Consider the following 448,648-nt stretch of genomic DNA (forward strand, 5'->3'; position numbering starts at 1 on the left):
CCATCTCCTTTCGGACCCCATCTGCTGAGTGCCCCCCAGCCAAGTGCCCCAGCCAAGTGCCCCTGCCATGTGCCCCTGCCATCTGCCCCCTGCCATGGTCGCTCAGAATTGGGCCTCATCAAGCATACGGCGCACTTTGGCGGCCAGATCAGCATAGGTGAAGGGCTTTCCGATCAGGTGCATCCCAGGATCAAGGCGACCATGGTGAACAATGGCATTGGCCGTGTAACCGGTTGTGTAAAGCACCGGGAGACCTGGCCTATGCTTGGTGACCTCTTCGGCAAGAACACGCCCGTTCATGCCGCCTATCAGAACAACATCGGTGAACAGCAAGTGGATTTCTGGGTGCTGCTCCACGACCATCAAAGCGCCCTTCCCGTCCGAAGCCTCGAGCACACGGTAACCGAGGTCGCGGAGAGCCTCGACTGCATACGCCCGCAGGGAGGGCTCGTCCTCAACGACCAGGATGGTCTCGCCGGAACCTTTCACGGGTGCGGCCTTCTGCGACGGTATCTCGGCAGGCTCCTCATCGGAGCCGATGAGCCGGGGCAGGTAGATCTTGATCGTCGTGCCTTCGCCAAGTTCGCTGTAGATCCTGACATGGCCATTGGACTGCCGGACGAAGCCGTAGACTTGGCTCAGGCCCAAGCCCGTCCCCTTACCTTCCTCTTTGGTCGTGAAGAATGGTTCAAACACCCTCCCCATCGTTCCCTTGTCCATGCCAGTGCCGGTGTCGGAGACCGACACCTGCACATACTGCCCAGGAGGCAGAGGCTCGGCCAACGCCTCTACATAGGCCTCGTCGAGCCGGGTATTGGCTGTCTCGATCGTCAGCTTACCACCGTCGGGCATAGCATCACGGGCGTTCACTGCCAGGTTGACAATGGCGTTCTCCAACTGGTTCGGGTCGGCTTGCGTCCGCCAGAGGCCACCAGCCAGAACTGTCTCCAGCACAATCGTTTCGCCCAGTGTCCGGCGTAAGAGTTCCGACATGCCCGCCACCAGCTTGTTGGCGTCTATGGGCTTGGGATCAAGAGGCTGCCGTCGTGAGAAGGCCAGAAGCCGATGCGTTAGGGTGGCCGCCCGCCGAGTCGCCTCCATGGCATGGTCGGCGGCCCGCAGGAGGCGACCGCTTCCCTCAGGCAAACGTCGTTGCAGCAACTCGATGTTGCCGACGATGATCGTCAGCAGGTTGTTGAAGTCGTGCGCGATGCCGCCGGTGAGTTGCCCGACGGCCTCCATCTTCTGAGCCTGTCGGAGAGCTTCTTCGGCCTTCATCCGCTCGGCCACTTCTTGCGCGACACGCTCCTCCAGCGTCTCGTTCAGGCGCTTGAGTTCCTCCGTGGCCTGCTCCGCCTTCTGGCGAGCAAGCAGCAGCTCCCGCTCATAGGTTCGCCGGTCGGTGGCATTGAAGAGAGTGATCCGATGGACAACGGGCTTTCCGTTCGCATCCAGCCTCTGGACCGTGTTGGCCAGAAGCGGCAGTTGCCGTCCGTTCGCGCCGATGAGATCGAAAGCAATCTCGTTGACGAAACCCTGCATCCGCAGAAGCGGCGCGAAATGCGTATCGTAGAAGATCTTGCCTCCGATGGTGAGGAGGTCTTGGAAGCACTTGTGGCCAACGAGGGCCTTCCGGTCCATGCCGGTCCAGGTGAGAAAAGTCTGGTTGGCTTTGATGATGGTACCGTCCGGCAGGGTCGAAAGATAGCCACAGGGAGCGCTCTCGTAGAGTTCCTCAGCCGTCTCGGTCAGCAAGCCCTGGTCGACGCTCACTACGCTGCCGCCACGCCGGGGGCTGGATCGCGCAGGAAGGCTTCCATAGCGGCAATCGTCTCCTCAGGCGCACTGAGGTTCGGACAGTGTCCCGTCGCCTTCATCAGGACGAACGCACTGCCGGTGAGGTTCTGGTGCATGTAGCGCCCGACCACCTCGGGAGCAATCACATCCTCGGAGCATTGGAGAACGAGCGCCTTCGTTCCAACCTTGGCCAGGTCTGATCTGTTGTCGGAGAGGAACGTCACACGAGCGAAGTGCTTGGCGATCTCCGGATCGGTGCGGCAGAAGCTGTTGGTGAGTTCTTCACCGAGCTGGGGCCGGTCCGGGTTGCCCATGATGACCGGGGCCATGGTGCTGGACCAGCCGAGATGATTGCTGTCGAGGAAGTCGAGCAGTCCCTCGATGTCCTCGTGCTTGAACCCGCCCACATAGTCGCCATCGTTGATGTAGCGCGGCGACGGCCCGATCAGGACCAGCCGGTCGAAGCGCTCCGGCTCCCTGATGGCAGCCAGTATCCCGATCATCGCGCTGACCGAATGACCGACGAAGATGACATCCTTCAAGTCGAGTTCACGGCAAATCGCCAGCACGTCGTCCGCGTAGCCGTCGAGGCTGCCGTATCTTGTTCTGTCGAAGGAGGCGGCATCCGAGTGTCCGTGTCCGACATGGTCCAAGAGGACGATCTTATACCGCTCCTCAAAGGCCGGAGTAATGAAGCGCCACATATTCTGGTCACAGCCATAGCCATGGGCGAAGACCATGGGTTGCTGACCCTGGCCGAAGACCTTGACATTGTGTCGCTGAAGAACGGCAGACATGAGCGCTCCATGCAATCGAAGGATTGATCGGTAAGGGCCGCTTGCTCCAGGCGTTGGGTGCAAGCTGTGCAGTTCAGCGTCCCTATGTAGACGTCCCTACTCCCATTTCAACACTTCGGTGCTGCACATGGCAGACCCGATACAGCGTTGGCCCTGCCGGGGAGCAGGATGAGCACGACGCCCCAAGTCGTTGACGAGTTCGCCTGCGTTAGGACCAGGGTATGGTCGGTATGCTGATCGAGCCGCCGTCGAGGCCATTCCATGAGCGTTTCTGAACCTTCGTGATGAGCGGCGAAGCCAACAACCTTCAAGCTTGGTTGCGTCAGTGAGAGGGGGATCAGCGTTGAGGGCGGCAGTTCCGCGTATCCGACACTGTGTTATCCGCTCGCGCACCATTCGGTCTCACGGATCGAACCTCCCCCTGTCGCAGGTTCGAGAGCATTGGACGTGAGACGTGGAAGCCACTTTGGGTCCGATGCGCTGGTGGGCCAGGGCCGAAATCCCGAGAACGGCGAAACGTGGGGGACGCAATCTGAGGAATATGGGGGACACGTCGTTCAAGGGACCGCTCTTAAGTCCTTGAATTTCGAATGCTTTACTACACTGAAAGAGAGTGGCGCGCCCTAGGGGAGTCGAACCCCTCTTTCCTGCGTGAAAGGCAGATGTCCTAACCGATAGACGAAGGGCGCGCTGTGCTTCGGAGGGCATCGCCTCCGGAGTGGGCGGACATATAGATGGGTTCGTGACGTACCGCAAGCGTCAGTTTTGATTTATTCAGGCTTCGCCGTATCCATGATCCGCAGCTCGGCCTTTTCGTGCCCGCCCCAGCGGTCGATGGAGAGCGTGCCCGCCACGTGCAGCGAGCTTCCCATGGCGGCGGAGAGCGCATTCCCGAGCGGTTGTCCGGCGGCGCGAAAGGCGATCCCGCCGATGAAGCTGCCGTCGCCGCCCCGCAGCTTCACACGCATGTGTCCGCCGCTTCCGACCTCCCGGGCTTCGACGAGACGATGCTGTGGAAAAACGAACATCGGCTCCGGCTGGCCCGAACCGAATGGCCCTGCCCGCTCCAGGGCCGTCACGAGCGCGGGCTGCGCGCCCGCCGCCGTCAATGTGGCGTCGACGGGAAATTGATCGTTGAGGCGCATGGTGCTGACGGGCTCGTTGAGCCTGTCGGTCACGAAGGCGAGGAAACGGTCGAGCTCGGTGGCGCGAATCGTGACGCCCGCCGCCATGGTGTGCCCTCCGCCCTTGATCGCGATCCCGGCATCCACCGCCGCGCGGACCGCATGGCCCAGATCCACGCCGGGCACGGACCGGCCCGAGCCCGTGGCCGTCCCGTCGGGGTTGAGCGTGAAGGCGAAGGCGGGGCGGCGGAAACGTTCCTTGGTGCGCGCGGAGATCAGGCCGACGACACCCGGATGCCACTCGGCCGAGGCCGTCACGAGCACGGCCTGATCGGGAGCCTTCTCGAGCGCCATCATGGCTTGAGCCTCGGCCTCCTGGACCGCGACGACCTCGATGGCCTGGCGCTCCCGGTTCAGGCGGTCGAGTTCTCCGGCGATCTGGCCGGCCTGGACCGAATCCTCCGTCAGAAGGAGCCGGGATCCGAGCGCCGCGTCGCCGATGCGCCCGCCCGCGTTGATGCGCGGGCCGACGAGATAGCCCAGATGCCAGCATTCCGGCGCCCCCGCGAGCCCCGCCGTGTCCAGGAGCGCCGCGAGGCCCACGCGGCGGCGGCCGCGCATGATCGCGAGCCCCTGGCGCACGAAGGCGCGGTTCAGGCCGATCAGCGGCACCACGTCGGCCACGGTGGCGAGCGCCACGAGGTCGAGGCTGCCCATCAGGTCCGGTTCCGGCCGGTTCTGGAAGAAGCCGCGCCCGCGCAAGACGCGGTTGAGCGCGACCAGGAACAGGAACACCACGCCCGCCGCGCAGAGATGCCCGAGGCCGGAGAGATCGTCGTGACGATTCGGGTTTACGATCGCGAGCGCCTCGGGCAGGTGCTCGGGCGCCTGATGGTGATCGAGCACGACGGGATCGAGGCCGAGGCGACGCGCCTCGGCAAGCGGTTCGATGCTGGCCGTGCCGCAATCGACCGTGACCAGGATATCGGCTCCCTGCTCTTTCAGGCCTCGGATCGCATCGACATTCGGGCCGTACCCTTCCGTGATGCGGTCGGGGATATGGATCGCATAGGAGATGCCGCAGGCGCGAAGGTATTCGGCCAGGAGCGCCGCGCTGCAGGCCCCGTCGACGTCGTAATCGCCGAAGATGGCGACCTTCTCGGCGCGCGTCACGGCATCCGCGAGCCGGCTGGCGGCAGCCTCCATGTCGGTGAGGACATGGGGATCGGGCATGAGATCGCGCAGACGCGGATTCAGGAACCCTTCCGTCTCGTGGATTCCCACGCCGCGGCCCGCGAGCACCCGCGCCACGATATCGGGGACGCCATGCGTCTGGGCGATGGCGATGGCGATCGCGCTCTGGGCGGCGCTGCAGCGCTCGACCCAGGTCCGTCCCAGGGCGGATTGCGTCACGCCTAGAAAAGGCTTCGGCAGGGAAATAGGCGATGATTCGGTCACGCTCTGAGTCTTACCCGTGAAATGTGGTCAAATCACCCCGCGTTCAAACGGCAATGGCCGGGACGAGCCCGGCCACTTCACATCACGAGGTTCGACCGCCTAGAGCATCGAACCCAAAAGTGGATTTGCACTTTTGGGATCAATTCGATGCTCCCATTATAGAACAAGCGCATCGTTCTCGCGAAAACCGGGCCCACTTTTCGCGCGATGCGCCAGAGCATCGAACCCAAAAGTGGATTTTCACTTTTGGGATCAATTCGAGGCTCTAGTCGAGGTGGAACTTCGCCAGTTCGCGGTGCTCGCCATGGATGCGGCGCACGGTTCCCGTCGCGGAGCGGTAGACCACCGTCTCGGTGGTGATCACGTCCTTGCTGAAATGAACGCCCTTGAGCAGCGCGCCGTCGGTCACGCCTGTGGCCGCCACGATCACGTCGCCCCGGGCCAGATCCGTCATGTCGTATTTCTTGTTGGGGTCGGTGACCCCCATCTGGAGGGCGCGGGAGCGCTTCTCCTCGGTGTCGAGGATCAGGCGGGCCTGCATCTGGCCGCCGATGCAGCGCAGCGCGCCGGCCGCGAGCACGCCCTCGGGCGCGGCGCCGATGCCCAGATACATGTCGATTCCCGTATCGGCCGGCTTCGTCGTGAAGATCACGCCCGCCACGTCGCCGTCGGTGATCAGGCGAACGCCCGCGCCGGTCTTGCGGATGGCGGCGATCAGCTCCGCGTGACGCGGACGGTCGAGCACGAGGCAGTTGATCTCGTTCGGCTTCACGCCCTTCGCCTTGGCGAGGGCATGGATGTTGTCCTCCGGCGAGGCATCGAGATCGACGACGCCGGCCGGATAGCCGGGGCCGACCGCGATCTTGTGCATGTAGACGTCGGGCGCGGCCAGCAGCGTGCCCGCCTCCGCCATGGCCATCACGGCGATCGAGCCGGGCATGTCCTTGGCGCAGAGGGTCGTGCCTTCCAGCGGGTCGACGGCGATGTCCACCTTCGGTCCGTTCTTGTTGCCGACCTTCTCGCCGATGAAGAGCATCGGCGCCTCGTCGCGCTCGCCCTCGCCGATCACGACGGTGCCGTCGATGGGGAGCTTGTTGAGCTCACGGCGCATGGCGTCGACCGCGGCCTGATCGGCCGCCTTTTCGTTGCCGCGCCCGCGCAGCCGGGCCGAAGCTACGGCCGCGCGCTCAGTGACGCGGACGAGCTCCATGGTCAGGATGCGCTCGATGAGTTGCCCCGGTTGAACGGTAATGCCTTGCGACATGGACGTGTCGTCTCCCTTGTGACGGTGACCGGCGGGCGTAACCGCCCGCCCGATGATTAATCGCGTTCGATGCGAATGACTTGGGGCGGCTCGGCGATAAGACCATCCCCCGAGATCTTCTCCAAGGCGGAACGGATGCTCGCCTCCGTGGCCGCATAGGTGATGAGAACGAGGGAGACGGGCGCGCCGGAGCGGCCGTGGGGATCCTTCGTGGCCGCCACCTCGGAGCGCTTCTGCAGGATGCTCTCCAGCGAGATGTCCGCCTCGGCCATGCGGGTGGCGACGCCTGCGGCGACGCCCGGCCGGTCATGGACCGTGAGGCGGACGTAGTAGCCGCCCTCGTGGCGCTGCATGGGGGCCCGGAGGGCCTTCTCGAGCTGCTCGACGGGTCTGCCGAACAGCGGCTGGACCAGGCCCGCGGCCACGTCCGCGAGATCGGCCACCACCGCCGAGGCCGTGGCGTCGCCTCCCGCGCCCGGCCCGATCAGCGTCAGCTCGCGCACCGCGTCCGCATCGATGGTCACCGCGTTCGTCACCCCCATCACCTGCGCAATGGACGAACTCCGGGAGACCATGGTCGGGTGTACGCGCTGCTCGATCCCCGTCTCCGTGCGTTCGGCGACGCCGAGCAGCTTGATGCGGAACCCGAGCTCCTTGGCCATGGCCAGGTCGAGCGGCGTGATGGACGAGATCCCTTCCACATAGATGGCGTCGGCGTCGATTTCGGTCCCGAAGGCGAGGCTCGTGAGGATCGCGAGCTTGTGGGCCGTGTCGAAGCCCTCCACGTCGAAGGTCGGGTCGGCCTCGGCATAGCCGAGGCGCTGCGCGTCCTTCAGGCATTCCTGGAAGGTCAGGCCCTCCAGCTCCATGCGGGACAGGATATAGTTGCAGGTTCCGTTGAGGATGCCGTACAGGCGCGCGACCCGGTTCCCAGGCAACGCCTCGCGAAGGGTCTTGATGATCGGGATTCCGCCCGCGACCGATGCCTCGAAGGCGATCGATCCGCCATGGATCTCGGCGAGCTTCGCAAGAGCGAGGCCGTGCTTGGCGAGCAGCGCCTTGTTGGCGGTGACCACGTGCTTACCCTGCGACAGGGCCGTCCGCACGACCTCCAGGGCCGCTCCGTCGGAACCGCCGACCAGCTCGACCACGCACTCGACCTCGGCCGATCCGGCGAGATCCACCGGGTTGTCGAACCACGCGAAGCGGGAGAGATCCACCCCGCGGTCCTTCGAGCGGTCACGGGCCGAAACGGCGACGACCTCGACAGGCCTTCCGCCCCTCTGCGTAACCGTCGCGTTCCGGCGTTCGAGGATCCGAATAACCGAAGCGCCGACGGTACCGAGGCCGGCAATGCCCACCTTGAGAGGACGTATCACGGACAGAAGCTCCCTGTATAACCGGGTTGCTCTTTACGACCGCCAAGCTCCCATGTCCATGCGGACCCGGAAACTTGCCCAGGAATACATCGTCTTCCGACCGTCGGAAACCTAGCGCATCGGACATGAAATCGAGCCCGCATCCGATGCAGCGGGTTTATATTTTTGAGCATCTTTCTCCGCAAAACCGGTGCCCACTTTTGCGTTCGATGCTCTAACCCCGGCGTGCCATCGGGACCACGTTGTGCAGGATCTGGTCCGCGTTGTCGAAGAACTTGCGGATGTTGCGGGCCGCCTGACGGATGCGCTGCTCGTTCTCCACGATGGCGATCCGGACGTAATCGTCGCCGTGCTCGCCGAACCCGATACCCGGCGCGACGGCCACATCGGCCTTTTCCACCAACAGCTTGGAGAATTCGAGGCTCCCCATGCCGCGGAACTTCTCCGGGATCTCCACCCACGCGAACATGGAGGCGCTGGGGGCCGGAACGGGCCAGCCCGCCTTGCCGAAGGAATCGACCAGGACGTCGCGGCGCTTCTTGTAGGTGGCGCGCATCTCCCGGATGCAGTCCTCGGGACCGTTGAGCGCCGCCGTCGCCGCCACCTGAACCGGCGTGAAGGCGCCGTAATCGAGATAGGATTTCACCCGGGCGAGCGCGGCGAGAAGGCGCTCGTTGCCCACGGCGAAGCCCATGCGCCAGCCCGCCATGGAGAAGGTCTTCGACATGGAGGTGAATTCCACGGCCACGTCGATTGCTCCGGGAACCTGCAGGATCGACGGGGGCGGGTCGTTCTCGTCGAAATAGACCTCCGAGTAGGCGAGGTCCGAGAGCAGGATCAGCTCGTGCTTCTTGGCGAAGGCCACGAGATCCCGGTAGAAATCGAGGGAGGCGACATAGGCCGTCGGGTTCGACGGGTAGCAGACCACGAGCGCCACGGGCTTCGGGATCGAGTGCATCACGGCGCGCTCGGCCGCCACGAAGAAGTCCGGCGTGGGCTCGGCCGGCACGGAGCGGATCACGCCGCCCGCCATGAGGAACCCGAAGGCATGGATCGGATAGCTCGGATTGGGCACCAGGATCACGTCGCCCGGTTCCGTGATGGCCTGCGCCATGTTGGCGAAGCCTTCCTTCGAGCCCAGGGTCGCCACCACCTGCGTGTCGGGGTTGAGCTTCACGCCGAAGCGGCGCTCGTAATAGCCGGCCTGCGCGCGGCGCAGGCCCGAGATGCCCTTGGAGGCCGAGTAGCGGTCCGTGCGCGGCTTGCCGACCGTCTCCACCAGCTTGTCGATGACGTGCTGCGGCGCCGGCAGGTCGGGATTGCCCATGCCCAGATCGATGATGTCGGCTCCGTTGGCGCGGGCGGCGGCCTTGATGCGGTTGACCTGCTCGAAGACATAAGGTGGGAGGCGCTTGATGCGGTAGAAGTTCGACATGGTTCGTCCTCGAGCGGAATCGGATCGCTCCGGTATAATTGTCAGCGAGTGGTATTGGAATTCGTCTTGCGGGCAGGTTTCTGCGGCGTGTTGACCGGCAGCGTGACCGGCTCGGGCGGGGGCGTTCCCCCGAGGCGGGCCGCCTCGGTCCCGGCCGCCTCGTTGCGGGCGCGCAGGGCGTCGAGCTCCGCCTCCGCGGCCTTCACCTCGGCGGCCGAGCGGGCGGGAGTGGGCCGTCCCTCCTCGGCCCTGCCGATGGGCATGTAGTCCAGGCTGCCCGGCCGCGACCGGGCGACGAAATCCGGCGTCGGCGCGGTCTTGGGTCCCGCCCCCACCGCAGCGGCGACATCCCGCACGGGATTGGAACCACCTGCACAGGCCGTGACGTTAGCAGCAACCAGCAGCGCCAGCAGAAGGGCCGGCGGGCGGGAAACCGTAGGAAACTGGATACGCATTGTCGGTAACCTAAGAGATGACTGCACAGGATGGGGCTGAAACGCTAAGATGCTCGAATTGCGCCCCCTGGGCAATGGCGCGAGATAAAGGGAGATCGCCTTATGGACAAGCCATACGGTGAAGAGAAGGCCCGATCCTCGGGCCCGGACTTCGAGGAGCTCTCCCGCAACATGGCTCGCTTCCTCGAAGGAGCCACGAAGGCGACGGCCGCTTACCTGAAGCCGCTGGAGGAGCGCGGCTTCACGCCCGAAATCGCGAGCGACGCCTCGGACGCGATCAAGGCCCTGGGTCATGTCGCGGAATCCTGGATGAGCGACCCGCAGAAATCCTTCGAGGCGCAAGCCCGCCTCAGCTCCCAGTTCCTCCATCTCTGGGCCTCGACGCTCAAGAGGGCTCAGGGCGAGCCGGTGTCCCCGATCGCGGAGCCGGAACCGAAGGACAGCCGGTTCAGCGATCCGGAATGGACGGACAATCCGGTCTTCGACTTCCTCAAGCAGGCCTATCTGATTTCCTCCCGATGGGCGGAGGACATGGTCGAGGAGGCGGAAGGCCTCGACGAGCGCACCCGCCACAAGGCGCAGTTCTACCTCAGGCAGATTTCGAGCGCCCTTTCCCCGTCGAACTTCCTGCTGACGAATCCGGAACTCATCCGCGAGACGATCAAGGAGAACGGCGCGAATCTGGCCCGCGGCATGGCGATGCTGGCGGAGGACATCCAGACCGGAGGCGGCGAACTCAAGATCCGCCAGACGGACCCCAGCAATTTCAAGATCGGCGAAAATATCGCGACGACCCCGGGCAAGGTGATCTTCCGCAACGACCTGATCGAGCTGATCCAATACACCCCGACGACCGAACGGGTGCTCAAGCGCCCGCTTCTGATCGTGCCGCCCTGGATCAACAAATACTACATCCTCGACCTCAACCCCGAGAAAAGCTTCATCCGCTGGGCGGTCGCGCAGGGGCTCACCGTGTTCTGCATCTCCTGGGTCAATCCCCAGGAGCAGCATTCCGAGAAGGGCTTCGAGCATTACATGCGCGAGGGTATCTTCGCGGCCCTCGATGCCGTCGAGCAGGCGACCGGCGAAAAGAAGGTGACGGCCATCGGCTATTGCGTCGGCGGCACCCTGCTCGCCGTCACCATGGCCTACATGGCGGCCAAGCGCGACAAGCGGATCGACAGCGCCACATTCTTCACCGCGCAGGTGGACTTCACGCATGCCGGCGACCTGAAGGTCTTCGCCGACGAGGAGCAGATCCGCTCCGTCGAGGCGCAGATGAAGAAGCGCGGCTATCTCGAAGGCTCGCACATGGCCAATGCCTTCAACATGCTGCGGCCGACCGACCTGATCTGGTCGAACGTCGTGAACGTCTACATGAAAGGCCGGGCCCCCACCGCCTTCGACCTGCTCTACTGGAACTCCGATTCGACGCGCATGCCGGCGGCGAACCACGCCTTCTACCTGCGCAACTGCTATCTCGAGAACAAGCTCGCGAAAGGCGAGATGGAGCTTGCCGGCGTGCGGCTCGACCTGAAGAAGATCAAGGTGCCGATCTTCAATCTCGCCGCGAAGGAAGATCACATCGCCCCTGCCCGATCCGTGTTCCTGGGCTCGAGGTCCTTCGGCGGGCCGGTCGATTTCGTGATGGCCGGATCGGGCCATATCGCGGGTGTCGTAAACGCCCCCTACAAGCAGAAATACCAGTTCTGGACGGGAGGCCCGGTCGAGGGCGAGTTGGAGGACTGGGTCGCGGCCGCCGAAGAAACGCCGGGCTCCTGGTGGCCCTACTGGTTCGCGTGGATCGAGAAGCAGGCTCCCAGGACAGTCCCGGCGCGCGAGCCGGGCGCCGGCAAGCTGGAGCCGCTCTGCGATGCGCCGGGCACCTATGTCCTGGCCAGGGCTTGAGACAGGAGCCTTCCCGGCCAAGCGCATCGTGCGAAAAGTGGGAACCGGTTTTTCGCAAGAACGATACGCTCTTTCCAGGAAGGGAGCATCGAATTGATCCCAACAGTGCAAATCCACTTTTCACGTCCGATGCTCTCCCCAAGCACCGAACGAAAAAGGCCGGCGATGACGCCGGCCTTTTTAATGTGAACCTTCCGGCTCTCAGTACTTGCGCACGATCGGGGCCGGGATGGCCACCTTCGCATCGTCCCAGCGGTATCGCACAGCCGCCGAAATGATATCGACGCTCGAATCCACGTCGGCCACGAAGGGCAGGCCGGGGCGGAAGTCCTGATGGCCCTCGACGATGCGGATATCCGTGTCCTTCGTGAAGATGTGGGTATAGGCGAGGTCGAAGGAGAGCTTGTCGCTCCACTGGTAGCCCACGCCGATCGAGGCCCAGATCCGGTCGTTGTCGGGCAGACGGGTGGAGCGGATCTTCGTGTCGATCGGCGAGTCCTCATAGGCGACACCGGCCCGGAGGGTCCATTGCGGATCCACCCTGTACTCCAGGCCGAGCGAATAGAAATAGCCGTCCTTGTAGTTGAGCGGGAGCGCCTGAACGGGCGCTCCGGTCGCGGCGCTCGTGACGATCGGCGTCTTGAGAATGCTCCAGTTCGTCCACTCGAAGCCGAGATGGACCGTCATGTTCGGGGTGATCACCTGCGAGAGGCCGAGGGTGAGCTGATCCGGGGTCTTCAGGGTCGCGTTGATCGGGGTGCGAACGGCAACCGGGGCGACGACGCCTGCGGGAAGCGTGAAGGATCCTTCGAGGTCGTGCTCGACGGACGAGCGATAGCCGAGACCGATCGTCGTTCCGATGAAGGGAGTGAGCGTCACGCCGGCCGTGAAGCCGACGCCGAAATCGTCACCCTCCAGAACACCGCTCGGCTGACCGGGGCTGACACCTACGGCGCTCTTCAATCGGATGTCGAAATACTGGAACGTCGGGCCCGCGGCGACGGACAGCCAATCGGTCACCTTCACGCCGACGACCGGGTTGACGTTCACGGAGAAGATCCGGGATGAGCGGGAATAGACCTGACCGGCCCAGTTCTCCCGGGGGTCCGTGACGAGACCATAGGGAGCCGTGGTGGAAAGACCGATCCAGAGGCTGTCGTTGACCTGGTAGGAGCTGAAGCCGGTCGGCACGATCGCATCCTGGCCGATATCGCCGGAAGCGCCGAAAAATGCGGTCGGCGTCTGCGTGGGATCGGGCTTGATGTCGACGCGCGGAAGGATCAGCGACAGATGCCATTCGTTGTTCCAGCCCGGCGACATCGTGATGACGGCGGGGTTCCAGAACATCGACGAGAGATAGCCCGAGCCCGAGGCCGCGCCGGCGAACGAAAAGCCCTGCGCGGTGGCGCTCTGCTCACGCAGCCCGAAGGCGCCGGCCTGGGCTCCGCCCTGCGCGGCGATGAGGGCTGCGAAGGAGACTGCGGCGAGGGACAAAGAACGGTTGAAACGGCTCATGGAGGTTTCCTGCCCTTTTCTGTTTTGTTGCGGGAATCCCGCTTGAACGGCCACTGTGCCATGCTCAATTTTCGCCGCAATCTCCAGGCCAGCTTTCGCTCGGGCCTCCGTATAGACCGAATACTGAAGCCCGTTTCTGCGAATTACATGAGAATTCGAAAGAACAACCGGCATGAATACGATACGTTACGGTCCCATCCTAGGCAAACAAGCGTATTGATGGATGCGAAATGCACTTGCGGCGCGCCGACGTGGCCGGGGGAAATCTCACGCTTTCTCCATGCTCGTGGCAAAACAGCAACATATTTGTGCCGGGAACATGCATTGTAGGCGGGCGTGAATGCGCCACATTGGAATTGGCCCGTTATGGATAGGAGCACTTGATGAAACTGGTGAGATTTGGAGAAGCCGGACACGAGAAGCCGGGAATCGTCGATGCCCGAGGACAGATCCGAGATCTCTCCGGGACGATCCCCGACATCACCGGCGCGACCCTGTCGGCGGAGAGCCTGTCGCGGATTCGCGCCATCGACCCCGACACACTCCCCCTCGCCCCGGACGGACAGCGCATCGGCGCCTGCGTCGGGCAGGTGGGCAACTTCATCGCCATCGGGTTGAACTACGCCGACCACGCCGCGGAAACGGGTGCCGCCATCCCGGCGGAGCCGATCATCTTCAACAAGGCGCCGTCCTGCATCGTCGGCCCGAACGACGATACGATCCTGCCCCGCAAGTCCGAGAAGACCGACTGGGAGGTCGAGCTCGCCATCGTCATCGGCGAGCGCGCGTCCTATGTCGGGGCGAACGAGGCGCTCGACTTCGTGGCGGGCTACTGCATCTGCAACGACGTCTCGGAGCGTGAATACCAGATCGAGCGCGGCGGCACATGGACCAAGGGCAAGGGCTGCCCCACCTTCGGACCCCTCGGTCCCTGGCTCGTGACCAAGGACGAAGTCCCGGCTCCGCAGAACCTTTCCATGTGGCTCGACGTGAACGGCGAGCGCATGCAGACCGGCTCTACAAAGACCATGATCTTCAACGTAGCGCAGATCGTGTCCTACGTTTCGCACTTCATGATCCTCGAACCCGGCGACGTGATCACCACGGGAACGCCGCCCGGCGTCGGAATGGGCATGAAGCCGCAGCGCTTTCTCAAGGCGGGAGACGTCGTGAGCCTGGGCATCGAGGGCCTCGGCGAGCAGCGCCAGCGCGTCGTCGCCTTCGAGGGAAGCGCGCTGGATACCAGCAAGCACCATAAAGGCCATTGATTCAGCCCCGGTCGGGCTGATGTCTCACGCCCCTCTCGTCATGGCCGTGCGCGTCACGGCCATCCACGTCTTCATGAACCGCCGCCGGTCAAAGACGTGGATGCCCGGCTCAAGGCCCGGCACGACGGCGGAGGTGGTCATAACACGCATTTCGGCATGGCCGCCCCCGGACTCGATCCGGGGGCGGCCATCTGCGTCTTATGCTCCAGTTCCTCAGGTCAGCCCGAGCATGAGCTCGATATTCTGAACGGCGGCGCCCGACGCGCCCTTGCCGAGATTGTCGAGGCGCGCGACGAGCACTGCGTGGTTGTAGCTGTCGTGCTTGAACACGAAGAGTTCCAGACGGTCCGTGTCGTTGAGCGCCTCGGGCTCGATCCGCTCGATCGTCCTGGCATTCGCAATCGTCGGCACCACGCTGACGAGGCCCTCTCCCGGGTAGCGCTCCATGAGCGCCGCCTCGAGATCCCCCGCCTTGGGCTTGCCCGGCAGCAGGTCGAGGTGGAGAGGAACGCTCACCAGCATGCCCTGGCGGAAATTGCCGACGGACGGGATGAAGATCGGTCGCCGGGTCAGGCCGGTATATGCCTGAAGCTCAGGCACGTGCTTATGCTCGAAACCGAGGCCGTAGAGCTCGAAGGCCGGGGCCGTGCCCGCCTCGTACGCCTCGATCATGGCGCGCCCGCCGCCGCTATAGCCACTGACCGCGTTCACGCTGATCGGGTAATCGGCCGGAATCAGGCCTGCATCGACGAGGGGCCGCAGGAGCGCAATGGCCCCTGTCGGGTAGCAGCCCGGGTTGGCGACGCGCTCCGCCGAGGCGACGGCATCCTTCTGCTCGGAGGTCAGCTCCGCAAAGCCGTAGACCCAGCCTGGCGCGACCCGGTGGGCCGTGCTGGCGTCGAGGATCTTCGGCTTCTTCCCGCTCAAGCCCTCCACGAGGGAAACCGTCTCCCGGGCCGCGTCGTCATGGAGGCAGAGCACGACGAGATCGACATCCGCCAGGATCTCGCGCTTGGCTTCCGGATCCTTACGGCGCGCAGACTCGATGCTCCTGATCGCCACGCCCGGGACGCCCTGCAGGCGCTCACGGATGCCGAGGCCGGTCGTGCCCGCCTCGCCGTCGATGAAGACCGTCTTCGCGCCCTGGCTGAGAGCGCTGGAATTGTGGGTCATGGTTGTCATGTCGATCCGATCCACCTGTGGTCGCCAATCAGGCTAAAGCCAATAACGCCGAAAGAGTTCTGGAGAAATAAAAAAGCCGCGCGATGCATTGCGCGGCTTGCGGTCAGGCCATTTAGACGGCCGTCATCGCACGCGCGCCGGGGCGGCGATCGATCGGCGTCGGATGATGGCAAGGCTCTGGTTCATCGGACATTTATGGCGAGGCGGGCGGCCTTTTGTCAACAAGCCTGACTGAGGAACAACCCCCTTCGGCCGGGTCTCACCTGAAGGATGTCCTCGAATTCCGGATTTGCGCCAAGCGAACCTCTTGTTCCGATCCGAGCGCATCGTGCGGAAAAGTGGCTCCGGTTTTCCGCTCAAACGATGCGCTCATCTAAGGAGGGAGCATCGAACGCAAAAGTGGGAACCGGTTTTTCGCAAGAACGATGAGCTAGACAAAGCGGAAATCGTCCGCATGGAGACTTGAGAGGGTCACGTTCTTCAGGGTGATCGTATGGCCGGCGCCGGCCGTGATCACGACATTGCTGCCGGATTGCGCGGAAGCTGCGAGCACGGCGGCATAACCGGAGAACACGGCTGTCGAGAACTCGATGACGTCGTCCGTGTTCGCGCCGGCCTTGAAGTCGGTGATCACATCCACCCCAAAGCCGGCAGCGAAGACGAATGTGTCCGAGTTCAATCCGCCTGTCAGGGAATCATTGCCGGCTCCACCAACGAGCGTGTCGTTTCCGGATCCGCCGCTCAGCGTATCGTTTCCAGCCCCGCCACCGAGGCTGTTGGCGCGCTCGTCGCCGTAGAACAAGTCGTTCCCGGATGTGGCGGCCGTCGCCATGTCGAACAGCTGGGCATAGGTCCAGGTCGTGCCGTCGGCGAGGCGAACGTCCTCGATCCGGTAGTAGGTACTATTGACCGCGTCATCCAGCGTGACCTTATCGGTACCGATGGTCAGGACGAGGTCGCGTCCCGAGTCCGCCTGGTTGACGGTCACGTTGGCGGCACTGATGCCAGACCCAAACTGCAACACATCCACATCGCCGCTGCCGAATCCGTAATCGCTGACGATGTCCTGGCCATCGCCGACGTTGAACACATACGTATCGCTACCGCTGTCGCCGCGCAGGAAGTCGTTTCCAGTGCCGCCGGCAAGGGTATCGCTGCCGGACCCGCCATACAGGCTATCGTTGCCGGCCCCGCCGCTCAGAGCGTTAGCCCGCTCATCGCCGTAGAGGACGTCGCTCCCGGAGGTGGCGACTGTCGCCATGTCGAGCATCTGGGCATAGGTCCAGACGGTGCCGTCTGCAAAATGGACTTCTTCGATCCGGTTGGAGGAGCCATAGATTGCCTCGTCGAACGTGATCTTGTCCGGTCCAATCGTCAGGACGAGGTCGTGTCCGGAGCCAGCCTCTGTCACGGTGATATCGGTCGTGCCGATACCGGCTCCCAGCAGCAGGATATCCACATCACCGCTGCCGACGCCATTGTCGTAGATGATGTCCTGGCCGTCTCCGCGGACGAACCGGTAGGTATCGCTGCCATTACCTCCGTTCAGGGAGTCGTTGCCCACCCCGCCTGTCAGCGTGTCATCCCCGGATGCCCCGTAGAGGCTGTCGTTGCCAGCTGCACCACCGAGGCTGTTGGCGCGCTCGTCGCCGTAGAAGACATCGTTGCCCGCAGTTGCAGTCGTGGCCATGTCGAAGAGATGGGCATAGGTCCAGATCGTGCCGTCAGCGAAGCGCACCTCCTCGATCCAGTCGTAACTGCTGTAGATAGCGTCATCCAGCGTGACCTTATCGGTGCCGATGGTCAGCACGAGATCGCGCCCCGCGCCAGCCTGGCTGACAATCACGTTGGAAGCGCTGATGCCGGCCCCGAACTGGAGGATATCCAGGTCCCCGCTGCCGAAGCCATAGTCGCTGACGGTGTCCTGGCCATCTCCGGCATTGAAAACGTAAGTATCACTGCCCGAGGCGCCCTGAAGGAAGTCGTTCCCGATCCCGCCGGAGAGCGTATCGGCGCCTGATCCGCCGTAGAGGCTGTCGTTGCCAGCTGCACCACCGAGGCTGTTGGCACGCTCGTCCCCATAGAAGACGTCGTTGCCCGCGGTTGCGGTCGTGGCCATGTCGAAGAGCTGGGCATAGGTCCAGATCGTGCCGTCAGCAAAGTGCACCTCCTCGATCCGATTCAGAGAGCTGTAAGCTGTCTTGTCCAGAGTCACCTTGTCGGTGCCGATCGTCAGGAGGAGGTCCTGACCAGAGCCTGCTTGGCTGACAATAACCTGCGCCGCCGATATTCCCGCACCAAACTGGAGCACATCACCCGGATCGGATCCGGTGTCATAGACCACGTCTTCCCCGTCTCCGAGGTTGAACAGGTAGGTATCCAGGCCAGATCCGCCGACCAGAGAGTCGATGCCGGTACCGCCTGCCAACGTATCGCTGCCTGCTCCTCCGGTCAGAGTATCGTTACCGGCATTGCCTATAAGAAGATTCGCACCACTATCGCCGGTTAGCTTGTCATTGAAGATCCCGCCTTCAAGGCCCTCGATGCCGATATAGACGTCACCGCTGACATCAGCGTTCCCGGACTTCGTGCCCGCTGCCAGATCGATCGTAACGGCCGATGTGGCATCTCGATAACTTGCGACGTCGACGCCCCCACCCCCGCTGAGAGTATCCCCTCCGGCACCGCCCAAAAGCGTATCGTTGCCCGTGCCGCCGATCAGCGAGTCACCATTGCTCCCCCCGAAGAGAAGATCGCTTCCCTCGCCGCCGACAAGAGTGTCCGTCCCGGCTCCGCCATCGAGCGAGTCGCTCCCGTCGCCACCAAAGAGGCTGTCGGCTCCGCCAGCTCCATCGAGTGTGTCGTTCCCCGATCCTCCATCCAACGTGTTCGCATAGGCATCGCCCGTGAGAACATCATTGTGCATCGATCCGATGACGATCTCGAATCCGGTAAAGCTGTCACCGGTATTGCCTGCACCAGTGGACAGGTTCACAACCACCGCCGCAGTGGCAATTCCGTAACTGAGCGTATCGACGCCATCTCCGCCGTCGAGGTGGTCGGCCCCAGGGCCACCGATGAGCGTATCATCGCCTGCCCCGCCGAAGAGGCTATCGATTCCATACCCTCCGTCGAGCCAGTCGTTTCCGTCGTTTCCATAAGCCGTTTCGGCGCTTCCCAGGCCAAGGAAAACGTCGTTGCCCGATGTGCCGTTGAAAGTGGCAACGGCATCGACCGTCAAGGATATTGTCGCGGTGGCGATACCGCCCTTGCCGTCGGACACAGTGTAGTCGAATGTCGTCGTTCCGACGAAATCCGGATCGATCGTGAAGCGGATGTCTCCGCCGCTCGTCAGAGTCACAAGTCCATGGCTCGATGCATAAGCCGCAAATAGGCTGAGCTCATCTCCGTCGGCATCATGCGTCCCTTGCAGCAATTCAGCTCCTGTCAGAGTGAGTGCCGGTCGCTGGGTAAGGGTCCGGAAGATCGGCGTTGCCGTCGGCGCAGTGTTGCTGCCCCCGATATAGATCGTCCTGTCCTGGAAGGTCAGGAATTCGACGGCCGTGAGGAGATCCGTTCCGTCGAATCCGGCAACAATGGTGGTGCCGCCATCGAATGTAATCGTATGGTCGGACCACAATCCCGTGAAGCAGGCGGTATCGACACCCCTCCCCCCATCAATCCGATCGTCGCCTGCACCACCCGAGAGCGTGTCCTCTCCATCTCCTCCGGACAAGACGTCGTCGCCTGCTTCACCGCGGAGAACGTCCTCGCCGGCGATGCCGCCGAGCGTGTCGTCTCCGACTCCGCCCACAAGAGCGTTATCCTGGCCGTCGCCCATGAGGCTGTCGTCGAATCCAGACCCCTCCAAGTTCTCGATGGCGATCAGGACATCCCCTTGGGCATCACCGCCGCTGACTGCACCGGCCGAGAGATCGATCGAAACCGCGGCGGCCGATGCTACATAGCTGGCGGTATCGACACCTTGACCGCCATTGAGGGTGTCGCTGCCGGCTCCTCCGCTCAGCGTGTCGTTGCCTCGGCCACCGGAAAGAAGGTTGGCAACTTCGTTTCCGATCACTCGATCATCGCCATCACCCAAATAGGCGTCTTCAATGACCGTTCCGACTGCGATGGTCAGGTTGTTGCCTGCAAGTTGACCGGTATGGCCCTGTTGCAGGTCGAGCACCGCGTTCTGGAAGATCGCAGACGCGTTGATGACGTCATGTCCGGCGCCATCGCTCAGGACGCGGCGCGCGGCATCGGCGCCGGACGTCAGGCTTCCGTAATCGGCCGTATAGACGTAGATGTCGTCGTTGGAAGCAGCGTCGCCGTAGATCTTGAGCGACCAGCTGTTCACATGGCCGATCTCGCCGGTTGCGGCATCCCGGACGATCAGAGTCCAATCGCCTTGACTGAGTTCGCCCCAGTTTTGAACGCTTGCATAGGTTTTGGTCAATGTGTCGTTCGTCGCGCCGCGGTCCGTCAGGCTGCCGGGGTCAACTTCCAGACGATCGATGAGCCGGCTCTTGGTGCCGTCGGGCGAGACAAGCTCAACGACAAGATCGCCGACATTGGTGTGATTGAGATCGATCGTCACCTCGACGTGATCGATCTCGATCTGGTCGGAGACATTGATCGAGCCCGCGACTGACGCGCCCGTGTTGTCCGGAATGTCCCGGTTGACGGCAGCCGTGTAGGCCGCGGAGATCTCGTTCGCCGAGGTGCTGGTCTTCGTCCAGGTCTCTGCAAGGCGAACGGCCGCGCGAGCATCAACGAGACCGAAGCCATAGTCGCGGCTGACGTGGAGGCCGCCACCGTTCCAGTTGCTTGCGCCATTGGTGATCCAGCTGGTGTTTGTCGGATCGGTGTTCCAGGCGGAATAGGCCAGGATCTCCTGCACGTCGCGCCATCCCAACAGGGGATTGGCATCGAGCATCAGGGCGACGACGCCAGCCACGAGTGGCGTGCTCGCGGATGTGCCGCTTCCCGTTGCGTAATCGGCGCCCAGCACCCCATCGGCGTTGCTGTAGCCGTCCGCTCCCGGGTCGTCGGTGCTGAGAACAGCCGTCCCCGGCGCGACGACCAGGATGGATGTTCCGCGATTGCTGTAGGCGGCAACCGTGCCGTCCGCATCGATGGCACCGACCGTGATGGCGTGCCGTGAACTCTGATTGGCGTACTGGTTGACGTCGATTCCCTGCGCTGCCTCGTTGCCGGCAGCGAAGAGAGTGATGGTTCCCAGACCGCCGCGTCCCGATTGCGCATCAGCCCTGATGCTCTGCCGGTAATCCGAACTCGTCGTCCAGCTGTTGCTGACGATATCCACATTTGCGAAGCGGTCGTAACCCTCGAACAGATTGGGCTGATCGTTCCCGATGAGAGTCGATCCATAGGCGACGCCGACCATCCCCGTTCCGTTTCGAGCGCCCGCGACCAGGCCGGCCATCATCGTGCCGTGGCCGCCCGAGCCGTAGTTCTGGCTCAGCGCCGCGTTGTAGTTCGGAGCAAGGTCCGGATGATTGCTGTCGATGCCACTGTCGTGAATCGCAACCTTGACCCCCGTGCCGGTGTAGTCGTCCCAAACGTCATAGACGTTCAGCGCCTCGAGCGCCCATTGGAAAGGGAACAGCTCGTCTTCTGGAAGCGGTGCCGAAATCTCGAGCTGCGACGTCGCCCAGGCAGTGCCTCCATGCCCGTCCGAGACCTGATAGGCGAAGCTGCCGTGAACACCCGCCGAGCCATTGGCGTCGAAGAGCACGTCACCGGTCTTGGTGATCGAAACGTCTCCGCCTTCGGCGCGGGCAATGGCGGTGACCTTCAGAGCGTCGGAATCCGCGTCGCGGTCATTCTCCGTCAAGGCTTCGCCGGTGAGGAGCATGGCACCACCGGTATCGCGCAGGCGCCATAGCTCACCCCAGGCGCGGGGGGTGTTGTTTGTCCCATCCAGGTGGATAGTCTGGTCGGCAAAGACCAGCCGCTCGATACTTTCGAGCTGGTCCGTCCCATCGTCACCGGCATTGTCGGTGACCGTATAGCCATCGGCGGTCGCCACGATGGTGTAGTCATCGGCATTGCCGGAGAAGATCGCCACGTCCAGGCCGCCGCCGCCGTTCAGGACGTCGTTTCCAGCCTCGCCCATGAGGCGGTCGTCGCCGCTTCCAGCCATGAGCGTGTCGCTGCCGCCGCCGCCGCCCATCACCACGTTTGTCGGGCCGGTCGCCGTGAAGACATCGTCACCATCATGGCCGAAGGCGAACTCGATGGACGTGGCGGTCAGATCCAGGGTGACCGCATCCGAAGACGTCACGAAGACCACGTCGTTGCCATCCCCTCCGTCGATGGCGACGTCCTGCGCGTCGATCATCAAGATATCGTCGCCGTCACCGCCCGAGAGGATGTCAGCTCCCTCATCGCCGGACAGAAGGTCGTCGTCGTTTCCGCCCGTCAGGCTGTCGTTGCCGGCTCCGCCATTCAGGATGACAGAAACTGTGCTGCCCGTAGCCGTGAAGGCATCGTTGCCCGCATTTCCATAAGCCACCTCGACCTCGGTCTGCACGAGATCGAGTGACACGCCACCCTCGGTTTCGACGAAAACGGTGTCTCTCCCACCGCCGCCGCTGATGTTCGTCGACAGGTCGCTTGCATCGATGATCAGAGTATCGTCGCCTTCACCGCCGTGGAGGATGTCCGATCCGACGCCCCCCATCAGCGTGTCGTTACCGCTGCCGCCGGTCAGGATGTCGTGACCCGCCGCACCAACGAACATGACGTTTCTATCATCCGATGCAACGAGGACATCGTCGCCCGCGGCCCCGAAGGCGCCTGCATAATTCGTTCCGGTGACATCGACGCTTTGTCCGGTTTCGACCGAAACAAGATAGTACCTGTCGACCCGGCCATCTTCATGAGTCTGGACGATATCGCTGCCCTGGATATTGGTGGCGATCCCATCCGAGTTGAAATCGAGCCCCACGCTGTAGGCCGCGATCGTGCCGGTCTGCGTCGTGACGCCGGTCGCGTTGAGAATCAGCCCATCTCCGACATCCTGGATGGCGATGGCGCCGGCAGGAGCATCGGCCGCATCTGCGAAGACCTCGCCTGCATCGATGAGGCCGTTTCCGTTGAGGTCTGCCCAGTACGAGACGTTGCCGCCCGACGGATCGACCGGTGTGCCGGTCAGGTCGATGGACGTGATGCCGAGCTCGGACAGCGTCAGGAGTTCGCCCGCATCCGAAATGCCGTTCTGGTTGAGGTCGCGCCATACCCTGAACTCGGCGAAGCGGGAATCGGCTGTGCTGAACACGCCGTCATGATTGCTGTCGAAGCCGCGCAGCCGGTCGAGGTCCGTCGTTCCGGGCCCGCCTGCCGTGAAGGCCAACTCGGAATAGCTGCCGATGATGCCGTCCAGGCCCTCGTCGAGGACCAGGATGCCGTCATCCGAAGCAATCCAGACAGTCTGTTCAAGATAGCCGTCGCCGTCGATGTCGAAGGCGACCGAGAGCTGACCGAATTCGACGCCATCGCCGTCGAGGTCGAGGACGAAGGGATCTGCAGCGGTTGCTCTAGATCCAAAGCCAACAGCGCGGGATCCCACATGTGCGGCTACACTCAGGCCTTCTAAGGCTCCCGCCGCCAGGCCAGTGGCGATAGCTGCTGGATTACCCAACCTTGCTAGGCCCCATGTCACTCCACCCAATGCCAACGCAGCATCCTGTGCAAGGGCTGACGCCTCTCCCAGATCGTCTGATAATTGTTTGAGGCGATCACTAATCTCTTGCGAACCGCTCTTGGGTGGCGGCGGCGGATCTCCGGGCGTGGGAGGAGATCCCGGCGAGGGCGGAGTACTGCCGTCGTTCGGACGGCGCTGTGGTGGCGAACTAGACGGGTCCCATTGCGGCGGTGCACCCGGAGATCCTGGGAGAAGGGATAAGTTTACTTGTATGATATTGGTGTCGCAAGTATTCTCTTCCGTTAGTTCTACTGACATTCAGCCCCCCTGCTTTTATATGATAATATCAGATACGAGGCTTGAAAATATCAAGCACAACAAAATAAAGTATTGGCAGTATAGGTATTAATGATACTATTTTATAAGCTAGTCTTGATGGAATACCGAAGATATGATCATAATAAAGAGCTGCTATAGAAGAAACTATGCTTAAGAAATATACAATAACAATCGCTTTTTTCTCATTAGTAAATCTTTGTCTTTTTTCATTTATTATAAAAATTCTCTTTCTAAATATATAAGCCATTATGAACAAAGTTACTATAACCAATATTGAGATATCTTTTGGAATGCCGAGTTCTTCGTCAAACCTGCACATGGCGACGAGCCCTGTCACGGCGAATGCAATCATGTGTTTCATGAATTGATCGGTTCGGAATCTACGGAAGAAGGTGGTGCGCTTCGGTTTCTGTTGCACTTCTTCTGTTTCCAACCACATGGAAACACCCCTATCAGCATCACCTGTTTTGCGTCGCCAGTAGCACCGCCAGCCGGTGGTGTGCTCATGACGGAGGCCACAGATTGTGCGAATTCCCCTTATCACCTCTTGTAGCGCGCGGACGAATAATAGGAAACTATTCGTTTATATAGGGCAGCTACTGCGGGCATTGGCAGGCAAAGGCGGTCGTTTTTGCGCACCCCAAATCTGCCGGCTCCTTGTCGCGATGTTAAATCTCGACATCGCGTTTCCTGCTGCAATATGGCCTGCGCCATTGTGCGCGCCTCTGTCTGAGGCAAGATTCAGGTCCTCCCCTAATTTCTGAAGACGATCATGCCATTCCTGGGAGCCACTTTTCGGGGGTGGTGGCGGGTCGCCTGGAGTTGGGGGAGACCCTGGTGTGGGTGGGCTGCTGCCGTCATTCGGATTGCGCGGCAGGGGATTGCCGGAAGGCCCCAGGGTGGTGGCGCACCCGGAGATCCTGGGAGAAGGGATGAGGCTACTTGCACAAGATTGGGGTCTGCAATATTCGCTTCTACTGGTTCCGGGGACATGCAGGCTTCCTGTTTTCGTAGAGTTAGATCAATCACGATCTCCGAATGCATCAATCGTAATCAAGTAAAGCATAGGTGAAACAAGTAGCCAAAACATAACTTTAGATAACAGCGCAGCACTGTCTCCAAGGATATCGCCGGAGTAAATTCCGACAGCAGAACAAACTAAGCAGGCAATATAAGTCATAATTATTATCGCGCTTTTTTGGAATGGTATTTTGTTGGTATAATGCACTTCTAGTATCTTTTTTCTATATATGAATGCTAACAATAGAAGTAGCGTTAATATCGATGTTGACCCGATTCTCGGGATACCGAGTTCCTCGCCAAACCTGCACATGGCGACGAGCCCTGTCACGACCAACGCAATCAAGTGTTTCACGGATTGATGAAACCGAAATCCACCGAATAGGGTCAAGCGTTTCGGTTTCTGCTGCACTTCTTCTGTTTCCAACTGCATGGAAACACCCCTATCAGCATCACCTGTTGAGCGTCGCCAGTAGCCCCGCCAGCCGGTGGTGTGCTCATGACGGAGGCCACAGGTTGCGCGAATGCCCCTTATCGCCCCTTGTAGCGCGTGAACGCGCCATAGGAACCTATTCATTCAGGTAGGTCGGGTTCTACGGGCATTGCGATGCGAAGGCGGTCGTTTCCGCACGAGTCCGAACCTGCCGGCTCCTTGCGCTTGGTTCTCCATGGAGAGAGCTTGTGCAAAGTCCCATCTCATGAGCCCCCCGAAAACACCTGAGGCGGGCGTTGCAGCACCGCCGCTCGCTACCGTTATCGCTCCTGCGATGCTCAAACACGCTGATGAGGAATATTGCCAGAAGTCCCCAGCAGCATTGGATTCTTCGTGTGTTCTTTCAAACTCTCTGTGCCATCCATCTGAGCCACTACGCGGCGGCGGCTCATTCCCCGGGGGTCGGCGGCGATCCTGGCGAGGGGGAGAGCGACCGTCGGGCGGGTTCGGACCGCATGGCGGGGGATTGCCGGAAGCCCCACATGGTGCTGGAGCATTTGGCGAGCCCAGCGGAAAAGCATCGGATGCGGGTGCGGATTTCACGTCCGATGCCGCAACGGCAATAGACCCCAGTTCACCCCGGTATGCCGGGCGCGCGGGCGATGACGGCGGAGCGTGGAAGACGACGCCCGAGCAAACAAAAAGGGCGGCCCGAGAGCCGCCCTTCCTTGAAAAATAGAGCCTGGAAGCGATTAGCGCTTCGAGAACTGGAAGCTGCGGCGAGCTTTCTTCTTGCCGTACTTCTTGCGCTCGACGACGCGCGGGTCGCGGGTCAGGAAGCCTTCTTTCTTGAGCGGGCCGCGAAGCTCCGGCTCGTAGTAGGTCAGCGCCTTGGCGAGGCCGTGGCGGACCGCGCCGGCCTGGCCGGAGAGGCCGCCGCCGTTGACGTTCACGACGATGTCGTACTGGCCTTCGCGCTGAGCGATCTGCAGCGGCTGCGACAGGATCAGGCGGAGAACCGGACGAGCGAAGTAAACCTCGACGGCGCGGTCGTTGATGATGATCTTGCCGGAGCCGGGCTTGATCCACACGCGAGCGACAGCGTCCTTACGCTTGCCGGTGGCGTAAGCGCGACCCAGGGAGTCGAGCTTCTGGACATGCTTCGGAGCTTCCGGAGCGGCAGTCTGGGCGGACTGGCCCAGATCGGCGAGAGACTGAAGGGTCGCCATGGATTAGGCCCTCACGTTCTTGGCATTCAGGGCAGCCACGTCCAACACCTCTGGCTGCTGAGCCGTATGCGGGTGCTCGGCGCCGCCGTAGACGCGCAGGTTGCCCATGATCTGGCGGAAAAGCGGGCCGCGGGGGAGCATGCGCTCCACGGCCTTCTCGACCACGCGCTCAGGGAAGCGGCCTTCCAGGATGAACCTGGCCGTGCGCTCCTTGATGCCGCCCGGATAACCGGTGTGATGGTAGTACACCTTCTGCTCGCGCTTGCGGCCGGTGAACACCACCTTGTCGGCGTTGATGATGATAACATTGTCGCCGCAGTCGACGTGGGGCGTGTAGTTTGCCTTGTGCTTGCCACGCAGGCGCATGGCAACGATCGTCGCGAGACGGCCTACAACGAGGCCCTTCGCGTCGATCACAACCCACTTCTTCTCGACCTCGGCGGGCTTCAGCGAAGTCGTAGTCTTCATTGCGCTGTTTCCCGTTGGAGCCCGTCAGGGCTCAGGTTCTGAAAACGACAAACCGCCGCGAGATGCGGCGGCGAGTGAGTGGGTGTTTAGTGACTTTCGTGCCGCAAGTCAACGGCATTCACGACGATCAAAAATAGGCAAAATGCGCCTATTATCAGTAACTTAATCTATATAGGTATCTAAATACCGCCATTGTGGTATCATAAAACCACATGCCATTTGCCGATCCAAGCCACTCCAGCTATCGTTTGCGTCGCCATCCCTGAACGAGGACCAACCATGGCCGACGATCTGATCTTCTATACCAATCCCATGTCGCGCGGGCGAATCGTCCGCTGGATGCTCGAAGAGGTCGGGAAGCCCTATCGAACGGAAATCCTCGAGTTCGGCACCCCCATGAAGAGCCAGGACTTTCTCGCCTTCAATCCCATGGGCAAGGTTCCGACCATCATTCATAACGGCACCGTCGTCACCGAGGGAGCAGCCATCTGCGCTTATCTGGCGGACGTGTTCCCCGATGCGGGACTGGCGCCGCCCCACGGCGACCGTCGCCGCGGCCCCTATTACCGCTGGATGTTCTTCGCCGCTGGCCCGGTCGAGGCCGCCTTGAGCAACAAGTCCTTGGGTTTCGAGGTACCCCAGGAACGGCGCGGCATGATCGGATACGGCAGCGTCGAGGATGTGGTGAACGCTCTCGAATACGCCGTCACCCAATCCGAATACATCGCGGGCGACCGCTTCAGCGCGGCCGACGTTTATGTCGGGTCGCAGATCGGCTGGGGCATGATGTTCGGCACCCTCGAAAAGCGCCCTGCCTTCGAAGCCTATTGGCAGCGGATCAGCAGCCGCCCGGCCGCGATGCGGGCGCGGGAGATCGACGATGCTTTGGCCGCTGCCCGGCAGAAGGGCTAGACTTGGGATTCACTCCCCTCAAGTCGCCCAGAGGCAGCTCAAGGAGCCTGGCAATCCGGCACTCGCCGGATCTCGGCCAGCAAGGAACGATATTGCTCGGAGGTCAGCTGCGCCTCGTTCGCGCACATATGAAGAGCCCGACAGGCATCTTCGGGCTTTGAAGGCCAAGACAGTGAGCCGTTAACGGCGCCTCCGCACAGAGTGTAGGCGTTCTTAGCCTCCCACCTTGCCTCTGACTCGGCCAATGCCGGCGCAGCGGTCAGCGAACCAACCCCGGCCCATATCCCCGCACATACAAAAATAAGCCGCGTCATCGAGTTCTACCTCCCTCGCTGCCCCTCTGGAATCGAATAGGTCCCGGTCGCATGGCAAACCACTTCGCAACTGCCTTGCGAGACCATCGAGACCTCGCCCACGGCGAGCCGCTTCCCGAGCTTCAGGAGGCGGCATTCCGCGATCAGCGGGCGCGGCTCGGGCTTTCTCAGGAAGTTGAAGTTGAGGCTCGTGGTGACGGCGAGCGCCACGGGACCGACATGGGCGAGAATCGCGGCATAAAGCGCGAGATCCGCCAGGGTCATCATGGCAGGCCCCGAAATCGTGCCGCCGGGGCGAAGATGGCGGTCGTGATAGTCCATGCGCATGCGGGCGGAGAGTGGCCCGATCTCTTCGAGGAAGTAGGTCTGCCCTCCCATATGCATCTGTGGAAACTCGCGATCCAGGAACGCGATCAGATCGTCCTTCGTCATGACGGGATGATGGGATGCCATGCGTCAAATGCTCATTGAACTGCCCTGGCCTATCCCATACGTTGCCCCCATGGATCACAGCAATTACCCGAACGATTACATCCGCGGCATTCTCAACGGCACGAAGACCATCGCGCTGGTGGGCGCTTCGGCGAATCCCGCCCGTCCGAGCTGGATCGTGACCAAATACCTGCTGGAGCGGGGCTACGACGTCATTCCCGTCAATCCGGGAATCGCCGGCACGGAACTGCTGGGCAAGAAGGTGTACGGCTCGCTCGCCGAGGTGCCCGGCCCCATCGACATGGTCGAGATCTTCCGCAACTCGGAGGCGGCGGGTCCGATCACGGACGAAGCCCTCGCGCTCGATCCGCTGCCGAAGGTGATCTGGATGCAGCTTTCCGTCCGCAACGACGACGCGGCCGCGAAAGCCGAGGCCAAGGGCATCAAGGTGGTGATGGACCGCTGCCCCAAGATCGAATTCGGGCGCCTCTCCGGCGAGATTTCCTGGCAGGGCGTGAATTCGCGGATGCTCAGCGCCAAGAAGCCGGTGCTTTCGGGCAAGGGCTTTCAGAAGCTCAGCCTCAATCGTCCGTAAGTCTTCAAAAAGGCGCCCTGCCCCCACCTTGACCGGACGAACAATTCGTTCTTTATAGAGAACAGAACAACGTCCTCAAGAGGAAAAAGGGCTTCTGCCATGACTGACCGTTTGCCGGGCTTCGATACGCTTGCCATCCATGCGGGGGCCGCCCCCGATGCCGCGACCGGCGCACGGGCGACGCCGATCTACCAGACCACGTCCTTCGTCTTCGACGACGTGGACCATGCGGCCTCTCTCTTCGGCCTCCAGGCCTTCGGCAATATCTATTCCCGCATCGGCAACCCGACCAACGCGGTCCTCGAGGAGCGCGTCGCGGCACTCGAAGGCGGCACGGCGGCCCTGGCGGTCGCCTCGGGCCACGCGGCCGAGTTCCTGACCTTCCACACCCTGCTTCAGCCGGGCGACGAGTTCATCGCGGCCCGCAAGCTCTATGGCGGCTCGATCAACCAGTTCAACCATGCCTACAAGAACTTCGGCTGGAACGTGGTCTGGGCCGATTCCGACGATCCGTCGACCTTCGAGGCCGCCATCACGCCGCGCACCAAGGCGATCTTCGTCGAATCGATCGCCAATCCGGGCGGCGTGATCGTCGATCTGAAGGCCATCGCGGCGATCGCCAAGAAGCATCGCATTCCGTTCATCGTGGACAACACGATGGCGACTCCCTACCTGATCCGCCCGTTCGAGCACGGCGCGGACCTCATCGTGCACTCCGCTACCAAGTTCCTCGGCGGTCACGGCAACTCCGTGGGCGGCCTGATCGTGGATGGCGGCTCGTTCAACTTCGCAGGCGACGACCGTTACCCGATGCTCTCCAAGCCGCGTCCGGAATATGGCGGCATGGTGCTGGGCGAGACCTTCGGGAATTTCGGGTTCGCCATCGCGGCCCGCGTCCTGGGCCTGCGTGATCTGGGCCCCGCCCTCTCCCCCTTCAACGCCTTCCTGATCCTGAACGGCATCGAGACCCTGCCGTTGCGCATGCAGCGCCACTCGGACAACACCCTCTCGGTGGCGGAGCATCTGGCGAACCACGACAAGATCTCCTGGGTCAGCTATCCGGGCCTCGCGTCGGACCGCTACCACAACCTTGCCAAGGAATACTGCCCGAAGGGCGCCGGCGCCGTCTTCACCTTCGGTCTCAAGGGCGGCTACGAGGCGGGCGTGAAGCTGGTCTCGAACCTCAAGCTGTTCTCGCATCTCGCGAATATCGGCGACACGCGTTCGCTGGTGATCCACCCGGCTTCGACCACGCACCGGCAGCTCACCGACGAACAGAAGACCTTGGCGGGTGCCGGACCGGAGGTTGTGCGCCTCTCCATCGGCCTCGAAGACAAGGAAGACCTGATCGATGACCTGAACCAGGCCCTCGACGCGGCCTAGGAACTCTTCGATAGGGCTAATTCCTCGTCATGCCCGGCCTCGAGCCGGGCATCCACGTCATCGGAGCCGCAGCAAGAGACAAGACGTGGATGGCCGGATCAAGTCCAGCCATGACGGAAAGGGCTCATGACGAAAAATCGCGACAAGCAGGCAACAAAAAAGGCGGCTTCGAGCCGCCCTTTTTGTTGAAGGAAATCCGGATCCCGGTCACGCGGCGCGTGAGGAACCGCTGGTCTTCTTGTAGGTGTCGTGAATGGCGTTGAGAGAGCGCTCCAGCGCCGTCCAAAGGCGCCCGATCTCCTCGGCACCCTGAGAGTTCGGCTCGTATTCCCTGGCGCCCTCGCCTGTCGCCAGAGCCAGGGTCAGCTCCGGACGATGGGTGATCTGGCCTGCCCAGACAGGAACCTGCAGGGCATTCAGCGCGCCGCGGGCATCGGTCACCACGGGCGATTCCGTATCGCCGTGCTTGGCCGGAGCGGCATTGATCACGGCCGCATAGGGCTTGCGCAGCTCACGCGCGATCTGGACCGTATCCTGCAGGGCCGCGATATCGAACAGGCTCGCCCGGGTCGGGACGATCACGAGGGTGGCATGCCGGATGGATTCGGCGACGACGTTGGACTTGTTGGGCGGCGTATCGACCAGGACCCACTCGTAGCCTTCCCGCTTGGCGTCCTTCAGGGCCTCGCCGAGGTTGCGCACATTGTGCCTCAGGCTGAGATGCTCCTGATCGCGAATCTTATGCCATAGGGACAGGGAACCCTGCGGGTCGTTGTCGATCAACAACGTCTTGCGCGACGGGTTGGCAATGTAGCTCGCAAGATGAGCAGCGAGCGTGCTCTTACCAGAGCCGCCTTTCCGCGAAGCAAAGACCAGCACATTCATGCCTGACTCCTCATAAGCCTAAGAAAGCCCGCAGCCCTCTGTTAACGCGAGCTTAATATTGTTCATCTGTAGCAGAACAAGACCTGATTTCCTAATTCCACCTTCGATCCCTCTGTGCATATCCCCAAGCGGAGAACGCGCGGGCTGGCAAAACTGCATACCGCATCGTCAGGAAGATTTGCTGGCTTGTAAAGCGTTGACGGACCTCCGCCGGGATATGAAGGACGAATCCTAAACGACTGATCAGAATAGACAATCGGCAACTATGTCAGGAACGGGGCACAAGATTTTTGCTTCCGGCAAGGGCGGCCAGCCAGGACTATTTCCTCGAAAGCACCCCTTTCTGAAACTTTATACCGGTCACGGAACCACCTTTTTGCTTAGTCGTTAAGCTCCCGACTTAACCAGTGAAATGGAGCTGACACATGTCGAAGAAGATTCTCTTTGCAGGCGCTGTTCTCGTGGCGCTCGCCCCCGTAGGCGCCTTCGCCCAGGACCCGGCTGCCGGTGGCGCCGCGGCTGGCGCAGCGACCGGTGCCGTGGGCGGCGCGATCGTCGGCGGCCCGATCGGCGCGGCGGTCGGCGGCGTGACGGGCGCGATCGTCGGCGGCCTGGCGGGCGAGTCTCAGCCCCGTTTCCGTCAGTACGTCATTCAGCAGGACGTGCCGTCCTACCGCTATCAGGAAGAGGTTCGCGTGGGCACGGTGCTGCCGACCTCGGGCGTCCGGTACTATGAGGTTCCGGCCGAGTACGGCGTGTCTCAGTACCGCTACACGGTGGTGAACGACACCCCGGTTCTGGTCGATCCCGGCACCCACCGCATCGTCCAGGTCATCCGCTAACCTCTACGCAGGATGACGGAGTCAGGGCGGCCTTCGGGCCGCCCTTCTTGTTAGCGCATCGTGCGAAAAAGTGGTCCCGGTTTTTCGCCGGAACGATGCGCTCTTTCTAAGAAGAGAGCATCGAATTGATCCCAAAAATGGTTTCCACTTTTGGGTTCGATGCTCCGGTGCATCGTGCGAAAAAGTGGTCCCGGTTTTTCGCCGGAACGATGCGCTCTTTCTAAGAAGAGCGCATCGAATTGATCCCAAAAATGGTTTCCACTTTTGGGTTCGATGCTCTACCGGACCACGCTGACGCGGGCGTGAACCACCGTCATGGCAAGCACCGCCATGGCGAAGACCTGGTGGGCAAGCCCCGCCCAAAGCGGCACCACGAGGAGAAGGGTCGCGATTCCGAGCGCCATCTGGGCCAGGGCAAGCCCCGCGATGCCCGTGGCGCGGCGCGCGGCGCCGGATCCCGGCGCCTGTCGGCGCAGGCTCCAGGCATGCCAGAGCGCGAAGGCGACAACCAGATAGGCCAGCATGCGGTGGTTGAACTGAACCAGCACGACATTGTCCACGAAGTTCTCGATCCAGGGTTTGACCGAGAACAAAGCCGACGGGGGCGGGATCAGGCTACCGTCCATGAGCGGCCACGTATTGTACGTGTATCCGGCCTTCGAGCCCGCAACGAGCCCTCCCAAGGCGATCTGCGCCAGAACCAGGAGCACGAGAATACGGGGCGCGAAGCCGATCCCCTTCTCGGCGGGCAACGCGCTGCGGTCCTTCAGCCCTGCGGCCACCCAGACGAGACAGACCAGAATGAGGCTCGCGACCGTCAGATGCAGGGCGAGCTTGATGGGCGCGACGGCGGTCATGCCGGGCTCGAGACCGGACGCCACCATGATCCAGCCGATGGCTCCCTGCAGCCCTCCCAGCGCCCCGATGCCGAGCAATGTCAGCGCGAGCCGGCCCTTGATGGTCCCGCGAAGCCAGAACCAGACCAGCGGCACGAAGAAGACGAGGCCGATCAGGCGGCCGAGCTGCCTGTGCCCCCATTCCCAGCCATAAATGAACTTGAACTCGGACAGGGTCATGCCCTTGTTGACGAGCTCATATTGAGAGATCTGCTGATACTTCTCGAATTCGGCCTGCCAGGCCTGCTCCGTCAGAGGCGGAATCGCGCCGGTCACGGGCTTCCATTCCGTGATCGACAGGCCCGAGCCCGTCAGACGGGTGGCACCGCCCACCGCGATCATCAGCACCACCAGGGCGGCCAGAGCGTAGATCCAGGTTCTCACGAGAGTCGGGGACCGGACGGGCGGCGATTGGCTTTCGGGCGATTGGCTTTCGGGAAGGCGCGTCAAGGACACGCCATCGGGTGAGGCTGCGACAGCCATGCTCGTTCTCACTGGCAATTTAGGACTTGAACCCAGGTTACGGCTTGTCACATAGAGGCTGGGTCGCCGAAGGGCAATCAATGACAGTGACGCACCGCCCTCGGGCGGGGCCGGAAGGGTTCATCATGGGCATGCGATGGCGCAAACTGATCGGGACAGTGGCGATGCTGCTGTTCATCATCACCTATGCGCTGTTCGCCATGGCGTTGGCGGAGGGCCGCATCACCGAGGCGCCAAAGCTGATCCAGACCCTCGCTTATATCGTGCTCGGCCTGATCTGGATCGTGCCGCTGATGCCGCTCGTGCGGTGGATGGCCAAGCCGGACAAGTCCTAGATCATCGGACGTGAAAAGTGGACCTGCACTTTTGGGATTGGATCCGGTGCTCCCTTCTTAGAGCAGCGCATCGTTTAAGCGGACCCTAAGGGCCACGTTCGTGAAAACCGGGTCTACTTTTCGCTGGCGCGGCCCGCCGGGTCCGCACGACGCGCTAGAGAATCGGATCCAAAATCTAGGCTCCGCCGATCCCTTCGATGATCTTGCCCGTGCCGCCGCATATCGGACAGGCCGTTGCGCCGATCCGCCCGCTGCCATTGCATTCGGGACAGACATTTTCGCCGGTGCCCGGACTGCCCGGCTCGGCCTGGTCGCCGGGATTGAGTTTCGGTGGCTCGGATGCGGCTTGATCGCGCGATGGATTGTTCATGACGGGTCTCTCGGTGTCGTCTCATCCGTCAACGCGACAGTGGAATCGCGGTTTCTCCGCTCCTCGATAGAAAAGACGCGCCCTCGAAAGAAAAGACCCGCTTGAAGCGGGCCCGTTCTCGATCCGGCAGGGATCCTGTCAGTTGCACATGTCTTAGTTGCAAACTTGGCGGGTCCGGTATTCCCAGCCCCAGCCGGGAACCCATTCGCGAAACCGCTCGGTCGTGCAGCGCTCGACATAGACCCGGCGCGGCGCGGGGCGGTAGACGATGGGAGCCGGCTCCTCCACATAGACGCGGGCCGGCGGAGGGGGCGGAGGGGGCGCCACGTAAACGGGAGCAGGAGCCGCATAGGCGGGCTGCTGGGCAACCGTCGCCCCGACGATGGTACCGACCGCAAGCCCTCCCAGAACGCCGACGGCGGCAGCGGCCCCCGGAGACATGCGATCGCGTGCGGCTGCCGGCTCAGCGGCGGCCAGGCCAGCCACCAGCGCCAGAGCGGCCGTCGTGCCGGAGAAGAGATTGAAGACCTTCATAGCTCGTCACCTACAAGCAGGAGGGAGAATTCCTTTCGCCCTTTCTTGGCAGGGACTATAGGGCCGCAAACCTCACTGGAAGCTGAACGGATTGTGGCAACGCTCGGACCGAACTCTGTTTCAAACGAGACGGTAAACACTCTCTTAAGGCATCGGACGCGACATCGAACCCACGTCCGATGCGCTGTTCTCTCGTGGAAGCATCATCCCCGTCATGCCCGGCCCTGAGCCGGGCATCCACGTCTTCGACCTGGTGCGGTGCATCAAGACGTCGATGGCCATAAACCAAGGCGGCCATGACGATGAGCGGTGACAGCGTCGGATATGGGTTCGATGTCGCGTCCGGTACATCAAGTCCGCGGTCTTGAGCATCTTTCCACGCAAAACCGGTGCCCACGTCCCGCATCCGATGCTCGGACGCCCCTACCCCTGCGGCCGGTCAATCTGCTGCCGTCCGCAACGGCACCGACAGCAGGACGCGCACCAGATCCGCCTGCCGGTTCGTCTCGGTCCTTCTGAACAGGTTCTTCAGGTGGAACACGACCGTGGTCTGGGCGACTTCGAGTTCCTCCGCGATCTGGTCGAGACGCTTACCGTCGATGAGCAGCAGCGCCACCCGTGTTTCGGACGGGGTGAGATTGTAGAGCCGCACCAGCGTATCCCCGGATACCTTGGTGCGCTGCTCGGTGTCGATGACGAGCAGCACGACCGCTTCCGGACGCTCGTTGGCGGAAAAGCGCTGTCCGGGCACGAGCACGAGATAGGGACGCCCGCCCGAGCTGCGCGGGAAGGACACGATCTCGTCGAGGGATTCCTCCTCGAAGGCCTTCTCGATGGCCTGGTAGAGCTTGGCATTCTGTTTGGCGGCGGCGCCCCTCAGAATGCCCGAGGAGACGCCGATGCCGTCGTTCTCCCCGATGATGCGCTCGGCCTCCTTGTTCATGAGCCTGACCTCCCCCTTTTCGTCGACGATCACGACGCCGACGAGGAAGCGGTCGAACGCGAAGGTCGCCTTGTAGAGCGCCTCCACGGCTTGCCCGCGGGACGACCTGAGAACCTCCTGCCAGGCTTCCTCAGCGCGGCTGACGGCGCTCGACTGGACGCGGGCCACCTGACTGAGGCGGGCGGCGATCGTGGCGAGCAGGATCTCGTAATCGATCGGCTTGACGAGATAGTCGTCCGCGCCGGCCTGCTTTCCGACGAGTACATCGTTCCGCTCGGCCAAGGCCGTCAGGAAGATGAAGGGAACATCCGCTTTGTCCCCCTGCTCGCGGATCGCCTTGAGGACCTCGTAGCCGCCGATGCCCGGCATGGTGATGTCGCAGAGCACGAGATCCGGACGCTCCGTTTCGAGCAGCCGGAGCGCTTCATTGCCGTTGGACGCCTGGAGGACACGGTAATGGGCGGTTTCCAGCTCTTCCGCCAGGTCCGTCCTCAAATCGTCCTCGTCCTCGACGCAAAGGATCGTTTTCTGATGATTCATGGGTTTCGTCACTCAAGCAGCCTGCTGCGCCTGGTCGGCATGCGACAGCGGCAGGTCAAACGTAAACAGGGAGCCCTCGGCCTCGTAGCTTTCCACTTGGATATCTCCTCCGTGCAAGTGCATGATCCTTTGTGCGAAATTCAGTCCGATCCCGGTGCCGGCGATCCCCGTGGCGGTTCTCGCGCGGTAGAAGCGATCGAAGATCTTGGGCAATTCATCGGCCGGGATGCCGATGCCCCAGTCCCGAACCGAGCAGAAAGCGCGCGCGCCCTCGGCCCAGACCTTGATCTCGACGACCGGCTGCTCGCCTGAATATTTGACGGCATTCGACAGGAGATTGATGACGACCTGCTCGATCAGCATGGTGTCGCAATAGACCCGGATGGCCTGGTCGGGGACCTGAAACAGGATCTTGGAGTGAGAGCTCAGCTCGCTCTGCCGCTCGCCGATATCCATGACGAGCTGAACAAGATCGCAGGGCTCCGGATTCAGCTCGATCCGGCCCTCGTCGAGTTTGGCGGCATTCAGGACGCTCTCGACGAGGCGGGTCAGGCGATTGCCGGCGTTCCTGATCTTCTGAATGCGGCCCAAGAGCTCGTCCGATGTCAGATCCGGCCCTCGCCGGAGAATTCGCTGCGCGCTCGAGTCCAGGATCGCCAGCGGTGTCCGGAACTGGTGAGACACCATGGAGACGAAGTTGCGGTACGCGTTTGTCGTCACACGTTCGCGATCGAGAGCCGACTGGAGCGCCTTCGCCACCTGCTTGTAGGCCGAGATGTCGGTGAGCCGCACGAAGATCGTCGCTCCGTCGGCCTTCGAGACGGACAGATGGGCCCATATGTCCTTCTTGATCAGAACGTCGACCTCGATCTCCTCGAAGGGGGGCTGTGTCACGAGAAGCCGCTGATCCGCGCCTTCGCACATGGCAAAGCAGCGCAGAAAGACCGGCAGGCTCATCTCCTCCCGACACCAGAGCGCCACGGGAGCGGCGGCCCAGACCTGTTCGTTCGCGAAAAGAAGCCTGCCGGTCCAGTCGAAGGCCGCGAACCCCTCCGAGGCCGATTCGATGGCCGCGATCAGGCGCCGCTCCGCCTGCCTCAGGGCGGCCGTGCGCTGAAGGACCTTGATCTCCAGGTCGAAATTCTCGCGCTCGGCCTGCTTGCGGGCGAGCCATTGCTCGGTCACGTCGCGCACGAAGGCGATGCCCAGCTTGCGTTGCGCCATGGAGACGGGAAAGCAGTTGATCTCGAGGCAGCGCTCCTGGCCGCCCGTTTCGCTGCTCGTCTCGTCCTCGAAGATCGTGCTCTCGCCCTCGATCGCGAGATTGAGGGAGCGGATCATCTCCGGCTTCGAGAACAGCGGGTCGAGATCCTGCATCAGGCGGCCGATGGCCTCGTCGGGCCTGACGTTGAGCAGGCCCTCCATGCCCGGATTCCAGAGCAGACATTCGAGTTTCTCGTCGAACATGACGATGCCCTGGTTGCTCACGTTGTTGATGACGAGATCCGAAAGCTCCTGCTCCTGGCGCAGCAGCTGCTTGGCCTGACTGGCCTCCTGGACGCCTCTGAACAATCTGACCAGCAGAAATGCCGCGCTCAGGAAAATGCCCGTGAGAAAGGCGAGGCTCTCCAGCACCACCCGCAGATACATGGCCCGCTTGAACGCGGTGTCCGTCCGGTTGAGCAGCATGACGTCGTTGGCGGCGTCCCGCAGGGTGTAGCCCAGATCCCGGACCTGCACGCGCAATTGCGCGGCCTCTTCCGGCGTCATGGTCTGCCCGACCAGGGTCTCGGCGAGGGTGAGCTGAAGATAACCGACCTTCAGATCGCCCAACAGGCCGACCTTGGCGATGATCTCGGCCTGGGGCCCCTCGAGCAGAACGGCGACGCGGCTGATGAGGATCGGCAAGCGAAAGTCCGGGGCCTGTTCGGGATCGGCGAAGTCTTCGCCGGCGGCAGAGCGGGCCAGGCTTTCGGCCATGAGGGCTGCCTCGAACTGGGCCTGGGAAATCATCCAGAGGTTGGCATGGGTGTCCTCGCTGCGCAGGTCGCGCTCGATATCGAACAGCCGCACGACGGCGAAACTCAGCGAGACGGCGAGCACCACCGTCGTCAGAAGCGTGAGCAATCCCGCCTTGTGGTTGCTGAGATTCAGTTTCATGGTCACTCGACACGCAGCTTGTTCAACTGCCAGATCCAGCGGGCGTCATAGATCGGCGTCTGCAGAGCAGGATGCTCATCGCGCGGATAGACGATCCACAGGGGACCCTTGTCGCGGAGCTTCAGGACCTGTCCGTCGACCCGCATGGCGATGATCGGCTCATATTTCAGATCCTCGAGCGGAATGGTGATCTTGTAGCTGTTGAGGGCCGAGGCGACGATGGACGTTCCGCTGGCTCCCACCCGCTCCAGGGCGGACCGTAGGGGTACACCCTCGAAAAACTGCCGGGTGGCCGACATGATGGAAAAGGTCGTGATCGAGGCCGCCCCCAGGGCTTCGAGCATCTCCCGGTCGAACCGGGCCTCCTGCCCGGCATTGGTCCGGTCGATCCTGCCGGAAATCGTCAGCAGCACAGGTCCCGTCGGCAGCGGCAAGGGCTCCGCCGCTCCTGCAAAGGAATTCCATCCCAGAAAACTCGCCAGCAGCCCCAGGAGTCGGATGTACCGCATGGAATCCCCGCTGAAATATTATGTTAGAACATACGCTATCTGGACGATTTCACCATAAAAATCCAGGGCATTGCCTCGGCCGCACGGCCACCCCTGGAGCCGAAGGGTCCAGTATATCCTGCTTCGGCCCCCGTGAAACGTGCCCATTCCAAAGGAGGCCGCTGAATCTTGGAGGCGATAAGCCATTATCATTGCAGGCGATTTATTCCGCCATGTGCCGCGCATGGCGGAAAATCCGGTATCGTTTGCAACCTCGGCATGGGGCGGTGTAACGTCGGCCCGCGACAGCCTTTCGATGCTGCCGAACCGCAAGATCAGGAGTCCCAATGCGCAAATTCGCCGTAACTCTTGGAACCGCCGGCATTCTTGGAGCCCTCCTCGTCTCCAGCCTGCCCGTTCAGGCGGAACCGCTCCAGAAGCGTGCGCTTCCTTCAATCGATCAATCCTATCCCAACGAAGGATACACTCAATACCGTCCCTACCGGGGATATCGTCCTCCGCCGCCCTACTATCACCGCCATTACCGCCGCCACGACGGCGGCTCCGCCCTGGCGGCAGGGGCCGTGGGCCTCGCCGCGGGCGCATTGATCGGCGGCGCAATCGCCAGCAGTCAGGCGCAGGCCGCTCCGCCCCCGCCTCCCGGCACGGTCGATCCGCAGATGGCCGCCTATTGCGCCCGCAAGTACCGCTCTTATGATCCGGCTTCGGGTACATTCCTGGCGACCAACGGCATGCGGTACGTCTGTACCTACCCGTAACCGGCATTCTTTCGATGCAGGCTCGCTTTCGAGGCAGGCTCGCCGCACCGCGGCGGGCCTTTTTTGATGAACAGGCGCGTCTTGCAGCAGCATAAGGCCGCTCGTAACGATGCGCTCATCCATGCTGTCAGCACTGGATCGTTTCCCGAAATGGAGTCCACTTTTGGGAACGATGCTCTAAAACAGCCAGGAACCCGCAAAACCCAACCGAAGGAAATGTTCATGGCCCTTCCCCCCGACAGCAGCGGCACCGTCATTCCGCCCAACGAGGCAGCCATCGTGACGGCCAGCAACATGACGGAGCTGGAGCTTGTCCTGCCGGACATGGGCGACGAAGACCTTCCGGAAATGGCAATCTTCCTCGTGGCCTGCGCCATGCGCTTTCACAGCGACCCCAGTTTCGTGCAGGAGCAACTCGAATGGCTCGTCAAAATGCACGACACTGAAGTGGACGAGGGTCTGAAGCCCGACCAATTGAACTCCGCCAACGACGATTGAGAAATGGTGTCGCGGCGTCAGTCGAGAAAATCGACTGGCGTCCCTTTCTTGACCATTCCCGCGAGGTCCTCCGCGTCCCAGTTGGTCAGCCGCACGCAGCCGTGGGAATAGGCTTTCCCGACCTTTTCCGGCTCCGGCGTTCCGTGGATGCCGTACGACTCGATCGAAAGGTCGATCCAGACCGTTCCGACAGGGTTGTTGGGCCCGGGTTTGATCTCGAACTTTTCCTTCGCCTTCACGCCCTTGAATCCATAATCCGGATTGTAGGTGTAGACGGGATTATGCGCGACGGCCCTCACCGTGAAGCTGCCCGTGGGCGCGGGCTTCTCTTCACTGCCGATCGAAGCGGGGTAGACCGCCAGCACGGCGCCATCCTTGCCCAGCACGCGCACGCTGTGTTCGTTCTTGATGACTTCGACCCTCTCCGCCTTCGGCCGATCCTTTTCGCCGTCCGGTGACGCGACGTTGGCCACGACGATCGTTTCCCCTGCCTTGTCGAAGCGCTTGCCCGGGTTCAGTTCCTTGAGGAGATCGATGTCCATGTGGAATTTCTCCGCCAGCAGCTCCTCGGGGCTCGAATACGACAGCCGCTCGAGCTTGGCCTGATCCTCCATCCGCTCCGGAATCGCCGTGAAGGGCCCTTTCACGTCGTCCCCGGCGATCGTGTAGGACATGAGGACGGGGTCGGACGACGTCTCGTTCAGTTTCGCCAGGAGCGCTTCGTCGAGCTTTCCATCGGCATCGAGTTCATGCGCCCGTTCGAAGGCCTTGATGGCGTTCTGGACGTTTTCGCCATTGCGCCCGTCGATGACGCCGGGAGAGAAACGGGCGCGGTCGAGGAGAACCTGCGCCTTGATCAGGATCGGACTGACATCGTTCTCTGTGGAAGCCGACGGGTCCGAGGCCTCGTTCACCGCCTCCATGGTCAGATCCCGCGAGGAAGCGGCGACACTTCCCGTCATGCACAGGAGTCCGAACGCCACGCATACCAGAACTCTCATTCTTCACTCCGCACCGTGCGCCCCCGGAACGGGGCGGACTTCCTGTCAAAGACCGAAGCCCGTCGAGCGTTCCTCGCCCTCACTGACAAATTCGGTAATCGTTCTTGCGCGCCCGCATATCGAGATGCAGGTGGTTGCCGTGGTCGGCATCCGCGCCGGGCCCCAGCACGGTCTTGAAGATCTCGCAGGCCCCTTTGTGGATGGCGGACTGGAACGCGGCCTCCGGTGAGCCTTCGGGCTGGAACGTGATCGTCAGCGGGGACCTCTTGTCGAACTCGAACCCCATCACGTCCACGCCGTTCCCGAACGCATGCTCGCTCCGCTTGCCGCCCGAGCGCTGATCCCGGCACTGATAGGACGTACCGATGAGGAGCCTGGTCGGCGCGCTCTGGAAATGCTCCTTCGCGCGGGGCCCGACGACATCGCCGACCCAATGGGCGAGCGTTTCCGCATACTGACATTCCATCAGCGAATCCGGCGCGACGTCGACGCCGTTCGCGAGCGCCAGGACCGATACAGGGTTACCGAGCCGGCAATCGTTCTCCTCCACCGGCGGGCGTTTCTCGAACTTGAGGCCGAGCGCCTCGAGCCGTCCGATGCAAGCCAGGTCGGCCTCGCTCGGAGACGCGGCTTTTCCCTCCTGGGCCTCCGGTTTCGGCGGCCCTTGCCTCTCGTGGACCTGCTCCTGGACCTGCTCCTGGACCTGCGGCGTCAGCCCCTTCGGCCGTGGCGGCGGCAAGGGAGGCGGAGCCTCCTGAGCGAAAGCGCCGCAAGGGAAGACAAGCGCGACAGCGAGAATCAAAGGCAATGCCGCATGCGGCGAGGGTCGTTCGGAGCGGTGTTCTTTCGAACTTGAAGATTTCCCAACAAGCTTTGCCATGCCTGACAACCGGCGTCGGCAAGCTTGCGTTCCGTCATCCCTTTGGATGTCTTGCCCTCATCTCGGGCTCGCACCACATTTTCTTGAGCCTTGAAGATCTTCGTCTCGCGGCGAGACGTTCCGCCGCCGGGAAAGGACTAGTGATGAGCCTGATTTCGCTTCCGCCCGCAGAGTATGGCGAGGGACTGGAGCTGGGCTCCAAGCTCCACGAGCTTCAGGAAACCCATGCCACGAAACGCACCGCCGAGCTCCAGGCGAGGGTGGCCCGCCTCCGGGCCGAGCTCCAGGACGCCGAACAGCAGTTGGAATACGAGCAGAACCGGTGGCCCGAGATCGGCGAGTTCGTCCGCTGCCCGCTCACCGGCTTCTTCGGCCAGGTCACGAAGGTCACGCCCCGCGCCTATGGCCGGCCCTGGGTCGAGATCCTGCTGTATCTCGACACGACCATGCCGGGTCACGCCAATATCGACCTGTTCGCCAACTGGGAGCTGATCGACCCGCCCGTGGTGGACGAGCAGGCCGCCTGAGGGCCGCGGGGCCACCCCATGGGAGCGGCCCTGTTCGTGAATGGGTCTTCTTACCGGGTCTTCTTAATGGGTGGCCCCGGACCGCACGTCCTCGGGCCGGATCGGGCTGGGCAGCCTCGCCTCTTCCGCGCGCAGGCCGGACCGCACGATCTGCGTCGGCTCGAAGGCCTGCGAGACGTACCGGGGACGGTTGCGGAGATCCATCAGGGCGCGAAGCTCCGCCGCCGCAAGATCCATGGGCTTCGCGTCACGCCAGCGCCTGCGGAATTTGGGCTCCCGCGAAAAGAGGCTCCACACGCTCTTCACCTCCTCCTCGACCTGTAAGATGATCCGTCCGGAAAACGATTTCCGGAGGTTGAAACGCCCCGTCAGAGCCATTGTCCTGTTCCTTGCTGGGAATTCTTCGACCAGCCTCCCGATAGAAGATCGGCGTCGCCAAAGCCTTAAGACACAAGGTAAATGGGCATGAAGCTCGGCGCCGCAAGCGTGCCGTCGAGGCGTCCCGTCCGGCGGCTTCGTCATGGTCGATGTTTTCGAGTATCTCTTCGCGCAAAAGCGGTTCCCACTTCCCGCGCCCGATGCTCTCCTTGCTTGAGCATCTTTTCACGCAAAACCGGTGCCCACTTTTGCGCCCGATGCTCTACTTGCTCGACCATCTTTTCACGCAAAACCGGTGCCCACTTTTGCGCCCGATGCTCTACTTGACCGCTCCCAGCGCGAGGCCGCGCACGAGAAAGCGCTGCAGCCATGCGAAGGCGATCGCGACCGGGATCGTCGCCGCGAAGGTGGCGGCCATCACATGATGCCACTCCACGGTGTAGCGGCCCGAAACCAGCGAGAAGATCTGAATGGGAAGGGTGTAGCTGTCCTGCGAGCGCAGGAGCGTCAGGGCGATGACGAACTCGTTCCACGCATTGATGAAGGTAAAGATCGCCGTCACCACCATTGCGGGCACGGCAAGGGGAAGGAACACCTTCACGAGGGTCTTGGCCCGCCCTGCCCCTTCCATCCAGGCCGCCTCCTCCAGATCGACCGGGATGGTGGCGAAATAGCTCTGCAGCATCCAGACCGAGAACGCGATGTTGAAGGCTGCGTAGACGACGGTCACGGCGTTGATGTTGTCGATCACCCCCAGAGCCACCATCAGGCGGAACAGCCCCACCACGAGGACGATGGGCGACAGCATCTGCGTGACCAGCAGGAACTGGCGGTAGAACTCACGCCCCTTGAAGTCGAAGCGGGTCAGGGCATACGCCGCCGGGATGGAAACGATCAGCGATCCCAGCGTCGCCAGCACGGACACGTAAAGCGAATTCCTCAGGGCATTGCCGAAATTCGTCGCGGCCCACATGGTCCGGAAATTCTCCCACGCGAGCCGGGAGGGCCACCAGGTCGGCGTCAGCACTTCCGTGCTCGGCTTGAGGGCCGTGATCACCATCACGGCGAAGGGAAAGAGCGCCGCTACGACAATCGGCGAGAGAATGAGCCAGCAGACGAGCGAGCGGCGCAGCTTGGCGGAGTTCATGCTTTCGCTCCCCTGGACGCGGTGAGCCGCACATAGATCAGCGTGAAGACCAGCAGGATGCCGAACATCACCAGCGAAACGGCGGAGGCCTCACCGAGTTTTCCAAGCCGGAACCCGACCTTGTAGAGATAGGTGACGAGAATGTCGGTGGAGTTCGCCGGGCCGCCCTGCGTCATCGCCCAGATGATCGGGAACGAGTTGAACACATAGATCGTGTTCAGCACGAGCGCGATGTTCAGGAACGGCGCTATGAGCGGCAGCGTGATGTAGCGAAACTGCTCCCAGCGCCCTGCCCCCTCCAGGGCCGCGGCCTCGTAAAGATCGTCCGGGATCGAGGCGAGGCCGCCCAGGATGATCGTGACGGTGAACGGAATGGTCACGAGGATGCCGATGAGGATCTGCATCGGGAAGGCGGTCCTCGCCTCCGCGAGCCATTGGATGTTCTCGTCGATGATGCCGAAATCCATGAGGGCCGAGTTCAGCATGCCGCTCTCGCCCGACAGGGCCCAGCGCCAGACGATGGCCGTCATGGTGAGCGAAACCGCCCAGGGCAGCATGACGAGCACGCGGGCGAGATCGCGTCCGTAGAAATCCTCGTTCAGGACCAGGGCGACGGGCACCGAACAGAGGATGGCGCCTCCCACCACGCCGATCGTCCAGATCCCGGTTCGCCAGAGCGCGTCGATGAAGTTCGGATCGTCGAGCAGCGCGCGGAAATTCGCCATGCCCACGAAGTCGCGCAGCTGGCCGAAGCGGTTGACGCTGTGGCTTGCGAGCTGCGCCAGCTCGTTGACGGGCCAGATGACGATGAGGGCCGCCAGGACGAAACTGGGAAGGATGAGAACGTAGGGCGCGACCACCCGTTTCGAGGTCATTGACATCCCGCTGGCTGAACGAACGGACGAGGGGCCGGACGGCGGGCCCGGCCCCTTTCGCGGCTACTTCTTCAAAACCGCGTTCGCCTTGGCGGCGGCCTCCTTCAGGGTCGGCTCGATCTGTCCCTGGCCGAGATAGATCCGCTGCAGCGCCGACGTCGTCGTATCGGCGATCTCCTCCCAGCCTGCGATCACGGGCGCGAAGCGCGCGATGGGCAGAAGGCTCGTGAAGACCTTCAGGTCCGCGTTGTCGGCGAAGTACTTGTCCTCGGCTTCAGCCTTCGTCACCGGCAGGAAGCCCTCGTCGATCGTGAACTTGATCCGCTGCTTGGGCTGGAACAGGAAGTCGAGGAATTTGAACGCCTCGGCCTTGTTCTTGGAGTTCTGGAACATGATGACGGAATCCGTGACGCCGTAGGTGCCCTGATCCCCGCCCGGCCCTTTCGGGATCGGAGCCACGCCGTATTTGAGGTTCGGGGCCTCGGCGCGGATCTGGTTCGCGAGGAACGGAGCCGTCATCATCATGCCGATCTTGCCCTGCTTGAACAGGTTCTGCACGTCCTCGCGCGCGTAGGACGTCACGCCCGGCTGCGTCGCCCCTTCGTCGATCAGGCGCTTGTAGAGAGACGCGGCGTCGACGGCGGCCTTCGAGTCGAGCCCCGACTTCCCGTCCTTCACGATCTCGCCGCCGAAGGACCACATGGCATAATAGAAATAGACGTCGGTCTCGACTTCCTTGCCCTGAAGACCGAAGCCGTAGACCCCGTTGCCGAGGGCCGAGACCTTCTTGGCGTCCGTCTCCAGCTCCGCCCAGGTCTTCGGCGGCTCGGACAGGCCGGCCTTCGCAAAGAGGTCCTTGTTGTAGTACATCGCGCGCGCGGACGCGGCAATCGGCAGCCCGTAGGTCTTGCCGTTCATCACGGACGGGGTCAGGAACGTCTCGATGAAGCGCCCTTTGATCTCAGGCGTCATGTAGCTGTCGAGCGGCTCCGCGATGCCCTGCTCGACGAAGTCGACGAGCCAGCGGGTTCCGATGATGGACAGGTCCGCATTGGCGTTCGCCGAAATGTCGGTGGTCAGCTTCTGAAGGAGGTTGTCCCACGGCACCACTTCGAACTGGATCTTGATGCCCGGATTGGCGGCCTCGAAGTCCTTGGCCACCTGCTCGAAATAAGGCCCGGTCTTGGCCGAATACTCCGCGACCGTCATCCGGACCGTTCCCGCATTCGCCGTCGCCGAGAGAGCGATGGCCCCGACGCCCGCGAGCATCAGTCCCTTGAGGTTGAAGAAGGTGTTCTTGTGCAGTGTTTTCACGTGTATGTTCCCTCTGCTAGAGCTGTTTCCACCGACGTGGAAGGAGCTCTTTTCTTTGCTTTGCCGCATTTTTGGACGGCGAACCGGATCCACCTCGCCGAAAAAATGCTTGAGGGCCGCACACCATAGACACACCTTAGAAAAGCAGCCCGGCAGCCTGCATTGTTGTGAAAGATAATTACTTAGGCAAGGCTATACTTACGTATATTCCTGGCTTTGATGTTGCTAATTTACATAAATCGCTTCAGCCTTATCGCTCTCGAAGGCATGGAGCAGTTCGGAGCAGTCCGTTGAAGAACAGCTTGGAAGGCCGCTTGGCCGTCATTACGGGCGCGGGTGGCGGCATCGGCGTCACCATGGTCGAGCGGTTTCGGGACGCCGGCGCACGGGTTGTCGCCTGCGACGTCTCGGCCGAGGCGCTCGATACGCTGGACGTGGCCGACAGGGAGGCGTTCGACCTCGGCGATGCCGATGCGTGCAGGAAGGCTTGTGCGCGCATTCAGGAGCGCGTCGGCCTGCCGGATATCGTCGTCAGCAATGCGGGCTATACCCGCGCGGAGACCCTCGAACAGGTCGACGACCGGGCCTGGAATTTCGAACTCGACGTGAATCTCAACGGGGCGCGGAACTTCACTGCGCCGTTCCTCGAGCCGATGAAGGCGAGAGGTTCCGGCGTGTTCGTCTTCATCGCGTCCGTGAACGCCCTCGCCCATTTCGGCAATCCCGCCTATGCGGCGGCCAAGGCGGGCCTGGTGGCCTATGCCCGGGCCATCGCGACGGAATGCGGGCGACACGGCATCCGGTCGAATGCGATCTGCCCGGGCTCCGTGCGCACGCATGCATGGGATCACCGGATCGAGAAGGATCCCGGAATTCTCGACAAGGTCTCGCGCCTCTATCCCCTCGGCCACATGGTGACGCCCGCCGACGTGGCGAATGCGGCGGTCTTTCTCGCGTCGCCCTTTTCGGCCGGGATCACGGGCGTCGCCCTGCCCGTGGATGGCGGCCTCATGGCCGGCAACCTGCCTTTCATCGACGCGATCAGGTGAGCGGAGCGCCCGATGGCCGATCTCCACCTCGACAATGTGAAGAAGCGCTACGGCACTCTCGAAATCCTCCATGGGATCGACCTGTCGGTCGAGGACGGCGAGTTCGTCGTTCTCGTGGGCCCGTCGGGCTGCGGCAAGTCGACCCTGCTGCGGATGATCGCCGGACTGGAGACGGTCTCCGAGGGCGAGATCCGCATCGGCGGCCGCCGCGCCAACGAGGTGCCGCCGCAGAAGCGCAACATTTCGATGGTGTTTCAGTCCTACGCCCTGTTTCCCCACATGACGGTCAAGGACAACATCACCTTCGGCCCGCTCATCCGCCGGGAGAACGCCGAGGAGACGGCGCGGAAGCTCACGCGCGCGGCCTCGACCCTGAATCTCGGCGCCTATCTCGACCGCAGGCCCGGCCAGCTTTCCGGAGGCCAGCGTCAGCGCGTCGCCATGGGACGCTCCATCGTCCGCAACCCCGACCTTTTCCTCTTCGACGAGCCGCTCTCCAACCTCGATGCCAAGCTGCGGGTGCAGATGCGCACCGAGATCAAGGCGCTGCACCACAAGTTCGAGAGCACCATCGTCTATGTGACGCACGACCAGATCGAGGCGATGACCATGGCCGACCGCATCGTCGTCATGAACGGCGGCCGCATCGAGCAGGTCGGCACGCCCCTGGAGCTCTACGACGGGCCCGCCAATGTCTTCGTCGCGGGCTTCCTCGGCTCCCCCGCGATGAGCTTCCTCGACGCGACGATTGTGCGATCGGGCGAAGGAATCTCCGCCCGCCTCCCGGACGCCACGATGGTGCCGGTCGCGGGATCGCCTGTGCAGGACGGCGCCGGCGTGAGCCTCGGCATCAGGCCGGAACACTACCGGGTCGACCCGGCAGGGCCGATCCGGCTCGTGGTCGACGTTATCGAGCCGACCGGATCGGAAAGCCACATCTACGGGCATGTCGGCGCAGCCGAGGTGCGCGCCGTGCTCCGCGAGAGGATCGCTCTCGATCCGGGCGAGGCGCTCCGCCTCTCGGTCGATCCGGCGAAGGTCCATCTCTTCGATGCCGCGACCGGCCTGCGCCTCCCGGGAGCCTGACCGTGAACGCGCCACAGGATATCCTCGCAAGGGTGCGCCGGTGGGCCGAGGACGGCTCCAAGGCGGAGCGCAGGCTCGCGTCTCTGGTGCTCTCCGACCTTGCTTACGTGTCCAAGGCGACAATTGCGGATATCGCGGGCCGCGCGGGCGTGAGCGAGCCGACCGTGACGCGGTTCGCAAGAGCGGTCGGCTGCGAAGGCATGCGGGATTTCAAATATCATCTCGCCCAGGCCCTGGCCGTGGGCGGCAATGATCCCAACCCGTCGCCGGCCCGGCGCGAAGAGCGGGAGGAGCGTATCCTGTCCGCCGTCTGCGACAACGCCATCACGGCGATCGAGGATGTGCGGGCGACCATCGACATGGATGTCGTCGACCGGATCGCCGAGCGGATCTCGACCGCCCGCTCGGTGCTGGCCTACGGTTCGGGGGGCGATTCCTCGATCATGTCGATGGAACTTCACAACCGGCTGTTCCGCCTCGGCTTGTCCGTCATGGCGCACAGCGACGGCCAGATGCAGCGAATGACCGCATCGGTGGCGAGCCCGGACACGGCCGTGATCGCCTTCTCGACCTGCGGATATTCTCGCTCGGTGGTCGACTCCGTCAGAATTTCGCGCCATTACGGAGCCAGGACGGTCGCCGTGACCGCGCCGGGTTCCGCCCTGGCGCGCGAAGCGGAGATTCTCCTGCCCTTTTCGATTCCGGAGGACGGCAATCTCTACAAACCGAACGCCGCGCGCTATGCCATGATGGCCATCGTCGATCTGATCGCGATGACCACGGCGGAGGCCATCGGGCCATCCGTGCTCGAAGGGCTCCGCCGCATCAAGCACAGCCTCGCGGCCGCGAACGTCAACGACCCGAGGTCGCCCCTGGGCGACTAGAGCATCGAACGCAAAAGTGGGCACCGGTTTTGCGTGGAAAGATGCTCGGGCAAGGAGAGCATCGAACGCAAAAGTGGAACCCGGTTTCGCGTGAAAAGATGCTCAAAACCATCAACTGAATGCAGCGGATATGGGCTCGATGTCACGTCCGATGCGATAAGAGAGATCAGGTTCCCATGACCAAGATTCATGAACTGGATACCCCCGTCGTGCTGATCGACCTCGACCGCGTCGAGGCCAATCTCAAGCGTGCCCAGGACTATGCCGACGCCCACGGCATGAAGCTGCGTCCACACATCAAGACCCACAAGCTGCCTCAGTTCGCCAGACGGCAGATGGAGCTCGGCGCCATCGGCATCACCTGCCAGAAGATCGGCGAGGCCGAAGTGATGGTCGAGGCCGGGATCAGCGACATTCTTCTGCCCTACAATATTCTCGGCGAGCCGAAGCTGAAGCGGCTTCTCGCCCTCGCGCGGCGCGCATCGCTCAAAGTCACCGCGGACAGCGCCACCACCATCGACGGCTATTCCCGAACCTTTGCCGGCTCGGGCCTGACCCTTCCGGTTCTCGTGGAATGCGATACGGGCGGGGGACGCGTGGGCGTCCAGACGCCCGAAGCGGCGGTCGCGCTCGCCAGGCACATCGCCGCCTCGGAGGGCCTGCGCTTCGCCGGTCTGATGACCTATCCGGCCAAGGGCATGGTCGCCGAGGCCAATGCCTGGCTCGAGCGCGCCGTAGCCCTGCTCGATGAGGCGGGCCTCAAGCCCGAGATCGTCTCCACGGGAGGCACGCCCGATCTCTGGCGCAGCAAGGACAACCGCGCCGCCACGGAATATCGTCCCGGCACCTATATCTATCTCGACCGGTTCGAGGTGAAGGAAGGCGTCGGAGGCTTCGAGGATTGCGCCCTCACGGTTCTGGCGACCGTCGTCTCGCGCCCGACCGACGACCGTGCGGTCCTCGACACCGGGTCGAAATCGCTGACCAGCGACACCCTGGGCCTTCAAGGTTTCGGCCGGATCGCCGAGTACCCGGACGCGGTCATCGTCTCGTTGAGCGAGGAGCACGGCGTCGTGGATCTCAGCCGTTCGGCCACCAAGCCCGAGGTCGGCGAAATGGTCCGCATCGTGCCGAACCATGTCTGCCCCGTGACGAACCTGTTCGACGAGGTGACGTTCGTGCGTGGAGACGACGTGATCGAGACGGTTCCGGTTGCCGCGCGCGGCAAGGTGGCCTGACCCCGTTCCCCTCGCCTGCCCTGTTCTCCCGAGGTTCCGACATGATCGACCATACCAAAAACCCCTTCGCCGAAACCGACGCGGACCGCCGCGAGATCTGGACCATGCTGGTCGAGCGCGACATCGATGCCTTTCTGGCGGCCGACTGGTCGATGGTCGACGAGGATTTCCGACGCGAAGGGTTCCTGGGTCTGCACGCGCACAAGTCGGAGCTGCCCGACAGCTGGCGTCTCGACTTCCCGGACCTCGAAACCTATCGCGACGAATGGCTGCGGCAGGCGAAGGCCGCGCAGGCCGTCGCCTATGCCGAACCGGTCCGGGACGCGCTGTTCCGGGCCACGAACATGCGCGACATCGATCTGCGCGGCGACGCCGCCATCTGCCACAAGAAATTCGACGGCACGATCGCCCTCGAGGGCGGCGGCGTGGAGGTTCTGAGCTGGCAGACCCTGTATTTCTGCGCCCGCCTCGGCGGACGCTGGAAGATCACCGGCTTCGTCGGCTACATGCCCTATCCGATGGGCAGAGCCCGCGGCTGAACCTGAACGGACGGACACTCACTGGCGATCGAGACGACGATGACGAGACACTGGCTCATCAAGAATGCGCGGATCATCGACGGAACCGGAGCCCCGTGGTTCCGTGGCGACGTGCATGTGGCCGACGGGCGGATCGCCGGTGTCGGGGCCAACCTCGAGGCGGCGCCGGGCGCGACCATCGTCGATGCGCAGGACCGCTATCTCTCGCCCGGCTTCATCGATGCCCATTGCCATGACGACCTGATCTGCCTGCGCGAGCCGGACCGGCCCGAGAAGGCGCTGCAGGGCGTGACCACCGTGGTCGTCGGCAATTGCAGCTTCTCCCTCTATCCGGCCCGGGGAGAATCAAGGGAGGATCTGCGCAAGCACTTCTCGGGGCTCCTCGGCCAGACGGCGCCCGACGAGATCTTCGACGATTTCGCGGATTATCGCGAGCGCCTTCACCAGGGCGTCGCCGTCAACGTCGTCTCCCTCGTGGGCCATGCGGCCCTGCGCCTTGCGGTCATGGGCTATGAGCGGCGCGCGGCGAGAGCCGACGAGATCGCCGCGATGGAAGCTCTTCTCGATCGCCAGCTCGAACAGGGCGCCATCGGCCTGTCCCTGGGCTTGGTCTACCCGCCGAGCGCTTTCGCCGACCTCGACGAGATGGTGGCCCTGGCCAAGGTCGTGAAATCGCACGGACGGCTGATGACCGCCCATGTGCGCAGCTACGAGGATCGGCTCGTCCCATCCATCGAGGAATTCATCGAGATCCTCCGGCAATCCGGCGCGGCCGGCCTGTTGTCCCACCTGCAATCGGCGGGACGTCCCAATTGGGGGCAGATCCCGCGCACCCTGGAGACCCTGGAAGCGGCACGGCGGGACGGCATCGACATCAGCTTCGACATGTATCCCTATCCGGCCGGCAGCACCTATCTCCTGCAATTGCTGCCGCCCGCTTCCCTCGAGGGAGGTCTCGACAGCCTGAAGCGGCGGCTGCGCGATCCCGAGATCGGCCCCGTGCTGCGCCGCTGGGTCGAGAACGGCGGCCCGGCCTTTCACGGCCAGAGCAAGCTGGCGCTGATCGGCTGGGAGAACGTGCGCATTTCCGGCGTCAACAACCCGGCCCTGAAGCCGCTCGAAGGCCTGACCATGCGCCAGGCGGCGGAGCGCGAGGCTATCGGGCCCTACGACCTCCTGATGCGCCTCGTGGAGGAGGACGACGGGCAGACCGGAATCATCCTGTTTCAGCTCGACGGGAACGACCTGCACGCGGCCTGCTGCCACCGGCTGCATATGGTGGGATCCGACGGCCTGCCCCGGCCCGGCACCAAACCCCATCCGCGCGCCTTCGGCACCTTCCCGCGCATCGTCGGTCCCCTGCGCCGCGATGAAGGGTGGTTCTCCATCGAGGATGCCGTCCGCCGCATGACCTCGATCGCGGCCCAGCGCTTCTCGCTGCAGGATCGCGGACTGGTGCGGCCCGACATGGCGGCGGACCTCGTGCTGTTCGAGGAAGGCGTGACCGACCGGGCCACTTTCGACGAATCCACGCTGCTGCCCTCCGGCATCGTGGCTGTCTGGGTCAACGGCGAAGCCATCGTGCGCGACGGCGCGCCCACGGGAGCCCGTCCCGGCCGCATGTTGCCCCTGACGGGGTGAAGCATGCGGCGCCGCTCCCGCATGGGTCGCCTTGCGATGGTCGCGAACCGTTACACCCATCAGCGCATCGTGCGAGGAAACCCGAAGCGCCGACGGAAGCCTCCGAACACGCTCAAACGGCGTGGCATCCAATTCGAAACATCGGCCTTGCGCGAATTATGCGGCCTCGCTTGGACATTCGAAGGAATGGGCCCATATTACTGATATCACCGGCTGATCCGACCCCATAGGCGCTGGTGGCTGAGAGACTTGTGCTCCCGCCTGCCAGGCTGAGGAGCGCCGTCATGGCCAATGTTCCCTACCAACTGCTGACCCATGCCGCATATGGGGCCCGGCTCGTTCACACCGCGCGGGAGACGGTGTGGCGATCCCGCAGGCTGCTCGAACAAACGGAGCCTCTGGTGGCCGCCATCAAGGGCGGCTCCGTGATCGGAATGCGCGTTCTTAACCTGGGTGAAGGTGCCCCCTCCGAGGACGTGAAACAACAACCTGATGGATGATCTTGCTTTTATGACCTGCACTGACACTAGCCGCAGGGCCACTCAGCTCTTTTCTGACCATCAGGATGGCCGGCGGCGCAGCCGGGAACAGCCAACCCTGTCCCATAAGCTCCTAGAGCATCGGACGCGGGAAGTGGATTTGCACTTTTGGGATCAATTCGATGCTCCCACGATGGAACAGCGCATCGTTTATGCGAAAAACCGGGGCCACTTTTTCGCACGATGGGCCGGAGCATCGGACCCGAAAGTGGAATCCACTTTTGGGATCAATTCGATGCTCCCTTCTTGGAAAGAGCGCATCGTTTATGCGAAAAACCGGGGCCACTTTTTCGCACGATGCGCTAGCGCAACCTGTTTATCCCCACGACCCCGTGCCGCCGCACGACCCGTTCGATTTCCGTGGGCTAAGAAGCCCGTGGAGCCGAATTGACTGCCGGCGCCAGCGGCCGAGGGCTGTGCGCTTCCCGCCCGCATAATGGAGAGGTACCGTCATGACCGCCGGGCCCCACTCGCCTCATGAACTGATGATCCGCAAGCTGGAGAGCATCTTCAGCCTCTCCGACGAGGAGAAGCAGGCCCTTCGCGACCTGCCGATCCAGGTCCGGAGCCTCGAAGCCGATCAGAACATCGTGCGCATCGGCGACCACCCGTCCCAGTGCTGCCTGGTCCTGGAGGGCTTCACCTGCGTCTACAAGATGACCGCCGAGGGCAAGCGCCAGATCGTGGCCGTTCATGTTCCCGGCGACATTCCCGACCTGCAAAGCCTGCACCTCAAGGTGATGGACAACAGCCTCGCCACCATCACCCCGGCAGTCGTCGGCTTCATCCAGCACGACGTTCTGCACCGCATCTGCGAGCGCTATCCCCGGATCACGGCCGCCTTCTGGCGTGAGACCCTGGTCGATGCCTCGATCTTCCGGGAGTGGATGCTCAATGTCGGCCGGCGCGAAGCCTATAGCCGCATGGCCCACCTTCTGTGCGAGTTCCTGGTGCGCCTGAAGGTGGTGGGCCTGGTGCAGGACCACACCTTCGATCTCCCCTTGACCCAGGTCGAACTCGCGGACGCGATCGGCACCAGCACGGTCCACGTCAATCGGGTGCTTCAGGAACTCCGGGCCGATGGTCTTATTCGAAGCAAGGGAATTCAGGTGAACATTCCTGACTGGCAAAAGTTGAAAGAGGCAGGCGACTTCGACCCGCTCTACCTTCACCTCCAGCAGGACGAGCCCCCCTCTGACAGGAGAGATCAGGATGAATTTTACTCTTCAGCCCGTGCGGGTGGGCACCGGCTCTGACGAGGAAGGCATGCTGGTCTTCGACGGCGAGCAGCGGCTCCTGGCCGTTCTGACACATCTCTCCCGGCAGAACGAGGTTGCTCCCGGGCACTGGTTCCTGGAGGTCGCCTTCGGGCGGATGGGCGGTGTCGATCATCCCATCTTTGCCGATCTTGACGCGGCACAGGGCTGGATCAGCCGGCATTCCCCCCCTTGTCGGACCTAAGACGGCAGTCTCCTGGCACGGGACGTGAGTCCCAGGGCGCCAATCCTTGCGAAACCGGAGTTCTTCAGGTTCGGCGAATGTCCTGTCCGACATGATCCAGACTGTCGTGTCGGGAGAAAAGCTGAGCCCATCACTCACCCCGATCCTGCTGCCCCGTGACGGTGCTGGTCCTCGGGCAGACCAATTTTTTCGGGGACACGCGCCTCGGCGAGCTTGGAGCATCGGACGCGGGAAGTGGACTTGCACTCTTGGGATCGATCCGATGCTCCCTTCGTAGGTAAGCGCAGCGTGCGAAGAAGCGGGAGCCGGTTCTTCGCGAAGACTGATGCTTCATCGAAGGGATAGAGCAGCCAAGCTTCACTTATGTTAGTGAGGATTTTCTGATCCTGGGCGAAGAAGAACAAAGACGTGCTAGCGCATCGGACCCAAAAGTGCAAATCCACTTCCCGCGTCCAACGCTATAGGATGCAGTTTCGTCCCTCACCTGCATCCGCCCAGGCCCCGCTGGCGACCTCCTCCGGCGGGGCTTTCCTTGTTTGTCGAGATTTCGGGAAGGCTCCCGTGATGCAACGGCCATGCTGCATGAGTGTGGAAGATCAGGTGCTCATGGGCATAGCTCTGTAAGCCCCCTTTGCCGAGGCAGGGCTCAAGATGCCAGCCCCCTTCGAGCCGCCCGTGAACAGCCTGTCGTTCTGGTGGAGCTGACAGCTCGTTCAGGTGGCATAACCAGTTACCCTCTCGCTGCTTTCTTTCCTGGCCATGAGAACCCGCACAATCCGCAGCGTTTCGCTCACGCCTGAGCTTGCGGCTCTCGCTGGCAGCAAGGTTGCATCCGGGCAATCCCGCACCGTCCGTGCCGCCCCGCGGCCCATCGACGAACGGGAGCCGTGCGTGGAGCGGAGGCTGCCATCCGTCAAGGAGACTTCCGATGCTCGATAAGCTGCCCAGCGAAGCAACTCCCGTTGCCCCCGACTTCCTGTCCGGCGGCGGCGAGATGGGCGCGCGGATGCGGGCGCATGACTGGTCCACCTCACCGCTGGGGCCCCCGGAGACCTGGCCACGATCCCTGCGCACCCTCGTGCGCCTGATGCTGAATGCCAGACAGCCCATGTTCATTGCGTGGGGTCCGGAACTCGCCTTCCTCTACAACGACGATTATGCGCCGATCTTCGGCGCCAAGCACCCGCACGCCTTGGGACAGCCCTTTGCCGCGGTCTGGTCGGATATCTGGGACCAGATCCAGCCTCTGGTCGCCAGCACGCTGTCCGGCCGCGCGGTCGCGCAGGAGGACCTTCTCATCCCGATGGAGCGGAACGGCTACCGTGAGGACACCTGGTTCAGCTTCTCCTACAACCCCGTGTGGGATGACGGCGGCGCCATTGCAGGTATGTTCTGCGCCTGCACGGAAACGACCGACAAGGTGCTGGCCGAGCGACGGGTGGCCACCGAGCGTGAGCGGCTGCGCGAGCTGTTTCATCAAGCGCCCGGTTTCATGGCCATGCTCACGGGCCCCGAGCACACCTTCGAGATGGTCAACACCTCCTATTATCAACTCGTTGGCCACCGCGACATCCTCGGCAAGCCGGCGCTCGAGGCCCTGCCCGAGGTCGTGGAGCAAGGATTCAAGGACATCCTCGACACCGTCTACACGACAGGTGAGACCTTCGTCGGCAACGGCATTCCGATCATGCTTCAGCGAGAGCCGGATGCGAAGCCCGAGCGGCGCTTCGTCAATTTCGTCTATCAGCCGATCCGGGACAGTCATGGCCGCGTATTCGGCATCTTTGCCGAAGGCAGCGACGTGACGGACGCCAAGCTGACCGAAGAGGGGCTACGGGCCAGCGAAGCCCGGATCCGGGGCATTCTGGAGGGAATGACGGAGGGATTTCTTCTGCTCGATCAGGACTTCCGGGTTCTCCAGATCAACAGCGAGGGCCTGAAGATCGACGGGCGCCCCGAGGGTGAGATCGTGGGGCGCTCGCACTGGGAGGTCTGGCCAGACGCAGTGGGAACACCCGTCGAAGAGGCCTACCGCAGAGCCATGGTGGAGCGCATGCCGGCCACCATCGAGCATCGCTACATTTTCTCAGGGCGTGCGGTCTGGCTCGAGTTGCGCATCTTTCCGGTCGAGGGCGGAGGTGTGGCGTCCTTCTTCCGCGACGTCACCGAGCGTCGGACAGGAGCGGAAGCGCTGAGCGCCAGCGAGGCCCGGCTGAAGGCCGTGCTCGAGAACGTACCAGTGGGCATCGTCATCACCGAGGCGCCCTCGGGCCGGGTGGTGGCGGGCAATCGGTATGCCGAGCATATTCTGCTGCATCCGATCCACCCGACCCCAGGTATCGAAGCTTACGGGCAGTGGGGGCTTTGCCATCCTGACGGCAGGCCCGCCCAGCCGCACGAATATCCCGTTGCCAGAGCCCTCCTGACGGGGGAGGCCACGGAGCCCGAGGAGTACCTGTACAGGCGTGGTGACGGAACGATGATCTGGGTCAGGCTTGCAGCCGCCCCTATTCGCAACGATCAGGGGGAGGTTGCCGCAAGCGTGATTGCGATTGTCGACGTCGATCAAGAGAAGAAGGCCGAGAGTCACCAGAGGCTTCTGATCAACGAGCTGAACCACCGGGTGAAGAATACCCTCGCCACCGTGCAGTCGATCACCACCCAGACGCTGCGCAACGCGAGCACGACGGAGGAGGCCCGTTCCGCCTTGGAGGCACGTCTCTTCGCTCTGGCCCGGGCCCACGATGTGCTCACCCAGGAAAATTGGGAGAGCGCCAACCTCAAGGACATCGTCCGGGAGGCGATGGCACCCTTCCGCCACGAGCGGGAGAACCGGGTCCATATGAATGGACCCGATGTCAGGGTCTCCCCACGCATGGCTCTGGCGATTGCCATGGCGTTGCAGGAGTTGGCGACCAACGCTGTCAAGTATGGTGCCCTCTCCAACAGAGACGGAGTGGTGCGCATCCGATGGACCGTGACCGGAAGTAAGGCCCCACGCCTTCGTCTGACCTGGTCGGAAGAGGGAGGGCCTCCTGTTCAGGTGCCTCGCCGGCGGGGATTTGGCACCCGCCTGATCGAGCGGAGCCTGGCTCACGACCTGAACGGACAGGCGGAGATCCGGTTTTCCGCCGAAGGGGTCATCTGCACGGTCGACGCCCCCCTTGATGGAGCCGATGGAGACGGCGCTCCCCTCGGTGTGGAGGATCGGCCCTGCGGATCGAGCTCTGTACGAGAACGTGCTTGCCGTCCGTGACCGGCCTTCGCCCGGTGACCGCGAAACCATCGAGCAAGCACTCCAATGGGCTTCAAGAGGTGGCGACGGAGAAGCGACCTGCCTCCCTGCCCTCGCTCATCGTGCGAGAAAGTGGCCCCGGTTTTTCGCAAGAACGATGCGCTCTTTTCAAGAAGAGAGCATCGGATCAGATCCCAAAAGTGGATTCCACTTTTCACGTCCCATGCTCGGAGAGAGTTGCCGCAATGCGAGGGAAAGTCCATTGGCCCAGGGCTGATGTGGTGAGCGTCGGATCAAGAGCAGCGTCCGAAGGACAACGAGCGGCGGACTTTCAGAGACAATCGCCCCACCTCCCTGACCGACCCGCCGCAGACCTTGCATCGCGATGTGCCCGGTTTTCTGCAAATTCCGGGCGGCGACCCTGGATGGGCACGATGAATGGTTCTTCGATCGAGCCGGGATGGCGAGGAAAGGCGCTCGTCGCGTAAAAGTCAGGCCGCCTCGACTGCCCTGGATTGCCGCGGGGCCGTACGCCCTGCGGCAACGACGGTCAGGGATGCGTCACTGGCCGTTCACGCGGCGGTCGTCTCCTGGCTCGAAGCGCCTGTCGCGGTCGACGCGACCACCCTTGTCGTCTGCGGCGAAACCGGGATCGTCCGCCCCACGCCCGCGGGACCGGCGCGCATCCGCCACATGATCGGCGCCGCGGGTGCGCGTGCGTGTCTGGTGCTGGTCTCTCGTTTGGGTCCTGGTCCGGCCTTCCGTCAGGACGCCGTCCTCCATTCCGCGGCTGCGCCGATTGTCCCCCGCTCGCCCCATCCCATGATCGTCGGCTCCCCGGCCGCGCCCATGACCGGCGTCGTCAGCCCTGTCACGGCCGCGATCATCGTTGCGGCCGGTGGCCTCTCCGGCACGGCCCCGCCCGCCGTTGTCGTCTCCTCCGCGGCCTCCCCGTCCGCCGCTATCATCGCTACGGCCGCCGTGGCTGCCGCCGTCGTCTCCGCCGCGCCCTCCCCGGCCACCGCTATCGTCGCCGCCGCGGCCTCCGCCGTTGTCGCCACCGCCGCGCGCCAGAGCGGGCGACAGGATCGCGCTCGTGACCACAGCCGGGACGGCGGCTGCCGTGAGCGAGGCCAGCATGGTCCCCAGGACCAGGATACGCGGACCGTTCTTGATGGGCTTCAGCATCGTCGTTCTCCATTCACCCGGTGCCGCACAAATCGGCGCCGATGCAGGAGCAGTTTGGCTCAAGGCCGGCATCCGAACCTGACGGAACGTGTCAGCGAAATATCAGCTTGGGCGTGCTATGCTGGCGGTCTTCGGAAGGTTTCATGACACGGCGTCACCTAATTGCTCTGCTGCTGCTTCCCCTGGCACTGGCCCCGGTTGGAGGCTCCTGGATCGTGCCTGCCATCGCGAAGGACGGCGGTGGAGGTGGCGGCGGAGGTGGCGGCGATGGAGGTCATGGAGGGAACGATGGCGGCGGTCGCGGCGGAGGTGACGACGGCGGTCATGGTGGCGGCCAGAACAGCGGCCGGGGCGGCGGAGACGACGGCGGCCGCGGCGATGATCGAGGACGCGGAGATGATGGCGGCGGACGTGGCCGGGGCCGGGGCGGCGATGATGCTCGGGCAGGCGCGTACGCGGGCTGGGGGAGCACCTCCTCCGACAATGCCCGCGAGGCCGTCTCCCAAGGGCGGGCCCTGTCCCTGAGTTCCGTTCTTCCGACAGTGGCGAAAGCGGTTCCGGGGCAGGTGCTGGAGGTCGATCTCCGCCAATCCTGGAGCGGCGAGTGGTGGTACGAGTTCCTGATTCTCACCCGCGATCGTCGCTACCAGGAGGTCGTCGTGGATGCCCGTCGCAACAAAATTCTTCAAGTCAGGAGACGCTGATGCGGGTCCTTCTCGTCGAGGATGAAGCGGCCATCGCAAGGGATATCGCAGGCGCTCTGGCCGAGGCCGGCTATGTCGTGGATATCGCCAGAGATGGCGATGACGGCTGGTTCCGCGCCTCGACCGAGGACTATGACGCCGTCATCCTGGACCTGGGCCTGCCGAAGCTCGACGGCCTGTCGGTGGTGCGCCGGCTCCGGGAGGAGGCCAGCACGGTTCCCATCCTCGTGCTCACGGCCCGCGGCTCGTGGCTGCAGAGGGTCGAAGGCATCGATGCCGGTGCCGACGACTACCTGACCAAACCCTTCGAGATGGAGGAGCTTCTCGCCCGTCTCGCGGCCCTGCTGCGCCGGGTTGGACGTCACGTGACGCCTCTGATCGAGGTCGGTGCGCTGCGCATCGACACGCGGCGGCTGCGGGTGATGGTCAACGGCCGGACGATTGAGTTGTCGCCGCTGGAATTCCGTCTGTTGCGCTATCTTGCGCATAATCGCGATCGCGTCGTGGCCCAGAGCGAGCTGGTCGAGCACGTCTACGGATCGGACGAGCCCGAGAGCAACGCGATCGAGGCTCTGATGGCGCGCCTGCGGCGCAAGATCGGATCGGGGACGATCGAAACCCGTCGCGGCCACGGCTACATCATGGAGACGCCCACGTCATGACTCGGAACTCCATCCGGCTGCGGCTGCTCATCGTGGCGATCACGTCGATCGTCGTGACGATCGCCGTCGCGGGCGCATCCCTCGTGATGTTCTTCGAGCGCCAGGTGCTCCGCTATGTAGAGCAGGACCTCAACATTCATTGGACCGAACTCGCCACGGCCTTCGGGGCCGAGGGGGAGACAGACTTGAGCCAGAGGCTGACGGATCCCCGCTATCACCAGCCCTATGGCGGGGCCTATTGGCAGGTTTCCGAAGGCGGGAGGCCAATCCTGCGGTCCCGTTCGCTCTGGGATCGGACGCTCCCCGCAGACGAACCGCGCCAGGGTGCCGACCGGGACAAGGCCTTCGAGGTCGAAGGGCCCGACGGCTCGGAACTCTACGTGATCGCGCGCGAGGTCACGATCGGCGGCGAGCAGGGCTCGCGCACGTTCAGCCTCGCGGTGGCCCTGGATCATGCGCAGGTGGTGGAGTTGCGCCAGGCCTTTGGATGGGATGTGACCCGCGTCCTGCTTCCCATCGCGGCGGTCCTGGTTCTGTTCGCCTGGCTGCAGGTTTCGCTGGGCCTGCGCCCGTTGCGATCTGTCGGGCGTGATCTGAATGCCGTCCAGACCGGTCACATCCGGCGCATGACGCGCCGCTTTCCCGACGAGGTCGCGCCGCTGGTCGAGAGCATCAACAAGCTGCTCGACCGGCAGGAGAACCTCGTCCGCAAGGCGCGTGACCGGGCCGGCGCTCTGGCCCATGGCCTCAAAACGCCCCTGACCATACTCGGAGGCGAGGTGCGCCGTCTCGAACAGGCAGGCAAGCCCGACGCTGCGGAGCGCATGCATGAGCAGCTTGAGCTCATCCGCTCCCATGTGGAGCGCGAGGTCGCGCGCGCCCGGACCAGCGGTGCATCGGTGGCGTGCGGCGCCTATACCCAGGTGGACGAGACCGTCGCGCGCCTTCTTCGCCTGATGCAGCATCTGCCACGGGGCGAGCAGCTCGTTTGGCAGACCAGGATTCCAACCGAGCTGGCGGTTGACATGGATCCCCATGACTTGGGAGAGGTCATGGGCAATCTTCTCGATAATGCAAGAAAATGGGCCAGCACCCGGGTTGACGTTCGCGCGGAGCCGACGGGGGATAACGCCCGTATTACCGTCGAGGACGACGGCCCTGGCTTCCCGGGTGCCGATGGCGCGCGCCCTGAACGCGGCATGACGGGACGATGCGACTCGAACTCGAGCGGCCTTGGTCTTGGCATCGTGGAGGACATCTTGGCCGAGTACGGAACAAGCCCGAACATCGACGGGAGTGGCCGCTGCAGCATCTCGTTCGAGATTCCGCTGTGTCGTGAGAGGCTCGTCGTTACCTCCCGGAAAGCCATCCCGCGCGAAGGACAGGCCTCGAGCCCCTGGTCGAGCGAGATCACGCGAGCCTGAGCCTCGATCCACCGGCTGCGAATGAGTTCTTGAAGAAGCATGCCGGGTCGACCGGGCGTCGCCGCGTCCTCGCTCCTCTCGATACCCCTAATGCGCCAGCCGAATCCACCTGCTCTTGACGAGCTTGAGCTTGTTCACCAGCGTTGGGAGCGTAGACAATCGGACGTGAAAGGTGGAATCCACGTTCGGGATTCCTTCCGATGCTCCCGTCTTGGCAAGCGCGCATCGTTCTGGCGAAAAACCGGGTCCACTTTTTCGCACGATCCGCTAGACCCACAGGAGGAACACGGCCTCATCGTGGTGACGACTCTTCAACGGGATCATCGGGCCAACCGGCTTCTCGCCGCGCTGGAACCAGCGGACTTTGCCATGCTGGAGCCGCATCTGGAGATTGTCGCCCTTCCGAAGGGCGCGGTGCTCTACGAGGCTGGCGAACCCATCCAACACACGTACTTCCCGCACGATGCGATCGTGTCCCTGGTCGAAGGCATGGAGGATGGGCGCGTAGCCGAAGTGGCGCTGTTCGGGCGCGAGGGGATGTTCGGTCTCTTGAGCGCCTTTATCAGTGGTGAAGCCCTTGGGCGCTACGTGGTGCTGGTCTCGGGCGCCGCCTCGCGGATTCCTGTCGAACGGATGCACCGGCTTCTCGTGCTGCGCTCCCGGCTGCGCCGCATGGTGGCCGCTTTCAACGAGGCGGTGCTTGCCCAAGTGTTTCAAGCCGTGGCCTGCAATGCCCTTCACCCGGTCGAGGCCCGGTGCTGCCGCTGGCTTCTCAACACCCGTGACCGGATGGATCATGACACCCTGCCGCTGACCCACGAAAGACTGGCCGAGATGCTCGGGGTCCAACGCTCCACGGTCAGCACCGTCCTGCGCGCGTTGCAAACCAGCGGCCTGATTGCGCAACGCCGCGGCGGCATCGTCGTGACCAACCGGGCTGGACTCGAACAGGGTACCTGTGAGTGCTACCGCAAAGTGCGCCTCCGCGTCGAGAAGGTACTCCCCGGCCCCCATCCCCGTTTTGAGCGGACCAAGCCGTCCTAGAACATCGGAGCGGCCCCAAAAGTGCAAATCCACTTTTCACGTCCGATGCGCTAAACGGTCAGGATGATGCGGTATGACAGCTGCTGCCCGGTGACCCGGTTCATGATACGGGCTGGACGGATTTCACACTCACGCAGTGGGATCCGCCATGCTCGCGCGGCAATCACCCTCAGCAGATTCCTGCCGGTCTCGGTCGTGGCCCGGCGCACGGCGAAATTCGTCAGGAAAGCGTCGTCTGCCCCGGGCCGACTGGCGTAAGCCCCCACCTCGAAGCTGCCGATGGTCTGCCAGCCGAAGCCGGTGCGAGCCTCCGCGAGCGTTGCGACGATCGTCCGGTTGGTGGTCCGCAGCCACACGGCGAGGGCATCCGGCACAATAGACTCGTCAGCCATCGTCGCCCATGCCGGCAACGCCTCCGCGGCGGCCGTCAGCGAAACGATCTTGAGAAAGGTACGGCGCTGCAAGCTGAGATGTCCAGGCATGACCGCGTCTCCTCCATCGTGAAACCCTCGCAAAAGCCATCTGTCGCAGGCGCGTGACCTCCGCAAGGAGAGAAGAAACCTCGCTATCGCTTGTTGGGCGGAGGCATCTGCTGGACCGGGTCTGCGATATATTTGAACGAGGAGTTCTTGATCCAGGGCGCCGGCTGGTCGTTGTCGGGCTGATCGCTGGACGACAGGTTGAAATAGAGGTCGACCGTCTGGTCAGGTTGGAGGTCGCCAAAGAGCGGGTCGTCGAGCTTGTTCATCGCCTTGAGCGCATCCATGAACATCTGCGAGTGGGAGACCTCGCGCGTAGCCAGGAACGTCAGGGCATCGCGCGACCCGTCGTCCGAGGCCCGCTTTAGCAGGGCCTCGTAGGTCGCCAAGGCTCCGGCCTCCGCAGCAATGTCGGCCCGCAGGTCTCGCACCGAACTCGCACCTTCACTGACGTATTGGCCCGACCATGCGGAGCCCTGGCTGTCCAACAGGTGCGGGCCCTTGCCGCGAATGGAAAAGAGGGTGCTCTCGAAGGCCTTGGCCTGTTGGCTGCCCTTCGTATGCGCTTCGATGAGATGGCCCACGACCTCGAGGTGGCTAAACTCCTCGACCGCGATGTCGAGCAGCATGTCCCGCAGCGCCGCGTCGTCGGTGTGCTGGGCTTGGGTGAAGTACTGGAGGGCGGCGGTCAACTCGCCGGTGGCGCCGCCGAACTGTTCAAGGAGATACTGTCCGAAGACAGGATCCGGATCCTTCACGTTGACGGGATGCATAAGCTCTTTTTTGTGGATGAACATGAAAGCGCTCCGCTTCGCGAGATCAGGGCTGAGCAAGACGCGGGCATTGAGGTTACAGTCCCGCCATCCTGGCAGGGCCTCGACGTTCGAAGGCCGATCCGTCGTCGGGGCGTGCCTTTGCGGGGACTGGCGAGTGCGGCTCGAACGCCCTCCAACGCACACGGAATCACCTTGTTCCTCCTCCCCTGCGGATTTCCCGGCCCGACATCTCTCGTCCGGGAGAAAGAGACTAGAAAGAGACTCTATCGGCGCTTCTTGTCCGGCGGACTGGTGCGCGCGCCAGGGTTGCCTTATCCCTGCCAAGAACCCATGTGATCCCGTCACAGGGCCTCGGCGCGTCTGCCGGAGCCCTGATTGATCCCTTCCCACCTGACCTATGCTCGGAATCCATCGTGTCGATGTCCTCTGTCCGCTTGCACCGGCTGCTGCTGATTGCCGCGCTTCTCGTGCCGGCGATCGTCTTCGCGGCCGCCGCAGCCTGGAACCGGTCGGAGGTCCTGCGCGAGAACAAGGAGACGATCTCCCGCACTGCTGCGATCCTGCACGAGCACGCTCACAAGGTGTTCGATACCGTCGATCTGGCGATCGGGCGGGTCGAGGACTACACTCGCGGCATGTCCTGGGACGAGATCGCAGCTCCCGACACCAGCGTCTTCCTCCAGCGGCTCAAGGCTCCTCTGGAGCAGGCCGTCTCGATCTGGATCACGGATGCCAAGGGGCGCGTCCGTGCCGGCAGCCAGCCGTGGGATCCCGATGTCACTATTGACGAGCGCGAGTGGTTCCAGGCCCAGCGCGGGCGCGATGTCGGCACGTACATCAGTGCGCCGTTCCAGGGCAAGGCAACCGGCAAGCCATCCTTCGCGGTCAGTCGCCGCCGCTCGACCCCGGATGGCCATTTCGACGGCATCATCCACGTGGCGCTCAGCCCTCAATACTTCACCCGATTCTTCCAGGAGGCTGCCCCACCGGGGCCACATGTGGCAGTCCTGATGCGCCAGGACGGCTCGATCCTGGCTCGATCTCCCGCACTGGCACACGACAGCCGGCTTGGACCGGACAACATCCTCATGCGCAGCATCGCAGCCCAGCCTGACGGAGGCGTATTGTCGGGGATCTCCTCGGAGGATCAGCGCGAGCGGTACTTTGCCTATCGCCATGTCGGCGCCTATCCGGTTTATGTCGCTTTCGGCATCGATGCCGCGGTTGTGCTGAGACACTGGTACCGCAACCTTGCGGTCTATGGAGCGGTGGCAGCCCTGTGCGCCCTCGTCCTGTGGCTTGTCTCCTGGCTGGCCCTCCGGCGCGCCCAGGCGGAACAGGAGGCCCTCATCCAGCTTCGGCATGAGAGCGAACAGCGTCATGCGACCGAGCAGCGCCTGTTGCAGGCCCAGAAGATGGAGAGCATCGGTCAGCTCACGGGCGGGATCGCGCACGACTTCAATAATCTGCTGGCGGTCATTCTCGGCAACCTCGATCTCCTGCGGAGGCGCATCAAGGACGACGACCGGGCAAAACGGCTGCTCGACGGGGCACTCCAGGGAGCCGAGCGCGGCGCGGCGCTGACACAGCGGCTGCTGGCTTTCTCCCGCCGCCAGGACCTCACGCCGCAAGCCGTCGACGTGCCGCAACTCGTGGCCGGCATGACGGACCTCCTGACCCGCGCGCTCGGCCCGAGCATCGAGATCGTGACCCAGCTTCCGGCCGGCCTCTCGCCGGTCAAGGTGGACCCGAACCAGCTGGAAATGGCGCTCCTCAATCTGGCGGTGAATGCCCGCGATGCCATGCCGGTCAGCGGCCGGATCACCATCTCGGCGCATCAGGACGACTTGGCTGAGGGCAACGGGTATGGCCTTCAGCCCGGAGCCTATGTGTGCGTGTCCGTGAGCGACACCGGGATGGGCATGGATGCGGCTACGCTGGCCCGCGCCATCGAGCCATTCTTCACGACCAAGGGGGTCGGCAAGGGCACGGGTCTGGGCCTCTCGATGATCCATGGCCTTGCCGTCCAATCGGGCGGCACCCTGAAATTGAGGAGTGAGATGGGGAAAGGCACGACGGCCGAGATCTGGCTGCCCCAGGGTGAGACAGTGAGAGGATCCCCGACCGGCGACGAGCGAGCCCGTCCGGAGCATCGCGCCTGCACGGTGCTCCTGGTCGAGGACGATCCGCTGGTGATGACCGGGACCACCGCCATGCTGGAAGACCTCGGCCATACGGTGGTGGCGGCCTCGTCGGCCGAGGCCGCCCTGAGGATCCTGCGAAACGGAGCGTCCGTTGATCTTGTCATGACCGACCATGCGATGCCGGGCATGACGGGGCTGGAGCTGGCGGAACGAATCCGAGCGGAATGGCCCGCGCTGCCGATCCTGCTGGCCAGCGGCCATGCCGAGCTGCCGGATCGGGCCGGACTTGGCGTCCCGCGCTTGGCCAAGCCCTTCCGCCGCGCTGACTTGGAACATGCGATCGCGTCGATCGTCACGCCGGCTTGCGAACCCGTCAATGTCGTGCCGTTTCGCAAATCGTGACGATGGGCCGACCGACCCGCCCGGATGCCGCGACATGCCGTAGGGCGAAAACGGTCGATTGGGCCGACCTCTGGTTCTCACCCCGATAGGCTCTCCCGCGAGCCTTTCCGTCGGCGATCCGCGACATACATATTACGGCGGATCGCAGCATCGCGCTGTCAAAAAAGTATCATTCCCGGCAATGAAACGTGCTGGCACGCGCTTGCGGCGAAGGTTACCGTCATCGTCAGTGAGAGCCGAACTGAGATCGGCCGGCTCGGAGCGGAGGCCATCGCGAGCGCCCGCACCGGCCTGGAGGAAACGGACATGGAGCCGGATCTCGAAGTCGTTCAGATAAGGCCGGGCGAGTCCTTCGCCGCCTGGTCGCATGGCTATCCCTACCGCACGGTGCGCTGGCACTTTCATCCCGAATACGAGCTGCATCAGGTGGTGGCCACGAAAGGACGCTATTTCGTCGGCGACTTCATCGGCGAGTTCGAGCCCGGGAACCTGGTGCTGACCGGACCGAACCTTCCGCACAACTGGGTCAGCGACGTCCCGAAGGATGCGATCGTTCCGCTCAGGTGCCACATCATCCAGTTCAGCGAGGATTTCGTCAGCGGTGCCATGAAGACCCTGCCCGAGCTCTCCGCCCTCGCGCCGGTGCTGGAAGCGTCGCGGCGCGGCGTGCTCTTCAGCCGGGAGATCAGCCGCGAGATCTCGCCTCTCATGGAAGAGGTGATGCACGCGAAGAGCGTGCGCCGCATCGAGCTCTTCATGATGATCGCCGGCCTCCTGAGCCGCGCGCAGGGTTCGCGGATGCTCGCGAGCCCGAGCTACCTCCCCGACCCGTCCGGCTACATGTCGGCAGGCATCAACAAGGCGCTCGCCTTTATCCGCGAGAACCTGACCCAACCCTTCAGCGAAGCGGACCTGGCCGCGATCGCGGGACAATCCACGAGCGCGTTTTCCCGCGCCTTCCGGCAGCATACCGGCATGTCGCTGGTTCAGTACGTGAAGCGCCTGCGCATCAATCTCGCCTGTCAGATCCTCATGAGCGACGAGCAGGCCTCGATCACCAGCATCTGCTACGAGGTCGGCTACAACAACCTCTCCAATTTCAACAGGCAGTTCCTGGCCGAGAAGGGCATGACCCCTTCCCGGTTCCGGCGCCTGGTGCTCGATAACATCAACACGGCCAAGGCCGCGCAACGGAGGAGCCACGACCCAGCAACCCAGGCATCACGGGGAAGACCGGGCGGCGCGAAAGAGCAGCCCGAGAAAAGAGGCGCCCTGCTCTGACATCCGGGACGGCGGCAAACCACGATGGCTGCCGCAACCGTCGCCCCCGAGCCGGCGCAATTCGACTGCACTATGACGGTCACCAATGGGAGAGAAACGAATGATCACGTCTTCATGGAAGCTCGGCGGCCTCGCGGCCCTGACCCTTACACTGCTCGCGGGCACGGGCGCGGCCATGGCTCAGAACGCGAAGGCCTCCAACGCCACGGTCGCCTTCCTCATGCCGGACCAGGCTTCCACCCGCTACGAGGAGCATGACTTCCCCGGCTTCAAGGCCGAGATGGAAAAGCTCTGCCCGACCTGCAAGGTCCTCTATCAGAACGCCGACGCGAACGTCTCGCGCCAGCAGCAGCAGTTCAACTCCGTGATCTCGCAGGGCGCGAAGGTGATCGTGCTCGATCCGGTCGACTCCGCCGCGGCCGCATCCCTCGTCAAGCAGGCGCAGAGCCAGGGCATCAAGGTCATCGCCTATGACCGGCCCATCCCGGACGCCAAGGCCGACTTCTACGTCTCCTTCGACAACCAGGCCATCGGCAAGTCGATTGCGGATTCGCTCGTCCAGCACCTGAAGAAGAGCAACGTGACCGCCGGCAGCGGCACCGGCGTCCTTCAGATCAACGGATCGCCCACCGACGCCGCCGCCGGCCTCATCAAGAAGGGCATCCACGAGGGTCTCGACAACAGCGGCTATCCGATCCTGGCCGAGTACGACACGCCGGACTGGGCTCCGCCGAAGGCGCAGCAATGGGCGAGCGGACAGATCACGCGCTTCGGCAAGAACATCCTCGGCGTCGTGGCGGCCAATGACGGCACCGCGGGCGGGGCCATCGCGGCCTTCAAGGCCGCGGGCGTGAACCCGGTTCCGCCCGTGACCGGCAATGACGCGACGATCGCCGCGCTTCAGCTCATCATCGCGGGCGATCAGTACAACACGATCTCGAAGCCGAGCGAGATCGTGGCGGCGGCCGCCGCCAACATCGCGGTCGAGTTCCTCGCGGGCGAGACTCCGAAGGCGGAAACGAAACTCTACGAGACGCCCTCCCGGCTCTTCGTTCCTGCGGTGATCACCGCGGAGAACCTGAAGGCCGAGATCATCGACAAGAAGATCAACACGGCCGAGCAGCTCTGCACGGGCCGTTATGCCGAAGGCTGCAAGAAGCTGGGCATCACGCAGTAACCCGGCACGTTCCGTCCGGCCGCCACGGCGGCCGGACATCCCTGAAACGGCGGAAGGTTCCGCCAGGGTCGGAAACGCGATGGACATATCCCAAGAGCAACACGACAAGCGCGAGCTCGTGCTCAGCCTGCGCGGCATCTCGAAGAATTTCGGCGCCGTTTCCGCCTTGACCGATATCGATCTGGACGTGCATGCGGGCGAGGTCGTGGCGCTTGTGGGAGACAACGGCGCCGGCAAGTCGACTCTCGTCAAGACGCTGGCCGGGGTGCACCAGCCGAGTTCCGGCTCGATCACGTTCTGCGGGCAACCGGTGACGCTTTCGGATCCCAGCGCCGCGCTCGGCCTCGGCATCGCCACCGTGTTCCAGGATCTGGCCCTGTGCGAGAACCTCGACGTCGTGGCCAATATCTTTCTCGGGCGCGAGGTCGGCCCCTACCGCCTCGACGAAGTGTCCATGGAGCTGAAGGCCTGGACGCTGCTCAACGAACTGTCCGCGCGCATTCCGAGCGTGCGCGAGCCGGTCGCCTCTTTGTCCGGTGGGCAGCGGCAGACGGTCGCCATCGCGCGCTCGCTGCTGCTGGAACCCAAGCTCATTCTTCTCGACGAGCCCACCGCCGCCCTCGGCGTCGCGCAGACCGCCGAGGTGCTCGACCTGATCGAACGCGTCCGCGACCGCGGGCTCGGCGTCATCATGATCAGCCACAACATGGAGGACGTGCGTGCGGTCGCGGACCGCATCGTCGTGCTCCGGCTGGGACGCAACAACGGCGTCTTCGAACCCGACGCCTCCAACGAGCAACTCGTTAGCGCCATCACGGGCGCGGCCAACAATTCAGTTTCGCGTCGCGCCAGCCGGCGTCAGGCGCAGAGTGGACAATCACCGGCACCGGAGGGACGCCCATGACAAAGAGCGCGGAACGGAACGCGCAGACGGCTCCGATGCTCGACCGCAGAGACGAGCGCGTGAGGCATGCGGAAGGGTTCGGCGACACGGTCCGGGCCTTTCTGGACCGGGTCCGGTCCGGCGATCTCGGCTCGCTTCCCGTCGTCGTCGGCCTCGCGATCATCTGGACGGTGTTCCAGAGCCTCAACCCGGTGTTCCTGGCCCCCAACAATCTCGTCAATCTCCTGTTCGACTGCTCGACCGTGGGCGTGATCGCCCTCGGCATCGTCTGCATCCTGATCGTCGGCGAGATCGATCTGTCGGTCGGATCGGTCAGCGGCTTCGCCTCGGCGCTTCTCGGCGTCACGTGGGTCAACCAGGGCTGGCCCGTCGCGGCCGCCGTCATCGCGGCGCTCGTCCTCGGGGCCCTGATCGGCGCCGTCTATGCCTTCCTGTTCAATCGCTTCGGCATGCCGAGCTTCGTCGCCACCCTGGCGGGCCTTCTGTCGATCCTCGGGCTCCAGCTCTATCTTCTCGGCTCGACCGGTTCGATCAACCTCCCCTACGGCTCCCCGTTCGTCGATTTCGGCCAGCTGCTCGTCATGCCCGACGAGGTCTCCTATATCCTCGCGGCGCTGCCGGGCGTCGTGATGCTCGTGCTCGGCTTCCGGACCGCCGCCCGCCGCCGCAAGGCCGGGCTGTCGGCCCAGCCCATGACCAGCCTTCTGCTGCGCATCGCCGTCATCACGATCGTGCTGGAATTCATCGCCTATTACCTGAACCTCGATCGCGGCATCCCGTGGATGTTCGGCCTGTTCGTCGGGCTCGTGGTGGCGATGAACTATGCGCTGACCCGCACCCAATGGGGCCGTCAGATGCTCGCGGTCGGCGGCAACCGCGAAGCCGCGCGCAGGGCGGGCATCAACGTCAAGTTCATCTATACGACGGCCTTCATGCTCTGCTCCGGGCTCGCGGCCGCCGGCGGCCTCCTGGCCGCCGCGCGCCTGGCCTCGGCGAGCCAGCAGGCCGGCACCGGCGACGTCAATCTCAACGCCATCGCGGCCGCCGTCATCGGCGGGACCAGCCTGTTCGGTGGACGCGGAAGCGCCTACTCGGCCCTTCTCGGCATCATCGTCATCCAGTCGATCGCCAGCGGCCTGACTCTGCTCGATCTCTCCTCGTCGCTTCGGTACATGATCACCGGCGCCGTCCTCGCCATCGCGGTCATCGTCGACTCGCTGGCACGGCGCTCGCGCGTTTCCCATGGCCGGGCCTGAGCCATACGAACGAAAAGGATAAAATGCCATGGGCGACAAGTTGAACGGGAAAGTCGCGGCCATCACCGGAGCGGCTTCGGGCATCGGCCTCGAATGCTCCCGGATCCTGCTGTCCGAGGGCGCTCGCGTGGTCCTGATCGACCGGGACGAAGAGGCGCTGAAAGCCGTCTGCGCGGATCTCGGGCCGCAGGCCATTCCCCTGCGGATCGACCTGACCGACCCGGCCAGCGTCGCGCGCATGATGCCCCAGATCCTCGATCACACGGGCCAGCTCGATATCTTCCACGCCAATGCCGGCTCCTATATCGGCGGCGAGATCCTGAAGGGCGATCCCGACGCCTGGGATCGCATGCTCAATCTCAACATCAACGCCGCGTTCCGCTCCGTGCATGCCGTGCTGCCCCACATGGTGGAGCGCAGAACAGGCGACATCATCGTGACGAGCTCCATCGCGGGCCTGGTCCCGGTCGTGTGGGAGCCGATCTATACCGCCTCCAAGCATGCCGTTCAGGCCTTCGTGCACACGGTGCGGCGGCAGGTCGCGCCGCATGGACTGCGCGTCGGCGCGGTCGCTCCCGGCCCCGTGGTGACGGCCCTCATCAAGGATTGGCCGAAGGAGAAGCTCGATGCGGAACTGGCGGCCGGCGGCCTGATGCAGCCCGTCGAGGTCGCCGAGGCCGTGCTGTTCATGCTCACGCGGCCCATGACCGTGACCATCCGCGATCTCGTCATCCTGCCGCAGAGCAACGATCTCTAATTCATGTTTGTCGGCGCAGGCCGATCCCGCTCCCGTTCCTTCTCCGGATGATTGAACCGCCATGGCAAAGCATTTTCTCGGCATCGATGTCGGCACCGGCAGCGCCCGCGCCGGCCTCTTCGACGACCAGGGTACTCTCCTCGCCGCCGCCAAGGCCGACATCGCGATCTGGCAGGAAGCAGGCGGCATCGTGGAGCAGTCGAGCACCGACATCTGGCGCGCCGTCTGTTCCTGCGTGCGGGACGCCGTGTGGAAAGCGGCCGTGCCGCCAGAGAGCGTCGCGGGCATCGGCTTCGACGCAACCTGTTCCCTCGTGGTCCTGGGCGCGGGTGGCGAGCCTTTGCCGGTCGGCCCGTCCGGGGAGCCCGAGCGCAACATCATCGTCTGGATGGATCACCGCGCGACAGAGCAGGCGCGCAGGATCAACGCCACGGGCGAGTCCGTGCTGAACTACGTCGGCGGGTCGATCTCGCCGGAGATGGAAACGCCGAAACTGCTGTGGCTCTCCGAGAACATGCCCCAGACCTTCACGGGCGCGTGGCAGTTCATGGATCTCGCCGATTTCCTTACCTGGAAGGCAACGGCGAGCCTCGCGCGATCGACCTGCACCGTCACCTGCAAATGGACCTATCTGGCGCATGAAAACCGCTGGGACGAAGGCTATTTCCGACAGGTGGGGCTCGGCGCCCTCGCCGACGAAGGCTTCAGCCGTATCGGAACCGAGGTCGTGCCGGGCGGCACCGCGCTCGGCGGCGGCCTGACCGCGGAGGCGGCCGCCGATCTCGGCCTTAAACCCGGGACGCCCGTCGCCGCGGGTCTGATCGATGCCCATGCGGGCGGCGTGGGTACGGTCGGCGCGCGCGGCAACGTGGGCAGCATCCTCACGCGCATGGCCTATGTGTTCGGCACGTCGGCCTGCACCATGTCCTCGACCCGCGAGCCCGCGTTCGTACAGGGCGTGTGGGGCCCCTACTACTCCGCCATGATCCCGGGCCTCTGGCTCAACGAAGGCGGTCAATCGGCGGCGGGCGCGGCCATCGACCATCTCGTGCGAATGCATCCCGCCTCGCATGAGGCCGCAAGGATCGCCCGCGAGAACGGCACCAGCCTGAGCCATTGGCTGTCGCTCCAGGCCGAGCGGCGCGGCGGCGCGGCGGCCCTGTCGGACCTCGTCGGCGAAGTCCATGTGGTGCCGGAATTCCTCGGCAACCGGGCTCCTTTCGCGGATCCCGAGGCCCGGGGCGTGATCGCCGGGCTCGGCATCGACAGCGATCTCGACAGCCTGATCGCGCTCTATCTCGCGGGTATCTGCGGACTGGGCTACGGCGCCCGGCAGATCGTGCAGGTGCTCGCCGAGAAAGACGTGGCGATCGACACCATCGTGGTCAGCGGCGGCGCGGGCCAGAGCCCGTTGGTGCGCCAACTCCTCGCCGACACCACCGGAAAGGTCGTCGCCGCGCCGGTCTCCCAGGAGCCCGTTCTTCTCGGCTCCGCCATTCTCGGCGCCGTCGCGGCGGGCCGCTATTCCGATATCGACGCGGCCATGGCATCCATGTCCGCCATGGGGGAGACCTATCAGCCGAATGCGTCGGCGACCGCATGGCACGAGAAGAGGTTCAAGGCCTTCGAGATGCTGCAGCAGGTCGCAAAGGCGATCAGAACGCACTGATCGAAAGCGCCTTCCGACTGCGCCAAATCGTGAGCGCAAGCCAGCCTTCGAGGCTTTGACAAGGGCGGTGTCTGCCCTCGAGTATCGGACTGAGCGCATCGCTCTTTACGAAAAACCGGGTCCACTTTTTCGCACGATGCTCCGTTCTTGGACTGAGCGCATCGTTCTTGACGAAAAACCGGGTCCACTTTTTCGCACGATGCTCTAGTTTGCAGGCAGACACCCATCCATCAAAGCTTCGAAGAAGGAGGCGCCGTTGCACCGCGTCATGGCCGGCATTGTCTTTATCGGTTTCAGCATCGCCTGCTCGGGTTCGGCCTTCAGCGCCGACAACACGCGCGCCCAGCACCGGAACTGGATGCGGAAACTCGACACCCCTGGCGGAACCCTGCCCGAGTCGCTCCAGGCGATCCTCAGCCGCGAGGAATCGGAGGCTCGCGTGCCGGATGGCACGACCGCCCAGCACCGGTCATGGATCAGGAAGCTCCAAATCTCGCATCAGACGAGCGGCACTGCGCTTTAGCGCATCGTGCGAACCCAGCGGGCCGCGCTACAGCGTCGGGCGTGACATCGAACTCACGTCCGACGCTATAAGTCTATGGTCGTGAGCATCTTTCCACGCAAAACCGGTGCCCACTTCTACGTTCGATGCTTTTGATCTTGAGCATCTTTCCACGCAAAACCGGTGCCCACTTTTGCGTTCGATGCTCTAGCGAAAAGCGGACCCGGTACTCGCTGACGCGGCCCTTCGGGTCCGCTCGCAACGATGCGCTCTTTCCAAGACGGGAGCATCGGATTCAATCCCACACGTAGGTTGCGTCCGATGCTCGAGCCTGTCAGCTCGCCTCAGGCGGATTGCGGCTCCGTGGCGACGGGTTCGCGCACCTGCAGCACCGTCAAGCGCTTCTTGTCGCCGTTACGGGTGGTCCAGTCGATCGACTTGCCGACGGGAAGCCCGATCAGGGCCGTCCCGATGGGGGTCAGAATCGAGATCCGTCCCCGGGCGATATCCGCCTCGTTCGGATAGACGAGGGTGACTGTCTGCACCCTGCCGCTCACGTCGTCGCGGAACTCGACTTCGCAGCCCATGCAGACGATATCGGTCGCGCTGCGTCCCTTGGGGAGGACTTGAGCGCGGTCGATCTCGTCGGCCAGCTCTGCGGCCATCTCCGGCATCGTGTGCGAGGCGGCATCCGCGAGCGTCGACAGCTTCTCATGGTCGGTCGCGGTCAGTGTGATCCGTGGCTTCGAGCTGCCTGTGGTCTTCTTGGTCACTGTCATTCTCCTGGTTCTGTTGTGGGCCGATGCGGATCACGCCGCGCTCGGTCCGGGATCGTTGTTGTCGTCGTCGGGTTGAGCCGGTTCGCGGGTCGTGTCCGGCACCGGACGCTGCCGCGGGACGAAGCGGATCACGTTTCCGCCGGGCTGCTCGGTCTCCTGGGGAATCGGCTCCGGTTTGGGGTCTTCTCGGGAATGATGCACGGCACGATCTCCAAGGTGTCGAGTGCGGGTCTCAGCAAGGGCCGTCCGGAGAATCTGTCCCAGGAAAGCGGATGAAGGGGGGCCTGCGTCGCCACGCATGGGATGTCGGTCCGGACCGCTGTCCAGACTCGCTGGATGCACGGACTTACGCTCCGCCAGGCGGAGCACGCGTTTGAAGAAATGATGAAGCATACCGCCGCACCGGATGCACCGGCATCCGGCCTCACAAGACGTCCGAAGGTCGAGGGATCTTGAAGTCCAGCTATCGTGGAACGCCCCGAACTCGGAGCGCGGATATGCGTCGAGCCCGGGGCTACTTGCCCGCGATGAGGTTGCCTGACCGGTGCAGGCCGCGACGGATGTGTGCGAAGCTCAACATGATGCCTGATGCTCGTACAGATTGGGGCGCTTGTCAAATCGTGCGCCGGCGGCAGGTCCGGGGAGCTCTAACCCGAAAGAGCAAGGTCCGGCCGGTTTTTCGCCAAAACGATGCGCTCTTTCCAAGAACGGAGCATCGGATCGATCCCAAAAGTGCAAATCCACTTCCCGCGTCCGGTGCTCTAGAGCCTTTTCCGCAAAAGTGGATGCCGGTTTTGCGAAGAAAAGGCGTCTTTCTCAAACAACAAATGCCTTTTCCGTGAACCGAAGTTCATGGAAAAGGCTCTAGGTCGCGTTTCTTGCCGTGCCCCGGGACGCGTTCCTGCCTGTCGGGCCGCTGAAGGTACGGGCCGGCGTGTCGAGCCGGGCCTTCTCGTCCGCCGTGAGATGACGCACCGAGCCCCGCGCGAGATCGCCCAGCCGCACGCCGCCCACGTCGATGCGGACCAGACGAACGACCTCCGCCCCGACAGCGGCGAGCAGACGGCGGATCTGACGATTCTTGCCTTCGTTGAGGACGATCTCGAGCCACGCGTTGCGCGTGCCGTTCCGAAGCACACTCGCGCCCTTCGCGACTAGGCGCTCCCCGTCGAGCACCATGCCCTCCAGGATCGGCTCGAGCGCGGCCTGTTCCAGCCTGCGGTCGATCTGCACATGGTAGGTCTTTTCGACGTTCGACGCGGGATCCAGCACCCTCTGGGCCCAGCGGGTGTCGTTGGTCATGAGCAGCAATCCCTCGCTCGCCTTGTCGAGGCGACCGACGGGCGTGAGGAACGGGAGATCGAGCCCCTCCAGGCAATCGTAGACCGTGGCCCGCTCCTGGGGGTCGTCGCGGGTCGTGACGAGTCCGCGCGGCTTGTTGAGCATCACGTAGACCTTGCGCTCGGCCGCGACGGGCTGGCCGTCGACCGCGATGCGGGCGCGTCCGGGATCGACCCGGACGCCGGGGTTGCGCGCAATCCGGCCATCGACGCGCACGCGTCCCTCGGCGATCAGCGCCTCGGCTTGAGTCCGCGAGCAGAATCCGAGCTTCGACAGGGCGCGCGGCAAGCTGACCACCGCGTCGGAATGACGCCATGGCCCGCCCGCGCCCCGCGATCGGGGCGGTTTCATGATGATGATGGACCCTCGGCTCTCAGCTCGTGAAGAACTGCTGCGTTCCATGCGCCTCGATGGCGCCGGCGAGGCGGGAGAGCGCATGCACATAGGCGGCGCTGCGCAAGGAGGTCCCCTTGTCCTGAGCGAGCGACCAGATCGCCTGGCCTTCCCGCTCCATCATCGTCTGCAGCCGCGCATGAACCTCGTCGACGGTCCAGTAATAGCCCTGCCGGTTCTGCACCCATTCGAAGTACGAGACGGTGACGCCGCCCGCATTGGCCAGGATGTCGGGAAGAACGATGACGTTCTTGCGCGTCAGGATCGCGTCCGCTTCGGGCGTGATCGGACCGTTGGCGAGCTCGAGGACGACGCGGGCCTTCACGCCTTCGGCATTGCCCTCGTGGATCATGTCCTCCAGGGCCGCCGGAACGAGGACATCGCAATCGACGGAGATCAGCTCCTCCGCCGGCAGCGATGAGACGCCGTCCGATCCCGCGAGGGCCGTGACGCTCCCCTGCCCCTTGGCGGCGAGCAGCTTGCCGACATCGAGGCCCGTCGGGCAGTGAATCGCCCCCTTGGAGTCGGAGACCGCGACGATCTTGTATCCGTCCTCGCCGAGGAGCCGCGCAATATGCTGGCCCGCATTGCCGAAGCCCTGGATGGCGACCCGGGCGCCGGGCGCCAGCCCGAGCTGCCGCGCCAGGTGCCGGACGAGATAGTATCCGCCGCGCGCCGTGGCGTCGTCGCGCCCGAGCGAGCCGCCCAGGGCGATGGGCTTGCCCGTGATCACCGCCGGCGTCGCGTCGCCGACGATGGAGGCGTATTCATCGGCCATCCAGCCCATGATCATGGAATTGGTGTAGACGTCGGGCGCCGGAATGTCGCGGTCGGGCCCGATGATCTTCGAGAAGGCCTGAATATAGGCGCGCGACAGGCGCTCGAGCTCGGCCTTCGAGAGCGTGTGCGGATCGACCCGCACGGCGCCCTTGCCCCCGCCGTAAGGCAGGTTCATCACGGCGCATTTGAAGGTCATCCAGAATGCAAGCGTCTCCACTTCCTCGATCGTGGAGTCGGGGTGGAAGCGGATGCCGCCCTTCGTGGGGCCGCGCGTATCGTCATAACGGCAGCGCCAGGCCATGAAGGATTTGCGGGAGCCGTCGTCCATGCGGATCATCAGGCGGACTTTCGTCGTCTCACGCGGATATTTCAGTTTTTCCAAGACGTCCGCATCGAGATCGAGGTGCCGGGCTGCCTCGTCGAGGCGGGTCAGTGCCTGGTCCAGCATGGAGGCTGCTTGCAATCTATCTTACTCCTGTCATTTGTTTCAGATCGGGCAGGTTGCCGTTACGGAGCCTTAATGGCGGCTTCCGCTTTAAAGCGCAACAGCTTCGGGTCGTTTCCCGGCTACGGAAAACGCATGGCAGCCAGGACAATTCGCGGCCGGAAAGCGGCCAAGCCTCCCCGCCGGGCAACCTGTTTCGAGACGATGCCGCACAGAACGGGGGCAGCATCGGAGGCGACATCGAGCCCATCTCCGATGCTGTATGTCTGTGTTCTCAAGCATCTTTTCACGCAAAACCGGTATCCACTTTTCACGTTCGATGCTCCTTGGTCTTGAGCATCTTTTCACGCAAGACCGGTACCCACTTTTCACGTTCGATGCTCAAGGCTCCCGGGGTCGGGTTCGCACGGCCGCGCTTCCCGTGTCGACGGCCAGGCTTAACCGTGAGATGATCCCGAAAAGGGGCGATCGACTTCTGCGGTGACATCATGGCACGAGCGCGGGGCAAATCGAACGCAGGCAAGGGATCCAGCAACGACGGATCCCGCAAGCCGCGCCGGACCGCGGGTTCCTCCGGAAAGGCGCGGGCGGTGCGAAACGCCCCGCGCTCCGCCCCCACGGCTCAAACCGACGACATTCCGAGCGATGCGAACGCCTCCATGGTCTCGGCCCCGCCGTCCATTCGCGTCGGCAATCGCGAATTCTCCGGATCGAGCCAGAAGCTCGGACCGCATGTTCTCGATATTCTGCCGGACATGCCGGACATCAGGGACCGGATCTATCTCCCGCACCTCAGGGCCCTGCTTCCCGGCATCTATCCGAGAATCGCATTTCCGGTTCGCAACCAGGGCAAGGATTCGAGCTGCACCGGTTTCGCCCTGGCCCATGTCATCGACTACCTGCGCGCTCGGGAGGTCGGACCGGACCGCCCCGAGCCCGTGAGTTCGCGCATGCTCTACGAGATGGCGAAGCGCAACGACGAGTGGGAGGGCTCCGCCTATGAGGGATCGAGCATCCGGGGAGCCCTCAAGGGCTTCTACCAGAACGGCGTCTGCAGCGATGCGACCGCGCCGGACAAGCCCGGCATCAAGCGTTGGGCGCTGACCTACGACATGGCGAAAGAGGCGCGGGAAACCCGGCTCGGCGCCTACTTCCGGGTCCAGCCGGACATCAGCGACTACCATGCGGCGCTCAACGACATCGGCGTCATCTACGCCTCCGCGCAGATCCACTCCCATTGGGACACGCCGAAGGACGGCCTCATCGAACCCGGAGGCGACCCGATCGGCGGCCACGCCTTCGCCATCGTGGGCTATGACGACGCCGGCTTCTGGATCCTCAATTCCTGGGGGGCGGAATGGGGCGTCAACGGCATCGCCAAATGGACCTACGCCGATTGGGCGAACACGATCATGGACGCCTGGGTGCTGCAGCTCGGCGTCCGCGCTCCCGCGACGTTCGGGGCCGCCCCGGGCGTCACCCCGTCGAGCGCCACGGGCCTGTTCGGCTTCAACGAGCCGACGCGGAGCGACATCATCGGCCACTACACGAATATCGACGATGGAACCCTCGTCACGTCGGGCAAGTACGGGTCCCCCACGGACACCGAGATGCAGGAGACCGTCGAGCGCCTGATCGACCCCGCCTCCAACGGCAATCAGGGCTTCGATCATCTCGTCATCTACGCGCATGGCGGGCTGAACACGCTCGCGGCCGAGGCCCAGCGCATCGCGATTTGGAAGAGGAACGACATCTACGGCCGCAACCGCATCTACAACTTCCATCTGATGTGGGGCTCGGGCTTCATCGACGAGGTCTTCGGCCAGCTGTCGCAATCGCCCGCCGTCGGTCGCGCCGGAGGGCGGATCTCCGACTGGTTCTTCGAGGCGGGCATCGGCAAGCAGACCGGCTCCTATGCCTGGCGGAACATGAAGCAGGACTCCCTGATGTCGTTCGGCGGCACGCCGGAATATGACGGCGGGTTCAAGGGATTGTCGCCGCTCCTCTCCGGACTGGACGGCGCGCCCCGGCGGCCCAAACTCCACCTCGTCGGGCACAGCGCCGGAGCGATCGTGCTCGGATACCTGTTGTCCGCTCTCGATCGCTTCAAGCTCAAGCGGCTCGAGCTCGGATCGGTCCATCTGATGGCGCCGGCCTGCACGACCGCTTTCTTCGAGGAGCATTATGAGCCCTATCTGACCGGCAAGGGCGGACTGAGGCTGCAGGACCGGATCTATCTGTACAACCTGACGGACCAGCTCGAGCAGGACGACACCGTATCGGCCAATTTCCCCCTGCTTCCGTCCTATGGCCACTCGCTGCTCTATCTGGTTTCGAGAGCCTACGAGCAGGCCCCGAACACGCCCCTTGCTGGCATGCAGATCTATGCCCGCGGGCTGCCCTCTCACGCCAAGCTCGATATCGCCTATTCGACCGGAACCGGCGGGAAAACCGCCTCGCGCAGCCATGGCGGCTTCGACAACGACCCCGCGACGCTCGGAACCATCATGTCACGGATTCTCGGGAAGCCCGCTCCCCGTCCCCCGAAGGCCGACGAGCTGACCGGGTACTAGCGCATCGTGCGGACCCAGCGGGCCGCGCCAGCGAAAAGTGGACCCGGTTTTCGCAGCATGCGGTGCGCTGTTCCATCGTGGGAGCATCGTGCGATGTCTTCCCCGACGCAAATTGCAGTGTTTTGACGCATTCGGACAAGAACGCGTCACATAAGGTCAAGCCGCATTCGCGCTACGGCCTATAATAGTCCTCGATGTGCAAATCGCCGCGGAGAAACGACATGGTTCGGTTCGCAGGCCTTCTGGCATTGCCCCTGCTCGCTTCGGTCGCCTGGGCGGAAGGGGTCCCGCGCTTCGACGTCACCTCCATGTGCCGGGCCGCTCCGCGCCTGGACGCCAACGACAAGGACACCGACAAGAACTGCGTCCGCGACGAGACCGACGCCCGGAACGAGCTGGAGCGGGAATGGGCCGGTTACGATCCCCGGCTGCGGGCGAGGTGCACCCGTGAAACCACGATCGGCGGCTCCCCGAGCTATGTCGAGGTGCTGACCTGCATTCAGGAGGCGACCGCCAACGCTCCGCCAGCCGCGCAACATCGTGCGCGCGGCAAATGAAGCGGACGGCACGATTCTCGCGCATCGTCAAACGATGCGCGGTTCTATCGTGGGAGCAGCGCTCCTGAGAACCTCGACGACACGGCTCATTCCGCCGGAGCCGCGGGCGAGACGCCGGTGACCTGGGCGGAAGGCTCCTCGCTGAGCCAGCGGTAGAGCACGCCCCCGAGCGCACCACCGAGAAGAGGCGCGAGCCAGAACATCCAGAGCTGCCCCAGCGCCCAGCCGCCGACGAACAGCGCCGGTCCGGTGCTGCGGGCCGGATTGACCGAGGTATTGGTGATCGGAATGCCGACGAGATGGATCAGCGTGAGGCCCAGCCCGATGGCGATCGGCGCGAACCCGGCCGGCGCCCTGCCGTGGGTGGCCCCCATGATGATGAACAGGAACATCATGGTGAGCACCACCTCGGCCACGAAGCCGGAGATCATGCTGTAATGGCCGGGCGAATGCGCGCCGTAGCCGTTGGCCGCGAAGCCCTTGGCGAGATCGAAGCCGGGAGCCCCGATGGCGATGGCGTAAAGCACCGCCGAGGCGATGATGGCGCCCACCACCTGGGACACGATGTAGGGCAGAACGTCCTGCCTGGGAAAGCGATTGCCCGCCGCCAGGCCGACGGTCACGGCCGGGTTGAGATGGCAGCCCGAGATGTGACCGATGGCGTAGGCCATCGTGAGCACCGACAGGCCGAAGGCGAACGCGACACCCAGAAGGCCGATGCCGACCTCGGGGAAGGCGGCCGCGATGACGGCGCTGCCGCAGCCCGCGAAGGTGAGCCAGAAGGTGCCGATGCCTTCGGCGACGCATTTGTGCATGTTGGTGGGATTGCGCAGATCCATGGAAAGCTCCTTGGAATCATCGTGGCGAACCTTCGAGCGACGTCGCGGCGCAACGCGTTCGAAGGTTTGACGCGATGGACATATTACCGGCTCACGACAGTTCCGCGTGCCCGGCCGCCCGGCGTTCTGCACGAGCATCCGTTTCCTACGGTAGAGGGCGAGATCAAAGCACAGGTGCGGACCTGAGTTGCGCAGTAGCCGCCGACACCGGCCGAGCTCTGGTACGGGTAATTGTAATACGGGTATGTTGCGGCCGCTCCCAGCAGGCTGCCCGTGACGAGACCGACGCCCAAGCCACCGTAGTAATTCCCATAATAGTTCCCGTAATACGGATATCGACCGGCATACCGTCCGTAATACGGGTATCGGCCGTAACGCCGATAATACGGATAGCGTGCGTAGTTGCGGCCATAATAGGGATAGCGGCCATAACGCCCGTAGCCTCCGATCCGGTTATCGAAACGGTTGCCTCGGTAGTTGATCGCCGTCCGGCGAAAGCCCGCTCCCCCCGGACGAACGGCAGAGACGCGGTTGAACCCGCCGCGAGGGATGTACATCCGGTGTCCTCCGAAGCCACCGCCAAATCCTCCACCGCCGAAGCGGGCTCCGCCTCCCCCGAAGCCGCCTCCGCCACGGCCGCCGCGCGCCTCCGCATCTCCTGGAATGAGAAGAGCACTCATCAGCAGAGCGCACAGAATCAAGAGCATTCGCTTCATGGCCACGCTCCTTCTTGGCGGCATCCAGAAGGCGCGATCTGGGAACGATCGCGCGGAAAGTGCATTATGGCCGCTTTGCGGAAGGCTGCTTGATCGTTTGAGACACGGCTTGCCTGTTTGCGACGCGCTAGAGCATCGTGCGAAAAAGTGGCCCCGGTTTTTCGCGATAACGATGCGCTCATCTAAGAAGGGAGCATCGGAGGGAATCCCAGAAGTGGATTCCACTTTTCACGCCCCATGCTCTCGAGCCCGATTACACGATGGACGAGAGCGCGCCCGGCCCGTGCGACAGGACCGTCGCCAGCAATCCGAGGCCCCGCTCCAGCATGGCCCGGCTCTGCGCTGCCCCGAGGGAGACCCGGATGGCGTCGGGCGCAGGGCCGACCGCAAAGGCCTCGCTCGGCACCAGGGCGAGGCCCGATTGCCGCGCATAGACGTTGAGATCGGCCCGATGCCAGCGGTCCGGCAAGGTCAGCCACAGGTGGTGTCCTTCCGGGTGGCTCTTGAACGCGAGCCCTGTCAGCGCCCGGCCGGCAATGGCCTGACGCGCAGCGCTCTCCGCGCGGACCGCCGCCGTGACGTCGTCCAGGGTTCCGTCGAGGATCCACCGCGAGGCCAGGGCGGCCATGAGGGGCGGGACCATGAGGGTCATCGCGCGGATCTCCGCCGCAAGCCGCAGCGTGTCCGACAATCCCGGCGTGACCACATAGGCCGTCCGAAGCGCAGGCGTCGCACATTTCGACAGGGTGGCGATATGCCAGGTGACATCCGGCGCAAGGGCCGCGATCGGCGCGGGCGCCTGCCGGGGCAGCGCGCCATAGGCATCGTCCTCGATGATCTTGATCCCGTGCCGCCGCGCGACCCCGGCGATGGCCTCGCGCCGCCCGGTCGACATCGTGGCGGTCGTGGGATTGTGAATGGTCGGGACGCAATAGACCGCCTTCGGCCGCTCGCGCGCGCACAGCTCCTCCAACGCGGCGGGATCGAGCCCCTCCTCATCCATCGCCACCGGGATCAACCTCACCCTGAGCTGCTCGGCGATCGCCCGCAGGCCCGGATAGGTGAGATCCGGAACGCAGAGGGCGGCGCCCTCCGGAGCCAGAACGCGCACGACCGCATAGAGCGCCGTCTGCGCCCCGCCCGCCACCACCATGCGATCGACCGGGACCGCATCGAGGCGCGGCGCGAGCCAACGGGCGCCCGCGGCGCGGTCCGGGCCGGCTCCGATGCTCTCCTGGTAGTGAAGATGCATCAGGCCCTGAGGAGCGTTCAGAATGCCGGCAATCCCGTCCTGAATGCGCTCCCGCAGCTTCGCCTCCGGCGGCTGCGGCGGCATGTTCATGCTCAGATCGATGATCGGAGATCCGGAACGGTCGGCCTCATCCTGTGCCGAGGCCCCTCCCCGCACATAGCTGCCCCGCCCCGTATTGGCCTCGATCAGCCCCATCCGACGCGCCTCGTTGAAGGCCCGGGTGATGGTGGTGAGGTCGACCCCGAGCGCCTTCGCGAGCAGGCGCTGCGCCGGCAGGCGCTCGCCCGACCTGAGGCGGCCGGACTGCACATCGGCTCGCAGCGCCCTGGCGATGGCCAGGTATTTGGGTCCGCTGTCCTTCTCGATGCGCGGCGTCCAGGACAACATGCTTCCTTGACCTTCTTGTCTTGCAAATGTATGGCTCATGCCCAACATACATTATGGATGCCGTGGCCTGACGGAAACCTATCAACGTCAGCTCCACGCTTCGACCCACAAGGGGAACCTATCGCGCATTGTATGGATAGTCAAACCATACATTGACACTCGTCCCGGAGCCGGGCGCAGATCTGAAGGAAACCACATGACCATGAACCCCTCGGCAAGGGAGGCCATTTTCAAGCACGGCCTCATGTGCCGCTGCCCCCGGTGCGGCAAGGGCCGTCTGTTCAACGGATTCCTCAAACTCGCCCCGCGCTGCGAGGCCTGCGGCCTGGATTACTCCTTCGCCGATCCGGCCGACGGCCCTGCCTTCTTCATCATGATCATCATGGGTATTCCGGCGGCGGGCTTCGGCGTCTGGATCGAGATCATGTGGGAACCGTCCATCTGGGTCCACCTGCTCACCTCAGGGCCATTCCTGCTGCTGACCTGCATCCCGCCGATCCGCATCGCCAAGGGCATGCTGGTCGCGAGCCAATACTTCCACAAGGCCGAGGAAGGCCGTTTCGCCGTTCCGCCGGCAGCCGCACGGAACGAGCAGACCGCCTCCGGGCGGACCGTGTCTGAGACCTGAGCCGACCTACGCCTGCTTTCACAAGCGGATTGGCCGCCGTCGACCGTTCGACGGCGGATCCGGCGCGCTGTCCGATGCGCCGGAACTCCGGCTCGCGCAGCTCGGACGTGAAACCGGTTCCCCCCTTGCGTTCGATACGCTCATGCGCGGCGGACGGCATTTGGGAGGCGAATGTCCTCGGCGGGCCGTGACGCCGGCAAAACCCTCCGCAGCCCGATCCCTCACCACAACCCTGCCGACCACCCGAGGCGCTGCGTCCGAGCTCCACGTCCGGCCACGGCGCTTGGGCCGCACTTGACTTACGTCCCCTCATGTCCGAAGTTTCAGAAAATACTGAAATTTCGGAATCGTCATGAATCTCCCTCCCCTCGTTCAAACCTTCGTGCTCCACTTCGGCGAGATGGGATCCCGCTGGGGGATCAACCGGACCGTCGGGCAGATCTATGCCCTGCTGTTCGTCTCGCCCGACGCGTTGAACGCCGAGGACATCGTCGAGCGTCTCGGCGTATCGCGCTCGAACGTGAGCATGGGCCTCAAGGAACTGCAGGCCTGGAACCTCGTGCGGCTTCAACACAAGCCCGGGGACCGGCGCGAATATTTCTCCACGCCCGACGACATCTGGCAGATCGTCCGCAGCCTCGTCGAGGAGCGCAAGAAGCGCGAGATCGACCCGACCATGACGCTCCTGCGCGAAGTTCTCATGCAGGAGCCCGCAAGCGCGGAGGAGCGTCATGCGCAGGAACGCATGCGCGAGATGCACGATCTCTTCGAGCTTCTGACGGGCTGGTACGCCGACGTCCGGCGGCTCGATACGGAGCGCCTCGTCCAGCTCCTGACGCTGGGCTCGAAGGTTCAGAAGATCCTGGAAATCAAGGATCGCCTCTTCGTCGTTCCGGGCTCCAGGAAGAGCCGCAGCGACGTCAAGGATCAATGACATGTTCGATCAGTTCGACGCGCTTCTCCTCGCGCGTTTCCAGTTTGCGTTCACGGTCTCGTTTCACTTCATCTTCCCGGCGTTCTCGATCGGTCTGGCGAGCTATCTCGCCGTGCTCGAAGGGCTCTGGCTGTGGACCGGGCGCGAGGTCTATCTCAACCTGTTCAAGTATTGGCTCAAGATCTTTGCGCTCGCCTTCGCCATGGGGGTGGTGTCAGGCATCGTCATGTCCTACCAGTTCGGCACCAACTGGGCGGTGTTCTCGGACAAGGCCGGGCCGATCATCGGGCCCCTGATGGCCTACGAGGTCATGACCGCGTTCTTCCTGGAGGCGGGCTTCCTCGGCATCATGCTGTTCGGCATGGGCCGCGTCGGCCGGAGGCTGCACTTCGCCGCAACGCTCGCGGTCGCCGTCGGCACCTTCATTTCCGCCTTCTGGATTCTCTCGGCCAATTCCTGGATGCAGACTCCGGTCGGCTACCTGGTGAACGAGGCCGGGCAGTTCGTGCCCCAGGACTGGTGGGCGATCATCTTCAACCCGTCCTTCCCGTACCGCCTCGTGCACACGGTCATGGCGGCCTATCTCACCACGGCCCTCGTGGTCGGCGGAGTCGGCGCCTGGCATCTCCTACGCGATCGCGCCAACAAGGGCGCGCGGGTGATGTTCTCGATGGCCATGGGAATGGTGGCGCTCGTCGCCCCGCTCCAGATCCTCGCAGGCGACATGCACGGCCTCAACACCCTCGAGCATCAACCGGCCAAGGTCATGGCCATGGAGGGCCATTTCGAGAGCCATCCGGACGGCGCGCCGCTGATCCTGTTCGGCATCCCCGACCAGGAGGCCGGCACGGTCCGCAACGCCATCGCGATCCCGAAGGCATCCTCGCTCATCCTCAAGCACGACCCGAATGCGCCCCTGAACGGGCTCGACACGGTCGATCGCGCCGAATGGCCCTACGTGCCGGTGGTGTTCTGGTCGTTCCGCATCATGGTGGGCCTCGGCTTTCTGATGCTCGGCCTGGGAGCGGCGAGCCTCCTGGCCCGTGTCCGGGGCCGGCTCTACGACTGGCGCTCCCTGCACTGGCTCGCCCTGTCGATGGCCCCTTCGGGCTTCGTCGCCGTCATCGCCGGCTGGGTGACCACGGAGGTCGGCCGCCAGCCCTTCACGGTCTATGGCCTCCTCAAGACGGCGGCCTCGGCCTCGCCGCTCGAGGCGCCGGCCGTCGCGACCTCGCTGCTGACCTTCATCGTCGTCTACTTCATCGTATTCGGCGCGGGCACCGGCTACATCCTCAAACTGATGGGCAAGCCGCCGCACCACGGAGAGACGGGACCCGAGGCCGGACCCGATCACCCGATCCGCGCGGCCGGCATCACTCCGGCGCCCGCCGTCGATCCGAACCGTACCCTGGCGCCTCGTGCGAAAAAGTGGCCCCGGTTTTTCGCAAAAACGATGCGCCCCTCCAAGAAGGGAGCATCGGATTCGATCCCAAAAGTGGAGTCCACTTTTGGGTCCGATGCTCTAGGCGCAGAGACCTGAACCATGACCGCTTTTCTCGATCTTCCGACCCTCTGGGCCTTCATCATCGCGTTTGCCGTCTTCGCCTATGTGGTGATGGACGGTTTCGACCTCGGCATCGGCATCCTGTTCCCGTTCTTCGAGCCGGGCCCTGAGCGCGACAGCGCCATGAACTCGGTCGCCCCGGTCTGGGACGGCAACGAGACGTGGCTGGTCCTGGGCGGCGGCGGCCTCATGGCGGCCTTCCCGCTCGCCTATGCGATCATCCTGCCGGCGCTCTATGCGCCGATCATCGCCATGGTCCTGGCCCTGATCTTTCGCGGCGTCGCATTCGAGTTCCGCTGGCGCGATCCCGGCCATCGGCGGTACTGGGATTTCGCCTTCACGACCGGCTCCATCGTGGCGACGCTGGCGCAGGGCATCACCCTCGGCGCGCTGCTCCAGGGCATCGAGGTCGAGGGCCGGGCCTATGCGGGCGGCTGGTGGGATTGGCTCACGCCTTTCAGCCTCCTGGTCGGGTTCAGCCTCGTGATCGGCTACGCCCTGCTCGGCGCGACCTGGCTGGTGATGAAGACCGAAGGCGCGGCCCAGGATCACAGCTATCGCCTCGCCGGCAAGCTCGCTCTCGGGCTGATCGCCTGCATCGGCGTGGTGAGCGCCTCGACGCCGTTTCTCAGCGCGGCCTATTACGAGCGCTGGTTCGACTGGCCGCAGGTCCTGTTCACCGCGCAGGTGCCCCTGCTGGTGGCTCTCTGCTCCGGAGCCTTGCTGGTGGGCCTTGCGCGACGCTGGGAGTATTGGCCGTTCCTTTTGACCCTCGCCCTGTTCGCGCTCTGCCTCCTCGGACTGGGGATCAGCATGTTCCCGCACGTGGTGCCGAGCGCCGTCACCATCCATGATGCAGCGGCCCCCCATGCCAGCCTGGCGTTCATGCTGGTCGGCGCGAGCGTGCTGCTTCCGATCATCCTGACCTATACCGGCTATTCCTACTGGGTGTTCCGCGGCAAGACCGGTCCCGAGGGGTACCATTAATGCGCGGCCCGAGCGAACCCCACTCCGCCCTGCGCCGCTGGCTGTGGTTCATCGGCCTGTGGGCGGCCGGCGTCGGGACGACGGGAGCGGTCGGCCTCGTCATCAAGTTCTGGCTGAGCTGAAGACCGCGCGGAGGCGACAATCTCCGCGCAGTCCCCACTTTTCCGCTCGCACGATGCGCTAGGGAGAAGCAGGCTCGGCGGTGTCGCCGGATGCGTACCGGCGGGCGAGCACGGCTCCGACCAGAATCTGGATCTGGTTGTAGAACATGATCGGCAGGACGATCATCCCGAAGCCCGGAGCGGCCGCGAACAGCACCTTCGCCAGCGGCAGGCCGGATGCGAGGCTCTTTTTCGAGCCGCAGAACACGGCCGCGATCTCGTCTCCCCTGGAGAAGCGCAGGCGCCTCGCGACGAAGGCCGTGAAGGCCAACACGACGGCCAGCAGCAGGAGACACAGCACCGCCGTCAGGGCGACCGATGCCGGCGGGACCCGCGACCACAGGCCGTCGACCACGGACTGCGAGAACGCCGCATAGACGATCAGCAGAATGACGGCCTGGTCGAGCTGGCCGATCCGGCGTTCGTGCCGCGCCATGATCCCGGCGAGCCAGGGACGCGCGATCTGACCCGCCACGAAAGGAAGCAGGAGCTGGACCACGACGTCGGTCAGCGCCGTGCCGAGATCCATGCCCTGATCGACGGAACTCCTTGTGAGCAGCGACAGCAGAATGGGAGTCAGCAGAAGTCCGAAGACATTCGAGGCGGCGGAACTGCAGATGGCCGCCGGGACGTTGCCGCGCGCCATGGCCGTGAAGGCGATCGAGGACGACACCGCCGACGGCAAAGCCGCGAGATAGAGGAACCCCAGGAGCAGGTCCGCCGGCAGCCAGGCGCGCGGCAGGATGCCGAACGGCACCACGACCAAGGGGAACACCAGAAACGTGATGGCGAAGATGAAGAGGTGAAGCCGCCATTGGACCAGTCCCGCAATCACCACCTCGCGCGGGAGGGCCGCACCATGCACGAAGAACAGGAGCGCGATCCCGAGGATCCCCAGGGTGTCCAGAGCCTCGGCGCTCGCTCCCTCGGCCGGGACCATGGCGGCGAGCGCCACCGCCGCCATGATGAGCAGAAGAAACGGGTCGATCTTGCGCATTCGTGAGTTCCAATCGGATCGTTGAAGGCGGACCGCCGGTGGTGATCCGTCGCGCCACGGGATGGCGCGGCTTCCTGGTTGCGTCGGGCGTCAGAGGGTCCGGAAGAAGCCGTCGACGACGATCCAGACGAACATCGGATACAACGGGAGCCCCACGATCGTGCCGATCAGGCGGCCGAGGCGGACCGCCGGGTCGGAACTCGGCTCGTCGCCGATCAGCTTTTCGAGCATCGTGGCTTTCATCGGACAATCTCCTCCGGCTTCTTGCGACTTTCTCGCGGTTTCTTGCGCCACCGGGCCTTTCGCGCCGGGAGCCGGACTGATAGATACGGCCGATCTGGATTGGTCTATAAATTGGTCTGGAAGCATGCCAGGAACCCGGCTGACGGCGGAGGCCGCGACACGGCGGCTCCGCGCCTATCTGAGACAGCAGGCCCATCGGCCCCAGGACCGGCTGGAGCCGGAACGGGTTCTCGCGGCCCGGATCGGCTGCAGCCGGGAGACCCTGCGCGGCGCGCTCGCCGTTCTGGAGAGGGAGGGGCTGATCTGGCGCCATGTGGGGCAAGGCACCTTCGTCGGACCGCGCCCTGCGCACGAACCGATCCGCCCATCCGTTCTGGCCGAGATGGCCTCACCCGCCGACGTGCTCGACGCGCGCCTGCTGATCGAACCGCCCATCGCGGGCGGAGCGGCGTTGCAGGCGAGCGCCGACGATGTCGCCCTGCTCCGCGGCTACGCGCTCAAGAGCAGCGCCGCGCCAGACTGGCAGGCCTATGAGCAGGCGGACGATGCCTTTCACAAGGCCATCGCGCGGATGACCGGCAATCCGCTGCTGATCGCGTTTCTCGACGTCCTGTCTTCCGTGCGGGGCCGCGCCCGCTGGCAGCGGCAGCACGATCTCGCCTTCCGCCGGGCCCGCAAGAAGGAATATGCGGCCCGGCAGGGCCGCATGCACATGGCCATCGTCGAGGCCATTGCCGCGCGGGATCCCGCGGCCGCGCAGCAGGCCATGTTCGATCATCTGAGCGCCGTACGGGCGATCATGGTGCACGAGACCGCGGACCGCGACGAGCGTGCATGATTGTGCGCGATCCACGCGCTCTCTCGAAGAAGGGAGCATCGGATCAGCCTATAGTCCCATGCCCGGAGCCTGCCGGAACCTTGCATTTGCAGGCAGCGGGGCTATGTTATCAGTGTCATGTTCAAGCTCGTGAAACCTCTTCGCTTCATGGCGCACGCGGGCTGCCTCAAAGCAGGCGGGTAGGCCCCGACGGCCGGCTGGACCCTCGGGTCGCCGGCACTCGGGGGCATGAATTCTCCCTTAGACCATCCGTGAGCCGTCGCCGGTGCAGCTGGGCATATGGCGGTCCGTTTCCTGTGCCCGATCCGCCGGAGCGCACGCACCGCACAGCCGGCCGGAGGACCGCTCCTGAGGAGGTTTCCATGAACGTGCAGCACGATCTTCCGCCGATTACCCTTGCGACCAGCGATTACAACCGCCTGCTGTTCACGGCGATGATGCGACAGAAGCAGAACCGCCGGATCCCCGATTTCCTGCTCAAGGAGCTGCGCCGCGCGACCGTCTGCCATCCGGCAAGCCTGCCCGAGGATGTGGTCTCCACGAATTGCCGCGTGATCTATCGGCTCGACGGCGAGCCGAGAACCCGCGCGCACCTGCTCGTCCATCCGGAAGACCTGATCTGGCCCGGCGCGGAGATCGCCGTCACGTCTCCCCTCGGAACCGCGCTTCTCGGCCTGCGCGTCGGCGACCGCATGCCGTTTGCGGAAACGGACGGCCACCTCCACGAAGTGTACGTGGAGGGGATCGGCCTGCGTTTCCTGGACGATGGCTCGACGGTCACGCGCTCTCCGGGCGGCCTCGCATGGGTGTGACAATCATGGGTGTGACAATCGGCGGATGACATCATGATGAGGCAAGGAAAGCTGTCACCCGTCACGATTGCGGCGGGAGACTACGAGCGTCTCACCGGGCTCGTGACGGTGGGCGCGAACGATCCGGGCGATCGCCCCGCCGCCGCGATGCTCGCGGGTGAACTGATGCGCGCGACGATCGTGACGGATCATGCGATTCCGCGCACCGTCGCGACGATGCATTCGCGCGTGGAGTTCCGCGACGACGTGACCCTGGACGTTTGCTGCGCCACGCTCGTCTATCCAGGCGAGGCGGACGAAAAGCCGGACAGGATCTCCGTGCTGTCTCCCATCGGAGCCGCTCTCATCGGACTTCGCGAAGGCCAGTCGATCGCATGGCGCACGCCGAAAGGATGGCGCAGTCTGACCCTGCTGCAGGTTTTCTATCAGCCCTACGGACAATTCGTCGTACCGTGGCGAGACCGAACGTGATCCAGCACCGCATCGGACCCGAAAGTGCAAATCCACTTCCCGCGTCCGATGCTTCGACATTTCGGTCCTGAGCATCTTTTCACGCGAAACCGGTTCCCACTTCCCGCGTTCGATGCTCTCCTCGCTAGAGCATCTTTTCACGCAAAACCGGTTCCCACTTCCCGCGTTCGATGCTCTCCTTGCTTGAGCATCTTTTCACGCAAAACCGGTTCCCACTTTTGCGTTCGATGCTGTCGTCAAAGCGGCACGAAGCCTCCGGCCACGCGGGGCCCGACCGCCTCGACCTCGACGCAGGCCTCGGGCGCCGCATCGGAGCCGAGCAGCGGCATCCTGTCGCCGGCGCGCAGCCCGAGCAGGGATAGCCCGACCGGCGTCAGGACCGACAACTCGGCCGGCGGCCACATGTGATCGTCCGGGTGGATCAGCATGCGCTTTTCACATCTGTCCTCGCCGGCGATCCGGTAGGTCACGAACGTGTCCAGCACGGCGACGTCGTCGGGGATTTCATCCGGCCCGCAGATCGTGGCCCGTCGCAATTCGCGCAGAAGCGGCGTCGCGAGCGGGTGCATCTGTCCGGCGAGACGGTCCGCCGTCCGCGCGAGCCGTTGATGGTCGCGCCGTGTCAGTGTGATCGGCGGCAGGAAAGCACTCATCGTCATCAACTCGTTCCAGATACGTCAACCACGTCCCGCGTCCGATGCTCGAGCACGCCGCTCTACGGAACGGGTCCGCTGTCCGGATGCGACGATGGATTTCCGCCGGGAAGGATCGCCGTCGCGGAGATCGCCACGATCGCGGCGGGATCGACGAGCCCGGAAACCTCCACAAGGGCCATGGCCGGGTCGTGGCTCCCCATGATTTCCCGATAGACGACGCCGATCTCGGGAAGCCGGGTCCTGTAGTGGTCGATGTCGAGCACGTACCAGGTCATCTGCGCGATGTGCTCAGGGGCGCCGCCCGCCTCCGCAAGGACCGTCCGAACGTTCCGCAGGGCCTGGCGTGCCTGCGGGACGAGCCCGATCGTGGTCACCCTTCCGGCATTGTCGGTGGCGATTTGACTGCCGAGGAACACGAACGTCCCCGTCCCGGCCACCGCGTGCGAATAGCCGTGCGGGCTCGGCCACTTGGATGGGTCGATCCTTCGAAGCGGCGTCGCGGCGTTTGGTGAAACGGTCGTCATGATGTCCTCCTGGCGGCCTTCGCGATGCATGCAGCCTGTGCGAAGCCGGGTTGATCGAGTGCGACGAGGAATAGCCCCGGGACGGAGCTGCCGCCCCGCCCCGGGTCTCAGGACCCCGTTTTGAGGAACCCCGGATTCATCGGCGTCTCGACCCTGGAGGAGAACGCGGGAGCGAGCGCGAAGGCCGCCCTGTGCACCTCCGGCGTGTAGTAGTCCGTCGAGCCCTGCAAGTGATGGAAACGGTCCTGCAGCACGCCGTAAGACGGCCGCAGCCCCTCGCGCGTCTCTCCCGCCGCGACGAGGGCGAGCATGCCGCCCGCGTAAGTCGGGACCGGCGCGAGATACGGCCGCACGCCCGGGAAGGAGCCGGACAGGCGTCCGCAGACCATCGTCAGCTCCTCGGACTGGAAGAACGGCGCGCCGCTCTGAACGACAACCACCCCTCCGGGACGAAGCCGTCTTTTGCACGCCTCGTAGAACGCCGCCGTGAAGAGCGACTCCCCCGGCCCCATCGGGTCCGTCGAGTCGATGATGATGACGTCGAACAGTTCGCTGGTCTCGCGGATGTAGCGCGTCCCGTCCATGACCAGCACCGTCGCCCGGGGGTCGTCGAAGGCTCCGCCCGAGACCATCGGAAGAAAGCGCCGCGACAGGTCGATCACCTCGCCGTCGACCTCCACCATCGTGACACGCTCGACCGGATGCCTCAGCACTTCCTTCAGGGTGCCGCCGTCGCCTCCTCCGACGATGAGAACGTCCCGCGCCGAGCCGTGAGCCATCAGCGGAACGTGAGCGATCATCTCGTGGTAGATGTGGTTGTCGCGTTCCGTCAGCTGCACGGCGCCATCGAGCACCAGCACCTTCCCGAAGGCCTCGTTCTCGAAGATCAGCACGTCCTGGAACTCGGTCCGCCAATGGTAGAGCACCGTGTCCATGCTGAGCATCTGCCCGTAATGCCCGGAGAGCCTCTCCTGAAACCACGTCATAGGATCACTCCCCGCTTGTGCTCGGCCAGCGTCACCATTCCGGGCAGGAACGCCTCCTTCAGAACATCGATCGCTTTGTGCGGCTCGGCATTCCCGCACATGAAGATATCGACCGCCGCGTAGGAAACCTCGGGCCACGTATGGATCGAAATATGACTTTCTGCCAGAACCGCGACTCCCGAGATCCCGCCATTCGGGCTGAAGCGATGGAGGTCGATGTTGAGGAGCGTTGCCCCTGCACGATCGGCGGCATCCCGCAGGGCCTGCTCGACCAGGGACAGATCGTCCAGGCTCGCGGCGTCCCAGAGATCGACGATCAGGTGGGTGCCGGCAAAACGGAGTCCGTCGCGGCTGACGAAATGGTCGAGGCGCTCGTCACGGGCGGCTGCAGCCTTTGAGGAAAGAGACGCGAGAGGTCTTATCCGGTCAGCGTGATGCGGACGGCTCTCGAAGCCGCGCGCGGGCAGGCGCAGGTCCGGGGCGGCGATCACGCTGAGGCGGGTGGTTTCGGGCATTCATGTCTCCGTTGGCAGAGTTTCTGCCGATTGCAACAGAGGGAGCGGCGCAGTCGACGCGGACCGCGGGATCAGGCATCCGCGCGATGAGCGCGGAACGTGGCGCTCACGCGGGCCGAAGACGCACGAGCGATTGAATCGGATGCTCCTCCTCGAGGAGCGCATCGTTTGAGCGGACCCGAAGGGCCGCACGATGCGCCAGCATCCAGCTTACAGGCCGTGTGAAATGGCAGGATCTTGCGCCCCGAACCCGGGGTGCGGATGCACGTCGAGTTCGGGGCTACTTGCCCGCGATGAGATTGCCTGCACGAAGCAGGCCGCGACGATAGTGTGCATAGCTCAACATGATGGTTCGATGCTGGTACACATCGCTCCGTTTGTCAAATCGGCGCCGTTTTCGGCATCCGGACGCCGTCGAAGGCTGACGTGCTGCCGCCACGCCATGCATCGCTGGTGAGCACGATATGGAGGGCCTCCGCATCCGTCGCGGACCGGAGCCGCATCGCGACCTCCCGGTCGCGCAGGCGGCGCGCCACGCAGGCCAGGGCCCGCAGATGGGTGGATTCCTTCCCGTCAGGGCTCAGCAGCAGGAACATGAGATCGGCCAGTATGCCGTCCGCCGCGCCAAAATCGTGCCCGGGATTCAGCCGCGCAAAAATTCCGACCGGCCGCGCAAGCCCGGGAAGTGACGCGTGGGGGATCGCGACGCCGCGTCCGAAGCCGAACGTGGAGGCTCCCCATTGCTCCAGGACAGCGCGGCGGATGGCGTCGCAACCCAGATCCGTCTTCGCTGCCGCGACACGGGCAAGTGCATCGACGGCATGCGGGACATCGCGCGTTCGCAAGCGCGAAATCACACATGCGGGAGAAATCAGAGATGCCATCATGGTGTCCCCCATCGACGAGCCGGCCCGGTTCGACGGACCATTCGGCTCCCATATGGAAATCGGCTTTGGCTTCGGACGGGGTGCCGCCGCGGGTTCACAGGCCCGTTTGGAGAAGACCATACCGAAACATCACTCGCAGGTTGAGAAGAAGCGCGTTCATGACATTACGGCAACGCTTCTCTGCAAGGTAAGTTCAAGAAGAGGCTGGAAACTATCCTTTAGAGCCTCACGCGGCGGACCTTCGCCTCGTTCACGCGATCGTGGGAACCTCAGGCTTGAATCACTGGATTTTCAATCTATCTTGAAAGCACCATGCCGAATACCGTCAGCGCTCGCCCGATAGCCCTCCTTGCTTCAAGCCGCTGATCCCGGGCGCAAGATTCCTGGCTTGCCCCGGGAGCCCATGCCCGTCGGCATTCATGCATTCCACGATTGCGGCTCGTTCGAGCCGATCTCCCCGGCTCACCCGCGAAAAGGTCCAGGCGCGCGTTCATCCGGGCACTCAATATCTGTTTTAGGAGAACGAGGTGTCTACGCCTTCCATCGTCCCGATGATGACGTCCATCGATCATGCACATCTCCGGCGCATTGCATCGGCCGGCATGCGGATCCGCAGAGCGCCCCCTTCGGCGCAGATCCTTGCAATCGAACTGGAGCGGGCACGCGTGGTCGATCCGGTGCGACTTCCTTCGAACGTGATCTCCATGCACTCCGTATTCGACTTCCGCGACGGCATTACGGAGCAGGTGCGCCGCGCCATGCTGGTCTACCCGGGCGAGGAGGATGCGGGGCTGGGGCGGATCTCCGTCTTGTCGCCTCTCGGCGCCGCGCTGATCGGATTGGCGGAGGGGCAATCCCTCGCGTGGCGCAGCGCCACCGGTGCCCGACGGACCTTGCACGTCATCCAGGTGGTTCATCAGCCCGAACGGGAAGACATGTCCCAAGGCGACATGATGCAAAAGGACATGAAGGACGCGGCAGTGTCGGCGCGGGACAATTCGGGTCGCGTCATCCCCTGACAATGCAAAGGGCCGGAGGAAACCTCCGGCCCTGCAACGGATTTACGCAGTCGCCGAGACGGACGCCTGGTCCTTGAAGCGGTCCTCCATTCGTTGCCTTCTCCGGTGGAGCTGTCGACCGATCTTCCCGAGCGCCTGGTCGAAGGCTTGATCACAATCGCCCGCGACCGCTTCCGCAATCATCATCTTGAGCGTTCCGACCTGCAGATTGATGGTGCACGAATAGGAATGACCATCGCGCCCGAACCCGACCGTCGCGTGGTTCAAGCTCCCGAAATGCGATCCGGCGACATGCATGAGTCCTTCCTGCACCTTGGAGGGCAGCGCCTCGTCGAGATCGATATTGCGCCCTTTGACCTTGATCGAAGCGTGTGCGCCATTCTGTTTCATGGGTATCTCCTTCATGAAATTGCGACATGGAAGTTTTCGAGACGAGGCACCCACCTCGTCTGAAGTCCCCGGACGGCGCCGTCCGGAAATCGGAATGCGTAGGATCCGATCGGCCGACCGATCCTGTAGGAACACCAGGGGCACCGTGCCGCGGCTCTTGGCAGAATGCGCTTGCAGATGCCGCAGACGTCCCGTCGAACGGGCTTCAACATCGATGATCTCCTGTCGCGAGCCGATGCTCGCCGTGATGGTCTCGTGAGGGAGGCCCGGCACAGAAGGATTGGCGTCAGCGGTCATCCGTCCGCGTCGCCCCCTCCCGGAAAAGCGCCTATCCCCTTCCGCCGAGACGGAACGTGTGTGTCGCGGCCACATGGGCGGCGAGAATGAGCGTGAGAGAAGCGCAGACTCCCAGGACGCTGACGGAGGCTGCGAAGCCGAACGTCTCTCCGAGACTGTCCCAGAAGATGAGCTGTGCGAGCGTTAGGCTGAAAAGGACCGCAAGAATGACAACCGACATGACCTCACCGTTCGGCCGTCTCCGTGAGACGCCGTTGCTGAATCGATGATTGTGTTCGCAAGCAAACCCGCGCATCGGATCGCTTCACGATGCGGATGCGAAAGAGACTATCGCTGGTCGGGCTACTGCCGTGTACCGTTCATCCCCGGACAAAAGAGTCCGGGGCTCAGGCTCCCGTCTTCAGACGGCCTGCGCGGAAAGCGGAAATGGTACGGATCTCGGACATGACAGGCCTAATCTCGGCTTTGTCATCACCGAAGTCAAGGTTGCTGCAAGGTTGCTGACAGCGCGCCGGATAACGCCGTTTGCCAGTGCCCTGCGCCCGCCTCGAGCGGCGGACACGGGGATCGGTCCTTGCGGCCGGCATGACGGGAGCAATCCTCCGTCGAGCGTCATCCATGGACCTAAGCTCCCGGCATGGCGTTAGAGCATCGAACGCGGGAAGTGGGAACCGGTTTTGCGTGAAAAGATGCTCGGGAAAAAGATGCTCGGGAGCTTGGGCTTACAGCATCCGATGTGGGTTCGATGTCACACCCGATGCTGGAGGCAGACGACAGGGGATATGAACCGGAGATCCGAGCACGCAAGCGCGAACCCTGTAGTGCTGCACCGTCCGGATCGATATCGTCGGTTCGCATCGCCCCGCATTCCGGATACAGCTTCGCATCCCCGGAACCAGCAGATTCACGATAGGATATTTCAATGGACAAGCGTCGGCTCGGCCGTTCGGACCTCATGGTTTCGCCTCTCTGTCTCGGCGGCAACGTCTTTGGCTGGACCGCCGACGAGACCACCTCGTTCAAGCTCCTCGACGCCTATGCCGGGGCAGGATTGAACTTCATCGACACGGCGGATGTGTATTCGTCCTGGGTTCCCGGCCACGTGGGAGGCGAATCCGAGACCATCATCGGCAAGTGGATGAAGGCTCGCGGGAACCGGTCCTCGCTGATCATCGCCACCAAGGTGGGGTCCGAGATGGGGCCCGGGAAGAAAGGGCTCTCCAAAGCCTATATCCGCTCGGCCGTCGAAGCCTCGCTCCAGCGGCTGCAGACGGACTACATCGACCTCTACCAGTCACACCGGGACGATCCGGATACGCCTCAGCAGGAAACCCTCGAGGCCTATGCCGAGCTGGTCCGGGACGGCAAGGTGCGGGCGATCGGCGCCTCGAACTTCACGGCGGAGCGCCTGCGGCAAGCGCTGGAGACCAGCGCGAAGCACGGCCTGCCGCGCTATGAAAGCCTCCAGCCGGAATACAACCTGTACAACCGCGCCGGTTACGAGAGCGAGCTGGAGCCGCTTTGCCGAAGCCAGGAGATCGGGGTCATTCCCTATTATGGCCTCGCCAGCGGATTCCTGACGGGCAAGTACCGCTCGGAGGCGGATTTCGGCAAGAGCCCGCGCGGCGGTCGAATGAGCGCGTATCTGAACGAACGCGGCAGGCGCATCCTCGCGGCCCTGGACGACGTCGCCGCCCGAAAGAGCGCGAGCTTGGCGCAGGTCGCCCTGGCTTGGCTGATGGCGCGGCCTGGACTGACGGCGCCGATCGCCAGCGCCACGAGCCTCGAGCAGATGTCGGATCTCGTGGCATCGACGAAGCTCCACCTCGATTCCGGCGACATCGAACAGCTCGACCAGGCCAGCGCCTAGAGCATCGAACGCAAAAGTGGGAACCGGTTTTGCGTGGAAAGATGCTCAAGACCAGAGACCTGGAGCATCGAACCCAAAAAGTGGGAACCGGTTTTGCGTGAAAAGATGCGGCAGAGGCAAGGACAAGAGCTGCCGTGTCATCCCCGTCCCCGTCATATGGCCGGGACAGGCCCGGCCATATGACGAAGGCAGTGCGTTGTCAGCAACGTCTCCCCCAGACAGTCATCGTCATCCCGTGACGCGGTCGCCGCGTCCGTAGACGAGCAGCATCATGACGATGACTCCGCCATAGATGATCTGGCGGCCCGCCTCGGGCATCTGCATGATGGAAAGGACGGAGTTGAGAAGCACGATCAGGATGACGCCGACGAGCGTGCCGAGATAGCGTCCGCGTCCGCCGAGAATGTTCGTCCCGCCGACGACCACGGCCGCGATGGCGGGCAGCAGATACGCGTCCCCCATGCCTTGATAGGCCTTGGTGGAGTAGCCGGCGAGAAGGACCCCGGCGACGCCGGACGCGGCTCCGGACAGCGCGAAGGCGATGAGGATCACCCGGCTGGTGTCGATGCCGGACAGATAGGCCGCCCGCTCCCGGTTGCCGATGGCGTAGATGGCGCGGCCGAGCACGGTCCGCGTGAGGATCACGACGACGGCTGCGGACACGGCGAGCCAGACCAGAAGCGCGACGGGGACAACGCCGCCGATGCGGGCGACGGCAAGATATTGCATCAGATCGGTGGCGGCGGTCTGCGGCGCAAAACCGCCCGTGTGGGCAACCATCAGGCCCCTCATCACGGCGTTCATGCCGAGCGTGAAGATCATCGAGGGAACGCGCAGATAGGCGACGCCGAGCCCGTTGACGATGCCGACCAGAAGACCGACGCCGATGCCGACCGGTATGGCCCAGGCCCCGCCCACCGCGGTGGCCATCATGGCGGCGGCCGTCAGGGTCCAGGGGACCGACAGGTCGATATGCCCGAGCAGGATCACGAGCATCATCCCGGCCGCCACGATCCCCAGGAAGGCTCCGACCTGGAGCTGCTGCAGGATGTATTGCGGCTGCAGGAGCGGCATGCTGCCCTGCGTGGAAAGGGTATAGCCCGTTCCGACGAGCAGGATGAGCAGCACGAACCCGGCCGCGAACAGCACGGGCTTGTCGTCGGGTCCGAGACGATGGCCATGCGATGCAGCTCGGGTCACCGGAACACCTCGAGTTTGTTCTTGAGCCGCAGCAGCTTCAGGCCGCCCAGGCTCACGGCTGCGAGCAGCACGATTCCCTCGAAAAGCGGCTGCAGGAGCGGCGCGATGTCGAAGATGCGGAAGTTGAACGAGATGGTGCGCAGCACGAACGCGCCGATGACGGACCCGATGGCGCTGCCCGTGCCCCCGAGGAGCGACGTGCCGCCGATCACGACGGCTGCGATGGAATTCAGCGTATAGGCCCCGGCCTGCGGAATGTCGGCGTTGCCGGAGGACGTCTGGAGCGCGAGGAAGAGGCCCCCGAGACCGGCGAAGAGACCGGCCAGGGTGAAGGCCGCGAGCTTCGCCCGATGGACCGGCAGGCCCGACATATAGGCGGCCCCTTCCGAGGAGCCGATGGCATAGACCGTCCGGCCCGTCACGGTGCGGGTGAAGGGCACCCAGACGACCAGGATGATGATCGCCAGCAGGATGAGCGGTACGGGAATCCACGCGAAGGGCTGGAGCCATGCCGCCTCGCCGTCGTCGAAGAGCCCGAAGGTCGCGGCGAATTCCCGGACGTCGTTGGTCATCGCCCAGGAGAGATCCTCGTGCACCTTGCCGCCCGGCGTCGGCCGCAGGATGAGGGCAAACCCCATATAGATCGCGCTCGTGGCGAGCGTCGCGATGATGGGCTGGATGCGCCCATAGACCACGATGCAGCCGTTGATGAAGCCGCAGATCGCACCAGCGGCGATGCAGGCTGCGAGGCCGAACGCGATCTCGACCGGGCTGCCGTTGACGAGATGGCTGGCGATGCAGCCGGACAGGGTCATGACGGCGCCGACGGAAAGATCGAGGCCCGCCATGAGCACCGGCACCGTCTGGGCCATCGAGACCAGCGCCAGAGCGAAGGCCTCGTTGGCGTTCTGGATCAGGATCTGCCCCGTGAAGCCGCGCGGATGGTTCGCCTGATAGAAGAGATAGAGCGCGATGAAGAGCGCAAGGGAGCCGAGAATGCCCGCATGCTGCCGCAGCCTCAGGCCGAGCCCCGCTCTCCGGCCGCGCCTCCTCCCGGTCGCCTCCGCGTGATCGAGAACGGCGTCAGACATGGGTCGACTCCTGGGTCGACTCCTGGGTCGACTCCTGGGTCGGATCCTGGGTCGGATCCTGGGCCTGCTCCCGCGGCTCGACGATGTTCAGCGCGCTCGCAATGAGATTGTGCTCGTTGATGGCTTTACCTGCGAGCTCGCGCACGACGCGGCCATCGTACATGACCGCGACCCGGTCGCAGCAGCCGATGAGCTCCTCGTAATCGGTGGAATAGAACAGGATGCAGGCGCCCTCGTCGGCGAGACGGCGCATGAGCCGGTAGATTTCCTGCTTCGTGCCCACATCGATGCCGCGTGTCGGGTCGTTCAGAAGGATCACGTCGGGACCCGTCGCGAGCCATTTGGCGATCACGACCTTCTGCTGATTGCCGCCCGACAGGGTCGAGACCGGATCGTCCGGATCGCCGATCCTGATCCGAAGCTGCTCGATGGCCTGCGCGACGGTGGCATGCACGCGACCCGCATCGATGAAGGGTCCGCGCGAAAGGCGATCGAGCGAGGCCATGGAAAGGTTGTCGCTGATCGACATCGACAGGATCAGCCCTTCGCTCTTGCGATCCTCCGGCACCAGCGCCAGACGGACGCGGCCGCTCTTGGCCGCGCCGGGCGATCGCATGGCCATGGCCTTGCCGTCGAGCGTCACCGTGCCGCGCACGCCCCGCAGCACGCCGAAGAGCGCGAGCATCAGCTCCTTCTGGCCTTGCCCGTCGAGACCGCCGAGGCCGACGATCTCGCCGGAGCCGGCTTCGAGCGAGACCCCGTTGAGGCGGCTCTCCCATGAAAGATCGCGGATCCGGATGAAGGGCGCCGGCCGCGACCGCTCGGGCTTTTGCGGAAATTGCCCTTCGATTTCGCGGCCTATCATGAGGCCGATGATCTCGTCACGGCTCCGGGCGCCCTTGGCGAAAGTCTCCACATGCCGTCCGTTGCGGAACACCGAGCAGCGATCGGCCAGCGCCTCGATCTCGTGCATGCGGTGGGAAATGTAGAGAATGCTCAGATTCCGGGCCTTCAGCGCGAAGAGCAGGCGATAGACCCGGTCCACGTCGGTCGCCGTGAGGGCGGAGGTGGCCTCGTCGAGAATGAGGAGCTTCGGATCCCGGCCGAGAGCCTTTGCGATCTCGACCATCTGGCGGCGCGACAGGGGAAGATCGGCCACCCGGCTCATGGGGTTGATATCCTCGCAGCCGATGCGGGCGAGCAGCTCCTCGGAGCGCCGCCGCTGCGCGCGGCCGTCGATCAGGCCGAAGCGGTACGGCGGGTTCGACAGGGTGATGTTGTCGGCCACCGTGAGTTCGGGCATCAGCGACAGTTCTTGAAAGATGCAGACGATCCCGGCCCGGTTCGCCGCCGCCGGATTGGCGAAAGCGACCGTCGCGCCCTCGAGAAGCATGCGGCCCTCATCGGGCTGCACCACGCCGGCCATGATTTTCATGAGCGTCGACTTTCCGGCGCCGTTTTCCCCAAGCACCGCGTGAATCGACCCGCGGCCGCAGGCGAAATTCACGTCCTGCAGGGCGTGCACACCTCCATAACGCTTGGAGATGTTCTCAAGGACGAAGAAGCGAGCGGCCTCGACCATAGGACTCCTTCGATGCTCGGAAGGCGCTCCTCTCTCCGACCGTCACGGGAGAGGAGCGGAAGCGCTTCGGCGGCAGGATCCTGGCTGCGTACTCCCGGACTGCGTATTCTCTTACTGCGTGTTCTTGGCATCCTTCGCCATGATCTCAGGCGCGGTGATGTTCACGCCGCAGGCCGGGAATTCGTTGGCCGCGAAGAAATTGTCGGAGAGGTTCGACCAGAAGTTCACGTTGTCCTTGAGCGTCGTGTAGTCGACCGCCGGGATGGGAACGGAAATGAGCTGCGGCATCGGGTTGCCTTCGAGCGCCGAGAGCGCGGCCTTCATCGAGATCGACACGAGGCCCGGCGACTGGCTGTACGAGAAGCCCTTCAATCCGTCGTTCACATGCTGGGCGATGAGCTTTCGATATCCGTTCTCGCCCTCCCCGGCCATCGGCACGAAGGGATGCTTCGCGTCCATCATGGCGCGCACGGAGCCGGTCGACCCGCCCTGCGTGAACACGGCGTCGAATTTTCCGTGAACCGCGATCGCGTCGGCGGTGGCTTTCTGCGCGGTGCCGTCGTCCCAGTTGCCCACGACCTCCACGATCTGGAACTTGCCTTCCTTGTCCATCACCTCGTGGAATCCGAGGTGGCGGTCGCGGTCGACGGAATTGCCCGGGAGCCCCCTCACTTCGAGGATCTTGCCCTCCCGCTTCTGGCCCAGCTCCTTCAGGATATGCCGCGCCGAGAGGCGGCCGATCTCGAGCTGGTCCTCGTTCACCTGCATCACCTTGTCGGTGTCGAGCACGTTGTCGAAAGGAACGATCACCACGTTGTTGCGGTCGGCAAGGCGGATCACGCGATCGAAGCCGTCGGGCGCGACGGCCAGCGTGATGATCGCGTCAAATCCCTGGTTGATGAAATCCTCGACGGCGCCGAGCTGCGCGGCGACGTCCGTGCCGGTCGAGACGACCTTGAACTCCTTGATCTTCTCCTTGATGCCCGGCTGCTCCGCATAAGCCTTGGCGGTCTGGATCATCTGGATGCGCCAGGTATTGCCGACGAAACCGTTGACCACGGCGATGCGATAGGGACCGGGCTTCTTGTCCCATTGCATGTACTTGGTCTGGGCGTTCCAGGGCTTGAAGCAATTCAGATCCGGTCCCGGGCCGGAGACGATCTTGGGTCCAGCGAAGGTGGCGACGGACGAGAGGAGAAGACCGGTGAAAGCAACTGCAGACAGGCTAAAGACGCGCGTCATCTGATCCTCCTAGGGCGTTCTTCCTAGATCTGGCTCATCTGGCGTGAACCTGGATCAGCTAGCATGTTAGTCCCGGCCGAAAAGTTAGACAAGCAGTCCCTGCGAGATGCACGGGCGGTCTGGATTACGAATTGTATTGTCGATTGCACGCCCATGGCGGGTGAAAGGGCATGACGCGCTTGCCCGTTTCAGACTCGGCAAGGCTTGAGCATCGAATTGGAAAGAGCCCTTCGCTTTTGCAGCCCCAAAGGCACCGTCCGTAGCCCGCCACTGCCCTCGCCGTCATGGCCGCACTTGGTGCGGCCATCCACGTCTTGGAAGCCTCGGCGGTTCAAAGACGTGGATGCCCGGCTCAAGGCCGGGCATGACGGCAAACGGCAACGGGCAAAGGACAAGGGAACGACCAGGAGCGTGCCGGGACGATTGCGTGCCCATTCAGCTTCGATGCTTTAAGCGACCTTCTCTTCGCCCAGAGCGGTGATCCGCGCTGCGGCCGCATCGGCCTGCTGCTGCTGGCGAAAATCGCCAAGTTGCTGCCGGACATCGTGGTACAACGGACGGAACGTTGCGCCATGGCTTTCGACGATGTCGGCAAGGATATGGACGGCCTTGAGGAGCTTGTCCTCGGTGATCGGTCCGCGGTCCCGGTGATGCCATTCGGTCATGGTGCCGTCTCCTTTCTGACGAGCCGGCACAGTGGAGGGTTGACCTTGATGTGAGGTTAATTTTCCACGGGACGTCCGAGGTACACCCTCATTTCAGGCATCGGGAGACCGCTTCCGATGGCGCGCGGCGCTTCTCACGCAGCGTGCGAAGAAGTGGGAACCGGTTCTTCGCGAAGAACGATGCTTCATTGAAAAGACAGAGCAAGCATTCCGATCCCGTCAGAATGCAAATGGCTCTAGCGCGGACGCTTGTTCTGAATCGTCAGTTCCATTTCCCGCATGATGGCCTCCTCGATCTCGTTGAGATTGGCCTTGGCGGTCTGGTCCTGGGATTGCGCCTGGCTGCGCGCGGGCTTGCCTGGTGCGGCCTGATTGGCCGCGGGCCTGCGCAGATGCGGACGCGCCTGGCTCGGGAAGCGGTTTTCCAGCGTGTCGATCAGGCTTTCGAGCGCCGTGTTGGACAACGGAATGTCGGGCGACTCGTTCAGGCCCGCAAGCGCGATCGACTTGGTGGCGTAACGGCCGTCGCGCGTCACCTCGGGACCGAACCAGGCCAAGGGACGGAAATCCCGTGCTTCGCCATCCGTGTCGAACTCGATGGTCACGAGGTGCACTTCGCGGGGATGAATGACCTGATCGATCAGGGCCACCCGGTCCCCGATGGGAAGCTTCGTGCGATCGTAAGCGATCTCTCCGGCACACACATCGAGGAGGGCATGCGCATGGGCCATCGGCACCTCGGCCTGCTCCTCGACCTCACCCTCCGACGTCGCCAGTCGCAGGATCAGCAGCGCCTTGTTTTCCTCCAGGCGGACCAGGGCGGCGCGGCCCGGCTGCTCCGGGAAGAAGCCTTCGATCTGGCGCAGGCCGCCCCTTTCGCGCTGAACGAGACGGGCAAGGGACGAAGCGAGGAGGAAGCGGCGGCGAGCGGTCATGAAAGCTAAGAAAGGAATGAGATTGATCGGGGCAGTCTTCGTATAAGGTCGGAAAAGAATGAAGCAAGCCTCAACAGCATAGACCTACACGTCCAGGCCGCAAAATCGCTCGTTTCGTCGATCCATGGGCCGCAGGGTCGCAGCCCTGTTGCGAAACGGATACGCTGCGACGCTTCAATAAACGATACTTCGTTTCATTTTATTGTCGCATGAAGGTGCCGCTTCAATAAGCGGAGATGGAACACTGTTCCATCTCCGCTTCCCGTCACATGACCGCGCCGACCTGCCACGGGACGAATTCGAGATCGCCATAGCCGAGGTTCTCGGATTTCGTGTGCTCGCCCGATGCGACCCGCAGGAGCGTGTCGAAAATCTCGGCGCCCTTCTGGTCGAGCGAGATCCCGTCGAGGATGTCCCCGCAATTGATGTCCATGTCCTCCTGCATGCGGCGGTACATGTCGGAATTGGTCGCGAGCTTCAGCGACGGGACCGGCTTGGCTCCGAACGCCGAGCCGCGTCCCGTGGTGAACGCGATGAGGTTTGCGCCGCCCGCCACCTGCCCCGTCGCCGAGACCGGATCGTAGCCGGGCGTGTCCATGTAGACGAAACCGTGCTCCGTCACCGGCTCCGCGTATTCGTAGACCGCCCGCAGCGTCGAGCGCCCGCCCTTGGCGGTCGCGCCGAGGGACTTTTCCAGAATCGTCGTGAGCCCTCCGGCCTTGTTTCCGGGGGATGGATTGTTGTTCATCTCGCCCCCGTTGCGTGCGGTGTAGGCCTCCCACCAGCGGATGCGCGCGACGAGCGCCTCGCCCACCTCGCGGTTTGCGGCGCGCCGGGTCAGCAAGTGCTCGGCTCCGTAGATCTCCGGCGTCTCGGACAGGATCGACGTCCCGCCGTGGCGCACCAGCAGGTCGGATGCGACGCCGAGGGCGGGGTTCGCGGTCAGGCCCGAATACCCGTCGGACCCGCCGCACTGGAGGGCAAGGGTCAGTTCGGAGGCCGGGCGCGTCTCGCGCTTGGCCTGTGCCGCAATGGGAAGCATCTCGCGAATGCCGGCGGCGATCGCCTCCACGGTGCGGCGCGTGCCGCCGGTCTCCTGGATGGTCAAGGTCCGGAAGGTGTCGGTCTCCTCCAGGCCGTATTCCTTCTTCATGCGCCCGATCTGAAACACCTCGCAACCGAGGCCGACCATCACGACGCCTGCGAAATTCGGATGGCTGGCATAGCCCCATTGCGTGCGGCGCAGGATGTCGAATCCCTCGCCATAGGCCGCGTGGCCGCATCCCGTGCCATGGACGATCGCCACAACGCCGTCGATGCCCGGATAGTCCTTCAGGATCCCCGACCGCTCGATCTCCGCCGCGGCGAAGCGGGCGACCGACGCGGAGCAGTTCACGGACGTCAGGATGCCGATGTAGTTCCGGGTCCCCGTTCTTCCCGAGGCGCGCCGGTAGCCCTCGAAGGTCGCGCGCATCTCCGGCGGCAACAGGTCGTCGTCGCGGGCCTCGGCGCAGAAAGCGTAGTCCCGTTCGAAATCGTGCAGTCCGACATTGTGCTCGTGCACCCATTCGCCGGGCGCGATATGGGTTTTGGCAAAGCCAATGATCTGGCCGAACTTGCGGACCGGCTCTCCCTCGCGGATCGGCTCGACCGCCATCTTGTGGCCGCGCAGGACGCGCTCGCGGGCTGTGAGACCGGAGACCGTATCCCCCTGGTTCACGAGGTCGATGGCGATGACCACGTTGTCGTCGGCGGACAGGCGGATCGTGCGGGGGGATGTCCGGGGGGGTGTCCGGGGGGATGTCATGGTCGCCTCATCGGTCTATGAGCGTGCAGCGCATCGTGCGAAACGGTGGCCCCGACGAGACGATGGCGTCGCCCCGCCGGACCCACTAACATGTTAGCGCCAGGACCATGACCGACAAGACGGAACATTATAGCTTTCTCGAAGCGATCGAGCGGGGACCTCGCGGGAAGACCACCGCGCAGGTGGAACGCTCGTTGCGCGCCGCCATCGTGGCCCTGCACTTCGCGCCAGGCGAATTCATCGACAAGGGGCTCGTCTGCACCCGATTGGGCGTATCGCGTTTCCCGGTCTCGGAAGCCCTGGCGCGGCTGGCGGCGGAAGGGCTGGTCGAGATCCTGCCCCAGAGAGGTACGCGCGCCGCCCGCATCCGCCTCGCGGAAATCCGCGAATCGATGATGATCCGCCGGTCTCTGGAAACGATGGTGGCCGAGACCGCGGCCCAGCGCCTGCCGTCCGAGGCCCTCGCGGCTCTCGAACGGAACCTGCAGGCTCAGGAAGCAGCCGTCCGTCTCGACGACCGAGCCGCGTTCCACGCCCTGGACCTCGCCTTCCACGCAATCCTCGTCGACGGCCTTGAACTGCCGCGAGTGGCGGCCGTGATCGAGGCCTCGCGCGCCAATATCGACCGGGTGCGCCAGCTCCTGTCCTCACCCCGGCGCTACGTCGTCACGCTCGCCGAGCACCGGCACCTGCTCGAGGCCGTTGAATCCGGCGACGCGCAGGCGGCGCGACGCTCGATGGAATCCCACCTCGAAGCCGTGATGCAGGAACTCGACCATTTCTCGGCGGCTCATCCAGAGGTTTTCGCCGAGGTCCCCGCCCTCGGCTGACGGCGGGTCGCCTGCCCCATAAGGCCTGCCCCATAAGGCCTGCCCCATGAGGCCTGCCGCTCAGGGACGCCCGCGTTCCGACAGATAGATCCGGGCCGCGTTGCCGCCGAGCACCGCGTCCTTCTCGGCCTCGGAGAGACCGGCGATCAGGTCGAGGGTCGTCGCCCGCCATCGGTCGTATCCGCCGGCGAGATTGGCCACCGGCCAATCGCTGCCCCACAGCAGCCGCTCGGGCCCGAACGCCCGCAGCAGATGATCGACATAGGGGCGCAGGTCGTCCGTTCTCCATTCGGGCCCTGCCTCCGTCACAAGGCCGGAGAGCTTGCACACGACGTTCGGGCGGGCCGCCAGGGCGGCCATGTCGGCCCGCCACGGGTCGAGCACGCCCTCGCGGATGAAGGGCTTCGCGCCGTGATCGACGACGACGGAGAGATCGGGATGACGATCCGCCGTCACGAGCGTGCGGGACAGGTGCCGGGGCAGCACGAGGGCGTCGAAGACGAGCCGGCGCTCGACGAGGGCCCGGAAGGCGCCCCTAAGGTCCGCGCGGAGAAGCCAGTCGTCGTCGGCGATGTCCTGCACCATGGGACGAAAGCCCACGATCAGGGGATTGTCCGCAAGGTTCGCGATGGTTTGTGCTGCATCCGGCGCTGCGAAGTCGGCCCAGCCGACGATACCCGCCACGAAGGGAGCGCTTTCGGCGGCAGCCAGCATGAACTGCGTCTCGGCGATGGTGGGAGCCGCCTGCACGAGGATCGTCCGGTCGATCCCGTGGCGGTCCAGAAGAGGCCGGAGATCCTCGGGGCCGTAATCGCGGCAGAGCGTCTCGTCGTCGGGGCTCATCCAGGAATAGTCGCCCCTGGCGACGCGCCAGAAATGCTGATGAGAGTCGATCCGCATCCTTCCCCCCGCTTCCCGTCCGCGCCTTGAAAACCACGTCCGGCCCCCCGCCTCACGCGGAGCGCACGACACCCTTCTTCAGGATGATGTTGCCGTAGAGCCTCGCCTCTCCGGTCGCCACGATGGCATAGGCCGATTGCGCCCGCTCATAGAACGCGAAGCGCTCGAGGGCGGCGAGGCGAAAGCCCGTCCCTTCGCGACGGGCCATGATGGTTCGAAACTCCTCGAAGATCGGCTGCTCGTCGTGCGGATCGCCCACGACCTCCATCCGCCAGGCCGCCTCGGGCACGAAATCGTCGAGAGGCATCACCGACAGGATGGCGTCGATCACCGCCGTCACGGTCAGGCCGTCGAGCCTCACGAGACGCCGCGCCATGGCGGCCGCCGGGAAGTTCGCATCCACCACGGCGATGTCGTCGCCATGCCCCATGGAGCGCAGCACCATCAGCAATTCGGGCGACAAAAGCGGATCGATGTTCTTGAGCATGGCGGACCCTCCCGGCCGGCTACTCGGCCTTGTACTCGCGCGTCGCCTCGGGATCGTCTGTCGAGAAGGACAGGCCCTCCAATTCGTCCCACACCGCCTGCGGGATCGGCCAGCGCGCCCATTGCAGCGTCTGCTCGACCCGCTCGGGCCTGCTCACGCCGCAGATCGTGGCGGTGATCCGCGGGTCGCGCATCGAGAATTGCAGCGCGGCGGCGCCGGGCGGGACATCGTGCCTGGCGCAGACCGCCTCGACCCGCCGGACCGGATCGAGCATCGCGTCGGACGCCTCCTGATACACGTAGCGGCGGTACGAATCCGTGCCCTTGGCCAGAACGCCGCCGGCATAGGGGGCGGCGTTCAGGACCGCGATGCCCTTGGCGCAGGCGAAGTCGATCATGGAATGCGCGTTGCGGTTCGTCAGGGTGAACCGGTTATGGGTGATCAGCACGTCGAAATCCCAATCCTGGAGGAGCGGCATCATGACGTCCACCGGACCGGCCGCGAGGCCGACGGCCGTCGCCAGGCCCTCCTCCTTCATCCTGAACAGCTCGGCGAGGGCTCCTCCCGGCCCCGTCGTCGCCTCGACGGAATCCGTATGCTCCGGGTCGTGAAGGTGCAGGACATCGACCCGGTCGAGGCCAAGCGCCTTCAGGCTCTCCTCCAGGGAGCGCCGGGCCCGGGCGGCGTCGAAACGGTTCGTTTCGGGATCCCGGTCCAGCTTGGTCGAGATGACGAAGCCCGAGGGCACGCCGCCCCGTTCGCGGATGGCCGCGCCGATCCGCTCCTCGCTGCGTCCGAAGCCGTAGATGCGCGACGTATCGAGGAAATTCACGGGGCTGTCGAAGATGGCTTGAATCGTCTTCCCGGCGCGCTCCTCGTCGACGCCGTAGCCGTAGGTGCCCGGCATGTCGCCCAGCGAGGACGTGCCGAAGCAGATCTTCGATACGGCGAGCCGGGTATGTCCGAGCTTGGTCTTCTCGATCGGGTCGTCTGCCATGCGATCGCTCCACTTGTCCCCGCCTTCAAAGGCCTTCTCCTCAAGCTAGGGCACCGGACGTGAAAAGTGGATTCCACTTTTGGGATCGGATCCGATGCTCCCTTCTCGAGCATCGAACGCGGGAAGTGGGAACCGGTTTTGCGTGAAAAGATGCTCAAGGCCGTAGACTTGAACAGCGCAACGTTTGCGCGGCTCTGCGGGTCCGCGCAAACGATGCGCTCTGGCATATCCACGAGCCGGCAAGACGGATGCGTCCTTCGGCGGATCATCCCTTCGGAGGAAGGACGCCTTCTCCGGGCCCCGGCAGCTTGTCGCGGGCCTTTCGCCTGAAGATCATTTCAGTTGCGTCCTTCAACTCTTCATGAATATCATCCTCTCTCAAGAAGAGGCCTTCGCATACAAAGCCCCGTCCGTCTCCTCGCGAGCTGGACGAACCGGGCGAAGGAGGCCCGGGATCGTCGGGGGCCGGCGATCGGGAGGAATTCATGCGGGCTCGGGGCAGCGTTCTGCTCTTTTCCGCAGCCACGCTGGGCCAGCGAGAGGCCCGCGCCTCGGCGCGCCCTCGCGGCGGCGCTCGTCCTGCGCGGTCGTCGCAGGCAAGGCGCGAGCCGGCGGGACGCGCCCGATGACGCCCCTCGTCACGATCCACAATCTCGACAAGGCCTTTCCCGGCGTTCAGGCGCTGAAGCAGGCGCGGTTCGAACTGCTGCCCGGCGAGGTCCATGCCCTCATGGGGGAGAACGGCGCCGGCAAGTCGACCCTCATGAAGATCCTGGCGGGCATCTACGCCAAGGATTCCGGCGAGATCCGGATCGAGGGCGCTCCCGTGGAGATCCCCTCCCCCCGGGCCGCGCAGGATCTCGGGATCGGCATCATTCATCAGGAACTCAACCTGATGAACGATCTCACGGCCGCGCAGAACATCTTCATCGGCCGCGAACCGAAGCGGGCCTACGGACTCCTCCTCGACGAGGAGGCGCTGAACCGGAACGCCGCCGCGATCTTCGAGCGCATGCATCTCAAGCTCGATCCGCGCGTCGAGGTCGGCAAGCTCACCGTGGCCAAGCAGCAGATGGTCGAGATCGCCAAGGCCCTCTCGTTCCGGTCGAAGGTCCTGATCATGGACGAGCCGACGGCCGCCCTGAACAATGCGGAGATCGGCGAGCTGTTCAGGATCATCCGGCAGCTCAAGTCCGAGGGCGTCGGCATCGTCTACATCTCGCACAAGATGGACGAGCTGAAGGACATCTCCGACCGGGTCACCGTCATGCGCGACGGCGAATATGTCGGCACCCTTCCGACGGCTTCGACACCCGTCGACACCATCATCGCCATGATGGTCGGCCGCAGCCTGACCGAAACGAAGACCGAGATCCCGGACCTGTTGGAGCACGAGGTGGTGCTCGAGGTGAGAAACCTCCGGCGCGCGTCGGCGATCCGCGACGTGAGCTTTCGCCTGCGCAAGGGCGAGATCCTCGGCTTCGCGGGGCTCATGGGCGCGGGGCGCACGGAGGTCGCCCGCGCCATTTTCGGCGCCGATCCGCTCGATGGCGGCGAGATCATCGTGCGGGGCAAGCCCGTGACGATCCGCTCTCCGAGAGATGCGGTGCGCCTCGGGATCGGCTACCTGTCCGAGGACCGGAAGCGGTTCGGGCTCGCCACCGGAATGGATGTGGCGACCAATATCGTGATGCCGTGCCTGAACCGGTTTCTGTCCCTCGGCACCTTTCTGAAATGGCGCGAGATCCGGGAAACCTCGCGCTCGTATATCCGGCAGCTGCGGATCAAGACGCCCTCCGAAACCCAGGAGGCAAGGCTTCTCTCAGGCGGAAACCAGCAGAAGATCGTCGTGGCGAAATGGCTCGCCCGGGATTGCGAGATCCTGTTCTTCGACGAGCCGACCCGGGGCATCGACGTCGGGGCGAAGAACGAGATCTACAAGCTTCTGAATGCGCTCGCGGCCCAGGGCCGCGCCATCGTGATGATTTCCTCCGAGCTGCCGGAGATCCTGCGCATGAGCCATCGCATCGCCGTCATGTGCGAGGGGCGGCTGACCGGGGAACTGCCCGCAGAAGGGGCTACCCAGGAAGATATCATGCGGCTTGCCACACAACGGCGTAGCGTGACGGCCGGCTCTGCGAGCCCGGCGACGAGAGGATGACCCCGTGACGACCCTCGTAGAGCAGGAAACCCCGAAGGTCGCGAAGTCCGCCGTGGTGAGCCAGGGGACGTGGCAGAAACTTCTCGCCTTCGCGAGCCTGATCGCCCTCATGGCGGTCTTCAGCGTCGCGTCTGAGAATTTTCTCCAGAGAGACAACCTCATCGGCATTCTCCAGGCGACGGCGGTCAACGGCGTTCTCGCCGTCGCGTCGACCTTCGTGATCATCACGGGCGGCATCGATCTGTCGGTCGGCACCCTCATGACCTTCTGCGCCGTGATCGCGGGCGTCTTCCTGACCTATTGGGGCCTGCCGATGCCGGTCGGCATCGTCGCGGCGATTGCCGCGGGCGCTGTCTGCGGCTCCGTTTCCGGCACGATCATCGCCAAGATGAAAGTCCCGCCCTTCATCGCGACGCTCGGCATGATGATGCTGCTGAAAGGGCTGGCGCTCGTGATCTCCGGGACAAGGCCGATCTACTTCAACGACACGCCGAACTTTCCCATGATCTCGCAGGAATCGCTCATCGGCACCGTTCTGCCGTTCCTGCCGATTCCGAACGGCGTTCTCATTCTTTTCGTGGTCGCGATCGCCTCGAGCATCGTGCTCTCCCGCACCGCCCTGGGCCGCTACACCTTCGCGCTCGGCTCGAACGAGGAAGCCGTGCGCCTGTCGGGCGTCAACACGGATTTCTGGAAGATCATCGTCTACACGGTCTCGGGCGGGATATGCGGCATCGCCGGCCTCATCATCGCGTCGCGGTTGAACTCGGCGCAGCCCGCCCTCGGACAGGGCTACGAGCTCGATGCCATCGCGGCGGTCGTCATCGGCGGCACCTCGCTGAGCGGCGGCCGCGGCACGGTCCTGGGCACCATCATCGGGGCCCTGATCATCAGCGTTCTGACGAACGGGCTGAGGATCCTGTCGGTCGCTCAGGAATGGCAGACCGTCGTGACGGGGATCATCATCATCCTCGCCGTCTACGCCGATATCCTGCGCCGCAGAGGTCAAGCCTGATCCCTGATCGCTCATCTCGATGGAGGAGAGAACACACACGGCCCAAACCCATGACGATCCGGCACGCCGATCCCGACAGAAGGCCGGACCCGACTAACCATGACGTCTCGAGCATCGAACGCAAAAGTGGGAACCGGTTTTGCGTGAAAAGATGCTCAGGCAAGGCGGGCATCGAACGCAGAAGTAGGGACCGGTTCTGCGTGAAACGATGCTCAAGACCATAAACTCGATGCATCGGATGCGGGTTCGATCTCGCGTGCGATGCCGCAGGAGGAAACCATGTTGAACAGACGCACTCTGATCGGTGCCGTCGGCATCGCGGCCCTTGTCGGCCTCACCGCTCCGGCAACGGCTCAGGAACCCTACATCCCGCTCATCTCGAAGGGGTTCCAGCACCAGTTCTGGCAGGCCGTGAAGGCCGGCGCCGAACAGGCCGCCAAGGACTACAAGGTCCGGATCACCTTCGAGGGTCCCGACAGCGAAACCATGGTCGACAAGCAGATCGACATGCTCTCGGCCGCTCTCGCCAAGAACCCGCAGGCGATCGGCTTCGCGGCCCTCGACAGCCAGGCGGCCATCCCGCTTCTGAAAAAGGCGCAGGCCGCCAAGATCCCGGTGATCGCCTTCGACTCCGGCGTCGACAGCGACATTCCGCTCACGACGGCCGCGACCAACAACATCGCGGCCGCGGCGCTCGCGGCCGACAAGATGGCGGAGCTCATCGGCGGCGAAGGCGACATCGCGCTCGTCGTCCACGACCAGACGAGCCGCACCGGCATCGACCGGCGCGACGGCTTCGTCAACCGCATCAAGGAGAAGTATCCCAAGATCAACATCGTGAGCGTCCAGTACGGCGCCGGCGACCACCTGAAATCGACCGAGATCACGAAGTCCATCCTCCAGGCCAATCCGAAGCTCAAGGGCATCTTCGGCGCCAACGAGGGTTCGGCCATCGGTGTCGTCAACGGGGCCAGGGAGCTGAACCGGAAGATCGTCATCATCGGCTACGATTCCGGCAAGCAGCAGAAGCAGGCCATCCAGGAAGGCATCATGGCTGGCGCCATCACGCAGAACCCGGTCGGCATCGGCTACAAGACCGTCGAGGCGGCCGTGAAGGCCCTCAAGGGAGAGAAGCTCGACAAGGTGATCGACACCGGCTTCTACTATTACGACAAGTCGAACATGACCGACCCGAAGATCGCGGCCGTTCTCTACGATTGATCGTGCGCGCGAGCGGAGCGGGCCCGGCCCGCTCCGCGTCCCATGGTTCTACTCTTCGGTCGGAAACGTGGAACGCACGAATTCCCATGCGGCGACGAGGTGACGCCGCATCGCCTCCTCGGCGTTGTCGGGATCGCGCATCACGATGGCGTCGAAAACCGCCTTGTGGCCGCCATAGTTCATCTGATCGACGTCGGCCTGCCGCTTCATGGAGCGCCAATGCTGGGTCAACCACTCCACATAGGCCTTGTGAATGGCCGGATAGATCGGGTTGCCGGGAATGCGGTAGAGCACCGCGTGGAACGCCGCGTCGGTTTCATAGAAGGCCATCGGATCGCCGATGGCCTCTCGGTTCGCCTCGAGGGCGGCGCGCAGGTCCTCCACGTCGTCGCGCCGCGCATGCTTCGCGGCCCAGCGGGCGAGCGACGTCTCGATGAAGATGCGCGTCTCGAACAGGTTCCAGACCCCGTCCCGCTCGACGACGAGATGGCCGACGAGGCTCGCCACCTTGTCGACGGCGATCCCGTAATCGGGCTTGCGGACGATGGGACGGTAGCCCAGGCGCGTTTCCACGAGGCCGCGATTGGCGAGGGAGAGAATGGCCTCGCGCACGGCCGCCCGGCTGACGCCGTAGCGCTGCATCAGGTCGCGTTCGGCCGGAAGGCGGGCCCCTTCCTGAAGATGGCCGGATTGAATCAGTCGCGCGAGATCCGCCACGACCGCGTCCGAGCGTCGTCCCGCGCCGTCACCGACTTCCGGGCGGGGCCCTGCCTGACTGTGATCCATCGTCTCCCCTTAAGCCTTCCACTGCCCCGACGCGCCTTCATAAGACGCCGCGCCGATCTTCCTCAAGCGTGTCCCGGCTCAAAATCTGGTCCGACCAAATATCCGGACCCAATTCCCCTCCCGCGCGCCGGACGAACGGCAAGGGCGCAAAGCCCATCCGGCATGGGCACATCTGCAATGCACATGACGCAGAGGCACGGGAATGACCGCACTTGACAGCCATGAACTCTATCATCACTCTCGTTTCGGTCATACCAAAATAGATCGGAAATCGGCGTTTGGTTTGACCTTGCTTGACACAAGCAGCCTGGAGGACACCCGAGTGACGCCACGATCCGGCACGACTCCGTCTCCCCTTTCCCCTCATCGGCTGTGCCGAGGACTTCGCGGGGGTCGGCCATGACGATACCTTCCTCGGGCGACCGGCCCCAATCCCCGCCCCGCTACCAGATGTATATCGACGGAGCCTGGACGGACGGACGCAATCCGGCCCGTTCGGACGTGGAGAACCCTGCCAACGAGATCGTCTTCGCGACGGTCCCGGCGGGCTCCGCCGAGGATGCGGTCGCGGCCCTCGAAGCGGCCAAGCGCGCCCAGCCCGCCTGGGCCGCCCTGCCCCCCATCGTCCGCGCCGGTTACGTGGCCGACCTGGCCTCCGCCATCCGGCGCGAGAAGGACCGTCTCGCCCGCACCGTGGTGCTGGAACAGGGCAAGCCCCTCAACCAGGCCGAGGGGGAGATCGACGCCGCCGTCACGTTCCTGACCTTCGCGGCGGAAACCGCGCGCCGCATCGAAGGCGATATCCTGCCGTCCGATTTCCAGAACGAGGAGGTCTGGATCCGCCGCGTTCCCTTCGGCGTCGTGGTCGGCCTCACGGCCTGGAACTATCCCGCGGCGCTCGCCGCCCGCAAGATCGGCCCGGCGCTCGTCGCGGGCAACGCCATCGTGGTCAAGGGGCACGAATCCACGCCCCTGTCCGGGCTGGAGATCGCCCGGCTCGCCCACGAGGTCGGCTTTCCGAAAGGCGTGCTCAACGTCGTCACCGGAGACGGGCGCGTGGTCGGCGACGCCCTCGTGCGCTCTCCCTTAAGCGACATGATCACCATGACCGGCAGCGTCCGCGCGGGCCGCGAGATCTATGCGGCGGGCGCGAACGAACTGAAGGTGATCCGCCTCGAACTCGGCGGCAAGGCGCCGTTCATCGTGCTCGACGACGCGGACCTCGACGCCGCGATCGAGGCGGCCCTCGTGTCGCGCTTCACGAATTGCGGGCAGATCTGCACCTGCAACGAGCGCATGTATCTGCACCGCAGCATCGCGGAGCCTTTCCTCGACAGGTTCGTGGCCCGCGTGAAGGCCATGCGGCTCGCCGATCCGATGACCAATCCGGACATGGGCCCGAAGGTGAACCGGCCCGAGGTCGACAAGGTCGAGGAGATCGTGAACCAGGCCATCGCATCCGGAGCCGAGGTGCTGACCGGCGGCCGCCGCCTACGGGAGGGTGAATTCGCGCGCGGACACTGGTTCGAGCCGACGGTCCTGCGGGTCGACACCAACCGGGCGAACGTGATGCAGCGGGAGATCTTCGGCCCCGTCGCTCCCGTCATGACGGTCGACAGCTTCGAAGAGGCGCTGAGCCTCGCCAACGACACGAGCTACGGCCTCTCGGCCTATGTGTACACGAACGACCTGCGCCGGGTCATGCGCCTGTCGCGGGAGCTGTCCTTCGGCGAAGTCTACGTGAACCGCCCGTGCGGCGAACTCGTCCAAGGCTTCCACACGGGCTGGAAACATTCCGGTCTCGGCGGAGAGGACGGCCAGTACGGTTTCGACGGATACCTGCGGAAGCAGACGACCTACGTCCGCTGGTGACGATCCGCACGCCGTGAGCGGCTGCGGCAATACACCCGAAGAACCCCGCGAACGGGGCGGAAAACCAATGGAGAGGAACATGATGCAAAGAAGGACTTTCCTTGCCCTCGCAACCGGCGTGGCCGCCATCGGGCTCGGGCTCGGCGGCGTCTCGGCGCAGGAGCTGCCGAAACTGAAGAAGAAGGACCACTACAAGGTCGGCTTCGCGCAGACCGAATCCAACAATCCCTGGCGCATCGCGCAGACGGAAAGCATGAAGGCCGAAGCCGCCAAGCGCGGCGATCAGCTCGTCTATACGGATGCCGCCAGTTCCGCCGCCAAGCAGGTGGCCGACGTCAACTCGATGATCGCCCAGGGCGTCGACCTGATCTTCCTCGCGCCCCGCGAGGAGAAGCCGCTGATCCCGGCCGTGATGGCCGCCAAGAAGGCGGGCATTCCGGTGATCCTGCTCGACCGCAACGTCGACCAGAGCCTCGCCAAGGCGGGCCGCGACTACGTGACCTTCATCGGCTCCGACTTCGTGGACGAGGGAAAGCGCGCGGCCGAGGCGCTGACCAAGGCGGTGGACGGCAAGGCCAAGATCATCCAGCTCGAAGGCACCACCGGCTCGTCGCCCGCCAACGACCGGCGCAAGGGCTTCGAGGATTACATCAAGGCCCATCCGGGCATGCAGATCGTGGCGTCGCAATCCGGCGACTTCGCCCGCGACAAGGGCCGGCAGGTTGCCGAGACCCTGCTGCAGGCGCATCCCGATGCGACCGCGATCTATGCCCATAACGACGAGATGGCCATCGGGGCGATCGCGGCCCTCGAAGCGGCCGGGAAGACGCCCGGCAAGGATGTCATCGTCGTGTCGGTCGACGGCACGCGCGATGCGCTCCAGGCGATCATCGACGGCAAGATGCTCGCCACCGTCGAGTGCAATCCGAAGTTCGGCCCCAAGGCGTTCGAGACCCTCGACCGCTACGCCAAGGGCGAGCAGATCGAGCCGTGGGTGATCAACACCGACCGCTTCTTCGACAAGTCGAACGCGGCGCAGCTCATCGCCGACGCCTATTGATCGCCGGACGCCGCCCGTCACGGCGGACGGCGTCCCTCTCCTCACGGACAGGACGGGTCACGGAGCTCTCATGGCGCCGCTTCTCTCGATGCACGGGATCGACAAGCGCTTTGCCGGAATACCGGCCCTGCGCGCCGCCGAACTCGCCGTGGAGCGGGGCGAGGTCCATGCGCTCATCGGCCAGAACGGCGCGGGCAAATCGACCCTGATCAAGATCCTGACCGGATACTACGCCCGGGATGCCGGAGAGATCGTCTTCGACGGCAGGCCGGTGGCCTTCACCTCGCCGCAGGAAGCCCAGAGGGCCGGCATCAGCACGATCTACCAGGAGATCAACCTCGTGCCCTACAGGTCGGTGACGGAGAACATCTGTCTCGGCCGGGAGAAGCGCCGCTTCGGCTTTCTCGACTGGCCCGCGATGCATGCGGAAGCCCGAGGGCTTCTGGCGCGGTTCAACGTCGACATCGACGTCCATCGCCCGCTCATGGCCTATCCGACCGCCGTGCAGCAGATGGTCGCCATCGCCCGCGCCATCGGGTTCGACGCCAGGCTCGTCATCATGGACGAGCCCACATCCTCCCTCGACGAGCGCGAGGTCGAAGTGCTCTTCGGCGTGATCCGCAGGCTCAAGGAAGCGGGTGTCTCCGTCATCTTCGTCAGCCACAAGCTCGACGAACTCTATGCGGTCTGCGACCGCGTGACGATCATGCGCGACGGGCGGACCGTGCAGGTGTCGGCCATGGCGGATCTCTCCCGGCTCGACCTGGTGACGACGATGCTCGGGCGGGAACTCACGCAGGCCCTGCGGGAGAGCCGCGAGGACGCAGACGCCGCGGCCGCGCGCGACCCCATCCTGAAGGTTCGCAATCTCGCCGTCGGACGCAAGGTCCGCGACGTCGATTTCGACGTCCGGCCCGGCGAGATCGTCGGCCTCGCGGGGCTGCTCGGCGCGGGACGCACGGAATCGGCCCGGGCCGTGTTCGGCGCCGACCGGCCCGATGCGGGAACAATCCGCTTCGCAGGCTCCGACGGCGCGATCGCCCAGCCTGCGGACGCCATCGGGGCGGGAATGGGCTTCTGCTCCGAAGATCGCAAGCTCGAAGGCATCATCCCGGACATGTCGGTGCGCGAGAACATGACCCTGGCCCTCATGCCGACGCTGGGACGCCGCGGCATCGTGGACGAGGGGAAAAGCCGCGCCGTCGTGGACCGCTTCATCAGGCTCCTCGGCATCCGCTGCTCGGGGCCGGAGCAGCGCATTCGCGAACTGTCGGGCGGCAATCAACAGAAGGTGCTCCTCGCCCGCTGGCTCTGCATGAACCCGAAGCTCCTCATCCTCGACGAGCCCACGCGCGGCATCGATGTCGGAGCCAAGGCCGAGATCCTCAATCTGATCCGGGAACTCGCCGGTCAGGGCCTCGGCGTCCTGATGATCTCCTCCGAGCTGGAGGAGATCGTGGAGGCCGCAAGCCGCATCTTCGTTCTTCGCGACGGGCGCACGGTGGCCGAACTCGCGGGTGATGCCGTCAACGAGCAGACGGTCATGGCCGCGATGGCTCACGGCGATGCGGACAGACGGGAGGCCGCCCGTGGCTGACACCGCGACGACGCTTCCTCCAGCCCCTGCTCCCGCGCCTGCTCCCGCCCCTGCCCGCGACGCGTCCCGCTTCGACACAAGGGCCTTCCTCACCCGCTACGGGTCATGGATCGCGCTCGCGCTCCTCATCCTGATCAATCTCGCGATCACGCCGAACTTCGCCACCTGGCAGACGCTCAACGTCAACCTGACCCAGGTCTGCACCATCGTGATCGTGGGCGTCGGGATGACGCTCGTGATCGCGACCGGCGGCATCGACCTCTCGGTCGGTGCGCTCATGGCCATCGCCGGAGCCCTCGCGCCGCTGATCTTCCTCGGCAAGCTCTTTCCCCTGCCCGATCCGGCGGTCGGCATCGCGCTCGCCTTCGTCCTGCCGGTTCTCGTCACCGGAGGCCTCGGCTGGTTCAACGGCTGGCTCGTCACGCATCTGCGCATTCAGCCGATCATCGCCACGCTCGTTCTGTTCATCGCGGGCCGCGGCATCGCCCAGGTCTTCACCAACGGCAATCTGCAGGTGTTCAACCTGCCGGACTTCCAGTTCATCGGCCTCGGGCGCGTTTTCGGCATTCCGTTTCAGGCCATCCTGATGGCCGCGATCGTGGCGGCCGCCGCCTGGATGCTCAGGCACACGGTGTTCGGGAGGCAGATTCTCGCCATCGGGGGCAACGAGCGCGCCGCGCGGCTCGCAGGGATTCCCGTGGCCTCCGTCAAGCAGCGCGTCTATCTCATCAGCGGTCTTCTGTCGGGCATCGCGGGCCTCATCGTGATCGCCCGCAACTCCGCCGCCGACGCCAATCTCGTCGGCCTCGGCATGGAGCTCGACGCCATCGCGGCGGTGGCGGTGGGCGGAACGCTCCTGACGGGCGGACGCGCGACGGTGGTCGGAACGCTCGTGGGCGCCCTCATCATCCAGCTCGTCCGCTACACGCTGCTTGCCAACGGCGTGCCGGACGCGGCCGCCCTCGTGGCGAAGGCCGGCATCATCGTGATGGCCGTCTGGCTGCAGCGGCAGGGACAGCGGTGAGGTCGGCGATGGGCGGCACCATGAGCCTCAGAACCCTCCAGGCCATCGGGCGCTTCGGCGTGCTGCTCGCCCTCGTCGCCCTGATCGTGTTCGGCTGGCTGCGCTACGAGAATTTCCTCGGGAGCTTCAACGTGCTCTCGGTCCTGCGCTACAACAGCATGTTCGCCCTGGTCGCGTTGGGCATGTGCTTCGTGATCATCACCGGGGGCATCGATCTCTCGGTGGGATCGACGGCGGCCTTTGGCAGCGTGGTGGCGGCGCTCGCCTCGCCTTACGGGGCGGTGCCGGGCCTCCTCGCCGGATTGGCGGCCGGGCTGGCGATCGGCGCCTGCAACGCCTTCATCATCACCCGGCTCAACATCCTGCCCTTCATCACGACCCTGGCGACCATGCTGGCGGCGAGCGGCTGCGCGCTCCTTCTGGCCGGGAACCAATCCGTCTCCGTCTCCTACGAATCCGGATTCACGGAGTTGGGCCAGGGGGATTTCCTCGGCTTTCCGGTTCCCGCCTGGATCGCCCTCGCGGCCTATCTCCTGGGCTCGCTCATCCTCAACTTCACGTCCTTCGGCCGCACGGTCCTGGCGATCGGCGGCAACGAGGAGGCGGCGCGTCTCATGGGACTGCCCGCCAATCGGGTGAAGGCGACCGTTTACCTGGCAAGCGGCGGCCTCGCGGGCCTCGCGGGCGTGATCCTCGCGGCGCAGTTCGGCGCGGGCCAACCCATCGAGGGCGTCGGCTGGGAACTGTTCGCCATCGCGGCCGTGGTCGTCGGCGGAACGCTTCTGACGGGCGGCGTCGGATCCGTGGGCTCGACCCTTGCCGGCGTGCTGCTGCTCGGCCTGATCTTCAACATCCTGAACTTCGAGAACGGCCTCGGCTGGATCAGCCTCTCCGCCTATTGGCAATCCGTCATCCGGGGCCTGTTCCTGCTGCTCGTGGTGGCCATCCAGGCGCGCCTGAGCGTGCGCACGGAAGAGACCGCGTGATTGTCGAAAATGCATTTCAACAGACGGGATGACCCATGCCTCGGATGACGTCCATCGAAACCGGTTTCTACCGCATTCCGCTGCCCACCGTCCTGACGGATTCCATGCACGGCGAGATGCGGGCCTTCGAGCTCAACACCATCCGCATCCGCGACTCGGACGGCGCCGAGGGCGTGGGCTACACCTTCACGGTCGGGCGCAACGGAGCCGCCATCGACGCGGTCCTGACCCGGGAGCTTCCGGAGATCATGGACGGCGAGGAGGCCGACGAGATCGAACGGCTCTGGCACAAGGCGTGGTGGGCGCTCCATTACGGCGGACGGGGCGGGCCGACGGTTCTGGCGATCTCCGCCTTCGACATGGCCTTGTGGGATCTCAAGGCCCGGCGCGCCGGCCTCCCGCTCTGGAAGGCCCTCGGCGGGTATGATCCGAAGGTGCCCTGCTACGCGGGCGGCATCGATCTCGACCTGCCTCTCGACGATCTGCTGCGTCAGACCGACGGCAACCTCGGCAAGGGTTTTCGGGCCATCAAGATGAAGGTCGGCCGCGCGAACCTGTTCGAGGACGTGGAGCGCGTCAAAGCGATGCGCGAGCATCTCGGGGAAGGGTTCCCTCTCATGGCGGACGCCAACATGAAATGGAGCGTCGACGGAGCCATCCGGGCGGCCCGCGCCTTTCAGCCCTTCGACCTCACCTGGCTGGAGGAGCCCACCATCCCGGACGACCCGGCGGGCCATGCCCGCATCGTCCGCGAGGGCGGGCTGCCCATCGCCGCTGGCGAAAACCTGCGCAGCTTGTGGGAGTTCAGGCTCTATGTCGCGGGCGGCGGCGTCACCTATCCGGAGCCCGACGTCACCAATTGCGGCGGCGTCACGCCGTTCATGAAGATCGCCCACCTTGCGGAGGCCTTCAACCTGCCGGTCACGAGCCACGGAGCGCACGACGTGACCGTCCATCTTCTCGCCGCCTGCCCCAACCGCTCCTATCTCGAGGCCCACGGCTTCGGGCTCGAGCGGTATATCGCCGAGCCGCTCGAGATCCGGGACGGCAACGCCCTCGCGCCGAACCGTCCGGGCCACGGCATCGCCTTCGACTGGCACGGTCTCGAACGGATCAAAGCCTGACACCCGCATTGGGAAACGCTCGCCATGAACCCATTCTCAGACACCCTTCTGGCCGGAAAGACCGCCCTGGTGACGGCGGCCGCGCAAGGCATCGGCCGCGCATCGGCGCTCGCCCTCGCCGACGCGGGCGCGGCGGTCTTCGCGACCGACATCAACGAGGAGGCGCTCGCTTCCCTGGCCGAGGAGCGCCCCGTCATCACGCCGCTGCGCCTCGACGTCCGCGACCGCGCTTCCATCGCGGCGGTCCATGAGCGCACGGGGCCGGTCGAGATCCTGTTCAACTGCGCCGGAACCGTGCATCAGGGTCCCCTGCTCGCCTGCGACGACGAGGCCTGGGACTTCTCCATGGACCTCAACGTCACGGCCATGTTCCGCATGATCCGCGCCTATCTGCCCGCCATGGTGGAGCGGGGCTCGGGATCGATCGTCAACATGAGTTCCGTCGCAGGCGCCGTCAAAGGCGTGGCGAACCGCGCCGCCTATTGCGCCACCAAGGCGGCGGTGGCGGGGCTCACCCGCTCCATCGCGGCCGATTACGTCACGGCGGGCGTGCGCTGCAACGCCATCTGTCCCGGCACGGTCGAGACGCCGTCGCTCCACGAGCGCATGCGCGCCCAGGGGGATTACGAGACCGCGCGCGCCGCCTTCATCGCCCGCCAGCCCATGGGGCGGCTCGGCACGCCGGAGGAAATCGCGGCTCTCGTCGTCTATCTCGCCAGCGACGCCGCCGCCTACACGACCGGACAGCTTCACATCATCGACGGCGGCTGGACAGGCTGATCGAGGGACATCCCGACCGCGCATGGGAATGGCAGAAAAGGGTTCAGGCATGAAAGAGCGTTTCGACCATATCGTCGTCGGCGGGGGCTCTTCAGGGTCGGTCGCGGCGGCCCGGCTGGTCAACGAGGGCGCCCGCGTGCTGCTGCTGGAAGGCGGCTATTCGCACCGCCATCCGCTCCTCGACATGCCGCCGGGGATCTTCAAGATGATCAACGGCAGCAAGTACATGCGCTATCACCACACGGTGCCGCAGGAGCATCTCGACGGGCGCGTGCACGACATTCCGCAGGCCAACGTCCTGGGCGGCGGCTCGTCGGTCAACGCTCAGGTCTACATGCGCGGACGACCCTCCGACTACGACGAATGGCACGAGCTTCTGCGCGGCGAGAACGACTATCCGGGCTGGGGCTGGGCCGACGTGCTGCCGCACTTCCGCACCATGGAGGGCAACAACCGCTTCTACAACGACCTGCACGGGGCGGATGGCCCCCTGCTCGTCTCCGATCCCGGGCACATCAACGACCTGTCGCGCTGGTTCGTGCAATCCATGCAGGCCTTGGGCGAGCCGTTCAATCCCGATTTCAACGGCCCGACGCAGCGCGGCGTCGGCTTCTACCAGTTCATGAACCGGCGCGGCAAACGCAGCAGCGCGGCCTACGCCTTTCTCGCGCCGCTCGCCGACAATCCCAATCTCGTGATCCGCCTGCAATCGCGCGTGCGCAGGATCGAGATCGAGAACGGCCGCGCCGTCGGCGTCACCTACCGCGATTCCAAGGGCACCGATCATCGGGTCCATGCCGACGGCGAGATCATCATGGCCTCGGGCTCGCTCGTGACGCCCCAGTTGCTCATGCTCTCGGGCATCGGCCCGGCCGATCGCCTGAAGGAGCATGGGATCACGTGCATCGCCGATCTCCCGGGCGTCGGCGAGAACCTGATCGACCATCCCGAGGTTCCGATGATCGCAGTGGCGAACGGCCCCCACGGCTATTACAAGCAGGGCGTCGGCTGGCGGATGCTGCTCAACGGCCTTCATTTCAGGCTGTTCAAAAGCGGTCCCATCCTGTCCGCCGGCGTGGAGGCCGGCGCTTTCGTGAACCCGGTGGACCCCGACGGCGAGCCGACGATACAGGCCTTCTGCGTGCCGATCGTCTATCTCGACCGCGATACGCTCGGCCTCGTCCAGGACACCTACGGCGTGACGATCACCACGGTGGTGGTGAAGCCGAAATCCCGCGGGTTCGTCCGCCTCCGCTCGGCCGATCCGGACGACATGCCCCTCGTCTCGCCCAATCTGCTCAAGGACCCGGCGGATGCCCGCACCATGATCGACGGGCAGCGCTTCTTCCTGCGGGCCTTCCGGACGAGCCCGCTTTCGGACAGGATCGCGCGCATCGCGATCCCCGATCCGGACGATCTCAGCGACGAGGCGCTCATGAAGCATTGCCGCCGCTTCGTGAAGACCAACTATCATCCGAGCGGCACCTGCCGGATGGGCACGTCCAGCGATCCCATGGCGGTGCTCGACGCGCGGCTGCGCGTGCGCGGCATCGACAACCTGCGGGTCTGCGATCTCTCGGCGATGCCGAACATCAACGCGGGCAACACCAACGCTCCGGCGATGATGCTCGGAAGCCGCTGCGCGGAGCTGATCACCGGGCGTCCCACGCTCACCACGGCCCAGTTCGGCCCGCGCCTGTCCGAGCAGGGCGACATGAGCGTCGCTAGCGCATCGTGCGGAAAAGTGGATCCGGTTTTCCGCTCAAACGATGCGCTCTTCTAGGCTGGAGCATCGGATCCGATCCCAAAAGTGGAGTCCACTTTTGGGTCCGATGCTCTAGCCTGAGCTGACCCTGGAGCGGTCCTCTCGGCCTCGTCAGCGCATCGTGCGAAAAAGTGGATCCCACTTCCCGCGTCCGACGCTTTACCCGGCGACCTTGACCCGCTCGGCCACCTGGATCCGGTTGCGGCCGGCCCGCTTGGCGCGGTAGAGCGCCTCGTCGGCCGCGGCATAGGCCGGGTCGAACGGCTCGAAGGCCCCACGCACGGCAACGCCGACGGACAGGGTCAACCGGACCGTCGCCTTCGCGGCAACGATGGGCGTCTTCTCCATGATGGCCAGCAGCTCACCGAGGGCGGGAAGAAGCTCGTCGACGGAGCCGGTCGACGCGATCAGCGCGAACTCCTCGCCCCCGAAGCGGCCGACCGCGCCATAGGGCGTCAGATGTCCGGCGATGATCTTTCCGACGGCCTGGAGAACGGAGTCGCCGACCTGGTGGCCGTAGGTATCGTTCACCGCCTTGAAATGATCGATGTCCATCAGCACGAGCACGACGGCCTGCTCCGCCGCGCTTTCGTTGAGCTCCACCAGGGAGCGCCGGTTGGCGAGCCCCGTGAGCATGTCGTGCCGCGCCCAATGGTCGTTGTCGCGCTCGGCCCGCATGGTGGAAACGAGCATCCCGTTGAGCCGGTAGACCGCCTTGCTCATGGCGTAGAGATAGAACGGGATCTGCAGACCGCTCAGCAACATGATCGGCTCGCCCGACAGCAACGCACCGAGACAGGCCGGCCCGAAGCTCAGCACGATCATGGCCGTCGCCAGCCGTTGCGCGGCGAAATTCCTGAAACAGATCCCGCCCATCATGGCGGCCGCCGAGAGGCATGCCAGCGCCGCCACGACCCAGTCTCCGCTCAGCAGGCTGATGAAGGCCCCGGCGCCGACGCCAAAGGCCCAGGCGAGCGCGAGAAGGAGATACAGATCCGTCGGCGTCTCCTGCTGCCGCGCCGCGCCCCGATAGGCGATCAGGATCACCCAGGTCCGCACGATCCCGAGCAGGACCTCGAGCCCGAACCAGGCCAGGAACAGCGGCTCGGGTTTGCGCAGGGCGATGACGGCCGATACCAGAATCGTATTGGCGACGCCTCCGATGAAGATCGGCAACGTCCCGAACAGGTTCGAGATCAGGGCGTGGCGGATCGCGGTCGGGACATCCTTGCCCGGGTCGGCCAGCCAGCGCGTGAACCGCCACTTCGGCAAGCTGAATGTTCTCGTCGTGTCTACCATGGACCGCCTTCACGCGTCTGTGGATCCCGCGCCCCCCAATCACGACCGTCCGGTGTACGACCGTCCGCTCCGCATGACGCAACGGAAATGTTGCCGCTACAGGATTAAGATCTGACTAGCAAAGCTGTTTTACGGGACCAAAAGCGGCAGTTATTGACCCCGACTGTCAGCACACCTTGATCTCTCCCTAAGGACACCTTCCAGTGGCTGCCCGGAGACGGTGGCAGATTCGGCAACTGCAACCTAAGGTTTCGCTACAACGTCAGACGTGAGTTCGATTTCCCGTCCGCCGCTGTAGCCTCGTGTCCCGTAGGAAAGGCAGTCCATAACCGACACGACACGAAGCTTGACCGGACAGCCCACCCCTATCGACCTGCGACTGTCGCCGGCGGGCTTGCTCGGGCACCTCCCTGTTCTTCCCGGAGCCGCCACGGCGGCAAATCCGGAGGCCCGAACCAATCTTCCGGCAGGGAGAGAATGGATGATCCCCCCTGTCACCTGAGCCCGACGGCAGCACCTGAGACGTCATTATACTTTGGTATGATGTCGCCGCATATCTGGCCTTCGGAATGAGCGCTCCTTTTGTGCGCCGCGTGGGCGTATTGCTGCATTGCAAGGCAAGAACACAGGCCATCGCCGAAATGGCAGGCAAACTCACAGGAGCTCCCAATGTTCGTTTCACTCATCCTCGCCAAGATCCAGGCCTATTTCCGCTATCGCGCCACGGTCAATGAGCTGTCGGCTCTCTCGGATCGCGAGCTCAGCGATTTCGGTATCGCCCGTTTCGAGATCGAAACGGTCGCTCGCCAGGCCGCTGCTGCCTAAAACTCTCTGCACTGCAGCAAACGCCCTCGCCCGCCTCTCGGCGGGCGTTTGTCGTTTATGGGCCCCAAGGCGTATTCACGCAACAGAACATCGAACGCAGGAAGCGGGAACCGGTTTTGCGTGGAAAGATGCACAAGACCAGAAACCTGGAGCATAAACCCAAATGTGGGTACCACTTATGGGATCAATTCGATGCTCCCCTTATCGAACAGCGCATCGGATGTGAGTTCGCTGTCACGTGCGACGCTGGGGCTGCGGCGAGATCCGCACCCTTGCCACCCTTCCGGTCGAGGCTGAAAGGATGGAATGGCTCCCCCGAAAGAGTGAGCGTCACATCTGAACAACCCGGCACGCTGGAGCTTATCCATATCCCCGGTCTTGGTTTGCCCCTAGGGATCGGCAACTCAGCGCCCCCATATGAGGGGCGCTTCTTTTTACCTGTATCCCTAGAGCATCGTGCGAAGAAGTGGGAACCGGTTCTTCGCGAAAAACGATGCTTCGCCAAAGAGAAAGAGCAAGCATTCTGACGGGATCAGAATGCTTGCTCTAGCGCGTCGTGCGGACCCAGCGGGCCGCGCGAGCGAAAAGTGGACCCGGTATTCGCTGGCGCGGCCTTTCGGGTCCGCTCAAACGATGCGCTCGTCGAAGAAGGGAGCATCGGATTCACTCCCAAAAGTGCAAATCCACTTGTCACGTCCGATGCTCTAACCCTCTCTTCACCCTTGCCTGCGATAGGCAGGGCATGACCGACACCCGTGACAACACCGCCATCTCCGAGCTCACCGGACAGCCCGTCAGCACCTGGTCCGAGGAATGGCGGATCGAGACCGAAGCCCGTACCGTCCTGAAGATGAGCAAGGAGCAGCGGGACGCCTTCTTCAACGGCCGGAAGGATGCCGATGGGAAAACCGTCGACCGCGGCGTGATCGCCATTCGGGGGCAGAAGGCCGCCGAGGGAATCAAGGCGACCATGGAGCGGCTCCAGGAGGCTCGCTCGAGGAAGGGATAAAGCGGGCCCGGCTGTCGCCGGTCCAGGTTGGGAGGACACTGGACTTTCTTCCTCCTCCCACCCATGCTTCCTAGGCCCGATCGCTGGAGCCTTGAATGACTTTGTTACGTCTATCTACAGTGGCTGGATTGCTCTTCGCTACTGTTACTCTCGCCGGTTGTGTGACTGCCGGCAATACGCTTGTACCTGTTCCCGCTCACCATACCGACCCGAATGCACGAGCGCTCATTGCTCGTGCCGTCTGGTCGGGTTCACCTGGTTGGATCGGATACCGTAAGAAGCTCTTTGACACGCGGATTAGCCCTCCGAGGTCTTTGAGAGACCAGGCCACAGGTGAAAGATATACGGTTTACTGTGTTGACGGTAAGCTCGAGGCATTGATCCTGTATCAAGAGTTCCGAACCGGCGTCAAAGTGAGTGACGAGATCGGCGGCCTTAAAATTACGACAGAGTCACAAAGGAACCGGGACTGCAACGCCGATATAGAGCCGTTTCCAGAACTCGAAGCGCTCAATCCTGCGACTTGATCTATCCGACCCGCAGTTGGATCAAATCGGCCACCCATCCTCACCCACTGCCTGGAACCTGCCGCGCTCTTCGCTCTGCTTGTCCCTGTCGTGATGGGGCTTGCAGAGGGCCTGCCGATTGTTCTCGGTATCCCAGAAGAGAGCAGTGTCTCCCTTATGCGGGATGATGTGGTCGACCACGGCAGCCGGGGTTACTCGCCCTTCCCGCTTGCACATGACGCACAGGGGATTGCGCATTAGGTAGGTCTTGCGGGCTTTCTCCCAGCGGGAGTTATAGCCTCTCTCTCGAGCGCTTCCTCTGCGCTGGTCGTATTCCCTTTTGCGGGCTCTATGGTCTAGGGGCGTGGGCATTTAGGCCTGCGGCATTCCGACGTAATGCCGCTCTACCCCGACAGGGGAGTAATTCAGTCTCTCCTAGATCCAAGGAGAAACGAGATGTTTGATCTCACCGAGCGGGCCAGACTATTAGAACTCATCAACGGAACACTTTACTCTCGCGGCGAGGCCCTGCTCTGGGAAGCAGCCGAACGATGGGACACGAACCGGAACCTGCGGGTCATTCGCGCTAACGGGGAGCAGATCTGGCCCAAAGAGCTGGCGCAACTTCTTAAGCGGCCAGATTTCCCACACTTGCCAAAGGATGGCGATCAGCCTTGGTAGGCTATCTCAGCAGCCCCAGCCTCTCGTCCATGCTCTCCTCTACATAGAGGTTGGGACTGTTATCAGACTAAAGTTTCATCACTTTCTTGATGCTTCTCCATAGTGGCGGCCGAGTCTTTGCAACCACTGCCAATGCTATCGGGATAACGATCACAATCAACGAAGCCAAAATCCATAACCAGAACCGGCTAGGTTCACTCTCTAGATCAATCCATTCAGTCAGTCGGTGTCTGGAGTCCACACTCGATGCTCAGTGATCGCAAGTACGAGTTGGTATGCGCCGAAGACCGGCAAGATCAAGAAAAGCAGGAGGCGGCGGACGTGCCTTATGAACCCCTCCTCACGATCACAGAAGCGCCTTGCCCACCCGGGCGTTCCGTCCGTTTCATCCCGCGGTTCAGGCATACTCGGGCCCATACAGATTGTTTGGACCCATAGTAGCGTGATGAATGTATTTACCTCAACAGGCCGAGCCCCTCAGCCGCGCTCTCTTTCACGTAGAGACCAGGACTGATCTCTACCATGACGACGCCATCGTCTCGAATATCGGACTTGCGAGCGTTCGGTTTCAGCGTAAGTTGTGGGGCCAAATCAGTTGTCTCACTAAGGCACAGAGGAATGAAACTTCGCGCCTATCCGAATGTGCCAGCGTTCGTCCTTGCCCTATTCAGCGCGATCTGCTTCGGGGCCCTGCTCTTTGCATGCTGGATCCTTCCCGAGACTTGTGACCCCTCCTCAGTAAGATGGTTCACCCGCGAAGCCGTCTGCAAGCCATTCTTCCGGACGCTTTACTTCATCTCAACCGTTGGCTTGTTCGGCCTGGGAGGTGTGGCGTCCCTGTTTCTCACATACATCCTGTTGAGAAGACGATGAATGGCTCCCTTTGAGAGATGTCGACATGGAACCCCCCGCGCGATCATCTCGCCGGGGCAGCATTCTAACAGCATTAGGCTTTGCGATGTTCCTGAGATGGTATCGAGTGTTCTGCGTTCTCGTCGCCGTTGGCCTTGCAATCTTGGAATACAACAAGCTCGAAAGCTGGCAGGACGCAGCCAAAGGGTTTGCACTCATGCTCGTTGCCGGTGAGGTAGTCTATTGGGGGCGAATGTTCAGGAACAGGGTAAGCGATTGGTCACGCGCGAAAACTCGTTCGCATATTGAGAGCGCCAAGCAGCAAAAAGCCGCCTCAGAATGACCGGGCGGCGGGAATTTAACTCTCAGTAGCGAGCGCTATTTGCGCAAAAGATGGGGCCTGGCCGTACCAACCCAAGTATGCCCATCCTTTGGCGCCTTCCAGGGATTTCCGAAGGCCTTCCTGGGCCCGACATCACGCTCAGCAGCAAGGGCCGCTCGAATGGCAGATCTCTCACGTCGGTGCTCAGCAACCTTGAACGGCTTGTCACTCGGAGCCGTCGTTATGCCAATGATCGGAGTCTTTCGCCGAGACCGGGACATCGTACTTCTCGCTAGGACATACAAAGCCCGTTTGGCGCGTCTTTCAAAGCTAACGAAATCCGGGTGAAAATCACCGAGAGTGCTTTAAGAACTTATTTCTAGCGCAATGGTTCAACCGCGGCAAGATTCGGCAAGGTTATCCACTCACTCTGCCCCTTGCAGCCGCTGCAACTCCGTCGCCTTCATCTGCACCTTCGTGCCCGTGCCGATGAAGTCGAGCAGCACTTCAACCCTGCCCTTTGAGAGCATGGAGCCGACACGAGCCTGAAGGTCGGTGAAGGCTCCTGCGGTCAGGCGCACCGTCTCTCCGGGCGTATACTGCGGGCCGACATCCGGCAGGCGGGTAAAGTCGAACTCGCCGGCCGAGTCCCGCTCGAGCAGCCGCGCCATGGGATGCGGCGAATCCTCGGGCGCTGGGATGCGTGCAGGCACCCCATAGCCATCCCTGACAACCCCTTCTCCGCCACGGAGCTTGTAGAAGTCCTGATCCGGGCGGAGGCCAATGAAGAGATACCGCGGGAAGAGCGGGTTCTCCCGTTCCTCCTTCTTGCGGGCATGCACGACCCAGCGCTTGGTCTGGGGGAGATGGGTCTGAGATCCGGCACGACGGAAGCCCAGCTGCGCCGCCGTTCGCATTTGGGATTGCAGACGACCACGAACCAGGCGCAGCCTTCGAACGTCTCCGGAGGCGGACGATCGATGATGAGAGATCGGAGGTAGTGAACCTGTCCGATGTCGGCAGACAGCTGAAGGCGGGGAGATTGGTCATGCTGCTGTTATCCGTTGGCTGTGGCGTGAAGCTGCACTCCTTCTTTCTGCCTTTGTCACGGACCTCTCGGCTGCTCTGGAGGCCTCCAGCTTATGCGGGGCAGACATGAGGGGCGCCTTAAGGTGCGGATCATCCATACGACCTTCGAGCGGGCCTATTCGTCAAATCGCGCCGAGCAGATCTGGCTCCCGGAGCACGTGAAGCATTCAACGAGGTAGCGCCTGAGGAGCTAACGGTGGCGCTTGCCCACGCCATCCACATCGGGCAGAGCCAAGGCGACCTTTTGGCCCTGCCCTGGTCGGCTTATGGCGGGAAGGCCATCAGCCTCCGCCAGGGCAAGACCTGCCGGCACGTCTATATCCCGTGCACCCGGGCCCTGAAGGAGACGCTGGACGCCCTGCCTCGCCGAGCCATCCAGATCCTCACCCGGTCGGACGGGACGGCATGGACAAGGGATGCTTCAAACAGGCCTGGCGGGACACCTACAGCAAGACCGGCCTGAAGGCAGACCTGCATTTTCACGATTTGCGAGGAACGGCCGTTACAATGTTAGCCGAGGCTGACCCACGGTGCGAGATCGCGACCATCACCGGCCACACCCAAGCTCATGCACAGAAGATTTTGGATCGATATTTAGCCCGGACTCGCACTCTGGCAGGATCAGCCATCGCCAAGCTCGACGAGCACCGCCGGAACAAAACCGGCGCATAATCTGCAAACTGATTTGCAAACTGAAGGTTGGAGTGAGAACCCAAGATGCCCGTAAGTTCTTGGAATATAATGGTCGGAGCGAGAGGATTTGAACCTCCGACCCCTAGTCCCCCAGACTAGTGCGCTAACCGGGCTGCGCTACGCTCCGACGCCTCAACGGCTTGGATCATCTAGCGATTTCGACCCCCGGACGCAACCCCAAAATTCAGGTTCGGACGGCAAGCGGACCGAACGGCACGGTTCGGGACGCAAAGTCCCGAAAAAGTCCCGAACCTGCGTTCTGGGCTTGTTCCCGCCCCTCTCGCTATCGGGAGGATGGGATGAGCTCCATCATCCGCACATCCTTCGGCCCCGTCTGCGCGGCGTGCCAGTCGCCCTTGGGCCCGACCTTGGGCCCGAGGAAGACGATCGGGACGAGTGCGACACCTGCGGCGGGGAAGGTATCAGCTGCGAAGAGATCGAAGATGACATCTACCCCGAAAGCCTTCCTGCCCCTCTCACGGCTTGGAGAGCGGCATCACCATCATCGGTTCCATAAGGCCCGCTATCGGAAATTCGCAACGGCCCTCGCGGCGAGCCAGCGGGTTTCCCGTCTGGTCCACAAACTACTGAGAAGGCCGTTGCCCCTCCTATTTGGTCACTGGCGGAGCCGTGGTGCTGATCTTTTTGACCATGTCCATGCACTCGGCTTCCTTGCCCTGCGTATCAAGCTGCTTTGCCTGTTGGATCATTTGCATGTTTTGATTGGCGGCTGCCGGAGTGCCGGTCGTTGTCGGAGTTGAACCTGTCGTGGCAGGTCCGGCCCCTTCCTGCCGTGCTGTGACGGACTTCTCCAACTCGGCAATGCGGTCGGTGCATGGCCCTGCAAACCCAGGACTGACCAAGATGAGAGCGAGGGTTGAGCCAAGGAAGATGCGACCAAGCATATCGGTTCTCCTGCTACGAAGAGCCCCTGCAATAAACCCGCTCCAGATAAGCCGCGTTCCTAGATTTCCGTTTATCCGTTCACACGAGGCACAACTCTTGACGCAACGACCTGAAATTCTTGAGTTCCATAAAAAGCCTTCGCAAAATCGCATCGAGCATTCCGCCCTCACCTCTCCCCTTGCTCTGGATGAGAGGGAACACCCCGATGCCTCGTTTCCTCCCGTTAAGCATTTAGAATTATGACGATTTCGCCAAAATTCCCAGGCAGTCCAGTTTTGATCTCGCATAGTATCCCTCCTGCCAAGGTTTAGGGAGGCAACTACGAAAATGTTACTTGGTGCAGGCGCTCTCGCCATTGCCGTCGTGGCTGCGATACCGGCAGTCGCACAAAACATTGCGACCAACCCGAACGTCGCACTCAAGGTTGGGCAGTCGGCCATTATCCACGGCAATCGTCCTCAAGCATGCGGAAGCCCGGCTCCGAGCTGGGCAAATACCATCCCAACTTTGCCGCCGACTCAGCTCGGCACATTCTCTGATGGTGGGGCTGGCACACGCGCTAGTCGCGCTTGTGGGGGCGTCGTGCCAGCTCGCGCCATTCGTTTCAAAGCGACCAAGAAAGGGACCGAAGTATTAAATCTATATGGAGACAGTATTACGATTACAGTAAGGTGAGATCCTGGCCCGCCTCTGCAGATTGGCCCCTCCTGTCTCCGACGATCTTCAACCCTCTCTTCACCCTTCCCTGCCATAGGCAGGGCATGACCGACACCCGTGACAACACCGCCTTCTCCGAGCTCACCGGCGAGCCCGTCAGCACCTCGTCCGAGGAATGGCGGATCCAGACCGAAGCCCGTACCGTCCTGAAGATGAGCAAGGAGCAGCGGGACGCCTTCCTCAACGGCCGGAAGGACGCCGATGGGAAGACCATCGACCGCGGCGTGATCCGCATCTGAGGGCCGAAGGCCGAAGGCTGCCGGGGAGATCGAGGCAACCATGGAGACGCTGCAGGACGTCCGCTCCAGGACAGCATAGCGCAGGCGGCGCATGACCAGCTTATCCCCGTTCTTCACCGCGTAACACTATCGAAATGGATAGGTTCTGGACTCCTGCGCCATTGCCAGACATGTTCCCTATTCGTTCTCAGGGAGTCGGGCAGAGGCATGAAACGGGAGAAGCTGACAACGGAGCAGGTCCTTGAGGCTCGGCTTCGCTATGCCGCAGGCGAAAGAGAATTCACCAAGCTCGCTCGCGACTATGGGGTCAGTCGGCCGACGATCACCAATGCCGTGCTTGGCTACACCTTCAAGCATCTGCCCATGCCGCCGCGGCGTGTTCCATGACGCCGCCCGATAATTCACGCCCGTGCTAAGGCTCGTGCATCGTGCGAAAAAAGGAGACCCGGTTTTTCGTTCAAGCGATGCGCTGCTCGCGACACGGGCCGGGCTTCCTCCGGTCAAGCCATCACGGAGGGTCAGAGGCAGTCGATCGGGGCGGATCGGATTTTCGAAGAGCCGTGAGCCGCTGCCGGACCTCCCCGGCGCAGGCGGCATATCCCGCGCCGTCGATATAATCGTCGATGTTGAACGATCCCGAATAGCGCCGGGCGATCTTCAGGCCCTCCAGGAGATTGCAGACGTCATGGGCATCCAGCGGGCGGCTGGTCGCGATCCCGGCCGCCGTGAGAATTCCATTGAAGAGCGACGCTGTTCGGGAGAAGGTTTCGAGCGCGTCGCCGTGGGTCTTGGCGCGATCCCCGCCGATCAGGTCGGCAGCGCTCGACGCAATGGCGGTCGCCGGTGTGAACATCATGATCATCCCATTCCTGAAGGCAGCAGCGAAAAGGCACGGACAGGAACCTGCCCCGCTGCAATGATGTCGTTCGAGAGCATCGGATGCGGGCTCGATGTCACGTCCGATGCAGCAACCATTCATCGTCATGGCCGCACTTGGTTTACGGCCATCCACATCTTCGGGAACCACTGCGCCACAAAGACGTGGATGCCCGGCCCCGAGCCGGGCATGACGAGAGTGATGCTCCCCCCATGGAGCGGCGCATCGTTTGAGCCAAAAGCCGGGTCCACTGTTTCGCGCGATGCGCTAATGGGGAAGCTTGCTGAAGAACGTCATGACGGTGGCGATCCCTGCCAGCCAGGCGCCGACGATCCAGCGGACAAGCCATGTCCGGCTGTCCTCCAGACTGGAGACCCTGCCGTCGACGGCGGCATTCATCTGCTCGATCTCCTTGCGGGGCACGAAGTGGACGGATTGCTCGTCCATCTTCTGCGTCAGGTTGCGCACGTCACGGGCGAGGTTCTTGAACTCTGTCCTCAACTCGCCCCTGAACTCCGCGAATTCGACCTTGAAGGCGGTCAGGCCCGTGTCGTCGCTCATGAGCGAACCTTCATCCGACCGACCACGGCCGGGATGACCCTCTCGGCCGACCGATAGCCGCCAAGCCCAAGAAGCCCGTAGAGAAGCGGATAGAGCTGATCCGGCGGGATCATGTGCAGGCCGAACGGCACTCCCGCCCACGAGGCCAGGAGCCCGAAGCCGCACACCCAACCCACGAAGGGCCGCCAGCCCTTCTGGAACCAGGTCTCGGATTGGGCGTCGGCCAGATTGATGGCGATCTGCCGGGTTCGCTCTTCCGCCGTGGTCTTGATCTCATCCGGGCTCGTGCCGGTCGTATCCGTCTTCAGCGCATCCAGAATGACGGGAGCGATGACCTCGCTGACGATTGCGCCGATTGCTGCTCCTGCGGCCATCACGACCTCCTTCTCATGGCAATAAAAAAGGCCCGGAGCAGAGCGCCGAGCCGTGAGGTTTTCGGGGGATCGATGGGTTCGATGTCGGGAGGCTGCGGGACATGGTCCGCCCAGGCTCTCAACGCCTCCTCGGCCCACTTCAGGCGACTGTCGTAGTGCTTGATGCCGGCCCTGAGGAACGCCTTCTCGAAGGCAATGACCTTGTCGCGCAAGCCGCTCGCCTGCTTCACGGCGGGAACGGCCCTTTTCTCGGAGCCTTTCAGTTCCTCGAGGAGAAAACCGTAATTCGCCCTGTCGGAGGCCGGATCCAGGGCGAGCGCCGTGCAGAACGCCTCATAGGCCCTGCGGCGCGGCCCGGTCCATTGCGACCATCCGTAGCCGCCGCGGGAGCCCTTCACCAAGGGCTCGCGCTCCTGAAGGCTGCGGAAGCCGCTGCATTCGTGACCCAGATTGCCGAGGATGGCCGCCGCGTCATCCGCATCCAGCGGAAAGTCGCGCATGAGATCGGCCATCACCTTCGGCGCTTTCGTCCGGAAGATGTCCGTCACTGTCAGTTGTCCTTAAAAAAATGCCGCCCTGCGGCGGCTCGTGTTTGATATTCGACGAAGGGCTAGCGCATCGTTCTCGCGACGATGCGCTAGAGCTCGGCGTTCAAGACAAGATTTTGAATCGCTCGCGTCGTTTGATGCGCATTCAGCACTTTCCCGTCGTTGGTGACGGCGGTGAAGCCTGGGCCGCCCCCGGCGATGGCGGGCGTGGTTCTCATCTGAATGGGAAGCGCCAGTGTGCCGAAGGCGGACGGCGTATCAACGACGACAGAGAGCGTTTGGTAGTACCGATAGCAAAGAGCCAACTCTTGCCCATACGGACGCTGCGCGAACTCGGTCGCCGTCGAGCCTCTTTCCATCTTGATTTTGGAAAGCGTGAACTGTGTAAAGGGAGTCGAAGGAACATCGACCCATAGAAAAACCGTGATGTTTCCTAAGCTCGGCGGAAGGATCGCCGTTTTTGAGAACGGATCCTCTTCTATGGGACCCTGAGCAATCACGGTCACGCCGCTGCCGAAGATCACCCCCTGGTTCGGGAGCCACCAGTCCGAAATGAAGTCTCCGGTGGCTCCTGACAAGATCGCCCAGTTCAGGCGGTTCGTTCCGTCGAGGCCGCTTATTCTCCCGCTGAGCGTCACGGCCTGCGATGCAAGATCCTGAAGATTCGCGCTTTCGATGACTTGGGCGACGCCGAGCTTTTGCACAGAGCCGGTCGTGTTCATGAACTTGCCACCGCCGCCCGCCGGCTGGCTGTAGGCGATGCCGCCGCTCTCGGAGAGGATATACCACCGATCGAAGCCGTAGGTATTGTCGGCGGCGGTTCCCGTGCCACGCTGACAGATGCGGAAGTCGCCATTGATGAGCCGGTTCCCCGTATCGGTCGAGGGAATGGTGGCCGTATTGGTGACGGTCAAGGTATTGGAGCCATCGTCATACGTGAGGGCGATTCCTCGGCCCGGCTGGAGCAGCGCCGCCACCCGATCGTCCACGGCCTCGGAGAAATCCATCACCTGCGAAGCCGTATGGGTGTGGTTTTCCGCTGCCGCAGCGATCGCGGATCGTGCCGCCGCCGCATCCAGTGCCGTCACAAGCGCCCGCCCGACGCTCGTGCTGTCCGAAATCTGCGAAGCCGGATGCGTATGGCTCGCGGCTGCCGCACCAATCGCGGACCTTGCCGCGGTTGCACTGGCGGCCGTGAGAACGGCGCGTCCAACGGGCGTGCTGTCGGAAATGTCCGTAGACGGATGCGTATGAGCCTCCGGCGGAAATTCGGCCGGCTTGTCGGTCAGCTCGTTCCATGACTGGCTATGGGTCGGAAGGTTGACGAGCTCGACGCGCTCGTTCGTGTCAGCCGCCTCGTTCCAGACGTGGACGAAGCGCCCCTCGTTGTCGGCGGGCGTCACCTCGACGAGAGAAGGAATGTCGCTTTCGATGGTGACCGTGCCGCCGGTCGCGGTCGCCTTGATGCCGCCCGTGGCGACGATCTTGCCGGGCCAGCGCGGCAGCACCTCGATTTGAACGCCCCCGGGGGCGGAAGGAAAGAGCGCCATGATCTAGCACCTCACAGGGATATTGACTTCGAACAGGGGCTCGACGGTCGTTCCGTTCGAGACATCGAGCTTGAGAACGTAGACGCCAGGACGGAGATTGGCGGTCGCCGATGCCTCCATGCGCCATTCGACGACGCCGTCGGACACGACCTCGATGCCGGACGACGTTCGAGCGGTGACGACCGGGCCGGAGCAACCCGGCTCGTAAAGCCCGCCCCTGAAGGTGACGTCCTCCAGCTCGTCACGAGGGATGGACCGACTGACGCCGTGATCGTCCTTGTGGGTCAGTCTGAAGGTGCCGACCCATGTGCGGCTCTGCCAGATGGGCGGTAGGTGGCCTGTGAACATGCGAGGTCCTAGAGCTTGATGTAGAGGCTGACGAGGAAGGACGGCTGAAGGTTGCTATGCGCTTCGCCGCCGCCGGCCGGCTCCACAGTGATGCTGTGCGTGTGGGCGCCCGTGGTGTTGGTCGAGCCGCTGACGCTGTGCGCGTGAGCGCCGTCCGTCCCGGTGTTGGCCGTCGTGTTGTTTCCACGGGTTTCCAAGCCGGCATTCGTGCCGGATGGGTGTTCCTGCGCGCCTGGAGGCCGCGTGTAGGTGTGGCTGTGGTTGCCCGTGGTGTTGGTCGTACCCGTGACCGTATGATTGTGCCCGCCGGCGGAAGCGGACGTTGCCGTGTGCGTGTGGCCGGGGATTTGCGCGGTCGTGAGCGTGACGGTCGATGCGCCGGCCTTCGACCCCAGGGTCGTCGCGCTGCCCGACGTGAAGGTCACGCCAGTGAGAAGCCCCGCCGCCGTGTTGCCCATATCGTCCAGGCCGACGAGGGCGCGGCCCCGAAAATCCGGCAGCGCGATCGTCTTGTTGGCGGCCCAGTCCGCGGCGGCGGACACGCCGCGGGACGGGAGAACGGTCAGGTTCGGATCCTTGGCCCACAGATGGAGGAACAAGGCCTGGCTATCCGCATTGGCGCGCTCCGATGCGCCGGAGGACGACGAGCCGATGCTGCGCCCGTTCGCCCGCACCCAACCCTGGAGAACGCCCGAGTCGTACCGGATCTTCATGTCGCCGGTCTGGTGGAGCTTCGTGGCGTCCACCTCCTCCGGGTCAGGCGGGGGCTCGGCCTCCTCGGTGACGGCCCCTTGAAGCTGGTTCAGCGAGCCGATCACCGCGCCCGCGCCGTCCACGATGCGGATGTCGTAATTCCCCTCGCCCACATAAATCGCCGGGAAGTTCCCCTCCCCGTCCACCGCCACGGGATGCGTGTGCTCCTGGCTGAAATTCGGGTCCTTGTAGGCGAGCTTGGGCGTCGTGGTTCCGGCCTCGAAGACATAGGCCTTCGCACCGTATTGCACCTGCCCGTGCTTGAAGCGGGGAAGCCCCGAGATCGGAGCCGGAACTGCGGTCATTCGGTTTCTCCAAATGAAAAGCGCCCGCTGAAAGCGAGCCTGGGGTAAAGAAAAAGCCGCCCGGAGGCGGCTCACGATCGATTTAGAAGGCCTTTGGCAGCCCAGCATCCTTGAGGGTGCCGTTCGCGCTCGATGGTATAGAGCATCGGCCAGACAGGCGGCCTAGCACGCCTGGGATCTTGGCACTCCTGAAGATCAATGCCGCTCCCTTCGTCCTGGCTCGCCCGTCCAGCCTCTCCCGTCATGGCCGCACGTGGTTTAAGGCTATCCACGTCTTCGGCGCGGATGAGCCGTCAAGACGTGGATGCCCGGCTCAAGGCCAAGCAGCCTCCCGCGGACCGGTTGCGCCCTCCACTCGACTCATGGTTGTATCATGATATTGTTGCAACCGTCCGTTAGGAGGGACAACCGATGATGAAGCAAATCCTCGCCTTCGCGCTGATCGTGGCCGGTATTTACGTTGCGCAACCCACTCCTGCCCAGGCCGGTCCGTGCCAGCATTCGTATGACCGGGCCAGCGACGGCTCCCGGTGTGGCGGCAGGGCCGCCGACCGGAGAAGCGGCGGGAATTGATCCGCTCCGGGGAGGGCGCCGGACCCTCCCCGCTCGACTCGCGAACAAATAGTGATAAAGTTACAATATCCAGGTTGTACAGAAGAGCAGGAATGAGCCAGGACGCCTACAAAGAATGGCTCAAACAGCAGCCCAAGCCGAGACTTGAAGTACGCATCAAGAGGGGGACGCAGGACACTGTGATGTTTTTGGCCTGGGCGGCTCTCGGCCTTGGCGTTTTGCTTCCCATCTTGCAAGTTGGGTTCTGGCTCAAAACCGGCATATGGACGCCGATAACTATAGCCGAGGCGATCATGCCTTTTTATCCCACAGACTGGATTGGATTCAATCAAGTCCTACTATGGGTTGCCACTCTTCCAGCCAGCGGAGTTTTAGCTGGGCTTGGCGCCGTCTTAATTACTAGCGTCGCTGCATTGGTTTGACAGCGCAATTCGGCAGGGGCCAATGATGAGCCGTCTGGTTTGGATGATCGCACAAGGCAGCCTTGTCATCTGGCTCACCATAGGAATGCACGAAGGCAATCGGGATAATCATCTTGGCGAACACCTCCTTGTAAGTGTGATCTTCGTCGCATTCCTCACTGCGATCATCACCAACTCATATGATTGGTGCAACAGGGTGTTTCGAGCTTCCCCAATTTACGGACGCCTTCTTTTGCTGGTCTTCTGGTTCGCCCCCACAAGTCTCATCCTTTGGGATATGACAACAAAGAAAGGTGACTTGGCCGGGCGGTTGATAGTACCGAGCCTAAGCCTCGGATTGTCCATCCTACTGACCTATCTGGGTAGCCGTCTCCTGAGTGGATTGTGCCGGAAGGTTGCCCGAGTTGCTGGCCGCACGCCCGAGATATGTCAGCCTCAAGGCCAGCGCTTGCGCCTTCGCCCCCGTAGTTGGTTCCTTGGCGAATTGCCGACGCAGACGAACGCCCTCGAGATCAGCAATGATCCGCGTCAGCGAGGTTCCGGTGTGGCGGCAGGGCCGCCGATCGGGGAAGCGGCGGGAATTGATCCGCTCTGGAGAGGAGCCCGAACTCTCCCCTCTCGACTCCCGGAAGAATCGTGATTAAGTTGCGTCGACTGGGAGGGGGAATGGCCTACGATCTCTTCATCGCATACGACCTGATGTCACCAGGGCAGAATTACGGCGCAGGGAGGCAACGGATCCACAGCCTCGAGCCGAGCCGGATTCCAATTCGCACTATTCGACGATCAGATGGATTTCAGCCCCACCCAGGTGCACGCCTACATTTTGAAGATCACGGATGGAAACGACCGTCCTGCCGTGGTCAACGTGGCCAGCAGTGTCGTCACGAAGTGGGATCGCCCGCCCATCGACGCGATCAACGCCATCGGGTCCCAGGCACAGGTCGAAGCGGCGGGTATTCCCGTCACCGAGAGGGTTGGGGATCGTCGTGTTCATGATGGTGTCCTTGGTTGAGCAGACGAAATGAGTCTGTCACGCCGCATGGCCTGCCTCATATTCGGCCTTGTCCTTATTGGAGGCGGCTTATGGTTTGCCATAGAGCAGTATCATTATGCTGAGGCGGTTGGGGTCGGAGACTTTCTAACCAGAAGCATAAAGGGGCGTTATCTCGGATTGATGAGCTGCTTTATGCTTTTCTTGGGCGGTGGAGCGCTCGTTCTGAGCGCCATTACTGGCCGCTAGTGAAGAGCGTCCGCTGGCAGGTCGATGCCCGCCCTTTCCGCCGCCTCTGCTAAACGACCGGACAGAGTCTCCAGAGCCGCTGCCTTTTGGGGCGTCGGATTGACCTTCATCTCGCTCGCTAATCTAGTCCAGCGATGGAACAGTGGGCTGGTCACGGGGGTCGATAGGAGCTTGCCGAACGCCACGCCGCCTATGGCGGCACCGAGGCCCGTGAAGAATTCGCCCATAGTTCCCAGAGCTAAGCCGCCTGTCACTACAACGCGACCCGTGTTCGACTTGTTCACGAACTTGCCCTCGGCCTCCTTAGCCGGCCGTGCTAGGGTCATGATGTCGTCCAGGCGCTTGCGGATGCCCTGATCGCGGAAGAGGTAGGCTTTGCCTTCAGGAGAGAGCTTGTTCCAGTTGCTCACGAGATGGGCGAATGAGAACTCGCCGCCGGACGGCCCATATCCCATCCGACCGATCATGACGGACGAAAGATCGTTGAAGGCTTCGTCACCCAACTCCTGTTGCAAGAGCTGCAATTGACGGATGTTGGCCCTTCCGCCCTGGGCGGCCATGCCGATCACCTTATCAGCTAAAGCCTCATCGGATTGTGAGCGCAGGACTTGCCGCAAGCCTTTGTTGGTCTCGGCAAGCCTGCCGAGCTCGGCGTCCGCAGCCTGGAACCGCTTCAGGGCACTCGCTGGGTCCTTGAGAGCCGATTGTTGGACTGCGCTCTCCATCGCTCGCGTGACGGCACCGTAGGCGGCCTTCAGATCACCTGCGTTGAAGCCCTGCGATTCCTCAAAGTCGATGCGCTCCGCAAGGGTCGTGCGGGCTCGCTGGAGGCCATTGAACGTTGCGCCGTTCGGATTGGTGGCCAGCTCCGCCAGCGGCGCCAAATCCTTCGGCAGAGTCCCCTCTCCCGCCGCAACACGGGATTGCATGATTGAGTTGAGCGACCCGGCCAAATCCTCGGTAACCGAGACGGGTTTGCCGGCATCGATCACGCCTCGCAGAACCTCGTAGGATTCCGCCCGTGCGCTTCGGTTCCGCTCGACAGCTTTCTCTACAGCCGTTCGGAGATTACTACCGGCGGTGGTCTTGTTGCCGGCATTCCCGCCACCTGCCGAGGCAGCCGCCTCATCCACCGCCCCCCTGAGCCCACCTAGGAAGTTATCGGAAGACTTCTCAATGATCGAGCCGCCGATAGGGACCTGGCGAGCCACTTGGGTTGCGGCTTGTACCACTCGGCTATCGGTCGCGATGCCTACGGGAACGTCGATATCGAGGTTTTTGGCTGCAGCAACCACCTCCGGATTGATGAACTTGGAAGTGGGAGAAGTAGCAACCTTGGGGGCTACCTCAATAGCCGAAGCGCCCGTTGAGGGCGCGAGCCGCGAAATACCTGAAGGGTGCCCAGTTACGCCCATCATCGCCGTCTCTATCGCACGATCCTGACCTTCAGGCGTGTTGAGGTCGATTTTTCCCTCATAAACATCGCGCGGCGTTGTAATCGCCCGCATCAGTGAGCCGGTGATTCCAGCGTCGAAGTCGAGGTGCTTTTCGCCGTTTGCATCTACGCTGAACGGAAGGATTTTCCCCGTGTACGACTTATCTTCCGGCTGGGAGGGCCACGGCGCTGCGACGGCAGACACAGAAGCCGGAACCCCGTCGAACTGGTCGAAAGGATTGCCGCCCGACACCGGAGCCGCTGGGGCCTGTGCAGGAGCGTCGAACTGGTCGAATGGGTTAGGCATGTGGGATTCCCAGGGCCCTTTCCGCTGCGCCGGGGCCGTACTTTTCGTCGAACTGTTGCTGTAGGGCCGGGTTCTGCTTCAGAAACTCGACAGCCATCGGCGGGGGCGCGCTCAGTTGCGGCGGCGGTTGGTGCTGGTGTGCAGGCCGCGGATCGGGCTGCTGAACACTCCCACCATAGGACCGACGCGTGTTCTCCAGGTGTCGATTGGCGGATTTCTTAATCTCGTCCACCTGTCCATTGACGCGACCTTCGATCCCCCATTGGGTGAGGGGGTTTAGAACCTCCCACCCATGGAGAGCCGCGCTCTCAAGCTGCCTCCGCATCACTTCCAGGTCGGGACCGCTCCGAACACCGAGGTCCGCGACTTCCTTCATTTTCAGGATGGCATCGGTATAGGCAGCATTGAGCCTGGCCTTGCCCTCCGTATTCAGCGCCTCTGCGCCATATCGCTTCACGAGAGCGTTGTAGTTGTCGAGAGAGGCGTTCAAGTCGGCTACAGCACGCTCCTGATTTGCCATCTCGTTCCGCATACCTTCGGTCGGCCCGTCAGGCTTGCCGCTCGTTAGCGGGATCATCCCGGCATTCGAGCCCGGAGCCTCCGAAGCCTTGACACGCTGCGCCGCAGCCTGCGCGGCGGTGGGCATCTCGCCCCCCTTCAGGGATCATGAACTGTGCATTCCGAGACCCTTGCGCCGGAAGATCCGCAGGGTTCCCGCCTCCAATCTTCGCCATCCACTTTTGGGCGAATTCGCCCGCGGTCATGGTCTCGTTGCCGCCGTTCAAGGCAACCGCCTTGGCGCCGAGAACATCCGCCGCACGGGCGTTCGGATTGGACAGGAGCTTCGCCGCGCTGCCCGCCCCCTGCTGATGCGCAAGATACAGCTCGTGCGCGGTCGGCTCACGACCGAGAGCTTTCGAGAGATACGCCCTGTTGTCCGCAGCCAGACGCGCCGCGGCGTCGGTCGATGCGGCCGGGTCGAACTTGTTGCTCAAGCCGTATTGCTTTGCGGTGCCGTCCGTAAACTGGAACAGCCCGCCTGCCGACGAGTTCGGGTTCTGCGCATTCGGGTTGAACTGGCTCTCGATGGCCGCAGTCTGGGACAGATAACCGGCCGGCAGCGCGTATTGCCGTTCCCGCTCGCCGAACATGCCCTCGAGAGTCCTGCTGGGCTCGGCGCCCTCCATCGCCGCGAAGGTCGGAGCCTTGCTCTGCATGGGCTGTTGCGCGGGCAGCTCGCCGAGCGACGCAATCGAACGCATCTCCTGCGGCAGTGCGCCCTGTCCCATGGACGCCATGGTCCGGTCGATGGGCCCGCGAGCCTCCGCTTCCTGCCGGCGCCTCGCCGCCTGGTCGTAGGCGCCGAGGAAAGTCTTGCCCAGGCTCGCGATGGGCGACCAGTCGATGATGGGAGGGCCGAAGCTGTCCGCCATTAGATTTTTCCTCCGCCGAAGAGGCTGCCGAGGCCGCCGCCCATGCCGCCGCCCATGCCACCTCCGAACCCGCCGCCGAGAACGCTGGCTCCGAGCTGCAGACCGCTCATGAGAAGCCCCGCGCGATTGGCCGCCGCCTGCTGGCCCGCGAGCTCGTTCTGCGATGCCGCGTTGGCCAGGCCCTGCCCGATATTGGCGATGAGCTGCCCGCCCGTATTCCCGGCCCCGTAACGGTAGCCCGCCTGCTGCCCATAGGTATGACCGATGTTGCCCGCGGTCTGGCCGTACACGTTCGCCCGCTGAGTGCCGTAATTCGTCGCCAGATTGCCGAGGTCGCGCAGAGCGCCTGCCTGCTGCCCCGTGGCGTCGTAGCCCAACTTCGCGACGCCGTTCAGGCGATCCAGATACGAGCCGTATTCCTGGTTCGCGAGATTGGATCCGAGCCGCGTGATCGCGTCGAGCGTGTTGCCGGATGCGGTCAGACCGAGCGCGCTCGCCTTGCGGGCTGCCGCATCGCTCGCCTGATCCACCTGCCACTGATAGCCGGGCCCGGCCTGGAAGGCGCTCAAAGCGCGCGTCCGGCCATCGGCGCCGTTCATGCCGATGGCGTCCTGGTACTGGCTGAACGCGTTCCGGCCCGCATTCGTATAGGGTGTGAACGCGTCGTAGGCGCGCTGCCCGTAGTCTCGCGCGGTGTCGTAGCCGCTCCGGAGCGCGTCGAGCTGATTGCGCTGAGCGCCCCGGTACACGTCACGGGCCCGGCCGAGGTCGGCAACCGCCCGGTTCGTGCCCCTGTCGATGCTTTGAAGCGCCGAGTCCCGCGTGTTCACGAGCACGTCGCTCATGGCCTTGGCGGCGTCACGCCCGTCTTTGCCGCTCGTGAGCTTGTCGAGTCCGAACATGGTTTTCGTCCCTTAAGGAAGCGCCGCCGCGAGGTCCTTGAGATAGGCCAGCAGACGGTCGAAATACGTGAGCCAGGCGGGCGTCATCTGACCCGTCCTGGGATCGATCACCGGCTCGTTCGCCGGTGGGAGTCGCGGAGGTGACTGGGTGAACGGCATCAGGGCGTCCTCGCGTCCGCTTCGACCTCGCCGCCCATCAGCGAGACATAGACGGGGTCCGACACGGTGAGACGGAACCGGATGCCGTGATGCGTGGTGAGGCCGAGCCTGTTGACGCGAATCTGCCGGCGGCTCTCGCCCTGGCGTCCCAGGCTGCGCAGGATCGGGTCCGACCACGTCACTCCGCCGTCATGCGACCACTGGATGGCGACCTGCGGGTCGTTCTCCGGAATGCTGGCGCTGCGGGCATCGCCCTGCCCCACCACGAAGTCGAACCACGCGGCCTTGACGGCCACGCGCGCCGGGAACTGCTTGACCGGACCGCTCTCGATCACGGCCGCGAGCGGGCTTCCATCCTCCGTCAGGGATTGTTCGGTGATGGTGAGGAGGCTGGTGGAGTGCGTGTCTCCGACGATCCAGCGGTCGAACGCCTTGACGGCATGGCGATAGCGCCAATTCTCCAGCCCGTAGGATCTGCGTTCGTGCCAGGCCTGGGCGGTGATGTCGTAGACCCAGGTCCATTCGGGCGAGCTGAGCGACCAATAGGCATGGCCGCCCACCACATAGACCGTGGCATGAAGCTGCGTCTTGTCCGGCACGGCCGCAATGATCCGCTCGATGTATCGCGTCGAGATCACATTGGCCTGGAAGCCGTTGAGCTCGCGCACGGTGCTGTCGGAAGCAACGAAGATCGGGTTGCCGTCCCAGCCGTCCTCGTATCCCGCGATGGCCCAGGGCCCCGCGATGCCGACCGGCACGACGCCGTCGCGCGCCAGCGGGAACGGAGACGTCCCCACATTGCGCCATCGCTCGAACGAGGACGGCCCGAAGGCGTAGAAATACTGACCGGAGACGACGCCCCGCAGCAATCCATCGGGCTTCGCCTCGGCCTTGGCGAAGCTCAGGGCATCGACGGCGGGCGCGTTGAGATCGGACGCGTAGATCCGCCCGTCCGCGATCGTGAACAGGAAGAACCCGTCCAGGAAGCTGACGCTGTTCGCTTGCGGCAGGTCGCCGTCCGGATAGGATGAAACCGTCGTCGTCGAAACGACGAAGACCCCCTCCTCGGTCACGACGGCCACGTCGGGCGTCGGCGCGTTGTTGCGCGCCCAGGTGACGGGCTTGCCGCCCGTGAGGACCCCGTCCAGCACGGTGACGCCGCCGCCGGCATCCACGATGGCGGCCGTGTCGTCCCAAGCCCCGTACAGGAACCCGGCGACTTCCAGAAATCCGCGCGGTCCGCTCAAGGCCGCGTCCGTGAACGCGACGAGTCCCGGCGAGCGGCGCCAGACGAACAGGTCCCCGTCCTTGTCGACGAAGGCGTTGACGAGCCGGCCCTGCCCCTCTTGTGCCGATTGACCCGGCAGCGAAGAGCGCGGAAAGGGAATTGCAACCATCAGCAACGCCTCCGCAAGGCAGGGTCGATCGTCAAGGATTGTCCCGTGCCCTTGCCGATCCTGGAGATCGTGCGCAGACGATCCTCGCCGTAGGTCACCGCATTGGCGTCCATGGCCCGGCCGAATTTCGCCGCGCAATGCTCGGCCAGGACGAGAACCAGATAGGGAAAGGGCGCCTCGTCGATGGCGTCGGCATCGGCGACGTAGATCACCCGGCGGGCCGCCAGGTCAGCCAGCAGGGGCTGAATGCGGCTTTCCACGTCCTGGCGGTCTTCCGCGCTTGGCGCCTGTCCCACCCCCAGGGCTCCCAGGGCCTGCAGCGTCTCGTCGATCAGATCGTCCTTGGTCTTCATCGCGCTTTACCCATGCGGCTGGCGTGTCGGCCCATCCCTTCGGAAGGTCCTCGCCCTGCCTGAGGTGAAAAATCTTCGGCTCTTGGGTGGGGTGGTATCCCCAGGTCGGTATCGGCTCTTCGCTCATTCGGTCACCTGACATGAAAAGGGAGGGCGCCATGGCCCTCCCTCGTTAATTACGGCGTGCCCGACGCGCGGGTGGCGAGGCGCGGATCGAGCGTTTTGGCGCCGTAGAGGATGTCCAGGCGCCACAGGCTCTCGTCGTTGATGCCGTCATAGACCGGGATCACGCGGACGGAGAGGCCCTTGTAGGACTGGCGCGCCACGTCCACCGCGCCGGGCGGGCTGACGAGCGGCACCGACACGAGCGCGAAGGCGTTCCTGTTGAACACCAGGTTCTGGCGGTAGCCGGTCGAGGCCGAACCCATCACCGAAATGGCGGCATTGTCGGCGGGAGCCGCGGACACGTTCTTGAACGCGCCGGTGGGGATGATCGCCGGATGGATCGTCAGGCTCTTGTTGCCCGAGCCGTCCGACGTGGCATCCGTCTTGACGGTGAACATCTTCAGGAAGGGCAGCGTGGCCTTCGTAACCGGGTTCACGTCATAGACATTGGCGATGGTGAACACGTCGCCCGTCCTCAGGACGGAAGTGGCGTTCGTCCATCCGTCCGTCAGAAGGGTTTGCGTCATCGTGTCCTTGACCGACGCATAGGCCGAGACCTGGTTCGCGCCCTTGATCAGCGGCGTGCCGCCATAAGCGCCGACCGTGTGGGTCAGGACGTTCTGGCTCATGTAGGTATCGACGCCGCCGATCTCGCCGAGCGAGCCCTTGCGATAGGCCGCCTTCGCCACGTCCTGCATGTAGAGAGCGGTCTGGGAGCCGAGCAGGCCCCAGTGATCGGCCGGCGACAGGATCGCGCTGCGCTCGGACGGCACGGCGAGCTCGTCGAGGCGCTCGGGAGCCTTTGCGAAGTCCGTATAGGCGTTGATGGTCTGCCCGGGCGTGCCGACCCAGTTGGGGACGTCCGCGTAAAGGGCCATCACGTCGCGGTCGACCTGGTTGGCGAGCTGCACCATGGCGGGCTTGATCACCCGCTCGGAGAGGTCCGAGATCTTCAGGGTCAGGTCCTGGGAGGTGAACTTGAAGTCCACGCCCTTGCGCTTGTCGACCGTGATGGTGGTCTTGCCCTCCACCACGTCCTGCGCGGACGCGACCGCGCCGTCGCGGACCGTGAAGTCGGTCGGGCGGCGGATCGAGATGGTTTCGCCCACCTCGTAGCCGTTCACCTTCTTGTCGAACTCGTTCTCGTAGCCGCGAAACACCTGCTTCGCCATGACGAGTTCGTTGTCGAGGATCATCAAGGCCTCTTTGGCGATGATGTCAGCCGTCAGTGTCGTATTGGCCATTCAAGGCTTTCCTTTCGGGTCAAAGAATCCGCCCTTTGCGGCGCGCTTCCGCGTATTCCTCCATGCTCATCCTGGATGCATCGAGGGGCGCTGAGCCGCCGCCCCTGACAGGCGTCAGAGGGGGAGCGGTTCGGGTGGTCTTGTTGGGTTTCGGCAGAGAGAGCGTGGCCTCGAGACGTCCGACGGCGCGGGCTGCCTCCACAGGACTCATCGCGTTCAGATCGGCGGCCTTGGCCGGGTTCTTGGAGAGATGGTAGGCGATCAAGGGCCCCTTTTCTCCGGCGCGGAGAATCAGGTCCTCGACGACGGGGGTGATCGGCGGCAGAGCCGCCTTGCGGATTTCCGGGATCTGCTGCGCGGCAGCCTCGTAATGATCCCTGAAGTCCTCGACCAGTTCACGATAGCTGTCCTGCTGCGTGATCCGGCTCGCCTGGACGTTCCTCCTGACCTCCCGCGTGACGATGCGCTTTTCGGTCTCGTAGGCCGTCAGCGCCCGCTCGAAGGCGAGATAGTCGGAGAAGTCCTTTTCCTGCGGAGGCGGGCCGATTTCGGCCTCCACAAGCCCGTCGATCCCTGCCCGATCCGTTGCCTCGGGGCTGCCGGCGAGAACGCGGCGGCGCAGTTCGGCATTTTCGGCGGCAAGGCGCTCCCGATCGCGCTTGAGGCGCTGATAGCGGGAGGGTTTCTTAGGCCTGTCCTCGTCGGAACCCTCGTCGTGATCGTCACCCTCGCCTCGCTCGGCCTCGGTGTCTCGATCCGTCTCCGTATCGGCCTCGTCCGTGGTCGTGTCCTCGGATTGGGCCTCAGACGCTTCGCTTTCGGCGGGCGCACGTTCGGTGGCCTGCGCGGCGGTCAGGTTGTCATCCTCGATATTCATGGGTCTCACAAAGAAAAAGCCGCCCGAAGGCGGCGTTCATCATCGCGGCAACCGCGTCATGCGACTGCCTGCGTGAAGCTCAGACCGGAGGCGCTTGCTCCGGTGTCTCGAGGCCAACCAAAGAGCCACCCGAAGGTGGCTGTTGCGGCATCATCTCTGGCATCGCCGGTTGAGGCGACGGCAGCATGGGCTCGAGCGGAGGCGCAGGCGGTGGGCCGCCCGGCTGCATCACGCCGGGTCCCATAATCGCCTGCGCCTGGAACAGCTCGATTTCCGCCTTGTCGGCTTCCGCGATGGCTTTGCGGGCCTGCGCCTTCTTGGCCTCGACATCGGCCTGCTTCGCCTGGAGTTCCAATTCATCCATCGGGCCCGGCTGGGGCGGCTGCATCTCGGGAGGCAGGGGCTTGCCCTCCTTCTCGGCTTTGAGCGCCTTCACGGGTGGGGGCAGCATCACCTCCAGCCGCTCCGCGATTTCCGTCGCGTTCGGCCAGTCCTGCGCTTTCGCGATCAGGTCGAGGATCAGCGGCGCCGCGCCCGGAGCCGACTGGATGAACGCCGTCATGCCGTCCTTGGCCTCCCGGCGCTTGGTGTTGTAGCTCGGGCCCATTTCCAGGACCACGTCATAGGCCCCGACCGTCACGTCGTTCTTGATGATCGGTTTCCCGCCCTCATCCATCCCGAACGGCTGGTTGATCTCCACCACGTCCACCTTTCCGTCCTCGCCGAGAATGCGGATCGTGCGGGCGGTGTCGTAGACCTTCGGGATAAGATCGATCAGGATCTTGCCGGTGTGGCGAATGGCGCGGGCGAAATTGTCGATATAGACGTATGTGCCGGTGTCGCCTTCCTGCTGGCGCGCCAGGATGGCCCTGCCGCTGCTCTCGTTGGACCTGTTGCCGAGCGAGGCGTCATAGATGCCCGTGACGGCTTTCATGTCCTCCGCGGCGAGCGCGACGCCCGCGTCGACGCCCTGAGACGAAACCGGCGGCTGCACCCGGGACGGAGGCGGCGCATTGCCGTCCGGCGCGTAGACGAGATACGGGTGGTTGACCGTGTTCGCCGTCTCCCAGATGTCCTGGTATTGCTCGAACTGCTTCTCCGTCCCGATGAACGGGGCCTTGGGCTGAAGCGCCACGATTTCGGTCTGCGCCGAGCGGAAGTAGTTGTACATCCGCTGCGGGTCCTTGGCGTAGCGCACGACCCCGTGGCGGACGATCCTGCGGCCGATGCGGATCTCCTCGCCCCAGACCGGCACGATCGGGATGTAGCGCCCCGGCCATTCGGTCGAGTCTTCGAGCACCTCGGAGGCCGAAATCACGGCGCGGCAGACGACGTAGCTGTCCCGCCTCTCCAGGCGGGCGAACTCGCCGCGGGCCTCGATGAAGGCGACGATCTCCTGCGCCTGCCGGATGTCCTCGGGGCTCGCATCGGTCAGGTCGTCCACCGCGCCGTCGGGCATCTGCAGCAGCAGGCGCGTGGCGGGCTTCTTGTACCAGTACTCGGCCACCCGGACGTAATCGTCGGCGAACCAGCCGCTGAAGGTCGCCGTGTGCTGCGTGCCCTGGAAGCTCTCCTGGCTCGCGCCGGGGTACTTCGCCTCGAAGGCGGCGCGGCTCATATCCACGGGGACGAAGCAGAACTGCGCGTCCTCGCGCGTGGGCTGAACGGCGTCGGGATCCCAGACGATCGCGATCGGATCCTCGACGGGAGCGATGCGGATCTCCTGGTTGAACGTCGAGTCGTCCGCGTATTCCGTCAGCACGCGCCACGCGCCGGCACCCGCCGCGACCTGGCTGTCCGCCGCCTGGAAATACGCCGCGGGCGCATCGGAGCGGTTCTCAATGTAGCGGATCATCCCGGCCTGGGTTTCCGCCGTCTCCGGGTCGCCTCGGGCGTCGACGGGAACGACCCTGATGGCGGGCCTCATCTGGCGCATGTCGCCCGTGACCTGGCGGACGAATTGCGGGATGCGGTTGATCGTCAGGCATGGGCGGTCCTTGCGGGCCCGTTTGGCCTCGGCGTCCCATTGCTCGCCGACGCGGAACGCGAGGTCCTCGTAGGCCTCGTCGATGTTGTCGCGTTCACGCTGGAGGCCGCGCTCGTAGCGGTCGCGCGCCTCCTTCATGAAGTCGGCTCCATCGGGCTCGCTGTCCTTCGCCGTTTCGATCTTGTCATCCGCCATCATGCTGCCTGCCAACCGCCCGTCCGGCGGATCTTCGGTGTCTTCTCCCGCCGCACGCGGGGCTCCTCGTAGACCGCGCACATGAGCCCGAAGGCGTCCGCCGCGTGCGAGGACCAATCGTGCTCGGGTCCCAGATCGATGTCTCGCTTGTCGTCCTTCTTGGCGTGATAGGCACCAAGGGCCACAAGCCCGTGCTCCGTCGTCGCCTCGTTCATCCAGATCGACGGGAACAGCCGCCGCGCCGCCTCGATGCGGTTCATGGCGGCGCCCTTGCCCTGGTTGGGGATCACCTCCACGGCGAAGCCCGCGTCCTTCAGGGCGCTCTCGTACGAAACGTCATAGACCTTGTCGTTGCTCGCCCCGTCATGCGGGAGGACGCACAAAGCCTTGGCGTAGCCCTTCTCCCGCAGCCAGTTTACATGCGTGGCGAGCGGCTGGCCCTTGGCCTCGTAGTAATCCAGAACCCGGATCTCGCGTCCCACGAACTGCGCGATCCAGATCGCGCAGGCATCGGCCTTGGCGCCCGTTCCGCCGATGTCCCAGATGGCCCGACAGGTCATCAAGGGGTCGGCACAGACGCGGCCCAGGCGCCCCTCATGCTTCATCCGGGTGATCGGCCCGGCGTAATAGGCGCCCTCGTACACGCTCACGAAATCGCCCTCCCAGATATGGGCATAGTGATCGGGCCTGTTCTCCCGGTCATCCAGACGCTTCTTGTCCAGCACCTTCGGAAACCACGGATTGTCCGTGTAGTTCATCGCGACGATCTTGGAGCCGAGCGGCGGCTTCTCCCGGAAGCGCTTGTGCGTGGCGCTGGTCTTGCGCTCCGGGTTCCACGTCACCCAGAGCTCGGAATCCTCCTCGCGGATGGTCGGGATCAGCTTCGTCCACGCCTCTTCCGTGACCGGCTCGGCCTCGTCCACCCAGCACAGCAGGATGCGGGCCTTCGACTTGATGCTGTCGATGTTGCGGTCGAGGCCGGCGAACTTGTAGGCGATGCGCCCGTCCCGGGTCCTGACGTATTTTTCGCCGATCTCGAAATGCGCTTCGAGCCAGGGCTCGGAGCGAATGGCCGCCTTGATCTCCTCGAGCGAGGAATCGTCCAGCGCGTTCATGAACTGGCGCGCGCAGAGGATGATCCCCTCCCGCCCCGCCCGGCTCCACACGTATGCCCGGACCGCCGACATCTTGGCGAAGGAGCGCGTCTTGGCGGATCCGCGACCGCCATAGGCCCCTCTCACGTCGGCCTCGCCCGTAAAGACCGGAACGAGCTTCGGTGGGAGCTTAATCCGGACCGTCGCCATGGGATGGTCCGGCGACAAGCTCGATGCGGGTCACGGCCTGCAGCGGGTTCTGCGGATCGCCCGCCACCTGCAGGGGCAGCAGCTTGGGATAGATCGTGGCCCAGAAGGTGCGCTCGTTCCGCTCATCCTCCCCGGCCCACGCGACGATCCGTTCGACGCCGCCGAGGCGCTCGGCCGCGAGGGCGATCACCTCCTTGGCGATCACCGTGGTCTTGTCGCGGGAGCTCTTTCGGCGGCCTTCGGTCTTATGACCCTTAGCCATCTGCCTCACTCCGATTGAGATCTTGATCGACGAGCGGCTTTGACGAGCGTTTCCCTGAAGCTCCCGGATATTCGGCGCCCAGCCACACGGGCGCGAAGAACGCCACCGTGGTCGTGAACGCCGCGTCGGATCGCGAAACGCAATCCATCAGCGTCGTGGCGGAAGGCCCGAGCGCCCGGCTCAGTTCCAGCGTGGACACGGCCGCCAGATCGTCGTCGGAGGTTTCGGTCGAAACCATGAGGGCAAAGCCCGGCACAGGGTCGCCGGCCTCGTCCGTCAGGGTCACGGGCAGCACATGCACGGCCGACCATTCCCAGGTCCCGGCCTCGTTGATCCGGCCATAGTCGGGACAGGCCGCGATCGCCGCCGCCTCGTCCTCGAACATGCGGATATAGTCGAACATCAGTCGCCCCATGACACCACCTCGGACACCACCTCGGACACCACTTCGCCGTCCTCGTCGTCCCACGTCACCGCGCTCAAGCCCCACGTGCCCAGGTTCGACAGGGCCACGAGCTCGGCATTCGACTTGCGGCCGCTATAGACGATCACGCGCTCGATGAAGTTTTCCGACTGATGCACGCCGCCCCAGGTGCCGCCGAAATTGAGCCATCGATAACCGCCGTCCTCGAACGGAACGGTGGACGTCACGGCCTTGATGGCCTGGCCGTTGAGGCTCCAGGCCAGGTCGTTGCCCGTGAACGCGAAAGCGGCGCAGAACCGGGTGTTGCGGGCCGGGATGGTGTATTCGGGAACGACCGGGTTGGTATTGTCGTCCGTGGTCACATCCATGATCATCTTGGTGGTGTTGCCGTTGTTGCGCAGCGCGATCACGTCCATGGATCCAGGCGTGAACCAGTTGTTGAACTCCACATAGGTTCCGTAGTTGCGGCTCATGCGGGAGGTCCGCGCGATCACCACGCAGGTGAGCGCGGTGTCGAGCCCGAGGCCCGAAACCGGCACGCGCAGCACTTCGCCGCCCCGCGCCGCCGCGCCTTCCTCCGTCCGGATCGGCGAGGAGGTCATCACGGGAGCGGACGGAACGATGGTCGGGTCCCACTGCTCGAATTGCGGCAGGCTGACCCGCAGCAGCTCATCGAGCACGACCCCGCCGGTAAAATTCTGCGGCCCGAAGAGGCCGAAGAAAAACTTGGCATCGCCGAGAGTCGTCGGATTGGACGTGGCAAAACGCCCCCAACTGGCCGCGGCGCTCAGGATGTTGCCATTGACGGTATCGCCTATGAAAATGCCGGAACCGTTCTGCTTTCGGATGGACGCCCGCAGATCCGTCAGGCCCTTCACCTCCAGGGCCTGCAGGAAGAAGGAGCCGACCCAATTTTGACCGGGAGCGACGGCTTCGCCGGCGGGATTGAACTGGAGCCGGAAGCTGCCGCCGGTGGCCGTGCCCCTCAGGCGCAGATCGACGTAAGGAAGGCCCTTGTCGATTCCCTTGCCCTCGACGGAGAGCGCGGTTCCGGCCGGCACGATCGCGGCCCATCCGGCCGGGAGCGTGCCGGGATTTCCCACGGCCGCGCCGATCGCCCAGGAATTGGAGATGACGTTGGTCCGGATGGATTCCGACAAGAGGCCGTTGCCGGTGCGGCGCGCAACATGGTCCGTGTGATAGACGTAATCGCCGGTCGGCGTTTCCGTATAGGCCCCGGACACGCGGGCGCATTCCATGTCGGCGAGCGTGCGGCCGAAATAGCGGTTCTGCCGGAAGTCCATGTCCAGGACGGAACCGGGCGCTCCGAAGAACGGAAGCCCGATGCTCCTGGAGAGGTTGCGGCGGCCGACACCACGACGCAGCATTCAGACACCCCTGCCGGTGGTGACTTCGACTTCCGTGGACCCGGAGCGGCACAAGGCCGCCAGATGGGTGGTCGCGCAGTCGCGGCGAAAGATCTCGACGCCGCCCGCCGGGATCGTGATGCCGTTGGCGGGCGCGCCGTTCGCTGGAGCGGTCACGGCGATGCCGGATTTTCCGAAAGCGATGATGGCGGGGTCGCTGCCGGTCACGGCGACACGGTAATAGCGGTCGTCGTTGCCGGTCTTGGGATCGATCAGCGCGACCGCCTGCGAGCTGGTGGCGACCGCGAGCGCAACCGTGCACACGCCGTCCGCGGGACAGAAAACATCAAGGCTCATGGGTCTCTCTCGTCGTTAGTGCGTCGTGCGAAAAAGTGGATCCGGTTTTTCGCAAGAACGATGCGCTGTTCGATAGTGGGAGCATCGGATCGATCCATCGACATGCACCCGGCTCACGGACAGGGAGGGCCAACGAGCCGCTGCATCAAGCGGAATTCAGTGGATCGGATCGGCTCCAGGCAACAAAAAAGGCCCGCCGAAGCGAGCCTCAAATCATCGTCAGGCACATTTTCGTACCCTGCATTAAATTCGCTTGTACGCGCGCCCGCGCGGGTTGTCAAGCGGTATGTGTCTTCGACGGTGCGCGAGGGAATCGTGCGGCCCGCGATACTGTCCTCGCCATGCACGGGCTTGTCGCGGGGATCCATGTCTTGATGGGGTTACGGTTTCTGAAGACGTGGATGGCCGCAACACGTGCGGCCATGACGATGAAGGTTTCAAACACCCCTCGCCTGGTTGATCGCGTTCAGCCCGATGCGAAGGTTGCCCAGCTCGGACGCGTTCCGCGGCCCGACATCTTCCAAAAGCGTCCGCTTCAGGATCTCGAACACGGGCCCGAAATCCTGTTGAGCCTGGAGGATGTAGCGATAGGTGTCCCCCCACTTGCGGCGGATCTCGGCGACATAGGCGTCCGAGCTTTCGGGATAGGTGGAGAGGCCGGGAAACGACGCGTCGTAATCCAGGGCCTTCACGTTCGGGGAAGGCCAGCCGCGGATCTTCGCATTGGCTTTCCAGAGCCATGCGAAATACATTCCCGCATCGTGCTGCTTCTGGTCGATCTCCCTGGCGTAGAGAAACCGCCCGAGCGCATAACCCAGGAGCGGATCGCCCGCTCTCTTGCGGGCTTCGGCGAGTGTCTTTTCGCTGCGCCGTTCCTTCAGCCACACGTCGACACCCCATAGTTGCCTGATGCGCGCTTCCTCCGCCGTCCGGCGGACGGCATCGGAATCTTCCGTTGCGGAGCGGTGCCCGTAGGCGATCGCCCCCTTGACGTTGCGAGGGACCCCCTGCTTGCGGGGCCTCCCTGCCTTGCGGCCGCAAAACAGCGTCATGCGTCTTCCTCCACACATCTCATGGATCGAGGGCTCGATGGCCCGAGGTCGTTCTCGGCGCCGCCCTTCGGGTGGACGGCGCCGACGGCCAGCGCGCGGCGGGCGCCCTGGGCCGCCAGCCTGATGCGCGCCGTGATGGCTTCCAGCTCATCGGCCACCTCGGAAATGGCCGGGACGAACTTGAACTTGCGGGGGATGCCGTGGATCGGATCGGAGGCCATCGAAACGACGGCCTCGGGATGCTGCACGAGCGTGGCGACGAGCGCCGTCGCGAACGTGTCCGCATCGACGAAGTCGCGGGCCCGGTAGCACCCGGTGATGAACTTCCCGTATCTCGCGGCGATCTTCGGAGGAACGGGCGGTCCCTCCAGCTCCTGCTCGAGGCGGATGACGGCGTGACACGACGCAAGATCGATCCGGGTCAGATCCACACGGCTTCGCGCCGTGTCGCGCACCACGCGGTCAAGACCCTCCCAAAGCATCGAACCGCTCGTCGAAACGGTCGAAGGCGCTTGCGAGGTCCGATGTGTTGGAAGGCTGCTCATGGCGTTCCCTCGTTTTCAAGGATGCTGTGACGTAGGGGATCGGGTCGGAGACGCGCTGGTCGCGGGCGTGAATGATGGCCCCGAGAACGGCCTTGCAGTCCTCGCGGGCCTGCTTGCGCCAGGATCCGATCATGGACCGCGCCTGCCTTTCGGGGACGCCAAGGCTCACCAGGGCCGGCACGCCCTCGCCGAAGAGCTCGTGAACGGCGTCGGTGTACTTGGGATGAAGAACGACCTGGCCGGAAACGTCGGCGGGCTCCGACGCGGCAGCGTCCTTAGCGTCAGCTAAGGTCATATCCGCCTCTTCTCTTCTCTTATCTGGGCGTTCATCCGCGTTCGCTTGCGTTCGCGCGCGCTCGGCTCCCGCTCGCCGCCGGTCCCTCCACTCTCTGGAGCGGTCGGCCGAACCGTCTTCGCGTTTGGGCTGGCGCCGGTTCCAGTTCTTGAACCCGCCGTCGGGACCGATGATGTCCTTGTGCGTCAGGGCGCCGATGACGCTCTGGATCTCCGCCTCCTCCAGGCCCGAGAACGCCGCGTAGGTTTCCACGTCGAAGCCCGCTATGGAGCCGCGCTCGTCCGACTGGCTGGCATGGTCGAGGAGCGCCCATACGATGGCCGAGACGACGGCCGGCGATGTCCCGGCCTTGCGGGCGATCACCAGCCACTTGTTGTCGGTGGGAGCGCCATGCCATGAGCGGAACCAATCGTTGCTCATGCGCGCGCTCCGGCCGGCGTGATGGCGACGCGAACGCTGTCGTCGGCGATGGCGTCGGCGATGGCGCCGCCGTGAACGACGGCATCCGAGAGGGGCTCGACGGGATCGTCGATGTCGCGCCTTCGGTGGTTGGGGCGCCCCGCCACGATCAGGAGGCTGCAGGCTCCCTGAGCCGCGCCGTCCTGCACCCGCACCGCAGCCTTCGCGAACCTTTGCGCGGCCTTGCGCCATCCTTCTGAGGACGACGCGGCACGGGCTTTCAGGCGATGACGAACCTCATGTTCCATGGAGGGCACAATAGTAGGTTAATTCCGACTATGTCAATCGGAAACAACAGGCTCGCATTCCGGGCCGACTCATCGGATAAATCCGATATGATGGAAGAACTCCAGAAGCGGGTTTCCGCCCGTCTCGTCGCGATCAACAAGGGACCGGTCGAGGCCGCCACATCGGCGAAGCTCGAGCGCAATTACATTCGCGACATTACCGAGGGGAAAAAGAAGTCGGTCCGAGCGGACAAGCTGGAGCAGCTGGCGGCCGCCCTCGAGACCACCATCGAGTACCTGACGGCCCGAACGAACGATCCATCTCGCGCCGGAGCGGAGATCAGGGGCAGAGATCCCGACTCCGGCCCCATGGCGCCCGTCGAGGCGAGACCGTATCAGTACTTCGAGGAGCCGGCCCTTCGGCACTTCGAGGAGCCGTCCCTGCGCCCCCCGCCCCCGGAACCCAACACGGACCTCGCCAGGGCGGAGGATGTCCCGAATTTCCGGGGTTTTGGCGGGCCAAGGAGCGTCCCGGTCTACGGCACGGCGGTCGGCGGCGGCAACGATGACGGGGATTTCCGCTTCAACGGGGAAACCATCGACTACGCGCCGCGGCCGCCGGGCATCGCCAGCCGCAAGGACGTCTATGTCCTCTATGTCCGCAACGACAGCATGGCGCCGAGATTCGAGGAGGGCGAGCGGCTCTACGTGGACCCCCACCGGACGCCCCGGCCCACGGATTACGTCGTGATCGAACTCCACGGCTCCGACCATGGCGATCCCGGCAAGGGCTTCATCAAGCGCCTGGTGCGGAAGACCTCGACCAAGCTGATCGTGTCCCAGTTCAACCCGCCCAAGGAGCTGGAATTCGACCTCCAGGACGTGAAGAGCCTTCACCGGGTCATCCCCTACGATGAGCTTCTCGGGGTCTGACAGTGAGGTTCGTGTTCGGCAACAGCGCTCGTCTTTGACTCAGCCGCATTGTTGAGGGCGAACCCGATCCACTTTTCCGAAAGGTGCTCCACGGCATCGGACGTGAAGAGTGGAATCCACCTTTGGGCTTCCCTCCGATGCTCCCGTCTCGGTGAGCGCACCGTTCTTGCGAAAATCCGGGTCCCGTTCGTCGCACGGCGCGCCTGAGCATCGAACGCGGGAAGCGGGAACCGATTTTGCGGAAAAACATGCCAAAGCCGTGGACGCCCGGCTCAGGGCCGGGCACGGCGAGAGTGATGCTCCCACAATAGGACAATGCATCGCTCTTCGCGAAGTACCGGCTCCCACTTCTTCGCACGCTGCTCTGGACTATCAACAAGTCCAAAGTCGAGATTGCATTGCCAGCTTAGCAATTTAGCGTGCCCCCAAGATGGCAATTTGCCATTCTTTAACCGAGTTGGCTGGGGGCCAATATGCGCATTTCTCTTCTCGCCATCGTTGCGGGCACGATCTCTCTTGGAGCCTGCGCCACCGTCACGCGTGGCACAACCGAACAGCTTACCTTCGATTCCGACCCGCCGGCGGCCATGAGGACATCGACTGGGCTCACTTGCCCGACGACGCCTTGCACGCTCGAGGTGAACCGTAAGTCGGAGTTCGTGGCCACCTTCTCCAAGGAGGGCTACAAAAGCCAGGATGTGATGGTTCAGACCCGCGTGGCCGGCAGTGGAGCTGCGGGCTTTGCGGGCAATGTGCTCATTGGCGGGCTTATCGGGATGGGCGTCGATGCCGCTACCGGCTCGACCCTGGAGCACTATCCAAATCCAGTCTCAGCCAATCTGGAACCCCTTACCCTTCGGGGGAAGCCCGGCAAGCGTCCCGTTCGCGGCCCCGTCAAGGAGGAAGCTCCGCCGACCTCGTAAAGTTGGCGTCCTGAATGACAGCCCCGGCCAGACGCCGGGGCTTTTTTGTTGCCTGGAGCCTCGGGCGCGGGAGGTGGATCTGTCCTTTTGGGATCGAATTCGATGCTTCCTTCTTGGAAAGAGCGCATCGTTCTTGCGAAAAACCGGGTCCACTGTCTCGCACGATGCGCTAATGCCGTACCGTCATCCGCGGATGGGAGAACCAGCGCGGCCTGAGGGTGACATTGTGCCCCTGCCCTTTCCGCTCCCGGCAATGCCTGCAGACGAGCTTGGCGGCGAGCTGCTGGAAGCTCGTGAAGCCCCCCATATCCAACTCCAGAAGATGGCGCCTCTGGAAGCGCCGTGCGCTCCCGCAATCCTCACAGAAGATGTCCAGCGCTTTCGCCTGCCGCAGCTCACTCACATGGCGCTTCACGTCCATGGCCTCCTTGCGTTCCCGTTATGTTCCGATGTTGCCGAAGGCCTGGCGGAGAGTCGAGTCGGATCCGGTTTTCCACAGCACGTCGCGTCTCGTCGGAATTATAGTCGGAAACGAGTCGCGCACCCATCCGGACTCCGCCTTGACTGTCGGATTTAACCTACTTAGCCTCCAGCTCGTCCGGTGAGGGGGTGAGGCACATGGATCTGAAGCGAAACCAGGAGCAATTCCTCGCTCTCGTCGCGTCCCACGATGCCGAGCAACTCCGCCATCGTCCGTGCAGGAGCGCCAATACCAGCCACGCCCTGACCGCCGCATGCGAAGAGATCGCCCGCGTCCCTTGGGCCGACATTCTCGGTGCCGACGAACAGCGGATGGCCCTGTGGTCTCGGGAAGCCCGCGATTATGCGATGGTTCTATCGGCTGTCGCCGATGCCATGGACGAGCCCATCGCTCAGGTCGTCCACCTTCACCCCGCCCTTCAGGCTGACACATGCAGCCGTGCATGAGGCCTTCCTCATCCTTCGCGCCGATTTATGCGGGATTACATTCGCGGCGGACAATCCCCCCTCGCCTGCAGCTGCGATCGCGCGCCGTGCGCGCTGGTCTTCACCGGCATCGATGGAGAGGCATTGGGACAAGCCCGAGGCTCGAGATCTCCCTCGTGCCGGATCGAGGAAACGGGCACCATGGCGCGAGTTCACGATCCCGGATTAAGGCGTTTCAGGCAGGTCGCCACGAGAGCGCAAAGCACCGCTCCGGCAACGCTGACAGCCGCGATCTCCGCCATGAAATGCATGGGCGGTTCGACCCCGCCCGGAAGATCGAAATATGCCTCGCCGAGTTCGAAGAGGCTGCCGACCAATGTTCCGCCGAGCGCGCCATCGAGCATCAGCAGTTCAAGATCCCAACTCATGTAAAACCTGCCTGTCTGGCTGTCGCTGAAGACCATCAGCGTCGGCGAGTCTAGCGCATCGTGCGGAAAAGTGGACCCGGTTTTCCGCAATGAACGATGCGCTGCTCAAAGAAGAGAGCATCGTGCGGAAAAGTGGACCCGGTATTCGCTGACGCGGCCCTTCGGGTCCGCAATGAACGATGCGCCATTCAAGGAGTAGTCATCCTCACGACAAGGGAAACGAGCCGTGCGCTCAGGGATGGTCCGGATCGGCTCTTGCCGTTTCGCTCGCGCTCTTTCGGCAATGTCTTGACCATGCACGACGAAAGGGCCCGCTCCACACGTCGTGGAGCGGGCGAGTCACAGGAGCGGTCTCGGGAGGAATGAGCTTCAACGATTGCCCCATGGGCTTGTTGCAGGGTGCGGCGTTCCACCTCAACCCCTCTCCGCCCACTCGTCCGGCAATGCTCCGGAATTCCTCAGGCGTTTGCAGAACGGAGCTCGATCATGCTCTTGGGGCAAGAGATCCCGCTACTGGGAGCGCCGCGCCGCTCTTGACCAGCAAAAACGGCGTCGATGAGGTCCAGGGATCAGCCTGGAGCATCGGACGCGGGAAGTGGAGTCCACTTACTCGCTCGATGCGCTCGGTGATTTGGGGAGCGACAGGAGATCCGCGAAGCACCGCGACAGTCCCGCCGAGGAGGACCGCGATGCCGACGGTTTCCGCATGACATGACAAGGAAAGATGGTGGGCGGTGAGGGGATCGAACCCCCGACCTGCGGTGTGTAAAACCGATGCTCTACCAGCTGAGCTAACCGCCCTCGCGTTGCCTTCGGAATCGGTCTCCGAAGGAACATGCGTCATACCAGAAGCTGCGAATGTTTCCAGCCCCGATGCGACTGACATAAAAAGAGAAGGCCAACAACGCAAGCGCCGTTGGCCTTCTATGCAAGCGAAAGCGGCGTTAAATGCGCTTACTTCGCGTTGACGGCGTCCTTCAGGCCCGCGCCGGCGCGGAACTTCGGCGTCTTGGACGCCGGAACCGCCACCTTCTCGCCGGTGCGCGGGTTGCGGGCCTCGCCGGCCGCGCGGTTGGTCACCACGAACGTACCGAAGCCGACGATCTTCACCTCGTCGCCCTGCTTCAGAGCGCCCGTGATCGCCTCGATGGCGGCGTCGATCGCCTCACCAGCCTGGCCACGCGTAAGACCGACCTTGTCGGCGACGGCTGCAACGAGCTCGCCTTTGTTCATATCATATCCTCCAGTGATCGCGGCGATCGCAGGTTATGAAGTATCACCGCTTCAGGGAGCACTCGTGTGGCGCAAAGCTAGTCCGTAGGCAAGCCCTAAAGCGCCGGAAATGGGCCACTTTCTGTCGTTTCGCACCAAAAAAAGCCCCCGGATTCGCCATCCGGGGGCCTGTTTTCACGTGACGTTACGTCGATTGTTTAGTGGGCGACGACGCCTGCTCCGTCCTCCTCGACGGCGGGTTTCGGACCCTTGAGCACCGAAGCCTCGTCCCATTCGATCGGCTCGGGCATGCGCACGAGGGCCTGCTGGAGCACCTGATCCATGGTGGAGACCGGCACGATCTCGAGGCCGTTCTTCACGCTCGCCGGGATTTCGACCAGATCCTTGGCGTTCTCCTCGGGGATCAAGACCTTCTTGATGCCGCCGCGGAGAGCCGCGAGGAGCTTCTCCTTCAACCCGCCGATGGGCAGCACCCTGCCCCGCAGCGTGACCTCGCCCGTCATGGCGATGTCGCGGCGCACCGGAATCCCGGTCACGACGGAGACGATCGCCGTCGCCATGGCGATGCCGGCGGACGGACCATCCTTCGGCGTCGCGCCTTCCGGCACGTGCACGTGGATGTCGCGGCGGTCGAACAGCGGCGGCTCGACCCCGAAGGCAACCGCGCGGGAGCGGACATAGGATGCCGCCGCCGAGATCGATTCCTTCATCACGTCACGCAGGTTGCCCGTGACGGTCATCTTGCCCTTGCCCGGCATGCCGATGCCTTCGATGGTGAGCAGTTCGCCGCCCACCTCGGTCCAGGCAAGACCCGTGACGGTGCCGACCGAATCCTCCGTCTCGGCCTCGCCGTAGCGGAAGCGCGGGGGACCAAGGAAGTCCGGCAGGTTGGCCGTGGTGACCTCGACGGACGGCACCTTGGAGAGAAGAATCTCCTTCACCGCCTTGCGGACGAGATTGTTGATCTCGCGCTCGAGGTTACGCACGCCCGCCTCGCGGGTGTAGCGGCGGATCAGCATGAGCAGAGCATCGTCGTCGATCTTCCACTCCTTCGGCTGCAGGCCATGCTTCTGCGTGGACGACGGGATCAGGTGCGTCCGCGCGATCTCGGCCTTCTCCTCCTCGGTGTAACCCGCGATGCGGATCACTTCCATGCGGTCGAGAAGCGGACCGGGAATGTTGAGCGTGTTGGCCGTCGTGACGAACATCACGTTGGAGAGGTCGTAATCGACCTCCAGGTAATGGTCGTTGAACGAGTTGTTCTGCTCGGGGTCGAGAACCTCCAGAAGGGCCGCCGAGGGATCGCCGCGGAAGTCCATGCCCATCTTGTCGATCTCGTCGAGCAGGATGAGCGGGTTGGAGGTCTTGGCCTTGCGCATCGACTGGATGATCTTGCCGGGCATCGAGCCGATATAGGTCCGACGGTGGCCGCGGATCTCCGACTCGTCACGGACGCCGCCGAGCGACATGCGCACGAACTCGCGGCCCGTCGCCTTGGCGATCGACTTGCCCAGCGAGGTCTTGCCGACGCCGGGAGGTCCGACGAGGCAGAGGATCGGGCCCGTGAGCTTGTTGGCGCGCTGCTGCACGGCCAGGTACTCGACGATCCGCTCCTTGACCTTGTCGAGGCCGTAGTGATCCGAATCCAGGGTATCCTGGGCGGCCTTCAGGTCCTTCTTCATCTTCGAGCGGCGGCCCCACGGAATGCCGAGCAGCCAGTCGAGATAGTTGCGCACGACGGTCGCTTCCGCGGACATGGGCGACATCTGGCGCAGCTTCTTCAGCTCGCCCATCGCCTTTTCGCGGGCTTCCTTCGTGAACTTGGTCTTTTCGATCTTCTCCTCGAGCTCGGCCAGCTCGTCGCGACCCTCGTCGTCGCCGAGCTCCTTCTGGATCGCCTTCATCTGCTCGTTGAGGTAGTACTCGCGCTGCGTCTTCTCCATCTGCCGCTTCACGCGGGTCCGGATGCGCTTCTCGACCTGCAGGACGGAGATCTCGCTCTCCATCATGCCGAGCACCTTCTCCAGGCGCTGGGCGACGGTCGGCGTCTCAAGGATCGCCTGCTTGTCGGCGATCTTGATGGCGAGGTGCGAAGCGATGGTGTCGGCGAGCTTCGCGGGCTCGTCGATCTGGGTGACGGCCGAGACGACCTCGGGCGAGACCTTCTTGTTGAGCTTCACATAGTTCTCGAACTCGGCCACCACCGAGCGGGCCAGGGCCTCGGCCTCGATCTGGTCGCCGAGGGCATCCGGAAGCACTTCGGCTTCGGCCTCGTAGAATTCTTCCGTGCGGGTATAGGCCTTCACCTGGGCGCGGCTCGCGCCTTCGACCAGCACTTTCACGGTGCCGTCGGGCAGCTTCAGGAGCTGAAGCACGTTGGCCAGGGTGCCGACCTTGTAGATCGCATCCGCAGCAGGATCATCGTCCGTCGCATCGATCTGCGTCGCCAGCAGGATGTGACGGTCGTTCTTGACCACCTCCTCGAGCGCACGGATCGACTTCTCGCGGCCGACGAAGAGCGGCACGATCATATGCGGGAAGACGACGATATCGCGCAGAGGCAGAACCGCATAGGTTCCGGTCGAGCCCGGGATGACAGGCTGACGAGGCTTCGACTGTGTCATGAGACAACATCCTTATGTCTGCGTCCGGAGCGCCCCTTGAATTAAGCTGGTTCTCGGACGGGATACCGGAATGCTCAGGCTTTTGTTATGGGCTGCATCCGGTACGCGGGGCCACCCCTCGGGGATGAGCGGACGACCACCGCGCAAGAAATTATGTGGCGTTGCGGATGCAGTGTTTCAAGAACCGTGCCCGCAACGCCGCCGTTCATGGAAGTCCCCGGAAGCGCCTCAGGCGCTCGCGCTGGTCTGCTCGGCCCGGTCGCCGTGGATGAAGAGCGGCTTGGCCTTGCCCTCCACCACTTCCGGGCCGATGACCACCTGCTCGACCGAGTCGAGGCCGGGGAGGTCGTACATGGTCTCCAGCAGGATACCCTCCATGATGGAGCGCAGGCCGCGGGCGCCCGTCTTCCGCTCGATCGCCTTGCGGGCGATGAGCGACATGGCCTCCTCCTGGAAGGTCAGCTGCACGTTCTCCATCTCGAAGAGACGCTGATACTGCTTCACCAGCGCGTTCTTCGGCTCCTGGAGGATCTTCTTCAGGGCCTCCTCGTCGAGATCCTCGAGCGTCGCCAGGACCGGAAGACGGCCGACGAACTCGGGGATGAGGCCGAATTTCAGGAGATCCTCAGGCTCGACCTCGCGGAAGATCTCGCCCGTCCGGCGGTCGTCCGGCGAGCTCACCGTGGCGCCGAAGCCGATGGACGTGCCCTTGCCGCGGCCGGCGATGATCCGCTCGAGGCCCGCGAAGGCGCCGCCGCAGATGAACAGGATGTTGGTCGTGTCCACCTGCAGGAATTCCTGCTGCGGGTGCTTGCGGCCGCCCTGCGGAGGCACGGAGGCCACGGTGCCCTCCATGATCTTCAAAAGGGCCTGCTGCACGCCCTCGCCCGACACGTCGCGGGTGATCGACGGGTTGTCGGACTTGCGGGAGATCTTGTCGATCTCGTCGATATAGACGATGCCGCGCTGCGCCCGCTCGACATTGTAGTCGGAGGCCTGGAGCAGCTTCAGAATGATGTTCTCGACGTCCTCGCCCACATAGCCGGCTTCCGTAAGGGTCGTGGCATCGGCCATGGTGAAGGGCACGTCCAGGATCCGGGCGAGCGTCTGCGCGAGCAGCGTCTTGCCCGAGCCGGTCGGACCGATCAGCAGGATGTTGGACTTCGCCAGCTCCACGTCGTTGTGCTTCGTGGCGTGGGCCAGACGCTTGTAATGGTTGTGGACCGCCACCGAGAGCACCTTCTTGGCGTGCTCCTGGCCGATCACGTAATCGTCCAGAACGCGGCTGATTTCCTTCGGGGTGGGCACGCCATCCCGGGACTTCACGAGAGACGATTTCGACTCCTCGCGGATGATGTCCATGCAGAGCTCGACGCATTCATCGCAGATGAAAACCGTCGGGCCAGCGATCAGCTTGCGAACCTCGTGCTGGCTCTTGCCGCAGAAGGAGCAGTACAGCGTGCTCTTGGAGTCGTTGCCGCCAGCCTTGGTCATTATCACATCTCCAATTCGTGCCGGGACGGCTCTGTGCCGGCCCTGCACCCTGTAAGTTATGAGCGCCGGAGCTAATGAAAGGTTCCGACGCTGAGGATTTTCACGTCAAATCGCCTCCCTCCCGAATCCACATGCAATCACGGGCCGGGCGCGCGATCAACAGAAACGGGATTACAGGTTAAAAAGACGCACCTGGGGAGAATTCTTCCCCAGGTTTTAGGGATTAGGTCGGGGTTGCCGCCGGCTCGGGACGCTTCTCGATGACCTGGTCGATCAGGCCGAATTCCCGGGCTGCCTCGGCGGTCATGAAGTTGTCGCGCTCGAGCGCTCGCTCGATTTCCTCGTAGTTCCGGCTCGTATGGTTAACGTAGATCTCATTGAGCCGGCGCTTGAGGGCCTCGCTCTCGCGGGCGTGGATCATGATGTCGGTGACCTGACCCTGATAGCCGCCGGACGGCTGGTGGACCATGATCCGGGCATTGGGGAGCGCGAAGCGCATGCCCTTCTCGCCGGCGGTCAGCAGGAGCGAGCCCATCGAGGCGGCCTGGCCGACGCAGAGGGTCGAAACCGGGCAGCGGATGAACTGCATCGTGTCGTAGATCGACAGGCCCGAGGTCACGACGCCGCCGGGAGAGTTGATGTAGAAGGAAATCTCCTTCTTCGGGTTCTCGGCTTCGAGGAACAGCAACTGCGCCACGATGAGCGACGCCGAATAGTCTTCGACCGGACCCGTCAGGAAGATAATCCGTTCGCGCAGGAGGCGCGAATAGATGTCGAAGGCGCGCTCGCCGCGGTTCGACTGCTCGACCACCATGGGAACGAGCGTGTTGTTATAGAGCGCTACCGGATCTCTCATGTCTCACTGCTCCAAATCGGCCGCGCGGAATGCGCGGCCGTCTGATTGATGCAAGCTGCGAGACGCTCGAGATGAAGCGTTACTCGCCCTTGCTGGCTTTCTGACCGCCCTTACCCTTCGGCTCGGAATCGGACCCTTCGGCCTCATCGTCGCTGAAGAGGGCTTCCTTGGAAACCGTCTCCTCGTTCACCTTCACCTGGGACAGGATCTGGTCGACGACTTTCTCCTCGAACAGAGGAGCCCGGATTTCAGCTAGGGCCTGCGGGTTCTTTTGGTAGAACTCCCAGACCTGCCGCTCCTGGCCGGGATACTGGCGGACCCGCTCGATGAGGGCCTGAGTCACCTCGTCGTCGGAGATCTTGATATCGGACTTCTCACCGATCTGCGCAAGGACCAACCCGAGGCGCACGCGACGCTCGGCGATCTTGCGGTAATCGGCCTTGGCCTGCTCTTCCGTCGTGTCCTCGTCGGCGAAGGTGCGGCCATTCGACTTCATGTCGGCCTCGACCTGCGACCAAACGGCAGCGAATTCCTGCTCGACCAGGGACGGGGGCAGCTCGAAGCTGTACTTGGCGTCAAGAGCGTCCAGGAGCTCCTTCTTCACCTTGCGGCGGGACTGAGCGTCGAAATCGCGCTTGATGGCGTCGCCGATCGCTTCCTTGAGCTTGTCCAGGGACTCCATGCCGAAGCCCTTGGCCATCTCGTCGTCGATCTTCAGCTCGCCGGGAGCCTCGACGTCCTTCACGGTCACGTCGAACTCGGCATCCTTGCCGGCCAGGTGAGCGGCCAGGTAGTTCTCGGGGAACTTGACCTTCACGAGCTTGGTGTCGCCGGCCTTCAGGCCGATGAGCTGCTCCTCGAAGCCCGGGATGAAGGTGTTGGAGCCCAGCTCAACGTGGATGTCCTGGCCGTTGCCGCCTTCGAACTCGGTGCCGTCGATTCGGCCCACGAAGTCCACCAGGACACGGTCGCCGTCGGCGGCCGCGCCTTCCTTCGTCTCGAAGGAGCGGTTCTGCTTGGCCATGCGCTCGAGCGACTCGTTGATTTCCGTCTCGGAAACCTCGACCACCGGCTTCTTGACGCTCACGTCCGACAGATCGGCCAGCTCGAAGTCCGGCAGGACTTCGAGGGCGACCGTGAAGGCGAGATCGCCCTTGGCGTCCATGGCCTTCTCGATCGTGTCCTTGTCCTCGGGGAACTGGATCTGCGGCTCATGGGCGAGCTTCAGGCCGTTGTCCTCGACAATCTTGCGGTTGGCCTCGTTGACGGCGTTCTGGAGAACGTCGGACATCACGGAGCGGCCATAGACCTTGCGCAGGTGGGCGACCGGCACCTTGCCGGGGCGGAAGCCGTTGAGCCGCACGCGATCCTTGATGTTGTCCAGCTCGCTGTTCAGGCGCTGCTCCAACTCGGTGGCCGGGAGCACGACCTTGAACTCTCGCTTCAAGCCTTGGGACAGTGTTTCCGTCACCTGCATTGTTCTATTCGCCTTCATTCACACGCAAAATTGATATCTGGCTCCGGCCGATGCGACATTCGCTGTCGTCAACCAGGCGCCAGGAGCCTCCGGACCCAATCCCGATGATTGGTGCGGGCGGAGGGAGTCGAACCCCCACGACTTGCGTCGCTGGAACCTAAATCCAGTGCGTCTACCAGTTCCGCCACGCCCGCATGGGAGTAGCACGATATACGCGCCCCTCTTCCGGGACGCGGCTCTATACCATGCTTGGAGAGGCATGCATTAAAAAAGTTAGCGCGCAAGCGCAAAGCAACCAAACTTGGCCATTTTCGTTTAAGAAGGTACTCTGTAACCTCCCGAACCCTGTCGTGAGCCCTCCTGCATGATCACTCGCCGCGCCGCCATCGGGGGCCTTGCCACGACCCTGATCGGGCTGACCGGGCGGGCGACGGCGCAAGGAGCGGCCCAAGGAACGGCCCAAGGCTCGCAGCCCTCTCCGGCGATCGAGGGCCAGAAGGGCAACGGCCCCGGCTGGAACGTCACCGCCAAGCCTCGAAAGATGCGCCTGCTGCCCGACGCGTCCCGGGAGGCCGACCTCTGGACCTTCAACGGCCGATTGGCGCCTGCCTTCAGGATCAAGCATGGAGCAGAGGTGCGGCTGTCCCTCATCAACGAAGCACCCCAGCCCCTGTCCCTGCATTTTCACGGCGTCCGAGGACCGAATGACATGGATGGCGTAGGAGGGTTCTCGTTTCACGCTCTCCGCAACAGCGCCGATGGCAGAGGCGTATTCACGCAAGAACCTGTTTGGCCAGGCCAGCGCTTTGATTATCTCTTTACCCCTCCCGACCCCGGCACCTTCCTGATCCGCCCCTGCATCCTGGGCAAGAGCGCCGAGCCTATGGAGCGGGGCCTGTCGGGTCTGCTGGTCGTCGAGGAAACCAACCCTCCTGAGGTCGATCAGGATATTGCCCTGCTCGTGGACGACTGGGCCCTTGCGGACGACGGGAGTCTTGCTCTCGGAGATCCCGCTCCCGCAGGACGGCTGGGCAGCGTCCTGACCGCCAATGGCAAACCCGCTCCACAGCGGATCGAGGCCGCGCCCGGCGGGCGCGTCCGCCTCCGGCTCGCCAATGCCTGCAACGCCCGGATCATGCGGCTCGGCCTCGAAGGACTGAACGCCTGCGTGATCGCCGTCGACGGGCAGCCCTCCAGCACCTTCGAGCCCCTGAAGGCGTCCCTGCCCTTCGCGCCCGGAAACCGTTACGACCTGCTCGTCGACCTGCCGCGGGAGACCGGCTCTGCCGGGACCGTGAGCGCCCTGATCGGCAACGGATTCCCGCTCCTGGAGATCGTCGCGGCGGGCGACAGGCGCGAGCCCTTGCGTCCGGTCGCTCCCCTGCCGGCCAATCCGAGGCTCCCGGAGGCCATCAGGCTCCAGAGCGCCGCCCGCAAGGACGTGGCGATCACGGGAGACCCGAGACGCCCCGATGCCCCCTGGGCCGTCAACGGAGCCCAGGGCCAGCCGTCGAATCCGCCGCTCGTGAAGGTCGGTCGCGGGACGCCCGTGGTCCTGGCGCTCAGGAACGAGACCGGCTACGTCCAGCCCCTGCACCTGCACGGGCACGCGTTCCGGCTTCTGCACGCGCTCGACGACGGCTGGGAGCCCTATTGGCTCGACACGGTGCAGGTCCCGGAGAACAAGACGGTCCGGATCGCCTTCGTGGCCGACAATCCCGGCAAGTGGCTCCTCGCCTCGACGGTCATGGAGCGGTTCGATGCGGGCCTGTGGACCTGGATCGAGGTCAGTTGAGAAGGCCGCGCAGGACCCCCGGAATGAGTTCGGCCAGATCCTCGGCGATCAGTCCCGGCCCGAAGCTCGCGCCCGCTTCCGCGTGGATCCAGACGCCCGCGGAAGCGGCCTCGAAGGCAGGCAACCCCTGGGCCATGAGGCCCGCGATAATTCCGCTCAAGGTGTCGCCCGATCCAGCCGTGCCGAGATAAGGCGTGCCGTTTTCGTTGACGGCCACGCGTCCGTCCGGCGCCGCGATGACCGTGTCCGGCCCCTTGAGCACCACGACCGCGCCCGTGTAGAGGGCGGCGCGACGCGCCCGCTCGATTTTCGAGTCCGGATCGAGGAGATCCGGGTGATCCTTGAACAGACGGCTGAACTCGCCGTCATGGGGCGTCAGCACCGTCGGCGCATGGCGGAAAGCCTGATGAAGCTCCGTGGCGAGCCCTTCGAAGGATGTCAGCGCATCCGCATCCAGCACGAGGCTGCGGCGGGCCTGGGCCGCCACCGCCACCATGGCGCGGGTGCCGGAATGGACCCCGAGGGCGGGCCCGAGCACCAGGGCGTTCAGCCGCCGGTCCTGGAGGATGTGATGGAGCCCCTCCGGACCGTCGCAGCCCCGCAGCATGACGGCGGTGAGATGGGCCGCGTTGACCCCGAGAGCCTCCGGGGGCGAAGCCACCGTGACGAGGCCCGACCCGATCCGCAAGGCCGCCCGGGCCGCCAGCCGCGCCGCGCCCGTCCGCGTCGCGCCGCCCGAAAGAACGAGGGTGTGGCCCCGGTCGTATTTATGGGAGCCGAGCTCGGGCCGGGGCAGCTTGTGGAGCCACAGCGCGGGAGCATTCGCGAAAAGCCTCCCGCCGACCGCCTGGAGGATCTCCCGGCCGATGCCGATATCGGCCACCTCCACGCGCCCGCAGAAGGTCCGGCCCGGCATCAGGACGTGACAGGGCTTGCGGGCCGCGAAGGTCACCGTCCGGACCGCCCTGGCCGCGATGCCCCGCACCCGGCCCGTCGCGCCGTCCAGCCCCGAGGGCAGGTCGACGGCGAGGACGGGTCTGCCGGAGGCGTTCATGCGGTCGACCGCGAGATGGGCCGCACCGTCGAGATCCCGCGCAAGCCCCGTGCCGAACAGCGCGTCGACGATCAGGTCGGCCTCGGAGAACGGCAGGGTCTCGACCGGCTCGATACGCCCCTGCCAATCCTTTGCCGCGAGGGCGGCATCGCCCGAGAGCCGCTCGACGCTTCCGAGCAGGCCGAGCGAGACCCGATGGCCCTGCTCGGCCAGGAGCGTCGCGACGATAAAGCCGTCACCCCCGTTCTGGCCGGGGCCCGCGGCGACGATCACGCGCGCCTCTTTCGTGAGCATCTCCGCTGCCGCCCGGGCGACGGCGCGGCCCGCTCGCCGCATGAGTTCGATACCGGAAATCCCAGACTCGATGGTCCGGGCATCCGCTTGTTTCATGTCCGGGGGCGTGAGGATGAGTTCAGGAGGCATTCGGACCCTCGAAATTGCCGGATAAAGACCCTTTGCCGATGAAAGCCGCACATGCACAAACTTTGAGCAAGAACTGCCCCCCGGAGATGCAATTGCGCCCGATTTGAATCGTTGAATCCATGGAAGGCGCCCTGTGCTGGTGCTAAAAGCGGCAAGTCCCGAACCGAAACGGTTATCCGATGAAGAAAATCGAAGCCATCATCAAACCTTTCAAGCTCGATGAAGTCAAAGAAGCCCTCCAGGAAGTCGGGCTCCAGGGCATCACGGTCATCGAAGCGAAGGGTTTCGGCCGTCAGAAGGGCCATACCGAGCTGTATCGCGGAGCGGAATACGTCGTCGACTTTCTGCCCAAGGTGAAGCTCGAGATCGTCCTGAACGACGACATGGCCGAAAGCGCCATCGAGGCCATCCGCAAGGCGGCCCAGACCGGGCGCATCGGAGACGGAAAGATTTTCGTGTCGACGGTCGAAGAGGCCGTCCGCATCCGTACGGGCGAGACCGGATCCGACGCGATCTAAACGCGCCAACTCAAGCCGAGGCTTCAAGGCCGAGGACTATCTTAAGGGCAGAAGAGGACCAGCACCATGCAGACCGCCAAGGATGTGCTCAAGGCGATCAAAGATAACGACGTGAAGTACGTCGACTTCCGTTTCACGGATCCGCGCGGCAAGTGGCAGCACGTGACCTTCGACGTCTCGATGGTCGACGAGGAAATGTTCGCCGACGGCATCATGTTCGACGGCTCCTCCATCGCCGGCTGGAAGGCGATCAACGAGTCCGACATGACCCTCATGCCCGATCCGACGACGGCGCAGATGGACCCGTTCTTCTCGGCCTCCACCCTGACGATCAACTGCGATATTCTCGAGCCCGCCACGGGCGAGCCCTATAACCGCGATCCGCGCGGCATCGCCAAGAAGGCCGAGGCCTATCTTCGCTCCACCGGCATCGCCGATACGGTCTATGTCGGCCCCGAGGCCGAGTTCTTCGTGTTCGACGACGTGAAGTTCATGGCCGACCCCTACAATACCGGCTTCAGGCTCGACGCGTCGGAACTTCCGACCAACGGCGACACGGCCTATGAAGGCGGCAACCTCGGTCACCGCATCCCGATCAAGGGCGGCTACTTCCCGGTTCCCCCGCTGGATTCGGCCCAGGACATGCGCGGCGAAATGCTGGCGGCCATGAAGTCCATGGGCGTGACGGTCGAGAAGCACCACCACGAGGTGGCCTCCGCCCAGCACGAACTCGGCACGAAGTTCAACACGCTCGTCCGCACCGCCGACGAGATGCAGATCTACAAGTACTGCATCCACAACGTCGCCCAGTCCTACGGCAAGACGGCCACCTTCATGCCGAAGCCGGTCTACGGCGACAACGGCTCGGGCATGCACGTGCACCAGTCCCTTTGGAAGGACGGCAAGCCTATCTTCGCCGGCAATAAATATGCCGATCTGAGCCAGGAATGCCTGTGGTACATCGGCGGCATCATCAAGCACGCCAAGGCGCTCAACGCCTTCACCAACCCGTCGACGAACTCCTACAAGCGTCTCGTCCCGGGCTATGAGGCTCCGGTCCTGCTCGCCTACTCGGCGCGCAACCGTTCGGCATCCTGCCGCATTCCGTGGACCACCTCTCCGAAGGCCAAGCGGGTCGAGATCCGCTTCCCCGATCCGACCGCCAACCCCTATCTCGCTTTCACGGCGATCATGATGGCGGGCCTCGACGGCATCCTGAACAAGATCGATCCCGGCCAGGCGATGGACAAGGATCTCTACGACCTGCCCCCGAAGGAACTCAAGAAGATCCCGACGGTCTGCGGCTCCCTGCGCGAAGCCCTCGCCAGCGTCGACAAGGACCGCGCCTTCCTCAAGGCCGGCGGCGTCTTCACGGACGACTTCATCGACAGCTATATCGAGCTGAAGATGACGGAGGTCGCCCGCTTCGAGATGACCCCGCACCCGGTCGAGTTCCAGATGTACTATTCCGTCTGACGGGACCCGTTTCCTCCCGGCTGCATTTTTCACCGCAGCCTTCCTGCCGGAGCCCTCGTGGCTCCGGCTTTTTTTGTGGGTGCGAATTGCTGTCCTACAGTGGCGGCATCGTTCTCGTCATGCCCGGCCCTCCAGGATCACGCGGCGCCTGTTTCCGCAACGCTCCGGTCGACGGCCCAACTGGAAACCCATCGGCGCCTCAGCGCATCCCCTTCACCCTTGAAGAAGACCTCCACGGGCGCTCCGCTCTCCACGCGGTCCGCACGGAAGTGGCGCAGATCCTCACGCAACTCGCACCACGCGACGATGTTGGCGGCCTCCGGGTAATAGATGAGCGCGATGGGACGGATCGTCCTTTCGGTCCGCCGCCCCTGCTCATCGCGATAGGCGATCGCGAGCTTCCTCTCGTCCCGGATCGCAGCTCTCACCACCGCGAGGTCGATGCCCGAGCCCGTCCGGGCTGCGGCTCCCCAGGCGTGAAGGGTATCGGCGGCAAGAGCCTGGCGGAGCGGCGGAGGAACGGCTGCGGCGATCTTCTGGCTGATCCTTTTCGCCGATTGCTCGAGGGCGGCATCGCCGGTGCGCTCCAGGAGCGCGAGGGCCAGCACGATGGCCTCCGTTTCCTCGATGGAGAACATGAGCGGCGGCAGATCGAACCCGGCGCGCAGCATGTACCCGATGCCGCGCCCGCCTTGAATCGGAACATTCATGGCCTGCAGCGCCCCGATATCCCGGTAGATCGACCGCGCCGTCACACCCAGAGTTCGGGCGATCCGCGCCGCCGTCACCGGTTCGTCCGCGATCCGCAGGATCTGGATGATCTCGAACAGCCGGGAGGCTTTCCGCATCTGGCCTTCCTTTCAACTGACACAACGCTGTCAGTAGAGATGCCGACCCTCAAGGCTCATCGGATTGATAAACAACGATCAATGTCGGATCCGTCATCGGCACGGCTGAGGGCAACTGACATGACGTATAGCGCGAATCTCGGGCTCTTTCTCACGCTTCTTCTGGGCATCATCATCGTTCCGGGCATGGACATGCTCTTCGTCCTCGCCAATGCCCTGACGGGCGGGCGCAGGGCCGGCCTCGCGGCGACGGCGGGCATCATGACGGGAGGGGCGGCGCACACGATCTTCGGCGCGCTCGGCGTCGGGCTGATCGCGCGCCTGTCGCCGGCGATCCTGAGCGCCCTGCTCTATGCCGGCGCGGCCTACATGACCTGGATCGGCCTGACGCTTCTGCGCAGCTCGATCACGATCGGCGATGTCGGAGCGGCGAAACCGCGATCCCTGTGGGTGGCCTTCCGGCAGGGCGCCGTCACATGCCTTCTCAATCCGAAAGCCTATCTCTTCGTGCTCGCGGTCTATCCGCAGTTCCTGCTGCCCCATTACGGGCCGATCTGGCTGCAGGCCCTGGTGATGGGACTTATGACGATCGCGATGCAGTTCGCGATCTATGGCGGGCTCGCCATGGCGGCGGGACGCGGCCGGGAACTCCTGGTCTCCAGCCCACGCGCCACCGCAATGATCAGCCGCCTCGCCGGAATCCTGCTCATCGGCATCGCGATCGCCACGGCCCTGCGCTAGCCCATCGTGCGGAAAAGTGGATCCGGTTTTCCGCTCGCAACGATGCGCTTCTCTAGGAGTGGAGCATCGGATTGGATCCCAAAAGTGGATTCCACTTTTCACGTCCGATGCTCTAGCGCATCGTGCGGAACCGGCGGATGCCGCGCCTTCCTGCCGGACACTCCCGATGCCCGGCTTATTTGCCGCACGCAGAGGAATATGGCGGCGCTACCTAGGAAAAGCGGTCTCGAATCAGGAACGTATCCTCGCCTTTCGGAGTTACCCAGCCCGGAGCGGCCTTATCGACTGGCCGCGTCCTTGAGAGCATCGAACGCGAAAAGCCGAGTCCGCTTTTTCGCACGATGCGCGTGTCTCAAGAACACCCTGATGGCTTTAGAGGAGTAGAGAACCATGAAGAGCGCTATGATCGCAGTTGCGGCCGCTTTCGGCCTTTTGGCCGCTGTTCCGGCCAGCGCCCAGACGGCCGTGACGACCACGGAGACCACCGGCTCCATCACCATCGCGCCGGAAAAGCGCACCATCATCCATGAGCGCCTCGGCTCGACGAAGCCCGTGACCGTGAAGGAGAAGGTGACCGTGGGCGCGACGGTTCCTGGCACCGTCGAGTTGCAGACGGTTCCCGACACCATCGTGTCCGACATCCCGTCCGTGAAGGGCTACAGCTATTTCGTCTACAATAACGACGTCGTCTTTGTGGATCCCAAGACCCGCAAGGTCGTGACCATCGTCCAGTAAGCGTCTCGCATCGCGATGCCGTCCGGCAACGGACGGCATCGCCGCAGGCAAACAAAAAGGCCCGGGTTTCCCCGGGCCTTTTCTGTCGCGGATGCGACGGATCTTAGTAGGTGCCGAAGCGGTAGTTCAGGCCGGCGCGAACCACACCGAAATCGGTGTCGCCGGTGCTGACCGTGCCAACGCCCGGGACCGTGAAGTCGTCGCTGTTGAGCTTCACGTACAGGCCTTCGAGCTTGGCCGAGAGGTTGTTGGTGATGGCGTACTCGATGCCGCCGCCGACCGTCCAGCCGTTGCGGTTGTCCGCGAACGCCCAGCCGCCGGTGGCGTAGATCAGAGCGCGGTCGAACGCGACGCCGACGCGGCCGCGAACCGTGCCGAACCAGTCGCCCGAATCACGGGTGATCAGGCCGCCGCCAAGACCGGTGAAGTCGTAGGTGGTGCTGCCGAAATCGGCCCACTGCAGGTCGCCTTCCACGCCGACCACGAAGGAGCCCATCTGGTAGTTGTAGCCGACCTGAGCGCCGCCCACGAAGCTCGCGTCGTTGTCGCTGTCGGCGAGGATGGTGTCGCCGCCGAACACGAGATCGTCATCGCCGTTGTTGAAGCCGACGCCGGCGTTCACACCGACGTAGAAACCGGTCCAGGTGAAGACCGGAACGGCAGCCACGATCGGAGCCGGAGCGCGGCGGGACGGGAGGTCGGCAGCCATCGCGCCAGCGGTGAGGCCGAGAAGAGCAACCGAGGAGAGAAGAATCTTTTTCATTGATTTATCCATTCGCGAAGAACGCTATGGCCTCGCTTCTAGTCGAGGGCAGGCTCGCCGTCTGTCACTTTTGCGCAACAGTGGACAAACCTCGCGATCCTTGGCGCCCGCATCTGGACGCACGGCCGCATCGACGGGACCCGTGACTGGCCGAACTCCAGCGGGCGGAGCTCCCGCCCTGGACGTAAAGCGTTGTCAACAAAGGACTATATGACGATGGGACGAGGGACGAGCAGCCTCGGGCACAGGCGCCCGAGGCGGTAAGAAATCATTGACCATGCAGGAAAAGAGCACTTTTCCGGCAGGCCTCTCAGCCCTCTTCGAGCCACATCCGCATGGCGTGCGCGACCCTCTCGGGCTGCTCCAGGCTGGACAGGTGCCCTGCCCCCGGCACGATGACGAGAGAGGCCCATTCGATCATGTCGGCCATCTCGCGGGCGATCTCGGGAGGCGTGATGGCATCGCCCTCCCCGACGAGAATCAGGGTCGGGATTTCGATTCCGGGCAGCAGGGGCCGGGAATCCGCCCGGTTCATGATCGCGCGCTGCTGCCTGCCGAAAGCCTCCGCCCCGGTCTCGCGCAACATTCCGGACACGATCGCCCGGAGGTCCCGATCGTTCCGGTGGTCGGGATGCACCAGGCGCGGCCAGAGCTTTGAATCGATTTCCTCGAAGCGCCCCGCCTGGGCCAGGACGATGAACTGCTCGCGATCCCGGCTCGCTTCGGGCGTATCCGGTCGGGCGCTGGTGTCGAGGAGCGCGAGACGCTCGATCCGTTCGGGCGCCTGGCGCATGACCTCCATGGCCACGTATCCGCCCATGGAGAGCCCGGCGAGGGCGAAGCGTTGCGGGGCATCCTTCAGAAGCCGCGCGGCTATTGCAGGAATCGAATCATCTTGCTTATGGTCGGCGACGACAACGTTCCTGCGTCCGGACAAGGCGGCGATCTGGGCGTCGAACAGGCGCGCCGTGCAGGCCAAACCCGGAATCAGAACCAATGTTTCGGCCATTTCTTCGCTCCCGTGCAAGTTTGCTTGTATTGACAAGCCCATAGCTTGTCCTATGGTCCCGCCACACCTTTTACTTGAGCAAGAACCTCAGGTGAAACCAGTCTCGCGCCTGTTTGTTGCCGTAGAGCGCGGCCGGCACTGTCAGCGCATCCTACCCCAACGGTATAGAGATTCATGTCCTTCGCCGAACTCGGACTTAGCGATAAAGTTCAACAGGCTGTTGCCGCTGCCGGATACACCGAGCCGACGCCCATTCAGGCTCAGGCCATTCCTCATGTGCTCGCCCGCAAGGACGTTCTCGGCATCGCCCAGACCGGCACGGGCAAGACGGCAGCCTTCACGTTGCCGATGCTCACGCTGCTCGAGCACGGCCGCGCCCGGGCCCGCATGCCGCGGACGCTGATCCTCGAGCCCACCCGCGAGCTGGCCGCCCAGGTCGAGGACAATTTCGACAAGTACGGCATCAACCACAAGCTTTCCGTGGCTCTGCTGATCGGCGGCGTGTCCTTCGGGGACCAGGACGCCAAGATCACCCGCGGCGTCGACGTGCTGATCGCCACGCCCGGCCGCCTGCTCGACCATTTCGAGCGCGGCAAGCTCCTGCTGACCGGCGTCGAGCTTCTCGTCATCGACGAGGCCGACCGCATGCTCGACATGGGCTTCATCCCGGATATCGAGCGCATCGTGAAGCTCGTGCCGTTCACGCGCCAGACCCTGTTCTTCTCGGCGACCATGCCGCCGGAAATCCAGCGCCTCGCGGATGCCTTCCTGCACAATCCGGTCAAGGTCGAGGTCGCGCGCGCGGCCACCGCGGCGGCGACGATCACCCAGCGCCTCGTGGCGACGGGCCGGCAGGATTGGGAGAAGCGCGACACGCTGCGCCGCCTGATCCGCAACGCGACCGACCTGCAGAACGCCATCGTGTTCTGCAACCGGAAGCGCGATGTGGCGGTGCTTCACCGCTCGCTGCAGAAGCACGGCTTCGGGGCCGTGGCCCTCCATGGCGATATGGATCAGCATGCCCGCATGGCAGCCCTCGACAGTTTCCGAACCGGCGAGATGCCCATTCTGGTGGCGAGCGACGTGGCGGCCCGCGGCCTCGACATTCCCATCGTGAGCCATGTGTTCAATTACGACGTGCCCCACCATGCCGAGGATTACGTCCACCGCATCGGCCGCACGGGCCGCGCCGGTCGCGCCGGTCATGCGTTCACGCTCGTCAGCCCAGGCGACGAGAAGTCCCTGGCCGCGATCGAAAAGCTGATCGGCACCACGATCGAATGGGATGGCCCGACCGTGGCCGAACTGCCGCCTTCCGAAGGATCGTCCCGCCGCGGCGGCCGTGGCGAGGAGCGCAGTTCCCGCGGCCGCAAGGTCAAGGTTCGCTCCGGCGGCCGGCAGCGGACCGGTGACGACGAGACGAGGGACGAAGCCGCGCCCGCGCGGGAAGCGGCTCCTCGCCAGGAGCCGTCCGCGCGCCGGTCGCGCCCCGAGAGGGAGCGCCAGGAGAGAGCCCGTCCAGAAAGAGAGCGCCCGGAGAGGGAGCGCCCCGAGAGGGAACGCTCCTCCGGCAGGGGAAGCCAGGGTGGGAACCAGGGCCGTTCGCACCGCGACGATGACGATGTGCCGGTCAAGGGACTGGGCGACCACGTGCCGGCCTTCCTCATGCGGCCGGTCACGATCAAGAAGTCCTAGAGCATCGGACGCAGAAGCGGGCGCCGGTTTTGCGTGAAAAGATGCTCAAGTCCGTCGACTGACAGTATCGGATACGGGTTCGATTTCACGCCTGATGCCGTAACCATTCATCGTTATGGCCGGGCTCGTCCCGGCCAGCCACGTCTTGGGAACTACTGCGCCCCTAGAGCATCGTGCGAAGAAGTGGGAACCGGTTCTTCGCGAAAAACGATGCTTCACCAAAGAGAAAGAGCAAGCATTCTGATCCCGTCAGAATGCAATTTGCTCTAGAGCCTTTTCCATGAACTTCGGTTCACGGAAAAGGCGTTTGTTGTTTGAGAAAGACGCCTTTTCTTCGCAAAACCGGCATCCACTTTTGCGGAAAAGGCTCTAGAGCATCGTGCGAAAAACCGGGTCCACTTTTCGCTCGCGCGGCCCGGCGGGTCCGCACGATGCGCTAAAGCGCGCGTTCCGGGCTCTTTCTCGATTTCCCGGCACGCGAAGACGGCTTTTTCGCCTTCTTCGCAGCCGCCGCTTTCGTCCGCAGGGCCGCTTCGAACGCCATGCGGGCCAGGCGGGCTGCCTCGTCGGGGTCGTCCAGGGCCGATTCCGGCATGAGCCAGTAGCTCATGACTCCCGTCCGGCCGTCCTTCATCCGGTAGCTGAAAGCCCGCGAGCCGAGGTCGCGGAAGAAGCCGAGGCTCTCGTCGTCGACCTTCAGGTAGAGTTCGCCGCCGCTCTCGAGGGCGAACATCACCCCTTCGCGATAGATCCCCTGCCCGCCGAACATGCGGCGGATACCGACCGGGCCGAACGCCTGAAACGTCTCGCGGACGGCCTCGGCATCCATCGGGTTCAGCTCGCGCTATGGAGCGCGGGCGGCGTCGCCGGCGTGATCGCGACGGATTCGCCGCAGCCGCAGGCCGAGGTCTGGTTGGGATTGTTGAACACGAACTGGGACGACATCCTGGTCGTCTGGAAATCCATCTCCGTGCCGAGCAGGAACAGCACCGCTTTCGGGTCGATCAGCACGGTCACGCCCTTGTCCTCGACCACTTCGTCGAGCGGGTTGACGCTTTCCGCATATTCCATGGTGTAGGACATGCCGGCGCAGCCGCCGTTCTTCACGCCCACGCGGACGCCCACGATGGGCCGGTCCGCCTTGCCGATGATGTCCTTGACGCGGTTTGCCGCCGCGTCCGTCAAGGTGACGACCTTGAAACCGGGTAGAGCCATAAGCCTTCTCTCCTGGCAGCCGGGTTCAAGGCCCGGGCAGAACGAGTACGATGGTCCATAGATAAGAGATCCAGGGGCAAACGTCGAGATCAACAGGGTTGTGATCGGCGGCCACGTGCCTCATACGGGGTATGCTTTTTCCCAAGACTTTTCCCCAAGACCTCTCCCAAGACCCTCTCCCAAGACCTTTCCCAAGACAAATCCCATCAGAGGAGAACCGATGCCGCATCACATGCCGCTGATATCCACGATCGTCGTCGGCCTCGTCCTGGCCTTCGTTCTCGGCGCCATCGCGCAGCGGCTTCGCATCTCTCCCCTCGTCGGCTATCTCCTGGCCGGCGTTTTCGTCGGGCCCTTCACGCCCGGCTACGTGGCCGACCAGACGCTCTCCAACCAGCTCGCCGAGATCGGCGTGATCCTGCTCATGTTCGGCGTCGGCCTGCATTTTTCCCTGAAGGACCTCCTGTCCGTCCGCGCCATCGCGGTTCCGGGCGCCATCGTCCAGATCGCCAGCGCCACGCTGCTCGGGATGGGGCTCGCCTGGCTGATGGGCTGGAGCCTCGAAGGCGGCCTCGTCTTCGGCCTTGCCCTGTCGGTGGCCAGTACGGTCGTGCTGCTGCGGGCCCTGCAGGAGCGCCGCCTCGTGGAAACCGAGCGTGGCCATATCGCGGTCGGCTGGCTGATCGTCGAGGATCTCGCCATGGTGCTGACCCTGGTGCTGCTCCCGGCCTTCGCCAAGGCGACGGCGGGTTCCGGCGCGGATCTCGAGTCGATCGCCATCTCGCTCGGCCTCACCCTCGGCAAGGTCCTGGCCTTCATGGCGGTCATGCTGGTCGTGGGCCGGCGCGTCATTCCGTGGATCCTGCATTACGTGGCGCATACGGGCTCCCGGGAGCTGTTCCGCCTGTCGGTCCTCGCCATCGCCCTGGGCACGGCCTTCGGGGCGGCCGAGCTGTTCGGAGTGTCCTTCGCCCTCGGCGCCTTCTTCGCCGGCATGGTCCTGAGCGAATCGGAGCTGAGCCATCGCGCCGCCTCCGAAACGCTGCCGCTGCGCGACGCCTTCGCGGTGCTGTTCTTCGTCTCGGTCGGAATGCTGTTCGACCCGATGATCCTGATCCATAATTTCGGGCCGGTGCTCGCCACGTTCCTGATCATCGTGGTCGGCAAGTCGCTGGCCGCCTACGGCATCGTCCGCCTGTTCCGGCATCCCGACACAACGGCGATCACCATCGCGGCGAGCCTTGCCCAGATCGGCGAGTTCTCGTTCATCCTCGCCGGCCTCGGCGTGGAACTCCGATTGCTGCCGAGCGAGGGACGCGATCTCATCCTGGCCGGCGCGATCCTCTCGATTCTGGTGAATCCGTTCCTGTTCACGCTGCTGGACCGCTGGTTCGCCCGACGGGAGGCCGCGAGACCCGAGAAGGCGACCGAGGCCGAAGCCGCATCGGCTCCGGTCGAGGCACCCGTTGCAACGCGAGAGCCGCTTCCGAAAACGGCCCTGGCGGATCATGTGGTCCTCGTCGGCCACGGCCGGGTCGGCAAGTTCATCAGCGGCAAGCTCGCCGCGACCGGAACGCCGTTCCTGATCGTCGAGACCGACAAGACCCAGCTGACGAGCCTGCCGCAGGAGGGTGTCGAAACCCTGATCGGCAATGCGGCCGATCCGGAGGTCGCCGTCGCCGCGAATGTCGGGGAAGCCCGCTGCCTTCTGGTCGCCATTCCGGATGCGTTCGAGAGCGGACAGGTCGTCGAGCAGGCCCGCAGGCTCAACCCGGACCTGCCGATCGTGGTGCGCGTCCATTCCGCCGCCCAGGAAGATCACGTCATGAAATACGGCGCGACCCGGGTGGTGATGGGAGAGCAGGAAATCGCCCGGGCCATGATCTCGGCGGTTCCCGATGCGCCGCGAGCCCCGATCCTCGCGTCCGTCGAGGACGCCGACACGATCGAGAGCGTGACGGATGGGGCTGCGCAGGAGCAGGCCGGCGAGACTACCCTACCGCACGTGCTCCGGCCGGAAGCCGATGCCGATGAGGCGGGCGGGAAGACGCCGGAGCCACGGCACGCCGGCCAGCACGCGGAGGAGCCAGGGCGCTGACACCGGGCCCGTGGTCTTGAGAACGGGATCGATCAGCCGCTTCTGGATGAGCACCTGCAGCCCTTGCGTCAGCCGCGTCGGAAGCTCCCGCCTCTTCTGAACGAGGGCGAGCGTCTCCGGCGCGGGGGTGCCTTTCTTGAGGGAGGGCCCGAGGAGGTTCGCCGTCGCGACCGCGTCCTGGATGGCGAGATTGATGCCGACGCCTCCGATCGGCGACATGGCGTGCGCCGCATCGCCGATGCAGAGAAGACCCGGCCTGGACCATTGCGTCAGCCGGTCGACCGTGACGGTCAGGAGCCGGATGTCGTCCCAGCCTCGGATCTCCTCGGTCCGCGCCCCCAGGAACGGAGCGAGGCTTGCCAGATTGCGCCGGAAAGCGTCGATGCCGTCCTGTCTGACGGTTTCGAATGTCCCCTTGGGGATGAGATAGGCGCATTGCCAATAATCGCCGCGGTCGAGCATCACCAGCATCCGCCCCGCCTCGATATGTCCGAGCAGATTGGTGGGATCACTGGGGAGCTTGGAGACCCGCAACCACAGCACGTCCATGGGGGCCCCGATATCGATCACCGGAAGGCCCGCCTTTTGCCGCATGACGGAGTGCCGCCCGTCCGCCGCGACGACCAGATCGCAGGTCACGTCGAGGGGACCATCCGGCGTCATGGCGCGAACGCCGGAGATACGCCCTCCCTCCTCGATCAGGTCCACGGCCTCGGTCCGCATGCGCAGGTGAAAACCCGGATAGGACCGGGCATGCCCGACCAGGAAATCGAGGAAGTCCCATTGCGGCATGAAGACCAGAAACTTGCAGTGGGTCGGCAGATGCGAGAAGTCGCCGAGCTTCAGCAAAGTGTCGCCGATCCTCAGGTTGGCGCTCTGCACCTCCTGATGCGGCCTGGTCAGGAACTCCTCGAGAAGGCCGAGCTCGCCCATGATCTCGAGCGTCGAGGGATGAATGGTGTCGCCGCGAAAGTCCCGCAGGAAATCGGCGTGCTTTTCGAGGACGAGGACATCCGTTCCCTGCCGGGCGAGCAGATAGCCCAGCATGATGCCGGCCGGTCCGCCGCCGACGATGCAGCAGCGGGCCTGAAGCGTTTCAGGGACCCGGGGCGTGTCCATAGTCGGCCTCCTCCCGGCAGGATGAGGCTGTAAGTTTAGCACATTTCCGACGGCAATGCGCAACGCGGGATGCACCGTCCCGTTCCGGTGCGCCCTGTATCGTCATCCCCGCGAAGGCGGAGAACCATGACCACGACGCGTCGAGGTGCAGTGCAACGGCACCTGCCCGCTTCCTTCTGCCCCGTCAGCGGCTCGGGATCCCGGGCTGTCGCCACGCTTGCCCCGGGATGACGGGACGATGCGGGAGGATTCGCGGAACCGGTGTCGGTTACCACATGTCGAGGGCGACGCGCGCCTCGTCGGACATGCGGCTCTGGTCCCACGGGGGATCGAACACGATGGTGGCCCTGACGCTCTGCACGCCCGGCACGGAGGCCACGGCGTTCTCGACCCAGCCCGGCATCTCGCCGGCGACCGGGCAGCCCGGAGCCGTAAGGGTCATGTCGATGGCGACGTTCCGGTCGTCGTCGATATCGACGCGGTAGATCAGGCCGAGCTCGTAGATGTCCGCCGGGATTTCCGGATCGTAGACGGTCTTGAGCGCGGCGATGATCTCGTCCGTCATGCGGTCGAGCTCTTCCGGGGGGATCCCTGCGCCGGGCGACACCTGCGGCGTATTGGGCCCGTCCTGGATGGGGGTCTGATCGTTCACAGGTCTATCCTTCAGGCAAACAGGGTTTCGGCCTTCTGCAAGGCGTCCACCAGTTTATCGACTTCTTCCATGGTGTTGTAGAGGCCGAATGATGCACGGCAGGTGGAGGTGGAGCCGAATCGGGTCAAGAGCGGCATGGCGCAATGGGTGCCCGCGCGGACGGCCACGCCCTGCCGGTCGATGATCGTCGCGACGTCATGGGCATGGGCGTTCTTCATCTCGAAGGCGATGATCGGGCCCTTGCCCTTGGCCTGGCCGATGATGCGAATGGAGTTCATGGCGCGCAGGCGCTCGTCGGCATAGGCCGCGAGAGCCTCCTCATGGGCGCGGATGTTCTCGCGCCCGAGCTCCATCATGAAGCGGAGCGCGGCGTCCAGGCCGATGGCCTCGAGGATCGCCGGCGTTCCCGCCTCGAAGCGATGCGGCGGATCGTTGTAGGTGATCGCGTCCTCGCGCACCTCGCGGATCATCTCGCCGCCACCCTGGTAGGGCGGCATCTTCTCGAGGAACGCGCGCTTGCCGTAGAGAACGCCGATGCCCGTCGGACCATAGACCTTGTGGCCGGTGAACACGTAGAAATCGGCATCCAGGTCGCGCACGTCCACATCGAGATGCACGGCGCCCTGAGCCCCGTCCACAAGGACCGGAACCCCATGACCATGGGCGATGCGGATGATCTCCTTCATGGGCGTCGCGGTGCCGAGCACGTTGGACATGTGCGTGATGGCGACGATCTTCGTGCGGGGAGAGAAGAGCTTCTCGAATTCCTCGACCAGGAAGTTGCCCTCGTCGTCCACCGGAGCCCACTTGATGACGGCTCCCTTGCGCTCGCGCAGGAAGTGCCAGGGCACGATGTTGGAATGATGCTCCATGATGGAGAGGATGATCTCGTCCCCCTCCCCGATATTCATGCGGCCGAAGGAATCCGCCACGAGGTTGTAGGCTTCCGTGGCGGATTTCGTGAAGACGATCTCGTCGACCGAATCCGCATTGACGAACGCGCGCACCGTCTCGCGCGCCCGCTCGAAGCCCTCGGTCGCCACGTTGGCCATGTAATGCAGGCCGCGATGGACATTGGAGTACCCCGTCTCCATGGCGTTCACCATGGCGTCGATCACGACCTTCGGCTTCTGCGCCGAGGCGGCATTGTCGAGATAGACGAGCGGTTTGCCGTAGACCTGCTGCGACAGGATCGGGAACTGCGCCCGGATCGTTTCGACGTCGTAGGGCTTGATTTGCATGTTCATCGCCTGAACCGTTTCTCTGCCGTCATGGCCGGGCCCTGACCCGGCCATCCACGTCTTTCCTCGTCATCGAAGAGCGAATGCCCGGCACGGGGCCGGGCATGACGAGGAGGTTTTACGAACGGGCCTTCAGCCAGCCCTCGACCGTGCCGACCAGGGCCTCGCGCGCGCTCTCGTTCTCCACGAACTCGATGGCTTCGCCCAGGAAGGCCTGGACGAGAAGGCTCTCGGCATCCTTGCGCGGCAGGCCGCGGGCCATGAGGTAGAACAGGAGATCCTCGTCGAGCTGGCCGCAGGTGGCGCCGTGAGCGCACTGCACGTCGTCGGCGAAGATTTCGAGCTCCGGCTTGTTGTTCATGGAGCCGCCCTCGGCGAGGAGGAGCGCCGCCGACATCATGCGGCCGTCGGTCTTCTGGGCGTGATGCGGAACGATGATCTTGCCCTGGAAGACGCCCGTGGCCTCGTTGTCGATCACGGTCTTGAACAGCTCGCGGCTCTCGCAATGGAGCGCATTGTGCTCGACCACCAGGGTGGAATCGCCGTGCTGCGAACCTTTCAGCATCGAGGCGCCGTTGACGCGCAGATGCGTGTTCTCGCCGTCGAGAATGGCGTAGACCTGATGGCGCGACGTGGCGGCGCCGACCACCACGTTGATGCTGTTGAACATCGCCTCGGCGCCGACCTTCGCGGCAAGCGTCGACAGGGCGAGCGTCTTGTCGCCCTCGGCGTTGAGGCGAACGTGCTGCACGTTCGACCGGTCGCCCGCGATCATCTCCACCACGTCGTTCGGCTGATGGTTCACGCCGTCGGTGCTCTCGTGGGTTTCGAGGAGCGTGACGGACGCGTCGTCCTCCACCACCACGAGCACGCGCGTGGCGGTGGCGACCGCGGAACCGGCAGCCGTCACGAAGCGCAGATGAACCGGCGTCTCGACCGAGCCGGCAACGCGGACCATCACCCCATCCGCCATGAACGAGGTGTTGAGCTGATAGACCGGGTTGTCGCTCGCCCACGGAACCGGGCTGAGCTTCGCCAGCCATTCGTGGCCGTTGGCAAGAGCCTCGCGCAGGGGCACGATCTCGATGCCTTCGGGCAGCGCGTGGAAGTCGACGGCCTCACGCACGAAATGCCCGTTCACGAACGGCACTTCGAGCGCGCTCACGCCGGTAAACGCCTTCGCGTCCCGCAGCGCCGCCGTGGCCTCTTCCGCCGAGGGCACGGCCGCGAAAGGCGCGACCTCGCGCAGGAGCGCGCGCAGATCCGTGTACTTGAACTCCTCGACCCGGCGGTGCGGAAGCCCGCGCGACGAGAATTGCTCGAAGGCCTGGGCGCGCGACTCCGCGTCGCCCGGAAGCGTCGTCCTGACGCTCTCGAAGGCCTGCACCAGCGCGGTTTCCGCCGGCGTCTTCATGAGGGTCACGTCGGCCATGGTCACGCGGCCTCGCTTTCCCGGTAATCGGCGTAGCCGTTGGCCTCGAGCTCGAGCGCGAGCTCCTTGCCGCCGGTGCGCACGATGCGTCCGCCATGCATGACGTGGACGGTGTCGGGCACGATGTGATTCAGGAGGCGCTGATAGTGCGTGATGACCAGGAACGCGCGATCCGGCGAGCGGAGCGAGTTCACGCCCTCGGACACGATGCGCAGCGCGTCGATGTCGAGGCCGGAATCGGTCTCGTCCAGAATGCAGAAGGCCGGCTGGAGCAGCGCCATCTGCAGGATCTCCATGCGCTTCTTCTCACCGCCCGAGAAGCCGACATTGAGGGCGCGCTTGAGCATGTCCTTGGGCATCTCGAGCTTTGCCGCCGCGGCGTTCACCTGCTTGATGAAGTCGGGCGTCGTCAGCTCGTCCTGCCCGCGCGCCTTGCGCTGGGCGTTGAGGGCGGCCTTCAGGAAGGTCATCGTGCCGACGCCGGGGATCTCCAGCGGGTACTGGAACGCCAGGAAGACACCGGCCGCCGCGCGCTGGTCCGGCTCCATTTCGAGCAGGTTCTGGCCGTCGAGCAGGATCTCGCCGTCGAGGATCTCGTAGTCCTCCTTGCCGGCGACCACGTAGGACAGGGTCGACTTGCCCGAGCCGTTCGGGCCCATGATGGCGGCGACCTCGCCCTTGTTCACGGTGAGGTTGAGGCCGTTGAGAATGCGCTTGTCCTCGATCTGGACAACAAGATTCTTGATTTCGAGCATCTGAGTATTCCGTTGTTGAGGCGTGGATGGCCGGATCGAATCCGGCCCATGACGGGCCTGAGGCGACGGGCCTGAGGCGTCTCGCGTCATGCCCGGGCCTGTCCCGGGCCCCCACGTCCGATTGCCGAATTAACCGACCGAGCCTTCCAGCGAGATCGAGATGAGCTTCTGGGCCTCCACGGCGAACTCCATGGGGAGCTGCTGCAGGACGTCCTTCACGAAGCCGTTCACGATGAGCGCCGTCGCCTCCTCTTCGGAGAGGCCGCGCTGCTGGCAATAGAACATCTGATCCTCCGAGATCTTCGATGTCGTCGCCTCGTGCTCGAACACGGCGGTGGCGTTCTTCGATTCGATGTAGGGCACCGTATGGGCGCCGCACTCGTTGCCGATCAGGAGCGAGTCGCAATTCGTGAAGTTGCGTGCGCCGGTCGCCTTGCGGTGAGCCGAAACCAGGCCGCGATAGGTGTTCTCGGACCTGCCGGCCGCGATGCCCTTCGAGATGATCCGGCTCGAGGTGTTCTTGCCGAGATGGATCATCTTGGTGCCGGAATCGACCTGCTGCATGCCGTTCGACACGGCGATCGAGTAGAACTCGCCGCGTGAGTTGTCGCCGCGCAGGATGCAGGACGGATACTTCCAGGTGATCGCGGAACCGGTCTCGACCTGGGTCCAGGTGATGACGGAGTTGCGCCCCCGGCAATCGCCGCGCTTTGTCACGAAGTTGTAGATGCCGCCCTTGCCTTCGGCATTGCCCGGATACCAGTTCTGAACCGTCGAGTACTTGATCTCGGCGTCGTCGAGGGCGATCAGCTCGACCACGGCGGCATGGAGCTGGTTCTCGTCCCGCTTCGGGGCCGTGCAGCCCTCGAGATAGGAGACGTAGGAGCCCTTGTCGGCGATGATGAGCGTGCGCTCGAACTGGCCCGTATCCTTCTCGTTGATGCGGAAATAGGTGGACAGCTCCATCGGGCAGCGCACGCCCGGCGGCACGTAGACGAACGAGCCGTCCGTGAAGACCGCCGAGTTCAGCGTCGCGAAGAAATTGTCCGTCACCGGCACGACCGAGCCGAGATACTGGCGCACGAGGTCGGGGTATTCGCGGATCGCCTCGGAGATCGGCATGAAGATCACGCCGGCCTTCTTCAGCTCTTCCTTGAAGGTCGTCGCCACCGAGACGGAATCGAACACCGCGTCCACGGCCACGCGGTTCTGCGGCTCGACGCCGGCCAGGACCTCCTGCTCGCGCAGCGGAATGCCGAGCTTCTCGTAGGTCTTGAGAATCTCGGGGTCCACCTCGTCGAGGGATTTCGGCGCCGGGTTCTTCTTGGGTGCGGCGTAGTAATAGATGTCGTTGTAGTCGATCTTGTCGTACGACACGCGCGCCCAGTTCGGCTCCTTCATGGTCAGCCAGCGCTTGTAGGCGTCGAGGCGCCACTGGAGCATCCACTCGGGCTCGCCCTTCTTGCCCGAGATGAAGCGGATCACGTCCTCGGAAAGGCCCTTGGGAGCCTTTTCCATCTCGACCTCGGTCTCGAAGCCGTACTTGTACTGCTCGACGTCAATCGACCGAACCTGATCGATCGTCTCCTGCACTGCAGGCATCTGTCTCTCCCACCTCTCACGGCTTCAAGGGCCGCGGGTTGATATGACATGGAAAACTGGCGGGCCTTCTAAGCCGCGCTCGCCTTCCGCTTATATAAGGTGGCCACCACCGTTTCGCACGCCTCCGCGAAGCGGATGACGTCCTCTTTTGTGGTCGACCACCCCAAACTCACACGCAAAACGCCCTCCGCGAGGGCCGGCTCCACGCCCATGGCGTCGAGCACATGCGACCGCTTGACCTTCCCGGACGAGCAAGCCGAACCGGAAGACAGGGCGATGCCCGCCAGGTCGAAGGCGATCAATGCCGTCTCGGCCTTGAGGCCGGGTATGGCAAAGGCCAAGGTGTTAGGCAACCTTTCCGCTCCGGCACCCACAACAAGAGCGTCCGGCGCGATCCGCCGCACATGCGCCTGTGCCTCGTCGCGCAGCTCCCGCAGCCGCGCGGCTTCCCGCTCCAGCCCCGCCAGGGCGAGATCGGCCGCGGCGCCGAACCCCGCATCGGCCGCCACGTTCTCGGTCCCGGCCCGGTAGTTCTTCTCCTGCCCGCCGCCCCGGATCAGCCGCTCGCCGATCTCGTATTGATCCGAGGCGAGCACCAGGGCCCCCGCCCCCTTCGGGCCGCCGAGCTTGTGGGCCGAGAGCGTCAGCGCATCGACGCCGAGGCTCGCGACATCGACCGGAACCCGGCCCGCCGCCTGCACCGCATCGGTATGGACGAGCCCGCCATGCTCATGAACCAGCCGCGCGATCTCGGAAACGGGCTGGAGAACGCCGGTCTCGTTGTTGGCGAGCTGGACGGAGACCAGAACGCGCTCGTCGGGCGCGCCCTTCAGGGAGGCTTCGAGCCAGGCGAGATCGACGATCCCGTTCCCGTCGACGGGAATGGTTCCGGCGTTCTCGGTGGGAAAGCGATGGCCGTTGAGAATGCAGGGATGCTCGGCAGCGCCCATCAGGAGGCGTGTCGCGCCTGCCTGGCCGAGACGGCGGAAGGACGGCGTCAGCACGAGATTCGCGGCCTCGGTGCCGCCGCTCGTGAAGACAACGTTCTTGGTCCTCGCGCCGGCAAGCCTCGCGACGGCGGCCCGCGCCGCCTCGATCTCCGCCCGGGCGGCACGGCCTTCCGCATGAACGGACGAGGCATTGCCCGGCAGCTGCAGCGCGCGCACGACCTGCTCCGCTACCTCCGGCCGCAGGGGTGAGGTCGCGTTATGATCGAGATATGTGCGCTGGCCCATCGCCATGGCTGTCAGCCTCAAGCCTCACGAATGTCTTGCAAATGACCCTGGTTGCCGTGTTAAAGCACCGCAACCACATCTGCTCGTGTTTCGCCCGACGGCTGAACCCTCGGGATCAATTGAAACAGTGGAACAGTTTAGAAATATTCTAAGGGTTTCTTAAGGGAATCCGAGACCTTGAGTCAAGGTCGCACGGGGGTTTCCCTCTCTTCACAGAGAGGCGATCAAGAGGTTCGCGTATATGCCTGAAGTCATCTTCACAGGTCCCGCCGGTCGTATCGAGGGGCGGTATCAGCCTGCCAAGGAAAAGGGCGCCCCGATCGCCATCATCCTTCACCCGCACCCGCAATTCGGCGGGACGATGAACAACCAGATCGTCTACAACCTGTACTACGACTTCGTGAAGCGCGGCTTCGCGGTCCTTCGGTTCAACTTCCGCGGCGTCGGGCGCAGCCAGGGCTCCTTCGATCACGGTCAGGGGGAGTTGTCGGATGCCGCAGCGGCCCTCGACTGGGCCCAGGCCATGAACCCGGATGCCCGCGCCTGCTGGATCGCCGGCGTGTCCTTCGGCGCCTGGATCGGCATGCAGCTCCTCATGCGCCGCCCGGAGATCGAGGGCTTCATCTCGATCGCCGCGATGGCGAACCGCTACGATTTCTCGTTCCTCGCCCCCTGCCCGTCCTCCGGCCTGTTCGTGCACGGATCGGAAGACCGCGTGGCCCCGGTCAAGGACGTGGTCAGCGTCATCGAGAAGGTGAAGACCCAGAAGGGCGTGAAGCTCGAGCACGCCGTGGTCGAAGGCGCCAACCACTTCTTCGACGGCCGGGTCGAGGAGCTGATGGTGGCGGTCGACGAGTATCTCGACAAGCGCCTCGGCAGCACGCAAGAGGCCGAGCAGCCGGCCTGAAGCCGGCCATTTTCAGGAGCATCGCACGACATCGTGTGATGCCCGTCATCCTACGAAGACCACCGATCACAGACGAGAGCCGCGATGAACGCGCCACGTTCCGAATTCCTCAAAGTGCTCACCGAGCGAGGCTTCATTCACCAGACCTCCGATTTCGAGGGCGTGGATGCCGCGGCCCTCGAGGGCCGTCTGACGACCTATGTGGGCTATGACTGCACGGGCCCGTCCCTTCACGTGGGCCACCTGCTCTCGATCATGATGCTGCACTGGCTCCAGAAGACCGGGGCCGGCAGGCCGATCACGCTCATGGGCGGCGGCACGACGCGCGTCGGCGACCCTTCGGGCAAGGACGAGAGCCGCAAGCTCCTGACGGTCGAGCAGATCGAAGCCAACAAGGACAGCATCAGGACCGTCTTCTCGCGCTTCATCGACTTCGGCGGCGGGACAATCGACGCCATGATGGTGGACAACGCCGAGTGGCTCACCAAGCTCAACTACATCGATTTCCTGCGCGACGTGGGCCGCCATTTCTCGGTCAACCGCATGCTGTCCTTCGACAGCGTGAAGCTGCGCCTGGAGCGCGAGCACGAGCTGTCGTTCCTGGAATTCAACTACATGATCCTCCAGGCCTACGACTTCGTGGAGCTCAACAAGCGCTACGGCTGCGTTCTGCAGATGGGCGGTTCGGACCAGTGGGGCAACATCGTCAACGGCATCGATCTCGGCCGCCGTCTCGGCACGCCGCAGCTCTACGCCGTCACCTGCCCGCTCCTCACGACGGCCTCCGGCGCGAAGATGGGCAAGACCGCTTCGGGCGCGGTCTGGCTCAATGCCGACATGCTCAGCCCCTACGATTACTGGCAGTTCTGGCGCAACACCGAGGACGCGGACGTCTCCCGCTTCCTGAAGCTTTTCACGATCCTGCCCATGGACGAGATCGCCAAGCTCTCGGCCCTGCAGGGCGCCGAGATCAACGAGGCGAAGAAGGTTCTGGCCACCGAGGCCACCGCGCTCCTCCACGGGCGCGAGGCGGCGCAGCTCGCCGCCGAGACCGCGCAGAAGACCTTCGAGCAGGGAACGCTCGCCGAAAGCCTTCCCACCATCGAGGTTCCGTCCAACGTCCTGAAGGACGGGCTCGGCGTGCTGACCGCCTTCGGGCCCGATTACGCGAAGCTCGTGCCTTCGTCGAGCGAGGCTCGCCGGCAGGTCAAGAGCGGCGGCCTGAAGGTGAACGACCAGACGGTCTCGGACGAGCGCGGCAGCCTGAGCCTGTCCGATCTCACGAGCGAAGGCGTGATCAAGCTCTCCTTCGGCAAGAAGAAGCACGTGCTCCTGCGGGCGGTATAAGGGCTCCAAGGGGCGATAGGGCCCGGCCCTTCTCACGTTCATGGCCGCACTCGTTGCGGCCATGCGCGTCATTATGAACCGCAGCCGGTAAAGACCGAGATGCCCGGCTCACGGCCGGGCATGACGGCGCAGGGGCTCAAGAGCCTTTTCCATGAACTTCGGTTCACGGAAAAGGCATTTGTTGTTTGAGAAAGACGCCTTTTCTTCGCAAAACCGGCATCCACTTTTGCGGAAAAGGCTCTAGGCCCGCCCCTTCCCGCCATAGCGGCATTTCCCAGAAATCCCGATCCGCATTTCTTGCTGAAGCGGACCTCCCGTTCGCCACATGGCGACAGCATCGGACGTGAAGTCGAACCCGCATCCGATGCTTTCACCTTTGGGTCTTGAGCATCGAACGCAAAACCGGTTCCCACTTCCCGCGTTCGGCGCCTCGCGCCTCTACCGATCCACGATCGGCGGTTGCGCATCGCTCTGCTGCGGCTCCATACCGACGCCGAAGAGCTTGCGCAGGAAGCCGGGAGCCACCGCCGAGAGCGGATTGACCGTCAGGGACGGCGCGCTCGCCTGTCCCGTGGCCCGGAAGTTGACCGCGAACAGGCCCTCGTACTGGCTGCCGCCGAGAAGCGGGCCGAACAGCGGCACCTTGGCGAAGGCGTTGTTCAGGCCATAGGCCGGGACGAAGGTCCCGGAGATATCCATCCGGTCCCGGCTGTAATCGACGAATCCGTCGAGCGTGAAGCCGATCTGATTCCCATAGATCGCCGCCTCCTTGAAATCGAGGCGGCCGGACGTGCGCGTGAATTCGGCGCGGGCCCTCGTGAAGGCCACCTCGTTCACGTCCACGCGAACCATCTGGGGATTGCCCTGCTTGTCTTGTCCGGCGACCATCTGGGTCTGGGTCGGGATGATGCGGCGCAGGGCCGGCTCGTTGACCAGCGTGAAGGAGCGCAGCAGCAGGATGCCGGGCTGCTGCCCCTCGCCGGTCGTCATGTTGATGATGAGGTCGCCCCCCACCATGCGCCTGTACACGTCCGTGAACCGCAGCAGCGCGCCCGCGTCGTCGGCCTGGATGATGATGACCGAACCGTTTCGGCCCTGCGTGTCCGTGCGCGCCGCGATATTGGTCGCGCCGAGGCGGCCCTTCATTTCGAGCTGACGCAGGACCTCCTTGCGCATCGATGCCTTGATGACCGCGTTCGTGATCGCCTCGTTGTTGTATCCGGTCAGGATGTTGAGGTTCAGATCGAGGTCGAAGTCCTTCGTGTCCTTCTGGCCGTTTCCGCTCCGGGGCGGGGACGGCGCGCTGAGACTTTTGAGGAACGGGCGGGCATCGCCCACATTGCCGCGAACGACGACCTTGTAGGCGCCGCCGGACTGCTCGATCTGGGCCCGCATGTCGTCCCCGGGCGAGAGCTTGAAGGTGGACAGGTCCGCCTTCACGAGATCGCCGTCCTTCGACAGGGACGCCGTGCCGCGCAGCTGCACGTTGCCGCTGTCGAGCTGCAGGTCGCGGATTTCGGGTTCGGGCGCCTCGCTCATGGTGAAGGTGAGCTTGCCGGGCTTGCCCGCGGGCTTGACCCAGCCCGGAATGAGCTGGTCCACTCCAGCCTTCGTCAGATCCGCCTCGACCAGCATGCCGGCTCCGTCAGCGCCCCCCAGCGGCACGCCGACCTTGAGGGCGACCGCGCCCGTCAGCTGCGATCCGAACGACAGCCCGCGCTTGTTGCGCGCCGCCTCGTCGAGCACGAAGGCGACGTTCGCCTGTCCGCCCTGACGGCCTTTCTGCACGTCAATCGTCGCCGCGCCGCCGCCGATCTTGCCCTCGCCCCGGATCGAGAGATCGCCGCGGTCATAGGCGACGGTCAGGTTGCCGCCTTCGAGCTTCTCCTTGCCGAACATCTTGTCGAGCGTGAGATCGCTGACCGTGCCCGTCACCTTCAGCGGAAGATCGGCGATGGCCGGAATATTCTTGACGGGAAGCCCGACCCCGACCAGCAGCTCCGCCCTGCCCTTCATCGTGGCGGGATCGACCTCGAATCCGGCGATCTCCTTCACCAGCGGCTGCTGCAGCATGGCCCCGACGCCGTCCGCCGCGCCCGTGAGGCGAAAGCCGATCTGCGCCACGGCCTTGTCGTCCCAGTAATTGTCGAGCGCGAACGAGCCGTCGAGGGCGTCCAGGTCGTGATTGCCCGGCATGTCCACGCGACCCGACGGCGCGCGCACGCTCACGGACGTCCCGGTCACGCGCCCGGCCGCGTCCATCCTGGACACCGGCGGCAGGCCCTCGGCCGCCTGGAGCGCGCCCTGCGAGATCACGAAGTCGATCCTCACGGAGCCGTCGGGAATGGGACCGCCGGTCATGGATCGTTCGACATCGGCTCCCGTCATCGCGACCTTGAGCTTGAAATTCTCGAGGGTGCCGGCCTTGAGGTTCGCCACCAGGAAGCGGCGTACCGGCGGCGCGACGGCCTCGGGCCAGACCCGCAGCGCGGAGCGGATGTTGGTCTTCGAGGCGGTGACGTCGAATTTCAGGCCCTTCGGGTCGGCGCTCTCGGCAAGAGCGCCGCCGATATCGGCATGAAGATCGGGCCCTCTCAGCCTGATGCTGTTGATCATGACGCCGTTGGGGCCGGACAGGTCCGCGTCCATTTCAGAGACCTGGAGCGGCGCGTCGCCGGGAGCGGCGCCCGACCACACGATGTCCCGGCCGCTGAGCTTCAGGCGCCAGGGCTGATGGGCCGTCGGGGCCGAGAGCGTCCCCTGGAGCCTGACCTGCGTGTCGCCTCCCTTGAGATCCAGGGTCGGCAGCTTGAGCGTCTTCTCGGCCTCGCTCCATTCGGCCACGATCGTGGCGCGGTCCACCGGCAGCGCGGACGTGTCCTTGTCCTCGATCCGGATGAAGCCCGCATTGCTGTCGAGGCGCGTCTTCAGCTCGGTCACGCGGCCATCCGCATAGGCCACGTCGAAGCGGCCCGTAAACTCGAGATCGGTCGCCGCCGGAAGGCTCGACATGCCGCTCAGCACCATGATGTCCTGGATCGGGGCGGAATCGGCGACGAAGGCCGCGCGATACGCCGTCCGGCCTTCGGCCCTCACATCGCCCCTCAGCTCCCACGGGCCCTGGGGCCCCTCGACCGTGGCCGAGAAACGGCGGCCGCCGTCCTTGTCCCAGTCGAAGACGGCGTCGACGCGGTCGAACCGGGCCCGCTCACGATAATCGGCATCGATGATCACGAGCTGCGCATTGGTCAGCTGCGCCGTCCCGAGAGCGTTGAGAACGCTGTGCGGTCCGACGATCAGATCGAACAGCGACCCGACGGCGCCGGAGACCAGGGACGGCCCGTCCGCGCTCGCGGCCAGGGAGGCCGCAGCCTCCTTGGAGGGAGCGGGCTCGGGAGCGGGAGCGCCCCGTGCATGGCCCTCTTCCGTGGCGGGCACCGGCGAGAAGGTCAGTGAGCCGTCCCGGTTGACGAGCATGCGCAGCTGCAGGTCCCGGACCTGGATGGCTTTGGGCTGGAGATTGGCGGTGAGCAGCGACACGAAATCGACGCTGACGAGCGCATAGGGCGCACGGACGACGAGCTCGCCGCTGGGCCCGCGAATGTCGAGCCCGTTGGCCCGCAGGGCCGGCATGCCCTCGTGAAGCTCGATGACCGTGTTGCGCAGCGCGACGGTCCAGCCCGGACCGATCCGCGAGGCCAGAGCCTCGGCCACGCGCTCAGGCAGGCGTCCGAAACTGAGCGGCGCCACCGACAGGCGGAGATAGAACACCCCTGCGGCGACGATCAGGAAGGCGATCAGCCCGAGCTTGGCATAGATCGTTCCACGGACCAGCCGCCTCACGAGGCTTCGTTTGGCCGGTTCTCGCCGGGACAACGGGGTTCGGACCGTTCGTTTCATTCTGTGGTATGGGGCAACCCGGTTCTTGCGCCTTCGCGGCAACGAGGGAATCAATGAGGACCTTAACCGTCCCGGCAGCCTCTCGCGACCGCCTCTTTCCGTCGTGCACACAAGAGGTTTCCAACCAGGACATTCCGCCAAAAGGAAGGCGAACGATGACACTGACGCCCGGAACCCACGCCCCGGCCTTCACTCTTCCGGCCACGGATGGGCAGAATATTTCCCTCGACGGCCTCAAGGGCCGGAAGGTCGTGCTGTATTTCTACCCGAAGGATGACACCAGCGGCTGCACCCTGGAGGCGCAGAATTTCCAGGCCCTTCGCCCGGAATTCCTGGCGGCGGACACCGTCATCGTCGGCGTCTCGCCCGACAGCCTCAAGAGCCACGACAAGTTCCGGGCCAAATACGACCTCTCGTTTCCTCTCGCGTCCGACGAGGCCAAGTCCATGCTGGAGGCCTATGGCGTCTGGGTGGAGAAGAGCATGTACGGCCGCAAATACATGGGCGTCGAACGGACGACGGTTCTCATCGACCGCGAGGGCCTCGTCGCGAGGGTCTGGAACAAGGTGAAGGTGCCGGGCCACGCCGAGGAGGTGCTGGAGGCCGCGAAAAGGATCTGAGAGATGAAAAGGGCCGCTTCATCGAAGCGGCCCTGTCTCCTGATTTAGTCGATGTCCTCGACCTCTTCCGCGCCGCCATAGACGCGCTGGGCGAGCGAGGCCTCCATGAAGGGGTCGAGATCGCCGTCGAGCACGTCCTGCGGGCTCTGCGACTGGGTGCCGGTGCGCAGGTCCTTCACGAGCTGATAGGGCTGCAGCACGTAGGAGCGGATCTGGTGGCCCCAGCCGATATCGGTCTTGGCGGCGGCTTCCGCGTTCGCCTTCTCCTCGCGCTTCTTCAGCTCCAGCTCGTAGAGTCGGGCACGCAGCATGTTCCAGGCGGTCGCCCGGTTCTTGTGCTGCGAGCGCTCCTGCTGGCAGGCCACGACGATGCCGGTCGGGATATGGGTGATGCGCACCGCCGAGTCGGTGGTGTTCACGTGCTGGCCGCCCGCGCCCGAGGAGCGGAACGTGTCGATGCGGCAGTCCGATTCCTTGACCTCGATGTTGATGCGGTCGTCCACCACCGGGTAGACCCACACCGAGGCGAAGCTCGTGTGACGGCGCGCATTCGAATCGTAAGGGGAGATGCGCACGAGCCGGTGCACGCCCGACTCGGTCTTGAGCCAGCCATAGGCGTTGTGGCCCTTGATCATGAGCGTGGCGCTCTTGATGCCCGCCTCTTCGCCGTCGGTGACTTCGAGAAGCTCGACCTTGTACTTCCGGCGCTCCGCCCAGCGGGCGTACATGCGCTGGAGCATCGAGGCCCAGTCCTGGCTCTCGGTGCCGCCGGCGCCCGAATGCACTTCGATATAGGTGTCGTTGGAATCGGCCTCTCCGGAGAGCAGGGTCTCCACCTGACGGCGGGCGGCCTCCTCCTGGAGGCGGCGGATCGCTTCCTCGCCCTCCCGGATCGTGCCTTCGTCGTCCTCCATCTCGCCGAGCTCGATCAGCGTGATGGCGTCATCGAGTTCCTGCTCCATGCGCCGGATGGCGGAGATCTGGTCCTCCAGGGAGGTGCGCTCGCGCATGGTCTTTTGCGCGGCTTCCGCATCGTTCCAGAGATTCGGATCTTCGGCGAGGGCGTTCAGTTCGGCGAGGCGGCGCTGGGCATTGTCCCAGTCAAAGATGCCTCCTCAGCAGCCCGACTGACTGCTTGGTCTCTTCTACGAGGTGTTCGATTTCGGCGCGCATTTCGTCTCGCTGTCCGTGCCTGTGAATGAAGGGGGTCTTAAGGGCCCGGCCCCGGCATGTAAAGCCGCGGCCCCCTGATCTAATGGCTCCGGAGGCATATTTAAAGTTGCGTCAAACGTAACGTTATTGCAGGATCAAGTTCTCGCAATAGGAACGTATGCAATGCCCGGCCGGATCAGCCTGATTGTCGAAGACCCGAACCATCGGCCCGTCGAACTCATGTCCCTGAAGCCGCCGAACCCGGAGCCGGAACCGGAGGAGCCTCCCCCGCCCCCGGATTTCCCTTCGAAGATTCTCGATCTGGCCCCTGACGGCATCCGGACCACCTTCGGCACCGAGACATTGATCGACATCGGCTCCGACGCCACGATCGCGCCGGGCAACACCCCCATCAAGAAGCTCCAGGTCCATCTGTCGAGCGAGCTGAACTGGTTCGAACATATCGGGTTGCGGGAAAACAACCACGTGACCGCCACGGATGGCGGCAATCGCGGCAGCGTCATCACCGTCGACGGCGTCGAGATCGGGAGCATCTCGACCAGTTCCGATCAATGGGCGATGATCTTCCATTTCAACGAGAATGCGACGCCCGAACGGGTTCAGGAACTCATCCGGTGCCTGACCTACACGAATACACATGAGAACCTCCCCATGTATTCGGGGGATATCGACCTCATCCTCGTCGACGTCAGCGGCGAGAGCTGGGACGAGTACGCGAACGTCACCGTAGCCCCGGTGGGCGAGATGGTCCTGACGGCAGGAGCGGACACCTATACCGGCCGGGAGGGCGACGACGTGTTCTACGCCTTTGAGTCTTCCATGGGGGGCGACGTCATCGCGGGCGGGGAAGGCTTCGACACCCTGTCCCTCGTCGGGGGCGGGCTATTCTTTCTGAACACGATGACAGGCCTCCTCGGCATCGAGAAGATCCAGGGATCGAGGGAGGAGGACATCATCGTCGTCAGCGCAGGGCAGCTCGCCGCCGTGCAGGTCTTGGATGGCGGCACGGATCCCGACCACGGCAGTGACTTCCTTCAGCTCCAGGGCAGCTACTTCGACTTGACGGCCAAGGAGATCGTCAATTTCGCGGAAATCGGCCTCTCCACGGAAGGAGCCACAGTCGTCGTCGACGAAGTGCACATGGCCAAACTGGTATGGGGCCGCGAGCAGCAGGGCGAAACCCTGATCCTGTCCCAGGGCACCTTGACGGAAGCCGAGCGCCTCCAGATCCACCGCCAGGGCATCGACACGATCGTCACGCTCGCGGACGGCACGACGACGAAGCACGAAGCCCCCACAATCACGGGTCTCGACCAGGATCATGTGACGCTCAATGCGCCCAAGGTCTTTATCGACGCTGGCCGAAACGTCACGATCGAAAGCGATGACGGGCTGATGGGGTATCTCGACATCGAGGTTGTCGACACGGGCAGCAACGGTGGCGCTGGCACGAACGACGACAGTGAAAGAGAGGATATCCTCGACATCGAAACGTCCGACAGGATCACGTTGTCCGAAGGGCTTCGCGACGGAAGCAGGGTGATGATCGGCGGCATCGATATTGGCGCGATTGCCAATTACAGCCCTGTCCTTCCGAGCGTCCTCGGCTTCACCTTCAACGAGAACGCCACGCCGGATCTGGTCGAGGAACTGGTGCAAGCGGTCACGTACAGGAACGCGAACGGCAGGATCTTCGAGTCGAAGCAAATCCACTTCAATTTCGGCGATGCCGGTTTCAGATCGTCCGAGATATCGATTTCGATCGATCCCGAGACGAATGTCGCTCCGACCGCCATCGCGTTGAGCGCCACGACGATCGCCGAACTGTCCCGCAACGGATCCGTGATCGGCGAACTCACCGCCCAGGACACGAATTTCGGCGAGACCTTCACCTATTCGCTCACCAACGACGCCGGGGGGCGCTTCGCCATCGTCGGCGACAAGCTGGTGGTCAAGCATGGGGTCAAGCTCGATTTCGAAGACACGCGCTCCCACACGGTCAAGATCAAAGCGACGGACGCCCTCGGCCTGTCATTCGAGAAGACCTTCACCATCCGTGTTTCGGATGTGAACCCCGAAGCGGCGACCGGCACCTCCGGCCACGACAAGATCGTCGGGGGCGCGGGCCGGGACAGGCTTACCGGCGCAGGCGGAGCCGATACGCTCCTCGGCGGCCGGGGAGACGATGTCCTGACGGGCGGAAGCGGTCGCGACAGTCTGACGGGGGGCGACGGCAAAGACCTGTTCGTGTTCCATCAAGGGGACGTGGGCCTCGGCTCCGCTCGCCGTGACGTGGTCACCGACTTCAGGCATGGGGTCGACCGCATCGACATCTCGGGAATCGATGCGGATGCCACCACGAGGACCGACAACCGGTTCACGGCCCTGCTGTCCGCCGGAAGCACCTTCACCAAGGCCGGACAGCTCCGCTACGACGCGAAGACAGGGGTCCTTTCCGGCAACACCGACAGCGATGCCCGGTCCGAGTTCGAGATCGTCCTCAAGAACAAACCGGCCGTGCTGACGCTGTCTGATCTGGTGCTCTAAACCGGCTCGTCATGCCCGGCCTTGAGCCGGGCATCCACGTCTTTTTACGGCGCGGCGTTTCCCGGACGTGAACGGACGGGACTGACCCACGGATCGAGTCCGGGGACGGCCATGACAAAGGCCGAAGTTACTGGAACTTCGGCCTTTTACCGTTGTCAGTACAAGCCTCCCGGCGTCGCCCCCACGGCCCTGCGGGGCATCGCGTCCGGCGGTGCGGGCGCATATTCCGCCTGCGGAACCTCCTCCTCAGGGGGGGAATAATATTCCGGAGGAGCCTGGCCGGGCTTGAAGGCCTCCAGGAACGTGCCGCCGCCCTCGCCTCCCGCGCGGGTGCCGGTGGAGGCGTTGACGCGGATCAGCTTGATGCCCGGTGGCACGCGGAACGGGGTCGCGGGCTTGTCCTTCAGGGCCATCTGCATGATGTCGCGGAACACGGGAGCCGCGTATTGGCCGGCGGTCGCCGCGTTGCCGAGCGATTTCGGCGTGTCGTAGCCGAGGAACACGCCCACCGCGAGGTCGGGCGAGAAGCCGACGAACCACACGTCCTTGGCGTCGTTGGTGGTGCCGGTCTTGCCCGCGAGCGGCTTGCCCACGGACTTGACCGACTGCGCCGTGCCGCGCTGAACGACGCCTTCGAGGATCGACGTGATCTGATAGGCCGTGAGCGGATCGAGCACCTGCTCGCGGGTATCGGTGAGCTTGGGCGCGGCGCCGCCGTCCCAGCTCGGCGCATCGCAGTTGTCGCACTTGCGGTCGTCGTGACGATAGATCGTGCGGCCGTTGCGGTCCTGGATCTGGTCGATCAGCGTCGGCTTGATGCGGCGGCCGCCGTTCACGAACATGGAATAGGCCGCCGTCATGCGCATCACCGTGGTCTCGCCCGCGCCGAGCGACATGGAGAGCAGCGGCAGCATGTCGTCATAGACGCCGAAGCGGCGGGCATATTCGGTGACGACCGGCATGCCGATCTCGTTGGCGAGGCGCACCGTCATCAGGTTCTTCGAGTGCTCGATGCCGTAGCGCAGGGTGCGCAGGCCCGCCGACTTGCCGTCGTAGTTCGACGGCGCCCAGGAGGCCTGCCCCGGCCCCATGTCGAGCACGAAGGGCGAGTCCATGATCTGTGTCGACGGCGTATAGCCGTTGTCGAGAGCCGTCGCGTACACGATCGGCTTGAACGAGGAGCCCGGCTGGCGCATGGCCTGCGTGGCCCGGTTGAACTCGCTCTGGTCGAAGGAGAAGCCGCCGACCATGGCGTGGACGCGGCCGGTCTGGGGATCCATGGCCACGATGGCGCCGGAAATCTCGGGCACCTGCCGCAGGCGATACTGGCCCTGCTTGCCTTCGAGGGGCTCCACATAGACCACGTCGCCGACCGCCAGCGCCTTCTCGACGTTGCGGCGGGTCCATTTCACGCCGTCGGCCGTGACGAAGCCCGTTTCCCGATCCCGGGAGAGCTGGCCGGAGGCCTCCTTCTTCGGCTGCAGGCCGATGCGGGCCCGGCCGCCGGAGATTTCGAGCACGACGGCGATTCGCCAGGGCTGAACGTCGCCCATGGAAGAGACCTCGGCCAGGGCCAGGCCCCATTCGCGGCCGGTCAGGTCGAGCTTCTGCTGCGCGCCGCGCCAGCCGCGCGCCTCGTCGAAACGCACGAGCCCGTCCACGAGCGCCTTGCGGGCCATGGCCTGCATCTTCGGATCGAGCGTCGCGCGGATCAGGAGGCCGCCCTCGTAGAGCTTCTCCTCGCCGTACCGCTCGGCGATGTCGCGGCGCACGCCTTCGGCGAAGTAGCCGGACGCGATGCTGTTGGGCGAGACGACGCGCGGCGTGACGTCGAGGGGTTCCTTCCTGGCCGCCTCCGCCTGCTCCTTGGTGATGTAGCCGTTTTCGGCCATGCGGCCGATGACCCAGTTGCGGCGGTCGATGGCGGCCTGGCGCTGGCGGAACGGATGATAGTTGTTCGGGGCCTTGGGCAGGGCCGCCAGATAGGCCACCTGCGCGATGCTCAGCTCGTGGAGCGACTTGCCGAAATAGTTCAGGGCGGACGCGGCGACGCCGTAATTGCCCAGGCCGAGATAGATCTCGTTCAGGTAGAGCTCGAGGATCTTGTCCTTCGAGAAGGTCGATTCCATGCGCAGCGCGATGAGGGCCTCGCGGATCTTGCGCTCATAGCTGCGCTCGTTGCCGACGAGGAAGTTCTTGGCGACCTGCTGCGTGATGGTCGAAGCGCCCTGCTCGCGCTTTCCGCCCGACTTGAGGTTGGACACGACCGCCCGGATCACGCCCTCCGGATCGACGCCCGGATGCTTGTAGAAATTCTTGTCCTCGGCCGAGATGAAGGCCGCCTTGACGAGCTTCGGCATGGCCTGGATGGGCACGTAGAGGCGCCGCTCGCGGGCATATTCCGCGATCAGGCTGCCGTCCGCGGCATGGACGCGCGTCATCACCGGCGGCTCGTAATCGGCAAGCTGCGCGTGATCCGGCAGGTCCTTGGAGAAGAACCAGAAGCCGTAGGCCAGCCCGACGGCGCCGATCAGGAAGAAAATCGCCCCGACGCTGAACAGGAAGCCGAAAAATCGTAGGACAAAGCGCATCCGAAGGTATTCCGTTGTCGGCACCCAGCGGCACCTGATTGTGCATCTCCCGAACGCCGTTTCCTTTCCGGAACAGAACCCGGGCACAGCCTGCCCGCTCTGTTAACCGAGGAATCGCGCCCCCGCTACGGGTATCCACACTCTATCTATGGTAAAACTGCGGCAGCACCCTGCCGGGCGACACGTGTTGCAAAAAAGCGATCCACGGCCACGCCCATGGCATCCACCATCTTGCCGCGCCACTCCTCCGACATCAACAAGTCGAGATCCTGCTTGCTGGAGAGGTACCCCAATTCCACCAGGACGGAGGGCACGTCATGGGCGCGCAGCACCTGGAAGCGCGCCTGCCGGTGGGGATTCTTGTTGAGGCGGGCGATCGAATCGAACTCGCCGACCAGACGGCTCGCGAAATTGTGCGAGAAGCTGCGGGTTTCGCGCAGAGTCAACTCCTGGAGGATATCGGAAACGTCGTCCGGCATGTCGGACGCCTCAACCCCGGCGGCCGCATCGGCCTTGTTTTCGCGGTCGGCCAGCTTGGCCGAGTCGGCGTCCGACGCCCGATCCGCGCCGGTATAGACGGTCAGTCCCCTCACCTCCTGGCCGCCGGAGATCGAATCCGCGTGGATCGAGATGAACAGGTCCGCCTGCACGTGGCGCGCGGCCTTGACCCGGTCCCCCAGCGAGATGAACACGTCCCTGTCGCGGGTCATGACGACCCTGTAGCGTCCGCCGCCCTCGAGCCTCTTCTGCAACTTCTGAGCGAAGGACAGAACGAGATCCTTCTCGAGAACCCCGCCCGTGGAATTCGCCCCGGGATCGATGCCGCCATGGCCCGCATCGACCACGATGACGGGGCGGGCGTCCTTCGCGAGCGGAGCCTGTTCCGAACCCGCGGACTGGGCCGCCTTGGCGGCGCTGTCGGCCGCTGCGCGGTGGAAATCGTCGCGCTCGATCCGGGTGAGCTCGATGGTGAGAAGGGCGGTGCCCCCGGCCGCGTGCGCGTCCACGGTCATGCCCGAGACGGTGGCCGGCTGGGCCAGGTCCATCACGACCCGGGAGCGTCCCGGCGCGAAGAGACCGTAGCGGTAGGAGGAGATCAGGCCGGCTTTCTGGCGCCCCGAATCCGCCGGCAGGTGGAACGCCACCTCCGGCAGGTCGATGATGAGGCGGTCGGGCCTTTCCATGAGAGAAGCCTGGGCCGTGACGGGCTTGGACAGGGCGATCTTGAACCGGGTGGTGGGCCCGTCCACCTCGACGGACACCTCGGCCGCGATGATCGGAGCCACGGCCTTGCCGCCATCGGCATTCGCCCATGCGGAGCCGCCCGCCAGGCTGAGGAATATCGCCAGGAGGCCCGCACAGGTCAGGCTGATGAAGGGTTTGTTTCTCATGCTGCGGCTGGAACTTTCGCGCCCCCTTCCTATCTCATTACTCGGTCTTTGGTTAAGGAAGCTTCTCGGCGAATATCCGATAGTGAGACTCTGTTGCATTAACGACACATGTCTCGGCATCTTGCCAAATGCCCCATTCGATCTGTAATGATCATGACCCCGTCCGGCATGGCCGAATCTGACGGCGGACCTGAGGAGATGGTTGTGTTGACCGGTCCTCACGGATCCCGTCACCCTCGACAGGCGCTTGGAAGGGTTCAGTGGGCGATACAGATCGCCACTTATTTGCCGATGTCCGGATTCCGTCCGGCCCATCGATTCCGAGAAAGGGCAGTCTTGAATGGTTGCGCACACGAAGTCAGCTTTGACTCTCGTCCCGGCACCGTTCGAAGCGCGCGTTTCTTTTCGCGCTCGCCCCTCCTTCACCTCATCCGGCTTGAAGCCGGCCCGTTTCAACCCAGAATGCGCCCCTCCAGGGCGCACGATGGCGATCGACAGCACTCCGAACGCAATTCCAGCCCGCCGCTATCTCATGCGGCGCGGCCACCCGCCTTCACTGCGGCCCCTGCCTCAGGTCCTGCCCTCGGTCGCCATGTCGAGAGTTCAACATGGCAAACAAGATGCTCATCGATGCCTCCCACCCGGAAGAAACCCGGGTCGTGGTGGTGCGCGGCCAGAAGGTCGAAGAATTCGACTTCGAATCCGCTAACAGGAAGCAGCTGCGCGGGAACATCTATCTCGCGAAAGTGACTCGCGTGGAGCCGTCCCTCCAGGCGGCGTTCGTGGAATATGGCGGGAATCGCCACGGGTTTCTCGCCTTCAGCGAAATTCATCCCGATTATTACCAGATCCCGGTCGCCGACCGTCAGGCTCTTCTCGAGGCCGAGGCCGAGGCTCAGGCGGAGGAGGAGCGCGAGGAAGAGCGCCGCCGTCACCGCCGCCGCCGTTCCGCGCCGCGTCGCACCAACAGCGACGAGACGGTCGCCTCCTCAGAGGCGGAGGCCGGTGCCGAGGGCGCCGAGGCCCCTGCTCCCGCCGAGGGCACCGACGAGACCGCCGACCTGATCGCCGCTGCAGGCGACTTCGAGCCCGCATCGGGCGAAGCCGTGGAAGCGGCTCCTGCCGCCGAGGGCGCCGAGGAGGCTCAGGCCGCCCCGGAGAGCGCGGAGACCCAGGCGGAGACCAGGGAGGCCGACGCCGGCGAAACCTCGGACCACGACGACGCGGCCCCCGCCGAGGACGTGTCCGAGGCGTCGGACGCGTCCGGCGAAGAGGACGCGGATCATCACGACGAGGACGAGCACGACGAGGATCACGCCGAAGGCGAGGATGAGGACCATGTCGAGCAGCTCGGCGGCGGCGACGCGATGGAGGACGTTCCTCAGCGCCGCGTCCCGCGCAAGCAGTACAAGATCCAGGAAGTCATCAAGCGCCGCCAGATCCTGCTCGTCCAGGTCGTGAAGGAAGAGCGTGGCAATAAGGGCGCGGCCCTCACCACCTATCTTTCCCTCGCAGGCCGCTATTCGGTGCTCATGCCCAACACGGGCCGGGGCGGCGGCATCTCGCGCAAGATCACCAATGCGGCCGACCGCAAGCGCCTCAAGGAAATCGCCCAGGAGCTGGAGGTGCCCGAGGGAATGGGCATCATCCTGCGCACGGCCGGCGCATCGCGCACCAAGCCCGAGATCAAGCGCGACTACGAATATCTGATGCGCCTGTGGGAGAGCGTGCGCGAGCTCACCCTCAACTCCGCCGCCCCCGCGCTGGTCTATGAGGAAGGCTCGCTGATCAAGCGCGCCATCCGCGACCTCTACAACAAGGACATCGACGACGTTCTGGTCTCCGGCGAGGAAGGCTACCGCGAGGCCAAGGACTTCATGCGCATGCTCATGCCGAGCCATGCCAAGATCGTCCAGCCCTACCGCGAGCCGCAGCCGGTCTTCGCGAAATACGGGGTGGAAGCCCAGCTCGACGCGATGTTCTCCAACGTCGTGACGCTGAAGTCCGGCGGCTATCTCGTCATCAACCCGACGGAAGCCCTGGTCTCCATCGACGTCAACTCGGGCCGGTCGACCCGCGAGCACAACATCGAGGACACGGCGCTCCGCACCAACCTCGAAGCCGCCGAGGAAATCGCCCGTCAGCTTCGTCTGCGCGACCTCGCCGGCCTCGTGGTCATCGACTTCATCGACATGGAAGAGAAGCGCAACAACCGCGCTGTCGAGAAGAAGCTCAACGAGTGCCTGAAGAACGACCGCGCCCGCATCCAGGTGGGCCGCATCTCGCCCTTCGGCCTGCTGGAAATGTCGCGCCAGCGCATCCGGACGGGCGTGCTTGAATCCTCCTCCGTCCCCTGCCCGCATTGCGCGGGAACCGGCTTCATCCGTTCGACGCCGTCGGTCGCGCTCCATGTGCTGCGCTCGATCGAGGAAACCCTCATCAAGAATGCCGGCTACAACCTGGTCGTCCGCACCCGACTGGAGGCCGCCTTCTACATTCTCAACCAGAAGCGCATTCACCTGCGCGAGTTGGAGACCCGCTTCGGCGTGGCCATCTCGATCGTGGCCGACGATTCGCTGACCGGCACGACGAATTACGTGATCGACCGGGGCGAGCCGGCACTTCGCCTCGAACACAAATCGGCCGCGACCGGCATCCAGATCGACGCCATCGCGCCGGTGGACGTGGTCGAGGACGTCGAGCCCGAGATCGAGGCCGAGGACGAGGAGCAGACCGACGAGGAGGCGAGGGCCTCGGAGGACGGTGAAGGCAATGGCCGCCGCCGCCGCCGCCGTCGCCGCCGTCGTGGGCGCGACCGCGAGGGTTTCGCGGGCGCGGGCCAGGACGAGGATGCTTCCGAGGGTGACGTTTCCGAGGGCGAGGACCAGGAAGGCGAAGCGGCGGAAGCCGCCGCCGGCCAGGAGATCGAGGCCGCCGAGGGCGAGGAAGGCGAAGCGTCCGACGCCGATGACGGCAATGGCCGCCGCCGCCGTCGCCGGGGCCGCCGCGGCGGTCGCGGTCGCGGTCGCGACGAGGCCGTCGAGACCTTCGCGACCGAGGAAGGCTTCGTGGCCGCGACGGAGGCCGTCGCCCAGGCCGTCGGCACCCTGGACGAGCCGGCAGGCGAATCCGCCTCCGCTCAAGAGCCTGTGACGGCCCAGGAGCCTGCGGCAGCCCAGGAGCCTGCGGCTACCCGGGAGGCCGAGGCCATCGAGGTGCAGCCTGCCCGCGCCGAGGAGCAGCCGATCGAGACCAAGCCCGAGCCGCAGCCCGTCGAGGAGGCCCCGCAGCCCGTGGCTCCCGAGCCCGAACCGGTCGCGGTCGTGCTCACCCCGCCGGATCCGGAGCGCCCGAAGCGCGCCGGCTGGTGGTCGAAAGCCAAGTCGGTTCTCAGCGGATCCTAGCGCATCGTGCGAAAAACCGGACCCGGTTTTTCGCAGGAACGATGCGCTCATCTAGGAGGGAGCATCGGCTTCAATCCCAAAAGTGCAAATCCACTTTTCACGTCCGATGCTCTAAGGTCCAGAAACACGAAATGCCCGGCTTTCGCCGGGCATTTTCTTTGAAGCCCTCCGCTGCGCTGCGCCGAGATGACGGGAGTGCGACGGAAGACTATGCGGACGATGAAGGACGGAATGGATCCTATTTCAGCCAGCCCCTGAGCCGCCCCACGGTCTCGCGGCAATCGGTCTCGGAACCGGCGAAGGACAGGCGCATGTAGTGCGAGCCTTCGATGGGGTCGAAATCGAGGCCGGGGGTCGCCGCGACGCCCGTCTCCTCCAGCATGCGCCTGCAGAAGCCGATGGAATCGTTCGTGTAGCGGGCGATGTCGGCATAGATGTAGAAGGCGCCGTCCACCGGATGCATGTCGGCGATTCCGATCCGGGGCAGTTCCTCGAGCAGGTAGGCGCGGTTGCGGGCATAGCCCGCCTTGACGGCCTCCAGCTCCTCGGTGGCGTCGAAGGCCGCGAGCGCCGCGACCTGCGAAAGGTAAGGCGGCGAGATGTAGAGGTTCTGCGCGAGCCGCTCGATGGGCCGCACGAGCCGCTCGGGCACGATGATCCAGCCGATGCGCCAGCCCGTCATGCAGTAATATTTCGAGAACGAGTTGATGACGACGGCATCGTCGTCCGAGGCGAGCGCTGTCGACGCGTCCTCGCCATAGGTCAGCCCGTGATAGATCTCGTCCGAGACGAACCACAGCCCCATGCGGCGGCAGGCCTCGCCCAACCCGGCCAGCGCCTTGCGGCCGATCATGGTGCCGGACGGATTGGCCGGGCTCATGGCCAGGATGCCGTGGAGCGGCTTGTCCGCATGGGCCTTCTCGATCGCCTCGGGCGTCATGATCCAGCCATCCGCCCGGGTGAGCGGAATCACCACCGGCTCGATGCCGAGCGCTTCGAGGATGTTGCGATAGGCCGGATAGCCGGGCGCCGTGATGGCCACCCTCTGGCCCGCGTCGAAGAGGCTCAAGAAAGCCAGCACGAACCCCGCCGAGGAGCCGGTCGTCACGACGACCCGTTCGGGCGCGATGGAGACGCCGTAGGCGTCCCGGTAGTGGCGGGCGATCCGCTCCCTCAGGGCCGCGATGCCGAGCGCTTCCGTGTAGCCGATTCGGCCCAGATCCAGCGCGGCCTTGGCGGCCTCGCGCGCCGCCCGGGGAGCGGGAGCGGAGGGCTGGCCCACCTCCATATGGATGACGCTGTCCCCTCGCCTTTCTTTCGCCGCAGCGGCGCTCAACACGTCCATGGCCAGGAAGGACGAGACCCGGTCCATGCGGCGGGCGACGACGGGAAGGTTCTGATCGGCGATCGATTTTGTCATGGAAAAGCTCGTAGCTCTTTGGAAAGCCGGTCTCAAGAACCATGTTTCGGCCCCTATGCCTATCGGGCCGTCATCACGGGCGATGCCGTGTCGTCCTGCGAATACGAAGGCGTGATTTGACGCCGAGCTCTCCAAGCCGCTAACTCACACCAGATATGTCGTTCAGCCGGGTGCCGAATCTTTCGCATCGCACAGGCTGGAACAGGAAACTCCGCAAAGGATCGGATATGCGTTTCTCGCTTCTCAACACCTGCCGGGCCGCGGCTCTGTTCGGCGCGCTGTTCGGCAGCCTTGCCGTCGCCCCGGCCGCCCTCGCCCAGAATGCGGTCTTCAACGACCAGCAGAAGCAGGCGATCGGCGACATCGTGAAGGAATACCTCCTGAAGAACCCGGAGGTTCTGACGGAAGTGATCGGCGAGCTCGAGAAGCGGCAGGCCGAGGCCCAGCAGGTCGCCCAGGCGAGCGCCGTTCAGGAAACCAAGCAGACGCTCCTGAACGCCCCCCATTCCTATGTGGTCGGCAACCCCTCCGGCGACATCACCCTGGTCGAGTTCTTCGACTACAATTGCGGCTATTGCAAAAAGGCCCTCTCGGACCTCCAGACGCTCGTCAAGAACGATCCCAAGCTGCGCGTCGTGCTCAAGGACTTCCCCGTGCTCGGCCCCGATTCCGTGGAAGCGAGCCGGGTGGCCCTCGCGGTCAGGAAGCAGCTGCAGGGTCAGAAGCTCTTCGACTACCACGTGAAGGTCCTGGAGACCCGCGGACGCGTGAACGGCGAGCGCGCCATGGCGGTCGCCAAGGAGATGGGCGCCGACATGGCCAAGCTCCAGAAGGACATCGACAGCCCCGACGTGCGCGGCGCCCTGCAGGAGAACATGGCTCTCGGCGACAAGCTGAGCCTGACCGGCACCCCGGCCTTCATCGTCGGCGAGGCGGTCATCCCCGGCGCGGTCGGCATCGAGCCCCTGAAGCAGCTCATCGACAATGTCCGCTCCTGCGGCAAGGCCACCTGCGGCTAAGTCCGTTCCACGGTCACCTGCCAGGCATCCCCGGCCCTTTGCCGGGGATCCATCTCTCGGGTCCATGTCTTGAAGACTCAGATCCATGTCTTGAAGACGAAGCGGTTCGGAAGCCCTGGATGGCCGGAACCGGTCCGGCACGAGGACGGAAAGCACTTCCGCAAGCATCCATTCGTTGACGGAAAACGCGCCAAGCTCTGGAAAGGCTTGGTTTTCCCCTTCCCCCATGCCCGCCTTTTGGATAAGAGGGCGTTTCGGCTCCGCCTGACGGAGCTTTATGGAACGCTCCTTTCGCGATGATCAACGTCCACGTCCTCAACGGACCCAACATCAACCTGCTCGGCCGCAGAGAGCCCCAGATTTACGGCAGCGCCACGCTGGCGGACATCGAGGCGCTCGTGCGCGAGAAGGCTGAAGCCCTGGAGGTGGCGATCACGTTCCGCCAGTCGAACCATGAAGGACATCTGGTCGACTGGATCCAGGAGGCGGGAGCACAGGGCGCGGGCATCGTCATCAATGCCGGCGCGTATACCCACACCTCGATCGCTCTGCGCGATGCCATCTCCGGCAGCGGCGCTCCGACGGTCGAGATCCATCTTTCCAACGTTCATGCTCGCGAAGGCTTTCGCCATCGCTCGCTCATCGCACCCGTGTCAGTCGGCGTGATCTGCGGTTTCGGCCCCCAGAGCTATCTGCTCGGCCTCGAAGCGGTTCACCGAGTCATGGTCGAGCGGGCCCGGCTTCCGAAGCCCTCCCAGCACTAGTTCCTCACAATAAAGAGGTGAGCCCCATGGCCAAGGACAACCCTTTCGATCCCGATCTCGTCCGGGAGCTGGCGAACATGATCGCCGAAACGGATCTCAGCGAGATTGAAGTGGAGAAGGGCGACCTCCGCATCCGCGTGGCCCGGACGATCCACGCCGTGACAGTTCCGGTCGCCGCTCCCGCAGCGCTCGCTCCGGCCCCGATCGTCGCGCCGCCGCCGGCCGCCGCCGACCTTCCGGGCGCGGCAAAGCCCGGCGTCCCCCATCCGGGCGCGGTGCTCTCGCCCATGGTCGGCACCGCCTACCGCAAGCCCTCCCCTGAGGCGAAGGCCTTCGTGGAGATCGGCTCCAAGGTCCAGGCCGGCGACAAGGTCCTCCTCGTCGAGGCCATGAAGACCTTCAACGAGATCGTCGCTCCCCGCGCCGGTACCGTGACCGCAATCTTTGTCGAAGACGGAACTCCTGTTGAATACGGCGAACCCCTCCTCGTCATCGAGTAAGGCGCGACATGTTCGATAAGATCCTCATTGCCAACCGAGGCGAGATCGCCCTGCGCATCCTGCGGGCCGCGAAGGAGCTCGGGATCGCCACCGTCGCGGTGCATTCCACCGCCGACGCGGACGCCATGCACGTGCGGCTCGCGGACGAGAGCGTCTGCATCGGGCCGCCCGCCGCCCGCGACAGCTATCTCAACATCCCGGCCCTGATCGCCGCCTGCGAGATCACCGGCGCGGACGCCATCCATCCCGGCTATGGCTTTCTCTCCGAGAACGCCCGCTTCGCCGAGGTGCTGGAGCATCACCGCATCGCCTTCATCGGCCCCAAGGCGGAGCATATCCGCATCATGGGCGACAAGATCGAGGCGAAACGCACCGCCAAGCGCCTGGGCATTCCCTGCGTGCCCGGCTCCGAGGGCGGCATTTCCGACGAGGACGAGGCCAAGAAGGTCGCGTCCGCGATCGGCTACCCGGTCATCATCAAGGCGGCCGCCGGCGGCGGCGGACGCGGCATGAAGGTCGCCCGCACCGAGTCGGATCTCGTCCACGCGCTCCAGACCGCCAAGACCGAGGCGAAGGCCGCCTTCGGAGACGATGCGGTCTATATCGAGAAATACCTCGAGAAGCCGCGCCACATCGAGATTCAGGTGCTCGGCGACGGCAAGGGCGGCGCGATCCATCTGGGCGAACGCGACTGCTCCCTGCAGCGCCGTCACCAGAAGGTCTGGGAAGAAGGCCCCTCGCCGGCTCTGAACCTCGAGATGCGCGAGCGCATCGGCGGCGTCGTGGCGAAAGCCATGCAGGAGCTGCAATATGCGGGCGCCGGCACCATCGAGTTCCTGTACGAGGACGGCGAGTTCTACTTCATCGAGATGAACACGCGTATTCAGGTGGAGCACCCTGTTACCGAGATGATCACCGGGATCGACCTGGTGAACGAGCAGATCCGCGTCGCGGCGGGCCATCCGCTCTCGGTCAAGCAGGAAGACATCAAGATCGAGGGCCATGCCATCGAGTGCCGCGTGAATGCGGAGCATCCCTCGACCTTCCGCCCCTCGCCCGGGACGATCAGCTATTTCCATCCGCCGGGCGGTCTCGGTGTGCGCGTGGACTCGGCGGCCTATCAGGGCTACCGCATTCCGCCGCATTACGATTCCCTCGTCGGCAAGCTCATCGTGCACGGACGCACCCGCAACGAGTGCCTCATGCGCCTGCGCCGGGCGCTCGACGAGTTCGTGGTCGACGGGGTGGACACCACGCTCCCGCTCTTCCGCACCCTCGTGCGCAACCCGGACATCCAGAACGGCCAGTACGACATCCACTGGCTCGAGAACTTCCTGAAGACGGGTGGGCTCGAAGAGACCTGATCGGTGACGGGCCTCCTCCCGGCCGGTCGCAGCAAGGGTTCGGGGCAAAACCCCGAACCGACGCCGTGCGGCGGAGCGGGAGGAACGGCCTCTCCTCAAAATCGACATGCCTCCGGTCTAACCCTCGGTTCCGGTCGTTCTATGTGTGCTGACAGGGCCCGAACGATTGGACATGCTGGTGAATGACTAGGCCATCCGACGACAACATCAGCATCACCCCCGAGATCCTGCTCAAGGCCTATGCCGCAGGCATCTTTCCCATGGGAGAGGATGCCGACGATCCGTCCCTGTTCTGGGTCGAGCCCCGGGAAAGGGGCATCATCCCGCTCGACGCCTTTCACGTGCCCAAGCGCCTCGTCCGCACGGTTCGCTCCGACGAGTTCGAGGTCCATATCGACCGGGATTTCGACGCCGTGATCGCCGGCTGCGCGGCGCCCGCCACCGACCGGGAGAAAACCTGGATCAACCGACGCATCCGGGATCTCTACGGGCAATTGTTCGATGCGGGCTTCTGCCATACGGTCGAGGTCTACCGGGACGGCCGCCTCGTCGGCGGCCTCTACGGCGTGCGCCTGAAGGGCGCATTCTTCGGCGAAAGCATGTTCCACACGGAGCGCGACGCCTCGAAGGTCGCGCTGGTCCATCTCGTCGCGCGGCTCAAGCGCGGCGGCTTCACTCTCCTCGACACCCAGTTCGTGACCTCGCACCTGGCGCAGTTCGGCGCCGTCGAGGTCCCCCGCCGCAGCTACAAGCAGATGCTGCGCATGGCGCTCGAACATGAAGGAAACTGGGACGCCTGGCCCGGGAACCGAAAGGTGAGCGGCGAGGACGTCCTCGCTGCGCTTTAGTGCGTCGGACGCAAAAGTGGGAACCGGTTTTGCGTGAAAAGATGCTCAACAGCATAAACTGACAGCATCGCACGAGGGTTCGATTTCACGTCCGGTGCTGGAGATCCATAAACGCGTATCCTGTCGACCTTGGGCTGGGGGGTAATGCACTCGCAGAGGAGGATGAGACGCCATGCCATCGAGCTTCAATGTTCGCAGCGCCGCCGGGTACGAGCAGATCATGGGCCGCTGGAGCCGCAAGCTGGCGGAGCCGTTCATCGGCTTCGCCGGCCTTGCGAACGACGAACGGGTTCTCGACGTCGGGTGCGGCACGGGAAGCCTCACCTTCGCATTGCCGCGGGTGGCGGATGTCGGGGAGATCACGGCGATCGATTTCTCGGCCGCCTTCGTCGAGGAGGCGCGCCGTCGAAACGACAACCCGAAGATCACCATCCAGGAGGGCGACGCCTGCGCGCTCGCCTTCCCGGACGGCCGCTTCGACCGTGCCCTCGCTCTCCTGGTCCTGCATTTCGTCCCCGAGGCCCGAAAGGCCGTGGCGGAGATGCGCCGCGTGGTCCGGCCCGGCGGCAGGATCGCAGCGGCCGTCTGGGACCACCTCGGCGGCATGTCGGGAATGCGCATGATGCTGGACACCCTCGCCATGCTGGACGAGAAAGCCCGGGAGCTGCGCCACCGCTACTGCTTCCAGCCGATGATGCGGCCGGGCGAAATGAAGCGTTGCTTCATTGCCGAAGGCCTGTCGAACGTCCGGGAGACCGAGCTCCTGGTCCGCATGAATTATGAGAACTTCGCGGATTACTGGGAGCCGTTCGCCGCCGGCGAGGGACCGCTCGGCAGCTATGTGGCAGGTCTCGACCCGGCGCGTTTCGCCCGTTTCGAAGAGGCGGTCAGGGCCGCCTATGAGGCCGGCGAGCCCGATGGACCGCGCTCCTTCGCGGCGGTCGCATGGGCCTGCCGGGGAGACGTACCGGAGACTGTGTAGGAGCAGGCCCGGGATCAGCGATCGGTATTGATGAGGGGCGCGTTCCGGTTGAAATCCGGACCGCTGCGCCGCGCCGGCTGCCGCGGCTGGGGCGGCGCATTCGTCAACGGAGGCGCGGGCGGCAGCGGCCGGGCGCCGCCGGAATCGGGCGGAGCCATGATGTCGCGCGGGCGGCCGGGCTCAGCGGATGTGCGCTGGGTGCTCGGCTCGATCGGCGGCAGTTCCTCGGGCGTCTCCTTGGGTTCGGCGATCACCTGGGTGCCGCCTTTGCAGTCCACGAGCCAGATGTCATAGACCGGGTGCTCGATGCCGTGCAGGCCGGGGCTCGCGGCGAACATCCAGCCCGAGAACACCTTCCGGCTGCTCCCGTCGGTGCTGGCCTCCTCCACCTCGACGAAGGAGGTGGTGTCCGGGGTTTCCGTCGACGGCTTCGTGAAGCAGACGCGTGGCGTCATCTGGAGCGCGCCGAACTGGACCGTTTCGTCGACCTTGACCTCGAACGAGACGATGCGTCCGGTGATCTTGTCGAGACCGGAAAAGACCGCCGTCGGATTCTTGATTCTGTCCGCCTGGGCCGTACCGGCCGCGCCGGCGACCGAGGCGAGCACCAGGGCGGCCCGCGTCCATTCGAACTTCATTGTCTTAATCCATGCCCCTTGTGAACGGGTTCCACAGCCCGGAAAAGGCCTGCGTCGGGTCGGGCAACGCGATAACACGCGAACCATGATGGAAAAAGGGCAAGTGAGGAAAAGAGACCCGTTGGGCCCGCCCTTTTCCCGGCGGGGCTCCATCCGGCCGGAATCACCGCTCCAGGGGGTTGGGTGCGGGCGCTTTCATGGCCTCGCCGACCTTCTCCCGGCGCTCGTAATGGGCCGTGGAGCAGATCACGGAGCAAAGAAGGCCGCGATCCGACCAGTAGGACGGACCGTTTTCGGCCTTGCCGGCATGGTACGCGAAGTCGCCGTGACCGTAAGGCAGGCCACATTCGATGCAGGTGCGCGGTTGGGGACGGTTCAGCATGGCATTCTCGGGAAGAGGGCCGCGGGCCTCACTCGCCCGGCGTCCAGGGAACGTAGTCGCCGGTCGCGGCGGGACGCCGGCCGGTGGAGAGCTGGGACCCTTGCGGGCGGTAGGCCTGAGACGTGCCCGTCATGTTGGGCACGTAGGGCTTCTCCCATGCGTAGGGCCGGTAATTCTCCTCGCTCGGAGGCACGTCGCCGTTATGGCAGAGCCAGGCGCGCCAGCCGGGCGGAACCCTCGAGGCATCGGCTTCGCCGTTATAGATGACCCAGCGACGCTCCGCGCCCACATTCGAATCGATCGGCTGGGGCTGGGTATAGCGGTAATAGCGATTGCCGAACTCGTCCTGGCCGACGAACTGCCCCTTGCGCCACGTAAAGTACCGGGTGCCGAGGGTCTGCCCGTTCCACCAGGTGAAGAACTGCGTCAAAAACTGTTTCATGCGTCTGCCATAGGGTCGAAAAGCTGGCCGGAATATGGCGTCGGAACTTCGAGAAGTCCAGGAAGGATTACGCGCGCGCCCGCTCAGGCTTTTCCATAGGATTTTCCATGCGAAAGGGGCGCTTTGGAGCGCCCCTTTCGCGTGGCGGATCGACTGGTGGGCAGGCAATCGGCAGGCGCGCGGCCGCGACCATGCGGGGGACCATCGGGGGACGAATCGCCGCGAAGGAAGAACAGATCCCGTTCCGCCGATTCGGTCGGCGTTCGTTCGACGACTCTTTCCTTGGTTCTCCGGGCTTCCCTCATGGGTTCCGCGGTCCTGACGAGGACCTGCCCCGCGTCCCCCGGCGCGGAACCGCGAACCCGACATTTGGGGGCTCCGGTTTCCCGTTAACCACGATTTGTACACCGCCGATTTTGCCGGCAGAATTTATGCTTCGGGATTCTGAAAGGATTCTCTTGAGCTTAGCCAGTTTTCCACATTTTTAACACTTGCCCACTATATGTAGTTGGAACCACGGTCGCCGCTACAAGTTCTTGACGCAGGGCCCTCAAGACGACTAGCTTGCCGGAGTGCCGATCTGAGACCGGCGGCCCCTCTGTGAGGAGGGGTTGAAATCTCCCAAGAGTCAGCGTCAGGGCCGCGCGGTAAACCACTTGCCGCGGGAACTGTGGCGTCCGAAGGAGACGTGGCTCGGGTATGCGAGTGGCGGTTCGACACGATCGGACCGTGGGGGCGTCAAAAGAATTAGTTATGGGGCTATCGTTGCGGACCCTGTCCGCGGCGCGGGGGCTTTTTGTCTCCGATACCAAGGGATCAGACAGATGCGGATCGAGCGGCGTTACACGCAAATCGGGCAATCGCCCTATTCCTCCCTCGCCTTCCGGCTCGCCACGAGCGAGATCCGCAATCCGGACGGCTCCATCGTGTTCAGGCTCGAGAACATCGAGGTACCGGAGACCTGGAGCCAGGTGGCGTCCGATGTCCTGGCCCAGAAGTATTTCCGCAAGGCCGGCGTTCCGGCCCGCCTGAAGAAGGTGGAGGAGAACGATGTCCCGTCCTGGCTCTGGCGCTCCGTGCCGGACGAGGCCGAGCTCGCCAAGCTGCCGGAAGAGAGCCGCTACGGCTCCGAGATTTCCTCCAAGCAGGTCTTCGACCGGCTCGCGGGCTGCTGGACCTATTGGGGCTGGAAGGGCGGTTATTTCTCGTCGGAGGAGGACGCGCAGGCCTTCTATGACGAGCTGCGCTACATGCTCGCCAACCAGATGGTGGCGCCGAACTCCCCGCAATGGTTCAACACCGGCCTGCACTGGGCCTACGGCATCGACGGCCCCGGCCAGGGCCACTATTACGTGGACCACAAGACCGGGCGGCTGACGAAGTCGAAATCGGCCTACGAGCACCCGCAGCCCCATGCCTGCTTCATCCAGAGCGTCGAGGACGACCTGGTGAACGAGGGCGGCATCATGGACCTGTGGGTCCGCGAGGCGCGCCTGTTCAAATACGGCTCGGGCACCGGCTCGAACTTCTCCAAGCTGCGCGGCGAGGGCGAGAGGCTCTCCGGCGGCGGCCGTTCCTCGGGCCTCATGTCGTTCCTCAAGATCGGCGACCGCGCCGCGGGCGCGATCAAGTCCGGCGGCACCACCCGCCGCGCGGCCAAGATGGTGGTGGTCGACGTCGACCATCCCGACATCGAGAGCTACATCGACTGGAAGGTGAAGGAGGAGCAGAAGGTGGCGGCCCTCGTCGCCGGCTCCAAGCTCGCCGCCAAGCACCTGAAAGCCATCATGAAGGCCTGCGTGAACTGCGAGGCCGAAGGCGATGCCTGCTTCGACCCGGAGAAGAACCCGGCTCTGAAGAAGGAGATCAAGATGGCGCGCCGGGTCCAGATCCCGGACAACTACATCAAGCGCGTCATCCAGTTCGCGCGCCAGGGCTACACGGATATCGACTTTCCCGTCTACGACACGGATTGGGATTCGGAGGCCTATCTCACGGTTTCCGGCCAGAACTCCAACAACTCCGTCTCCGTGACGGACGACTTCCTGCGCGCCGTGGAGACGGACCAGGAGTGGAAGCTCACCGCCCGCAAGGACGGCAAGGTCATCAAGACCCTCAAGGCCCGCGACCTGTGGGAGCAGATCGGCCACGCCGCCTGGGCGTCGGCGGATCCGGGCCTGCACTTCAACACCACCATGAACGACTGGCACACCAGCCCCGCCGGTGGCCGCATCCGGGCGTCGAACCCCTGCTCGGAATACATGTTCCTGGACGACACGGCCTGCAACCTCGCCTCCGCCAACCTGCTGCAGTTCTTCGACCGCGCCGCGCACAAGTTCGACGCGGAATCCTTCGAGCATGCCTGCCGCCTCTGGACCGTCGTGCTCGAAATCTCGGTGCTGATGGCGCAGTTCCCGTCGAAGGAAATCGCGCAACTTTCCTATGAGTACCGCACGCTCGGCCTGGGCTACGCCAATATCGGCGGCCTGCTCATGACCATGGGCCTTCCTTACGATTCCGCCGAGGGCCGCTCGCTCTGCGGCGCGATCACCGCGATCATGACCGGCGTGTCCTATGCCACCTCGGCCGAGATGGCGGGCGAGCTCGGCGCGTTCCCGAACTACAAGGCCAACGCGAAGCACATGCTGCGCGTGATCCGCAACCATCGCCGCGCGGCGCATGGCGTCGCCGAAGGCTACGAGGGCCTCTCCGTCAACCCGGTGCCGCTCGATCACGCCTCCTGCCCCGACCAGGACCTGATCGCCCACGCGAAGGCCGCCTGGGACAAGGCGCTCGACCTCGGCGAGACGCACGGCTACCGCAACGCGCAATCCACCGTGATCGCGCCCACCGGCACGATCGGCCTCGTGATGGATTGCGACACCACCGGCATCGAGCCCGACTTCGCCCTCGTGAAGTTCAAGAAGCTCGCGGGCGGCGGCTACTTCAAGATCATCAACCGGGCCGTGCCCGACGCGCTGCGCGCCCTGGGCTACCGCGAATCCGAGATCGCCGAGATCGAGGCCTATGCGGTCGGCCACGGCTCGATGAAGCAGGCCCCCGCCATCAACCCGGGCTCGCTGCGGACGAAGGGCTTCACGGACGAGAAGATCGAGGCGGTGGAAAAGGGCCTGAAATCGGCCTTCGACATCAAGTTCGTGTTCAACCGCTGGACGCTCGGAGAGGACTTCCTCACCGGCACGCTGAAGGTTCCGGCCGAGCGGCTCAACGACCCGACCTTCGACCTCCTGTCCTTCCTCGGCTTCTCGAAGGCCGACATCGAGGCCGCGAACATCCACATCTGCGGTGCGATGACGCTCGAAGGCGCGCCCTTCCTGAAGACCGAGCATTACGCAGTGTTCGATTGCGCCAATCCGTGCGGCAAGATCGGCAAGCGCTATCTGTCGGTGGAGAGCCACATCCGCATGATGGCGGCGGCGCAGCCCTTCATCTCGGGCGCGATCTCCAAGACCATCAACATGCCCAACGACGCCACCGTCGAGGATTGCAAGAACGCCTACATGCTCTCCTGGAAGCTGGCCCTGAAGGCGAACGCGCTCTACCGCGACGGCTCCAAGCTGTCGCAGCCGCTGAACTCCGCCCTGATCGCCGATGAGGACGAGGACGCGGAGGACGCGGTGGAGGCCGTCACGGCGCTTCCCGCCGCGGCCAAGGCCGCGCACGTGTCGGAGAAGATCGTCGAGAAGGTGGTCGAGCGCGTGGTGGCGCTGCGCGAGCGCGAGAAGATGCCCGACCGCCGCAAGGGCTACACCCAGAAGGCCGTGGTCGGCGGCCACAAGGTGTATCTGCGCACCGGCGAATACGACGACGGCCGCCTCGGCGAGATCTTCATCGACATGCACAAGGAAGGCGCGGCCTTCCGGGCGATGATGAACAACTTCGCCATCGCGATCTCGCTCGGCCTGCAATACGGCGTGCCGCTGGAGGAATACGTGGAGGCCTTCACCTTCACGCGCTTCGAGCCGGCCGGCTTCGTGCAGGGCAACGAGCGCATCAAGTCGGCGACCTCGATCATCGACTACGTGTTCCGCGAGCTCGCGGTGTCCTATCTCGCCCGCAACGATCTCGCCCATGTGGATCCGTCCGAGGCCGGCCCCACCACCATCGGGTCGGGCGAATCCCAGTCGAAGGCGCCGGAAGCGGCACCCGCCACGGCCATCGTGTCCCGCGGCTTCACCCGCGGCAACGTCGACCGCCTCATGCTCATCCCGGGCGGCGGCAGCGCCGCAGGCCAGGCGCAGCGTACAGGCAGCGTGACGGTCGGCGCGACCGCGCTCAAGAGCGAACTCGCCCAACCCGCCCCGCAGGCGGAGGAGAAGGTCGGCGAAGCCGAAATGGCCAAACTCGCCTTCACGGCCCCCGCCGCCCCCTCTCTCGCCGACAAGCGCGCCGAGGCCAAGATGAAGGGCTATGTGGGCGAAGCCTGTCCTGAATGCGCGAACTTCACGCTGGTCCGGAACGGGACGTGCCTGAAGTGCGACACGTGCGGTTCTACTACCGGGTGCTCCTGATTATTCCGGCTGTTGCTTGTTGAAGTGAGAGGCGAAGTTCGGCCTAATTGATCTTTGCCTTCTGCAGAACGTCAAAGGCTAGCGGGCGCCCTATCTGGGGCGCCCGTCTCCCAAATCGAACAAATCATGAATCTTCGGCCGCCTGCTCGAGGGCCGGCGAAAAGGTCGTGCCTGCCTCTGAGCGGCACTCGGAGGAAGTAGCAATGGCCCACGACGCTCTGGATCGGACACCGGACGCTGCGCCCAAGACTGTGCCTGGGAAATCTCGCACGATGTCCACACTCGAACTTCCAGAACTCCGTTACATAGAGAAGCACCGGATCGGCGTCCGCTTCTGTCTGCTTGCTTCAGCACAGACCTGCGACGTCGACCGGGTGACCACTCATCGAATTTCACCCAAGCGAGAGATCGAGTTGTTCTATTTGAGCAACGGCGAGGTTGTCGCCATTGCTGAAAAGAGACTTTCCAGCATTCCAAGCGGAGTGACGGCGGTTCTGATCCGGGAACCTGGCCGCAAACCGAAATGGCAATGGCACGCTCGGCTAGCTGAATTTCAGGAGCGGTTTAAGGCTGACCCAAAACCCGTCGCTACGGGAATCGAGAACTCTTGGCGCGATGGCTTTCGATTTAAGACAGAGATAGTTGATGAGCACGGGAACGTCGCTAAGGGTGACGAAGGTTTGAGGCCGCCTCAGGCTGGTGCTCTACACAACATCGGGGGCCACTGGAGCGTCTTCGCCCACGAACCCGCAACAGTCGTAATGCCTACCGGTACCGGCAAGACGGAGACGATGCTGTGTGCCGTGGTAAACTATAGACGCGGTCCGACGCTTGTCGCAGTGCCGTCGGATGCTCTTCGGTCCCAGACCGCTCGCAAGTTTGAAAGCTTGGGGCTGCTCCGGAAACTGGGCCTCGTCGATCCCGATATTCACAACCCTGTCGTGGCCGTCGTGCTGAGGGAAGCCGTTAGGAGCGAGGATCTCGACCTCTTAAAAGGCTGCAATGTTGTGATTGGCGTTATGGCCTCCTTGGCGGGAGCAAAAACTGCCCCCCTCTTTCCCGAGATCGCCGCTTCGGTCGGGAGCCTCTTTCTCGACGAGGCCCATCATGTCCCTTCCGACACATGGAGTGAGTTCCGATCTCACTTCAAGAACCATCAAGTCCTTCAGTTCACCGCGACACCTTTCCGGCTCGACGGAAAGCTTGTCGACGGCCAAGTCATCTTCAGCTACCTGCTAGCGGCCGCTCAGAGGGACGGGTACTTCAAGCCAATCAAGTTCGTGTCAGTGTTTCAAATCGACCAGGAGAAGGCTGACGAGGAAATGGCCGAGGAGGCCCTGGGCGCACTTCGGGCTGACCTGAAATCGGACCTCAACCATCTCCTGATGGCGCGGTGCGCTCGTATCCAAAGAGGTGACGGTCTAGTCGAACTCTATCGCCGCTTGGCACCTGAGCTGAATCCCATCCTGGTGCATTCGGAGATGTCGGAACCGGAGGTATCCCGTGCTCTGGATGAGCTCCGATCTGGTCGGAGCCGTATCGTCGTTTGCGTCAATATGTTGGGTGAGGGCTTCGATCTTCCTGAACTCAAGGTTGCTGTCCTTCACGATCTGCACAAGAGCCTACCGGTCTTGCTGCAGTTCACGGGACGCTTCACGCGGAGCTCTGGAGAGCGCATCGGCAACGCAACCGTCGTCGCGAACATCGCCGATCCAAGGGTATCTTCGAGGCTGGAGCGCCTCTACAGCGAGAGCGCCGACTGGAACCAGCTCCTCAGTGAATCCAGCTCAAACGCAGCCCGGGAGCACGCTGAGTTGATCGAGTTCCTCCGCAGCTCGGACACTCTCATCCCTGAAGAGAACCTTGAGGGGCTCAGGATCTCGAAAAACCTTCTGCGGCCGAAGTTCAGCACGATCACCTATCGCTGCGAGACATTCTCGCCCAAGACGTTCCACGAGGGGTTGCCGGAAAAGACACATGTTCACGCCGCCTGGTACAATGAGCCGGAATCGCTCCTCTACTTTGTAACAAGGAAGGAAGAGCGGGTCCGGTGGAGCCGAGGCAAGAAAATTGCTGACCGCCAGTGGGATCTTTACGTCCTCTTCCATGACAAGGAGGCCGGCCTCCTTCACGTGAACTCCTCTGACAAGGATAGCCTCCACGAAGGTCTTGCCAAGGCTGTCGGTGGCACCGTCCGGATCGACGGGGAGCAGACCTTCCGCGCACTGGGCGGCATCCATAGGCTAATCTTCAACAACATCGGCGTTCGAAAACATGGTCGGCGTAACATGAGCTTTGCCATGTACACCGGAGCCGATGTCCGGGCGGCGCTGACGCTCACCGAGACAACCGGAGCGACCAAGTCCAACCTTGATGGCAGGGGGTGGGAAGGCGGGGCCGTTGTCGCGCCAGGTTGCTCGGCCAAAGGCCGGGTGTGGTCGAAGGCGCAGGGAACGATCCCCCAATGGCTCAAGTGGTGCCGTCCAGTCGGACGGAAGCTGTTGGATGCTAGCATCGACGTCAACAATATCCTCCAGAACGTGCTCATTCCGACCGAGGTCAAGGACGAATTCCCTGACGAACGGATCCTCTCGGTCGAATGGCCTGCGGAGACCTTGAAGACGTCGGATGAGAAGATTGTGCTCGTCAAGAACGGCATTGAAGTCCCGATGGCCTACTGCGAATGGGAGCCCGAACCTGAGGCGTCAACAAGGACGCGGCTCGCATTCCGCCTCGTGTCCGCAAATGGGGCGCTGAACGAGCAAGTCGGACTGCTCCTTGACAACGAGAAGGGGTATCGCTTTACGGGGCCCGACCATATCCGGATCAGGCAGGGCCGCCTCGACATGGCGCTGCTTGAATTCCTCTACGATTACCCTCTCGTAGTCCGGTACGTCAGTCTGAAGGAGCTCGAAGGCGATCTTTTATACGAGCAGGCCAACATGCCCCCTGCACGCATAGAGGAACGTCAGCTAAGATCCTGGAACTGGAATGGTGTCGACATCCACGTTGAATCCACATGGAAGAACGGTGTTGAGCGCCCTCGATCCGTCCAGTCTCGGACCGCTGCTCACTACGTCAGCGAAGGGTTTCAAGTCGTCTTCAATGACGATGATGCCGGAGAAGCGGCCGACCTAATCTGCCTGCAGGAGACCGACGATAAGATCCGCCTCGCGCTTGTCCATTGTAAATACTCTGGGAAACCCGATCCGGGCGAACGGGTAAAGGACGTTGTCGAGGTCTCCTCGCAGGCAGTTCGCTCGGCGTCCTGGCGCGGCAGCTTCGACCGTCTGCACCGGCATATTCTCACCCGCTCAAAGCTGGTTGGCAATGGCACTGCCTCAAGGTCGCGTTTCATCACCGGCTCGATCCAGCGTTTGGCCAATTTGGCAAAGGCATCGAAGATGAAGCCTGTCGAACTGGAAATCGTGATCGTGCAGCCCGGGGTGGCGCGTTCAAGCATTACCGACGACCAAGCCATGGTACTCGGCTCGGCGGCGAGCTATCTCCGCCAGACCGTGGACGTCGATCTGACCGTGATATGCTCACCATAGATCTGGAGCTTCGTCGCCCGGCAACATGCGGGAGCGGCCAGTTTTGCCCTTCGTGGTCAACTCGGTGCGTCTCGCGACCCTCTGGACGACTTGCCCTCTGAGCCAACATCCCACCTTGGTGGAACCCCGACCGGCTATGCTGGATTAACCGCAATCTCCACAACGATGAGCCCAGGCTCCGGGGCGAACGGTCCGGGTGCTGCCGCACCTCCTGCCTTGCGAACCACGGGCTTGGGCTGGTGGGGCACCAATCGGGCTCCGAACCGCTATCTTCCTGGCAAGCTTGACCTTTTAGGTTGGCATCCCCACCTGCCTCTCAGTAGGGGACGAAAGCATGAGTGATTTGGTGGCGCAACTGGACATTCACCATGAGGTAATCGGCAGCACGCAACCGGATGTGGCTGCAGCCATGGGACAGTACACCCGATTCGGGACGGGGTTCGAGGATGTGGACGATGGTGGCGATCCACCGGCATTCGCTCAATCATCCCATCGAGACTTCCCTCTCGACTTTGAATCGGTCCTCGGGATTTATGATGCCGACACCCGACGCGTAACTTGCTTCACAAAAGGCATTGCCTTCGTCGCCACAGCATTGGGCGTCAATCCGTTCCTCATCGAGCGGATTGTTCGCTATCACGAATTCGCCCACGCGCATCATCATCTCGGGATTAAGGCAAACGCCTCGCCTTCTGAGGCAGCTGGGCTGGTGCGGATGGGCGATGAAGCCTACCGCAGGTGCCTGGATGAGACCAAGGAACAGATCGCCCAGCTCGCGACCCTCATCGTGATCCGGCAACGACGCGACAAGGCACGAGCTCCTGAAGCCCAGCGGATCCTGGATCGGATGCTGGAAACCTTTTTTGATTTGATGGCCCGCCAGAGTTCTCGATACCGTCTCCCACCAGAAACGCGAGACGGAGATCTTTCGCGGTTGCATGCGAAGCTCGGTCTTCTGATCGACATGACCGATGCAGGCATGTCGCCTTCTGCTGACCACATTCGTCGGATCTTGGCGTAGCTGCCCATCGCGAACGGAGCCGCTTATGGCGCCGCTTCCCTATGGGCCGCAGCCCGGACCTACAGCTCGTCGGCAGTCACAAACCTTAGTGGCTGTGCATCAAGGAACACAATTGTGAGTACTCTCTACGAGACCTTCCTGCCACTTGTTCAGAGCCTCAATGAATATGGCGGCAACTTCACGGCGCACTTTGTCTCGTGTCCGGTGCTGGATGCCATCGATTCTGGGGCGTCCCACGACAAGAACCTTGCCGATTTCAGGAGCAAACTGCTCTCGAAAATGAATGGTTGGAAGGGATTGCAAGATCATACTACCTTCAGCGCCCTGTTCGAGACTTTCTATGAGGCCGTGTTTTATCTCGTTGCTGCGGAGCGCGGAGTTCAGTTGCAGGCTATTCCTGCGGGTGCTGCCAAGGGAAAAACACCTGACTTCCAGACACAGCAAAATCCGTTGGTTGGTTTTGAGGTCAAGACAATCAATGTCGCTGACCCACAACGGACGTACGACAGCAGCATGGCAGGTGGGATCGATGCCGGCTTAGAGGCCCAGGAGCAGGCCGCGCAAAGCGGACTTGGCATCGTCGCCCGAACTGTCCAGCCGCATGGCAATGCAAAGGACCGGAAGGAAGCCTTGGAACAGGTGATGAAGAAGGTCGACGCCAACGTAAAGGCGGGCCAGTATCAGGCTGTTCCGACCTTCCTTGTCGTCTCGCTTGTTCGCACAGCTTTACATGAAAGGGCCGAGAACCTGAGGAAGTGGCTCCCATGGCCAGGGCAATCGCTTCCTGTAAATGGTCAGCTCTTCGCCGTTGCCGCCCATGATGCAGGCGACCCATTTAACTTTTTCCCCGAGTGGGGCAACAGCGTTGTCGACCTTGGTCCGCTGAATCGTGCCGGAATCCTGCGTGATCACCCCTTTATCGCTGGGATGATCTTCGTGGTGACCGAATGGAGCAAGGCTGATTGTCCAGATGCCGTGAAGAAGGCCTATGCTTTGAACGGGATATGGAACTCTGAGTGGGAAGCCGACAACTCATTCTCGGCTGAGGCCGTGGAATCAGCAAAGTCGACTTTCCTTCGCCTTTGCGATGCTTGGAATGACACCAAGGATACCCGGAGCGCACACCTGCCGACGAGGTAGCGGTGCCCTTTCCAGGTTTCGCGCGACTGGTCCGTTATCACGCGAGGCCAGCCACGCGCCTTGTTAGCCTCTCCCGTGCAGCATCAAGGATGGCAGGGTTGGTCTTCGACGACAGTTCCGACCGCTTCTTGCGCCCGAGGAAATACGAGATTCTCTCACCATTGGCCCCTGAAGGGTGTGGAAGACCGTCGAGGATACGCGTTGAATCAATAGCGCACTGTTGAGCCAACATTGCCAAGGCTGCGGCGGGCCGCGGCCCCAGCGGGATCCATATGGCATCTGTAAGCTGGCGGACTTCGGCAGCAAGGTATTCGGAAACATACCTGCGCAGAAGCGGATGGCTCGTCATGTCGGGAGTCCCCGAATAATTTTCGCCATTCAGGTAAACCGGATACCGCAATGCCGAGGTGTAATGTACCAACCTAGCCTCGGCTCCGAATAGTGCGGCGCACGACGGGAGCCCTAACCACCTGTGCACGCCGATATGATCCAGCATGTCAATGAGCTTTGGCCGCATCGATCCTGAGAACGATGCGGCTCCCTTTGCTGCTTTCGAAGCTGACGTCAGATGCTGGCCCGCCACCAGATGCCGCCTCGCCTCCAATAGCCCGTTCACAGCCTGCTGACGTCCTGGCGTGATGCCCAGAAGCACAACGCGGGCCTGCTGGTTGACATACTCGAATGGCGCATAGGTAACCGAGATGGCCCCCTGTTGCTCCAGAACCAGCCGGCCACCAAGCGTGGGATCTGCGGAGATCTGCGCTGGAGAAGCCGAGATGATAATTTGAGAAAAGCCGGCAAGAAGGTGGTTCATGATGTTAGGCGCTCACCGTTAGGCGGAACTCGGTCCGACATATCTGCAATCTTACCTTAACCATTCCTGGGTTTCTCGAAGAGAACCTTGCCATAAGAAGAGAACCTTGCCATAAGAGATGCTCGCGAGCCGTTCGATCCTTGCCGCCGCGCGGACGATGGTGTCGACATCGACCTTAGACATGTTAGCCGCCTTGGCATGGGGGCGCAGGTAGCTGGCGGAGGCCGGCTTCAGTCCCGCCCGGGCTGCCACCAGATACGCAACCGCCTCGGCTTCTATCTCACGCTCGCTGTGGCTCAGGTGGGTTCGGTCCGGCCAGCCGCTCTCATTGGCTTTGGTCGTAATCGATTGGCAACCTCCGAGGTGACCACAAAAGATGTGCCCAAGCTCGTGGGCCAGGGTGACGAAGCGCTCTGGAGGCGTCATCCGGTCGTTGATCACGACGCCATAGACCCGAATGCCCTCGACCACAGAAGCCACCGTCTGGGCATCGGCGGCGGACGGTCCCAGCGCGCCTGGCGTATCCGTCGCGGGTTTTCCATCAACACCGTGGAAAGCAGCCGTACCTGCATTGTCGTAGCCATGCCGTCGGAACTCCGTTTTGACCCGGAAGAGCTTTTTCTCGTGATCCTTGCCGAGATCCTCGGTGGCCTTGCCCTGATCGCCGGCATCTACAGCCGCATCGCTGCCGTCGCTCTCATCCCGATCCTGCTCGGCGCCATCGTGACCGTGCACGGCCCGGCCGGCTTCTTCTTCACCAACCCGAACGGCGGCTGGGAATTCCTGGCGCTGTGGATCGTCGGCCTGGTCGCGGTGGCCCTGCTCGGCGACGGCGCCTACGCGCTGAAGCCCACCCCGGCTGCCACTCGCCCTTCGCTCGCGCGTTGAACCTGACCTATCCATGCTCACGAGGCGCACGCTCATGACCACATCCGGAGCCTTCCTGGCGGGGAGCCTTGCAGGAGGCCCCGCCCAAGCCCGCGGCACCACTCCTGGCGTGACCTCGGCCGGCGCACCCATGCGGATCGGCACGGTGGCCCTGACCGTGCGCGATCTCGACACGGTCAGCCGCTTCTACCGGGAGGTGATCGGTCTCACGCCGATTGAGACCGGCACCGGCCTCGCCCGCCTGGGCGTAGGCGAAACGGCCCTGCTGGAGCTGCGCCACGATCCGGCCGCTCCGCTCGCCAGCCCGCGGGCCGCAGGCCTGTTCCACATCGCCTTCCTGGTGCCGAACCGGACCGACCTGGCGCAGTGGCTGCTCCACGCCGCCGAGCGGCGCGTGCCCTTGCAGGGCGCCTCGGACCACCTCGTCAGCGAGGCGATCTATCTCGCCGACCCGGAGGGCAACGGCATCGAGGTGTATTGGGACCGGCCGAGCGAGACCTGGTCCTGGCGCGACGGCATGGTCGAGATGGCCACGCTGGCGCTCGACCTCAATGGGCTCGTTGCGCCCGTCAAGACACGCGACTGGGCTGGCTTGCCGATAGGGTCGCTGATCGGTCACGTCCATCTCCAGGTGGGCGCACTGGACGCGTCAGATCGCTTCTATGCCGATCTTCTCGGTTTTGAGGTGATGACCCGTTATCCCGGGGCGACCTTCCTCGGATCGGGAGGCTATCACCATCACATCGGCACCAACATCTGGAACAGCCGAGGCGCACCGGTGCGCTCGGAGCCGACGACCGGGCTGGCCGACGTCGAGATCGTCGCCGAACCGGGCACGCTGGAGACCCTGCGCTCCCGCCTCTCCCCGGAGCAGGCCTCCGAGGCAGGCCCGATGGGCCTGCCGCTGCGCGATCCCTGGGGCACGTCGATCACCGTCGTGACTGCTGAATCGTGAATGATCGCCCCCTGCGGCGGAATCGAGGAGAAGACGTCATGCTCGTGAACGGCACATGGACGGCCGACTGGCAGCCGGTGCAGGCCAAGGACGCCAAGGGCGGCTTCGTCCGGCAGACGTCGAGCTTCCGTCACTGGATCACGCCGGACGGCAGCCCGGGCCCGACCGGTGAAGGCGGGTTCAGGGCCGAAGCCGGGCGCTACCATCTCTATGTGGCCCTGATCTGCCCCTGGGCGTCGCGCACGCTGATCGCGCGCAAACTCAAGGGGCTTGAGCAGGCGATCTCGGTCTCGGTGGTCGAGCCGCCCCTGACCGACAAGGGCTGGCGCTTCGGCGACTATCCGGGCGCCAACCGCGATGAGCTCAACGGCGCCACCTATCTCCACGAGATCTATACCAGGGCGGACCCGACCGTCAGCGGGCGCGCCACGGTGCCGGTGCTGTGGGACAAGCAGCGCCACACCATCGTCAACAACGAGTCCGCCGACATCGTGCGCATGCTCAACTCCGGCTTCGGGGATCTCGCCGATGACACTGTCGACCTCTATCCGCAGGACCTGCGGGCAGAGATCGATGCCCTCAACGACAGGATCTATCCGCGCCTCAACAACGGCGTCTATCGCGCCGGCTTCGCCACCACGCAGGAGGCCTACGAGGAGGCGTTCGGGGAGGTGTTCGGCATGCTCGACGAACTCGAACAGCACCTGACCGGCAAAGCGTTCCTGTTCGGCGACCGGATCACCGAGACCGACATCCGCCTGTTCGTCACGCTGATCCGGTTCGATGCGGCCTATCACGGCCTGTTCAAGTGCAACCTGCGCCAGGTCGCCGATTACCCGAACCTGAGCGCGTATCTTGAGCGGATGCTCGCCATCCCCGGTGTGGCGGGCACGGTCAACATCGACCACATCAAGCGCGGATATTACTCGATCAGGAGCCTGAACCCGACCGGGATCGTTCCGCTCGGTCCAGCCCTGGGATTTGCCAATCTTCTCGCCAGACCCCGAGATGACCTGGGAGCGCCTGCCAGCAGGATCCGACCCGCGGCCGAGTGACAAAGCCAGCCTGGGCGGCAAGGGGTTGTTGTTTCGAGCAACACGGCACCGAGACGGTTCCAATCAGGATCCGTTGAACCAAGGAGTGTCTCATGACCACGTTCAAGGTCGGCTATCTCATCGGCAGCCTTGCCAAGGAATCGATCAACCGCAAGCTCGCCAAGGCGCTGATCCGCCTCGCTCCGGAGCACCTCACGTTTACCGAGATCCCGATCCGGGACCTGCCCCTCTACAGCTACGATTACGATTCCGACTTTCCCCCGGTCGCCAAGGCCTTCAAGGAGGCCATCGCGCCGCCGATGCGGTGCTGTTCGCGACGCCCGAGTACAACCGCTCGATCCCCGGCGCGCTGAAGAACGCCATCGACTGGGCCAGCCGCCCCTATGGCCAGAACGCGTTCACCCGCAAGCCCTCGGCCGTGATCGGCACCTCGCCGGGCGCGATTGGCACCGCCATCGCCCAGCAGCACCCGCGACGCGTGCTCGGCTTCTGCAACTTGCCTCAGATGAACGCCCCGGAGGCCTCCATCCAGTTCAAGCCCGGCCTCGTCACCGATGCCGGCGAGGTCACCGACGAGTCGACGGAAACGTTCCTGCGGAATTACATGGCCGAGTTCCATCAGTTCATCGTGCGGGTCTACACCGCCCTGCCCCGAGATGCCTGACACCTTCACGAGGCATGCCTCGAGACCGATCCTCGGCGCGGCGCGATGCCGGCCTTCCGAGCGTCCGGCCCAGGTTCGACCCTGGTCAATTGTGAAGCCCGGACCTAAGCCTCTTCCGCATGAAGAAGGGAGAGGCGGTCGCATCGTCCCTTTCAATCCATGCCGCCTCGAGTGCGCGGTTCAGGCGGCTCACGATATCGCTTTGGGAAAATCGCCTCCTTGAGCCTCAAAACCTGTCGGTTTGTCTCAAGGGGGCTGTCGTCTTGCATCATGCGGGTGGGGTTGTCTGGTGGAACGCTGTCCTACCGCGATCAGGAGCTGACGCTCCACCGCAACGGCTTTCCCGAACAGGTCTGGATGGATCTCGACTGATGCGCTGGAGAGCGACCCGGAGGTCAAGCTGGAAATGTTCAAGGATGGCCGGGCCGTGAGTTACGGCGAGATGATCCTCACCGCTGATGAGGTCAACCCCGTCTTCCAGGCACTGACGGAACACGGGATGACCGTAAATGCCATCCACAACCACATGGTCGGCGAGGAACCACGGTTGTTCTTCATGCACTGGCGGGGCGTCGGCCGACCAAAAGAGCTCGCAACCGGTCTCCGCGCTGCCCTTGATGGAATGAATGTTCGCGAAAAGGGATAAAGGATCACCCCGACGCAGGTATTCTGCCTGGCCTGTCCGCACCCTCGCAGTGGCGGCAGCGCAATGGCGCCCCAAATCCGGAGCATGGTTTTCCGGGACCACAGGAGGATCCGTCATGTTATCGGCTTGCCGCGGTGCCTTCGCGCTCTTGGCCTTTCTCGCATTCACCGGATCAGGGTATGCCCAGCAGTCGCAGCAGGTCTTCCCGCTGCCCAAAGGCGCCTATCCGCACGACGTGGCGCCCGCTCCGGATGGCAAGGTCTGGTACTCCGCCCAGCGCAACGGCGCCCTCGGCATCCTCGATCCGAGCACAGGCCAGAGCCGCGAGATCAAGCTTGGGCCGAAATCGGCACCGCACGGCGTGATCCAAGGTCCCGATGGGGCAGCCTGGCTCACCGATGGCGGCCAGAACGCCATCGTGCGGGTCGATCCTCAGACCGAGAAAGTGACGGCCTGGAAGCTCCCCGACGACACCGGCTACACCAATCTGAACACCGCCGTGTTCGACAAGGACGGCATGCACTGGTTCACGGGGCAGAACGGGTTCTACGGCCGGCTGAACCCGCGGAGCGGCGAGTTGAAGGTCTGGAAGGCGCCGCGCGGCCGTGGCCCCTACGGCATCACCGCCACGCCGGAGGGAGACGTCTACTATGCCTCGCTCGCCGGCAACCATATCGCCCGCATCGACAGGGCCACGGGCGAGGCGACGGTGATCGAACCGCCCACGAAGGGCCAGGGCGCCCGCCGCGTGTGGTCCGACTCGAAAGGGCGCATCTGGGTCTCGGAGTGGAACGCCGGCCAACTCGGGCTGTACGATCCGAAGACGAATGCCTGGCGCGAATGGAAGCTGCCGGGTGACAAGCCACAGGCCTATGCGGTCTATGTCGATGACAGCGACATCGTCTGGGTGTCCGACTGGGCTGCCGACGCCATCCTGTCCTTCGATCCGGCCACCGAACAGTTCACGAGCTATCCGATGTCAGAGGCCGACGCCAACGTGCGTCAGATCCTCGGCCGCCCCAGCGAGGTCTGGCTGCCGGAATCGGGCGCCGACCGCCTGATGGTGATCCGCACGGCCCGGCATTCGCAGTGAACTGGGGTCTCGGTCCTCTGCCTGCCCTCCTGCTGGGGATCAGCGCCGCAGGGGCATGGGCTGACGGTGGTGATCCGGTGCGGGGCGAGAGGGTGTTCCAGTACTGCTATTCGTGCCACTCCGTGCAGCCGGGCGAAACGAACCTGCAAGGGCCGAACCTGCACGGGATCGTCGGCGGCAGGATCGCTTCGCAGGAAGGGTTTTCCTATTCCCCTGCCCTGCGCGCCTTCGCCCCACGGGAGGAGCGCTGGAGCGAGGATCTCTTGGACCTCTACCTGACTGCCCCGTACAAGCTCGTGCCGAAGACCAGCATGGCTTTCCCGGTATTGAGGCGTCGGATGAGCGCGCCGACCTGATCGCATACTTGCGGACGAAGGGCGGGCCGAATTGAGAATCACGAGTGCTGTTTCGCTGCATAGCCTGGAGGCCAGCGCCGGTGCAGGTCGCGAAGAAGCAGCCCCGCACAGCCGGCGATCACGAAGAGGATGACCCCGACCAGGAGCATGCACCGCCGACCGTACCGATCCGCGATGAGACCGGCGAACGGCGCGAAGATGGCGACGCTGAGCGAGGGAGCGGGTACGAGCAGCCGCACCAGCATCGCGGCATTTGGATCATCGGCGAACAGGCGCTTGAGCCCGGGGAGCGCGGGACTGATCGTGGCGTTGGCCATGGTCGTGAGGGACGCTGCCATCAGCAGCGCGATCGCGCGCGGGTCTCGCCAGATCCGTGTCTGTCTCGGGATGGGGGTGACGTCCATGGCATGCCTCTTGGTCGAAGTGACGATTCGAGGGACGGTACGACTTCAAGTCGAGTTGAGGTCAAGCATGGGAATGATGGACATCGGCGAGGTTGCCGCACGATCAGGCGTGCCGCCCTCGACGCTGCGCTACTACGAGGAGGTCGGCTTGATCCGGTCCATCGGCCGACATGGGCTGCGGCGGCAATTCGATGCCGATGTCCTCCTGAAGCTGTCTCTGATCGAATTCGGGAAGACGGCCGGCTTCTCCCTCACCGAGATCGCGGGCATGTTCGGGAAGGACTGCCGGCCCGACATTCCCCGGGAGCAGTTGCACGCCAAGGCGGATGACTTGCAGCGCCAGATGCTCGACCTGCGCGTGCTGCGGGATGCCCTTCCGGCGTAGCGGACCGAAGCCGATCCCGGCGCGAGCCGGCATTCGGCCACGGACCCTGCCCGTGACCATGGCCGGATCCGTCCGTGGCGTGGAACCGGAATCAGGGCCGCACATTGTCAGGGTCATCGGCTGAGCCAACTCGTCTCCAGCCAGGTTCATGCGGGCACGGGCGCCTCGTCCCTGCTCCAGGCAGCCCCGGCCCTTGGACATTCCGGCCCGGCCACACGCCACGACCCCGATCCACGCCCACAGCCGTGCAGGAGATTGCCCGATGTCCAAGACCGTCACATGCCTCTACCAGGACCAGCAGAAAGCCGCCGCCATCGTCAGCCGCCTGGAACAGGCCGGCCTCTCGCGCGGCGACATCGATGTCTACACGGACGCCTCCGACACCCTGATCGACGATCTGGTGGATGAGGGCGTGCCGCGCTCCGACGCCCATGCCTATGCCGAGGGCGTGCGTCGGGGGCGCGCGCTCGTGACGGTCGAATGCGACGACGACGCGGTCGACCGGGTGGTCGGCATCCTGGACGGCGAGGGGGTGCTCGACCTCGACGAGCAGCAGACCTCCTGGCGCGCGGACGGGTGGCAGGGCCATGACGCGTCCGCATCGGGCGGTGTTGCCGGCATGGGTTCCGCTTCATCCGACGTGGCCAGCGATCTCGCCGGATCCGGCCGCACGACCCGCGCCCGCGCCGATGCGGCTGACGTCGGTGGGAGCGACCAGGTGATCCCGATTGCCGAGGAGGAGCTGCATGTCGGCAAGCGCGAGGTCGGCCATGGCCGGGTGCGCATCCAGTCCCGCGTGGTGGAGCGCCCCGTGCAGGAGCAGGTCACCCTGCGTGAGGAGCGGGTGGACGTGGAGCGGCGTCCGGCGTCCGGCACGACGCAAGCCGGCACCATCAGCGGCGATCCGTTCCAGGAGCGCACCATCGAGGTGGAGGAACGTCGTGAAGAGCCAGTGGTCTCCAAGGAGGCGCGTGTGACCGAAGAGGTGGTGGTGCGCAAGGACGTGGAGGAGCGGACCGAAACCGTCTCCGACACCGTGCGCAAGACCGAGGTCGACATCGAGGACGAGCGCCGCAGCCAGGGCACCGGCACCACCGGCCCGACCGACCGCAAGCGGTAAGCCTTGCACCCGAAGCCCGGCTCCGATGCCGGGCTTCGCCCTTCCCTTCGTCCTTGAAGCGGGTGGTCACGACCCCTCGCCTGCCTGCTCGTCGGGATCGGCGCGCGCAACCACGGCCCGCTGCTTGCGCCGGCTCACCGGCACCTCGACCTCTTCGGTGGAGATCTGGCGGCGGATGTGCAACTCCTCTTTCAGCACCAGCCGCTTCTCGACGACGAGCACCTCCTCAACCACTGGCACGATAGTCACGTCGCCCTCGGTCCTGATCCCGGGCACGGTGTCGACCATCCTGTCGACGGGCACACGGGTGACCTCCACGGTCTCCCGCTGCACGCCCGCATGAGCCAGCTCCTCGACGGTGTCGGTGACCGTCCGCACGCGCACCCGCCCGGTCACGACCTGCCGCTTGCCGACGGACACGGTCTCCTCGGCGAGCGGGATGACCTCCTGCAATTGGGCATGAGGATCGCCCCTCAAGGTGTCGTCCGGGAGCCGGACAGGCATGAAACCGTCACAATAGATGGTAGGTCCAAGAGGCTCACACCTGGCGAGCGAGAACGCATCATTGGGATATATGAGGAGGGCTTCCAGGCCTGTGCCTTCAGCAATGCGGTTCTTGATATGGCTGGGCTGATACCTGAACAGAGCGCGAAGCAGGCTGCCGAAGTGGTTCTTGCGCTCAGTGTTCTACAGGCGGATTGCGCGCGATCCCCTTTATGGAACAACGAACAAACCCCTTACTGTTGAGTTTGTAGCCATCTGGTGATGGGAGAGAACGGTGCCTCGGTTCTATTTCGACGTGCGGGAGGGAACAAGCTTCACCCCTGATGAAGAAGGCCTTGAGTTCGCGAGTCTCGACGGGGCCGAACGCGAGGCGGCGACCGCAGCCGCGGAGATCGGCCGGGACCGGCTGCCGAAGGGTGACGCCCGGGACGTCACGGTGGAGCTCAAGAACGAGCATCACCAGCGGGTGCTGACCGTGACGGTGACGATGGGGATCCACCGGGTTGAGCCAGAACCGAAGCCACCGCGCACGTGAGAAGAGTGTCCGCGAATTGCGCTGAACCCCTTTTATGGAATGGCCAACAATACGTCGCTTCTCAGCCTTCTAACGGGATTACGGTGCGCTCACTCCGGCGCTGGGGATGCTAGAGGCTTGTCCTTCTCGACAACATATGTGATCGCGAGCCGTAGCGGCTTCTCGACATTGCGCACGCCATGCGGGACCGCAGGTGGAATTTGAAAACTTTCTGCGGGCTTGAGCTTTTTATCGGGCTGGCCTTGAACGAAAAGCTCTCCCTCACCCTCTAGCACGAAGGCTGACTCAACGCCTGGATGAGTATGCCGGGCCACGGTTGCCCCTGCGGCAATCTCCGCCAGGACCAGGATGGTGGCATACTTAGGATCAGGGAATTCGGTCTTGCTCAGGACAGTTCGTGTGACCCCGCCCGTTGTGGCCCCCTGAGTTTGAGCCTCGGCATTAAATCCGGCTAGACCGACAGCAGCACAGATGGCGCAGGCGCCAAAGCGTCTCCTCGACAACATGACGGATCCTCCCGATGGCGGGAGGAGATTTTACCACATTACTTCGCTCCGCGCGCGTGCCCCCGAATTTCGCGGAACGGGAATTACGGAACCATGGCAAAGGCGAACTATGCTGCCTCAGAACAGATTGAGTCCGGTTTGGTTCAAACTGAGCCGTTGGGCCTGGCCTATTGAAGGTCAGCTTACTCTATGGATACGGAAGCTCGACTTGCGTCTGCCCCGTGCCAAAAGGTGACATTCCAGCCCCCGACGCCGGCTGATGCAGGATACTCTTCTGCTCCGATCGCGCCAGCGTCGCCCTATCCATCGTGGACTGGATGACTTTCGCGGAAGGCTGTTCGTGGAACGACTGAGCGACACGGCGATGCTCAAGGAAGCATCTATGTCGCTGACTTTCTAGCTCTATCGGTCTCTCTTAGCCGAGAGCCGATACGATCTCGCTGGTATCGTAGTAGAAGGGCGTCGCCTCAATCAGGCGCTCGTCCTGAAACCGTAAGACCTCCGCGAAAGGCTGCCTGATGGTCATTCCGCTGGTGCGGCACGTCAGGCAGAGGGTACAGGTCATAAACACGGTGTCAGCCTCCCGTGCCGCGGTCAGGCCCTCAACCCTCATATCGCTCCAAACCTCCCGCATTCTGCGAAAGAGGGCTCCAGCGCCTTCCAGACCCTTCCAGTCACCGGGATAGGGCAAAGACAATGGCTCGTGCACCACCACATCCGGATGGAAGGCCTCGGCCAGAGCCGCCACATCATCCGCCCCTGACCGGATGAATTTCATCTCGACCTCAAACATGCGCTCAAGAAGCTGCATGGCGGTCAGCCGGATCCGGGAATTCTCGTTCATCATCATCCTCGCTCATGGGCTGGTGTGGCCAGCTCCGGTTTAGGGAGAGAGGAGGCTTAGAAAGAGAATTCGGAGAGCAACACCCGTTTTCTGCTGGACGGACCAAGAGCCCTATTCCGGCTGCCCTTCGTGCTGGCCTTTAAGCCTCTTCACGAACGCCGCGATGATGTCCCCCGTCCTTCGGGCGAAGTCATCGATGACCGCCTGTTCTTCGGGTGTGTAACAGGCCATCAGTGCTTCCGTCTTCTCACCGAGTTCGCGGAAGAGGCGCTTAATCTCGGCCAAGCGCTCGGGCAGAATGACGATCACCGTTTTACGTCGGTCTCGGTCATCGGCGGCACGGCGCACGAAGCCTTTCTTTTCCAACCTGTCGACGACGCCCGTGATGGCTCCGGTCGTAAGGCCGCTCGCCTCTGCCAGCTTTCCCGCGGTCATTGGACCGTTCTGAAGGAGAATGTCGAGGCATTTGTGGTCAGTGATGTTCAAGCCGAGATGATCGGCGATGGCCTGGTGCAGAAAGATCGTCCGAGCGCTCAGCTCTCTCCAAACATCCGTTTTCACGCGCTCGATTGACATTGCCCACCAGAGTCTCTTATCAAAAATATATCTTAGCATTTAAGATATCAAGTTTGTGAGTGAAAGTACCATGCACCCGACGACCAAGCAAACCGCGATCGAGGCTGAGGACGAGGCAGCCATCCGCAGTTTGGCTGATAGCCTCGTCACGGCCTGGAATGCTGGAGACGGCATCGCGTATGGCCGTGCGTTTACGGTTGATTGCGACTATGTCACATTCAACGGGCAGCACGTTCACGGTCGCGAGGCTGTAGCAGCCAGCCATCAAGCGCTGTTCGATACGCATCTTCACGGCTCGAAACTGATTTTCGAGAGCCTCCACATGCGCCCGCTCGGCGACGGCACGGTCCTTGTCCACGGTATCGGCAACAGCCTCCTCAAAGGCCAGAGAAAGCTCCGCAAGTCGCGCCGCTCCATTCAAACCTTCGTCGCAGTGCGCACGGAGACCGGGTGGCTATTCACGGCATTCCACAACACGCGCATTTTCAAGATCACACCGTTTCGCGCATTGCTGATGTTGCTCGGCCTCTGAAAGCTGGGAGCGGAGCCGATGTGAGCGTCTTAGATCGGCATCTCAAAAAGCCGGCGCGAATGTCCTCTCCTAGCGCACTCGTTTCGCGGAACGGGAATTGTGGAGCATGGCACTTTGTAATCAGAACGTCCCTGCGGCCAGTAAGCCGGCCGGTGAATGTCCGCAGCGGGTCAGGAACCGAGATTCTCTGCGTTTTTGGAAGGTCCGGTTCGATAAGGATTGCTGCCTTCGAGCTTAGGTCTCAGGCGTGCCGATTGCGTTGACAAAGTCGGCCTCCATGCGGGCTCGGGCAGCGATGCAGCTTGCCTTGTTGAGGTTAGGACTGTGGTGAGGTGTATCCTTCGAGCCTTCTCAGGCTCCCTGGATCATCTGAGGCGCTGGTGAAGTGATCAGCTTGGCGAGCTTTCTCAGGTTCTGGGCGGTTGCCGCTAGCAGGAACTCATCCTGAGCCCCGCACGGACCCCGCAGCCGCAGACGGCCCATCTTCAGGATCCGCTTGAGATGGGCAAACAGCATCTCGATCCGCTTGCGGCCTTGGCGCGACCGCTCATAGGCCGGCGTGCCGGCTAACGAGCGTGCGACCTCCCGGGCATGCTCATAGATGCTGCGCGGGATCTTGCGCGTCGGCGTGTTGGGACAGCACTTCTCCTTGAGATGACAAGGAGCACAATCGAACGTGCTGCCCCGGTAGATGCGAGCCGTGCCCTCGTTCACAATCCGGCCGCTGGTCGTCAGCGTCTTGCCCTCAGGACAGGTGTAGGCGTCCGTTTCCGGATCATACCTGAAGTCTGATCGTGAGAAGGTGCCGTCCTGGCGCTCGGACTTGTCGATGACCGGAACATGCGGCTCGATCTTCTGTTCGTCTACGAGCCAGTGCAGCATCTCGGCCGAGCCATAGGCGCTGTCAGCCGCCAGCCGCTCGGGCTTGAGGCCGAAGCGCTCAGCCGTGCGCTCCAGCATGGTGCGGGCAGCCCCCACCTCGGCCTGCCGCACGGCACGGCTGGCTTCGACATCCACAATCACGGCTGACTTGAGGTCGATGAGGTAGTTGTCGGCATAGGCAAAGAACGCTGGTCCACGCAGCGCCCCGGTCCACTGAGCCGCTGGATCAGAGGGCGAGATGAACTTCGGTTCAACGTCAGTCGCGGCACCCCAGGCGGCCTCGTCGAGCGTGGCGAGATATTCGCGCACCGCCCGTGGAGCGTCCGGAGGGTGATCCTGCGCTTGCCAATCTGATCCGGGCAGAGAGCGCTGCTTGTTGGCATCAGCCTGGATCAGGCTGGCATCGACCGCAAAGCCTTCGCCACTCACCAGCCCCTCATCCAGGCAGCGCTGCACCACGGCCTCGAACAGGTAACGGAACAGATCGCTCTCACGGAAGCGCCCGTGCCGGTTCTTGGAGAAGGTGGAGTGGTCCGGCACCTTCCCCTCCAGGCCGAGGCGGCAGAACCAGCGATACGCCAGGTTGAGATGCACCTCCTCGCATAGGCGCCGCTCGGAGCGGATGCCCAGGCAGTAGCCGATCAGCAGCATGCGGATCATCAGCTCGGGATCGATGGAGGGCCGTCCCATGGAGCTATAGAAGCTCGCCAGATGCTGGCGCAGCCCGGAGCAGTCGACAAAGCGGTCGATGCGCCGCAGCAGGTGATCGGGCGGGACGTGATCCTCGAGCCGGAACTCATAGAACAGGCTCTCCTGCATCACGAGACGCTCGCCCATCATGGCCCGATCCTCCTGCCGAGAATGCCCGATCAGGGAATCACGATCCGCCGCCAATCACGAGGACTTTTTCAACGAAATCTGCCAGAAGCGGACCATAGCGCCAGCTCTTGATCCGGATCTTGCAGGCAGGAAATTCAGGGCGAAGCATGCCGGAGAAGGAATACTAAGGCTCAGCCAACTCTTCCATAAGTGCCTTGGCGGCGCAGAGGTCCGGCGTGTCGAGACCCTCCGTGAACCACCCGTAAATGAGGGCAAGAAGACGTCGCGCTTCGGCCCCCCGACCGTGGTCCCGCCAAAGCCGCGCCAGACTCAGAGCGGCACGCAGCTCGAACGACTTCGCACCTTGGCTATGTGCAACGTTGAGCGCGCCTTGCAAATATGCCTCGACCTCGTCTGGCGGAGCGCCCTGAGCGCGCCGCAGTTCGCCATCAATGCGAGCGAGTTCCGCCGCCCACATGTGTTCATCGTTGCGCGCCGCGAGGTCCTTTGCTTCGGTCAGGGCAGCCAAGCCCTCGTCGCCTCGCCCCAGTTGAAGGTACGTCGTTGCCAGCATGCACAAATACCGAACCTGGTACCAACTGGCTCCGAGCCTATTCCGATCGATGAGACTCTGGCGCATGAGCGCCAAGCCATCCTCAACCGCGTCCTCCTGTGCCACGGCCCAGCCCCGCAGGATGAGGCCGCTCAACCGCCAATAGTTCAAACTGTGTTGATCGGCGAGCTCGATGACGGCGTCCGCGTGCGTATGGACCGCCGTCACGTCACCCATCAGCTCGGCAGGTCCGGCTCCGCCGTAGACCATGACGTGCCCGGTGAGGTTCGTCTGGTTCAGCTCCGCGGCGTACTCGAACGCCGCGCGACCCATGCTCTGGGCCTGCTCCGGATAGCCCAGGATCCAAAGCACAATGGCTAGGTAGGGTAACGCAGAGGCTTTAGGATCGTGAACATAATGCACGGGCGGGGGGCGATGCGCGTCGGGCTCATAGCGGCGCAAGATCGTCTCGAACTCGCAGCGGGCCTTGACAAATGCCCCTGCATGCATGGCGGTGAGAGCGGCCAGCCGGTGCGCAGCCAACTCAAGTGCGATGTCCCCGGTCCGCTCGGCGACGCGTTCCGCCTCAGCGGTCAGGCTTTGCATGGCGCCGTAGTCACCTCTCACGAAATGAAAGACAAACTTGCCGCTGAGCGCAGCGAACAAGGCATCGGTGTCGTCAAGTTCATAGCAAAGCGCATGAGCCCTGGTGAACGCCGTGCCAAGCTGCGACGCGGTGTAGCCATGGATGGCGATCAGTGGACCTCCGATGGCTGTCTGGAGGGCGAGTTCCTGGCGATCCCGCTCCGGCCCCTCTGGACAGGACTTCAATGCCTCTAGCCCTCTTGTGAGATGGCTGATCGCTTCGAGATTGGCGGATCGCCCCGCGGCAGTCCGGCCGGCCCGCAGCCAGTAGCCGACCGCCCGGCTCGCCAACCCCGCCTCCGTGAGATGCAGCGCGATTGTCTCCGGCTCCACCTCAGCAACGGCAGGATAATGCTCTTCAAGAGCAGCGGCGATGCGCGCATGGATCTGCTGCCGCTTGCTCCTCAAGAGGCTCTCGTGCGCGATGTCCTGCACCAGCGCGTGTTTGAAGCTGTAACTAACCTCCGGCGGTACACCACGCCGGAACACGAGCTCCGCCTCCAACAGCTCGTTGAGAGCACGTTGAAGGGCGTCCTCTTCGAGCCGAGTGACCACTTTCAGGAGGTCGTGGCCGAACTCGCGCCCGATGCAGGCTGCGATCTGGGCGACTTCCTTGACCGGGGCCAACCGGTCAAGGCGGGCCATGAGCGAGTCCTGGAGGGTCGTCGGGATCGCCAGCGGCGGCAAGGGTCCCGTCAGCTCGTAGTGACTGCCTCGGTCCTCGAGCAGCCCGGATTCGAGCACCGCTTTGGTGAGCTCCTCGACGAACAACGGCACGCCATCGGTCTTGGCCAGAATCTGCTCAAGGACCTCCTGCGGAAGCAGCTTGCCTCCGGTCATCCGGTCGACCACGGCAGCGCCTTGCCGACGCCCCAGCCGGCTCAGAAAGAGTGCTGTCACGTGTCCGTGCCCCGTCCAGCGGGGAACGAACTCGGGGCGGAAGGTGACGATCATGAGGACCCGGAGCCCCTGCACCTCGTCAACGGCTCGGTCGAGCAGTTCGAGCGTGGTGGGATCGGCCCAGTGGACGTCCTCGTAGATGGCGAGCACTGGCTGCCTTGCCGCCAAGCCTTTTACTTGCTCCAGAAGAGCCTGAAACGTTCGCTCCTTCTTCTGGTGCGGGCTGAGTTCCAGTGGCCCGTAGCGCTGGCCCATCGGGATCGCCAACAGATCCGCGATAAGCGGTGCGCTCGCCTGTACGTCGTCGGTCCCCAGAGCAAGCATTGCTTCGAGCTTGTCGAGCTGCACGGCGTGAGGATCCTCCCGCCGAATTCCCGCTGCCCGTTCAAGGAGCCCAACGACAGGGTACAGGGTGCTGTTGGTGTGGAACGGTGAACAGAAATGGTTCAGGGAAGTGTGCGGCGCGCCTGCAAGCTGGTCGCGCAGGGCGCGCACGAGACGAGACTTGCCGATACCCGGTTCTCCGCCGAGCAGGACAATCTGGCCCTCGCCCTCCTTCGCCTGCTGCCAGCGGTCCACCAGAAGGGCGAGTTCCTGGTCACGCCCGACCAGCGCCGTCGTCGACGCTCCGTGCTGGGCCTCGAACCGGCTCTCGGCCGTTCCCTCGCCGACGACGTGCCACGCCCGCACGGGTCCAGGAAAACCCTTGAGGTGGATCGTACCGAGATCGCGGTACACAAAGGCTTCTCCGAGTAGGCGCCGCGTCGCCTCGGCAATCACGACGCTGCCGGGCTCGGCGAGCCCTTGCAGCCGGGCGGCCAAGTTCGGAGTCTCCCCGATGACCGCCCGCTCGCGGGCTTCTCCTTCACCAATCAGTTCGCCGACAACAACCAGACCGGTGGCGATGCCGACGCGAGCGGCCAGCGCTGCACCCCCCCGCTCTCTAAGACCCGCGACGGCTTCGGTCACCCGAAGCCCCGCGCGAACGGCCCGCTCCGCCTCATCCTCATGCGCACACGGCCAGCCAAAGTACGCCAGGACGCCGTCGCCCAGAAGCTTCGCGACATGGCCCTCGAACCGCGTGATCTCGCCCGCCACAGTGTTCTGGTAGCCCTGGATGAGGTCACGCAGCTCCTCAGGGTCGCGCCCTGATGCGAGCGCGGTTGAGCCGACCAGATCAACGAACATCACCGTGAGCTGCCGCCGCTCGGCCTCGGACGGTGTTGCCGGTCTCGTCTGGCCAGCCGACGCACGAACCTCGACAGGGACGGGAGCCGCCGATGGGCCGAGTGCCTGGATCGCCTTCAGCACCATCTTACGCGGGCCGAGAGGCAAGCCGAGTTCCCGCAGATCGGCTTCGGTCAGCTCCGGCAGGACCTCGGGCGTGATTTCGGCGTCCTGGAAGGCCTGTGCGTAGCGCTCCAGGCCAAGACTACGAAGCCATTCCGCGACATCCACGCGAAGTCCCTCGCAAGGCGTCAGGCGACGATTGCCGCCAGCTTAGTTGAAGGTGTGCAACCTCAGCTTCAGCGAGCCGTCGGCCTGACGCTCGAATACGTGGGTGGCGAGGCCGCCGGCGGTTTGGGGAGCCCCATCAGCGCCCTTGCCCGTGGCGTTCCAGTGGGCCGTGCTGTAGGCGACCTTGTCATCGCCACCCGCATCTATGATTGTTAGATTGTGATCGGTGAATCCGCTCGAAAACAGCCCAGCGAAGAAGTTCTCGATCGCTGCCGGACCTGATATGACTTCGTGGGTCGGCGGCAGCACTTTGGCGTTAGGGGCATAGGCGGAGGCGACCGCCTTTGCGTCAGCCTTATTGAACGCCGAATCCCAGGCTGAGTAAGCCGCAGAGATTTCGGTTCGGATGTCGAGACTGGACGAGGGGGCTAGGTCTGTCATGGATCCCTCCCTCAAGTTGTCCTTCGTGATCGCTTGATCATACTACGGGCCGAGCGGTGTGGGAAATCCGGAAGCATGCAAGGTAGCCAAGGCGGTATACAATCCCGGGTCCAGGAACCTGAGTGGGGACACTCGAGCCTGAAGTTCTCCTAAGGGTCAAGCTGAGTCAGAGGGGAGGCGGTGCGAAGATCTGCTCACACCGCCAATGCGGAAATTGTTGAGCCACAGTCAGACCACCCCGAATAGGCGCCGTCACTATCAGCCGTTTGTTACTTCCTCAGGCCGTGAACGGCCGGGCTCAGCGAGGGGCTCATTGATCATCGCTTGTCTCTACCGGGACTGGACTGCGCCGCTCCGCTGACCAGCGCCCTGCGCATCCGCGCTCGGGGAACGCCCATGTCCCGCCGCCCTGCCGTTCCGCAAGCCGTCCCTCGGCGCTTACCGTTAGCCCCAAAGCTCCAATGCTTGCCTCGACGCGGCCCTGGTCCCCAACCGTGCCTTCGGCGGTGAAGAAGCCCCGGTCGCCCACATGGCTGATCTCTCCATTGCGGACGAACACCTCAACATCATGACGATCACAATCACCCTGGTCCGGGATGAACGAGACCGCCCAAAGGCCATCGTAGGGGCTGCGCGCCAACGCCGGACCTCCCGCTCCAAGCAGGGCCAAGACCACAAGCGCCGCAACCTTCGGAGGTGCTTCCGATAAGGTCATGGGTTCCCTCAGCGTTTCTGCGCCCCAGTGGCTCAACAAGGCCAGGTTGTGGGCTACCGTCCGATATCTGGACTATGCTTGTGGCGTCTTCGCGGCACTCTAAGTTCCCGGCCAAGGGGCCGGAAGGTCGCTGAGGGTCAAAGTGCAACCTAGAGCAGATCAAATGAAGGTCCGCTCAGCGCGTGATCACAGAACTTGGGACAAGGTCAGCCCAGTGCCAGAGCGAGACCTCCCCGAGCGTACGATTCCGCGCTTCGGCCAACGAGAGGACACCGAGAGGTGTGCAGTGGGCCAGCCCTGCGTCTTGCAGCCTGCCTGAATCAATAAGCGTGATAAGTCAGCCCTCACTAAGACGCGAAGCGCCACGCAAAGCCGCGCTTCACCGCGTGTTCTTTCGCCCGAAGACCAAGTCAGGTGGTGCTGAGATCGTAGGTAGGGCGTAACCAGTCAGGTTCGCCACTCCGCCCTCCTCGGCAAAGCTGTCCAGGCGTAGGCTCCTAACGAAGGGGCAGGAAAGGTGCGGGAATATGTTGGTAGTGAGCTAAGTAGCCCATTTGGATGCAACTGCCTCGGCCAACCGGAATGCAGCTTGAACAGAAGCCTGACTCGCTTCCAAAACGGTCGCGACCTCGTCGGGAAGGTTTGCGGAATTGAGAGTCGATCTCGGCGCCCCTGCCTTAGTGGCGGCTGAGCAGCGGAACCGCGGTCCAGGAGATCTCGGCGCTGAGGCGCATCACTTCGGAGAGCATCGCTAGCTCACCCCACGGCTCGTCTTCCACGAAAGCCATCCTTATCCCCGAGATTTATCGCTAGGGCGGAACCGGTGCACGCGCCCGTTGTCGTTTAGGTCTTCCAATCTACGCGTCGCCTCCGCCGACGTTAGCTTGAACCGTCGACGCAGCACGCTCCCGATCGCGGCATACTCGTTCTTAAGGTTGGTCGCAAAGATCCCAGGATCGTCACTGCCGACGCAAACGGTCGGGCGATTCGTGATATCGGGTCCGCAGAACCCAAGCCAACGGAAGAGATGGTGCTCGGCCATTTCGTCGTAGAAGCTGATACGAAGATTACTCGTCGGCAGGGTTTCGAGGGCCACCCCGCGGCTGTTGACTAGCCCAAGGACGTGGTTCTGCAACGCAGCGACGGCGTCGGGGGAGATCCATGATGCATCGATGTCGACGAGTTCTCCGGCACGCGCTGGGTCCAAGGCATGACGCTTGCTGAAGAGTTCGTAAGCGGCGCCTGACTGGCCGACCTTGTCTGCAATGAGGCGCAGCTCAACGGCCTCCGCCTTGTCAATCGCTGTCTCTGACAGAAACTGCGCCTCTCGTGCCACGGATTCCGCCGTCGGCGCCACTCCAAGTCTCTGAAGACTTCGCTCGATGACCCTCACCTTCAATGCGTCTAGGAGGCGCAACTCCCAGGCCCTATAGAGGAGATCGGGGCTCCGCTCCTGCCCGTATAGCGCTTCCGAGTGGACGGCGATCAGGCTCTCGAGGCGCAGCATGTCGCCGGCGAAGCCACTGACCGCGGCCAGCGAACGGTGCGCGAAGACTGCATCATCAAGGATGTCAGCCTGGCTCAGGACAGAGCGCGGGGCCGTCCGAGTTAGCCATAGCATGGGATCGATACCAAGCGCTGTCGCATGACCGATCCGATCCCCAGAGCGAAGATCGAGGAAGATGAGCGCCTCCGCGACTGCCCGGATGCCCGACAGAAGGTGCCGGAAATCCTCGCCAGCATGGAACGTCGCCCGGGGAATGCCGGCTCTGCGGGCAAGGCGAAACGCGGGGGCGAACGCCTCTGGTGGCGCGTGCAGCTCGTTGGAAGCACCGTCGACGCCCTGGAGGAGAGCACGCACCGTCGCGCTCCCCTCCACGAGGGCTTGCAGGGTGCGTGCCTGCTCATCGAGCGTGGCGCGCAGGTCGCTGTCGCGACAACGCCGGTCGCGATCGTTCGCTGCCGTGGGCGGCCGCTTGATGAAGTGCGCTACCAGGGAAAACTCGGCATCCGGGCGCCCGACCGAGCCGCAGGGTTCGGTGCTGCAGACGCGCCCGAAAAGACAGGGCGGTGGCATGCCTTCGAGGTTCCGCGTCCTCCTCACCGACTTACATCCCCGGAAGTCTAAATAGCCGTCCACGATGGTCGCAATGAGCTCGCGCGTCTTGTTCGCGCTGGACTTAGGCGCAAAGCGGCCTTCCAGATGCGCTAACGTGTCGAAGGGCTCATTGATATTAAGCTGACGAAAGCGGGCGCTGTAGCGCCGCTCAATCCGCTCGCGCGTGCCGAGAAGGGTGTACTTCTGGAACTGGTCAAAGCCTGCCTCGTCGACCTGCTGGACGGCCAAGCGTGATATCTGGTTTAGTACGAGAAAGTTGAAATAGAGCCCAAGCCCGATCGCTTCTTGGCTAGAACCGCGCCGAAGCGCGGAGAGGCAGGCATAGAGAAAGCCGGCCTCCTCAACGATGGGTCGGTAAAGCGGGCCCGCGAACAACGCGCGTGCCGGATGCACGCCTAGGCCAGGCCCGCACGGACGGCGCCAGTCGATATCCGAGCGATTAAACTCGGCAGCATTGAGCAGGGCGGAAATCCCGAATGTTGGCAAGCCGTCCTCGGCCTTGCCTGCGAGATTAGGGTCAAGCTCCCCGACGAGGTGCCGGCGTACGCGTCGAACGGCACGGAGGCGCTGATACAGGCCGAATGGATTCAACCCAGGTTCCAGCTGCTCGTAAAGCTCGGCCGAGGGTTCCGGATTTTTCGCTTGGGCATCCTTCAGCTCGGCATAGAACGCTACCGGCGCGCCGGATGCATCCGGCCAGATCACATCGAGCTCGGTCGAACCATTGAGATGCATGTGGAGCTCGTTGAGCCCCTTGCGGGCAACAAGATCGTCGAGACCCGGGTCCGCAGCTCCAACTAGTGCCGTTTCGCCAATCTCGTTAGAGAGGAATGGTCGCGGATCGGCTCCGGGCGGGGGGCCACGCCCTTCTTCGACCAAGAATGCGACGATGACGGCGAGCGGCGAAAGGAAAGGTAAGAGTTCGTGCCACTCGCCGAAGAGCTCGTAGCGCACAACTACCCGCCCGTCGCGCCGCTCTAAATAGCGTTCGGCGAGGCTGCGTAGCACGATCCCAGGCAGATCACCCACATGCCGAGCAGCGCCAAGGCGATGCTCGAGGTAGCCCTTATAAAAGTGGTCCGGACGTCTGACATCCGTCCTCCGCTCGGCTATGAAGATGCGGCGGCGTGTCCCCTCTATCGTCGGGATCTCGCCCCGGCCGAGCAGGCTCAGGCCGTGGCTATCGCTGAAGGCACGGCGATAGATAAGAGAAGCCATCGGGGTCAGAGATCCGAGCCATCACGGGAAGAACGATGCTGCTCGCTACGCCCCTTGTTGGTCGCTGCAGAGGTGGAGGCTTCCTGTGCCTCCGGCATTGTCTTCAATCCCAGTTCTGTTCCGAGCCTCCGGAGAGTTTTGTCAAGCTCGACACCGGCTCCGACGAGTTGCTTCTTCTTGGATCGAGGTAGGCCCTGGAGCTGCAAGGAGTTCAATACGAAGTAGAGACCATCGAATGTCGCCTCCTTTCCATTGTGGCTGAATTTTACCTCGTACTGTGGCTCCCGGCCGATTGCCGCGGCCACAGCTTTCATGTAGCGACTAAAAACCTCCGCTGTTGCGTTCTCGCGGTCAACTTTTCCTACGATATCGGCCTCGGTTCGGGCGAGGAAATATCCCCAGAGCGGGCATGAGAAGATCACTTGAAAGAAGCGGAGGTTGGGATCGTTACTCTCGGTAGTAGTTCCATCGATCTCGTTCAGCAATTGTAGGAACGGAATGCTACTTTCGATCGGATTATCGATCACCTTCGCCCTTAATGCGTATCCAGCCGCACGAAGCGCTTCGACCCCCACCGCGTGCAGGAAAGCTACGATGGACCGGTGCATCAGCACACCTAAGTAGCGGGTGCGCGTGTGAGTCAGTCGCGACACGATGCCGTCAAACGCATATGTGAAACGCGTCCATGCGCGGGCAAGGGTGAGGGGCGCGAGCGTAATCGGGTGTCCGTCCCTCTTTATCGCTTCAATCCAATGCGAAAGGACGTCTGCAAGAGCAGACACCTCGTCCGGCCCCTCGGCTCCATCGTCACTGATATCATCGCTTGGTTGACCCGCCTCATTTTCATCCTCGACCGTCCCAGCCTCGGACCAGACACCCGGGGTCGGATAGCTTCTCAGTTCCGACAAGGTCATAATCAGACCCCGAATGCGGCTCACACGATCGCTGGAATCAGCAGTCGAACCGTCTTCCAATAGCTCGGCCACTGCCGCAATAAGGCGCAGGATCGAGTAGACACCGTTCTCGGCTCCCTGCCCGCTGACAGGACGCAGAGCCGGCATCATGGCGGCAGCCTGTGCATCCCCATCGAGCCCGGCCCGCAGAGTGTCCAATGTATTGGCAAACGTCGCGATAAAGCCAGCTTCCCGTCCCCGCTTGGACGAATACGACCAATCAGCCTTGATGAGCGCTTCATGATAACCGCGCAACGGAGGAGGAAGGGCAGCAAGAAGATCTGCCCGCTTCGTTTCGTCCCCATTCGCGACTACGCTTCGAAACACGTCACGCTTAAAGTCCCCCCCTGGTATACCGTACAGATCCAACGCCACCACATCAGCCTCGCGCAGACGCGACACCCCTGGCACGCTGGCGCCACTAAGGCGGATGGTACGATTGATCTGGCGACCCCGTCCTGCATCCCAGGCGGCAAGTCGGCTGACGAACTCAGTTGTGCGCTCGGTGCTTGCGGCATTGAGATGCTCCATCAGAACCCGAAGGTCAGGCTCGTCCTCTTTCTCCGATCGCCTCCCCAACGACTTGAGGCGAGCAGGCGCGATCTCGCCACGGTCTAGCTTTTCCCGTATGACGCAGATCCGCAGCCAGTAACCAATGGTGGCGTGAAAATTGTCGCGGAACAGCTCGACCAATCGAGCTGCGATCCGGATGCTCACAAGGTCCTTGGTATCGTCCACACCGCCTGGGTGAAAGCGCGAAATCGTCAACCATAACCCTTTGTCTGTCATCCACTGGCTGAGCGCGCCCAGAACGTGGCTGGGGTTTGGATCATCGAGATCGTACTCGGCCAAATCAAGGCTCATCATCCCCGCCGATGCGACATGACCGAGGGCATCGCGAGCCCGCCGCTGTGCCGCCTTGCCGAGTTTATCCCCTTGGGGAGCCCTGTCATCGCGCGAGAGGTCCCAAGCGCCGGCAATAGCCTGCAGTCCGCTGCGCAGTGGCAGCCGGAGCAATGTGTTCCAGATCAGGTCACGATCACCTGCGGCCTGGATCCCAAGGAGATCATTGGCATACCGCCGCCGGAGTTGCTCTTGCGTTATCAGTATGTCCGGATTCGCGCGCGATGAGCGGAATGCAATTCCAGGCGATTTGGCATAATGCAGAAGCGGCGGCAGTGCCACCCGGTTCTCCGGGCGCACAATCTTGACGAGGTATTGGTCTTGAAGGAGGTCGACCATGCCGACGAGTTGATCGGCATAGGAGCTCGGCTCAGTCACCTTCTGCTCGACCTCGAAAAACTCGCGGGTGATCTGCTTCCACTGCTGCTGCCGCACGAGGAGGGTGTAGAGCCTCAGATCCCCGGCGAGCAGCAATTTCAGGCGGGGCGTCGCAAAGTATTTCCGCAGCGCCTCGAGGACGGGCCAGCCCCGGTCAAAGGAGGTGTCGACATCGTCGATTGCGAGTACGAAGGCGTCCGTACCGATGAACTTGCGGGCTTTCTCTACGTAGAGGTGGAACGCCCTTTCGAATTCACCGGCGCTACGCGCCTTATCAAGGCCTCGTTCCAATACATAGTCGGCGTCCGCCCAGTCCTTACCATAGAGCGCGCTGTCGCCGATCCCGTCAAGCAGGGTCAGGCCGGCTGCCAAATCGTGCAGTGTACGCTTGAAATCCTCGTACTCACCCTTCTTTCCTTCCCCCTCAAAGCGGTAGGCCCGATCAACTGCGACCTTAATCTTCTCGATTACGATGATGACGATGTTCTGCTTGGTCTCGATGAGCGTCGGGTCGACAATACCCAGACTGTAGAGGGAAGCAACCTTGTCCTCCGTTGTGCCCTCCGGCATGTACGGCAGATAGGCTGATCGCCCTGCCTCAAGTAGCCGGAGGACCTCGGTCAGGAATGTCGTCTTGCCGTCGCCGCGGCGAGCGCTAACCAAGATAGCGTCATGGCGGCGATGAGATATCACGTCTAGTGCTAAGGGGCGTCGCCGCTGTAGGTTGTCGCGCTCGGCCTCACCGTCAGGCTTGACGGAGAGTTTGCGAATGACTTGGCTTAGGGCTTCTTGGCGGATAGTTCCCCCAACTGGACCGCTCCCTCCACCTGCCCCCTGCTGCGCGGGTCCGTCCCAGTCCAGATCAATCTCGATCGTCGCCATCGACGCGTCCCCCTCTTTAGATTTGGCCGAAATTCTGTACCAGATTCCGTGACGTTACTTACTCTATGCCCCCCGGTGTGACTAGATGCCTAATAACAGACTGCGGGACCATGTGAGCCTCCAGATCAGGTCGGCCGTGTAAACAAAGATAGTTCTTAGGCTTGGGGTGGCACCGCCAGCCTTGCTGCTTGGTCTGCTAACGCGCGACGCATGATGCGGGTACTGTCAGGTTGGCAACGGTTGAGGGCGTATGGCAGGGTCGCGGGTATGAGCACGATATCCAACCCGTACCGCGGCTTCCGCTTTCCAGCTGAAATCATCAACCAGGCGGTCTGGTTGTATCACTGCTTCAGCCTGAGCCTGCGCGAAGTCGAGTTGATCCTCGCGGCGCGAGGCATCGTGGTCAGCTACGAGACCATTCGTGAGTGGAGCCTGCGCTTCGGACGGAGCTACGCCAGCAGCCTCAAGAGGCGGCGGCCAAAACCTGGTGACAAATGGTTTCTGGATGAGGTGTTTGTCCGCATCCGCGGCAAGCTGCATTACCTCTGGCGAGCAGTAGACCAGCACGGCAACGTGCTCGACGTGCTGGTCCAGAGCCGCCGCAACACGAAAGCGGCCAAGCGCTCTTTCGCAAGCTGCTGAAGGGCTTGTGCTACACGCCCAGAGTGATTGTGACGGATAAATTCGGGTCCTATGCCGCCGCTAAACGCGGGATCCTGGAGGGTGTTGAGCATCGCCAGAGTCGATACTTGAACAACCGCTGTGAGGTCTCACACCAACCGACCCGACGGCGGGAGCGCCACATGCGGCGCTTCAAGTCAGCTCGGCAGGCCCAGCAGTTTCTCTCAACCCATAGCCTGATCCACAACCACTTCCAGCTCCGCCGTCATCGCCTGTCTGCCAATGAGTACCGGATTGCGCGTGATCACGCCTTCGCCACTTGGTGCGATGCCACCAGTGCTACGCTCAGATGATCGCTTGGACCGATCTGGCGGCTCCGACCGGGCCAGCTTTGGCCATTGGACATCAACTTGACAGTACCGGTTCCAGGCATATGCCGACTCCATGCTGCTCGAGGCCCGAAAGATTTCGGCGACCGTCCGCCAGAGCGCCCAAGCCGCGTTTCCCAAGATCCGTCTGGGCCTCACGGACAGCTTCGCCTCCACCTTCGGGCCCCATATTGTGCCGCATCTGCAAAGCCGCGCGGAGCAGCTCACCCTCCGCTCCTCCGGCATCAACGCCACCATCCGCGAGGCGCTGCTGGGGCGGGAACTCGATCTGATCGTAACGACCGATCCGTTCGACTCCGTGGAAGGGCTGGAACGCCACGAGCTCTTCCGTGACCCTTTCCTGCTCGTCACCCCGGCCGAATACTCCGAGCTGTCCATCGATGGGCTGCGTGGACTGGCCCACCAGTTGCCCTTGGTCAGGTACAGCCGCCGGTCGTCGCTTGGGGTACACATCGACGTCCACCTCCGCAGGCTGGGTCTCGAGCCTGTCGACCGATTCGAGATGGACTCGTCGGACACCCTGCTGAGCATGGTCTCCGCGGGCCCGGGATGGGCCCTGACCACCGCACTTTGCTTGCTTCATGCCCGCCATTTCGTCGGCAAGGCGAGATTGGATCCTTTGCCAGGCCCTCGAACATCGCGTTGTTTCTATCTAATTGCCCGGAAGGAGGAACACGGCGACATGCCACGACAGATCGCTCGGATATGCCGTTCGGTGCTCCTCGACACCGTGCTTCCCCAAATCCAGATCCTGATCCCTTGGGTGGACAAGGACCAATTCACTATCGAGACTGGGGCCGATCCGGAAGCAGACGCATGAAGTCCGAGCATCTTCGCGATGCGTGACCCTACACATGAAGGTGAAGTGCGCAGACTGGGAAGTACCGCTATGGGTCAAAGAGTAACGAACAGCCGATGAATTGAAGGTCGGCTTATCGCGCATCAGTAGACCAGAGCGCTCCTCCCGCGTCGTGCCAGGATGAGACGTTTTGAACTTTAGGTCGAGCTTGTCACGATGGACCGGCAGTGTCCGCGAGAGGTCCTGCGGTGTCGCGGACCGACGATGCTGCATCTGGGGTGAGCCAACCTGTGGGGCGCTCGATCATGCGATGGACGCGTGGCACTTCGGGGCCCTGATGCAGGGCCAGCAATCTTTCCCCGATCGCGGCGTCTGCTTGGGTTCTGCGCTGATTGTGGCGCACATACTCCAGCCAGGTGGGGGTGTGATAACGCTCAAGCCACAGCTTGGGGTTTTCAAGATCGCGCAGCAGGGTCCAGTGGCGGGCGCCGTCGCGGCGCCTGACACGCCTGCGCAGGGCCATCACGGCCAAGAAGTCGGCTACGTCCTGCTCGCGGATGAGGTACTCGATCGTCACGACGATCGGGCCGCTTCGGGGACGAATATCGAGCGCAACGGCGGGCTCCTTCCATCGGCTCAGCGGGTCGAGATTGAGCGATTTCAACTCCGGCAAGGCATAACGCAGCCCAAAAGCGGCACCGGCAATGAGGACGCCTCCTGCAATCCACAGAGCCTCGCTCACGCCATACCGCTCAGCAAGCATTCCCCAGATCCAACTGCCGCAGGCCATGCCGCCGAAGGTGGCCATCTGGTAAAGCGCGAGCGCCCGGCCAACGACCCAGCGCGGCGCCGAGAGCTGCACGGTCACGTTGAAGCTCGACAGGCTCACCACCCAGCTCGCGCCTCCGAAGACCATGGCAACCATAGTGAGAACGGCTGATGAGCTCAGGCCCGCCCCGATCACGCAAACGGCAAAGCCGATGAAGCCCACGCGCACAATGGCCTCGATAGACAAGGATCGTCGTAGCCGGGCGGCGAGCAGGGCACCGCAGACAGCTCCTGCGCCGAAGGCACCGAGCAGAAGGCCGAAGGTCAGCGGCCCACCGTGAACCAGGTCCCGCGCGATGAGCGGCATCAGGGCCTGGACGGCGATCGCGGCCAGGCCGAACATGGCCCCGCGGACCAGGACGAGGCTGATGCTCGGCGACATGGCTACATAGCGCAGACCAGCCGCCATGGCGGTCCCAAGCGACTCCGGCGGCAGCACCCTGGGAGGCGTCTCAGGCCGCCAGCGGGCCAGCACCGCAATGAGACCAACGTAGCTTACGGCATTGACAGCGAAGGCCCCGAAGGCCCCGGCCGCGGCGACAATCGCGCCACCGATTGCCGGCCCAACGCTGCGGGCGATGTTGTAGCCCATGCTGTTGAGGACGATGGCACCGGGAAGATCAGAGCGTGGCACCATCTCCCCGACCAGGGATTGCCATGCCGGACCGTTCAAGGCGGTGCCACAGCCGATCAGAAAGGTGAAGAGGAGCAGGAGCCAAGGTGTCACGAGGCCGAAATAGGCACAGAGGGTGAGGCCGATCGAGACGACCAGCAGGAAAACCTGGGCCGTGAGCATGAGCTTGCGCCGGTCGAAATTGTCGGCAATGGCGCCGGCTGCCAGGGAGAACAGCATAATCGGCAATGTGGTGGATGCCTGCACCAGGGCGATCATGGCCGCCGACGCCCCGAGGGAGGTCATCAGCCAGGCAGCGCCGACCGACTCGATCAAACTGCCGAAATTCGACGCAAGACTGGCAAACCACACTGCCCGAAAGATGTGATGCCGGAATGGTGACAGCGCAGACGGCTGGTGTTCCAATGGATTGTTTCCTTCCCCGCACCGTGGTTTGACACGTGCAGCGTGTGCGATGTCAACGCGGCTCCTCTACTTTGGACAAACCACCGAGACTATTGGACCTGTCAATGCTGTACACCCTTCCCGCCAGCGAGCACTGCCGAGACCAGGCGCTGGCTCGCCAAGGCTTCCTCGCCTGACACGCTAGGCTGGCGACGGTCATCAATTGCATCCACGAAATCAGCGATGAGGGCCCGGTGTGCATCATGAGGAAAGTCCATGATGCTTGCTCCGCTCCCCGTTGAACCTTCGGCCTCAACGATTTCCTCCCGCCCATCCAGGAAGGACAGGCGCAGCGTCCCGCCTATGAGCGATGCAAAACCCTTCGTGCCAATGACTTCAATGCGCTCAGGATGCCCGGGATAGGCTGCCGTCGTCGCCATCAGGGTTCCCGGCGATCCGTTGCCCAGTCGCAGAAGTGCCGCGACGTAGTCCTCGGTCTCCATGCGGTGAAGATCGGTCGTCCGCACATCGGCGGCGATGACGCTGGAGACACCAACCAGCGATCGGAACAAATCGAGAGAGTGGATGGCCTGGGTCAGGAGAACGCCGCCGCCATCCCGGGCCAGGGTGCCACGTCCGGGCTCGTCATAGTAGCTCTGCGGGCGCCACCACGGCACAGACAGGAAACCCGCTTGAACCGTGCCGATCGCTCCCCCGAGCAGCGCCTGCCGCAGTCTGAGGCTGCCGGGCCTGAACCGCTGCTGGAGGACGACCCCGAACGTGACGCCCGCCGCCTGCGCCGCAGCAACGAGACGCTCGGCTCGATCGAGGGTCAGGTCCAGAGGCTTCTCCACCAGAACATGCTTTCCTGCCGCAAAACAGCGTTCCGACACCTCGAGGTGGCTACTCGGGGGTGTGAGGACCAGGACCCCGTCGACGGCCGGATCCTGGATGGCGGCATCGAGATCCGTCGTCGTACTAAAGGGAAACTGGTGCTGATAGGCCTGAACGCGCTCGGGCGTGCGGCTGGCTGCCCAGTGAACGTCGATCCGGTCCGAGAGATCGAGGAGGCTTTTCGAATGTGGTTGCGATGCGGGGCCAAGGCCGATGATGGCTAAACCGATCTTCTTCATGAATGAGGGATCCTTCTGTCTGCGCGTCGTCCGGTCCGTGAAGGCACTCGGCGTTCGCCTGAACCTAAAGCGCGAGGCTGCCTACCGAAAAGAGATGGGCTTGCCTTATGGCGTTGGGCGTCCAATGAGGCATCCTTAACGGGTACCACCGGACTGCGGACAGTCGGATATCCTAAGTGACCCTTATGGGTCAGACATTCACATTCCGGGTGCTCAATGAACGTCAGCTCTGACCAACCAAAGCTGACCAAGGCTTTGCGTCGCAGGAGTGCCACGAGCAGAGTTCCCCCGAGGCGGCTTTCCCGACCCGCGCTACTCGCTTTTGCTGGAAAGCAATTCGTCGAGCTGCTCTAACTGCTCCGGCATTGCGGCCGCCGAGCCTTGTAGTGCTTCCTCGAGCGCCTCCTTGGACGGATAGACTTCGTGGGCCATAGGCACCGCGCAATGCCGTGAAGCCCATTCACGGAGCCTGAATTCTAACCCGATTGAAGATTGATCAGCCTGGGATAACTTTGCTCTCTATCTGAATGGTTCTCACCCCCACGTGGAGAGATCTGGTGCCTCATCCTCTCCTCATCCTTGGATGGCTGTTCCGTTTGACCTTTACCGGATTTTGCGTCGCCATCGTGAGTCTGGGCGTAGCATGCACTGCCGGCTGGCTTCCGATCGGCCAAAAGCCATCCTTCTTCGAACTGGATGGTCCCCGCCCTCTAAACTGCTACGGTGAGCGTGATTCCGATCCGCCCAACCCATTCACCGTCGAGTTCCTGGATCAGGGATACACAGCCGTGATCAGGTTCGGGCAAGCCCAAGCCAGGCTGACGTTTGATCCCGGCCATGTTTGGAGCGTTTGGAAGAACGATGAGGTTGAACTCATGATGGATCCCGAGATCTATATCTCTGGTCTTGGAGGTCATCAGATTGGGCCATGTGAACGGATCTGCTTGACCGCCAATCTCGGATACGCGACGCTATCGAATATGCCTCCTTCAGGGCCATTTTCATGAAGTAGCGGGAAAGGGATAAGGTGATCCACCCTTCCCCCTTTCTCCCATTTCAAGCCGTGGGCACCCGGTAATACAGCCTCATCTCACCAGGCAGTTCTTCCATCGGCACGGCCCGATCCAGGACACCACCGTTCGCTTCGATGACCTTGCGGGAGGCAAGGTTCGTGCCCTTGCAGGTGATCAGAACCCTCTCGAGCCCTTCCGCCTTTGCAACCGGAAGGAGCAGTCCCAAGGCGGCCGTGGCGTAGCCGCGCCGCTGCTTCCAGGACACCACCGAGTAGCCGATATGGCCCAAACAATAGGGCGGCAACTCCTCTGTCCCAGGTTGGAAACGCAGCATGATGCTCCCGCAGAACGCGCCGTCCCAGATCCAGAAGAGACGGAATGGCAGGCGGGGAACAACACGCCCGTCGACAAGCGTCACGGTACCGTTCTGATCGGTGAGTCCCTCAAGGAAGGATCCTGGATCGGCCCGCAGGACCGTGAGCTGTTCCCGGCTGACGTCCCGGGTCGTGTCGGAGGACCACCCTTTCTCAAGAGCAGCCTCATAGTCGGGGAGGCGCTCCGGGCTGGGGGCAACCAGTTCGATCCCGCCACGGCCGACGAGCCGAGCCGGCGGTGCAGGCTCCTGGGGAAAGGGGGCGCTGTTCATTGAGCTCTCCAAAGTGTGGTACCGAGGAGAGCAGAAGCCAGGACCCTACCCTCCTCGGGAGGGTCCGCGGGATGATCAGGCTGACGTCAATGCAGCACCGTTCCCGCGCACCCTTTTAGGTGCGTGGAATTTTGCGCTTCATTGAACGAACGACTGATCATGACTTTAATCTTAGAATCGACGGACTCAAAGCCAAGCCCGATGATGGGCGGCAATTTCGAGTATCTGACCTTATGGAGCAAAGTCCGAAGGTCCGGCACGGTCGAGATCCCGGGACATCGGGCAAGCTTCACAGTATCGTGCAACTCCCATGCGATCGGAGGGAAGAGGACGATGTCACGGGGCTTGGTCTGGACTGCCGCATTCCTGTTTCACGCCATCGTCGGTACCGCCGCTGCTGTACCGGAGCACGGGGTCGGAGTCCGCTCGCTGACCGCAGCCGCACCAGCTCGGGGCCAGTCGATCGGCCTGACCGTCTGGTATCCTACCGACGCGAAGGGCTCATCCGAGATGGTCGGCGAGAGCAGGATTTTCAAGGGAACGCCAGCGTTGTGGAATGCCCCTCCCGCGGACGGGCGTTATCCCGTCATTGTGATGGCGCATGGCGGCTTCAGGGCCGCACCGTACCACGAGGCCTGGATCGCAGCCGCCCTGGCCGCCCGCGGCTATGTCATCGGCGTCATGCGCCCACCCGCCCTCGGCCCGAAGGACGCCCGGAAAGCCGTCCCGGAACTCTGGCTGCGCCCTGCCGACCTCTCGGCAACCCTCACGGCTATTGAGAATGACCCAGACCTCGCCCCAAGAATCATGACCGGGAAGGCTGCTGTCGTTGGCTTCTTCCTCGGCGGCACGTCCGCCTTGGTCCTCGCCGGAGCCCGTTTCGATCCGGACCGCTATGCGCGCTCATGTGACCGGCCCGAGGCGGCCGTGGACTGTGCCTGGTTCGCCCGTGGCGGCGTCGACCTGATGGCGATTAATGCCGCGACGCTCAGCCGATCCTATCGGGACGAGCGGATCAAGGCTGTCGTTGCCGTCGATCCGGAACTGAGCACGAGCTTCGCTCCCGAGAGCCTCGCCGGGATCGAGGTTCCGGTCGACATCATCAATCTCGGGTCTCCCGGCACGATCCCCCCTGCCCTTGACGCATCGGGGTTCAGGACACTTCTCCCCACCTCCCGTTACGACACCGTTCCCGATGCCACGAGCTTCAGCGCGTTCAATCCATGCACGCCGGACGGACCTGCCCTGCTGCGGGACGACGGGGACGACGATGCGATCTGCCGTAACGGCAATCGCCCCCGCGAGGAGGTTCACCACGAGATCGCGGCGAGGATCGCGGACGCCCTTCACCGGAACCTGTCGGCGCTGCCATGACCCAGGAATGCACCGCCACCAATCGGTCGGCCTACCGGCGGACCGTGATCGTCGGGAACAGCGGGTCCGGGAAGAGCTGGCTGGCCGTCCGTCTCGCGCGGGTCGTCAATGGCGCTGTGATCGATCTCGATGCGATCCATTGGGAACCGGGCGGCTACGGCAGACGGCGGGATGCCGAAGCCGCAAGGGCCATGGTGCGGGAGGCTGCCGCCGGCGAGCGGTGGGTGATCGAAGGCGTCTACGGATGGCTTGCCCAGGAGGCCCTGCCCCGGGCCACCGCCCTGATCTGGCTCGACCTGCCGGAGGCCGAGTGCATGGCGAACCTCCGTCACCGCGGCCTGCGTGGCGGGGGTGACGAGGCCTCGTTTGCAGCGCTGATCGCCTGGGCAGGTGAATACCGCACGCGAGAGAATGCAAACTCATTCAAGGCCCATGAGGTAATGTTCGACGCCTGCGCCAGGAACAGGCTCAGGCTCAGGCTCAGATCGCGCGAGGAGATCCTGGGTTTCCTTGCCTCGGTTGCCTGATCCGGCCCGCCACGCCGACGTCATTCGTGCAAGTGCCATGAATGAATAGCCGGCACGCGGGCGGCTCCTCAGAAAGCCATGTTACAGGCATAGGCCCCGTCCGAGGAGTTCCCACTGCGGATCCCGCACGACGGTCATCCGGGTCACTTCCGCGGCGGATCGTAGGGCTACGTCCAATCCGCTGTTGCGTACCAGCATCGTGCGGAATCCACGGGCTTCTTCCACACGAGCGTCCTCACGAACTCCACCCCACCACGATCGAACGCGGCTGTGAGACGCTCCCTTTCCTCCTCATTGACCGCAGGCTGACCTTCCGCGTAGACGAAGCTCGCCGGACTGACGATCTGAACTGGATGCCCAGATCCGGCCTTCACCACGAACAGGACGCCACCGCGCGACGTATGCCGCGATCCTCCCGGTGATGGCGGCTGCCCTGAGACACCAATCCAGAATTTGGTAGCAAAGACCACAAGGCAGCAGGCAAATACCTGGAACCACTGCATTCTTACCGTCCGGGATCGTGGAAGCATTCAACGCGTCGGCGAAAGGGTGGTTAACCCTGATTTGTCGTTGTAGCGTCCAGATCATTGATAGCCTTCCCATCGGAACCCCTCCCATGACCATGACAGCGATGTTCGCGTATGCCGCGGCCCTCCTCGTCGACGTTGCGACGCCGGGACCCGCCATGTTCGGGGTCGTCTCCACGGGTCTGGCCCGAGGAACATCCGCCGCGGTCGCTGTCGGGCTCGGGATCGCCCTCGGCGACATCCTGCTGGTCAGCGTGGCTCTTCTGGGGCTGGTCGCCCTCACCGCCACGTTCGGGTGGGTGTTCGCATTCGTGAAGTATGCCGGTGCCGCCTACCTGATCTGGATCGGCATCACGATGTGGCGGTCCAAGCCAGAGCCCATGGACGGAAGGCCGACCGGGTCCCGTCGCACGTTCTGGAACATAGGGCTCGGGGCCACGATGGCGCTGGGCAATCCGATGGGGATTCTCTTTCATGCCAGCCTGATGCCGCTGTTGCTGGATCTCGGCTCGCTGACGATCCTCGACGCAGGGGTCGTTCTCGGCATTGTCTTCACGGTCAATACGATGACGATGGGGTTCTACGGCCTCCTTTCGGGGCGGGCCTCCTCCTGGTTCCGGCCGCAAGGCCGGGTGCGGTGGATGAACCGCATTGCCGGCAGCGCGATGGTCGGTGTCGGGGCCGTTATCGCGTCCCGGTGAATGTCTGAGGACAGGGGCTGTCCAGTGCCATGACATAAGACCTGCATGGGTTGCCGATGGGGTTGGACCGATCACAGGATTTTGGTGACGTTTGCTACCGAATGCCGAAAAGAGACGGCGTAATTCTCAAAATGCCGTTTGTGGGACCAAGCCGCTTGCTCCCGCAGGACCAAGCCGCTTGCTCCCGCAGCAAGCGGGCGCACTGAAGAAGCGCGAGCACCTCATTGCCCCAGCCTCTGGGACCACCTCGATAAGAGGGACGGTCAGCAAACCTGAGGTGCGTCGTGAGCCATTCCGCCCAATGTCCCAGTCCATCCGAAGCTGCCAAGCGGCTCGGCGTCTCCGAAGGCTCCCCTACCGACACGGACTTCACCTTCGACCGCTTCGGGCGAGACGTGAACAATGATCTCGCCGATACGTTCGGCAATCTGGTCAACCGGACGCTTGCCTTCGTCGCCTCGCGCTTCCAGGGGACGGTGCCCGAGGGGGGAGCCCCGTCTGAACCGGAGCGCCGGTTGGAGCGGGAGTTGGAGCAGCATCTCAGTGCTCTCAGGCGCTACCACGCAAGCTGCTCCTTGCGAAAGGCGGCGGACGAGGTCCGGGCGATCTGGCGGCTTGCAAACGGCTATCTTGCGGCTCAGACACCGTGGGTGACGTTCCGCAGCGACCCCGAGCGGTGCCGGGTCGCGGTGAGGACGGCCATCAACCTCGTCGGGATCTGTGCGACCATCGCCTGGCCATTCGTTCCGAACGCGGCCGAGACGGTTCTGCGAGCCTTGGGCCGTCCACCAGGTGTTCCCGCTTGGCCAGCGGCAGGTGCCGCTGCACTGCGTCTTAGTGGGACAGGACGCACGATTCAGGCGCCGCCGCCCCTCTTCCGGAAGCTCACGCAGGACTGGGCTGACGAGCAGCGGAACAGGTTCGGCGGAGGCGATAAGGATAGGTGATATCACAGGACTTCGTGCCTCCGCGGTCCGATGAAAAGCCCGCCTCCGGGTGAGGCGGGCTGAAGCGGTCTTTGAATAAGCACTGTGCCAAACCGTGGTTATCCTACGCGGACCTCCCCTGGCATGTTCCTTCAGCGCAGGTTCCTGACAGGACAGAATTGCTAACCCCTCAAGCTCGTGGGAGAGTTCCCTGGGGCACCTACGCTTTGCAGGACCAGCGGACATCCGCCTGCGCAGGAGAAGGCAGCATGTCGTCCATCACCACCGATATGGCCCAACAGTACAGCGACAGCCAAAAGCTCGCCGCGCGGGCGCGGATCAACTCGAAGTACACCGTCGCCGAGGTCGGCTGGTTCCCATGGGTCGCGGGCCGATTGCCTCTTCGATCAGGGGATCGCATCCTCGACATCGGCTGCGGCCCGGGCTGGTTCTGGGCCGCAGCGGCGAGCGGCTTACCGGAAGGGCTTGATCTCACCCTTGCGGACCTGTCGCCCGGCATGGTCGAGGAAGCGGTCGGGCGTTGCCGGGCCTTGACCCTTGGGGCAGTCCATGGCCAGCAGGCCGACGCGTCCGCCCTGCCCTTCGAGGACGGCTCCTTCGATGCCGTGATTGCCATGCACATGCTCTACCATCTGGCGGATGCAGCAAAGGGCATCGCGGAGATGTATCGCGTGCTGAAGCCTGGAGGCTTTCTGGCGGTCACGACCAATGGATCCGGCAACATGCGCAGGATGTACGAGCTGACGACCGTGTTCGGCAGTCTGCCGTCGGATCCGGCTGCCTCAGCCTTCGGCTTCGACACCGCCGAGCGGCTGATGCGGTCCCAATTCGGCAACGTCACGATGGCGAAGCACCTGGCAAGGGTGCGCATCACGGAGCCGGAGGATGTCTTCCTGGCGCTCACCTCCTATCCGCCTGGGGACAGCGCAAGCGAGTCGCAGCTCGCCGAGCTCCGGGACGCCGTCGCCCGTGCCTTTGAACAAGGGAACGGTGTTGTCGAGGTCGAGAAGGAGGCCGGGCTGTTCCTGAGCCACAAGACCGTCTCGCCATAGGCAGGATCCACGCTGAATGACATCCCAGACCACCGAACTCAAACCGACACTGACCCAGGTTCAGATCATCCAGTCGCTTGCCGAGGCCCTTGCCTGGTTCGAGAAGGAGTTGAGCTGGGGAGTGGCTCCCGCTGAACTGAACCACCTCACGGGCCGGATCGGCGAGCTCTACGCCGCGATGATCACGCGTGGCCAGATGGCGCTCGAGACCAACCAGCGAGGATACGACGTCGTGTCCTCCTCGAACGAGCGCATCTCCGTCAAGACGGTGACGACCTCCTCCCATGTTTCCTTCAACGCGTCGACGTTCGGGTTCGTTGACCGGGTCATGGTCTTCCGTGTCAACGTGGATGACGACCTCGGAATCTCCGTCGAGGAACTGCTCGACGAGCCGACCGACGCAGCCAAGGGCAAGATGCGGCTCAGCGACGGGAAGTACGTCTATTCCCTTGCGCATGGATCCCAACGGGAGAAGCGCCCCGTCGAGGAATTGCGGATCACCGCGAGCGCAACCTATTCGGACTTCGAGATCGTTCGGTACGAGAGTGGCGCGGTCCGCGTCCTGCGCGACGGGGTGGTCCAGCCCGTGGTCGTCAAGGATGTCCTCCGCTCCATCGCTGCGGGGGTGGGCGTCGATCTCCTGAACTCCAGGGGTGAGGCGAAGAACACGCAGACCCTCGGTGCCGACGTGATCCGGGCTCTCAATCTGCGTAGCGGAAAGCCCGGCCCCTAGCAGCGATCAATCGTCCTGAGGCCCTCCTCACGCGCTTGCACGGATTCCGGCTGCGACGTGCATCTGAGGGGTCCGGTTACGTCAACCTCTGGAGCAGGGCGTTGGCAAGCCGCTCCGCCGCTCCCTTCGCGAACTCGAGATACAGGTAGGGCTCGATCAGCTCGAGTTCGGTGAGCATGAACCCATCCGACCGCACGAGTCCGTCGACCCTGGCATAGGCCGGCAGGTCCGGGACTGCACGGAGGTATTCGCGCGCCGCGCCGACGACCTCAGGCGAGAGGGCACGCAAGCCGTTCCTGACGTAGGTCACCTGACAATCCGGGCATCCGGCCGGGACACGATCCGGATCGGCACCGCCGGGTGGAGCTCCCGAAGGAGCATGCGGCGGCCTTCCCGGCAGCAGGATCCCACTTGGAGCGATACAGCACCGTCCTGAACGCAGTCGAGATCAACTCCTCGTTCTACCGCCCGCACCGGCCGTCGACTTACGCGCGCTGGGCGGCCTCGGTGCCAGAGCACTTCCACTTCGCCGTGAAGATCCCCGAAGACTATCACCCATGAGCGCCGCCTAAGAGACACAGGCGACCTGCTGGACCGGTTCTTGTCAGAGGTGGGGAGCCTCGGATCCAAGCTCGGCCCCTGTTGGTTCAGCTGCCACCCAGCTTGCGCTTCCAGCCAGGCATCGCCGACCGTTTCCTGGGCGAGATGAGAAACTGGGTCAACGGCAGCATCGTCTGCGAGCCCTGACATACCTCCTGGTTCACACCAGAGGTTGCGGCTCTCCTGACTGAGCTTCGGATTGCCCGCGTCGCGGCAGATCCGACCGCTGTGGCAGGCGCTGATAAACCGGGGGACTGATGCGGCCTGTCATACTACCGCCCTCATGGCTCCCCCAAGATCAACTACTCCGCCTACAGCTCGCATAATCTGGCAACCATCGCAGCGGCGCTCGCCGCCAATGCCGCAGCGGGTCGCGAAACCTGGTGCACCTTTTGCACCTTTGACAACACCGCAGCCTTTGCTACAACCGGCGACGCAGTTACGGCAAGGAACATCGTGCTAAGCAGGCAGCGGGCAACCGCGCCCTAACGGCGAGTGTCGTCCGACAAAGTGCCCGCCCTCCCATAAATGCCGTTACAGAATGCTCTCAGCAGGTGAACTGACGAGTTCCGGGGAAGCCTTTTGGGCTAGTCGCCGACTCGGGCAATCCACACGGAAGCTGTACGTCAGGACATTTCCGCGCATTCCACAAATTTGAACAAACAGAGAACATTTCGATAGTAACTCAGGGCCTCGAGCAGTACCATTGCAGCTTCGATGGAGATGACGATGTCTGAGCAGGAACGAGCAGACTATAACGCCGATCTGATCGAAGCGGACGTCACGGCTGTGATTGAGGCCTGCGGCGGTGATCTGAGGAGCGCCATCAAAGCCCTCCTCGTCGAACAACTCATTCAGGAGCAACGGATCAAGCGATTGGCCGCCGCCCTGTCGTTCGGCTATGTCCGGGGGCAGATCGCCTCTCTGGCTGGCCCACCCTATCCTAAACCTCGATTGCCCTGAGACACAGTCCTGAGTGTCAGCGGCCCATCGCCTCTCGCCTCCCATCGAGTACGAATTGCATCAAGCATTCCAGATGATCCCTGGACGATCGCGTTGGAAGCGCGGTTCAGCGCCATTAGCCAATCGGCTGGCTCAATGTTGCCGTTGACGCGGTGGTGTTCGGAGATCCTCCAGAACCTCCATGGCGACATCGTCGTAGCCGCTATCCCGCTCATGCAGTTCCGCCAGCTTGCTTTTCAGGGCTTGCTTGATCAGGTCTTCAATCTGGCCGAGAACCAACCCGTTGGCCGCCAACTGCTGCACCAATCCTGTGATCTCAGGATCACGCGGCTGGTACTCCGACCAAGTTTCCGGTTGTTGATCCTCGGACCCGTCCATATCGTATGTGTAAGCGACGCTCCGTGGAGCGGCAAGCCAGCCCGCTTCTGTGCGGCACATTCATCCTCAGGTGAGACTGGCAAGCTACGGGAACAGGAAATGGCCTCTTGGGAGCGACCGACTGAAATGCTGACTGCACAGGCCCGTCTGGAAGCCAATTCCTTGATTGATCGCCTCGTTGCTGATGGAGAGACCTTTCCAGCAGAGGCGGCACGCCGCCTCATCGATTTGATCCCGATCACTCGTCCGGCGCGCTTCTCGTTCATGGGCCGGTTCTCAGGACGAGGGCCTGACGTGAAGGGGCATGCGGCGGGCATCGGTGACGTGAAGATTGAAGGCGATCGCACAGAGAAAAGACTTACCCTCAACACCCCGCAGACGCACAAGATCGGCGGCTACACGGTCACACATACACCCGGGCAGATCATAATCGAGCTGATGTGGGCCGAGACGAAACCGGATCAGACCGGACAGAGCTGTACGTTGGAATACGATCCGGCGACACGGCAACCCAAAGCGATGCAGATTGCGGCCCAGAAATCGCTGACGTTCTTCTTCCTGGTCTTCGGCTATGTCACCTGCGTGCCCTGGAAGAAGCCCAACGAGACCCATCCAGCACTTTCGGCTTGAACGATCAGAAATTCAGCGTTCGAGTCGCGGGATCACATCCGGTAGAGGCCAGATGGCTGGCATGCGGATCGATGAAGCTGTCCTCGGACGTCTGTTTAGCGGGACGACGGGGTCTTTGCTGCCATGCGTCTTCGCGGCCTGACCAGGAGATCGGCCGCCTCAACCCCAAGCGCCTTCGCCAGCCGATCCACGACGTCGATCGTCGCGCTATAAACGCTGCGCTCGATCGAACTGATATAGGTCCGGTCGATCTCCGCCCGGTGGGCAAGCTCCTCCTGGGACAGCCCAGCGGCCTTTCGGTACTTTCTGATATTGCGGGCGAGCACATCTCGGATCGACATGTCCGAGATCGGACCGCCTTGTAGAGTATTCTTCCACGGAGTATACTCTACAAAATGCCCTCATCCGCAGGAGCCGACGTGCCACCTCCCCAAGCCAAGGCTCCTCTAGACCTGCCACGCCCTTCAAGCCTTGTCCCCGAGCCGGGAGACACGCCGCTGTTCCAAGCGGGTAAGGCAGATGTGAATTTTGGTGATGTTTGAGTCCCCTCATGAAGTGCGTTGATTATAGCCTCCCGGACTATCCCAACCTCGTGTTCAGTTGCTCGATCGAAGCGCTCGACTGGCAGCGCCCGTCCTTCGAGGTCTCGATCGCCGCCACAGGACCGTCCCGGGAACGGGACCACTGGCTTTTAGCCCTTGAGCGCTGGGGAAAAGCGCAAGGACAGGTGCTGACCGGCAATCGACCGTACCGCCACACCACGTCCAGAAGCGCCTCCTTACAGGGTGCTTCGGCCGTTGTTTCCTTCATCGTTGAATGGGTCGGCTTGGAATGGCTCGAACGGGCCCTCAATGGGGCTGCCAAGGCTCCTGAAGCGCCTGAAGTTGATCTCTCTCCCATCTTCAATCAGCTTCAGGAACTCCTGAGCCTTACCCATAAGATCGATGCGCGAACACGCGTGGCAGACTATCGAACATGGGTTGCCGCACGGGCAACGTTGGGCCTTCCTGTCCCCCTCGCAGATATGAAAGCTGGCAACTGGGATCATTTGCTTGAGGCTAACCGAAAAGGATCCGCTCAAAAGTGATCTCCCCCATCATGAGCGGCAGCTCTGCGAGGACTCGAGTACCAACTCTATGAAACCTCTGTTTTTTGCCGTAGGCCTTAGGAGATAGAGCTGATGCGGGTCATAATCCTTCTTGCGACGGCATCCGCTGTCCTGGCGCTCAGCGGCTGGTGGGCCCACCGAACCGGGCATTTCACCGATTTCGACCTGTTTTATTTTGCTCTCGGACCCACTGCCATGATGACATATGTCTGGCTCATCATACTCATTCACGTGTGCGGAGACCGAGGAGACCGCTGGTAAGACACCAACTCTTGAGCGAAGCAGGTGCGCACTCTTTTGAGGGAGCGCATGGCCGTGAGACCAGGGCCCAGGCCGACCTCGATGACAGCTCGGCTTCCTAACCAACCTGAAGGCTGCCGTGACTGCAATCGGCACAACACCTTTTGGGCTTCTCACCTACGCTGAGAGTTACGGCCGCGCAGCCTTCCTGATCGTGCGAGCGATCGACGAGGGCGCCCGAATGCCGTGGTCAGTTCCTGTCGGAACACTTGCGCGCCATTGCGTCGAACTCTCGCTCAAGAGCGTTCTCGTAATCAATGGCACATCACCCGACGAACTTCACCACGTGTATGGGCATAGTATTAAGGAGCTGTTTGCCGAGTCGCCTCTTGACTGGTCAGACGTCGATACGAACGACATCGAGTTCGACAACGATGCCGTCCTTAGTCAGACGCCCTGTTACAGAAAGCACGACAGGCCCTATTACATCCTCCACAAAGAGCACCTGCTTCCATTCATGGAGACGGTGTTTCACCGTTGTCTCCAATATGTCGATCCTAAGGCCAAGCGAACACTTCGGCCTTAAGGGAGCAGGCAATGAGTCCAGACGCTAGGCGAGCCATATGCCCAATAGATCCTAACATGGATCACAGGGCCCGAGATCTGAACACTTGGTCAGTTCTCAGTTGGCGTGGAACCGGCTCGTATCGGGACATCCGCATGCAGCGTTGCCCAATCAACGGGCCCTCGGACAAGAAGACGCAACCGTGGGGTACAGGATCATGAGCGCCAACAGCCGGAACTGTCTGATGGTTGAAGACGCGACCATCATCGCAAAGGCGCTGACCCGCATCGCGGCCTGGCTCGATCTTTCTAATCAGGACCTTCGCGCCATCATCGGGGTAGTGGACGGCAACACTGTCATTGCGTCCCTGGCGTCAAACGAAGCCGCCTCAACAAATGCCCTGCTTCTTATCCAGCTCCACGTTTTACTGACGGGCATTGTCGGAGGCGATGCGGGGGCCGCGGGATCATGGCTGAAGAGCTATAATGTCGCTCTTGAAGCTCGCCCGCTCGAACTCATGCAACAGCGTACGGGCCTAAAGCGGGTTGCTGACTATCTTGAGAGTCGCGGTAGCGTTTCACTATAGCGACCATAACCGCCAACCGCCACGAAACAACTGTGACCTCCCGCTCCCTGATCTGCAGTTCTCGACCAATGAGACGGTGGAGAGTTCCTACAAGAGTGTCGGCTCATCCATTGGGCCAATCCAACTGTGCATTCGGACGCCAGGAGAAGCCGTCCTGGCTGTCGCCTGTGAAACCTGCTGGCACGATGCCTTCGGCCAACAGGACCCGACACCGGGGTTCCTTTGGGTTCGAAAGCCCGCCCCTACCTTCGTCAATGTCGGATATGCCCGCGAGAGCAGACGTTCACCATACTTCGGCCTAGTGCCAGATGGAGAAGTTAGAGCATCGACCCGATCAGGTCCGCTTCGCGCCCCATTCGGTCGTTGAGGTTGCGCTGGAGATTTCCCAAAAGCTGCCATAAGGCGGCAGCCCGCCCCACCACGGCATTGGACACTGAGTGGATAACCATTCCGGTTTCCCGGCTAGCAGCATTGCCGCCCAAGTTCGCCTGTCGCAGTCAAGATGAACAAGGATGCTCCAGTGGGAATAATCTTCACCCATCGATTGGGGTTAACAACGAACGAGATTGTACCTTCGATTGACAGATTTAGCTTCATCTGGGGCTGAATAAGTATACGAGGCCGGGTTGCTCAAGACTTTCGATTCATGCATGTTCAGCAGCGCTGGTGCAGGGGGGCGCGCCGAAGCGGTTCATGCACAACGATTTAATCGAAGCCCTCCTATGCGCCGGGGGGTGTCGAATTGTCTTCAATCGGCTGGATCGACTTCGACGAAAAGGAGCGCGAGCGGGCCCAGCGCCTGATGCAGCTCTTCACTGAACAGGAAGCTCGAGACGAACTGGGGCTAGGCGCGATACGCGACTCTATCGCCGACCACCTCTTCCCTGGCACCAGCACTGTGCAGACCCGCCTGCGCTACATGCTGTTCGTTCCTTACATCTTCTCGCGTCTCCCGCGGGAGCGGAGCAGCAGGGAAATTGCCGATCAGATAAGGAACGACCAGCTTCGCCTTCGCGATGCCCTTGTCGCTGGCGACGAGAAGAGCGGCGTGATCGGCGTCAACGCCGGTCCGAAGTTGAAGAGGCTGCCGGCAAGCGTCTATTGGGCTGGGCTCGAGGCATGGGGCATCCGTCGGTTCTCCGGCTCCATCGATGCCTATGCGGCGTCGCTGCCGTCCTGGCCCAGGAACACCGGGAAGGATCACGCCGATGACGACCATGGCGCGGGGCGAACCGTTCCGACGCCCTGGCATCCGCGCCTGCCCAAACCTCCCAAGGACATGCTCGAGAAGACGAGCTTCGCGCTGAGCGACGAAGAAGCCAGTTTCGTGGTCGACCGTCTGGTGGACAGCAATCCAGACAGTTTGTTGGCCTTCCTCGCCAAGAACGGTCTCAGGGCGAAGTCAGAGCATATCTGGTCGCACCCCCACCTTTCCAGTTTCCCCAAACGTGCTAGTAGGCTGGTGGAGCACGCGTCAATCTTCTCCGACGTGATGTACGGGGCCGCCTTGCAATACAATCTGCTGCTCAGCCAGTTGCGCGGCAATGAGCAGTGGATCGAGGATTACAGCAAAGAGATCAGGAAGTGGCAGCAGGACTTCGACCTGGCACGCCTCGAGGACTGGTCGATCGAGGACTTCTGGGAAGAGATCCGCCACCCGGCGCACCGCGTGCAGGATCCGACCAGGCGCTTCGTCATCGAATGGACGGACTTGATCCGAACCAGCAGCGCTCTCAAGCGCGACGCCTCCAAGGCCTACTCGCTGGTGAAGGATCGTGAGCGCCGCCTGAAGAAGGCGCAATCGCGGTTCACCAACCGGGCTGCCCGCGACCGGTGGCAGGGCTCCTCCGGCGCCTATCGACTGCAGTTCCGTTGGTCCCAGGCCAGCCGGCACCTTGAGGACCTCGCCCGTGGCTAAGAGCACTCTGGATCCGGAAACGCGGCTCCTCTACAGCGATAGCCTCAAGGCCCCCTTCGGCTACGAGTTCGATGGCGGCATCGCCACGACGTTCTCGATGGATTTCGAGACAGCCCTCTCCGTGCCGGTCAGTCTGGCGTTCTTCTCGTCCAAGAGCCGCGACGAGATCCTCGAAGATCCCGTGACACTTCTCGAATCTGCGGAGCGCACAGCCGAGAAGCTGGTCGTCTACGTGGACGCTGGTCAGATCCACGCAGACGTTCGTCAAGGCTCGAGACTCGCCTCCCTGCTCGAGAAGGCGGTCGTTGAGGTGAAGGCGCCGAACGAAGGCAGCTTCCACCCCAAGCTCTGGGCGTTGCGCTTCAAGCCTCTCGACCGCGATCGGCCAGCGCTCATGCGGCTGCTGATCTTGTCCCGCAATCTGACTCGCGACAGGTCCTGGGATGCAGCCATGTGCCTCGACGGCGAACGCGGCACGAAGCCGTTCGCCTCCAACAAGCCGCTGCACGATCTCATCGCGGCCTTGCCCGGAATGGCTGTCGGCGAAACCCAAGCTGCTCGCCGCGCCATGACCTTGGCCATGGCCAACGACCTCCGTTACGTGCACTGGGATCGGCCGCCCGGTTGCGACGCCATGGAATTCCATGTCAACGGCGTCGGCTCGCATGGATGGAAGCCGACCCGGAGCAAGCGCATCGCGATCATGTCGCCATTCGTCGAACCCGGAGCACTCAGGTACCTCGTGGATCTCGCCGATCAGGCTCCGAAGCTGATCAGTCGTCCTGACCAGCTCGTCTGTTTGCCCGGAGACGTCCTCGGCCGATTCAAGGAAGTAGCGGTGCTCGACGAGATGGCAGAGACCGAAGACGGGGAGGAACCCTATCGCAACGAGCAGCAAGGCCTTCACGCCAAGGTCTTCATCCAGGAGGACGGCAAGGACGTAAGGCTCACCTTGGGTTCCGGAAACGCGACGAATTCGGCACTTCTTCCCGGGGGCCGCGCGACGTCCAACGTCGAGGTCTTCGCCACGCTCCATGGCCTGCGCAAACATCTCGGTGGGATCGACGAGATCCTGGGCGAAACCGGCTTCGGTCGGATGACGCGGACATTCCAACCTGACGAGGCGGAACCACCCGATCCAGCCGATGTCTCGGCTGATCAGAACCTTTTGCAGGCACGCAGGGCACTTGCACGTGGCGCACTGCTCCTTCGCTGCGAAGCCGAGGAGGAGGATGGTGTCAAGCGTTGGAAGCTGTGGCTCGTTCCGCCGAAGGACGATCTGCAACTTGACAAGCTCGGTCGGGTGCGGGCCTGGCCCATCACCTTGGGCGAAGGACACGCTCGAGATGCCCTGGCCGGCATTCGCAGCGGATCGCCGATCGACCTCGGCACGATGTCCCTTGTCGATCTGACAAGCTTCATTGCCCTTGAGATCACCGATGACGCCACTGGTCGCACCGAACTCTTCAGCACCGGCTTGACCGTGGAAGGCATGCCCGAGGAGCGAGACCTCGCGATCCTCAACCACGTGATCGACAGCAGGCAGAAGTTCATGGCGTACCTGCGGCTCCTGCTGGCTTCCTTCATCGATCAACCATTGCCGCCGCTGGGCCCGAACGGAAAGGGCAAACGATTCTGGGGCAGCGGCGCCGCCGACGCCCCCCTGTTCGAGGACCTGGTCCGTGCGCTGTGCGCCGGTGATGGTCGTCTCGCGACAGTCGATCGGCTGATCAGGCGGCTCTCACGCGAAACCGACGCCGTTGCGGAGGATCGCGTCCCGGCCGAATTCAAGGAGCTGTGGCAAGTGTTTCGTACCGTCCTGGAGGCTTCCGATGCGCGGTGAACCATTCGACGCTACGGCGTCGCTCGTCCAGCTCAAGCGGTTCCAGCGGCGCACGGTCGATTACGTCTTCGACCGCTTGCATGGACCCGATCCGGTCCGGCACTTCCTCGTGGCCGACGAGGTTGGCCTGGGCAAGACCATGATCGCCCGCGGCATCGTCGCAAAGACGATCGAGAAGCTGTGGCCCACGGCCAAGCGCATCGACATCCTCTACATCTGCTCCAACCAGGCCATAGCCGCACAGAATCTCAATCGGCTGAACGTGCTGGGCAAGGAGGCGATGGCTTTGCCAACACGCATCACGCTCATGCCCCTGCGGATGCGCAGTAAGGACAAGGAAGACGCTATCGCCCGCAACGGCGTTAACTTCATCAGCCTGACGCCCGACACCACCTTCAACCTCCATTCCACCACCGGTGTCATGGAGGAGCGCGCGTTTCTCTTCAGACTTCTCGAGCCCTTTGCTCGCTTCACGCCTCTCAAGAATGCCCTGCAGGTCGGCGCCAGCGTCGACAAGTGGAAGGGCGAAGTCGATCGGATGTCTCTCGATGGAATCGACAAGACCATCATTCGCCGTTTCCGATCCATCGTTTCGAAGAACAAGGGATTGCTCGCCGATCTCGACGCGGTATGCGAGTTGTTCGCCCGCCGCCGACCGAATTACCCGAATGAGACGCTTTGGGCCCGGAATGCTCTCGTCGGCAAGCTGAGGAAGGTGCTGTCGCAGGCCTGCATCGTCGCCTTGAAGCCAGACCTGATCATCCTCGACGAGTTTCAACGCTTTCGCGAGCTGCTGTCCGGCGCAGGAGATGCTGGGGAGCTTGCACGCGCCCTGTTCGAGTACGGCGACCAGGAATCCGGTGCGCGAACGCTTCTTCTTTCCGCCACTCCCTATAAGATGCTGACGTTGTCGGAAGACGCTTCGGACGACGGCGACCATTACGGCGACTTCCTCAAGACGGTCGGCTTCCTTCATGGTCATGACCGCGCCGCTGCCGTAGCCGACGAACTCGACGTCGAGATGAGACAGTTCCGCCGTTTCCTTCAACAGTTCCCAGAGGGGACCAAACGGGCCAAGCAGGTGCGTGCCGGCATCGAGCGGCGCCTGAAAAGGGTGATGACCCGCACGGAACGGGTGGACAGCACCAGCGACAAGGATTCGATGCTCACGGAACCCGTCATGCAAGCGAAGATCGCACCCATCGATCTTCACCATGCGGCAGTCGCGGCAGAGGTGGCTCGCGTCGCCGGCGCTCCGGAGATCATCGAGTACTGGAAGTCGGCACCTTATTTGCTCAATTTCATGCGGGACTATGCTCTTAAGAAACTGCTGAAGAAAGCAGTGGAGGAGTCCGACCCAGCGCTGGTCGCGGCCGTTGCCAAAGCAGAAGCCCACTCCCTGAAGCCGGACGTCATCGACAAGTACCAGCCCATCGACCCTGGCAACGCTCGGCTTCGAGCACTTATGTCGGACCTGTTCGATGACGGCCTCGATCAGCAGCTCTGGATCGCACCGTCGCTGCCCTACTATGGCTCGGCGCCAAGCGGCCGAGCCTCGACCAAGGCTCTGGTCTTCTCGGCGTGGCAAATGGTGCCCGACGCTTTGGCAGCTCTCATCTCTTATGAGGTCGAGCGCCGAATGGGCGCTGCGGCGACGAACCGCGACTACAGCAGCGCCACCAAGCGGCGACCTCTGCAGTTCTCGGTGGAGAATGGCCGACCCACCGCCCTGCGCTCGGTCAACCTCATCTACCCTTCTCCGTTGCTGGCCGAAGCAGGCGATCCATTGCACATCTTCGCGGCGAGCCCCGAACGGCTCAGCCTCGAGGAAATGCGCCAGGCAGTTCGCGAAAGCATCTCTTCGAAACTGGTCGGGCACCCCCGAAGCGAAGCCGGGGATTCTTCTGCGACGCGGGACTGGGAATGGTCGGCAGCCGCCTGCGTGGATGCCGTCGCCGGCAATCGCGCTCTCGAGTGGTTGCAAGGCGATGCTTTTGCCTGGACCCGTAACGAAGCCGGATTTCGCGATCACGTCGCCGAATTGAGACGCGCGACAGGAGCCTCTCCTGCCCCTCTCCATGACGCTGCGATCGAACTCCTCGTGGATCTTGCGCTTGGAAGCCCGGCGGTTTGTGCGGTTCGTGCCCTGCGACGTATCGCGCCAGAACTCGCCTTCGACGACCCGGTCCTGCTCGAAGCGGCGGCCCACGTCGCCTGGGGCTTCCGCACGCTCTTCAATCAGCATGAGGCGGTGGCGCTGCTGCGTCAGGAGAGCGAGGAGCATTATTGGCGCAGCGTTCTTGCTCATTGCGCCGCGCACAACCTGCAAGCAGTCCTCGACGAGTACGCCCACTACCTGTTGGAAGGCGAAGGTCTCCTAGGTGCCGCTCCGGCCGATCGGGCGTCGCGCGTGGCGCAGGCGATGGTCAATGCCCTCTCCATTCGGCCGTCGCAGATCGAAGCCGACGACATCAGCGTGGAGAACGGACGCATCGTTTTCCGCGATCCCATCAAGATGCGCGGTCGTTTCGCCATGCGGCTCGCCGAGGTTAAGGACGATGAGGGTGGTTCCGTCCGACTGTCCACAGTCCGGGAAGCTTTCAACTCGCCGTTCCGTCCGTTCGTGCTGGCGACGACCTCCATCGGGCAGGAGGGACTGGACTTCCACCCCTATTGCCACCGCGTGTACCATTGGAACCTCCCCGGTAATCCAGTCGACCTCGAACAGCGGGAGGGGCGCGTCCATCGATTTAAGGGACATGCCGTACGCTTGAACGTGGCCGCGGCGCATGCCGATGACCTGCGGCGCAGTCGAAAGGCGATCGAGGACCCGTGGGGCACGATGTTCGCAGCTGCGCGGCGCGCGACGAATAGCCAGGACGAACTCATTCCATACTGGATCTACGAAGGCCCGACGAAGGTGGAACGACGCGTGCCCATGCTGCCCTTCAGTCGAGAGGAGAAGCGACTGGAATGGCTCAAGCGGAGCTTGACGGTCTACCGCCTCGCGTTCGGTCAACCGAGACAGGACGACCTGTTGGCGCACCTTGTGAGGCTCGTTGGCGAAGGCATCGATGCGAGCGCGTTCGACGATCTCCAGATCCGGTTGCGGCCTTGAACGCGCTTCGACCTTGGTCTTCGCGTCCGGCTCTCTCGTGCTGTCCGGTCAAAGATGCCCGGCTGACGCCGATCAAAGGACCTGCCGCCACCCAAATGCGGATTTGCGCCCCATTTCGGACTTACACAGTCTCGGACGCATGCCCTGAAAGCGGACGCTGCGGTTTTAGATTGCCAAGGCCAGTAAGGCGGACAGCGGTTGTTCGCTGCAAGTGCATTGTGAACGCTGCGTCCTTAAGAGCTTTCTTCGCACCGGGCGGAAACCGTCAGGCCGCGCGGAATGCATGGGCGAGGCGATTCAAGTTCGTCAGACTCTCGTCTGATGTTTCTAGAACACCCTGCCATTCTTCTTTGAGCTTCGCGCAAGGTTCGCTCGCGATAATGCTGCGAATCGGCTCTTGACGAAGGATAGTGGATGACGCGCGGGAATAATAACGACGAAGAGCGGAAGTTCGATGCGCTACTGAGGTCGATCAACCCAGGAAACGTCTATTTCGTGACGGGAAAGAACGGCTCGGGCAAATCCCGGTTCTTCGCATATGCTACAAAAGAACTGTGCCAAGCCCAGATTCGCAACAGGTTCCAGCCGGCTCGACTGCTTTGTCTATCGGGTACGTTGTACGACAAGTACCCTCCCATTATCTACAAACCGAGGGTCTCCAACAGCGACGTCGTTTATCTCGGCAACAAAGTGAATAACAATATGGTGTCTGGCACCGCCCCGTTTCGGGTTCTGTGTCTTTACATGCTGCGCCATATCGTTTCTCCGATCTTATGGGCCTCCATCAAGCAAGCGTTGGCGCGCCTGAATTTTGAATCCCGTGTGACTTTCAGATTTCGAGAGCGCTCGCCTGGCAAATCAGACGCTTTCGGCGACCTTTCTCATGAATTGACCTGTGACCTCCTCGATTCTCCGCAGGATATGGAAATGATCGATCGATACGTCGGGCTTCTTTCATCCGGTCGTATCAAACTGGCGGACATGAGCTTCTTCCGCGACGGCACGGCCTACTGGCTTGGAGATCTCAGCTCGGGCGAAAAACAGTATGCGATTGCGATCTTGGGCTTCATCTACTGTGGCAACGAACGTTGCACGGTCTTCTATGACGAACCAGAAAACTCGCTTCACCCGGCCTGGCAGTTGAGCATCGTCAAAGATCTGGTCGAAATCGCAGATAATCAGCTTCTCGACGCAACCCTCGTCATCGCAACGCACTCGCCTTTGATCGCAAGCAGCGTGCGCAACGGTAATGTCCACGTATGCGACCTTCCTGCCGATCAGGCATGGCAGCGCGTCGACCTCTACGGTCGCGCGAGCGACACGGTTCTCCGCGAGCAGTTTCATCTCTTTTCTGCTCGATCGCCGGAGGTTGCCGTGATCATCAACAAGTGCCTTTCATTTATCGCCCGGAATGACACGGACGGCGTTGCCTTCCGGGAGGTGCAAGCTGAATTGCGGACCAAGAATCTAGACCTCACCCCGGACGATCCCGCAGCGGAAATCGTCACGACAATTCTGGGGATTTGAGCGCGATGGCACGACTTAACCCTGTTGCCAGGAGGGCGCTGAAGCGGAAAGCGTTTAGGAAGCCCATTGCCGATTATCTGGCTCGCGTAGTTGAGTGGGACCATTCAGCGCTAAAGCCCGTGAAGGACCTCGTACGGATCTTCCTCAGGCTCGAGCAGGACGAGATTTGTCCGTATTGCCAACGGCTGATCATTCCGGAGCGCCGGAACATGACCGAGCACATCGAGCACTATCTGGACAAGTCACACGCCGAGTATCGAAAGTTTGGCTTCACGGCCACAAATCTCGTTCTGGCTTGCATTGGTTGCAATATGACGAAGACCACGCGGGACCTCGTTGTCGACGGCAAGGCGAAGCCTATTCATCTAACGATTGCCGAGGCTCCGTTCCGCTGGCCTCATCCTTATTTTGACGACATAACAGAATCCCTCCACAAAGCGCCGGGACCGGTCTATTCAGCTATTCCCGGTTCGCTACGCCAAGCAGAAACTGAACAGATGATCACGGATCTTAAGCTCGATACGCTTGAGAATGCGGAGTCTCATCACGGTCGTCTTCTCGCGGAACAGAACCGGCTTTGGGAGGAGGTAAATGCCCTGATGAAACAAATGACGCCCGAGAACATGGCCAAACTCGAGCCGTTGCATGCGAGGCTCCAAAGGATCAGCAGGGAATTGAACTGATCGCCGTATAGGACGCGATGTTGAAATCCAGCTAACGTTAGGGGGTGTCCGCAAATTTCTATGTCCGCTTTTCGCGCCAGTCGCTTTGCCAACAGACGGTCGGCTTCCGGCCCGCTTCGGACATCGGGTTTCGCCCAGCGCAAGGTCCGGGTTGGGTCAACCAAAGCCCTTGAGCGGGGTCCCGCGAAGGTCTCGATCCCGCTCCATTGCGGAAATACGGCCAAGGTCCGCCCGGTGCCATAACGAGACCTTCCCGATATCGCACGGCGATTCATGATAGAAGAAGCCAAGGGCGGGGCGCCATGTGCACCCCGCCCTTGGATGTGCGGCTTTCCTTTATCAGCAAGTCTGCCGGAATGGTCCTCACCGGGTCTCGAAGCGCCAGGTGAAGTTGCCTTTCAGTGCATGCTCCTGCGCCCGCTGATCGACCTGTCCGGCATAGGACACGCCCAGCGTCATGTCCTTGTTGATCTGCCAGTCCAGCCCGGTCTCGGCCACAAAGGCATTGCGGTCGATGGGGACGCCGGAGACCTCAAAGGCCGACACTCCCTCCGAGAACGCTAGCAGCGCTGCCGGATTCACGTCGCCAAAAGCATGCCGCCAGCCCACCAGGCCACGCAGGGTGAGCGGCAGGTCGGTGCCAAGCTGCGTCTCCGCGCGGATGCCGAGGGTGGTGGTGCCGAGCTCATAGCTGCGGCCATAGCCAACCAGCACGGCGGGACCACCGTCCTCGCGGAAGCCGTCCATGTGCAGGCGCATCACGGAGGCGCCGAGGAACGGCTCCAGCTTCACCTTGCCAAGGCCGAACTCGTAGCCGACCTCGCCGAAAGCCATCAGGGTCGAGCCGTCATAGGAGGCGCTTGCTCGGTCGCCGAAGCCCGGGAACGCGATGGTGCGGTTCACGTCCACATCGTGATGGGCGTAGAGCATGCCGAGGCGGACATTGACCGCGTCCCACTTCGCAGCCCCATAGAGAGAGCCGAACACAGTCTCGTTCGTGCCCGAGGACAGCCGTCCGTCGATGTCGAAGGAGGTGCTTATGAAGCCGCCCGCAACACCGATGCGATAGGTCTCGTCCATCCTCGTCTCGGCACCGAGAACGAAGCCACCCGTGGAGGTGTCCAGTCCGGCCGCGTTGCCGTTGGAGTGGACCTTGCCCCACGAGCCAAAGCCCACGCCCCAGAGCGCAAAGCGCCGCGGATCGAACGCCGGCGCCATGGCAATCGCTTGCGAAGAGCCGCCGGGCCGGTCGGCGGCATAGGCCACGGCGTACCCGCCTTGGCCAAGGGTGGGCAGGGAGCCCATCGGATGGCGCAGGCGATGAAGGACCGCGTCCTGCACGAGCTGATCATCGCCATAGGAGACGGCCACGGCGGATGCATGGACTTCGCCCGAAAGGGCGTCGAAGGCCTGACGGGCGCCCTCCTCGCTCGCGCCGAGCACGGTCTCGAACAGGTCGTTGCCGAAGCCCAGCCTCTCGACCGCGTCCGCAACGCGGTACTGGTTAATGGTCGTCGCCACGGAGTTGAAGATCAGGCCACCGCCGCCCTTGTCATTCTCGTTCGGCTCGCTCTTGCGCTCGAGCAGGGTCAGGGTGACAGCGTCAGGCCCGTAGTCGAGAACCGGGTTCAGGAACGCAAACTGGTGCTCCACCTTCGTGTCCCTGAACTGCCCCGTGACCCCCTGCTTGGCGGTCAGGATGGTGTAGGGCGAGAGCGAGTACCGGCCCTGATCCGGGAGAATGCGAACGGTGCCGCCATTCAGGGTAGCGGTGCCGGTGGCCGCAATCCTGTCGGACTGCTCGGAGCCGTTGATCTCGACCTGGAAGATCGAACCCGGTGCAAAGCTGACATTGCCACTGACATTCAGCGTGCCGATCGAGTTGCCCGGAGCGACCATGCCGCCGCTCTGGACCGCGATCCCGCCCACTGTACCGGTGCCGCTCAATGAGCCGCCGGAGACAGTCACGATGGACTGTGCCAGCGAGCCGTCGACCGCCAGGCGGCCCTCGTCGATCATGGTGTTTCCGGAAAAGCTGCTTGTCCCAGCCAGGGTCAATACGCCCGGTCCGTTCTTGGTGAGAGAGCCGGAGCCAGAAATGCCGCCTTGAAGCGTCTGAGCAGACGCGTTTGTAACCGTAAGGCTGCCCGTGGCGAGGTTCACTCCTCCGTTGATAACGGAGCCGTCCATGAGGGTGAGCGTATTGGTTCCGCCCGTGAAGTTGATTGCGGTCCCGTAGGTCATGCCAACGTTGCGACCACCCGAGATCTCGCCAGAGTTGGTGATCGACAGGTCTGCTCCTGCAATACCAGCACCGGCAATTCCGTCGATACCGGGAATCGGTGCTGGACCTTTTGCTCCGGCATCGCCGCCGAGGACGGTGCCCTGGTTGGTGATGACGGTTTGGCTAGCCGCGATACCCGCCCCACCGTTTCCTCCGTCGCCGGCTCGCCGAATAAATGCACCGCCGCCTGTGCCACCATTCCCGCCAGCTACGGTACCGGAGCGTGTGACCATAACAGTGTTGGAAGCGCCCTGAAGATAAAGGCCGGCACCACCGTCCCCGCCTGCACCACCACTCACTCCACTTCCGCCTCGACCTCCATTGCCGCCGACGTAATCGCGACCGACGATCACCTCTGCGGTGGACCTGACGACCGCACCGGAACCGCCGGCCCCGCCTCCACCGCCGCCAGCCCCCATACTGTCTCCGCCGTTGCCGCCTCTGCCACCCCAGAGATGGCCTGCCGGCAGGGGACCTGCTGTAACATCAGCCGCGTGCGCGCCTCCGCCGCCCCCGCCGCCCCCGGTGTAGGCATCGGAAGACGAAGCACCATCGGCGCCATGCCGAGAGCCCGCCGTTCCGCCGGCACCGCCAGCGGACGGGTTGCGCGGGAGGCCTTCGCGTGTGCCGGGCTGGCCGCCCTTACCGCCGCCAGCGGCTCCTCCGCCTCCGCCTCCGCCGCCATCAGCGCCAGCCTGCCAGTCGGCACCGATCCCGCCGTTTGCTCCAGTGCTGCCGCTGCCTCCAGAGCCACCGGATACCTTGCCGGCCGAATCGCCAGCGCCGCCGCGGCCGCCATCCGCCCTCGCCGGCATGGGGCTGGTGGCAAGGATGACGATGCCCACCAGAGCAGTTGTCATGAACAGCGTGTGGCGGAACGCACGTCGCAGACGCAGCGCCGCTGCTGGCCAGACAAGGCAGGCACCAGGATTGCTTGCTCTCAGGGGGAGAGATGGTAACTGGTCCTGCGAATTGCGGTTGTGCCCCATGCTTGCCCCCGGTCGGAAAACTCTGTTTCGCTCATACCTTCGCGGCGGATGGCCGCGATGCGTTTGACGAGCTTTGGAGGCGCTATAGCACTATTTTCCTCAAGCCACTTGTCCATCCGTCTCAGGAACTTGTCCGTATGTCTTAAGAGACGTGTCTGAGCGTCTGTGTTTTCGCCGGCGGGTGAAGAATTAGGTCTGGGGTTGCGCTGAAGTCACAGGGCGTCATCGCCCTGTCGGATCGATGGTTAGAGGCATCTTTTGCGCTTTTGGGGAGATCACTCAGGGGGATGGGAACCGTGGGAAATGCCGAGCGCCTTCGAATACGACGGCGACGAGCGACCTGCGGCTGGCCTATCGCGTCGCTCCTTTGCCCTGGAGGATCCTGGTGCCGGAGTCGTTTGGCCACAGGATAGAGTGGAGGGTGCTCCTGCCAGCCTGACGCTCCTGACATACGCATCCCGGTAGACCAGCGGCGTCATCACGTGGGTGCTGCTAAGGTCCGGATCGGGTCAAACTTTCACCTTCAAGTCGCACAATGAACGTCGGCTCATGACTGCCGAAGCAGACCAAGCGCTTACGTCCTAGGAGTGCCAAAAGCGGTCGTTTGCGCAATGTCGCGGCACGCCAATCACTCCTGCTCACGCTGATCCTGTCCCAGCCGTTCCTGGGGTGTCAGCTTGTGATCGTGCAGAAAACCGGACACTCATTGTGGATGCTGTCGAATTGGCCCGGGTTCAATCGACATTGGTGTGGTAGCCCAGTCCGGGCTGCCGGCATCAGGAGAACAGCCTTGAAATACATGCTCATGATCTATCGCGACGAAGCAGCCTTCGCTCCCGGCCAAACGAGCGGCGCCCACTCCGGCGCTTATATTGCGTATGCGGAGGCTCTGAAAGCGGCAGGTGTCCTGGTTGGGGGTGACCGCCTCCAGCCGTCGTCCACGGCCAGCACCCTGCGGGCAGTCAACGGAACACCCGCGATCCTCGATGGGCCCTACGCCGACACAAAGGAGCAGTTCGGCGGCTTTTACATCATTGACGTCCCAGATCTCGACGCAGCCCTTCAATGGGCAGCGCGATGCCCAGCTACGGCACAGGGGGCCGTCGAGGTCCGTCCGATGTGGGTTGTCTGACAATATGGAAGCGACCAGACGCGATCCGCAAGCCGGAGAGGCGGCAGAGCGGGTTGCCCGGCATTCTTATGGCAAACTGGTCGCCTATCTCGCCGCGAGGACCCGGGACATCGCGGGGGCAGAGGACGCCTTGTCCGAAGCCTTCGCGGCCGCTCTCGATCAATGGGAGACCAACGGTATCCCATATAGCCCGGAGGGATGGCTCCTGACCGTTGCCCGACGGCGGATGATCGACACGGCACGGCAGAGGGAAACCCGAGCAGGCGCGGCCGAACATCTCAAGCTGCTCGTGGACGAACTGCGGGACGCTGGTGATGGCTCGGACATCCCCGACCAGCGCCTGCGGCTGATGTTCGCCTGCGCCCATCCGGCCATCGACCGGCAGATCCGCAGCCCCCTCATTCTTCAGACGATCCTCGGCTTCGATGCCGCCACCATCGCGGGCTGCTACCTGGTCTCCCCGGCCACGATGGGGCAGCGCCTCGTCAGGGCCAAGACCAAGATCAAGCAGGCCGGGATCGCCTTTCGGCTGCCGGACCACGCGGAGATGCCGGAGCGGCTCGATGCCGTGCTGGAGGCGATCTATGCGGCCTTCGCCGAAGGCTGGTCCGATCCATCCGGAACGGACCAGCGCCGAAGGGAACTCGCGCAAGAGGCGCTCTGGCTCGGCCGGCTGGTCGCGAGGCTTCTGCCCGATGAACCCGAGGTGCTCGGCCTCCTCGCCCTCATGCTTCACCTCGAGGCGCGTCGAGGCGCGCGGCGCGATCACCAAGGCGCCTACATTCCCTTGAATGACCAGGACCCGTCGAGGTGGCACGCCATGCTCATCGGCGAGGCCGAGGACATTCTGCTCGGGGCAAGCCACATGGGCCGCATTGGCCGTTACCAGCTTGAGGCGGCCATGCAATCCGCCCATGCGGTCCGTCGGTTCGGCCAGACTCCGGACTGGACGGTGTTGGAAACGCTGTACGACGCACTTCTGGCGATCACCGGTTCCCCCGTTGTGGCCATCAACCGGGCGATGGTGATTGCAGAAGCCCGGAGTCCCGAGGATGGGTTGGCCATCCTGTGCGAAGTCGAAAACGATCAGCGCCTCGCCGGATACCAGCCTTATTGGGCCGCCCGAGCAGAACTCCTGGCCCGCTGCGGACAGCCAGCCGCAGCCGATCAGGCTTATGCTTGCGCGATCAGGCTGGAACCTGACCCGAGCGTTCGCCAGTTCCTGCAAGCTCGAAGAGAGGCCATTCAGACCGCATCAGCCGCGAGTGAATCGAGCAGCAAGGCAGCACGGATGGAGGGACAGTAACGCTGCGGTGCCGCGCCTCCCCAGCCTGCCGATGGGTGACGGGCGAGTGCTGAGTCGGGCGACGTGCGAGATCCTGACGGCCTGCCTTCAGCCATCGCTCGCCGGGGTGGAAGCCGCACGCCCCGGCCTTGAACTGCTCCTGCGGCGGCGCGCGATGCGGTTCATCGAGTCCCGTCTCGCTTCCGCCACGTTGAATGCGGTTGCCGTCTGCCATGCGGTGGGCGTGTCTCGGCGGACGCTTTATCGGCTGTTCGATCAGGAGGGTGGGGTCCAGCGTTACATCCAGGCAAGACGCCTCGAGCGGGTCCATTCTGCCCTGATCGATCCAGCGGATACCCAGCGCATCTCCGAGGTTGCGGCCGGTTTCGGCTTCCTGCGTACCGATCATTTCGCCCGGGCCTTCAGGCAACAGTTCGGGCAATCCGCATCTGATGCCCGCAATCAGTCGCGCGGCCCAGAGGTCGACCCTGCGGCCTCGCCGATCGAGTCTGGCACGTGGCGTGACTTCGACGACTGGATCCGGACGCTCCACGCGTGACGCCCTTTCGTGGGCGGGCGGCTGTGGGCATCAGGTTGCCTTGTGCCCTGCGGCAAGGTCTGCACCGGGTCAGGCGGTGAAGCTCGCCGACGGTTCGGAATGTCCGGTGCTTCCCGTATGAGCGGACATTTGGCTGTCACTCACGGGTCGCAGGGTTCAACCATCAACAGCCGAACTGGTCGAGATTAAGCGGTCAACGAATGTTCGTCACTAGGGCAAGGAGGCAGGTTGCCTCCATATCGCCACCTCTTGAAGCCCGTTGAAGGACTTGCTCGATGGTTTCGCCGTCACCGGGTGAGTGCCGGTCGCAGACGGCAAGCACTTGCTCGTACAGATCTCGATCCACAGGGCCGAGGCCCCATACCGAGGCGAACGCCGCCTGGATCTCCTCCAGGGAGGCGTCGGCTACGTCCGCTGCCACAAAGGCGTAGGCCAGCTCAAACAAGCCGCCGGCGCCGATCGTCCGGTCTTCCGCAAGTGACCCGAAGGCCCGCCGGACCGCTTGCTCGATCAACTGTTCACGCTCATGGCTCACCAGGGCACCTCCAGCGGCTGTCAGCATCAGGCTACCCGAACTCCCGTCACCGACCATAGGCGGGATCTTTGCAGGTGCTGGCTTCCGAGAACACAGCCGGCTGGCGCTCAAGCCCCCACACCCACTCGCCCGCTCGCTCGGGGTGGGCTTGGAAGTGGGCATTGCGTTCGGCCAGGTAGCGGTCGATCGCCGCCTTCGCCTCCTCCGCAGAGGGATAGTTGCTGTTGTGGATAACGGCGCGTGCCATGCCGCTGAACACGGCTTCGATGACATTCAGGAACGGCGCACAGGAGGGCAGCGGCACAACCGTGATCTGCGGTCCGCCCCTGACCTGAGCCTCGGCATTCTGCTGCGCCAGCCAGTCGGTGAGCCGGTTCGACGTGTGCCAGGACGCCGCGTCCCAGGACAGGTAGAGCTGACGACATGCTGCATACTTCGTGGTGAGGATCTCGATCAGCCGGATCATCTCGGCCGTGTTCTTGTTCGCGCTATAGACATGCGTGACTTGGTTCGTCGACAGCTCCAGGGCCGCGGTCAGGATCAGCGTGCCGCGCGCCCTTTGCCGTGCAGGGACCGTCCGGACCGTGCCAGGAGGCGTCAGGGCTGTGCCGCCATGCTGCCTTACAATGAACGGCCCATACTCATCGATCGAGAAGAAGGCTTCGTCTGCTTGCAGTGCAGCGAGCGTCGAGCGCAGGGTCCGAACCTTCTCCGAGTAGTCGGGGTCGGTCGATGTGAGCACCTTGCGGGCTTTGAGCCAGCGCCAGCCTGCTTGGCGCGTGATCGTGCGGATCGTATCCCGACACGCTGGGCTGCCTTTTTCTGCCAGAGCGTGCTGCAACGTACTCATGGTCCAGGCCGTTCGATTGATGCCATAGGTGAGCGGCGGCTCATGCAGGATCGTAAAGATCAGGCGCTTCAGGGGCTCGCTATCGACTTTCTTGTGGGTTGGCGGACGGGCGGCAAACAGCGCTGCTGCGCCACCCCGTTCATAAGCCTGGCAGTAGCCGCGATAGGCCTTCTTCTCGATGCCGAGAAAGCCGCAGATCGCCGGTGGCGGCCAGCCACGCAAGCTGCCGAGGATCACGAGCGATCGATTGCGGGCGTGGCGGCCACCATCCTGAAGCCTGCCCAGTAGCACGTCGAGGTCCGGCACATCGCCCAATTCCCGCCGTAGGTCGGAGGCTGGCATTCTGTGCTGCAGAAGCTGGCGCAGCCACGTGAAAGCGGCCTGCTTGACCACCTCCTTGGGGGTCTTGCGCGCTCCGGATGCCGTCAGTCTATGCCGTTCGTTGGCCTGGCACTGCTGGGCGACACGCATCAGAACGGTGACAGCGGACTTTCGGTCCAAAGTCGCGATCGCGTCGTAGGCGGCCTCCCACAGCATGCGGTCGGTTGGCTTCAGCGAGCGAATGTAGTTTCCGACAGCGTCGTAGGTTCCGGTGAAGCCTTGCGTCCGAAGGTGCCTGTAGATCTCGCGATAGGACGAGCCTGGAGGCTCCGCGCTCGACAGCATCTGCCGGATGGTTGGCAAGTAGGGTCCGAGCTTGGGAAACACCCGCTCTCGCGGGCCGTAGGGCACCGGCTGTCTCGCGCGCAGCATCTTCCGGATTGTGTTCGGGCTGATCCCGGTCTCGCGCGCGACCTGCCTCTGGGTGGCTCCTTCGACCAGAACCCGGTAGCGGATCCGCGCCCATTGCTCGGGGTCACAGTACATGAGGGGCCCTCACGCGCGCCGGCACTCTTGCAGAACGCGAATGTAACAGCATCCAAACGCGATGTGAATTGTGAATCCGCTCGGCGACCGCACCCATTCCGCGGTCAACAAGCTCGCGCGGAAGGTTTGAAGGGGCTGCCAAGAATCAGGCGCGGCAATTGCCGATCCGTCATAAACGTCTGCTGCTTCATTCTTGAGCCGACATTTGGTCTACTCACCAATGTGCCAGGGTGCGCTGTAGAGCATCCTCGCCAGGACGTCTGCGTGTTGGCCTCAAGTGGCCGGTTTTACAGCAAAGACCGCCTGTTCCAAAAAGGGGATTGCGCGCACCGCCTCATGAAGCGAGCTCAGATCCGCCAGGTTGCCGCTCCATGATGAAGTGGTTTTCAGTCTCGTCGATCACCGAGAAACCATGACGTCGGTAGAGCGATCCTACCGGGTTCCACTTGAGGTGCTGTAGGCGCATCGCCATTCCATGGGCGTCTGCAATCGCAAGACAGTGTTTCAAGATCCGCGTCCCCAGCCCTCGACCTTGGTGGGCCCGGAACAGATAGAAGTCATCAAAACGGATGTGGCCCGAGGCAGTCATAAGCGCAACAGTGCCGACGGCTTGTCCTTGGCACATGATGCGCGACACTGGACGGTCGCGGAACTGATGCTCATGAAAGGCTCTTTGAAAGGCCTCGTCCCACCCCCATCGGGCAATGATGTGAGGACCCAGAGCCGCTCGTTTGACCTCAAAGGCGAAATCCATCGCGTCGGGCGTTTGGGCCAGGCGATTGAAGCTGAAGTCAGGCGGCAGGTCAGGAATGTCCATGGGTTATCGCTGTCTCAGAACACCCATAACTATGACACACCTGCTCATTCCATAAAGGGGCTTACGCGCAATTCGAGGACTTTCTTCTCACGCGCGCATGAGGTATGTCGCCCTCCGATCTAAGGTCGACGACCATGCCTCATGACAGCAAGCCGCGTCACAAACGCGTTTGGGATCGTCGGATCAAATGCCTCGTGAACCTGTAGGGGCAGCCGAGGCCTCCGCGTTTTCCTTGGCTTGTCAAAGCGTGAAAGGGGGGCACCATGGAGCGAGAGTTATCCGCTGCAACGTTGTGCGCACTTGGATTGAGCGCACTCTCATGTCTCCTAACAGTCGGAGGATTCATGGGATCGGCATCCCCAATAATCCTGCTCGGCGGCCTTGCCGCCGCTGGTGCAGCCATACTGGCCATCTACGGCCTTTGGCGACACAAAGAATTTTCAGCGATAGGGGCTCTGGCTCTCAGCTCTCCAGGGCTAGCCGCGTTGCTCTTTATCGTCTCGTACCTGTCCTCAGTAAAGTGACCGCGCAATCATCCAGCCGAAGCGCATTCCATTAACGGCCCTACGCGAAATCGCATCAAGCATACCCGCACTCACCTCTCCCCTTGCTCTAGATGGGAGGGGCACAAACGAGCAACACCGAAAACCCTTTTCCGGGACAGTGCAACAGGATTCCAATTCCTCGGAACGTCAGACGATCAAAGACAGAACAGAAGATGGGAGGGAGAATACCAATGGATGAGCCGATTGACCTACAGCTAAGTCCGGATGGCACCTAACATCTCTCAAGCGAACCGAGCCGGGGAAGCCGTGGCATATGGATTATTGGGTGTCTGGCTTCTTTGCCAGATTGTTGGCAGGCTTCGCCTTATTCGGGCAGCCAATTCAGCCTGACTCAGGGTGACATGACCAAAGATGAAGCAAACTCTGATGAAGAAGGCTCCCCCTAAAAAATCCGCAGCCTCCAAATTAGCCGAACTGGAAGCGCAGGCGGAAATTTTACACGGGTATGTTGTAAATCTTGTCCGATCCTTGGGAGTATTTCATGGGCTCAATGAAAGGCTTCAGGGCAAGAGCCTCTCAGGCAAGGGGGCCTCGGCGATTGCCACGATCCTGTTTGATGAACTGCACCTAATCGCGATCCGTATCAATGCTCTCATCGTTGAGCCCAAATGGGCGGACGACGTGACAATCGGGACGTTTGTCGCAGCTCTTGAAGACGAGAAAATCAAACAGTTGCTGATCGATCGTGCGTCTGAATGGCACGGACCTTCACGAGCGGCAACGAACCGTAAGCAAATGACGGCGAGAATTGACCAGATCCGTTCTCGCTATGACAAGCTAAACACAATTGGGGCTAAAACACTTCGAGATGTTCGTAATAAGTCACTTGCTCATATTTCGACAAAAGGAGCCTTGATACCACCAGTAACTCTCAGATCTCTATGGAGTTTGGGAGAGCGGACAATTTCCCTCGGATCGGAAGTAGCATTAATTTTCAGAGAAATAGACACTGGATACTCGGAAGAGATACGGCATCTAAAGGAAGAGGCAAGAGCAATCATTGGATACACTCGCGCTGGGATAGCCGCAGAAAATCGCAAAGTTGCCCGTGCGCGTGCTGCTCGGCGCAGCCGCAAATCAGCCCCTTGAAACCCTCTCTTCACCCTTCCCCGCCATATGCAGGGCATGACCGACACCCGTGATCCGACCGCTATGGCTCGGCGCCGCTGCACCCTGTGTGTTCATTTACGGACGTGGGTGGCCGCAGGGATATTGCTGTGTTCTGGATCTTTCGCACAGGGCGCGCCGGAAGAGCCCGAAATGAAGTGGGGCTATCATTACCTAGAGGCTTGCTCCAAGGGCTCTCCTAACCGGCCGATCTGCCTACGCTTCATTGATGGCTTCCTTCTAGGGGCAGAATTGCAGGCCGAGAGGTCGAACTCTCGCCTCGAATACTGCCTGCCTGAGGGGCTGGTCCAGAGATCATCGCTGATGCATTCCACGATTGGATGGTTGATGTAAAAGCCCATAGCTACATGAGTGCAGACGGGCTTCTGTTCATGGTTCTGGCGATAAAATGGCCCTGTCGAACAAGTTGAGTATCACCCACATGACCGACACCCGCGACAACATCTCCACCTCCGAGCTCACCGGTCAGCCAGTCAGCACCTCGTCCGAGGAATGGCGGATCGAAACCGAGGCCCGCACTGTCCTGAAGATGAGCAAGGAGCAGCGGGATGTCGTCTTCAACGGCCGGAAGGATGCCGATGGGAAAACCGTCGACCGCGGCGTGATTGCCATTCGAGGACCGAAGGCTGCTGAGGAGATCAAGGCAACCATGGAGAGGCTCCAGGAGGCTCGTGCCAACCGGGGCTAAGTAGAAGGTCTTGTTGACGTAAAGCGAACTCCTGCCTTAGCAACAATTCTCCCTATAGCCGCTCGCACTTTTCATCAGGTCTCCGGTGAATTCAAAGCTCGTTCTCGCCCTTGCCTTCGTGCTTGCGTCCCCCTGCATGGCGCAAACTCCTCCTAATGATCCCGGCACCATGAGTTGCACCGACTATCTGAGGGCGGCAAAGGGCGCTTCAGAGGGTGACTTTGGTAACGTGAAGACAGGTGATGCAGAGGCTGACGCAATGATGAAGGAATTGGGTCAGAAGATCAGGAAGGTGTGCACCGCACGCCCAAAGATCACCGTCCGTGAGGCTATCCAGCAAGCCATAATGGAAGACGACTGATTGGTGCGAGGTGAAGTACTTTTTCGTTCTTTAGCCGCCTGGGATCACCAACAAGGGGCAGAACGCGAGGGCACCGATGCACATCGGGGAGAGCAATCCCGAAGCGGCTTCACCGTAGCGACCCGGAGGGCCCATCGGCAGGCCTTGCTTTTCCTGGGAGCCACCGCGATCGGAGCAGCCCTCGCGCTTTGGCTGAAATCGAACATCCCTGGCAATCAGCACCCAATCCGCTGCTTGATCGCATCAACCTGAGACTTCAACCGGCAGACGTTCTCGCATGGAATCCCGTCACCATCGCCGTCCGCCCGGCTGTAGCCGCCGCACCAGAGCTCGACGGCCTCCTCGCAGGTGCTCACCGACTTGCAGGTCCCTCCCCTGGCCATCAGCCATTCCTTAGCCCGCGGGCTGCTCGCCTCTACCGATAGACTGATTCCGCTGGCGGCTATTGCCGCGAGCACCAACACCGTGAATTTCCGCACCATCGCCCCCACTTGCCCAGGTCGTTCTGATGCCGGGCTCTAGGCGTATGTTCGACCGGGAATCATGCCTAGGCAAACGGATTCTTGACCTGCTGCGTTGGTTCGTCTGGCTGGACCTTGTCCGGAAGATCCTTGTCTTGGGATAAGGCTTTCACAACTGCATCCACCAGCCCCTTCAGGGCCCGGGCATTCTGCAGGCCCTCTTTGTCCCGAGTCAGATCCAATGAGCCATAGATCGCGACTTTGTCCGTGCCGTTCTCGACGGTCAGATCATTGATATTGAGCGAGGCGCTGTCATTGGAAAAGGGCTGAAACTTCGGCATTAGCGACGTCCAAAATTATCAATGGCATTGAGGATTCCCCCAAGAAAGTCGCCGGTCTGAGAGCCCGAGCTGGGCGCCGGCTGCTCTTGGCTGGATGGTGATCTCGGGGCCGGGCCGGCATTGCGCCGCGACCGGCGCAGCTGCGGCGTCGGCAGCTCCATCGCCGTCTGCTTCACGGATGCTGCCACGTGTGGGAAGGCATCGATCCCCGTGAGCTGCTGCAGCTCGACCAGCGAGACGATCTTGTAATCATTCCCGGGCTGGTTCAGGACCAGATAGGCCGCCCCGGCGTTCCGCTGCGGGTCATAGACGGCTTTGGCCAGATGCGTGGGGACTAGAACACGCCCTTTGAGGCTCTGGACGTTCTCTCCCTGGAAGATCGGCCCTGTCACCACAAAGATCTCGCGCCGCTCGGCGTATTGCCGGACAGCCCGTTCGATGCGCTCCCAGAGGTTGCGGTTATTGTCCCGGTCCTGCGGCACCATGTTGGCCAGGGAGAATGACTCGGCCATGCCCTCTGGTGTGGCCATGTCTCCGGACGGCGCCATGTGCCCCCGGTCATAGCCGCTGCGGGCATAGTCGGAGAGCTCGGCCCGCTCGCTGATCGGTAGGTTGGCATCCGCATGGAAGTTGTTGACCCGGTTCAGGTCCCGAGCGCCGGCGACGCGCTCGGGCGTGAAATGCTCTGCGACCCAGAGCGGGGTCCGCGTCAGGCCGGAATGCAACAGCGCGAATTCGGAATAGCAAATCTGCCGGGTCTTCGGCTCGAGCTTTGGGTTGAGCAGTTGCGGAGCGACGCCGCTGAAGAAGTGCTGCGGGCAGCTTTCGGCACTGGCCTGTGAGGCCAGAGAGCAAGCAGCAAGGGCAATGCCGAGGGCGACAGCAACGAGCCTCATGGACGATCTGACAGCCTGGTAAGACGGGACAGGATGAGCCATGGTCCATTCCAGATCAGGGACAAGTGGCTGCGGAACAGCCTTGTAACGCGCCCCAGCCGCCATGGCTGCCCACCGGCTGGCTTCGCGACCCGGCGCAAACCATATTTCTGAAGCTCAGACGCTCCGATCATCGTATGACGCCGACGCTTCCAGCGTGGCCTCAAAGGATTGCCCAGGTGTTTGCCCATTGTGCCCCCGACTCATCTCTATTCATAGGCTTTGAGACGGCAGGTTCAATGCGCGGGCCGGGTTGTCTCCGACACGCTTAGAATAGCGGATCGCTGTCACGGATGGGGCATGACGCCAGCCGGCCTCCCTGCCCGCACCGAACGGAACCGCGTGATGCCGAGCAAAGTTATATTAGTAATATTTTCTTATGGCGGTACTGTAGGAATTGGCAGGAGCTCATTGCCGATCGAAAGCGGCAAATGGGCGATGGCATGGCTATTGTTCTCGGTGCTCTGCTGGCCTGTCCGATGCGACACACGGCCGAAATGCTGAGGGCGCTTGAGCGCCTGAAGATCCCGCGCGACACTAATCGTGTCCCAGAATGCCCTGCGCTCGTGGGATCAATTGCACGAGTGCTGGCGGCACGATCCGCCGCATCGGCCGCGTGGCGGGAGGCGGGCCGCTGAGCCCAGGAAAGACTTGGGGCATACTTGACCTGTCGTTCTTCACCGATCTTGGGGACCGATTGGGACTGAACACGGATCAGCCCAGAATTCCGCCACTCGCCAAGCGCGTCGCCCCAGCAGCTTGAGACGAGTGTCGCTTTTACCTAAAAGTTTCAAATCGTAATAACTCTCAGCTGCGAATACGTTAGCCTCATTTTGCGGGCCCATTTTAGGCTCTTGATTTCAACCTATTCACTTTGACCTTTCGCCTTTCAATGCGATTCAGCCTCCATCGGATTCATTGAAACAGACTCAACAGCTTCGGCCTTGGTGTGCCTGGACTCTATCGGTCTCCCTTTCGATACGTCGGCCCAATGGCGTTCTAGGAAAATAAGATAACAAGACGCCGTTCTTCGCTACCCGCAGCCACAGCCCATCAGGAACCAAGGGGTTAACCTGCATGCGATCGGTCCGCTGGGCTTGGCGCAGAAGTTCCGGAACTTACCGCCATCGAGTAACGAGCCGCCTCCGAAAGCACCCAATCGAGGGATTGGAAAGGCGCTGAACCTTGATTACTTTGGCTGTATAGCCACTACCGCTGAAAGCCCGGGAGATTCCTTGTGGAGGCCTCGCGGACGCTCCACGATCAAGTCGAGGTCAGCACTTCGCGGGCAACGCCGAGCGAGACGTGGAAAGCGGCGCAGTGGCGGGCCAGTGCTCTGGACCGCGTCTTGGATGGAATAAGCCCTCGAGCAACCCTGATCGCACGCGCTGCGGCTGAACTGAATCTGACGACGCGGCAGATCTATTACCTGCTCAAGCGCTATACACCCAAAAGGACAGTGAGTTCTCTCCTCCCGCTCCGACCCACGACGCGCGTCAAGCGCCTGAGCGCATCAGTCGAGCACATTATTGCGGAGGTCTTACGAGACCAGTGGCTCATCCTTGAGGCCCCTCCCCTCAATCCCGCCGTCAAGGAAATCCGATCGCGGTGTCTCGCTGCCGGCGAGAAGCCGCCCTGCTACCGGGCTGTCCAGAACCGTATCCCGATCCTCTTCGATCCGCAGACCATTGCCAGGAAGCGCTCGGCTAGCGAAAAGCACGTCCATCGCCTTCAGCCACGGCCGGGCCGCATTGTCGCGCAACAGCCACTGGCTGTTTGTCAGATGGATCATACGCCGTCCGATATCGCCTTTGTCGAAGTCATCGGCCACCTCGGTTCATATTGCGCACGCGCATATCTGACCATCATCGTTGATGTCTTCTCGCGAGCCATCCTTGGCTTCTGTCTCACGTTGGAGAAGCCAAGTGCCCTGTCCATTGCCCTGTGTATGGCGCACGCGCTGTGTTCAAAAGCCGATTGGCTTACAGCCCACAACCTGGGCCCGCATGACTGGCCTTTCGGGCGTCCGCATAAGGTCGTCGTCGATAAGGCAAGGGAGTTCAAGAGCCACGCTTTCATCCGTGGTTGCGACGAGTATCGGATCAAGATCCGTCGTCGCAACCGCGGTACGGTCCATCAGGGGGGAGTCGTCGAGCGGATTCTCGGGAAGCTCAACCGCATTCTCGCGACGCTGCCCGGCAGAACCGGATCGTCCATTGCCGATCGCGACGGGTATCCATCGGAGAAGCGGGCCCGGCTCACCTTCAATGAACTGGAGCAATGCGTGGCTCTCGCCATTCTCGAACACAACATCGATCAAAATGAGAAGACCTTGATCGTGCCCGCCCTTGAGTGGGCGAAACACGCAGCGGGGTTGCCCCACCACAACGACGATCCTGTCCAGGTGCTCATCAACTTCCTGCCGGGAGGGTATCGCTGCTTGACGCCACAGGGCGTGCACATCCATGCCCTTGATTATTATTCCCCGTGGCTTGGACAGTTTGTTCCCGAGCGGGACCGAATCGGCAAGCTCGAGGTGCGGTACGATCCGCGCGACATCAACTATGTTTATGTCCGCAATCCTCGAACAAAGTCGTTTCTTGCGGTGGCCCGACGGGACGGCCAGACGATGCCGGTCACCCTCTGGGAACATCAGCAAGACCGGAGGGAGAAGCGGGCCCGGGCCCGCCCGCTGGAGCAGCAGAGGGTGATGCTTCAGCGTCAGCGCGTTCAGATTGCAGCAGAGGCGTTTGATCGATCGAAAGGCAAAACCAACCGCGTGAAGAAGAAGGGTCTGTTACGTGCGGCAGCACGGTCAAAGCATGCTGCGGCGGCCTCAAAACCTTATGAGGCTGTGAAACCGGACGACCCTCCCCTCCCGACACGACAGGAGCGAGGCAAGCGGATCCTCCCAATCGAGGACTGGTAACGGTCATGGTGCATCATCTTCAAGAGCGGATCCGCCCGTGGCTGAGCCGGTCGGAGGTTGAGCGTATCGGCTTCCTTCAGGCACCACGCTGGATTGCGTACCACACGGCGGTCGAAGCCTTGCGGAAGCTGGATGATCTTCTTGAACGGGCACCGTCGTTGCGTCCACCCGGCATTGCGCTCGTTGGGCCGTTCAACAACGGCAAGACCATGATCGCCGAACGCTTCAGCGTGGCCCACCTCAGGGCCATGCAAACCGGCGGGGGGCCGCAACGGGTGTGGGTTATCCAGACGCGTGAAGGCGCAGGGGTGCTCAACTTCTATGATGGAATTCTGGCCGGGTTGCAGGCTCCGGTCACCAAGACCCACCGGAGCAGCCTCAAAGCCCAACAGCTTGATCAGCTGTTTCGCCACCTCCGGCCACGGGTCATGGTCTTCGATGAGTTCCAGAATGCGCTCCTCGGCCGCCCTAGTGACGTCAAGAAGGTCTTCGCGGCCCTGCGGAGGTTTGGACGGGAGTACGATATCTCAACAGTTCTTGTGGGTGACGTGACCGTCTACGACCATATCAATGTTACCGATGAGATGGCGAGCCGCTTCGAACTCGTATCAGTTCCGCGGTGGCGATACGATGAGGAATACTTCGCGCTGCTCGACAGTCTCGAGAGCGTGTTGCCGCTCGCGCAGGCATCGGATCTTTCCGACGAAGCGGTAGCCCGGACCATTTACAGACTCTCTGAAGGCCTCATTGGCGAAGTCATCAGTCTCACGACGAAAGCGGCCATTCAGGCCATCCAAACGCGGGAGGAGAAAATCAGCATCGATTTGCTCGATCGACTGCAGTATGTGCCATTGTCCTTGCGGCGCAGCCCACAGCAACGCGATGCGTTGTTGTAAGAGGTGGCTGGAGGTCATGGCATGATCCCGATCGAGGTTGTGCAGCGCTACCCCGATCTCATGTCGCAGCGATGGCCGGTGAGGATCGCCCCGGAGTCCGACGAACTTCTGTCCAGTTGGCTGCTGCGGCTCGGGTTCGCGAATGGCCTCGCACCGCGCGATTTCGGGCGGGTTTTGGGGTTTCATCCTGGAAAGTGGCCCCGACGGCTCGATCTGAACGTGCCGGAGGTATTGGGAGAGATGCTCCGGGCACGAGCGGGATTGTCATCCTCGGATCTCACCCGCTTATGCCTTCCTGAGGGAAGCCAGCGCGCCCTCCTTCTTCCGCTCCGATGCGACCTCCCTAGCGGAAGGCAAGCCAAGTTTATGGCAGCGTGGCTGCAGTTCTGCCCCAGGTGCTTGGCCGAGGATGGTCAACCCTACTTTCGCCGGACCTGGCGGAGCGCCACGGCCGTCATTTGCCTGAAACATCAGTGCCGGCTCCTGGACCGTTGTGAGGATTGTGGTCAGGCAATCGGTGCGTTCAATCACCTGATCCTGAGGCCTCAACATATTTGCGCCACCTGCAGTCGCGACCTTCGGCGGAGTTGTGCGCCACGTCTTGAGCCCGTTGCGAGCCGTGCCGCCATCAAGCTCCTGTATCTCGGTCAAGCCGCCTCGTCACGTGAGGGTCTTGCTGGATCCCTGCTCCGACTGCCACGTCGCTTGATGGAACCGCGCCATCGATCGCTGGCACAGCTCTCAAGCGTGGAGCGAGCCCGTGGACTGACGGAGCTGTCGGGTGCAATCGACAAGCTGTTTCAAAGGAGCCAGAGCTGCGCTTCTCCCTTGCCGCAGTCTGCTCGTCCGCGGCCGCTGCGTGGGGCGGAGTTGGACGATCTGTTCCGCGCCTATTCGGCCACTCGTCGTGAAGCAAGCTCGCTTAAGTCATGACAGATCAAAGCCGTTCGTTGGAAGCATGTCGGGTGTCCCGCTGGACGAAAGGCCGTGCCTTTCCGTCGCTCAGCGCGGGCCCCGAGCGGTGGGCGACTGCCGGAAGGGCGTGCTGATGCCATCGCCGGTATCAGCAGTTCCGCCCCGAAGCTGAATCGAGCTTGCCTGATCCGCTGGATTTCCGCCAAAGCGATCTCAGGCGTGGAGGGCTCCGTCCACGGCGCCTTGGGCACGCCGGTCCGCCGCAGGCGCTGCGGATCGTTGGTCCATGTCGGGCAAGACAGGGGCAAGCCGATCGGGATCGGCACCTCCTCGTTGGCGAGGTCAATCAGACCAAGGTCTGGCAATTCGCCTTCGAGATGTTCGAGGGCAGTGAAAGTCCGACACGCGTTGACATTCCCTGCTGCCTGGGTCCGACCCTACGGGCACGTTTGCTCTGGATCCGTGTGCTCGAGGCGCGACCGTGCCGGCGAGAGGCGAAGCTGTGCTCCTGCCACAAGCAGGTCTGCGGTTGCGAAAAGATGGCAGCGTACCGGGACAGATCCCGTCCGAGGTCTCGGTCAACGTCCTTGCCGCATCAGGAGCCGCTGAAGCCCAGCCACGGCTCCAGTGCTTCGAAGGTCTCATCCATGGCATAGGCGGCCGTCATCGGCAGCGAGATGTGCCCGTAGCGCAGGGATATCTGACGCTCCGCCGCTTCTTCTCCAGCCTTTGCGATGGCCGCGACATAGAGGGCGGACGCAAGCCCGCTGCGGTCAGCGCCGCCTTGGCAGTGGATCAGGACCGGCTTCTCCGACTTTTCCATCAACGCGATCAGCTCCTGGGCGCGGTGCTGGTCGAGCGGCTTGCGCGCCGACATCCCGAAATCGTAGTGAGCGAGACCCAGAGCCTTGGCTGCAGCCACCTCGGCATCATACCAATCTGCGCCGGAATTGCTGCCCCGCAGATTGATAATCGACCGGATCCGGTGTTCTTTGATGTACCCTGCCAGGGCCTCAGGTGTCGGCTGCGCGGATCTGTAGACCTCTCCCGCGATGACCGGATGAAAGTTTCCGCTGAGCTGGAGGTATCCAAGACCCGCTCCTAGTACAACACCTAGCCCTACCATGCTGATCGCCGTTCGTTTCAACCACCGGGCATGGCTCCTCCGCAATTTTCGGCTCATTGTCTCACCTCCAATCCACATTATCGAGCGCCAAGGCCGGTCTCTGTTCATTATGATCCGGCCAAGACAAAAGTGCGAGCGCGGCTTCCGGTGCTGTCCGCGCCCCGAACCGCAGTAACCGCTCGGGGCAGAACAGCGGTGAGCTCCCTAGCCCGAGCACCATCGCCGTCCCTGGGGCGGCGCCCACAACCGGGATTGCCTCCGAGAAGGTAGCCAGGGAGGCGACGAGCGTCGCGAACGATGGATGGTGTTCCACGACACCAAGGAAGGATTGGATCAGAGCATCAAGCGAGGTCATGAACACCCCCGAGCCGAGTGGACATGGGAGACTGGCCCGAAGCGGATTTCAACCTTGAGCCCGGGCTGATTGTCGTGGAGGGAGAGCGCGCCCCGGTGCAGGTCTACGACGGCCGCCGCCAAGCTCAAACCTAGGCCGTTCCCGGGCGTCGTGCGGCTGCGCTCCAGGCGGTAGAACCGGCGCAGGACGGCCTCACGTTCGCTGGCCGGAATTCCAGGTCCGTTGTCGGTGACGGCAGCGATAGCGCTGCCGTCAGGGTCGGTCGACAGACTCACCGCGACATCCGTGCCAACCGGCGTGTGGCAAAGGGCGTTTTCCACCAGATTGGCAATGAGTTGGACGACAAGCTCGCGGTCGCCTGGGACAACGATTCCGGCGGTGATCGTCGCGATCAGGCGGCGTCCACTATCCTCGGCTGCCGGCTCATAGGCTTCGACCACGGTTTGCAGGGCGTCGGACAGGTCGACGGGGCGGAACGCTGCCCGCCGCGCTCCCGCTTCAATCTGCGCAATGCGCAGCAGGGCTGAGAACGTTTGGAGGAGACCGTCGGCCTCGCCAATGGCGCGATCCACGGCCTCTTGATAACTGTCCGTCGTCCTGGCGCGCGCCCGGGCGTCCTCCAGCCCCTGCCGCAGGCGCGCCAACGGCGTGCGCAGGTCATGGGCGATGTCGTTTGAGACCTGTCGCAGGTTTTCCATCAGGCCGGCGATGCGATCGAGCATGGCGTTCAAGGTTATGGCGAGCCGGTCGAAATCGTCACCAGAGCCCGTCAGAGCAATGCGCCGGGAGAGGTCCCCTGCGATGATGGCGTTGGCCGTGCGGGCGACGGCATCGACACGCCGCAGCAACGCCTGCGCAATCAGCGCGCCGGCGCCAAGGGCAAGCACAATTCCAATGAGCAGCGCCCAGGTGAATTGGGTCAGCAGGGAGTCCTCGACTCCATCGATCCAAGTGATGTCGGACGCCACCGACAGGAGCAGACCGCTTCTCAGGCGCTCCGTCAGCACCAGGACATCGCCATCAAAGGGCACCTCCCGCGCGACGCCATCTGCGGTTTCGAACTCTGTCCAGCCCGGCTTCCGAATATCGAGCCAACGTTCACCGGAGAGATAATTCCCCTCGGGGGATGCCAATCGGTAGGCGAAGCGGCGCTGGAGATCTTGGGTCGAGCGGGTTTGGAGCGCCGCCGCACCGGCCTGTTCCACGAGTGGCGCAAGGTCGGCCATATCGCGCTCAATGCCTCCCCGGACCTGCCCCTCGAGGGCGCCCTTGACGGTCGAATAGATGCCAAAGCCGAGAATGAGAATCGAGACGAGCACGATCGTCGCGGCAACGGCCGCCAGCCGGAACCCCGTTCCCATCGTGATACTACGCAGCCGCACGCAAACGATATCCCGAACCACGGACAGTCTCGATCAATTCCGCCTCGAAGCCCTTGTCGACCTTGGATCGCAGGCGGCTGACATGCGTTTCGACGATATTGGTCTTGGGATCGAAGTGGAATTCCCAGACGTTCTCGAGCAGCATGGTGCGGGTCACAACACGATCGGCGTTGCGGATCAGGTACTCCAGCAACCGGAATTCACGCGGCTGCAGGTCGATCTCACGCCCAGCCCGGCGCACCTTGCGCCCGATGAGATCCATCTCGAGATCCGCGATCTTGAGCACGGTTTCGATCTGCGCCATCGGCGGCCTTCGGGCGAGCGCGTTGACGCGGGCCAGGAGTTCGGCAAAGGCGAAAGGCTTGACAAGATAGTCATCGCCGCCGGCTTCGAGACCCTCGACCCGATCACCCACTCCGCCCAGGGTGGTGAGGAACAACACCGGGGTCCTGACGCCGGCGCCGCGCACCGTCTTGACGACACCGAGCCCGTCCAGTCCCGGGAGCATGCGGTCCACGATCATGACATCATAGGCCTCCGCGGCCGCCAGGAAGAGACCGTCGCGGCCATTCGCGGCCAGATCAACGACATGCCCGTGCTCCTCGAGGCCTCGGCGGAGGTAGGCTCCCGTTTCGTTGTCATCCTCGATTACGAGAATCTTCATGCAGCGGCTCTCTCCTGTCGAGCACATATCTGTGTTACGCCCGGCATCATCGCCAGTGGAGGCTTCGGATCAGGAGCCGGTTCATCAGAACCATAGATACCGCAAGGCTCCAGCAAGCAGAATACCCGCGAGGGGGTGTTTGTCCTGGCCGCCCTCCGCCACGGTTCTCCCGACCCCGTAACGCCGACCCGGGAGCACAGGCGCTCGACGGTGGCGAGCGGACATCGCCACCACCGAGACGCGGCGCCAGCGCAACGGCGTCACCCAGGACGATCGGTGCGCGCGGCAACGTCGCCTTGGTTGGGCGCGAGACCGGACCGCCGCCATGCGTTGGTGTGGCCCGGCCGAGGGCGTTGAGTGCTTTGGCTGGAGCGGTCATTGAAGCCATCCGCGAGGGAACAAGCGGGTGGAGGGAAGCCCGGCTGTAGTGTTGAGATCCTTCAACGGCTCATTGAACCCAGGCGAAGCGTCCGGCCTCGTCTGGGCAGTGCGTGGGCGATGAAATTCTGAAGCCTAGTGCAAGATCGGCAGGGGCCGCCAAGCACCCATGATAAGCACGACAACAGCCATGAATTCGCCCTCATCAAGCTTATGGCACCCGTCGCTGGCCACCACCGAGCCGCTCGCGTATGAATCGATCTCCACCCTGAAGGGTGGAACATGCGAGGCAACGTCCCGGAGCACTTCAGTCAGGCGCGCTTCAAGGGTGCCGATCTGCCCCAGACGGATGGTCCGGGAAGCCTCGACCCGGTCTAGACCCAACGCGCCTGGAGTAGGTGCGGATAACCCTTTCCTCGATCCGTTCACGGCAGACGTCCTGGTTCGCCGCAGCGATCACAATCTCACACGCTTCGGACATCCCGTCCCCATTCTAGAACTTGTAATTCAGGCCGGCGCGCACCACACCGAAATCGTCGCGACCCGAGCTGGTGCTGGAGATGGCTGGCGTCCCGAGCGCAGACGTGTTCCTTGAGCCATTGCCGAGGCTGACGTAAAGTGCTTCTACCTTCGCCGTCCAATTGTTGGTGAGGGCATACTCGAGGCCGCCACCGAGCGTGTAACCAACCTCGGTGCCACGGTTGCCGGCGAGAGGCCCCCAGCTGCGGCTTCCGACATCGCCATAGGCGAAGCCGCCGGTTCCGTAGACGAGGAACCGGTCGAACGCATAGCCGAGCCGGCCGCGCACCGTGCCAAAATAGTTTCCACCCGAGCTGCTGCCAGACAGCGCGGCCGGCGAACCGGCGACGTAGGTCGTCTTGTTGCCGAGGTCGGCGTATTGCAGGTCGGTCTCCAGGCCAACCACGAGGCCGGTTCCCGGCACGAGCTGATAATTGTAGCCGATCTGGCCACCGCCGACAAAGCCGCCGTTCGATCCCTTGCTGCTCAACGTATCAGCAGAGCCAAGGTAGGTTTGGTTGCGGTTGCTCCAACCATAACCACCGTTCACGCCGGCGTGGAAGCCACTCCAAGTGAACAGCGGGGCGGGATTGTAGACGGGGGCCGGGGCATACTGGCGCGCGGGCAGATCGGCTGCCAGAGCAGCTGACGCTCCAACCACGAGAGATGCGGCGGTGGTGACGAGAACGCGGGAAAGCTTGCGCATGATGTTCGCCATTTCTGGATTCGAGGAAACTGCAACGTCCATCGTGGAAGTTCGCAGGAGCAGCATGTCTCCTGAAAGGAGGCCCTGGCATCGCGAGTGGATGCCGGGACCCGAGTGACTCTTCTCTGCGGATGTTGCTGGTGCCTGCCGGGGCGGACGCGAGGCAGCCGCCCCGGCAGGGTCTGGACGGTGGTGGGGTTCAAAACGGTATCCACATTCCAAGGCCACGCTTTTGTGGCTGGGTCGACGTTCGGGCTGTATGGCCGCAACTATACGGATCTGTAATGTTCCCTAACGAGCCGTGAGGCTGCGCTGGCGTCCGTCGTCTGTGTTATCGGGTGCGGATGCGCCCTGGGTCGGCGCGTCGTCGCATGGCCACGGCAGGAGTGTCGTACATTCCGGACTAGGGATGCAGAGCCTTGCTGCACGACTCTCCTGGGTGTCATCCGCCTTCTATACGAAATTGTATACGGGCAGTCAGAGGCGGCTCATCCGCTGGTCGGTAGCTTGGTTGGAGACGCGCTCGGGACGAACGAGCGCAGATCCTCCCGAGGGCGCTTCAGTCTCGCCTGAGTCACTCGTTTCCCCGCAAAAGGTTGCGTCCGACGCCGCCGCTACCGCGGCAAGTGAGGTTACATGATACTTGATCGCTCCCACGAACCTGCACCTGCCGGCAAGCACGCCGCAAGAGCGGTCAGCAAGGTAGCCACCGTCACCCTTGCGTTCTGGATCATGAAGATCCTCGCGACGACGCTGGGCGAGACGGCGGGCGACTTTCTGTCCATGACGCTGGACCTCGGCTACTACGTTTCGCTGGCGATCACTTTCGGACTGCTGGCCATCGTTCTCGTCGCGCAGATCCGCTCAACGACGTATCACCCTGTTCTCTTCTGGACAGCGATCGTGGCGACGACAACCGCCGGGACCGAAGTCTCCGACATGATGGACCGCTCACTGGGCCTAGGCTACCTTTGGGGGGCGGTGCTGCTCGTCAGTGGCCTCGCTGCGACGCTCGCGGTGTGGTGGTGGCGGGAGCGGGACTTGCGGGTCTATCCGATCAGACAGCGAGAGACAGAAACTATGTTCTGGATCGCCGTGGTCTTCTCCAACAGTCTCGGCACTGCTTTCGGTGACTTCCTGACCAGCACCCTTGGCCTCAGCTACATCGAAGGAGCCTTGGTGACCACCGGCGTCATCGGCGTCGTCGCGGTCCTCCACTCTGCAACCCGACTGAGCCACGTGCTGCTCTTCTGGGTCGCTTTCATCTTCACGCGTCCCTTCGGAGCGACGTTCGGCGACTTGTTGACGAAGCCGACGGATAGCGGTGGCTTGAGCCTGCCGCGCGAATTCGCGTCGCTCGTCACACTGGCTTTGCTCGCCCTCGTGCTTTTCCTGTCGACGCAACCTGCCGAGAGAGTGCAACGGCAACCAGTCAAGACGCAGTGACGGCGAAGCGGGCCGCTCCTTCGCCCGACTGGAGGTTACAGATCCGTATGGGACGAGACAAGCTGCTCCAATGGCAGCCACCACACAGTGTGGTCGCTGCACGTGATGGTCCTCGGGTTGTCTGCCACTCATCGGAGCTTCGTCGGCGCCCAACACCCGCAGGAACGTCACGACATGAGGGAAAATAGGATGGATGCACGAGCCGATTGCAAGTTGCCGCTGCGACTGAACAAGGTTCCGGAGATCACGGTCTATTTTTGGATCATCAAGGTCCTGGCAACGACCGTGGGCGAGACAGCGGCCGATTTTCTGGCTGTCAGGTTGAACCTGGGGCTGACCATCACATCCTATACGATGAGCGCGGTATTCTTGGCGCTTTTGGTGTTTCAGGTCCGAGCAAAGCGTTACATTCCGCCGCTGTATTGGACCACCGTCGTCGCGATCAGCATCGTCGGGACGCTCGTCTCGGACAACCTCGTCGACGGCATGGGGATCAGCCTGATCACCACGTCGGTCGCCTTCGCGCTGTTCCTGGCTGCTGTCTTCATGCTCTGGTATGTCACGGAGCGGACGCTCTCGATCCATACGATCGTGAGTGTGCGGCGCGAGCTTTTCTACTGGGCCGCCATTCTCTTCACATTTGCCTTGGGAACTTCGGTGGGCGATTTGCTCGCCGAGAGGCTTGACCTCGGATACTGGCAAGCTGCCGTTAGCTTTGGCGCGATGATCGCCGTGATTGCGGCTCTGCACTACGAGCTGAAGATGAATGCAATCCTCTCCTTCTGGCTCGCCTACATCCTGACGCGTCCACTCGGCGCCTCGGTGGGTGACTGGCTGGCAAAGCCTTCGATCGCCGGTGGGCTGGGATTTGGGACCATCGCCACAAGTCTGATCTTCCTCGGCGCAATCCTCATCCTCGTCGCCTACCTGACGATCAGCAGGACCGACCGGATCAATCCCGAAGCTGTCGAACCGACCTGACGCAGTCGTGGCTGGGCTTCGGTGCCAGCCCAGCCACCTGCGGCTGCGGCCGCACGTCCCGATGGCACGCCATTAACCCTGATGACGGAAAGGATACGCGATGAAATGGAGATCCCTGACCATGACGGTGCTCGCCACCATGCTCGGCATTGCCGCAACAAGCGCCGCCCGCGCTGACTGTGAGAGCGACTTGGTTCAACTGGAGCAAGCCTACAAGACTCGTGCTTTGACGCCTACGGGCAAGGCCGCGCTGGACGAGGCGAAGACGAAAGGAGTGGCCGCTCTCAAGAAGGATGACGATGCTGGGTGCCACAAGGCGGTTTCGGACGCGATGACGAAAGCGGGCTTGGCCGTGAAATGATGGCGGCCCTCCTCAGCTGAAATTGCACGTCGCGAGGGCGCGTTGGACCTCCCCCCTGCGCCCTCCACCTCATGAGCGTCGCCTCGGCTCGGTCGCCCTCCCCATCCCGGTTTCCCTCGGCGGATCCCAGGAGGGTGTCACCGCCCGCACACCAACGAGGGAATTGAGTTGTCTTCCCTGAGCCCAAGACGCACTCTCGTGCACCGGGGCCTTGGAAGAGCGGTGCGACGGGCGGATGGTGGCTGCGGCCTGGATCCTCCGCCCGATTGTGCTCACGTTGTGAACGGGATTGGAGCCTCCCAGCGTTGATCGCCACGATGCGGCGGAGGATCGATCGCGACGGCAGCGGCGCGGGCAAGGTCGAGGCTCGTCGATGCCGGGCACCGCATCCCATCTTCATGGATACATGGGGTTCGGAGACTGGCGGGTTCCATCGTGTTGCCCAGAAACAGCGCGGCCGGATGCGCTGGCTACGGTCGTCAAACAGCGTGTCGCGGATGGTCGTCAGGGCCGAATCCAGCCCCTTTCGATGGGAGTGGAAAACACGCGTCGATAGAGCGGCTCGGCCAAGCGAGGCACGATCGTACGGCGGACCCACGCGTGGAGCGGCGCGACCGCCAGGATTCCGGTCGCCGCCACCGGAACCGCCCCCAGCATGTCAAAAGGAAAGTGGACGCCGAGGAACAGGCGCGACCACGCCACAGGTACGGCCAGCAACAAAACGAGGCGACCGGCCCAACGTTCGTGGGTCCACGCCAGGAGCCCGATCCCGATCGCGACGAGAAACGTGAGGTGATCGCTCGGGAAGGAACTGTCCGCGGCGTGTGGGATCAGGGTGTGCCCGATCGGAACGGCGAACGGACGTGGATGGGGCCAGATCAGGGCGATGGCTTGGTTCAAGGCAAGAGCCACCTCGGCGCCGAGCACAGCAAGCAACAAGCCGCTGCGGCTGTCGCGGGTGCCCCAAAGCCACAGCGCGGCCAGCAGCACCGGAACCAGAAAGATCGCCCATTGGCCAAAGGCGAGCGCCATCACGACCAGTCCGGAGGGCGGGTGCTCAGCGGCGTTTAGGGCGAGAAAAAGCGCGTCGTTCCAAGCTTCCATTGCAGTCAATCCTCCGCCAGCAATCCAATTGGCTCCTTGGCGCGCCAGAAAGGTCATTGAAGCGGCCAGGTCCAAAAGAGCCACTCCCTCAGCCCCTGGGCGATGGGCTTGCGCGCAAGCGCGTCCAGACGAACCAGCCGACGGGGACCAGGAGAGCGATCCCCACGACGAGGTCGAACTTGTGGAACAGGGAACGCAGGGCCGGGTCGCTGTTCCAACGTTCGCCCAGTCGCGCGCCGACATAGGCAAGGGCGAGGCACCATGGCCACGATCCCAAGAACGTGTAGACCTGAAACTTGAGCATGGGCATGCGCCCGATCCCGGCCGGCAGCGCGATGAAGGTCCTGATGATCGGCAGAAGACGCCCCACGAAGACCGCCATGCTGCCGAAGCGGGCAAAGAAGCGCTCGGCCCTTTGGATTTCGCCAGGGCGAATGAGGACATAGCGTCCCCACCGCTCGACCGCGTTGCGCCCGCCCCACGCTCCGATGAGATAGGCGACGGTGGAGCCAACATTGCAGCCGATGGCCCCGGCGGTCGCGACGCCGATCAGGTTGAACCGTCCGGCGGCCACGAGCGACCCGGCAAAGGGCATGATGATCTCGGACGGCAGAGGGATGCAGGCCGACTCGATCGCCATCAAGGCGACAACGCCCAGATAGCCCGCGGCCGAGATCACAGAGACGATCCAGGATGCGAGTGCTGTGACAACATGTTCAATCATCGGGCAAAGGGCCTCTTCTGGTTGGGGTCGGCAAGCGGGTTGGTGGGCGTTATGGCAGTCTGAACAGTCGGCAACCGCTTGCGTTCCGGTGCCTGAGGACAGCCAGCCGTTGATGCTTCGCAACGCCTAGCCCCCGCGCAGCAGTTCAAGGTCCGGCTGCTCCGAGCGGGATGCAACGGTCAGGACCGCGGCGGCGCTTGAGGCCAGAGCCGCGATCACGGTCACACCGAGATAGAGCCAGGGAATGAACAGCACCTCTGGCGGCGGGTCGAAGACGCCGGCGAGGATCGTGACCAGCACCTGGGCGAGACCCAGTCCGGTCGCGAACCCAAGGGCCGCGCCGCCAACCACGACAAGAAGGCCCTCGCTCCAGAGAAAGGCGCGCAGATGGCGCGGCTTGGCCCCCAGCGCGGTCATCACCGCGAAGTTCCGGCGCCGTTCGGACAGCCCGAGGGCGAGGACAAGACCCGTGATGCCGGCGATCATCAGGATCGCGAAGACAAGTTCGATCCCGGTCAGGCCGTGCAAGTCGACGGCGGTCAGGTTGGAACTGATGATCGCCTGGGTCTCGCCCAAGGTCGTCACCGCCGCGCCCGGAATGGCGGCGGCGACCTGCCGCGCGGCCGTGGCCACCGCCTCAGGATCAGTCGCCGCCCGCATCAGAACCACCTCGGCCGCACTGCTTCCTGTCGCCTCGGCGACATAGCTCGCATTGGCGACGAGGAACGAGTCCTTGGGTGCGGTCGGGAATTCACGCGCGATTCCGACGAAGCGGAAGGGAACGACGTGATACTGGTGATCCTGGGCACTCTGGAGACGCAGGTTGATGGTGTCGCCGGGCTGGAGCTGGAAGTCGGACACGGTCTCCTCGGAGACGAGGACCCCATCACGTGTCTGCCGGAGCAGCTCCAGAGTGCTCCGCGCATCATGGTTTCCGAAATAGGCATCGACGAGCGTCGTGGCGTTGCCGATCTGCACGGGATTGATCCCGAAGATGTCCTGAAGATCGCTGCCCACATAGGCGAAGCGGTGCATCATGGGTTCCGCCGCCGCGACGCCGGGAATGCGGCGCAGATCCGCAAGAAGGGTGCTGGCCGGCTTGGCCTGCGTCGCCGTCACGGTTACGTCGGCTCCGTTCGTCAGCTGGGCGTCGACCTGGGACTGGGCATTATAGGTCGTGTTGAACACCGCCGTGGAGGTCGCGAAGGCGAAGGCAAGGGCAACCAGGGCCACGCCGCGTGCGATCCGGAGGCGCTGGCGCGAGAGCGACGATGAAACGATCGGCGCCAATCCGGCAGCGAGGGGCGAGACCGCCCAGCGGATTGTGGTGCGCCCCGGCCCGAGAACGAGCCGGCTCACGCGCATCCAAAGAAGGCCGACGCCGAGCCACAGCAGGGCTGGCGTCAGGAACGCGTCATACTGGACTGAGACCTGTGTCACCCCCTCCGTCGCCAGAACGATGGTGTAGCCCGTGCTCGCCATCCGCCAGACCAGCAGGCCTCCCACCACGAGGAACACGACATCCAGATATAGGCGCTCCCAGAGCGGGCGAGCCGTCCTCCCAACTTCGGCTTGCGCTGCGGACACGGTTGAACCGGACGCGTCCCGCCACGCCGGCACGACGAACGCGGCGGCCGCGAAAGCAAGTCCGATGACCGCTGCGAGACCCAGCCAGAACAGGACCTGCCCCAGGCCGCTCTTGGGCCACCAGACCACCACGGACAGCAGCGTGAGGGCAATTCCGAGCCCGATACCGATTGTTCCCAGGATCGCTGCCTCGGTGCCTGCGAGCCGGACGAGCTGGATCACGGAGGCCCCTCGGATGCGCAGGAGCGCCTGCTCGCGCCGGCGTCGGTCGGCTCCGGAAGCTGCAACGGCCAAAGTGAACAGGACGGCCAGCACGATGCCCGGAGCCCCGAGGAAGAGGAACAAAACCTGGGCGTAGAGCGCGTCCTCGCGGGCGGTGTCGAGCGCTGCCGCGAGATTGTCGCCGACGGCCGCGCTCCCGGCGACGCGGGCCTCGAGGTGATTCGCCATCCGCTGCACCTGCACGAAGGCCGTGCTCGGATCCGGCGGCAGCCCCGCATGATCGAGACGCACGTGGAGCTCGGCCCGCACGGTGTCGGGGCGAGCCGTTTGCTGGGGTGCGACCATCGCAGCCCACTGCGCCATTGGGACGATCAGGACGTTGTCGGGCGGTGCCTGGGGCGCCGTACCCTTCGGCACGCCAACAGCCTGGAACATCGCATCGGCATTCGGCAACGCCACCACACCGGCCACGGTCACCGGCATGGCAGGGGCCCCGATCCGCTCGATCGTGACGGTATCGCCTGGACCAACGTGCAGATTCGCCGCAGTCTGCTGCGCGATCAGAACCCCGTCCCAGGTTCCGAGCAGGAGCCGGATCTGCTCGGGGAAGCGGTCGCGGTACTCCGGCGCGATGCCGAGTACCTTGCCCGGTCCCGTCTTCTGCGTCGTCTCTCCGGTCACGGCCGTGAAGCCAGCGGCGTCCGCATAGCCCACCGTCTGGAGCACCCTGGGAGACGCGGCGGCGTCGATCTCCTTGCTGATGGTCGAGGGTTCGACCCCGGGAGCAACAAGGACCTGCCAGTCGACCGGCACGCTCGCCACGGCATGTGCAGTCATGGCTCCCGAGGCGGAGGTGATGAAGGCGCCGACGACGCCCAGGAGCGCGACCGTCAACGCGAGCCCCACGGCTGCCCCGATGGTCCGTCCGGAGCGCTCGGTCCAGATCCGTTTCAGCCACAGCCTCGTCATGCGACAGCTTCCCCGTCTTTGATGTGGAGGTGACCGTGCTCCATGAGCCAGGTCAGGCCCATGCGGCCGGCGACGCTGCGGTCGTGGGTCGCGAGAACCAGCGCCGCGCCGGTGCGATCCAGGGATCGGAGCAGCACGTCGATGACGTGACCGGCCGTTGTTCGATCCAACTGGCCGGTTGGTTCATCCGCCAGAACGAGCTGGGGGCTGATGGCGAGGGCACGGGCGATCGCGACCCGCTGTGCCTGTCCCCCGGAGAGCTCGTCCGGCAACCGGTCCGCCAGTGCGGCCAGTTCCACCTCATCAAGGGCCGCAAGTGCCGCATCGCCCGCACTCCTCCCGGCCAGCAGGAGTGGCAATTCGACGTTCTCCAGCACGTTCAGGGTTCCCACAAGAGCCGGGGCCTGAAAAACCATGCCGATCCTTTCCGGACGCAGGGTTTCACGCGGCCCGAGCGCCGGCCAGCACAGCGCACCTCTGCTCGGCGCGTCGAGGCCGCTCATGAGATGCAGAAGGGTCGACTTGCCGCTGCCGGACGCGCCGACGAGCGCGATGCGGTCGCCGGCCCGCACGGTGAAGGAGGCCGGCAGCACGGCGTCGACGCCGTGCTCGCCCTGCCGAAAGTGTCTGGCAACGCCTTTCGCGACGACCAGGGGCTCACTCATGGACCACCCTTCCGTCCTGAAGATGAATGATCCGATCGGCTCGCCGCGCCAGGAACTCGCTATGGGTGGCGACCAGGACCGCCAAACCAGCCTCGCATTGGCGGTCGAGCAGATCGAGGATGCGCAACTCGGCCTCGGTGTCGACCTCGCCCGTCGGCTCGTCCGCGAGGAGGATCTGCGGCGCGTTGGCCAGGGCGACGGCCAGACCGGCCCTGGCCGCCTCGCCCCCGGAGAGCTGGCCGGGATCGGCTTGCCGACGATCGTCCAGGCCAACATCGGTGAGGAGCGCGGCAACCCGCCTTTCATCGACGCGGCCGGCAAGCCGCATCGGCAGGCGCACGTTGTCGGCCGCGCTCAGGCCGGAGAGCAGGTTGCCGGTTTGCAGCAGGATGCCGATGCCGCGGGCTCGCCGCCGTGCACGTTCGGCTTCGGGCAGCCGCGTCAGACGCTGGCCGAGCAGTTCGACATGGCCGCCGTCAGGCTCATCAAGACCGGCAAGGCAGGCGAGCAAGGTCGACTTGCCGCTTCCGGACGGACCCACCAGGGCCAGGAATTCGCCCTCCCGCAGCACGAGGCTGACGCCGCGCAGCGCGAGCGTCTCGGATTCCTGGGTGTGGAAGAACCGGTACAAGTCTTCGGCTTTGAGGACAGAGGCTGTCATTGCCAGTGGAAGCTCTTTGCCATCAATTGCCATTGGTCGGCATTGTCGGCGCCGTAGGGAGCCGACATCGTCAGGGTGGCGAGCTTGCCGTCCTTCCAGAAAAAGTAGCGTTCGTTCTCGAGCCGAATGGCCTTGTTGGTGACCGGGTTTGGATCTGAGTTCGATGCATAGGCAACGGCGACGGCCTCTCCAGCCGGAAGTTTCTGCGCCTTGACATGGGTGACTTTGACGGCTCGTCCGCTGCTTTCCAGGGACTGGACTTGAGTTTGCTTGACGCTCGCAACCGTCGGCGGCGCTGCCTCGGGCGCGACGGCAACGGCGACGGTGCCGTATTTGTCGCTGAAGGTGACCCCCTCGCCCGCGTCCCGGCGGGCCCAGCCCTCGGGGACCTTGAGCGAGAAGCCCAAAGGCGAGCGGTATTCGATGAAGACCTGGTCGTCGGGGATGTCGCCCGGCGGGTTCTTTTCGGGCGGAGCGGGCTTTTCCACCACGGGCAGCGGCTTGTTGCTCCTTTGGGCCGCAGCCGGGACTGCGCTCAGCGCGATGGCCGGGAGCAGCATTGTTGCTGTGAGCCAGGCGGGATAGGTTCGCATGATCGTTCCTTTCCTAGGGTCCGGACGGGCTCTCACGGAGCCGCTTGAGGCCGGCACGGATGCCGGGTTGCAAGCTGGAACCGATGATGCCGCGGCGTGCTATCGCGCGGCGCCGGGCGCTTCGATGACGTGCCCGTCCATGGCGTCGACGCTGACCTCGCCGGGCTTGCCGCTGCCCTGGCTGATGTCGAAGGAGTAGCGGAGGCGGCCGCCCTCCTGCTCGAGTTCCTCCTTCAGGATCTGACCCGGATGGGCCTTGAGGGCGATGTCGCGGGCCTGAGCGGAGGTGATCTTCGCCTTCGCAGCGTTGGTGGGCGCAGCTTCTGCCGCGCCAAGAGGACCGCCGAGCACCGTGCCGGCACCGAGGATGAGGACGAAGAGCTTCTTGGTCGCTGACATGCGAGGCTCCTGATCAATGACGCGGAATCCACAGAACAGGGCTTGCCTACGGACGATGCGTGCTTACAGCGCCCGTTTTACAGCGGGGCCCTTTGCCGGCCCATGTCCCGAACTATACAAAGTCCCAATCCTCAGACGGTCCCCGTGGGCCGGACGGATGAGGGTCGTATGACCATGCGATGAGTACGCTACGGGAATTGAGTCTCATGCGGAGTTGGATGATCCACTCCGTCGTGCCCCCTCTCAGCTCTCGGCCGGCCCACGCTGTCCTTCAATCTGACCGCGTCGTTGAAGCCAGGCAGCCAGTGTCCAGCAGAAGATTGCCCAGGCAGAACCGACAACCCAGCCAGCGAGCACATCGGTCGGATAATGAACCCCGAGATAGAGGCGGCTGCAGCCGACCAGCACCGTCAGGAGGATTGCGACGGATACTACATAGACCTTGCTGCGCCGGTTTGCCTCGACCCGGGCCAAAAGCGCACCGAGCGTCAGATAGGTGACGGCCGACAGCATGGCATGGCTGCTTGGAAAGCTGGCCGTGTAGACGTCCACCGCATGGGCAATGAAGTCGGGCCGCGGGCGCGCAAAGACGTGCTTGAAAAGGTTGCTCAGCAGCGTCCCGCCGCCGACGGAGGCGAGCACCAGGAGGGCGGCGGCCCGCTTTCCCGAGACGAGAAGGTAGCCCGCAACAGCGGCCGTGATCAAAGCCAAGTTGGTGATGCTTCCCAGAGCCGTGAGATCTTTCATCATGATCTCAAGCCAGAGCGGCCCGATGGGATTGGCGGGATCGGTGGGGTCCCGCAGGGCCAGAAGGATGGCCTTGTCGAAGCCAAGGGTCTCGCCCTCCAGAACCTCCGAAGCGAGCGCGAGGAAGGATCCGGCTAAGCCGGCGGCAATCAGAATTGCCGCGAGGGGCAGGAGTTCCCGGCGCTGGGCAGCAGAGGTTTTCAACGCGGCTAGGAGGAAGCGGTTTTCAAGGTTCATGATCCTACCAACGCATGACTCTGCCGTTCCGACGAGGCTGGGCAATCCTTTCGTCGGACCCGCAAGGCACGGCCAGGTACCATTCCGCGCCATGAGCTGGTTCCAAAGGGCAATTTGGAGATTGACGCCGCCCAGTACAAGGATGACGGTTCCGGGCGTCTGAGAATTTCAGCAAAATGGCCGGGTGCCTCCGACACTGGTGTGGCAAGGTTCAAAAGGCTGCCCCGAAAAACGACATCGAAGCGCCGTATTGCGAGGCGGCTCGAGCCGCCACGACAATGACTCCCTATAGCGGTCGGTCTGGTCGCGCCCGGACCGCGCGGCCACGCGGCAGGCTGCGCACTCGCACCGGAACGACTCGGAGATCGCGAGCACGTCATTCAGGGCCTGATGGAGATGGTCGACCTCCCGGCGAGCATGTTGGCCAGGCGGCCCCATGAGCTGTCGGGAGGGCAACAGCAGCGCGTCGCCCTCGCGCGGGTGCTGGCCCGCTACCCCCGGTGATGCCGCTCGACGAACCGTTCGCGGCGCTGGATCCCGGCTTGAGGGAGGACAGGCGCAACGCGACCGCGCAGGCGCTGCGCGCGACCGGAATCACCACGATCCTGGTGATGTCACGGTAACCTGAGGAGACCGCGATAAGCCCTGCGTTGTTGATTTCAGGCGAGCACGCCCGCCACGGCTTTCCATGCCGCCATGGCTTGTAGGCGGTGGAGGTGGGTGGCGAGGGCAGACTGGTGCGAGCGGGGCGGAACGAACAGGTTTCTGGCAGCTGAAAAGACCGAGGTGAACCGCTGCAAACCTCCGACAGACCGAAAGCCCTGCATCATTCTCTCCCGCTTCCTCAGCGGGAGATGCGAATTCTCAGCCCTGTTGTTCAAGCCCTTGTGGGATCGGTGCTCGACCCTCGGCATGACTTGGCGTCTGGCCGCTCCGTATGAGGACAGCTTGTCGCTGATGATGCGCTTGGGCGCTATGCCCTGCTTCTTCATCAGCCGGGTCAGCAGGCGCTTGGCCGCCTTGGTGTCCCGACGCGTCTGGACAATTTCATCGAGGACATAGCCGTCCTGGTCGACGGCGCGCCACAGCCAGTGCTTCCTGCCAGCGATGCTGATGACTACCTCGTCCAGGTGCCAAATGTCAGCCGGGCGTGGCGGCTTGCGCCGGAGGCGCCGAGCATACTCTGGACCGAACTTCTTGCCCCATCGCCGGATCGTCTCATAGGAGACGACGATGCCGCGCTCCAGCAACATTTCCTCCACGAGCCGCAGACTCAGAGGAAACCGGAAGTACAACCAAACGGCATGGGCGATGATCTGGGGTGGGAACCGTGGCGCTTGTAGCTGATGGGCTTGGTCATGCCACAGCTCGTAGGGCAGAAGCCTCTGACCAAAAGTTACCGTGACATCACCGCGTTTGAAGATCGCCATGCGGGAGGCTCTCTGACTGGCCTTTCCGCTTTACACTGCCCCGATTAATGCAACGCAGCCGACCTGAAAGCGACCAGCCGCCCTCCCCCCAGACCTGCCCCCGGTGATACGGAAGCTTAGAATGATTAAGGATGGGAAGGTTTGAGGCAATGATAACTGCGGGTCAGCAGTCCGATGTAGCGTTGCAATACTCGAAGTTCTCCAGCCAAGGGGCCACGTTCCTCAAGGGTACATTCTTCCACTTCCGCTCCCTATATTGGCTACAAACACCAGCCCTTTTCTTCTCTTCGGATACATGATGACGCCTGAAAAATCTCTCGATGCTGCCCCCATTCCTACAGGGGTGCCGGGTCTCGACCTCATTCTGAACGGCGGCTATGCCTCCAATCGTGCCCACCTGATCGAAGGCCGCCCTGGCTGCGGCAAGACCACCCTTGGCTTGCAGTTCCTTCTGGATGGCGTCGCGGCTGGCGAGCGCGGCCTCTACATCACCCTTTCCGAGAGCAAGCGCGAACTCGTCAGCGTGGCCGAGCGGCACGGCTGGTCACTGGATGGCATCGACATCTATGAGCTTGTCCCGCCCGAACTGAGCCTTGATCCCAAGCAGCTCCAGACCCTCGTCCATTCCTCCGATCTCGAACTCGGCGAGACCGTCAGGATGGCCCTGGAGGAGATCGAACGGGTCAAGCCCACCCGAGTCGTGTTCGACAGCCTGTCTGAAATCCGCCTCCTGTCGCAAGGCTCCCTGCGGTATCGGAGGCAGGTGCTGGCGCTGAAAAGTTTCTTTCTCCTGAACAACGCTACTGTCCTGATGCTCGACGATCTTACCTCCGAGCAAGACGACCTCAACCTGCACAGCATCAGCCATGCGGTCATTCGTCTGGAGCAACTCGCCCCTGTCTATGGAGCCGAGAAGCGTCGGATACGCGTCATCAAAATGCGGGGCACAGACTTCCGGGGTGGTTACCACGACATGGTCATCCGCCGCGGCGGCGTCCATGTATTCCCCCGTCTCATCGCCGCCGAGCACCACCGGGACTTCGACACCGGGGCTGCCACGAGCGGCATCGCGGAACTCGATACGCTCCTCGGCGACGGTCTGCACCGAGGAACCAGCACGCTCATCGTCGGCCCTTCCGGCGTCGGCAAGTCGTCTCTCGCGCTGGCCTATGTCCTGGCGGCGCTCGGTCGAGGCGAGCCGTCCCTTATCATCAGCTTCGACGAGACCAAACGCATCTTCCTGAAGCGGGCCGCCAGCATCGGGATGGATGTTGCCGCGTACGTAGAGGCCGGAACCCTGCAAATCGAGCAGGTTGATCCGGCATACCTGTCTCCTGGTGAGTTCTCTTCCCTCATCCGAAAGAGCGTCGAGGCGACAGGCGCGCGGGTGGTCGTGATCGACAGTCTGACGGGCTATCTCAACGCCATGCCCGAGGAGGAGTTCGTCGCCCTCCAGATGCACGAACTCCTCACGTATCTGAACCAGCAGGGTGTGGTCACGATCCTGATCCTGGCTCAGCATGGCATGGTCGGGCAGATGGCAACGCCTATCGACATGACCTACCTCAGCGATGCCGTGATCCTCATGCGGTTCTTTGAGGCGCAAGGACGGATTCGCCGCGCCATCTCGGTGATCAAGAAGCGGACCGGCTCGCACGAGGACACGATCCGGGAGTACCGGATTGACAGCGCCGGTGTCCGCGTGGGCGAGCCGCTCACGAACTTCCGTGGGGTTCTCACAGGCGTGCCCACCTATGATGGCGCGGAAACCTCCCTTCTGAAGGACCGGGACGGCCATGCAGGTTAGTCGCGCGTCGGTTCTGATCCTGGCCCCGGTGGGGCGGGATGCGGAGGTCGCTGCTGCAATCGTGAAAGAGGTGGGCATTGCCGCCACCCGCTGCTCCGATCTGGACGGCGTTGTGACAGGTTTGAGCGATGCGGATTGTGCCATTCTGACCGAGGAGGCCCTGCTGTCGTCGAACCGACAGGCGCTGGCGGACTGGATCGCCCAGCAACCACCCTGGTCGGACTTCCCCTTCATCCTTCTGACCCAGCGCGGCCTCACGCCTGATCCGCGCCTGCGCAAGCTTCTGGCGAACGTCACGGTGCTGGAGCGGCCCTTCCATCCCGACGTGCTGGCCGATGCCGTTGGCTCGGCCCTGCGCGCGCGAAAGCGCCAGCGCGAGGTACAGGCGCATCTGGAGGAGCGTCAGCGGACGCACGAGCGGCAGGCCCTGCTCATTCGCGAGCTTCACCACCGGGTGAAGAACACCCTTGCCACCGTCCAAGCCCTGGTCGGCGCAACCGCCCGTTCGGCCAAGTCGGTCGATGAGTTCTACCATGCGTTTGTGGCCCGGATCGTGGCGCTGGCGAACACCCACACGATGCTGACGGAAGACTACTGGCAGACCGCCTCTCTGGGCGAAATCCTCTCGGCGGAACTCGGCCCGTATCAATCCGCCTCTGCAGACCGCGTTATCCTGGAGGGGCCTGTCGTTCAGTTGCAGGCTGATCTCGCCGTGCCGCTCGGCATGGCAATCCATGAACTCTCGACGAACGCGGCAAAGTACGGCGCGTTGTCAGTCCCTGAAGGCAAGCTTCAGGTCCGGTGGGAGGTTCTGGAGCACGCGGAGGCTCGCAAGCTGCGCCTGGACTGGACAGAAAGGGGCGGGCCACCTGTCGAGGAGCCAAGCCGCCGTGGCTTCGGGTCTACCCTGATCCGCCGGATTCTCACGACCCAGTGCCATGCCGACATCCGGTACGAGTTCGAGCCGAGTGGAGTTCACTTCCGCTTGGAGGCACCCCTCGTGCAGGAGCGGCTGGTGCCGCATTATAACAGTCCGTGACCGCGATGATTCAGTTTCTGCCCGTGCAGGAGCGGGAGCTTGATGCGGTCTGTGAGCATTGAGGGACCAGCGTCATGCAACGCACCATGCTTCGCGGCAGTGGTTTTCAGATATGGCGGCAGTGGACCTCGAAGCAGGCCCACGCACCTCATAGGTGAGCACGATCAGAGAACTGGAGACGGTGGCTCCACATTGTCTCGCTTGGAAGTGTGCCTGCCTGCGTTTCCGGAGCGGTGGTTGCGGCATTCCCACGACCTTGCTGGCTTCAGGGGATCAGGCCAACAACTGCGAGGTGAGCCAAGAGCGACAGCCACTTATGGCTGAGGAACCATGGGTCTTGATAGAGCACGGCTCATTCATCTAACAAAACAGCGGCCCCGATGGTCACATCCCATTGAGGCCGCTGTTTTGTTAGAACGATCCCGAAGGCGCAGACAGCATTGACTGCCCCGCAGACGCTGCCGTGTCGCCGGTCTCAGGGCACGGCAGCAAAGTTGAGGCTTACCTTGTGGCGGGCTCGGGCATCTGGACGGGGAGCATCAGGTGCTCGTAGGGAGTGTCCGGCCACATCACATACGGCTGGGATGTGTCGGGTTTCGGGTCTCGTGGATAGCCCTCCATCATGCCCTTGGCTCCGACGATCATCACGTGCGGCCCAGTCTCCACCCAGTTGTTGTTGGGCTCTGGCTTCTGGGCAAATGGATCGGTGTTGCTGGCGTCCGTACCACCAGAGAGCATATACATGAAGCCGACCTTGTTCCTGGGCGGCTCCTTCTTCTCGATCCAGGCTTGTGCCCACTCCATGGCGTTCTGATCGCCGCACATCGGATCAGGCCCTGGCGAGTTCGGGTTATCCGCAAGACAGGTGAAGCCATTGGTACCCTTGCGGACAACCCGTGTTTTTCCATCCGCCGAGACATCGATGATGGTGGCGTCCTTGGCAACGGCGGGTGGGGCTGCCGCCATGGCGCTCTTGATGATGTCCTCGTCGCTGATGGGGCCTGCCGCATGCTGATGCTGGGCAGAAGCCGCGCCGATGAGAGTGAAAGTCATAACGCTGCACGCAAACCACGCGAGAGTGTGACGCCTGTTCATGGCTCACCTCCTATTGCTGCGCGACCGGCCTAACCACAATACTCCAATCCGCCTGTCTCGGGGAGATCATGACACAACACCCAAGCTTAGTGCGACGGGGCCTCGCCCCTGCCCTCCTGTTCATAGCCTCGTTCGCGAAGGGGCTGCCTGGCTCATCGGGCTCGGTGTCTGCGCCTCAGCCCCTGCCTGTGGGTTTCTTCGCTCCCGGCTCCTGTGGCTGCTGCGATTGATTCCCACCGCCCGTCAGGCTTGAAACTGTATCGGAGACCGTGCCTGGAAGATCGCGTACTGTCTCCTGTACGGTGCGTGCCGTGTCCCGCATCGTGTCGGGAAGCTCCCGCACCGTATCGCGCATTCTGCTTGGGATCTCGCGGATGGAATGCACCGTGGGCCGACGATTGCGCGGCAGCAGGCTGTAAAGCACCAGCCCAGCGAGTGCCGCACTGCCCATCATCACAAGCGGATTGCTCGTCACTGTTTCGATCACATTCGAGCTGAACTGCCGCGCCGCGTACATAGGGGCCGAAGTGTGCAGCAGTTTCTCGACGCGCGGCAGGTTCTCTTCCCGCGTATGCACCTCAACGGCAAACGTGCCGTCCTGACGGCGGTCGATCCCGATGCTATTGTGAGCAAAGCCGTTCTCTTCCAGGCGCTGACGGGCCTGTTCCGCCTCGTCGCGTGTGGGGAAGGATGCCCAAGCCAAGGTGGTGTTCTTCGCCATCAGTACCTCCTCCGTTCATCGGCTAGGAGCAATTCCCGGACAAAGGCGAAGGTTCCACGTTCCATTGGTGCCGACCCGTTCTTGATCCCGTCCCTCTGTGCCGAATGAGCCAGTGCTGGCGATCTGCCTAACCAACTCTGTGACCGAGGCTGATCTGGGAATGCTAGGTTTCTGACCTGTCGTGGAACTGACGCCTGTGTTGGGAGCTTCAGGAGAGATGCAGACGAACAACGGCAAAGCCATTCTGAGGCGGGCTTTCAGGCACCTGGAACAGGAGGTATCTGAGCGGGTGGGGTGGATCATCCGAAATCTGCGTCATCCGCGAGCGCAATGGATTCGCATTCCGGCTTGCGCTTTCCTTATCCTTGACGGGGTCTTCTCAATCCCGCTCTTTCTGGGCATCTGGATGCTTCCACTCGGGCTCCTGCTGATCGCCTACGACGTGCCGTTCCTTCGGGAGCCTGTGGGACGCTTCACCATTTAGGATGCGCAGAAATGGATCAGCTTCCGACAATGGCTCTTTCGACAAGCCCCCCGAAGCTGATTGGTCTTTGACGATCCCTCCGCTAATGGGATGGACCGGCCGTGCTTACCGGCGCACCCTTCATGAAGGGGCGCCCAGCACGAGGATCTGAGCCATGCCCAAAGCTCCGCTTCAGCACGTTGCTACCCTTGGCATCGACATCGGCAAGAACAGCTTCCATCTGATCGGCTTGGATGCCCGCGGTGCCGTTGTCCTGCGCCAGAAGCTCTCCCGCGGACAGGTGGAGCAGCGCCTCGTCAATATGCCCACCTGTCTCATCGGCATGGAAGCCTGCGTTGGGGCCCACCATCTCAGCCGTCAGTTGCTGGCCCTCGGCCATGATGTGAAGCTGATCCCGGCGCAGTTCGTGTCCCCCTTCCGCAAGAGCCACAAGAACGACTTTCGCGATGCCGAAGCCATCGCCGAGGCGGTGCTCCGTCCCACCATGCGGTTTGTCCCCACCAAGACAGTCGAGCAGCTCGACCTGCAAGCTCTTCATCGTGTTCGCTCGCGGCTGGTGAGTCAGCGGACAGCCGTGATCAACCAGATCCGTGCTTTCCTGCTCGAGCGCGGGATTGCGGTGCGCCAGAGGCTGCGCTCGCTGTGTCAGGCGCTGCCGGATATTCTCGCCCAGCGAACGGACGTGCTCACGCCGCGGATGACGCACATGATCGAGGGCCTGATGCAGGGCTGGCATCATCTGGACGAGCGCATCGATGCAGTGACTGGCGAGATCGAAGCCCTCGTGGCCGCCGACGAGGCCTGCCAGCGCCTGATGAGCATTCCGGGTGTGGGGCCGATCATCGCCAGTGCCATGGTGGCCAGCATCGGCAACGGAGCCGCCTTCAGCCGAGGACGCGACTTCGGCGCTTGGCTTGGCTTGGTTCCGCGCCAGATCTCCACCGGCGACAGAACCGTGCTGGGCCGCCTGTCGAAGCGCGGCAACAGCTACTTGCGATCCCTGCTCATCCAGGCTGCTCGTGTGCTGCTGCTCTGGCCGGCGAAGTGGCGCCAGCACAGCTTTGGCGAATGGCTGACCGCCGCTTCGCTGCGCCTGCACCACAACGTGTTGGCAGCAGCTTTGGCCAACAAGCTGGCCCGCATCGCCTGGAGTGTGTTGAGCCAGAACCGGATCTATGAACCGCGAACGGTGGCTGCCGCCGGTTAGGACGAGCAGGAGCCTGACCCCAGTTTAGCCCCCTGAAGCTCGCCGAGGTCTGCGAGAGGAAGACGAGATGGAGAACGGTCGCGCCGTCACATTGGTGCTCTGGTGACCCCAATGGCCGAAAGGGCCGATCCGCTAATGAGAACCGATGTGCGCGGATACCCATGATGGCCGGGAGCATTGCTCCGCAAGGGCCGGATACATTAGCGCAAGACCAACCTCACCATCTCAAAAGCCTCGCGACGCACGGCCGGTCCATACATGGGGTCACCCAAGGAAATTGCTGCCGCCTCGGGAATATCTGTTGTCCCCTTCGGCAGCAGACGTTCGGTCTACTTCGCAAATGTGCCATCACGAGACCTTTGCCAAGGCTCGTAAAGAGATCAGTGCAGCAACTCAGCCGAAAATGATTTGCGCGAGCTGGTACATGCCGTTGGGCTTGTCTCGGTAGAGCACGGCGGCGCAGGCCTGTGGCAGCCCCATTGCTCATAGGCAATCCGGGACGCTAAAGACCAAATTCGGTGCAGGTCAGCTTGAGAGCGGTTTCGCGAGGGCTGCCCGCACCAGCTTGTCCAGTTCCTCAACCCGCTGCGTCTGATCGTGAAGCAAGCCTTCGAGATGCTCGCCGCGAATGCGGTCAAGCTTGTCGTGCAGGGCCATGATCTCAACCTCGGCCTTCAGGTTGACCTCATAATCCAGGCTCGCTGCCAACCGATCCCTGGCAGCCTGGCGGTTCTGAGACATCAGGATTACAGGGGCTTGGAGCGCGGCGACCATCGACAGGATCAAGTTCAGGAAAATGTAAGGGTATGGATCAAAGCCTCCGCCGAGGCTGGCCAAGGCAAGGCTGTTCACGACAACCCAGGCGATGAGCATCCCTGTGAAGATCGTGATGAAGGTCCAGGAGCCGCCAAACCGAGCGACCCGATCCGCGAGGCGTTCGCCCAAGGTCTGCTGTTCTTCGAGAACACGGTTCACATTTCGAGCGATATGCGAACGCTTGGCAATATGGAGGATTACCCGCTGCTCGCGTTCAGACAGCCGTGTTACGCCGCTGTCCAGCAACTGCCGAGCGAGTTGAGCTACCTCGTCCATAATCGCCCTCCGCTTTCACTCTGACCCGAGAGTGCAGTCTACTCTAACCATAGGCACCGGAGGAGGCTTGCCGTTCGCGCCCGTGGCACATCCCAAGGTGATCAAGAAAACCTTCTATTGCACCCTGAGACCCGTGCCACTCTTCCAAATATCGGACGGCGGCTGCCTACTTGCCAGTTGCATCAATCGGACCCCGCCGGGCACATAATCCACGCGAGATCCAAGAGGGTCAGAAAAGCATCGTGATCCGATTTTCAAGTTCAATTGCTTGGATTACGTCCATGTCTTGCCGTACCTCTCCGATCATGTCGAATAATTCACGGTTCGAGACAATCATATACTTAGGTCAAATAAAAGGGTATACTTCAATAAATTTAGGAGGACATCATGATTCAGAGAATCAGGTCCTACATTCCTTACGAAAACGAAGCTCCCCTTGTTGCGGCTCTGGCCCTCCTGTTCTGCGGAGCCGTGATCTTGGGGTTCATGTAATGCTTTCCCAGGCGCTGATTTCACTCCTCCTGATCGCTGGCATTCTCGCCGTTTTTACACTGGGGATCCGCTTCCACGGGTGAGAGAACCCTGATCGTGAACGCGGGTCCGTGCAATTTCGCTGGTGTCGCCGGTCGGTTAGGAACGAGACTCAGCACTGGCCGATTGTCCCGTAGACCGAGAGGCTCGACCGGCACGACATGGGTCTGAACAGGCCTATGAAGGGCGGCACCCGACAATGAACAAGCGCGCATCAGTCATGCACCGCCGCCTCGCAGCGATCTTCTACGCTGACGTGGCAGGCTACGTGCGCCTGATGAACGCGGATGAAGCCGGCACGCTGGCCCTGCTCGATTCCCGCCGCGAGATCATGGATCGGCAAATCACCCAGCACGGCGGTCGCACGGCCAACACCGCCGGCGACAGTGTTCTTGCCGAGTTCCCAAGCGTCGTTGATGCGGTCCAATGTGCGGTTGGCATTCAGGAGAGGGTTGCTGCGGCCAATGAGGAAACCCCTGAGAAGCGCCGGGTGACCTTCCGGATCGGCATTCACGTGGGAGAAGTTATGGTCCGCAACGGCGACATGTTTGGCGACGGAGTGAACATTGCGGCCCGCATGGAGAAATTGGCACAGCCGGGATTGGTCTGCCTCTCAGGAGCGGCCCATGATTACGTGTCCAGGGTGCTGCCACTGACCTTCGACGACCTCGGGACACAGCACGTGAAAAATCTCGACGCGCCCATGCGGGCCTTTCTGGCCCATCCCACGGATCATCCGCTGTCTCGGGCGCTGCCACCGGTTCACCGCCGCAGTGAGTTCAACCTGGGCCAACGCTTCCACACCATTCTGAACCACGCGCTGGTGGACGTGACCAAGCCCGAGGGGCTGACACTGGTCGAGCCTGCGGTGCTGGCCTCCCTCCACGATGCGCCAAACATCGACGAGCGGCGACTGGCCGAGCGGATCGGCGTTGACCTCGCCAGTGCCCAGCGGATGATCAAACACCTTGAACTTCTCGGCTTCGTCAGCCGGACACCGGGGAAACACGGACGCGACCTGCGCCTTCTCAGCCTCTCACCAGAAGGGCTCGTTCTGTATGCACGGTTATACCCGGCGATCCTTGCGGTGCGGGATCGCGTGATGGCTGCCCTGTCGGAACGGGAGCGGGAGACTCTGCAAGACCTCTTGGCGCGGGTGATCAACGCCAATGAACTCACGAGCCAACGCCGCTCGGGCTGATCCTGGCGGGACCACACGGCTGAACCAAGGGGCATCCTTCTGAGCGCTGTAACGGATTGCTCCCGTATGCTGGGATAGCGCGAGAGTTTAGGGAGGTATCCCATGGCCTTTGTCATGTTTCAGTATGACCGCCCGACCGACGCGCATCGCTGGAACGATTATAACCAACAGGTCCGGGGGTGGACTGCCCAGCTTCTGCACATCCCTGGAGCGGTGTCCTTTATGGCCTATCGCACTGCTGACGGAGCCAGCCCCGACACGATCACCATGCTGGAGTTCGATACGGTGGAGGATGCTCGCAAGGCGCAGGAATCCGAGCAGATGCAGAGAGTTCTCGAAGGTCTGCGGTCGGTCGGCGTGGCAGCCAAGATTCTGCTGGTGGAGCGCTCACCATTTACGCCCGAGCCATTTCAAGCGTGAGACCGGAGCCGCGCTGGAAGGCACGTGAGCCGACGAAGAGGCAACCAACGTCGCAATTTGCGCCGTCGACCGGAGCACCGAGAATTGGAATCCGACCCAAAATCCGCCGACACTGATCAGGGAAGAGCCGAAGCGGGAATCAATGCTGTTCAGCATCGCGGCGGCCCGTTCGTGGCAGCGGTCGAGGCCACCCGCATGCCGATGTTGGTGACTGATCCCAACATTGACGGCAATCCCAATTGTCTATGTGAACCAGTCCTTTGTCGACCTCTTCTGCTACTCCCGCGAGGAGGTCCTGGGCCAGAACTACTTCTTTCTGACCGGTCCCGACACCAATCCTGAGGTGGAGCGGCACATCCGGGCCGCCATGCAAGCCGACGCCCCTCTCACCCTTGAGGTGTCGCTTCGCGCCAAAGATGGCCGCGAGGTCTGGACGGCGCAGTTCGTCAGCCCCGTCCATGATGAGCAAGGCCGCGTGATCCAGCACTTCGCGTCGTTCTGGGACATCACCCGCCGCGTCAGGGCCGAGCGCCGCACCCGGCGCCTGAACGAGGTGCTGGAGAGCCGGGTCAGGGAACGCACCCACGAACTTCAGACCGAACTGGACCGCCGGCATGCCCTGGAGGGCGTCCTGACGGAAAGCATCCGCGAGAAGGATCAGCTTCGGAGCCAAAGGAGCGTGTTGTTGCATGAGGTCAACCATCGGGCCAAGAACAGCATCGCCATGGCGATCTCAATGCTGCGCCTTCAGATCAGGCACAGGACAATCCCGTGGTCTCGGAGGCGTTGGAAAATGCCATCCAACGCCTGGATCATCTCGCCCGCATTCACGATCTCCTCTACCGGCAGAGCAGCCATGATGTGCAGGCGGTTGATATGGCAGGGTACCTGACGGAGCTATGCCGGAACTTTGGCCATCTTCGGAGCCCCCAGGATCAGCGCATAGACCTCACGAGCGACGCCGATGAGATCACGTTGGACGTTGATCGCGCCATCAACGTGGCGTTGATCGCGGGAGAGGCAATCACCAACGCACTCAAGCACGCCTTCCCCGACAAGCGGCGCGGCGCCATTCGGGTCGGGCTGCACCTCCAGGAAGACTATGTGCTCCTGTTCATCGAGGATAACGGCGTGGGGCTTCCCGCCACACGGCGCACGGGGGCATTGGGCATGCGCCTGATCGAAGGCATGGCTCGTAGTCTTAACGGCATCCTGGCGATTGAGGGGGAGCGGAGGACGCGGATTCAAGTGCGGTTTCCGCTCACATCTGAGCGCAACAACCCTGCTGCCTAGCGCATCGTCCGGAAAAGTGGACCCGGCTTTCCGGACGATGCGCTAGGTCAACGGCCACACCAGCAGGATGAGCGGCACGCCAAGCAGAATGACAATGAAGGAGAGCGGTAACCCCAGCTTCCAGTAGTCGCCGAACCGGTATCCGCCCGGCCCCATCACGAGCGTGTTGCACTGGTGTCCAAAAGGCGTGAGGAAGTCGCAGGCTGCGCCCACCGCGACCGCCATGAGAAAAGCGTCCGGTTTATAGCCGAGCTGTCCGGCAAAGGTCGCCGCGATGGGAGCCATCACCAGCACCGTGGCTGCATTGTTCAGGAACGGCGTCACGGCCATGGCGGCCATCATGATCAGCGCCAGTGCGCCGTAGGATGGGAGCGTGCTGGCAAACTGCGACAGCCATCCGGCGAGGAGATCGGCCCCTCCGGTCGTGCGGATGGCGTCGCTGACCGGAATCAGCGCTCCGAGCATCACCAGAATGGGCCCATTGACCGCTTCGTAAGCCTCCCGGAGCGAGAGTGCCCCGAGCAGGACCATCAGGACGGCGGCGGTGAAGAAGGCAGTGGCAACGGGCAGCACGCCAAAGGCCGTGAGCCCCATGGCGCTCGCTGCTTGCCAGCACGGGAACGAGACCCTGCCGGACATTGCCCAGGCGGATTTCGCGCGCAGCCAGCGGCAGACAGCCGAGTTCTTTCAGCTTGTCCGGAAGCCGGGTGAGATCGCCCTTCAGCACGACAACGTCGCCGGTCCGCAAGGTGATGTCGCGCAACCGTTCGGTGAACCGCTCGCCGCTGCGACTGACGGCCAGGAGATTGATGTTGAAGCGCTCGTGCAACGCCATGCGTTTGGCCGTTTGGCCGATCAACATTGAGGTCGGTCCGACGACGGCCTCGATTCCTCCGATCTCCTCATCGACCCCCCTGCCTTGCGTGGGGCGGTCCTCCCCCTCAAGTTTCAGGTGAGCGCGGGCGACCGCCCGCTCAAGCGCCTCCGGATCGCCCTCCAGAAGAACAATGTCGTCCTGGCGAAGGACAGCATCCGGCAGAGGCGTCGTATGCTCGGTCTGGTTTCGAACGACGCCAGTCACCAGCACCTCGCTGTCACAGAGCTTGGCCAGATCGCTGACCGTCTTCCCGATCATCGGTGAGTTCGCAGCAACGCGAGCTTCCGTCATGTAGTCGGTGAGGTTGATCGCCTCGTCCATCGTCCCCACGGCTTTGCGACCGCCAGGCAGAAGCCGGTAGCCGAAAGCCAGGAACGCCACGCCAGCCGCCGCAAGGCCGAGGCCGACCGGGGTGAAATCGAACATGCTGAAAGGCTGACCCGTCAAATCCTCGCGCACACGGGAGACGATGATGTTGGGTGAGGTGCCGACAAGGGTCATCAGACCGCCGAGCAGTGAGCCGAAGGCCATCGGCATGAGAAAGCACGAGGGGGAGGCATGGGAGCGCCGCGCCATCTGGAACGCCACTGGCATCATCATCGCGAGCGCACCGATGTTTTTGACAAAGGCGGACAGGATCGTGACCGCTGCCACAAGAACGACCATCTGGCCCTGCACCGAGGGGATGTAAGGCGAGACCCGATGGAGGGCCGCCTCCATCACGCCAGAGCGTGCGACGGCGGCGCTGACGACGAGCGCGCTCGCGACAATGATGACGATATCGTCGCCGAAACCGGCGAAGGCCGCCTTATGCGGGACAATGCCGGTGAACACCGCGGCCAGGAGCGCCAGAACAGCGACAAGATCGTAGCGCAGCCGTCCCCAGACGAACAGAGCCATCATTCCGGCCAATATGGCGAAGGCGAAGGTTTGGTCCTGCGTCATCGTTCTGCCTTAGACCGCTCTGCGGAGAAGGAGCCCGCGCGATTTCCTGATCCGATCCGTCCTGCTGTCCTGTTTACACTGTGCAGGGTCTCGAATCTCGTCCCACCGATGCCGACGCCACAATCCCATCGTGATCGCCTATCACCGCTCATGGAGCTTTGCCCTACAGCATCTGTCGGCTTTGGATCCGCTCAAGGATCTCAGATTCCTCAAAGGAAGAATGTACAAGCATGATCAAGCTCAGCAGAAGAGTGCCCCCGCTCAATCTGGGAATTCCCTGCCGCACTGTTCTCATCACTTATGGATTCAGCGGTAAGGTCATCGATTCTCCTGTTGGCGCTCTCAGGGCAGTCCTGCTCCCTCTGCTGGTTGGCACCGTGTTCGCGGCGGGCCACGGGGCCAAGAGGCGTCATGTTGGAGCGGCGAGATGCTTCCGAACCTGATATTCTGCCGAAACCGGATTAAGAAACAATGGCTCCGATGAATGAGCAGGCAGAGGATTGGCCCAGCGTCGGCGAGAAGGCAGCCCGTGGCGAGCCGTCGGGCGATCTGGCCCGCGCCCGTGAGCTTGGTCGGGGACGCGACGCCGACACCCCCGGGGAGATCCCGGCGCGGGGCTGGAAAGACATCCTTTGGCGCATGCTGTGGTTGATTCCGGAGAACCGGATCCTGTCCACCGCGGGCGGGGTCGCCTTCTTTGCCCTGCTGGCGGTGTTCCCGGCAATCGCCACAATCGTGTCACTCTACGGGCTCTTTGCCGATACCAGCACGATCAGGGGACATCTGTCCCTTTTGGTCGGCATTCTGCCCGGCGGCGTGCTGGAACTCATCGGCGAGCAGATCGGCCTGATCGTCGCCCAGGACAGCGACACGCTCAGCCTTGCCTTCGTGGTGGGTTTTCTGATCGCGCTCTGGAGCGCGAACTCGGGCGTTGCGGCCCTCTTCGATGCGCTCAATGTGGTCTATGGCGAGAAAGAGAAGCGCAGCCTGCTGCGCTTTTATGCCACGACGTTCCTGCTCACACTCGGCATGATTGGCGTCGTGATCCTGGCCATCGGCGCGGTGGTGGTGGCGCCTGTCGTGTTCACCTTCATGGGCTTCGTGACCCCGGCCGGACGGCTCCTGAGCATTCTGCGCTGGCCTGCCCTGTTCGTTGTCGTCTTTGCCTGGCTGGCCGTCATCTACCGCTACGGCCCAAGCCGCCAAGATGCCAAATGGCGTTGGGTGACCTGGGGCAGTGCCATGGCGGCCCTGCTCTGGCTAGCGGCGTCGATGCTGTTCTCCTGGTACGTCGCCAACTTCGACAGCTACAACAAAACCTATGGCTCGCTTGGCGCCGGCGTTGGCTTCATGATCTGGATCTGGCTGTCGGTGGTGATTGTCCTGCTCGGCGCCGTGCTCAATGCCGAGATGGAGCACCAGACCGCCGAGGACAGCACGGAAGGTCCGCCTGAGCCGCTCGGATCTCGCGGCGCCAACAAGGCGGATCACGTCGGCCAATCACATGTCTGACCCATCGCCCTAACATCGCGTCCGGAGACACCGCTCATCCGCAGGACCCGCAAACGCCGCCGGAGGGCAGCGCCTGGATTGCGACTGCGGGAGGATCCCACTTGCGCTATCAGGATCATGATGCCCCGGTCTCGCGCCTCACTCCGTTCAGATGGCGGAAGCAACCAGGCTGCGGCTGCCCGGCGGCAGAGCTACCGGCGTCTCGAACCACGTCAGAGCTCACGGGAAGAGCCGAGGCGAGGTGCAGTCTCTCCCGTGAGAAGACCACCAGCGACGTTAAGTTCCCGATGCTGGCCCAGCAGGTCTGAATTCCTTGTCGGATCGCCTGCGAAATCAGGAGGCCTTCTTGGCAGGCTTTTCGGGCTTTTCGGTCCTGCCACCCTGCTTTCGTGACCGATCGCCGGACGAGGGAGCGCCTCCCTCGTTGTCCCATTGTGAGATGCCGTTCTTGGGCTTGCCCTTGGGCAGGCTTGGTCGAGTTTTCGTGGTCATCGGGATGGACCCTTCTAAAGGAGTGCTCTTTACTGAACCCTCTTCGTCTGGCGGTAGATTAGCGGGGCTGCGATGGCGCTCGTGTGATCTCGAATCCTTGTTCAGAAAGCGCGGTTAGGATTGCTCTTGCGAGATCCACCCGCTCCTCGGTCGATATGACGGCCCCGGGATGATTGGGAGCCTTCTGCGCGTGCTGGAGGGTGAATTGGATGGCGTTGACGATGATAGAGAGCACCATCTCTTGATCCTTCATATCAACCTCCGAGGCTGCCTTTAGAGTAACACCAGCGGTCTCCCCCTGTTCCGGAAACCACGATCTCCAGACCAGCCGCGCTGAAGCCTCAGCCACGGTCAGGTCGGTCATCCGGCCCGCCGTTCAAGGAATTGGAGCCTCATTCCCACAGCGAACGCAGTGCTCCTTCATTGACGCAGCGCCTTGTGGACAAACATGGACTTTCCGGCACATGACCCCACATCCTCAGAGGGAGGCTTGATGATCACAATCGCAATCATGGTTGGGCTATTGTTCCTCGCCACCCCAGCAACGGCACAAGAGACCCCGCCATCGACGTGGCGCGACCCGGACACCCGGTGTGTGTATCTTAAGGTGGGAGATACCCTGAGCCTCCGCTACCGCCGTGACGGCGCACCCGATTGTGCGAGCGTTCAGCAGGACAGCACGGACGCATCGATCACTCGCGGTGACTTAAGGGAGCTCACTCAGCAGATGACGCGCTCGATCGAGGAACTACGCCGCGACATTGGAGCAGTCCGGCGAGAGATGGAACATACCCGCAATGAGCTGGAAAATATCCGCCGGGAAACGAGGCGGCCCCGAGCGCCATAGTATTATCTCTGCCTCTTCGAGCTGGTCTGTGACGGGACAGGTTGACCTAAAGCGGGATCGCGGGCTGCGCGGGAGCCCCGTTACTCTGCCGACAGGCCCGCCTCTTGGGCGATCAATTAGCGGTGAGAGACGTTGATGAGTGATCCTCTCTCTGGCTGTGCTCTCAGACCTCAGTCGGGCAGTTTGATGCTGCCGTCTCCGTAGCCTCGCCTTCCGTTAAGCTGCGGTCGTGGTTGCACGGCGGGAGTTGGGGCGGGTATCAAAGCACCCCAAATCTTACGGATGATGGATTTCGCTAAACTGAGGATGTTCTGTGCCATGTCTCGCTCGCTTTCCTTGGTGCAGCCAACGGCTCGGGTTCGCAGTGCCCCCGCGGCGCCTTGGAGCAGGTTCCCGCCCGAACCGGACGGAACCCAATGATGAAGCCTCAACGGCCACGGGCGCGGGCGCCCAGGTCCTCGCGGAGTTCGTGCTCGCGCACGATCCGGTCATACGACTGATCCGCGCTTCTGATCGCGTATTGCGGCTCGCCACGTGGATCATCGAGCCTGACGATCTCATAGCCGCCTTTCCAGACCTCGGGCCGACCGTCCTCCGCGTAGGAGACCGCCTGCCCCACAGCAAACCGGTGCTGGTCCACCGCGTGTGTTGAAGGGCGCTCTTTTGACCGCTCTGTCGTCACCAGAGGCGTTGGGCGCGGTTCTTTGCCGGCGGCCTTAGGTGGAACGCGGCTGGGTGAATAGGTCACCGGCTGCGCGATCTCGACCGGCACTGTCCAATCGAGCAGTGTGCGGCCACCATCGTCCATTACACGCAGAGCATCGGTGCGCGCTGGCCAGCGTCGCATCCCGGCGGGGCTCTGGGCAAATGCCAAAGCTGCGGCGCCGTCGGCCGCGGCAACAGGCCGTGTTCCAATGACCTCAAGGACACCGCGTCGGTATCTCTTGAACTGGACCAGAAATGTCATGGCAGCCTCCTCAATGCAGAGCACGTTCAATGAACGCCTCAGGCCAAGCCAAGTTGAACTTCCCGGATGGCGACCAGTGTCTGCCGTAAACAGAAATTCGCATCGACAGTTTATAAGATATGGGAGTTTGCCACCTGAATAAGTAGGATCAGATCCGAAATAAACATCAAATATTCCACTCGTTCGTGCTATGTTGAGATTTAAGGACAGGAGACTTGTGTTTCCATCGTCCCAAGGAAAACATCATGAAAACCTCAGAATGGCTGAAACCTGGCCTCTATGGCGCCGCCTGTGGCGCTGCCGCGCTTGCCGTCATCGGCTTTTCCTGGGGCGGTTGGGTCACGGGCGGAACCGCCCGCACGATGGCCGCTGATCGGTCGAAAGCCGATGTCGTCGCGGCTTTATCCCTGATCTGCGTTGATCAATCAAAGCGTGATCCCCAGCTTGCCGAGTGCATGGCTGCGATCAAGGCCGCCTCGTCCTGGAACAGGGGCGATCTCGTCATGAAAAACGGGTGGGCGACGATGCCAGGCGCCATGGAAGGCAACAGCCAGGTTGCCAAAGATTGCGCCGATAAGATCGCGGCTTAGGAGCAGGTCATGCGTACGACACGAGAGACCGTTACCTTCGATCACCCGTTCTCGCTGATGGCTGTTGATGGCTTACAGCCCGCCGGTACCTACACGATCGACATTGACGAGGGACTGATTGAGGGGCTGTCGTTTCTCGCCTATAGGCGAGTTGCGACCACCATTTACCTGCCACTGCATCAGGGGCACCAGGGCTCGGTGCAAGCGGTCAGGGTCGATCCGCGGGAACTGACAGCAGCCCACAAAGAGCAGCCGTCTGCCTGAGGCGGGGATCAACCGCCTTTGCTGTGACCGGCATCGTCGATTGAACTCTCACCAGTGGCCATGAGCACCAACACGTCGACGGGTCTGGGGGCTAGGCCCATACAAGTGTCTATGGCTGAGAACCCGCAGCACGGCTTGGCTTGTATACCTCTCGGAAGAGAACGAACGAAGGAGACGCGAATGGCGCCGAACACCCATATGACCGAGGACCAGGTAAGACAGCGTGCCTTCGAGCTTTGGGAGAAACGCGGCTGCCCAGTAGGCTACGAGGCGGAGTTTTGGCACCAGGCCGAGCGTGAGCTGAAAGGGGAAGCAAACAGCGGTGGCATCAGCGCGAATGCCACTTCCGCGAAGAGTGGCTCTGGATCTGACGGCCCGGCTTAGCAATAGATTTCGGAGCCATGCGAGCTGGCGATGACAGTCAGTTGTTGCGTGACAGACGGCTGCCGCAAAGTCGGCCGACGATGCCTCGATCACGGTGACGCGCTCCTCCAAGCACGTCCCCACGGCCGATCGAGCCGGGGAATGGTTCGGCGGGCAGGTGTGCGCTGAACAACGCCGGGGTCCCACCTTGGGAATGGCTTTTCTGGCAAGGGTTGACGAAAGCGGGTATGGTTCACTGCGGATGCACGGACAGGCTCAGGTCCGGGAGGGAGAACGGCCATGGCTCCGGTCTCAATGCCACCGCGTTCCCCGTTGTCACCGATCCAAGATGATCGGCCGCCGGAACCGAATGCCGTGTCGACGGAGGCACTCGACGAGGCAGAGATGCCGCTGCCATCCAATCCACAGACGCTCTTTCTCGGTGGGCTTTTCGCCTTGGCCGCTTTGGCGGCGCTCTACGTGGCAAGCGCGATCATCCTTCCCGTCGTACTCGCTTTCGTGTTGAAGCTGCTTCTGCAACCCGCTGTGCGTCTCCTGGAGCATGTGCATTTCCCCCGGGCGGTCGGAGCGCTCGTAGCCATCCTGCTGGTGACTGGAACGCTTGTGGGTGCCGTAGCGGCCCTGTCAATTCCCGCCGCGACTTGGACGGAAAGGTTGCCGCAGGGCATCCCGCGCCTCGAAGCCCACCTGGCGGTTCTCACGGGGCCGATCCAAGCGTTGCAAAAGGTCATCGAGCAGGCCGAGCAGGCCGCCGACGCTTCCGGGCCAAAGGGTCCCACGATTGCGGTTCGCCGCGATCTTGGCCTGACAAGTGCGTTGTTCACGGGAACGCGGTCCATCCTCGACGGCCTGTTTACGACCGTTCTGGTGCTCTACTTTCTGTTGGTGTCGGGCGATCTCTTCCTTCGCCGCATCGTCGAAATCCTGCCGAAGTTCAGCGACAAGCGGCAAGCCGTCGACATCTCCCAGCAGATCGAGGAGGACATATCCGCCTATCTCGTGACGATCACGGCCATGAATGCGGCGGTGGGAGTCGCGACCGCGGCCGCGATGTATCTTTGCGGGCTGGGAGATCCTCTCTTGTGGGGGGCCACAGCCTTCCTGCTCAACTACATTCCGATCTTAGGACCGATGTTTGGGATCGGCATCTTTCTTCTCGCCGGAATGCTGAGTTTCGACAGCTTATGGTGGGCGCTGCTGCCGCCGGCCCTCTATCTCGGCATTCACCTCGTCGAGGGCGAAACTCTGACACCCATGCTGCTGGCGCGGCGCTTCACGTTGAACCCCGTGCTGGTGATCTTGTCGCTGGTGTTCTGGTTCTGGATGTGGGGCGTGCCCGGCGCGATCTTGGCCGTTCCGATGCTGGCGATTCTGAAGATCGTTTGCGATCGGGTGCGCCCGCTGAAGGCCCTGGGACACTTCCTCGAAGGAACATAGCGGTATCACCTCCGCTCGCTCGCACCTCCCCCAGAGCGCCCGCGAGCTCATCGAGGCTGAGACCCAATCGTCGTATCCGCCGACTCAATCCAGGGGCCGCCGGACCTGATCTGCACCAAGGCCAAATTGGAGCAGTCTCTTTCGTTAGACTTACTGCCGCGTTCGGCGCCTGGTTCAAAAACCTTGGCAATAGCACCTGGTCGAGGGGCAGATCAGCGGCCGGGTGTTTGCCGGGACGCGCCGGCATCGGAGCAGTAGGGTAGAGCATCGGACGCAAAAGTGGGAGCCGGTTTTGCGTGGAAAGATGCTCAGAATCAAAAACTTAAAGCATCGGACGTGAATTCGAATTCACGTCCGATGCTTTAGCTTCTGAGACGGCACAAACGGGACACTGGGGGGCCTCCTTTCTGAGCCCCAGGTGAGGGTCTGGCGCGCTGGCGCCCGGCTGAGCGCAAGGGCGCGAGATCTCTGGGGCGAGCCACCGGGCCTAAACTGAGGTGTGCGCCGCTTTGGGCGGCACCGGATTTGCGCCAGTGCCGCTTGGTGCCGTGCAGTTGCGGGTAGCGCCGCTCCGCCAACATTCGACCCGGAGCATGCACCGGGAGCCGGCCACCGCAACTGTTTGTGAACGAGCCCTCGATGCGAGACACATCGAATAAGGGATTTTGGTCCCCTGATGCGGAGTGATATCTATAGGGTGGCATGGCCGGATTCGAGGAAGAGAGAGCTGTGCGCTACTTACCCAGCTCCTATCTGAAGCATCACTGGCGGTTCTATGCCTCTGCGGCGTTCGGCATCCTTGTTTGGATTTCGACTGGAATGCTTGCTCGGCCCCTGCACGTCGCCATAGCGGGTGACGCCTTCTTCGGCGGCTATCTCTTGTCAGCGCTGAATACGGTGATAAATGCAACGTCGGCAGACATGCGCCGACGCGCTGCGTCAAGGGATGAAGGCATATTCCTGATCACCCTGCTGACCCTTGCGGCCGTCAGTCTGAGCCTCGGGTCAATCTTCTTGTTGGTCAACGAGCCGGAAAAGCCGAATGCTGCTCAACTCATGCTCGCCATGATCAGCGTACCACTGGGCTGGACCACGCTTCACACCATTATGGGGTTTCACTACGCGCACCTCTTCTATCGCAGACATTCCGTAGAGGTCGCGAGCGATGCGGGTGGCCTCCAGTTTCCTGGAACGGAGGAGCCCGCTTTGTGGGACTTCCTATATTACTCGTTTGTTGTAGGAATGACGGCCCAGGTCTCGGACGTGCAGGTGCGAACGACCCCGATGAGACGCATCACTCTCGCCCACGGGGTGGTGTCATTCTTCTTCAATGCGGTCATTCTGGCCCTGGCTGTGAATATTGCTGTTGGATCGGCTCATTAGCACGAACCAAGCCGGAAATACTTCCAAGCGCTGGGAGACCCATGGTATTCTAATGCGTGCGGCGTGCCTTCGGCTGATCGACGGGGCGGCTCCAAGAACTGCTGGCTCCGCCCAGGGGTACAGTAGATCGCGTCTCCTGCCGCTGCCTTTCCGCGTCGTAGGGCAACAGCCGGCTGGAGGTTTTCACGTCTGTTAATGTTCAATTCTCTGCACCTTTATTGACTTAGATCAATAAAGGTGTCGGTGCAGAAATATAGTTTCATGTTACGCATAACTAAAGCGCCGCCATGGACAGGAGAAATGATATGATGACGACGCGTTTTGTAATGACTTCTCTTGGTGTGATCCTGATCTCCGCTGCGGCCCTCGCGCAAACCAATCCACCGACCCCAAATACGACAGCGGCTAACCCTGCGGCCTCTGGAAAGTTCTTAAGTCAGGTGGAACCGGAGAAATGGCGCACCTTCAAGCTGAAAGGGCTGGACGTTTACAACAGCAATAATGAGCACGTTGGCGATATCAGGGAACTGCTCCAAGACCGTGGCGGCAAGATCGAAGCTGTGGTGATCGGAGTTGGCGGTTTTCTCGGTATGGGCGAGCACAATGTTGCGCTGCCCTACGATGAGATTCAGTGGGTTGAAAAGGGAAGCTCTACGACTGGTTCGACAACGGATACGACCCGGACGACGACCCCGAACAACCCCAATGAGTCGGTCCGCACGACCGGAACGGTGACGCGCACCACAAATGTCCCCGGTCCGTCCTACCCGGACCATGCCGTGATCAAGATCACCAGGGAGCAGCTTAAGGCGGCTCCAGCATTTAACTTCTCTGATTGACAGCTTCGTCGGAGAAGCACTTTCCGCGCTTTGGCTCCTGCGCTGCGGATCAATCACATCCTGCGCAGCTACGTCTCGGCTGGTTGCAAGTGCGGGTGCACGACTGCCGTGACGAAGGCGCGCTTAGAACCGTACGAAGGTTCGGCCATGCCCTTTCGGATGCGTCGCAAATTTGGAACCGGGACACGAAGACGGCTGAGGTCCCGTTATGAGTTCAGACGGCTTTGTCCTGGATGGTCTGGTCCAGAGCCGCCGCAACGGGACAGTCCCAAACGTCTGCTGCGCAAGCTCCTGAAGAAGAATGCCATGACTCCACGCGTCATGATCACGGACAAACTTGCATCATACGGCGCTGCTCGCAGGGAGATGGGCCTGAGCATCGAACATCGGCAGCATAGGGGCTCGAACAACCGGGCGGAAAACTCGCATCAACCCACCCGCCGACGCGAACGCCAGATGAAGCCTTCAAGTCAGCGCGACAGGCGCAGCGCTTCCTCTCGATCCACGATCCGATCAGCAATCTGTTTCACCTGCGACGCCATCGGGTGACTGCCGACGCCTATCGCAAGGCCCGCCAAGCTGCCTTCGAGACATGGGCGGATATCACCTCTGTGGCGCTTGCCGCTTGAAGCCGATGCTGTTTTCAGCATGAATTCTGTCGAATGCCGGTTAACGTGACGATGCGGTCGACAGGGCCTTCGACGGTTGCCGCGGCCGCCAAATGGCAGCCGCAACTGTAGCCATTGCTTCGATGTTTTCCTAATTGGAAATAAGGCCAACGGTGTACTGAGGTCGCCATTGCCTCGGGATTCCGGAGGGGAACCACACGGGACCGAAAGAAGTTTCGGCATGGTGCGATGGCGTATGCGTACCGACCGCACCGGCACCTGTGCTTTCATACAGACCCGCTACTTTCTTTAGCGGTGAACCTGCGCGGCCGAGTCTGGATCCGTGAGCTGAACCATGATTGATGGCGCATCCTCGCCCACAGCGATAGCAGAGATGACCGCCGGAGGCGAGGTTGGAGGCGCGGCGGGACGACAGCAGCCCTGCCGAGCACAGGCGGATTGCGCCATAATCGCTCTGACGGCAGGGCTGAGTATCCTGTGCTCCCCGGAAACGGCGAGCGCAGGTCCGTTTGACCGCTTTACTGGCTCGTTTTCGGCCACCGGAACCGTAACGGAGGGGCCGAATGCAACGACCTATCCCGTGCGGTGTAGGTTCCAGGCATCCCAACAAGGCCCGACCGGCTTAGCGCTGCGAGGAACATGCTCGGCTTATCTGGTTGTTTCCAGAACCATAAGCGCCGACCTTGCCCTCAATCCTCGGTCTGGCAGGGTCAGTGGGACGTACACGGGTTCGCAGGTCGGGACGGCGCGCCTGACCGGCCGGCAACAGGGCAGTGTCATTAGCCTGACCATCAACTGGCCAGCCCCGGTCTTCGGGAACATGACCTCAGACATGAGGCTCGCCAGCATCGACCCGGCTCGTGTTCGAATACTGGTGCTAAGCCGCATCGGCGAGAATGGCGCTGTGCGCGCCACAACCGATCTCATCCTGACGCGTCAAACCAGATGAAATCTTGCCTCCGTCTCTCTTGCCGCTGCGATCAGCTGCTGGTTGTGAGTCCGGGTTCAAATGTCACTGGTGCAAACGCACCTGACGCCGCCGTAAATCCCGGCTTGTAGTGTTAGGCCAGTGACTTGCGAGGGCAGCCAAGTATGAGAGATTGGCCCCATCGAGGAACGACGATGGGACTTCTGTGAGACCAAGCTCAACTTGGTTTACTTCTTGAGCGCGTCTTTGACGCTGCCGACGGCATTTTGGATCTTACCCTTGGCCTGATCCGTCTTGCCTTCGCTTTGGAGCTTGGAGTCGCCCGTCAGATCGCCGGCAGCCTGTTTGATCTTGCCGCCTGTGCGTGTCGCTGAGCCTTTGATGCGATTTTTGTCCATGATTCTCTCCTGAGGGCTGACGTGTATCGACGTCATCAGAAGCAAGCATTGGCGCACAAGATCGTTCCTGTGGCATGAGCGCATCCATGAGCCGGAAGTCCTGTGAGGGAAACCACCGCGGATGATCCTCCTAAATCGGCCACTATCCTGAACGAGACTGACGCTGGGCGCCGTTTCAAGGATGAATACGATGCCCTGTTCAGCTCCTATGGTTCTCATCGCCGCCCTCGGTTTTGGAAGCATGGCTCAGGCTCAGAGCACTCCCGCCGCGTCCCGTGCGCCTCAGTTCATCACGGTCAATAACAATGCCATTCTCAGCTCAAGGCTGATCGGATTGGATGTCCAAAATGCCAGTGGCAAGGAGATGGGTAAGATCGAGGACATCGCCTTTGAAGGCGGCCAGATCTCCGGCATCGTGCTGTCGGTCGGCGAGGCCTTGGACGTCGGCCAAAGATATGTGGCCGTGGATCCCTCATCGATCTCGATCCGGTATATGGAGGGCGAGAATAAGTGGCATGCGGCGATGAACGCCGACCTCAATCAGCTCAAGTCGGCCCCGGAGTTTCGTTACGAGGGCAAGTGGACACGTTAATCTTCCATCGGTCACCATCTCGCCTTAAGTCGCGGGCCATATGGCCGAATGACAATGAATGTTGAAGCACCGGCCCGGCTTATCTTCTGGCATGATTTATCTTCTGGCATGATTATGATGGGGCGATAAGAGGCCAGGATTTCCCGACACTCGGCGGAGCCCTTGCGGCAGTGCTGCGAGATCGGATGCCTCGGGTTCATTGGATTGTGACCAACAGCGGGAACATCATTCGACCTTGGCATATTGCTTCGCTGCTGATGCGTCACCGTAATCGGATTTGCCTGTCCAATCGGGAGGGTCGGAGCCATGAGCCATCCTGACCTCAGTCGACCGGCTCAGGTCGTCTGGTCCGCCCCTGACGAGCCGACCCGGCAGCAGACGGGAGATCCGGGGACTGTCAAGCAGTTCAGCTGTCTAAAAGACGCCGTGGTCTTTACATTGGAAGGTCTGCCGGAACGATACCGTGAAAGCGCTCGCATCACTGTCGTGGATGGGGGCTCATTGGATTTCGATCAGATCAAATGCATCTACGCCGACATCATCAGATCCTGACATGCCGAATGCTAGAGGCAGTCTTCTCCACTGGATCTATCTAAGGTTTCGCAGCTTGCGCTTCGCAAAGCTCTGTCAGGCGCTGTCGTTGATCCGGCTGTATCCGGCGATCTGCTCAAGATTCTCGATCAGAACGCGACCCATCTTCTAATGCAAGGCCATGATCTCGATTTCGGCCTTGAGGTTGGTCTCATAATCGAGGCCAGCAGCAATGCGATCCCGGGCCGCCTACCGATTCTGTGACATCAGAACGAGCGGAGCCTGCACGGCAGCGATCATCGAGAGAACCAGATTGAGAAGGATATAAGGGTAGGGATCGAACGCCCCATTGGCCCGCTACAGCGGAATCGTATTGAGACGGGTCCGGACAAGGAGGCTGCTCAGGAAGGTCGCGATAAAGGCCCATGGCCCTCCGAACCCGGCGACGCGGTCAGCCCAACGGTCTCCCCGCGCTTCTTCCTGTTGGAGTGCGTGGTTGACGTTTCGGGTCACATGGCGGCGGGCTGCAATTTGCGTCAGAAGGCGGCGTTCCCGTTCGGAGAACCGGTCAAAGCCGCTCTCCCGAAGTTGCTGGGCCAATTGTCGGATCTGATCGGGCTCACCCGCATCGTCCCCTCGCGCCGAGATCCTCCTGGAGCTGGGATTCTCTAACAACCCGATCATACGTCTGCTCATCGCTGCGGATCTGGGACTGTGGCTCCCGGTCTCCGGCAGGGAGAAGGAAGACGATCTCGTAACGCCCGCTCCAGACATCATGGGGTGGATAGGCCTCGGCATAGCTGACGTGCGGGCCGACGGCGTAGCGATGCGTTCTCATGACACAGTTCTTTCCGGTCCTGGGGCAACGTCGCCAATCCTGCTCGTCTGTCACCAAGACCAGCCGCGCACGACGATGAAGTACACGGCAATCGACGCCGCGATTACAACGATGACGAGCGTCAGGTTCAGTGGATCATTGATCCAGGGCAGGCGATTTTTATCGAACATCTTGTCCTCCTTTACCGCAGGGTTTGGTAATGCTTGACCGTTCTTTCTCGAGTGCCCGCTTCGTAGAGGAGGAGGCACCCGGCGATGAGCAGAACCGAGACTACCGCTTGTCTAACATTGTTCTGCTCCTTGAATGAACCATGTCGAACTTTATAAATAAATAATCCTTATATCGGTTTGATTTATTATTTCCCAGCATACTCTCTTGTCTGCATCCTAGATATAGAAATCGTAGTTACTTGATATTTATTTTGTGAATCACCTGTAATTGCAGCTCACACCCACCATATTAATTTAAGATGAACTTTGTTCTTACTTTGCGATGGCCAAGATTCTTATATGAGAGGGGGAGGTTCCCCATGTGCCCGAACAGCCGCTTCATGTTCGATCTTCAGCACTATCGAACGCACGACGGCCCCGGACTGACGCTTCACGCCCTGTCGATGATGCAAGCCATGTGGGATCAATTGACGGCGCTAGAGGTGTCGGGGATCCGGACCCCATCGGAACTCATCGAGAAAGTCGAAGAGAGCTACAGTCTCTCCCACGAGCAGGCGACCAGAGATGTCGAGTTCTGGGCCCTGGATAAGCAGCTTTGAGCCGGTCGCTGTATGACGAGACCAGCCCCAATTCATGGAGGCGATGATGTTTGGCTATCAGGGCGGCGAAAGCAACGAAACAGTAACTCGCAAGACAGGCTGCCGCGATGATGCGAAACGCCAGTGGAGTTGCCTGACGACCTTGGACCTGTCGCAGGTCAAGAACGAGGAGCAACTCGTTGCGATGGTAAAAGTGCGCTACGGCCTGCCCGATGAGACGGCCAAGGCTGACGTCGCGCGCTGGATGGCAGGCAAGCAGTTTTGATCAGTTTCTCAAACCTGGAGCGGGCCCGAGCCCTCACTCCAGGCTCACAGGTGTGGAGATCCGTTGATGTCGACCGAATTTTACGTCGTCAAGCACCATGGGGCTTGGCGCATTCGCGTGAATGGCAAACATCATGGCGAGTACGACTCCCGCGTTGCCGCCATCAATGCCGCAGCGGCGGAAGCCCACGCCGTTGGTGCGGGAGCAAAAGTCTTCAGCACGGGGATTGTGAGTCAGTATGGCCGTGAATGGTCGGCAAGAGAGAGCTAGGCCAGGGGCTTGCTGCCCCAGCACCATTGAGCCCGAAAGGAGCCTCGCATGAGCGAGAGAATAAGTCGCCTTTGCGATGAGCTTCGCATCAAGCTCCACGGCCTGGACCGCCGGCTTGAATCCTTAAAGTCAAACGGCGCCGCAAGCTTCAATCACTCGCAGGATGCTCTTGAGAGCCAACTCGACCGTGTCGAGCAACGCATCTACGACCATCGCGCTGCCGTTGAGGCGGCCAATGCCAGGGCAAAGACGTGGGTGGCGGAAAAGAAGTCCGGATTGCATGCTCTTCACGTTTCACAGAATGGACGTGACAAGGCTTATCTGCTCGATGCTCAGGCTGATGAGGCAGAGACCTACGCAGAAGCTGCCTTCGAGCTGGCGGCGGCTGCGGCGGATGAAGCCATATTGGCGGTCTTGCAAGCCCTTCTCGCGCGCAACAAAGCTGATCAGGCCGCTTTCCCAGAGATGGATGAACCCCGCTGAAAATCACTCCTCCTCTCTGCAAGAGATCCGGCAATTTGGTGAGCATTCCTTATCATTTGTGTCGTGTCATCTGCGGCCTGTCACGGTCGACCTCCTTGGGAGGGTCGGCGAGGTGGGGAAGGCGGACGCATGAGACCTTCCCGGTGATCCTTGATCCCGTTCAAATTCCTGGAACGACAGTGACCGCCGCACCGGTATCTATTTAGTCCTCGTCGAGCTCATCTGGGCTGCAACCATGTCCTGCCATTGTTCGAAGCCTTTGACGGCGGTCGGCAACCAGGTCTTGATCATCGTCTCTGGGTCCATCGCTTTCAGGTTCATCGACAGGCGCTCCTGCATCTCTCTCATCAAGTGCTCCTGCATGGGCTGCACATCCGGCAACCCGAAGAAGGCACGTGCTTCTTCTGGTGTGCAATCAATGTTCACCGTGACCTTCATTTGAAGTCTCCTGTCGGAGGTCAGCCATTTGGCCGACGTGGATCTCCATGACAACGGCGATCAACAGGGCTGGTTCGGAGTGGCCGCCCATGATCCGGTTCATGCCCTTGTCCGCGCCCCTGAGGCCGCGAACCCCAAGCGACTGACAAGGCCGTTTCGTGGCACCAGCAGGCGTCACGCACGGTGAACGCCTCGTGTTCAAGCCAGGGAGTGCTTGTCCGTTCTCCTCAGGAGAAAGCAGCGCGCCACCGCGGAAACCGGATTCCCTATGGGAAGCAAGGTGGCTGTCACGGAACGTGATCTGATGATTTGGTGAAGTCCCTGACGCCGGCATTCCTGCTCCGGTTGCGGGCACACAGATCGAGGTCGAGAGTCACGACCTGTGTGCAAGGTGGCTTTGAATTCGTGATCTTACTTGCGACCGGAGGCGATCACGGATCGCGTCTTACCGGCACGATGGTTCTCGTCGGAGTGCATGACCTCGATCTCGTCCCGACGGACGGTGTCCCGCACGGTCTCGATCCGTTGGGTGCGCTCCCGGCGCACGACGACCTCTTCCCGCACCTTCACGCTCTTCCCAACCACAGGCCTTTCGGACGTCTCGATCATCTCGATCGTGAGCTCGGTCAGGCTCTCTCCGGTCACGGCATCGGTGACCGGTCTGCGCCTTTCCACGATGACTTTCTCATCATAAAGCGATACCTGCTGCTGAACCGGCGTTTCTACGACAATGCGGCGCACTGTAGTCGTGCCGCTGGTCACCATGTGCTTACCCACGACGAGGGTCTCTTCGGCCAGCGGGATGACCTCCTCCGCCTGCGTCGACAGTTGCCCAGCGGTGGGTCGCGCCACGGCACGGCCCAGCGGAGCCGTCCAGAGGTTGAACATCGAATCCCAGAGGACCGAGCCGGTGCTCATGGGCGCGGTCGCGACCCGCTGCGCGGCCTCTGCCGTCGTCCGGATCATCTGCGCGGCACTCTCAGCGGCGGCCTCGCCTGTCCGTGCGACGGCGTCTGCAGTCTGCCGGACAGCCGTGCGGGCCTCCTGCTCGCGCTCGGCCTCATCCTCCTGGTCAGCAAGACGCCTTGCTTCCTGCTCACGCTCGAGCCTTGCCTCGATCCGGCGCTGTTCAGCCTCCGCCAACCGGGCTTCCTCGATCTCGGTCTTCTCGGCCTCAATGCGATCGACGATAGCCTGGGCTTCCTCGTCGCTCAGTGCCTCCAGGGTGGCCGGCAGCAGCTCGTTCTTCCCGTCACGTACACTCTGCTGATGGATCTTGCGCAACTCGGCAACCTTGGTAGCGAACTCCTCGCTGTCTTTGGGGGTGGCATCAATCTCATCGAGCAGAATTCGGGTTTGCTTGTTGTCGGCGAGCGCTTCGGACACAAGGCCCTTGGTGGCCTTGTGTTTCCTGAGCACCGGGAACAGGTGCTCTTCTTCGAGCCTGGCGAGCAGCTCCAATTCCGCCTTGAGTTCCGCGAACAGCCTCTCGCGCGTCTTGACTGCGCCGTCCGAGGTATCCACGAGCTTGGTGAAAAGTTCGTTGGCCTTGGCCGGGCTGGTCTGAAGCAGTTGTCTGATGGTCGTCATGTCGTCCTCATGAAAGATTGGAGCCAGACGCAATACTGAGTGGGATCCGGATGCCTGATCTGGTTGTTGCTAACGGTGGTGGAAGAGCGAAGCAATCGCTCCTCGAGGCGAGCGGGGTTTGGAATTGGTTAGCCTTTGCAGAGCGGCGGCGCACATAGCAGGAAGACAATCTCGCAATAGCGAAAGAATTTGCTGCGTCGCAACATGACAACGGCTTTAGGACCCCACAGTTCCGGAGCAAGGGGCAGTTTCCTTTGTCATGCCCGACGGCGCTAAGCCGGGCAACGGAGCGAAACGGCCGTACAGGCGTGTCGCACTGGGCCGGGCCGATGTACCCGAGCTGGCGGCGACCCGGGAACTCAAAACGGTGCCAAACCTGAAGCCCAAGCTCGCCGGTCGGGACATCCTCACCCCAGGCCCCGCGTCCGCTGGTCTTGGGTCGTCGGCATGATCGCTCTCGTCATCGCGGCTCTGTACGTTGAGCGCGGTCTTCGTTCCAGTCGCGCTTGTCATTCCTCTGAGCTTCGTGCTGGCCCCGCTCATCCGGATGTTGCAGAAGGCCCACATGCCACGGGCGCTAAAGGGCTGTCATCACCCGACATGAGGTCATCCGCCCGGTGCGTCGGTTTGAGCAACTGGCGAACTTTGACCAGTTGCTGGGGATCCGATGAGGTGGACGCCCCCCAGCGGCCTTGATGTGCCAAAGTGGAGGTGTTGAAACGGCACTGTCAATTTAACGAGCTGAAAGCAAAGCGCCTCCCTGAGACGACAGATCAGGCGGCACTCGCGATGCCAGTCACCTCGGCCCAGACCTGAACGGCCTGAGCGCGGACACGGCGATGATCTTCTGCATTGGTGTGGGCGGGACGGCGGAACAGGTTTGCGACTTGGTCGTGAACCGTGAGAAAACGCTGCGCCTGACCGGCTGACTTGAAGCGCTTCATGATGCGCTCGCGCTGGCGGGTCGGTTGATGGCTGTTCTCCGCGCGATTGTTCAAGCCGCGATGCTGGCGATGTTCGACACCTGGCATGATCTCTCGCTTGGCCGCCCCGTAGCTGGCCAACTTGTCAGTGATCATCACTCGCGGAGCGATGCCCTGTTTCTTGAGCAGCTTTCGTAACAGCCGCTTGGCGGCCTTTGCGTTTCGGCGGCTCTGAACCAGGATATCGAGGACGGTCCCGTGCTGGTCGACGGCCCGCCACAACCAATGCTTCCGGCCACCGATGCTGATGACGACCTCATCGAGATGCCATTTGTCTCCGGGTGCGGGCAGACGGCGGCGGATCTGGTTGGCGAAGGCTTGTCCAAACTTCAGCGCCCACTGCCTTACGGTCTCATGGCTGACCAGGATTCCGCGGGCGGCCAGCATCTCCTCGACCATCCGGAGGCTAAGCGGAAACCGAAAATACAGCCAGACAGCCTGGCTGATCCCTTCAGCCGGAAAGCGGTGACGGGCATAGCGAGGATGACAGGTCTTCTTCATCCCTCACGTATGCCTCGATCCGGTCACCCGCCGGTTAACCTGACGGTGCCCTCCGGCCACGTCCGTCTGGGAAACGGCCATGATCGCCCTAGCTTCAACTGAGGGGGAGGAAACCCGTGGAGGAGACGATGACGAAAGCCCTCGCAGCAGCGTTCGTGCTGATGATGTGTGCTGGTAGCGCCATGGCCGCCGAGGCCTCGTGCACCGCTCAGGCGACCGAGAAGAAGCTTGCCGGTGCCGCCAAGACCAGCTTCATGACCAAGTGCGAGAACGACATGAAGGCATCCTGTGACACACAGGCGTCCGAAAAGAAGCTGAGCGGCGCAGCCAAGACCAGCTTCACCAGCAAGTGCGTCAAGGATTCGGTCGGAATGTGACGCACCGGACAGCCCCTGCGACCCTCCGATCGGGCTGTTCTCCGGGCATGGAATAACCGACGCATAAAGAGGGCCTGATCGATCAGGCCACAGCCTCTCTGCCTTTTCAGGGCTGCTCCTCCATGATGGCAGCCCGCAGGCGCGCATCGTAGGCAGAGGCCAGATTTTCCAAGGCGGCGACCGCATCGCCGACGAAGGAGGAGCCGTGCATGAGAGCCAGGGTGTGCGGGGCAAGGTCAGCCAGTTTCCGGACCGTCGGCGCAGTGCTCGGGCCGCGGCTGGTGTCATAGAGGATGTCCTCCGTTGCGAGCGCCGGACCCACGATGTCGCTTTCCGTGAGCGCGGGACCGTTTCCCAGATGCGTGAAGAGATCGCCGCAGAACAGTGTCCTGGTGGTCTCCTCGTAGATGACCGGCATCCCAGCCGTGCGGCACATGGGGTGTATCGACGTAGCGGATGCGCTTTCCGCCGATATCGATCACCTCGCCGTTCGCCAGCACCCGCGGCGGGCGATCGGCCATAGCGTTTAGCGACACGAGGCACCCGGTCGTTCCATGCGCGACCTCGGCATTCGGGGCCACGGCCAGCCACTCGTTCATGGCGCCGCACTCGTCGGCCTCGTAGTGGCCGAACGTGATCCAACGTAGATCCTGGACCGACATGAACCGGCCCACGGCCTCCGACACGATCGGGAACATCCGTCTAAATCCGGCGTGGAACAGCATCGGCTCCTCGCCAAGGATGAGGAACTGATTGAAGGTGAAGCCGGCCGGGGGCACGTAGGTCGAGAGGCGATAAATGCGGTCACCGATCTCGTCGATGCGGGTTTCCATCGGATTGCTCCCTGGTCTGGCCCCGTTCTCATGGGGATTAGACCCCGCTTTCCGTTCGGAAATGCGGTAGCCACGGCCAATCGCGGCCGGTGCCCGACCGCTCCAGTTTCGGATCGTGGCGCCGCAACAAGCGATGGTCCGGCCGACAGGTCGCCATGAACCATTCTATCAGGAGGAAGCCGACGATGTCCCGCCGCAAGCACCAACGACACCTGGAAGAGCAGTACAGGACCCAACTCACGCCATGGGTGGCCGGCTCGCTCGGCCTTGGCGTCCTGCTGATCCTTGCCATTTATCTCGCCACCGTGCCTCTGTGAATCCGATTCGCTCGAGCCAGGTTGGCACGGTTCCGAGGGCCATCACGAAGGCGTCGTCGGCGCCCGACGGTGAATGCTTTAGTCTCCTGTCATGCTGATGTTCGCCGCGATGGGAAGCCTCAGGTTTCAATGTCTGGATCAGGTCAAAATTTTACGTTCCGCCCGATTAACAAACGTCAGCACTTGAGTGTCGAAGCGGACCAAACGCGTACGTCTCAGGAGTGCCAGAGAACGAACCCGCTCGCGCGGGAGGGTGCGTGTTTCAAGGCGGACGCTTAGCCTCTGGCGTCAGTGAGCCTGTGATCGATCAGAGGTGACGGAGGCTGCTCCGCCTCCGAGCATGAAGGGTCAACCTTCAGCTTGAGAGGAGCGCCTCATGATCGTCCACCCGTCGCCTTCGTCCGGCACCGCCTTGCGCCAGCGCATGATCGAGGACATGACCGTGCGCGGCTTCACCGCGAAGACCCAGCATGGCTACATCCGCTATGTGAAGACCTTCGCCGCCTTCCTCGGCCGCTCGCCCGACACGGCCACCGCCGAGGACCTGCGCCGGTTCCAATTGCATCAGACGCAGGCCGGCCTCCAGCCTCCAGGCATCAACAGCGCCGTCGCGGCGCTGCGCTTCTTCTTCACCGTGACGCTGGACCGGCCCGATCTCGCCCGCCGTCTCGCGCTCGTCCGCCAGCCGCGCACGCTGCCGCTGGTGCTCAGCCTCGAGGAGGTGACGCGGCTGCTCGAAGCGGCGCCAGGGCCGAAGTACAGGGCCGCGCTGGGCACGGCCTATGGCGCCGGACTGCGCGTCTCCGAGATCGTGTCGCTCAAGGTGACCGACATCGATAGCACGCGCATGCTGATCCGGGTCGAGCAGGGCAAGGGCCGCAAGGACCGCCATGCCATGCTGTCGCCGCAACTGCTCGGGCTCCTGCGCGCCTGGTGGCGGGAGGGACGCCGCCGCGGCCTGATGCTGCCCCAGGGCTGGCTGTTTCCGGGCCGCAATCCGGTCACGCCATTGTCGACCCGTCAGGTGAACCGCGCCGTCCACGCCGCGGCCCAAGCCGCCGGGATCCAGAAGCGGGTGACGCCGCACACCCTGCGCCACAGCTTCGCCACGCATCTGCTGGAGCAGGACATCGACATTCGCGTCATCCAGGTCCTGCTCGGCCATGCCAAGCTCGAGACCACCGCGCTCTATGCCCGCGTCGCCACCACGACGATCCGCACTGTCATGAGCCCGCTCGACCGGATCTGGCTTGGGCCGCAGGACGCGGCAAGGCCGGACGGATGACGCGGCGGTGCGCCGCCCGTCGCTCGAGGTCGCCGATATTTTCCATCGCCATGGCGCCGCCTGGCGTGCGGCCCAGGCCGGCCATCTCAGTCTGGGCCAGATCAAAGTGATGGCGGCGAGCGAAGCCTGCCGCACCGCAGCCCTCGGCGGCCATGTCGAGGCCTGCGAGGCCTGCGAGGCCTGCGGCCATGTCCGCGTCGCCTACAATTCCTGTCGCAACCGACACTGCCCCAAGTGTCAGGGCGCCGCGGCCCGGGACGGGCTCGCCGCGCGCGAAGCCGATCTGCTGCCGGTTGGCTACTTCCACGTCGTGTTCACGCTGCCGGCCCGGTTGGCCGCCATCGCCTGGCACAACAAGGCCGTGATCTATGATCTGCTGTTCAAGGCCGCCTCCGAGACGATGCTGACCATCGCCGCCGATCCGAAGCATCTCGGCGCCCGCATCGGTCTTACCGCCGTGCTCCATACGTGGGGCTCGGCCATGACCCACCACCCGCATGTCCACATGATCGTGCCCGGCGGCGGCTTCTCGCTCGACGGCAAGCGATGGGTGGCGTGCCGGCCCGGCTTCCTCCTGCCCGTGCGCGTGCTCGCGCGGCTGTTCCTGTCAAAGCTCGCCGACGCCCATGCGGCCGGGCATCTCCGGTTCTTCGGCGATCATGAGGGCCTCAGCGACCGCCGCGCCTTTGCCAGCTTCCTGGCGCCCCTGCACCGGACGAACTGGGTCGTCTACGCCAAGCCTCCCTTCGCAGGACCTGAGGCTGTCTTGGCCTATCTGTCGCGCTACACCCACCGCGTCGCGATCGCCAACTCTCGGCTGATCTCGCTCGACGAGAGAGGTGTCGCCTTCCGTTGCAAGGACTATCGCCGCAACGGCGCTGAGCGCTACCAGGTCATGACGCTCGATGCGGGCGAGTTCATCCGGCGGTTTCTGCTCCACGTGCTGCCCAAGGGTTTCCACCGCATTCGCCATTACGGCCTTCTCGCCAGCGCCGGCCGCAAGGCCAACATCCTGCGGGCCCGCGCCTTGCTCGCCAGGCCGGAGCCTGAAGCCGACTGCACTGATACGGACAAGGCTGGCACCGCGCCCACGGACACGAGGCCGCGCTGCCCATGCTGCGGCGGCCGCATGATCGTCCTCGAAACATTCGCGCGCGGCCACCAAGCCCGCGCCCCGCCCTGGACACAAACGCCATGAGCTCGACCCACAAACCGGATTGCAATGCTACCGCAGGCACTCCCCATCGGCAGCCCGATCGCTGCGTGCGACTGCGCTCGTGGGCCTGGCTCCTACGGGCCGCAACGCTGAAAGCAACCGCTCGTCAACCACCGCATCGCAATCGGCGCGGGCTTCACGCGCCCTGGCCACCGGCCGAACCCCCACATCCATCTCGCCAAACGCGTTTATCCGACCACAGCGGATCAGGCGTAACCGTCAAATCCCCATAGGCCAAAACCTGCGATCGGCATCCCGCGGGTTCGTTCCCTGGAGGCTTTCGGGCGCCAGCCCCGGTGCATGTGCCTACGTCGTGATGGCCGGCATCCGAAACCCTTCACAGGAGGAGCCATTCGGTTGACTGGGGCGAAGGGCTCAATCCGGACCCTTCTCAGACCTTCAATCGAACACGCTCTACGGCAAGTCTTGGCCCCAAGCCGACGTTCACGATGTCCGCTTTGGCGCGGGCCAACTCGGGTGATCTTAGGGCTCTCGGCCCGGTTCGCTGCGCTTCCACTTCTCGCCGCACGCAATCACCTCATCGTAGGTGAGTAGAACGGGGGTTGCGCAGCGAAGCATGTAGGGATTCGAATCCCTTTCGATTCGAGTATCCAGCCGATTGCGGGCTATGGCGCAATATTCTGCGAGATAGCTACCCAACCATCACCGATAGCCGCATTTCTCGACAAGAGCACTCCAGCAGCACCCCCCTAGCTGGCAGACGCCGGGCTGATCCCAGCGTCGATCCAGGCACGCGTCTGTTCCAGGACCTCATCCGAAAGCGCTGGGTCGTCGATCGCCCGGGCGAGGATCACTGCCCCCACCATCGCCGCCCAGCTTCCGATTGCCGCGCGGCGCCTGTCTGCCGGGCTGACCCCCGGGAGCGCCTCGCTGATGCGGTCGATCTGCGACCGAAGACCCTCTGTCATGGCCACGCGTGCCGCCGCAGTCTGGTGGCGGATGTCCGCGGCCAGACCGGCCGTGGGGCAACCATCAGCGGCGTTGTCGCGATGCCGGGGTGAAAGGTAGGCGTCAAGATAGGGGCGAAGATCGCCTCCTCCGCCGGCGTCTGCGGCGAGGACATGGGCAAGGGTCTGGGCCACCAGGTCGTCCTTCGAGCTGAAATGGCCATAGAAGCCGCCATGGGTGAGGCCCGCGGCTTTCATCACTTCGGCCACGCTGACCGCGTCGAATCCCTTCGCACGGAACAGCCGGCTGGCCGCATCCAGGATCCGGCGACGATTCTCCACCATCTGCTCGCGACTGACCTTCATTTCAAAATTCTCCACGCGCCCCGTTGACAGTTACATGATGGTCATCATATTTAGACAATCATGATGATCATCATGAATATAGGTTTCATCAGAGAAGAGAGCAATGCCATGACCGCCATTCCGTCAGTCCTCATCACCGGCGCCTCCACCGGCATCGGAGCCGCCTATGCTGAGCGCTTCGCGCGCCGGGGGCACGACCTCGTGCTGGTTGCCCGTGACAAGGCGCGAATGGAGGCTCTCGCGGCCCGTCTGCGCGAGGAAAGCGGCGTGGCTATCGACATTATCCAGGCCGATCTTACCAGGGCCGACGAGCTTGCGAGGGTAGAGACGCGGCTGCGCGACGACCGTCGTATCGGAATTCTTGTCAACAACGCCGGGGCGAGCGTGGGCGGAAGCTTCATCGAGCAGACGACCGATGACGTCGCGCGGATCGTCGCCCTCAACACGACGGCGCTTCTCCGGCTCGCCAGCGCTGTCGCTCCACGTTTTGCGCAGGCTGGTGAGGGCGCGATCATCAACATCGGCTCCGTGGTCGGTCTGGCCCCGGAGTTCGGCATGACGGTCTACGGTGCGACCAAAGCGTTCGTGTTGTTCCTCTCGCAGGGGCTTAGTCTCGAACTGACGCCTAGGGGCGTCTACGTTCAAGCGGTGCTTCCCGCGGCGACACGCACGGAGATCTGGGAGCGCTCCGGCACCGACGTCAATACGCTTCCCGCGGTGATGGAGGTGGACGAGCTGGTGGATGCAGCACTCGTCGGCTTCGACCGTCGTGAAAGCGTGACCATCCCGCCGCTTCCCGACGCCGGGCAGTGGGACGCGCTTCAGGCCGCGCGCCAAGTCATGATCCCAGGATTTGCCCAGGTCCATGCAGCAGAGCGCTATCGCACAGCGGCCTAGATCGCCACCGAAGCAAAGCAACCTGACGACCAGAGCCGCCGCAACGCCAACGAAAGGTGTACTATGACCAACAATACGCTGTTCGAGCCCTATACCCTCGGCTCGCTGACGCTCCGCAATCGGATCGTCATGGCGCCCCTCACGCGCAATCGCGCTGGCCCGGGCTTCGTCCCGGGCGATCTCGCCGCGGAGTATTACAGCCAGCGCGCCTCGGCCGGGCTGCTGATTTCCGAAGCCACGCAGATCTCGCAGCAGGGACAGGGCTATCAGGACACGCCCGGCATCTACTCTCAGGCGCAGATCGACGGCTGGCGCAAGGTCACCGACGCCGTGCACGCCAAGGATGGCCGGATCTTCCTGCAGCTCTGGCATGTTGGCCGCGTCTCGCACGTCGACCTGCAGGAGGGCGGCGCCGCGCCCGTCGCGCCCTCGGCGATCCGGGCCGCGACCAAGACGTTCGTGAACGACGCCTTCGTTGACGTGTCGGAGCCCCGCGCGCTGGAGCTCGACGAGCTTCCGGGGATCGTGAACGATTTCCGACAAGCGGCCGCGAACGCCCTTGCCGCCGGTTTCGATGGCGTCGAGATTCACGGGGCCAACGGCTATCTGCTCGACCAGTTCGCCAAGGACGGCGCCAATGTCCGCACGGACGCCTACGGCGGTTCTGTCGAGAACCGCGCCCGCCTGATGCTGGAGGTCACGGCTGCAGTCGTTGACGAGATCGGAGCCGAGCGCACCGGCATCCGGATTTCGCCCGTCGCGCCCGCCAACGGCGTCTCGAGCAGCGCCCCCCAGGCGCAGTTCGACTATATCGTCGATCAACTCGACGCCTTGGGCATCGTCTACATTCATGTCGTGGAGGGCGCCACGGGCGGACCGCGCGATATCGCGCCGTTCGACTTCGGATCGCTCCGCCGGCGCTTCAACAACACCTATATCGCCAACAACGGCTATGACCTTGAGCTCGCGGCGTCGCGGCTCGCCGAGGGCAAGGCGGACCTGTTCGCCTTCGGGCGCCCGTTCATCGCCAATCCCGACCTTGTGGAACGGCTGAAGACGCGCGCGCCGCTGGCGGAGTTCAACCCGGCGACTCTCTATGGCGGTGGCTCCGCCGGCTACACCGACTATCCCGCGATCGCCGCCTCAAGCCGCCCATAAGCCATCAGAGGGCCGCGCCTGCGCGGCAACCATGCCACGTCGACTGCGAAACCCGATCCCCTCGGAGATCATCGCGATGCGTATTCTGAAACATTCGGCCGTTGTCGCGCTCACCATGGTCGCGGCACTCACGTCCTCGGCAGCGCGGGCGGACAACGCCTCGCCAGTTGGCTTGTGGAGGAACGTCGACGACGTCAGCGGCAAGCCGAGGGCGCTGGTCCGCATCACGGAAGCGAACGGCACTCTGCAGGGCAAGATCGAAAAAGTCTTCCTTGCCCCGAACGAAAGTCCGACCTGTACAAAGTGCGAAGGCGCCTTAAAGAATGCGCCCGTCATCGGTCTGGTGATCCTGTCCGGCCTGAAGGAGGACGGCGCCGAATATACCGGCGGCCAAATCCTCGATCCCGACAGCGGCAAGGTCTACAGCAGCAAAATCCATCTGACGGACGGCGGCAAGAAGCTCAACGTGCGCGGCTACATTGGTGTCTCAATGCTCGGTCGCTCGCAGATGTGGGTGCGTCAGGAATAAGGCGGCAGCAGGATCGACAGGAAATCTGCCGATCCAGAGACAATCATATGGGAAAGAAGACGTCATGAGAGCCGTCATCGTCGATCGATACAAGAAGAAGGGCGCTCTGCGGCTTGGCGAGATGCCGGAGCCGGCATTGCGGGATGACGATGTCCTGGTCGAGATCCACGCGGCCGGGCTCAACCTTCTGGATTCCAAGATCCGCGACGGCGAGTTCAAACTCATCCTGCCGTACCGTCCGCCCTTCATCCTGGGGCACGACGTTGCCGGAACGGTCGTCCGCGTCGGATCCAACGTCCGGCGCCTCAAGCCGGGCGACGAGATCTATGCCCGGCCGCGCGATGGCCGGGTCGGGACATTCGCGGAGTTCATTGCCATGAACGAAGCCGACGTGGCGCTGAAACCCAAAAACCTCACCATGGAGGAAGCGGCCTCTATCCCCCTAGTGGGGCTCACGGCCTGGCAGGTGCTGGTTGAGCGAGCCGGCCTGCGACAAGGGCAGAAGGTCCTCATCCACGCGGGCTCCGGCGGCGTCGGGACATTCGCCATACAGCTGGCTAAGCATCTCGGCGCGACGGTCGCGACGACCACGAGCACGGCGAATGTCGAACTGGTCAAGAGCCTCGGGGCCGATGTCGTCATCGACTACAAGACGCAGAACTTCGAGAAGGTCCTGTCCGGCTATGACGTCGTCCTTAACAGCCTGGACGGCGGCACGCTTCAAAAATCCCTGAATGTGCTGAAGCCCGGCGGCAAGCTGATCTCGATCTCCGGTCCGGCGGACCCCGATTTCGCCAGGGAACAAGGACTGAACTGGGTCCTTCAGCAGGTCATGCGCCTTCTGAGCTTCGGCATCCGGAGGAAGGCCAAAAGCCGGCAGATTAACTATTCGTTCCTGTTCATGCGCGCGAACGGCGAGCAGTTGAGCCAGATCACATCGCTGATCGAAGCCGGGATCATTCGCCCCATCATGGATCGGATCGTCCCGTTCGAAGCGACCAACGAAGCCTTGGCTTACATCGAAACGGGACGGTCAAAAGGCAAGGTCGTCGTCCAGCTGAGGTGAAGGCGGTGTCGTCGTTGCCTGGAAGTAAGGCGGGCGGCGCCGAAGGCGCACGTCTGTCGCCAATATCTGAGGAAACGATCGTGAACATGTCCCATCCGTTACAAACCAGCTCGATCAAAAAGTGGAAAGATGCGCCGACCAGGAGCGTCGATGTTGTAGGGACGAAGTTCGTCTACCGGCAGCTCGGGCCGGCGGCCGGTGTCCCGGTGATCATGCTGAACCATTGGGGCGCAGTCCTGGATAACTTCGATCCGCGCATTGTCGACGGCCTCGCTGCGACCAGGCCAGTGATTGCCTTCAACTATCGGGGCGTCGGTGCATCGGGCGGCAAGGCGCCGCTCACGGTGGCAGAGATGGCCGAGGACGGGATTGCCTTTATCCGTGCGCTAGGCTTCGAGGAGGTCGATCTGCTCGGCTTTTCTCTTGGCGGTTTCGTGGCGCAGGACATCGTGCTGAAAGAGCCCGATCTTGTTCGCAAGGTCATCCTGACCGGCACTGGCCCGGCAGGGGGCGAAGGCATCGAAAAGGTAGGGGCTGTGTCTTGGCCGCTCATCCTCAAGGGCATGCTGACGTTCCGGGACCCGAAATTCTATCTCTTCTTCACCTCGACGACGAATGGCCGCCGCGCCGCGAAAGCCTTTCTGGAGTGCCTGCACGAGCGCAAGGTGGATCGCGACAAGCCGGTCACGATTAGCGCATTCCTGAGGCAACTCAAGGCGATCAAGGCCTGGGGCACGCAGGCGCAACAGGATCTAGGCGCGATCCGAAAGCCTGTCCTGGTCACGAATGGCGACCAGGACAAGATGGTGCCGAGCAGCAACTCGATCGACCTGGCGCGCCGCCTGCCGAATGCCGAACTCGTCCTCTATGAGGATGCCGGACACGGAGGCATCTTCCAGTATCATGAGGCCTTCGTGAGGAAGGCTTTGGAGTTTCTCGCGCGCTGATGCCCGCAGGCTAGCATCCTATTCTGCTTTGGTCCCTAAAAGGGGCGAGCAGAAGTGGATTATCCACGGCGGGTGGTCACCGCGAACGAACGTCCGCTCTCGGGTAGGCAGATCATGTCCGGTGTTGGCGCAGTCGAGCCGTGCAAGCGGCTTTGGCGGATGTCTGCTTTCCACCCGACTGAGGTGTCGCCGAGGCCGAAGGTGAATGTCTCCCTTGGGTCATCCAAGGAAATTGCTGCCGCCTCGGGAATGTCTGTTGCCCCCTTCGTCAGCAGACGTTCGGCCTACTTCGCAAATGTGCCAGTTCGAGACCTTGAGGCGCCATCGCCGCGGTCCTGTGATCAGAGCTGCTGGCAGCGGCGTCCCGAGTTCCGAGGGAGCATAGACATCGTCTGAGCGGCTCCGCAGGAATACGCGATGTCCAATGGCACGCCGATCTGCCCGTTATCCCGAATTGCCAGCCAAGTGGCCGAAACGGTCAAGCAACGGCCCGAAGTCCGCGCTCATACTCATGGCGATCGGGAGGGGCCATGAGGCTGGTGAGGGAACTCCTACTGCATTCTCTTGCCGTGGGAGGCCTGCTGTTTGCCGCCCATGCCGCGCTTCGTCCCAGCGAGCAGGCTGCCCCACCGGCCCCGGCCGTCCAGATCACTGCCGCCGATGCCGACTGGCTGAAGGAGATGTGGGAACGCCAATGGCGCCGCCTGCCCACGGACGAGGAACTCACGCGCCTTGTCACAGATCATCTCACGGAAGAGGTGCTCGCCCGCGAGGCGAAGGCACTGGAGCTCGATGCCGGAGACACCATCATCCGCCGCCGACTGGCGCAGAAAATGGCCTTTCTCCTCGATGACACGATCCGCGTTGCCGAGGGCATGTCACATTAACCCGAGGATGGTGAGAGGCCACGTAGACGGGCCGGCATGACCCAGCCTGTCAGCTACAAACGCCATCGCTTCCCACCCGAGATCATCGCCCATGCGGTCTGGTTATACTTCCGGTTCCCGCTGAGCCTGCGACTGGTCGAAGAGATGCTCCTGGAGCGCGGCATCGTCGTCTCCTATGAGACTGTGCGTCGCTGGGCTCTGAAGTTTGGGCCGGACTATGCTCGGCGCCTCAAACGCAAGCGGCCGAGCCGGCGTGACATCTGGCATCTCGACGAGGTCGTGATCACCATTGCTGGCCAGAAGCACTGGCTCTGGCGTGCCGTCGATCAGGATGGCTACGTGCTGGATGAGATCGTCCAGACGCGGCGCGACACCAAGGCTGCTAAGCGCTTGTTGAAGCGTCTATTGAAGAAGCAGGGCCGTCCGCCGCGGCGGATGATCACCGACAAACTCGGCTCCTACGCCGCCGCCCGCCGTCAGATCATACCGAGAACCGAGCACCGCTCGCACAAAGGCCTGAATAGTCGTGCGGAGAATTCGCATCTGCCGTTGCGCCGGCGAGAACACGCGATGCAAGGCTTCCGATCACCGGGAGGGCTACAGAGGTTCACCTTTGTGTTTTCCGCCATCCGCAATCTCTTCGTTCCGCCCTGTTCCCGCCGCTCTGCCCTTGCCACCCACCTGCACCGCCTCAATGCCATGGCGGAATGGAAAGCCGCGGCGGGCCTCATCGCTTGAGCCAGTTAAGCAGTCGAGTTGCGCTCGATGCGTTCGGTGTCAGTTAACGTGACATCCCCGCCGCTCGAGCCAGAAGGCCGGCCTGATGAAAGATCGCGCGGATCGCCTCGCGCAGGTCGCCCAATCCCAGCCCAAACCCAAACGCCTGGGCCGTCGGCGCTCCGATCAGACGGCCTGCGCACCGCCGTCCCAGGCTCCGTCTCACCCGGCCTAACTGGCATCTCTACTTTGCGCCTCAAGCGACATTTCAACTTGGTTGCAACATCGTGGCTCGCGCACGCGATCCAGTCCATGATCGACACCCGCTCCCCTGAGAAAATAAAAACGGGAGCACCGCTATGGAAGTGCCTTTACAGAACCTGGCCGGGTGGCGGCTAGCAGTACGTTTTCCTAATTAGGAATGCGGCTTTTTCCGGTCGGTTATACCGCTTCAACTCTCGCTCAATGACTTCCCGGATGAGATCGAGGCGCGCCTCGCCAGGAGCCACAATGCCGAAATGGCATCTAAGAGCCTACTGGTCAGGTCTCTCGCGAGACCGCTTGGGAAACATGAGCCTGACCCGGAGAATTCGCCCGGCCGCCAAACGGTCGAGGGTGTCCTTGATGATACCGACAGTTTCCGGGTCAGTCCTCAGACGGTACTCGATGACCGGAGCCAGAAGCCTCATCTGCTGGAGGCTCGCGATGTTGGCATCCTCCAGAGCCTTCCGGGCGCTCTCGGGCAACCGCAACCCCTCGAATGGATCTGCGGGCTTTAGGGAGACGGATCGAGGCATCGTGCAAACCTTCAGGCTGTGTTGATCAGGAATGCGACGCGTAACCACCCGTTGTAGACACTTAAGCTAGGCACTTTATTCGCGACCGGGTGAGATTTCCAGTTTCGCGAAACGCGGAGCCGCTCTACGCCACACTGAAAGAAGAACCCCGCCGACCTGTGCCAGCGGGGCGGGTTGTCCAAGCAATGTGCCGCATCTCCTAGGACGGCGACTGTCGGTGGGAAAATGGGCAGCAGGATGGCGGCCCAAGATCTCATGTCATGCTCCTCGGTAACGAGTGGCGAGAGCACGCGCAGCTACAATTGAACGATCTGTGGGACGCTGCCCACTCGCGGACGTCTTGAGCCGTGAGCCCAAGCGCTTCGCCCGATCGAGCTGCGTCTGCACGGACGACACCGACCACTTGTACCCGCCGCGTGGGGTGCCGAAGACGGCGAGGTCGAGTCAGTCCGAACCCAATTCCGCGCACCGCTGATTGAATGAGTCGAGAACACTCTGTGCCTTAGCCAGAAACATCCCCAGCGCGTCAGGAACATTGACATTCCCGGCCGGGGGCGGAACATCGAAGCTCAATCCGAATACGAACTCGTATCTGTCTCCGAACTTAACGTGCGTGCCTTTGTATCGCGCCAGTACGAGCTCATTCTTCAAGGGATCCCAATCACCCCCTATAGACACCCACTCGATCCCGGGGCTTCCACGGACGCCCGGGAAGCTTATGGAAGCGGGTTTGCATTGAACGAGCACGCCCATAGCGTGCTTTCTGTTCGCGATTTTCGCGAGATCCCGGATCAGGTCGTCGCCCCCAGGATAGTCCTCCCCTCTTGGGTATGGCTCGTGTGCTTGAATGATGTCCCAGAATTCTGGAGGGATCGTCGGTTGTTCCGGGTTGTTTCCCTCCAGTCTCCGCTTCAGGTCTTTGCCGGGGTTGTCGGCCCATGGATAGTGCGCTTCCTGACCCGGCCGCCCAATGGCGGCGCAGGCTGCGAACAGGGTCTGGTCGAACGCGTTCCCGATATTGTTGAGGGCTTCTGTTGCGCGTTGGGGAATAACTTCTGGAAGCGGTCTGACTTGGACTAGCTTGTGGACATGGACACCGTCCGCCTCAGTTTCATCGACGAGTTGAAAGCTACCGCTGCTGAAATATTCCACTGCCCCGGCACATACTTCATCAATAGCTTCTTTTGCCCAGTTGATCGTCGTCTCAGGGCGCTGAAATGCCTCTAGCCCGACCATGTGACCTCCGCATTCCTGCTTTGGCGGCGCGATCGTCTCAACGGCCCACTTGGGAATCTTGTCGTCCGATGGATGCGAGGCTCCCGAGCGGTCGCGTCGAACTGCTCAACTCTCTGATGGTCAATCTTGAATTTCAATGGGCAATGAGGCCCAAACGTTTCGCCCGGTCGAGCTGCGTCTGAACCGAAGATACCGACCCCTTGTGCCCGCCGCGCGGGGTGCGCTCGCGCATCCGCTCCAGCTGCCGGGCAATGTCCCGCAGCGACAGGTCCGGATCGGCCGGGGCGATGCCGGCAACCAACATCATGAGGTGGTCATGGGAGCCTTTGCGCGGGGCGGGCTTGAGCACGGCCGGATCCGCCAGCGTTGCGCCACGAGCGTGCCGACAGCCCGCTGCGGCCGGGCGCACGGTCGGCATCCACTGGTCGGCCGTCTCGATCGGGCCATCAAGAAAGCGCATCTCCTGCGCCTGGGCGAGCTTGCGCAGCGCCTCCGGGTCACGCGCTCGCATGCCGGGGTTCCCCGGCTTCTGGCCGCGCGCCGTCGCGGCCGCCATCCCGACCTTTGCGCTCCGAGATTAGTGCGCGCTCGGGCTGCGCTACCGCGCCGAGTACCTAGAGCGACAACAGGTCCTGCGGCGTCGAGGTGTCGATCGGGTCGCGCAAGCTGCGGAAGAGCGCGCACCGGGCCGCCAGCGTCGCGATCACCTCGGGCAGATGGCTCACCGAGCGCGCCAAGCGGTCGAGGCGCACCACGACCAAGCATTGTCCGGCTCGCGCCCGAGCCTTGCTCCTCATGGATGACGACGCAGCCGGCCGCGTAGCTCGGCAAGCTGGGGTCGTGGGTCTGGTCGTCGGTCGAGACGCGGGCCTCGCCGATTAGGCGATGTTTCGAAAAGGCAGTCGGCATTGCTCTGGCCGAGGTCGTTTCAGTGCGTTTGTAATCCCTCGCCATGGTTTCACCCACCCAGGCACCATAGCCCGGTCTGCACTGTCCGGTGGCTGGGCTCCCGTGCCCGAGCGGGCGTCCAAGCGCCCATCGGCCCCTCCCCCAGAGTGGTTAGCCGACGCAGACAGGGACGTCGGTTCCAGGGGAGATTTTGGGCTACAGGTGTTTACCCGGCTCAGTCTTCGGAGTTGAATCCTCAAGGGGGCCTTTGCCACAGGAGGACCCTATGCGTTCCTGGCACAAGACACTTCTTGCAGCGACTGCGTTGTGTGCTTTGACGGGTTCGGCCGCGCTCGCGAACAAGGGCGGCATCCCGAACTGGGGTAATTCCGGCAAGGGCGCACCCGGCCCGATTGCCGGCGCTGGGCTGCCTTTCCTGCTGATCGCGGGCGGGTATGCTCTGATCCGCCGGTACCGCAACCGCGGCAACGCAGAATAACCTGAGCCAGAGGCCCGCCGATGGTCGGTTATCGTACCCTGCCGTCCGCGGAGCCGGGCGTCTTGCCTGGGTCAAGCCAGGGCGACGGCTCATTGGTCTCGCGCAATGAGCTGTTCGCTGGCCTTGTCTTGCTAGGCTTTGCAAACGGGATCAGCGGACGCGTAATCTCCTCGGTGGTCGAGGATGGGATCGCGCCGGCCCTGTTGAGCACGTTCAACATCAGCGTGATTGTCTGGAGCGCCTGCGCCATCGGCATCTCGTTCCTGCTGCGTGGACCAGTGCAGCCGGTCAGGACCTTCGATCGGGTCATTACTATTTGTGTCCTGGTGGCGGTTCTGATGCCGGTCGCCCCATTGAGCTGGCTCGCGCTCACAGGTCTGGCGGTCTACATCATGCGGAGCTCGCCACGCTCGAGTTTTCTCCAGCGAGGGGCTTGTATCCTCCTTGCCATGACCGTCCCGATGTTCTGGGGACGGCTCCTGTTTGCAGTCCTGAGTGATCTTATTCTGCGGGGCGATGCGACGCTCGTCGGATGGCTCGTGGGAACGCCCCGGCTCGGCAACGCGATCCAGTTCGCCGATGGCTCGGGCTATCTCTGGATCGCCCCGCCTTGTTCCTCCCTCGCCAATATCTCGCTGGCCATCCTGTGCTGGGTGACAATCGCCAAGGCTTTGAACCACCCAGGCTCCGTGCGCGATGTGGGATGGGTTGTCCTTGCATGTGCGGCGGTTGTTGCCATCAACGTCACCCGCATCAGCCTGATCGGGCTTCATCCTGAACAGTATGAACTGATCCATGGTCCAGCCGGCTTGGCGGTGGCAAGCTGGATGATCCTCGGGGTCACGCTCGGGATTTGTTTGCTCGGGGTCCGACGTGACCTTCCGGCCCGCGCTTAGCACAGTTCTCGGTCTCGTTCTGGTCGTGAGTTTGTCTCTCAAGCTCCCAGGTTACATGGTTGTCGTTACTGGCGTTGCTGCCGCTGTGGACGAGGCCGGCGTGATCACGCGTGACATCGCAACGGTTCTCAAGCGCCATGATTTCGAAGCAGAGGTCAGCCAAGAGCAAGTCAGGCAGGAGGCCTCTCGAAGTGAGCTGGCTTGGGTGTACGGCGCTGCCGGAGCGTGCCAAGTTCGGATTGCCGAGGTCTCGCCGGAGGGCTGGCACCGATCCCTGGTTTCACAACTGGCTGCGGGCAACCAGCTCTTCTACACGTTCGGCGGCGAGACGTATTCTGAGCAGCCAATCATGCGGACGCGAACTTACGCCTACTGGCGTAAGTTGAGGCGCTACTTTGGCCTGAGCACACCACACCGGCCTGTCCTGGCGCTGATCGCTGCAGCAGGATGTCAGAACGTGCCCTTGCGCGAGCTCGCGGGATTGGCAGGACCAGCCTCCTGATCCGGTCGGCCGCAGAGAGGCGTATAGGAATTTTCACAGACCGATGGGCCTTGCCGTATTCACTGACTGAGTGCGAACGTCCGTCCGTTGGAGGACGGCTGCCGAGAGCAGGGAAGCCTTCCGCGAACTTCCGCCTGCGACGTAGAGCGTGGCGGCATGGTTTGGGTGCGCCCTTGCTCCTGATGCGACTTGGAGCTCCGCTTAGTCCTGCGCCGGGTGATCGGCCCGATCCTCGTCCTCATCGCCGGCGTCCCAACCGAGCTCGCGGTCGAGCGTGTCAGCCGGGGGCATGGCGGGCGTTGCGGCCGGCAGCAGGCCGGCCTCCTCCAGCCGGTCCCAATCGGGCAGATCGCGCAGCGACGCCAGGCCGAACACCGCCAGAAACCTGTCCGCGGTGACATAGGTGAGCGGCGCGCCGGGCTGCGGCGACCGCGGTCCGGCCCCGATCAGCGCGAGACGCTTGAGCCGGGCGATCACGTCACGGCTGACCTCCTTGCCGAACAGCCGGGAGAGCTCCGTGCGGGTGACCGGCTGCAGATAGGCAATCGCCGTCACCACCAGGCGCTCGGCCGGGCTCAGCGCGGGCTCGGCCGGATCCGCAGATGGCCGAACGAACCGAATGGCCTCGGCAAAGCGCCGTCGCGTGCGGTGATGCCAGCCGCCGGCGACGACCACCAGTTCGTAGGGCCGCGCGCGCAATTCGCTCTGGATATCGGCCAGGAGGTCGTCGAGGCGGCAGTCCGGTCCGACCACGGAGGCCAGAACGGCGCGCGGCACCGGCTCGGGCGAGGCAAAGATCACGGCCTCGACCCGGCCCATCCACTCCCGCCACCGGGCGTCCGGCGGCAGGTTGTCGAGCGCGGGATCGAAGGCCGTCACGGAGGGCTGGCGGAACCGCGCCATCTCAGAGCCCATACAGCCGGAACGTCGGCCGCCCGGTGAGTTCGCGCACGGCGCCCAGCGCCACCAGGCGGTCGCAGAAGCGCCGGGCGGCGCGATCGGAGCCGGTCCCGACGAGGCGCGGCGGCGCCACCGCGTCGTCCGCGAGAAACAGGGCCAGGCCGCGGTCGCGGCCGCGGAAGCGGGCGGCGGGCAGCGCCGCGCGCAGCCGCTCACCGCGTCGGAGAAGATCCTGGGCGCGGCCATGGGCGTCGGCCGCCGCGCGCGCATAGGCGGCGTGGCAGGCCGTGAGCCAGCCTGCTGTCCCGGGCTGGGGCCGCCGCCGCTCCGATCCCTGGCGCAGCGACGCATGGAGAACGGCCGTCGCGAGGAGGGGAACGGGGGCCGACCACCCGAGGCGGTGCGCCAGGGTGGCGTCCGCCATCATCCAAGCCAGGATTTCGATCTCGGGGGTCGGCACGGGCACCGATCGCAGGGTCAGGTCGGCGGCCGCCGCGGCCGCCGCGACGGGATGATCCGCGGCCTCCCGGGCCGGGCCGCTCGCTGGAGCGACAAGGCCGGTGGGGATCCCGAGCAGCGGCGCCAGACGCGCCGGCACGGTCAGCGGATCCCGGAGCGGCTCGGCGGCGAGCCGCCGCCAGGCCCGGTGCAGCCGTCCGGCAGGCCCGGGATCGTCGCCCGCCCGGGTGAGATGCTCGGCATCGCGCAGCCCGGCCAGGTCGGTGCGCAGCCGCAGCCACGCGGCGCACGCGGTGGCGGCAGTGAGGGCCTGGCGCATGCGCCAGACGCCGAGTTCTGGCGGATCCTGGCGCATGAGGTGATCCAGCAGGGCGAGTGTGGCCCCGGCCGCAAACGCGGCCTCGGTCGCAGCGGGACCCGGCACGGCCGGGGTCCGCAGCCAGCCCGGTAAGCCTTGCAGGGCAAGGGTTTCCGAGGCGGGGGCTGTTGCCGAAGGTGATCCTGCCGATCGTTTGGGAACAGGCATTGGAGCGGAGCGATTCATGCGGCGAGTATAAACCTCAACGGCGCATTGTCATCACAAGTGGGCCTCAAAGCGCCGCAGGTGTCGGCGGCCTTTCATGTCCGATAAGCTTGCCTTATCGGACGTGGAACCTCGCCGCGGCCAGTCTACGGCCACGGCAACCCTTGACACGTCGAAACACCTGCCTATATGGCTAGACAGTCTAGCCAGAAGGAGGTGCTATGGACTGGCAGCTGCAGGATGCCAAGAATCAATTCTCGCGGGTGGTCCAGAAAGCCCAACGCGAGGGCCCGCAGGTCGTCACGTTGCGCGGCGAGCGCGCCGCCGTGGTGCTCTCGGCCGCTGATTACGACGCGCTCCGCGCCAGCCGGCCGAGCCTGGTCGACGATCTGCTTACCGGGCCGGCCTGGGACGATGCCTTCGCCGAGGCCGTCGCCACTCGCGCGACGACGCCGAGCCGCGACGTCGCGCTCTGATGTACCTCGTCGACACCAATGTCGTCTCCGAGGCGCGCCGGGGCTCGCCGCAGGCGACCGCCTGGCTGCGCGCGGTCGACCCCAATAGCGTTCATCTCAGCACGCTCACGCTCGGCGAGATCATGCGCGGCATCGCGCTCAAGCAGCGGTCCGACCCGAAGGCAGCGGGCCATCTCGCCGAGTGGCTGCGCAAGCTGCGCCACAACCACGCCGATCGCATTCTGCCGGTCACCGACCAGATCGCCGTCGAATGGGGTCGCATCGCGGCCCTCCGGCCGCGCGGTGACATCGATGGCTTGATTGCTGCGACAGCGATTGTCCACGATCTGATCCTCGTCACCCGCAACGAGAAAGATTTTGACGATACTGGCGTATCGGTGATCAATCCCTGGGATCTGACTTGACCTCTCCGGGCCCGCAGCATACGCGCCCCCGAAGCGGCGGAGCCCCGCCCGCGGACGGCGGCGCTTCGGTTTCGGCGAGGACGTCTTCGGTCCGGTGCCTGCGAGCGCGCTGACGATGAAACGCGATCACCTCATGCCGGACCTCCCCTCCCCTCCCGCTCATGAGCCGTCTGAGCGCCGCGCGGACGCCGCGTCCGCGCTCGCCGCCCCCGAACCCGTTTCAGAATCGGGACCGGGCCAGGGACGGCCACACGCCGCTCTACCCGCCCCGCTGGCACGGCTGGCCGACGCCGCCCGCACCTATGCCAGCCGCAAGGACAGCGCCCACACGGCGCGGGCCTATGCGTCGGACTGGCGCCAGTTCGCGCAGTGGTGCCGCCGGCGCGGCGTCGACCCCGAGTTCCCGGACCCGCAGGTGGTCGGTCTGTATCTCGCGGCGCTGGCCGCCGGCGACGGCCCCCGTCAGCGTCCCCTGTCGGTGGCCACCATCGAGCGGCGTCTGGCGGCGCTCACCGCGTGGTACCGCTCGGCCGGGCGGCCGCTTGATCGGCAGGACCGGCACATCGTCGATGTCTGGGCCGGCATCCGACGCACCCACGCCAAGCCGCCGCGGCAGAAGGAGGCGCTGCTGGCGGACGACATCCTGGCCATGCTCGCCACCCTCCCCCACGACCTGCGCGGCCTGCGCGACCGCGCGATCCTGCTGCTCGGGTTCGCCGGGGGGCTGCGGCGCTCGGAAATCGTCGGCTTGGACGTCGGCCCCGATCAGACGACCGATGGCCAGGGCTGGATCGAGATCCTGGCCGGCGGCGCTCTGCTGCGGGTCCGCGGCAAGACCGGCTGGCGGACGGTGGAGGTGGGCCGGGGCTCGTCGGACCGCAGTTGCCCTGTAAGGGCGCTCGAAACTTGGCTGAGCATGGCCCGGATCGCCCATGGGCCGGTGTTTCGGCGGGTGCTACGGCCGAACAGTGGCGTGACCGCCGAGCGCCTCTCGGACAAGCACGTGGTTCGCTTGGTGCACCGGGCCGCACTGGCGGCGGGCGTCCGTGGTGACCTGCCCGAAGGACAGCGGGCGCACGCATTTGGCGGCCACTCGCTGCGGGCAGGGCTCGCCTCTGCCGCCGAGGCCGACGAAGCGGCGGTCCAGCGTCAGCTCGGGCATGCCTCCGCCGAAATGACGCGGCGCTACCAGCGCCGGCGGGATCACTTCCGGATCAATCTGACGAAAGCCGCGGGGCTGTGATGGAAAAATCCGCGTAATCGCCGATACTTAGAGAATGGCAGTTGAAGACGCTAAGGTGAATGCGAGCAGCCTGTTCTGCTTAACGGCTTCAAATTGAAACTTTTAAGTAAAAGCGACAACGAGGGTGCCCCCAAACTGGCCTACTGTCCCACCAAGCCCAAGCCATCGGTCAGTGATAAGTGATTGATATACGTTCCTATTTTATGCTCTAAGGTATCGAATTGACGCTTTTGTCCTCTCATCGCACATTGCCGAAGAATGACACTCTCACTCCCGATAACTACCAATTATCGGTGGTGTTGCTCTCGTCCGAAATGCAGGCGATAAATTCAGCTTCAGCCAGCTTGCTATGAACGGCATCGTCGCTTCAGCGGTCGTGACGCGTGGTGCCGATCCCCCATGACACCGTCGGGGCAGACCGCCCCCTGCCCTATGTCCCGCAGAGGAGCAAACATGAGTACCGCCGGTCTCGCGCATGCGGAGGATCAGCAGCTTCGGCGCGAAAACGCACTCGACGCCCTCGCGGGCATCGTTCCGGCAAGCCAGCGAGAAGCCCTTGCTGCTCTCCTCACAAACGAAGACGTTGCCACCCTAAAACACCTGGCCGAACAAGGTATGGGAGCGAACACCTTACGGGCTCTAGCCTCCGACCTCGGCTACCTTGAGGGATGGGCGTTGGCAGCGACTGGACGTCCTCTCCCCTGGCCTGGACCAGAAGGCCTCGCCCTCAAGTTCATTGCGCACCACCTCTGGGATCCCGCCAAACGCGAACTGGAGCCGAGCCACGGCATGCCCACCCTTGTCAGAAGGCAGCTCAAAGCGGCCGGTCTGCTGCGCACGGATCAGCCTCACGCTCCCGCCACCGTGAGGCGGCGCTTAGCCAGCTGGACAATTCTCCACCGGTGGCGAGGAATAAATGCTATCTTTACGACACCAGCCTTCAAAACGGCCCTTCGTCTGGCAGTGCGAGCCAGCACGCGCCCGAAGCAACGCAAGAGTCAAAATGCGGTTACACGCGACGTGTTGGACAAACTCCTCGCCACCTGTGCACGCAACAGTCTCGCAGACATCCGAGATCGCGCACTGCTGCTGACCGCGTTTGCGTCTGGCGGCCGTCGGCGCTCGGAACTGGCGTCGCTCAGTATCGGGCAAATCGAGCCATGCTCTCCAGTGCCAGCGGATCCGCAGGATCCACGCTCCGCTAAGCTACCGTGCCTAGCGATTCAACTCGGCCGCACCAAGCGGGCCAATGCCGATGCTACAAATCCAGTTCTCCTGATTGGCCGTCCAGCGGAGGCACTAACTGCTTGGCTCGAACGTGCCGGGATCACCGCTGGTGCGGTGTTTCGTGCGATCGATCGCTGGGGCCATGTTCGTCACAGCCCGATCACGGGCGATGGCATCAATGACGTTGTTAAACGGCGTTGTCGCCAAGCAGGGCTTGATCCGTCACTGTTCAGCGCCCACGGATTGCGCTCGGGATATTTGACGCAGGCTGCACAGGATGGTGTCTCGCTTGTTGAAGCGATGCAGCAATCACAACATCGGTCAATGCAGCAAGCGGCGAACTACTACAATGAAAGCGCGCACCAGCGTGGGAAGGCAGCTCGCCTGTATTCGTCTTAGTTTCAGCGTTAAGCCAAAGTTCCCGGACAACGTGTTGGCGCACGCGGATGGTCATAGAATGCTTTGCCTTCGAATATCTATCGAGGTCTCGTTCGAAAGGCAGAGCCTCCTGTTGACCACGGCCCAACAATCACTGTCTCTTTTCCGAGATATGGGCATCGATCGCCCGGCCGCGCGGCATCGCGCCCGAAATAAACTTCGACGTTTCCCCTCAGTAATTCGGCGCTCTATATTCGAATTACAACTACAAACGACGAATTCGACGTAGTCTCTATATGTACATTGTTATTCCAAAGCCACAATGTACTTGACTCCTACCAAAGCCAAGCTATCCTTTAACGAAACCGCTCCTAAAGATGCCGGCCGCAATTCAAGCCGAGGCGACAGCCAATGCGAGGAAACCTAAAAGACATCAGTCGGATTTGCTTGCGACGAGCGCAGGCCTACAAGCCCCTAAATGCGAAATCAGAAGAGGCGCTTCTGGCGCCGCAACCGGTGCCACACCACTTCATATCACTTCTCTCGTCGGAAGGAGACGCGCAAGGGACGCCGCCAATCCGCAACAGAACGAGCCAGGCGAGTGCGTATCTCCGTGCCGGTGCCAGCCATCCTGGCGCATCAATTCTATGCCTGCGACAAAACCCTTCCTAACCTTCTGACATGCTGATTCCTTAAGACGTCCACAATGTCGTGCCGCACGTCTCACTCGCTCGGGGTATCTAGTGATGTCATCGGCAAAAGAAATCCAGCCCTTATGCCCTGGACTAGCGCGCGTCTTCATACCTGACGCTGCGAGGCTAAATGCGCTTGGCTATGGCTCAGTGGCGCATGTTCCCGTTCTCTTCGGGCACAAAGGGGAATATCGCCGTGAAGCCAATCGGTTTCTGCGCGAACGCGCGACACTAACCCACCGGGAGGACGCTGCATTCGAATTGAGCTTGTCTGAAGCTCCCGTTGGACCACGTCCTTTGACGCTCAAGAAGTACGCTGACGGCCTTCACAACTTCTTTAATTGGTGCAATCAACGCGGTCACGACTGGAAAACAATCAACTACAAAACTATCATAGATTATCAGAAAGAGATGGAATCCGGGGCATGGTCGACGCAAAATCGTCCCTTGTCTCCAGAAACTGCCAACGCACGAGCCGACATCGCAACCGAGTTTTTGGCTTGGGCTGCGCTCCGCAGCATAAGGCGAGCTTTCCACGTACGAACTAAACCGCGCTCTCCGAGCCATGGCGCACGGCATCCTGTCGGCCGGCTTCCTCGGAAAACCGGAGCACTTGAACCTGTGCGTGCGGGGCGCGCCAAGACTTCACACACCAAGGACCTCCTCAAGAACGAGACTCTCCCCTCCCCTTTGGTCATTCGCGATTGGTTGTTAACCGTGCAGCGAAAGTACGGGTACGCCAAGTACCTCGCCTGTCGCTTCATCCTCGAAACTGGAGTGCGCAGTATCGAGGCCATCAACTTGGTCGAGACCAAGCAGGCTCGACAACTTCCTTCCCTTGCTGAGATCCAGGACCTCGCTCGCAAGGGTGCTCGCGCCGTACAGATCGACCTCGTCGTCACAAAAGGCGGAAGGCCGCGAACAATCGATTTGCCACTCGATTTCGCCCTCGAACTACGCCAATGGGCAGACACGAAGCGTCCAACCCTGCGATACCGTGCACGCATGCGCACCGGCCGGGCCCCCGGGGACGCGTTCTTTCTAAGCGATGCTCCCAAATTTGAAGGCACGCCAATCTCGTATGCGACCCTCTACAAAGTATTTCGTAAGACGGGACCAATCCGGAAGTTTTCTCCCCATATCGGGCGGCATATCTATGCATGCTTTTTCCTGCTTCGCTCGCTCGACATGGAGGCGCAGGTACGCGGAGGTAACCTGAAGTCACAGCACCCGGATTGGATTCATCATCGAGGCGATTGGTACTTGAAACTGCTGCAGCGCCAGTTGGGCCATCTCAGTGATGAGACAACCTTCACGTATCTTCGCCTGATTAAAGGGGCAATTGCCATCGCCGATGTGGCGACGAACTGGCATTTGAATCTTTCGGAGGACATATAGAACGACGATGCAGACCCGTCGATACCAGATATTGAAGAGAATGTGGATCGAGCCGCCTACTGGGAGCACGTATAAGGTCGATCTAACTCCATATGTCTTTGGGGCCAACTCCGCAATGTTCGAAGGTACACTGCGTACGCGCTGGTCTGGGGACTTTAAGGGTCGCCCGAAGTTGGGCCTCGAGATCGCGCGTTTCTACCGCGATCAGCAACCCACGAAACATCGGGATAAGAGCTACCGAGCAGCCATGAACGCATTCTACCGTTACCTCGACAGCATTGATCCCCACGGACGTATCCAGTCGGCCAACGATCTGCGCAACGAGCACGGCTCAGGCTTTCAAGCTTGGCTCGATCAGAACGGTCAACGCAATACAAAAATTTATTCCACATGTAAGACGCTGATTAGCGGGATCCGGGACACCAAGGGTCTCCGCCGGCTCGCATGGCCGGCACGTCGACCCGATTCAAGCACCGTTTTAGACGATATCGACGAGCGGAGCGTAAGGGCCGCATTCAACGCGCTCAAGCGCGAAGCACGCGCGATCCAGACAATGTTGAAAGAAGGAGCTGAGCTCGCGAAGTGCGGTCGAGATCCTCGCCGTGGCCATTTTGCCTCTCAGGGGGCCGGTTGGCGCGATGTCGCTAATCACGCATTCATTCTTCGCGAGCTCACGGCCGAGAGACTGCTCAGTCTCAAGGAACTTCGCGCCGCGAAGGTTCGCGGCTTGTCACACCAAAATGATCCTGCTGAGCGACATCAAGGCCCCCAGTATCTAGCACCGGGTATGCCGCAAGACACGCGAACTCGATTCGGTGTGGCCGGGAAGCTGCGTTGGTTCCATCTCGGTTTGTTTGACACTGGCGTTTTTCTCTGGCTGTTTCTGCTTGGAACCGGATGGAATCTGGGCACTGCGCTCGCCCTCGACATCGATAACTGGGAAGAAGATCATCCGCTCTCCCCCGATCTCAAGATCATTCATGCATACAAGGGCCGGTCCGACAAACACCAGTTTGCCATCTCGATGAAGCAACCCGAGTGGCATCCCTACCGGATTGTCCGATTCATGATCGACAACACGAAAGTACTGCGGGCAACCCTTAGGTATCAGCTTAAAGAGTCGCGCAACCAGTATGCCCTGACGCCGGACAGCGAGTTGAAGCGGCAGATTCAGGAATGCGAGGCGAAGCTCAAATCGCCCTGGCTCTACTTCTCCGGACGTGACATCGGGGCTGTGTCGACCTTCAAGGGAGCAAGCGACATTACACACTTTCATAATGTCTTGAGAGCGACAGTCGAGCGTCATGCATTGACTAAGCGCTATCCCTCCTTGGTCTCTTTTAAGAGCAGTGATGCCCGTGACGCTTGGATTGGCTACGCCTACCAGGTTAGCGGCTATAGCATCACAATTGCCATGCTGGCGTCCCAGCATGGGAGTGCGGCCATGCTCAGACATTATCTGAAGAGTCCTCGCTACCGCCGCTACAGCGAGAAACAGGTGGCACGGGTGCAGCGCGCAGCCTTTACCGAGATTGCCGAGCGTCGTCCTCTCGATCCAACTAGGCTCCGCCTGCTTGTCGAACAGGGGTACGTTACTGACGCGCAGGCCCAGCGGCTCGCGGACAAACGCCTCCGCACAAGGCTTGGTATGGGCTGCCGAGAACCGTTTGATCCTCCCAAAAATATTGCGCCTGATCATGTCCCCGGAACCCTATGCCGAACGCAGCGCTGCACGGGCTGCATTCATGGCGTGGTGTTCAAAGACAGTCTGACGCCGCTGGCTCGGGCTTTTGCAGAGTTGTTCTTCATCAAAGCCCATATGCCTCTGGCAGCATGGATCGGCTCATCGTTTGAGGAGGAGGAGCGGTCGCTAAGCCTTACATTGGAGCTCTTTGATGCCGAAGCGGTCAACGCCGAAGTCAATGCCTGGTTGCGCAAATTGGAAACTGGCGAGGTCATCGCCCATGACACCTATCCCATCTCCCGCATCGGATCCCTTCCCGGTAAACATACAACCAGCTCGGGAAAAACTGACAAACAGAACCCTTGCAACTGAGCAAACTATAGCCCTGCACAACAGCCTAATTGAACCCTTCGAAGGTGTTCGTCTCAGTGACCCGATCATCGTTGTTCCGGAACATATACTACCCGCTGGCAGGATGCGGCGAGAATCGGTGCGAACGATCTGTATCGCAAAGTGGCTCGACAAGTTGGAGCCCTTTCCCCCGCACCGGAGAGCTGCAATCGAGATGGCTCTGCGCTCAATGCTGGCAACTCTCGCGCTGCCCATGCCTACCAAGCGCGGCATTCGACAGCTCCAACCCTCCTCCTGGTTGGGTATCGCGAAGTCGATGTTGAATTTGGCTATCAACGCCGTCCTCGTGTATCCGAGCGAGGACGGCACGATCTGGACCAAACTTTCTCCAGAGCAGATCTCTCGGATCCGTCAGAAGACGTCAAAGAGTCCGGGGGTGCAACGCCATTTGAGCAACGGATTGCGCCGTCTTATCTACCACGGACAGCGTGGAGAGATCACCGACTACCCCCGCCCCACCCCAACACCCGCCATCAAATCCGAGTCTGACTACAAAAACCGCCAGCCTGTGCAGAGCCTTTCGGTACAGCACAAGCAGTTTCAACCCTACCCGGACGAATTTGTCACCGAGCTGCTCTGGCGAGGTCTCTGGCTTAACAAGAACCTGAGCGCGCAGATTATCGAATGCTGGAACGAGCTGCGATTGCTCAACGATCGCGCGTTCCAGCGCGGTATCCGGGCGACCGATCCTAGGCTCATCGCAGCTCGCCGCGAAGTGGTCACCACACGCGACTGGCGACTGGCCGACGGGGCGGCTGCTACCAAATTGCCGTTTAAGATCCTACAATTCGATGACCGCCGATCCCGATATGACGATACTTGGCCGCCAAATTTTGCGCGGACAATCAACAACCTCATCTCGGCTATCCAGGGCATGAATTACTGCATCGTTGCATTCTGCACTGGTGCTCGTGTCAGCGAGTTGAGCAGCGCTCAAAGTCCTGAGGACTGGGAGGCGAGCCGCTTGACGGCACGTACGTTCAAATTCGCTCAGCAGACTGGCGGTGAGGAACGGGACTGGCCTCTCCATCCTTTGGCCATCGAGGCTCTAGTGATCCAGGACAAGCTCGCCTCAGTCGTGCGCTCGCCGCAAAGCCGGCATCTCTGGGTCGGAATCCAGAACGAACGCAAGAAGACTCCGGCCGGTGAGGAAATTCTCGACAAGAATGCCATCATCGCCTCCGCGGTCAAGGCTCTCAGCCTTAGTGGTTTGCTCGGCAATGGCGGCGCAAACAGTCATCGCTGGCGTACAACCCTTGCTCGTTTGATTGCTCTTTCCGTAGTAGCAAGTCCTCAGGTCGTGATGGATCTCTTCGGGCACAAGGACCTCCAAATGGCTTTAGGCTACATGCTTGCGCACCCGGAGATTGTGCAAGAGGTCCTCCGGGTTGCTGAAGAGATGGTCTACGTCAATGCTGAAGAAGCGATCAGAGACGGGATCGCAGGCAGCCTGGGCGGACCTGCAGCCCCAGCGGTCAGTAATGCTATCGAGAGGTATCGCATGAAACGTGGCGAGACCGAGTTCCTTGCTCATGACCTACGTGACGCCGCTCGGATCTTTACTTTCGAGGGTCGCACCTGGGAACTCGTCCGAGAGGGAGTGATATGCACAAAGGGCGTCGGACAGTTCGGCCCCTGCACCCAGAGCCGAGGCGACCCCGATCCGGGCGCATGTCGAACAACCTGTTCGCATCGCCTAGAGTTGCAAGCTGCCCGCGCGCAATGTTTCGAAGCGATCGGAAGCTTGCTGCACGAATTTGAAGACGCACAAGCGAACGGATTTGAACTCCTTGCTGCAAACCTCGAAGGGCAGATACTGTCTCAACTTGCCCGCTGGGATGATGTCCGGACCGAGTGGCTGGAACGCAGCGAGTCTCTCCGGACGATCTGGCAACGCCGCCAATCGAGAGTAGGACGGTGAACACTTCCGGTCGCGCACAGCGTGCCATGACCCACGTCGAGGCTAGTCCGCACGACCAATCCGCACAATCTACAGCAGGTAAGATTCGCGCCGCCATGGCGCGGATCGAATACGAAATTGCCAATGGAAACGGGATCTATTCAGTAGGAGACGGACGAGTATCCCTTCAGGAGGTCATCCGTCGAGCCGGGTTCAAAAGCCCTGCCCTGCTGGAGAAGCAACGTCATCGCGCGCTGAAACAAGAGGTGCAACGGTGGCTGAAGCGGCTGGGATCCGCCTCCTCAGTTTCCAAATGGCCGCGACTTTTATTGCTGCAGGACCGCTTGCAAAAGGCGACAGATGACCTCCAAGCACTCATGCAGGATCGGGCTGAAGCCGAGCTCGAAATTATCCACCTTAGTGAACTTATACAAAAGAAAGATGAGCAGATCCTTAAGCTAGAACGAGAACTTTCGTCTCTCCAGCGATGCAAGTGCTCTTCGTAAGCTGGATTATCTATCTGCACCTGTGACTGGCACGAAAGTTGATGCTTTCTATACTTTGAGATCATAGATGGCTGCGAGTGCAGCCTCAAGACATTTCATCTTCATAGTGAATATCTGAGTCTCGGCTTTTCGTATTACAGCGAGCGGGAAAGCCTTGAATGGCGCGTAGATCCGAGTTCCATTGGGGCGTTGTGCAATCTTGGATTTACAGCCTTCGGCTGTTCCGCTCCCTCAGACAGGAAGTGCGAGACCGCAGATGCGGTCTCGCACTTCCTGTCCTCGGTCACGGCCCGGAATAGGTTACGGAATAATTCCAGCTATAAGCCACTGAAATTCCTGAACAACATTAATTTTGGACTTTGGACTAACGGCAGCACGACGGGGTGTTCGTAAGACAATCTGAGTGTCGCCCATCCCAGATGGGCGACTTCCATCCCAATTGGCCGCCTCGGCATTCCCCATAAAGGTGTCGCGACGGCCAGATGGGAGCACCAAAGCCTCACCCCGCTTTCCATCCCAACGCCTGAACCGCCTCGTCATGGCCGTCCCCGGACTTGATCCAGGGACGGCCATCCACGTCTTGGGAACCGCTGCGCCACAAAGACGTGGATGCCCGGCTCGAGGCCGGGCATGACGATGGTGAGAGCCGGAATAGTGAAGCCTCACTCCTCCGGCCGGCGGAACACGCCTTGCACCACCTGCCCTCGCCCGATGAGTTCGGCGGCGGGTTGGTCCAGTCCACCTCCTGCGGTTTGCGGTTGTGCCAGTAGACCATCCAGCGGCCTTCCGGGTCCTGATAGACGCCGTAGATCAGATGGCCGCGCCAGTGCCGGCGGGAGAGCGTCGGGATGAGGTCGCGGATGCCGCGCATCACCAGCCATGTCGTGCCGATGAAGGTCAGCGGCACGCTGATGATCGACAGCGCCTGAACGAATTCGGGCCAGGTGTGGAACTTCGAAAGCCAATCGGCCCATGCGGAATGGGGCTGGTCCATCACTGCAACTCCCTTCAGTGAAGCGACCACCAGCACCGCTGGTGGTCGGGGAGTTGAGAAGCCGTCTGCGGACGACCGCGATGACCTTTAGGCTTTCGCCCTGGACATGCGCCATCGCCTCCCCGGCCATAAGCTGGGAAGGCATCGTTCACGGCCGATACCGGCCGCCGCAGAAGGGGTTCTCACGCCCCAGAGCCGGATGCGTCCGGCTCCGGTGACGAGATAACACGGTTACAGGGTGACGGGTCAATGGGTGTGGTACGCCGGTGCGGCTGCTGCGGCGGGAGGAGCGGTCGAGGGTGAGAGCGCGCGTCCCCTGCTCCTGAGACGGAAAAGCCCAGGCTCCGGGGCGAACGGACAGGATGCTGTCGCATCTCTGCCTCGCGCACTACGGGCCTGGGCTGATCGGGGTCCAGACGGGCGCCTGCATCGTCAGGCTGGCGCAGGAACAGGCCGGGCCGGAGTCCATCCGTCCTGGCACGGCCTCATCGAAGCTGGCGGTGACGCCCGCCGCTGTCGAAGTCCACATACGATGTCCGCTGGGGTCAATCTCATATGGGGATCGAAACTCAATCCGCAAGGGTGGGATCTCACTTCTGCGGCTGAGCCGCACATCGCATCAGGCCGCCTGCTGTTCGGCCACAGCCGCCTTCTCTTGCGCGAAGACATCCTTGGCTGCGAACAGACCGTTCAAGGCCGCTGGAAAGCCGGCATACACCGCCATCTGCATCAGGATCTCGACGATCTCCTCACGGGTCAGGCCGACGTTCAGGCCGGCCCGAAGATGGACCCTCAGCTGCGGGGTCGCATGGCCCAACGCTGTCAGGGCCGCGATGGTGGCGATCTCCCGCTCGCGCAGGGAGAGGCCGGGGCGTTCGTAGATGTCGCCGAAGGGAAACTCGACGAGGTAGCGGGCGAAGTCGGGCGCGATGCCGGCGAGACTGTCGACGACGCGCTGGCCGCCTTCGCCATCGATGGCGGCGAGGTTCTTCAGGCCGCGCTCAAGGCGGATGGTGTCGGTCATGGTGCTTCTTCCTTGTCTTGAAGGTGGAGGGGTCTCGGCCCGGCAGGGTCAGCCGAGGGGATGTTCAGGCGCCAAGACGTAGCCGGTGCCGTCGCGGACGATGCGACCCAGGCCCGGAAAGCCGATATGCATGCCGGCGACCGGCAATTCGTCGGAGGCTACCCAGTCCAGGGTGCGCCGCCGCATGGCGGCCGCCGCGGGCCGGTCGACGTCGAAGATGACCGACCATTCCGGATGCCGGAGCTGCAGGGCCGCCACGTGGATGATGTCGCCCCAGATCAGCAGGCGCTCGCCCCCGCGCTCGATCAGATAGCCGGTATGCCCGGGCGTGTGCCCCGGCAGCGGGACGGAGGTGACGCCGGGGGCCACCTGGTGCCCGGGCGTCATCAGCGTCGTGCGTCCCTTGTAAGGGGCCAGCGATGCGGCCGCATTGGTGATCATCGGCTGCATCAGCTCCGGGGCGCGGGACGGCAGGCCCGGGTCGAGCCAGAACGCCGCTTCGGCCTCGGGCACGAGGAGCTCGGCCTTCGGGAACGTGGCTTCTCCCCTAGCGTCCCGAAGCCCGGCCGCGTGATCCACGTGCAGGTGGGTCATCAGCACGGCGTCGACCTCGTTCGGGGCGATGCCCGCGGCCGCAAGCGCCTCGACCGCATGACCCAGCCGTGGGCCGCGTACATGGCCCGTCCCCGCATCCACCAGCATCACCCTGTTGCCGGTCCGGATCGCGAAGGCGTTGACGGCCGTTTCGACAGGCCCGGGAGGAAGCCCCGCCGCAGCCGTGAGGCGCACAGCCGTCTCCCGGTCGGCCTCGGGGAAGTGGGACGGCGCGAGGTCGAGGTGACCATCGCCCAAGGCGATCACCTCGTAATCGCCGATTGTGAAGCGGCTGGTGCCGGCCGCGCCAAGCAGTCCCGGCGCGACGGGCAGAGCATCGATGTGTTTTTCAGACCTGTGGTGCTGGAGCGGCATAGGAACCTCGAAGCATGTGGAGACCGCCCTGGCGGCCCCTTGCACGAAGGTTCTAATCCGCTGTACTTCATCGAAGAAGTGACAGAATTGAACGCCGCACCTTCAAAGATGAACGAAGCTCCCTGGCCGGATCTGCAAGCCTTCCTCGCCGTGGCCCGCACGGGCAGCCTTGCCGCAGCAGCCGAGATCCTGACCACAAGTGCGCCGACGCTCGGCCGACGGATTGCTGCCCTGGAGGCGGATCTTGGTGTCAGGCTCTTCACCAAGGCGACGGCCGGGTACCGCCTGACCCAGTCCGGGGAGCAGCTTGTGCCCGCGGCCGAGGCGGCGGAACAGGCCATGCTGGCTTTCCTGCGCCGGCGTGACGGGCTCTCGCAGGAGGTCTCCGGCACAGTCCGCATCGCCGCACCGGAAACCATCGTCACGCATCTCCTGGCCCCTCGCCTGCCCGACTTGCGGATCCGACACCCGGCCCTGACGGTGACGTTTTCGACCGGGCCTGCCCTGGTGAGCCTGCCCCGGCGCGATGCCGACCTCGCGCTCCGGATCGGCCGCCCCGGCGAGGACGAGCTTCTGGCCCGCAAGGTTGGCGACATCGTTTTCCGGGCGTACGCACCGCGCGCGGCGCAGCTGCCGGTGGAGGAAATGGCCGATCTCAAGACCGTTCCTTGGATCGGATGGGGCGAGGACTTCGCCGCGTTGCCGATTGCCCGGTCCACTCAAGGAGTGTTCGCCCGGGAGCGCCAGGCTGCGGCCGCCAGCGCGATGCATCTGCAGGTGATCCTGGCCAAGCAGCTTGGAGCCGCCCTGCTCGCGCCTGATTTCGTCGGAGCCGCCGATCCCGACCTGATTGAACTTCTCGACGATGTGCTCCTGACGCAGCCCTTGTGGCTCGTCGCAAGCGCCGAGGCGCGGGGAGCGGCGCGGACCGAGGCGCTGACAGCCTGGGTGGCCGAGGCTGTACGGACATTGTCCTGATCCGAGCGGGCTCCGGACAGCGACGGCGAACCTCCTCAACGACGGCACCCTTATCGACGTGAAGACCGCCCTGACTCCTATGGTGGAAAGATCGTTCCTCCGCCAGATCGTCGGCTAGAGCCTTTTCCGCAAAAGTGGATGCCGGTTTTGCGAAGAAAAGGCGTCTTTCTCAAACAACAAATGCCTTTTCCGTGAACCGAAGTTCATGGAAAAGGCTCTAGGCGGCCCAGGCGCAGCTCGGCGGCAGGATAATCACGCCCATCCCGGCCGTTGCCCCATTCAGCCTCAAGCTATCGGTTCGCCACGCTCGCAGAACCGGGTTCCGGGGCACCCTATTCGAATTCAGCTGTCGCGGCCTGCACCTTCGGCTGGAGGCAGCATGCCATCCAGAGCGAGCTTCACAATGCATGCAGGTCCCGGACGGTACCTTCATTGCGATGCTCCCTCGGGTATTCGAGCTGCATCGCGACGAAGTCTGCCGTGCGCCTGCCGTAGCGAGCGGCGATGCTCTGGAGGGCTCGGTCAAGCGCTCGGGCCGGCGGCTCTCTGACGGATGGAAGTCTCTGCTGCACCGGCCAGACCGTGGCGACCGTGTCGGGGACGATGCGGATACCATTCCGGGTCGGCCGCGCCTTTGCCGTACTGGCGAAGGTCACCGCTCGCGAGCGGTAGGTTCGCGTCCAGGCGTCCGCCACGAGCGCGAGCGCCACCTCATCGATTCCGGGTTCAAGTTCCATCCCGAATGTCTCGCGCTTCCAGAACGCGAGCGAATTGCCTATCGCGGTCAGCGCGAACGGCCGTGTGAACGTGAACTCATCACTGTCATGACGGGCGTCCCAGTGAGTGAGACCGAGGTCCCGGGCGACGGCCTCAGCCTTATGTCGCCCGGCAATGGCCTCGATAAGGGTCAGCGCCATTGGCATCGAGGCGCTGATCCCGGTGGTCGTGATCACGCCGTCATCGACCACCAATCTCCGGTCTGGCACATAGCGGATGGTGGGATGCCTGTCGCGCATCTCATCAAGATAGTACCAGTGCGTCGTCGCTCGCTTGCCGTCGAGCAAGCCCGCCTCGGCAACCACTTTGGCACCAGCGCAGACGCCGATAACGATGGCACCTTTGGCGGCCTGGTTCCGGATCCATCGTAGAGCCATCGGATCATCGTCGCGGCTCATGGCGGGCACGACGACATAATCGGCGCCATCCGGATATCGGGCATCAAAATCTGCTACAGTCGCATCTGGCTCGACCGTGAGCACCGGAAACAGCGTCACTGGTCCCGCCTTTGTCGCCAGTGCCACCACATGGGCGACATCGGCTCGCCGGAGAATGCCGGTGGGCATCAGATAGTCTGTGGTTTCGGTGGCGTCATTGATGCCGATGACTGCGATCAGCGGTCGCGGACGTTTTGGCGGCTTCAAGGCAGAGAGTATCGCCTCAGCTTCGTCGTCCGGGATCGGTGGCGCGGATTTCGCCGGTGGCGCCGGAGGCAGTGAGAGAAGCCAGGCCCCGCCGACCACCAGGAGGAGTGTAGCGGCACTCAATCCGATCCCCGATGCAAGTCGCTTGTTCATGACGATTGGCGCTCCAGGATTGTGCCCAGGTCCCGTTCGATCGCTGAAACGACCCACTCGTGACCCATCGGTTCGCCACCTTACCATGGAGAGCCTGGATGGCGATCTGTTCGGCTGCACGATAGGCTGGGGTGAGCGAGCCCCCCGGATGGGGACCCGTATCCCACCAGAGGCCAAGGAGATCATTCCAATCGGCCGGCGGGCCTAAGGTCTCGGCAGGTGTCCACCTTCGTGGAAGTGCATTTACAAAATCCGTTTTGCGTTCATGGCCGTGTCCAGTGACAGTGGGATGCCTGACCAGGACGGTTCCGAATCATAAACGGTAGAGTGATGAGCGACGCGATCATGAATGGACCGTCCGGCGGCTTTGCGAAGCTCGTCCCAGAACTCGATGTGCTGAACCTGGCTGACAGCCTGCGCTTCTGGTGCGATGGCCTCGGGTTCACGATCGCCTATCAACGGCCGGAGAGCGCCTTCGCCTATCTCGAGCGAGAAGGGGCTCAGGTCATGCTGTGCGAGATGAACGGGAATTGGCGGACCGGCCCCCTTGAGCGGCCCCTTGGACGCGGCATCAACTTCCAGATCGAGGCGAGCAGCCTCGAGCCGATCCTCGCTGCGCTCTCGGCAATGGGATGGCGGCTGTTTCGCGACGTTCACGACGCCTGGTACCGCACCGGGAACGTCGAGGGTGGGAACCGCCAGTTTCTCGTCCAGGATCCCGACGGATACCTGCTGCGCTTCTATCAAAACCTCGGGCAGCGTGAGGCGCAGGCGTAACGGCGAAGGCTGATCCTATTGAGGCGGGAGCTGCGCTCAAACACCTCTATGGATTCATGGATCGGGCTTGCAGCGCTCGATGAGCATGGCGAAAGCGATTCCGAGGAGGGCGCCTGAGGCCTTCACCAGACCATCAGGCAGGCGGCCATGGCGGCCTGGAACGTGGTTTTGGGCGACCTCAAGAAGTCCGACGAGCCCGAGCAGCAGGACCAGGATCGGCACGCGGTGCTTCGGGTAGCCGAGGCAAAGGGCGGCTCCGATCACCGCGAAGGCGGCAAACCGTTCCAGGTTGACCGGAGCGCCGGTTACAGGCCGAAACTCGATGGGCGCGAGGGTAAAGACCGCAATGGCGAGGATCAGCAGCCAGGCGACCCAGCGGAAGAAGGTCTTGGGTGTCATGGAAAGCGGTTTAGCCGATGAAGCCGGAGCTGTGTATCGCCCTTTTGCGCCTCCGGCGTCGCGCAGGACGGGCATGAAGCTCCAAAAGCCCATCCATGGAATCAGGCCTCGGCGTCAGTGACATAGAGATACCGCAGAACCTCCTGCCCGGTGGCGCGGCTGATCCTGGTGAACACCTCCCGCCTCTGGTGAACCCTCTCGGCTACCTTCTGGGAAGGCAGGTTTTCGGGGCTGGTGATGCTCACCACCCGCGGCATCCGGAGGGTGCCGAGCCCATAGCGCACGCAGGCGCGGGCGGCTTCCGTCGCAAAGCCCTGGTGCCCGAACCAGCCCCACAGGTGATAGCCGACCTCCGGCTCCTCCTCCGGCTCCTGCCCGGCTGGCGTCCTCTGAAGGGTGAGCCCGCAATCGCCGATCGGATCGCCTGTATCCCTGCTGATGACAGCCCAGAGGCCGAACCCGTTCCAGGCGTCGCTGTCGAAGGCAAGCTCCTGAAACCACGCCCGGGTTTCGGGATACGACTTCGGCGCGGGATAGGACCGCATGCACTCCCGGTCGCGATAGATGCGATGGAGACCGGACGTCTCCGAGCGGTGGAACAAAAGAGACGGCGTCGTTCCCAAAGGGCCGCATGTAGGACCAGGCTGCCCCTCCCGCGGCAAGCCGGGCGCGCTGGAAAAGCGAGAGCACCCCAGTGACCTGGCCCCTGGTGACCTGGCTCCTGGTACCTGACCCCTGGTGACCTGGCCCCTGGGGCTGCCTCGATAAGGAGGACGGTGAGCAAACCCGAGGTGCGTCGTGAGCTCTTCCGCCCGGTTCTTAACCCCGTCCCAAGCTGCCAAGCGGCTCCGCGTCTCCACCAAGGCTCTCCGCCTTTATGAGCAGCGCGGCCTGGTTGCTCCGATCGGTACGGCAGCCGGGTGGCGGGCCTGGATGCCAACCCGGCTCTCAAGTCCAGGGTGGACCGGACACGGCTGTTGCTCCTGGCCGAGAGATCGAACATGGCCGCGCCGATCTGCCCGGCGATGGTCTTGGTGGCCGAGGACAGCGGGACAATGCTGTTGGAGACAGAACTGGCCTTGGGGGGCTGTGCTGGTCTTAGAGGAAGCGGTCTGGTCCGAGGCGGCCATCAGGATCTGAAGACCTTGAGCGAGGGTGGAATTGACGTGCATGGCGGCCGCCCTGGAGCGCCATTGCCCGCATCATGCCCGGGCTCAGGCGGAAAGCACGACGTGGCCGCATCATGCGCCACCGATAGGAATTCTGGTCTACAGTGGGGTGAGATGGTTACGACAACCTCGCTATTCGTCCGATAAAGCCCTATGGAATCAAGCCGAAGTGCGACGAGCGGGACGCTAGCGCATCGTGCGAAGACGTGAACCCGGTTTTTCGCCGGAACGATGCGCTCATCCAAGACGGGAGCATAGGATCGATCCCAAGAGTGGAATCCACTTTTCACGTCCGATGCTCTAGGGATAGCCTCTCATCCAAGAGATGTCTGGACTTCGTTGGTTTGGGCTGCGCAATTCCGGCAACCCTGGATCCCGAGCGTTCATCAGAAACTCTGCCGGCGTGCGGTAGCCCAGACACTTGCGTGGCGTCTCGTCGAGCCGCTCACAGATGGCGATCAGCGCCTCATCCGAGAGGTCCGCGATGTCGGCGCCCGCCAAGCGGGAACATTGTCTCACGCTCAGGAGGCTGTATTCTGAGTGCCGACCACTCTCGTCCCGACACACAAGGTGATGGATGAATCCGCTCGACTTCCGTTCCGACTATGCACATTCCGGAGAGGGATTATCGGAACTGACACGGCTCATCTACGACGTTTTCGAAGTCGATGTTTCGCCACTGGACCGCCTGGGCCATGATCCAAGCATTGTCGCGTTCGGTTGGTGGCTCGGGAACGAGTTGGTCGCCAATGTCAGCCTTCATGAGCGGCGGCTGTGGTTGATGGGAGAACAGGTAGCAGCCTTTGGCGTTCAGTCCGTCGCGGTTCGACCAGAGTGGCGAGGGAAAGGCCTGTTTCGCGATCTTATGCGCCGAGCACTCAGTTACGTCGATGCCAGGGTAGACCTCGTTATTCTCGCAACCGGTACGCCGAGCCTCTACACGCCATTCGGCTTTCGTCAGATCGAAGAAACAACATTTGGTGCCGGATTGGCGCAACAGCATACGCGGCCGAGATACCGTCTCTTATCCTTGTATGAGGACAAGGATGTCACGCTTCTAAAGGAAATGTTTTCCCGCCGAAGCCCGACTTCGCTGGTGGCTTCGGCGTGCGACCACCCAGCCTTGTTCATGTTGAAGGCGGTCGAGACGCCCGAAATAGAATTGATCCACCTCCCGGATCTTGATGCGGTCGTTGCGGTCAAAGGACGGGAGGGGCCATCGATGACCCTGCTCGACATTGTTGCGCCGTCGATCCCTTCGCTGGAAGGTATTGTTGCCGCGCTCGGATACGCCGGGGAGCGGATCGACGTGCACCTGACGCCCGATCGCCTCTCCTGGGTCCCCGAGGAGCAGACCCCTGTCGATAATGGGAACATGGTTCGCGGCTTCTTCGCACCTGAGACGCAAGCCTTCATGCTGTCCGACATGCAGATTTAACCATGCGTCCGGGCTGGCGCCATTCGCAGATGACGGAAGGGCTTGAACCCGCAGGTCCGTTTGGGCCCGCTGCTCTCCGATCAGTTCAGTTTGAACATATGGCGCGCGGCCTGAGCACGCCGCCGCATGGCAGCTACAGGACAGTTTCGGATAAGGCCCTGCCTGGGACCGGCCTGACACCAAATCCGGTGTCGGACTTTGCGTCCGCAGGGCCGACGATGTCTCACGACAGCAAGCGAAATGCCCCACTGTGCACGGCCCTGATCACCTCGTTCAACGTATCCTGCCGACCCTGTCCCTCTGTCCTAAGCACATGTCTGTCAAACTCTCCAAGCGAAGAAAACTGCTGGTAGAGCGCCGTAATGGGCACCGGATCGGTCAGCGTATCGCCGCCGCGCTCGCGGCACCGCCTGATGGCAGCCTCAAGCGGCGGGCAGAGGACAATGTAGTGAAGGGGCACAGTGAAGGCCCTGAACGGCTCCAAGAACCAGGGGCCAATGATCCCGTCCACCACAACGAAATAACCACCCTTGGCGTATCCCTCTGCGGCTTTTGCCACAACGTCGACCACCACTTGGTTCTGCTCATGCGCATCGGGCAGATAGGGAGGGACTGCACCGTTCTGGATGAAATGCCAAAAGTCGTCGGCATGCAGATGCACCTTCGGTGATCCGAGCTTTCCGGCGAGGGCCCGTGCCGCCGTAGTTTTCCCTGATCCCGGTGGCCCGGTCAAAATGAGAACTTCACCTTCAAGATCGATCATGCGCCACCCTATAACACACCGTGCAATTCCGGTATGCGGTGTGATGAAATCCAGCCTGCCCTCGGGCGGATCAGCCTGGCAAGGCCTTCTTCAGGTAAGCCGGCATGTCGAGGGTCATGGAGTAGCAGCCGACGCCATTGATGCAGCCGGTCGTAGGGTGAGATGGTTACGGCAATCTCACCATTCGTCTGAGAACCTGCACAAGGCTCTCGCCGCGCCTCCGGCGCTTCATGACGAGCACGGCGGCCTCAAGTCCGCCTCGCACCGCTCCGGGCGCGGCGCCCGCTACAGCATCGGATGTGAAATCGGACCCACATCCGATGCTGTAAGTTGATGGTTTTGAGCATCTTTTCACGCAAAACCGGTTCCCACTTTTCACGTCCGATGCTCTCCTTGCTTGAGCATCTTTTCACGCAAAACCGGTTCCCACTTTTCACGTCCGATGCTCTAGCGAGAGCCGTAGGTCGAATCCGGCCAAGCCTCAGTGATCGACCTTCCGACCCTATCGCGCGAGTTCCTCGTCACGCTGAACGAGGTAAATCAACACAGCCAGAATGGTGATGAAGAAGCGGAAGGCATCCGGGACGCCATTCCACTGTTTCGACATCCACATGCCGAACCACTCGCCTCCAACAGACATGAAGCCAACCTGCCAGACGAGAAAGCCAAGCGTCAGGCCAGCAATAGCGATGCCCTTTCCCCGATTGAAGCTCACCGCATCACAGCGCAGGCGGCGCAGCAACATCAAAGCGCCGATCCAGCACAGAACTGCGGTCAGCGCCTCAGCCGCGATGATCAGGATGTAGGCTGCATTGTGCAGCGTGGGATCGGTAATCGCCCGATACTTGATCGTCGCATCCGGGAAGATCGTATCCATGAGAAATACGTGCTGCACAAAGGCGAAGTTCGTAGCATAATCAGTGATGTTGCCGAACGCCACTAAGCTTGCGAAGAAAGCGACGGCCGCAACCATGGCTATTTTCGAGGTCCGGACGATAAGCATAGTTCGGTTCTTCCTTTATCATGGAGGGGGTGCGGGTACCGGGTCGGCATATAAACTAAAGGTTGCCGCACGTAAGCTCAGCGCACCTATCATAGAGCTTCAAGATACGAAAGTGAGCGCTCTGCCGACGGGCGCATTTCCAGTAAACCCGTTGTGGAACCGGGTCGTGTGTATTTCCTGCTGGCGCGAAGGAGGGTCGCGCGTGAAGGCAGAACGGACCTTATGGACGAAATCACGAATGGCGGAAGGTGCGAATTGTAAATCCGTTGGCGATTGATCCATCACAGGAACAAAGCCCCTCCTCAAAACATTTGCTCAAGCAACAGCACGCATGGATGGTTTTCCCTAACCGCCTGCTCCCTCCATCTTCGGGTGGAGGGAGTTTTCTCAGGGGCCGCCCCTCCCCTCGGCGCCGGTCCAGGATGCAAACCTGCCCACGCGGCCCTGGCTAGAGCAGCGCGAGAACAAGTGGGAACCGGTTCTTCGCGAGGAGCGATGCTTCATCAAAATGATAGAGCAGGCATTTCTGGCCCTGTCGGAATGCGATCTGCTCTAGCGCATCGTGCGAAAAAGTGGACTCGGTTTTTCGCTCCGAACGATGCGCTGTTCTATAGGGGGAGCATCGGATCGATCCCAAAAGTGCAAATCCACTTTTCCCGTCCGATGCTCTAGCGCATCGTGCGGACCCAGCGGGACGCGCCAGCGAAAAGTGGATCCGGTTTTCGCTACAACATCGGACGTGACATCGAACTCACGTCCGGCGCGTCAACATTGTCATCTTGAACATCTTTCCCCGCGAAGCCGGTTCCCACTTCCCGCGTTCGATGCTCCAGAAGGCGCCCATTGGCGTTATTCCCCGCAATCGGGTCGGGGAGCCAGCCTTCGTTCCGTCGCATCGCGCGACGCCATGGCGACACGAACTTTGAAGGCATGCAGTCCTGTCGCGCCAGCCTTCAATGCGACGGCGGAAGCCATCGCGCCAGCAATCAGGGCAGCGCCGCAGAAGAGGCCCTCATACCCGTATGATGCAATCGCCGGCGTGCTGACGAGCGGCGAACAGAACTGGCCGATGAACACCGAGGCCGTCAGGATACCGCCGGCCATACCTCTCCGCCGGATTGGAGCCAGCTTCAAGGCCAGGGTCAGGAAGCTTGGCGAGACCAGGGCGTAACCCGCCCCGATGCCCACGGCCGCGACGAACCAAGCCGAAGGCGATGCAGCAACGGCCAGCAACAGGAACCCGAGCGCCATCGCGCCGTATCCCAGAGCGAAGACGCCGACATAGCCGACAGCCCTCTGGATCCGGCTGTACAGCAACGCCAAGCAGCCGCCCGAGAGCATCAGGCTTCCGAGCGCGGACCCGGTCATCAGCGGGCTGGCGTAGCCGGCCGCCGTGAAGAAGAACGACAGCTGGGTCGGCATGACGAAGAAGATCATGTTCGTGACGGCCTGGAGCACCACGAGCAACGTGAAGGCGAAGCCCCACGAAGAAGGCCCTGGAGAGCGGTCGGCGCGCTCGGCGCCAGGATTGGGCGAGGATCGTGATGGGTCTTTGATGACCTTCCACATCAACGGCAGGAAGACCGCGGCAATGCCGTAGATGGCGAATGGCAGTCGTGGCGAGATCGCCGCGAACCATCCGGCCAGTGAGATGAAAACGAGCCCGCCGAAGTTCCGCGCCGATATCTGAAGTCCTGTCAGCCTGTTCCGGTCGTCACCGGCGAAATAATCGCCAATCAGTGCGGTCTGGGCCGTCATGATAAGGGCGACGGCGACCCCGAGAACCAGACGGCTGGCAAAGATGGTGGGCAGGTCGGGAAGAAGCAGCCCCGCGCATCCGGCGATGACGAAGAGGATGGCTCCGGCCAGGAGCATCCGACGCCGACCGTACCCATCCGCGACGAGACCGGCGAGCGGCGCGAAGACGGCAACGCTGAGTGAAGGCGCGGGCACCAGCAGTCGCACCAGCATCCCGGCATTGGGGTCTTCCCCGAACAAGCGCTCGAGCCCCGGGAGCGCGGGACTGATCGTGGCATTGGCCATGGTCGTGAGCGATGCCGCCATCAGCAGCGCGATCGCTCGCGGGTCTTGCCAGATGCGTGTCTGCCTCGGGACGGGCGTGATGAGCATGGTGTGCCTCTTGCTTGGATGGGTGATTCGAGGCACGGTACGACTTCAAGTCGCCTTGAGGTCAAGCATGGGAATGATGGATATTGGTGACGTCGCCGAACAATCGGGCGTTCCGCCCTCGACCCTGCGCTATTATGAGGAGATCGGCCTGATCAGATCGATCGGCCGACATGGGCTGCGCCGGCAATTCGATGCCGATGTCCTCTTGACCCTGTCCCTGATCGAACTCGGGAAAACGGCAGGCTTTTCCCTCACCGAGATCGCGGGCATGTTCGGGAAGGACGGGAGGCCCGATATTCCCCGGGATCAGTTGCACGCCAAGGCGGACGATCTGCAGCGGCAGATGCTCGACCTGCGGGTGCTGCGGGATGCGCTTCGGCACGTGGCCGAGTGTACCGCCCCGACGCATCTGGAATGCCCGACCTTCCGCAAGCTCCTGAAGGCGGCGACGCGCAGCCGTGTGACCCGTCCGAGATCGAAAATCGGACGTAGAGGGGGCCAGCGGCTCGGGGATTAGGAGGAAACCACGCCAGCTGAACCATGACTTCAGTCGCTTGCGTCGACGACTTCTGCACGGCTCGATGCGCTACCGCATCGGACGTGACGTCGAACTCCACAATACACGACTCATACTGCTTTGAGCCTGGTTGGGCATCTAGAGCATCGGATCGAAAAGTGGACCCGATTTTTCGCAAGAACGATGCGCCCTTCTTGGAGCGAGCATCGCGTCAATTCCAAAAGTGGATTCTACTTCCCGCGTCCGATGCTCCAGACATATTGTAGACGACCTGACGAGGCCGTTTCAGGAGCGGGTTATGTCTCGAAGAGGACATGGGTCGCGCCCGGGACGAGGTCTCAGGCGTATTCCGGTCTACGGGAGAACCTTGTCCAACGTGATGGGCAGATCGCGCACGCGCCGTCCCGTTGCGTGATAGACCGCATTGGCGATCGCGGCGGCAACGCCGACGATTCCGATCTCGCCCAGACCCTTGATGCCGAGCCGGTTGAGATGGTCGTCCGGCTCTTCGACGAAGATCACCTCGACATCGTGTATGTCGGCGTTCACCGGGACGTGGTATTCCGCAATATTGGAATTCATGAACCGCCCGAAGGTGTGATCGAGAAGCGTTTCCTCGTGCAGCGCCATGCCGATCCCCCATACCACCCCGCCAAGGATCTGGCTGCTGGCGGTCTTGGTGTTCAGGATACGTCCCGCCGCGACCGCATTGACGACCCGGGTGACCCGGATAATCCCGAGTTCCTCGTCTACCTTGACCTCGGCGAATACCGCTGAATGCGTGTTGTGAGAATGGGATTCGTCCTTGGAAAAGTGAGTGGCCTGCTCATGCTCGATTCGGCCCACGCCCCCATACCGCATGGCGTCGGCGATCGACACCGCGTGGGCCGGATTCTTGTGGCTCACGATCTTGCCGTCGGCGAGCCCGGCATCATCGGGCGCAAGGTCTGCAAGCGGCGAATTCGGCACCTGCTTGGCGAGGTCCAACAGCTCGCGGCGGATCGAGTCGGAGGTTGTCGCGATCCCATTGGCGACCGAGGCAGCAATCCACGAGCCGCCTTCGACGGGCGATTGCGGCAGGGTCGAATCCCCGAGCTTGACGGTGATGTTGTCGAGAGGCAGGCCCAGCATGTCGGCTGTGACCTGAGCCATGATGGTGTAGGTGCCGGTACCGATATCGGAGGTCGCGCACGACACCTCTGCATGCCCATTGGCGGTGAGCGCGATGCGCACGGCGATCGGCGCCTGCATTGCCTCCCAGACACCGGTCGCCATACCCCAGCCGACCAGCTCGCTGCCATCGCGCATTGAGCGCGGCTTGGGATTTCGCTTGTCCCAGCCGAATGCTTCAGCGCCGCGGCGATAGCATTCGCGCAGGTTCTTGCTGCTGTAGGGCCGGTCAGCGATCTGGTCACGATCCGAATAGCACCGCAACCGCAGATCGAGCGGGTCGAGGCTGAGCGCGACCGCGAGCTCGTCCATGGCGCATTCGAGGGCATAGACGCCGGTCGCCGCGCTCGGAGCACGCATGTCGCACGAGGTTGGAAGGTCAAGCGGCGCGAGTTCGTGCGCGTAAGTTGCATTGGGGCATTGATAGAGTAAGCCTGACCAGCCGGTCTCCTGCCGATAGAAGCGCTCGTACCGCGAGGTGACGGTGACGGCATCATGAGCAATGGCCCCGAGAGTTCCGTCGGCCCCGGCACCGAGTTCGATCCGCTGGATCATGGCCGGCCGATAGCCGAGACCATACATCTGCTGCCGGGTGAGCACGACCCGCACCGAGCGCCTCAGCGCGAGTGCCGCCAGCGCGGCCAGCACCGCCTGATATTGCGGCCGCAGTCCCGAGCCGAATGCGCCGCCCGTATACGGGGAGAGCACGCGAACGCGGTCCGGCGCGAGCTCCAGCACGCCACAGAGGTAGCGCTGGACGTTCTGCACGCCCTGGGTCTTATCGTAGACGGTGAGATGGCCGTCAGGCTCGTACATCACCGTCGAGGCATAGAGCTCGATCGGGTTGTGGTGCTCGATCGGGACGGAATACTCGCCTTGATGGCGCACGGCCGCCGCCGCGAGCGCAGTTTCGGCATTGCCGCGTGGTTTTGGCGGAGCGAAGGGGTTCGCGCCGGGCTCCGCAGTGGCTTTCAAGGCTGAAGCCGCATCGCGCCGGCGCTGCATGTCCGTGACGTGCGGCTCCTTGTCGTAGTCGACCCGAACCAGGGAGGCCGCGAACTGGGCGGTCTCCGGATCGTCGGCAACAACCAGCGCAACCGGCTGGCCATCGAACAGGATCCTGTCGTCGTAGAGAGGCCGGAACGGCGAACCATCCGGAGCCACGTCGTCCTTGTAGCCGCTGTCGGCGTCCGCCATCCGGGGCCGGTTCGTGTGCGTGAGCACGTCGATCACGCCGTCGACCCGAAGGGCATCGCTCACGTCGATACGCGCGATCCTGCCCTTGGCGATGGTGGATACGACGACGCTGCCGTGGGCAAGGTCGGAAGCCTTGGCTTCCGCCGCGTATAGGGCCGCGCCCGTGACCTTGGCATGGCCATCGACGCGGGATGTGGCAGTGCCGATATACGTCATGACGGTCACCGGATCTTCTTGATGGCCTGGACCTGGGGCGTGCCGCGCGCGGCCTGCGTCAACGTGCGCACGATCGCACGGCGGGCAAGGTCGATCTTGAAACTGTTGTGCTGGAAGCCGCGGCTGTTTTGCAGCAGGATGTCGGCTGCCTTGGCAAAAGCCGCCCGATCGGGGACTTCGCCCCGCAAGACGGCTTCGGCTTCCATCCTGCGCCAGGGCTTGTGGGCCACGCCGCCGAGCGCAAGACGCGCTTCTCTGACACGCCCGTTCTCAAGCTCCAGGGCCGCCGCAACCGACACGAGTGCGAATGCATAGGACAGCCGATCACGGATCTTCAGGTAGCTGTAGTTGGCGGCAAAGCCCTTGGGCGGCAACTCGACCGCCACAATGATCTCGTCCGGTGCAAGATTGGTATCGATCTCCGGGGTATCGCCCGGCAGGCGATGGAAATCGGCGAAAGGTATCGTGCGCTCGCCGGAGGGCCCCGTGACGTGTACCGTTGCCGCGAGCGCCGCGAGCGCGACGCACATGTCGGACGGGTGCGTTGCGATGCAGGTTTCGCTCGTTCCGAGAATGGCATTGATGCGGTTGATACCCGTCATTGCGGAGCAGCCGCTGCCGGGCTCGCGCTTGTTGCATGGCGTTACGGCGTCGTAGAAATACAGGCACCGTGTGCGCTGCATCAGGTTTCCGCCGGTCGATGCCATGTTGCGCAATTGCTGCGAGGCTCCGGCCAGGATCGCGCTCGACAACAAAGGATAGCGTGCTTCGACCACCGGATGGTAGGCTAGGTCGCTGTTCGGCACGAGGGCGCCGATGTGCAAACCCCCGCTCGGGGTTTCCTCGACGGCCCTGAGCGGCAGGTGCGAGATATCGACAAGCCGCCTCGGGCGCTCGACATCGTACTTCATCAGGTCCAGGATGTTGGTGCCGCCTGCGATGAATTTGGCGTCCGGATCGGCTGCGATTTGCCGGAGAGCGTCGCCCAGGTCGGCCGCTCGAGACAATTGAAAGTTGATCATGGCTTGCTCTCCATGGGAGCCATGGCCTGCTGGACCGCAGCGACGATCCTGGGATACGCGCCGCAGCGGCAGATATTGCCGCTCATCAGTTCGCGGATCTCGTCGGCGGTATGCGCCCTGCCCTCGCTGATCAGAGCCACGGCCGACATGATCTGGCCGGGCGTGCAATAGCCGCACTGGAAGGCGTCATGGTCGATGAAGGCCTGCTGCACCGGGTGCAGGACGCCATCCTTCGCCAATCCTTCGACGGTGGTCACCCGGGCGCCGTCAAGCCTGATCGCGAGGACAAGACAGGACGTAACCCGGCGCCCGTCCACGAGCACGGTGCAGGCACCGCATTGGCCGTGATCACAGCCCTTCTTGGTGCCAGTCAGATCCAGGTCCTCGCGCAACGCATCCAGCAACGTCGTCCACGGTGCTACGGTCAGCGTGCGCTCCACGTCGTTCACATGAAGCGTGATTGTAACCTTCGAGGGCAGCGAAAGGCTGTTCTGGCCCTTTCGGGCCTCTCGCAATGGTTTGTCCATCGGGATCGTCCAACCAGACGGCGTTGTCACGTTACGCGGTGTGGCGGAGAGGTCATACGGATCCTTCTCCGGATCACGCTACCATTGATTCACCATCTGCCTGCCGCACGTTGAAGTCAAGGCGGCCGAGCATCCATGTGACGCCGCGCGGGAACGATCAGTGTCCCGCACCTGGGCGGGGCCTCCCGGACTCCTTGAAAAATTTCGAGACAGCGTGTCTCCAGGCCGCCAAGAGTGGGGTCTCCCTTGTGAACTTTTGTGTCTCTCCCTTGTTCATGTTGAACCCGGACAGCGACCTGCTGCCGCCCACCGAAGTCGGGATCGATCATCCTGTTGACGGGCCGAGCGGCCGGCACCGAGCCGTCACCGCGAATTCAGCAACAATCTCGGAAAGGACCGGACATGCCCACTCTGATCGTGAACGGGTCTGAACATCGCTTTGACGGAGATCCCGACATGCCGCTGCTCTGGTATCTGCGCGATGAGCTTGGCCTCACCGGAACCAAGTTCGGCTGCGGCATCGCGGCCTGCGGCGCCTGCACTGTCCATGTCGGCGACACTGCGGTGCGCGCGTGCCAGACGCCCGTATCCGCCGCCGACGGCCAACCCGTCACGACGATCGAGGGCCTGTCGCCGGACGGCAATCACCCGCTGCAAGTGGCCTGGCGTGAGCTGAACGTGGCCCAATGCGGATACTGCCAGCCAGGCCAGATCATGCAAGCCGCCGCGCTCCTGAACGACACGCCGAACCCGGCCGACGAGGATATCGACACGGTCATGAGCGGCAATCTCTGCCGGTGCGGCACCTATCCGCGCATCCGCGCCGCTATCCAGCAAGCCGCCAAGGGAGGCCGGCCATGAGGCACGCATTCGATCCCGAGCTGGCCAATGTCAGCCGCCGCGGCTTTCTGGCCGGAGCCGGAAGCCTGGTGCTCGCGATCAGCCTGCGTTCCCGGGCTATTGCCGAGGACACAGCTCAGCCGAAGACCTTTGGCGCCGATGCCATGCCGAACGGCTGGCGCGACGACCCGAAGGTGTTCGTGGCCATCGCTCCGGATGGGACCGTTACGGTTACCTGCCACCGCTCCGATATGGGCCAGGGTGTCCGCACCTCGATCGCGCTGGTCGTCGCGGACGAACTCGAGGCCGACTGGGCCAAGGTGCGGGTGGTCCAGGCCTATGGGGATGAGACCCGGTTCGGAAACCAGGACACTGACGGCTCGCGCTCCCTGCGCCATTTCTTCATGCCGATGCGCCGCGCCGGTGCAGCCGCGCGGCAGATGCTGATCCAGGCCGCGGCTCAGCAATGGGGCGTGCCGGCGACCGAGGTCGAAGGCGCGAACCACATGGTGCGGCATGCTCCCTCGGGGCGTTCCGCCGGCTATGGCGAACTGGCACAAGCTGCGGCGAACCTGCCGGTGCCGCCGCGAGAGAGCCTGAGGCTCAAGGATCCCGCTGCTTTCCGCTACATCGGCAAGGGCGAGGTCGGCCTGATCGACAACCGCGATATCACAACTGGCAAGGCCATTTACGGCATCGATACCCGGCTCGACGGCATGCTCTATGCGGTCGTGGCACGCCCTCCTGTCTATGGCGGCAAGGTCGCTTCGTTCGATGCGGCCGAGACCATGAAGGTCCCAGGTGTCGTCAAGACGCTGGTCATCGACACTCCGGCAATCCCATCGGAGTTTCAGCCGATCGGCGGCGTCGCCGTGATCGCCAGGAACACCTGGGCGGCGATCCAAGGCCGCGACAAGCTCAAGATCACGTGGGACGATGGACCCAACGCCAGCTACGACTCTGTGACGTATCGTACCGAGCTTGAGAACTCCGCCCGCAGGCCGGGCAAAGTCGTGCGCGCTCAGGGCGACCTCGACGCCGCGATGGCGAAGGCCGTGCAACGGGTCGAGGCTGAGTATTACATCCCTCACCTCGCCCAGGCTCCCATGGAACCGCCAGCCGCGGTGGCGCGAGTGAGCGATGGTCAGTGCGAGGCCTGGGCCTGCACCCAGGCGCCGCAGGCGACGCGCACGCGCCTCGCCAATCGCCTCGGCATCGGCGAGGACAAGGTGCGGGTGAACGTGACCCTGCTCGGCGGCGGCTTTGGCCGCAAATCGAAACCTGACTACGTTCTGGAGGCGGCTCTGTGCAGCCAAGCTGTGGATGGCGCACCCGTGAAGCTGACCTGGACGCGCGAGGACGATCTCCACCACAGCTACTATCACACAGTGTCGGTCGAACGGCTGGAGGCTGGTCTCGACGATAAAGGCATGCCTGTGGCGTGGCTGCATCGCACGGTGGCCCCAACCATCGGCTCGATTTTCGCCCCCGATCCGAAGCACGAGCTTCCGAACGAACTCGGAATGGGGGTCCTGAACATGCCCTTGGCGGTCCCGAACATCCGTGTCGAGAACCCGGAGGCGGCTGCTCATGTCCGGATCGGCTGGTTCCGCTCGGTGTCCAACATCCCGCACGCCTTTGCGATCCAGTCTTTCATCGCCGAACTGGCCCACGCCGCCGGACGAGACCCGAAGGAGTATCTCCTCGATGTGATCGGCCCTCCCCGCACGATCGATCCTACGAGTATCGGCGATGTCTGGAACTACGGTGAGGATCCGAGCCTGTACCCGATCGACACGGGGCGCCTGCGGCGAGTGATCGAGACGGCGGCAGACGCCATCGGCTGGGGCCGTTCCATGCCGACGGGTCAGGGCCTCGGGGTTGCCGGGCACTACAGTTTCGTCACCTATACGGCTGTAGCGGTCGAGGCCGCAGTCGATGCGAGAGGACAGATCACGATCCCGCGGGTCCATATCGTGATCGACTGTGGCCCGCAGGTGAACCCGGAACGCGTCCGTTCGCAGATGGAAGGTGCGGTCATCATGGGCATGGGGCTCGCCCTGACGGCCGAGATCACATTCCGGAATGGCCGGGCCGAGCAGGACAACTTCGACACTTACGAGCTGACGCGGATAGATGCGGCTCCGAAAGAGCTCCAAGTGCATTTGCTGCCGTCGTCGGACTATCGGCTGCCGCTCGGCGGGGTTGGAGAGCCCGGTGTGCCTCCGGTCGCGCCTGCCATTGCCAATGCCGTGTTCGCCGCGACGGGCAAACGAATTCGCCAACTGCCGATCCGAGATCGGCTAGGGGCTTGACCCCATGCGCTCGCGGCGACCGAAGGAGGCAAGGCAATGAAGTTATTTCCGCAAATTTCAGCAGGGGCGTTGTGCCTTTTGGCGGTGGGGCCCGCTTGGGCGGCATCCTGTTCCGACGAGATTGCAGCGCTGGCGGGCCGGCTCAAGGAGGAGGCCACCGCGGCTATTTCGGCCTCGACCGGCAGCAAGGAGGTTTCCATGTCGCGTGAAGCCGAGGCGATCGAGGCGCGCAACAAGGACGTGCCCGTCACCGCCCTGCCGCATGGACCGGCTCCCGGCTCGCCTGAGGCCCAGGCGACCAAGCGGGCGGAGGAAGCAGGGGCCGGCGGCGACCGGGTCATGCAGGCCAGGGCAACATTGAACCAGGCGCGGACGCTTGATCAGCAAGGCAACGCTCGCGCGTGCATGGACGCCGTTGCCGAGGCGAAGCGGCAACTCGACCATTAGCGCATCGTGCGGAAAAGTGGACCCGGTTTTCCGCTCAAACGATGCGCTCATCTAAGGAGGGAGCATCGGATTCAATCCCAAAAGTGGAGTCCACTTTTGGGTCCGATGCTCTAGTTCCGCTTCTCGTGCTCCTTCTCCAGCCGAAGGACGCGTCGGTTCAGACGGAGCTCGACCGTGAGCACCGGAAACAGCGTCACTGGTCCCGCCTTTGTCGCCAGTGCCACCACATGGGCGACATCGGCTCGCCGGAGAATGCCGGTGGGCATCAGATAGTCTGTGGTTTCGGTGGCGTCATTGATGCCGATGACTGCGATCAGCGGTCGCGGACGTTTTGGCGGCCTCAAGGCAGAGAGTATCGCCTCAGCTTCGTCCTCCGGGATCGGTGGCGCGGATTTCGCCGGTGACGCCGGAGGCAGTGAGAGTTGGGACCTTCCGTGCGTGGAGGCTGTTGTTATCGGCCTGGCTCGGGAACTTAGTGCAACATCAGGACAATGATCGCCCAAGCCAAGGATGTTAGGCCATCTTCATATGGATCAGCGGGAACGGGCGACCGCTTCCATCGAGTTCGGACCGACCTAGCTCCTGAAAACCGAGCCTTCTGTAGAAGGCAAGCGCCCCTTCATTTTGCTCATTAACATCGACCGTGAGAGCGCCTTCTCTTTCGTGGGCATGTTGAACGAGCAGACGACCAACCCCTTTCCCATGCTGCCCTGGGGCGACGAACAGAGCGTCGATCATGGCCCCTGTCATGCCCATGAAGGCGACAGGAGCATCCGAAGCGTCGACGGCAACCCAGAACTCTGCATGCGGGAGGTAATCGTTGCGCACGAGGTTGGCATAAAATTCGATATCGGCCTTGCTCAGGAAGAAGTGAGTGGCCTGGACTGCTGAGTGCCAGATACCGAACAATGTATCGATGTCGCTGGGACGGGATTGGCGAACTGTGAACACGCGTGGATCCATAGACACAACATTTCCTCATTCAATCCGGGATTCGAGCCTGTTGAGCGGCCATATATCCGATGACGAGGCATTACGGCATGCCGCGCCACGCAATGGCCCGCTCAGGGCCAGGAACGGAGATTCCTTGCATCTAGAGCAGCATCGGACGTGGCATCGAACTTACGTCCAACGCTTTGACATTTTGATCTCGCACATCTTTCCACGCAAAACCGGTACCCACTTTTGCGTCCGAGGCTTTTGATCTCGCACATCTTTCCACGCAAAACCGGCACCCACTTCTGGGAGTCCTTCCAATGCTCCCTTCTTGCAAAAAGCACATCGTCCCGGCGAAAATCCGGGTCCACTTTTTTGCACGATGCGCTAGTGACTGCTCTCCGCCGCCGCGAAGTCAAGACGCTTGAATCGGCTGCCGCCTGTCGATGTTCCGCTCAGGAGCGTATGGCAGTGCCCGGCAGCCACCTTACCGAGCCACCGTAATCTCGTGGATCGCGTTGAGGATTGGATCCGTCGAGATCCGGACCAGTCCTTTCGTCGCTGTTTCCAACTCGAGCACCATGAACACGCCTCCTGAAATGGCCAGCGCACAAAGCAGGAGCACGATGATGACGGTGGCGTTGCTGGGCGCAAACAGCCCAAAGCTGCCGAAGAGCAGAGCCAGCCAGAAGATCAGCAGGATCACGAACGATGTCGGTAAGGACGTATTGGCCTCTTCAACGAGGAGCCATTGTGCGTCTGCGATGCTGTCGAGCACCTTCAAGGCCTGAGCTTGGGCCTGCCGTTGATGGCTGTCGCCCGGCTGAAGGTCGAGAACGCGGCTCGTCAGCGCCTCGAACTGCGCCAGTGATCGAATGTCCAGGCTGGATGGGTCATCATTATCCAACAGCTCTTCAGCCTTCGTTTGCGCATAGCTGCGCAGGAGACCTTGAACGTCCTGTGCTTCGGGGCCGTATTGGCCCAAGGCGCGATCGAGCCGGATAATGTTGACCGCAAGCCTGTGAAGTGCATCGGTCTTGGCGTTGAACGACGCACTGGCACTGCTGATCAGGAGGCTCATCACGAGCGCGGCCAGAGTGCCGACAACCGCCATGGACACGGACACCGCCGTCCGGCTTTCGCTGCTGAGGTGTGTCTTGGGAAGGTGGCGCGCCAGCCAAAGACCGGCGAGTGCGCCCAATGCGATGGCGATGAAGGTCAGAAGGCCTATGACGGACTCCATGGGTCCGAGCTCCTCAATCTGCCAAGCCCATCAACGCCGACCCCATAGGGCACCTGACGCGCAGCGTTGGACGATTGTTTGAAAACTTGTCCGAAAATGGCTGACTTAGGGGCAATCGGCACGCGGGAAGCCGAGGTAGTCCGACGCGGTCGGGAACCTCGGACTTGGCGAAGTGGCTGCTTTCGAGCTTGAGCCCAAGGCGTGCCATAAGCGCATGGCCCGCCTCGAACGGCCGCAAGGCCCTGGAGGTACTGGACAAGGACGTGCCGGCGCTGGTGGTGACGGATTTCATGATGCCGCTGATGAACGGACTGGAATTGGCTCAGGCGATCAAGTCCAACCCGGATTGGGCCCAAATCCCGATCATCCTGCTGAGCGGGGCGCAAGGGACGATTGCCCGCGGCCATCCGGAGCTGTTCGCGGCCGTTTTCGACAAGCCGTTCAGGATCGAGAAAATCGTCGCGGCAGTAATCGAAGCACTCAGCGCCCGGAGCAGGTCATAGCCCCTGTTCAGCCGGGCGGCGCCCAACCGAAGACTGGGCTAGAGCCTTTTCCGCAAAAGTGGATGCCGGTTTTGCGGGAAAAGATGCTCCGGGTGGGAGCATTGGATGCAATCCCAAAATGGCAAATCCCTTTCCCGCGTCCGATGCTCTCGCCCGTACGAGGCCCGAGGGGCATCGGCCGGGCGGGCTCTTATCGTCAGGCCACCGGCGGCTGGGGCTGCTGCACGGCCTTTTCCGCCTCGACCAGCACATCCAGGCCGCGCCAGGGCTTCGGCATGAAGGCGACGCAATCCGGCAGCTCGCCCAGCCGGTCGCCCGCGACGCCCGAGGTGAGCACGATCCGGATCGTCGGCCAGAGCGTGCAGGCCGCCTTGGCGAGCCCGATCCCGTCCATCGGGCCGGCGAGGCGGATATCGGCGAAGATCATGGCCACCTCGCCTCCCCGGTCCTTCAGATAGGCCAGGGCCGCCTCGGCGCTCGCGACCTCCACGACATCGAGCTCGGTCTCCTCCAAGAGGGCGGCGGCGAGTTCCCGGACCTCCGGGTCGTCCTCGACGATCAGGGCGACATGCGGATCGGGACCTCTATCCGTCATCCCGGCCTCCTCGGCTTTCCATGCGCAGGAGGATGGCCATCAGACGCGGTGGCAACGGCTCCTCGATCACGCTCTGGTAGACCTCCTCGAGGGAGCGGGCGATCGCGAAGGTGGCGACGTCCGGATGGAGTTCATTGATATGGGGCAGGCGCAGGCCGCCCGAAACGTCGTGGGGCATCGGCGTTCTCCTCGGCCAATCTCGGCCCCTCGCATCGGCTCGGGACACGGTGTCGGCTAACCTATGTTAAGAAATGAACCACTGGCCCGCGGGCTGGTTTCAGCGTAGCCACAAAAACCACTGCGCGAATTTTACGATGCCGCAACCAGGAGCTGTTCCAGCGTTTCGCGCGACGTCATTCCACGTCCGCCGCCATCTTCAGGCCGCGCTTGACCGTCTCGAGGGCGATCAGGCTCTTCCAGTTGCACACCACCGGTTCTTCGCGGAGAACGATGCTTCGCCAAAGAGATGGAGCGGGCATTCTGTTCCCGCCAGAATGCAATTTGCTCCGGGATCGCAAGAGATCGGCTCAGATTCCGGCGGCCGCGCGGATCTGGTCATAGGCCCGCCGCACCGTTCCCTTGCCGTAGGCCCGCTCCAGGCGGCGCACGGTGAAATGCCCCCGGGCCAGCGTTTGGAAGTGGTCGATGAAGGCGGCGTTGATGGCCGCGCCGCCGATGGCGCCCAGCACCGGCACAGCCTGGACGGCGACCTTCTGCGAGACGACCACCCCGAACCGCGTTCCGATCTGAGCGAGCAGGCGGACGATGGCCGAGGCGCTCTCGTCGACGACGCCGCGCCCGGCGATCTGCTGCAGAGCATGGGTGACGGACTTCGCCATCGCGGTCCGCACGGCGAAATAGCCGGCCTCGTGCAGGTTGTCCGACCCGGCATGTCCGCCGAGCGCGAAGACCTGCAGGCAGGCCAGCGCCGTCTCGGGATCCTCCAGGTCCTCGCCTTCGCTCCCGGCGATCCGGGCGATGGAACGGAGCATGATCGTCGTCGAGATCGGAAGCTCCGCCAGGACGGCCGAAACGCCGAGCGCGCCGCCCATCGCGCCGGACAGGATCGCGAGCGCCTTATGGATCCGGGTCTCGGGGTCCCTGCCCTCCTTCGGGATCGTCTTCAGCGCATAGCGCAGGGCGCGGGCGAGCGCGGCTTGCGTCGTCTTGGAGATCACCTCGGACACGGGAGCGGGAAGTGCAAGCCCGAGCAGCTCGATCGGCCGTCCGGCCAGGGACGACAGCCGGGCCACGTAGCTCGGCCCCTCCAGCGCGAGGACGGCCTGCCGCAACGCCTCGCGGTCCTCTTCGGACAACGCGATCTCCGGGACGGCGCTGCGATCGGTGGAGGTCGCAAGCGACGCATGAGGGTGAAGGTCCTGGTTCATGATCTCTATCTGGGAATTCCGGACCGGATTGAACAGACCGGGCGGCATGCCCATTCGGACAGATCAAGCCCCCCGGACCGACATCGGGCGAGATTTCCACGCATTCCCCAGCCAAAGAACAAATCATGAACAAAAATGTGGTGGCCCGAGGCCTGAATCAGTAGCATCCCGGCTTCCCAAAGGAGATGACGATGGCTGAGCAGGACCAGGCGACAAGCGCATTGTGCGGACCCGGAGGGCCGCACAATGCGCTTGTCGAAGAAGGGAGCATCGGATTCAATCCCAAAAGTGCAAATCCACTTTTGGGTCCGATGCTCTATGAACCGGAAGATCTGGAGGCCGATGTCGCGGCCGTGATCGAGGCCTGCGGCGGCGATCCGAGAACGGCCGTCAAGGCGCTTCTGGTCGAGCAGCTCATCCAGGAGCAGCGAATCGAACGTCTCGCCGCGGCCCTGTCCTTCGGGTATGTCCGAGGTCGCACCGGCGTCGCTTCGGGCCAGCGTGCCCTGGGCGCATCCGGCCGCGTCGCGCAAAGCTCCCGACCGGCCTCTTGAAGGCCCGGCTTCGCTCGCTGCACGACGGGCGGCTGCCGCCGAAGGGCTTGCGTCAAGCGGCCCTGTCGGCGGTGTCGATGGTGATGCTGGCGCCGGCGACGCGCGAGACGCAGGTGCAGAGTTTCCCGTTCTCGGACTTCTCGTCGTCGCTGAAGAACACGTCCCTGTGATCGACGATTCCGTCCACGTCCAGAATGTGCAGGGCGCACAGGCCGCATTCGCCACGGCGGCAGTCGGAAATCATGGCGATTCCGGCGGCCTCCAGGGCATCCAGCATGGTCTGGTTTTGCAAAACGGTGAATTCCCTGCCGAGACGGGGGATTTTCACCGTAAAGGGCTGCGAGGCGAAGCGGCCGCTGTTGCCGAAGGTTTCGAACCGCAGGCGGTCGACCGGCCGGCCGCTCTGCTGCCAGGCGCGCTTGGCTCCCTCCAGCATGCCAATGGGCCCGCAGACATAGAGTTCGCCCTCCGGCGCAAGGCTGGCGATCTCCGCATCGAGATCCACCCGCTCCCCGTCCTCGTCGAGGAAGACCTGCAGGCGGTCGCCGATGCGCGCCCGGAGTTCGTCGGCAAAGGCGAGATCCTGCCGCCTGCGGCAGGCATAGAGCAGCCGGAAGCGGGCTCCGGCCTCCGCCAGGGCCAGCGCCATCGTGAAGACGGGCGTGATGCCGATGCCGCCCGCGAGCAGAAGATATTCGGGACGGCCCCGGCTGAGAGGGAAGTGATTGCCGGGCGTCGAGATCGTGAGATGGGCGCCCGGAGCCAGGCTCCACATGTAGGCGGAGCCGCCGCGGCTGTCGCCCAGGAGCTTGACGGCGATGCGATAGATCCCGTCCGCGCAGGGGCCCACGATCGAATAGGAGCGGGTGTCGGGCCGCGCGCCGATCTGCACCGCCACGTTGATATGGCTGCCCGGCGCCGGTGCGACGAACGCTCCCGACGGCTCGATCTCGAAGAGACGGATGTCCGCAGAGACGTCTCGCGTTGCGCGCAGCTTCGCGCTGCGCCATTCGATTGGCTCGGCCATGGCGGACCCTATTCTGCGGCCTGGTTCGGCACGTGGACCGGCTCTGCGCGTTCGGCCGCGAGCATCTGGTCGATCAGCTTGCGGGCCCATAAGGCGCCGGCATCGATATTGAGGTTGTAGAAGGGCAGCCTCGGATTTCGGTCGATGGCGATCTGCTGCGCCTCGAGCACCACGTGATCCTGGTCGTAGACGCCCTTGCCCTCGTTGACGTGAGCCTTGTTGATGTCGCGCGTGAGCTGTTCGTCGTCGCTCCGGAAGGTTCTCACGAAGTTCCAGAAATAATGACAGGTCTTGTCGGTCTCCGGCGTGATGGCGGCCAGGAACGCGCCGTTCACGCCCTGCGAGCGGTCGCCCTGCGGAGCACCAGTTCCGGTCACCGCGACACCCACATCGCCCACGATGGTGGACGGCGCCTGGAAATAGATGATCTGCCAGCGGTCCACGGGCTCGCCGGGCCGGCCGAGCTGCTTGGCCCAGAACGGCGGCGGCTCGATGTCGATCATCCAGCGGGTCACGGTCGCCGTGCGGTCCGTGTGCGTGACGTCGAAGGGCGCGCTGGTGATCGCCTCGTCCCCGATGCTGCCTGCATGGACATAGGTCTCGTGGGTGAGGTCCATGAGATTGTCGATGACGAGGCGGTAGTCGCATTTCAGGCTGTAGAAGGTTCCCCCTTCTCCGACCCAGTCCGTGCCGTCGTTCCAATGGAAATCCGGAATCCTGGCGGGATCGGCGAGAGCGGGATCGCCGGGCCAGACCCATACGAGGCGATGCCGCTCGACAGCCGGATAGGCCCGCACGCAGGCCGATGGGTTGATGGTCTTCTGCGCGGGCATGTAGGTGCAGCGCCCGGCGGCGTTGAAGACGAGCCCGTGATAGCCGCAGACCACTTCGTCGCCCCTGAGATGCCCCATGGACAGCGGGAGCAACCGGTGCCAGCAGGCATCCTCCAGGACGGCGACCTGGCCGTCCGACCGGCGGTAGAGCACCATGTCCTTGTTGCAGACGGTCCTGGCCGCGAGCTCGTGCTTGACCTCATGGCTCCAGGCCGCGGCATACCATGCATTCAGCGGGAAGCGTTGAGCGTCGGTCATTGGTTTTCTCCCTGAGAAACGGGCGTTCGGCGAGCGGGGTCACGGAAGCGCCGCCTTCGCGGCGGCGCTTCCGTCCGGTGGTCGATCGGTTGGACTCGATCAGTTGGACTTGGCGGCCTTGACCGGGTCCTTGACGTTCGGAATGGTGGCGAACTCGACGTTGTAGAGCTCGCCGTTCACCCGCTCGACCTTGCGTACATAGACGTTCTGGACGATGTCGCGGGTCTGCGGATCGATCGCGACCGGGCCCCGCGGGCTCGTCCAGCTCAGGCCTTTCATGGCGGTGATCAGCGCTTCGCCGCCGGCCCCGCCGGTCTTCTTCAGGCCCTCGTAGATCAGGTGCATGCCGTCATAGCCGCCCACCGCCATGAAGTTCGGCCGCATGCCGTTGTTGGCCTTCTTGAAGGCCTCCACGAAAGCCTTGTTCTCCGGGCTGTCATGCGCCGTCGAATAATGATGCGACGTCACCGCGCCCGCAGCCACGTCCCCGATGCTGTTGAGCAGATCGTCGTCCGTGACGCTGCCTTCCGCCAGGAACCGGATGCCGCTCTTGTCGAGGCCGCGCTCGACATATTGCTTCATGAACTGCGCGCCGACGCCGGAGGGCACGAAAGCCAGGAGCGCATCGGGCTTGGCGTCGGCGACCTTCTGCAGGAACGGCGAGAAGTCGGGGTTCGCCAGCGGCACGCGCAGGTTCTCCACCTGACCGCCCGCTTTCGTGAAGGTCTCGGTGAACGCCTTTTCGACGTCGATCCCCGGACCGTAATCGGACACGATGGTGACGACCTTCCTGATGCCTTCCTTCGCGGCCCAGTCCGCGAGTGGAACGGTCACCTGCGCGGCCGTGAAGCTGGTGCGGACGACATAGGGCGACTGCTCGGGGATGATCGAGGTCGCTGCAGCCATCACCACTTCCGGCACCTTGCCCTGGGTCGCGAGCGGCGCGGCCGCGAGCGCCAGCGGGGTGAGGCCGAAACCGGCCATGACGGCGATCCTGTCGTTGACGATCAATTCCTGCGCGAGCCGCTTGGTCACGTCGGCCACGCCCGTGTCGTCCTTGACGATGAGCTGGACCTTCTTGCCCGCGACCGTGTCGCCGTTCTGCTGCATGTAGAGTTTCACGGCGGCTTCGATCTGCCGGCCGGTCGACGCGAAGGGGCCCGTCAGCGGCAGGATCAGGCCGATCTTCACCACCTCCTGGGCCTGAGCCGGCGCGGGGGCCAGCGTGGGAGCGAGCGAAAGCGCCAGCGCTGCCGCGCCCGCCTTGAGAATGATCCGTCTCTTCATGTGTTTCCTCCTGGTGATTGTCGGACCCGGGCTCTTGGGCGGCCCGGTTTCCTGTTCCCGATCCCTATCGTGGCGTGAAATCTCGCGTCATGGGATCGATCCGATGGGCCTGAAAGCGTGATGCCAGGGCCGTGATCTCGATGGATTCGACGAGTCCGGCGCGGGCGAACGGATCGTTCTCGGCGAAAGCCTGCGCCGCCTCGCGCGAGGGCGCTTCCAGGATGCCGAAATTCCCGAGCGGGGTCTCGGCATCGTCCTGGGTCAAGGCGCTCCCGGTCAGCACCTTGGCGAGCCCTCCCCCGCCCGTCGCCACGTGCTGGCGATGGGCCTCGCGGTGCTGCTCGCGCAGTTCGGTCATGCCGGGCTTGTGGCGGCAGATCATGAGCCAGTACATGACGTCACGCCGCTTCGGCCGAAGCGGCCGTCGCCCTGTTTTCCGTCGCCCTGTTTTCCATGACGATCATTCCGGCTCCCGTCATGGAGGCGGGCACGAAATAATGCTTGTGGCGGACCACCACGTCCCGGTCCATCGCGCCGCGCATGACAAGCCACATCATCAGTTCTGCGCCCTCGCTGCCGAACATCTCGACATATTGCTCGCGCGACATGGCCGCGAGCCTGTCGGGATCGGTGGCGATGTCGTTCAGGAAGGCCTGATCGGCCTGCGGATTGACGAACCCGGCCCGCGCGCCCTGGAGCTGGTGGGACAGACCGCCCGTGCCGAGAACGACGAAGCGCTCGTCGGTCGGGTAGCTCTCGATGGCCTTGCGCAGGACGCGGCCCATCTCGTAGCAGCGGCTCGGGAGCGGAATGGGGTACTGGATCACGTTGACGAAGATCGGCACCACGCGCACCGGCCACTCCGCCGGTCGCCCCCAGAACAGCTCCATCGGCACCTGGATGCCGTGATCGACCTCGATCTCCTGGCAGATCATCGGGTCGAAGCGGTTCTCGACCAGGGTGTCGATGAAGTGCCAGGAGAAATCGACCGCGCCCTTGAAGGGCGGGATGGCGCGAGGACCCCATCCCTCGTCGACGGGACGGTACTCCTCGGCGCATCCGACCGCGAAGGTCGGCACCTTGTCGAGGAAGAAGGAATTGCCGTGATCGTTGAAGATCACGACGGCCACGTCGGGCCGCTGGTTTTTCACCCATTCCTGTCCCGGACCATAGCCGTCGAAGAACGGCTTCCAGTCGGGCGTATCCCGCAGGCCCTTGTCGAGCGCCGCGCCAATCGAGGGAACGTGCGACGTCCCCAGACCGCCGATGAGCTTTGCCATGGCTATTTCTTTCCCAAACGGTTGCGCAGGAAGTCGTCGTGCTCCATCCCGGCCTGATGAGCGCCGATCTCGGTGATGCGGACCGGATCGACGGCGGAGATCTTCAGGATGAAGAAGAGGTTGCCGCCGAGCCGAACCATCTCGCGCCAGTTGCGGGTCATGACGGCCTCCTTCTCCACGGGCGTCAGACCGAAACGGTCGAGATAGGCGCCCTCGTCCTGGCGGAAGGCCTCCCGGTTCTCGGGCCGGCTCAGGCCCATCGCCATCTTGTTGATCCGGTACCCGCCCAGAGACCGCTTGCGGTCGAACAGCGGAGTCTCCGGAATGCGATCTTCGTCGGCTTCGTCCGCCATGGCTTTCACCGTCCTTGCTGCGGGGCGTCCTTGCTGCGGGGCGTCCTTGCTGAGTGCATCCTTGCTGAGTGCGTCTTGCGCACCCGCCGTCCCGTTCTCGAATCCGAGCCAGCGCAGGAGCGCGCCGGATACCTGCTCGGGCTGCTCGACCAGGCTCATGTGACCGCTGTCCTCGATGACGACGAGTTCGGCATTCGGGATCACGGCGGCCATATCCTCGTGCTGCGCGAGCGGACTCCAGCGATCCTGGCGCCCCACCATGACCAGGGTCGGACAGGCGATCGCGGCCAGATGGGTCCGCGCATCCGGGCGGTTCAGAAGCGCCCGGATCTGACGCTGATGCTGCTCGGGCGTGGCGCGCATGACCATGGCCTTCAAAGGCTCCATCAGGGCCCGGTCGCCGACGCGCGCCTCGTGGACCATCGGCGGGAGCCAGCGCTCGGCCAACGCCTCCATTCCCTCCGCGAAAGCAAGGTCGACGAGGACCTGCCGGTTCACCTCCTCGCCCTCGCGCCGCGGGTGGATGCCCGTGTCGATCAGGCCGAGGCGCTCGATCCGCTCGGGCGCGAGACGCGCCATGTCCATGACGACCCGCGCGCCCATGGAATGGCCGATCACGGTGACGGGTCCCTCCGTCAGCGCAAGCGCCGAGCGGGCCATGCCTTCGATGGAATCGTGCTGCGAGACATCGGCCACGAACACATCCGCATAAGGCTCGAGCGCCAGGACCTGCGCGCTCCACATCGAGGCGTCGCAGAGAAGGCCGGGCAGCAGAATGATCTTGGGTCTCTCGCTCATGGTGTGCCGTGGTCGCCTTCCGTTGTCGGGCCGCTCCAGCATCGGGTGTGAAATCGACCCCATCCGATGCTGCAAGCCTCTGTTGTTGAGCATCTTGTCACGCAAAACCGGTGCCCACTTCCCCCGTTCGATGCTCTAATAATTGGGAACGAGTTTCGCGATCGCCGTCTGCGAGGCCTGCGCGCCCTCGGAGCCGGCAGGGTCGCCGAGCCTGGAGCCGGCGGACAGACGCCACTCGGGCAGATTCATGCTCTGCTTTTGCGGGTTGGCGTGCTCCTTCAGGAGGAAATCGACGCGCCAGCCGTCTCTCTGCTCGATGGCGTTGACGATGGCGTGGTGCTGGCGATGGGCATAGAACAGCACCTCGAACATTCGGCCCAGTTCGGCCTTGTCGAACGCGATCGCCGACGGAGATGTAAACGGCACCAACTGGCAGCGGGCGGCGAGATCCGACACGATGGCTTTCTCCGCCCCTTCGAGGATGAGCGCGTGAAAGGTCCCGTTCATCCGGCCGTATTGAAGCTCGTCGTCTTCCGTCAGGCGGCGCTTTTCGAAGATCGCGTCACCTTCGTCGAGGCACGCCCGGAACGCCCTGAGCAGAGCCCGCGTGGGGCCTCTCTCTGCGATCGCCCGAGCGGCGAACCCCTCGAGAGCGGCCCGGACCTCGATCGCATCGAGGATCTCCTGCGCCGTGAAGCCCCGGACGACATAGCCGCGCGCTCCTCCCGCGACCAGCAGCCCCTCCTGAGCCAGGGCCGGAAGAGCCTGCCGGACGGGCGTGCGCGAGATCCCGAGGCGCTCCGCGATCACGGCTTCGGGCACGCGCTCGCCGGGCTTCAATTCGCCCTGAAGGATCATCTCGCGGATCCTGAGCATCACGAGGGTTTGCTGCTTCATGGCGGGCGATCCCGTGTGGCGACCCTCGTCGCGGCCTCGGCGGCCCGATGGCAATCGATGAGACATTCCGAACTCCCCGACTGAAGGCCCGCGCCGTGCATGGTGACGGCGGCGGCCGAGACCGAGGATCTTCCTCCTCGTTCAGAAAAGGATCCTAACATCGGCTTTTGGGATCCCAAAGCCAGCAACGAGGCTACTTTAGTCGCAGTTTTTTCAAGAAATTCAGAGCTCGCGCACAGAGTCATCGCGGCATGTTTGTAATTTGGGATCCCAATGGGAGCCAGAGCATCGCTGACTGCGAAAAACCGGGGCCACCTTTTCCCGCGACGTGCTGGGGAACGAGAGTCGTTTTCGGTGAAGTGGATTCGGTTCACCGTCTTGCGAAACCGTTCAAGGACTGGTCCCGGCCCTACCGGCTGAAGAGCAGCCTTCCGCCCATGCCGATCAGGACCACGCCCATCGTGGCTTCGATTCCGGTTTTCGCTTTCGCGAAGATGCGCCGGGCGGCGCCGTGGGAGAACAGGAGCGCCAGGCCGCAATACCAGGCCGACGACACGAAGCCCGCGATCATCAGGACCGCGACGTAGAACCACGACGGCGCATGGACCGGCACCATGACCGTGAAGATACTGCCGTAGAACGCGACCGACTTGGGATTGGTCATGCTGACCAGATAGGCCTTCCGGAACGCGGTCGCGCCCTTGACCCCGTCGCCGCCGATCGCCGGCAACGGCTTGCGCGCGCCGAGCACCATCTTGATCCCCAGCCAGATCAGGTAGACGGCTCCGGCGACCGTCACGGCCGTATGGATCCAGGGAACCTGCGTCAGGATGATGCCGATCCCCGCGACTGCGAGGAGCGCCCATGTCAAGGACGCGGAGGCGAGCCCCAGTCCCGCGAGAACGCCCGCGCGACGGGATACGCCCATCGCGGTCGAGGTCACGATGGCGAAATTCGGGCCCGGGCTCATCGCGCTCAGGAGGAAGACGCCCGCAATCGTCAGAAGTTGAAGCCCTTCAGGCATGAGGTACTCTCTACCGCCATGGCGATGGGCGCGCTTTTATCATCGCGGTGCGGTGTGCGATAGCCGGACGCGCCATTGCCCGAAGAGGCGCCGGGCCGCAGGCGAACCGGAGCGGAGGGTTGGCGACACAGGTCCGGACCGCCCTCCGGCTCCACTGTCAGGCGGCAGCCACCTTCTGGAGGAACTGCTCGACCGTGTTCTGGAGATAGCCCGCCCGCGAGACGACCGCCTCGGCCGCACCGCGAACCCGCGAGGCTGCGGCGTCGGTATGCGCCACACCCTCGTTGAGGCTGCGCATATCGGCCGAGACGCTCATCGAACCGGAGGCTGCGACGGACGCGCTGCGGGCGATCTCCTGGATGGCGGCGGATTGCTGGGCGATCGAGGATGAGATGCCGCCGGTATAGCGATCGACCTCGTCCATCTGCCGCGCAATGGCGCCGATGGACTGGACCGTCTGAGCGGTCGCGTCCTGGATTTCCGCGATCTGGGCCGAGATGCGCTCCGTGGCGGAGGCCGTCTGCGCCGCTAGGCTCTTGACCTCGGATGCCACCACGGCGAACCCGCGTCCCGCCTCCCCGGCCCGGGCTGCCTCGATCGTGGCATTCAGCGCCAGGAGATTGGTTTGGCTCGCGATGTCCCGGATCAGCTCGACGATCTCGCCGATGCTCTGGGCCTTGGCGGCGAGCACCTGAACGCTCTCGTTCGTGCCGGCACCGGTCTGGGCGACGCCCAGGACCACCTGCCGGGCCGAGCGCACCTGTGCCGTGATCTCCTCGACCGAGGCGGACAATTCCTCCGAGGCCGACGCGACCTGCTGAACGTTCTGCGACGCCTCGCCCGTGGCGGCGGTCGCGGTCCGGGCCCGGTCGGCGGTTTGCGCGGCGATCGCCGACAGAGCCTCCGCCGTCTCGGCCATGACATTTCCGTTCTGGTCCAATGCGGTCAGCACGTCCCGGACGGAGCCGTGGAAGGATTGGATCAGATCCTCGATCCGGCGCTGGCGCTCTTCGCGCGCGAGCTTATCCTGCTCGCTGGCGTCGCGCAGGGCGCTGCGCTCGATGAGATTGTCCTTGAAGACCTGCACGGCGCGCGCCATCTCGCCCACCTCGTCGCGCCGCTCGCCGGCCGGGATCGCGACAGTGAGATCCCCTGCGGCAAGCCTGCTCGTCGCCCGGGCCAGCAGCCGGACCGGTTGCAGCAACCTGAACAGAATCAACGCCAGAAGCGACGCGATGATCACGATGATGGCCACGCCCATGGCGATATCCGTCAGCGCCTCGAACCGGACCCGCTCCAGGGTCCGCTCGCGGGAATAGCGCAGGACGAGATGACCCATCGGGTTGGAGCCCATCTTGAGAACTGAGATCTCGATCAGCGCGTCGGGTTGAACCACGGTGCGGCGCTCGGCCTCGGTGAAGGCATCCTTGAGCGGGCCCTCGATCAGCGTCTCCAGATCCTTGCCGGAGAGTTTCGTTTGCGAATTTTCCCGAGCGATCCGCACCTCCATGCCGTCCGCCGTCACGAAGCCGAGATCGAAATCGGGATCGCTCTTGAGCCCGGAGAGCAGCGTCTCCAGGGTTGTGGTGCTGTTGATCAGAAGAGCATGGGCCGAGGCTTTCTCGATGCTCGACATGGCGGTGTTGATCTTGTCGGCCAGATCGCTCGAAGCGCGTTGCGAGCTGCGCCACGCATTTCCCGCCACGCCCAGCCCCAGCATGGTCGTGAGCACGACGGCAACCGCCACGACGATCTTGCTTCGCAGCGAGCCCAACTGAACCTTCATCGTAGAACCTCGTCCAAGCGCCAACCCCTTGTGCGCCGGAATGATGAAGAAGCTTTACTAAAAATTTCCTATATCGCGACGTATATCGCGGCATGTTGGCGCACGATGCTTTGCATATTCGGCTGCGTGATACGGCCCCGTGCCCTCAAATCACTCGAATAGTCAGCTAGAGCATCGGACGGGAAAAGTGGATTTGCACTTTTGGGCTCGCTCCGATGCTCCCTTCTTGGAAAGAGCGCATCGCCCTTGCGAAAAACCGGGTCCACTTTTTCGCACGATGCGCTAACAAGCGCTATTGGCCTTGGACCATTCCGTTTCTGCTTTTGACTTCCATGAATATTGACCTGCGTCCCGCCTGCTCGGACGACTACGCCTTTGCTCTCGGTCTTTACGTCGAGGCGATCAGACCTCTCGCACGAACCTGGACCGAATGGTGCGACGAGGATCAGCGGGCTCAATTTGCGAGCCTCTGGCGTCCGGCGGAAACATGGATCCTCGTCCTCGACGGCAGGGAGGATATCGGCTGGGTCGAATTTCGACAGACCGGCGACGAAATCTTCCTGAAGCAACTCTATATCTCTCCCGCCCGGCGGGGACGCGGAATCGGCTCGACGATCATCCGGCGGCTGATGGAGAAGCGTCGTGGAATGGCGAGGTCGATCGCCCTTTTCGTGTTGAAGAACAATCCTGCCGTCCGCTTCTATGAGCGGCATGGATTTTCAATCGCGTCGGAGACCACGACGAACTTCGTGATGCGCCGGGACATGGAGGACGCGGCCTGAACCTGCTTGCCCCGGCGGCCGGCTCCGTTCGGGAAAACCGCATTCCAGAGACGGTCATGCCCGGCACGGGGCCGGGCATGAGCATCGTGCGGACCCGGCGGGCCGCGCCAGCGAAAAGTGGACCCGGTATTCCGCTCGCAGCGATGCGCTCATCTAAGAAGCGAGCATCGTGCCAGAAAGTGGAATCCCCTTTCACGTCCGATGCTTTAGAGGCCGGGCTGTCTCGCCCGGCCAAGCCTTTATCGGCGAGCCTTACTCGGCAAGCTTGCTGTACTGGCCGTTTTTCCAGATGTTGATGTCGTAGCGCGGGTTCTTGATGTCGCCCTTCTCGTCGAAGCTGATCGGCCCGAGGACCGTATCGACGCTCGTGCTGCGCAGGGTCTTCGCGACCACGACCGGATCCGTGCTGTTCGCCTTGGCGATGCCGCCGGCGATTGCCTGGATCACCGCGTAGGAGAACAGGCTGAAGCCCTCCGGCACGAAGTTGATCTGCTTGAACTGCTCCACGGCCGCCTTGGCGGCATCGGTCCCGCGGGCATCGGCCGGGAAGGTGAACAGGGTGCCCTCGCCCGCCGGTCCGGCGACCGACCAGAATTCGGGGGTGGCGATGCTGTCGCCCATCATCAGCTGGAACTGGTAGTTCTGATCCGCCGCCTGCCGCTTCATCAATCCGGCCTCGGTGTGATAGCCGCCGAAATAGACGAACTCGATGCCCGCGCTCTTGAGCCGGTTCACCACGGCGGTGTAGTCCTTCTCTCCGGGATTGATGCCCTCGTACATCGCTTCCTTCACACCGGCCTTGTTGAGGGATTCCTTCACCACGTCGGCGAGGCCCTTTCCGTAGGCGCTCTTGTCGTGCAGGATCGCGATCTTCTTCGTGCCGTAATGCTCCTTGATCCACGGCCCGATGAAGCGCCCCTGCGCGTCGTCGCGGCCATACAGGCGCATGATCGTCGTGAAGCCGTTCTGCGCCGCATCGTCCGTCAGCTTCGGAGCGCTGGAGGCCGGGCTCATCATCAGCACGTGATTCTCGCCGTAGACTTCCGCCGCCGGGATGGATGAGCCCGAACAGGCGTGGCCATCCACGAACTTGATGCCCGCCGACAGGATGCGGTTGGCGACGGCGACCGCCTGCTTGGGATCGCAGGCGTCGTCCTGGATCGAGAGCACGATCTTCTTGCCGTTGACGCCGCCGTTCTTGTTGATGGCGTCGGCCGCCAGTTCGGCTCCGTGCCGGATCTGCTCGCCGATCGACGCGACGGGACCGCTCATCGGACCGGCCACCGCGATGGTGATGTCCTGAGCGCGGGCTGCCCCTGTCGCGGCCAACAGGGACAGAAGGGAGAGGGAAAGCAGCGGCCTGACGTTCATGGTATTCCTCCGGTTTGCCGATCGGGGCGGACTCGCGCGGCCCTCGTCGCCGATCATCGCTCTGGCCTTATCAGCGACGCCGGGCCGCATCCAGCTAGCCAAAATGATCATGCCGCATCACGCACCGGGAAGGAAATAGGATCCGGTCCCCGACCGGGAAGCCCGCGCGTCGGCCGGTGTCGCCTTGCCTCTCCCTCTCTCCTCATGGCGGCGCCCGTCGTGCCCTGCCTTGGGCCGGGACAAGCCCGGCCGTGACGAACGGGAGCGCGAAGGGCGCTTACATGCGTCGAGCGCTCCGCTCATGCCAAGCTCCCGCTGCCGCTTTCGAGCAGGGCAGGCATGTCCCCTCGTCGTGGACGGGGACGAGGCAATCCATTACATCCATGCGGGCCTGACAATTCCCAGTCCGAAAGATCTCATGCGCTCTCTCGTTGTGCGGGAATGGTACACGATCGCCGTTGCCGGAATGGTCGTGCTTGCCTCCCTCATCCCGATCGGCGGCGAACCGGCCGTCGTGTTCTCCATTGCGACGAACGTCGCCATCGCGCTCCTGTTCTTCCTGCAGGGCGCACGCCTGTCCCGCGACGTGGTGATCGCCGGCATGGTCCACTGGCGGCTGCACCTGTTCGTGCTGGCCACGACTTTCGTGCTGTTTCCCCTGCTCGGCCTCGTCATTCTCGCCCTGCCGGACCTGATGAATCCGACCCTGGCTCTCGGCGTGGCATTCCTCTGCGTCCTGCCCTCGACGATCCAGTCCTCCATCGCCTTCACGTCGATCGCGGAGGGCAACGTGCCCGCGGCGATCTGCTCGGCCTCGGCCTCGAACGTCATCGGCATCGTGCTGTCGCCGCTGATCGCCGGATTATTGTTCCACACGCAGGGCCGTCCGGGCATTTCCTGGGACGCCGTGGAGGGCATCCTGCTGCAGCTTCTCGTTCCCTTCGTCGTCGGCCAGATCCTGCAGCCCTGGCTCGGGAAATGGCTGCTCCGCCACAGGGTCCTGACCCAGATCGTCGACCGGGGATCGATCCTCATGGCCATCTACGGCGCCTTCAGCGCGGCGGTGATCGGCGGATTGTGGAGCACCATGGGCGCGCGCGATCTCGCCGCCGTCGTTCTCGTGGACATGGCGCTGCTCGCCATCGTCCTGTGCTTCACGTACTACGGAAGCGGCTGGCTCGGCTTCAACCGGGCGGACCGGATCACGATCGCGTTCTGCGGCTCCAAGAAGAGCCTCGCCTCCGGCGCGCCCATCGCCAACGTGATCTTCGGGGGGCGCGACGCCGGGTCCATCGTCCTGCCGCTCATGATCTTCCATCAGATCCAGCTGATGGCCTGCGCCATTCTGGCCCGGCGCTTCGCGGAAAGCGCCCATCGAAGCGAGGCTGCGCAGCCCGAGCCCCAGGCCGCGACCTCCACGTAGCGCATCGTTCGAAAAAGTGGGAACCGGTTTTTCGCGAGAACGATGCGCTCTTCCCACGATGGGAGCATCGGATCGATCCCACAAGCGCAAATCCAATTCCCGCGTCCGATGCAATAGAGCTGATCGTCAGGGGCTTGCGAGGGCCTGGCCGACCAGGGTGAATGGGGCGGACAGGACCGTTCCGGCCGTGTTGAACACGAAGGCCCCGGCCTGGCGCAGCGGATCCGCCCCGCTTCTCGGAGCGACCGAGGAATAGACCGCCGCGAAGCTGATGAAGCGGTCGTGATTGAAGCTGTCGGGAGAGGACAGCGTCGAGATGTCGACGACGCGCAGCCCCTGCTGCCGGGCGATGGCCTGGACCCGGGCATCCGCCACGTCCAGGGTGCCGACCCGCTCGCGGCCGCCCGAGAGGCGGCTCGAGGCCGCGAGCGCCCAATCGTCCTTCGAGACGAGAATGGTCATCGGCGGGGACATCGGGCCGATTGCCGCAACCTGGGTCCGGAACACGTCGAGGTCGATATCGGGAGCCGCGAGAACCACCTGGAGCCGCGAGAGAACCTCGTTCCGCCCCTGGAGGCGGAGCTGGCGCAGGGTCTCCATCGTCAGCCATCCGCCCATGCTGTGCCCGATGACGGCGACTTTGCGCACGGCGCGCTCCTGCGCCAGCAGCGTGAGCACATGCGCCAGGTAGTCGCGGGAATAGGTCACAGCCTCCCGGTCGGCCACGTAGCCGGTGATGGCGGCCTCGGATGGCCAGGCGAACAGCACAGGCACCGTGTCCAGCTGGGAATCGGCGCTGAGCTGGGCGAGCCTGAACAGCGCCTCCTGGAAGTTGGTGTTGTATCCATGGACGAAGACGCCCGCATCCCGTCCGCCCGATCCCGTGCGGCCACCGATCCTCTTCCGGAAGGCGGCTTCGTCGAGGACGGTCTGGTTGAGGGTGACGAAGCTGGTCGCGGGATCCGGCGCAGCGCCGGGCCATTCGATCTCGCCCGGCCTGTGTCCGGGCGGGATGGAAATCGTGAATTCCGCATAGTTCAGACCCGGCGACCGCCCCGCCGTGAAGACGTTCTGCCCGGGAGCGGCGCGCTCGCGGGTGGTCGCCACATAGACCGTGACGGTCCGCGCGCCGGGAACCGCGGCGGCCACGGGCGTCAGGACCTCGGGCCCCGGCCTGCTCGCGCAGGCGCTGAGAACGAACGCCAGAAAGCCGACGAGGATGAAGGACAGCGGAGCCGTCCCCTGCCCCGTCATCGAGGCACGTCGGAGGAACGGGCGTCGTCTCGCGATCGGCGTGAATGGCTGTGTCATTATTCTCTTGCGGAGGACTGAATGCTCTTGCTGCGGACGAAGGACGGTCGTGCCTGAGGGTTATCAAGGGTCATTGCTAGCACGAAAATCAAGCTTTGCGAGCCGGACGGCCTCTTTGGCCTACCCCCTCTTCGTCCTGGGCCCTGCCGGAACCGGCCTTGATCCCAGCTGTTCTGCTCCTCTGATGTTGCCGGCCGGTCGGGAGACCATCATGGGCATACGCATGTGGGTGGCGCTGGCCTCCATCGCGGCCGCCATTCTCGTTTTCTGTTTCGCCATTCTCGGTGCGAACATGGATCCCGAGGGCCGGTCGGATCGGCCCACGTCCACGGGCCAGATCGTCAGGCAGGCTCCGCCCGGCCCGCCTACGACCGCTCCGCGATAGGGGTAACCCTTGCAGAATTGCCGCAGGCAATTTCGGCGAACCAAGGGCAACTTATCCATAATTTAACCAAAACCGTATCCAATCAGCGCTAGTGAAAATCAATATTCGCGCGGCCGTCTCGGCGCTTGGGGGCTCCTTCCCGGTCGGACCATCGAGGCATGGCGCGCGCGGCAAGAATGTTGCGTAGAGTTCGCCATGGTGCAGTACCGTTATCCGTCAGGCCGCCGCGTTCAGCGGAAAAACCCGCGCAACCTGTTCCTGACGGCAGCCCTCGTGGCGATCTCCATGAGCCCCGTCGCCTTCTACGCGAAGCTTCAGGGGCAGGATACGCTGCCACCTTCTTCGTCACGCTCGATGGATGTCGCCGCTCCCGCAGCCCCCGTCCAGGCGGCGCCTGCGACGGTTGCGGCCGAGAGCGCAGCCGAAAGCACAGGCAACGACACAGCATGGTCGCCGGTCGACCCGGCGCCCATGCTGAAGCCCGAGGCGCTCGCCTTCACGCGCAACGCTCCGCTCGCGACCACGTTCCGACGCTTTGGCGAAACCAGCACCGCCGCTGCACAGACACCCGTGCCTCCGACGCGGGAGATTGCTCAGGTGCAGGAGACTGCTCAGGTGCGGGAGACTGCTCAGGTGCAGGAGAGCGCTCAGGGGCAGGAGAGCGCACCCGGGCCTCAATTGGCGCAAGCCGCCCAGCCGGTGCCGCTGCCCGTGCCGCGCCCTGCCGAATTCCAGGTCGCGAAGGCCCTGGCGCCCCTGAGGCCCGAGACGCCGCGGGCGGCTCGTGCGCCGCTCGCCGCCCCGATGCAGGTCGCGGCCGCATCTGGCGCGCAGGAGGGCTCCCCGAACTTCATTGAGAAGCTGTTCGGCATCAAGCCCGCGCGCCCGCCCGAGAACGCCCTCAGCTATGCCGCGCTGGAATCCGGCAACGCCGCCCTGGGCAGCAGCCTCAACGCGGTTCCGGGCGACGGAACCGCCGTCTACGACATCAGCGCAAAGGTCGTCATCATGCCCAACGGGGAACGGCTGGAGGCGCATTCCGGCCTGGGCGACAAGCTCGACGATCCCCGCTTCGTCCATGTGCGGATGAGGGGCCCGACCCCGCCCGGCACCTATCTCCTGAGGGAACGAGAGGCGCTCTTCCACGGCGTGCGCGCCATCCGCCTCACTCCGGTCGGCGGCAGCGCCGCCATCCATGGTCGTGACGGCATCCTCGCCCATACCTACATGCTCGGGCCGAACGGGGATTCCAACGGCTGCGTATCGTTCAGGAACTACGATCGGTTTCTGCAGGCCTATCTGAGAGGCGAGGTGAAGCGTCTCGTCGTCGTCGCCGGACGCGGCCAGGACGCCCTGCCCCGCATGGTCGGCCGGGGCCGCACGTCCTAACCCTTTCGAGGCGTGCCCCCGACCTTGCCGCCTGTCCCTCCCGGACTCGAGCATCCGACACGGGACGTGGATTTGCGCTTTTTCGCACGATGCGTGAGAGCATCGGACCCAAAAGTGGATTTGCACTTTTGGGACAGATCCGATGCTCCTTCTTGGAAAGAGCGCATCGTCCTTGCGAAAAACCGGGTCCACTTTTTCGCACGATGCGCTAGTTCCCGATCGAGAGAGGGATACGGGATCATGGCATCACCCAGGCGGGCTGCCAGGCGGGCTGCGGGTCGGCCCTCGCTCCGGAGCAACCGCAGGCTCATGGTGTCGGCCCTGGCATGGATGGGGCTCAGCCTGCTGCTCTTCACCGCGACTGCCCAAGCGCAGGGGACCGGCTATCTGGTCCCGGCTCCCGGCCCGAAGGACCTTCAGAAGACCTCGCGATACGATTGCGAGACGCCGGACACGCCGTTGATCTCGCTCGATGCGAAGAGCAAGTACAGGCAGGACGACGCCTCCCGCGCCACCATCGACGAGGAGGCGGAGGAAGCCTATTCCGAAGCCGTCGAGCCGCTGCGCAACTACGTCAAGGCCCTTGTGAAGATCTCGAACGCCTATGTGCGGTCGCAGCCGAGGAACACCGCGGCCGCGGCCTGCGCCCTCGCCTGGCTCGATGCCTGGGCCAGGGCCCACGCGCTCACCGACATGCAGACCCGGCAGGCGAGCCATAATCAGGGCCAAGCGGTGGGCGGCATCGCGCTGGCCTACCTGCAGGTCCGCAACGCCCCAGGACTGCCGGACGACCAGAGGAAGCGTGTCGAGACATGGCTCGACACGCTGGGACATCAGGTCATGGACGCCATGAACGGGAACGACGGCGTCTCGAGCCGGAACAACCACCGCTACTGGAACGGCCTGAGCGCCATCGCGTCCGGTATCGCGGTCGGCGACGCGACGCTGATCAGATGGGGCGCCGACAGCGCGCGGATCGGGATCGGGCAGATCACCCGGGACGGCACCCTGCCCCTGGAGCTCAGGCGCGCCAAGCGCGCCCGCGACTACCACCTCTTCGCTGCCGAGCCGCTGATCGCCACCGCGGAACTCGCGCGCTCGCAAGGCATCGATCTCTACGCGGAGAACGACAACGCTCTGTCCAGGCTCGTGAACCGGATCCTCGGGTCCATCTCCGACCCGTCATTCTTCGAGACGACGACGGGCTCCAGGCAGGAGCCCTATCCCGGTGACGGAACCGTGCCGGGTTCGCGCATCGCCTGGCTGGAGATCTATCAGAGCCGCTACCCCTCGCCCCAGGCGGAGGCGCTGCTCCAGTCGAAGCGGCCCGTCGCATCGAGCGGCATCGGCGGGAACACGACCCTTCTGTTCAAGGGCAAGGACTGACCCGCTCTGCCTGTCCGGACCGGAACCTACGGCATCGGACCCACATCCGATGCAGTCAGTCTTTGCTTTCGAGCATCTTTCCACGCAAAACCGGTTCCCACTTTTGCGCTCGATGCTCTAGGTTTCGAGCATCTTTCCATGCAAAACCGGTTCGCACTTTTGCGCTCGATGCTCTAGGTTTCGAGCATCTTTCCACGCAAAACCGGTTCCCACTTTTGCGCTCGATGCTCTATGGCTGACCGCTGCCGCCGGCCGCGCCATAGACCTGGCCGGTCGCGTAGCTCGCATCGGATGCCGCGAGCTGCACGTAGATCGAGGCGAGCTCCGCCGGCTGCCCCGGCCGCCCCAGGGGTGTGTCGCCGCCGAACTGCTGCAATTTCTCCTGCGTGGCGCCGCCGCTCACCTGAAGCGGCGTCCAGATCGGGCCCGGCGCGACGCCGTTCACGCGGATGCCCTTGGGGCCGAGCTGCTTGGCGAGCGACTTCGAAAAATTCATCATCGCCGCTTTCGTCATGGCGTAATCGACGAGATTGGCGGACGGATCGTAGGCCTGTTCCGAGGTCGTCTGGATGATCGCGGAGCCGGGCTTCAAATGCGGCAGCGCCGCCTTCGTGATCCAGAACATGGCATAGATGTTGGTCTTCATCGTCGCGTCGAAATCGTCCGACGTGATGTCGAGAAGAGACTGGCGCTGCTGTTGTCGGCCGGCATTGTTCACGAGAATGTCGAGGCCGCCGAGCTCGCGCACGGCATCCGCCACGATGCGCTGGCACAGGGCCTCGTCGCGAATGTCGCCCGGCAGGGCCACGGCGATGCGGCCTTCCCGCTTGATCAGGTCGATCACCTCGCGGGCATCGGGCTCTTCGTCGGGATGATAGCTGATCGCCACGTCGGCCCCCTCGCGGGCATAGGCGATCGCGGCCGCGCGGCCCATCCCCGAATCGCCCCCGGTGATCAGCGCCTTGCGCCCCTGAAGGCGTCCGGAGCCCTTGTAGCTCGTCTCTCCATGGTCCGGGCGCGGATCCATCTTGCCCGCGAGGCCGGGCCAGGGCTGGGACTGGGAGCGGAACGGGGGCTTGGGATATTTCGTGGTCGGATCTTCCATGGCGAGTCCACCTGTGCTGGCCGTTTGAGCTTTCGCGGATCCTGCGGCAGCTACGGCAAGGCCGATCGCCGCCCCGCCCACGACGCCGCGCCGTGAGATCGAACCGTCCTCGTTTCGAGCCATGTTGCCGGCCTTTCGCTGAATCAGATCACCCGTTAACTGTTCGGGAGAGCCTCGGTTCGATCACGAACACGGCTTCATGGAGCCTTTCAATGACAGACCTCTCCGCTTTCCCCATCACCCGCCGCTGGCCCGCAGCCCATCCCGACAGATTGCAGCTCTACTCCGTCCCGACCCCCAACGGGGTGAAGGTATCGATCATGCTGGAAGAGATCGGCCTTCCCTACGAGCCGCACGCGATCAACATCGGCGCGAACGAAACCTGGACCGAGGAATTCCTGTCGCTCAATCCCAACGGCAAGATCCCGGCCATCATCGATCCTGACGGACCGGGCGGGAAGCCGCTCGCCCTCTTCGAATCCGGCGCGATCCTGCTCTATCTCGCGGAGAAGAGCGGGCAGCTCCTGCCGAAGGATCCGGCGCTTCGCTATGAGACGATCCAGTGGGTCTTCTTCCAGATGGCGGCGGTCGGCCCCATGTTCGGCCAGCTCGGCTTCTTCCACAAATTCGCCGGCCGGGAGATCGAGGACAAGCGACCGCTCGAGCGCTATCGCGCGGAGTCGAAGCGCCTGCTCGGCGTCCTCGAGCAGCGCCTCGACGGCCGCTCCTGGATGATGGGAGACGACTACACCATCGCGGACATTTCCCTGCTCGGCTGGGTGCGCAATCTCGTCGGCTTCTACGGCGCTCGCGAGCTCGTCGAGTTCGACACGCTCAAGAACGTTCCCGCCTGGCTGGAGCGCGGCCTCGCCCGTCCCGCCGTGCAGCGGGGCCTTGAGATTCCGAAGCGTCCGTAATATCGTATCATGAATGGATCCGACCGCAGTCACCCGTAAACGCCGCCGGGCCTCGTTTCATGCGAGGTTCCGGTGCCTTTTGCCGCTGCTCGGCCTCGTGACGTTTACGGCACCCTCTGTGCCCGCCATGGATCTCGCATCCGGCGGGCACCCCTTCCTGTCGTTCGATGTCATGCTGGCGTTGCCGTCTCCGCCGCAGCGGTACTGGCTCGGGGACCTTCGCGATTTTCTAAGGGCGCTCAAACAAGCCGGCCATGTCTGCGAAGGCGAAGCTCGGGCATCGATTGCCGGTCTCGCCTGCGGTGAGGGGGATGCGCAAACGCTGATCGAATTCGCCGTCGAGCCGGTGAGCGTTTCGCCGAATTCCCTGCGGATCGAAAGCATCACGAGCAAAGGAAAGAAGATCCCGGTCGATGAGTTCCCGGGCTTCCTGTCCGCATTCCTCAATCCGTAAATGAAGCGGCGTTACCCTAACAGATCCCGCAGCGCGCGCATGAAGACCCTCGCCCCGATCGGGATCAGATCGTCCGGGAAGTCGTAATCGGGATTGTGAAGCGCCGCGTGGTTCTCGCCGGAACCGAGGAAGAACATCGCGGCGGGCGCGTTCGCCCCCAGATGCCCGAAATCCTCGGAAGGGCGCATGGGCAGGTTGCCCCGATCGTGGGGCACGCCCTCGGCATCGAGGGCACGGCGCAGATGCGCCACCGCCTCGGGTGCGTTCTCGCAATGGCGGAAGATGTCGCTGTAGGAGACCGCGACGGACAGGCCGCCCGCGCGGGCCGCATCCTCCGCCAGGCGCTCGGCCTTGGCGACAAGGGCGTCCATCCCGGCATCCGTGAGCGTGCGCAGGGTCGCCCAGACCTCGCCATGGGCGGGCGCGATCCCGAAGGCCGGCTCGCCGATCCGGGCATGCGTGACCGTCACCATCGCGAAGCTCTCGTCCATGGGGCCGCCGCTCCCGAGGGCGGTGAGAGCCGGCATGAGACGGGCCACGGCATCGACCGGCGACAGCCCCGTCTCGGGCATCGAGGCATGGGCCGTCTTGCCCGTGAGCACGATGCGCATGCCCCGCGAGGCGCAGCTCACCGGTCCCTCGATCAGGGCGGCTTTGCCGAACCGCATGCCGGGCAGGTTGTGAAGGGCGAAGACCACATCCGGGGCGATCTCGCGAAATTTCGGGTCGGCGACCACGGCCGCCGCGCCCGCTCCGGTCTCCTCGGCCGGCTGGAAGAGCAGGACGGCCCGGCCGCGCTGCGGACGCCGGCGGCTCAAACCCAGAGCGAGCGCCGCGAGGATCGCCATGTGTCCGTCATGGCCGCAGAGATGCGCCTTGCCCAAAACGCGCGACCGGTGCGGCGCCTCGGAGATCTCCTCGATGGGCAGGGCGTCGAGCTCGGCGCGGACCATGACGGTGGGACCGGGCTCGCCTCCTTCGAAAATGCCCGCAATCCCATGCCCGCCGAGCCCGGTGACGATCCGGTCGGCACCGGCCGAGGCGAGGAACGCCCGGACCGCGCGGGCCGTCTCGGCTTCCTCGCCCGATATCTCGGGATTGCGATGCAGCTCGCGCCGCCACTCGGTCAGCGTGACGACGTCCTGATTGGTCAAGAACATGAGAAGGTCTCCACCTCGCTTGCGAAACAGCTCGCCCGAGCATTTTTCGGACGGGCGGATGCGGTTCGCCGTCCAGAATTGCCGATGAGCCAAAGACAAGGAGCCAATTCCGGGTGCGTGGACAACAGCCAGATCAGGCTGTCCCGGTCTCCCGGCCGGCCGCGATCGCCTGCTCCGCCAGATGCAGGGCCGATGCGCGCGAGCGCGCCCCGCAGATGAAGCCGCTCGGATGGCAGAAGACGCCGTCCGGAATACCGGAGGCCTTCGAGAACGCCTCCTCCTGCAAGCCGCGCCACGCCTCCGGCAGGGAAAGCCTCTGGCCGAAGGAACTCGGCTCGGGCGGGACCGTGCGGCAATACCAGGAGGTCGAGTCCTCGTTGGGATAGATCACGAAGAGAAGATCCGTCAGCCCGCTCCCGAACACCGCCTTCTCCCAGGGGAGCTTCCGGTCGAGGACGATGACGCGTGGGTCCTTCGCTTCCTTCGCGGCCTTGAGCACAAAGGCCGTCGCGCGGGCTTCCGCATGGGCCTGGCGGCAGGCCCGCTGCAGGATTCCGTGCGCGAGCCCGACCGCCTCCTCGAAAGCCTCGTCGTAGGTCTGCGTGCTGTCCCATGTGGGATTGAAGGCCTCGATCAGCAGGGCAAGATGGCTCGGGGACACAGTCGCGACGCCGTTATCCGTCAGATCGATGGGAAGAATGATGCTGGCATCGACGTCCTGCCACACGCAATCGCGTTCCCCGTCGTCGATACCCGGCACGAAACAGGACAGGGCGGCCCTGCCGTAATCGCGCCAGATCAGGCCGACCGAGCTGTAGGGCGTGCCGTCCTCGCGCCGGGGCAGATCGCGCATGTGATGATCGTAGCGCCTGCGGGCGGGATCATAGACCCCGCCGACGTCGAAGACGATATCGGCCGCGGCGATCAGAGCCGTGTCGCGGGTGCGGACGAAATCGAAGTCCCCGAGGGCGGCACGCAGGACGGCCGAGGCGAACACGTCATCCGCGTGGAATGTCCCGCTATGGGTTACGACCTTCATTCTCTTCCCGTATTCCTTCTTCCCGTCGGCACATCGAGAACTGTGCGACTCCGGTTTTGCAACGCCCGGAACAGCCACGCTGCGGACGGACCATATAACCTTATCACGCGCGCCTGCGATAGCGCCGATGGATCTGAATAGTCATTTTCCTGGTTATGGCGAAGGAGTTCTTTCGAGTGAGATGACGCGTTGCCCGCGTGCCCGTCGCTTGACCTTGCCACGATAGGAAGGTCCAGAACTCCCAGAATCCCCACCTAGAAAGGATTCCGTCATGTTCCGTTTCCACGTTCCAGAGATGGCCTGCGGCGGCTGCCTCGCAGCGGTTACGAAAGCGATCGAGACGCTCGATCCGCAGGCGCAGATCGACGGCGACCTTGAACATCGCACGATCGCGGTGACGTCGGACAGCCCCGAGGCGGCGCTGCTCGCGGCGTTGGACAAGGCCGGATATGCGGCCAAGCCTCTCTCGGAAGCTCTCTGAAGCCGCCCGGATCGCTCCCTGTCAAACGAACCTCGCCCTCATTCCACACAAGGATAATGAATATGCTCCTACGCTCTCTTCTCGTCGCGACTGCCGTCGTCGCTCTGCCATCCCTTGCGACGGCGCAGGGGGCCGGTCACAGTGGCCACTCCATGCCCATGCAGACGCAGCGATCCACGGACACCCCTGCCACGAAGGAATACCGCGAAGCGAACGCCAAGATGCACCGGGACATGGACATCCCCTATACGGGCGATTCCGATATCGACTTCGTGCTCGGCATGATTCCCCATCATCAGGGCGCCATCGACATGGCCAAGGTGGCCCTGCGCAACGCCAAGGACGAGCAGATCCGCAAATGGGCGACGGACGTCATCCGCGAGCAGGAACGCGAGATTGCCGAAATGCGGGCCTGGTTGAAGAAAAAGGGCATTCAATAGGGTCTGGGCGCCCCGGTTCCCTGTGGGTATTGTCGCTTCGACGGAGCGGCCGTTTCCACCTTGGCAGTGTCAATCCGGCCCTGGAGCGTGTACAGAAGCGTCGCTGCGCACTTGTGGGGAGTTCTCTGCTTCGAACGAGAGGGCTCGTGCGTTAACGGGTATCCCTTGCGGGCGACAGGAAAGGAAAAACCATGTTCACGCTTACAATCAGCGACAAGCCGATTGCCATTACCAATGCCGATGAGGAGGAAGCCCGCGAACTCCTCATGAGCGAGGATTTCAAGGAAGACCTCAAATATCTGGAGAGCGAAGGCGCTCCGATCTGGGACGGCTTCGCCACGCTCAATGTCCGGCCTTCGACCGACGAGGAGAAGGCTGAATTCGAGGATGCGGATTTCGACGACGAGGACGACGAGGACGATGATGAGGAGGACGGTCCCTACATCATGTTCCTGGTCGATGTGACCGATCCCGACGAAGTCGAGGACGAGCCCTAAGCCCTCGCGGTGAAAGGCGTTTTCAACAAAGCCGCGCCCGGATCGTCCGGGCCCGGCACCCCGTCGAGCGAAAGGGCTGGAACAACCCCTCAGCTTGACCGTTCCGACCATGGATTCCTCTCTCGCAACCGAGACGGCACATGGTTCCTCGGTTCATCTCTCTCCTTCTCTTGTTCCTTTCCCTGCCGGCCATGGCGGCGGAGCTCGCGCCCGTCCGCCTCGGCCTCGTGACGTTCGGCACCGTCGCCTGGGAGGCCGACACGATCAGGCGGCACAAGCTCGACGAGACGAACGGCATCGCCCTGTCCGTGACCGAGTTCGCCGCCGACGAAGCCGCCAAGATCGCCCTGCAGGCCCAGGCTTTGGACCTGATCGGCGCCGGTGATGCCAAGGTCCGCATCCTGCTGAAGGAAGGATATCGCGCCGGCATCCTCGAAAAATGGGGCGGCGACGAGAGACGCGGCGCCGGGCTGCTCTACAATGTCCTGGTAGAGAGACGGCGCGCCTCGGCGCGACGGTCCTTCTCGTCGCCCATTCCTGGCAGGAGGCTGCCGCCCTGAGCTGCCGCATCGTCATTCTCGAGGGCGTGCCCGCGGGAATCGTGCAGGATCGACCCTTCATGCCGCCGAGGGCCGCCGAATGAGAACCCTGCTCCTTCTGATCGGTCTCGTCCTGGCTGTGCCTGCCCTGGCGCAGGACAAGGTGCTGAGCGTTGCAATCGTAATGCGGGCAAAGCCGCCCTCGCAGCCGGTGTCCCGCCTGGACGACGTCGTCACCGACGAGGGCGCGGCAGGAGCCCGCCTCGGCATCGCCGACAATCAGACCACGGGCCGCTTCACGGGGCAACGCTTCGTCCTCGTGGAGAAACGGCTCGACCGGGGCGACGATCCGGCGCTCGCGATCCAGGCGCTCGCTGACGAAGGCATTAGGTTCGTCATCGCGGCGACGGATGGAGCGACGCTTGGGACGCTCTCGCGGGCGGCCGCGACCAGGAACATTCTGCTTCTCAATGCAGGCGCCCCCGACGACAGCCTTCGCAACGAAGCCTGCAGCCGGGACACGCTTCACACGCTGCCGAGCCGCGCCATGATCGCGGATGGGCTTGCGCAATATTTCGCGTTCAAGCGCTGGAAGCGCTGGTTTCTGGTGACGGGCCGGCAGCCGGGCGACAAGGAACTCGCAGAGGCCTACAGGCTGGCCGCGCGCAAATTCGGCATGGAGATCGTGGCCGAGAAGGAATGGACCTTCCAGCCCGGCAACGGCCGCACCGATACGGGGCACGTGCAGCTCCAGACCGAAATCCCCGCCTTCACGCAAGGCCCCGATTACGACGTGCTCGTGGTGGCGGACGAAGCCGACGAATTCGGCGACTATCTGGAGGGGCGCACCGCCCGCCCGCGCCCCGTCGCGGGGACGCACGGCCTCGTTGCAACCGGATGGAGCCCCGTCACGGAGCAGTGGGGCGCGACCCAGCTGCAGAACCGCTTCGAGAAGCAGGCGAACCGGCGGATGACCGCGATCGACTATGCCGCCTGGGCCGCCGCGCGCGCCATCGGCGAGGCCGCCTTCCGGTCGAGGAGCAGCGATCCGGGCACCATCGAGGCCTATATGCGAAGCCAGGATTTCCTGCTCTCCGGCTTCAAGGGACAAGGCCAGGGTTTTCGCGAATGGGACGGGCAGATGCGCCAGCCCATTCTCATCGTGAACCAGCGGCTGCTGGTCTCGGCCTCGCCCCAGCCGGGCTTTCTGCACAAGGGATCGGAGCTCGACAGCCTGGGAACGGACAAGGACGAAAGCCGATGCAAATTGTGAAGCACAGCCTCCTCTTCTGCCTCATCTCCGTCTCGATGCCGGCCGCAGCGGAAACCGTTTACGTCTCCAACGAGCAGGACAACACCATCTCGGTCATCGACGGGAAGAGCCTGACGATGACCGCGACCATCGCGGTCGGGCGGCGGCCGCGCGGGATCGCCCTGAGCCATGACGGGGGGAAGCTTTATGTGGCGGTCGGAGACGACGACCGGATCGACGTGGTGGACCTGAAGACGAACCGTGTGGAAAGCGCGATTCCCTCGGGGCCGGATCCTGAATTCTTCGCCGTCCATCCGGATGGGCGGCGACTGTTCGTGGCGAACGAGGACAACAACCAGGCCTCGGTGGTGGATCTGCCCAAGCTCGCGATCGAGCAGGAGATCGAGGTCGGCGTGGAGCCGGAGGGCGTCGGCGTGAGCCCGGACGGGCAACTGGCCGCCGTGACGTCCGAAACCACCAGCATGGTCCATGTGATCGATGCGCAATCGCTGGAGCTGATCGACAACGTCCTCGTCGACACGCGCCCGCGCATGGTGCTGTTCTCTCCCGACAGCAAGCAGATCTGGGTCTCGTCGGAACTGCGCGGCACGGTCTCGGTCTTCGACGCCGGGACGCGCGAGCCCCTGGCGAAGATCGGCTTCGAGGTGCCCGGGGTTTCGCGCGAGCTGGTTCAGGCGGTCGGCCTTCAGCTCACCCCCGACGGATCCCGCGCCTATGTGGCCCTCGGGCCGTCGAACCGGGTCGCGGAGGTGGACGCCAGGACGTTCAAGGTGCTGCGCACGTATCTCGTGGGTCAGCGGGTCTGGCACATCGCCCTCTCGCCCGCGGGCAAGCGCCTCTACACGGCCAACGGCAATTCGAACGACGTCTCCGTGATCGATCTCGACGACCAGAGCGTGATCAAGAGCATCGGCGTCGGCCGGTCTCCTTGGGGCGTGGTGGTGGCGCCGTGACGGCCCTCGTTCTCGACGACCTGAGCCATCATTTCGGCAAGCGGCGCGCCTTGAGCGAGGTCGGCTTTTGCGTGGAGCCGGGCATGTTCTGCGTGCTTCTCGGCCCCAACGGCGCCGGGAAGACGACGCTGATCTCCCTGGTCACAGGGCTCTACGCGGCCCGTCACGGCGACATCAGCGTCCTGGGATATCGTCTGCGGACCGAGCCCCTGAAGGCCCTCGCCCAGCTCGGGGTGGTCTTCCAGGCCTCCACCCTCGATCTCGATCTGAGCGTGTCCGAAAACCTGCTCTATTTCGGCTCCCTGCACGGGCTCTCGCGGCGAGACGCCAAGGAGCGCTCGGCCGTGGAACTCGAGCGCTTGGGGATCGCCGAGCGCATCGACGAGAAGGTGCGCAACCTCTCGGGCGGCCTGAGGCGGCGGGTCGAGATCGCCCGCGCGCTCATCCATCGCCCGCGCGTGCTGATCGTCGACGAGGCGACGATCGGGCTCGATGTGCCGACGCGGCGGGCGCTGCTCCAGCATGTCCGCGTCCTCTGCCGCGACCAGGGCCTGAGCGTCCTCTGGGCGACCCATATGCTCGACGAGGTCGAACCGGGCGACCGTCTCGTCGTCCTCCACCAGGGCCGCGTGTGCTGGCAGGGACAGGCGCAGGATCTGTCGCTCACCGCCTCGGACCTGTCCGAAGCCTTCGTCCGCTTGACGGGGCAGGCCGCATGAGCGCGCTCCATGCCTTGCGCGCCCTGAACGGAATTGTCCGCAGGGAGAGCCTCAAGATCCTCGGACAGCACGGACGGCTCGCCGCCTCCATCGTGCGCCCTCTGGTCTGGCTCGGCATTTTCGCGGCGGGGTTCCGGTCCGTCCTCGGGCTTTCCATCATCCCGCCCTATCAGACCTACATCCTCTATGAGGTCTATGTGGTGCCGGGGCTCGCGGCCATGATGCTGCTCTTTCACGGCCTGCAGACCTCGCTCTCCATGGTCTACGACCGGGAGATGGGCTCGATGCGCGTTCTTCTGACGGCGCCCCTGCCCCGCTGGTGGCTTCTCGCCGCGAGGCTGATCGCCAACACGATCTCGGTCGTTCCGATCGTCTACGTCTTTCTCGCCCTTGCCCGCTTCTGGGACGTTCGCCCGCCGCTCCTCGGCTATGCCGCCGTCCTCCCGGCCCTTCTCGTCGCCGGGATGATGCTGGGCGCTTTCGGGCTTCTCCTTTCGGCCTTCGTGAAGCAGCTGGAGAACTTCGCGGGCGTGATGAATTTCGTGATCTTTCCGATGTTCTTCGCCTCGACCGCGCTCTACCCGCTCTGGCGTCTCGACGAGGTGAGCCCGCCCCTGGCCCTGATCGCTCAGGTCAATCCCTTCACCCATGCGGTCGAGCTGATCCGCTTCGCCCTCTACCTGCGCCTGGAGCCGACCTCCCTTGCCGTCTGCCTCGGCGCATTCGTGGCGTTCCTGAGCGCGGCCGCCTGGGGGTACGATCCCGGACGCGGACTCTGGGCCCGCAGGGCTCCGGCCTGAGAGGAACATACCTGTCCGAGGATCGTTAAGCTCGGCGATTATCGGGTGTGAGGTTGTGGGGATGCACCGAGGCTTGGCCGTTCTCCGCCGTGGTGCCGTTCAGGCGTTGTTCTCTCTGGCTCTGTGCCTTCCCGCCCTCGCCCAGCAGCAGCCCGTTCCGACGCCGCCGCCGGCAGCCGCTCCGAAGGACGACGGCCAATGGACCATGCCGGCCAAGAACTACGCCAGCACCCGCTACAGCGAACTCGACCAGGTCAACACGGATAACGTGAAGAACCTGAAGGTGGCCTTCACGTTCTCGACCGGCGTGAACAAGGGGCAGGAATCCTCCCCGCTCGTGGTCGGCTCCACCATGTACGTGCTCACGCCGTATCCGAACATACTCTATGCGCTCGACCTGTCGCAGCCCGGCGCGCCGCTGAAATGGCAATACAACCCGAAGCCCGATTCCGCCGCGCAGGGCGTCGCCTGCTGCGACGTGGTCAATCGCGGCCCGACATTCGCGAACGGCAAGATCTATTTCACGACCCTCGATGCCCACGCGGTGGCCGTGAACGCCGATACCGGCGAGGAAGTGTGGAAGACGAAGCTCGGCGACATCAACATGGGCGAGACCATGACGATGGCTCCCCTCGTGGTGAAGGACAAGGTGATCGTCGGCATCTCCGGCGGCGAATTCGGGGTGCGCGGCTGGATTCAGGCGCTCGACGCCAATAGTGGGCAAAGCGTCTGGAAGGCCTATCACACCGGCCCCGACCAGGACGTGAAGATCGGCCCCGGCTTCAAGCCGTTCTACGACACCGACAAGGGCAAGGATCTCGGCGTCAGCACCTGGCCGCCGGAAGCCTGGCAACAGGGCGGCGGCACGGTCTGGGGCTGGATCTCCTACGATCCGGACCTGAACCTCATCTTCTACGGCACCGGCAATCCCGGTCCCTGGAACCCCAATCAGCGCCCCGGCGACAACAAATGGACGGCCGGAATCTTCGCGCGGGACCCCGATACCGGCGAAGCGCGCTGGTTCTATCAGACCGCGCCCCACGACCTCCATGACTGGGACAACATCAACGAGATGATCCTGCTCGACATCGAGTGGGAGGGGCAGCCGCGCAAGGTGCTGGTGCATCCGGGCCGCACGGGCTTCGTCTATGTGATCGACCGCACCACCGGCGAGGTTCTCTCGGCAAAGCCGTTCCACGCGCTCACCGCGGTGACGGGCGTCGATCTCAAGACCGGCCGCATTCAGTACAACTCCGACAAGGAGCCCATCAACAACCGCGTCGTGCGCGACATATGCCCCACGGCGCCCGGCTCGAAGGACTGGAATCCGAGCGCCTTCTCGCACAAGACCGGCATTCTCTACATCCCGCATATGAACATGTGCATGGATTGGGAGAGCGTGGAGCCCAACTACATCGCCGGCACGCCTTACGTGGGGGCGGAGGTGCGCATGTTCCCCGGGCCCGGCGGGCATATGGGCGAGTTCTCGGCCTGGGACATCCGCGAGGGCAAGGAGCTCTGGACCATCAACGAGAGATTCCCCCTGTGGAGCGGCGCCATGGCGACGGCGGGAGACCTGGTCTTCTACGGCACCATGGACGGCTGGTTCAAAGCCGTCCATGCCCGTACCGGCGAGGTGCTGTGGCAGTTCAAGACGGGTTCCGGGATCATCGGGCAACCCACCACCTATCGCGGCCCCGACGGCAAGCAATATGTCGCCATCCTGTCCGGCGTCGGCGGCTGGGCGGGCGCGATCGTGTCGAACGATCTCGACCCGCGCGACGGCACGGCCGCGAAAGGCTTCGTCAACGCCATGCGCGACTTGAAGGATGTCACGACGAAGGGAGGAACGCTGTATGTCTTCGCGCTTCCCTAGAGCATCGGACCCAAAAGTGGATTTGCACTTTTGGGACAGATCCGATGCTCGCTTCCTAAATGAGCGCATCGTTCCGGCGAAAAACCGGGGCCACTTTTTCGCACGATGCGCTGGAACCATCCTTGTCGCGGCGCTGCTGACGGCCGGTGCCGCCGAGGCCCGCGAGCTCAGGGTCTGCGCCGATCCGAACAACCTGCCCTTCTCCAACGACAAGGGCGAAGGCTTCGAGAACAAAATCGTCGATCTGATCGCCCGCGATCTGAACGCCATGCTCAGCTATACCTGGCGCGCCCAGCGCAGGGGGTTCCTGCGCGAAGGGCTGAAAGCGGAAACCTGCGATCTGGTGCCGGGCCTTCCGAGCAACATCGAGGGCGTGCGCACCACCTTCCCCTATTACCGCTCGTCCTATGTCTTCGTGACGCGCATGGACGAGGCTGCGCCGCAATCCTTCAACGATGCGGTTCTTCGCAAAGTGAAGGTCGGCGTGCAGCTCGTGGGCGACGACGGCTGGAACACGCCGCCCGCCCATGCCCTCTCCAAGCGGGGCATCGTCGAGAACGTGCGCGGCTTCAGCCTCTATGGCGATTATCGCGAGCCGAACCCGCCGGCCCGGATCATCGAGGCGGTGGCCGATGGAACCATCGACGTCGCCATCGCCTGGGGGCCGCTCGGCGGCTACTTCGCGACGCGGGAATCCGCCCCGCTGAAAGTCACGCCGGTCAGGCCTCTCTTTGACGGCCCTCAGCTGCCGATGGCGTGGGACATCTCCATGGCGGTCCGGAAGGAGGACGATGCGCTGCGCGACGAGATCGAAGGCGCGCTCACACGCCTGAAGCCGCAGATCGACGCCATTCTCGATGAATACGGCGTTCCGCGCCTGGACCGGCCGTCGAAACATACGGGGACCCGGCCATGAGGGCTCTCTGGTTGTTCCCGCTCGCGGTGCTTCTGCTCACGGCCTGCGAGCGCGAGAAACGGGAATTCCGTCCGCCGCAGATGTCGGGGGAGACTGACGAGGAGATCACCCTCTCGTCGATCTCCGCCGGTTCGTCGCCCCCCACGCAGCGGACCTCGGGCAAGGGCCAGGAATACGAAGACAACGCCTATCACATCAGCCAGGGCCAGAAGCTCTATCACTGGTTCAACTGCAACGGCTGCCACGCCAATGGCGGGGGCGATTCCGGCCCGGCGCTGATGGACGACCGGTGGATCTACGGCGGCTCGATCGAGAACATCGTGCAGACGATCCGCGAGGGCCGCCCGAACGGCATGCCGTCCTTCCGCGGCAAGATCCCGGACGATCAGATCTGGGAGATTGCGGCCTATGTGCGCTCCATGGGCCGCTACACGCCGAAGACCGCGTCGCCGGGACGCAGGGACGCCATGAGCCCGGGCCCCGCCGAGCAGCGCCGCCCTCCGGCCGAGATGCACCAGGGCGGCATGATTCCGCCATCCGCCCAGATGCCTCAGTGAGGCCATGATGCGGGTGCGTCCATTCCTCATCGTTCCGATCGCCCTGGCTCTCTCGGGATGCACCGGCTGGCAATCCGCCCTGGATCCCCATGGTCCCCATGCCGACGCTCTCTCGCGGCTCTTCTGGATCTTCCTTGCGATCCTGGGCACGATCTGGACGGCGACGATCCTCATGCTCCTCCTGGCGTTGCGCCGCAGGCGCGCTCCGGATGCGGATCCGCTCATGACCCGGCCGGGCACGGAGCGGCGCATGACCATCGTCGTCTCCTGCGCGGTCGCGCTCACGGTCATGACAGTCATGTCCCTGGCCGTCGTGAGCTACGGCGCCCAAAGGGTGCTGTTCGCGCACCGGGACGGGCCGCTCACCCTGCTGGTCACGGGCCAGCAATTCTGGTGGAAGGTGCAATACGAGGACGCCTCGCCCGCCCGCACCTTCACGACCGCCAACGAGATCCACATTCCGGTCGGCGAGAAGGTGCTGATCAAGCTCGAGGCCGGCGACGTCATCCATTCCTTCTGGGTGCCGAGCCTCAACGGGAAGATGGACGCCATTCCCGGACGCCAGAACGAGATCGAGATCCAGGCGGACCGGCCGGGAATCTATCGCGGACAATGCGCCGAGTTCTGCGGCTGGCAGCATGCCCATATGGGGCTCATCATCGTGGCCGAGAGCAGGCAGGATTTCGAGCGCTGGCGCGACGGGCAGATCGCCGCGGCGCGGGCGCCCGACGATCCCGAGGCGCAGAAGGGCATGGAGGTCTTCATGACCAAGCCCTGCATCATGTGCCACGAGATCCGCGGCACCTCCGCCGGCGGCAAGGTCGCGCCCGACCTTACCCATGTGGGCAGCCGCCAGTATATCGGCGCGGGCACCCTTCCCACGACACGCGGCAACATCGCCGCCTGGATCATCGATCCGCAGCGGATCAAGCCGGGCGTGCACATGCCCCTCATCCAACTCGCGCCGGAGGAGATTCAGCCGCTGGCCATCTATCTGGAGAGCCTGAAGTGAGCGATCTTGCTGCCGGCAAGGACGAGTTGCGCGACACCGATCTGAGCGATGCCGAACTGTCGGCGCGGCTTGCCAAGACCTGGGGCACGGCCAGGGGGATCATCGGCGCGCTTTCCACGGTCGACCACAAGATCATCGGCCGCCGCTACATCTTCACGGCCATCTTCTTCCTTTTTCTCGGCGGTCTCGCGGCGATCGTCATGCGCCTGCAGCTCGCGCGGCCCGAGAACCAGCTGATCGGCCCCGATCTCTACAATCAGATCTTCACCATGCACGGCACGACGATGATGTTTCTCTTCGGCGTGCCGATCGGCGAGGCCTTCGCGGTCTATCTCGTGCCCCTCATGGTCGGCACCCGCAACATCGCCTTCCCGCGCCTCAACGCCTATTCCTACTACGTCTATCTGGCGGGCGGCCTGATGGTCTGGTTCGCCTTCATGCTCAATACAGGGCCCGATGCCGGCTGGTTCTCCTACGTTCCCCTGTCGGGACCGGAGAACGCGCCCGGCAAGCGCGTCGATTTCTGGGCCCAGATGATCACCTTCACGGAGGTCTCCGGCCTTGCGGTCGCGGTGCAGGTCATCGTGACGGTGTTCAAGCAGCGCGCGCCCGGCATGACCCTCGACCGCATTCCGCTCTTCGTCTGGGCGGAGTTGATCAACGCCTTCATCATCGTCTTTTCCCTGCCGGCCGTCGTGACCGCCTCGGCGATGCTGATGATGGACAGGCTCGTGGGCACCCATTTCTTCAACCCGGCGGAAGGCGGGGATGCGCTCCTTTACCAGCACCTGTTCTGGTTCTTCGGGCATCCGGAGGTCTACATCATCTTCATCCCGGCCACGGGCTGGGTCTCGGCCATCGTGGTCACGTTCTCGCGGCGGCAGGCCTTCGGCTACCTTCCCCTCGTGCTCTCGATGATCTCAGTGGGCTTTCTCTCGTTCGGCCTGTGGGTGCACCACATGTTCACCACGGGCCTGCCCCAGCTCGGAGCGAGCTTCTTCACCGCTTCCAGCATGCTGATCGCCATTCCCAACGGCATTCAGATCTTCTGCTGGATCGCGACCCTCTGGGACGGGCGGCCGGTCTTCCGCACCCCGCTTCTCTTCGTCATCGGCTTCTTCTTCATCTTCGTGCTGGGCGGGCTCTCCGGCATCATGCTGGCTTCCGTGCCGCTCGATACGCAGGTTCACGACACCTACTTCGTGGTGGCGCATTTCCACTACGTTCTCATCGGCGGAAACGTGTTCCCGCTGCTCGGCGCCGTCTATTACTGGTTCCCGAAATTCACCGGGCGCATGATGAGCGAGCGCCTCGGCAAGTGGAACTTCTGGCTTGCCTTCGTCGGCTTCAACCTGGCGTTCTTCCCCATGCACATCACCGGGCTCATGGGCATGCCCCGCCGGGTCTACACGTATCAGCCGGAGATGGGCTGGAGCACCTACAATCTGCTCTCCACCATCGGGGCGCTCGTTCTGTTCGTAAGCTTCGTCGTGTTCCTCTACAACATGATCGCGAGCGCGCGCCGGGGGCCTCTCGCGGGAGACAATCCCTGGGACGCGGGCACCCTCGAATGGGCCACCGCGTCGCCGCCGCCTCCCCAGAACTTCAACCGGATTCCCTTCGTGATCAATCGCGAGCCGCTCTGGGCCGAACGCGAGAAGCTGCCCGTGGCGACGGGGCTTGCCGTCGAGAAGCGCGAACTCGTCGTCACGACGATCTCCGAAGCCAGGGCCGATCTGCGCGAGAGCTCTCCCGAGCCCTCGATCTGGCCGCTCCTGGCCGCGATCGCCACCACGATCGCCTTCGTGGGCTCGATCTTCACGCCCTGGGCCGTGGTGTGGGGCGGCCTGCTGGTGGCCTTCACGCTGGTCGGATGGTTCTGGCCGAAGAACAACAAGGAGGACGAGGCATGAGGCATCAACCCGTCCAGGATCTCTCCGCCCTGCCCGATCACGCCTACGGCCCCCGCATGACGACCTGGTGGGGCACCCTGGCCTTCTGCGCCGTGGAAGGCATGGGCTTCGCGATGGTGATCGGGGCGTATCTCTATCTCGCCTTCATCAATCCGCAATGGCCGCTGAGCGCCCCCGCACCGGGATTGCTCTGGTCCGGTCTCTTCACCCTGGTGCTGCTCGCGAGCGTCTGGCCGAACCACCTCGCCGGAAAAAGCGGGAAGCGACAGGACCTTCCCAAGGTCCGTCTCTATCTCGTCATCATGAGCGTGATCGGCGTCGTGCTGCTCGTCATCCGCTATTTCGAGTTCTTCAGCCTGCACGTGCGCTGGGACCAGAACGGTTATGGCTCGGTCGTGTGGCTGCTGCTCGGCCTGCACACGCTGCACGTCCTGACGGATCTCGGCGACACCATCGTCCTGACCGTCCTCATGTTCACCCGCCATGGGCACGGCAAGCGCTTCAGCGACGTGGGGGACAATGCCTTCTACTGGAACTTCGTCGTGCTCACATGGCTTCCGATCTACGCCATTCTCTACTGGGTTCCGAGGATGTGAGGCGCTCATGATGGCCGCTCTTCGCACAGGCATTCCGTCGGCCGGGATCTTCCTCGGGCCTCTGGCCTGGCTCATCAACACGCAGCTCAATTACGCCCTCGTGCCCTGGATCTGCGCCCATCAGGTCAGGCTCGTTCCCGTCGTCTCCGTCGCGGCTGCGCTTGTGAGCCTCGTGGGAGGGCTTCTGTCCTGGCGCGCCTTCAGGCTATCGCCCATCACGCCGCCTTCCGACAGCACGGGCGCCGGGCGCCCTCACCGCTTCACGGCTCTCGCCGGCATGGCGATCGCGGCCCTGTTCACGGCCGTCATCGTTCTCCAGGGCGTGGCCGGGCTCATGTTCCATGGGTGCGAGCGATGAGCATCCTGCTGGCATGCTTCATCCTTCTCGTCCCGACGGGCGCCCTCGCCCATGGCGGTGCTCATCACCTCCCCTCGCCATGGGCTCTCGAGACCTGGGTCGCGGCGGCTCTCTTCGCCTCGGCGGCTCTTTACCTGACGGGCATCGTCCGCCTCTGGCGCAAGGCCGGGATCGGACGCGGCGTCCGCTCATGGCAGTTCTGCTGCTTCCTGATCGGATGGACCCTTCTCGCCGTCGCCCTCGTCTCACCCGTTCACGCCCTGGGCGAGCGGCTCTTTACGGCGCACATGATCGAGCATGAGATCCTCATGGCGGTCTCCGCCCCGCTCCTGGTGATGGCGCGGCCCATCGCGGGAATGCTGTGGGCCCTGCCTCCGGGCGGACGGCGCATCGCCGGGACAATCGAGCGCAACCGGATCATCGCCCGCATCTGGTCGTTCCTCATCGATCCTGCCGTGGCGACGCTCATCCACGGCATCGCCATCTGGATCTGGCACGTGCCGATCCTGTTCAATGCGGCGCTGGCGAACCCTGTCGTTCATGGGCTGCAGCACATCAGCTTCTTCGCCACGGCGATCCTGTTCTGGTGGGCGCTTCTGCGCGGAAGGGCCCGCGTGCGCGGCTACGGCGTGGCGGCGTTCTACCTTTTCCTCACCGCGCTTCATTCGGGATTTCTCGGCATCCTGATTTCCCTGACGAAGACGCCGACCTATCCCGGCCAGACCGCCGCCGCTCCGGAATGGGGGCTCAGCCCTCTCGAAGATCAGCAGCTTGCGGGGCTGATCATGTGGATTCCGGCGGGCGTCGTTTACGCGGCCGCCTCCCTCGTCATGATGGGGATCTGGATCCATCGGTCGAGCACCCTGTCCGCCCCGGGAGGAGCCCATGCCTCGCTTCCTCGGTAAATTGGCCTTCACGGCTCTCGGCGCTCTCGCGGTCGGCTATTCCCTCGTCAAGCGGTCGAGACAGCCGCGCGGCACCAGACGACGCTCCACGCGAGAGGCCGCCTTCATCCCCTTCGTCGAGACGCCCTACGGGCTCCCGCGCAGCGCCGCGATCGGGTTCGTTCTTCTGCTCATCGCGGTTGCCGCGGGCTATGCGGCCCATGCCTATCGGGACATGCGCCAGCGCGAGCAGCGGGCGGAGCGCATGACCGGAGGCGACATCACCCGCGCCGCGGCCCACGTCGTGCGCTATGGCTGCGCCGGATGCCACACCATTCCCGGCATCTCCCGCGCCAACGGCCTCGTCGGCCCCCCGCTCGACAGCATCTCCCGGCGCATCTATGTCGCGGGCATGCTGCCGAACTCTCCGGAGAACCTGATCCGCTGGATCGTCAACCCGCGCGACGTGAACCCGAAGACCGCCATGCCGGTGACCGGAATATCGGAGGACGAGGCGAGGGACGTGGCGGCCTATCTCTACTCGCTCCGGTAACGGCCATCGCGGCCCGGGAACACCGGGGAAGGCGGGCTCGTTGGCCGTTCATGTCCTGGCTCGTGCAACCCCGCCTCGTGAACGATCCCTTCGGCGATCCCGGCGCCTATCTCGATTTCCGGTTCGGACGCCGGGCGATCCTGTTCGATCTGGGAGACGTGAGCGCCCTCTCCTCGCGCGAGTTGCTGCGGGTGAGCCATGTGTTCGTGTCCCATACCCATGTCGACCATTTCGCCGGGTTCGACCGGCTGTTCAGGCTGTGCCTCCACCGTGCCTCGCCGCTCGTCCTGATCGGCCCGCCGGGCTTCACGGATCGGATCGAGCACCGGATCCGCAGCTTCACCTGGAACCTGCTCGACGAGAACTCGGTCGATTTCGGCCTCCGGGCCATGGATTACGACGGCTCCCGCCTCGTGAAGGCGGCCGAGTTCCACGCCCGCGAAGCCTTCGCCCGGCGCGACGTGCAGGCGCCGCGATTCGCGGAGGGTCTCGCATGGGCGGAAGCCGACTTCGTGATCGAGGCGGTTGCCCTGGATCACGGCATTCCATCGCTCGCCTTCGCCTTGCGGGAGGTCATGCAGGTGAATGTCTGGCGTGGCGTTCTGGCCGAGATGGGATTGCCGCCGGGGCCCTGGCTGAACGAGGCGAAGCAGGCCGTCCGCCGTGGCCTGCCGGACGATCATCCGATCCGCGTGCCGGACGGCAGGCTTCTCGGGCTCGGAGAGCTGAAGCATCGCGCCCTGCGCCTGGCTCCGGGCCAGGTGGTCGCCTACGTCACCGACGCCGCGCCGCATGCGGAAAACGGCGCCAGGATCCGGCGGTTGGCGAAGGACGCGGATCAGCTCTTCATCGAGGCCGTGTTTCTCGAAAGCGACCGGCCCCTTGCCGAAGCCTCGCGCCATCTGACCGCATGGGAAGCGGGCTCTCTCGCCCGCGAGGCCAACGTGCGGCGCGTGACGCCGTTCCACCATTCGGCGCGCTACATCGCCGAACCCGATGCGCTTCGGCAGGAACTCGCCGAGAGTTTTCAGGCCGGCGAAGCACGGTCCCTGACGGCTTGATCGGATTACCGCGCCCCGAACACCGCGGCATGGATCTGCTCCGGGTCCGGACGTTTCTTCGATTGGAACCGCAGGACCCGATAGCCGCAGGATTTGAGGATCTGGTCGCGCCTGGCGTCGCGCTTCGCATCGTGCGAGCGATCATCGAGCTCGATCAGGGCGATCACCTCCATGTCGCGGGCGATCGCCCAGTCGACGCGGGCGTTGGAGATCTGCTTGAACGCGACCCAGAAGGTGCGGCTGCCCTCCCGCGCGTCGGGCCTCACGAGAGCCAGAAGCGGCACCTGCGGCCAGATCTCGCAATCGGGAAGCGCCTGGAGCAGGCGCTGATAGAATTCGCGCTCGTTGGCGGTCATGACCGACGTGCGGCGATAGCGGACGCGGCGCACCCAGACCAGCGCGACGAGGAACGCCAGGACGAGCAGCGCGATGCCGCCCATCCATGCCCAGGACATATTCTCAACCATCGCCCCCTCCCGATCTTAAGGCTCGGCTCCATGAAACCGAGCCGTGTGGTCCTGCGTCTTCTTATTGCCAGGTCGAAGCCTTGGGGAGAGTGAAGATGGACCTCAATCGTCGCGCCTTTGTGCTGGGCGTTCCAGCCGCAGCCGTCTGTTCGAGCCTTCCGGCCGCTCCGAGCCTCGCTCAACAGCCGGCGCCCCATTCGTCCTATCGGGCGATCTACGCTCCCGTCGAGAACGACCTCTATCCGGTTCCGGGGATCGACCTATCGCGGATTAATCCCAATTACCTTCGCCGGGTCGTCGCCTATGACAGGGACGAGGAGCCCGGCACCATCGTGATCGATCCTCAAACCCGCTATCTTTACCTCGTCCTGAGGGACGGCATGGCGGTCCGCTACGGCGTCGGCGTCGGACGCTCCGGCTTCAGCTGGTCGGGCACGGCCGTCATCAAGGACAAGCAGGAATGGCCCGACTGGTACCCGCCCAAGGAGATGTTCGGACGCCAGCCCGAGCTGATGAGGCAGATGGGCGATCTGCCCGGAGGTCCCGGCATGCCCGGAGGTCCCGGCAATCCCCTGGGCGCCCGCGCCATGTATCTCTGGCAGGGTAACAAGGATACGCTCTATCGCATTCACGGCACCTTCGAGCCCTGGACCATCGGCACGAACGTCTCGTCCGGCTGCATCCGCATGATCAACCAGGATGCGATCGACCTCTACAACCACACGCCTCTCGGCACGAAAGTGGTAGTTCTCGGTTCGGGAAGCCGGCGCGGGCCGCATACCGCACGGGCAACGTAGCGCGCGAACGAAGTATTAAGCCTATTTTTGCCATGGTTGACCGCCACACCTCTCGTAAGGGTAGCGGGATAAAACCAAAATGCGGGACATCACGGACCGACCGGAACGGTCGTTCGGCAAATATCGTGCGGCGGGTGTGCTCGCGGACAATTGCGGGCACGTCAGGAAAACGAGCCTAAAGATTGCTTATCTTCTTGCCGGAGCGGCTAGTCTTCTTGCCCTGTACCCTTGGAACACGATCGTGCAGGCGGAGGGCGAGACCCGGACCCTGAGCTTCGTCCACACGCATCGCCAGGACAGCCTCACCATCACGTTCCGCAAGAACGGGCAATATGACGAGCAGGCCCTGACCCAGCTCAACTGGTTCCTGCGGGACTGGCGCAACGACAAGCCCGCGCGCATGGATCCGCGGCTCTTCGACGTTCTGTGGGAGGTCTATCAAGAGTCCGGATCGCGGCAGCCCATCCACATCATCTCGTCCTACCGCTCGCCCGAGACGAACTCAGCCCTGCGCGCCCGGTCCAGCGGGGTGGCGGAGAACAGCCAGCACATGCTCGGCAAGGCCATGGACATCCGCCTGCCCGACGTCTCCACCGAGCGCCTTCGGGAAGTTGCCATGCGCCTGCAATACGGCGGCGTCGGCTATTACGCCTCGTCCAACTTCGTGCATGTGGACACGGGCAATGTCCGCGCCTGGCCGCGCATGTCGCAGCAGCAGCTCGCGCGCCTCTTCCCGGACGGAAAGACCGCTCACCTTCCTGCCAACGGCAAGCCGCTTCCCGGCTACGAGCAGGCCAGGGTCGAGATTGCCTCCCGCAACGCCGCCCTCGCCCAGCAGGCTTCGGCGGGCGGCGGCTCCATCGGCACGGTTCTGGCGAATGTCTTTGGACGGAAGACGCCGCCGCAGGCCCCTGCCCAGCAGCAGCCGGTCCAGGTCGCTTCGGCTGCGCCTGAGGCCGTTGCGCCGCCCGCGCCCCTGCCGCCCCAGCGGCCGCAGGATCTCATGCCTCAAGCGGCGCCGCAGGTCATGCCTCGGGTCGCGTCCTTCGATCCGCCGGTACCGCCCGCCCGGATCGCACTCGCGGCGCAGCCGAGCGGCAGACCCGCGGCCTCCTTCGAGCCGATTCTGGGCTACAACGTGAGGGCCGCCGTCCGTTCGCTCTTCGAGCCCAAGACCGCATGGCTCGACAATGGGTTCTCGGCGGAGACGCTCGGCGAGCTGACCACCGGGCGCTTCACGGGCCCGGCGATCAAACCTCTTCCACGGCTCGAGCAACGGCCTCCCAGGAACATCTGGGCCAATGCCGGCTAGAGCCTTTTCCGCAAAAGTGGATGCCGGTTTTGCGAAGAAAAGGCGTCTTTCTCAAACAACAAGAGCCTTTTCCATGAACCGAAGTTCATGGAAAAGGCTCTAGCGCATCGTGCGAAAAAGTGGACCCGGTTTTTCGCACGATGCGCTGTTCTATAGTGGGAGCATCGGATTCGATCCCAAAAGTGGATTCCACTTTTCACGTCCGATGCTCTAACGGGCTCCGATCGGATCAGATGGCCGCCGCGAAGACGGCGAGCGAGGCGACCGTGAAGACGAGCACCCCGATCCCGGCGATGATCCAGCGGACGGGAAGCGGCGTCTCATCCGTGGCCTGAGGCGGCTGCGGAACCGGTGGAGCCTTCGGCGGAAGCGCAGGTCTCGCGTTCGGCGCGCTGCGCTTCGCCCGCGGCCCGGGAAAGGGGATGATCTGAGCGCTGTGCCGGGGGGCCGGTGTCGGTTTCGGGCGGTCTGGAAGCAAACCCTTCTCGAGTTCGACCGGAATGCCTGTTTCCTCAAGATGAACCACGACCAGCGCGATCTCTTCCGCGCTCATGCGCTCGATGGGAAGGCCGGCGCGAAGGTCCGCCGTCGTGAGATGTCCGCGCTCCCGCCCGAGGGAGACCAAACGGCCCAGAATGTCGCTGTCGAATGCCGGCTGCATGAGGACATCACCTCAAGGTTCCACAAGGCTTAACAGCCTAACGCCGCAATCTGGCGTGGCGTTGCACGCGATGGAAGAATGTCCGGCGACATTTTTCAGGAGTGGCCGCTCGCCTCCCGCCGGTTCAGTTCTTCGTTGCGCCGGAGGCCTCCTGAAGCGCCTCCTTCTGCTGCCGGACCTGCTCGGAGAGCTGCTCGGCGATCGCGGCGAGTCGGGCTGCCGCCACGTCCTTTCCGAGCACCTCGACCTGACCGGCGAGGCCGACGGTGAGCAGGGACTCGAAGATGATGTCGGCCGGCAGGCCCTTCTTGATCAGCTCGATGGCGAGCTTCTGCCATTGGTCGGCGAGCTGGATGCGGAGAGCGGAGGTGTCATCGGTCATGGTCTGATCCATACACGATCGGGCGCATCCTGTCCCCGGCAATCGTCCCGGGCAGGAACGTCGGACAGGAGCCTGTCACGCAGCTTACATGGAACGATTCTAAGGCAGTCTCGTCACAGGAGACGGAGAAGCCAAATGGACGAGCACAAGGGCCGCCTTCGCGCGAGCGAGCTGGAAGATTCGGGCGATGTCGGCATCAACCCGACGGCAAACCTCACGATGGGCGAGATCATCGCCACGCGCTTCAACCGGCGCGATCTTCTGCGGGGCTCGCTCGCCGTGGCGGCGATTTCCGCCACGGTCGGAACCAGAGCCCTGGCGGCGAACGAGCAGCCGGCCAGGAAGGCACAGGCGGGGTCCTTCGATTTCGCCGAGATCGAAGCCGGTGTCGACCAGACCCACCACGTGGCCGAGGGCTACGACGCCCAGGTGCTGCTGCGCTGGGGCGATCCGATTTTCCCGGATGCCCCTGAATTCGATCCCATGAACCAGACGGCCGAACGTCAGGCCCGCCAGTTCGGCTACAACAGCGACTTCATCGGCTTCATCCCGCTCGACGGTTCGAGCGACCGCGGTCTCCTCGTGGCGAACCACGAATATACCAACGAGGAGCTCATGTTTGCCGGCGTCGGCATCCAGGATTCCAAGGACGCCGATTTCGCCAAGATGACGAAGGAGCTGGTGGATATCGAGATCGCGGCCCATGGCGGCGCCGTCGTCGAAATCCGCCGCGTCGACGGCAAGTGGCAGGTGGCCAAGGATTCCAGGTACAACCGCCGCATCACCGCCGACACACCCATGGAGATCACGGGACCGGCTGCCGGACACGAGCGCATGAAGACCGCCGCCGATGCGGGCGGCCGGCAGGTTCGCGGCATGGTCAACAACTGCGCCGGCGGCGTCACTCCCTGGGGCACCTGGCTGAGCTGCGAGGAAAACTTCAACGGCTATTTCTGGGGCAAGGTCGGCGACGGCCATCCCGAGGCCAGGAACTACAAGCGCTACGGCATCGGCACGCCCGCCTATGCCTGGGGCAAGTTCTACGACCGTTTCGATCTCGCCAAGGAACCCAACGAAGCCAACCGCTTCGGCTGGGTCGTCGAAATCGATCCCTTCGATCCGAACTTCGTGCCGAAGAAGCGCACGGCGCTCGGACGCACCAAGCACGAAGGCGCGGCGGGCATCACCAACCGCGACGGCCGCTACGTGATCTATCTCGGCGACGACGAGCGCTTCGACTACGTGTACAAGTTCGTCACGGCCGGAAAGGTCGATCCGCAGAACAGAGCCGCGAATTTCGGGCTGCTCGACGAGGGAACCCTCTATGTCGCCAAGTACAACGCGGACGGCACGGGGACATGGTTGCCGGTGATCCATGGACAGGGGCCGCTCACCGAAGCGAACGGCTTCAGGAGCCAGGCCGACGTGCTCATCGAGACGCGCCGCGCGGCGGACCTTCTCGGCGCCACCAAGATGGACCGGCCGGAGGACATCGAGGCGAACCCGCGGACGAACCGCGTCTACGTGATGCTCACGAACAACACGCGCCGCAAGGAAGAGCAGGTGGACGCCGCGAACCCGCGCGCCAACAACGCGTTCGGGCATATCGTCGAGATGATGCCGGACGGCGAAGATCACGCCTCGACCGCGTTCAAATGGGAAGTCCTGGTCAAGTGCGGAGACCCTGCAGTGGCTGCCGTGGGCGCGACGTTCTCGTCGGAGACCACCGGGAACGGCTGGTTCGGCATGCCCGACAACTGCGCCATCGACAGCCAGGGCCGCCTCTGGATCGCCACCGACGGCAACAACGCCAAGGCCACGGGCCGCGCCGACGGTCTCTGGGCGCTCGAAACCGAGGGCGAGATGCGCGGAACCTCCAAGCACTTCTTCCGCGTCCCGGTGGGCGCCGAAATGTGCGGCCCCTGCTTCACGCCCAACGACGAGTCGCTGTTCCTGGCGGTGCAGCATCCCGGCGAGCCGGAGGACGGCGTTCAGGCGAGCTTCGAAAACCCGATCACCCGCTGGCCGGATTTCAAGGACGGCGTTCCGCCTCGCCCCTCCGTGCTCGTGATCACCAAGAAGGGCGGTGGCAGGATCGCCTGAAGGATCGCCTGATCCGCGCCATCGTCATTCGACGACTCAAAGGGGCCCTTGCGGCTCCTTTGTTCGTTCAGGGAGCAAGCGGGCCATCGGCCCTCGTGCCGCACTCCGGCGATGTCATCGATAACGGGAACGTACTGGGGAGGGTGAGAGTGGCGCGGGCGACGGGGCTCGAACCCGCGACCTCCGGCGTGACAGGCCGGCACTCTAACCGACTGAGCTACGCCCGCGCATTTTTCTCTTCCACCGCGTCGAACCGAGGCCCGACATTTCCGCTGGGGAGGCCGCGCTGGTACCGGTGATTGGCCGGGCTGTCAAATGTTGTTTTCGTCATCCACAGCCCGGACAAGTTTTTCACAGGGCGGTTCTCGTCGCTCAATCCCGCGTGCTGATGGAAAATACCTCGTACCCTGCCCCATCGAGCACGCGCACCGCCTCGATCTCGGGATCGCGGGATTGCGGCCGGCGGGCGAGCGAGAACACTTTGGCGGCGCGCTCCTTCGCCTTCTCGACGGAATCGGTGCGGACCATGATCCGACGGATCACCCCGCCGCCCGCCTCCTCCGAGGCGATGGTCTCGATGCGAAAAACTTCAACCACGCGGGTGGAACTCCCTTTTGGCGCTGTTTCCACCGAGGTGGAATCAGCTCTCTTTTTTGATCTGTGGCATTTTTTGACGGCGAACCGGATCCACTTCGCCGAAAAATGTTATGGTCCCTCTGCAGACCCGAAGGGCCGCTTCGGCGATGTTCTGCTCCGTTCCTGCGCCCTCTGGCGCTGGAGCTTGTCGAATTTCCTGATCAGGCGATCCCGTCTCAGCCGGGACAGGCGGTCGATCCAGAAGATGCCGTCGAGCTGATCGATCTCATGCTGGTGGCAGACGGCCATCAGACCCTCCGCCTCCTCCTCGCGCTCGTCGCCGTCGAGATCGCGATAGCGCACCCGGACCCGGGCATGCCGCTCGAGTTCGTCCGTGACGCCGGGCATGGAGACGCTTCCCTCCACGTGCCAGATCGTCTCCGGCGAGGCCCGGACGATCTGCGGGTTCACGTATATGCGCGGGGCAGGGTCCGCATCGAGCTGGATCGCCACGAGCCGCTTGAGCACCCCGATATGGGGAGCCGTGATGCCGATGCCAGGAGCCGCCCGCATGGTCTCCGCCAGGTCCCGCGCCAGATCGCGGAGTTCGCCGTCGAAGGCGGCAACGGGCTCCGCCTGCAGACGCAGGCGCGGGTCGGGAAAACGCAGGATGGGACGGATCGCCACAGGCAGGCTCCTCTCGCGCGGGCGTCTTACTTGTACCGGCCGCCGCGCTGCAGCACTTCGATCCTGTAGCCGTCGGGGTCCTGGACGAAGAAGAACTTCGCCAGCCGCTTCTCCTGATGCATGAGTTCCTTGATCGGCATGGGATTCAGGCCGAGCTGCGTCAGGCGGGCATGTTCCGCCTCCAGGTCGTCCACGGAGACGGCAAGATGACCATAACCGTCGCCCAGGGCATAAGGCTCGGTGCGGTCGTGATTGATGGTCAGTTCGAGTTCGAACTCGCTTTCCGGATTGCTCAGATACACCAGCGTGAAGCCGTCGAAGGCGAGACGCTCCGCGACATCCAGGCCGAAAGCCTTGCCGTAGAAGTCTCGCGAGCGCTGCTCGTCCAGAACCCGGATCATCGAATGAATGGCTTTGGCCATGGTGAAACTCTCGTTGAATCGAAGCCTTGAAGAGCGCCGGAGCTCCCAGGAACGGGCGTAGCTCGGTCACAGCCCATAGCGCATCGTGCGAAAAAGTGGACCCGGTTTTTGCAGGAACGATGCGCTGTTCTCTAGTGGGAGCATCGGATCGATCTCAAAAGTGGAATCCACTTTTCACGCCCGAAGTTCTGGTCGAGAAAATGTGAACCTGCCAAGCTTCCCGAAACGGCGCTGGGCGCGGAACCCTGTTTCGGTCCTGATTCTTGACTTGGCACGGAGGCATCACACCCGCAACCCCTTATCGCCTCCGCCAACTCCAAGCCCCGTTCAGCCCGCGTTGGAACGGGGCTTTTTCATGGGCTTTTCCATGGGCTTCTCCATGGCGGATCACTTGTCCAGCATCTGGGCGATCGCACGGATGCGGTTGCGGACATAGCTCGGCAGCCCCGCGCTGATGGAGTTGCCGGTGTTGAAGGAGCTCTTTCCCATGAGCACCTGAACCGGGATGAGATTGCGCAGAACTGGGACGCTCGCGAACTCCTTCTTCTGCTGCAGGACGTCCGTTTCGATGCCCAGCGCCATGAACACGGTCGCGACGGTCTTCGACGGGTCCGCCGGATCGGGCTGAAGGACGGCGAGCAGCTTTCCGAACTGCATCACCTGATTCACGTCGAACAGGGTCTGCTCGAGAACGCCCGCCACCGGTGCATCCATGTTTGTGAGCTTCGCGAGACCCGCCTGATCGATCTCGGTCTGCGGCAGAACCCGGATCTCGCTCTGGAAATCCATGAACTCGGAGATCTTCTTGCCGCCCTCCTCCAATTTGTTGGCGAGCCGGATGCCCACCGGCAGCCTCCCTTCGAGCGGATAGCGGGATTCGATGCACAGGCTTTGCGGGGCCTCGCACCAGCGCCGATCCGGATGACGGTTATGGGCGCTCTTCGGATCGATGTTGGGACGCGCCTGATCGGCCGTGATGCGGTGGTGCCGGATCGACGGATCGAGCTTCTCCACGACGTCGAGGGTCACGAACCGTTTGAGATCGATCGCATCCGCCGGCCGTCCGATGAGAAACCGCGTTTCCACCACGTACATGTGGAGCTTTTCGACATAGGGTTTCTCGATGCCGTGCACCGACACCATGATCCGCGGCTCCACATAGCCGGGAAAGGGGCTCAGGAAGCGTTTCTGCAGCGGCCGCTCCCGGGCCCAGTCCTCGAATTTC

424 protein-coding genes, 5 tRNA genes and 9 pseudogenes (1 of these 438 running past the window's edge) are annotated in these 448,648 nt (G+C 63.3%); 214 read left to right on the forward strand and 224 right to left on the reverse strand.

Going from position 1 to position 448,648, the window contains the following annotated elements:
- Positions 1 to 102: 102 nt before the first annotated feature.
- The 8 genes from AB8841_RS19925 to AB8841_RS19960 form a co-directional block, all read right to left on the reverse strand.
- On the reverse strand, positions 103 to 1,773 hold the full coding sequence (locus AB8841_RS19925) for an ATP-binding protein (RefSeq protein ID WP_370437539.1): 1,671 nt from the start codon (positions 1,771 to 1,773) through the stop codon (positions 103 to 105).
- The gene (locus tag AB8841_RS19930) at positions 1,773 to 2,594 is read right to left on the reverse strand and encodes an alpha/beta fold hydrolase (RefSeq protein ID WP_370437540.1); all 822 of its coding nucleotides are present in this window, start codon (positions 2,592 to 2,594) and stop codon (positions 1,773 to 1,775) included. The genes AB8841_RS19925 and AB8841_RS19930 overlap by 1 nt, the downstream gene beginning before the upstream one ends.
- A 614-nt stretch (positions 2,595 to 3,208) precedes the next feature.
- A tRNA-Glu gene (locus tag AB8841_RS19935) sits at positions 3,209 to 3,283 on the reverse strand.
- Between the two features lie 81 nt (positions 3,284 to 3,364).
- The gene (gene recJ / locus AB8841_RS19940; protein WP_370437541.1) at positions 3,365 to 5,176 is read right to left on the reverse strand and encodes a single-stranded-DNA-specific exonuclease RecJ; all 1,812 of its coding nucleotides are present in this window, start codon (positions 5,174 to 5,176) and stop codon (positions 3,365 to 3,367) included.
- 265 nt (positions 5,177 to 5,441) lie between these two features.
- Positions 5,442 to 6,440 carry a class II fructose-bisphosphatase gene (gene glpX / locus AB8841_RS19945; RefSeq protein WP_370437542.1) on the reverse strand — a complete coding sequence of 333 codons (999 nt, stop codon included), beginning with the start codon at positions 6,438 to 6,440 and terminating at the stop codon, positions 5,442 to 5,444.
- A 56-nt stretch (positions 6,441 to 6,496) separates the two neighbouring features.
- Complete coding sequence (locus AB8841_RS19950; RefSeq protein WP_370437543.1) at positions 6,497 to 7,819, reverse strand: homoserine dehydrogenase; 1,323 nt, start codon at positions 7,817 to 7,819, stop codon at positions 6,497 to 6,499.
- A 214-nt stretch (positions 7,820 to 8,033) separates the two neighbouring features.
- Complete coding sequence (locus AB8841_RS19955) at positions 8,034 to 9,254, reverse strand: LL-diaminopimelate aminotransferase (protein ID WP_370437544.1); 1,221 nt, start codon at positions 9,252 to 9,254, stop codon at positions 8,034 to 8,036.
- A gap of 41 nt (positions 9,255 to 9,295) precedes the next feature.
- The gene (locus AB8841_RS19960) at positions 9,296 to 9,709 is read right to left on the reverse strand and encodes a hypothetical protein (RefSeq protein ID WP_370437545.1); all 414 of its coding nucleotides are present in this window, start codon (positions 9,707 to 9,709) and stop codon (positions 9,296 to 9,298) included.
- Positions 9,710 to 9,811: 102 nt separating this feature from the next.
- Here AB8841_RS19960 and AB8841_RS19965 point away from each other — a divergent pair, with 102 nt between their 5' ends.
- Positions 9,812 to 11,617 (forward strand): PHA/PHB synthase family protein, encoded by a 1,806-nt coding sequence (locus tag AB8841_RS19965; RefSeq protein WP_370437546.1) that lies wholly within the window; start codon positions 9,812 to 9,814, stop codon positions 11,615 to 11,617.
- A 201-nt stretch (positions 11,618 to 11,818) separates the two neighbouring features.
- Here AB8841_RS19965 and AB8841_RS19970 read toward each other — a convergent pair whose 3' ends face one another.
- Positions 11,819 to 13,132, reverse strand: coding sequence for an OmpP1/FadL family transporter (locus tag AB8841_RS19970; RefSeq protein WP_370437547.1), 1,314 nt, complete (start codon positions 13,130 to 13,132; stop codon positions 11,819 to 11,821).
- 383 nt (positions 13,133 to 13,515) lie between these two features.
- On the opposite strand from AB8841_RS19970, the gene AB8841_RS19975 reads away from it, so the two are divergent.
- Entirely contained in the window at positions 13,516 to 14,400 is an 885-nt protein-coding gene (locus tag AB8841_RS19975; protein ID WP_370437548.1) for a fumarylacetoacetate hydrolase family protein, read from the forward strand.
- Positions 14,401 to 14,613: 213 nt separating this feature from the next.
- Here AB8841_RS19975 and argC read toward each other — a convergent pair whose 3' ends face one another.
- The 6 genes from argC to rplM all read right to left on the reverse strand — a co-directional run bounded on the left by argC (position 14,614) and on the right by rplM (position 26,743).
- The gene (argC, locus tag AB8841_RS19980; protein ID WP_370437549.1) at positions 14,614 to 15,582 is read right to left on the reverse strand and encodes an N-acetyl-gamma-glutamyl-phosphate reductase; all 969 of its coding nucleotides are present in this window, start codon (positions 15,580 to 15,582) and stop codon (positions 14,614 to 14,616) included.
- Between the two features lie 430 nt (positions 15,583 to 16,012).
- Complete coding sequence (locus AB8841_RS19985) at positions 16,013 to 23,179, reverse strand: S8 family serine peptidase (protein WP_370437550.1); 7,167 nt, start codon at positions 23,177 to 23,179, stop codon at positions 16,013 to 16,015.
- Between the two features lie 421 nt (positions 23,180 to 23,600).
- Entirely contained in the window at positions 23,601 to 24,032 is a 432-nt protein-coding gene (locus tag AB8841_RS19990; RefSeq protein ID WP_370437551.1) for a hypothetical protein, read from the reverse strand.
- 582 nt (positions 24,033 to 24,614) lie between these two features.
- The gene (locus tag AB8841_RS19995; RefSeq protein ID WP_370437552.1) at positions 24,615 to 25,046 is read right to left on the reverse strand and encodes a hypothetical protein; all 432 of its coding nucleotides are present in this window, start codon (positions 25,044 to 25,046) and stop codon (positions 24,615 to 24,617) included.
- A gap of 752 nt (positions 25,047 to 25,798) precedes the next feature.
- A complete protein-coding gene (rpsI, locus tag AB8841_RS20000) occupies positions 25,799 to 26,275 on the reverse strand; it encodes a 30S ribosomal protein S9 (RefSeq protein ID WP_370437553.1) in 477 nt (158 codons plus the stop codon).
- A gap of 3 nt (positions 26,276 to 26,278) precedes the next feature.
- A complete protein-coding gene (gene rplM, locus AB8841_RS20005; protein ID WP_370437554.1) occupies positions 26,279 to 26,743 on the reverse strand; it encodes a 50S ribosomal protein L13 in 465 nt (154 codons plus the stop codon).
- Between the two features lie 279 nt (positions 26,744 to 27,022).
- Here rplM and AB8841_RS20010 point away from each other — a divergent pair, with 279 nt between their 5' ends.
- Entirely contained in the window at positions 27,023 to 27,655 is a 633-nt protein-coding gene (locus AB8841_RS20010) for a glutathione S-transferase family protein (protein ID WP_370437555.1), read from the forward strand.
- A 320-nt stretch (positions 27,656 to 27,975) separates the two neighbouring features.
- Here AB8841_RS20010 and AB8841_RS20015 read toward each other — a convergent pair whose 3' ends face one another.
- Positions 27,976 to 28,422 (reverse strand): PaaI family thioesterase, encoded by a 447-nt coding sequence (locus AB8841_RS20015; RefSeq protein ID WP_370437556.1) that lies wholly within the window; start codon positions 28,420 to 28,422, stop codon positions 27,976 to 27,978.
- A 49-nt stretch (positions 28,423 to 28,471) separates the two neighbouring features.
- Between AB8841_RS20015 and AB8841_RS20020 the strand changes: the two genes are divergently transcribed.
- Together AB8841_RS20020 and AB8841_RS20025 are read left to right on the forward strand one after the other, a co-directional pair.
- Positions 28,472 to 28,996 carry a CoA-binding protein gene (locus tag AB8841_RS20020; protein ID WP_370437557.1) on the forward strand — a complete coding sequence of 175 codons (525 nt, stop codon included), beginning with the start codon at positions 28,472 to 28,474 and terminating at the stop codon, positions 28,994 to 28,996.
- A 99-nt stretch (positions 28,997 to 29,095) separates the two neighbouring features.
- Complete coding sequence (locus tag AB8841_RS20025) at positions 29,096 to 30,379, forward strand: O-acetylhomoserine aminocarboxypropyltransferase (protein WP_370437558.1); 1,284 nt, start codon at positions 29,096 to 29,098, stop codon at positions 30,377 to 30,379.
- A 207-nt stretch (positions 30,380 to 30,586) separates the two neighbouring features.
- On the opposite strand, the gene AB8841_RS20030 is transcribed toward AB8841_RS20025, so the two are convergent.
- Positions 30,587 to 31,264, reverse strand: coding sequence for an AAA family ATPase (locus tag AB8841_RS20030; RefSeq protein ID WP_370437559.1), 678 nt, complete (start codon positions 31,262 to 31,264; stop codon positions 30,587 to 30,589).
- Positions 31,265 to 31,689: 425 nt separating this feature from the next.
- On the opposite strand from AB8841_RS20030, the gene AB8841_RS20035 reads away from it, so the two are divergent.
- Entirely contained in the window at positions 31,690 to 32,106 is a 417-nt protein-coding gene (locus AB8841_RS20035) for a DUF1236 domain-containing protein (RefSeq protein ID WP_370437560.1), read from the forward strand.
- A gap of 278 nt (positions 32,107 to 32,384) precedes the next feature.
- Here the strand turns inward: AB8841_RS20035 and AB8841_RS20040 are convergent, their stop codons facing one another.
- Positions 32,385 to 33,485, reverse strand: a complete 1,101-nt coding sequence (locus AB8841_RS20040) for a COX15/CtaA family protein (protein WP_370437561.1) — start codon at positions 33,483 to 33,485, stop codon at positions 32,385 to 32,387.
- Positions 33,486 to 33,610: 125 nt separating this feature from the next.
- On the opposite strand from AB8841_RS20040, the gene AB8841_RS20045 reads away from it, so the two are divergent.
- Positions 33,611 to 33,820 carry a DUF2842 domain-containing protein gene (locus AB8841_RS20045; protein WP_370439323.1) on the forward strand — a complete coding sequence of 70 codons (210 nt, stop codon included), beginning with the start codon at positions 33,611 to 33,613 and terminating at the stop codon, positions 33,818 to 33,820.
- Positions 33,821 to 33,995: 175 nt separating this feature from the next.
- Here AB8841_RS20045 and AB8841_RS20050 read toward each other — a convergent pair whose 3' ends face one another.
- From AB8841_RS20050 to AB8841_RS20070, 5 genes are all read right to left on the reverse strand, one after another.
- Positions 33,996 to 34,190, reverse strand: a complete 195-nt coding sequence (locus tag AB8841_RS20050; protein WP_370437562.1) for a hypothetical protein — start codon at positions 34,188 to 34,190, stop codon at positions 33,996 to 33,998.
- A gap of 153 nt (positions 34,191 to 34,343) precedes the next feature.
- Positions 34,344 to 34,724 (reverse strand): hypothetical protein, encoded by a 381-nt coding sequence (locus AB8841_RS20055; protein WP_370437563.1) that lies wholly within the window; start codon positions 34,722 to 34,724, stop codon positions 34,344 to 34,346.
- A 439-nt stretch (positions 34,725 to 35,163) separates the two neighbouring features.
- Positions 35,164 to 36,207 (reverse strand): response regulator, encoded by a 1,044-nt coding sequence (locus AB8841_RS20060; protein ID WP_370437564.1) that lies wholly within the window; start codon positions 36,205 to 36,207, stop codon positions 35,164 to 35,166.
- 12 nt (positions 36,208 to 36,219) lie between these two features.
- Positions 36,220 to 38,367 (reverse strand): ATP-binding protein, encoded by a 2,148-nt coding sequence (locus tag AB8841_RS20065; protein ID WP_370437565.1) that lies wholly within the window; start codon positions 38,365 to 38,367, stop codon positions 36,220 to 36,222.
- Between the two features lie 2 nt (positions 38,368 to 38,369).
- A complete protein-coding gene (locus AB8841_RS20070; RefSeq protein WP_370437566.1) occupies positions 38,370 to 38,876 on the reverse strand; it encodes an oxidoreductase in 507 nt (168 codons plus the stop codon).
- A 326-nt stretch (positions 38,877 to 39,202) separates the two neighbouring features.
- Here AB8841_RS20070 and AB8841_RS20075 point away from each other — a divergent pair, with 326 nt between their 5' ends.
- The gene (locus tag AB8841_RS20075) at positions 39,203 to 39,634 is read left to right on the forward strand and encodes a BA14K family protein (RefSeq protein WP_370437567.1); all 432 of its coding nucleotides are present in this window, start codon (positions 39,203 to 39,205) and stop codon (positions 39,632 to 39,634) included.
- A 222-nt stretch (positions 39,635 to 39,856) separates the two neighbouring features.
- Entirely contained in the window at positions 39,857 to 40,132 is a 276-nt protein-coding gene (locus AB8841_RS20080; RefSeq protein ID WP_370437568.1) for a hypothetical protein, read from the forward strand.
- Between the two features lie 17 nt (positions 40,133 to 40,149).
- Here AB8841_RS20080 and AB8841_RS20085 read toward each other — a convergent pair whose 3' ends face one another.
- Together AB8841_RS20085 and AB8841_RS20090 are read right to left on the reverse strand one after the other, a co-directional pair.
- Positions 40,150 to 41,133, reverse strand: coding sequence for a L,D-transpeptidase family protein (locus tag AB8841_RS20085; protein WP_370437569.1), 984 nt, complete (start codon positions 41,131 to 41,133; stop codon positions 40,150 to 40,152).
- Positions 41,134 to 41,212: 79 nt separating this feature from the next.
- Positions 41,213 to 41,872: an extensin family protein gene (locus AB8841_RS20090; RefSeq protein WP_370437570.1), complete on the reverse strand. Its 660-nt coding sequence runs from the start codon at positions 41,870 to 41,872 to the stop codon at positions 41,213 to 41,215.
- 284 nt (positions 41,873 to 42,156) lie between these two features.
- Between AB8841_RS20090 and AB8841_RS20095 the strand changes: the two genes are divergently transcribed.
- Positions 42,157 to 42,540, forward strand: a complete 384-nt coding sequence (locus AB8841_RS20095; protein ID WP_370437571.1) for a hypothetical protein — start codon at positions 42,157 to 42,159, stop codon at positions 42,538 to 42,540.
- Between the two features lie 63 nt (positions 42,541 to 42,603).
- On the opposite strand, the gene AB8841_RS20100 is transcribed toward AB8841_RS20095, so the two are convergent.
- The 4 genes from AB8841_RS20100 to AB8841_RS20115 form a co-directional block, all read right to left on the reverse strand.
- Complete coding sequence (locus AB8841_RS20100; protein ID WP_370437572.1) at positions 42,604 to 42,918, reverse strand: hypothetical protein; 315 nt, start codon at positions 42,916 to 42,918, stop codon at positions 42,604 to 42,606.
- Positions 42,919 to 43,237: 319 nt separating this feature from the next.
- A complete protein-coding gene (locus AB8841_RS20105; RefSeq protein WP_370437573.1) occupies positions 43,238 to 44,065 on the reverse strand; it encodes a carbohydrate ABC transporter permease in 828 nt (275 codons plus the stop codon).
- Positions 44,062 to 44,940, reverse strand: coding sequence for a carbohydrate ABC transporter permease (locus AB8841_RS20110; protein WP_370437574.1), 879 nt, complete (start codon positions 44,938 to 44,940; stop codon positions 44,062 to 44,064). The genes AB8841_RS20105 and AB8841_RS20110 overlap by 4 nt, the downstream gene beginning before the upstream one ends.
- A 63-nt stretch (positions 44,941 to 45,003) precedes the next feature.
- A complete protein-coding gene (locus AB8841_RS20115) occupies positions 45,004 to 46,209 on the reverse strand; it encodes a sugar ABC transporter substrate-binding protein (protein WP_370439324.1) in 1,206 nt (401 codons plus the stop codon).
- 335 nt (positions 46,210 to 46,544) lie between these two features.
- On the opposite strand from AB8841_RS20115, the gene AB8841_RS20120 reads away from it, so the two are divergent.
- The 10 genes from AB8841_RS20120 (at position 46,545) to AB8841_RS20165 (ending at position 57,947) form a co-directional block, all read left to right on the forward strand.
- A complete protein-coding gene (locus AB8841_RS20120) occupies positions 46,545 to 47,303 on the forward strand; it encodes an SDR family oxidoreductase (protein WP_370437575.1) in 759 nt (252 codons plus the stop codon).
- 12 nt (positions 47,304 to 47,315) lie between these two features.
- Complete coding sequence (locus tag AB8841_RS20125) at positions 47,316 to 48,389, forward strand: ABC transporter ATP-binding protein (RefSeq protein ID WP_370437576.1); 1,074 nt, start codon at positions 47,316 to 47,318, stop codon at positions 48,387 to 48,389.
- Positions 48,390 to 48,391: 2 nt separating this feature from the next.
- Complete coding sequence (locus AB8841_RS20130; protein WP_370437577.1) at positions 48,392 to 49,273, forward strand: MurR/RpiR family transcriptional regulator; 882 nt, start codon at positions 48,392 to 48,394, stop codon at positions 49,271 to 49,273.
- A gap of 176 nt (positions 49,274 to 49,449) precedes the next feature.
- Positions 49,450 to 50,511 (forward strand): D-TA family PLP-dependent enzyme, encoded by a 1,062-nt coding sequence (locus AB8841_RS20135; protein ID WP_370437578.1) that lies wholly within the window; start codon positions 49,450 to 49,452, stop codon positions 50,509 to 50,511.
- A gap of 41 nt (positions 50,512 to 50,552) precedes the next feature.
- Positions 50,553 to 51,050 (forward strand): hypothetical protein, encoded by a 498-nt coding sequence (locus AB8841_RS20140; protein WP_370437579.1) that lies wholly within the window; start codon positions 50,553 to 50,555, stop codon positions 51,048 to 51,050.
- Positions 51,051 to 51,089: 39 nt separating this feature from the next.
- Positions 51,090 to 52,691, forward strand: a complete 1,602-nt coding sequence (locus AB8841_RS20145; RefSeq protein ID WP_370437580.1) for an amidohydrolase family protein — start codon at positions 51,090 to 51,092, stop codon at positions 52,689 to 52,691.
- A gap of 284 nt (positions 52,692 to 52,975) precedes the next feature.
- Positions 52,976 to 53,191: a hypothetical protein gene (locus AB8841_RS20150; protein ID WP_370437581.1), complete on the forward strand. Its 216-nt coding sequence runs from the start codon at positions 52,976 to 52,978 to the stop codon at positions 53,189 to 53,191.
- Between the two features lie 491 nt (positions 53,192 to 53,682).
- Positions 53,683 to 54,486, forward strand: a complete 804-nt coding sequence (locus AB8841_RS20155) for a Crp/Fnr family transcriptional regulator (RefSeq protein WP_370437582.1) — start codon at positions 53,683 to 53,685, stop codon at positions 54,484 to 54,486.
- Positions 54,443 to 54,691 (forward strand): hypothetical protein, encoded by a 249-nt coding sequence (locus AB8841_RS20160; RefSeq protein WP_370437583.1) that lies wholly within the window; start codon positions 54,443 to 54,445, stop codon positions 54,689 to 54,691. The genes AB8841_RS20155 and AB8841_RS20160 overlap by 44 nt, the downstream gene beginning before the upstream one ends.
- A gap of 928 nt (positions 54,692 to 55,619) precedes the next feature.
- On the forward strand, positions 55,620 to 57,947 hold the full coding sequence (locus AB8841_RS20165; RefSeq protein ID WP_370437584.1) for a PAS domain-containing protein: 2,328 nt from the start codon (positions 55,620 to 55,622) through the stop codon (positions 57,945 to 57,947).
- 540 nt (positions 57,948 to 58,487) lie between these two features.
- On the opposite strand, the gene AB8841_RS20170 is transcribed toward AB8841_RS20165, so the two are convergent.
- Entirely contained in the window at positions 58,488 to 59,114 is a 627-nt protein-coding gene (locus AB8841_RS20170; protein WP_370437585.1) for a hypothetical protein, read from the reverse strand.
- Positions 59,115 to 59,272: 158 nt separating this feature from the next.
- The gene (locus AB8841_RS20175; protein ID WP_370437586.1) at positions 59,273 to 59,803 is read right to left on the reverse strand and encodes a hypothetical protein; all 531 of its coding nucleotides are present in this window, start codon (positions 59,801 to 59,803) and stop codon (positions 59,273 to 59,275) included.
- Between the two features lie 14 nt (positions 59,804 to 59,817).
- Here AB8841_RS20175 and AB8841_RS20180 point away from each other — a divergent pair, with 14 nt between their 5' ends.
- The 3 genes from AB8841_RS20180 (at position 59,818) to AB8841_RS20190 (ending at position 62,948) form a co-directional block, all read left to right on the forward strand.
- Positions 59,818 to 60,480, forward strand: coding sequence for a response regulator transcription factor (locus tag AB8841_RS20180; protein WP_370437587.1), 663 nt, complete (start codon positions 59,818 to 59,820; stop codon positions 60,478 to 60,480).
- Positions 60,477 to 61,904, forward strand: a complete 1,428-nt coding sequence (locus tag AB8841_RS20185; RefSeq protein WP_370437588.1) for a sensor histidine kinase — start codon at positions 60,477 to 60,479, stop codon at positions 61,902 to 61,904. Before AB8841_RS20180 ends, AB8841_RS20185 begins: the two co-directional genes overlap by 4 nt.
- A gap of 90 nt (positions 61,905 to 61,994) precedes the next feature.
- Positions 61,995 to 62,948: a Crp/Fnr family transcriptional regulator gene (locus AB8841_RS20190; RefSeq protein WP_370437589.1), complete on the forward strand. Its 954-nt coding sequence runs from the start codon at positions 61,995 to 61,997 to the stop codon at positions 62,946 to 62,948.
- Between the two features lie 50 nt (positions 62,949 to 62,998).
- Here AB8841_RS20190 and AB8841_RS20195 read toward each other — a convergent pair whose 3' ends face one another.
- Both AB8841_RS20195 and AB8841_RS20200 read right to left on the reverse strand, forming a co-directional pair.
- On the reverse strand, positions 62,999 to 63,430 hold the full coding sequence (locus AB8841_RS20195) for a hypothetical protein (protein WP_370437590.1): 432 nt from the start codon (positions 63,428 to 63,430) through the stop codon (positions 62,999 to 63,001).
- 83 nt (positions 63,431 to 63,513) lie between these two features.
- A complete protein-coding gene (locus AB8841_RS20200; protein ID WP_370437591.1) occupies positions 63,514 to 64,224 on the reverse strand; it encodes a manganese catalase family protein in 711 nt (236 codons plus the stop codon).
- Between the two features lie 398 nt (positions 64,225 to 64,622).
- Here AB8841_RS20200 and AB8841_RS20205 point away from each other — a divergent pair, with 398 nt between their 5' ends.
- The 8 genes and pseudogenes from AB8841_RS20205 to AB8841_RS20240 all read left to right on the forward strand — a co-directional run bounded on the left by AB8841_RS20205 (position 64,623) and on the right by AB8841_RS20240 (position 74,316).
- Positions 64,623 to 66,749 (forward strand): response regulator, encoded by a 2,127-nt coding sequence (locus AB8841_RS20205; RefSeq protein WP_370439325.1) that lies wholly within the window; start codon positions 64,623 to 64,625, stop codon positions 66,747 to 66,749.
- Positions 66,750 to 67,055: 306 nt separating this feature from the next.
- Positions 67,056 to 67,937 (forward strand): annotated as a pseudogene (locus AB8841_RS20210) (helix-turn-helix domain-containing protein); the annotation flags it as partial.
- Between the two features lie 193 nt (positions 67,938 to 68,130).
- Entirely contained in the window at positions 68,131 to 69,207 is a 1,077-nt protein-coding gene (locus AB8841_RS20215) for a sugar ABC transporter substrate-binding protein (protein WP_370437592.1), read from the forward strand.
- Positions 69,208 to 69,292: 85 nt separating this feature from the next.
- Entirely contained in the window at positions 69,293 to 70,111 is an 819-nt protein-coding gene (locus AB8841_RS20220; protein ID WP_370439326.1) for an ATP-binding cassette domain-containing protein, read from the forward strand.
- Positions 70,108 to 71,367, forward strand: coding sequence for a sugar ABC transporter permease (locus tag AB8841_RS20225; RefSeq protein WP_370437593.1), 1,260 nt, complete (start codon positions 70,108 to 70,110; stop codon positions 71,365 to 71,367). Before AB8841_RS20220 ends, AB8841_RS20225 begins: the two co-directional genes overlap by 4 nt.
- Positions 71,368 to 71,395: 28 nt before the next feature.
- Positions 71,396 to 72,124 carry an SDR family oxidoreductase gene (locus AB8841_RS20230; protein WP_370437594.1) on the forward strand — a complete coding sequence of 243 codons (729 nt, stop codon included), beginning with the start codon at positions 71,396 to 71,398 and terminating at the stop codon, positions 72,122 to 72,124.
- A gap of 61 nt (positions 72,125 to 72,185) precedes the next feature.
- Positions 72,186 to 73,793: an FGGY-family carbohydrate kinase gene (locus AB8841_RS20235; protein WP_370437595.1), complete on the forward strand. Its 1,608-nt coding sequence runs from the start codon at positions 72,186 to 72,188 to the stop codon at positions 73,791 to 73,793.
- Between the two features lie 256 nt (positions 73,794 to 74,049).
- Positions 74,050 to 74,316, forward strand: coding sequence for a hypothetical protein (locus tag AB8841_RS20240; protein WP_370437596.1), 267 nt, complete (start codon positions 74,050 to 74,052; stop codon positions 74,314 to 74,316).
- A 323-nt stretch (positions 74,317 to 74,639) separates the two neighbouring features.
- Here AB8841_RS20240 and rnk (AB8841_RS20245) read toward each other — a convergent pair whose 3' ends face one another.
- The 4 genes from rnk (AB8841_RS20245) to AB8841_RS20260 all read right to left on the reverse strand — a co-directional run bounded on the left by rnk (AB8841_RS20245) (position 74,640) and on the right by AB8841_RS20260 (position 78,036).
- Positions 74,640 to 75,068: a nucleoside diphosphate kinase regulator gene (gene rnk, locus AB8841_RS20245; RefSeq protein WP_370437597.1), complete on the reverse strand. Its 429-nt coding sequence runs from the start codon at positions 75,066 to 75,068 to the stop codon at positions 74,640 to 74,642.
- 36 nt (positions 75,069 to 75,104) lie between these two features.
- A complete protein-coding gene (locus tag AB8841_RS20250) occupies positions 75,105 to 75,275 on the reverse strand; it encodes a hypothetical protein (protein WP_370437598.1) in 171 nt (56 codons plus the stop codon).
- A 663-nt stretch (positions 75,276 to 75,938) separates the two neighbouring features.
- Positions 75,939 to 76,766: a pseudouridine synthase gene (locus tag AB8841_RS20255; RefSeq protein WP_370437599.1), complete on the reverse strand. Its 828-nt coding sequence runs from the start codon at positions 76,764 to 76,766 to the stop codon at positions 75,939 to 75,941.
- A gap of 22 nt (positions 76,767 to 76,788) precedes the next feature.
- Positions 76,789 to 78,036 (reverse strand): Glu/Leu/Phe/Val dehydrogenase, encoded by a 1,248-nt coding sequence (locus AB8841_RS20260; RefSeq protein WP_370437600.1) that lies wholly within the window; start codon positions 78,034 to 78,036, stop codon positions 76,789 to 76,791.
- A gap of 887 nt (positions 78,037 to 78,923) precedes the next feature.
- On the opposite strand from AB8841_RS20260, the gene AB8841_RS20265 reads away from it, so the two are divergent.
- Positions 78,924 to 80,606 carry a C1 family peptidase gene (locus tag AB8841_RS20265; protein ID WP_370439327.1) on the forward strand — a complete coding sequence of 561 codons (1,683 nt, stop codon included), beginning with the start codon at positions 78,924 to 78,926 and terminating at the stop codon, positions 80,604 to 80,606.
- Positions 80,607 to 80,827: 221 nt separating this feature from the next.
- Entirely contained in the window at positions 80,828 to 81,163 is a 336-nt protein-coding gene (locus AB8841_RS20270; protein WP_370437601.1) for a hypothetical protein, read from the forward strand.
- Positions 81,164 to 81,249: 86 nt separating this feature from the next.
- Here the strand turns inward: AB8841_RS20270 and aqpZ are convergent, their stop codons facing one another.
- From aqpZ to AB8841_RS20285, 3 genes are all read right to left on the reverse strand, one after another.
- A complete protein-coding gene (gene aqpZ / locus AB8841_RS20275; RefSeq protein WP_370437602.1) occupies positions 81,250 to 82,002 on the reverse strand; it encodes an aquaporin Z in 753 nt (250 codons plus the stop codon).
- Between the two features lie 83 nt (positions 82,003 to 82,085).
- On the reverse strand, positions 82,086 to 82,718 hold the full coding sequence (locus tag AB8841_RS20280; protein WP_370437603.1) for a hypothetical protein: 633 nt from the start codon (positions 82,716 to 82,718) through the stop codon (positions 82,086 to 82,088).
- A gap of 253 nt (positions 82,719 to 82,971) precedes the next feature.
- Positions 82,972 to 84,357 (reverse strand): PLP-dependent aminotransferase family protein, encoded by a 1,386-nt coding sequence (locus tag AB8841_RS20285; RefSeq protein ID WP_370437604.1) that lies wholly within the window; start codon positions 84,355 to 84,357, stop codon positions 82,972 to 82,974.
- Between the two features lie 196 nt (positions 84,358 to 84,553).
- On the opposite strand from AB8841_RS20285, the gene AB8841_RS20290 reads away from it, so the two are divergent.
- From AB8841_RS20290 to cydB, 4 genes are all read left to right on the forward strand, one after another.
- Positions 84,554 to 84,985 carry a DUF983 domain-containing protein gene (locus tag AB8841_RS20290; RefSeq protein ID WP_370437605.1) on the forward strand — a complete coding sequence of 144 codons (432 nt, stop codon included), beginning with the start codon at positions 84,554 to 84,556 and terminating at the stop codon, positions 84,983 to 84,985.
- 352 nt (positions 84,986 to 85,337) lie between these two features.
- Complete coding sequence (locus AB8841_RS20295; RefSeq protein ID WP_370437606.1) at positions 85,338 to 85,919, forward strand: GbsR/MarR family transcriptional regulator; 582 nt, start codon at positions 85,338 to 85,340, stop codon at positions 85,917 to 85,919.
- Position 85,920: 1 nt separating this feature from the next.
- Positions 85,921 to 87,459, forward strand: a complete 1,539-nt coding sequence (locus AB8841_RS20300) for a cytochrome ubiquinol oxidase subunit I (protein WP_370437607.1) — start codon at positions 85,921 to 85,923, stop codon at positions 87,457 to 87,459.
- Positions 87,460 to 87,462: 3 nt separating this feature from the next.
- Positions 87,463 to 88,470 carry a cytochrome d ubiquinol oxidase subunit II gene (gene cydB, locus AB8841_RS20305; RefSeq protein WP_370437608.1) on the forward strand — a complete coding sequence of 336 codons (1,008 nt, stop codon included), beginning with the start codon at positions 87,463 to 87,465 and terminating at the stop codon, positions 88,468 to 88,470.
- Between the two features lie 180 nt (positions 88,471 to 88,650).
- Here cydB and AB8841_RS20310 read toward each other — a convergent pair whose 3' ends face one another.
- Positions 88,651 to 89,628 (reverse strand): bile acid:sodium symporter family protein, encoded by a 978-nt coding sequence (locus AB8841_RS20310; RefSeq protein WP_370437609.1) that lies wholly within the window; start codon positions 89,626 to 89,628, stop codon positions 88,651 to 88,653.
- Between the two features lie 90 nt (positions 89,629 to 89,718).
- Positions 89,719 to 89,871, reverse strand: coding sequence for a hypothetical protein (locus tag AB8841_RS20315; protein WP_370437610.1), 153 nt, complete (start codon positions 89,869 to 89,871; stop codon positions 89,719 to 89,721).
- 124 nt (positions 89,872 to 89,995) lie between these two features.
- Between AB8841_RS20315 and AB8841_RS20320 the strand changes: the two genes are divergently transcribed.
- From AB8841_RS20320 to rnk (AB8841_RS20330), 3 genes are all read left to right on the forward strand, one after another.
- Positions 89,996 to 90,709, forward strand: a complete 714-nt coding sequence (locus tag AB8841_RS20320; protein WP_370437611.1) for a FadR/GntR family transcriptional regulator — start codon at positions 89,996 to 89,998, stop codon at positions 90,707 to 90,709.
- A gap of 362 nt (positions 90,710 to 91,071) precedes the next feature.
- Positions 91,072 to 91,521 carry a GreA/GreB family elongation factor gene (locus AB8841_RS20325; protein WP_370437612.1) on the forward strand — a complete coding sequence of 150 codons (450 nt, stop codon included), beginning with the start codon at positions 91,072 to 91,074 and terminating at the stop codon, positions 91,519 to 91,521.
- A 33-nt stretch (positions 91,522 to 91,554) separates the two neighbouring features.
- Positions 91,555 to 91,992, forward strand: a complete 438-nt coding sequence (rnk, locus tag AB8841_RS20330) for a nucleoside diphosphate kinase regulator (protein ID WP_370437613.1) — start codon at positions 91,555 to 91,557, stop codon at positions 91,990 to 91,992.
- Positions 91,993 to 92,228: 236 nt separating this feature from the next.
- Here the strand turns inward: rnk (AB8841_RS20330) and AB8841_RS20335 are convergent, their stop codons facing one another.
- The 5 genes from AB8841_RS20335 to AB8841_RS20355 form a co-directional block, all read right to left on the reverse strand.
- A complete protein-coding gene (locus AB8841_RS20335; RefSeq protein ID WP_370437614.1) occupies positions 92,229 to 92,651 on the reverse strand; it encodes a transcription elongation factor in 423 nt (140 codons plus the stop codon).
- A 56-nt stretch (positions 92,652 to 92,707) separates the two neighbouring features.
- The gene (locus AB8841_RS20340; protein WP_370437615.1) at positions 92,708 to 93,172 is read right to left on the reverse strand and encodes a RidA family protein; all 465 of its coding nucleotides are present in this window, start codon (positions 93,170 to 93,172) and stop codon (positions 92,708 to 92,710) included.
- A gap of 107 nt (positions 93,173 to 93,279) precedes the next feature.
- Entirely contained in the window at positions 93,280 to 94,158 is an 879-nt protein-coding gene (gene speE, locus AB8841_RS20345) for a polyamine aminopropyltransferase (RefSeq protein ID WP_370437616.1), read from the reverse strand.
- The gene (gene speD, locus AB8841_RS20350; RefSeq protein WP_370437617.1) at positions 94,155 to 94,673 is read right to left on the reverse strand and encodes an adenosylmethionine decarboxylase; all 519 of its coding nucleotides are present in this window, start codon (positions 94,671 to 94,673) and stop codon (positions 94,155 to 94,157) included. The genes speE and speD overlap by 4 nt, the downstream gene beginning before the upstream one ends.
- A gap of 380 nt (positions 94,674 to 95,053) precedes the next feature.
- Positions 95,054 to 95,560 (reverse strand): PTS sugar transporter subunit IIA, encoded by a 507-nt coding sequence (locus tag AB8841_RS20355; RefSeq protein ID WP_370437618.1) that lies wholly within the window; start codon positions 95,558 to 95,560, stop codon positions 95,054 to 95,056.
- Positions 95,561 to 96,087: 527 nt separating this feature from the next.
- Here AB8841_RS20355 and rnk (AB8841_RS20360) point away from each other — a divergent pair.
- Positions 96,088 to 96,579, forward strand: a complete 492-nt coding sequence (gene rnk / locus AB8841_RS20360) for a nucleoside diphosphate kinase regulator (RefSeq protein ID WP_370437619.1) — start codon at positions 96,088 to 96,090, stop codon at positions 96,577 to 96,579.
- A gap of 42 nt (positions 96,580 to 96,621) precedes the next feature.
- Here the strand turns inward: rnk (AB8841_RS20360) and AB8841_RS20365 are convergent, their stop codons facing one another.
- Positions 96,622 to 96,969: an HPF/RaiA family ribosome-associated protein gene (locus tag AB8841_RS20365; protein ID WP_370437620.1), complete on the reverse strand. Its 348-nt coding sequence runs from the start codon at positions 96,967 to 96,969 to the stop codon at positions 96,622 to 96,624.
- A 328-nt stretch (positions 96,970 to 97,297) separates the two neighbouring features.
- A complete protein-coding gene (locus tag AB8841_RS20370; RefSeq protein WP_370437621.1) occupies positions 97,298 to 97,486 on the reverse strand; it encodes a hypothetical protein in 189 nt (62 codons plus the stop codon).
- A 702-nt stretch (positions 97,487 to 98,188) separates the two neighbouring features.
- Between AB8841_RS20370 and AB8841_RS20375 the strand changes: the two genes are divergently transcribed.
- Positions 98,189 to 99,136, forward strand: a complete 948-nt coding sequence (locus tag AB8841_RS20375; protein ID WP_370437622.1) for an aldo/keto reductase — start codon at positions 98,189 to 98,191, stop codon at positions 99,134 to 99,136.
- Positions 99,137 to 99,364: 228 nt separating this feature from the next.
- On the opposite strand, the gene AB8841_RS20380 is transcribed toward AB8841_RS20375, so the two are convergent.
- The 7 genes from AB8841_RS20380 to AB8841_RS20410 all read right to left on the reverse strand — a co-directional run bounded on the left by AB8841_RS20380 (position 99,365) and on the right by AB8841_RS20410 (position 107,658).
- The gene (locus AB8841_RS20380; protein ID WP_370437623.1) at positions 99,365 to 100,336 is read right to left on the reverse strand and encodes an ABC transporter permease; all 972 of its coding nucleotides are present in this window, start codon (positions 100,334 to 100,336) and stop codon (positions 99,365 to 99,367) included.
- On the reverse strand, positions 100,333 to 101,427 hold the full coding sequence (locus AB8841_RS20385; RefSeq protein WP_370437624.1) for an ABC transporter permease: 1,095 nt from the start codon (positions 101,425 to 101,427) through the stop codon (positions 100,333 to 100,335). The genes AB8841_RS20380 and AB8841_RS20385 overlap by 4 nt, the downstream gene beginning before the upstream one ends.
- Positions 101,420 to 103,009 (reverse strand): sugar ABC transporter ATP-binding protein, encoded by a 1,590-nt coding sequence (locus AB8841_RS20390; RefSeq protein WP_370437625.1) that lies wholly within the window; start codon positions 103,007 to 103,009, stop codon positions 101,420 to 101,422. Before AB8841_RS20390 ends, AB8841_RS20385 begins: the two co-directional genes overlap by 8 nt.
- A gap of 111 nt (positions 103,010 to 103,120) precedes the next feature.
- On the reverse strand, positions 103,121 to 104,251 hold the full coding sequence (locus tag AB8841_RS20395) for a sugar ABC transporter substrate-binding protein (protein WP_370437626.1): 1,131 nt from the start codon (positions 104,249 to 104,251) through the stop codon (positions 103,121 to 103,123).
- A gap of 449 nt (positions 104,252 to 104,700) precedes the next feature.
- Positions 104,701 to 104,916 carry a hypothetical protein gene (locus tag AB8841_RS20400; protein ID WP_370437627.1) on the reverse strand — a complete coding sequence of 72 codons (216 nt, stop codon included), beginning with the start codon at positions 104,914 to 104,916 and terminating at the stop codon, positions 104,701 to 104,703.
- A 236-nt stretch (positions 104,917 to 105,152) separates the two neighbouring features.
- Positions 105,153 to 105,851 (reverse strand): hypothetical protein, encoded by a 699-nt coding sequence (locus tag AB8841_RS20405; RefSeq protein ID WP_370437628.1) that lies wholly within the window; start codon positions 105,849 to 105,851, stop codon positions 105,153 to 105,155.
- 265 nt (positions 105,852 to 106,116) lie between these two features.
- Positions 106,117 to 107,658: a UxaA family hydrolase gene (locus AB8841_RS20410; protein ID WP_370437629.1), complete on the reverse strand. Its 1,542-nt coding sequence runs from the start codon at positions 107,656 to 107,658 to the stop codon at positions 106,117 to 106,119.
- A gap of 107 nt (positions 107,659 to 107,765) precedes the next feature.
- On the opposite strand from AB8841_RS20410, the gene AB8841_RS20415 reads away from it, so the two are divergent.
- Complete coding sequence (locus AB8841_RS20415; RefSeq protein WP_370437630.1) at positions 107,766 to 108,488, forward strand: GntR family transcriptional regulator; 723 nt, start codon at positions 107,766 to 107,768, stop codon at positions 108,486 to 108,488.
- A gap of 60 nt (positions 108,489 to 108,548) precedes the next feature.
- Here AB8841_RS20415 and AB8841_RS20420 read toward each other — a convergent pair whose 3' ends face one another.
- The 3 genes from AB8841_RS20420 to AB8841_RS20430 are packed head-to-tail and all read right to left on the reverse strand — an operon-like array spanning position 108,549 to position 110,872.
- On the reverse strand, positions 108,549 to 109,388 hold the full coding sequence (locus AB8841_RS20420) for an amidohydrolase (RefSeq protein ID WP_370437631.1): 840 nt from the start codon (positions 109,386 to 109,388) through the stop codon (positions 108,549 to 108,551).
- A gap of 52 nt (positions 109,389 to 109,440) precedes the next feature.
- Positions 109,441 to 109,875, reverse strand: a complete 435-nt coding sequence (locus AB8841_RS20425; RefSeq protein ID WP_370437632.1) for an RbsD/FucU family protein — start codon at positions 109,873 to 109,875, stop codon at positions 109,441 to 109,443.
- 19 nt (positions 109,876 to 109,894) lie between these two features.
- Positions 109,895 to 110,872, reverse strand: a complete 978-nt coding sequence (locus tag AB8841_RS20430) for an aldo/keto reductase (RefSeq protein ID WP_370437633.1) — start codon at positions 110,870 to 110,872, stop codon at positions 109,895 to 109,897.
- A gap of 625 nt (positions 110,873 to 111,497) precedes the next feature.
- Here AB8841_RS20430 and AB8841_RS20435 point away from each other — a divergent pair.
- The 3 genes from AB8841_RS20435 to AB8841_RS20445 all read left to right on the forward strand — a co-directional run bounded on the left by AB8841_RS20435 (position 111,498) and on the right by AB8841_RS20445 (position 115,269).
- Positions 111,498 to 113,033, forward strand: coding sequence for a sugar ABC transporter ATP-binding protein (locus AB8841_RS20435; protein WP_370437634.1), 1,536 nt, complete (start codon positions 111,498 to 111,500; stop codon positions 113,031 to 113,033).
- A 52-nt stretch (positions 113,034 to 113,085) separates the two neighbouring features.
- Positions 113,086 to 114,048, forward strand: a complete 963-nt coding sequence (locus AB8841_RS20440; RefSeq protein ID WP_370439328.1) for an ABC transporter permease — start codon at positions 113,086 to 113,088, stop codon at positions 114,046 to 114,048.
- Positions 114,049 to 114,327: 279 nt separating this feature from the next.
- Entirely contained in the window at positions 114,328 to 115,269 is a 942-nt protein-coding gene (locus AB8841_RS20445) for an ABC transporter substrate-binding protein (protein ID WP_370437635.1), read from the forward strand.
- 48 nt (positions 115,270 to 115,317) lie between these two features.
- Here AB8841_RS20445 and AB8841_RS20450 read toward each other — a convergent pair whose 3' ends face one another.
- The gene (locus AB8841_RS20450) at positions 115,318 to 116,055 is read right to left on the reverse strand and encodes an FCD domain-containing protein (protein ID WP_370437636.1); all 738 of its coding nucleotides are present in this window, start codon (positions 116,053 to 116,055) and stop codon (positions 115,318 to 115,320) included.
- Between the two features lie 399 nt (positions 116,056 to 116,454).
- Between AB8841_RS20450 and aldA the strand changes: the two genes are divergently transcribed.
- The 8 genes from aldA (at position 116,455) to AB8841_RS20490 (ending at position 126,281) form a co-directional block, all read left to right on the forward strand.
- A complete protein-coding gene (gene aldA, locus AB8841_RS20455; protein ID WP_370437637.1) occupies positions 116,455 to 117,927 on the forward strand; it encodes an aldehyde dehydrogenase in 1,473 nt (490 codons plus the stop codon).
- Positions 117,928 to 118,006: 79 nt separating this feature from the next.
- Positions 118,007 to 118,987: an ABC transporter substrate-binding protein gene (locus AB8841_RS20460; protein ID WP_370437638.1), complete on the forward strand. Its 981-nt coding sequence runs from the start codon at positions 118,007 to 118,009 to the stop codon at positions 118,985 to 118,987.
- A 70-nt stretch (positions 118,988 to 119,057) separates the two neighbouring features.
- Positions 119,058 to 120,584, forward strand: a complete 1,527-nt coding sequence (locus AB8841_RS20465) for a sugar ABC transporter ATP-binding protein (protein WP_370437639.1) — start codon at positions 119,058 to 119,060, stop codon at positions 120,582 to 120,584.
- A complete protein-coding gene (locus AB8841_RS20470; protein WP_370437640.1) occupies positions 120,577 to 121,608 on the forward strand; it encodes an ABC transporter permease in 1,032 nt (343 codons plus the stop codon). Before AB8841_RS20465 ends, AB8841_RS20470 begins: the two co-directional genes overlap by 8 nt.
- A 20-nt stretch (positions 121,609 to 121,628) precedes the next feature.
- Positions 121,629 to 122,594, forward strand: a complete 966-nt coding sequence (locus AB8841_RS20475; protein ID WP_370437641.1) for an ABC transporter permease — start codon at positions 121,629 to 121,631, stop codon at positions 122,592 to 122,594.
- 35 nt (positions 122,595 to 122,629) lie between these two features.
- Entirely contained in the window at positions 122,630 to 123,718 is a 1,089-nt protein-coding gene (locus tag AB8841_RS20480; protein WP_370437642.1) for a mandelate racemase/muconate lactonizing enzyme family protein, read from the forward strand.
- 24 nt (positions 123,719 to 123,742) lie between these two features.
- Complete coding sequence (locus AB8841_RS20485) at positions 123,743 to 124,498, forward strand: SDR family oxidoreductase (protein WP_370437643.1); 756 nt, start codon at positions 123,743 to 123,745, stop codon at positions 124,496 to 124,498.
- 49 nt (positions 124,499 to 124,547) lie between these two features.
- Positions 124,548 to 126,281, forward strand: a complete 1,734-nt coding sequence (locus AB8841_RS20490; protein WP_370437644.1) for a GMC family oxidoreductase — start codon at positions 124,548 to 124,550, stop codon at positions 126,279 to 126,281.
- Positions 126,282 to 126,422: 141 nt separating this feature from the next.
- Here AB8841_RS20490 and AB8841_RS20495 read toward each other — a convergent pair whose 3' ends face one another.
- Entirely contained in the window at positions 126,423 to 127,562 is a 1,140-nt protein-coding gene (locus tag AB8841_RS20495) for a diguanylate cyclase (protein WP_370437645.1), read from the reverse strand.
- Between the two features lie 669 nt (positions 127,563 to 128,231).
- Between AB8841_RS20495 and AB8841_RS20500 the strand changes: the two genes are divergently transcribed.
- A complete protein-coding gene (locus AB8841_RS20500; RefSeq protein ID WP_370437646.1) occupies positions 128,232 to 128,387 on the forward strand; it encodes a DUF1127 domain-containing protein in 156 nt (51 codons plus the stop codon).
- 742 nt (positions 128,388 to 129,129) lie between these two features.
- A complete protein-coding gene (locus AB8841_RS20505) occupies positions 129,130 to 129,396 on the forward strand; it encodes a hypothetical protein (protein ID WP_370437647.1) in 267 nt (88 codons plus the stop codon).
- A gap of 548 nt (positions 129,397 to 129,944) precedes the next feature.
- Here the strand turns inward: AB8841_RS20505 and AB8841_RS20510 are convergent.
- Positions 129,945 to 130,274, reverse strand: coding sequence for an HNH endonuclease (locus AB8841_RS20510; RefSeq protein WP_370437648.1), 330 nt, complete (start codon positions 130,272 to 130,274; stop codon positions 129,945 to 129,947).
- An 84-nt stretch (positions 130,275 to 130,358) separates the two neighbouring features.
- Here AB8841_RS20510 and AB8841_RS20515 point away from each other — a divergent pair, with 84 nt between their 5' ends.
- Entirely contained in the window at positions 130,359 to 130,583 is a 225-nt protein-coding gene (locus tag AB8841_RS20515) for a hypothetical protein (RefSeq protein WP_370437649.1), read from the forward strand.
- An 898-nt stretch (positions 130,584 to 131,481) separates the two neighbouring features.
- On the forward strand, positions 131,482 to 131,778 hold the full coding sequence (locus tag AB8841_RS20520; RefSeq protein WP_370437650.1) for a hypothetical protein: 297 nt from the start codon (positions 131,482 to 131,484) through the stop codon (positions 131,776 to 131,778).
- A gap of 404 nt (positions 131,779 to 132,182) precedes the next feature.
- On the opposite strand, the gene AB8841_RS20525 is transcribed toward AB8841_RS20520, so the two are convergent.
- Positions 132,183 to 132,674, reverse strand: a complete 492-nt coding sequence (locus tag AB8841_RS20525; protein ID WP_370437651.1) for a transcription termination/antitermination protein NusG — start codon at positions 132,672 to 132,674, stop codon at positions 132,183 to 132,185.
- 577 nt (positions 132,675 to 133,251) lie between these two features.
- Here AB8841_RS20525 and AB8841_RS20530 point away from each other — a divergent pair.
- Complete coding sequence (locus AB8841_RS20530) at positions 133,252 to 133,518, forward strand: hypothetical protein (RefSeq protein ID WP_370437652.1); 267 nt, start codon at positions 133,252 to 133,254, stop codon at positions 133,516 to 133,518.
- Positions 133,519 to 133,588: 70 nt separating this feature from the next.
- On the opposite strand, the gene AB8841_RS20535 is transcribed toward AB8841_RS20530, so the two are convergent.
- A tRNA-Pro gene (locus tag AB8841_RS20535) sits at positions 133,589 to 133,666 on the reverse strand.
- Between the two features lie 481 nt (positions 133,667 to 134,147).
- Positions 134,148 to 134,444 (reverse strand): hypothetical protein, encoded by a 297-nt coding sequence (locus AB8841_RS20540; RefSeq protein ID WP_370437653.1) that lies wholly within the window; start codon positions 134,442 to 134,444, stop codon positions 134,148 to 134,150.
- Between the two features lie 762 nt (positions 134,445 to 135,206).
- Here AB8841_RS20540 and AB8841_RS20545 point away from each other — a divergent pair.
- Both AB8841_RS20545 and AB8841_RS20550 read left to right on the forward strand, forming a co-directional pair.
- A complete protein-coding gene (locus AB8841_RS20545; protein WP_370437654.1) occupies positions 135,207 to 135,401 on the forward strand; it encodes a hypothetical protein in 195 nt (64 codons plus the stop codon).
- Positions 135,402 to 135,608: 207 nt separating this feature from the next.
- Positions 135,609 to 135,788 carry a hypothetical protein gene (locus AB8841_RS20550; RefSeq protein WP_370437655.1) on the forward strand — a complete coding sequence of 60 codons (180 nt, stop codon included), beginning with the start codon at positions 135,609 to 135,611 and terminating at the stop codon, positions 135,786 to 135,788.
- A gap of 121 nt (positions 135,789 to 135,909) precedes the next feature.
- On the opposite strand, the gene AB8841_RS20555 is transcribed toward AB8841_RS20550, so the two are convergent.
- The 7 genes from AB8841_RS20555 to AB8841_RS20585 form a co-directional block, all read right to left on the reverse strand.
- A complete protein-coding gene (locus tag AB8841_RS20555; protein ID WP_370437656.1) occupies positions 135,910 to 136,257 on the reverse strand; it encodes a DUF6378 domain-containing protein in 348 nt (115 codons plus the stop codon).
- Positions 136,258 to 136,545: 288 nt separating this feature from the next.
- Entirely contained in the window at positions 136,546 to 136,839 is a 294-nt protein-coding gene (locus AB8841_RS20560) for a hypothetical protein (RefSeq protein WP_370437657.1), read from the reverse strand.
- Complete coding sequence (locus AB8841_RS20565) at positions 136,836 to 137,213, reverse strand: 3TM-type holin (RefSeq protein ID WP_370437658.1); 378 nt, start codon at positions 137,211 to 137,213, stop codon at positions 136,836 to 136,838. The genes AB8841_RS20560 and AB8841_RS20565 overlap by 4 nt, the downstream gene beginning before the upstream one ends.
- Complete coding sequence (locus AB8841_RS20570) at positions 137,213 to 137,761, reverse strand: phage tail tip lysozyme (RefSeq protein WP_370437659.1); 549 nt, start codon at positions 137,759 to 137,761, stop codon at positions 137,213 to 137,215. Before AB8841_RS20570 ends, AB8841_RS20565 begins: the two co-directional genes overlap by 1 nt.
- An 89-nt stretch (positions 137,762 to 137,850) precedes the next feature.
- Positions 137,851 to 139,311: a hypothetical protein gene (locus AB8841_RS20575; protein WP_370437660.1), complete on the reverse strand. Its 1,461-nt coding sequence runs from the start codon at positions 139,309 to 139,311 to the stop codon at positions 137,851 to 137,853.
- A 3-nt stretch (positions 139,312 to 139,314) separates the two neighbouring features.
- Positions 139,315 to 139,659, reverse strand: a complete 345-nt coding sequence (locus AB8841_RS20580) for a hypothetical protein (RefSeq protein ID WP_370437661.1) — start codon at positions 139,657 to 139,659, stop codon at positions 139,315 to 139,317.
- An 8-nt stretch (positions 139,660 to 139,667) separates the two neighbouring features.
- Positions 139,668 to 140,717 carry a phage tail protein gene (locus tag AB8841_RS20585; RefSeq protein WP_370437662.1) on the reverse strand — a complete coding sequence of 350 codons (1,050 nt, stop codon included), beginning with the start codon at positions 140,715 to 140,717 and terminating at the stop codon, positions 139,668 to 139,670.
- A 411-nt stretch (positions 140,718 to 141,128) separates the two neighbouring features.
- Between AB8841_RS20585 and AB8841_RS20590 the strand changes: the two genes are divergently transcribed.
- The 3 genes from AB8841_RS20590 (at position 141,129) to AB8841_RS20600 (ending at position 142,727) form a co-directional block, all read left to right on the forward strand.
- Complete coding sequence (locus AB8841_RS20590; protein ID WP_370437663.1) at positions 141,129 to 141,290, forward strand: hypothetical protein; 162 nt, start codon at positions 141,129 to 141,131, stop codon at positions 141,288 to 141,290.
- A gap of 92 nt (positions 141,291 to 141,382) precedes the next feature.
- Entirely contained in the window at positions 141,383 to 141,712 is a 330-nt protein-coding gene (locus tag AB8841_RS20595) for a hypothetical protein (protein WP_370437664.1), read from the forward strand.
- Positions 141,713 to 142,502: 790 nt separating this feature from the next.
- Entirely contained in the window at positions 142,503 to 142,727 is a 225-nt protein-coding gene (locus tag AB8841_RS20600) for a hypothetical protein (protein ID WP_370437665.1), read from the forward strand.
- Between the two features lie 224 nt (positions 142,728 to 142,951).
- On the opposite strand, the gene AB8841_RS20605 is transcribed toward AB8841_RS20600, so the two are convergent.
- The 19 genes from AB8841_RS20605 to AB8841_RS20695 all read right to left on the reverse strand — a co-directional run bounded on the left by AB8841_RS20605 (position 142,952) and on the right by AB8841_RS20695 (position 159,722).
- The gene (locus AB8841_RS20605; RefSeq protein ID WP_370437666.1) at positions 142,952 to 144,697 is read right to left on the reverse strand and encodes a hypothetical protein; all 1,746 of its coding nucleotides are present in this window, start codon (positions 144,695 to 144,697) and stop codon (positions 142,952 to 142,954) included.
- Positions 144,690 to 145,217 (reverse strand): hypothetical protein, encoded by a 528-nt coding sequence (locus AB8841_RS20610; RefSeq protein WP_370437667.1) that lies wholly within the window; start codon positions 145,215 to 145,217, stop codon positions 144,690 to 144,692. The genes AB8841_RS20605 and AB8841_RS20610 overlap by 8 nt, the downstream gene beginning before the upstream one ends.
- 28 nt (positions 145,218 to 145,245) lie before the next feature.
- Entirely contained in the window at positions 145,246 to 146,130 is an 885-nt protein-coding gene (locus AB8841_RS20615; RefSeq protein ID WP_370437668.1) for a transglycosylase SLT domain-containing protein, read from the reverse strand.
- A complete protein-coding gene (locus tag AB8841_RS20620; protein WP_370437669.1) occupies positions 146,130 to 147,032 on the reverse strand; it encodes a hypothetical protein in 903 nt (300 codons plus the stop codon). Before AB8841_RS20620 ends, AB8841_RS20615 begins: the two co-directional genes overlap by 1 nt.
- A 12-nt stretch (positions 147,033 to 147,044) precedes the next feature.
- Positions 147,045 to 147,191, reverse strand: coding sequence for a hypothetical protein (locus AB8841_RS20625; protein ID WP_370437670.1), 147 nt, complete (start codon positions 147,189 to 147,191; stop codon positions 147,045 to 147,047).
- Complete coding sequence (locus AB8841_RS20630; RefSeq protein ID WP_370437671.1) at positions 147,191 to 148,588, reverse strand: hypothetical protein; 1,398 nt, start codon at positions 148,586 to 148,588, stop codon at positions 147,191 to 147,193. Before AB8841_RS20630 ends, AB8841_RS20625 begins: the two co-directional genes overlap by 1 nt.
- Positions 148,588 to 148,941 carry a hypothetical protein gene (locus tag AB8841_RS20635; RefSeq protein ID WP_370437672.1) on the reverse strand — a complete coding sequence of 118 codons (354 nt, stop codon included), beginning with the start codon at positions 148,939 to 148,941 and terminating at the stop codon, positions 148,588 to 148,590. Before AB8841_RS20635 ends, AB8841_RS20630 begins: the two co-directional genes overlap by 1 nt.
- A 176-nt stretch (positions 148,942 to 149,117) precedes the next feature.
- A complete protein-coding gene (locus AB8841_RS20640; protein ID WP_370437673.1) occupies positions 149,118 to 150,350 on the reverse strand; it encodes a P22 phage major capsid protein family protein in 1,233 nt (410 codons plus the stop codon).
- 19 nt (positions 150,351 to 150,369) lie between these two features.
- Complete coding sequence (locus AB8841_RS20645) at positions 150,370 to 151,227, reverse strand: hypothetical protein (protein WP_370437674.1); 858 nt, start codon at positions 151,225 to 151,227, stop codon at positions 150,370 to 150,372.
- Positions 151,228 to 151,306: 79 nt separating this feature from the next.
- Positions 151,307 to 153,412: a portal protein gene (locus tag AB8841_RS20650; RefSeq protein ID WP_370437675.1), complete on the reverse strand. Its 2,106-nt coding sequence runs from the start codon at positions 153,410 to 153,412 to the stop codon at positions 151,307 to 151,309.
- Positions 153,409 to 154,713 (reverse strand): PBSX family phage terminase large subunit, encoded by a 1,305-nt coding sequence (locus tag AB8841_RS20655; protein ID WP_370437676.1) that lies wholly within the window; start codon positions 154,711 to 154,713, stop codon positions 153,409 to 153,411. Before AB8841_RS20655 ends, AB8841_RS20650 begins: the two co-directional genes overlap by 4 nt.
- A complete protein-coding gene (locus AB8841_RS20660; RefSeq protein WP_370437677.1) occupies positions 154,694 to 154,975 on the reverse strand; it encodes a hypothetical protein in 282 nt (93 codons plus the stop codon). The genes AB8841_RS20655 and AB8841_RS20660 overlap by 20 nt, the downstream gene beginning before the upstream one ends.
- Positions 154,968 to 155,378 carry a hypothetical protein gene (locus AB8841_RS20665; RefSeq protein ID WP_370437678.1) on the reverse strand — a complete coding sequence of 137 codons (411 nt, stop codon included), beginning with the start codon at positions 155,376 to 155,378 and terminating at the stop codon, positions 154,968 to 154,970. Before AB8841_RS20665 ends, AB8841_RS20660 begins: the two co-directional genes overlap by 8 nt.
- Complete coding sequence (locus AB8841_RS20670) at positions 155,378 to 156,787, reverse strand: hypothetical protein (RefSeq protein ID WP_370437679.1); 1,410 nt, start codon at positions 156,785 to 156,787, stop codon at positions 155,378 to 155,380. The genes AB8841_RS20665 and AB8841_RS20670 overlap by 1 nt, the downstream gene beginning before the upstream one ends.
- On the reverse strand, positions 156,788 to 157,123 hold the full coding sequence (locus tag AB8841_RS20675; protein WP_370437680.1) for a hypothetical protein: 336 nt from the start codon (positions 157,121 to 157,123) through the stop codon (positions 156,788 to 156,790).
- A gap of 437 nt (positions 157,124 to 157,560) precedes the next feature.
- Positions 157,561 to 158,175: a hypothetical protein gene (locus tag AB8841_RS20680; protein WP_370437681.1), complete on the reverse strand. Its 615-nt coding sequence runs from the start codon at positions 158,173 to 158,175 to the stop codon at positions 157,561 to 157,563.
- Positions 158,172 to 158,657, reverse strand: a complete 486-nt coding sequence (locus tag AB8841_RS20685) for a hypothetical protein (RefSeq protein WP_370437682.1) — start codon at positions 158,655 to 158,657, stop codon at positions 158,172 to 158,174. Before AB8841_RS20685 ends, AB8841_RS20680 begins: the two co-directional genes overlap by 4 nt.
- Positions 158,638 to 159,435, reverse strand: a complete 798-nt coding sequence (locus AB8841_RS20690; RefSeq protein WP_370437683.1) for a hypothetical protein — start codon at positions 159,433 to 159,435, stop codon at positions 158,638 to 158,640. Before AB8841_RS20690 ends, AB8841_RS20685 begins: the two co-directional genes overlap by 20 nt.
- Positions 159,432 to 159,722 carry a hypothetical protein gene (locus tag AB8841_RS20695; RefSeq protein ID WP_370437684.1) on the reverse strand — a complete coding sequence of 97 codons (291 nt, stop codon included), beginning with the start codon at positions 159,720 to 159,722 and terminating at the stop codon, positions 159,432 to 159,434. The genes AB8841_RS20690 and AB8841_RS20695 overlap by 4 nt, the downstream gene beginning before the upstream one ends.
- Positions 159,723 to 159,809: 87 nt before the next feature.
- On the opposite strand from AB8841_RS20695, the gene AB8841_RS20700 reads away from it, so the two are divergent.
- Together AB8841_RS20700 and AB8841_RS20705 are read left to right on the forward strand one after the other, a co-directional pair.
- Positions 159,810 to 160,634, forward strand: coding sequence for a S24 family peptidase (locus AB8841_RS20700; RefSeq protein ID WP_370437685.1), 825 nt, complete (start codon positions 159,810 to 159,812; stop codon positions 160,632 to 160,634).
- 473 nt (positions 160,635 to 161,107) lie between these two features.
- Positions 161,108 to 161,557, forward strand: coding sequence for a translation initiation factor 2 (locus AB8841_RS20705; RefSeq protein ID WP_370437686.1), 450 nt, complete (start codon positions 161,108 to 161,110; stop codon positions 161,555 to 161,557).
- 169 nt (positions 161,558 to 161,726) lie between these two features.
- On the opposite strand, the gene AB8841_RS20710 is transcribed toward AB8841_RS20705, so the two are convergent.
- A complete protein-coding gene (locus AB8841_RS20710; RefSeq protein ID WP_370437687.1) occupies positions 161,727 to 161,978 on the reverse strand; it encodes a hypothetical protein in 252 nt (83 codons plus the stop codon).
- A gap of 197 nt (positions 161,979 to 162,175) precedes the next feature.
- Here AB8841_RS20710 and AB8841_RS20715 point away from each other — a divergent pair, with 197 nt between their 5' ends.
- Positions 162,176 to 162,484 carry a hypothetical protein gene (locus AB8841_RS20715; protein WP_370437688.1) on the forward strand — a complete coding sequence of 103 codons (309 nt, stop codon included), beginning with the start codon at positions 162,176 to 162,178 and terminating at the stop codon, positions 162,482 to 162,484.
- 191 nt (positions 162,485 to 162,675) lie between these two features.
- Here the strand turns inward: AB8841_RS20715 and AB8841_RS20720 are convergent, their stop codons facing one another.
- The 8 genes from AB8841_RS20720 to AB8841_RS20755 all read right to left on the reverse strand — a co-directional run bounded on the left by AB8841_RS20720 (position 162,676) and on the right by AB8841_RS20755 (position 170,769).
- On the reverse strand, positions 162,676 to 162,891 hold the full coding sequence (locus AB8841_RS20720) for a hypothetical protein (protein ID WP_370437689.1): 216 nt from the start codon (positions 162,889 to 162,891) through the stop codon (positions 162,676 to 162,678).
- Between the two features lie 725 nt (positions 162,892 to 163,616).
- Positions 163,617 to 163,692, reverse strand: a tRNA-Val gene (locus tag AB8841_RS20725).
- 153 nt (positions 163,693 to 163,845) lie between these two features.
- On the reverse strand, positions 163,846 to 164,124 hold the full coding sequence (locus AB8841_RS20730) for an HU family DNA-binding protein (RefSeq protein ID WP_370437690.1): 279 nt from the start codon (positions 164,122 to 164,124) through the stop codon (positions 163,846 to 163,848).
- A 197-nt stretch (positions 164,125 to 164,321) separates the two neighbouring features.
- Positions 164,322 to 166,748 (reverse strand): endopeptidase La, encoded by a 2,427-nt coding sequence (gene lon, locus AB8841_RS20735; RefSeq protein WP_370437691.1) that lies wholly within the window; start codon positions 166,746 to 166,748, stop codon positions 164,322 to 164,324.
- A 228-nt stretch (positions 166,749 to 166,976) separates the two neighbouring features.
- Positions 166,977 to 168,242, reverse strand: coding sequence for an ATP-dependent Clp protease ATP-binding subunit ClpX (clpX, locus tag AB8841_RS20740; protein WP_370437692.1), 1,266 nt, complete (start codon positions 168,240 to 168,242; stop codon positions 166,977 to 166,979).
- Positions 168,243 to 168,465: 223 nt separating this feature from the next.
- Positions 168,466 to 169,098, reverse strand: coding sequence for an ATP-dependent Clp protease proteolytic subunit (locus AB8841_RS20745; protein WP_370437693.1), 633 nt, complete (start codon positions 169,096 to 169,098; stop codon positions 168,466 to 168,468).
- 79 nt (positions 169,099 to 169,177) lie between these two features.
- The gene (gene tig, locus AB8841_RS20750) at positions 169,178 to 170,575 is read right to left on the reverse strand and encodes a trigger factor (protein WP_370437694.1); all 1,398 of its coding nucleotides are present in this window, start codon (positions 170,573 to 170,575) and stop codon (positions 169,178 to 169,180) included.
- A 109-nt stretch (positions 170,576 to 170,684) separates the two neighbouring features.
- A tRNA-Leu gene (locus AB8841_RS20755) sits at positions 170,685 to 170,769 on the reverse strand.
- Between the two features lie 170 nt (positions 170,770 to 170,939).
- Between AB8841_RS20755 and AB8841_RS20760 the strand changes: the two genes are divergently transcribed.
- Entirely contained in the window at positions 170,940 to 172,370 is a 1,431-nt protein-coding gene (locus AB8841_RS20760; protein WP_370437695.1) for a multicopper oxidase family protein, read from the forward strand.
- On the opposite strand, the gene AB8841_RS20765 is transcribed toward AB8841_RS20760, so the two are convergent.
- Complete coding sequence (locus tag AB8841_RS20765; protein ID WP_370437696.1) at positions 172,363 to 173,847, reverse strand: NAD(P)H-hydrate dehydratase; 1,485 nt, start codon at positions 173,845 to 173,847, stop codon at positions 172,363 to 172,365. The genes AB8841_RS20760 and AB8841_RS20765 overlap by 8 nt on opposite strands.
- A 179-nt stretch (positions 173,848 to 174,026) precedes the next feature.
- On the opposite strand from AB8841_RS20765, the gene AB8841_RS20770 reads away from it, so the two are divergent.
- Positions 174,027 to 174,365 (forward strand): P-II family nitrogen regulator, encoded by a 339-nt coding sequence (locus AB8841_RS20770; RefSeq protein WP_009490961.1) that lies wholly within the window; start codon positions 174,027 to 174,029, stop codon positions 174,363 to 174,365.
- Positions 174,366 to 174,431: 66 nt separating this feature from the next.
- On the forward strand, positions 174,432 to 175,841 hold the full coding sequence (glnA, locus tag AB8841_RS20775; protein ID WP_370437697.1) for a type I glutamate--ammonia ligase: 1,410 nt from the start codon (positions 174,432 to 174,434) through the stop codon (positions 175,839 to 175,841).
- A gap of 137 nt (positions 175,842 to 175,978) precedes the next feature.
- Here glnA and AB8841_RS20780 read toward each other — a convergent pair whose 3' ends face one another.
- On the reverse strand, positions 175,979 to 176,689 hold the full coding sequence (locus AB8841_RS20780) for a helix-turn-helix transcriptional regulator (RefSeq protein ID WP_370437698.1): 711 nt from the start codon (positions 176,687 to 176,689) through the stop codon (positions 175,979 to 175,981).
- Between the two features lie 120 nt (positions 176,690 to 176,809).
- Between AB8841_RS20780 and AB8841_RS20785 the strand changes: the two genes are divergently transcribed.
- Together AB8841_RS20785 and AB8841_RS20790 are read left to right on the forward strand one after the other, a co-directional pair.
- Positions 176,810 to 177,430 (forward strand): LysE family translocator, encoded by a 621-nt coding sequence (locus tag AB8841_RS20785; RefSeq protein ID WP_370437699.1) that lies wholly within the window; start codon positions 176,810 to 176,812, stop codon positions 177,428 to 177,430.
- A gap of 390 nt (positions 177,431 to 177,820) precedes the next feature.
- Complete coding sequence (locus tag AB8841_RS20790) at positions 177,821 to 178,165, forward strand: DUF1236 domain-containing protein (RefSeq protein ID WP_370437700.1); 345 nt, start codon at positions 177,821 to 177,823, stop codon at positions 178,163 to 178,165.
- A gap of 103 nt (positions 178,166 to 178,268) precedes the next feature.
- Here the strand turns inward: AB8841_RS20790 and AB8841_RS20795 are convergent, their stop codons facing one another.
- A complete protein-coding gene (locus tag AB8841_RS20795) occupies positions 178,269 to 178,928 on the reverse strand; it encodes an outer membrane protein (RefSeq protein WP_370437701.1) in 660 nt (219 codons plus the stop codon).
- A gap of 310 nt (positions 178,929 to 179,238) precedes the next feature.
- Entirely contained in the window at positions 179,239 to 179,937 is a 699-nt protein-coding gene (locus AB8841_RS20800; protein WP_370437702.1) for an alpha/beta fold hydrolase, read from the reverse strand.
- 174 nt (positions 179,938 to 180,111) lie between these two features.
- On the opposite strand from AB8841_RS20800, the gene AB8841_RS20805 reads away from it, so the two are divergent.
- Positions 180,112 to 181,632, forward strand: a complete 1,521-nt coding sequence (locus AB8841_RS20805) for a DEAD/DEAH box helicase (protein WP_370437703.1) — start codon at positions 180,112 to 180,114, stop codon at positions 181,630 to 181,632.
- A 436-nt stretch (positions 181,633 to 182,068) separates the two neighbouring features.
- Here the strand turns inward: AB8841_RS20805 and AB8841_RS20810 are convergent, their stop codons facing one another.
- Together AB8841_RS20810 and AB8841_RS20815 are read right to left on the reverse strand one after the other, a co-directional pair.
- The gene (locus AB8841_RS20810; RefSeq protein WP_370437704.1) at positions 182,069 to 182,461 is read right to left on the reverse strand and encodes a TfoX/Sxy family protein; all 393 of its coding nucleotides are present in this window, start codon (positions 182,459 to 182,461) and stop codon (positions 182,069 to 182,071) included.
- Positions 182,462 to 182,466: 5 nt separating this feature from the next.
- Positions 182,467 to 182,847 (reverse strand): HesB/IscA family protein, encoded by a 381-nt coding sequence (locus AB8841_RS20815; protein ID WP_370437705.1) that lies wholly within the window; start codon positions 182,845 to 182,847, stop codon positions 182,467 to 182,469.
- 220 nt (positions 182,848 to 183,067) lie between these two features.
- Here AB8841_RS20815 and ybaL point away from each other — a divergent pair, with 220 nt between their 5' ends.
- Entirely contained in the window at positions 183,068 to 184,945 is a 1,878-nt protein-coding gene (gene ybaL, locus AB8841_RS20820; protein ID WP_370437706.1) for a YbaL family putative K(+) efflux transporter, read from the forward strand.
- Here ybaL and AB8841_RS20825 read toward each other — a convergent pair.
- From AB8841_RS20825 to AB8841_RS20855, 7 genes are all read right to left on the reverse strand, one after another.
- Complete coding sequence (locus AB8841_RS20825; protein ID WP_370437707.1) at positions 184,844 to 186,064, reverse strand: FAD-dependent oxidoreductase; 1,221 nt, start codon at positions 186,062 to 186,064, stop codon at positions 184,844 to 184,846. The genes ybaL and AB8841_RS20825 overlap by 102 nt on opposite strands.
- A 268-nt stretch (positions 186,065 to 186,332) precedes the next feature.
- A complete protein-coding gene (locus AB8841_RS20830; RefSeq protein ID WP_370437708.1) occupies positions 186,333 to 186,716 on the reverse strand; it encodes an SUF system Fe-S cluster assembly protein in 384 nt (127 codons plus the stop codon).
- A gap of 11 nt (positions 186,717 to 186,727) precedes the next feature.
- A complete protein-coding gene (locus AB8841_RS20835) occupies positions 186,728 to 187,963 on the reverse strand; it encodes a cysteine desulfurase (RefSeq protein WP_370439329.1) in 1,236 nt (411 codons plus the stop codon).
- A 112-nt stretch (positions 187,964 to 188,075) separates the two neighbouring features.
- Positions 188,076 to 189,389, reverse strand: coding sequence for a Fe-S cluster assembly protein SufD (sufD, locus tag AB8841_RS20840; protein WP_370437709.1), 1,314 nt, complete (start codon positions 189,387 to 189,389; stop codon positions 188,076 to 188,078).
- Between the two features lie 2 nt (positions 189,390 to 189,391).
- Positions 189,392 to 190,144 carry a Fe-S cluster assembly ATPase SufC gene (sufC, locus tag AB8841_RS20845; protein ID WP_370437710.1) on the reverse strand — a complete coding sequence of 251 codons (753 nt, stop codon included), beginning with the start codon at positions 190,142 to 190,144 and terminating at the stop codon, positions 189,392 to 189,394.
- Positions 190,145 to 190,273: 129 nt separating this feature from the next.
- Positions 190,274 to 191,746 carry a Fe-S cluster assembly protein SufB gene (sufB, locus tag AB8841_RS20850; protein WP_370437711.1) on the reverse strand — a complete coding sequence of 491 codons (1,473 nt, stop codon included), beginning with the start codon at positions 191,744 to 191,746 and terminating at the stop codon, positions 190,274 to 190,276.
- 68 nt (positions 191,747 to 191,814) lie between these two features.
- The gene (locus tag AB8841_RS20855; RefSeq protein ID WP_370437712.1) at positions 191,815 to 192,987 is read right to left on the reverse strand and encodes a cysteine desulfurase family protein; all 1,173 of its coding nucleotides are present in this window, start codon (positions 192,985 to 192,987) and stop codon (positions 191,815 to 191,817) included.
- Positions 192,988 to 193,222: 235 nt separating this feature from the next.
- Between AB8841_RS20855 and AB8841_RS20860 the strand changes: the two genes are divergently transcribed.
- Positions 193,223 to 193,888, forward strand: coding sequence for an alpha/beta hydrolase (locus tag AB8841_RS20860; RefSeq protein WP_370437713.1), 666 nt, complete (start codon positions 193,223 to 193,225; stop codon positions 193,886 to 193,888).
- 84 nt (positions 193,889 to 193,972) lie between these two features.
- Positions 193,973 to 195,235 carry a tyrosine--tRNA ligase gene (tyrS, locus tag AB8841_RS20865; RefSeq protein ID WP_370437714.1) on the forward strand — a complete coding sequence of 421 codons (1,263 nt, stop codon included), beginning with the start codon at positions 193,973 to 193,975 and terminating at the stop codon, positions 195,233 to 195,235.
- Positions 195,236 to 195,673: 438 nt separating this feature from the next.
- On the opposite strand, the gene AB8841_RS20870 is transcribed toward tyrS, so the two are convergent.
- Entirely contained in the window at positions 195,674 to 199,078 is a 3,405-nt protein-coding gene (locus AB8841_RS20870) for a DUF3971 domain-containing protein (RefSeq protein ID WP_370437715.1), read from the reverse strand.
- A 212-nt stretch (positions 199,079 to 199,290) separates the two neighbouring features.
- Here AB8841_RS20870 and AB8841_RS20875 point away from each other — a divergent pair, with 212 nt between their 5' ends.
- On the forward strand, positions 199,291 to 199,755 hold the full coding sequence (locus AB8841_RS20875) for a peroxiredoxin (RefSeq protein WP_370437716.1): 465 nt from the start codon (positions 199,291 to 199,293) through the stop codon (positions 199,753 to 199,755).
- Between the two features lie 44 nt (positions 199,756 to 199,799).
- On the opposite strand, the gene prfB is transcribed toward AB8841_RS20875, so the two are convergent.
- A protein-coding gene (prfB, locus tag AB8841_RS20880) for a peptide chain release factor 2 (RefSeq protein WP_370437717.1) occupies positions 199,800 to 200,928 on the reverse strand; the annotation gives its coding sequence in 2 pieces (ribosomal slippage) (positions 199,800 to 200,858 and positions 200,860 to 200,928; 1,128 coding nt in all).
- Between the two features lie 162 nt (positions 200,929 to 201,090).
- Between prfB and AB8841_RS20885 the strand changes: the two genes are divergently transcribed.
- Positions 201,091 to 203,475 (forward strand): M10 family metallopeptidase C-terminal domain-containing protein, encoded by a 2,385-nt coding sequence (locus AB8841_RS20885; protein ID WP_370437718.1) that lies wholly within the window; start codon positions 201,091 to 201,093, stop codon positions 203,473 to 203,475.
- A gap of 155 nt (positions 203,476 to 203,630) precedes the next feature.
- Here AB8841_RS20885 and AB8841_RS20890 read toward each other — a convergent pair whose 3' ends face one another.
- Positions 203,631 to 206,066: a penicillin-binding protein 1A gene (locus tag AB8841_RS20890; protein ID WP_370437719.1), complete on the reverse strand. Its 2,436-nt coding sequence runs from the start codon at positions 206,064 to 206,066 to the stop codon at positions 203,631 to 203,633.
- 146 nt (positions 206,067 to 206,212) lie between these two features.
- A complete protein-coding gene (locus AB8841_RS20895) occupies positions 206,213 to 207,457 on the reverse strand; it encodes an N-acetylmuramoyl-L-alanine amidase (protein ID WP_370437720.1) in 1,245 nt (414 codons plus the stop codon).
- A gap of 608 nt (positions 207,458 to 208,065) precedes the next feature.
- Here AB8841_RS20895 and AB8841_RS20900 point away from each other — a divergent pair.
- Positions 208,066 to 210,861, forward strand: a complete 2,796-nt coding sequence (locus tag AB8841_RS20900; RefSeq protein WP_370437721.1) for an Rne/Rng family ribonuclease — start codon at positions 208,066 to 208,068, stop codon at positions 210,859 to 210,861.
- 238 nt (positions 210,862 to 211,099) lie between these two features.
- Here the strand turns inward: AB8841_RS20900 and AB8841_RS20905 are convergent, their stop codons facing one another.
- A complete protein-coding gene (locus AB8841_RS20905; protein WP_370437722.1) occupies positions 211,100 to 212,281 on the reverse strand; it encodes a pyridoxal phosphate-dependent aminotransferase in 1,182 nt (393 codons plus the stop codon).
- 227 nt (positions 212,282 to 212,508) lie between these two features.
- Between AB8841_RS20905 and AB8841_RS20910 the strand changes: the two genes are divergently transcribed.
- From AB8841_RS20910 to AB8841_RS20935, 6 genes are all read left to right on the forward strand, one after another.
- A complete protein-coding gene (locus tag AB8841_RS20910; RefSeq protein WP_370437723.1) occupies positions 212,509 to 213,300 on the forward strand; it encodes a DsbA family protein in 792 nt (263 codons plus the stop codon).
- Positions 213,301 to 213,596: 296 nt separating this feature from the next.
- A complete protein-coding gene (gene aroQ / locus AB8841_RS20915) occupies positions 213,597 to 214,064 on the forward strand; it encodes a type II 3-dehydroquinate dehydratase (protein WP_370437724.1) in 468 nt (155 codons plus the stop codon).
- A gap of 26 nt (positions 214,065 to 214,090) precedes the next feature.
- Positions 214,091 to 214,564, forward strand: a complete 474-nt coding sequence (gene accB, locus AB8841_RS20920; RefSeq protein WP_370437725.1) for an acetyl-CoA carboxylase biotin carboxyl carrier protein — start codon at positions 214,091 to 214,093, stop codon at positions 214,562 to 214,564.
- Between the two features lie 8 nt (positions 214,565 to 214,572).
- Positions 214,573 to 215,928, forward strand: a complete 1,356-nt coding sequence (gene accC, locus AB8841_RS20925; RefSeq protein ID WP_370437726.1) for an acetyl-CoA carboxylase biotin carboxylase subunit — start codon at positions 214,573 to 214,575, stop codon at positions 215,926 to 215,928.
- A gap of 182 nt (positions 215,929 to 216,110) precedes the next feature.
- Entirely contained in the window at positions 216,111 to 216,776 is a 666-nt protein-coding gene (gene aat, locus AB8841_RS20930; RefSeq protein ID WP_370437727.1) for a leucyl/phenylalanyl-tRNA--protein transferase, read from the forward strand.
- Between the two features lie 172 nt (positions 216,777 to 216,948).
- Positions 216,949 to 217,758 (forward strand): class I SAM-dependent methyltransferase, encoded by an 810-nt coding sequence (locus AB8841_RS20935; protein ID WP_370437728.1) that lies wholly within the window; start codon positions 216,949 to 216,951, stop codon positions 217,756 to 217,758.
- Between the two features lie 14 nt (positions 217,759 to 217,772).
- Here AB8841_RS20935 and AB8841_RS20940 read toward each other — a convergent pair whose 3' ends face one another.
- From AB8841_RS20940 to AB8841_RS20950, 3 genes are all read right to left on the reverse strand, one after another.
- Positions 217,773 to 218,396, reverse strand: a complete 624-nt coding sequence (locus AB8841_RS20940) for a DUF2155 domain-containing protein (RefSeq protein WP_370437729.1) — start codon at positions 218,394 to 218,396, stop codon at positions 217,773 to 217,775.
- 163 nt (positions 218,397 to 218,559) lie between these two features.
- Positions 218,560 to 218,778 carry a hypothetical protein gene (locus AB8841_RS20945; protein ID WP_370437730.1) on the reverse strand — a complete coding sequence of 73 codons (219 nt, stop codon included), beginning with the start codon at positions 218,776 to 218,778 and terminating at the stop codon, positions 218,560 to 218,562.
- Between the two features lie 28 nt (positions 218,779 to 218,806).
- Positions 218,807 to 219,220 carry an NADH:ubiquinone oxidoreductase subunit NDUFA12 gene (locus AB8841_RS20950; protein ID WP_370437731.1) on the reverse strand — a complete coding sequence of 138 codons (414 nt, stop codon included), beginning with the start codon at positions 219,218 to 219,220 and terminating at the stop codon, positions 218,807 to 218,809.
- A gap of 824 nt (positions 219,221 to 220,044) precedes the next feature.
- Here AB8841_RS20950 and AB8841_RS20955 point away from each other — a divergent pair.
- The 4 genes from AB8841_RS20955 to AB8841_RS20970 all read left to right on the forward strand — a co-directional run bounded on the left by AB8841_RS20955 (position 220,045) and on the right by AB8841_RS20970 (position 229,467).
- Entirely contained in the window at positions 220,045 to 223,752 is a 3,708-nt protein-coding gene (locus AB8841_RS20955; protein WP_370437732.1) for a vitamin B12-dependent ribonucleotide reductase, read from the forward strand.
- A gap of 203 nt (positions 223,753 to 223,955) precedes the next feature.
- The gene (locus AB8841_RS20960) at positions 223,956 to 227,306 is read left to right on the forward strand and encodes a DEAD/DEAH box helicase (RefSeq protein ID WP_370437733.1); all 3,351 of its coding nucleotides are present in this window, start codon (positions 223,956 to 223,958) and stop codon (positions 227,304 to 227,306) included.
- 334 nt (positions 227,307 to 227,640) lie between these two features.
- On the forward strand, positions 227,641 to 228,327 hold the full coding sequence (locus tag AB8841_RS20965) for a hypothetical protein (protein ID WP_370437734.1): 687 nt from the start codon (positions 227,641 to 227,643) through the stop codon (positions 228,325 to 228,327).
- A 114-nt stretch (positions 228,328 to 228,441) separates the two neighbouring features.
- Positions 228,442 to 229,467 (forward strand): hypothetical protein, encoded by a 1,026-nt coding sequence (locus AB8841_RS20970; protein ID WP_370437735.1) that lies wholly within the window; start codon positions 228,442 to 228,444, stop codon positions 229,465 to 229,467.
- A gap of 37 nt (positions 229,468 to 229,504) precedes the next feature.
- Here AB8841_RS20970 and AB8841_RS20975 read toward each other — a convergent pair whose 3' ends face one another.
- On the reverse strand, positions 229,505 to 230,281 hold the full coding sequence (locus AB8841_RS20975) for a hypothetical protein (protein ID WP_370437736.1): 777 nt from the start codon (positions 230,279 to 230,281) through the stop codon (positions 229,505 to 229,507).
- Between the two features lie 51 nt (positions 230,282 to 230,332).
- On the reverse strand, positions 230,333 to 230,752 hold the full coding sequence (locus tag AB8841_RS20980; protein ID WP_370437737.1) for an ImmA/IrrE family metallo-endopeptidase: 420 nt from the start codon (positions 230,750 to 230,752) through the stop codon (positions 230,333 to 230,335).
- Between the two features lie 156 nt (positions 230,753 to 230,908).
- On the opposite strand from AB8841_RS20980, the pseudogene AB8841_RS20985 reads away from it, so the two are divergent.
- From AB8841_RS20985 to AB8841_RS21015, 7 genes and pseudogenes are all read left to right on the forward strand, one after another.
- Positions 230,909 to 231,169 (forward strand): annotated as a pseudogene (locus AB8841_RS20985) (DoxX family protein); the annotation flags it as partial.
- Positions 231,170 to 231,203: 34 nt separating this feature from the next.
- Positions 231,204 to 232,124 (forward strand): VOC family protein, encoded by a 921-nt coding sequence (locus tag AB8841_RS20990; RefSeq protein ID WP_370437738.1) that lies wholly within the window; start codon positions 231,204 to 231,206, stop codon positions 232,122 to 232,124.
- A gap of 38 nt (positions 232,125 to 232,162) precedes the next feature.
- Positions 232,163 to 233,179: a glutathione S-transferase family protein gene (locus AB8841_RS20995; protein WP_370437739.1), complete on the forward strand. Its 1,017-nt coding sequence runs from the start codon at positions 232,163 to 232,165 to the stop codon at positions 233,177 to 233,179.
- Positions 233,180 to 233,271: 92 nt separating this feature from the next.
- A pseudogene (locus tag AB8841_RS21000) lies at positions 233,272 to 233,843 on the forward strand (NADPH-dependent FMN reductase).
- A gap of 376 nt (positions 233,844 to 234,219) precedes the next feature.
- Entirely contained in the window at positions 234,220 to 234,489 is a 270-nt protein-coding gene (locus AB8841_RS21005; RefSeq protein WP_370439330.1) for a DUF1259 domain-containing protein, read from the forward strand.
- Between the two features lie 115 nt (positions 234,490 to 234,604).
- Complete coding sequence (locus tag AB8841_RS21010) at positions 234,605 to 235,582, forward strand: lyase (protein WP_370437740.1); 978 nt, start codon at positions 234,605 to 234,607, stop codon at positions 235,580 to 235,582.
- A complete protein-coding gene (locus AB8841_RS21015) occupies positions 235,579 to 235,938 on the forward strand; it encodes a cytochrome c family protein (RefSeq protein ID WP_370437741.1) in 360 nt (119 codons plus the stop codon). The genes AB8841_RS21010 and AB8841_RS21015 overlap by 4 nt, the downstream gene beginning before the upstream one ends.
- A 38-nt stretch (positions 235,939 to 235,976) precedes the next feature.
- Here the strand turns inward: AB8841_RS21015 and AB8841_RS21020 are convergent, their stop codons facing one another.
- Positions 235,977 to 236,342: an MFS transporter gene (locus AB8841_RS21020; protein ID WP_370437742.1), complete on the reverse strand. Its 366-nt coding sequence runs from the start codon at positions 236,340 to 236,342 to the stop codon at positions 235,977 to 235,979.
- Between the two features lie 67 nt (positions 236,343 to 236,409).
- Here AB8841_RS21020 and AB8841_RS21025 point away from each other — a divergent pair, with 67 nt between their 5' ends.
- Both AB8841_RS21025 and AB8841_RS21030 read left to right on the forward strand, forming a co-directional pair.
- Positions 236,410 to 236,727, forward strand: coding sequence for a MerR family transcriptional regulator (locus tag AB8841_RS21025; protein WP_370437743.1), 318 nt, complete (start codon positions 236,410 to 236,412; stop codon positions 236,725 to 236,727).
- Between the two features lie 262 nt (positions 236,728 to 236,989).
- Positions 236,990 to 237,847: a YsnF/AvaK domain-containing protein gene (locus tag AB8841_RS21030; RefSeq protein ID WP_370437744.1), complete on the forward strand. Its 858-nt coding sequence runs from the start codon at positions 236,990 to 236,992 to the stop codon at positions 237,845 to 237,847.
- Positions 237,848 to 237,913: 66 nt separating this feature from the next.
- Here AB8841_RS21030 and AB8841_RS21035 read toward each other — a convergent pair whose 3' ends face one another.
- Positions 237,914 to 238,351, reverse strand: a complete 438-nt coding sequence (locus tag AB8841_RS21035; RefSeq protein ID WP_370437745.1) for a YsnF/AvaK domain-containing protein — start codon at positions 238,349 to 238,351, stop codon at positions 237,914 to 237,916.
- A 274-nt stretch (positions 238,352 to 238,625) separates the two neighbouring features.
- Between AB8841_RS21035 and AB8841_RS21040 the strand changes: the two genes are divergently transcribed.
- The gene (locus AB8841_RS21040) at positions 238,626 to 238,886 is read left to right on the forward strand and encodes a hypothetical protein (protein WP_370437746.1); all 261 of its coding nucleotides are present in this window, start codon (positions 238,626 to 238,628) and stop codon (positions 238,884 to 238,886) included.
- Between the two features lie 89 nt (positions 238,887 to 238,975).
- Here AB8841_RS21040 and AB8841_RS21045 read toward each other — a convergent pair whose 3' ends face one another.
- From AB8841_RS21045 to AB8841_RS21055, 3 genes are all read right to left on the reverse strand, one after another.
- Positions 238,976 to 239,392: a cupin domain-containing protein gene (locus AB8841_RS21045; RefSeq protein WP_370437747.1), complete on the reverse strand. Its 417-nt coding sequence runs from the start codon at positions 239,390 to 239,392 to the stop codon at positions 238,976 to 238,978.
- A 415-nt stretch (positions 239,393 to 239,807) separates the two neighbouring features.
- On the reverse strand, positions 239,808 to 240,242 hold the full coding sequence (locus AB8841_RS21050) for a nuclear transport factor 2 family protein (protein WP_370437748.1): 435 nt from the start codon (positions 240,240 to 240,242) through the stop codon (positions 239,808 to 239,810).
- 105 nt (positions 240,243 to 240,347) lie between these two features.
- On the reverse strand, positions 240,348 to 240,851 hold the full coding sequence (locus tag AB8841_RS21055; protein ID WP_370437749.1) for a MarR family transcriptional regulator: 504 nt from the start codon (positions 240,849 to 240,851) through the stop codon (positions 240,348 to 240,350).
- 31 nt (positions 240,852 to 240,882) lie between these two features.
- Between AB8841_RS21055 and AB8841_RS21060 the strand changes: the two genes are divergently transcribed.
- Complete coding sequence (locus AB8841_RS21060) at positions 240,883 to 241,344, forward strand: SgcJ/EcaC family oxidoreductase (protein ID WP_370437750.1); 462 nt, start codon at positions 240,883 to 240,885, stop codon at positions 241,342 to 241,344.
- Between the two features lie 351 nt (positions 241,345 to 241,695).
- Here the strand turns inward: AB8841_RS21060 and AB8841_RS21065 are convergent, their stop codons facing one another.
- The 6 genes from AB8841_RS21065 to AB8841_RS21090 all read right to left on the reverse strand — a co-directional run bounded on the left by AB8841_RS21065 (position 241,696) and on the right by AB8841_RS21090 (position 254,210).
- Positions 241,696 to 243,066: a transposase gene (locus AB8841_RS21065; protein WP_370437751.1), complete on the reverse strand. Its 1,371-nt coding sequence runs from the start codon at positions 243,064 to 243,066 to the stop codon at positions 241,696 to 241,698.
- 163 nt (positions 243,067 to 243,229) lie between these two features.
- The gene (locus AB8841_RS21070; RefSeq protein WP_370437752.1) at positions 243,230 to 246,601 is read right to left on the reverse strand and encodes an adenylate/guanylate cyclase domain-containing protein; all 3,372 of its coding nucleotides are present in this window, start codon (positions 246,599 to 246,601) and stop codon (positions 243,230 to 243,232) included.
- A 42-nt stretch (positions 246,602 to 246,643) separates the two neighbouring features.
- Positions 246,644 to 247,042 carry a DUF4440 domain-containing protein gene (locus tag AB8841_RS21075; RefSeq protein WP_370437753.1) on the reverse strand — a complete coding sequence of 133 codons (399 nt, stop codon included), beginning with the start codon at positions 247,040 to 247,042 and terminating at the stop codon, positions 246,644 to 246,646.
- Positions 247,043 to 247,352: 310 nt separating this feature from the next.
- Positions 247,353 to 247,757: a hypothetical protein gene (locus tag AB8841_RS21080; protein ID WP_370437754.1), complete on the reverse strand. Its 405-nt coding sequence runs from the start codon at positions 247,755 to 247,757 to the stop codon at positions 247,353 to 247,355.
- A 790-nt stretch (positions 247,758 to 248,547) separates the two neighbouring features.
- Positions 248,548 to 251,094: a hypothetical protein gene (locus AB8841_RS21085; protein ID WP_370437755.1), complete on the reverse strand. Its 2,547-nt coding sequence runs from the start codon at positions 251,092 to 251,094 to the stop codon at positions 248,548 to 248,550.
- A 5-nt stretch (positions 251,095 to 251,099) separates the two neighbouring features.
- Complete coding sequence (locus tag AB8841_RS21090; RefSeq protein ID WP_370437756.1) at positions 251,100 to 254,210, reverse strand: hypothetical protein; 3,111 nt, start codon at positions 254,208 to 254,210, stop codon at positions 251,100 to 251,102.
- Between the two features lie 267 nt (positions 254,211 to 254,477).
- Between AB8841_RS21090 and AB8841_RS21095 the strand changes: the two are divergent.
- Both AB8841_RS21095 and AB8841_RS21100 read left to right on the forward strand, forming a co-directional pair.
- Positions 254,478 to 255,184: pseudogene (locus AB8841_RS21095) on the forward strand (IS6 family transposase).
- A gap of 91 nt (positions 255,185 to 255,275) precedes the next feature.
- Entirely contained in the window at positions 255,276 to 256,040 is a 765-nt protein-coding gene (locus tag AB8841_RS21100; RefSeq protein ID WP_370437757.1) for a LysR family transcriptional regulator substrate-binding protein, read from the forward strand.
- A gap of 190 nt (positions 256,041 to 256,230) precedes the next feature.
- On the opposite strand, the gene AB8841_RS21105 is transcribed toward AB8841_RS21100, so the two are convergent.
- The 3 genes and pseudogenes from AB8841_RS21105 to AB8841_RS21115 form a co-directional block, all read right to left on the reverse strand.
- Positions 256,231 to 257,886: an MFS transporter gene (locus tag AB8841_RS21105; protein WP_370437758.1), complete on the reverse strand. Its 1,656-nt coding sequence runs from the start codon at positions 257,884 to 257,886 to the stop codon at positions 256,231 to 256,233.
- A gap of 101 nt (positions 257,887 to 257,987) precedes the next feature.
- Complete coding sequence (locus AB8841_RS21110; RefSeq protein WP_370437759.1) at positions 257,988 to 258,998, reverse strand: Gfo/Idh/MocA family protein; 1,011 nt, start codon at positions 258,996 to 258,998, stop codon at positions 257,988 to 257,990.
- Positions 258,999 to 259,310: 312 nt separating this feature from the next.
- A pseudogene (locus tag AB8841_RS21115) lies at positions 259,311 to 259,424 on the reverse strand (ATPase); the annotation flags it as partial.
- 131 nt (positions 259,425 to 259,555) lie between these two features.
- Here AB8841_RS21115 and AB8841_RS21120 point away from each other — a divergent pair.
- Complete coding sequence (locus AB8841_RS21120) at positions 259,556 to 260,005, forward strand: hypothetical protein (protein WP_370437760.1); 450 nt, start codon at positions 259,556 to 259,558, stop codon at positions 260,003 to 260,005.
- 49 nt (positions 260,006 to 260,054) lie between these two features.
- On the opposite strand, the gene AB8841_RS21125 is transcribed toward AB8841_RS21120, so the two are convergent.
- Entirely contained in the window at positions 260,055 to 260,657 is a 603-nt protein-coding gene (locus AB8841_RS21125) for a GNAT family N-acetyltransferase (protein WP_370437761.1), read from the reverse strand.
- 333 nt (positions 260,658 to 260,990) lie between these two features.
- On the opposite strand from AB8841_RS21125, the gene AB8841_RS21130 reads away from it, so the two are divergent.
- The 6 genes from AB8841_RS21130 (at position 260,991) to AB8841_RS21155 (ending at position 266,518) form a co-directional block, all read left to right on the forward strand.
- The gene (locus AB8841_RS21130; protein WP_370437762.1) at positions 260,991 to 262,031 is read left to right on the forward strand and encodes an alpha/beta hydrolase family protein; all 1,041 of its coding nucleotides are present in this window, start codon (positions 260,991 to 260,993) and stop codon (positions 262,029 to 262,031) included.
- On the forward strand, positions 262,028 to 262,558 hold the full coding sequence (locus AB8841_RS21135) for an AAA family ATPase (RefSeq protein WP_370437763.1): 531 nt from the start codon (positions 262,028 to 262,030) through the stop codon (positions 262,556 to 262,558). The genes AB8841_RS21130 and AB8841_RS21135 overlap by 4 nt, the downstream gene beginning before the upstream one ends.
- 616 nt (positions 262,559 to 263,174) lie before the next feature.
- Complete coding sequence (locus AB8841_RS21140; RefSeq protein WP_370437764.1) at positions 263,175 to 263,786, forward strand: LysE family translocator; 612 nt, start codon at positions 263,175 to 263,177, stop codon at positions 263,784 to 263,786.
- A 284-nt stretch (positions 263,787 to 264,070) separates the two neighbouring features.
- On the forward strand, positions 264,071 to 264,733 hold the full coding sequence (locus tag AB8841_RS21145; RefSeq protein WP_370437765.1) for a class I tRNA ligase family protein: 663 nt from the start codon (positions 264,071 to 264,073) through the stop codon (positions 264,731 to 264,733).
- Between the two features lie 248 nt (positions 264,734 to 264,981).
- The gene (locus AB8841_RS21150; protein ID WP_370437766.1) at positions 264,982 to 265,785 is read left to right on the forward strand and encodes a class I SAM-dependent methyltransferase; all 804 of its coding nucleotides are present in this window, start codon (positions 264,982 to 264,984) and stop codon (positions 265,783 to 265,785) included.
- 16 nt (positions 265,786 to 265,801) lie between these two features.
- Entirely contained in the window at positions 265,802 to 266,518 is a 717-nt protein-coding gene (locus tag AB8841_RS21155) for a hypothetical protein (protein WP_370437767.1), read from the forward strand.
- A gap of 76 nt (positions 266,519 to 266,594) precedes the next feature.
- Here AB8841_RS21155 and AB8841_RS21160 read toward each other — a convergent pair whose 3' ends face one another.
- Positions 266,595 to 266,828 (reverse strand): hypothetical protein, encoded by a 234-nt coding sequence (locus tag AB8841_RS21160; protein WP_370437768.1) that lies wholly within the window; start codon positions 266,826 to 266,828, stop codon positions 266,595 to 266,597.
- Positions 266,829 to 266,929: 101 nt separating this feature from the next.
- On the opposite strand from AB8841_RS21160, the gene AB8841_RS21165 reads away from it, so the two are divergent.
- Positions 266,930 to 267,079: a DUF72 domain-containing protein gene (locus AB8841_RS21165; RefSeq protein ID WP_370437769.1), complete on the forward strand. Its 150-nt coding sequence runs from the start codon at positions 266,930 to 266,932 to the stop codon at positions 267,077 to 267,079.
- 768 nt (positions 267,080 to 267,847) lie between these two features.
- Positions 267,848 to 268,081, forward strand: a complete 234-nt coding sequence (locus AB8841_RS21170; RefSeq protein ID WP_370437770.1) for a hypothetical protein — start codon at positions 267,848 to 267,850, stop codon at positions 268,079 to 268,081.
- 132 nt (positions 268,082 to 268,213) lie between these two features.
- Here AB8841_RS21170 and AB8841_RS21175 read toward each other — a convergent pair whose 3' ends face one another.
- The gene (locus AB8841_RS21175) at positions 268,214 to 268,519 is read right to left on the reverse strand and encodes a hypothetical protein (protein ID WP_370437771.1); all 306 of its coding nucleotides are present in this window, start codon (positions 268,517 to 268,519) and stop codon (positions 268,214 to 268,216) included.
- A gap of 66 nt (positions 268,520 to 268,585) precedes the next feature.
- On the opposite strand from AB8841_RS21175, the gene AB8841_RS21180 reads away from it, so the two are divergent.
- Entirely contained in the window at positions 268,586 to 269,089 is a 504-nt protein-coding gene (locus AB8841_RS21180) for a hypothetical protein (RefSeq protein ID WP_370437772.1), read from the forward strand.
- A gap of 95 nt (positions 269,090 to 269,184) precedes the next feature.
- On the opposite strand, the gene AB8841_RS21185 is transcribed toward AB8841_RS21180, so the two are convergent.
- Positions 269,185 to 269,430 (reverse strand): helix-turn-helix domain-containing protein, encoded by a 246-nt coding sequence (locus AB8841_RS21185; protein ID WP_370437773.1) that lies wholly within the window; start codon positions 269,428 to 269,430, stop codon positions 269,185 to 269,187.
- 209 nt (positions 269,431 to 269,639) lie between these two features.
- Here AB8841_RS21185 and AB8841_RS21190 point away from each other — a divergent pair, with 209 nt between their 5' ends.
- The 3 genes from AB8841_RS21190 to AB8841_RS21200 all read left to right on the forward strand — a co-directional run bounded on the left by AB8841_RS21190 (position 269,640) and on the right by AB8841_RS21200 (position 271,588).
- Positions 269,640 to 270,176, forward strand: a complete 537-nt coding sequence (locus AB8841_RS21190; protein ID WP_370437774.1) for a hypothetical protein — start codon at positions 269,640 to 269,642, stop codon at positions 270,174 to 270,176.
- 400 nt (positions 270,177 to 270,576) lie between these two features.
- Complete coding sequence (locus tag AB8841_RS21195) at positions 270,577 to 271,023, forward strand: hypothetical protein (protein ID WP_370437775.1); 447 nt, start codon at positions 270,577 to 270,579, stop codon at positions 271,021 to 271,023.
- 196 nt (positions 271,024 to 271,219) lie between these two features.
- Positions 271,220 to 271,588 (forward strand): antitoxin Xre/MbcA/ParS toxin-binding domain-containing protein, encoded by a 369-nt coding sequence (locus AB8841_RS21200; protein WP_370437776.1) that lies wholly within the window; start codon positions 271,220 to 271,222, stop codon positions 271,586 to 271,588.
- A gap of 317 nt (positions 271,589 to 271,905) precedes the next feature.
- Here AB8841_RS21200 and AB8841_RS21205 read toward each other — a convergent pair whose 3' ends face one another.
- Positions 271,906 to 272,037 (reverse strand): hypothetical protein, encoded by a 132-nt coding sequence (locus tag AB8841_RS21205; protein ID WP_370437777.1) that lies wholly within the window; start codon positions 272,035 to 272,037, stop codon positions 271,906 to 271,908.
- 293 nt (positions 272,038 to 272,330) lie between these two features.
- Between AB8841_RS21205 and AB8841_RS21210 the strand changes: the two genes are divergently transcribed.
- The 5 genes from AB8841_RS21210 (at position 272,331) to AB8841_RS21230 (ending at position 280,677) form a co-directional block, all read left to right on the forward strand.
- On the forward strand, positions 272,331 to 273,506 hold the full coding sequence (locus AB8841_RS21210; protein ID WP_370437778.1) for a DUF6361 family protein: 1,176 nt from the start codon (positions 272,331 to 272,333) through the stop codon (positions 273,504 to 273,506).
- Complete coding sequence (locus AB8841_RS21215) at positions 273,499 to 275,349, forward strand: phospholipase D family protein (RefSeq protein WP_370437779.1); 1,851 nt, start codon at positions 273,499 to 273,501, stop codon at positions 275,347 to 275,349. The genes AB8841_RS21210 and AB8841_RS21215 overlap by 8 nt, the downstream gene beginning before the upstream one ends.
- Entirely contained in the window at positions 275,339 to 278,467 is a 3,129-nt protein-coding gene (locus tag AB8841_RS21220) for a helicase-related protein (protein WP_370437780.1), read from the forward strand. The genes AB8841_RS21215 and AB8841_RS21220 overlap by 11 nt, the downstream gene beginning before the upstream one ends.
- Before the next feature lie 414 nt (positions 278,468 to 278,881).
- The gene (locus AB8841_RS21225) at positions 278,882 to 279,994 is read left to right on the forward strand and encodes an AAA family ATPase (RefSeq protein WP_370437781.1); all 1,113 of its coding nucleotides are present in this window, start codon (positions 278,882 to 278,884) and stop codon (positions 279,992 to 279,994) included.
- Positions 279,995 to 279,999: 5 nt separating this feature from the next.
- Entirely contained in the window at positions 280,000 to 280,677 is a 678-nt protein-coding gene (locus AB8841_RS21230; protein ID WP_370437782.1) for a hypothetical protein, read from the forward strand.
- A 363-nt stretch (positions 280,678 to 281,040) separates the two neighbouring features.
- Here the strand turns inward: AB8841_RS21230 and AB8841_RS21235 are convergent, their stop codons facing one another.
- Complete coding sequence (locus AB8841_RS21235; RefSeq protein WP_370437783.1) at positions 281,041 to 283,821, reverse strand: autotransporter domain-containing protein; 2,781 nt, start codon at positions 283,819 to 283,821, stop codon at positions 281,041 to 281,043.
- A 928-nt stretch (positions 283,822 to 284,749) separates the two neighbouring features.
- Between AB8841_RS21235 and AB8841_RS21240 the strand changes: the two genes are divergently transcribed.
- The 3 genes from AB8841_RS21240 to AB8841_RS21250 are packed head-to-tail and all read left to right on the forward strand — an operon-like array spanning position 284,750 to position 286,926.
- Positions 284,750 to 285,082, forward strand: a complete 333-nt coding sequence (locus AB8841_RS21240; protein ID WP_370439331.1) for a YciI family protein — start codon at positions 284,750 to 284,752, stop codon at positions 285,080 to 285,082.
- 4 nt (positions 285,083 to 285,086) lie between these two features.
- Entirely contained in the window at positions 285,087 to 286,388 is a 1,302-nt protein-coding gene (locus AB8841_RS21245; RefSeq protein WP_370437784.1) for an RNA polymerase sigma factor, read from the forward strand.
- Positions 286,389 to 286,395: 7 nt separating this feature from the next.
- Positions 286,396 to 286,926, forward strand: coding sequence for a helix-turn-helix domain-containing protein (locus tag AB8841_RS21250; protein WP_370437785.1), 531 nt, complete (start codon positions 286,396 to 286,398; stop codon positions 286,924 to 286,926).
- A gap of 193 nt (positions 286,927 to 287,119) precedes the next feature.
- Here the strand turns inward: AB8841_RS21250 and AB8841_RS21255 are convergent, their stop codons facing one another.
- The 3 genes from AB8841_RS21255 to AB8841_RS21265 form a co-directional block, all read right to left on the reverse strand.
- The gene (locus tag AB8841_RS21255) at positions 287,120 to 287,461 is read right to left on the reverse strand and encodes a hypothetical protein (protein ID WP_370437786.1); all 342 of its coding nucleotides are present in this window, start codon (positions 287,459 to 287,461) and stop codon (positions 287,120 to 287,122) included.
- A gap of 46 nt (positions 287,462 to 287,507) precedes the next feature.
- Entirely contained in the window at positions 287,508 to 289,178 is a 1,671-nt protein-coding gene (locus tag AB8841_RS21260) for an IS630 family transposase (RefSeq protein WP_370437787.1), read from the reverse strand.
- 334 nt (positions 289,179 to 289,512) lie between these two features.
- Positions 289,513 to 289,995 (reverse strand): GNAT family N-acetyltransferase, encoded by a 483-nt coding sequence (locus AB8841_RS21265; RefSeq protein ID WP_370437788.1) that lies wholly within the window; start codon positions 289,993 to 289,995, stop codon positions 289,513 to 289,515.
- A 932-nt stretch (positions 289,996 to 290,927) separates the two neighbouring features.
- Between AB8841_RS21265 and AB8841_RS21270 the strand changes: the two genes are divergently transcribed.
- From AB8841_RS21270 to AB8841_RS21280, 3 genes are all read left to right on the forward strand, one after another.
- Complete coding sequence (locus tag AB8841_RS21270; RefSeq protein WP_370437789.1) at positions 290,928 to 291,650, forward strand: hypothetical protein; 723 nt, start codon at positions 290,928 to 290,930, stop codon at positions 291,648 to 291,650.
- A 460-nt stretch (positions 291,651 to 292,110) separates the two neighbouring features.
- Positions 292,111 to 292,377, forward strand: a complete 267-nt coding sequence (locus AB8841_RS21275; protein WP_370437790.1) for a hypothetical protein — start codon at positions 292,111 to 292,113, stop codon at positions 292,375 to 292,377.
- An 85-nt stretch (positions 292,378 to 292,462) separates the two neighbouring features.
- Positions 292,463 to 292,738 carry a hypothetical protein gene (locus AB8841_RS21280; protein ID WP_370437791.1) on the forward strand — a complete coding sequence of 92 codons (276 nt, stop codon included), beginning with the start codon at positions 292,463 to 292,465 and terminating at the stop codon, positions 292,736 to 292,738.
- Positions 292,739 to 292,953: 215 nt separating this feature from the next.
- On the opposite strand, the gene AB8841_RS21285 is transcribed toward AB8841_RS21280, so the two are convergent.
- The 3 genes from AB8841_RS21285 to AB8841_RS21295 all read right to left on the reverse strand — a co-directional run bounded on the left by AB8841_RS21285 (position 292,954) and on the right by AB8841_RS21295 (position 294,478).
- Positions 292,954 to 293,121, reverse strand: coding sequence for an excalibur calcium-binding domain-containing protein (locus AB8841_RS21285; protein ID WP_370437792.1), 168 nt, complete (start codon positions 293,119 to 293,121; stop codon positions 292,954 to 292,956).
- A gap of 164 nt (positions 293,122 to 293,285) precedes the next feature.
- On the reverse strand, positions 293,286 to 293,540 hold the full coding sequence (locus tag AB8841_RS21290) for a hypothetical protein (protein WP_370437793.1): 255 nt from the start codon (positions 293,538 to 293,540) through the stop codon (positions 293,286 to 293,288).
- The gene (locus tag AB8841_RS21295) at positions 293,540 to 294,478 is read right to left on the reverse strand and encodes a DNA/RNA non-specific endonuclease (RefSeq protein ID WP_370437794.1); all 939 of its coding nucleotides are present in this window, start codon (positions 294,476 to 294,478) and stop codon (positions 293,540 to 293,542) included. The genes AB8841_RS21290 and AB8841_RS21295 overlap by 1 nt, the downstream gene beginning before the upstream one ends.
- A 1,234-nt stretch (positions 294,479 to 295,712) precedes the next feature.
- Between AB8841_RS21295 and AB8841_RS21300 the strand changes: the two genes are divergently transcribed.
- Genes AB8841_RS21300 through AB8841_RS21310 form a run of 3 tightly spaced genes read left to right on the forward strand, consistent with a single transcriptional unit; the run spans position 295,713 to position 299,233 of the window.
- The gene (locus tag AB8841_RS21300) at positions 295,713 to 297,404 is read left to right on the forward strand and encodes a Mu transposase C-terminal domain-containing protein (protein ID WP_370437795.1); all 1,692 of its coding nucleotides are present in this window, start codon (positions 295,713 to 295,715) and stop codon (positions 297,402 to 297,404) included.
- A gap of 5 nt (positions 297,405 to 297,409) precedes the next feature.
- On the forward strand, positions 297,410 to 298,300 hold the full coding sequence (locus tag AB8841_RS21305; RefSeq protein WP_370437796.1) for a TniB family NTP-binding protein: 891 nt from the start codon (positions 297,410 to 297,412) through the stop codon (positions 298,298 to 298,300).
- 60 nt (positions 298,301 to 298,360) lie between these two features.
- A complete protein-coding gene (locus AB8841_RS21310; protein WP_370439332.1) occupies positions 298,361 to 299,233 on the forward strand; it encodes a TniQ family protein in 873 nt (290 codons plus the stop codon).
- Positions 299,234 to 299,810: 577 nt separating this feature from the next.
- On the opposite strand, the gene AB8841_RS21315 is transcribed toward AB8841_RS21310, so the two are convergent.
- From AB8841_RS21315 to AB8841_RS21330, 4 genes are all read right to left on the reverse strand, one after another.
- Complete coding sequence (locus AB8841_RS21315) at positions 299,811 to 300,341, reverse strand: tyrosine-protein phosphatase (RefSeq protein WP_370437797.1); 531 nt, start codon at positions 300,339 to 300,341, stop codon at positions 299,811 to 299,813.
- A gap of 351 nt (positions 300,342 to 300,692) precedes the next feature.
- The gene (locus tag AB8841_RS21320; protein WP_370437798.1) at positions 300,693 to 302,078 is read right to left on the reverse strand and encodes an ATP-binding protein; all 1,386 of its coding nucleotides are present in this window, start codon (positions 302,076 to 302,078) and stop codon (positions 300,693 to 300,695) included.
- Positions 302,065 to 302,742: a winged helix-turn-helix domain-containing protein gene (locus tag AB8841_RS21325; RefSeq protein ID WP_370437799.1), complete on the reverse strand. Its 678-nt coding sequence runs from the start codon at positions 302,740 to 302,742 to the stop codon at positions 302,065 to 302,067. Before AB8841_RS21325 ends, AB8841_RS21320 begins: the two co-directional genes overlap by 14 nt.
- Before the next feature lie 871 nt (positions 302,743 to 303,613).
- Positions 303,614 to 304,357: an outer membrane protein gene (locus tag AB8841_RS21330; RefSeq protein WP_370437800.1), complete on the reverse strand. Its 744-nt coding sequence runs from the start codon at positions 304,355 to 304,357 to the stop codon at positions 303,614 to 303,616.
- Positions 304,358 to 304,981: 624 nt separating this feature from the next.
- Here AB8841_RS21330 and AB8841_RS21335 point away from each other — a divergent pair.
- The 3 genes from AB8841_RS21335 (at position 304,982) to AB8841_RS21345 (ending at position 307,133) form a co-directional block, all read left to right on the forward strand.
- A complete protein-coding gene (locus AB8841_RS21335) occupies positions 304,982 to 305,791 on the forward strand; it encodes a hypothetical protein (RefSeq protein WP_370437801.1) in 810 nt (269 codons plus the stop codon).
- A gap of 189 nt (positions 305,792 to 305,980) precedes the next feature.
- Positions 305,981 to 306,772: a hypothetical protein gene (locus AB8841_RS21340; protein WP_370437802.1), complete on the forward strand. Its 792-nt coding sequence runs from the start codon at positions 305,981 to 305,983 to the stop codon at positions 306,770 to 306,772.
- Positions 306,773 to 306,872: 100 nt separating this feature from the next.
- Positions 306,873 to 307,133: a hypothetical protein gene (locus AB8841_RS21345; RefSeq protein WP_370437803.1), complete on the forward strand. Its 261-nt coding sequence runs from the start codon at positions 306,873 to 306,875 to the stop codon at positions 307,131 to 307,133.
- 504 nt (positions 307,134 to 307,637) lie between these two features.
- Here AB8841_RS21345 and AB8841_RS21350 read toward each other — a convergent pair.
- The 8 genes from AB8841_RS21350 to AB8841_RS21385 form a co-directional block, all read right to left on the reverse strand.
- Positions 307,638 to 308,312, reverse strand: coding sequence for a phosphatase PAP2 family protein (locus AB8841_RS21350; protein ID WP_370437804.1), 675 nt, complete (start codon positions 308,310 to 308,312; stop codon positions 307,638 to 307,640).
- Between the two features lie 13 nt (positions 308,313 to 308,325).
- Positions 308,326 to 308,961 (reverse strand): DedA family protein, encoded by a 636-nt coding sequence (locus AB8841_RS21355; protein ID WP_370437805.1) that lies wholly within the window; start codon positions 308,959 to 308,961, stop codon positions 308,326 to 308,328.
- Between the two features lie 126 nt (positions 308,962 to 309,087).
- The gene (locus AB8841_RS21360) at positions 309,088 to 311,739 is read right to left on the reverse strand and encodes an FtsX-like permease family protein (protein WP_370437806.1); all 2,652 of its coding nucleotides are present in this window, start codon (positions 311,737 to 311,739) and stop codon (positions 309,088 to 309,090) included.
- A complete protein-coding gene (locus tag AB8841_RS21365) occupies positions 311,736 to 312,404 on the reverse strand; it encodes an ABC transporter ATP-binding protein (protein ID WP_370437807.1) in 669 nt (222 codons plus the stop codon). Before AB8841_RS21365 ends, AB8841_RS21360 begins: the two co-directional genes overlap by 4 nt.
- On the reverse strand, positions 312,397 to 313,065 hold the full coding sequence (locus AB8841_RS21370) for an ABC transporter ATP-binding protein (RefSeq protein WP_370437808.1): 669 nt from the start codon (positions 313,063 to 313,065) through the stop codon (positions 312,397 to 312,399). The genes AB8841_RS21365 and AB8841_RS21370 overlap by 8 nt, the downstream gene beginning before the upstream one ends.
- Complete coding sequence (locus tag AB8841_RS21375; RefSeq protein WP_370437809.1) at positions 313,062 to 313,658, reverse strand: hypothetical protein; 597 nt, start codon at positions 313,656 to 313,658, stop codon at positions 313,062 to 313,064. Before AB8841_RS21375 ends, AB8841_RS21370 begins: the two co-directional genes overlap by 4 nt.
- 99 nt (positions 313,659 to 313,757) lie before the next feature.
- Positions 313,758 to 314,057, reverse strand: a complete 300-nt coding sequence (locus tag AB8841_RS21380; RefSeq protein ID WP_370437810.1) for a PepSY domain-containing protein — start codon at positions 314,055 to 314,057, stop codon at positions 313,758 to 313,760.
- Positions 314,058 to 314,300: 243 nt separating this feature from the next.
- Positions 314,301 to 315,041: a phosphatase PAP2 family protein gene (locus AB8841_RS21385; RefSeq protein ID WP_370437811.1), complete on the reverse strand. Its 741-nt coding sequence runs from the start codon at positions 315,039 to 315,041 to the stop codon at positions 314,301 to 314,303.
- 363 nt (positions 315,042 to 315,404) lie between these two features.
- Between AB8841_RS21385 and AB8841_RS21390 the strand changes: the two are divergent.
- Positions 315,405 to 315,652 (forward strand): annotated as a pseudogene (locus tag AB8841_RS21390) (ATP-binding cassette domain-containing protein); the annotation flags it as partial.
- Positions 315,653 to 315,700: 48 nt separating this feature from the next.
- On the opposite strand, the gene AB8841_RS21395 reads toward AB8841_RS21390, so the two are convergent.
- Positions 315,701 to 316,408 (reverse strand): IS6 family transposase, encoded by a 708-nt coding sequence (locus AB8841_RS21395; RefSeq protein ID WP_370439333.1) that lies wholly within the window; start codon positions 316,406 to 316,408, stop codon positions 315,701 to 315,703.
- A 361-nt stretch (positions 316,409 to 316,769) separates the two neighbouring features.
- Here AB8841_RS21395 and AB8841_RS21400 point away from each other — a divergent pair, with 361 nt between their 5' ends.
- On the forward strand, positions 316,770 to 318,278 hold the full coding sequence (locus AB8841_RS21400; protein ID WP_370439334.1) for an ATPase domain-containing protein: 1,509 nt from the start codon (positions 316,770 to 316,772) through the stop codon (positions 318,276 to 318,278).
- A complete protein-coding gene (locus tag AB8841_RS21405; RefSeq protein ID WP_370437812.1) occupies positions 318,268 to 319,317 on the forward strand; it encodes a sensor histidine kinase in 1,050 nt (349 codons plus the stop codon). The genes AB8841_RS21400 and AB8841_RS21405 overlap by 11 nt, the downstream gene beginning before the upstream one ends.
- Before the next feature lie 501 nt (positions 319,318 to 319,818).
- On the opposite strand, the gene AB8841_RS21410 is transcribed toward AB8841_RS21405, so the two are convergent.
- Together AB8841_RS21410 and AB8841_RS21415 are read right to left on the reverse strand one after the other, a co-directional pair.
- Positions 319,819 to 320,412, reverse strand: coding sequence for a hypothetical protein (locus AB8841_RS21410; RefSeq protein ID WP_370437813.1), 594 nt, complete (start codon positions 320,410 to 320,412; stop codon positions 319,819 to 319,821).
- Positions 320,413 to 320,587: 175 nt separating this feature from the next.
- Positions 320,588 to 321,133, reverse strand: a complete 546-nt coding sequence (locus AB8841_RS21415; RefSeq protein ID WP_370437814.1) for a hypothetical protein — start codon at positions 321,131 to 321,133, stop codon at positions 320,588 to 320,590.
- 638 nt (positions 321,134 to 321,771) lie between these two features.
- On the opposite strand from AB8841_RS21415, the gene AB8841_RS21420 reads away from it, so the two are divergent.
- The gene (locus AB8841_RS21420) at positions 321,772 to 322,824 is read left to right on the forward strand and encodes an IS110 family transposase (RefSeq protein WP_370437815.1); all 1,053 of its coding nucleotides are present in this window, start codon (positions 321,772 to 321,774) and stop codon (positions 322,822 to 322,824) included.
- Positions 322,825 to 323,349: 525 nt separating this feature from the next.
- On the opposite strand, the gene AB8841_RS21425 is transcribed toward AB8841_RS21420, so the two are convergent.
- Positions 323,350 to 323,916 carry a DUF1003 domain-containing protein gene (locus AB8841_RS21425; protein ID WP_370437816.1) on the reverse strand — a complete coding sequence of 189 codons (567 nt, stop codon included), beginning with the start codon at positions 323,914 to 323,916 and terminating at the stop codon, positions 323,350 to 323,352.
- Positions 323,917 to 324,646: 730 nt separating this feature from the next.
- On the opposite strand from AB8841_RS21425, the gene AB8841_RS21430 reads away from it, so the two are divergent.
- The 4 genes from AB8841_RS21430 (at position 324,647) to AB8841_RS21445 (ending at position 327,361) form a co-directional block, all read left to right on the forward strand.
- Positions 324,647 to 325,648 (forward strand): adenylate/guanylate cyclase domain-containing protein, encoded by a 1,002-nt coding sequence (locus AB8841_RS21430; protein WP_370437817.1) that lies wholly within the window; start codon positions 324,647 to 324,649, stop codon positions 325,646 to 325,648.
- Positions 325,649 to 325,750: 102 nt separating this feature from the next.
- Positions 325,751 to 326,068 (forward strand): DUF1330 domain-containing protein, encoded by a 318-nt coding sequence (locus AB8841_RS21435; RefSeq protein ID WP_370437818.1) that lies wholly within the window; start codon positions 325,751 to 325,753, stop codon positions 326,066 to 326,068.
- Between the two features lie 223 nt (positions 326,069 to 326,291).
- A complete protein-coding gene (locus AB8841_RS21440; protein WP_370437819.1) occupies positions 326,292 to 326,960 on the forward strand; it encodes a PAS domain-containing protein in 669 nt (222 codons plus the stop codon).
- Positions 326,855 to 327,361 (forward strand): sensor histidine kinase, encoded by a 507-nt coding sequence (locus tag AB8841_RS21445; protein WP_370439335.1) that lies wholly within the window; start codon positions 326,855 to 326,857, stop codon positions 327,359 to 327,361. The genes AB8841_RS21440 and AB8841_RS21445 overlap by 106 nt, the downstream gene beginning before the upstream one ends.
- A gap of 42 nt (positions 327,362 to 327,403) precedes the next feature.
- Here the strand turns inward: AB8841_RS21445 and AB8841_RS21450 are convergent.
- Positions 327,404 to 329,183, reverse strand: a pseudogene (locus AB8841_RS21450) (SLC13 family permease).
- A gap of 471 nt (positions 329,184 to 329,654) precedes the next feature.
- On the opposite strand from AB8841_RS21450, the gene AB8841_RS21455 reads away from it, so the two are divergent.
- Positions 329,655 to 330,695 carry a YihY/virulence factor BrkB family protein gene (locus tag AB8841_RS21455; RefSeq protein WP_370437820.1) on the forward strand — a complete coding sequence of 347 codons (1,041 nt, stop codon included), beginning with the start codon at positions 329,655 to 329,657 and terminating at the stop codon, positions 330,693 to 330,695.
- A gap of 333 nt (positions 330,696 to 331,028) precedes the next feature.
- On the opposite strand, the gene AB8841_RS21460 is transcribed toward AB8841_RS21455, so the two are convergent.
- The 3 genes from AB8841_RS21460 to AB8841_RS21470 form a co-directional block, all read right to left on the reverse strand.
- Positions 331,029 to 331,187 carry a hypothetical protein gene (locus AB8841_RS21460; RefSeq protein ID WP_370437821.1) on the reverse strand — a complete coding sequence of 53 codons (159 nt, stop codon included), beginning with the start codon at positions 331,185 to 331,187 and terminating at the stop codon, positions 331,029 to 331,031.
- A 58-nt stretch (positions 331,188 to 331,245) separates the two neighbouring features.
- Complete coding sequence (locus tag AB8841_RS21465; RefSeq protein WP_370437822.1) at positions 331,246 to 331,551, reverse strand: hypothetical protein; 306 nt, start codon at positions 331,549 to 331,551, stop codon at positions 331,246 to 331,248.
- 910 nt (positions 331,552 to 332,461) lie between these two features.
- A complete protein-coding gene (locus AB8841_RS21470) occupies positions 332,462 to 333,001 on the reverse strand; it encodes a hypothetical protein (protein WP_370437823.1) in 540 nt (179 codons plus the stop codon).
- A 245-nt stretch (positions 333,002 to 333,246) separates the two neighbouring features.
- Here AB8841_RS21470 and AB8841_RS21475 point away from each other — a divergent pair, with 245 nt between their 5' ends.
- From AB8841_RS21475 to AB8841_RS21505, 7 genes are all read left to right on the forward strand, one after another.
- Positions 333,247 to 333,591, forward strand: a complete 345-nt coding sequence (locus AB8841_RS21475) for a hypothetical protein (protein ID WP_370437824.1) — start codon at positions 333,247 to 333,249, stop codon at positions 333,589 to 333,591.
- A 9-nt stretch (positions 333,592 to 333,600) separates the two neighbouring features.
- On the forward strand, positions 333,601 to 333,855 hold the full coding sequence (locus tag AB8841_RS21480) for a hypothetical protein (protein WP_370437825.1): 255 nt from the start codon (positions 333,601 to 333,603) through the stop codon (positions 333,853 to 333,855).
- 180 nt (positions 333,856 to 334,035) lie between these two features.
- Complete coding sequence (locus tag AB8841_RS21485; RefSeq protein WP_370437826.1) at positions 334,036 to 334,239, forward strand: DUF2934 domain-containing protein; 204 nt, start codon at positions 334,036 to 334,038, stop codon at positions 334,237 to 334,239.
- Between the two features lie 279 nt (positions 334,240 to 334,518).
- Entirely contained in the window at positions 334,519 to 335,676 is a 1,158-nt protein-coding gene (locus AB8841_RS21490) for an AI-2E family transporter (RefSeq protein ID WP_370437827.1), read from the forward strand.
- Between the two features lie 702 nt (positions 335,677 to 336,378).
- The gene (locus AB8841_RS21495) at positions 336,379 to 337,059 is read left to right on the forward strand and encodes a DUF1345 domain-containing protein (RefSeq protein WP_370437828.1); all 681 of its coding nucleotides are present in this window, start codon (positions 336,379 to 336,381) and stop codon (positions 337,057 to 337,059) included.
- A 305-nt stretch (positions 337,060 to 337,364) separates the two neighbouring features.
- On the forward strand, positions 337,365 to 337,898 hold the full coding sequence (locus tag AB8841_RS21500; RefSeq protein ID WP_370437829.1) for a PRC-barrel domain-containing protein: 534 nt from the start codon (positions 337,365 to 337,367) through the stop codon (positions 337,896 to 337,898).
- 321 nt (positions 337,899 to 338,219) lie between these two features.
- Complete coding sequence (locus tag AB8841_RS21505; protein WP_370439336.1) at positions 338,220 to 338,447, forward strand: DDE-type integrase/transposase/recombinase; 228 nt, start codon at positions 338,220 to 338,222, stop codon at positions 338,445 to 338,447.
- A gap of 1,235 nt (positions 338,448 to 339,682) precedes the next feature.
- Here AB8841_RS21505 and AB8841_RS21510 read toward each other — a convergent pair.
- The gene (locus tag AB8841_RS21510; RefSeq protein ID WP_370437830.1) at positions 339,683 to 339,853 is read right to left on the reverse strand and encodes a CsbD family protein; all 171 of its coding nucleotides are present in this window, start codon (positions 339,851 to 339,853) and stop codon (positions 339,683 to 339,685) included.
- 190 nt (positions 339,854 to 340,043) lie between these two features.
- On the opposite strand from AB8841_RS21510, the gene AB8841_RS21515 reads away from it, so the two are divergent.
- Entirely contained in the window at positions 340,044 to 340,445 is a 402-nt protein-coding gene (locus AB8841_RS21515; protein WP_370437831.1) for a PRC-barrel domain-containing protein, read from the forward strand.
- 306 nt (positions 340,446 to 340,751) lie between these two features.
- Positions 340,752 to 340,997 (forward strand): hypothetical protein, encoded by a 246-nt coding sequence (locus AB8841_RS21520; RefSeq protein WP_370437832.1) that lies wholly within the window; start codon positions 340,752 to 340,754, stop codon positions 340,995 to 340,997.
- 228 nt (positions 340,998 to 341,225) lie between these two features.
- Here the strand turns inward: AB8841_RS21520 and AB8841_RS21525 are convergent.
- A pseudogene (locus AB8841_RS21525) lies at positions 341,226 to 341,312 on the reverse strand (DUF1003 domain-containing protein); the annotation flags it as partial.
- Between the two features lie 283 nt (positions 341,313 to 341,595).
- On the reverse strand, positions 341,596 to 341,814 hold the full coding sequence (locus AB8841_RS21530) for a hypothetical protein (protein ID WP_370437833.1): 219 nt from the start codon (positions 341,812 to 341,814) through the stop codon (positions 341,596 to 341,598).
- A gap of 529 nt (positions 341,815 to 342,343) precedes the next feature.
- Between AB8841_RS21530 and AB8841_RS21535 the strand changes: the two genes are divergently transcribed.
- The 4 genes from AB8841_RS21535 (at position 342,344) to AB8841_RS21550 (ending at position 343,601) form a co-directional block, all read left to right on the forward strand.
- Positions 342,344 to 342,583, forward strand: coding sequence for a hypothetical protein (locus AB8841_RS21535; RefSeq protein WP_370437834.1), 240 nt, complete (start codon positions 342,344 to 342,346; stop codon positions 342,581 to 342,583).
- A gap of 43 nt (positions 342,584 to 342,626) precedes the next feature.
- A complete protein-coding gene (locus AB8841_RS21540; protein WP_370437835.1) occupies positions 342,627 to 342,848 on the forward strand; it encodes a hypothetical protein in 222 nt (73 codons plus the stop codon).
- 66 nt (positions 342,849 to 342,914) lie between these two features.
- Positions 342,915 to 343,118: a hypothetical protein gene (locus AB8841_RS21545; protein ID WP_370437836.1), complete on the forward strand. Its 204-nt coding sequence runs from the start codon at positions 342,915 to 342,917 to the stop codon at positions 343,116 to 343,118.
- Between the two features lie 48 nt (positions 343,119 to 343,166).
- Positions 343,167 to 343,601, forward strand: coding sequence for a hypothetical protein (locus tag AB8841_RS21550; protein WP_370437837.1), 435 nt, complete (start codon positions 343,167 to 343,169; stop codon positions 343,599 to 343,601).
- A gap of 198 nt (positions 343,602 to 343,799) precedes the next feature.
- On the opposite strand, the gene AB8841_RS21555 is transcribed toward AB8841_RS21550, so the two are convergent.
- The 3 genes from AB8841_RS21555 to AB8841_RS21565 form a co-directional block, all read right to left on the reverse strand.
- Positions 343,800 to 344,039 (reverse strand): DUF6489 family protein, encoded by a 240-nt coding sequence (locus AB8841_RS21555; protein ID WP_370437838.1) that lies wholly within the window; start codon positions 344,037 to 344,039, stop codon positions 343,800 to 343,802.
- Between the two features lie 411 nt (positions 344,040 to 344,450).
- Positions 344,451 to 345,629 (reverse strand): DUF2382 domain-containing protein, encoded by a 1,179-nt coding sequence (locus AB8841_RS21560; protein WP_370437839.1) that lies wholly within the window; start codon positions 345,627 to 345,629, stop codon positions 344,451 to 344,453.
- Positions 345,630 to 346,402: 773 nt separating this feature from the next.
- Complete coding sequence (locus tag AB8841_RS21565) at positions 346,403 to 347,113, reverse strand: IS6 family transposase (RefSeq protein ID WP_370437840.1); 711 nt, start codon at positions 347,111 to 347,113, stop codon at positions 346,403 to 346,405.
- Between the two features lie 116 nt (positions 347,114 to 347,229).
- Between AB8841_RS21565 and AB8841_RS21570 the strand changes: the two genes are divergently transcribed.
- Positions 347,230 to 347,490 (forward strand): PsiF family protein, encoded by a 261-nt coding sequence (locus AB8841_RS21570; protein ID WP_370437841.1) that lies wholly within the window; start codon positions 347,230 to 347,232, stop codon positions 347,488 to 347,490.
- Positions 347,491 to 347,596: 106 nt separating this feature from the next.
- Here AB8841_RS21570 and AB8841_RS21575 read toward each other — a convergent pair whose 3' ends face one another.
- Both AB8841_RS21575 and AB8841_RS21580 read right to left on the reverse strand, forming a co-directional pair.
- Positions 347,597 to 347,812 (reverse strand): hypothetical protein, encoded by a 216-nt coding sequence (locus AB8841_RS21575; protein WP_370437842.1) that lies wholly within the window; start codon positions 347,810 to 347,812, stop codon positions 347,597 to 347,599.
- Positions 347,775 to 348,323, reverse strand: coding sequence for a hypothetical protein (locus AB8841_RS21580; RefSeq protein ID WP_370437843.1), 549 nt, complete (start codon positions 348,321 to 348,323; stop codon positions 347,775 to 347,777). Before AB8841_RS21580 ends, AB8841_RS21575 begins: the two co-directional genes overlap by 38 nt.
- A 185-nt stretch (positions 348,324 to 348,508) precedes the next feature.
- On the opposite strand from AB8841_RS21580, the gene AB8841_RS21585 reads away from it, so the two are divergent.
- The 3 genes from AB8841_RS21585 to AB8841_RS21595 all read left to right on the forward strand — a co-directional run bounded on the left by AB8841_RS21585 (position 348,509) and on the right by AB8841_RS21595 (position 351,123).
- Positions 348,509 to 348,640 carry a hypothetical protein gene (locus AB8841_RS21585; protein WP_370437844.1) on the forward strand — a complete coding sequence of 44 codons (132 nt, stop codon included), beginning with the start codon at positions 348,509 to 348,511 and terminating at the stop codon, positions 348,638 to 348,640.
- 376 nt (positions 348,641 to 349,016) lie between these two features.
- Positions 349,017 to 349,925 carry a tyrosine-type recombinase/integrase gene (locus AB8841_RS21590; protein WP_370437845.1) on the forward strand — a complete coding sequence of 303 codons (909 nt, stop codon included), beginning with the start codon at positions 349,017 to 349,019 and terminating at the stop codon, positions 349,923 to 349,925.
- Between the two features lie 7 nt (positions 349,926 to 349,932).
- The gene (locus AB8841_RS21595; protein WP_370439337.1) at positions 349,933 to 351,123 is read left to right on the forward strand and encodes an IS91 family transposase; all 1,191 of its coding nucleotides are present in this window, start codon (positions 349,933 to 349,935) and stop codon (positions 351,121 to 351,123) included.
- A gap of 728 nt (positions 351,124 to 351,851) precedes the next feature.
- On the opposite strand, the gene AB8841_RS21600 is transcribed toward AB8841_RS21595, so the two are convergent.
- A complete protein-coding gene (locus tag AB8841_RS21600) occupies positions 351,852 to 352,415 on the reverse strand; it encodes a TetR/AcrR family transcriptional regulator (RefSeq protein ID WP_370437846.1) in 564 nt (187 codons plus the stop codon).
- Between the two features lie 108 nt (positions 352,416 to 352,523).
- Between AB8841_RS21600 and AB8841_RS21605 the strand changes: the two genes are divergently transcribed.
- The 7 genes from AB8841_RS21605 to AB8841_RS21635 all read left to right on the forward strand — a co-directional run bounded on the left by AB8841_RS21605 (position 352,524) and on the right by AB8841_RS21635 (position 358,637).
- A complete protein-coding gene (locus AB8841_RS21605; protein ID WP_370439338.1) occupies positions 352,524 to 353,312 on the forward strand; it encodes an SDR family NAD(P)-dependent oxidoreductase in 789 nt (262 codons plus the stop codon).
- 63 nt (positions 353,313 to 353,375) lie between these two features.
- The gene (locus tag AB8841_RS21610) at positions 353,376 to 354,470 is read left to right on the forward strand and encodes an alkene reductase (protein ID WP_370437847.1); all 1,095 of its coding nucleotides are present in this window, start codon (positions 353,376 to 353,378) and stop codon (positions 354,468 to 354,470) included.
- Positions 354,471 to 354,546: 76 nt separating this feature from the next.
- Positions 354,547 to 354,999 carry a DUF2147 domain-containing protein gene (locus tag AB8841_RS21615; RefSeq protein ID WP_370437848.1) on the forward strand — a complete coding sequence of 151 codons (453 nt, stop codon included), beginning with the start codon at positions 354,547 to 354,549 and terminating at the stop codon, positions 354,997 to 354,999.
- Between the two features lie 64 nt (positions 355,000 to 355,063).
- Complete coding sequence (locus tag AB8841_RS21620) at positions 355,064 to 356,065, forward strand: NADP-dependent oxidoreductase (protein ID WP_370437849.1); 1,002 nt, start codon at positions 355,064 to 355,066, stop codon at positions 356,063 to 356,065.
- Positions 356,066 to 356,151: 86 nt separating this feature from the next.
- Positions 356,152 to 357,012, forward strand: coding sequence for an alpha/beta fold hydrolase (locus AB8841_RS21625; RefSeq protein WP_370437850.1), 861 nt, complete (start codon positions 356,152 to 356,154; stop codon positions 357,010 to 357,012).
- Positions 357,013 to 357,542: 530 nt separating this feature from the next.
- A complete protein-coding gene (locus AB8841_RS21630; protein WP_370437851.1) occupies positions 357,543 to 357,899 on the forward strand; it encodes a hypothetical protein in 357 nt (118 codons plus the stop codon).
- Positions 357,900 to 357,935: 36 nt separating this feature from the next.
- Positions 357,936 to 358,637, forward strand: coding sequence for an IS6 family transposase (locus AB8841_RS21635; protein ID WP_370437852.1), 702 nt, complete (start codon positions 357,936 to 357,938; stop codon positions 358,635 to 358,637).
- Positions 358,638 to 359,149: 512 nt separating this feature from the next.
- On the opposite strand, the gene AB8841_RS21640 is transcribed toward AB8841_RS21635, so the two are convergent.
- From AB8841_RS21640 to AB8841_RS21650, 3 genes and pseudogenes are all read right to left on the reverse strand, one after another.
- Positions 359,150 to 359,413 carry a hypothetical protein gene (locus tag AB8841_RS21640; RefSeq protein WP_370437853.1) on the reverse strand — a complete coding sequence of 88 codons (264 nt, stop codon included), beginning with the start codon at positions 359,411 to 359,413 and terminating at the stop codon, positions 359,150 to 359,152.
- Between the two features lie 444 nt (positions 359,414 to 359,857).
- The gene (locus tag AB8841_RS21645; protein ID WP_370437854.1) at positions 359,858 to 360,649 is read right to left on the reverse strand and encodes a hypothetical protein; all 792 of its coding nucleotides are present in this window, start codon (positions 360,647 to 360,649) and stop codon (positions 359,858 to 359,860) included.
- 133 nt (positions 360,650 to 360,782) lie between these two features.
- Positions 360,783 to 361,558: pseudogene (locus tag AB8841_RS21650) on the reverse strand (recombinase family protein).
- Positions 361,559 to 361,823: 265 nt separating this feature from the next.
- Between AB8841_RS21650 and AB8841_RS21655 the strand changes: the two are divergent.
- The 3 genes from AB8841_RS21655 (at position 361,824) to AB8841_RS21665 (ending at position 363,434) form a co-directional block, all read left to right on the forward strand.
- Positions 361,824 to 362,036 carry a hypothetical protein gene (locus AB8841_RS21655; RefSeq protein ID WP_370437855.1) on the forward strand — a complete coding sequence of 71 codons (213 nt, stop codon included), beginning with the start codon at positions 361,824 to 361,826 and terminating at the stop codon, positions 362,034 to 362,036.
- Positions 362,037 to 362,098: 62 nt separating this feature from the next.
- A complete protein-coding gene (locus AB8841_RS21660) occupies positions 362,099 to 362,932 on the forward strand; it encodes a hypothetical protein (RefSeq protein ID WP_370437856.1) in 834 nt (277 codons plus the stop codon).
- Between the two features lie 100 nt (positions 362,933 to 363,032).
- Positions 363,033 to 363,434: a hypothetical protein gene (locus AB8841_RS21665; protein ID WP_370437857.1), complete on the forward strand. Its 402-nt coding sequence runs from the start codon at positions 363,033 to 363,035 to the stop codon at positions 363,432 to 363,434.
- Positions 363,435 to 363,635: 201 nt separating this feature from the next.
- Here AB8841_RS21665 and AB8841_RS21670 read toward each other — a convergent pair whose 3' ends face one another.
- Both AB8841_RS21670 and AB8841_RS21675 read right to left on the reverse strand, forming a co-directional pair.
- Positions 363,636 to 364,337 (reverse strand): SMC-Scp complex subunit ScpB, encoded by a 702-nt coding sequence (locus AB8841_RS21670; protein WP_370437858.1) that lies wholly within the window; start codon positions 364,335 to 364,337, stop codon positions 363,636 to 363,638.
- A gap of 1 nt (position 364,338) precedes the next feature.
- A complete protein-coding gene (locus AB8841_RS21675; protein WP_370437859.1) occupies positions 364,339 to 365,337 on the reverse strand; it encodes a DUF1403 family protein in 999 nt (332 codons plus the stop codon).
- Between the two features lie 200 nt (positions 365,338 to 365,537).
- Here AB8841_RS21675 and AB8841_RS21680 point away from each other — a divergent pair, with 200 nt between their 5' ends.
- The 8 genes from AB8841_RS21680 to AB8841_RS21715 all read left to right on the forward strand — a co-directional run bounded on the left by AB8841_RS21680 (position 365,538) and on the right by AB8841_RS21715 (position 375,635).
- Positions 365,538 to 365,792: a type II toxin-antitoxin system Phd/YefM family antitoxin gene (locus AB8841_RS21680; RefSeq protein WP_370437860.1), complete on the forward strand. Its 255-nt coding sequence runs from the start codon at positions 365,538 to 365,540 to the stop codon at positions 365,790 to 365,792.
- A complete protein-coding gene (locus AB8841_RS21685) occupies positions 365,792 to 366,196 on the forward strand; it encodes a type II toxin-antitoxin system VapC family toxin (RefSeq protein WP_370437861.1) in 405 nt (134 codons plus the stop codon). Before AB8841_RS21680 ends, AB8841_RS21685 begins: the two co-directional genes overlap by 1 nt.
- Before the next feature lie 115 nt (positions 366,197 to 366,311).
- On the forward strand, positions 366,312 to 367,439 hold the full coding sequence (locus AB8841_RS21690; RefSeq protein WP_370437862.1) for a tyrosine-type recombinase/integrase: 1,128 nt from the start codon (positions 366,312 to 366,314) through the stop codon (positions 367,437 to 367,439).
- Positions 367,440 to 367,892: 453 nt separating this feature from the next.
- A complete protein-coding gene (locus tag AB8841_RS21695) occupies positions 367,893 to 369,065 on the forward strand; it encodes a tyrosine-type recombinase/integrase (RefSeq protein ID WP_370437863.1) in 1,173 nt (390 codons plus the stop codon).
- 821 nt (positions 369,066 to 369,886) lie between these two features.
- Positions 369,887 to 371,134, forward strand: coding sequence for a site-specific integrase (locus AB8841_RS21700; protein ID WP_370437864.1), 1,248 nt, complete (start codon positions 369,887 to 369,889; stop codon positions 371,132 to 371,134).
- Positions 371,135 to 371,381: 247 nt separating this feature from the next.
- Positions 371,382 to 373,190, forward strand: a complete 1,809-nt coding sequence (locus AB8841_RS21705) for a hypothetical protein (RefSeq protein WP_370437865.1) — start codon at positions 371,382 to 371,384, stop codon at positions 373,188 to 373,190.
- Positions 373,191 to 373,398: 208 nt separating this feature from the next.
- The gene (locus tag AB8841_RS21710; protein ID WP_370437866.1) at positions 373,399 to 375,150 is read left to right on the forward strand and encodes an integrase; all 1,752 of its coding nucleotides are present in this window, start codon (positions 373,399 to 373,401) and stop codon (positions 375,148 to 375,150) included.
- Positions 375,151 to 375,176: 26 nt separating this feature from the next.
- Complete coding sequence (locus AB8841_RS21715; protein ID WP_370437867.1) at positions 375,177 to 375,635, forward strand: hypothetical protein; 459 nt, start codon at positions 375,177 to 375,179, stop codon at positions 375,633 to 375,635.
- A 499-nt stretch (positions 375,636 to 376,134) separates the two neighbouring features.
- On the opposite strand, the gene AB8841_RS21720 is transcribed toward AB8841_RS21715, so the two are convergent.
- The 3 genes from AB8841_RS21720 to AB8841_RS21730 form a co-directional block, all read right to left on the reverse strand.
- Positions 376,135 to 376,629, reverse strand: coding sequence for a hypothetical protein (locus AB8841_RS21720; RefSeq protein WP_370437868.1), 495 nt, complete (start codon positions 376,627 to 376,629; stop codon positions 376,135 to 376,137).
- 619 nt (positions 376,630 to 377,248) lie between these two features.
- The gene (locus AB8841_RS21725; RefSeq protein ID WP_370437869.1) at positions 377,249 to 377,653 is read right to left on the reverse strand and encodes a carboxymuconolactone decarboxylase family protein; all 405 of its coding nucleotides are present in this window, start codon (positions 377,651 to 377,653) and stop codon (positions 377,249 to 377,251) included.
- A 48-nt stretch (positions 377,654 to 377,701) separates the two neighbouring features.
- On the reverse strand, positions 377,702 to 378,622 hold the full coding sequence (locus AB8841_RS21730; RefSeq protein ID WP_370437870.1) for an MBL fold metallo-hydrolase: 921 nt from the start codon (positions 378,620 to 378,622) through the stop codon (positions 377,702 to 377,704).
- Between the two features lie 108 nt (positions 378,623 to 378,730).
- Between AB8841_RS21730 and AB8841_RS21735 the strand changes: the two genes are divergently transcribed.
- On the forward strand, positions 378,731 to 379,600 hold the full coding sequence (locus AB8841_RS21735) for a LysR family transcriptional regulator (RefSeq protein WP_370437871.1): 870 nt from the start codon (positions 378,731 to 378,733) through the stop codon (positions 379,598 to 379,600).
- A 398-nt stretch (positions 379,601 to 379,998) separates the two neighbouring features.
- On the opposite strand, the gene AB8841_RS21740 is transcribed toward AB8841_RS21735, so the two are convergent.
- Positions 379,999 to 381,174 (reverse strand): DJ-1/PfpI family protein, encoded by a 1,176-nt coding sequence (locus AB8841_RS21740; RefSeq protein ID WP_370437872.1) that lies wholly within the window; start codon positions 381,172 to 381,174, stop codon positions 379,999 to 380,001.
- 330 nt (positions 381,175 to 381,504) lie between these two features.
- Between AB8841_RS21740 and AB8841_RS21745 the strand changes: the two genes are divergently transcribed.
- Positions 381,505 to 381,951 carry a bleomycin resistance protein gene (locus AB8841_RS21745; protein ID WP_370437873.1) on the forward strand — a complete coding sequence of 149 codons (447 nt, stop codon included), beginning with the start codon at positions 381,505 to 381,507 and terminating at the stop codon, positions 381,949 to 381,951.
- 54 nt (positions 381,952 to 382,005) lie between these two features.
- On the opposite strand, the gene AB8841_RS21750 is transcribed toward AB8841_RS21745, so the two are convergent.
- Together AB8841_RS21750 and AB8841_RS21755 are read right to left on the reverse strand one after the other, a co-directional pair.
- Positions 382,006 to 382,350 carry a VanZ family protein gene (locus AB8841_RS21750; RefSeq protein ID WP_370437874.1) on the reverse strand — a complete coding sequence of 115 codons (345 nt, stop codon included), beginning with the start codon at positions 382,348 to 382,350 and terminating at the stop codon, positions 382,006 to 382,008.
- 101 nt (positions 382,351 to 382,451) lie between these two features.
- On the reverse strand, positions 382,452 to 383,012 hold the full coding sequence (locus AB8841_RS21755) for a GNAT family N-acetyltransferase (protein WP_370437875.1): 561 nt from the start codon (positions 383,010 to 383,012) through the stop codon (positions 382,452 to 382,454).
- A 136-nt stretch (positions 383,013 to 383,148) separates the two neighbouring features.
- Here AB8841_RS21755 and AB8841_RS21760 point away from each other — a divergent pair, with 136 nt between their 5' ends.
- Positions 383,149 to 383,490 (forward strand): MerR family transcriptional regulator, encoded by a 342-nt coding sequence (locus AB8841_RS21760; protein ID WP_370437876.1) that lies wholly within the window; start codon positions 383,149 to 383,151, stop codon positions 383,488 to 383,490.
- 606 nt (positions 383,491 to 384,096) lie between these two features.
- Complete coding sequence (locus tag AB8841_RS21765) at positions 384,097 to 384,957, forward strand: GNAT family N-acetyltransferase (RefSeq protein ID WP_370437877.1); 861 nt, start codon at positions 384,097 to 384,099, stop codon at positions 384,955 to 384,957.
- 223 nt (positions 384,958 to 385,180) lie between these two features.
- On the opposite strand, the gene AB8841_RS21770 is transcribed toward AB8841_RS21765, so the two are convergent.
- From AB8841_RS21770 to AB8841_RS21780, 3 genes are all read right to left on the reverse strand, one after another.
- Positions 385,181 to 385,717: an AAA family ATPase gene (locus AB8841_RS21770; RefSeq protein ID WP_370439339.1), complete on the reverse strand. Its 537-nt coding sequence runs from the start codon at positions 385,715 to 385,717 to the stop codon at positions 385,181 to 385,183.
- Positions 385,718 to 386,222: 505 nt separating this feature from the next.
- A complete protein-coding gene (locus AB8841_RS21775; RefSeq protein ID WP_370437878.1) occupies positions 386,223 to 386,723 on the reverse strand; it encodes a DUF2165 family protein in 501 nt (166 codons plus the stop codon).
- Between the two features lie 849 nt (positions 386,724 to 387,572).
- Positions 387,573 to 388,853 carry an MFS transporter gene (locus AB8841_RS21780; RefSeq protein ID WP_370437879.1) on the reverse strand — a complete coding sequence of 427 codons (1,281 nt, stop codon included), beginning with the start codon at positions 388,851 to 388,853 and terminating at the stop codon, positions 387,573 to 387,575.
- 67 nt (positions 388,854 to 388,920) lie between these two features.
- Between AB8841_RS21780 and AB8841_RS21785 the strand changes: the two genes are divergently transcribed.
- Positions 388,921 to 389,370: a helix-turn-helix domain-containing protein gene (locus AB8841_RS21785; RefSeq protein ID WP_370437880.1), complete on the forward strand. Its 450-nt coding sequence runs from the start codon at positions 388,921 to 388,923 to the stop codon at positions 389,368 to 389,370.
- Between the two features lie 354 nt (positions 389,371 to 389,724).
- On the opposite strand, the gene AB8841_RS21790 is transcribed toward AB8841_RS21785, so the two are convergent.
- Genes AB8841_RS21790 through AB8841_RS21800 form a run of 3 tightly spaced genes read right to left on the reverse strand, consistent with a single transcriptional unit; the run spans position 389,725 to position 393,502 of the window.
- Positions 389,725 to 391,953: a xanthine dehydrogenase family protein molybdopterin-binding subunit gene (locus AB8841_RS21790; protein WP_370439340.1), complete on the reverse strand. Its 2,229-nt coding sequence runs from the start codon at positions 391,951 to 391,953 to the stop codon at positions 389,725 to 389,727.
- Positions 391,954 to 391,958: 5 nt separating this feature from the next.
- The gene (locus tag AB8841_RS21795; protein WP_370437881.1) at positions 391,959 to 392,975 is read right to left on the reverse strand and encodes a xanthine dehydrogenase family protein subunit M; all 1,017 of its coding nucleotides are present in this window, start codon (positions 392,973 to 392,975) and stop codon (positions 391,959 to 391,961) included.
- Positions 392,972 to 393,502 (reverse strand): (2Fe-2S)-binding protein, encoded by a 531-nt coding sequence (locus AB8841_RS21800; protein WP_370437882.1) that lies wholly within the window; start codon positions 393,500 to 393,502, stop codon positions 392,972 to 392,974. The genes AB8841_RS21795 and AB8841_RS21800 overlap by 4 nt, the downstream gene beginning before the upstream one ends.
- A gap of 402 nt (positions 393,503 to 393,904) precedes the next feature.
- Between AB8841_RS21800 and AB8841_RS21805 the strand changes: the two genes are divergently transcribed.
- From AB8841_RS21805 to AB8841_RS21815, 3 genes are all read left to right on the forward strand, one after another.
- On the forward strand, positions 393,905 to 394,363 hold the full coding sequence (locus tag AB8841_RS21805) for a (2Fe-2S)-binding protein (RefSeq protein WP_370437883.1): 459 nt from the start codon (positions 393,905 to 393,907) through the stop codon (positions 394,361 to 394,363).
- On the forward strand, positions 394,360 to 396,657 hold the full coding sequence (locus AB8841_RS21810; RefSeq protein WP_370437884.1) for a molybdopterin cofactor-binding domain-containing protein: 2,298 nt from the start codon (positions 394,360 to 394,362) through the stop codon (positions 396,655 to 396,657). The genes AB8841_RS21805 and AB8841_RS21810 overlap by 4 nt, the downstream gene beginning before the upstream one ends.
- Positions 396,658 to 396,855: 198 nt before the next feature.
- Positions 396,856 to 397,104 carry a hypothetical protein gene (locus AB8841_RS21815; protein WP_370437885.1) on the forward strand — a complete coding sequence of 83 codons (249 nt, stop codon included), beginning with the start codon at positions 396,856 to 396,858 and terminating at the stop codon, positions 397,102 to 397,104.
- Between the two features lie 110 nt (positions 397,105 to 397,214).
- On the opposite strand, the gene AB8841_RS21820 is transcribed toward AB8841_RS21815, so the two are convergent.
- The 3 genes from AB8841_RS21820 to AB8841_RS21830 all read right to left on the reverse strand — a co-directional run bounded on the left by AB8841_RS21820 (position 397,215) and on the right by AB8841_RS21830 (position 399,283).
- Positions 397,215 to 397,448, reverse strand: coding sequence for a hypothetical protein (locus tag AB8841_RS21820; RefSeq protein ID WP_370437886.1), 234 nt, complete (start codon positions 397,446 to 397,448; stop codon positions 397,215 to 397,217).
- 169 nt (positions 397,449 to 397,617) lie between these two features.
- Entirely contained in the window at positions 397,618 to 398,055 is a 438-nt protein-coding gene (locus AB8841_RS21825; protein ID WP_370437887.1) for an acetyltransferase, read from the reverse strand.
- A 472-nt stretch (positions 398,056 to 398,527) separates the two neighbouring features.
- Positions 398,528 to 399,283, reverse strand: a complete 756-nt coding sequence (locus tag AB8841_RS21830; RefSeq protein ID WP_370437888.1) for a hypothetical protein — start codon at positions 399,281 to 399,283, stop codon at positions 398,528 to 398,530.
- Positions 399,284 to 399,447: 164 nt separating this feature from the next.
- Between AB8841_RS21830 and AB8841_RS21835 the strand changes: the two genes are divergently transcribed.
- On the forward strand, positions 399,448 to 399,786 hold the full coding sequence (locus AB8841_RS21835; RefSeq protein ID WP_370437889.1) for a response regulator: 339 nt from the start codon (positions 399,448 to 399,450) through the stop codon (positions 399,784 to 399,786).
- Positions 399,787 to 399,982: 196 nt separating this feature from the next.
- Here AB8841_RS21835 and AB8841_RS21840 read toward each other — a convergent pair whose 3' ends face one another.
- From AB8841_RS21840 to AB8841_RS21855, 4 genes are all read right to left on the reverse strand, one after another.
- Positions 399,983 to 400,381 carry a response regulator gene (locus tag AB8841_RS21840; protein WP_370437890.1) on the reverse strand — a complete coding sequence of 133 codons (399 nt, stop codon included), beginning with the start codon at positions 400,379 to 400,381 and terminating at the stop codon, positions 399,983 to 399,985.
- Complete coding sequence (locus tag AB8841_RS21845) at positions 400,371 to 400,559, reverse strand: hypothetical protein (RefSeq protein WP_370437891.1); 189 nt, start codon at positions 400,557 to 400,559, stop codon at positions 400,371 to 400,373. The genes AB8841_RS21840 and AB8841_RS21845 overlap by 11 nt, the downstream gene beginning before the upstream one ends.
- Before the next feature lie 175 nt (positions 400,560 to 400,734).
- Complete coding sequence (locus tag AB8841_RS21850; protein ID WP_370437892.1) at positions 400,735 to 400,860, reverse strand: hypothetical protein; 126 nt, start codon at positions 400,858 to 400,860, stop codon at positions 400,735 to 400,737.
- Between the two features lie 48 nt (positions 400,861 to 400,908).
- Positions 400,909 to 401,769, reverse strand: a complete 861-nt coding sequence (locus tag AB8841_RS21855) for an EcsC family protein (RefSeq protein ID WP_370437893.1) — start codon at positions 401,767 to 401,769, stop codon at positions 400,909 to 400,911.
- A 191-nt stretch (positions 401,770 to 401,960) separates the two neighbouring features.
- On the opposite strand from AB8841_RS21855, the gene AB8841_RS21860 reads away from it, so the two are divergent.
- On the forward strand, positions 401,961 to 402,323 hold the full coding sequence (locus tag AB8841_RS21860; RefSeq protein ID WP_370437894.1) for a hypothetical protein: 363 nt from the start codon (positions 401,961 to 401,963) through the stop codon (positions 402,321 to 402,323).
- A 52-nt stretch (positions 402,324 to 402,375) separates the two neighbouring features.
- On the opposite strand, the gene AB8841_RS21865 is transcribed toward AB8841_RS21860, so the two are convergent.
- The 9 genes from AB8841_RS21865 to AB8841_RS21905 form a co-directional block, all read right to left on the reverse strand.
- The gene (locus AB8841_RS21865) at positions 402,376 to 403,350 is read right to left on the reverse strand and encodes a 2Fe-2S iron-sulfur cluster-binding protein (RefSeq protein WP_370437895.1); all 975 of its coding nucleotides are present in this window, start codon (positions 403,348 to 403,350) and stop codon (positions 402,376 to 402,378) included.
- A gap of 8 nt (positions 403,351 to 403,358) precedes the next feature.
- Positions 403,359 to 404,441, reverse strand: a complete 1,083-nt coding sequence (locus tag AB8841_RS21870; RefSeq protein ID WP_370437896.1) for a Rieske 2Fe-2S domain-containing protein — start codon at positions 404,439 to 404,441, stop codon at positions 403,359 to 403,361.
- 99 nt (positions 404,442 to 404,540) lie between these two features.
- Entirely contained in the window at positions 404,541 to 405,728 is a 1,188-nt protein-coding gene (locus tag AB8841_RS21875) for an ABC transporter substrate-binding protein (protein WP_370437897.1), read from the reverse strand.
- 64 nt (positions 405,729 to 405,792) lie between these two features.
- Positions 405,793 to 406,122 carry a YciI family protein gene (locus AB8841_RS21880; RefSeq protein WP_370437898.1) on the reverse strand — a complete coding sequence of 110 codons (330 nt, stop codon included), beginning with the start codon at positions 406,120 to 406,122 and terminating at the stop codon, positions 405,793 to 405,795.
- A gap of 4 nt (positions 406,123 to 406,126) precedes the next feature.
- Positions 406,127 to 407,008 (reverse strand): class III extradiol dioxygenase family protein, encoded by an 882-nt coding sequence (locus AB8841_RS21885; protein WP_370437899.1) that lies wholly within the window; start codon positions 407,006 to 407,008, stop codon positions 406,127 to 406,129.
- 2 nt (positions 407,009 to 407,010) lie between these two features.
- Positions 407,011 to 408,159, reverse strand: coding sequence for an alpha/beta fold hydrolase (locus tag AB8841_RS21890; protein WP_370437900.1), 1,149 nt, complete (start codon positions 408,157 to 408,159; stop codon positions 407,011 to 407,013).
- A 135-nt stretch (positions 408,160 to 408,294) separates the two neighbouring features.
- Complete coding sequence (locus AB8841_RS21895; RefSeq protein ID WP_370437901.1) at positions 408,295 to 409,056, reverse strand: GntR family transcriptional regulator; 762 nt, start codon at positions 409,054 to 409,056, stop codon at positions 408,295 to 408,297.
- Between the two features lie 409 nt (positions 409,057 to 409,465).
- Positions 409,466 to 410,080: a LysE family translocator gene (locus tag AB8841_RS21900; protein ID WP_370437902.1), complete on the reverse strand. Its 615-nt coding sequence runs from the start codon at positions 410,078 to 410,080 to the stop codon at positions 409,466 to 409,468.
- Positions 410,081 to 410,237: 157 nt separating this feature from the next.
- Positions 410,238 to 411,866, reverse strand: coding sequence for a methyl-accepting chemotaxis protein (locus tag AB8841_RS21905; RefSeq protein WP_370437903.1), 1,629 nt, complete (start codon positions 411,864 to 411,866; stop codon positions 410,238 to 410,240).
- Between the two features lie 332 nt (positions 411,867 to 412,198).
- Here AB8841_RS21905 and AB8841_RS21910 point away from each other — a divergent pair, with 332 nt between their 5' ends.
- Positions 412,199 to 412,648, forward strand: a complete 450-nt coding sequence (locus tag AB8841_RS21910; RefSeq protein WP_370437904.1) for a GNAT family N-acetyltransferase — start codon at positions 412,199 to 412,201, stop codon at positions 412,646 to 412,648.
- Between the two features lie 252 nt (positions 412,649 to 412,900).
- Here the strand turns inward: AB8841_RS21910 and AB8841_RS21915 are convergent, their stop codons facing one another.
- Positions 412,901 to 414,019 (reverse strand): branched-chain amino acid ABC transporter substrate-binding protein, encoded by a 1,119-nt coding sequence (locus AB8841_RS21915; RefSeq protein ID WP_370437905.1) that lies wholly within the window; start codon positions 414,017 to 414,019, stop codon positions 412,901 to 412,903.
- 418 nt (positions 414,020 to 414,437) lie between these two features.
- On the opposite strand from AB8841_RS21915, the gene AB8841_RS21920 reads away from it, so the two are divergent.
- Positions 414,438 to 415,442 (forward strand): bile acid:sodium symporter family protein, encoded by a 1,005-nt coding sequence (locus AB8841_RS21920; RefSeq protein WP_370437906.1) that lies wholly within the window; start codon positions 414,438 to 414,440, stop codon positions 415,440 to 415,442.
- Positions 415,443 to 415,568: 126 nt separating this feature from the next.
- Here the strand turns inward: AB8841_RS21920 and AB8841_RS21925 are convergent, their stop codons facing one another.
- Positions 415,569 to 416,753, reverse strand: a complete 1,185-nt coding sequence (locus tag AB8841_RS21925; protein WP_370437907.1) for an alpha/beta hydrolase — start codon at positions 416,751 to 416,753, stop codon at positions 415,569 to 415,571.
- A gap of 211 nt (positions 416,754 to 416,964) precedes the next feature.
- On the opposite strand from AB8841_RS21925, the gene AB8841_RS21930 reads away from it, so the two are divergent.
- The 3 genes from AB8841_RS21930 to AB8841_RS21940 all read left to right on the forward strand — a co-directional run bounded on the left by AB8841_RS21930 (position 416,965) and on the right by AB8841_RS21940 (position 419,913).
- On the forward strand, positions 416,965 to 417,138 hold the full coding sequence (locus AB8841_RS21930) for a hypothetical protein (RefSeq protein ID WP_370437908.1): 174 nt from the start codon (positions 416,965 to 416,967) through the stop codon (positions 417,136 to 417,138).
- A gap of 195 nt (positions 417,139 to 417,333) precedes the next feature.
- Positions 417,334 to 418,527, forward strand: a complete 1,194-nt coding sequence (locus tag AB8841_RS21935) for a DUF2778 domain-containing protein (RefSeq protein WP_370437909.1) — start codon at positions 417,334 to 417,336, stop codon at positions 418,525 to 418,527.
- A gap of 240 nt (positions 418,528 to 418,767) precedes the next feature.
- Positions 418,768 to 419,913 (forward strand): alginate lyase family protein, encoded by a 1,146-nt coding sequence (locus AB8841_RS21940; protein WP_370437910.1) that lies wholly within the window; start codon positions 418,768 to 418,770, stop codon positions 419,911 to 419,913.
- 229 nt (positions 419,914 to 420,142) lie between these two features.
- Here AB8841_RS21940 and AB8841_RS21945 read toward each other — a convergent pair whose 3' ends face one another.
- Positions 420,143 to 421,141 carry an SDR family oxidoreductase gene (locus tag AB8841_RS21945; RefSeq protein WP_370437911.1) on the reverse strand — a complete coding sequence of 333 codons (999 nt, stop codon included), beginning with the start codon at positions 421,139 to 421,141 and terminating at the stop codon, positions 420,143 to 420,145.
- 89 nt (positions 421,142 to 421,230) lie between these two features.
- Between AB8841_RS21945 and AB8841_RS21950 the strand changes: the two genes are divergently transcribed.
- Both AB8841_RS21950 and AB8841_RS21955 read left to right on the forward strand, forming a co-directional pair.
- Positions 421,231 to 421,935, forward strand: coding sequence for a glutathione S-transferase N-terminal domain-containing protein (locus AB8841_RS21950; protein WP_370437912.1), 705 nt, complete (start codon positions 421,231 to 421,233; stop codon positions 421,933 to 421,935).
- A gap of 127 nt (positions 421,936 to 422,062) precedes the next feature.
- Positions 422,063 to 422,389 (forward strand): hypothetical protein, encoded by a 327-nt coding sequence (locus tag AB8841_RS21955; protein WP_370437913.1) that lies wholly within the window; start codon positions 422,063 to 422,065, stop codon positions 422,387 to 422,389.
- 11 nt (positions 422,390 to 422,400) lie between these two features.
- On the opposite strand, the gene AB8841_RS21960 is transcribed toward AB8841_RS21955, so the two are convergent.
- Together AB8841_RS21960 and AB8841_RS21965 are read right to left on the reverse strand one after the other, a co-directional pair.
- Positions 422,401 to 423,549, reverse strand: a complete 1,149-nt coding sequence (locus AB8841_RS21960) for an amidohydrolase (protein ID WP_370437914.1) — start codon at positions 423,547 to 423,549, stop codon at positions 422,401 to 422,403.
- 133 nt (positions 423,550 to 423,682) lie between these two features.
- Positions 423,683 to 424,588, reverse strand: a complete 906-nt coding sequence (locus AB8841_RS21965) for an MYG1 family protein (protein WP_370437915.1) — start codon at positions 424,586 to 424,588, stop codon at positions 423,683 to 423,685.
- Between the two features lie 271 nt (positions 424,589 to 424,859).
- Here AB8841_RS21965 and AB8841_RS21970 point away from each other — a divergent pair, with 271 nt between their 5' ends.
- The 18 genes from AB8841_RS21970 to AB8841_RS22055 all read left to right on the forward strand — a co-directional run bounded on the left by AB8841_RS21970 (position 424,860) and on the right by AB8841_RS22055 (position 440,016).
- On the forward strand, positions 424,860 to 425,069 hold the full coding sequence (locus AB8841_RS21970; RefSeq protein WP_370437916.1) for a heavy-metal-associated domain-containing protein: 210 nt from the start codon (positions 424,860 to 424,862) through the stop codon (positions 425,067 to 425,069).
- A 62-nt stretch (positions 425,070 to 425,131) separates the two neighbouring features.
- On the forward strand, positions 425,132 to 425,509 hold the full coding sequence (locus tag AB8841_RS21975; RefSeq protein ID WP_370437917.1) for a DUF305 domain-containing protein: 378 nt from the start codon (positions 425,132 to 425,134) through the stop codon (positions 425,507 to 425,509).
- A 191-nt stretch (positions 425,510 to 425,700) separates the two neighbouring features.
- Complete coding sequence (locus AB8841_RS21980) at positions 425,701 to 426,006, forward strand: hypothetical protein (protein ID WP_370437918.1); 306 nt, start codon at positions 425,701 to 425,703, stop codon at positions 426,004 to 426,006.
- 140 nt (positions 426,007 to 426,146) lie between these two features.
- Positions 426,147 to 426,566: a hypothetical protein gene (locus tag AB8841_RS21985; protein ID WP_370437919.1), complete on the forward strand. Its 420-nt coding sequence runs from the start codon at positions 426,147 to 426,149 to the stop codon at positions 426,564 to 426,566.
- A gap of 79 nt (positions 426,567 to 426,645) precedes the next feature.
- Entirely contained in the window at positions 426,646 to 427,818 is a 1,173-nt protein-coding gene (locus tag AB8841_RS21990; RefSeq protein ID WP_370437920.1) for an ABC transporter substrate-binding protein, read from the forward strand.
- Positions 427,806 to 428,771, forward strand: a complete 966-nt coding sequence (locus AB8841_RS21995; RefSeq protein WP_370437921.1) for a PQQ-dependent catabolism-associated beta-propeller protein — start codon at positions 427,806 to 427,808, stop codon at positions 428,769 to 428,771. The genes AB8841_RS21990 and AB8841_RS21995 overlap by 13 nt, the downstream gene beginning before the upstream one ends.
- Positions 428,768 to 429,490: an ABC transporter ATP-binding protein gene (locus AB8841_RS22000; protein ID WP_370437922.1), complete on the forward strand. Its 723-nt coding sequence runs from the start codon at positions 428,768 to 428,770 to the stop codon at positions 429,488 to 429,490. Before AB8841_RS21995 ends, AB8841_RS22000 begins: the two co-directional genes overlap by 4 nt.
- On the forward strand, positions 429,487 to 430,290 hold the full coding sequence (locus AB8841_RS22005; RefSeq protein ID WP_370437923.1) for an ABC transporter permease: 804 nt from the start codon (positions 429,487 to 429,489) through the stop codon (positions 430,288 to 430,290). Before AB8841_RS22000 ends, AB8841_RS22005 begins: the two co-directional genes overlap by 4 nt.
- Positions 430,291 to 430,351: 61 nt before the next feature.
- The gene (locus AB8841_RS22010; RefSeq protein WP_370437924.1) at positions 430,352 to 432,166 is read left to right on the forward strand and encodes a methanol/ethanol family PQQ-dependent dehydrogenase; all 1,815 of its coding nucleotides are present in this window, start codon (positions 430,352 to 430,354) and stop codon (positions 432,164 to 432,166) included.
- Positions 432,167 to 432,233: 67 nt separating this feature from the next.
- Positions 432,234 to 433,082 carry a substrate-binding domain-containing protein gene (locus AB8841_RS22015; protein WP_370439341.1) on the forward strand — a complete coding sequence of 283 codons (849 nt, stop codon included), beginning with the start codon at positions 432,234 to 432,236 and terminating at the stop codon, positions 433,080 to 433,082.
- Positions 433,079 to 433,639 carry a cytochrome c gene (locus AB8841_RS22020; protein WP_370437925.1) on the forward strand — a complete coding sequence of 187 codons (561 nt, stop codon included), beginning with the start codon at positions 433,079 to 433,081 and terminating at the stop codon, positions 433,637 to 433,639. The genes AB8841_RS22015 and AB8841_RS22020 overlap by 4 nt, the downstream gene beginning before the upstream one ends.
- 7 nt (positions 433,640 to 433,646) lie before the next feature.
- On the forward strand, positions 433,647 to 434,651 hold the full coding sequence (gene coxB / locus AB8841_RS22025; RefSeq protein WP_370439342.1) for a cytochrome c oxidase subunit II: 1,005 nt from the start codon (positions 433,647 to 433,649) through the stop codon (positions 434,649 to 434,651).
- A complete protein-coding gene (gene ctaD, locus AB8841_RS22030; RefSeq protein ID WP_370437926.1) occupies positions 434,648 to 436,564 on the forward strand; it encodes a cytochrome c oxidase subunit I in 1,917 nt (638 codons plus the stop codon). Before coxB ends, ctaD begins: the two co-directional genes overlap by 4 nt.
- On the forward strand, positions 436,561 to 437,160 hold the full coding sequence (locus tag AB8841_RS22035) for a heme-copper oxidase subunit III (protein ID WP_370437927.1): 600 nt from the start codon (positions 436,561 to 436,563) through the stop codon (positions 437,158 to 437,160). The genes ctaD and AB8841_RS22035 overlap by 4 nt, the downstream gene beginning before the upstream one ends.
- A 7-nt stretch (positions 437,161 to 437,167) precedes the next feature.
- On the forward strand, positions 437,168 to 437,518 hold the full coding sequence (locus AB8841_RS22040; protein ID WP_370437928.1) for a hypothetical protein: 351 nt from the start codon (positions 437,168 to 437,170) through the stop codon (positions 437,516 to 437,518).
- Positions 437,515 to 438,423 carry a cytochrome c oxidase assembly protein gene (locus AB8841_RS22045; protein WP_370437929.1) on the forward strand — a complete coding sequence of 303 codons (909 nt, stop codon included), beginning with the start codon at positions 437,515 to 437,517 and terminating at the stop codon, positions 438,421 to 438,423. The genes AB8841_RS22040 and AB8841_RS22045 overlap by 4 nt, the downstream gene beginning before the upstream one ends.
- The gene (locus tag AB8841_RS22050; protein WP_370437930.1) at positions 438,404 to 438,955 is read left to right on the forward strand and encodes a cytochrome c family protein; all 552 of its coding nucleotides are present in this window, start codon (positions 438,404 to 438,406) and stop codon (positions 438,953 to 438,955) included. The genes AB8841_RS22045 and AB8841_RS22050 overlap by 20 nt, the downstream gene beginning before the upstream one ends.
- A 50-nt stretch (positions 438,956 to 439,005) precedes the next feature.
- On the forward strand, positions 439,006 to 440,016 hold the full coding sequence (locus AB8841_RS22055) for a ribonuclease Z (protein WP_370437931.1): 1,011 nt from the start codon (positions 439,006 to 439,008) through the stop codon (positions 440,014 to 440,016).
- Between the two features lie 5 nt (positions 440,017 to 440,021).
- Here the strand turns inward: AB8841_RS22055 and AB8841_RS22060 are convergent, their stop codons facing one another.
- Positions 440,022 to 440,483 (reverse strand): DUF2726 domain-containing protein, encoded by a 462-nt coding sequence (locus AB8841_RS22060; protein WP_370437932.1) that lies wholly within the window; start codon positions 440,481 to 440,483, stop codon positions 440,022 to 440,024.
- 95 nt (positions 440,484 to 440,578) lie between these two features.
- Between AB8841_RS22060 and AB8841_RS22065 the strand changes: the two genes are divergently transcribed.
- On the forward strand, positions 440,579 to 441,280 hold the full coding sequence (locus AB8841_RS22065) for a L,D-transpeptidase (protein ID WP_370437933.1): 702 nt from the start codon (positions 440,579 to 440,581) through the stop codon (positions 441,278 to 441,280).
- A gap of 79 nt (positions 441,281 to 441,359) precedes the next feature.
- Entirely contained in the window at positions 441,360 to 442,592 is a 1,233-nt protein-coding gene (locus AB8841_RS22070) for a DUF882 domain-containing protein (RefSeq protein WP_370437934.1), read from the forward strand.
- Between the two features lie 229 nt (positions 442,593 to 442,821).
- Here AB8841_RS22070 and AB8841_RS22075 read toward each other — a convergent pair whose 3' ends face one another.
- Together AB8841_RS22075 and AB8841_RS22080 are read right to left on the reverse strand one after the other, a co-directional pair.
- Complete coding sequence (locus tag AB8841_RS22075) at positions 442,822 to 443,253, reverse strand: RNA polymerase sigma factor region1.1 domain-containing protein (protein WP_370437935.1); 432 nt, start codon at positions 443,251 to 443,253, stop codon at positions 442,822 to 442,824.
- A 124-nt stretch (positions 443,254 to 443,377) separates the two neighbouring features.
- Entirely contained in the window at positions 443,378 to 443,635 is a 258-nt protein-coding gene (locus tag AB8841_RS22080) for a hypothetical protein (protein ID WP_370437936.1), read from the reverse strand.
- Between the two features lie 135 nt (positions 443,636 to 443,770).
- On the opposite strand from AB8841_RS22080, the gene AB8841_RS22085 reads away from it, so the two are divergent.
- Complete coding sequence (locus tag AB8841_RS22085) at positions 443,771 to 445,738, forward strand: PhoX family phosphatase (protein WP_370437937.1); 1,968 nt, start codon at positions 443,771 to 443,773, stop codon at positions 445,736 to 445,738.
- Between the two features lie 150 nt (positions 445,739 to 445,888).
- Here the strand turns inward: AB8841_RS22085 and AB8841_RS22090 are convergent.
- The 5 genes from AB8841_RS22090 to AB8841_RS22110 form a co-directional block, all read right to left on the reverse strand.
- A tRNA-Asp gene (locus AB8841_RS22090) sits at positions 445,889 to 445,965 on the reverse strand.
- Positions 445,966 to 446,110: 145 nt separating this feature from the next.
- The gene (locus AB8841_RS22095; RefSeq protein ID WP_370437938.1) at positions 446,111 to 446,335 is read right to left on the reverse strand and encodes a hypothetical protein; all 225 of its coding nucleotides are present in this window, start codon (positions 446,333 to 446,335) and stop codon (positions 446,111 to 446,113) included.
- A 108-nt stretch (positions 446,336 to 446,443) separates the two neighbouring features.
- Positions 446,444 to 447,001, reverse strand: coding sequence for a peptide deformylase (locus AB8841_RS22100; protein WP_370437939.1), 558 nt, complete (start codon positions 446,999 to 447,001; stop codon positions 446,444 to 446,446).
- A gap of 26 nt (positions 447,002 to 447,027) precedes the next feature.
- Entirely contained in the window at positions 447,028 to 447,423 is a 396-nt protein-coding gene (locus AB8841_RS22105) for a VOC family protein (RefSeq protein WP_370437940.1), read from the reverse strand.
- Between the two features lie 387 nt (positions 447,424 to 447,810).
- On the reverse strand, positions 447,811 to 448,648 hold the 3' portion of the coding sequence (locus AB8841_RS22110; RefSeq protein ID WP_370437941.1) for a hypothetical protein. Its footprint extends 203 nt past the window's final position; only the last 838 of its 1,041 coding nucleotides appear in the window; its start codon lies beyond the right edge, outside the window — the gene reads right to left on this strand; the stop codon is at positions 447,811 to 447,813.

The organism is Microvirga sp. TS319 (assembly GCF_041276405.1).
Lineage (GTDB): Bacteria > Pseudomonadota > Alphaproteobacteria > Rhizobiales > Beijerinckiaceae > Microvirga.

What these genes read in the sequence shown, in the direction of transcription:
- AB8841_RS20200 (WP_370437591.1), bottom strand. Translation starts at nt 64,224, where the DNA reads ATGTTCATCCACAAAAAAGAGCTTATGCATCCCGTCAACGTGAAGGAT.
- AB8841_RS21705 (WP_370437865.1), top strand. Translation starts at nt 371,382, where the DNA reads ATGAACGCATTCTACCGTTACCTCGACAGCATTGATCCCCACGGACGT.
- AB8841_RS20810 (WP_370437704.1), bottom strand. Translation starts at nt 182,461, where the DNA reads ATGGATGCCGAGGCCGTCCGCGAGACGTTTCAGGCGTTCGGCCCGGTC.
- AB8841_RS20465 (WP_370437639.1), top strand. Translation starts at nt 119,058, where the DNA reads ATGGCGCCGCTTCTCTCGATGCACGGGATCGACAAGCGCTTTGCCGGA.
- AB8841_RS20015 (WP_370437556.1), bottom strand. Translation starts at nt 28,422, where the DNA reads ATGGCATCCCATCATCCCGTCATGACGAAGGACGATCTGATCGCGTTC.
- AB8841_RS20885 (WP_370437718.1), top strand. Translation starts at nt 201,091, where the DNA reads ATGCCCGGCCGGATCAGCCTGATTGTCGAAGACCCGAACCATCGGCCC.
- AB8841_RS20745 (WP_370437693.1), bottom strand. Translation starts at nt 169,098, where the DNA reads ATGAGAGATCCGGTAGCGCTCTATAACAACACGCTCGTTCCCATGGTG.
- AB8841_RS20480 (WP_370437642.1), top strand. Translation starts at nt 122,630, where the DNA reads ATGCCTCGGATGACGTCCATCGAAACCGGTTTCTACCGCATTCCGCTG.
- AB8841_RS20145 (WP_370437580.1), top strand. Translation starts at nt 51,090, where the DNA reads ATGACGAGACACTGGCTCATCAAGAATGCGCGGATCATCGACGGAACC.
- AB8841_RS21955 (WP_370437913.1), top strand. Translation starts at nt 422,063, where the DNA reads ATGGATCTCGCATCCGGCGGGCACCCCTTCCTGTCGTTCGATGTCATG.
- ybaL (WP_370437706.1), top strand. Translation starts at nt 183,068, where the DNA reads ATGCCGCATCACATGCCGCTGATATCCACGATCGTCGTCGGCCTCGTC.
- AB8841_RS21780 (WP_370437879.1), bottom strand. Translation starts at nt 388,853, where the DNA reads ATGCTCATCACGCCCGTCCCGAGGCAGACACGCATCTGGCAAGACCCG.
- AB8841_RS21315 (WP_370437797.1), bottom strand. Translation starts at nt 300,341, where the DNA reads ATGGTAGGGCTAGGTGTTGTACTAGGAGCGGGTCTTGGATACCTCCAG.
- AB8841_RS20675 (WP_370437680.1), bottom strand. Translation starts at nt 157,123, where the DNA reads ATGAGCCTTGATGTTTTCTGTCCCGCGGACGGCGTGTGCACGGTTGCG.
- AB8841_RS20610 (WP_370437667.1), bottom strand. Translation starts at nt 145,217, where the DNA reads ATGGCAAATCAGGAGCGTGCTGTAGCCGACTTGAACGCCTCTCTCGAC.
- AB8841_RS21945 (WP_370437911.1), bottom strand. Translation starts at nt 421,141, where the DNA reads ATGGCTCGAAACGAGGACGGTTCGATCTCACGGCGCGGCGTCGTGGGC.
- AB8841_RS21335 (WP_370437801.1), top strand. Translation starts at nt 304,982, where the DNA reads ATGATACTTGATCGCTCCCACGAACCTGCACCTGCCGGCAAGCACGCC.
- AB8841_RS21745 (WP_370437873.1), top strand. Translation starts at nt 381,505, where the DNA reads ATGAGCGACGCGATCATGAATGGACCGTCCGGCGGCTTTGCGAAGCTC.
- AB8841_RS20645 (WP_370437674.1), bottom strand. Translation starts at nt 151,227, where the DNA reads ATGAATATCGAGGATGACAACCTGACCGCCGCGCAGGCCACCGAACGT.
- AB8841_RS20875 (WP_370437716.1), top strand. Translation starts at nt 199,291, where the DNA reads ATGACACTGACGCCCGGAACCCACGCCCCGGCCTTCACTCTTCCGGCC.
- AB8841_RS20730 (WP_370437690.1), bottom strand. Translation starts at nt 164,124, where the DNA reads ATGAACAAAGGCGAGCTCGTTGCAGCCGTCGCCGACAAGGTCGGTCTT.
- AB8841_RS21050 (WP_370437748.1), bottom strand. Translation starts at nt 240,242, where the DNA reads ATGATGATGAACGAGAATTCCCGGATCCGGCTGACCGCCATGCAGCTT.
- sufC (WP_370437710.1), bottom strand. Translation starts at nt 190,144, where the DNA reads ATGCTCGAAATCAAGAATCTTGTTGTCCAGATCGAGGACAAGCGCATT.
- AB8841_RS21865 (WP_370437895.1), bottom strand. Translation starts at nt 403,350, where the DNA reads ATGGCCGAGCCAATCGAATGGCGCAGCGCGAAGCTGCGCGCAACGCGA.
- AB8841_RS21695 (WP_370437863.1), top strand. Translation starts at nt 367,893, where the DNA reads ATGAGTACCGCCGGTCTCGCGCATGCGGAGGATCAGCAGCTTCGGCGC.
- AB8841_RS21420 (WP_370437815.1), top strand. Translation starts at nt 321,772, where the DNA reads ATGCCCAAAGCTCCGCTTCAGCACGTTGCTACCCTTGGCATCGACATC.
- AB8841_RS20505 (WP_370437647.1), top strand. Translation starts at nt 129,130, where the DNA reads ATGACCGACACCCGTGACAACACCGCCATCTCCGAGCTCACCGGACAG.
- AB8841_RS21915 (WP_370437905.1), bottom strand. Translation starts at nt 414,019, where the DNA reads ATGAACGTCAGGCCGCTGCTTTCCCTCTCCCTTCTGTCCCTGTTGGCC.
- AB8841_RS20800 (WP_370437702.1), bottom strand. Translation starts at nt 179,937, where the DNA reads ATGGCCGAAACATTGGTTCTGATTCCGGGTTTGGCCTGCACGGCGCGC.
- AB8841_RS21275 (WP_370437790.1), top strand. Translation starts at nt 292,111, where the DNA reads ATGACCGACACCCGCGACAACATCTCCACCTCCGAGCTCACCGGTCAG.
- AB8841_RS21855 (WP_370437893.1), bottom strand. Translation starts at nt 401,769, where the DNA reads ATGAACCAGGACCTTCACCCTCATGCGTCGCTTGCGACCTCCACCGAT.
- AB8841_RS21830 (WP_370437888.1), bottom strand. Translation starts at nt 399,283, where the DNA reads ATGGAGTCCGTCATAGGCCTTCTGACCTTCATCGCCATCGCATTGGGC.
- AB8841_RS21730 (WP_370437870.1), bottom strand. Translation starts at nt 378,622, where the DNA reads ATGCCGCTCCAGCACCACAGGTCTGAAAAACACATCGATGCTCTGCCC.
- speE (WP_370437616.1), bottom strand. Translation starts at nt 94,158, where the DNA reads ATGACGTGGTTTCAGGAGAGGCTCTCCGGGCATTACGGGCAGATGCTC.
- AB8841_RS21715 (WP_370437867.1), top strand. Translation starts at nt 375,177, where the DNA reads ATGACCCACGTCGAGGCTAGTCCGCACGACCAATCCGCACAATCTACA.
- AB8841_RS21670 (WP_370437858.1), bottom strand. Translation starts at nt 364,337, where the DNA reads ATGGCGCGGTTCCGCCAGCCCTCCGTGACGGCCTTCGATCCCGCGCTC.
- AB8841_RS20125 (WP_370437576.1), top strand. Translation starts at nt 47,316, where the DNA reads ATGGCCGATCTCCACCTCGACAATGTGAAGAAGCGCTACGGCACTCTC.
- AB8841_RS21170 (WP_370437770.1), top strand. Translation starts at nt 267,848, where the DNA reads ATGTCTGAGCAGGAACGAGCAGACTATAACGCCGATCTGATCGAAGCG.
- AB8841_RS21970 (WP_370437916.1), top strand. Translation starts at nt 424,860, where the DNA reads ATGTTCCGTTTCCACGTTCCAGAGATGGCCTGCGGCGGCTGCCTCGCA.
- AB8841_RS20065 (WP_370437565.1), bottom strand. Translation starts at nt 38,367, where the DNA reads ATGAAACTGAATCTCAGCAACCACAAGGCGGGATTGCTCACGCTTCTG.
- AB8841_RS21765 (WP_370437877.1), top strand. Translation starts at nt 384,097, where the DNA reads ATGAATCCGCTCGACTTCCGTTCCGACTATGCACATTCCGGAGAGGGA.
- AB8841_RS21630 (WP_370437851.1), top strand. Translation starts at nt 357,543, where the DNA reads ATGAGGCTGGTGAGGGAACTCCTACTGCATTCTCTTGCCGTGGGAGGC.
- AB8841_RS20690 (WP_370437683.1), bottom strand. Translation starts at nt 159,435, where the DNA reads ATGAGCAACGATTGGTTCCGCTCATGGCATGGCGCTCCCACCGACAAC.
- AB8841_RS20960 (WP_370437733.1), top strand. Translation starts at nt 223,956, where the DNA reads ATGGCCCACGACGCTCTGGATCGGACACCGGACGCTGCGCCCAAGACT.
- AB8841_RS20685 (WP_370437682.1), bottom strand. Translation starts at nt 158,657, where the DNA reads ATGCTTTGGGAGGGTCTTGACCGCGTGGTGCGCGACACGGCGCGAAGC.
- AB8841_RS21030 (WP_370437744.1), top strand. Translation starts at nt 236,990, where the DNA reads ATGTCCAAGACCGTCACATGCCTCTACCAGGACCAGCAGAAAGCCGCC.
- AB8841_RS21610 (WP_370437847.1), top strand. Translation starts at nt 353,376, where the DNA reads ATGACCAACAATACGCTGTTCGAGCCCTATACCCTCGGCTCGCTGACG.
- AB8841_RS21550 (WP_370437837.1), top strand. Translation starts at nt 343,167, where the DNA reads ATGAGCGAGAGAATAAGTCGCCTTTGCGATGAGCTTCGCATCAAGCTC.
- AB8841_RS21965 (WP_370437915.1), bottom strand. Translation starts at nt 424,588, where the DNA reads ATGAAGGTCGTAACCCATAGCGGGACATTCCACGCGGATGACGTGTTC.
- AB8841_RS20995 (WP_370437739.1), top strand. Translation starts at nt 232,163, where the DNA reads ATGCTCGTGAACGGCACATGGACGGCCGACTGGCAGCCGGTGCAGGCC.
- AB8841_RS20855 (WP_370437712.1), bottom strand. Translation starts at nt 192,987, where the DNA reads ATGGCGATGGGCCAGCGCACATATCTCGATCATAACGCGACCTCACCC.
- AB8841_RS20195 (WP_370437590.1), bottom strand. Translation starts at nt 63,430, where the DNA reads ATGCCTGGACATCTCAGCTTGCAGCGCCGTACCTTTCTCAAGATCGTT.
- AB8841_RS20595 (WP_370437664.1), top strand. Translation starts at nt 141,383, where the DNA reads ATGAGCCAGGACGCCTACAAAGAATGGCTCAAACAGCAGCCCAAGCCG.
- AB8841_RS20665 (WP_370437678.1), bottom strand. Translation starts at nt 155,378, where the DNA reads ATGTTCGACTATATCCGCATGTTCGAGGACGAGGCGGCGGCGATCGCG.
- coxB (WP_370439342.1), top strand. Translation starts at nt 433,647, where the DNA reads ATGCGGGTGCGTCCATTCCTCATCGTTCCGATCGCCCTGGCTCTCTCG.
- AB8841_RS20955 (WP_370437732.1), top strand. Translation starts at nt 220,045, where the DNA reads ATGCGGATCGAGCGGCGTTACACGCAAATCGGGCAATCGCCCTATTCC.
- AB8841_RS20700 (WP_370437685.1), top strand. Translation starts at nt 159,810, where the DNA reads ATGATGGAAGAACTCCAGAAGCGGGTTTCCGCCCGTCTCGTCGCGATC.
- AB8841_RS21940 (WP_370437910.1), top strand. Translation starts at nt 418,768, where the DNA reads ATGGCATCACCCAGGCGGGCTGCCAGGCGGGCTGCGGGTCGGCCCTCG.
- tig (WP_370437694.1), bottom strand. Translation starts at nt 170,575, where the DNA reads ATGCAGGTGACGGAAACACTGTCCCAAGGCTTGAAGCGAGAGTTCAAG.
- AB8841_RS20860 (WP_370437713.1), top strand. Translation starts at nt 193,223, where the DNA reads ATGCCTGAAGTCATCTTCACAGGTCCCGCCGGTCGTATCGAGGGGCGG.
- AB8841_RS21185 (WP_370437773.1), bottom strand. Translation starts at nt 269,430, where the DNA reads ATGTCGATCCGAGATGTGCTCGCCCGCAATATCAGAAAGTACCGAAAG.
- AB8841_RS20520 (WP_370437650.1), top strand. Translation starts at nt 131,482, where the DNA reads ATGGAACCCCCCGCGCGATCATCTCGCCGGGGCAGCATTCTAACAGCA.
- AB8841_RS21245 (WP_370437784.1), top strand. Translation starts at nt 285,087, where the DNA reads ATGGAAGCGACCAGACGCGATCCGCAAGCCGGAGAGGCGGCAGAGCGG.
- AB8841_RS20060 (WP_370437564.1), bottom strand. Translation starts at nt 36,207, where the DNA reads ATGAATCATCAGAAAACGATCCTTTGCGTCGAGGACGAGGACGATTTG.
- AB8841_RS21080 (WP_370437754.1), bottom strand. Translation starts at nt 247,757, where the DNA reads ATGACCTTATCGGAAGCACCTCCGAAGGTTGCGGCGCTTGTGGTCTTG.
- AB8841_RS21295 (WP_370437794.1), bottom strand. Translation starts at nt 294,478, where the DNA reads ATGGCTCATCCTGTCCCGTCTTACCAGGCTGTCAGATCGTCCATGAGG.
- AB8841_RS20255 (WP_370437599.1), bottom strand. Translation starts at nt 76,766, where the DNA reads ATGAAACCGCCCCGATCGCGGGGCGCGGGCGGGCCATGGCGTCATTCC.
- AB8841_RS20030 (WP_370437559.1), bottom strand. Translation starts at nt 31,264, where the DNA reads ATGAATGTGCTGGTCTTTGCTTCGCGGAAAGGCGGCTCTGGTAAGAGC.
- AB8841_RS20055 (WP_370437563.1), bottom strand. Translation starts at nt 34,724, where the DNA reads ATGAAGGTCTTCAATCTCTTCTCCGGCACGACGGCCGCTCTGGCGCTG.
- AB8841_RS20515 (WP_370437649.1), top strand. Translation starts at nt 130,359, where the DNA reads ATGTTTGATCTCACCGAGCGGGCCAGACTATTAGAACTCATCAACGGA.
- AB8841_RS21580 (WP_370437843.1), bottom strand. Translation starts at nt 348,323, where the DNA reads ATGGAAACCCGCATCGACGAGATCGGTGACCGCATTTATCGCCTCTCG.
- AB8841_RS20025 (WP_370437558.1), top strand. Translation starts at nt 29,096, where the DNA reads ATGACTGACCGTTTGCCGGGCTTCGATACGCTTGCCATCCATGCGGGG.
- AB8841_RS20355 (WP_370437618.1), bottom strand. Translation starts at nt 95,560, where the DNA reads ATGATGGCATCTCTGATTTCTCCCGCATGTGTGATTTCGCGCTTGCGA.
- AB8841_RS20680 (WP_370437681.1), bottom strand. Translation starts at nt 158,175, where the DNA reads ATGACGCTGTTTTGCGGCCGCAAGGCAGGGAGGCCCCGCAAGCAGGGG.
- AB8841_RS21910 (WP_370437904.1), top strand. Translation starts at nt 412,199, where the DNA reads ATGAATATTGACCTGCGTCCCGCCTGCTCGGACGACTACGCCTTTGCT.
- rpsI (WP_370437553.1), bottom strand. Translation starts at nt 26,275, where the DNA reads ATGGCGACCCTTCAGTCTCTCGCCGATCTGGGCCAGTCCGCCCAGACT.
- AB8841_RS20340 (WP_370437615.1), bottom strand. Translation starts at nt 93,172, where the DNA reads ATGACGACCGTTTCACCAAACGCCGCGACGCCGCTTCGAAGGATCGAC.
- aqpZ (WP_370437602.1), bottom strand. Translation starts at nt 82,002, where the DNA reads ATGGATCTGCGCAATCCCACCAACATGCACAAATGCGTCGCCGAAGGC.
- AB8841_RS21285 (WP_370437792.1), bottom strand. Translation starts at nt 293,121, where the DNA reads ATGGCCAGGGGAGGGACCTGCAAGTCGGTGAGCACCTGCGAGGAGGCC.
- AB8841_RS22080 (WP_370437936.1), bottom strand. Translation starts at nt 443,635, where the DNA reads ATGACCGATGACACCTCCGCTCTCCGCATCCAGCTCGCCGACCAATGG.
- AB8841_RS21330 (WP_370437800.1), bottom strand. Translation starts at nt 304,357, where the DNA reads ATGGCGAACATCATGCGCAAGCTTTCCCGCGTTCTCGTCACCACCGCC.
- AB8841_RS20075 (WP_370437567.1), top strand. Translation starts at nt 39,203, where the DNA reads ATGCGCAAATTCGCCGTAACTCTTGGAACCGCCGGCATTCTTGGAGCC.
- AB8841_RS21810 (WP_370437884.1), top strand. Translation starts at nt 394,360, where the DNA reads ATGAGGCACGCATTCGATCCCGAGCTGGCCAATGTCAGCCGCCGCGGC.
- AB8841_RS20370 (WP_370437621.1), bottom strand. Translation starts at nt 97,486, where the DNA reads ATGTCGGTTGTCATTCTTGCGGTCCTTTTCAGCCTAACGCTCGCACAG.
- AB8841_RS21615 (WP_370437848.1), top strand. Translation starts at nt 354,547, where the DNA reads ATGCGTATTCTGAAACATTCGGCCGTTGTCGCGCTCACCATGGTCGCG.
- AB8841_RS20290 (WP_370437605.1), top strand. Translation starts at nt 84,554, where the DNA reads ATGACCATGAACCCCTCGGCAAGGGAGGCCATTTTCAAGCACGGCCTC.
- AB8841_RS21230 (WP_370437782.1), top strand. Translation starts at nt 280,000, where the DNA reads ATGGCACGACTTAACCCTGTTGCCAGGAGGGCGCTGAAGCGGAAAGCG.
- AB8841_RS19960 (WP_370437545.1), bottom strand. Translation starts at nt 9,709, where the DNA reads ATGCGTATCCAGTTTCCTACGGTTTCCCGCCCGCCGGCCCTTCTGCTG.
- AB8841_RS20770 (WP_009490961.1), top strand. Translation starts at nt 174,027, where the DNA reads ATGAAGAAAATCGAAGCCATCATCAAACCTTTCAAGCTCGATGAAGTC.
- AB8841_RS20660 (WP_370437677.1), bottom strand. Translation starts at nt 154,975, where the DNA reads ATGGCTAAGGGTCATAAGACCGAAGGCCGCCGAAAGAGCTCCCGCGAC.
- AB8841_RS21620 (WP_370437849.1), top strand. Translation starts at nt 355,064, where the DNA reads ATGAGAGCCGTCATCGTCGATCGATACAAGAAGAAGGGCGCTCTGCGG.
- AB8841_RS22075 (WP_370437935.1), bottom strand. Translation starts at nt 443,253, where the DNA reads ATGCAGCCGGCATTCGACAGCGACATTCTGGGCCGTTTGGTCTCCCTC.
- AB8841_RS22035 (WP_370437927.1), top strand. Translation starts at nt 436,561, where the DNA reads ATGAGGCATCAACCCGTCCAGGATCTCTCCGCCCTGCCCGATCACGCC.
- AB8841_RS20385 (WP_370437624.1), bottom strand. Translation starts at nt 101,427, where the DNA reads ATGTCTGACGCCGTTCTCGATCACGCGGAGGCGACCGGGAGGAGGCGC.
- AB8841_RS20095 (WP_370437571.1), top strand. Translation starts at nt 42,157, where the DNA reads ATGAGCCTGATTTCGCTTCCGCCCGCAGAGTATGGCGAGGGACTGGAG.
- AB8841_RS21150 (WP_370437766.1), top strand. Translation starts at nt 264,982, where the DNA reads ATGTCGTCCATCACCACCGATATGGCCCAACAGTACAGCGACAGCCAA.
- AB8841_RS22070 (WP_370437934.1), top strand. Translation starts at nt 441,360, where the DNA reads ATGCGGGACATCACGGACCGACCGGAACGGTCGTTCGGCAAATATCGT.
- AB8841_RS20695 (WP_370437684.1), bottom strand. Translation starts at nt 159,722, where the DNA reads ATGGAACATGAGGTTCGTCATCGCCTGAAAGCCCGTGCCGCGTCGTCC.
- AB8841_RS20400 (WP_370437627.1), bottom strand. Translation starts at nt 104,916, where the DNA reads ATGACCGAATGGCATCACCGGGACCGCGGACCGATCACCGAGGACAAG.
- AB8841_RS21305 (WP_370437796.1), top strand. Translation starts at nt 297,410, where the DNA reads ATGGTGCATCATCTTCAAGAGCGGATCCGCCCGTGGCTGAGCCGGTCG.
- AB8841_RS20525 (WP_370437651.1), bottom strand. Translation starts at nt 132,674, where the DNA reads ATGCGAACGGCGGCGCAGCTGGGCTTCCGTCGTGCCGGATCTCAGACC.
- AB8841_RS21985 (WP_370437919.1), top strand. Translation starts at nt 426,147, where the DNA reads ATGGTTCCTCGGTTCATCTCTCTCCTTCTCTTGTTCCTTTCCCTGCCG.
- AB8841_RS21455 (WP_370437820.1), top strand. Translation starts at nt 329,655, where the DNA reads ATGGCTCCGATGAATGAGCAGGCAGAGGATTGGCCCAGCGTCGGCGAG.
- AB8841_RS20365 (WP_370437620.1), bottom strand. Translation starts at nt 96,969, where the DNA reads ATGAAACAGAATGGCGCACACGCTTCGATCAAGGTCAAAGGGCGCAAT.
- AB8841_RS21885 (WP_370437899.1), bottom strand. Translation starts at nt 407,008, where the DNA reads ATGGCAAAGCTCATCGGCGGTCTGGGGACGTCGCACGTTCCCTCGATT.
- aroQ (WP_370437724.1), top strand. Translation starts at nt 213,597, where the DNA reads ATGATCAACGTCCACGTCCTCAACGGACCCAACATCAACCTGCTCGGC.
- AB8841_RS20560 (WP_370437657.1), bottom strand. Translation starts at nt 136,839, where the DNA reads ATGAGCGACGACACGGGCCTGACCGCCTTCAAGGTCGAATTCGCGGAG.
- AB8841_RS20160 (WP_370437583.1), top strand. Translation starts at nt 54,443, where the DNA reads ATGAATTTTACTCTTCAGCCCGTGCGGGTGGGCACCGGCTCTGACGAG.
- AB8841_RS21560 (WP_370437839.1), bottom strand. Translation starts at nt 345,629, where the DNA reads ATGACGACCATCAGACAACTGCTTCAGACCAGCCCGGCCAAGGCCAAC.
- AB8841_RS21845 (WP_370437891.1), bottom strand. Translation starts at nt 400,559, where the DNA reads ATGCCCCACGACGTTTCGGGCGGCCTGCGCCTGCCCCATATCAATGAA.
- AB8841_RS20135 (WP_370437578.1), top strand. Translation starts at nt 49,450, where the DNA reads ATGACCAAGATTCATGAACTGGATACCCCCGTCGTGCTGATCGACCTC.
- AB8841_RS20050 (WP_370437562.1), bottom strand. Translation starts at nt 34,190, where the DNA reads ATGAACAATCCATCGCGCGATCAAGCCGCATCCGAGCCACCGAAACTC.
- AB8841_RS21340 (WP_370437802.1), top strand. Translation starts at nt 305,981, where the DNA reads ATGGATGCACGAGCCGATTGCAAGTTGCCGCTGCGACTGAACAAGGTT.
- AB8841_RS21740 (WP_370437872.1), bottom strand. Translation starts at nt 381,174, where the DNA reads ATGAACAAGCGACTTGCATCGGGGATCGGATTGAGTGCCGCTACACTC.
- AB8841_RS21530 (WP_370437833.1), bottom strand. Translation starts at nt 341,814, where the DNA reads ATGAGAACGCATCGCTACGCCGTCGGCCCGCACGTCAGCTATGCCGAG.
- AB8841_RS20415 (WP_370437630.1), top strand. Translation starts at nt 107,766, where the DNA reads ATGACCGACAAGACGGAACATTATAGCTTTCTCGAAGCGATCGAGCGG.
- AB8841_RS20780 (WP_370437698.1), bottom strand. Translation starts at nt 176,689, where the DNA reads ATGCGGAAAGCCTCCCGGCTGTTCGAGATCATCCAGATCCTGCGGATC.
- AB8841_RS20495 (WP_370437645.1), bottom strand. Translation starts at nt 127,562, where the DNA reads ATGGTAGACACGACGAGAACATTCAGCTTGCCGAAGTGGCGGTTCACG.
- AB8841_RS20085 (WP_370437569.1), bottom strand. Translation starts at nt 41,133, where the DNA reads ATGAGAGTTCTGGTATGCGTGGCGTTCGGACTCCTGTGCATGACGGGA.
- AB8841_RS20180 (WP_370437587.1), top strand. Translation starts at nt 59,818, where the DNA reads ATGCGGGTCCTTCTCGTCGAGGATGAAGCGGCCATCGCAAGGGATATC.
- AB8841_RS21735 (WP_370437871.1), top strand. Translation starts at nt 378,731, where the DNA reads ATGAACGAAGCTCCCTGGCCGGATCTGCAAGCCTTCCTCGCCGTGGCC.
- AB8841_RS20225 (WP_370437593.1), top strand. Translation starts at nt 70,108, where the DNA reads ATGACAAAGAGCGCGGAACGGAACGCGCAGACGGCTCCGATGCTCGAC.
- AB8841_RS21470 (WP_370437823.1), bottom strand. Translation starts at nt 333,001, where the DNA reads ATGACATTTCTGGTCCAGTTCAAGAGATACCGACGCGGTGTCCTTGAG.
- AB8841_RS20110 (WP_370437574.1), bottom strand. Translation starts at nt 44,940, where the DNA reads ATGACCTCGAAACGGGTGGTCGCGCCCTACGTTCTCATCCTTCCCAGT.
- AB8841_RS21385 (WP_370437811.1), bottom strand. Translation starts at nt 315,041, where the DNA reads ATGAACCTTGAAAACCGCTTCCTCCTAGCCGCGTTGAAAACCTCTGCT.
- AB8841_RS20805 (WP_370437703.1), top strand. Translation starts at nt 180,112, where the DNA reads ATGTCCTTCGCCGAACTCGGACTTAGCGATAAAGTTCAACAGGCTGTT.
- AB8841_RS21775 (WP_370437878.1), bottom strand. Translation starts at nt 386,723, where the DNA reads ATGCTTATCGTCCGGACCTCGAAAATAGCCATGGTTGCGGCCGTCGCT.
- AB8841_RS20280 (WP_370437603.1), bottom strand. Translation starts at nt 82,718, where the DNA reads ATGAAGCGAATGCTCTTGATTCTGTGCGCTCTGCTGATGAGTGCTCTT.
- AB8841_RS22060 (WP_370437932.1), bottom strand. Translation starts at nt 440,483, where the DNA reads ATGGTTGAGAATATGTCCTGGGCATGGATGGGCGGCATCGCGCTGCTC.
- AB8841_RS20760 (WP_370437695.1), top strand. Translation starts at nt 170,940, where the DNA reads ATGATCACTCGCCGCGCCGCCATCGGGGGCCTTGCCACGACCCTGATC.
- AB8841_RS20585 (WP_370437662.1), bottom strand. Translation starts at nt 140,717, where the DNA reads ATGACCGCAGTTCCGGCTCCGATCTCGGGGCTTCCCCGCTTCAAGCAC.
- AB8841_RS21360 (WP_370437806.1), bottom strand. Translation starts at nt 311,739, where the DNA reads ATGACGAGGCTGTGGCTGAAACGGATCTGGACCGAGCGCTCCGGACGG.
- AB8841_RS21155 (WP_370437767.1), top strand. Translation starts at nt 265,802, where the DNA reads ATGACATCCCAGACCACCGAACTCAAACCGACACTGACCCAGGTTCAG.
- rnk (WP_370437613.1), top strand. Translation starts at nt 91,555, where the DNA reads ATGATGAGGCAAGGAAAGCTGTCACCCGTCACGATTGCGGCGGGAGAC.
- AB8841_RS20905 (WP_370437722.1), bottom strand. Translation starts at nt 212,281, where the DNA reads ATGACAAAATCGATCGCCGATCAGAACCTTCCCGTCGTCGCCCGCCGC.
- AB8841_RS21635 (WP_370437852.1), top strand. Translation starts at nt 357,936, where the DNA reads ATGACCCAGCCTGTCAGCTACAAACGCCATCGCTTCCCACCCGAGATC.
- AB8841_RS20765 (WP_370437696.1), bottom strand. Translation starts at nt 173,847, where the DNA reads ATGCCTCCTGAACTCATCCTCACGCCCCCGGACATGAAACAAGCGGAT.
- AB8841_RS21020 (WP_370437742.1), bottom strand. Translation starts at nt 236,342, where the DNA reads ATGGACGTCACCCCCATCCCGAGACAGACACGGATCTGGCGAGACCCG.
- AB8841_RS21090 (WP_370437756.1), bottom strand. Translation starts at nt 254,210, where the DNA reads ATGGCGACGATCGAGATTGATCTGGACTGGGACGGACCCGCGCAGCAG.
- AB8841_RS21495 (WP_370437828.1), top strand. Translation starts at nt 336,379, where the DNA reads ATGGCCGGATTCGAGGAAGAGAGAGCTGTGCGCTACTTACCCAGCTCC.
- AB8841_RS22050 (WP_370437930.1), top strand. Translation starts at nt 438,404, where the DNA reads ATGCCTCGCTTCCTCGGTAAATTGGCCTTCACGGCTCTCGGCGCTCTC.
- AB8841_RS20390 (WP_370437625.1), bottom strand. Translation starts at nt 103,009, where the DNA reads ATGGTCGAGGCCGCTCGCTTCTTCGTCCTTGAGAACATCTCCAAGCGT.
- clpX (WP_370437692.1), bottom strand. Translation starts at nt 168,242, where the DNA reads ATGACCAAGGCTGGCGGCAACGACTCCAAGAGCACGCTGTACTGCTCC.
- AB8841_RS21240 (WP_370439331.1), top strand. Translation starts at nt 284,750, where the DNA reads ATGCTCATGATCTATCGCGACGAAGCAGCCTTCGCTCCCGGCCAAACG.
- AB8841_RS19975 (WP_370437548.1), top strand. Translation starts at nt 13,516, where the DNA reads ATGAAACTGGTGAGATTTGGAGAAGCCGGACACGAGAAGCCGGGAATC.
- AB8841_RS21375 (WP_370437809.1), bottom strand. Translation starts at nt 313,658, where the DNA reads ATGCGAACCTATCCCGCCTGGCTCACAGCAACAATGCTGCTCCCGGCC.
- AB8841_RS22040 (WP_370437928.1), top strand. Translation starts at nt 437,168, where the DNA reads ATGATGGCCGCTCTTCGCACAGGCATTCCGTCGGCCGGGATCTTCCTC.
- AB8841_RS20315 (WP_370437610.1), bottom strand. Translation starts at nt 89,871, where the DNA reads ATGAAAGCCACGATGCTCGAAAAGCTGATCGGCGACGAGCCGAGTTCC.
- AB8841_RS21995 (WP_370437921.1), top strand. Translation starts at nt 427,806, where the DNA reads ATGCAAATTGTGAAGCACAGCCTCCTCTTCTGCCTCATCTCCGTCTCG.
- AB8841_RS21565 (WP_370437840.1), bottom strand. Translation starts at nt 347,113, where the DNA reads ATGAAGAAGACCTGTCATCCTCGCTATGCCCGTCACCGCTTTCCGGCT.
- AB8841_RS21790 (WP_370439340.1), bottom strand. Translation starts at nt 391,953, where the DNA reads ATGACGTATATCGGCACTGCCACATCCCGCGTCGATGGCCATGCCAAG.
- AB8841_RS20460 (WP_370437638.1), top strand. Translation starts at nt 118,007, where the DNA reads ATGATGCAAAGAAGGACTTTCCTTGCCCTCGCAACCGGCGTGGCCGCC.
- AB8841_RS20975 (WP_370437736.1), bottom strand. Translation starts at nt 230,281, where the DNA reads ATGAACCACCTTCTTGCCGGCTTTTCTCAAATTATCATCTCGGCTTCT.
- AB8841_RS21605 (WP_370439338.1), top strand. Translation starts at nt 352,524, where the DNA reads ATGACCGCCATTCCGTCAGTCCTCATCACCGGCGCCTCCACCGGCATC.
- AB8841_RS20890 (WP_370437719.1), bottom strand. Translation starts at nt 206,066, where the DNA reads ATGCGCTTTGTCCTACGATTTTTCGGCTTCCTGTTCAGCGTCGGGGCG.
- AB8841_RS21055 (WP_370437749.1), bottom strand. Translation starts at nt 240,851, where the DNA reads ATGCTAAGATATATTTTTGATAAGAGACTCTGGTGGGCAATGTCAATC.
- AB8841_RS20565 (WP_370437658.1), bottom strand. Translation starts at nt 137,213, where the DNA reads ATGGCCGCAGGAGCAGCAATCGGCGCAATCGTCAGCGAGGTCATCGCT.
- AB8841_RS21130 (WP_370437762.1), top strand. Translation starts at nt 260,991, where the DNA reads ATGTCACGGGGCTTGGTCTGGACTGCCGCATTCCTGTTTCACGCCATC.
- AB8841_RS20405 (WP_370437628.1), bottom strand. Translation starts at nt 105,851, where the DNA reads ATGACCGCTCGCCGCCGCTTCCTCCTCGCTTCGTCCCTTGCCCGTCTC.
- AB8841_RS20140 (WP_370437579.1), top strand. Translation starts at nt 50,553, where the DNA reads ATGATCGACCATACCAAAAACCCCTTCGCCGAAACCGACGCGGACCGC.
- AB8841_RS22005 (WP_370437923.1), top strand. Translation starts at nt 429,487, where the DNA reads ATGAGCGCGCTCCATGCCTTGCGCGCCCTGAACGGAATTGTCCGCAGG.
- rplM (WP_370437554.1), bottom strand. Translation starts at nt 26,743, where the DNA reads ATGAAGACTACGACTTCGCTGAAGCCCGCCGAGGTCGAGAAGAAGTGG.
- AB8841_RS21460 (WP_370437821.1), bottom strand. Translation starts at nt 331,187, where the DNA reads ATGACCACGAAAACTCGACCAAGCCTGCCCAAGGGCAAGCCCAAGAAC.
- AB8841_RS21235 (WP_370437783.1), bottom strand. Translation starts at nt 283,821, where the DNA reads ATGACAACTGCTCTGGTGGGCATCGTCATCCTTGCCACCAGCCCCATG.
- AB8841_RS21465 (WP_370437822.1), bottom strand. Translation starts at nt 331,551, where the DNA reads ATGACCGACCTGACCGTGGCTGAGGCTTCAGCGCGGCTGGTCTGGAGA.
- AB8841_RS20575 (WP_370437660.1), bottom strand. Translation starts at nt 139,311, where the DNA reads ATGGCGCTCTTTCCTTCCGCCCCCGGGGGCGTTCAAATCGAGGTGCTG.
- AB8841_RS20115 (WP_370439324.1), bottom strand. Translation starts at nt 46,209, where the DNA reads ATGCTCGCGGGCGTCGGGGCCATCGCTCTCTCGGCGACGGCGAATGCG.
- AB8841_RS21190 (WP_370437774.1), top strand. Translation starts at nt 269,640, where the DNA reads ATGAAGTGCGTTGATTATAGCCTCCCGGACTATCCCAACCTCGTGTTC.
- AB8841_RS20260 (WP_370437600.1), bottom strand. Translation starts at nt 78,036, where the DNA reads ATGCTGGACCAGGCACTGACCCGCCTCGACGAGGCAGCCCGGCACCTC.
- AB8841_RS20940 (WP_370437729.1), bottom strand. Translation starts at nt 218,396, where the DNA reads ATGAAGTTCGAATGGACGCGGGCCGCCCTGGTGCTCGCCTCGGTCGCC.
- lon (WP_370437691.1), bottom strand. Translation starts at nt 166,748, where the DNA reads ATGACACAGTCGAAGCCTCGTCAGCCTGTCATCCCGGGCTCGACCGGA.
- AB8841_RS21905 (WP_370437903.1), bottom strand. Translation starts at nt 411,866, where the DNA reads ATGAAGGTTCAGTTGGGCTCGCTGCGAAGCAAGATCGTCGTGGCGGTT.
- AB8841_RS20620 (WP_370437669.1), bottom strand. Translation starts at nt 147,032, where the DNA reads ATGTTCGGACTCGACAAGCTCACGAGCGGCAAAGACGGGCGTGACGCC.
- AB8841_RS20965 (WP_370437734.1), top strand. Translation starts at nt 227,641, where the DNA reads ATGAGTGATTTGGTGGCGCAACTGGACATTCACCATGAGGTAATCGGC.
- AB8841_RS20070 (WP_370437566.1), bottom strand. Translation starts at nt 38,876, where the DNA reads ATGCGGTACATCCGACTCCTGGGGCTGCTGGCGAGTTTTCTGGGATGG.
- AB8841_RS22055 (WP_370437931.1), top strand. Translation starts at nt 439,006, where the DNA reads ATGTCCTGGCTCGTGCAACCCCGCCTCGTGAACGATCCCTTCGGCGAT.
- AB8841_RS20205 (WP_370439325.1), top strand. Translation starts at nt 64,623, where the DNA reads ATGTCCTCTGTCCGCTTGCACCGGCTGCTGCTGATTGCCGCGCTTCTC.
- AB8841_RS20425 (WP_370437632.1), bottom strand. Translation starts at nt 109,875, where the DNA reads ATGCTCAAGAACATCGATCCGCTTTTGTCGCCCGAATTGCTGATGGTG.
- AB8841_RS21010 (WP_370437740.1), top strand. Translation starts at nt 234,605, where the DNA reads ATGTTATCGGCTTGCCGCGGTGCCTTCGCGCTCTTGGCCTTTCTCGCA.
- AB8841_RS20935 (WP_370437728.1), top strand. Translation starts at nt 216,949, where the DNA reads ATGCCATCGAGCTTCAATGTTCGCAGCGCCGCCGGGTACGAGCAGATC.
- AB8841_RS20430 (WP_370437633.1), bottom strand. Translation starts at nt 110,872, where the DNA reads ATGGCAGACGACCCGATCGAGAAGACCAAGCTCGGACATACCCGGCTC.
- AB8841_RS20555 (WP_370437656.1), bottom strand. Translation starts at nt 136,257, where the DNA reads ATGATGTTCACACCGGCGACCGCCATTGCGTCGAGCGCTGCCGACCTG.
- AB8841_RS22065 (WP_370437933.1), top strand. Translation starts at nt 440,579, where the DNA reads ATGGACCTCAATCGTCGCGCCTTTGTGCTGGGCGTTCCAGCCGCAGCC.
- AB8841_RS20580 (WP_370437661.1), bottom strand. Translation starts at nt 139,659, where the DNA reads ATGTTCACAGGCCACCTACCGCCCATCTGGCAGAGCCGCACATGGGTC.
- AB8841_RS20185 (WP_370437588.1), top strand. Translation starts at nt 60,477, where the DNA reads ATGACTCGGAACTCCATCCGGCTGCGGCTGCTCATCGTGGCGATCACG.
- AB8841_RS21895 (WP_370437901.1), bottom strand. Translation starts at nt 409,056, where the DNA reads ATGAAGCAGCAAACCCTCGTGATGCTCAGGATCCGCGAGATGATCCTT.
- AB8841_RS21370 (WP_370437808.1), bottom strand. Translation starts at nt 313,065, where the DNA reads ATGACAGCCTCTGTCCTCAAAGCCGAAGACTTGTACCGGTTCTTCCAC.
- AB8841_RS21880 (WP_370437898.1), bottom strand. Translation starts at nt 406,122, where the DNA reads ATGTACTGGCTCATGATCTGCCGCCACAAGCCCGGCATGACCGAACTG.
- AB8841_RS20605 (WP_370437666.1), bottom strand. Translation starts at nt 144,697, where the DNA reads ATGCCTAACCCATTCGACCAGTTCGACGCTCCTGCACAGGCCCCAGCG.
- AB8841_RS21100 (WP_370437757.1), top strand. Translation starts at nt 255,276, where the DNA reads ATGCTGCTCGAGGCCCGAAAGATTTCGGCGACCGTCCGCCAGAGCGCC.
- AB8841_RS20785 (WP_370437699.1), top strand. Translation starts at nt 176,810, where the DNA reads ATGACGTATAGCGCGAATCTCGGGCTCTTTCTCACGCTTCTTCTGGGC.
- AB8841_RS21490 (WP_370437827.1), top strand. Translation starts at nt 334,519, where the DNA reads ATGGCTCCGGTCTCAATGCCACCGCGTTCCCCGTTGTCACCGATCCAA.
- AB8841_RS21045 (WP_370437747.1), bottom strand. Translation starts at nt 239,392, where the DNA reads ATGTTGTCGAGGAGACGCTTTGGCGCCTGCGCCATCTGTGCTGCTGTC.
- AB8841_RS21380 (WP_370437810.1), bottom strand. Translation starts at nt 314,057, where the DNA reads ATGTCAGCGACCAAGAAGCTCTTCGTCCTCATCCTCGGTGCCGGCACG.
- AB8841_RS19965 (WP_370437546.1), top strand. Translation starts at nt 9,812, where the DNA reads ATGGACAAGCCATACGGTGAAGAGAAGGCCCGATCCTCGGGCCCGGAC.
- AB8841_RS21645 (WP_370437854.1), bottom strand. Translation starts at nt 360,649, where the DNA reads ATGGTCGGGCTAGAGGCATTTCAGCGCCCTGAGACGACGATCAACTGG.
- AB8841_RS21025 (WP_370437743.1), top strand. Translation starts at nt 236,410, where the DNA reads ATGGGAATGATGGACATCGGCGAGGTTGCCGCACGATCAGGCGTGCCG.
- AB8841_RS21600 (WP_370437846.1), bottom strand. Translation starts at nt 352,415, where the DNA reads ATGAAGGTCAGTCGCGAGCAGATGGTGGAGAATCGTCGCCGGATCCTG.
- AB8841_RS21785 (WP_370437880.1), top strand. Translation starts at nt 388,921, where the DNA reads ATGGGAATGATGGATATTGGTGACGTCGCCGAACAATCGGGCGTTCCG.
- AB8841_RS21290 (WP_370437793.1), bottom strand. Translation starts at nt 293,540, where the DNA reads ATGCCGAAGTTTCAGCCCTTTTCCAATGACAGCGCCTCGCTCAATATC.
- AB8841_RS20295 (WP_370437606.1), top strand. Translation starts at nt 85,338, where the DNA reads ATGAATCTCCCTCCCCTCGTTCAAACCTTCGTGCTCCACTTCGGCGAG.
- AB8841_RS21500 (WP_370437829.1), top strand. Translation starts at nt 337,365, where the DNA reads ATGATGACGACGCGTTTTGTAATGACTTCTCTTGGTGTGATCCTGATC.
- AB8841_RS19970 (WP_370437547.1), bottom strand. Translation starts at nt 13,132, where the DNA reads ATGAGCCGTTTCAACCGTTCTTTGTCCCTCGCCGCAGTCTCCTTCGCA.
- AB8841_RS21035 (WP_370437745.1), bottom strand. Translation starts at nt 238,351, where the DNA reads ATGCCTGTCCGGCTCCCGGACGACACCTTGAGGGGCGATCCTCATGCC.
- AB8841_RS20020 (WP_370437557.1), top strand. Translation starts at nt 28,472, where the DNA reads ATGGATCACAGCAATTACCCGAACGATTACATCCGCGGCATTCTCAAC.
- AB8841_RS21850 (WP_370437892.1), bottom strand. Translation starts at nt 400,860, where the DNA reads ATGCCCGCTCCATCTCTTTGGCGAAGCATCGTTCTCCGCGAAGAACCG.
- AB8841_RS21180 (WP_370437772.1), top strand. Translation starts at nt 268,586, where the DNA reads ATGCTGACTGCACAGGCCCGTCTGGAAGCCAATTCCTTGATTGATCGC.
- AB8841_RS20150 (WP_370437581.1), top strand. Translation starts at nt 52,976, where the DNA reads ATGGCCAATGTTCCCTACCAACTGCTGACCCATGCCGCATATGGGGCC.
- AB8841_RS20435 (WP_370437634.1), top strand. Translation starts at nt 111,498, where the DNA reads ATGACGCCCCTCGTCACGATCCACAATCTCGACAAGGCCTTTCCCGGC.
- AB8841_RS20550 (WP_370437655.1), top strand. Translation starts at nt 135,609, where the DNA reads ATGAAACGGGAGAAGCTGACAACGGAGCAGGTCCTTGAGGCTCGGCTT.
- AB8841_RS20990 (WP_370437738.1), top strand. Translation starts at nt 231,204, where the DNA reads ATGACCACATCCGGAGCCTTCCTGGCGGGGAGCCTTGCAGGAGGCCCC.
- AB8841_RS21625 (WP_370437850.1), top strand. Translation starts at nt 356,152, where the DNA reads ATGTCCCATCCGTTACAAACCAGCTCGATCAAAAAGTGGAAAGATGCG.
- AB8841_RS20215 (WP_370437592.1), top strand. Translation starts at nt 68,131, where the DNA reads ATGATCACGTCTTCATGGAAGCTCGGCGGCCTCGCGGCCCTGACCCTT.
- aldA (WP_370437637.1), top strand. Translation starts at nt 116,455, where the DNA reads ATGACGATACCTTCCTCGGGCGACCGGCCCCAATCCCCGCCCCGCTAC.
- aat (WP_370437727.1), top strand. Translation starts at nt 216,111, where the DNA reads ATGACTAGGCCATCCGACGACAACATCAGCATCACCCCCGAGATCCTG.
- AB8841_RS22105 (WP_370437940.1), bottom strand. Translation starts at nt 447,423, where the DNA reads ATGGCCAAAGCCATTCATTCGATGATCCGGGTTCTGGACGAGCAGCGC.
- AB8841_RS21640 (WP_370437853.1), bottom strand. Translation starts at nt 359,413, where the DNA reads ATGCCTCGATCCGTCTCCCTAAAGCCCGCAGATCCATTCGAGGGGTTG.
- AB8841_RS20420 (WP_370437631.1), bottom strand. Translation starts at nt 109,388, where the DNA reads ATGCGGATCGACTCTCATCAGCATTTCTGGCGCGTCGCCAGGGGCGAC.
- AB8841_RS20705 (WP_370437686.1), top strand. Translation starts at nt 161,108, where the DNA reads ATGCGCATTTCTCTTCTCGCCATCGTTGCGGGCACGATCTCTCTTGGA.
- AB8841_RS21860 (WP_370437894.1), top strand. Translation starts at nt 401,961, where the DNA reads ATGGCTGAGCAGGACCAGGCGACAAGCGCATTGTGCGGACCCGGAGGG.
- AB8841_RS21535 (WP_370437834.1), top strand. Translation starts at nt 342,344, where the DNA reads ATGTGCCCGAACAGCCGCTTCATGTTCGATCTTCAGCACTATCGAACG.
- AB8841_RS21890 (WP_370437900.1), bottom strand. Translation starts at nt 408,159, where the DNA reads ATGAGCGAGAGACCCAAGATCATTCTGCTGCCCGGCCTTCTCTGCGAC.
- AB8841_RS22085 (WP_370437937.1), top strand. Translation starts at nt 443,771, where the DNA reads ATGGACGAGCACAAGGGCCGCCTTCGCGCGAGCGAGCTGGAAGATTCG.
- glnA (WP_370437697.1), top strand. Translation starts at nt 174,432, where the DNA reads ATGCAGACCGCCAAGGATGTGCTCAAGGCGATCAAAGATAACGACGTG.
- AB8841_RS21430 (WP_370437817.1), top strand. Translation starts at nt 324,647, where the DNA reads ATGAACAAGCGCGCATCAGTCATGCACCGCCGCCTCGCAGCGATCTTC.
- AB8841_RS21875 (WP_370437897.1), bottom strand. Translation starts at nt 405,728, where the DNA reads ATGAAGAGACGGATCATTCTCAAGGCGGGCGCGGCAGCGCTGGCGCTT.
- AB8841_RS20825 (WP_370437707.1), bottom strand. Translation starts at nt 186,064, where the DNA reads ATGGACACGCCCCGGGTCCCTGAAACGCTTCAGGCCCGCTGCTGCATC.
- AB8841_RS20715 (WP_370437688.1), top strand. Translation starts at nt 162,176, where the DNA reads ATGGATCTGAAGCGAAACCAGGAGCAATTCCTCGCTCTCGTCGCGTCC.
- AB8841_RS20710 (WP_370437687.1), bottom strand. Translation starts at nt 161,978, where the DNA reads ATGGACGTGAAGCGCCATGTGAGTGAGCTGCGGCAGGCGAAAGCGCTG.
- cydB (WP_370437608.1), top strand. Translation starts at nt 87,463, where the DNA reads ATGACCGCTTTTCTCGATCTTCCGACCCTCTGGGCCTTCATCATCGCG.
- AB8841_RS20040 (WP_370437561.1), bottom strand. Translation starts at nt 33,485, where the DNA reads ATGGCTGTCGCAGCCTCACCCGATGGCGTGTCCTTGACGCGCCTTCCC.
- AB8841_RS20450 (WP_370437636.1), bottom strand. Translation starts at nt 116,055, where the DNA reads ATGGATCACAGTCAGGCAGGGCCCCGCCCGGAAGTCGGTGACGGCGCG.
- speD (WP_370437617.1), bottom strand. Translation starts at nt 94,673, where the DNA reads ATGCCCGAAACCACCCGCCTCAGCGTGATCGCCGCCCCGGACCTGCGC.
- AB8841_RS21555 (WP_370437838.1), bottom strand. Translation starts at nt 344,039, where the DNA reads ATGAAGGTCACGGTGAACATTGATTGCACACCAGAAGAAGCACGTGCC.
- AB8841_RS21920 (WP_370437906.1), top strand. Translation starts at nt 414,438, where the DNA reads ATGCGCTCTCTCGTTGTGCGGGAATGGTACACGATCGCCGTTGCCGGA.
- AB8841_RS21795 (WP_370437881.1), bottom strand. Translation starts at nt 392,975, where the DNA reads ATGATCAACTTTCAATTGTCTCGAGCGGCCGACCTGGGCGACGCTCTC.
- AB8841_RS21680 (WP_370437860.1), top strand. Translation starts at nt 365,538, where the DNA reads ATGGACTGGCAGCTGCAGGATGCCAAGAATCAATTCTCGCGGGTGGTC.
- AB8841_RS22045 (WP_370437929.1), top strand. Translation starts at nt 437,515, where the DNA reads ATGAGCATCCTGCTGGCATGCTTCATCCTTCTCGTCCCGACGGGCGCC.
- AB8841_RS20300 (WP_370437607.1), top strand. Translation starts at nt 85,921, where the DNA reads ATGTTCGATCAGTTCGACGCGCTTCTCCTCGCGCGTTTCCAGTTTGCG.
- AB8841_RS21975 (WP_370437917.1), top strand. Translation starts at nt 425,132, where the DNA reads ATGCTCCTACGCTCTCTTCTCGTCGCGACTGCCGTCGTCGCTCTGCCA.
- AB8841_RS20190 (WP_370437589.1), top strand. Translation starts at nt 61,995, where the DNA reads ATGCGCCAGCCGAATCCACCTGCTCTTGACGAGCTTGAGCTTGTTCAC.
- AB8841_RS21345 (WP_370437803.1), top strand. Translation starts at nt 306,873, where the DNA reads ATGAAATGGAGATCCCTGACCATGACGGTGCTCGCCACCATGCTCGGC.
- AB8841_RS21225 (WP_370437781.1), top strand. Translation starts at nt 278,882, where the DNA reads ATGACGCGCGGGAATAATAACGACGAAGAGCGGAAGTTCGATGCGCTA.
- AB8841_RS20650 (WP_370437675.1), bottom strand. Translation starts at nt 153,412, where the DNA reads ATGATGGCGGATGACAAGATCGAAACGGCGAAGGACAGCGAGCCCGAT.
- AB8841_RS20835 (WP_370439329.1), bottom strand. Translation starts at nt 187,963, where the DNA reads ATGAACATGCAAATCAAGCCCTACGACGTCGAAACGATCCGGGCGCAG.
- AB8841_RS22010 (WP_370437924.1), top strand. Translation starts at nt 430,352, where the DNA reads ATGCACCGAGGCTTGGCCGTTCTCCGCCGTGGTGCCGTTCAGGCGTTG.
- AB8841_RS21815 (WP_370437885.1), top strand. Translation starts at nt 396,856, where the DNA reads ATGTCGCGTGAAGCCGAGGCGATCGAGGCGCGCAACAAGGACGTGCCC.
- AB8841_RS21135 (WP_370437763.1), top strand. Translation starts at nt 262,028, where the DNA reads ATGACCCAGGAATGCACCGCCACCAATCGGTCGGCCTACCGGCGGACC.
- AB8841_RS19990 (WP_370437551.1), bottom strand. Translation starts at nt 24,032, where the DNA reads ATGTGGTTGGAAACAGAAGAAGTGCAACAGAAACCGAAGCGCACCACC.
- AB8841_RS22020 (WP_370437925.1), top strand. Translation starts at nt 433,079, where the DNA reads ATGAGGGCTCTCTGGTTGTTCCCGCTCGCGGTGCTTCTGCTCACGGCC.
- AB8841_RS20600 (WP_370437665.1), top strand. Translation starts at nt 142,503, where the DNA reads ATGGATTTCAGCCCCACCCAGGTGCACGCCTACATTTTGAAGATCACG.
- AB8841_RS21585 (WP_370437844.1), top strand. Translation starts at nt 348,509, where the DNA reads ATGTCCCGCCGCAAGCACCAACGACACCTGGAAGAGCAGTACAGGACC.
- AB8841_RS20910 (WP_370437723.1), top strand. Translation starts at nt 212,509, where the DNA reads ATGCGTTTCTCGCTTCTCAACACCTGCCGGGCCGCGGCTCTGTTCGGC.
- AB8841_RS20945 (WP_370437730.1), bottom strand. Translation starts at nt 218,778, where the DNA reads ATGCTGAACCGTCCCCAACCGCGCACCTGCATCGAATGTGGCCTGCCT.
- AB8841_RS21750 (WP_370437874.1), bottom strand. Translation starts at nt 382,350, where the DNA reads ATGACACCCAAGACCTTCTTCCGCTGGGTCGCCTGGCTGCTGATCCTC.
- AB8841_RS21805 (WP_370437883.1), top strand. Translation starts at nt 393,905, where the DNA reads ATGCCCACTCTGATCGTGAACGGGTCTGAACATCGCTTTGACGGAGAT.
- AB8841_RS20035 (WP_370437560.1), top strand. Translation starts at nt 31,690, where the DNA reads ATGTCGAAGAAGATTCTCTTTGCAGGCGCTGTTCTCGTGGCGCTCGCC.
- AB8841_RS20395 (WP_370437626.1), bottom strand. Translation starts at nt 104,251, where the DNA reads ATGACGCGCGTCTTTAGCCTGTCTGCAGTTGCTTTCACCGGTCTTCTC.
- AB8841_RS19955 (WP_370437544.1), bottom strand. Translation starts at nt 9,254, where the DNA reads ATGTCGAACTTCTACCGCATCAAGCGCCTCCCACCTTATGTCTTCGAG.
- AB8841_RS20100 (WP_370437572.1), bottom strand. Translation starts at nt 42,918, where the DNA reads ATGGCTCTGACGGGGCGTTTCAACCTCCGGAAATCGTTTTCCGGACGG.
- AB8841_RS21545 (WP_370437836.1), top strand. Translation starts at nt 342,915, where the DNA reads ATGTCGACCGAATTTTACGTCGTCAAGCACCATGGGGCTTGGCGCATT.
- AB8841_RS21270 (WP_370437789.1), top strand. Translation starts at nt 290,928, where the DNA reads ATGAAGAAGGCTCCCCCTAAAAAATCCGCAGCCTCCAAATTAGCCGAA.
- AB8841_RS20630 (WP_370437671.1), bottom strand. Translation starts at nt 148,588, where the DNA reads ATGGTTGCAATTCCCTTTCCGCGCTCTTCGCTGCCGGGTCAATCGGCA.
- AB8841_RS20720 (WP_370437689.1), bottom strand. Translation starts at nt 162,891, where the DNA reads ATGAGTTGGGATCTTGAACTGCTGATGCTCGATGGCGCGCTCGGCGGA.
- AB8841_RS21690 (WP_370437862.1), top strand. Translation starts at nt 366,312, where the DNA reads ATGAAACGCGATCACCTCATGCCGGACCTCCCCTCCCCTCCCGCTCAT.
- AB8841_RS20010 (WP_370437555.1), top strand. Translation starts at nt 27,023, where the DNA reads ATGGCCGACGATCTGATCTTCTATACCAATCCCATGTCGCGCGGGCGA.
- AB8841_RS21655 (WP_370437855.1), top strand. Translation starts at nt 361,824, where the DNA reads ATGCGTTCCTGGCACAAGACACTTCTTGCAGCGACTGCGTTGTGTGCT.
- AB8841_RS20615 (WP_370437668.1), bottom strand. Translation starts at nt 146,130, where the DNA reads ATGGCGGACAGCTTCGGCCCTCCCATCATCGACTGGTCGCCCATCGCG.
- AB8841_RS20590 (WP_370437663.1), top strand. Translation starts at nt 141,129, where the DNA reads ATGATGAAGCAAATCCTCGCCTTCGCGCTGATCGTGGCCGGTATTTAC.
- AB8841_RS21325 (WP_370437799.1), bottom strand. Translation starts at nt 302,742, where the DNA reads ATGAAGATTCTCGTAATCGAGGATGACAACGAAACGGGAGCCTACCTC.
- AB8841_RS20445 (WP_370437635.1), top strand. Translation starts at nt 114,328, where the DNA reads ATGTTGAACAGACGCACTCTGATCGGTGCCGTCGGCATCGCGGCCCTT.
- AB8841_RS21725 (WP_370437869.1), bottom strand. Translation starts at nt 377,653, where the DNA reads ATGACCGACACCATCCGCCTTGAGCGCGGCCTGAAGAACCTCGCCGCC.
- AB8841_RS20170 (WP_370437585.1), bottom strand. Translation starts at nt 59,114, where the DNA reads ATGCTGAAGCCCATCAAGAACGGTCCGCGTATCCTGGTCCTGGGGACC.
- AB8841_RS20325 (WP_370437612.1), top strand. Translation starts at nt 91,072, where the DNA reads ATGAACGTGCAGCACGATCTTCCGCCGATTACCCTTGCGACCAGCGAT.
- AB8841_RS21175 (WP_370437771.1), bottom strand. Translation starts at nt 268,519, where the DNA reads ATGTGCCGCACAGAAGCGGGCTGGCTTGCCGCTCCACGGAGCGTCGCT.
- AB8841_RS20490 (WP_370437644.1), top strand. Translation starts at nt 124,548, where the DNA reads ATGAAAGAGCGTTTCGACCATATCGTCGTCGGCGGGGGCTCTTCAGGG.
- AB8841_RS21205 (WP_370437777.1), bottom strand. Translation starts at nt 272,037, where the DNA reads ATGGTTATCCACTCAGTGTCCAATGCCGTGGTGGGGCGGGCTGCCGCC.
- AB8841_RS21505 (WP_370439336.1), top strand. Translation starts at nt 338,220, where the DNA reads ATGATCACGGACAAACTTGCATCATACGGCGCTGCTCGCAGGGAGATG.
- AB8841_RS21540 (WP_370437835.1), top strand. Translation starts at nt 342,627, where the DNA reads ATGATGTTTGGCTATCAGGGCGGCGAAAGCAACGAAACAGTAACTCGC.
- AB8841_RS20625 (WP_370437670.1), bottom strand. Translation starts at nt 147,191, where the DNA reads ATGCCGTTCACCCAGTCACCTCCGCGACTCCCACCGGCGAACGAGCCG.
- AB8841_RS21590 (WP_370437845.1), top strand. Translation starts at nt 349,017, where the DNA reads ATGATCGTCCACCCGTCGCCTTCGTCCGGCACCGCCTTGCGCCAGCGC.
- AB8841_RS21510 (WP_370437830.1), bottom strand. Translation starts at nt 339,853, where the DNA reads ATGGACAAAAATCGCATCAAAGGCTCAGCGACACGCACAGGCGGCAAG.
- AB8841_RS21935 (WP_370437909.1), top strand. Translation starts at nt 417,334, where the DNA reads ATGGTGCAGTACCGTTATCCGTCAGGCCGCCGCGTTCAGCGGAAAAAC.
- AB8841_RS20640 (WP_370437673.1), bottom strand. Translation starts at nt 150,350, where the DNA reads ATGGCCAATACGACACTGACGGCTGACATCATCGCCAAAGAGGCCTTG.
- AB8841_RS21520 (WP_370437832.1), top strand. Translation starts at nt 340,752, where the DNA reads ATGAGCCATCCTGACCTCAGTCGACCGGCTCAGGTCGTCTGGTCCGCC.
- AB8841_RS21475 (WP_370437824.1), top strand. Translation starts at nt 333,247, where the DNA reads ATGAAAACCTCAGAATGGCTGAAACCTGGCCTCTATGGCGCCGCCTGT.
- AB8841_RS21365 (WP_370437807.1), bottom strand. Translation starts at nt 312,404, where the DNA reads ATGAGTGAGCCCCTGGTCGTCGCGAAAGGCGTTGCCAGACACTTTCGG.
- AB8841_RS20545 (WP_370437654.1), top strand. Translation starts at nt 135,207, where the DNA reads ATGACCGACACCCGTGACAACACCGCCTTCTCCGAGCTCACCGGCGAG.
- AB8841_RS20375 (WP_370437622.1), top strand. Translation starts at nt 98,189, where the DNA reads ATGGACAAGCGTCGGCTCGGCCGTTCGGACCTCATGGTTTCGCCTCTC.
- AB8841_RS21140 (WP_370437764.1), top strand. Translation starts at nt 263,175, where the DNA reads ATGACCATGACAGCGATGTTCGCGTATGCCGCGGCCCTCCTCGTCGAC.
- sufD (WP_370437709.1), bottom strand. Translation starts at nt 189,389, where the DNA reads ATGGCCGACGTGACCCTCATGAAGACGCCGGCGGAAACCGCGCTGGTG.
- AB8841_RS21930 (WP_370437908.1), top strand. Translation starts at nt 416,965, where the DNA reads ATGGGCATACGCATGTGGGTGGCGCTGGCCTCCATCGCGGCCGCCATT.
- AB8841_RS21435 (WP_370437818.1), top strand. Translation starts at nt 325,751, where the DNA reads ATGGCCTTTGTCATGTTTCAGTATGACCGCCCGACCGACGCGCATCGC.
- AB8841_RS21960 (WP_370437914.1), bottom strand. Translation starts at nt 423,549, where the DNA reads ATGTTCTTGACCAATCAGGACGTCGTCACGCTGACCGAGTGGCGGCGC.
- AB8841_RS20165 (WP_370437584.1), top strand. Translation starts at nt 55,620, where the DNA reads ATGCTCGATAAGCTGCCCAGCGAAGCAACTCCCGTTGCCCCCGACTTC.
- AB8841_RS20795 (WP_370437701.1), bottom strand. Translation starts at nt 178,928, where the DNA reads ATGAAAAAGATTCTTCTCTCCTCGGTTGCTCTTCTCGGCCTCACCGCT.
- AB8841_RS20815 (WP_370437705.1), bottom strand. Translation starts at nt 182,847, where the DNA reads ATGGCTCTACCCGGTTTCAAGGTCGTCACCTTGACGGACGCGGCGGCA.
- AB8841_RS20270 (WP_370437601.1), top strand. Translation starts at nt 80,828, where the DNA reads ATGGTTCGGTTCGCAGGCCTTCTGGCATTGCCCCTGCTCGCTTCGGTC.
- AB8841_RS20510 (WP_370437648.1), bottom strand. Translation starts at nt 130,274, where the DNA reads ATGCCCACGCCCCTAGACCATAGAGCCCGCAAAAGGGAATACGACCAG.
- AB8841_RS21310 (WP_370439332.1), top strand. Translation starts at nt 298,361, where the DNA reads ATGTCGCAGCGATGGCCGGTGAGGATCGCCCCGGAGTCCGACGAACTT.
- AB8841_RS20310 (WP_370437609.1), bottom strand. Translation starts at nt 89,628, where the DNA reads ATGCGCAAGATCGACCCGTTTCTTCTGCTCATCATGGCGGCGGTGGCG.
- AB8841_RS21125 (WP_370437761.1), bottom strand. Translation starts at nt 260,657, where the DNA reads ATGAACAGCGCCCCCTTTCCCCAGGAGCCTGCACCGCCGGCTCGGCTC.
- AB8841_RS20235 (WP_370437595.1), top strand. Translation starts at nt 72,186, where the DNA reads ATGGCAAAGCATTTTCTCGGCATCGATGTCGGCACCGGCAGCGCCCGC.
- AB8841_RS21220 (WP_370437780.1), top strand. Translation starts at nt 275,339, where the DNA reads ATGCGCGGTGAACCATTCGACGCTACGGCGTCGCTCGTCCAGCTCAAG.
- AB8841_RS20950 (WP_370437731.1), bottom strand. Translation starts at nt 219,220, where the DNA reads ATGAAACAGTTTTTGACGCAGTTCTTCACCTGGTGGAACGGGCAGACC.
- AB8841_RS20080 (WP_370437568.1), top strand. Translation starts at nt 39,857, where the DNA reads ATGGCCCTTCCCCCCGACAGCAGCGGCACCGTCATTCCGCCCAACGAG.
- AB8841_RS21990 (WP_370437920.1), top strand. Translation starts at nt 426,646, where the DNA reads ATGAGAACCCTGCTCCTTCTGATCGGTCTCGTCCTGGCTGTGCCTGCC.
- AB8841_RS20485 (WP_370437643.1), top strand. Translation starts at nt 123,743, where the DNA reads ATGAACCCATTCTCAGACACCCTTCTGGCCGGAAAGACCGCCCTGGTG.
- glpX (WP_370437542.1), bottom strand. Translation starts at nt 6,440, where the DNA reads ATGTCGCAAGGCATTACCGTTCAACCGGGGCAACTCATCGAGCGCATC.
- AB8841_RS20895 (WP_370437720.1), bottom strand. Translation starts at nt 207,457, where the DNA reads ATGAGAAACAAACCCTTCATCAGCCTGACCTGTGCGGGCCTCCTGGCG.
- AB8841_RS20285 (WP_370437604.1), bottom strand. Translation starts at nt 84,357, where the DNA reads ATGTTGTCCTGGACGCCGCGCATCGAGAAGGACAGCGGACCCAAATAC.
- AB8841_RS21480 (WP_370437825.1), top strand. Translation starts at nt 333,601, where the DNA reads ATGCGTACGACACGAGAGACCGTTACCTTCGATCACCCGTTCTCGCTG.
- AB8841_RS21075 (WP_370437753.1), bottom strand. Translation starts at nt 247,042, where the DNA reads ATGACAGACCTAGCCCCCTCGTCCAGTCTCGACATCCGAACCGAAATC.
- AB8841_RS21870 (WP_370437896.1), bottom strand. Translation starts at nt 404,441, where the DNA reads ATGACCGACGCTCAACGCTTCCCGCTGAATGCATGGTATGCCGCGGCC.
- AB8841_RS21515 (WP_370437831.1), top strand. Translation starts at nt 340,044, where the DNA reads ATGCCCTGTTCAGCTCCTATGGTTCTCATCGCCGCCCTCGGTTTTGGA.
- AB8841_RS20410 (WP_370437629.1), bottom strand. Translation starts at nt 107,658, where the DNA reads ATGACATCCCCCCGGACACCCCCCCGGACATCCCCCCGCACGATCCGC.
- AB8841_RS20045 (WP_370439323.1), top strand. Translation starts at nt 33,611, where the DNA reads ATGGGCATGCGATGGCGCAAACTGATCGGGACAGTGGCGATGCTGCTG.
- AB8841_RS21425 (WP_370437816.1), bottom strand. Translation starts at nt 323,916, where the DNA reads ATGGACGAGGTAGCTCAACTCGCTCGGCAGTTGCTGGACAGCGGCGTA.
- AB8841_RS21200 (WP_370437776.1), top strand. Translation starts at nt 271,220, where the DNA reads ATGAGCGCCAACAGCCGGAACTGTCTGATGGTTGAAGACGCGACCATC.
- AB8841_RS20155 (WP_370437582.1), top strand. Translation starts at nt 53,683, where the DNA reads ATGACCGCCGGGCCCCACTCGCCTCATGAACTGATGATCCGCAAGCTG.
- AB8841_RS21675 (WP_370437859.1), bottom strand. Translation starts at nt 365,337, where the DNA reads ATGAATCGCTCCGCTCCAATGCCTGTTCCCAAACGATCGGCAGGATCA.
- accC (WP_370437726.1), top strand. Translation starts at nt 214,573, where the DNA reads ATGTTCGATAAGATCCTCATTGCCAACCGAGGCGAGATCGCCCTGCGC.
- AB8841_RS21485 (WP_370437826.1), top strand. Translation starts at nt 334,036, where the DNA reads ATGGCGCCGAACACCCATATGACCGAGGACCAGGTAAGACAGCGTGCC.
- AB8841_RS21925 (WP_370437907.1), bottom strand. Translation starts at nt 416,753, where the DNA reads ATGACACAGCCATTCACGCCGATCGCGAGACGACGCCCGTTCCTCCGA.
- AB8841_RS20900 (WP_370437721.1), top strand. Translation starts at nt 208,066, where the DNA reads ATGGCAAACAAGATGCTCATCGATGCCTCCCACCCGGAAGAAACCCGG.
- AB8841_RS20230 (WP_370437594.1), top strand. Translation starts at nt 71,396, where the DNA reads ATGGGCGACAAGTTGAACGGGAAAGTCGCGGCCATCACCGGAGCGGCT.
- AB8841_RS21110 (WP_370437759.1), bottom strand. Translation starts at nt 258,998, where the DNA reads ATGAAGAAGATCGGTTTAGCCATCATCGGCCTTGGCCCCGCATCGCAA.
- AB8841_RS21950 (WP_370437912.1), top strand. Translation starts at nt 421,231, where the DNA reads ATGACAGACCTCTCCGCTTTCCCCATCACCCGCCGCTGGCCCGCAGCC.
- AB8841_RS21900 (WP_370437902.1), bottom strand. Translation starts at nt 410,080, where the DNA reads ATGCCTGAAGGGCTTCAACTTCTGACGATTGCGGGCGTCTTCCTCCTG.
- AB8841_RS21265 (WP_370437788.1), bottom strand. Translation starts at nt 289,995, where the DNA reads ATGGACATTCCTGACCTGCCGCCTGACTTCAGCTTCAATCGCCTGGCC.
- AB8841_RS21405 (WP_370437812.1), top strand. Translation starts at nt 318,268, where the DNA reads ATGCAGGTTAGTCGCGCGTCGGTTCTGATCCTGGCCCCGGTGGGGCGG.
- AB8841_RS20335 (WP_370437614.1), bottom strand. Translation starts at nt 92,651, where the DNA reads ATGACGATGAGTGCTTTCCTGCCGCCGATCACACTGACACGGCGCGAC.
- AB8841_RS21800 (WP_370437882.1), bottom strand. Translation starts at nt 393,502, where the DNA reads ATGGACAAACCATTGCGAGAGGCCCGAAAGGGCCAGAACAGCCTTTCG.
- AB8841_RS21710 (WP_370437866.1), top strand. Translation starts at nt 373,399, where the DNA reads ATGCTGGCAACTCTCGCGCTGCCCATGCCTACCAAGCGCGGCATTCGA.
- AB8841_RS21685 (WP_370437861.1), top strand. Translation starts at nt 365,792, where the DNA reads ATGTACCTCGTCGACACCAATGTCGTCTCCGAGGCGCGCCGGGGCTCG.
- AB8841_RS20500 (WP_370437646.1), top strand. Translation starts at nt 128,232, where the DNA reads ATGTTCGTTTCACTCATCCTCGCCAAGATCCAGGCCTATTTCCGCTAT.
- argC (WP_370437549.1), bottom strand. Translation starts at nt 15,582, where the DNA reads ATGACAACCATGACCCACAATTCCAGCGCTCTCAGCCAGGGCGCGAAG.
- AB8841_RS21400 (WP_370439334.1), top strand. Translation starts at nt 316,770, where the DNA reads ATGACGCCTGAAAAATCTCTCGATGCTGCCCCCATTCCTACAGGGGTG.
- tyrS (WP_370437714.1), top strand. Translation starts at nt 193,973, where the DNA reads ATGAACGCGCCACGTTCCGAATTCCTCAAAGTGCTCACCGAGCGAGGC.
- AB8841_RS21065 (WP_370437751.1), bottom strand. Translation starts at nt 243,066, where the DNA reads ATGATGGGCGAGCGTCTCGTGATGCAGGAGAGCCTGTTCTATGAGTTC.
- AB8841_RS20105 (WP_370437573.1), bottom strand. Translation starts at nt 44,065, where the DNA reads ATGAACTCCGCCAAGCTGCGCCGCTCGCTCGTCTGCTGGCTCATTCTC.
- AB8841_RS21085 (WP_370437755.1), bottom strand. Translation starts at nt 251,094, where the DNA reads ATGGCTTCTCTTATCTATCGCCGTGCCTTCAGCGATAGCCACGGCCTG.
- AB8841_RS21980 (WP_370437918.1), top strand. Translation starts at nt 425,701, where the DNA reads ATGTTCACGCTTACAATCAGCGACAAGCCGATTGCCATTACCAATGCC.
- AB8841_RS19930 (WP_370437540.1), bottom strand. Translation starts at nt 2,594, where the DNA reads ATGTCTGCCGTTCTTCAGCGACACAATGTCAAGGTCTTCGGCCAGGGT.
- AB8841_RS19995 (WP_370437552.1), bottom strand. Translation starts at nt 25,046, where the DNA reads ATGCAGTTGGAAACAGAAGAAGTGCAGCAGAAACCGAAACGCTTGACC.
- accB (WP_370437725.1), top strand. Translation starts at nt 214,091, where the DNA reads ATGGCCAAGGACAACCCTTTCGATCCCGATCTCGTCCGGGAGCTGGCG.
- AB8841_RS20475 (WP_370437641.1), top strand. Translation starts at nt 121,629, where the DNA reads ATGAGCCTCAGAACCCTCCAGGCCATCGGGCGCTTCGGCGTGCTGCTC.
- AB8841_RS21840 (WP_370437890.1), bottom strand. Translation starts at nt 400,381, where the DNA reads ATGACGGATAGAGGTCCCGATCCGCATGTCGCCCTGATCGTCGAGGAC.
- AB8841_RS21060 (WP_370437750.1), top strand. Translation starts at nt 240,883, where the DNA reads ATGCACCCGACGACCAAGCAAACCGCGATCGAGGCTGAGGACGAGGCA.
- AB8841_RS21415 (WP_370437814.1), bottom strand. Translation starts at nt 321,133, where the DNA reads ATGGCGAAGAACACCACCTTGGCTTGGGCATCCTTCCCCACACGCGAC.
- AB8841_RS20635 (WP_370437672.1), bottom strand. Translation starts at nt 148,941, where the DNA reads ATGAAGACCAAGGACGATCTGATCGACGAGACGCTGCAGGCCCTGGGA.
- sufB (WP_370437711.1), bottom strand. Translation starts at nt 191,746, where the DNA reads ATGCCTGCAGTGCAGGAGACGATCGATCAGGTTCGGTCGATTGACGTC.
- AB8841_RS20530 (WP_370437652.1), top strand. Translation starts at nt 133,252, where the DNA reads ATGGACAAGGGATGCTTCAAACAGGCCTGGCGGGACACCTACAGCAAG.
- AB8841_RS20540 (WP_370437653.1), bottom strand. Translation starts at nt 134,444, where the DNA reads ATGCTTGGTCGCATCTTCCTTGGCTCAACCCTCGCTCTCATCTTGGTC.
- AB8841_RS21260 (WP_370437787.1), bottom strand. Translation starts at nt 289,178, where the DNA reads ATGTACTGTGACCCCGAGCAATGGGCGCGGATCCGCTACCGGGTTCTG.
- AB8841_RS21355 (WP_370437805.1), bottom strand. Translation starts at nt 308,961, where the DNA reads ATGATTGAACATGTTGTCACAGCACTCGCATCCTGGATCGTCTCTGTG.
- AB8841_RS21410 (WP_370437813.1), bottom strand. Translation starts at nt 320,412, where the DNA reads ATGAACAGGCGTCACACTCTCGCGTGGTTTGCGTGCAGCGTTATGACT.
- AB8841_RS20670 (WP_370437679.1), bottom strand. Translation starts at nt 156,787, where the DNA reads ATGCTGCGTCGTGGTGTCGGCCGCCGCAACCTCTCCAGGAGCATCGGG.
- AB8841_RS21720 (WP_370437868.1), bottom strand. Translation starts at nt 376,629, where the DNA reads ATGGACCAGCCCCATTCCGCATGGGCCGATTGGCTTTCGAAGTTCCAC.
- AB8841_RS20655 (WP_370437676.1), bottom strand. Translation starts at nt 154,713, where the DNA reads ATGGCGACGGTCCGGATTAAGCTCCCACCGAAGCTCGTTCCGGTCTTT.
- AB8841_RS20320 (WP_370437611.1), top strand. Translation starts at nt 89,996, where the DNA reads ATGCCAGGAACCCGGCTGACGGCGGAGGCCGCGACACGGCGGCTCCGC.
- AB8841_RS20790 (WP_370437700.1), top strand. Translation starts at nt 177,821, where the DNA reads ATGAAGAGCGCTATGATCGCAGTTGCGGCCGCTTTCGGCCTTTTGGCC.